At 60.3% G+C, this 452,287-nt stretch carries 434 protein-coding genes, 3 tRNA genes, 1 pseudogene and 1 riboswitch (2 of these 439 running past the window's edge); of the genes and pseudogenes, 161 read left to right on the top strand and 277 right to left on the bottom strand.

Translation table 11 applies throughout. The annotated features are described in order from the left end of the window. Both AC13RC_RS02480 and AC13RC_RS02475 read right to left on the bottom strand, forming a co-directional pair. On the bottom strand, positions 1-1,062 hold the 5' portion of the coding sequence (locus AC13RC_RS02480) for a metallophosphoesterase family protein (RefSeq protein ID WP_488556392.1). It extends 294 nt beyond the left edge of the window; only the first 1,062 of its 1,356 coding nucleotides appear in the window; the start codon lies at positions 1,060-1,062; its stop codon lies off the left edge, out of view. A 161-nt stretch (positions 1,063-1,223) separates the two neighbouring features. After that, positions 1,224-1,619, bottom strand: coding sequence for a hypothetical protein (locus tag AC13RC_RS02475; RefSeq protein ID WP_015339165.1), 396 nt, complete (start codon positions 1,617-1,619; stop codon positions 1,224-1,226). A 430-nt stretch (positions 1,620-2,049) separates the two neighbouring features. On the opposite strand from AC13RC_RS02475, the gene AC13RC_RS02470 reads away from it, so the two are divergent. After that, positions 2,050-3,564 (top strand): helicase HerA-like C-terminal domain-containing protein, encoded by a 1,515-nt coding sequence (locus tag AC13RC_RS02470; RefSeq protein ID WP_488556391.1) that lies wholly within the window; start codon positions 2,050-2,052, stop codon positions 3,562-3,564. Positions 3,565-3,947: 383 nt separating this feature from the next. Here AC13RC_RS02470 and AC13RC_RS02465 read toward each other — a convergent pair whose 3' ends face one another. Continuing rightward, a complete protein-coding gene (locus AC13RC_RS02465; protein ID WP_113331877.1) occupies positions 3,948-4,724 on the bottom strand; it encodes a VOC family protein in 777 nt (258 codons plus the stop codon). Positions 4,725-4,943: 219 nt separating this feature from the next. Then, positions 4,944-5,669, bottom strand: coding sequence for a DUF899 domain-containing protein (locus AC13RC_RS02460; protein ID WP_488556390.1), 726 nt, complete (start codon positions 5,667-5,669; stop codon positions 4,944-4,946). 71 nt (positions 5,670-5,740) lie between these two features. Here AC13RC_RS02460 and AC13RC_RS02455 point away from each other — a divergent pair, with 71 nt between their 5' ends. Next, positions 5,741-6,187 carry a MarR family winged helix-turn-helix transcriptional regulator gene (locus tag AC13RC_RS02455; protein WP_145320767.1) on the top strand — a complete coding sequence of 149 codons (447 nt, stop codon included), beginning with the start codon at positions 5,741-5,743 and terminating at the stop codon, positions 6,185-6,187. Here the strand turns inward: AC13RC_RS02455 and AC13RC_RS02450 are convergent. The 5 genes from AC13RC_RS02450 to AC13RC_RS02430 form a co-directional block, all read right to left on the bottom strand. Then, complete coding sequence (locus AC13RC_RS02450) at positions 6,174-6,944, bottom strand: RES family NAD+ phosphorylase (protein ID WP_488556389.1); 771 nt, start codon at positions 6,942-6,944, stop codon at positions 6,174-6,176. The genes AC13RC_RS02455 and AC13RC_RS02450 overlap by 14 nt on opposite strands. Then, positions 6,904-7,287: an antitoxin Xre-like helix-turn-helix domain-containing protein gene (locus AC13RC_RS02445; RefSeq protein ID WP_488556388.1), complete on the bottom strand. Its 384-nt coding sequence runs from the start codon at positions 7,285-7,287 to the stop codon at positions 6,904-6,906. Before AC13RC_RS02445 ends, AC13RC_RS02450 begins: the two co-directional genes overlap by 41 nt. Positions 7,288-7,419: 132 nt before the next feature. Further along, entirely contained in the window at positions 7,420-7,842 is a 423-nt protein-coding gene (locus AC13RC_RS02440) for an organic hydroperoxide resistance protein (RefSeq protein WP_069613858.1), read from the bottom strand. 273 nt (positions 7,843-8,115) lie between these two features. Continuing rightward, entirely contained in the window at positions 8,116-8,847 is a 732-nt protein-coding gene (locus tag AC13RC_RS02435) for a L,D-transpeptidase family protein (RefSeq protein WP_113331882.1), read from the bottom strand. A gap of 161 nt (positions 8,848-9,008) precedes the next feature. Beyond that, positions 9,009-9,812, bottom strand: a complete 804-nt coding sequence (locus AC13RC_RS02430) for a L,D-transpeptidase (RefSeq protein ID WP_152093556.1) — start codon at positions 9,810-9,812, stop codon at positions 9,009-9,011. Positions 9,813-9,983: 171 nt separating this feature from the next. On the opposite strand from AC13RC_RS02430, the gene AC13RC_RS02425 reads away from it, so the two are divergent. After that, positions 9,984-11,321, top strand: a complete 1,338-nt coding sequence (locus AC13RC_RS02425; RefSeq protein WP_488556387.1) for a methylmalonyl-CoA mutase family protein — start codon at positions 9,984-9,986, stop codon at positions 11,319-11,321. A 475-nt stretch (positions 11,322-11,796) separates the two neighbouring features. Continuing rightward, positions 11,797-13,929: a methylmalonyl-CoA mutase gene (scpA, locus tag AC13RC_RS02420; protein WP_488556386.1), complete on the top strand. Its 2,133-nt coding sequence runs from the start codon at positions 11,797-11,799 to the stop codon at positions 13,927-13,929. A 57-nt stretch (positions 13,930-13,986) separates the two neighbouring features. Here the strand turns inward: scpA and AC13RC_RS02415 are convergent, their stop codons facing one another. The 4 genes from AC13RC_RS02415 to AC13RC_RS02400 form a co-directional block, all read right to left on the bottom strand. Continuing rightward, positions 13,987-14,967, bottom strand: coding sequence for an alpha/beta hydrolase family protein (locus tag AC13RC_RS02415; protein ID WP_488556385.1), 981 nt, complete (start codon positions 14,965-14,967; stop codon positions 13,987-13,989). A 95-nt stretch (positions 14,968-15,062) separates the two neighbouring features. After that, a complete protein-coding gene (locus AC13RC_RS02410) occupies positions 15,063-16,700 on the bottom strand; it encodes a cisplatin damage response ATP-dependent DNA ligase (protein WP_488556384.1) in 1,638 nt (545 codons plus the stop codon). Continuing rightward, complete coding sequence (locus AC13RC_RS02405; protein ID WP_488556383.1) at positions 16,700-17,710, bottom strand: ligase-associated DNA damage response exonuclease; 1,011 nt, start codon at positions 17,708-17,710, stop codon at positions 16,700-16,702. The genes AC13RC_RS02410 and AC13RC_RS02405 overlap by 1 nt, the downstream gene beginning before the upstream one ends. A gap of 29 nt (positions 17,711-17,739) precedes the next feature. Beyond that, positions 17,740-18,510, bottom strand: a complete 771-nt coding sequence (locus tag AC13RC_RS02400; protein WP_488556382.1) for a carbon-nitrogen hydrolase family protein — start codon at positions 18,508-18,510, stop codon at positions 17,740-17,742. A gap of 207 nt (positions 18,511-18,717) precedes the next feature. Between AC13RC_RS02400 and AC13RC_RS02395 the strand changes: the two genes are divergently transcribed. Then, the gene (locus AC13RC_RS02395) at positions 18,718-20,088 is read left to right on the top strand and encodes a TIGR03808 family TAT-translocated repetitive protein (RefSeq protein ID WP_488556381.1); all 1,371 of its coding nucleotides are present in this window, start codon (positions 18,718-18,720) and stop codon (positions 20,086-20,088) included. On the opposite strand, the gene AC13RC_RS02390 is transcribed toward AC13RC_RS02395, so the two are convergent. The 7 genes from AC13RC_RS02390 to AC13RC_RS02360 all read right to left on the bottom strand — a co-directional run bounded on the left by AC13RC_RS02390 (position 20,085) and on the right by AC13RC_RS02360 (position 30,493). Then, positions 20,085-20,873, bottom strand: coding sequence for a crotonase/enoyl-CoA hydratase family protein (locus AC13RC_RS02390; RefSeq protein ID WP_488556380.1), 789 nt, complete (start codon positions 20,871-20,873; stop codon positions 20,085-20,087). The genes AC13RC_RS02395 and AC13RC_RS02390 overlap by 4 nt on opposite strands. After that, positions 20,870-21,739, bottom strand: coding sequence for a hydroxymethylglutaryl-CoA lyase (locus AC13RC_RS02385; RefSeq protein ID WP_488556379.1), 870 nt, complete (start codon positions 21,737-21,739; stop codon positions 20,870-20,872). The genes AC13RC_RS02390 and AC13RC_RS02385 overlap by 4 nt, the downstream gene beginning before the upstream one ends. Next, the gene (locus AC13RC_RS02380) at positions 21,736-23,724 is read right to left on the bottom strand and encodes an acetyl/propionyl/methylcrotonyl-CoA carboxylase subunit alpha (protein WP_488556378.1); all 1,989 of its coding nucleotides are present in this window, start codon (positions 23,722-23,724) and stop codon (positions 21,736-21,738) included. Before AC13RC_RS02380 ends, AC13RC_RS02385 begins: the two co-directional genes overlap by 4 nt. A 9-nt stretch (positions 23,725-23,733) precedes the next feature. Further along, positions 23,734-24,117: a RidA family protein gene (locus AC13RC_RS02375; RefSeq protein ID WP_113331893.1), complete on the bottom strand. Its 384-nt coding sequence runs from the start codon at positions 24,115-24,117 to the stop codon at positions 23,734-23,736. 10 nt (positions 24,118-24,127) lie between these two features. Continuing rightward, complete coding sequence (locus AC13RC_RS02370; protein ID WP_145320791.1) at positions 24,128-25,735, bottom strand: carboxyl transferase domain-containing protein; 1,608 nt, start codon at positions 25,733-25,735, stop codon at positions 24,128-24,130. Positions 25,736-25,770: 35 nt separating this feature from the next. Then, a complete protein-coding gene (locus tag AC13RC_RS02365) occupies positions 25,771-26,934 on the bottom strand; it encodes an isovaleryl-CoA dehydrogenase (RefSeq protein WP_488556377.1) in 1,164 nt (387 codons plus the stop codon). Positions 26,935-27,019: 85 nt separating this feature from the next. Next, a complete protein-coding gene (locus tag AC13RC_RS02360) occupies positions 27,020-30,493 on the bottom strand; it encodes an indolepyruvate ferredoxin oxidoreductase family protein (protein WP_488556376.1) in 3,474 nt (1,157 codons plus the stop codon). 304 nt (positions 30,494-30,797) lie between these two features. Between AC13RC_RS02360 and AC13RC_RS02355 the strand changes: the two genes are divergently transcribed. After that, positions 30,798-31,457, top strand: a complete 660-nt coding sequence (locus tag AC13RC_RS02355) for a glutathione S-transferase family protein (RefSeq protein ID WP_488556375.1) — start codon at positions 30,798-30,800, stop codon at positions 31,455-31,457. Between the two features lie 2 nt (positions 31,458-31,459). Here AC13RC_RS02355 and AC13RC_RS02350 read toward each other — a convergent pair whose 3' ends face one another. After that, positions 31,460-32,356, bottom strand: a complete 897-nt coding sequence (locus AC13RC_RS02350) for a LysR substrate-binding domain-containing protein (RefSeq protein WP_145320797.1) — start codon at positions 32,354-32,356, stop codon at positions 31,460-31,462. Between the two features lie 150 nt (positions 32,357-32,506). Between AC13RC_RS02350 and AC13RC_RS02345 the strand changes: the two genes are divergently transcribed. Together AC13RC_RS02345 and AC13RC_RS02340 are read left to right on the top strand one after the other, a co-directional pair. Continuing rightward, positions 32,507-32,692, top strand: a complete 186-nt coding sequence (locus AC13RC_RS02345) for a hypothetical protein (RefSeq protein ID WP_145320799.1) — start codon at positions 32,507-32,509, stop codon at positions 32,690-32,692. Between the two features lie 28 nt (positions 32,693-32,720). After that, entirely contained in the window at positions 32,721-33,077 is a 357-nt protein-coding gene (locus AC13RC_RS02340; RefSeq protein WP_488556374.1) for an MmcQ/YjbR family DNA-binding protein, read from the top strand. Positions 33,078-33,081: 4 nt separating this feature from the next. Here AC13RC_RS02340 and AC13RC_RS02335 read toward each other — a convergent pair whose 3' ends face one another. Together AC13RC_RS02335 and AC13RC_RS02330 are read right to left on the bottom strand one after the other, a co-directional pair. Next, a complete protein-coding gene (locus tag AC13RC_RS02335; protein ID WP_488556373.1) occupies positions 33,082-33,702 on the bottom strand; it encodes a glutathione S-transferase family protein in 621 nt (206 codons plus the stop codon). Positions 33,703-33,855: 153 nt separating this feature from the next. Continuing rightward, positions 33,856-34,212: an ADP-ribose pyrophosphatase gene (locus AC13RC_RS02330; RefSeq protein ID WP_015339137.1), complete on the bottom strand. Its 357-nt coding sequence runs from the start codon at positions 34,210-34,212 to the stop codon at positions 33,856-33,858. Positions 34,213-34,338: 126 nt separating this feature from the next. On the opposite strand from AC13RC_RS02330, the gene AC13RC_RS02325 reads away from it, so the two are divergent. Next, a complete protein-coding gene (locus AC13RC_RS02325; protein WP_488556372.1) occupies positions 34,339-35,094 on the top strand; it encodes a DeoR/GlpR family DNA-binding transcription regulator in 756 nt (251 codons plus the stop codon). Positions 35,095-35,174: 80 nt separating this feature from the next. Continuing rightward, complete coding sequence (locus AC13RC_RS02320) at positions 35,175-35,663, top strand: DUF2127 domain-containing protein (RefSeq protein ID WP_488556371.1); 489 nt, start codon at positions 35,175-35,177, stop codon at positions 35,661-35,663. Between the two features lie 14 nt (positions 35,664-35,677). Here the strand turns inward: AC13RC_RS02320 and AC13RC_RS02315 are convergent, their stop codons facing one another. Both AC13RC_RS02315 and AC13RC_RS02310 read right to left on the bottom strand, forming a co-directional pair. Further along, positions 35,678-36,685: an asparaginase gene (locus tag AC13RC_RS02315; protein ID WP_488556370.1), complete on the bottom strand. Its 1,008-nt coding sequence runs from the start codon at positions 36,683-36,685 to the stop codon at positions 35,678-35,680. Positions 36,686-36,784: 99 nt separating this feature from the next. Continuing rightward, positions 36,785-37,411 carry a helix-turn-helix transcriptional regulator gene (locus AC13RC_RS02310; protein WP_113353959.1) on the bottom strand — a complete coding sequence of 209 codons (627 nt, stop codon included), beginning with the start codon at positions 37,409-37,411 and terminating at the stop codon, positions 36,785-36,787. A gap of 101 nt (positions 37,412-37,512) precedes the next feature. On the opposite strand from AC13RC_RS02310, the gene AC13RC_RS02305 reads away from it, so the two are divergent. Continuing rightward, a complete protein-coding gene (locus AC13RC_RS02305; RefSeq protein ID WP_488556369.1) occupies positions 37,513-38,937 on the top strand; it encodes an MFS transporter in 1,425 nt (474 codons plus the stop codon). Here AC13RC_RS02305 and AC13RC_RS02300 read toward each other — a convergent pair. The 4 genes from AC13RC_RS02300 to AC13RC_RS02285 all read right to left on the bottom strand — a co-directional run bounded on the left by AC13RC_RS02300 (position 38,918) and on the right by AC13RC_RS02285 (position 43,038). Beyond that, a complete protein-coding gene (locus AC13RC_RS02300; RefSeq protein WP_145320816.1) occupies positions 38,918-39,916 on the bottom strand; it encodes an NAD(P)H-quinone oxidoreductase in 999 nt (332 codons plus the stop codon). The genes AC13RC_RS02305 and AC13RC_RS02300 overlap by 20 nt on opposite strands. Positions 39,917-39,995: 79 nt before the next feature. Then, complete coding sequence (locus tag AC13RC_RS02295) at positions 39,996-41,801, bottom strand: GGDEF domain-containing protein (protein ID WP_488556368.1); 1,806 nt, start codon at positions 41,799-41,801, stop codon at positions 39,996-39,998. 203 nt (positions 41,802-42,004) lie between these two features. Beyond that, positions 42,005-42,262 (bottom strand): ribbon-helix-helix domain-containing protein, encoded by a 258-nt coding sequence (locus AC13RC_RS02290; RefSeq protein WP_069613829.1) that lies wholly within the window; start codon positions 42,260-42,262, stop codon positions 42,005-42,007. A 227-nt stretch (positions 42,263-42,489) separates the two neighbouring features. Further along, the gene (locus AC13RC_RS02285) at positions 42,490-43,038 is read right to left on the bottom strand and encodes an HdeD family acid-resistance protein (RefSeq protein ID WP_488556367.1); all 549 of its coding nucleotides are present in this window, start codon (positions 43,036-43,038) and stop codon (positions 42,490-42,492) included. 154 nt (positions 43,039-43,192) lie between these two features. On the opposite strand from AC13RC_RS02285, the gene betI reads away from it, so the two are divergent. From betI to betA, 4 genes are all read left to right on the top strand, one after another. Continuing rightward, positions 43,193-43,780: a transcriptional regulator BetI gene (gene betI / locus AC13RC_RS02280; RefSeq protein WP_069613827.1), complete on the top strand. Its 588-nt coding sequence runs from the start codon at positions 43,193-43,195 to the stop codon at positions 43,778-43,780. Between the two features lie 5 nt (positions 43,781-43,785). Beyond that, positions 43,786-44,427, top strand: coding sequence for a glutathione S-transferase family protein (locus AC13RC_RS02275; RefSeq protein WP_488556366.1), 642 nt, complete (start codon positions 43,786-43,788; stop codon positions 44,425-44,427). Further along, positions 44,427-45,890, top strand: coding sequence for a betaine-aldehyde dehydrogenase (gene betB / locus AC13RC_RS02270; protein ID WP_488556365.1), 1,464 nt, complete (start codon positions 44,427-44,429; stop codon positions 45,888-45,890). The genes AC13RC_RS02275 and betB overlap by 1 nt, the downstream gene beginning before the upstream one ends. A gap of 219 nt (positions 45,891-46,109) precedes the next feature. Then, a complete protein-coding gene (betA, locus tag AC13RC_RS02265) occupies positions 46,110-47,759 on the top strand; it encodes a choline dehydrogenase (RefSeq protein ID WP_488556364.1) in 1,650 nt (549 codons plus the stop codon). Positions 47,760-47,771: 12 nt separating this feature from the next. Here betA and AC13RC_RS02260 read toward each other — a convergent pair whose 3' ends face one another. Together AC13RC_RS02260 and AC13RC_RS02255 are read right to left on the bottom strand one after the other, a co-directional pair. After that, positions 47,772-48,071: a type II toxin-antitoxin system RelE/ParE family toxin gene (locus AC13RC_RS02260; RefSeq protein WP_183813374.1), complete on the bottom strand. Its 300-nt coding sequence runs from the start codon at positions 48,069-48,071 to the stop codon at positions 47,772-47,774. Continuing rightward, positions 48,068-48,340 (bottom strand): YlcI/YnfO family protein, encoded by a 273-nt coding sequence (locus tag AC13RC_RS02255; protein WP_183813376.1) that lies wholly within the window; start codon positions 48,338-48,340, stop codon positions 48,068-48,070. Before AC13RC_RS02255 ends, AC13RC_RS02260 begins: the two co-directional genes overlap by 4 nt. A 192-nt stretch (positions 48,341-48,532) precedes the next feature. On the opposite strand from AC13RC_RS02255, the gene AC13RC_RS02250 reads away from it, so the two are divergent. Beyond that, positions 48,533-49,894: a chloride channel protein gene (locus AC13RC_RS02250; protein ID WP_488556363.1), complete on the top strand. Its 1,362-nt coding sequence runs from the start codon at positions 48,533-48,535 to the stop codon at positions 49,892-49,894. Between the two features lie 63 nt (positions 49,895-49,957). On the opposite strand, the gene AC13RC_RS02245 is transcribed toward AC13RC_RS02250, so the two are convergent. Further along, on the bottom strand, positions 49,958-50,404 hold the full coding sequence (locus AC13RC_RS02245; RefSeq protein ID WP_069613821.1) for an RrF2 family transcriptional regulator: 447 nt from the start codon (positions 50,402-50,404) through the stop codon (positions 49,958-49,960). 489 nt (positions 50,405-50,893) lie between these two features. Here AC13RC_RS02245 and AC13RC_RS02240 point away from each other — a divergent pair, with 489 nt between their 5' ends. The 4 genes from AC13RC_RS02240 (at position 50,894) to AC13RC_RS02225 (ending at position 55,157) form a co-directional block, all read left to right on the top strand. Next, entirely contained in the window at positions 50,894-51,634 is a 741-nt protein-coding gene (locus AC13RC_RS02240) for a phosphoadenylyl-sulfate reductase (RefSeq protein WP_488556362.1), read from the top strand. A 126-nt stretch (positions 51,635-51,760) separates the two neighbouring features. After that, the gene (cysD, locus tag AC13RC_RS02235; RefSeq protein WP_152093575.1) at positions 51,761-52,714 is read left to right on the top strand and encodes a sulfate adenylyltransferase subunit CysD; all 954 of its coding nucleotides are present in this window, start codon (positions 51,761-51,763) and stop codon (positions 52,712-52,714) included. Between the two features lies 1 nt (position 52,715). Next, on the top strand, positions 52,716-54,218 hold the full coding sequence (cysN, locus tag AC13RC_RS02230; RefSeq protein ID WP_152093576.1) for a sulfate adenylyltransferase subunit CysN: 1,503 nt from the start codon (positions 52,716-52,718) through the stop codon (positions 54,216-54,218). Positions 54,219-54,302: 84 nt separating this feature from the next. Then, the gene (locus AC13RC_RS02225; RefSeq protein ID WP_210386767.1) at positions 54,303-55,157 is read left to right on the top strand and encodes an alpha/beta fold hydrolase; all 855 of its coding nucleotides are present in this window, start codon (positions 54,303-54,305) and stop codon (positions 55,155-55,157) included. A 94-nt stretch (positions 55,158-55,251) separates the two neighbouring features. Here the strand turns inward: AC13RC_RS02225 and AC13RC_RS02220 are convergent, their stop codons facing one another. Then, a complete protein-coding gene (locus AC13RC_RS02220) occupies positions 55,252-55,551 on the bottom strand; it encodes an ArsR/SmtB family transcription factor (RefSeq protein WP_113331920.1) in 300 nt (99 codons plus the stop codon). A gap of 55 nt (positions 55,552-55,606) precedes the next feature. Here AC13RC_RS02220 and AC13RC_RS02215 point away from each other — a divergent pair, with 55 nt between their 5' ends. Further along, a complete protein-coding gene (locus AC13RC_RS02215) occupies positions 55,607-56,551 on the top strand; it encodes a threonine/serine dehydratase (RefSeq protein ID WP_152093577.1) in 945 nt (314 codons plus the stop codon). A gap of 54 nt (positions 56,552-56,605) precedes the next feature. Here AC13RC_RS02215 and hisC read toward each other — a convergent pair whose 3' ends face one another. Together hisC and AC13RC_RS02205 are read right to left on the bottom strand one after the other, a co-directional pair. Next, positions 56,606-57,664 carry a histidinol-phosphate transaminase gene (gene hisC / locus AC13RC_RS02210; protein ID WP_113331922.1) on the bottom strand — a complete coding sequence of 353 codons (1,059 nt, stop codon included), beginning with the start codon at positions 57,662-57,664 and terminating at the stop codon, positions 56,606-56,608. Between the two features lie 172 nt (positions 57,665-57,836). Beyond that, positions 57,837-58,760, bottom strand: a complete 924-nt coding sequence (locus tag AC13RC_RS02205) for a LysR family transcriptional regulator (RefSeq protein ID WP_113331923.1) — start codon at positions 58,758-58,760, stop codon at positions 57,837-57,839. A gap of 179 nt (positions 58,761-58,939) precedes the next feature. Here AC13RC_RS02205 and AC13RC_RS02200 point away from each other — a divergent pair, with 179 nt between their 5' ends. The 4 genes from AC13RC_RS02200 to AC13RC_RS02185 all read left to right on the top strand — a co-directional run bounded on the left by AC13RC_RS02200 (position 58,940) and on the right by AC13RC_RS02185 (position 64,004). Continuing rightward, a complete protein-coding gene (locus AC13RC_RS02200) occupies positions 58,940-60,502 on the top strand; it encodes an MFS transporter (RefSeq protein ID WP_145320834.1) in 1,563 nt (520 codons plus the stop codon). Positions 60,503-60,742: 240 nt separating this feature from the next. Next, complete coding sequence (locus tag AC13RC_RS02195) at positions 60,743-61,090, top strand: hypothetical protein (RefSeq protein WP_113353945.1); 348 nt, start codon at positions 60,743-60,745, stop codon at positions 61,088-61,090. A 431-nt stretch (positions 61,091-61,521) separates the two neighbouring features. Further along, positions 61,522-62,583 carry a porin gene (locus AC13RC_RS02190; RefSeq protein ID WP_113331924.1) on the top strand — a complete coding sequence of 354 codons (1,062 nt, stop codon included), beginning with the start codon at positions 61,522-61,524 and terminating at the stop codon, positions 62,581-62,583. Positions 62,584-62,921: 338 nt separating this feature from the next. Further along, complete coding sequence (locus AC13RC_RS02185) at positions 62,922-64,004, top strand: 3-deoxy-7-phosphoheptulonate synthase (protein ID WP_488556361.1); 1,083 nt, start codon at positions 62,922-62,924, stop codon at positions 64,002-64,004. Positions 64,005-64,035: 31 nt separating this feature from the next. Here the strand turns inward: AC13RC_RS02185 and AC13RC_RS02180 are convergent, their stop codons facing one another. The 6 genes from AC13RC_RS02180 to AC13RC_RS02155 all read right to left on the bottom strand — a co-directional run bounded on the left by AC13RC_RS02180 (position 64,036) and on the right by AC13RC_RS02155 (position 67,356). Further along, the gene (locus tag AC13RC_RS02180) at positions 64,036-64,449 is read right to left on the bottom strand and encodes a DUF6314 family protein (RefSeq protein WP_183813386.1); all 414 of its coding nucleotides are present in this window, start codon (positions 64,447-64,449) and stop codon (positions 64,036-64,038) included. Next, complete coding sequence (gene msrA / locus AC13RC_RS02175; RefSeq protein WP_488556360.1) at positions 64,449-64,976, bottom strand: peptide-methionine (S)-S-oxide reductase MsrA; 528 nt, start codon at positions 64,974-64,976, stop codon at positions 64,449-64,451. Before msrA ends, AC13RC_RS02180 begins: the two co-directional genes overlap by 1 nt. Then, positions 64,973-65,422, bottom strand: a complete 450-nt coding sequence (gene msrB / locus AC13RC_RS02170) for a peptide-methionine (R)-S-oxide reductase MsrB (RefSeq protein ID WP_069613810.1) — start codon at positions 65,420-65,422, stop codon at positions 64,973-64,975. The genes msrA and msrB overlap by 4 nt, the downstream gene beginning before the upstream one ends. Positions 65,423-65,599: 177 nt before the next feature. Continuing rightward, positions 65,600-66,097: a GAF domain-containing protein gene (locus AC13RC_RS02165; protein ID WP_488556359.1), complete on the bottom strand. Its 498-nt coding sequence runs from the start codon at positions 66,095-66,097 to the stop codon at positions 65,600-65,602. A 37-nt stretch (positions 66,098-66,134) separates the two neighbouring features. Beyond that, positions 66,135-66,839, bottom strand: a complete 705-nt coding sequence (locus tag AC13RC_RS02160) for a pentapeptide repeat-containing protein (protein ID WP_374430690.1) — start codon at positions 66,837-66,839, stop codon at positions 66,135-66,137. A gap of 440 nt (positions 66,840-67,279) precedes the next feature. After that, positions 67,280-67,356: transfer RNA gene (locus AC13RC_RS02155), tRNA-Pro, on the bottom strand. 303 nt (positions 67,357-67,659) lie between these two features. Between AC13RC_RS02155 and AC13RC_RS02150 the strand changes: the two genes are divergently transcribed. Together AC13RC_RS02150 and AC13RC_RS02145 are read left to right on the top strand one after the other, a co-directional pair. Continuing rightward, on the top strand, positions 67,660-68,085 hold the full coding sequence (locus AC13RC_RS02150; RefSeq protein WP_488556358.1) for a hypothetical protein: 426 nt from the start codon (positions 67,660-67,662) through the stop codon (positions 68,083-68,085). Between the two features lie 251 nt (positions 68,086-68,336). After that, positions 68,337-68,642 (top strand): hypothetical protein, encoded by a 306-nt coding sequence (locus AC13RC_RS02145; protein ID WP_488556357.1) that lies wholly within the window; start codon positions 68,337-68,339, stop codon positions 68,640-68,642. Positions 68,643-68,665: 23 nt separating this feature from the next. Here the strand turns inward: AC13RC_RS02145 and AC13RC_RS02140 are convergent. Next, positions 68,666-68,740 (bottom strand) — tRNA-Gln (locus AC13RC_RS02140). A 158-nt stretch (positions 68,741-68,898) separates the two neighbouring features. On the opposite strand from AC13RC_RS02140, the gene AC13RC_RS02135 reads away from it, so the two are divergent. Further along, positions 68,899-69,201: a cupin domain-containing protein gene (locus AC13RC_RS02135; RefSeq protein WP_488556356.1), complete on the top strand. Its 303-nt coding sequence runs from the start codon at positions 68,899-68,901 to the stop codon at positions 69,199-69,201. Then, a complete protein-coding gene (locus tag AC13RC_RS02130; RefSeq protein WP_488556355.1) occupies positions 69,198-70,106 on the top strand; it encodes an MBL fold metallo-hydrolase in 909 nt (302 codons plus the stop codon). The genes AC13RC_RS02135 and AC13RC_RS02130 overlap by 4 nt, the downstream gene beginning before the upstream one ends. A gap of 6 nt (positions 70,107-70,112) precedes the next feature. On the opposite strand, the gene AC13RC_RS02125 is transcribed toward AC13RC_RS02130, so the two are convergent. Then, positions 70,113-71,045, bottom strand: a complete 933-nt coding sequence (locus AC13RC_RS02125) for a DUF1499 domain-containing protein (RefSeq protein WP_488556354.1) — start codon at positions 71,043-71,045, stop codon at positions 70,113-70,115. A 241-nt stretch (positions 71,046-71,286) separates the two neighbouring features. Here AC13RC_RS02125 and AC13RC_RS02120 point away from each other — a divergent pair, with 241 nt between their 5' ends. Beyond that, on the top strand, positions 71,287-71,703 hold the full coding sequence (locus AC13RC_RS02120) for a hypothetical protein (RefSeq protein ID WP_113331985.1): 417 nt from the start codon (positions 71,287-71,289) through the stop codon (positions 71,701-71,703). Between the two features lie 91 nt (positions 71,704-71,794). Beyond that, the gene (locus AC13RC_RS02115; protein WP_113331937.1) at positions 71,795-72,076 is read left to right on the top strand and encodes a hypothetical protein; all 282 of its coding nucleotides are present in this window, start codon (positions 71,795-71,797) and stop codon (positions 72,074-72,076) included. A 24-nt stretch (positions 72,077-72,100) separates the two neighbouring features. On the opposite strand, the gene ppdK is transcribed toward AC13RC_RS02115, so the two are convergent. The 7 genes from ppdK to AC13RC_RS02080 all read right to left on the bottom strand — a co-directional run bounded on the left by ppdK (position 72,101) and on the right by AC13RC_RS02080 (position 82,189). Beyond that, positions 72,101-74,767, bottom strand: coding sequence for a pyruvate, phosphate dikinase (ppdK, locus tag AC13RC_RS02110; protein ID WP_488556353.1), 2,667 nt, complete (start codon positions 74,765-74,767; stop codon positions 72,101-72,103). A gap of 168 nt (positions 74,768-74,935) precedes the next feature. Beyond that, positions 74,936-76,261: a hemolysin family protein gene (locus tag AC13RC_RS02105; protein ID WP_488556352.1), complete on the bottom strand. Its 1,326-nt coding sequence runs from the start codon at positions 76,259-76,261 to the stop codon at positions 74,936-74,938. A gap of 125 nt (positions 76,262-76,386) precedes the next feature. Continuing rightward, positions 76,387-79,848 carry a chromosome segregation protein SMC gene (gene smc / locus AC13RC_RS02100; RefSeq protein WP_488556351.1) on the bottom strand — a complete coding sequence of 1,154 codons (3,462 nt, stop codon included), beginning with the start codon at positions 79,846-79,848 and terminating at the stop codon, positions 76,387-76,389. Between the two features lie 408 nt (positions 79,849-80,256). Beyond that, on the bottom strand, positions 80,257-80,946 hold the full coding sequence (locus AC13RC_RS02095) for a DsbA family protein (RefSeq protein ID WP_069613791.1): 690 nt from the start codon (positions 80,944-80,946) through the stop codon (positions 80,257-80,259). A 183-nt stretch (positions 80,947-81,129) separates the two neighbouring features. Next, the gene (locus AC13RC_RS02090) at positions 81,130-81,402 is read right to left on the bottom strand and encodes a type II toxin-antitoxin system RelE family toxin (RefSeq protein WP_113331941.1); all 273 of its coding nucleotides are present in this window, start codon (positions 81,400-81,402) and stop codon (positions 81,130-81,132) included. Next, complete coding sequence (gene relB / locus AC13RC_RS02085) at positions 81,386-81,610, bottom strand: type II toxin-antitoxin system RelB family antitoxin (protein WP_069613789.1); 225 nt, start codon at positions 81,608-81,610, stop codon at positions 81,386-81,388. Before relB ends, AC13RC_RS02090 begins: the two co-directional genes overlap by 17 nt. Before the next feature lie 84 nt (positions 81,611-81,694). Then, the gene (locus AC13RC_RS02080) at positions 81,695-82,189 is read right to left on the bottom strand and encodes a DUF721 domain-containing protein (RefSeq protein ID WP_488556350.1); all 495 of its coding nucleotides are present in this window, start codon (positions 82,187-82,189) and stop codon (positions 81,695-81,697) included. A gap of 95 nt (positions 82,190-82,284) precedes the next feature. Here AC13RC_RS02080 and mutY point away from each other — a divergent pair, with 95 nt between their 5' ends. Genes mutY through AC13RC_RS02065 form a run of 3 tightly spaced genes read left to right on the top strand, consistent with a single transcriptional unit; the run spans position 82,285 to position 84,381 of the window. Beyond that, complete coding sequence (gene mutY, locus AC13RC_RS02075; RefSeq protein ID WP_488556741.1) at positions 82,285-83,400, top strand: A/G-specific adenine glycosylase; 1,116 nt, start codon at positions 82,285-82,287, stop codon at positions 83,398-83,400. Further along, complete coding sequence (locus AC13RC_RS02070) at positions 83,397-84,011, top strand: HAD family hydrolase (RefSeq protein ID WP_488556349.1); 615 nt, start codon at positions 83,397-83,399, stop codon at positions 84,009-84,011. The genes mutY and AC13RC_RS02070 overlap by 4 nt, the downstream gene beginning before the upstream one ends. A 4-nt stretch (positions 84,012-84,015) precedes the next feature. Further along, on the top strand, positions 84,016-84,381 hold the full coding sequence (locus AC13RC_RS02065) for a nuclear transport factor 2 family protein (RefSeq protein ID WP_488556348.1): 366 nt from the start codon (positions 84,016-84,018) through the stop codon (positions 84,379-84,381). Positions 84,382-84,512: 131 nt separating this feature from the next. Here AC13RC_RS02065 and AC13RC_RS02060 read toward each other — a convergent pair whose 3' ends face one another. From AC13RC_RS02060 to AC13RC_RS02050, 3 genes are all read right to left on the bottom strand, one after another. Beyond that, complete coding sequence (locus AC13RC_RS02060; protein ID WP_095434181.1) at positions 84,513-85,643, bottom strand: site-specific DNA-methyltransferase; 1,131 nt, start codon at positions 85,641-85,643, stop codon at positions 84,513-84,515. A 157-nt stretch (positions 85,644-85,800) separates the two neighbouring features. Then, entirely contained in the window at positions 85,801-86,148 is a 348-nt protein-coding gene (locus AC13RC_RS02055; protein WP_488556347.1) for an antibiotic biosynthesis monooxygenase family protein, read from the bottom strand. After that, on the bottom strand, positions 86,145-86,474 hold the full coding sequence (locus tag AC13RC_RS02050) for an NIPSNAP family protein (RefSeq protein WP_113331947.1): 330 nt from the start codon (positions 86,472-86,474) through the stop codon (positions 86,145-86,147). Before AC13RC_RS02050 ends, AC13RC_RS02055 begins: the two co-directional genes overlap by 4 nt. A 72-nt stretch (positions 86,475-86,546) precedes the next feature. Here AC13RC_RS02050 and AC13RC_RS02045 point away from each other — a divergent pair, with 72 nt between their 5' ends. Continuing rightward, positions 86,547-87,287: an ArsR/SmtB family transcription factor gene (locus AC13RC_RS02045; protein WP_183813418.1), complete on the top strand. Its 741-nt coding sequence runs from the start codon at positions 86,547-86,549 to the stop codon at positions 87,285-87,287. Here AC13RC_RS02045 and AC13RC_RS02040 read toward each other — a convergent pair. The 3 genes from AC13RC_RS02040 to AC13RC_RS02030 form a co-directional block, all read right to left on the bottom strand. Next, complete coding sequence (locus AC13RC_RS02040) at positions 87,284-87,709, bottom strand: DUF1284 domain-containing protein (RefSeq protein WP_488556346.1); 426 nt, start codon at positions 87,707-87,709, stop codon at positions 87,284-87,286. The genes AC13RC_RS02045 and AC13RC_RS02040 overlap by 4 nt on opposite strands. Further along, entirely contained in the window at positions 87,706-88,296 is a 591-nt protein-coding gene (locus AC13RC_RS02035) for a biotin transporter BioY (RefSeq protein ID WP_488556345.1), read from the bottom strand. The genes AC13RC_RS02040 and AC13RC_RS02035 overlap by 4 nt, the downstream gene beginning before the upstream one ends. Before the next feature lie 263 nt (positions 88,297-88,559). Next, positions 88,560-89,228, bottom strand: a complete 669-nt coding sequence (locus AC13RC_RS02030; protein WP_113331951.1) for a GntR family transcriptional regulator — start codon at positions 89,226-89,228, stop codon at positions 88,560-88,562. A 243-nt stretch (positions 89,229-89,471) separates the two neighbouring features. On the opposite strand from AC13RC_RS02030, the gene AC13RC_RS02025 reads away from it, so the two are divergent. After that, on the top strand, positions 89,472-90,164 hold the full coding sequence (locus tag AC13RC_RS02025; RefSeq protein WP_113331986.1) for an HAD family hydrolase: 693 nt from the start codon (positions 89,472-89,474) through the stop codon (positions 90,162-90,164). 103 nt (positions 90,165-90,267) lie between these two features. Here the strand turns inward: AC13RC_RS02025 and AC13RC_RS02020 are convergent, their stop codons facing one another. Then, positions 90,268-90,888, bottom strand: coding sequence for a hypothetical protein (locus AC13RC_RS02020; protein ID WP_488556344.1), 621 nt, complete (start codon positions 90,886-90,888; stop codon positions 90,268-90,270). Positions 90,889-91,201: 313 nt separating this feature from the next. Here AC13RC_RS02020 and thrC point away from each other — a divergent pair, with 313 nt between their 5' ends. The 4 genes from thrC to AC13RC_RS02000 are packed head-to-tail and all read left to right on the top strand — an operon-like array spanning position 91,202 to position 97,492. Next, the gene (thrC, locus tag AC13RC_RS02015) at positions 91,202-92,599 is read left to right on the top strand and encodes a threonine synthase (protein WP_152093593.1); all 1,398 of its coding nucleotides are present in this window, start codon (positions 91,202-91,204) and stop codon (positions 92,597-92,599) included. A 20-nt stretch (positions 92,600-92,619) separates the two neighbouring features. After that, complete coding sequence (locus AC13RC_RS02010; RefSeq protein WP_113353923.1) at positions 92,620-93,918, top strand: M16 family metallopeptidase; 1,299 nt, start codon at positions 92,620-92,622, stop codon at positions 93,916-93,918. 50 nt (positions 93,919-93,968) lie between these two features. After that, positions 93,969-94,583, top strand: a complete 615-nt coding sequence (locus AC13RC_RS02005; protein ID WP_113331954.1) for a GNAT family N-acetyltransferase — start codon at positions 93,969-93,971, stop codon at positions 94,581-94,583. After that, entirely contained in the window at positions 94,580-97,492 is a 2,913-nt protein-coding gene (locus AC13RC_RS02000) for an EAL domain-containing protein (RefSeq protein ID WP_371865500.1), read from the top strand. The genes AC13RC_RS02005 and AC13RC_RS02000 overlap by 4 nt, the downstream gene beginning before the upstream one ends. Positions 97,493-97,516: 24 nt before the next feature. Here the strand turns inward: AC13RC_RS02000 and AC13RC_RS01995 are convergent, their stop codons facing one another. The 3 genes from AC13RC_RS01995 to AC13RC_RS01985 form a co-directional block, all read right to left on the bottom strand. Further along, complete coding sequence (locus AC13RC_RS01995) at positions 97,517-98,572, bottom strand: zinc-binding metallopeptidase family protein (protein ID WP_488556343.1); 1,056 nt, start codon at positions 98,570-98,572, stop codon at positions 97,517-97,519. A 138-nt stretch (positions 98,573-98,710) separates the two neighbouring features. Continuing rightward, on the bottom strand, positions 98,711-98,902 hold the full coding sequence (locus AC13RC_RS01990; protein WP_069613771.1) for a CsbD family protein: 192 nt from the start codon (positions 98,900-98,902) through the stop codon (positions 98,711-98,713). Between the two features lie 95 nt (positions 98,903-98,997). After that, on the bottom strand, positions 98,998-99,603 hold the full coding sequence (locus AC13RC_RS01985) for a YqgE/AlgH family protein (protein WP_069613770.1): 606 nt from the start codon (positions 99,601-99,603) through the stop codon (positions 98,998-99,000). 140 nt (positions 99,604-99,743) lie between these two features. Here AC13RC_RS01985 and AC13RC_RS01980 point away from each other — a divergent pair, with 140 nt between their 5' ends. Together AC13RC_RS01980 and AC13RC_RS01975 are read left to right on the top strand one after the other, a co-directional pair. Next, entirely contained in the window at positions 99,744-100,571 is an 828-nt protein-coding gene (locus tag AC13RC_RS01980) for a protein-disulfide reductase DsbD domain-containing protein (RefSeq protein WP_488556342.1), read from the top strand. A gap of 83 nt (positions 100,572-100,654) precedes the next feature. Continuing rightward, positions 100,655-101,140: a peroxiredoxin gene (locus AC13RC_RS01975; RefSeq protein ID WP_113390363.1), complete on the top strand. Its 486-nt coding sequence runs from the start codon at positions 100,655-100,657 to the stop codon at positions 101,138-101,140. A 46-nt stretch (positions 101,141-101,186) separates the two neighbouring features. On the opposite strand, the gene AC13RC_RS01970 is transcribed toward AC13RC_RS01975, so the two are convergent. Beyond that, positions 101,187-101,495, bottom strand: coding sequence for a type II toxin-antitoxin system RelE/ParE family toxin (locus AC13RC_RS01970; protein ID WP_488556341.1), 309 nt, complete (start codon positions 101,493-101,495; stop codon positions 101,187-101,189). Beyond that, positions 101,496-101,741, bottom strand: coding sequence for a type II toxin-antitoxin system ParD family antitoxin (locus AC13RC_RS01965; RefSeq protein WP_113331959.1), 246 nt, complete (start codon positions 101,739-101,741; stop codon positions 101,496-101,498). Positions 101,742-101,919: 178 nt separating this feature from the next. Between AC13RC_RS01965 and AC13RC_RS01960 the strand changes: the two genes are divergently transcribed. From AC13RC_RS01960 to AC13RC_RS01945, 4 genes are read left to right on the top strand one after another with little or no spacing between them, the layout of a single operon-like run. Then, positions 101,920-102,048, top strand: coding sequence for a hypothetical protein (locus AC13RC_RS01960; protein WP_280949796.1), 129 nt, complete (start codon positions 101,920-101,922; stop codon positions 102,046-102,048). Continuing rightward, positions 102,045-102,827 (top strand): metal ABC transporter ATP-binding protein, encoded by a 783-nt coding sequence (locus tag AC13RC_RS01955; RefSeq protein WP_488556340.1) that lies wholly within the window; start codon positions 102,045-102,047, stop codon positions 102,825-102,827. The genes AC13RC_RS01960 and AC13RC_RS01955 overlap by 4 nt, the downstream gene beginning before the upstream one ends. Further along, positions 102,824-103,696, top strand: a complete 873-nt coding sequence (locus AC13RC_RS01950; protein WP_145320893.1) for a metal ABC transporter permease — start codon at positions 102,824-102,826, stop codon at positions 103,694-103,696. The genes AC13RC_RS01955 and AC13RC_RS01950 overlap by 4 nt, the downstream gene beginning before the upstream one ends. A 19-nt stretch (positions 103,697-103,715) precedes the next feature. After that, on the top strand, positions 103,716-104,618 hold the full coding sequence (locus AC13RC_RS01945) for a metal ABC transporter solute-binding protein, Zn/Mn family (protein ID WP_488556339.1): 903 nt from the start codon (positions 103,716-103,718) through the stop codon (positions 104,616-104,618). A 56-nt stretch (positions 104,619-104,674) separates the two neighbouring features. On the opposite strand, the gene AC13RC_RS01940 is transcribed toward AC13RC_RS01945, so the two are convergent. After that, on the bottom strand, positions 104,675-104,983 hold the full coding sequence (locus tag AC13RC_RS01940; RefSeq protein ID WP_113331963.1) for a Dabb family protein: 309 nt from the start codon (positions 104,981-104,983) through the stop codon (positions 104,675-104,677). A gap of 120 nt (positions 104,984-105,103) precedes the next feature. After that, positions 105,104-106,003, bottom strand: coding sequence for a LysR family transcriptional regulator ArgP (locus AC13RC_RS01935; protein ID WP_488556338.1), 900 nt, complete (start codon positions 106,001-106,003; stop codon positions 105,104-105,106). 100 nt (positions 106,004-106,103) lie between these two features. Here AC13RC_RS01935 and AC13RC_RS01930 point away from each other — a divergent pair, with 100 nt between their 5' ends. Both AC13RC_RS01930 and AC13RC_RS01925 read left to right on the top strand, forming a co-directional pair. After that, positions 106,104-106,712, top strand: coding sequence for a LysE/ArgO family amino acid transporter (locus AC13RC_RS01930; protein ID WP_488556337.1), 609 nt, complete (start codon positions 106,104-106,106; stop codon positions 106,710-106,712). A gap of 111 nt (positions 106,713-106,823) precedes the next feature. Continuing rightward, positions 106,824-107,714: a dihydrodipicolinate synthase family protein gene (locus AC13RC_RS01925; protein WP_488556336.1), complete on the top strand. Its 891-nt coding sequence runs from the start codon at positions 106,824-106,826 to the stop codon at positions 107,712-107,714. A gap of 45 nt (positions 107,715-107,759) precedes the next feature. On the opposite strand, the gene rnhA is transcribed toward AC13RC_RS01925, so the two are convergent. The 5 genes from rnhA to AC13RC_RS01900 all read right to left on the bottom strand — a co-directional run bounded on the left by rnhA (position 107,760) and on the right by AC13RC_RS01900 (position 111,552). Beyond that, the gene (gene rnhA / locus AC13RC_RS01920; protein WP_113232053.1) at positions 107,760-108,200 is read right to left on the bottom strand and encodes a ribonuclease HI; all 441 of its coding nucleotides are present in this window, start codon (positions 108,198-108,200) and stop codon (positions 107,760-107,762) included. Beyond that, a complete protein-coding gene (locus AC13RC_RS01915; RefSeq protein WP_488556335.1) occupies positions 108,197-109,162 on the bottom strand; it encodes a homoserine kinase in 966 nt (321 codons plus the stop codon). Before AC13RC_RS01915 ends, rnhA begins: the two co-directional genes overlap by 4 nt. Before the next feature lie 33 nt (positions 109,163-109,195). Beyond that, entirely contained in the window at positions 109,196-110,203 is a 1,008-nt protein-coding gene (ispH, locus tag AC13RC_RS01910) for a 4-hydroxy-3-methylbut-2-enyl diphosphate reductase (RefSeq protein WP_112722479.1), read from the bottom strand. Between the two features lie 175 nt (positions 110,204-110,378). Further along, positions 110,379-111,140 (bottom strand): SURF1 family protein, encoded by a 762-nt coding sequence (locus AC13RC_RS01905; protein WP_488556334.1) that lies wholly within the window; start codon positions 111,138-111,140, stop codon positions 110,379-110,381. Further along, positions 111,133-111,552, bottom strand: a complete 420-nt coding sequence (locus AC13RC_RS01900; protein ID WP_069613871.1) for a DUF983 domain-containing protein — start codon at positions 111,550-111,552, stop codon at positions 111,133-111,135. The genes AC13RC_RS01905 and AC13RC_RS01900 overlap by 8 nt, the downstream gene beginning before the upstream one ends. A 148-nt stretch (positions 111,553-111,700) precedes the next feature. Between AC13RC_RS01900 and AC13RC_RS01895 the strand changes: the two genes are divergently transcribed. The 4 genes from AC13RC_RS01895 to AC13RC_RS01880 all read left to right on the top strand — a co-directional run bounded on the left by AC13RC_RS01895 (position 111,701) and on the right by AC13RC_RS01880 (position 114,644). Next, positions 111,701-112,351, top strand: a complete 651-nt coding sequence (locus AC13RC_RS01895) for a chloramphenicol phosphotransferase CPT family protein (protein ID WP_488556333.1) — start codon at positions 111,701-111,703, stop codon at positions 112,349-112,351. Positions 112,352-112,589: 238 nt separating this feature from the next. Further along, positions 112,590-113,432: a protein-L-isoaspartate O-methyltransferase family protein gene (locus AC13RC_RS01890; protein ID WP_488556740.1), complete on the top strand. Its 843-nt coding sequence runs from the start codon at positions 112,590-112,592 to the stop codon at positions 113,430-113,432. A 157-nt stretch (positions 113,433-113,589) separates the two neighbouring features. After that, the gene (locus AC13RC_RS01885; protein WP_488556332.1) at positions 113,590-113,949 is read left to right on the top strand and encodes a VOC family protein; all 360 of its coding nucleotides are present in this window, start codon (positions 113,590-113,592) and stop codon (positions 113,947-113,949) included. Between the two features lie 77 nt (positions 113,950-114,026). Continuing rightward, the gene (locus tag AC13RC_RS01880; protein WP_488556331.1) at positions 114,027-114,644 is read left to right on the top strand and encodes a LysE family translocator; all 618 of its coding nucleotides are present in this window, start codon (positions 114,027-114,029) and stop codon (positions 114,642-114,644) included. Between the two features lie 168 nt (positions 114,645-114,812). On the opposite strand, the gene AC13RC_RS01875 is transcribed toward AC13RC_RS01880, so the two are convergent. The 6 genes from AC13RC_RS01875 to coxB form a co-directional block, all read right to left on the bottom strand. Further along, positions 114,813-115,691 (bottom strand): cytochrome c oxidase subunit 3, encoded by an 879-nt coding sequence (locus AC13RC_RS01875; protein WP_488556330.1) that lies wholly within the window; start codon positions 115,689-115,691, stop codon positions 114,813-114,815. Between the two features lie 63 nt (positions 115,692-115,754). Further along, positions 115,755-116,366, bottom strand: a complete 612-nt coding sequence (locus AC13RC_RS01870; RefSeq protein ID WP_113331972.1) for a cytochrome c oxidase assembly protein — start codon at positions 116,364-116,366, stop codon at positions 115,755-115,757. A 9-nt stretch (positions 116,367-116,375) separates the two neighbouring features. Continuing rightward, positions 116,376-116,513, bottom strand: coding sequence for a hypothetical protein (locus tag AC13RC_RS01865; protein ID WP_085999192.1), 138 nt, complete (start codon positions 116,511-116,513; stop codon positions 116,376-116,378). Continuing rightward, positions 116,513-117,472, bottom strand: coding sequence for a heme o synthase (locus tag AC13RC_RS01860; protein WP_488556329.1), 960 nt, complete (start codon positions 117,470-117,472; stop codon positions 116,513-116,515). The genes AC13RC_RS01865 and AC13RC_RS01860 overlap by 1 nt, the downstream gene beginning before the upstream one ends. A 58-nt stretch (positions 117,473-117,530) precedes the next feature. Continuing rightward, positions 117,531-119,225 carry a cytochrome c oxidase subunit I gene (gene ctaD, locus AC13RC_RS01855; RefSeq protein ID WP_113353906.1) on the bottom strand — a complete coding sequence of 565 codons (1,695 nt, stop codon included), beginning with the start codon at positions 119,223-119,225 and terminating at the stop codon, positions 117,531-117,533. Positions 119,226-119,238: 13 nt separating this feature from the next. After that, positions 119,239-120,129, bottom strand: a complete 891-nt coding sequence (gene coxB / locus AC13RC_RS01850; RefSeq protein WP_113331975.1) for a cytochrome c oxidase subunit II — start codon at positions 120,127-120,129, stop codon at positions 119,239-119,241. A gap of 337 nt (positions 120,130-120,466) precedes the next feature. Here coxB and AC13RC_RS01845 point away from each other — a divergent pair, with 337 nt between their 5' ends. Together AC13RC_RS01845 and tldD are read left to right on the top strand one after the other, a co-directional pair. Beyond that, positions 120,467-121,090, top strand: coding sequence for an invasion associated locus B family protein (locus AC13RC_RS01845; RefSeq protein ID WP_069613870.1), 624 nt, complete (start codon positions 120,467-120,469; stop codon positions 121,088-121,090). A gap of 63 nt (positions 121,091-121,153) precedes the next feature. Continuing rightward, positions 121,154-122,569, top strand: coding sequence for a metalloprotease TldD (gene tldD, locus AC13RC_RS01840; protein ID WP_488556328.1), 1,416 nt, complete (start codon positions 121,154-121,156; stop codon positions 122,567-122,569). Between the two features lie 13 nt (positions 122,570-122,582). Here the strand turns inward: tldD and AC13RC_RS01835 are convergent, their stop codons facing one another. Together AC13RC_RS01835 and AC13RC_RS01830 are read right to left on the bottom strand one after the other, a co-directional pair. Continuing rightward, positions 122,583-122,888 (bottom strand): pyrophosphatase, encoded by a 306-nt coding sequence (locus AC13RC_RS01835; protein ID WP_488556327.1) that lies wholly within the window; start codon positions 122,886-122,888, stop codon positions 122,583-122,585. 108 nt (positions 122,889-122,996) lie between these two features. Next, entirely contained in the window at positions 122,997-124,316 is a 1,320-nt protein-coding gene (locus tag AC13RC_RS01830) for a D-alanyl-D-alanine carboxypeptidase family protein (RefSeq protein ID WP_183810750.1), read from the bottom strand. A gap of 227 nt (positions 124,317-124,543) precedes the next feature. Between AC13RC_RS01830 and AC13RC_RS01825 the strand changes: the two genes are divergently transcribed. Then, positions 124,544-125,599 carry a polysaccharide deacetylase family protein gene (locus tag AC13RC_RS01825; RefSeq protein ID WP_488556326.1) on the top strand — a complete coding sequence of 352 codons (1,056 nt, stop codon included), beginning with the start codon at positions 124,544-124,546 and terminating at the stop codon, positions 125,597-125,599. Positions 125,600-125,602: 3 nt separating this feature from the next. Here AC13RC_RS01825 and pdxH read toward each other — a convergent pair whose 3' ends face one another. Next, positions 125,603-126,223 (bottom strand): pyridoxamine 5'-phosphate oxidase, encoded by a 621-nt coding sequence (pdxH, locus tag AC13RC_RS01820; RefSeq protein WP_112605952.1) that lies wholly within the window; start codon positions 126,221-126,223, stop codon positions 125,603-125,605. A 64-nt stretch (positions 126,224-126,287) separates the two neighbouring features. Here pdxH and AC13RC_RS01815 point away from each other — a divergent pair, with 64 nt between their 5' ends. The 4 genes from AC13RC_RS01815 (at position 126,288) to AC13RC_RS01800 (ending at position 129,776) form a co-directional block, all read left to right on the top strand. After that, the gene (locus AC13RC_RS01815; protein WP_069613743.1) at positions 126,288-126,746 is read left to right on the top strand and encodes an RT0821/Lpp0805 family surface protein; all 459 of its coding nucleotides are present in this window, start codon (positions 126,288-126,290) and stop codon (positions 126,744-126,746) included. Between the two features lie 312 nt (positions 126,747-127,058). Then, entirely contained in the window at positions 127,059-128,222 is a 1,164-nt protein-coding gene (locus AC13RC_RS01810; protein WP_488556325.1) for a DnaJ domain-containing protein, read from the top strand. 121 nt (positions 128,223-128,343) lie between these two features. Continuing rightward, positions 128,344-129,162, top strand: a complete 819-nt coding sequence (fabI, locus tag AC13RC_RS01805; RefSeq protein WP_069613741.1) for an enoyl-ACP reductase FabI — start codon at positions 128,344-128,346, stop codon at positions 129,160-129,162. Positions 129,163-129,179: 17 nt separating this feature from the next. Then, positions 129,180-129,776 (top strand): histidine phosphatase family protein, encoded by a 597-nt coding sequence (locus tag AC13RC_RS01800; protein WP_069613740.1) that lies wholly within the window; start codon positions 129,180-129,182, stop codon positions 129,774-129,776. A 214-nt stretch (positions 129,777-129,990) separates the two neighbouring features. Here AC13RC_RS01800 and AC13RC_RS01795 read toward each other — a convergent pair whose 3' ends face one another. Further along, positions 129,991-130,251, bottom strand: a complete 261-nt coding sequence (locus AC13RC_RS01795) for a DUF1344 domain-containing protein (protein WP_015339036.1) — start codon at positions 130,249-130,251, stop codon at positions 129,991-129,993. Between the two features lie 388 nt (positions 130,252-130,639). Here AC13RC_RS01795 and aroC point away from each other — a divergent pair, with 388 nt between their 5' ends. Further along, a complete protein-coding gene (gene aroC / locus AC13RC_RS01790; RefSeq protein ID WP_488556324.1) occupies positions 130,640-131,737 on the top strand; it encodes a chorismate synthase in 1,098 nt (365 codons plus the stop codon). Positions 131,738-131,747: 10 nt separating this feature from the next. Beyond that, positions 131,748-132,851, top strand: a complete 1,104-nt coding sequence (gene ribB, locus AC13RC_RS01785; protein ID WP_145633113.1) for a 3,4-dihydroxy-2-butanone-4-phosphate synthase — start codon at positions 131,748-131,750, stop codon at positions 132,849-132,851. 340 nt (positions 132,852-133,191) lie between these two features. Here ribB and AC13RC_RS01780 read toward each other — a convergent pair whose 3' ends face one another. The 3 genes from AC13RC_RS01780 to AC13RC_RS01770 all read right to left on the bottom strand — a co-directional run bounded on the left by AC13RC_RS01780 (position 133,192) and on the right by AC13RC_RS01770 (position 136,138). Beyond that, on the bottom strand, positions 133,192-133,737 hold the full coding sequence (locus tag AC13RC_RS01780; protein WP_488556323.1) for a GNAT family N-acetyltransferase: 546 nt from the start codon (positions 133,735-133,737) through the stop codon (positions 133,192-133,194). A 75-nt stretch (positions 133,738-133,812) separates the two neighbouring features. Beyond that, entirely contained in the window at positions 133,813-134,871 is a 1,059-nt protein-coding gene (locus AC13RC_RS01775; protein ID WP_488556322.1) for a dipeptidase, read from the bottom strand. 43 nt (positions 134,872-134,914) lie between these two features. Further along, the gene (locus AC13RC_RS01770) at positions 134,915-136,138 is read right to left on the bottom strand and encodes a winged helix-turn-helix domain-containing protein (protein WP_488556321.1); all 1,224 of its coding nucleotides are present in this window, start codon (positions 136,136-136,138) and stop codon (positions 134,915-134,917) included. Positions 136,139-136,245: 107 nt separating this feature from the next. Between AC13RC_RS01770 and AC13RC_RS01765 the strand changes: the two genes are divergently transcribed. From AC13RC_RS01765 to AC13RC_RS01755, 3 genes are read left to right on the top strand one after another with little or no spacing between them, the layout of a single operon-like run. Further along, on the top strand, positions 136,246-136,923 hold the full coding sequence (locus AC13RC_RS01765) for an energy-coupling factor ABC transporter ATP-binding protein (RefSeq protein WP_069613867.1): 678 nt from the start codon (positions 136,246-136,248) through the stop codon (positions 136,921-136,923). Next, entirely contained in the window at positions 136,923-137,525 is a 603-nt protein-coding gene (locus AC13RC_RS01760; RefSeq protein ID WP_488556320.1) for an energy-coupling factor transporter transmembrane component T family protein, read from the top strand. Before AC13RC_RS01765 ends, AC13RC_RS01760 begins: the two co-directional genes overlap by 1 nt. A gap of 28 nt (positions 137,526-137,553) precedes the next feature. Further along, entirely contained in the window at positions 137,554-138,111 is a 558-nt protein-coding gene (locus AC13RC_RS01755) for a biotin transporter BioY (RefSeq protein WP_069613734.1), read from the top strand. A 7-nt stretch (positions 138,112-138,118) separates the two neighbouring features. Here AC13RC_RS01755 and AC13RC_RS01750 read toward each other — a convergent pair whose 3' ends face one another. Next, positions 138,119-138,520 (bottom strand): acyl-CoA thioesterase, encoded by a 402-nt coding sequence (locus AC13RC_RS01750; protein WP_113353896.1) that lies wholly within the window; start codon positions 138,518-138,520, stop codon positions 138,119-138,121. 167 nt (positions 138,521-138,687) lie between these two features. On the opposite strand from AC13RC_RS01750, the gene AC13RC_RS01745 reads away from it, so the two are divergent. Both AC13RC_RS01745 and AC13RC_RS01740 read left to right on the top strand, forming a co-directional pair. Then, a complete protein-coding gene (locus AC13RC_RS01745; RefSeq protein WP_488556319.1) occupies positions 138,688-139,629 on the top strand; it encodes a histone deacetylase family protein in 942 nt (313 codons plus the stop codon). Positions 139,630-139,631: 2 nt separating this feature from the next. After that, the gene (locus AC13RC_RS01740; RefSeq protein WP_069613731.1) at positions 139,632-139,883 is read left to right on the top strand and encodes an exodeoxyribonuclease VII small subunit; all 252 of its coding nucleotides are present in this window, start codon (positions 139,632-139,634) and stop codon (positions 139,881-139,883) included. A 30-nt stretch (positions 139,884-139,913) separates the two neighbouring features. Here AC13RC_RS01740 and AC13RC_RS01735 read toward each other — a convergent pair whose 3' ends face one another. Beyond that, positions 139,914-140,447 (bottom strand): hypothetical protein, encoded by a 534-nt coding sequence (locus tag AC13RC_RS01735; protein WP_488556318.1) that lies wholly within the window; start codon positions 140,445-140,447, stop codon positions 139,914-139,916. A gap of 140 nt (positions 140,448-140,587) precedes the next feature. On the opposite strand from AC13RC_RS01735, the gene AC13RC_RS01730 reads away from it, so the two are divergent. Together AC13RC_RS01730 and dxs are read left to right on the top strand one after the other, a co-directional pair. Continuing rightward, positions 140,588-141,511 (top strand): pirin family protein, encoded by a 924-nt coding sequence (locus tag AC13RC_RS01730; protein WP_488556317.1) that lies wholly within the window; start codon positions 140,588-140,590, stop codon positions 141,509-141,511. A 125-nt stretch (positions 141,512-141,636) separates the two neighbouring features. Beyond that, complete coding sequence (gene dxs / locus AC13RC_RS01725; protein ID WP_113333634.1) at positions 141,637-143,553, top strand: 1-deoxy-D-xylulose-5-phosphate synthase; 1,917 nt, start codon at positions 141,637-141,639, stop codon at positions 143,551-143,553. A 72-nt stretch (positions 143,554-143,625) separates the two neighbouring features. Here the strand turns inward: dxs and AC13RC_RS01720 are convergent. Both AC13RC_RS01720 and AC13RC_RS01715 read right to left on the bottom strand, forming a co-directional pair. Further along, positions 143,626-145,609 (bottom strand): annotated as a pseudogene (locus AC13RC_RS01720) (methyl-accepting chemotaxis protein). Positions 145,610-145,833: 224 nt separating this feature from the next. Then, positions 145,834-146,841, bottom strand: coding sequence for a DUF4424 domain-containing protein (locus tag AC13RC_RS01715; RefSeq protein ID WP_488556316.1), 1,008 nt, complete (start codon positions 146,839-146,841; stop codon positions 145,834-145,836). 112 nt (positions 146,842-146,953) lie between these two features. On the opposite strand from AC13RC_RS01715, the gene AC13RC_RS01710 reads away from it, so the two are divergent. Both AC13RC_RS01710 and AC13RC_RS01705 read left to right on the top strand, forming a co-directional pair. Beyond that, a complete protein-coding gene (locus AC13RC_RS01710) occupies positions 146,954-147,694 on the top strand; it encodes a TlyA family RNA methyltransferase (protein WP_069613724.1) in 741 nt (246 codons plus the stop codon). Then, entirely contained in the window at positions 147,691-148,941 is a 1,251-nt protein-coding gene (locus tag AC13RC_RS01705; RefSeq protein WP_488556315.1) for a class I SAM-dependent RNA methyltransferase, read from the top strand. Before AC13RC_RS01710 ends, AC13RC_RS01705 begins: the two co-directional genes overlap by 4 nt. Positions 148,942-149,111: 170 nt before the next feature. Here the strand turns inward: AC13RC_RS01705 and AC13RC_RS01700 are convergent, their stop codons facing one another. Further along, positions 149,112-149,864 carry a crotonase/enoyl-CoA hydratase family protein gene (locus tag AC13RC_RS01700; RefSeq protein WP_488556314.1) on the bottom strand — a complete coding sequence of 251 codons (753 nt, stop codon included), beginning with the start codon at positions 149,862-149,864 and terminating at the stop codon, positions 149,112-149,114. Between the two features lie 10 nt (positions 149,865-149,874). Further along, positions 149,875-151,653 carry an acyl-CoA dehydrogenase family protein gene (locus AC13RC_RS01695; protein ID WP_488556313.1) on the bottom strand — a complete coding sequence of 593 codons (1,779 nt, stop codon included), beginning with the start codon at positions 151,651-151,653 and terminating at the stop codon, positions 149,875-149,877. Between the two features lie 289 nt (positions 151,654-151,942). Between AC13RC_RS01695 and AC13RC_RS01690 the strand changes: the two genes are divergently transcribed. Then, positions 151,943-152,944, top strand: a complete 1,002-nt coding sequence (locus AC13RC_RS01690; protein WP_488556312.1) for a transporter — start codon at positions 151,943-151,945, stop codon at positions 152,942-152,944. Between the two features lie 70 nt (positions 152,945-153,014). On the opposite strand, the gene AC13RC_RS01685 is transcribed toward AC13RC_RS01690, so the two are convergent. Beyond that, positions 153,015-153,482, bottom strand: coding sequence for a BA14K family protein (locus AC13RC_RS01685; protein WP_488556311.1), 468 nt, complete (start codon positions 153,480-153,482; stop codon positions 153,015-153,017). A 306-nt stretch (positions 153,483-153,788) separates the two neighbouring features. Here AC13RC_RS01685 and AC13RC_RS01680 point away from each other — a divergent pair, with 306 nt between their 5' ends. After that, positions 153,789-154,739, top strand: a complete 951-nt coding sequence (locus AC13RC_RS01680; protein WP_488556310.1) for a glycoside hydrolase family 25 protein — start codon at positions 153,789-153,791, stop codon at positions 154,737-154,739. Between the two features lie 94 nt (positions 154,740-154,833). Here the strand turns inward: AC13RC_RS01680 and AC13RC_RS01675 are convergent, their stop codons facing one another. Both AC13RC_RS01675 and AC13RC_RS01670 read right to left on the bottom strand, forming a co-directional pair. Further along, complete coding sequence (locus AC13RC_RS01675; RefSeq protein WP_488556309.1) at positions 154,834-155,922, bottom strand: FAD-binding oxidoreductase; 1,089 nt, start codon at positions 155,920-155,922, stop codon at positions 154,834-154,836. 2 nt (positions 155,923-155,924) lie between these two features. Further along, a complete protein-coding gene (locus tag AC13RC_RS01670; protein WP_488556308.1) occupies positions 155,925-157,169 on the bottom strand; it encodes an aromatic ring-hydroxylating oxygenase subunit alpha in 1,245 nt (414 codons plus the stop codon). Positions 157,170-157,265: 96 nt separating this feature from the next. Continuing rightward, a riboswitch (cobalamin riboswitch) is annotated at positions 157,266-157,469 on the bottom strand. A 349-nt stretch (positions 157,470-157,818) separates the two neighbouring features. Here AC13RC_RS01670 and AC13RC_RS01665 point away from each other — a divergent pair. The 3 genes from AC13RC_RS01665 to AC13RC_RS01655 are packed head-to-tail and all read left to right on the top strand — an operon-like array spanning position 157,819 to position 160,926. Continuing rightward, a complete protein-coding gene (locus AC13RC_RS01665; protein ID WP_069613716.1) occupies positions 157,819-158,436 on the top strand; it encodes a DUF6656 family protein in 618 nt (205 codons plus the stop codon). A gap of 59 nt (positions 158,437-158,495) precedes the next feature. Next, positions 158,496-159,470, top strand: a complete 975-nt coding sequence (locus tag AC13RC_RS01660; protein WP_488556307.1) for an L-threonylcarbamoyladenylate synthase — start codon at positions 158,496-158,498, stop codon at positions 159,468-159,470. A 25-nt stretch (positions 159,471-159,495) separates the two neighbouring features. Continuing rightward, a complete protein-coding gene (locus AC13RC_RS01655) occupies positions 159,496-160,926 on the top strand; it encodes an FAD-binding oxidoreductase (RefSeq protein WP_488556306.1) in 1,431 nt (476 codons plus the stop codon). 3 nt (positions 160,927-160,929) lie between these two features. Here AC13RC_RS01655 and phnF read toward each other — a convergent pair whose 3' ends face one another. Continuing rightward, the gene (gene phnF / locus AC13RC_RS01650; protein WP_488556305.1) at positions 160,930-161,664 is read right to left on the bottom strand and encodes a phosphonate metabolism transcriptional regulator PhnF; all 735 of its coding nucleotides are present in this window, start codon (positions 161,662-161,664) and stop codon (positions 160,930-160,932) included. A 72-nt stretch (positions 161,665-161,736) separates the two neighbouring features. On the opposite strand from phnF, the gene AC13RC_RS01645 reads away from it, so the two are divergent. After that, positions 161,737-162,288 (top strand): MOSC domain-containing protein, encoded by a 552-nt coding sequence (locus AC13RC_RS01645; protein ID WP_488556304.1) that lies wholly within the window; start codon positions 161,737-161,739, stop codon positions 162,286-162,288. Positions 162,289-162,615: 327 nt separating this feature from the next. On the opposite strand, the gene AC13RC_RS01640 is transcribed toward AC13RC_RS01645, so the two are convergent. Both AC13RC_RS01640 and AC13RC_RS01635 read right to left on the bottom strand, forming a co-directional pair. Beyond that, the gene (locus AC13RC_RS01640) at positions 162,616-165,309 is read right to left on the bottom strand and encodes a DNA translocase FtsK (protein ID WP_488556739.1); all 2,694 of its coding nucleotides are present in this window, start codon (positions 165,307-165,309) and stop codon (positions 162,616-162,618) included. 510 nt (positions 165,310-165,819) lie between these two features. Then, positions 165,820-168,336, bottom strand: a complete 2,517-nt coding sequence (locus tag AC13RC_RS01635; RefSeq protein ID WP_488556303.1) for a DUF1217 domain-containing protein — start codon at positions 168,334-168,336, stop codon at positions 165,820-165,822. 318 nt (positions 168,337-168,654) lie between these two features. Here AC13RC_RS01635 and AC13RC_RS01630 point away from each other — a divergent pair, with 318 nt between their 5' ends. Further along, positions 168,655-169,221, top strand: coding sequence for a DUF6101 family protein (locus AC13RC_RS01630; protein ID WP_183810697.1), 567 nt, complete (start codon positions 168,655-168,657; stop codon positions 169,219-169,221). Between the two features lie 69 nt (positions 169,222-169,290). On the opposite strand, the gene AC13RC_RS01625 is transcribed toward AC13RC_RS01630, so the two are convergent. The 3 genes from AC13RC_RS01625 to AC13RC_RS01615 form a co-directional block, all read right to left on the bottom strand. Then, positions 169,291-169,746 (bottom strand): GNAT family N-acetyltransferase, encoded by a 456-nt coding sequence (locus AC13RC_RS01625; protein ID WP_488556302.1) that lies wholly within the window; start codon positions 169,744-169,746, stop codon positions 169,291-169,293. A 40-nt stretch (positions 169,747-169,786) separates the two neighbouring features. After that, the gene (gene ubiA / locus AC13RC_RS01620) at positions 169,787-170,749 is read right to left on the bottom strand and encodes a 4-hydroxybenzoate octaprenyltransferase (protein ID WP_488556738.1); all 963 of its coding nucleotides are present in this window, start codon (positions 170,747-170,749) and stop codon (positions 169,787-169,789) included. 74 nt (positions 170,750-170,823) lie between these two features. Beyond that, the gene (locus AC13RC_RS01615; RefSeq protein WP_488556301.1) at positions 170,824-171,636 is read right to left on the bottom strand and encodes a MipA/OmpV family protein; all 813 of its coding nucleotides are present in this window, start codon (positions 171,634-171,636) and stop codon (positions 170,824-170,826) included. Between the two features lie 266 nt (positions 171,637-171,902). Between AC13RC_RS01615 and AC13RC_RS01610 the strand changes: the two genes are divergently transcribed. Then, on the top strand, positions 171,903-172,337 hold the full coding sequence (locus AC13RC_RS01610; protein WP_488556300.1) for a hypothetical protein: 435 nt from the start codon (positions 171,903-171,905) through the stop codon (positions 172,335-172,337). A gap of 89 nt (positions 172,338-172,426) precedes the next feature. Here AC13RC_RS01610 and AC13RC_RS01605 read toward each other — a convergent pair whose 3' ends face one another. Both AC13RC_RS01605 and AC13RC_RS01600 read right to left on the bottom strand, forming a co-directional pair. After that, the gene (locus tag AC13RC_RS01605; RefSeq protein WP_488556299.1) at positions 172,427-173,686 is read right to left on the bottom strand and encodes a cyclopropane fatty acid synthase; all 1,260 of its coding nucleotides are present in this window, start codon (positions 173,684-173,686) and stop codon (positions 172,427-172,429) included. Between the two features lie 144 nt (positions 173,687-173,830). Beyond that, on the bottom strand, positions 173,831-176,140 hold the full coding sequence (locus tag AC13RC_RS01600) for a Tex family protein (protein WP_488556298.1): 2,310 nt from the start codon (positions 176,138-176,140) through the stop codon (positions 173,831-173,833). Positions 176,141-176,387: 247 nt separating this feature from the next. Here AC13RC_RS01600 and purD point away from each other — a divergent pair, with 247 nt between their 5' ends. The 3 genes from purD to AC13RC_RS01585 all read left to right on the top strand — a co-directional run bounded on the left by purD (position 176,388) and on the right by AC13RC_RS01585 (position 180,472). Continuing rightward, positions 176,388-177,656 (top strand): phosphoribosylamine--glycine ligase, encoded by a 1,269-nt coding sequence (gene purD / locus AC13RC_RS01595; protein ID WP_488556297.1) that lies wholly within the window; start codon positions 176,388-176,390, stop codon positions 177,654-177,656. Between the two features lie 214 nt (positions 177,657-177,870). Next, positions 177,871-178,299, top strand: a complete 429-nt coding sequence (locus AC13RC_RS01590) for a plant virulence effector HPE1-like domain-containing protein (RefSeq protein WP_488556296.1) — start codon at positions 177,871-177,873, stop codon at positions 178,297-178,299. Positions 178,300-178,657: 358 nt separating this feature from the next. Then, complete coding sequence (locus tag AC13RC_RS01585) at positions 178,658-180,472, top strand: methyl-accepting chemotaxis protein (protein ID WP_488556295.1); 1,815 nt, start codon at positions 178,658-178,660, stop codon at positions 180,470-180,472. Positions 180,473-180,547: 75 nt separating this feature from the next. Here AC13RC_RS01585 and AC13RC_RS01580 read toward each other — a convergent pair whose 3' ends face one another. From AC13RC_RS01580 to AC13RC_RS01550, 7 genes are all read right to left on the bottom strand, one after another. Beyond that, a complete protein-coding gene (locus AC13RC_RS01580; RefSeq protein WP_488556294.1) occupies positions 180,548-181,042 on the bottom strand; it encodes a 2-thiouracil desulfurase family protein in 495 nt (164 codons plus the stop codon). 14 nt (positions 181,043-181,056) lie between these two features. Continuing rightward, positions 181,057-183,171, bottom strand: coding sequence for a glycine--tRNA ligase subunit beta (gene glyS, locus AC13RC_RS01575; RefSeq protein ID WP_488556293.1), 2,115 nt, complete (start codon positions 183,169-183,171; stop codon positions 181,057-181,059). A gap of 85 nt (positions 183,172-183,256) precedes the next feature. Further along, a complete protein-coding gene (locus tag AC13RC_RS01570; RefSeq protein ID WP_488556292.1) occupies positions 183,257-185,173 on the bottom strand; it encodes a DUF2207 domain-containing protein in 1,917 nt (638 codons plus the stop codon). Positions 185,174-185,305: 132 nt separating this feature from the next. Then, positions 185,306-187,279, bottom strand: coding sequence for a DUF2207 domain-containing protein (locus AC13RC_RS01565; protein WP_488556291.1), 1,974 nt, complete (start codon positions 187,277-187,279; stop codon positions 185,306-185,308). An 86-nt stretch (positions 187,280-187,365) separates the two neighbouring features. After that, positions 187,366-188,622, bottom strand: coding sequence for a 3-phosphoshikimate 1-carboxyvinyltransferase (locus tag AC13RC_RS01560; RefSeq protein WP_488556737.1), 1,257 nt, complete (start codon positions 188,620-188,622; stop codon positions 187,366-187,368). A gap of 87 nt (positions 188,623-188,709) precedes the next feature. Further along, positions 188,710-189,261, bottom strand: a complete 552-nt coding sequence (locus AC13RC_RS01555; RefSeq protein ID WP_488556290.1) for a LemA family protein — start codon at positions 189,259-189,261, stop codon at positions 188,710-188,712. 126 nt (positions 189,262-189,387) lie between these two features. After that, complete coding sequence (locus AC13RC_RS01550) at positions 189,388-190,347, bottom strand: glycine--tRNA ligase subunit alpha (RefSeq protein ID WP_047627810.1); 960 nt, start codon at positions 190,345-190,347, stop codon at positions 189,388-189,390. A gap of 119 nt (positions 190,348-190,466) precedes the next feature. Here AC13RC_RS01550 and AC13RC_RS01545 point away from each other — a divergent pair, with 119 nt between their 5' ends. After that, positions 190,467-190,751: a hypothetical protein gene (locus AC13RC_RS01545; RefSeq protein ID WP_488556289.1), complete on the top strand. Its 285-nt coding sequence runs from the start codon at positions 190,467-190,469 to the stop codon at positions 190,749-190,751. Positions 190,752-190,759: 8 nt separating this feature from the next. Beyond that, positions 190,760-191,074, top strand: coding sequence for a type II toxin-antitoxin system RelE/ParE family toxin (locus tag AC13RC_RS01540; protein ID WP_488556288.1), 315 nt, complete (start codon positions 190,760-190,762; stop codon positions 191,072-191,074). A 122-nt stretch (positions 191,075-191,196) separates the two neighbouring features. Here the strand turns inward: AC13RC_RS01540 and AC13RC_RS01535 are convergent, their stop codons facing one another. The 4 genes from AC13RC_RS01535 to AC13RC_RS01520 all read right to left on the bottom strand — a co-directional run bounded on the left by AC13RC_RS01535 (position 191,197) and on the right by AC13RC_RS01520 (position 193,390). Then, positions 191,197-191,388 (bottom strand): hypothetical protein, encoded by a 192-nt coding sequence (locus AC13RC_RS01535; protein ID WP_069612441.1) that lies wholly within the window; start codon positions 191,386-191,388, stop codon positions 191,197-191,199. A 16-nt stretch (positions 191,389-191,404) separates the two neighbouring features. Then, positions 191,405-192,265, bottom strand: a complete 861-nt coding sequence (locus tag AC13RC_RS01530) for a S49 family peptidase (protein WP_488556287.1) — start codon at positions 192,263-192,265, stop codon at positions 191,405-191,407. A gap of 109 nt (positions 192,266-192,374) precedes the next feature. Next, on the bottom strand, positions 192,375-193,151 hold the full coding sequence (locus AC13RC_RS01525) for a tRNA1(Val) (adenine(37)-N6)-methyltransferase (RefSeq protein WP_488556286.1): 777 nt from the start codon (positions 193,149-193,151) through the stop codon (positions 192,375-192,377). 8 nt (positions 193,152-193,159) lie between these two features. Continuing rightward, a complete protein-coding gene (locus AC13RC_RS01520) occupies positions 193,160-193,390 on the bottom strand; it encodes a putative signal transducing protein (RefSeq protein WP_069612438.1) in 231 nt (76 codons plus the stop codon). 108 nt (positions 193,391-193,498) lie between these two features. Between AC13RC_RS01520 and AC13RC_RS01515 the strand changes: the two genes are divergently transcribed. From AC13RC_RS01515 to moaB, 4 genes are all read left to right on the top strand, one after another. Continuing rightward, positions 193,499-194,515, top strand: a complete 1,017-nt coding sequence (locus tag AC13RC_RS01515) for a polyprenyl synthetase family protein (RefSeq protein WP_488556285.1) — start codon at positions 193,499-193,501, stop codon at positions 194,513-194,515. Between the two features lie 124 nt (positions 194,516-194,639). Continuing rightward, entirely contained in the window at positions 194,640-196,496 is a 1,857-nt protein-coding gene (locus tag AC13RC_RS01510; protein WP_488556284.1) for a tetratricopeptide repeat protein, read from the top strand. A 7-nt stretch (positions 196,497-196,503) separates the two neighbouring features. Next, a complete protein-coding gene (locus tag AC13RC_RS01505) occupies positions 196,504-197,418 on the top strand; it encodes a 4-(cytidine 5'-diphospho)-2-C-methyl-D-erythritol kinase (protein WP_488556283.1) in 915 nt (304 codons plus the stop codon). Beyond that, entirely contained in the window at positions 197,418-197,972 is a 555-nt protein-coding gene (moaB, locus tag AC13RC_RS01500; protein ID WP_488556736.1) for a molybdenum cofactor biosynthesis protein B, read from the top strand. Before AC13RC_RS01505 ends, moaB begins: the two co-directional genes overlap by 1 nt. Before the next feature lie 31 nt (positions 197,973-198,003). Here the strand turns inward: moaB and AC13RC_RS01495 are convergent, their stop codons facing one another. Together AC13RC_RS01495 and AC13RC_RS01490 are read right to left on the bottom strand one after the other, a co-directional pair. Next, entirely contained in the window at positions 198,004-198,312 is a 309-nt protein-coding gene (locus tag AC13RC_RS01495; RefSeq protein ID WP_488556282.1) for a hypothetical protein, read from the bottom strand. Positions 198,313-198,590: 278 nt separating this feature from the next. After that, positions 198,591-199,109, bottom strand: a complete 519-nt coding sequence (locus AC13RC_RS01490) for a glycosyl transferase (protein ID WP_069612432.1) — start codon at positions 199,107-199,109, stop codon at positions 198,591-198,593. A gap of 241 nt (positions 199,110-199,350) precedes the next feature. Between AC13RC_RS01490 and AC13RC_RS01485 the strand changes: the two genes are divergently transcribed. Continuing rightward, a complete protein-coding gene (locus tag AC13RC_RS01485) occupies positions 199,351-200,508 on the top strand; it encodes a PA0069 family radical SAM protein (RefSeq protein ID WP_113330981.1) in 1,158 nt (385 codons plus the stop codon). Positions 200,509-200,613: 105 nt separating this feature from the next. Then, complete coding sequence (gene rnhB / locus AC13RC_RS01480) at positions 200,614-201,273, top strand: ribonuclease HII (protein ID WP_488556735.1); 660 nt, start codon at positions 200,614-200,616, stop codon at positions 201,271-201,273. A 4-nt stretch (positions 201,274-201,277) separates the two neighbouring features. On the opposite strand, the gene AC13RC_RS01475 is transcribed toward rnhB, so the two are convergent. From AC13RC_RS01475 to AC13RC_RS01415, 13 genes are all read right to left on the bottom strand, one after another. Further along, entirely contained in the window at positions 201,278-202,042 is a 765-nt protein-coding gene (locus tag AC13RC_RS01475; RefSeq protein WP_488556281.1) for a phosphotransferase, read from the bottom strand. A 116-nt stretch (positions 202,043-202,158) separates the two neighbouring features. Further along, positions 202,159-202,650 (bottom strand): F0F1 ATP synthase subunit B, encoded by a 492-nt coding sequence (locus AC13RC_RS01470; RefSeq protein WP_069612429.1) that lies wholly within the window; start codon positions 202,648-202,650, stop codon positions 202,159-202,161. A 3-nt stretch (positions 202,651-202,653) separates the two neighbouring features. Next, a complete protein-coding gene (locus AC13RC_RS01465) occupies positions 202,654-203,247 on the bottom strand; it encodes a F0F1 ATP synthase subunit B (protein ID WP_069612428.1) in 594 nt (197 codons plus the stop codon). 78 nt (positions 203,248-203,325) lie between these two features. Next, the gene (locus tag AC13RC_RS01460; RefSeq protein WP_015338972.1) at positions 203,326-203,553 is read right to left on the bottom strand and encodes a F0F1 ATP synthase subunit C; all 228 of its coding nucleotides are present in this window, start codon (positions 203,551-203,553) and stop codon (positions 203,326-203,328) included. Between the two features lie 66 nt (positions 203,554-203,619). After that, positions 203,620-204,372, bottom strand: a complete 753-nt coding sequence (locus AC13RC_RS01455) for a F0F1 ATP synthase subunit A (RefSeq protein WP_092709533.1) — start codon at positions 204,370-204,372, stop codon at positions 203,620-203,622. 78 nt (positions 204,373-204,450) lie between these two features. After that, positions 204,451-204,795 (bottom strand): AtpZ/AtpI family protein, encoded by a 345-nt coding sequence (locus AC13RC_RS01450; protein WP_488556280.1) that lies wholly within the window; start codon positions 204,793-204,795, stop codon positions 204,451-204,453. Positions 204,796-205,108: 313 nt separating this feature from the next. Continuing rightward, positions 205,109-206,287 (bottom strand): cell wall hydrolase, encoded by a 1,179-nt coding sequence (locus tag AC13RC_RS01445; protein WP_152095505.1) that lies wholly within the window; start codon positions 206,285-206,287, stop codon positions 205,109-205,111. 124 nt (positions 206,288-206,411) lie between these two features. Next, complete coding sequence (locus AC13RC_RS01440) at positions 206,412-207,143, bottom strand: hypothetical protein (protein ID WP_183810669.1); 732 nt, start codon at positions 207,141-207,143, stop codon at positions 206,412-206,414. 137 nt (positions 207,144-207,280) lie between these two features. Then, on the bottom strand, positions 207,281-209,146 hold the full coding sequence (locus tag AC13RC_RS01435; RefSeq protein WP_371864861.1) for a potassium transporter Kup: 1,866 nt from the start codon (positions 209,144-209,146) through the stop codon (positions 207,281-207,283). Between the two features lie 53 nt (positions 209,147-209,199). Next, positions 209,200-210,177 (bottom strand): magnesium transporter CorA family protein, encoded by a 978-nt coding sequence (locus AC13RC_RS01430; RefSeq protein WP_113330975.1) that lies wholly within the window; start codon positions 210,175-210,177, stop codon positions 209,200-209,202. Positions 210,178-210,590: 413 nt separating this feature from the next. Beyond that, entirely contained in the window at positions 210,591-211,751 is a 1,161-nt protein-coding gene (apbC, locus tag AC13RC_RS01425) for an iron-sulfur cluster carrier protein ApbC (RefSeq protein WP_113420897.1), read from the bottom strand. Between the two features lie 623 nt (positions 211,752-212,374). Continuing rightward, positions 212,375-213,115 (bottom strand): helix-turn-helix transcriptional regulator, encoded by a 741-nt coding sequence (locus tag AC13RC_RS01420; protein ID WP_442966469.1) that lies wholly within the window; start codon positions 213,113-213,115, stop codon positions 212,375-212,377. A gap of 321 nt (positions 213,116-213,436) precedes the next feature. Continuing rightward, the gene (locus tag AC13RC_RS01415) at positions 213,437-214,252 is read right to left on the bottom strand and encodes an IclR family transcriptional regulator (protein WP_488556279.1); all 816 of its coding nucleotides are present in this window, start codon (positions 214,250-214,252) and stop codon (positions 213,437-213,439) included. Between the two features lie 118 nt (positions 214,253-214,370). Here AC13RC_RS01415 and AC13RC_RS01410 point away from each other — a divergent pair, with 118 nt between their 5' ends. From AC13RC_RS01410 to AC13RC_RS01390, 5 genes are all read left to right on the top strand, one after another. After that, positions 214,371-215,141, top strand: a complete 771-nt coding sequence (locus AC13RC_RS01410) for an SDR family NAD(P)-dependent oxidoreductase (protein WP_488556278.1) — start codon at positions 214,371-214,373, stop codon at positions 215,139-215,141. A 37-nt stretch (positions 215,142-215,178) separates the two neighbouring features. Continuing rightward, positions 215,179-216,111: a 2-dehydro-3-deoxygalactonokinase gene (locus AC13RC_RS01405; RefSeq protein WP_488556277.1), complete on the top strand. Its 933-nt coding sequence runs from the start codon at positions 215,179-215,181 to the stop codon at positions 216,109-216,111. Further along, positions 216,111-216,746, top strand: a complete 636-nt coding sequence (locus AC13RC_RS01400; protein ID WP_113420900.1) for a 2-dehydro-3-deoxy-6-phosphogalactonate aldolase — start codon at positions 216,111-216,113, stop codon at positions 216,744-216,746. Before AC13RC_RS01405 ends, AC13RC_RS01400 begins: the two co-directional genes overlap by 1 nt. A 3-nt stretch (positions 216,747-216,749) precedes the next feature. After that, entirely contained in the window at positions 216,750-217,637 is an 888-nt protein-coding gene (locus tag AC13RC_RS01395; RefSeq protein ID WP_113353851.1) for an SMP-30/gluconolactonase/LRE family protein, read from the top strand. 355 nt (positions 217,638-217,992) lie between these two features. After that, positions 217,993-218,613: a PRC-barrel domain-containing protein gene (locus AC13RC_RS01390; RefSeq protein ID WP_113420901.1), complete on the top strand. Its 621-nt coding sequence runs from the start codon at positions 217,993-217,995 to the stop codon at positions 218,611-218,613. An 87-nt stretch (positions 218,614-218,700) separates the two neighbouring features. Here AC13RC_RS01390 and AC13RC_RS01385 read toward each other — a convergent pair whose 3' ends face one another. Together AC13RC_RS01385 and AC13RC_RS01380 are read right to left on the bottom strand one after the other, a co-directional pair. After that, a complete protein-coding gene (locus tag AC13RC_RS01385; RefSeq protein WP_113330967.1) occupies positions 218,701-220,056 on the bottom strand; it encodes a putative bifunctional diguanylate cyclase/phosphodiesterase in 1,356 nt (451 codons plus the stop codon). 127 nt (positions 220,057-220,183) lie between these two features. After that, positions 220,184-221,917, bottom strand: a complete 1,734-nt coding sequence (locus tag AC13RC_RS01380; protein ID WP_488556276.1) for a response regulator — start codon at positions 221,915-221,917, stop codon at positions 220,184-220,186. A gap of 344 nt (positions 221,918-222,261) precedes the next feature. On the opposite strand from AC13RC_RS01380, the gene mutL reads away from it, so the two are divergent. After that, positions 222,262-224,094: a DNA mismatch repair endonuclease MutL gene (gene mutL / locus AC13RC_RS01375; RefSeq protein ID WP_488556275.1), complete on the top strand. Its 1,833-nt coding sequence runs from the start codon at positions 222,262-222,264 to the stop codon at positions 224,092-224,094. Between the two features lie 162 nt (positions 224,095-224,256). Further along, on the top strand, positions 224,257-224,487 hold the full coding sequence (locus AC13RC_RS01370; protein WP_069612411.1) for a DUF2093 domain-containing protein: 231 nt from the start codon (positions 224,257-224,259) through the stop codon (positions 224,485-224,487). A gap of 30 nt (positions 224,488-224,517) precedes the next feature. On the opposite strand, the gene lpxK is transcribed toward AC13RC_RS01370, so the two are convergent. The 6 genes from lpxK to AC13RC_RS01340 form a co-directional block, all read right to left on the bottom strand. Beyond that, positions 224,518-225,564 carry a tetraacyldisaccharide 4'-kinase gene (lpxK, locus tag AC13RC_RS01365; protein ID WP_488556274.1) on the bottom strand — a complete coding sequence of 349 codons (1,047 nt, stop codon included), beginning with the start codon at positions 225,562-225,564 and terminating at the stop codon, positions 224,518-224,520. Between the two features lie 84 nt (positions 225,565-225,648). Then, a complete protein-coding gene (locus AC13RC_RS01360; RefSeq protein ID WP_488556273.1) occupies positions 225,649-226,380 on the bottom strand; it encodes an HAD family hydrolase in 732 nt (243 codons plus the stop codon). A gap of 12 nt (positions 226,381-226,392) precedes the next feature. Beyond that, complete coding sequence (waaA, locus tag AC13RC_RS01355) at positions 226,393-227,712, bottom strand: lipid IV(A) 3-deoxy-D-manno-octulosonic acid transferase (protein ID WP_152095511.1); 1,320 nt, start codon at positions 227,710-227,712, stop codon at positions 226,393-226,395. A gap of 178 nt (positions 227,713-227,890) precedes the next feature. Then, positions 227,891-228,136 carry a DUF4170 domain-containing protein gene (locus AC13RC_RS01350; protein WP_015338950.1) on the bottom strand — a complete coding sequence of 82 codons (246 nt, stop codon included), beginning with the start codon at positions 228,134-228,136 and terminating at the stop codon, positions 227,891-227,893. Positions 228,137-228,197: 61 nt separating this feature from the next. Next, positions 228,198-229,004: a 3'(2'),5'-bisphosphate nucleotidase CysQ gene (locus tag AC13RC_RS01345; protein WP_145322630.1), complete on the bottom strand. Its 807-nt coding sequence runs from the start codon at positions 229,002-229,004 to the stop codon at positions 228,198-228,200. A 27-nt stretch (positions 229,005-229,031) separates the two neighbouring features. Beyond that, positions 229,032-230,384 (bottom strand): TldD/PmbA family protein, encoded by a 1,353-nt coding sequence (locus tag AC13RC_RS01340; RefSeq protein ID WP_488556272.1) that lies wholly within the window; start codon positions 230,382-230,384, stop codon positions 229,032-229,034. Positions 230,385-230,534: 150 nt separating this feature from the next. Between AC13RC_RS01340 and AC13RC_RS01335 the strand changes: the two genes are divergently transcribed. Further along, positions 230,535-232,355, top strand: coding sequence for a monovalent cation:proton antiporter-2 (CPA2) family protein (locus AC13RC_RS01335; protein ID WP_488556271.1), 1,821 nt, complete (start codon positions 230,535-230,537; stop codon positions 232,353-232,355). Between the two features lie 54 nt (positions 232,356-232,409). Here AC13RC_RS01335 and AC13RC_RS01330 read toward each other — a convergent pair whose 3' ends face one another. Genes AC13RC_RS01330 through AC13RC_RS01320 form a run of 3 tightly spaced genes read right to left on the bottom strand, consistent with a single transcriptional unit; the run spans position 232,410 to position 235,820 of the window. Further along, positions 232,410-233,276 carry a patatin-like phospholipase family protein gene (locus tag AC13RC_RS01330; RefSeq protein ID WP_113330958.1) on the bottom strand — a complete coding sequence of 289 codons (867 nt, stop codon included), beginning with the start codon at positions 233,274-233,276 and terminating at the stop codon, positions 232,410-232,412. Between the two features lie 18 nt (positions 233,277-233,294). After that, positions 233,295-233,861: a 16S rRNA (guanine(966)-N(2))-methyltransferase RsmD gene (rsmD, locus tag AC13RC_RS01325; RefSeq protein ID WP_113353844.1), complete on the bottom strand. Its 567-nt coding sequence runs from the start codon at positions 233,859-233,861 to the stop codon at positions 233,295-233,297. 6 nt (positions 233,862-233,867) lie between these two features. Next, on the bottom strand, positions 233,868-235,820 hold the full coding sequence (locus AC13RC_RS01320) for a pseudouridine synthase (RefSeq protein ID WP_488556270.1): 1,953 nt from the start codon (positions 235,818-235,820) through the stop codon (positions 233,868-233,870). A gap of 72 nt (positions 235,821-235,892) precedes the next feature. Between AC13RC_RS01320 and AC13RC_RS01315 the strand changes: the two genes are divergently transcribed. Beyond that, positions 235,893-236,351 carry a nucleoside deaminase gene (locus AC13RC_RS01315; RefSeq protein ID WP_488556269.1) on the top strand — a complete coding sequence of 153 codons (459 nt, stop codon included), beginning with the start codon at positions 235,893-235,895 and terminating at the stop codon, positions 236,349-236,351. A gap of 96 nt (positions 236,352-236,447) precedes the next feature. Here AC13RC_RS01315 and AC13RC_RS01310 read toward each other — a convergent pair whose 3' ends face one another. From AC13RC_RS01310 to AC13RC_RS01275, 8 genes are all read right to left on the bottom strand, one after another. Further along, positions 236,448-237,077, bottom strand: a complete 630-nt coding sequence (locus AC13RC_RS01310) for a hypothetical protein (protein ID WP_488556268.1) — start codon at positions 237,075-237,077, stop codon at positions 236,448-236,450. A 134-nt stretch (positions 237,078-237,211) separates the two neighbouring features. Then, positions 237,212-240,094 carry an isoleucine--tRNA ligase gene (gene ileS / locus AC13RC_RS01305; RefSeq protein ID WP_488556734.1) on the bottom strand — a complete coding sequence of 961 codons (2,883 nt, stop codon included), beginning with the start codon at positions 240,092-240,094 and terminating at the stop codon, positions 237,212-237,214. Positions 240,095-240,393: 299 nt separating this feature from the next. Further along, positions 240,394-241,869: a monocarboxylate uptake permease MctP gene (gene mctP, locus AC13RC_RS01300; protein WP_113421450.1), complete on the bottom strand. Its 1,476-nt coding sequence runs from the start codon at positions 241,867-241,869 to the stop codon at positions 240,394-240,396. Continuing rightward, on the bottom strand, positions 241,859-242,056 hold the full coding sequence (locus AC13RC_RS01295; RefSeq protein ID WP_068391887.1) for a DUF3311 domain-containing protein: 198 nt from the start codon (positions 242,054-242,056) through the stop codon (positions 241,859-241,861). Before AC13RC_RS01295 ends, mctP begins: the two co-directional genes overlap by 11 nt. Positions 242,057-242,323: 267 nt before the next feature. Further along, a complete protein-coding gene (mctR, locus tag AC13RC_RS01290; protein ID WP_113330952.1) occupies positions 242,324-242,965 on the bottom strand; it encodes a two-component system response regulator MctR in 642 nt (213 codons plus the stop codon). Further along, positions 242,962-244,338 carry a two-component system sensor histidine kinase MctS gene (gene mctS / locus AC13RC_RS01285; RefSeq protein ID WP_488556267.1) on the bottom strand — a complete coding sequence of 459 codons (1,377 nt, stop codon included), beginning with the start codon at positions 244,336-244,338 and terminating at the stop codon, positions 242,962-242,964. The genes mctR and mctS overlap by 4 nt, the downstream gene beginning before the upstream one ends. A 145-nt stretch (positions 244,339-244,483) precedes the next feature. Next, complete coding sequence (locus AC13RC_RS01280; protein ID WP_488556266.1) at positions 244,484-245,467, bottom strand: bifunctional riboflavin kinase/FAD synthetase; 984 nt, start codon at positions 245,465-245,467, stop codon at positions 244,484-244,486. A gap of 15 nt (positions 245,468-245,482) precedes the next feature. Next, the gene (locus AC13RC_RS01275) at positions 245,483-246,331 is read right to left on the bottom strand and encodes a TIGR01459 family HAD-type hydrolase (protein WP_113330949.1); all 849 of its coding nucleotides are present in this window, start codon (positions 246,329-246,331) and stop codon (positions 245,483-245,485) included. A 424-nt stretch (positions 246,332-246,755) separates the two neighbouring features. Between AC13RC_RS01275 and groES the strand changes: the two genes are divergently transcribed. From groES to AC13RC_RS01260, 3 genes are all read left to right on the top strand, one after another. Beyond that, positions 246,756-247,052: a co-chaperone GroES gene (gene groES, locus AC13RC_RS01270; RefSeq protein WP_004109735.1), complete on the top strand. Its 297-nt coding sequence runs from the start codon at positions 246,756-246,758 to the stop codon at positions 247,050-247,052. A gap of 74 nt (positions 247,053-247,126) precedes the next feature. Further along, positions 247,127-248,767: a chaperonin GroEL gene (groL, locus tag AC13RC_RS01265; RefSeq protein ID WP_113330948.1), complete on the top strand. Its 1,641-nt coding sequence runs from the start codon at positions 247,127-247,129 to the stop codon at positions 248,765-248,767. Positions 248,768-249,344: 577 nt separating this feature from the next. Continuing rightward, complete coding sequence (locus AC13RC_RS01260; protein WP_210296346.1) at positions 249,345-249,791, top strand: hypothetical protein; 447 nt, start codon at positions 249,345-249,347, stop codon at positions 249,789-249,791. Positions 249,792-249,848: 57 nt separating this feature from the next. Here the strand turns inward: AC13RC_RS01260 and AC13RC_RS01255 are convergent, their stop codons facing one another. After that, a complete protein-coding gene (locus tag AC13RC_RS01255) occupies positions 249,849-250,556 on the bottom strand; it encodes a glutathione binding-like protein (protein ID WP_113353839.1) in 708 nt (235 codons plus the stop codon). A gap of 214 nt (positions 250,557-250,770) precedes the next feature. Between AC13RC_RS01255 and AC13RC_RS01250 the strand changes: the two genes are divergently transcribed. Beyond that, entirely contained in the window at positions 250,771-251,214 is a 444-nt protein-coding gene (locus AC13RC_RS01250) for a DoxX family protein (protein ID WP_488556265.1), read from the top strand. 76 nt (positions 251,215-251,290) lie between these two features. Here the strand turns inward: AC13RC_RS01250 and hisG are convergent, their stop codons facing one another. The 3 genes from hisG to hisS all read right to left on the bottom strand — a co-directional run bounded on the left by hisG (position 251,291) and on the right by hisS (position 254,823). After that, on the bottom strand, positions 251,291-251,986 hold the full coding sequence (hisG, locus tag AC13RC_RS01245; protein ID WP_113353837.1) for an ATP phosphoribosyltransferase: 696 nt from the start codon (positions 251,984-251,986) through the stop codon (positions 251,291-251,293). Beyond that, complete coding sequence (locus AC13RC_RS01240) at positions 251,986-253,104, bottom strand: ATP phosphoribosyltransferase regulatory subunit (protein WP_488556264.1); 1,119 nt, start codon at positions 253,102-253,104, stop codon at positions 251,986-251,988. Before AC13RC_RS01240 ends, hisG begins: the two co-directional genes overlap by 1 nt. A gap of 195 nt (positions 253,105-253,299) precedes the next feature. Then, a complete protein-coding gene (gene hisS / locus AC13RC_RS01235; protein WP_488556263.1) occupies positions 253,300-254,823 on the bottom strand; it encodes a histidine--tRNA ligase in 1,524 nt (507 codons plus the stop codon). A 126-nt stretch (positions 254,824-254,949) separates the two neighbouring features. Between hisS and AC13RC_RS01230 the strand changes: the two genes are divergently transcribed. From AC13RC_RS01230 to copM, 3 genes are all read left to right on the top strand, one after another. Continuing rightward, positions 254,950-255,477 carry a 2'-5' RNA ligase family protein gene (locus tag AC13RC_RS01230; RefSeq protein ID WP_488556262.1) on the top strand — a complete coding sequence of 176 codons (528 nt, stop codon included), beginning with the start codon at positions 254,950-254,952 and terminating at the stop codon, positions 255,475-255,477. Positions 255,478-255,498: 21 nt separating this feature from the next. Continuing rightward, positions 255,499-255,918: a hypothetical protein gene (locus AC13RC_RS01225; RefSeq protein ID WP_488556261.1), complete on the top strand. Its 420-nt coding sequence runs from the start codon at positions 255,499-255,501 to the stop codon at positions 255,916-255,918. A gap of 72 nt (positions 255,919-255,990) precedes the next feature. Then, on the top strand, positions 255,991-256,359 hold the full coding sequence (gene copM, locus AC13RC_RS01220) for a CopM family metallochaperone (protein ID WP_488556260.1): 369 nt from the start codon (positions 255,991-255,993) through the stop codon (positions 256,357-256,359). Between the two features lie 39 nt (positions 256,360-256,398). Here the strand turns inward: copM and AC13RC_RS01215 are convergent, their stop codons facing one another. Then, positions 256,399-257,283 carry a LysR family transcriptional regulator gene (locus AC13RC_RS01215; protein WP_488556259.1) on the bottom strand — a complete coding sequence of 295 codons (885 nt, stop codon included), beginning with the start codon at positions 257,281-257,283 and terminating at the stop codon, positions 256,399-256,401. 84 nt (positions 257,284-257,367) lie between these two features. On the opposite strand from AC13RC_RS01215, the gene AC13RC_RS01210 reads away from it, so the two are divergent. Continuing rightward, positions 257,368-257,664, top strand: a complete 297-nt coding sequence (locus AC13RC_RS01210) for a YciI family protein (RefSeq protein ID WP_488556258.1) — start codon at positions 257,368-257,370, stop codon at positions 257,662-257,664. A gap of 20 nt (positions 257,665-257,684) precedes the next feature. Here the strand turns inward: AC13RC_RS01210 and AC13RC_RS01205 are convergent, their stop codons facing one another. Beyond that, positions 257,685-258,584 carry a LysR family transcriptional regulator gene (locus AC13RC_RS01205; protein WP_488556257.1) on the bottom strand — a complete coding sequence of 300 codons (900 nt, stop codon included), beginning with the start codon at positions 258,582-258,584 and terminating at the stop codon, positions 257,685-257,687. Positions 258,585-258,694: 110 nt separating this feature from the next. Here AC13RC_RS01205 and AC13RC_RS01200 point away from each other — a divergent pair, with 110 nt between their 5' ends. After that, complete coding sequence (locus AC13RC_RS01200) at positions 258,695-259,720, top strand: zinc-dependent alcohol dehydrogenase family protein (protein ID WP_488556733.1); 1,026 nt, start codon at positions 258,695-258,697, stop codon at positions 259,718-259,720. A gap of 48 nt (positions 259,721-259,768) precedes the next feature. Here the strand turns inward: AC13RC_RS01200 and AC13RC_RS01195 are convergent, their stop codons facing one another. Further along, entirely contained in the window at positions 259,769-260,818 is a 1,050-nt protein-coding gene (locus tag AC13RC_RS01195) for an aldo/keto reductase (protein ID WP_488556256.1), read from the bottom strand. 303 nt (positions 260,819-261,121) lie between these two features. Here AC13RC_RS01195 and AC13RC_RS01190 point away from each other — a divergent pair, with 303 nt between their 5' ends. Then, a complete protein-coding gene (locus AC13RC_RS01190) occupies positions 261,122-261,826 on the top strand; it encodes an HAD family hydrolase (protein ID WP_488556255.1) in 705 nt (234 codons plus the stop codon). Positions 261,827-261,829: 3 nt separating this feature from the next. Here the strand turns inward: AC13RC_RS01190 and AC13RC_RS01185 are convergent, their stop codons facing one another. Next, on the bottom strand, positions 261,830-262,324 hold the full coding sequence (locus tag AC13RC_RS01185) for a hypothetical protein (RefSeq protein ID WP_173002507.1): 495 nt from the start codon (positions 262,322-262,324) through the stop codon (positions 261,830-261,832). Positions 262,325-262,353: 29 nt separating this feature from the next. Beyond that, positions 262,354-262,983 carry a DNA-3-methyladenine glycosylase I gene (locus AC13RC_RS01180; RefSeq protein WP_488556254.1) on the bottom strand — a complete coding sequence of 210 codons (630 nt, stop codon included), beginning with the start codon at positions 262,981-262,983 and terminating at the stop codon, positions 262,354-262,356. Between the two features lie 302 nt (positions 262,984-263,285). Here AC13RC_RS01180 and AC13RC_RS01175 point away from each other — a divergent pair, with 302 nt between their 5' ends. The 4 genes from AC13RC_RS01175 to AC13RC_RS01160 all read left to right on the top strand — a co-directional run bounded on the left by AC13RC_RS01175 (position 263,286) and on the right by AC13RC_RS01160 (position 266,380). After that, a complete protein-coding gene (locus AC13RC_RS01175) occupies positions 263,286-264,068 on the top strand; it encodes a L,D-transpeptidase (RefSeq protein WP_113330142.1) in 783 nt (260 codons plus the stop codon). Between the two features lie 216 nt (positions 264,069-264,284). After that, the gene (locus AC13RC_RS01170; protein ID WP_113353828.1) at positions 264,285-264,983 is read left to right on the top strand and encodes a L,D-transpeptidase; all 699 of its coding nucleotides are present in this window, start codon (positions 264,285-264,287) and stop codon (positions 264,981-264,983) included. 302 nt (positions 264,984-265,285) lie between these two features. Further along, a complete protein-coding gene (locus tag AC13RC_RS01165; protein ID WP_113232119.1) occupies positions 265,286-265,957 on the top strand; it encodes an outer membrane protein in 672 nt (223 codons plus the stop codon). Between the two features lie 75 nt (positions 265,958-266,032). Further along, entirely contained in the window at positions 266,033-266,380 is a 348-nt protein-coding gene (locus AC13RC_RS01160) for a DUF6881 domain-containing protein (RefSeq protein ID WP_488556253.1), read from the top strand. Positions 266,381-266,428: 48 nt separating this feature from the next. Here AC13RC_RS01160 and glcF read toward each other — a convergent pair whose 3' ends face one another. The 3 genes from glcF to AC13RC_RS01145 form a co-directional block, all read right to left on the bottom strand. Continuing rightward, positions 266,429-267,748: a glycolate oxidase subunit GlcF gene (gene glcF / locus AC13RC_RS01155; RefSeq protein WP_488556252.1), complete on the bottom strand. Its 1,320-nt coding sequence runs from the start codon at positions 267,746-267,748 to the stop codon at positions 266,429-266,431. Positions 267,749-267,979: 231 nt separating this feature from the next. Next, positions 267,980-269,179: an FAD-binding protein gene (locus AC13RC_RS01150; protein WP_488556251.1), complete on the bottom strand. Its 1,200-nt coding sequence runs from the start codon at positions 269,177-269,179 to the stop codon at positions 267,980-267,982. After that, entirely contained in the window at positions 269,176-270,615 is a 1,440-nt protein-coding gene (locus tag AC13RC_RS01145) for an FAD-linked oxidase C-terminal domain-containing protein (RefSeq protein ID WP_488556250.1), read from the bottom strand. The genes AC13RC_RS01150 and AC13RC_RS01145 overlap by 4 nt, the downstream gene beginning before the upstream one ends. 120 nt (positions 270,616-270,735) lie before the next feature. On the opposite strand from AC13RC_RS01145, the gene AC13RC_RS01140 reads away from it, so the two are divergent. Both AC13RC_RS01140 and AC13RC_RS01135 read left to right on the top strand, forming a co-directional pair. Continuing rightward, positions 270,736-271,632, top strand: coding sequence for a LysR family transcriptional regulator (locus AC13RC_RS01140; RefSeq protein ID WP_488556249.1), 897 nt, complete (start codon positions 270,736-270,738; stop codon positions 271,630-271,632). A 28-nt stretch (positions 271,633-271,660) separates the two neighbouring features. Continuing rightward, on the top strand, positions 271,661-272,224 hold the full coding sequence (locus AC13RC_RS01135) for an O-acetyl-ADP-ribose deacetylase (protein ID WP_488556248.1): 564 nt from the start codon (positions 271,661-271,663) through the stop codon (positions 272,222-272,224). Between the two features lie 3 nt (positions 272,225-272,227). Here the strand turns inward: AC13RC_RS01135 and AC13RC_RS01130 are convergent, their stop codons facing one another. After that, positions 272,228-273,391 (bottom strand): adenosylhomocysteinase, encoded by a 1,164-nt coding sequence (locus tag AC13RC_RS01130; protein WP_488556247.1) that lies wholly within the window; start codon positions 273,389-273,391, stop codon positions 272,228-272,230. Positions 273,392-273,518: 127 nt separating this feature from the next. Next, positions 273,519-274,427 (bottom strand): LysR substrate-binding domain-containing protein, encoded by a 909-nt coding sequence (locus tag AC13RC_RS01125; protein WP_488556246.1) that lies wholly within the window; start codon positions 274,425-274,427, stop codon positions 273,519-273,521. A gap of 302 nt (positions 274,428-274,729) precedes the next feature. On the opposite strand from AC13RC_RS01125, the gene AC13RC_RS01120 reads away from it, so the two are divergent. From AC13RC_RS01120 to AC13RC_RS01110, 3 genes are all read left to right on the top strand, one after another. Continuing rightward, positions 274,730-275,188, top strand: coding sequence for an NUDIX hydrolase (locus tag AC13RC_RS01120; RefSeq protein ID WP_113390236.1), 459 nt, complete (start codon positions 274,730-274,732; stop codon positions 275,186-275,188). Between the two features lie 96 nt (positions 275,189-275,284). Next, on the top strand, positions 275,285-276,820 hold the full coding sequence (locus AC13RC_RS01115) for an inorganic phosphate transporter (RefSeq protein WP_488556245.1): 1,536 nt from the start codon (positions 275,285-275,287) through the stop codon (positions 276,818-276,820). 71 nt (positions 276,821-276,891) lie between these two features. Continuing rightward, entirely contained in the window at positions 276,892-277,629 is a 738-nt protein-coding gene (locus AC13RC_RS01110) for a 16S rRNA (uracil(1498)-N(3))-methyltransferase (protein WP_488556244.1), read from the top strand. A 4-nt stretch (positions 277,630-277,633) separates the two neighbouring features. Here the strand turns inward: AC13RC_RS01110 and AC13RC_RS01105 are convergent, their stop codons facing one another. Continuing rightward, on the bottom strand, positions 277,634-278,248 hold the full coding sequence (locus AC13RC_RS01105; protein WP_488556243.1) for a LysE family translocator: 615 nt from the start codon (positions 278,246-278,248) through the stop codon (positions 277,634-277,636). A 243-nt stretch (positions 278,249-278,491) separates the two neighbouring features. Here AC13RC_RS01105 and AC13RC_RS01100 point away from each other — a divergent pair, with 243 nt between their 5' ends. The 3 genes from AC13RC_RS01100 to AC13RC_RS01090 all read left to right on the top strand — a co-directional run bounded on the left by AC13RC_RS01100 (position 278,492) and on the right by AC13RC_RS01090 (position 281,988). Then, on the top strand, positions 278,492-279,865 hold the full coding sequence (locus AC13RC_RS01100; protein ID WP_269244431.1) for a glutamate--cysteine ligase: 1,374 nt from the start codon (positions 278,492-278,494) through the stop codon (positions 279,863-279,865). A 247-nt stretch (positions 279,866-280,112) separates the two neighbouring features. Further along, positions 280,113-280,982 (top strand): DUF937 domain-containing protein, encoded by an 870-nt coding sequence (locus AC13RC_RS01095; RefSeq protein ID WP_488556242.1) that lies wholly within the window; start codon positions 280,113-280,115, stop codon positions 280,980-280,982. Positions 280,983-281,109: 127 nt separating this feature from the next. After that, entirely contained in the window at positions 281,110-281,988 is an 879-nt protein-coding gene (locus AC13RC_RS01090) for an aldo/keto reductase family oxidoreductase (protein WP_488556241.1), read from the top strand. A 9-nt stretch (positions 281,989-281,997) separates the two neighbouring features. On the opposite strand, the gene AC13RC_RS01085 is transcribed toward AC13RC_RS01090, so the two are convergent. From AC13RC_RS01085 to AC13RC_RS01075, 3 genes are all read right to left on the bottom strand, one after another. After that, on the bottom strand, positions 281,998-283,596 hold the full coding sequence (locus tag AC13RC_RS01085; protein ID WP_488556240.1) for an ABC-F family ATP-binding cassette domain-containing protein: 1,599 nt from the start codon (positions 283,594-283,596) through the stop codon (positions 281,998-282,000). Positions 283,597-283,745: 149 nt separating this feature from the next. Continuing rightward, entirely contained in the window at positions 283,746-284,324 is a 579-nt protein-coding gene (locus tag AC13RC_RS01080) for a dienelactone hydrolase family protein (protein ID WP_488556732.1), read from the bottom strand. 191 nt (positions 284,325-284,515) lie between these two features. Then, entirely contained in the window at positions 284,516-284,815 is a 300-nt protein-coding gene (locus AC13RC_RS01075) for a YjiS-like domain-containing protein (protein WP_488556239.1), read from the bottom strand. Positions 284,816-285,016: 201 nt separating this feature from the next. Here AC13RC_RS01075 and AC13RC_RS01070 point away from each other — a divergent pair, with 201 nt between their 5' ends. Further along, on the top strand, positions 285,017-285,970 hold the full coding sequence (locus AC13RC_RS01070) for a LysR substrate-binding domain-containing protein (protein WP_069612360.1): 954 nt from the start codon (positions 285,017-285,019) through the stop codon (positions 285,968-285,970). A 34-nt stretch (positions 285,971-286,004) separates the two neighbouring features. On the opposite strand, the gene AC13RC_RS01065 is transcribed toward AC13RC_RS01070, so the two are convergent. From AC13RC_RS01065 to guaB, 5 genes are all read right to left on the bottom strand, one after another. Beyond that, entirely contained in the window at positions 286,005-286,637 is a 633-nt protein-coding gene (locus AC13RC_RS01065) for a TetR/AcrR family transcriptional regulator (protein WP_145322569.1), read from the bottom strand. 209 nt (positions 286,638-286,846) lie between these two features. Beyond that, a complete protein-coding gene (locus AC13RC_RS01060; RefSeq protein ID WP_145322567.1) occupies positions 286,847-287,728 on the bottom strand; it encodes a dienelactone hydrolase family protein in 882 nt (293 codons plus the stop codon). A 144-nt stretch (positions 287,729-287,872) separates the two neighbouring features. Then, positions 287,873-288,295, bottom strand: a complete 423-nt coding sequence (locus AC13RC_RS01055) for an MAPEG family protein (protein WP_488556238.1) — start codon at positions 288,293-288,295, stop codon at positions 287,873-287,875. A 98-nt stretch (positions 288,296-288,393) separates the two neighbouring features. Beyond that, complete coding sequence (locus tag AC13RC_RS01050; protein ID WP_113330121.1) at positions 288,394-288,984, bottom strand: hypothetical protein; 591 nt, start codon at positions 288,982-288,984, stop codon at positions 288,394-288,396. Between the two features lie 3 nt (positions 288,985-288,987). After that, positions 288,988-290,472, bottom strand: coding sequence for an IMP dehydrogenase (gene guaB, locus AC13RC_RS01045; protein ID WP_113353808.1), 1,485 nt, complete (start codon positions 290,470-290,472; stop codon positions 288,988-288,990). Between the two features lie 407 nt (positions 290,473-290,879). On the opposite strand from guaB, the gene AC13RC_RS01040 reads away from it, so the two are divergent. The 3 genes from AC13RC_RS01040 (at position 290,880) to AC13RC_RS01030 (ending at position 292,955) form a co-directional block, all read left to right on the top strand. Beyond that, positions 290,880-291,251, top strand: coding sequence for an NIPSNAP family protein (locus tag AC13RC_RS01040; protein ID WP_488556237.1), 372 nt, complete (start codon positions 290,880-290,882; stop codon positions 291,249-291,251). 15 nt (positions 291,252-291,266) lie between these two features. Beyond that, positions 291,267-291,938: a glycerol-3-phosphate 1-O-acyltransferase PlsY gene (gene plsY, locus AC13RC_RS01035; RefSeq protein WP_488556236.1), complete on the top strand. Its 672-nt coding sequence runs from the start codon at positions 291,267-291,269 to the stop codon at positions 291,936-291,938. 99 nt (positions 291,939-292,037) lie between these two features. After that, entirely contained in the window at positions 292,038-292,955 is a 918-nt protein-coding gene (locus AC13RC_RS01030) for an alpha/beta fold hydrolase (protein WP_488556235.1), read from the top strand. A gap of 29 nt (positions 292,956-292,984) precedes the next feature. On the opposite strand, the gene AC13RC_RS01025 is transcribed toward AC13RC_RS01030, so the two are convergent. Next, positions 292,985-293,857 (bottom strand): MBL fold metallo-hydrolase, encoded by an 873-nt coding sequence (locus tag AC13RC_RS01025; RefSeq protein WP_488556234.1) that lies wholly within the window; start codon positions 293,855-293,857, stop codon positions 292,985-292,987. Between the two features lie 347 nt (positions 293,858-294,204). Between AC13RC_RS01025 and AC13RC_RS01020 the strand changes: the two genes are divergently transcribed. Then, positions 294,205-295,635 (top strand): MFS transporter, encoded by a 1,431-nt coding sequence (locus AC13RC_RS01020; RefSeq protein WP_113353804.1) that lies wholly within the window; start codon positions 294,205-294,207, stop codon positions 295,633-295,635. 77 nt (positions 295,636-295,712) lie between these two features. Here AC13RC_RS01020 and AC13RC_RS01015 read toward each other — a convergent pair whose 3' ends face one another. The 5 genes from AC13RC_RS01015 to AC13RC_RS00995 form a co-directional block, all read right to left on the bottom strand. Then, positions 295,713-296,450 carry an RlmE family RNA methyltransferase gene (locus AC13RC_RS01015; RefSeq protein ID WP_145322554.1) on the bottom strand — a complete coding sequence of 246 codons (738 nt, stop codon included), beginning with the start codon at positions 296,448-296,450 and terminating at the stop codon, positions 295,713-295,715. After that, the gene (locus AC13RC_RS01010; protein ID WP_488556233.1) at positions 296,447-298,024 is read right to left on the bottom strand and encodes a Ppx/GppA phosphatase family protein; all 1,578 of its coding nucleotides are present in this window, start codon (positions 298,022-298,024) and stop codon (positions 296,447-296,449) included. The genes AC13RC_RS01015 and AC13RC_RS01010 overlap by 4 nt, the downstream gene beginning before the upstream one ends. A 145-nt stretch (positions 298,025-298,169) precedes the next feature. Beyond that, on the bottom strand, positions 298,170-298,973 hold the full coding sequence (locus AC13RC_RS01005; protein ID WP_488556232.1) for an anti-sigma factor family protein: 804 nt from the start codon (positions 298,971-298,973) through the stop codon (positions 298,170-298,172). Further along, a complete protein-coding gene (locus AC13RC_RS01000; RefSeq protein WP_152093685.1) occupies positions 298,966-299,610 on the bottom strand; it encodes an RNA polymerase sigma factor in 645 nt (214 codons plus the stop codon). Before AC13RC_RS01000 ends, AC13RC_RS01005 begins: the two co-directional genes overlap by 8 nt. A 62-nt stretch (positions 299,611-299,672) precedes the next feature. Next, positions 299,673-300,215 (bottom strand): tetratricopeptide repeat protein, encoded by a 543-nt coding sequence (locus AC13RC_RS00995; protein WP_152093686.1) that lies wholly within the window; start codon positions 300,213-300,215, stop codon positions 299,673-299,675. A gap of 197 nt (positions 300,216-300,412) precedes the next feature. Here AC13RC_RS00995 and AC13RC_RS00990 point away from each other — a divergent pair, with 197 nt between their 5' ends. The 3 genes from AC13RC_RS00990 to AC13RC_RS00980 all read left to right on the top strand — a co-directional run bounded on the left by AC13RC_RS00990 (position 300,413) and on the right by AC13RC_RS00980 (position 303,328). Further along, positions 300,413-301,465 carry a type III polyketide synthase gene (locus tag AC13RC_RS00990; protein ID WP_488556231.1) on the top strand — a complete coding sequence of 351 codons (1,053 nt, stop codon included), beginning with the start codon at positions 300,413-300,415 and terminating at the stop codon, positions 301,463-301,465. Beyond that, entirely contained in the window at positions 301,465-301,962 is a 498-nt protein-coding gene (locus tag AC13RC_RS00985) for an isoprenylcysteine carboxyl methyltransferase family protein (RefSeq protein WP_488556230.1), read from the top strand. The genes AC13RC_RS00990 and AC13RC_RS00985 overlap by 1 nt, the downstream gene beginning before the upstream one ends. A 118-nt stretch (positions 301,963-302,080) precedes the next feature. Beyond that, on the top strand, positions 302,081-303,328 hold the full coding sequence (locus AC13RC_RS00980; RefSeq protein ID WP_488556229.1) for an NAD(P)/FAD-dependent oxidoreductase: 1,248 nt from the start codon (positions 302,081-302,083) through the stop codon (positions 303,326-303,328). 9 nt (positions 303,329-303,337) lie between these two features. Here the strand turns inward: AC13RC_RS00980 and AC13RC_RS00975 are convergent, their stop codons facing one another. The 9 genes from AC13RC_RS00975 to AC13RC_RS00935 all read right to left on the bottom strand — a co-directional run bounded on the left by AC13RC_RS00975 (position 303,338) and on the right by AC13RC_RS00935 (position 312,490). After that, positions 303,338-303,865 (bottom strand): gluconokinase, encoded by a 528-nt coding sequence (locus AC13RC_RS00975; RefSeq protein WP_488556228.1) that lies wholly within the window; start codon positions 303,863-303,865, stop codon positions 303,338-303,340. Between the two features lie 74 nt (positions 303,866-303,939). After that, complete coding sequence (locus AC13RC_RS00970; protein WP_145322539.1) at positions 303,940-304,893, bottom strand: peptide ABC transporter ATP-binding protein; 954 nt, start codon at positions 304,891-304,893, stop codon at positions 303,940-303,942. Further along, positions 304,890-305,906 (bottom strand): ABC transporter ATP-binding protein, encoded by a 1,017-nt coding sequence (locus tag AC13RC_RS00965; protein WP_488556227.1) that lies wholly within the window; start codon positions 305,904-305,906, stop codon positions 304,890-304,892. Before AC13RC_RS00965 ends, AC13RC_RS00970 begins: the two co-directional genes overlap by 4 nt. Continuing rightward, the gene (locus AC13RC_RS00960; RefSeq protein ID WP_145322537.1) at positions 305,906-306,814 is read right to left on the bottom strand and encodes an ABC transporter permease subunit; all 909 of its coding nucleotides are present in this window, start codon (positions 306,812-306,814) and stop codon (positions 305,906-305,908) included. The genes AC13RC_RS00965 and AC13RC_RS00960 overlap by 1 nt, the downstream gene beginning before the upstream one ends. Before the next feature lie 10 nt (positions 306,815-306,824). Then, positions 306,825-307,829 carry an ABC transporter permease subunit gene (locus AC13RC_RS00955; protein ID WP_113353798.1) on the bottom strand — a complete coding sequence of 335 codons (1,005 nt, stop codon included), beginning with the start codon at positions 307,827-307,829 and terminating at the stop codon, positions 306,825-306,827. A gap of 89 nt (positions 307,830-307,918) precedes the next feature. Beyond that, a complete protein-coding gene (locus AC13RC_RS00950) occupies positions 307,919-309,514 on the bottom strand; it encodes an ABC transporter substrate-binding protein (protein WP_113330106.1) in 1,596 nt (531 codons plus the stop codon). 342 nt (positions 309,515-309,856) lie between these two features. Beyond that, a complete protein-coding gene (rirA, locus tag AC13RC_RS00945; RefSeq protein WP_113330105.1) occupies positions 309,857-310,345 on the bottom strand; it encodes an iron-responsive transcriptional regulator RirA in 489 nt (162 codons plus the stop codon). Between the two features lie 156 nt (positions 310,346-310,501). Further along, positions 310,502-310,849, bottom strand: coding sequence for a VOC family protein (locus AC13RC_RS00940; protein ID WP_106996675.1), 348 nt, complete (start codon positions 310,847-310,849; stop codon positions 310,502-310,504). A gap of 144 nt (positions 310,850-310,993) precedes the next feature. Then, positions 310,994-312,490 carry a CoA-acylating methylmalonate-semialdehyde dehydrogenase gene (locus tag AC13RC_RS00935; protein ID WP_152093692.1) on the bottom strand — a complete coding sequence of 499 codons (1,497 nt, stop codon included), beginning with the start codon at positions 312,488-312,490 and terminating at the stop codon, positions 310,994-310,996. Positions 312,491-312,616: 126 nt separating this feature from the next. Here AC13RC_RS00935 and AC13RC_RS00930 point away from each other — a divergent pair, with 126 nt between their 5' ends. Beyond that, on the top strand, positions 312,617-313,498 hold the full coding sequence (locus AC13RC_RS00930) for a LysR family transcriptional regulator (protein WP_069612336.1): 882 nt from the start codon (positions 312,617-312,619) through the stop codon (positions 313,496-313,498). Between the two features lie 38 nt (positions 313,499-313,536). On the opposite strand, the gene AC13RC_RS00925 is transcribed toward AC13RC_RS00930, so the two are convergent. Next, positions 313,537-313,743 carry a hypothetical protein gene (locus AC13RC_RS00925; RefSeq protein WP_145322533.1) on the bottom strand — a complete coding sequence of 69 codons (207 nt, stop codon included), beginning with the start codon at positions 313,741-313,743 and terminating at the stop codon, positions 313,537-313,539. A 191-nt stretch (positions 313,744-313,934) separates the two neighbouring features. Here AC13RC_RS00925 and AC13RC_RS00920 point away from each other — a divergent pair, with 191 nt between their 5' ends. Next, positions 313,935-314,081, top strand: coding sequence for a hypothetical protein (locus AC13RC_RS00920; RefSeq protein ID WP_167078186.1), 147 nt, complete (start codon positions 313,935-313,937; stop codon positions 314,079-314,081). A 51-nt stretch (positions 314,082-314,132) separates the two neighbouring features. On the opposite strand, the gene AC13RC_RS00915 is transcribed toward AC13RC_RS00920, so the two are convergent. Further along, positions 314,133-314,209 (bottom strand) — tRNA-His (locus AC13RC_RS00915). A gap of 220 nt (positions 314,210-314,429) precedes the next feature. Then, positions 314,430-314,876, bottom strand: coding sequence for a phasin (locus AC13RC_RS00910; protein WP_113330101.1), 447 nt, complete (start codon positions 314,874-314,876; stop codon positions 314,430-314,432). A 222-nt stretch (positions 314,877-315,098) separates the two neighbouring features. On the opposite strand from AC13RC_RS00910, the gene AC13RC_RS00905 reads away from it, so the two are divergent. Next, positions 315,099-318,776, top strand: coding sequence for an ATP-binding protein (locus AC13RC_RS00905; RefSeq protein ID WP_488556226.1), 3,678 nt, complete (start codon positions 315,099-315,101; stop codon positions 318,774-318,776). An 18-nt stretch (positions 318,777-318,794) separates the two neighbouring features. Here the strand turns inward: AC13RC_RS00905 and AC13RC_RS00900 are convergent, their stop codons facing one another. From AC13RC_RS00900 to AC13RC_RS00890, 3 genes are all read right to left on the bottom strand, one after another. Then, positions 318,795-319,196, bottom strand: coding sequence for a GFA family protein (locus AC13RC_RS00900; protein ID WP_488556225.1), 402 nt, complete (start codon positions 319,194-319,196; stop codon positions 318,795-318,797). A 128-nt stretch (positions 319,197-319,324) separates the two neighbouring features. Beyond that, positions 319,325-320,728, bottom strand: a complete 1,404-nt coding sequence (gene chrA, locus AC13RC_RS00895) for a chromate efflux transporter (RefSeq protein ID WP_488556224.1) — start codon at positions 320,726-320,728, stop codon at positions 319,325-319,327. A gap of 6 nt (positions 320,729-320,734) precedes the next feature. After that, complete coding sequence (locus AC13RC_RS00890; protein ID WP_488556223.1) at positions 320,735-321,547, bottom strand: chromate resistance protein ChrB domain-containing protein; 813 nt, start codon at positions 321,545-321,547, stop codon at positions 320,735-320,737. Positions 321,548-321,853: 306 nt separating this feature from the next. Here AC13RC_RS00890 and AC13RC_RS00885 point away from each other — a divergent pair, with 306 nt between their 5' ends. Next, positions 321,854-322,876, top strand: a complete 1,023-nt coding sequence (locus AC13RC_RS00885) for a class I SAM-dependent methyltransferase (RefSeq protein WP_488556222.1) — start codon at positions 321,854-321,856, stop codon at positions 322,874-322,876. 88 nt (positions 322,877-322,964) lie between these two features. Here the strand turns inward: AC13RC_RS00885 and AC13RC_RS00880 are convergent, their stop codons facing one another. Both AC13RC_RS00880 and AC13RC_RS00875 read right to left on the bottom strand, forming a co-directional pair. Then, positions 322,965-324,881, bottom strand: coding sequence for a DEAD/DEAH box helicase (locus AC13RC_RS00880; RefSeq protein ID WP_113354067.1), 1,917 nt, complete (start codon positions 324,879-324,881; stop codon positions 322,965-322,967). A 354-nt stretch (positions 324,882-325,235) separates the two neighbouring features. Beyond that, the gene (locus AC13RC_RS00875; protein WP_488556221.1) at positions 325,236-327,188 is read right to left on the bottom strand and encodes an acetoacetate--CoA ligase; all 1,953 of its coding nucleotides are present in this window, start codon (positions 327,186-327,188) and stop codon (positions 325,236-325,238) included. A 165-nt stretch (positions 327,189-327,353) separates the two neighbouring features. Here AC13RC_RS00875 and AC13RC_RS00870 point away from each other — a divergent pair, with 165 nt between their 5' ends. Next, entirely contained in the window at positions 327,354-329,249 is a 1,896-nt protein-coding gene (locus tag AC13RC_RS00870; RefSeq protein WP_488556220.1) for an AsmA family protein, read from the top strand. Positions 329,250-329,277: 28 nt separating this feature from the next. Here AC13RC_RS00870 and AC13RC_RS00865 read toward each other — a convergent pair whose 3' ends face one another. The 4 genes from AC13RC_RS00865 to AC13RC_RS00850 form a co-directional block, all read right to left on the bottom strand. Next, complete coding sequence (locus AC13RC_RS00865) at positions 329,278-330,093, bottom strand: ABC transporter permease subunit (RefSeq protein WP_113330093.1); 816 nt, start codon at positions 330,091-330,093, stop codon at positions 329,278-329,280. A 3-nt stretch (positions 330,094-330,096) separates the two neighbouring features. Continuing rightward, a complete protein-coding gene (locus tag AC13RC_RS00860) occupies positions 330,097-331,008 on the bottom strand; it encodes an ABC transporter permease subunit (RefSeq protein WP_113390266.1) in 912 nt (303 codons plus the stop codon). A gap of 2 nt (positions 331,009-331,010) precedes the next feature. Next, positions 331,011-332,153, bottom strand: a complete 1,143-nt coding sequence (locus tag AC13RC_RS00855) for an ABC transporter ATP-binding protein (RefSeq protein ID WP_113353788.1) — start codon at positions 332,151-332,153, stop codon at positions 331,011-331,013. Between the two features lie 129 nt (positions 332,154-332,282). Beyond that, positions 332,283-333,371: a polyamine ABC transporter substrate-binding protein gene (locus tag AC13RC_RS00850; protein ID WP_233788612.1), complete on the bottom strand. Its 1,089-nt coding sequence runs from the start codon at positions 333,369-333,371 to the stop codon at positions 332,283-332,285. A 339-nt stretch (positions 333,372-333,710) separates the two neighbouring features. On the opposite strand from AC13RC_RS00850, the gene AC13RC_RS00845 reads away from it, so the two are divergent. Further along, the gene (locus tag AC13RC_RS00845) at positions 333,711-334,709 is read left to right on the top strand and encodes an aldo/keto reductase (RefSeq protein WP_488556219.1); all 999 of its coding nucleotides are present in this window, start codon (positions 333,711-333,713) and stop codon (positions 334,707-334,709) included. Positions 334,710-334,745: 36 nt separating this feature from the next. Here AC13RC_RS00845 and AC13RC_RS00840 read toward each other — a convergent pair whose 3' ends face one another. Further along, positions 334,746-335,618, bottom strand: coding sequence for a LysR family transcriptional regulator (locus tag AC13RC_RS00840; RefSeq protein ID WP_488556218.1), 873 nt, complete (start codon positions 335,616-335,618; stop codon positions 334,746-334,748). Between the two features lie 87 nt (positions 335,619-335,705). Between AC13RC_RS00840 and AC13RC_RS00835 the strand changes: the two genes are divergently transcribed. After that, positions 335,706-335,963, top strand: a complete 258-nt coding sequence (locus AC13RC_RS00835; protein ID WP_145322511.1) for a hypothetical protein — start codon at positions 335,706-335,708, stop codon at positions 335,961-335,963. Here the strand turns inward: AC13RC_RS00835 and AC13RC_RS00830 are convergent. From AC13RC_RS00830 to AC13RC_RS00820, 3 genes are all read right to left on the bottom strand, one after another. After that, the gene (locus AC13RC_RS00830) at positions 335,939-338,476 is read right to left on the bottom strand and encodes a methyl-accepting chemotaxis protein (RefSeq protein WP_488556217.1); all 2,538 of its coding nucleotides are present in this window, start codon (positions 338,474-338,476) and stop codon (positions 335,939-335,941) included. The genes AC13RC_RS00835 and AC13RC_RS00830 overlap by 25 nt on opposite strands. Before the next feature lie 323 nt (positions 338,477-338,799). Then, on the bottom strand, positions 338,800-338,943 hold the full coding sequence (locus tag AC13RC_RS00825; RefSeq protein ID WP_173002499.1) for a hypothetical protein: 144 nt from the start codon (positions 338,941-338,943) through the stop codon (positions 338,800-338,802). Positions 338,944-339,097: 154 nt separating this feature from the next. Further along, the gene (locus AC13RC_RS00820) at positions 339,098-340,279 is read right to left on the bottom strand and encodes a BaiN/RdsA family NAD(P)/FAD-dependent oxidoreductase (RefSeq protein WP_488556216.1); all 1,182 of its coding nucleotides are present in this window, start codon (positions 340,277-340,279) and stop codon (positions 339,098-339,100) included. 137 nt (positions 340,280-340,416) lie between these two features. On the opposite strand from AC13RC_RS00820, the gene AC13RC_RS00815 reads away from it, so the two are divergent. From AC13RC_RS00815 to edd, 5 genes are all read left to right on the top strand, one after another. Further along, positions 340,417-341,853 carry a glutamine synthetase family protein gene (locus AC13RC_RS00815; RefSeq protein ID WP_488556215.1) on the top strand — a complete coding sequence of 479 codons (1,437 nt, stop codon included), beginning with the start codon at positions 340,417-340,419 and terminating at the stop codon, positions 341,851-341,853. 12 nt (positions 341,854-341,865) lie between these two features. Next, the gene (locus AC13RC_RS00810; protein ID WP_488556214.1) at positions 341,866-343,164 is read left to right on the top strand and encodes an NAD(P)/FAD-dependent oxidoreductase; all 1,299 of its coding nucleotides are present in this window, start codon (positions 341,866-341,868) and stop codon (positions 343,162-343,164) included. Positions 343,165-343,295: 131 nt separating this feature from the next. Next, on the top strand, positions 343,296-344,771 hold the full coding sequence (zwf, locus tag AC13RC_RS00805; protein WP_095433980.1) for a glucose-6-phosphate dehydrogenase: 1,476 nt from the start codon (positions 343,296-343,298) through the stop codon (positions 344,769-344,771). Positions 344,772-344,786: 15 nt separating this feature from the next. After that, entirely contained in the window at positions 344,787-345,485 is a 699-nt protein-coding gene (pgl, locus tag AC13RC_RS00800; protein WP_488556213.1) for a 6-phosphogluconolactonase, read from the top strand. Between the two features lie 169 nt (positions 345,486-345,654). Continuing rightward, positions 345,655-347,478, top strand: coding sequence for a phosphogluconate dehydratase (gene edd, locus AC13RC_RS00795; RefSeq protein ID WP_152093700.1), 1,824 nt, complete (start codon positions 345,655-345,657; stop codon positions 347,476-347,478). A gap of 41 nt (positions 347,479-347,519) precedes the next feature. Here the strand turns inward: edd and AC13RC_RS00790 are convergent, their stop codons facing one another. Further along, a complete protein-coding gene (locus AC13RC_RS00790; RefSeq protein ID WP_233789936.1) occupies positions 347,520-348,350 on the bottom strand; it encodes a DUF3313 domain-containing protein in 831 nt (276 codons plus the stop codon). 294 nt (positions 348,351-348,644) lie between these two features. On the opposite strand from AC13RC_RS00790, the gene AC13RC_RS00785 reads away from it, so the two are divergent. Next, positions 348,645-349,241: a TetR/AcrR family transcriptional regulator gene (locus AC13RC_RS00785; RefSeq protein WP_145322779.1), complete on the top strand. Its 597-nt coding sequence runs from the start codon at positions 348,645-348,647 to the stop codon at positions 349,239-349,241. A gap of 46 nt (positions 349,242-349,287) precedes the next feature. Here AC13RC_RS00785 and AC13RC_RS00780 read toward each other — a convergent pair whose 3' ends face one another. The 6 genes from AC13RC_RS00780 to AC13RC_RS00755 all read right to left on the bottom strand — a co-directional run bounded on the left by AC13RC_RS00780 (position 349,288) and on the right by AC13RC_RS00755 (position 356,290). After that, complete coding sequence (locus AC13RC_RS00780) at positions 349,288-349,641, bottom strand: hypothetical protein (RefSeq protein WP_113330160.1); 354 nt, start codon at positions 349,639-349,641, stop codon at positions 349,288-349,290. A gap of 191 nt (positions 349,642-349,832) precedes the next feature. Next, entirely contained in the window at positions 349,833-350,921 is a 1,089-nt protein-coding gene (locus tag AC13RC_RS00775) for an ABC transporter ATP-binding protein (RefSeq protein ID WP_113330078.1), read from the bottom strand. 21 nt (positions 350,922-350,942) lie between these two features. Continuing rightward, positions 350,943-352,595, bottom strand: a complete 1,653-nt coding sequence (gene bglA, locus AC13RC_RS00770) for a beta-galactosidase BglA (RefSeq protein WP_113353777.1) — start codon at positions 352,593-352,595, stop codon at positions 350,943-350,945. Between the two features lie 36 nt (positions 352,596-352,631). After that, on the bottom strand, positions 352,632-353,786 hold the full coding sequence (locus AC13RC_RS00765) for a carbohydrate ABC transporter permease (RefSeq protein WP_488556212.1): 1,155 nt from the start codon (positions 353,784-353,786) through the stop codon (positions 352,632-352,634). A gap of 1 nt (position 353,787) precedes the next feature. Further along, positions 353,788-354,804, bottom strand: a complete 1,017-nt coding sequence (locus tag AC13RC_RS00760) for a carbohydrate ABC transporter permease (RefSeq protein WP_488556211.1) — start codon at positions 354,802-354,804, stop codon at positions 353,788-353,790. A 124-nt stretch (positions 354,805-354,928) separates the two neighbouring features. Further along, positions 354,929-356,290: an ABC transporter substrate-binding protein gene (locus AC13RC_RS00755; RefSeq protein WP_488556210.1), complete on the bottom strand. Its 1,362-nt coding sequence runs from the start codon at positions 356,288-356,290 to the stop codon at positions 354,929-354,931. A 310-nt stretch (positions 356,291-356,600) separates the two neighbouring features. Here AC13RC_RS00755 and AC13RC_RS00750 point away from each other — a divergent pair, with 310 nt between their 5' ends. Then, on the top strand, positions 356,601-357,632 hold the full coding sequence (locus AC13RC_RS00750; protein ID WP_183810550.1) for a substrate-binding domain-containing protein: 1,032 nt from the start codon (positions 356,601-356,603) through the stop codon (positions 357,630-357,632). A 7-nt stretch (positions 357,633-357,639) separates the two neighbouring features. Here the strand turns inward: AC13RC_RS00750 and folD are convergent, their stop codons facing one another. The 24 genes from folD to AC13RC_RS00630 all read right to left on the bottom strand — a co-directional run bounded on the left by folD (position 357,640) and on the right by AC13RC_RS00630 (position 380,492). Continuing rightward, a complete protein-coding gene (gene folD / locus AC13RC_RS00745) occupies positions 357,640-358,539 on the bottom strand; it encodes a bifunctional methylenetetrahydrofolate dehydrogenase/methenyltetrahydrofolate cyclohydrolase FolD (protein WP_488556209.1) in 900 nt (299 codons plus the stop codon). A gap of 117 nt (positions 358,540-358,656) precedes the next feature. Then, positions 358,657-360,456, bottom strand: coding sequence for a GumC family protein (locus tag AC13RC_RS00740; RefSeq protein ID WP_488556208.1), 1,800 nt, complete (start codon positions 360,454-360,456; stop codon positions 358,657-358,659). Positions 360,457-360,675: 219 nt separating this feature from the next. Beyond that, positions 360,676-361,515, bottom strand: a complete 840-nt coding sequence (locus AC13RC_RS00735) for a WecB/TagA/CpsF family glycosyltransferase (RefSeq protein ID WP_113355693.1) — start codon at positions 361,513-361,515, stop codon at positions 360,676-360,678. Positions 361,516-361,768: 253 nt separating this feature from the next. Continuing rightward, positions 361,769-362,296: a hypothetical protein gene (locus AC13RC_RS00730; RefSeq protein ID WP_488556207.1), complete on the bottom strand. Its 528-nt coding sequence runs from the start codon at positions 362,294-362,296 to the stop codon at positions 361,769-361,771. Further along, positions 362,293-362,661: a hypothetical protein gene (locus AC13RC_RS00725; protein WP_095433968.1), complete on the bottom strand. Its 369-nt coding sequence runs from the start codon at positions 362,659-362,661 to the stop codon at positions 362,293-362,295. Before AC13RC_RS00725 ends, AC13RC_RS00730 begins: the two co-directional genes overlap by 4 nt. Positions 362,662-362,675: 14 nt before the next feature. Then, positions 362,676-363,272: a rod-binding protein gene (locus tag AC13RC_RS00720; protein WP_145322483.1), complete on the bottom strand. Its 597-nt coding sequence runs from the start codon at positions 363,270-363,272 to the stop codon at positions 362,676-362,678. Between the two features lie 134 nt (positions 363,273-363,406). Continuing rightward, on the bottom strand, positions 363,407-363,823 hold the full coding sequence (locus AC13RC_RS00715) for a hypothetical protein (RefSeq protein ID WP_069611339.1): 417 nt from the start codon (positions 363,821-363,823) through the stop codon (positions 363,407-363,409). A gap of 71 nt (positions 363,824-363,894) precedes the next feature. After that, positions 363,895-364,647, bottom strand: coding sequence for a flagellar biosynthetic protein FliR (fliR, locus tag AC13RC_RS00710; RefSeq protein ID WP_069611338.1), 753 nt, complete (start codon positions 364,645-364,647; stop codon positions 363,895-363,897). Next, positions 364,644-366,731, bottom strand: coding sequence for a flagellar biosynthesis protein FlhA (gene flhA / locus AC13RC_RS00705; protein WP_069611337.1), 2,088 nt, complete (start codon positions 366,729-366,731; stop codon positions 364,644-364,646). The genes fliR and flhA overlap by 4 nt, the downstream gene beginning before the upstream one ends. A 148-nt stretch (positions 366,732-366,879) precedes the next feature. After that, on the bottom strand, positions 366,880-367,146 hold the full coding sequence (gene fliQ / locus AC13RC_RS00700) for a flagellar biosynthesis protein FliQ (protein WP_075855152.1): 267 nt from the start codon (positions 367,144-367,146) through the stop codon (positions 366,880-366,882). 29 nt (positions 367,147-367,175) lie between these two features. After that, positions 367,176-367,673, bottom strand: coding sequence for a flagellar hook assembly protein FlgD (gene flgD, locus AC13RC_RS00695; RefSeq protein ID WP_113355681.1), 498 nt, complete (start codon positions 367,671-367,673; stop codon positions 367,176-367,178). Continuing rightward, a complete protein-coding gene (flbT, locus tag AC13RC_RS00690) occupies positions 367,661-368,113 on the bottom strand; it encodes a flagellar biosynthesis repressor FlbT (protein ID WP_095433964.1) in 453 nt (150 codons plus the stop codon). Before flbT ends, flgD begins: the two co-directional genes overlap by 13 nt. Further along, complete coding sequence (gene flaF / locus AC13RC_RS00685) at positions 368,110-368,457, bottom strand: flagellar biosynthesis regulator FlaF (protein ID WP_113330066.1); 348 nt, start codon at positions 368,455-368,457, stop codon at positions 368,110-368,112. Before flaF ends, flbT begins: the two co-directional genes overlap by 4 nt. A gap of 37 nt (positions 368,458-368,494) precedes the next feature. Next, positions 368,495-369,544 carry a flagellar hook-associated family protein gene (locus tag AC13RC_RS00680; RefSeq protein ID WP_095433963.1) on the bottom strand — a complete coding sequence of 350 codons (1,050 nt, stop codon included), beginning with the start codon at positions 369,542-369,544 and terminating at the stop codon, positions 368,495-368,497. A 3-nt stretch (positions 369,545-369,547) separates the two neighbouring features. Next, positions 369,548-371,038 (bottom strand): flagellar hook-associated protein FlgK, encoded by a 1,491-nt coding sequence (gene flgK / locus AC13RC_RS00675; RefSeq protein WP_488556206.1) that lies wholly within the window; start codon positions 371,036-371,038, stop codon positions 369,548-369,550. A 24-nt stretch (positions 371,039-371,062) separates the two neighbouring features. Further along, entirely contained in the window at positions 371,063-371,326 is a 264-nt protein-coding gene (locus AC13RC_RS00670; protein ID WP_488556205.1) for a hypothetical protein, read from the bottom strand. 288 nt (positions 371,327-371,614) lie between these two features. Continuing rightward, entirely contained in the window at positions 371,615-372,286 is a 672-nt protein-coding gene (gene rem, locus AC13RC_RS00665; RefSeq protein ID WP_069611329.1) for a transcriptional activator Rem, read from the bottom strand. 279 nt (positions 372,287-372,565) lie between these two features. Beyond that, positions 372,566-373,189, bottom strand: a complete 624-nt coding sequence (locus tag AC13RC_RS00660; protein ID WP_488556204.1) for a lytic transglycosylase domain-containing protein — start codon at positions 373,187-373,189, stop codon at positions 372,566-372,568. Continuing rightward, on the bottom strand, positions 373,101-374,726 hold the full coding sequence (locus tag AC13RC_RS00655; RefSeq protein ID WP_488556203.1) for a flagellar hook-length control protein FliK: 1,626 nt from the start codon (positions 374,724-374,726) through the stop codon (positions 373,101-373,103). Before AC13RC_RS00655 ends, AC13RC_RS00660 begins: the two co-directional genes overlap by 89 nt. Before the next feature lies 1 nt (position 374,727). Further along, positions 374,728-376,032: a chemotaxis protein MotC gene (gene motC / locus AC13RC_RS00650; protein ID WP_152093708.1), complete on the bottom strand. Its 1,305-nt coding sequence runs from the start codon at positions 376,030-376,032 to the stop codon at positions 374,728-374,730. A 3-nt stretch (positions 376,033-376,035) separates the two neighbouring features. Then, complete coding sequence (locus tag AC13RC_RS00645; protein ID WP_488556202.1) at positions 376,036-377,463, bottom strand: MotB family protein; 1,428 nt, start codon at positions 377,461-377,463, stop codon at positions 376,036-376,038. Further along, positions 377,460-378,092, bottom strand: coding sequence for a hypothetical protein (locus AC13RC_RS00640; RefSeq protein WP_488556201.1), 633 nt, complete (start codon positions 378,090-378,092; stop codon positions 377,460-377,462). The genes AC13RC_RS00645 and AC13RC_RS00640 overlap by 4 nt, the downstream gene beginning before the upstream one ends. A 243-nt stretch (positions 378,093-378,335) precedes the next feature. After that, a complete protein-coding gene (locus AC13RC_RS00635) occupies positions 378,336-379,316 on the bottom strand; it encodes a flagellin N-terminal helical domain-containing protein (RefSeq protein WP_488556200.1) in 981 nt (326 codons plus the stop codon). A gap of 255 nt (positions 379,317-379,571) precedes the next feature. Next, the gene (locus AC13RC_RS00630; protein WP_113330056.1) at positions 379,572-380,492 is read right to left on the bottom strand and encodes a flagellin N-terminal helical domain-containing protein; all 921 of its coding nucleotides are present in this window, start codon (positions 380,490-380,492) and stop codon (positions 379,572-379,574) included. A gap of 450 nt (positions 380,493-380,942) precedes the next feature. Between AC13RC_RS00630 and AC13RC_RS00625 the strand changes: the two genes are divergently transcribed. Further along, positions 380,943-382,430 carry a pyridoxal phosphate-dependent decarboxylase family protein gene (locus tag AC13RC_RS00625; RefSeq protein WP_488556199.1) on the top strand — a complete coding sequence of 496 codons (1,488 nt, stop codon included), beginning with the start codon at positions 380,943-380,945 and terminating at the stop codon, positions 382,428-382,430. Further along, the gene (locus AC13RC_RS00620) at positions 382,424-383,674 is read left to right on the top strand and encodes a tetratricopeptide repeat-containing protein (RefSeq protein WP_488556198.1); all 1,251 of its coding nucleotides are present in this window, start codon (positions 382,424-382,426) and stop codon (positions 383,672-383,674) included. The genes AC13RC_RS00625 and AC13RC_RS00620 overlap by 7 nt, the downstream gene beginning before the upstream one ends. Positions 383,675-383,880: 206 nt before the next feature. On the opposite strand, the gene AC13RC_RS00615 is transcribed toward AC13RC_RS00620, so the two are convergent. Further along, positions 383,881-384,795: a flagellin N-terminal helical domain-containing protein gene (locus AC13RC_RS00615; protein WP_113406422.1), complete on the bottom strand. Its 915-nt coding sequence runs from the start codon at positions 384,793-384,795 to the stop codon at positions 383,881-383,883. 256 nt (positions 384,796-385,051) lie between these two features. Then, the gene (locus AC13RC_RS00610) at positions 385,052-385,963 is read right to left on the bottom strand and encodes a flagellin N-terminal helical domain-containing protein (RefSeq protein WP_488556197.1); all 912 of its coding nucleotides are present in this window, start codon (positions 385,961-385,963) and stop codon (positions 385,052-385,054) included. 332 nt (positions 385,964-386,295) lie between these two features. Between AC13RC_RS00610 and AC13RC_RS00605 the strand changes: the two genes are divergently transcribed. After that, positions 386,296-388,239 (top strand): O-linked N-acetylglucosamine transferase, SPINDLY family protein, encoded by a 1,944-nt coding sequence (locus AC13RC_RS00605; RefSeq protein WP_488556196.1) that lies wholly within the window; start codon positions 386,296-386,298, stop codon positions 388,237-388,239. A gap of 53 nt (positions 388,240-388,292) precedes the next feature. On the opposite strand, the gene fliP is transcribed toward AC13RC_RS00605, so the two are convergent. The 13 genes from fliP to flgF form a co-directional block, all read right to left on the bottom strand. Beyond that, a complete protein-coding gene (gene fliP / locus AC13RC_RS00600) occupies positions 388,293-389,051 on the bottom strand; it encodes a flagellar type III secretion system pore protein FliP (protein ID WP_162746368.1) in 759 nt (252 codons plus the stop codon). Then, positions 389,048-389,542 carry a flagellar basal body-associated FliL family protein gene (locus AC13RC_RS00595; protein ID WP_113351209.1) on the bottom strand — a complete coding sequence of 165 codons (495 nt, stop codon included), beginning with the start codon at positions 389,540-389,542 and terminating at the stop codon, positions 389,048-389,050. The genes fliP and AC13RC_RS00595 overlap by 4 nt, the downstream gene beginning before the upstream one ends. A 24-nt stretch (positions 389,543-389,566) precedes the next feature. After that, positions 389,567-390,280: a flagellar basal body L-ring protein FlgH gene (gene flgH, locus AC13RC_RS00590; protein WP_092709116.1), complete on the bottom strand. Its 714-nt coding sequence runs from the start codon at positions 390,278-390,280 to the stop codon at positions 389,567-389,569. Then, entirely contained in the window at positions 390,277-390,807 is a 531-nt protein-coding gene (locus tag AC13RC_RS00585) for a MotE family protein (RefSeq protein ID WP_488556195.1), read from the bottom strand. The genes flgH and AC13RC_RS00585 overlap by 4 nt, the downstream gene beginning before the upstream one ends. Continuing rightward, positions 390,804-391,922 (bottom strand): flagellar basal body P-ring protein FlgI, encoded by a 1,119-nt coding sequence (locus AC13RC_RS00580; protein ID WP_069611314.1) that lies wholly within the window; start codon positions 391,920-391,922, stop codon positions 390,804-390,806. The genes AC13RC_RS00585 and AC13RC_RS00580 overlap by 4 nt, the downstream gene beginning before the upstream one ends. Next, positions 391,919-392,404, bottom strand: a complete 486-nt coding sequence (gene flgA / locus AC13RC_RS00575) for a flagellar basal body P-ring formation chaperone FlgA (RefSeq protein ID WP_488556194.1) — start codon at positions 392,402-392,404, stop codon at positions 391,919-391,921. Before flgA ends, AC13RC_RS00580 begins: the two co-directional genes overlap by 4 nt. Before the next feature lie 34 nt (positions 392,405-392,438). Then, positions 392,439-393,227: a flagellar basal-body rod protein FlgG gene (gene flgG, locus AC13RC_RS00570; RefSeq protein WP_092709105.1), complete on the bottom strand. Its 789-nt coding sequence runs from the start codon at positions 393,225-393,227 to the stop codon at positions 392,439-392,441. Positions 393,228-393,324: 97 nt separating this feature from the next. Further along, entirely contained in the window at positions 393,325-393,675 is a 351-nt protein-coding gene (gene fliE / locus AC13RC_RS00565) for a flagellar hook-basal body complex protein FliE (protein ID WP_113332081.1), read from the bottom strand. Beyond that, on the bottom strand, positions 393,672-394,088 hold the full coding sequence (gene flgC / locus AC13RC_RS00560; protein WP_069611310.1) for a flagellar basal body rod protein FlgC: 417 nt from the start codon (positions 394,086-394,088) through the stop codon (positions 393,672-393,674). The genes fliE and flgC overlap by 4 nt, the downstream gene beginning before the upstream one ends. A 16-nt stretch (positions 394,089-394,104) precedes the next feature. Continuing rightward, positions 394,105-394,497 carry a flagellar basal body rod protein FlgB gene (flgB, locus tag AC13RC_RS00555; protein WP_069611309.1) on the bottom strand — a complete coding sequence of 131 codons (393 nt, stop codon included), beginning with the start codon at positions 394,495-394,497 and terminating at the stop codon, positions 394,105-394,107. 119 nt (positions 394,498-394,616) lie between these two features. Beyond that, entirely contained in the window at positions 394,617-395,162 is a 546-nt protein-coding gene (locus AC13RC_RS00550) for a flagellar protein (RefSeq protein WP_113351210.1), read from the bottom strand. A gap of 85 nt (positions 395,163-395,247) precedes the next feature. Next, on the bottom strand, positions 395,248-396,633 hold the full coding sequence (gene fliI / locus AC13RC_RS00545) for a flagellar protein export ATPase FliI (RefSeq protein WP_145633335.1): 1,386 nt from the start codon (positions 396,631-396,633) through the stop codon (positions 395,248-395,250). Between the two features lie 12 nt (positions 396,634-396,645). Continuing rightward, on the bottom strand, positions 396,646-397,380 hold the full coding sequence (flgF, locus tag AC13RC_RS00540) for a flagellar basal-body rod protein FlgF (protein ID WP_113332078.1): 735 nt from the start codon (positions 397,378-397,380) through the stop codon (positions 396,646-396,648). A 223-nt stretch (positions 397,381-397,603) separates the two neighbouring features. Here flgF and motA point away from each other — a divergent pair, with 223 nt between their 5' ends. From motA to AC13RC_RS00510, 6 genes are all read left to right on the top strand, one after another. Then, on the top strand, positions 397,604-398,476 hold the full coding sequence (gene motA / locus AC13RC_RS00535; protein ID WP_069611305.1) for a flagellar motor stator protein MotA: 873 nt from the start codon (positions 397,604-397,606) through the stop codon (positions 398,474-398,476). Positions 398,477-398,478: 2 nt separating this feature from the next. After that, positions 398,479-399,426: a FliM/FliN family flagellar motor switch protein gene (locus tag AC13RC_RS00530; RefSeq protein ID WP_488556731.1), complete on the top strand. Its 948-nt coding sequence runs from the start codon at positions 398,479-398,481 to the stop codon at positions 399,424-399,426. A 63-nt stretch (positions 399,427-399,489) separates the two neighbouring features. After that, on the top strand, positions 399,490-400,020 hold the full coding sequence (gene fliN, locus AC13RC_RS00525) for a flagellar motor switch protein FliN (RefSeq protein WP_113332076.1): 531 nt from the start codon (positions 399,490-399,492) through the stop codon (positions 400,018-400,020). Between the two features lie 50 nt (positions 400,021-400,070). Next, the gene (gene fliG / locus AC13RC_RS00520) at positions 400,071-401,114 is read left to right on the top strand and encodes a flagellar motor switch protein FliG (RefSeq protein WP_113332075.1); all 1,044 of its coding nucleotides are present in this window, start codon (positions 400,071-400,073) and stop codon (positions 401,112-401,114) included. A gap of 93 nt (positions 401,115-401,207) precedes the next feature. Next, positions 401,208-402,287: a flagellar biosynthesis protein FlhB gene (gene flhB, locus AC13RC_RS00515; protein ID WP_113332074.1), complete on the top strand. Its 1,080-nt coding sequence runs from the start codon at positions 401,208-401,210 to the stop codon at positions 402,285-402,287. 5 nt (positions 402,288-402,292) lie between these two features. Continuing rightward, on the top strand, positions 402,293-402,733 hold the full coding sequence (locus tag AC13RC_RS00510) for a hypothetical protein (RefSeq protein ID WP_488556193.1): 441 nt from the start codon (positions 402,293-402,295) through the stop codon (positions 402,731-402,733). A gap of 143 nt (positions 402,734-402,876) precedes the next feature. Here the strand turns inward: AC13RC_RS00510 and visR are convergent, their stop codons facing one another. From visR to AC13RC_RS00445, 13 genes are all read right to left on the bottom strand, one after another. After that, positions 402,877-403,623 carry a transcriptional regulator VisR gene (gene visR / locus AC13RC_RS00505; RefSeq protein WP_371864866.1) on the bottom strand — a complete coding sequence of 249 codons (747 nt, stop codon included), beginning with the start codon at positions 403,621-403,623 and terminating at the stop codon, positions 402,877-402,879. A gap of 11 nt (positions 403,624-403,634) precedes the next feature. After that, positions 403,635-404,372, bottom strand: coding sequence for a transcriptional regulator VisN (visN, locus tag AC13RC_RS00500; RefSeq protein WP_113332073.1), 738 nt, complete (start codon positions 404,370-404,372; stop codon positions 403,635-403,637). Positions 404,373-404,892: 520 nt separating this feature from the next. After that, positions 404,893-406,569 (bottom strand): flagellar basal-body MS-ring/collar protein FliF, encoded by a 1,677-nt coding sequence (fliF, locus tag AC13RC_RS00495; protein ID WP_113332072.1) that lies wholly within the window; start codon positions 406,567-406,569, stop codon positions 404,893-404,895. A gap of 168 nt (positions 406,570-406,737) precedes the next feature. After that, positions 406,738-407,139: a chemotaxis protein CheT gene (gene cheT / locus AC13RC_RS00490; protein ID WP_113332071.1), complete on the bottom strand. Its 402-nt coding sequence runs from the start codon at positions 407,137-407,139 to the stop codon at positions 406,738-406,740. A 16-nt stretch (positions 407,140-407,155) separates the two neighbouring features. Then, positions 407,156-407,710 (bottom strand): chemoreceptor glutamine deamidase CheD, encoded by a 555-nt coding sequence (gene cheD / locus AC13RC_RS00485; protein ID WP_095433934.1) that lies wholly within the window; start codon positions 407,708-407,710, stop codon positions 407,156-407,158. Further along, the gene (locus AC13RC_RS00480) at positions 407,707-408,096 is read right to left on the bottom strand and encodes a response regulator (protein ID WP_095433933.1); all 390 of its coding nucleotides are present in this window, start codon (positions 408,094-408,096) and stop codon (positions 407,707-407,709) included. Before AC13RC_RS00480 ends, cheD begins: the two co-directional genes overlap by 4 nt. Next, positions 408,096-409,139 carry a protein-glutamate O-methylesterase CheB gene (gene cheB, locus AC13RC_RS00475; protein ID WP_488556192.1) on the bottom strand — a complete coding sequence of 348 codons (1,044 nt, stop codon included), beginning with the start codon at positions 409,137-409,139 and terminating at the stop codon, positions 408,096-408,098. The genes AC13RC_RS00480 and cheB overlap by 1 nt, the downstream gene beginning before the upstream one ends. Further along, the gene (gene cheR, locus AC13RC_RS00470) at positions 409,136-410,044 is read right to left on the bottom strand and encodes a protein-glutamate O-methyltransferase CheR (protein ID WP_113332069.1); all 909 of its coding nucleotides are present in this window, start codon (positions 410,042-410,044) and stop codon (positions 409,136-409,138) included. Before cheR ends, cheB begins: the two co-directional genes overlap by 4 nt. Further along, positions 410,041-410,508, bottom strand: a complete 468-nt coding sequence (locus tag AC13RC_RS00465) for a chemotaxis protein CheW (protein WP_113332068.1) — start codon at positions 410,506-410,508, stop codon at positions 410,041-410,043. The genes cheR and AC13RC_RS00465 overlap by 4 nt, the downstream gene beginning before the upstream one ends. 4 nt (positions 410,509-410,512) lie before the next feature. Next, positions 410,513-412,798 carry a chemotaxis protein CheA gene (locus AC13RC_RS00460; RefSeq protein WP_183810523.1) on the bottom strand — a complete coding sequence of 762 codons (2,286 nt, stop codon included), beginning with the start codon at positions 412,796-412,798 and terminating at the stop codon, positions 410,513-410,515. A 16-nt stretch (positions 412,799-412,814) separates the two neighbouring features. Beyond that, positions 412,815-413,180, bottom strand: coding sequence for a chemotaxis response regulator CheY1 (cheY1, locus tag AC13RC_RS00455; RefSeq protein ID WP_004128526.1), 366 nt, complete (start codon positions 413,178-413,180; stop codon positions 412,815-412,817). Next, positions 413,177-413,473: an STAS domain-containing protein gene (locus tag AC13RC_RS00450; protein ID WP_069611290.1), complete on the bottom strand. Its 297-nt coding sequence runs from the start codon at positions 413,471-413,473 to the stop codon at positions 413,177-413,179. The genes cheY1 and AC13RC_RS00450 overlap by 4 nt, the downstream gene beginning before the upstream one ends. A gap of 62 nt (positions 413,474-413,535) precedes the next feature. Beyond that, positions 413,536-415,182, bottom strand: coding sequence for a methyl-accepting chemotaxis protein (locus AC13RC_RS00445; protein ID WP_488556730.1), 1,647 nt, complete (start codon positions 415,180-415,182; stop codon positions 413,536-413,538). 718 nt (positions 415,183-415,900) lie between these two features. On the opposite strand from AC13RC_RS00445, the gene AC13RC_RS00440 reads away from it, so the two are divergent. The 3 genes from AC13RC_RS00440 to secD all read left to right on the top strand — a co-directional run bounded on the left by AC13RC_RS00440 (position 415,901) and on the right by secD (position 420,627). Further along, entirely contained in the window at positions 415,901-417,421 is a 1,521-nt protein-coding gene (locus AC13RC_RS00440) for an ArnT family glycosyltransferase (RefSeq protein ID WP_488556191.1), read from the top strand. 137 nt (positions 417,422-417,558) lie between these two features. Further along, positions 417,559-417,978: a hypothetical protein gene (locus AC13RC_RS00435; RefSeq protein WP_113332065.1), complete on the top strand. Its 420-nt coding sequence runs from the start codon at positions 417,559-417,561 to the stop codon at positions 417,976-417,978. 93 nt (positions 417,979-418,071) lie between these two features. After that, entirely contained in the window at positions 418,072-420,627 is a 2,556-nt protein-coding gene (gene secD, locus AC13RC_RS00430) for a protein translocase subunit SecD (protein ID WP_113390055.1), read from the top strand. A 47-nt stretch (positions 420,628-420,674) separates the two neighbouring features. Here secD and AC13RC_RS00425 read toward each other — a convergent pair whose 3' ends face one another. Next, positions 420,675-421,550 (bottom strand): SMP-30/gluconolactonase/LRE family protein, encoded by an 876-nt coding sequence (locus AC13RC_RS00425; RefSeq protein ID WP_145322433.1) that lies wholly within the window; start codon positions 421,548-421,550, stop codon positions 420,675-420,677. Positions 421,551-421,823: 273 nt separating this feature from the next. On the opposite strand from AC13RC_RS00425, the gene AC13RC_RS00420 reads away from it, so the two are divergent. Further along, a complete protein-coding gene (locus AC13RC_RS00420; RefSeq protein WP_145322431.1) occupies positions 421,824-423,893 on the top strand; it encodes an ATP-dependent helicase in 2,070 nt (689 codons plus the stop codon). Between the two features lie 292 nt (positions 423,894-424,185). Here the strand turns inward: AC13RC_RS00420 and mmsB are convergent, their stop codons facing one another. From mmsB to AC13RC_RS00380, 8 genes are all read right to left on the bottom strand, one after another. Continuing rightward, the gene (mmsB, locus tag AC13RC_RS00415) at positions 424,186-425,067 is read right to left on the bottom strand and encodes a 3-hydroxyisobutyrate dehydrogenase (RefSeq protein WP_488556190.1); all 882 of its coding nucleotides are present in this window, start codon (positions 425,065-425,067) and stop codon (positions 424,186-424,188) included. A 22-nt stretch (positions 425,068-425,089) separates the two neighbouring features. Continuing rightward, a complete protein-coding gene (locus AC13RC_RS00410) occupies positions 425,090-426,148 on the bottom strand; it encodes an enoyl-CoA hydratase/isomerase family protein (protein WP_488556189.1) in 1,059 nt (352 codons plus the stop codon). A gap of 38 nt (positions 426,149-426,186) precedes the next feature. Next, entirely contained in the window at positions 426,187-427,782 is a 1,596-nt protein-coding gene (locus tag AC13RC_RS00405; protein WP_183810511.1) for a GMC family oxidoreductase, read from the bottom strand. A gap of 163 nt (positions 427,783-427,945) precedes the next feature. Continuing rightward, entirely contained in the window at positions 427,946-428,929 is a 984-nt protein-coding gene (locus tag AC13RC_RS00400) for a branched-chain amino acid ABC transporter permease (RefSeq protein WP_488556188.1), read from the bottom strand. Position 428,930: 1 nt separating this feature from the next. Continuing rightward, a complete protein-coding gene (locus AC13RC_RS00395) occupies positions 428,931-429,818 on the bottom strand; it encodes a branched-chain amino acid ABC transporter permease (RefSeq protein WP_488556187.1) in 888 nt (295 codons plus the stop codon). A 2-nt stretch (positions 429,819-429,820) separates the two neighbouring features. Then, positions 429,821-430,522, bottom strand: a complete 702-nt coding sequence (locus tag AC13RC_RS00390; RefSeq protein WP_488556186.1) for an ABC transporter ATP-binding protein — start codon at positions 430,520-430,522, stop codon at positions 429,821-429,823. Positions 430,523-430,524: 2 nt separating this feature from the next. After that, a complete protein-coding gene (locus AC13RC_RS00385) occupies positions 430,525-431,307 on the bottom strand; it encodes an ABC transporter ATP-binding protein (RefSeq protein ID WP_113351225.1) in 783 nt (260 codons plus the stop codon). Positions 431,308-431,322: 15 nt separating this feature from the next. Beyond that, positions 431,323-432,531: an ABC transporter substrate-binding protein gene (locus AC13RC_RS00380; protein WP_488556185.1), complete on the bottom strand. Its 1,209-nt coding sequence runs from the start codon at positions 432,529-432,531 to the stop codon at positions 431,323-431,325. A 172-nt stretch (positions 432,532-432,703) separates the two neighbouring features. Here AC13RC_RS00380 and AC13RC_RS00375 point away from each other — a divergent pair, with 172 nt between their 5' ends. Beyond that, positions 432,704-433,630 (top strand): LysR family transcriptional regulator, encoded by a 927-nt coding sequence (locus tag AC13RC_RS00375; RefSeq protein ID WP_488556184.1) that lies wholly within the window; start codon positions 432,704-432,706, stop codon positions 433,628-433,630. Positions 433,631-433,642: 12 nt separating this feature from the next. Here AC13RC_RS00375 and galE read toward each other — a convergent pair whose 3' ends face one another. The 5 genes from galE to AC13RC_RS00350 all read right to left on the bottom strand — a co-directional run bounded on the left by galE (position 433,643) and on the right by AC13RC_RS00350 (position 437,653). Continuing rightward, positions 433,643-434,680 (bottom strand): UDP-glucose 4-epimerase GalE, encoded by a 1,038-nt coding sequence (galE, locus tag AC13RC_RS00370; protein WP_488556183.1) that lies wholly within the window; start codon positions 434,678-434,680, stop codon positions 433,643-433,645. A 419-nt stretch (positions 434,681-435,099) separates the two neighbouring features. Then, on the bottom strand, positions 435,100-436,266 hold the full coding sequence (locus AC13RC_RS00365) for a pyridoxal phosphate-dependent aminotransferase (RefSeq protein ID WP_113351229.1): 1,167 nt from the start codon (positions 436,264-436,266) through the stop codon (positions 435,100-435,102). A gap of 144 nt (positions 436,267-436,410) precedes the next feature. Next, positions 436,411-436,836, bottom strand: coding sequence for a large conductance mechanosensitive channel protein MscL (mscL, locus tag AC13RC_RS00360; protein WP_069611273.1), 426 nt, complete (start codon positions 436,834-436,836; stop codon positions 436,411-436,413). A 30-nt stretch (positions 436,837-436,866) separates the two neighbouring features. Then, on the bottom strand, positions 436,867-437,073 hold the full coding sequence (locus AC13RC_RS00355) for a hypothetical protein (protein WP_488556182.1): 207 nt from the start codon (positions 437,071-437,073) through the stop codon (positions 436,867-436,869). Positions 437,074-437,086: 13 nt separating this feature from the next. After that, complete coding sequence (locus tag AC13RC_RS00350) at positions 437,087-437,653, bottom strand: TetR/AcrR family transcriptional regulator (protein WP_488556181.1); 567 nt, start codon at positions 437,651-437,653, stop codon at positions 437,087-437,089. Positions 437,654-437,791: 138 nt separating this feature from the next. On the opposite strand from AC13RC_RS00350, the gene AC13RC_RS00345 reads away from it, so the two are divergent. Further along, entirely contained in the window at positions 437,792-439,003 is a 1,212-nt protein-coding gene (locus tag AC13RC_RS00345) for an MFS transporter (protein ID WP_183810504.1), read from the top strand. 107 nt (positions 439,004-439,110) lie between these two features. Here AC13RC_RS00345 and AC13RC_RS00340 read toward each other — a convergent pair whose 3' ends face one another. The 4 genes from AC13RC_RS00340 to AC13RC_RS00325 form a co-directional block, all read right to left on the bottom strand. Further along, a complete protein-coding gene (locus AC13RC_RS00340; RefSeq protein WP_488556180.1) occupies positions 439,111-441,321 on the bottom strand; it encodes a 3-hydroxyacyl-CoA dehydrogenase NAD-binding domain-containing protein in 2,211 nt (736 codons plus the stop codon). A gap of 13 nt (positions 441,322-441,334) precedes the next feature. Next, positions 441,335-442,543 (bottom strand): acetyl-CoA C-acetyltransferase, encoded by a 1,209-nt coding sequence (locus AC13RC_RS00335; protein ID WP_488556179.1) that lies wholly within the window; start codon positions 442,541-442,543, stop codon positions 441,335-441,337. Between the two features lie 35 nt (positions 442,544-442,578). Next, positions 442,579-444,375 carry an acyl-CoA dehydrogenase C-terminal domain-containing protein gene (locus AC13RC_RS00330; protein ID WP_488556178.1) on the bottom strand — a complete coding sequence of 599 codons (1,797 nt, stop codon included), beginning with the start codon at positions 444,373-444,375 and terminating at the stop codon, positions 442,579-442,581. A gap of 85 nt (positions 444,376-444,460) precedes the next feature. Further along, the gene (locus tag AC13RC_RS00325) at positions 444,461-444,817 is read right to left on the bottom strand and encodes a hypothetical protein (RefSeq protein ID WP_145633389.1); all 357 of its coding nucleotides are present in this window, start codon (positions 444,815-444,817) and stop codon (positions 444,461-444,463) included. A gap of 39 nt (positions 444,818-444,856) precedes the next feature. Between AC13RC_RS00325 and AC13RC_RS00320 the strand changes: the two genes are divergently transcribed. The 3 genes from AC13RC_RS00320 (at position 444,857) to AC13RC_RS00310 (ending at position 450,554) form a co-directional block, all read left to right on the top strand. Further along, a complete protein-coding gene (locus AC13RC_RS00320; RefSeq protein WP_488556177.1) occupies positions 444,857-448,537 on the top strand; it encodes a peptidoglycan-binding protein in 3,681 nt (1,226 codons plus the stop codon). 287 nt (positions 448,538-448,824) lie between these two features. After that, positions 448,825-449,748, top strand: a complete 924-nt coding sequence (locus tag AC13RC_RS00315; protein ID WP_113332044.1) for a sulfite exporter TauE/SafE family protein — start codon at positions 448,825-448,827, stop codon at positions 449,746-449,748. Next, positions 449,745-450,554 carry a TIGR02186 family protein gene (locus tag AC13RC_RS00310; protein WP_488556176.1) on the top strand — a complete coding sequence of 270 codons (810 nt, stop codon included), beginning with the start codon at positions 449,745-449,747 and terminating at the stop codon, positions 450,552-450,554. Before AC13RC_RS00315 ends, AC13RC_RS00310 begins: the two co-directional genes overlap by 4 nt. Here AC13RC_RS00310 and AC13RC_RS00305 read toward each other — a convergent pair whose 3' ends face one another. Then, on the bottom strand, positions 450,555-451,058 hold the full coding sequence (locus AC13RC_RS00305) for a winged helix-turn-helix transcriptional regulator (RefSeq protein WP_488556175.1): 504 nt from the start codon (positions 451,056-451,058) through the stop codon (positions 450,555-450,557). 110 nt (positions 451,059-451,168) lie between these two features. On the opposite strand from AC13RC_RS00305, the gene AC13RC_RS00300 reads away from it, so the two are divergent. Then, complete coding sequence (locus AC13RC_RS00300) at positions 451,169-451,729, top strand: dihydrofolate reductase family protein (protein ID WP_488556174.1); 561 nt, start codon at positions 451,169-451,171, stop codon at positions 451,727-451,729. Here AC13RC_RS00300 and pdeM read toward each other — a convergent pair. Then, a protein-coding gene (pdeM, locus tag AC13RC_RS00295) for a ligase-associated DNA damage response endonuclease PdeM (protein WP_488556173.1) crosses the window boundary here: on the bottom strand, positions 451,726-452,287 show its 3' portion. It continues 173 nt past the right edge of the window; only the last 562 of its 735 coding nucleotides appear in the window; its start codon lies off the right edge, out of view — the gene reads right to left on this strand; it ends in the stop codon at positions 451,726-451,728. The two genes, AC13RC_RS00300 and pdeM, sit on opposite strands and share 4 nt — an antisense overlap.

Below are 452,287 nucleotides of genomic sequence, written 5' to 3'. Positions count from 1 at the left end.
AGTCAATGTCTGCCGGGAACCACGCAAGCCCAGCCACACGGGGGCGATCTCCTGGTTTTCGAAGGCGGAAAATAGCGTTTGTGCCGGTGCATGCATCTCGTCCGCCAAACGTCCGGAGATCCGGAGGTGAACGATATAATTGTCGCCCTGGAGACCGCCAAAGTCGGCTTCGTTCAATCCGAGCGATAGATGTCGCAACGTCTTGGCCGATTTAAAAGGCCACTGCAGCCGCTCGCGAACGATGCCGTCGGTGTCGAGCACCTGATAGCGGAATCCGTCCGCGTCCAATGCGGCCTGAACACAATGGAGATACTCCACGCCTTCCGGCATCCGGTGCGCCGTCCCTGCTCCCGCCGTGCAAAGCTGCAGGACGCCGCGATGAACTTGAACGTCGAAAACCAGCATATGGCTGCAGACATAAGCCAGGACATCGGCGTCCACGAGAATATCCCAGAACGGCTTCGCATATTCGTGACCGATCTCCCGCTGGTATGTACCGGAATAGCCGTTGACGGGGAAAACAGGGTGATGACCCAGCACGATCTTATGCCTGGCATCGGAATGCGCCTTCAGCGTCGCTTCCAGCCATTCCGTCTCGACGTGCCCTTCGCCGCCCAACCCCGTCCACAACGTATGTACGAACACCAGCAGCAGATCATCGCGACGAACCCAGTAAGATAATCCCTCCTGCCCCGCTGGCCCGTTTTCGGGCAGCTGAAGGACTTCGCGGAAAATCCGCTCGCTCATCTCGTCATAGGTCGTGTGGTTGCCTGTCGTATGCCAAAGCGGCGTTTTGCTGCGATCGAGCCATACCATCTCACGATCAAGCCAATGCCGCCATTGCGCCCGCAATGTATCCGGATCGGCGGTTAGCCCGATGATCTCGTCACCTGGAAACAGAATGAATTCCGGGGGCGGATCGAGCCTGCGCAGGATCTGATTGACGCTGGCGAAAGTGCTTTCATGAAGGGCGCCAGGGATACCAGAACAGGCATCACCATAGAGGACGAACTGGTGACCGGACCTGCTTGGCATAAGGGCCGGGATAGGGCTGTCTGGCACGAAGCTGCCTCCTCAAAAACGACGGCCCTCGCCCAAGGGCGAAGGCCGAGCTCGAAGTAATCAATGCTTAAACTGCGGAACGTACCCATGAAGTCAACGGATGAAACCGATGGCTATCGGCCAGTCGGCTCTCTCGTCACCAGGAGAACGCTTCTTCAGCCTCAAATGAACTGGTGCAGGCCCGGGACGGAATTGACGACCTGGTCGACCACCTCGTCGCCAGCATGCTGGCGAGCCGTTGCAATCGTTTCCTTGGCGAGCGAGCCGATTTCACCCATGCTAAGACCGCTGCTCATCAGCTGCTGGCCGAGCGCCATCAGGCCGCCGCCACCGCCGACTGCACTAAGCAAGCCGCCGAGCAGGCCGCCGCCACCCGTTTCCTCGCCGTTATATTGCGCAACGAGATCGGAGGCGCCGGGGATGGATTCGATCATCTTGGTGACGGGGCCATCCGGAGCTTCGCGCTGCAGGAAGCCGAGAATCATGCCGACGGCCTTTTCCGCGAGGTCGGGAGCGATGCCGGCTTTGGTCGCGATCTGATCAATAACTTCGTTCACTGTGGCCTCCTGCCTTTATAACGTTAACGTCAACGTAACTGAATGCGGCAACCGGCACAAGACGCCCCGGCGGCTATCATTCTACCAGAAGCGGAACCTCGACGCGAATGGTTGTCCCTCTTCACGCGAGTTCTTATAACAGTGTCAGGACAAATCGATGAATGGCCCTTGCAGCTTTCTCAAGCTGCTGTGCCGCCGCCCTAGAACCGGATGATTTCGGATCCAATCGATCCGAAATCATCCGGTTCTAGAATCATATAGGTAGAGCATGATGTCGTCTGAAAACCGGTGACATTTTTCGGCAGCATGCTCTGGAGCATTTCCGCTTTTCTTCGAATCGCGAAAACGCTCTATCTTTTTGTTTTTACGCAGTTCCGGACGCAAAACCGCTTCGCACTTTTGCTGGAAGTGCTTTAAGGGAGACGACACCATGCCGCAGCAGGATGGACAGATTTTCGTCGGCGCGAGCCGCAATCCGGATGACAGCATCAACAAGGACGAATTCCTGACGCTGAAATTCGGCAACCGTCATGGCCTCGTTACAGGTGCCACCGGCACCGGCAAGACCGTGACGCTGCAGGTTCTGGCGGAAGGATTTTCCAAGGCCGGCGTGCCCGTCTTCTGTGCCGACATCAAGGGCGATCTTTCAGGTATCGCCGTTAAGGGCGAGCCGAAGGACTTCCTGCTGAAGCGCGCCGAGGAAATCGGCCTGTCGCCCTATGAGTTCGACCAGTTTCCGGTCATCTTCTGGGACCTTTATGGCGAAAAGGGCCATCGGGTGCGCACCACCATCGCCGAGATGGGGCCGCTGCTGCTGGCACGCTTGATGGATGCGTCCGAGGCGCAGGAGGGCGTGCTCAACATTGCCTTCAAGATCGCCGATGAGAATGGCCTGGCGCTGCTCGATCTCAAGGATCTGCAGGCGCTGCTGAACTATATGGGCGACAATGCCAGCGAGCTTTCCAGCAAATACGGCCTGATCTCGAAATCCTCCGTCGGTTCGATCCAGCGCGCAATGCTCGTGCTGGAGCAGCAGGGCGCGGAAAACTTCTTCGGCGAGCCGGCGCTGAAAATCTCCGACATCATGCGGGTCAGCAATGACGGCTACGGGCAGGTCTCGGTGCTTGCGGCCGACAAGCTGATGATGAACCCGCGGCTCTATGCCACCTTCTTGCTGTGGCTGCTCTCCGAGCTATTCGAGGAACTGCCCGAAGTCGGCGATCCGGACAAGCCGAAGCTGGTCTTCTTTTTCGACGAGGCCCACCTGCTTTTCAACGACGCGCCGAAGGTGCTGATCGAACGCGTGGAGCAAGTGGTGCGACTGATCCGCTCAAAGGGCGTCGGCGTCTATTTCGTGACGCAGAATCCGCTCGACGTGCCGGAAACGGTGCTGGCACAGCTTGGCAATCGCGTGCAGCATGCGCTTCGCGCCTATACGCCACGCGAACAGAAGGCCGTGCAGACGGCGGCCTCGACATTCCGGCCCAATCCGGCCTTCGATTGCGCCACCGTCATCACGACTCTCGGTACCGGAGAGGCGCTCGTGTCGATGCTGGAGGGCAAGGGTGCGCCGTCCGTCGTCGAGCGCACGCTGATCCGCCCGCCGTCCGGCCGTATCGGCCCCGTCACGGATGGCGAGCGTCAAGCCATCATCAACGGCAGTCCGGTTGCAGGCGTCTATGACCAGACGATCGACCGCGAATCCGCTTACGAGATCCTGACGGAGCGTGCGCGCAAGGCGGCGGCGCCGCAGAACGACAGTGCCCGCGATGGCTGGACCTTGCCCGGCTTTGGCGGCGACAGCAGCAAGCCGGCAAGCCGCGGCCGTTCGGGCTATCAGCGCGAGACGATTCTGGAGGCGACGATGAAAAGCATGGCGCGCACGGTGGCAACGCAGGTCGGACGAGCGCTGGTGCGCGGCATTCTTGGCAGCCTGAAGCGATAGAAAATTAACCTCCCGTTGAGGGGAAGGGCTATCGCATATGGAGGCGGATGAGCACCATAAGCTCCTTCTCCCCTTGGGGAGAAGGTGGCCCGAAGGGTCGGATGAGGGGGTTATCGCTTTGAATTCATGGATTTTGGTGGTCTTGGCAGGCACCCCCCTCATCCGCCTGGCGGCACCTTCTCCCCGCTGGGGAGAAGGGGGACAGCGGCGATCTCCGCTCATATGCGATACCCCTGTCCACAAAGGGGGAGGGTCGGAGCGAAGCTCCAGGGTGGGGTGATCCGCGGAGACCTTTCCGGTTCCGAATATCAACCCCACCTGCCGCTTTGCGGCGACCTCCCCCATCAAGGGGGAGGTGCTACTTCCCTCAAGGGGGGTAAAGATCAGCGCACCGGCGCGACCAGCGAGAAGAACGCGCCTTGGGGATCGGTTGCCTGGACGATCCAGCTGCCGCCGGGCACTTCCATCGGGCCGTTGGCGATCCTGCCGCCGCCCTCCGTGATGCGAGCGATCGCGGCGTCGATCGCCGGAACGTTGATGTAGAAATTCCAGGCAGCCATCGGCATTTCCGCCGGCTTGGTCATGATGCCACCGAAGTCTCGGTCTCCGATCTTGAAGATCTTGTATTTGCCCATCGGCCCCATGTCGAAATCGGAGCTCAGTTCCCAGCCGAACATCTCGCTATAGAAATCGAAGGCCTTCGGGCCGTCGTTGGAATAGAGCTCGTGCCAGCCGAAATAGCCCGGTGTCGCAGGCGCAGGCGGCTCCCAATCCTGGCCCGGCAGCGGGGTGAACAGGCAGAAAGCAGCGCCATAGGGATCGGAGACGACGGAGAACCGACCGACGCCTGGAATATCCGTGGGCTCGCGATAGGTCTTGCCGCCCTTGGCGACAACGGTCTTGGTGGCTTCATCGACATTGGGAACGCCGATATAGCCGGTCCAGCAGGGCGGCGTGCCCATGGCCTTCGCCTCGTCAGGCAGGATCATCAAACCGGCGACAGGGCCTGCACCGGCGCTGAACAGCGTATAGTCCATGCCGACATCAGGCATGCCTGCATCCGCCGCATCCCAGCCGACGACCTTGGTATAGAAGGCTTCCGCCGCCTTCATGTCCGTCGTCATCAGCTCGTACCAGACAAAATATCCCTTCTCAGCCATAACATCGCTCCCTATTGTGATTGTTGCGGTCATCCGTCTCATCCTGAGCCTGATGTCGGCGCAAGCACATGATGGCCGATGAAAGTGACGGCCGAACGATGGTCAATCGGTCGATCCGTCGTTCCCCGGCGAGCAGGCTCCAGGTCTTAACTAGGCGCAAGGCGTAATAATTCGACCCCTTGTGCCGCATGGCATGAATTTGGCAGTCTCGTCATGCGCTCAATGGCAGCAGGAGCCCGCCTTCTCCGCCTCCTGATATTCGTCGTGGCGGCGCACAAAATCCATGGTCTGGCCTTCATTTCGGCCCTTCGGCGCATTGTCGAGGATCATCAGCGTGCCGATCATTTCCTCGCCGCCGCGGGCATAGCTGGAATAGGTGTGGAAGATATTGCCGGCTTCATCCTTGTAGAAGGCGCTGAGTCCAGGCAACTCGTCGTTGCCGTTGGCGGCGTCCATATCGTTGAAATTATAGAACACCTTTTCACCGGCGAGCTGCTCTTTGGTGAAAGAGACGTGATAGTCGAAATTGAAATCGTTGGAGAAGGACGACACCCAGGGGAATTTCCAGCCCATGCGCTTCTTATAGGCCTCTATCTTTTCGATCGGCGCGCGCGACACTGCGACCAGCGTGACATCGTGATGATTGAGATGCGGAAGCGTTCCATCGAAATGATCGGCGAGGAAGGAGCAACCGGTGCATCCGGCATCCCAATCCGGGCCGAGCATGAAATGATAGATGATCAGCTGGCTGCGGCCGTCGAAGAGATCGGCAAGCGTCCTCTTGCCGGCCGGCGTGTCGAAAACATAATCCTTATCGACCTTTACCCAGGGCAAGGCTAGGCGTTCCGCATTGACGCGATCGCGAAGATGCGTAGCTTCCTTTTCCTTGGCAAGCAGTTGACGGCGGGCCTCGAGCCACACTTCCCTGGAAACGACCTGGTTCATTGTCCGCGCCCTCCTCCGGCGTTTTCATTTCCAAATCTTGACAAATATATTGATATCAATATTAATGAATCATGTCAAACGCAGTCGAAATCCCCTTTGAAACCACGCTGTTAGTCCGCGACACGTGCCTGTGCCTGCATGTTCAGCGGGCGGCGCGCGCTCTTGCCCGTCGCTTTGATGAGGCGCTGCGGCCGTTCGGCCTTACCAACGGCCAGTTCTCCCTGATGATGTCTCTGAACAGGCCGGCGCCGGCATCCATGGGATCGGTCACGGCACTCCTGGCAATAGACCAAACGACGCTGACGGCGGCCCTAAAGCCACTGGAACGGCGGGGATGGGTGAGCATCGTGCCCAATCCAAAAGACCGCCGCGCCCGCCTGCTCAGCCTCACGCCATCGGGAAAGGCGGCGCTCGCCGCCGCCGTGCCGATCTGGAAGACGACACATGCCGCCCTCGAAGAGCGGCTGCCCGACGGCAATGGCGACCGCCTGCGTAGCGATCTCGCTATTCTGCTCTGAATTGCGGTTCAGACAATCGCGGATCGCCCTCGAAATCCTGCCTTTCGAAGCCGATGCGGCGCCGTGGGAATTCGCACAGCGCCTGCACGCCGACGCGAGACAGCCGGATGCGCCAGGTCTGGCGTTCGACGGGTTCGCGGGCGGAGAAGGCCCTGGCCGTGAGCAGCGCGATGTTCATGCCTCCGCGGGGATCCCGGACGGAACGATAGAGGATCGCCTCGATACCGCCGGCTCGCGCCGCCTCGGCAAGCGATTGGCAGGCTTCGTAGTTGACCGGATCTGTCCACAATTGCCGATCGCGATCCAAGGGAGGCACTGTCAGATCGATCCCAGCCTTCGTCGCAATTGCAGCAGAAAAGGCTGTATATTCTGCGGCATTGGCAGGCAACGGCGTGTCAGGGGAATCACGGAAGAAGAGCAGCCGATAGAAGCTCATTTCAGCCAGCGCCGTCTCCACCTGCTCCGAGGCGTAGAAAACGCCGAGCGTACGGCCGGCGCGCCGGAAACGAGAACCGTGGGGATAGATCGCCCCATAGCGGAAGGGTGTGGCAAGGAGATAGTCGAGTCCGGCGCATTCCGGCGGCAGCGCCGGCTTGGTTTCCTCGAGCACGCTTTCGAGAAGCGCTTGCTCCTCCAGCGTATCGACAAGCTTCAGCGTCGAGACCTGATGCTGCGATTCCACCAGCCGCCAATATTGGCCGGAGATGACCCTTGCCTCAGACGAGAGCGCGGCGGGCGTCCAGATAGGCAAGGACATCGGTCAAACCAGAAATCGAGATGATTTTGTCGATCGGCGCTGCGCCAAAGGCGATATTGCCGTTACGCAGCCATTGCCGCGCCACAGCCTCGTCGCCGCCGACGATGGCATCGAGCGAACGGAAGAGACGAACGAGAAGCACGGCAAGCTCAAAAGGCTTGCTATCGCGCTCCAGCAGATGATCCTGCCGCTTCATGCGCGATACCGTCGCCTCCGACACGCCGATGATGGCCGCAAGGATGCGGGCGTTCAATCCCAGCCTCTCGGCGGCATTGACGACGGCCTTGGTAATGACCAGTGCTTCGCCGGGCATCGGCTGGCCTATTGCCTGGGCTTTTATCATGACCACTTCCTTTCCTAAGAAAAGATATAGCATTTTTCTTGCAAAAGAAAAGGAGCGACAGATCAAACTGCCGCTCCTTTTCAATATATTCCCACATATCCGGTCCTCAATCGACCGGCGGCGCGTTTCCCGTCAGACAACAGCAACCGGCACTTCGGTCGAGGTGCGCATGGCATGGCTGTAGGGGCATACGATATGGGCGGCAGCGGCGAGCTTTTCAGCCTCGGCCTTGTCCATGCCGGGAATGTGGACAGCCAGCGAAACTTCGATGCCGAAACCGGTGCCATCCGCGCGAGGACCAATCCCGACAGTCGCCGTGACCTTGGCGTCTTCCGGAATCTTGACCTTCTGCTGGCCTGCGACAAATTTCAAAGCGCCCAGGAAGCAGGCGGAATAGCCGGCTGCAAAGAGCTGCTCCGGATTGGTGCCGGTAGCGCCATCGCCACCGAGCTCCTTCGGTACGGTCAGCGTGACGTCGAGGACGCCATTTTCGGAAACTGCATGGCCGGCGCGGCCACCGGTGGCGGAAGCTTTGGTCGTATAAAGAATAGGCATGTCATGTCTCCTTCGGTTGGATGAATTTTATATACATAACGATTTAATCGCGCGCAACATATATTTCGCAATGGTTTTGAGAAAGTGAATTGCGATAAGGCCGTCAATACGAGGATAGTGACGACTGCGATATGGCGGAGAGCCAATCAGCGCGACCAGCGCCGGCAGTCGAAAATCAATCTGACAATCGTTTGAGATCGGCTTCCGGGTACTTCCGGTCAGGACCGCAAACAAAAAGGGCGCCAGCGGCGCCCCTTTTTCAATGATGCGGTATCAGGCCGTGACCAGGATCGGCGCCCGCTCGGGAACGCGATCATAGAGATCGATGACATCCTGATTCAGCAGACGGACGCAGCCGGAGGAAACGGCCTTGCCGATGGAGCGCCAATCGGGATTACCGTGCAGGCGGTAAAGCGAATCCTGCTTGTCCTCGAAAATATAGAGAGCACGTGCCCCCAGCGGGTTCTTCAGGCCCGGATCCATGCCGCCATTGGCGATCGAATATTTCACGAGTTCCGGCTGGCGGGCGACCATTTCATCCGGCGGATTCCAGCGCGGCCATTTCTTGCGCCACTGGATGACGCCTCGGCCCTGCCAGGCAAATCCTTCGCGGCCGACGCCGATGCCATAGCGCATCGCCGTTCCACCCTGCTCGGTCACATAAAGCATGCGCTGGGTTGTATTGACGACCACGCTGCCGGGTGCCTCGCCTGTTGGGTCGATCACCCGTTGACGATAGAAGCGGGGATCGATCTGCTGGTAGGGAACCGCCGGAATGATGAAGCCGCCATCCTCGACGGAGGCATAGATTACGGCCGGATCAGGCTGCTCGCCATCATAGCTGGAGAACCAGGTTCGGAACGGCCGCGGGGAGCCGGTATATTGAACCGGGCTGACGACGGGGCCGTTATCGATGGTGGAGGCGCAGCTGGCAAGCGTCGAAACGGCGCCGAGACCCGCCAGAGCGAGGAAGTTACGTCGCGATAGGGATGAAGGAAGGCTCATGTCGACAGCATAGTTCCTTTTGTGGAGGAAGCGAAAACCCGTACCAACAGGCTGATTCGGCTCCCCGAGAGGTTCGCAGAGACAGACGCAAAACTAAAGAGCGCAAACCACCCCGACTATCGCACTTATGCAACATCACGAAAATTTGTGGTAAAATACCGCTACAGAACGACGATTTCCGCCTTATCGGGCACCCGGCTGTAAAGATCTATCACGTCCTGGTTGAGCATGCGAACACAGCCGGAAGATGCAGCCTTGCCGATCGACTGCCAATCCGGCGTGCCGTGAACTCGATAAAGCGTATCCCGGCCGTTCTGATAGATATAGAGCGCACGCGCGCCGAGCGGATTGGTCGGCCCCGGATTCATGCCGCCGCGCTCGGCCGATAGCGGCCTCATCTGCGGGTCGCGCGCGACCATTTCTGCGGGCGGGGTCCAGCGCGGCCATTTCTGCTTCCATTGGATCAGGCCCCTGCCGTGCCAGGCATATCCTGCCGCGCCGAGGCCGACGCCATAGCGCATCGCCTTGCCGCCCGGTTCGATGAAATAGAGGAAGTGGTCGCGCGTATCGACAACGATGGTGCCGGGGCGTTCCCTGGTCTGGTAATCCACCTCCTGGCGCAGGAAGCGCGGATCGATGCGCTTGTAGGGGATGGCCGGCAACGTGAAGTCGTCTTCACTGCGCTGCGCATACATGGCCTGGTGCACTGGATTGAAGGTCGGCAGGCCATAGGTCTGGTGGAATTGGGTGCGGAAGAGATCGCGCGATTGCGGCACGGGCTGCACCGGCAGGCGCCTTACCCTGTTCGGCTCGATCCCCTCCGGACGATAGAAGACGGGCGTCGTCTCCTGCACGAAGCGATCCGGATCGGTGGCGCCCGTATCGGGAATGATGCTGCAGGCGGACAATGTCGTCAGCGCGGCAGCGGCAAACAGGTGACGGGAAACGGGCAGCAGGTCGGCCATTATCGGAAACCAGTTGGGACACATCGGATCGGCCACATAATGACTGCCGCGGCTGGAGCGAGGCTGGCGTCGATCGCCAGACGGTTCCAACGAAGATATTGCACCGATCGGCCAAACTCCTGTTTTCCCTTGCGACATCATGGGCTAGACCAATGCAGTACGGAGGAGCGCATGAATATCGACAGTCTCGACCCGGGCATCTTCGGCCAGACCGACCAAAAGACTTGGCTGAAGCTGGTGGAACGGGCGCTGAAAGGCAAGAATTTCCAGGAAGCACTGGTCTCGCGAACCGATGACGGCATCGCGATAGAGCCGCTTTACCAGCGACGGCGCGACGGCAAGCCGCTATTTCGTCAGCGGGCCGAGTTGCCATGGACGGTGATGCAGCGCATGGACGATCCGGACACCGAGCGGGCAATGGTGCAGCTCGGCGACGATCTTGCCAATGGCGCAAGCGGTATCAGCCTCGTTTCCAGCAGTTCCGCTTCGGCCTTCGGCATCGGGATGGATGCTCAGTCGCCAATCTTTTCCGAAGGGCTGGCAGCAGCATCCGCCAAGACTACAACCCTGCGCCTCGATGGCTTTTCTTCCAGCGTCGCGAAAATGGTTGCGGACGGTGGTGCCCAGAGATTGCACCTTGGACTCGACGCTTTCCTGACAGCTGGGCATTTCGTCAATTTTACCAGCGACATCAAATACTTCAAAGAGTTGAAGTCGGTTGGTTCGATCGTCAATGCTGACGGCCGTGCCGTGCATAACGCCGGCGGGACCGAGGCGCAGGAACTGGCGGTGATGGCGGCAAGCCTCGTCGGCCATTTACGACTGCTTGAAGAGGCCGGACTGTCGCCGGAAGCAGCGCTTGCGGCAATCAGCCTCTGCCTTTCGGCCGATCAGAACCAGTTCGTCACAACCGCGAAGATGCGCGCCGCGCGACTGATCTTCACCCGGATCGCCGAGGCCTGCGGCATTACCGACCCACGACCGGCACATCTCTTTGCTGAGACCAGCTATCGCATGCTGACCCGCCTCGATCCGGAGACGAACATCCTGCGCAACACGATCGCGGTCTTTTCAGCCGGCGTTGGCGGCGCCGACGAGATCGGCGTTCTGCCGCACAGCCTGACGCACGGCATTCCTGATCCGCTGGCGCGGCGCCTAGCGCGCAACACGCAGACGATTCTGATCGCCGAAAGCCACCTCGATCATGTCGCCGATCCAGCTGCCGGGGCTGGCGGCATCGAGGCGCTGACCGACGCGCTTTGCGAACGGGCTTGGGAGATTTTCACCCGGATCGAAGGCAAGGGAGGATTGGCGAAGGTCATTTCCAGCGGCGAACTGGCGGCGATGATCGCAGAGGCTCGGGAGAGCCGTGCCGCAAGGCCGATCGTGGGGACGACGCTGTTTGCCATGAAGACCGAGCGGCCGGTGACGGTTTTGGGGCCTTTGGGCCCGGTTGTTGGCGGGATGGGGTTGGTGCCGATACGATTGGATGAGGGGGTGGAGGCATGAGAATGGACATCGCGTTCGAGACGAGTGCGATACCCCCCTCTGTCGCTTTCGCGACATCTCCCCCACTAGGAGGGCTATCGCATATGGAGGCGGACGAGCACCATAAGCTCCTTCTCCCCTTGGGGAGAAGGTGGCCCGAAGGGTCGGATGAGGGGGTTATCGATTTGAATTCATGGATTTTTGTGGTCTTGGCGGGCACCCCCTCATCCGCCTGGCGGCACCTTCTCCCCGCTGGGGAGAAGGGGGACGGCGGCGCTCTCCGCTCATATGCGATACCCCTGCCCCCACTAGGGGGGAGATTGGAAACTCGCGGAACCCTTCCACCTCGAACAAACCCCTCATCTGCGGCAGCGAAAGTTGTCACGACCGGCTGGGTTAAATTCTGGCTCGGGACGATCTTCCCCCTTGTGGGGGAGATGTCACGAAGTGACAGAGGGGGGTGTGCGCCCTCCCCATTCACGGAGGCATCGGCTCCATGACCAATATCCCCGACTTCGCCACCATCCCTTGGGCCAAGCCACAGGCAGCAGCGCCAACAATCGACGCCCCAGCCTGGGAAACTCCCGAAGGCATCAGCGTCAAGCGCGCCTATGGCGAAAGCGACCTCGCCCGCCTGAAGTTTTTGGATACCTATCCCGGTGCTGCGCCGTTCGTGCGTGGCCCCTACCCCACAATGTATGTCCAGCAGCCCTGGACCATTCGCCAATATGCCGGCTTCTCCACTGCCGAGGAGTCTAACGCCTTCTATCGCCGCAACCTTGCCGCCGGCCAGAAGGGCCTCTCCGTCGCCTTCGATCTTGCCACTCACCGCGGCTATGACAGCGATCATCCGCGAGTGGCCGGCGATGTCGGCATGGCGGGTGTGGCGATCGATTCCATCCTCGATATGCGCCAGCTCTTCGACGGCATTCCGCTTGACGAGATGAGCGTATCGATGACCATGAACGGCGCTGTGCTGCCGGTCATGGCGCTCTATATCGTCGCGGCGGAGGAACAGGGCGTTTCCGAGGATAAGCTGTCGGGCACGATCCAGAACGACATTCTCAAGGAGTTCATGGTTCGCAACACCTACATTTATCCGCCGCAGCCCTCGATGCGCATCGTCTCGGACATTTTCAGCTATACCAGCCAGCGGATGCCGAAGTTCAACTCCATCTCGATCTCCGGCTACCACATGCAGGAAGCCGGCGCGACGGCGGATCTGGAGCTCGCCTACACGATCGCCGACGGCATCGAATATGCACGGGCAGGCGTGGCAGCCGGGCTCGATATAGACAGCTTCGCCCCTCGCCTCTCCTTCTTCTGGGCCGTCGGCATGAACTTCTTCATGGAAGTCGCCAAGATGCGCGCGGGACGGCTGATCTGGGCCGCACTGATGCAGAAGAATTTCGCACCGAAAGACCAGAAATCCCTGGCACTCAGGACCCACAGCCAGACCTCCGGCTGGTCGCTGACGGCACAGGACCCCATGAACAACATCATCCGCACGATGGTCGAAGCCATGGCGGCAACGCAGGGACATACCCAGTCGCTGCACACCAATTCCTTCGACGAAGCGCTGGCGCTGCCAACGGATCACTCCGCCCGCATCGCGCGCAACACGCAGATCCTGCTGCAGAAGGAATCCGGCACGGCAGGGATCATCGATCCTTGGGGCGGCTCGGCCTATGTCGAGCGGCTGACCCACGATCTTGCGGCCCGCGCCCTTGCCCATATCGAGGAAGTCGAGGCGCTCGGCGGCATGGCGAAGGCGATCGAGAAAGGCATTCCGAAGCTTCGCATCGAGGAAGCCGCCGCACGCACGCAAGCGCGCATCGACAGCGGCCATCAGACACTCGTCGGCATCAACTTTTCCAGGCCGGAGAAGGATATCGAAGTCGACGTGTTGAAGGTGGACAATTCCGAAGTGCGGGCACGTCAGCTATCCAAGCTGCAGCAATTGAAGGGCACACGGGAGACGGCCGCCGTCGAGACTGCCCTCGACGCCCTGACGGATGCCGCACGCAACGGCACCGGCAACCTGCTCGATTTTGCCGTTAAGGCAGCAAGGGCAAGAGCGACCGTCGGCGAAATTTCGCTGGCGCTGGAAAAGGCATATGGCCGGCATGTGGCCGAGATCAGGACCATTTCCGGCGTCTATCGTCGGGAAGTCGGCGATGCCGATCCCGCTTTCAACAAGGCCGTCGCCAAGGTTGAAGCCTTCCGCAAGGCACGCGGCGAAAAACCCCGCATCCTCATCGCCAAGATGGGTCAGGACGGCCATGATCGCGGACAGAAGGTGATTGCGACGGCCTTTGCCGATCTCGGCTTCGATGTCGTCGTCGGCGCCATGTTCCAGACTCCGGAAGAAGTGGCCGATGTCGCCGTTCGCGAAGGCGTCGACATCCTCGGCGCATCATCGCTTGCCGCCGGCCATCTGACGCTGGTGCCGGAACTGAAGGAAGCGCTTGCGCGCCGTCATGCCGGCAATGTGCTGATCGCCGTCGGCGGCGTCATCCCGCCACAGGATTTCGCGGCGCTGGAAGCGGCCGGTGCGGACGCAATCTTCCCGCCCGGCACGGTGATTGCGGAAGCGGCAACGGCGCTGATCGAGAAACTGATGGCGTAAGCATCGACTCGCAGAGCGGTTCGGATTATCTCCCGCGCCGCTCTTGCGGGCGCTGGTTCAGACAGCCACGCTCTTGAAGAACTCGATACTTTGAGCGATTTCGCCCGGCAAAGCCGAATTGTGGCTGCCCGGCACCGTCGCCATTTCGATCTTCACGCCGGCGGCCGTTGCCCGTTTCGAAAGCAATGCCAGACGCGAGTCGAAATGCGCCTCTTCGGTTCCGTGAAACAGCTTTATCGGGCTTTTGAAGCTGTGCGCGTAGCAGAGCGGCGAGCGCATCTGGTATTCACGCGGGTTCCTGGTGTTGAAGCGGATGTCCTGCGGGTAACGGCTGAAGAAGGCGTAAGCGTCGGGGTTGCCGGATATCGGCGCGACCGCACGGAAGCGCTTCGTCGACATGGCGGCGAGCATGGCGAGCGTACCGCCGATGCTGTGGCCAGCCAGGAACATGCGATGCGGATCGACACCAGGCAGATGCCGCAGCCGGTTGGACGCGGCCAGCACATCGGCAACTTCGTCGTAAAAGCCGGAAAAATTGCCCTTCTGGCCGTTTTCGCCGCGCATGGAAGGAATCATGACGACGTAGCCCGCCTCGACATAGGGCTTCATCAGCTGCCAATGTCCCTGGCCGATGGCGTTGCCGCCATGCAGGAAAAGTACGGCCGGCTTCGGTTTCTCCGAACGCGTGTAGCGGGAAACCCAGGCGACGAGCTCCAGCTCCTCGCCGACACCGCTGCGATAGAAAAGCCGTTCGGCGGTCGATGGCGTCACCAGCGGTTCGTAGATATCGGGAGCAGGTCCCTTGCTCACGAGATCAGTGCGAAACAGATGGCGCTCCTTGGCATAGTCGCCCGAAAGCAGCGGCGGCGCATCCTCGGCCTTTTCGTCGCTCCGGGTGGCGACACTCTTGTTCTCAGCAGGCTTGCTTGCAGTCGTACTGTCATCGGCAGCTCTGACGATGTTGGGCGCAAAGAGCGTGAAGGCAATACCGGCTAGAAGGCTGCGGCGATTGGGACGAAATGCGTGGTCGTCGGACATGGTCGTGGGCTCTGTCGAAATATCCCGGCGCAGATCGAATCTGCACGGGTTGGAAGGCTAGGCCAACTCACTTTGTGGTGAGGAATCGCCCTCGCCTATTCATCGACAACCGGAGCCTTGGCGTCAATCATCGCGATCAAAGTTTCCAGCCTGTCCGCCTCGTAGGGCGGTTTGTCGGGCCGCAGTCGGGCAATGCGTGGAAAGCGCATGGCGACACCCGATTTATGGCGGGTCGAGCGGTTGATGCCCTCGAAAGCGACCTCGAGCACGAAGCCAAAATCGCGATCGGCGCGCACCGCCCGCACTGGGCCGAAACGGTCGACCGTATTGTTGCGCACGAACTTGTCGAGCACCTCAAGCTCCGCATCGGTAAAGCCGAAATAGGCCTTGCCGACAGGCATGAGCTGCTCACCCTCCGGCGTCGTCGCCCAGACGCCGAAGGTGAAATCGGAATAGTAGCTGGAGCGCTTGCCGTGGCCGCGCTGGGCATACATCAGCACGGCATCGACATTATAGGGATCGCGCTTCCACTTGAACCAGGGGCCTTTGGCGCGGCCTGCGAGATAGGCGCTGTCCCTGCGCTTGATCATCACGCCTTCGATCACCGGATCGGGCGGCGAGGAGCGCAGGCGGTCGAGCTCCTCCCAGGACGAGAAATCGACGAGCGGCGACAGATCAAAGCGGTCGTGGGGCGCGGCATCGATGATCTCCGTCAGCCGCTCCCGCCGATCGAGGAAACCGCGGGCGCGCACGTCCTCCGCGCCGTCAAAAAGAAGATCATAGGCGCGGATGAAGGCCGGAAACTCGTCCAGCATCTTTGCCGTCACGGTCTTGCGGTTGAGGCGCTGCTGCAGATCGGAAAAGCTGCGTGTCGGGCTGTTGGAGCGAACAGTGCCGCCAACCAGCAGCTCACCGTCCATGACGCCCTCGAAATTCATGGCGTCCACAACGTCGGGAAAGGCGCCGGATATGTCGTCGCCGGAGCGCGAATAGAGCTTGCTCGTTTGCCCGGAGCGCGAAAGCTGGACGCGGATGCCATCCCACTTCCATTCGGCGGCGAAATCGCGGGGGTCGAGGCCCTCAAGATCACCCGGCTCGACGGGATTGGCGAGCATGACGGAATGAAAGATCGCCGGTGTTGCCAATACCGGTTTCTCCGCCTTGCCTTCCAGCCAGCGGAAGAGGCTTTCATAGGGCGGCTGCAGACCATGCCAAAGCGTCTCGATTTCGGTCACATCCTTGCCGCTCAGCTCGGCCAGCGCTTGTTTGGCAAGCCGGGCCGAGACGCCGATGCGCATGGCGCCGGTCGCAAGCTTTAAGAAAGCGAAACGGCCCGACGTATCCAGCCGGTCCAGCAGGTCGCGGACGAAGCTGCGCACTTCGGTCCGCCCAAGCGCATTCATGCGGCGGACAACCTCGCCGAGCTTCGGCTGCTCGCCGGCGGGACGCTCGATATCGCTTTCCTTGTCCCATACCAGCGAGATCGTCTCGGCAAGATCGCCGACATAATCGTAGGAATAGCGAAACAGCACCTCGTCCATGCGCTCGAGAACGAGCTCGCGCAGCATGGCGGGCTTGACGTTGCGCACCTCGAGCGTGCCGGCAATGGCGGCCAGACCATAGCCGCGGTCCGGATCGGGCGTATCGCGGAAATAATCGGCCAGCAGCTTCAGCTTGCCGTTGCGGCTCGGCGTCAGCACCAGGCGGTCGAGGAGGTCGGCAAAGGCTTTCATCAATCGCCCTCGTCTTCATAGCCGATGAGATGCAGCGGCTTGGCGGCGATGCCCTGCAGCTCGCACCAGCGCACCAATGCCTCTTCGCGGCCGTGGGTGACCCAAACCTCGCTCGGCTTCAGATCGGAGATTGTCTCGGTCAGTTCGGGCCAGTCGCAATGATCCGATATGACCAGCGGCAACTCGACCCCGAGTTGCTTGGCACGCTGGCGCACCATCATCCAGCCGGAGGCGAAAGCCGGCAGAGGATCGTGAAAGCGCCGTGCCCAGCGATCCTGAAAAGCGGAGGGCGGGCCGACGACGACGGCGCCATGGAAGATCGACTGATCCCGGCTTTCGATGGTGGCCGGCCTAAGGTCGCCGAGCACGATGCCCTGGCCGACATAATAGTCGCAGAGCGTTTCCAGCGCACCGTGTATATAGATCGGCTTGTCATAGCCGGCATCGCGCAGGAGTCGGATGACGCGCTGCGCCTTGCCGAGCGCATAGGCGCCGATCAGATGCGTTCGTTCCGGAAACTGGCGAAGCGAAGCCAGGAGCTTGCGCGTCTCGGCCATCGGATCGGGATGATGGAACACCGGCAGGCCGAAGGTCGCCTCGGTGATGAAGACATCGCAGGGAACCGCCACATAGGCTTCGCAGGTCGGATCCGGCCGGCGTTTGTAATCCCCGGAAACGACGATCCGCAGCCCATCCTTCTCTACCGCGATCTGCGCCGAGCCGAGCACATGACCGGCAGGATGGAACTGCACCTTGACGCCATTGATCGTCACTTCCTCGCCGAAGGCAACCGCCTGCTCCGATCCGGCAAAGCCATCGCCGTAGCGGATGCGCATGATATCGAGGGTCTGGCGCGTAGCGAGCACATTGGCATGGCCGGAACGAGCGTGGTCCGAATGACCATGCGTGACGAGCGCTCGCTCGACCGGCTGCACGGGATCGATATAGAAGCCGCCGATCGGGCAGAACAAGCCCGCAGGCGCCGGATAAAGCAGTTGATCGGGTCTCATGACTTGTGAGGATAGCGCGATTTGCACAATTAGGTAGCGATATCAGCCGCTTTTCGCGCGAATCCGCGTTCGGGTTGCCGATCCGGCAGATCGAAGACGAGGACATCCTCGCTATGCGGCTTGGCCTTTGCCACGACGACGCCGTTCGGATCGACGATTGCGCTGGTGCCGTAGCTCACCCAGCCATCCTCGTTGCTGCCGACCACATCGGACGCCATGACCCAGCAGCCCGTATGCCTGGCGCATATCTGCAGGCTCGAAATGCCCGGCCTATGCCATTTCTCCGCCTTGTGGGGCCGAAGCATCAGGTTGACGGGATTGCAGATGAGGCCCGCTCCCTTTCGGGCCAAACGAGCTGCGGTATAGGGATATCGGAGATCGGCGCAGATATTGATACCAAAGCGCCAATGGCCCTCCTGCCAGATCGGAAAATCCTTTCCCGGCCTGCAGCCGCTTTCGAGCGGGTGAGCCTTGGCATAGACGCCGGCTATCCGGCCGGACTTGACGACCATAGCGCTGTTGTAGAGCGCATCGCCTCTCTTCTCGAAGAGGCCAATAATCGCTGTCGTCCTGCTCGAGGCGAAGCGAGCGACAAGCGCGTCCAAACCGGGATCGTCGAGGGAAAGCGCGCGGCGTCTGGCGATGGCTTCGTTGTAGCTGTGTCCCTGCAGATAGCATTCTGGAAAGAGGGCGAGATCGATGCCCTGCCTTTCCGCCCAGGCGAGATCGCGCGCCAAAACCTCGGCCGCCTGCTCAACGGCATCGAAAAGTGCCAGACGTTGAAAGGCCGCGATCCGCATGCGGCAGGGGTAACATGCGCGGCGAGTCGCCCCTAGCACAAATGGATCAGGTGCGGGTCATCGCCTCTACCGGACTGGTAAATGAAATAGAAAGAGGTCGAGGCTCTTGGCTGACCGAAAGCGTTTGAAGAATAGCTTCTGTATCAAAACGGCACAGATGGGCCTGGCACGATTTCTGCTTCGTAAGTGACGTTCCAGGAGTTCATAATGATCCAACGCCGCGCCCTTATCGCTTCCCTCGCCGCCTCGTCAGCGGCTGGCCTGCTTGTGCCGCGCGTTTTCGCGGCACCACTTGCCAAGATGGCAGGTGTCGAGCTGCGCGGTCCGATCGATGCCATTGCGCTGAAGACGACACGGGGCGCCAGCGATTTCAAGAGCGGCAAGCTGCAGGCGATGATCGACAATGCGGCGCGAAGCAACATGCCGCTTTTCCTACCACCGGGCACCTACAACATCTCAAACCTGACACTTCCCAATAACACGCGCATCACAGGCGTTCCCGGCGCCTCGCGGCTCATCTATAGCGGCGACGGCCATCTAATGAATGCGGATAAAGCCAGGCGTATCGAGCTTTCCGGCCTGGTTTTCGATGGCGGCAATCGCTGGCTTGCCGATTATGCGGGTGGCCTTCTGCAATTTACCGGCGTCGACGAAGTGCTGATCGACAATTGCGAAATAACCGGCAGCCGCAAGCACGGACTGCAGCTGGAGCGCTGTGGCGGTCGGATCGAGCGCAGCCGCATCTCCGGAGCGGCCGAGGCGGGCATCTATTCCGTGCAATCCACCGGCTTGGCGGTGACAGGCAATCGCGTCGAGGATTGCGGCAATGGCGGTATTCTGATTCATCGCTGGGACAAGGCCGAGGATGGCAGCAGCATCATCAACAACCGCATTGCCCGCATTCGCGCCAATGGCGGCGGCACCGGCCAGAACGGCAACGGCATCAATGTCTTCCGCGCGGATGGCGTCACGGTTTCCGGCAATCAGATCGCCGATTGTGCCTTTACGGCGATCCGCGCCAACTCGGCATCGAATGTGCAGATCTCGAACAATCAGTGCCTGCGCTCCGGCGAAACCGCCATCTACTGCGAATTCGATTTTGTCGGCGCCACGATCAGCAACAATCTGGTCGACGGTGCTGCCAACGGCATTTCAGTCACCAATTTCGACAGGGGCGGAAGGCTCGCTTCGGTTACGGGCAACGTCATCCGCAACCTGTCGCTGACAGCACCCTATGCGCAGGATGGCGGTTTCGGCATCGGCATCTTGGCAGAGGCAGATACGCTTGTTGCCGACAATGTTATCGAGAATGCGCCGCTCTGGGGCCTGCGGCTCGGCTGGGGGCAATATCTCCGTAATGTCGTTGCGACCGGCAATATCGTCAGACATGCCGGCATCGGCTGCGTCGTCTCCGTCGCCGATGGTGCCGGCTCGGCGGTGATATCAGGCAATCTCTTCCAGGAAATGCAGCAAGCCGCGATCATGGGCTTCCGCTGGGACAAGCCGGCATCGGGAGAGCTGGTCAGGGGAAGCATGCAGTTTCCGCAGCTGATCATCGAAAACAACAGACTCGTTTAGACCGATCGCCAGTTCGGCTGCCGCTTTTCGAAGAAGGCACTGATGCCTTCCTTCGCCTCGTCGGTCTCCCAGGCATCTGCCAATTGTTCGACGACGTGATCGATCATGCCATCGGTAATCGGCCTGCCGACGGAACGCGCCAGGGCCTTAGCGCGGGCCGCTGCCTGCGGTGACGCTCCCAGGAAATGGCGGACTTCGGCTTCTACGGCCTCATCCAGTGCCTCCTCCGCCACGACCCGTGACAGGAGCCCGAAGGCATGCGCCTGCCACGCATCGATGATTTTGCCGGAGAGAAACAACGGGCGCGCATTCGCTTCGCCGATGCGCGCGACGACATAGGGACTGATCGTGGCCGGAATGATGCCGAGGCGCACCTCCGTCAGGCCGAAACGGGCCGTCGATGCCGATATCACCATGTCGCAGACGCTGAGGATGCCGATACCGCCGCCGAAAGCATTGCCCTGGACGCGGGCGATCAGCGGCTTCGGCAATTCGTTCAGCGCCTTGAACAGCATGGCAAGTCGCCGCGCCTCAGCCATACGCCCATCCCGCGTAGCATCGAACTGGGCACGCATCCAACCGAGATCGCCGCCGGCACAGAAACTGGCGCCCTCGCCGGTCAGCACGACGACCCGGACTGCGCTGTCGTGAGCAAGGTCGTCCGTTGCCGCTGTCAAGTCATCGATCATCTCCGCCGAAAGGGCATTGTGCTTTTCCGGGCGCGCCAGCGTCACATGGGCAACACCGCGCTCGTCGGTGGCGATGCGGATCGTCTGCGATATCATGAGGCACTCCTGAGGCTGCGGGCAAAGGCGGCGGCACGGGCAAGCTTGTCCTCGTCGAGACCGGTCTCGAAGCCCCGCGCCGATAGATAATCTTGAACAGAAACGGTATCGACATTGCCCTTGGCGCCGGGAGCGAAGGGACAACCGCCAAGGCCGCCGGCTGACGCATCGAATACCCGCAGGCCGCGCTCCAACGCGACGCCGATATTGTCGAGCGCATGGCCGGACGTGTCATGAAAATGGCCGGCAAGGACTGCCGCGGGGAGTTCTCCGAGCACTGCGCCAAGCATCCGGTCGACGGCCTCGGGCGTGCCTTTGCCGATCGTGTCGCCAAGGCTGATCTCATAGCAACCAAGCGCACGCAACTGCCACGCGACGCTGACAACATTTTGCGGCGGCACCGCGCCCTCATAAGGGCACTCGACGACGCAGCTGACATAGCCGCGCAACGGAACGCCGCGATCCCGACTGGCGGCCGCCACCGGCCGAAAGCGCTCGATGCTCTCGGCGATCGAGCAGTTGATGTTGCGCATGGAGAAGGTTTCCGAGGCGGAAGCGAAGATCGCCACTTCATCGGTGCCAGCCGCAAGGGCGGCCTCGAAGCCCTGCATGTTGGGCGCCAGCGCTGCGTAACGAACGCCTGGACGCCGCTCTATGCCGGCCATGACCGAAGCGGCATCCCCAAGCTGCGGCACCCATTTCGGGCTGACGAAGCTGGTGACTTCAATTCGCTCGAAACCGCAATCCGAAAGCAGATTGACCAGCTCGATCTTGTGTTCGGTATCAACCTGCCGCTTCTCGTTCTGCAGCCCGTCACGCGGTGCCATCTCGACGATGGTGACGTGGTTGGAAGGCTTGTCGCTCATGCCGCATCCTCCGGACGGAGTGACAGAAGCACGGCGCTTTCGCTGGTCTGATCCCCCTCGCCGACATACAGACCTTCGACGATGCCGTCGCGTGCCGCCGTCAGCGTCAGCTCCATCTTCATGGCCTCCATGACGATCAGCGCCTGGCCCCTCGCCACCGCGTCACCCTCGCGCACACGTACGATCTTGACGAGGCCCGGCATCGGCGCGATGACGCGATCGCCACCGCCGGCCGCCTCTTCTCCACCGTCGAGCAGATCGAGTCGATGGAAATGATGCGTCTGTCCATCGAGGAATAAAGTCACGCCTGACGATATCTCGAAGATATCGACATGGGACTGCCGGCCGTCGATCTCGACGTGGTGGGAAAGGCCCTCGCCTGCGAGCAAGCGAACGAGAATGATGCGATCGTCAAAGGTGACGCTAAACAGCGACCGACTCTTTGCAGCCACGCGGCAATTCTGATAACCACCGGCAAAATGCAGCGTGAGGGGACGGCTTGCTTCACCCCAGAGCTGCCAAGGACCGAGCGACAGCCAAGGATCACTGCCAGTGGCTTCTGCGAACCCACCCGCCTCCACAATGGCAGCAATGGCGAGGGCAGCATCGTCTGGCGGTTGCGCCAAGGTCAGCGCCTCCAGGTCACGATCGATCAATCCCGTATCCGGATGGCCGGCGGCGAAATCCGGCTGGCGGCTCAACCGGATAAGGAAATCGAGGTTGGTGGTGGTTCCGGCAACCTGTGTCCGCTCGAGACCGTGCGTGAGCTTGGCAAGCGCCGCCGCCCGATCGGGCGCATGCACGGTCAGCTTGGCGATCAGCGGGTCGTAATGCGGGGTGATGCTGTCGCCCTCGCGCACGCCGGCATCGATGCGGACATCGCCTTCGGGAAAGCGCAGGTGGGAAAGCGTGCCGGTTGCCGGCAGGAAGCCGCGCGATGGGTCTTCGGCATAGATGCGGGCTTCGAAGGCCCAGCCGTTTATGGTGAGCTCAGCTTGCGTTTTCGGCAGCGGCTCGCCGCTCGCAACGCGCAATTGCCATTCGACAAGATCGACGCCGGCGATTGCCTCTGTGACGGGATGCTCGACCTGCAGGCGGGTGTTCATCTCCATGAAGAAGAAGCGATCCGGCGACAGGCCGTCGGAGACATCGGCGATGAACTCAACGGTGCCGGCGCCGCGATAATCGATGGCGCGGGCGGCGCGAACCGCCGCTTCGCCCATGGCGCTGCGCATCTCCTCCGTCATGCCGGGCGCCGGTGCCTCCTCGATCACCTTCTGGTGCCGGCGCTGCAGGGAGCAATCGCGCTCGAAGAGGTGCACGGCATTGCCCTGGCTGTCACCGAACACCTGAATCTCGATATGGCGCGGCTTGACGAGATATTTTTCGATGAGCACGGCATCGTCGCCGAAAGCGGATTTCGCCTCGCGCTTCGCCGCCTCCAGCGAAGCCTCGAAATCCTCCGGACGGTCGACGCGGCGCATGCCCTTGCCGCCGCCGCCGGCCCTCGCCTTGATAAGAACGGGAAAGCCGATGCCGTCGGCCTGCTCGGCAAGAAAGCCGGGCTCTTCCCTATCGCCATGATAGCCGGGAACAACGGGCACGCCGGCCCGCTCCATCAGCGCCTTGGCCGCATCCTTGAGCCCCATCGCTCGAATGGAGGCCGGCGACGGGCCGATGAAAATTAGGCCGGCAGCTTCGACAGCCTCGGCAAAAGCTGCATTTTCCGAGAGAAAGCCGTAGCCGGGATGGATGGCCTCCGCGCCGGTTCGCTTTGCGGCTGCGATGATCTTTTCCTTCGAAAGATAGCTTTCGCTCGCCGCCGCCGGGCCGATATGGACGGCTTCATCGGCCCGGGTCACATGCAGGGCATTCCGATCGGCGTCGGAATAGACGGCGACCGTGCGGATGCCGAGGCGCCTTGCGGTGTAGATGACCCGGCAGGCGATTTCGCCGCGATTGGCGATCAGTATCTTCGAAAACATCGGCAGACCCTATTGCGCGGCAATGACTTCGACTTCGAGCAGCCAGGCCGTATCGAAAATACCGGCGATCACGACAGTCATGGCCGGCGTAAGCGAGCCCAGATATTCGCTACGGATCTCGCGGTTCTCGATCGTATGATGTCGATCGGCGAGAAAGGTGGTGACCTTGACGATATCGTCCTTCGTCATGCCGGCCGCCTTCAGCTGCGCATCGATGTTGTGCCAGACCTGGCGAGCCTGCGCCTTAAAACCCTCCGGCAAGGCATCGTCGACGTCGGTCGGTATCTGTCCGCTGATAAAAAGCAATCGTTCGAAATTCTCGAGCTTTACGGCTTGAGCATAACCACCGCGGGGCTGCGGCGCATTCTTGGCATTGATGGCATCGCGTTTCATCTCCGTGTCCTCACATCCTGAACAGACCGAAGCGCGTGTCTTCGATCGGCGCGTTGAGTGCTGCTGAAAGCGACAGAGCCAGCACGTCGCGGCTCTTGCGCGGATCGATGATGCCATCGTCCCATAGGCGGGCCGAGGCGTAGAGCGGATGGCTCTGGGTTTCGAACATCTTGAGCGTCGGCGCCTTGAAGGCGGCCTCTTCTTCCGGCGTCCAAGGCTTGCCGGCACGCGCCAGCGCCTCGCCGCGTACGGTGGCGAGCACGCCTGCCGCCTGCTCTCCGCCCATGACGGATATGCGGCTGTTGGGCCAGGTCCAGAGAAAACGCGGCGAATAGGCCCGGCCGGCCATGCCATAATTGCCGGCGCCGAAGGAGCCGCCGATCAGCATGGTGATCTTCGGGACCTTGGTCGTCGCCACAGCCGTCACCAGCTTGGCGCCATTCTTCGCGATCCCTTCGGTCTCATATTTGCGGCCGACCATGAAGCCAGTGATGTTCTGCAGGAAAACGAGCGGAATCTTGCGCTGCGAGCAAAGCTCGACGAAATGCGCGCCCTTCAGCGCCGACTCCGAGAAGAGAACGCCGTTGTTGGCGATGATGCCGACTGGAATGCCATGGATATGGGCAAAGCCGCAGACAAGCGTCGTGCCGTAGCGCGCCTTGAACTCATCCAGCCGGGAGCCGTCTACCATGCGGGCGATGACCTCGCGCACGTCATAGGGCGTGCGCAGATCCGAGGGGACGATGCCGAGAATATCCTCGGGATCGTAGAGCGGCGCCTCGGGCGTGCGACGCTCGACACTCTCGGGCTTGCGGCGATTGAGATTGGCGACCGCTTGCCGGGCGAGTGCGAGCGCATGGGCATCGTCGCGCGCCAGATGATCGGCAACACCGGAAAGGCGCGTATGGACATCGCCGCCGCCTAGATCTTCGGCAGAGACAACCTCCCCCGTCGCCGCCTTGACGAGCGGCGGACCGGCGAGAAAGATCGTTCCCTGTTTCTCGACGATGATGGTTTCGTCCGACATGGCCGGCACATAGGCGCCACCCGCCGTGCAGGAACCCATGACGACGGCGATCTGCGGAATGCCGGCCGCCGACATATTGGCTTGATTGTAGAAGATGCGCCCGAAATGATCGCGGTCGGGAAATACCTCGTCCTGGTTCGGCAAGTTGGCACCACCGGAATCGACGAGATAGATGCAGGGGAGATTGTTTTCCGCCGCAATCTCCTGCGCGCGCAGATGCTTCTTCACCGTGATCGGATAATAAGTGCCACCTTTGACGGTGGCATCATTGCAGACGATCATGCAATCGCGGCCGGAAACGCGGCCGATGCCGGCGATCAACCCGGCGCCCGGTGCCTCGCCGCCATAGAGACCGTGGGCTGCCGTCGTCCCGATCTCCAGAAACGGCGTGGCGGGATCGATCAGCCCGGCGACACGATCGCGCGGCAGCATCTTGCCGCGGCCGACATGGCGCTCACGCGCCTGCGCGCCGCCGCCTTCCGCCGCCTGCGACGCTGCAGCCTCAGCGACGCCGATCGCCTCCAGCATGGCGGCGCGATTGTCGCGGAAGCGATCCGTATGCGTCGATATCTCTGATTTCAGGACGGTCATGCGCTTCACCGGTTGATGGGAATGGAATTTCGCAGTCAGGCCGTTTCGCCAAACAGCTCGCGGCCGATCAGCATGCGCCGGATTTCGGATGTGCCGGCACCGATCTCATAGAGCTTGGCGTCGCGCAGCAGCCGTCCAGCGGGATAATCATTGGTATAGCCGTTACCGCCGAGCGCCTGGATGCATTCGAGCGCCAGCGCCGTCGCCTTCTCGGCGGAATAGAGAATGCAGCCGGCCGCATCCTTGCGCGTCGTCTCGCCGCGATCGCAGGCGGCGGCCACGGCATAGACATAGGCGCGGCAGGCATTCATGGTGACATACATATCGGCCAGCTTGCCCTGCATCAGCTGGAACTCGCCGATCGACTGGCCGAACTGCTTGCGCTCATGCATGTAAGGCAGCACCACATCCATGCAGGCCGCCATGATGCCGACGGGGCCACCGGAAAGGACGACGCGCTCGTAATCGAGACCCGACATCAGCACGCGCACGCCGCCATCGATGTGACCGAGAACATTCTCCTCCGGAACCTCGCAATCGAGGAAGATCAGCTCCGAGGTGTTCGAGCCGCGCATACCGAGCTTGTCGAGCTTCTGGCCGACGGAGAAGCCGGGAAAGCCTTTTTCGACGAGAAACGCGGTAATCCCGCGCGGGCCGGCTTCCGGAGAGGTTTTGGCGTAGACGACGAGCACGTCGGCATCCGGGCCATTGGTGATCCACATCTTGCTGCCGTTCAGCACATAGCGATGGCCGCGCTTTTCGGCATGCAGCTTCATGGAGACGACATCGGAGCCTGCACTCGGCTCCGACATGGCGAGAGCCCCCACATGCTCGCCGGATATCAACTTCGGCAGGTAGCGCTCCTTCTGTGCCGCCGTGCCGTTGCGGTAGATCTGGTTGACGCAGAGGTTGGAATGAGCGCCGTAGCTCAGACCCACGGAAGCCGAAGCACGGCTGATCTCTTCCATGGCAACCGTGTGGGCGAGATAGCCGAGGCCGGCGCCGCCATAGGCTTCGTCAACCGTGATCCCGAGTACGCCGAGATCGCCCATCTCCCGCCACAGATGCATCGGGAAGCTGTTGTTGCGATCGATCTCGTCTGCAAAGGGTGCAATGCGATTGCTGGCAAAGCGGCGCACCTGCTCGCGCAGCGCATCGATGTCCTCGCCCAGCGCGAAGTTCAATCCCCCAGAAAACATCCGGCTTCTCCTCCCGACCTCCCGAACGTCCAATCTCTTTGAACGTATGTCTCGTTATGCCTGCTTCAAGTTTCCGCCGCCGGCGTCATGCCGCATCTGCGGGTACATGCTGCGCCTCCCGCGGCATCTCATAGGCTTTCAGTCTGTCCGCTATCCTCACCATGATCTTCCGGCGAGCCTCCTCCTTGACCGGGCCGAAGCCTCTTATCTCATCAAACAGCGAGAGAATGGCAAGGGCTTCTGCCTCGTTGTCGTGGCGCAGACTGGAAAGCACACGCCCGGCGATCTCTTCGTATTCGGCAATCAGGCGGCGTTCCATTTGCCGTTCCGCCATATAGCCGAAGGGATCGAAAGCGGTGCCTCGTAGCCGTTTCATTGGTGCAAGCATCCGCAGCAGCGGCAGGATCCAGGCGCCGAACTCGCGCTTCCTTGGTCGGCCGTTCGGATCCTTGCCGCCGAGGATGGGTGGAGCAAGATTGAGGGCCAGCTTGAAATCTCCCTCCATCTCCTCACGCAATTGCGCTTCGAAAGCAGGATCGGTGAGCAGCCGGGCAACCTCATATTCATCCTTGTAGGCCAGGACCCGCGCATAAGTGACGGCGACGGCAAAGGGCACCTTGTCCGAAAGCCGCTCTTTTGTCGCCAGAGCATTGGCGTGGGCGACGAAAGCACCATAGCGCTCGGCAAGGGCCACATCCTGATAGGCGGTCAGGTGCGCCTTGCGATGCCTGATGAGATCATCGAGACTCATGTCAGCCAGCGTCTTGCCGGCATCGGGTGCCGCCATTAGGGCATGCACGGCCTGCGGATCATGGGCGAGAAGTCGGCCCCAATGAAACGCGGAGAGGCTCGCCTTGACCGCGACGCCATTCAGCTCGATCGCCTTTTCGATCGCCTCCAGCGACAGCGGCAGCAGGCCGCGCTGCCAGGCAAAGCCGGTCAGCAGGATATTGGTCGAGATCGCATCGCCGGTGACCTCGGTCGCGACATGACCGAAATCGAGGAAGACGGACTTGTCGCTGACGGTCTTGGCGATCGCGTGCTGGATCGAGCCGGTCCTGAAGTCGAAATCACGGTTGCGGACGAAATCGGCGACCGGCATGAGCCCGGTGTTGACGATGGCGGTCGTACGCGTCGTTGAGCAGAGCGTGACCGCATCCTTGGAGGCCCCAACCACTTCGTCCGCCGACAACAGCAAGTCCGCGCCGCCATTGACTATGCGCGAGGAGGTGACGTCTGCCTGGTTGAGACCGATACGCAGATGGCTCATGACGGCGCCGCCCTTCTGGGCGAGGCCTGCCATGTCAAGGATCATCGGCACCTTGCCATCCAGATGCGCGGCCATGCCAAGGATGGCCCCGATGGTCAGGATGCCCGTGCCGCCGACGCCGGCAATCGCGATGTTCCAGGGACGATCGGCGATGGCAGGAATTTCCGGCATCGGCACGTCGATGTCGGCGTGGCCCAGTGCCTTCCGCTTGCGGCGCTTGCCGCCATGAACCGTGACGAAGGACGGACAAAAGCCTTTGACGCAGGAGAAATCCTTGTTGCAGCTCGATTGGTTGATCTGGCGCTTGCGGCCGAATTCCGTTTCCAGCGGCTCGACGGAGATGCAGTTCGACTGTACCGAGCAATCACCGCATCCCTCGCAGACAGCCTTGTTGATGAAGACGCGCTTGGCCGGATCTTCCATCAGGCCGCGGCTGCGGCGACGGCGCTTCTCGGCGGCGCAGGTCTGGACATAGACGATCGCCGAGCATCCTTCGGTCTCGCGCAGCGTCAGCATCACCTGATCGATATGGTCGCGATGCAGGACCTTGACGCCGGGCGCCAGCTCCGAAGCGCGATAGGCATCGGGATTGTCCGACAGCAGATAGATCGGCCGGACACCCTCGTCATGCAACTGCTTGGTCACCAGTTGCGGCGTCAGATGGCCGTCGATTTGCTGCCCGCCGGTCATCGCTACGGCATCGTTGTAGAGCAGCTTGTAGGTGACGTTGACCTTGGCGGCGACGGACTGGCGGATGGCGAGAATGCCGGAGTGGAAATAGGTGCCGTCACCGAGATTGACGAACATATGCTTTTCGTCGGTGTAACGCGCAATCGCCGTCCACGGCACGCCCTCGCCGCCCATCTGGGTGAAGGTCTCGGTGTTGCGGTCCATCCAGGTGGCCATGTAATGGCAGCCGATGCCGGCGATGGCGCGGCTGCCTTCGGGAACGCGGGTGGACGTATTGTGCGGACAGCCCGAGCAGAAGAACGGCGTACGGTTCAGTGGCGCCACATGGCTGCGGCTGATCTGGCCGCGCTCGGCAAGATAGGCAAGCTTGGCGGCAATGCGATCATGCAGGCCCTGATCGAGATCGAGCTTGACGATGCGCCCGGCGATGGCTCTCGCAACCGCGCCGACGGTCAGCGCCGAAGACAGGCTGAGATAGGGTTTGTCATGCTCGTCGAACTTGCCGACGATGCGCGGGCGCACATCGGCTCGCCAGTTGAAGAGCTGCTGCTTGATCTGGTTTTCGATGATTTCGCGACGCTCCTCGACGACAAGAACTTCGTCCAGCCCTTCCGAGAAATGGCGCACGGCCTCCGGCTCCAACGGCCAGGGCATGCGCACCTTCAAGATACGCAGGCCGATATCGGCCATTTCCCGCGGGCCGATCTCCAGCTCGCGCAGCGCCTGCAGCACATCCTCATAGGCCTTGCCGGAGGAGATGATGCCGAAGCGGGCATTGGGAACATCATGCGTGATTTCGTCGACGCGATTGGCGCGGGCGAAAGCGATGGCCGCATAGGCCTTGTAATTCTGCAGGCGATCGTCCTGCACCAGCGGCGGATCGGGCCAGCGCAAGTTGAGGCCGCCGGGAGGCAGCTCGAAATCCGTCGGCAAGACGAACTGCCGCTTTTCTCCTGATAGATCGACGGCCGCCGTCGTCTCGACGGTATCGGCAATGAATTTCATGCCGACCCAGCAGCCGGAATAACGCGACATGGCGATGCCGAGCAGGCCGTATTCGAGGAATTCGTGGATCGAAGAAGGATAGATGACCGGCATGACCGCCGACATGAATTCATGGTCGGTCTGGTGCGGAATGGTCGAGGATTTGGCGGAATGATCGTCGCCGGCAAAACAGAGGACCCCACCATGCCTGGAGGTACCGGCAGCATTGCCATGCTTCAGCACGTCACCGGAGCGGTCAACGCCGGGGCCTTTGCCGTACCAGATGCCGAGCACGCCGTCCTTGCGGGCGCCGGGAGAAAGGCCGACCTGCTGCGAGCCCCAGACCGCCGTGGCTGCAAGGTCTTCATTGATTCCGGGCTGGAAGGTGACGTCATGCGCGTCGAGGTAAGTCCGGGCCTTCAGAAGCTGCTGGTCGTAGCCGCCGAGGGGCGAGCCGCGATAGCCTGAAATGAACGTTGCCGTATTGAGTCCTGCGGCGCGATCACGCCGCATCTGCGTCATGGGCAGCCGCACCAGCGCCTGCAGGCCGGTCATGAAAACGCGGCCATCCTCAGCGGTATATTTGTCGTCTAGCGAAACGCCGGTCGCAAGCATCTGCTCTCCTCCCGAGATCGCAGTTACCGATTGCCCATGTACCTTTCACCGGATGCCTCCTACCGCATCCGACGAAAGCCATAACCGAACGGTAACATGCAGCGACGCTAATTTCTGAACGAAGGCTCGGCCTCGGCAGCATGATTTGCAAAGATTTAGACGGGCTGGCGGATATTTTCGTGCTTCCTCGGCGCGGGCCATCCGCCATCCATCACGAGCTTTCATCGCAGATATCAGCGGCAGGGTCTTTTACTCGCCCAAGCTGCCCAATAAGGTCGCGCCGACTCGAATCTGGGAGATCCATATGCTGACGATCTACGGTGTCTATCGCTCGCGCGCCTCGCGCAATTACTGGATGGCCGAGGAGCTCGGCATCGAGTTCAAATCCGTGCCTGTCATCCAGGCCAGCCGGCTTGCCAATCCGCTCGCTGCCGATGCGCCAATCAACACGATGTCGCCGGAGTTTCTGGCGGTCAATCCGATGGGCATGATCCCCTGCATCAAGGATGGCGATCTCGCGATGCATGAGTCGCTCGCCATCAACCTCTATCTCGCACGCAAATATGGCGGCCCGCTGGCTGGCAAGACGGTAGAGGAAGAAGGACTGATGTCTATGTGGACGATGTGGGCGGCGACGGAAGTCGAACCCTATAGCGTCGCGCTCGTGCGCATCTATGACAATGCGCAGGAAAATAGCGACGCAGGCAAGGCCGGGATCGCAGTCGCCTGCCGCTCGCTGAAGAAGCCGCTCGACGTGCTCGAAAAGCACCTGCAAAACCAGGACTATCTCGTCGGCAATTGCTTTACCGCCGCCGACCTCAACCTGGCCGAAGTGCTGCGCTACGCCCAGACGGAACAGGAATTGTTCGACGCTCGCCCGAAGATGAAGGCCTGGATCGAGCGCTGCCAGGCGCGCGATGCCTACAAAGCCATGCAGGCGACCCGCGGCAAGGAGCCGGTCTGACATTATTGGAAGAGACGCATGCTCTCTTCCATTTCCTCACGGATCCAGGCCTTGAAGGCGGTGACCTTCTTCGGCTCCCGCACGCCTTCGGCGGTGACGAAATAATGGCCGAAACCGGTTTTGGCGCGGATGCCGAAGGGATCGACGAGGCATTTCTGCTGGAGGGCATAAGCCGCCAGCGTCTGCCAGGCGAGCATCACCCCTTGCCCCGCTATGGCCGCATCCAGACAGAGCGATGCGTCGTTGAAGATGTGACGCTCTTCCATGCAATGGCCCGGGAGCCCGGCCTCGCGCAGCCACACCTCCCAGCCGAACATCGCATGTCCGTCGATGACGGCGGGGACTTTCAGTATATCGGCAGGCTCCCGAAGCGTTGCGGCAATCTGCGGCGTAACGACCGGGAACACCTCCTGGGCCAGCAGCAGCTCGGCCTTGACGCCGGGCCATTGCCCATTGCCGACCCGAATGCCGATATCGACATCAGACGTCGCCGGATTGATCAGCCGTGTCGTGGCATCGATGCGCAGGCGGATATCCGGATGGCGGCCGGCGAAGCGGTCCAGCCGATAGACTAGCCAGCGGGCCGCAAAAACCGGTGCCACCGAAATGGTGAGGATATTCTCATCCTTGTGCTGCGCAAGCGCAATTGCCGCCGAAAGCGCCTGAAATCCCTCGCCCAGCCTTGCCAGCACCGCCAGTCCCGATGCCGTCACCGTCATCCCCTTAGGCGTCCGCTCGAACAGCGGCCGACCGAGTTGCGCCTCGGCCTTGATGACCTGCTGGCTGACCGCACCGACCGTCACGCCGAGTTCATCGGCCGCTGCCTGCAGCGAACCGAGGCGCCCGACCGCCTCCAGCGCGCGCAAGCCATTCAAATGAACGTTGTTAAGGTTTCTCATTATAGAATATCTATATCAGCATCCCCGCATTCTCAATTGCATCGAGCGCATATTCGCGCGATTATTGCACCATGAAATTGAAGACCGTCGCCGCTCGCTCGGCTGATGCCCTCATGGTTGCATCGATGCGAGCATCCAAGGAGGCATGCCATGTCGATCTTGAAGCTTTTCTTCAGTCATCTTCTCGAAGAGGATCGCAAATCGGACAGCGATCCGTTGCAGCATCCCATGCTTGCGGCCATGTCGCTGGAAGAATTGGCCGATCTGCCGCTGATGCCGGAAAACCTGGGGCGGCCTATGGACAAGCGGACCATTCAGCCGGAAGAATGCGCATAAGAGAGTTAATCATGGCACTCAAACGCGCATGACATCGAACCTAGGCATGGACGCCATAGCAGAACGATTGCAGCGGCTGGTGGCGCAAGCCAGGCTGCTCGAGGTCGAGCCTGGCCTTCATTATGGACTGCCGGCCTTCAAAGTCGGCGGCAAGGCGTTCGCGACCGTCAAGAACAACGAGACCATCGTGCTGTCGCTGCCGGTCGATCGCAAGGAACAGCTGATGGAAATGGCGCCGGAGATCTATTTCCAGACGGATCACTATGTCGGCTGGCCATCACTACCGCTGCGCATCGCCGCGATCGGCGACGAGGAACTGGAGCTGCGCTTAGTCGAGGCGTGGCGATACCGCGCCCCGAAAAAACTTCTGGCAATGTTCGGCTGATCGATCAGCCCTGTTCGACGGCAAGCGCCTTCTGAACGGCCGGGCGCTCGAGCATACGCTGATAATGCGCGCTGACCTTGGGGAACTGCTTGATATCGACATTGTCTCCCGGCAGCCACTTCTCCATGGTGAAGAGATAGCCGTCTGCGACGGTATATTGCTCGCCCATCACCCAGGGACCCTTCAGCATCTTATCCTCGATCAAGGCGAAGCTTTCGGTCATGGTCTGCGGCACCTTGGCCTTCATCGTCTCGATGGCTGCCGCATCGTCGGTCCAGCGGTAGCCGCGTCCCTTGTGCGAATGGTTCACATGAACGGTGGAGACGATGTAACTGTTGAAGGACTGCATCTGCGCGAATTCGAAGGGGTCGTCGAGCGGTGCCAGCTTCGCGGCCGGTGCGATCTGGGCGAGATAGGCCATGATCGCGATATTCTCGGTGAGGACGCCACGCTCAGTCACCAGGGCCGGAACGCGACCTTTCGGATTGATGGCCAGATAATCCGGCTGGCGCTGATCGCCGTTGGCGAGGTTGAGGCGTCGGGGCTCGTAGGCAAGGCCGGATTCTTCCAGGGCGATGAGACTGGCGAGCGCGCAGCTTCGGGGCGCATAATAGAATGTCAGCATGTTCCGTTCCTCAATTGAATTCTGCAAGGAAGCTAAAACGAACCCGGCCGATACGGAAGTGGCTGATGCTGATGGGCGCCACAAAAGGTTTTGATCGATCGGGCCGGTATGCCCATCCCCATTGGCTGGCTCAATGGGGATGGGCGGTTGATCTCAGGCGCAGCCTGGCACGTCTTCCAGCCTGTACCAGACGGGAATGCCGCGCTCGCGGGCAATGCGGACATCATTATCGGCGCCCTTGGAATCACCCGGCAACCTGAGAACACCCTCGCAAAGCTGCAGCAGGCGGCCGGCTGTCGGGTGAAAGATCTCTTCATAGAGATCGTCGCCGATGCTCTTGCCGCCGGCGGCATGCCAGACCGGCAGGGCGACCCATTCGCCGATCATGGGGAGATGACCTGCCTTGAACAGGGCATAGGACGGCTCCTCAAGGCGCTTGAGGTTTTCGGCCATCTTCTTCGGATCATCGCCGGTGCCGGAGCGATAAGGCCCCGCAATCAGGATCAACATGTCATGCCTCCATTCTGAATACCTGCTTCCTGCAGGAATTTGCACGAATATGCGCATATTTTCTTGAATGTCGAATCGATTCTGATAAATTCATGACTATTCGTGATATATCGTGCAGAGATCAACATGCTGACCAGCCAGCGCAAAGCCCTCATCCTCGACAGATTGCGCCGGGACGGCCAAGTGATCGCCAAGGTTCTGGCCGACGAACTCGATCTGTCCGAAGACACGATCCGCCGGGATCTGCGGGAGATGGCAACGGAGAAGCTGCTGAAGCGCGTGCATGGCGGCGCATTGCCGCTGTCACCGGAGCTGCCCGATTTCACCGCGCGGCAGGCAGTCTCCTCCGACGAGAAACGCCGGCTTGGTGCCTATGCAGCCAAGATGATCCAACCGGGCCAGACCGTATTTCTGGACGGCGGCACGACCAATGCCGAGATCGCCCGGCAACTTCCGAAAGACCTTCCCGTCACCATCGTTACCCACAGCCCGACGATTGCTGGTGAGCTGGAGCATCATGCCCTGGTGGAGGTGATCCTGATCGGCGGCAAGCTCTACAAGCATTCGATGGTGGCGATGGGTGCTGCCGCCATGACGGCCATCGCATCGATAAGGGCCGACATCTTCTTTCTGGGCGTCACCGCCATTCATCCCGCCCGCGGCTTTTCGACCGGCGATTTCGAGGAAGCGGCCATCAAGCGGCATATCGCGCAGTGTTCGGCCGAAACCTATGTGCTGGCGACAGCCGAAAAGCTCGACGCCGCCTCTCCATACCAGATCCTTCCATTGACAGGCGTCTCCGGCGTGATCGTGTCCTCCGATCTTCCGGAGCAGAGCCTGACGCCCTATCGAGATATGGACGTGCCGATCTTCCTGGCCTGACCGACGGCCGGAGATCGGCATGCCTTGTCGCCGCCGCCGATCAAGCCTACCTGAATAAGCCCCAGAGGTTTTGATCTCCCATGAACGAACACCGCATTCATCAGCTCTTCGAAATCAGCGTCCTGTTGAAGGGCACGCATGCTCTGATCGAATGTCTTGGCGGCATTGTGCTGGCGCTCGTCAGCACCGAATCGATCCTTCGGCTGGCGAACCGGATCACGCAGCCTGAGCTGCTCAACGACCCGCATGATTTTATAGCGACGCATCTACTCGCCTGGGCTCGGGATTTTTCTGTGGGTACCAAGAACTTCTATGCCTATTACCTGCTGAGCCACGGGCTGGTGAAGGTGTTGCTGGTCATCGGCCTGCTTCGGGGCAAGATGTGGGCTTATCCGGCATCGCTTGTCGCCCTCGGGCTTTTCATCGCCTACCAGCTCTACCGCTTCACCGACACGCATGGCATCGGGCTCATCATCCTCACCATCTTCGATCTCGTCGTCATGCTGCTGATCTGGCAGGAATATAAGGTCGTCCGGCACCATGTGGCGGCCCGGCAACCGAGCAGCTGAAGGGAGCAGGTCCTTTAAGCCGTCAACGCCGCTGCCGGCCTGATATCGCCGACATGGATGCCGTTCCAGTTCTTGAAGGATCGGTCGGCCATCGCCATCAGGCCGGCGTGAATAGCGCCATCCTTCTCGAAGAAGCGGGCCAATGTTGCGGCCACCATGACCTCTGCCGCGCGAGTGGTGCCATCGTCGCATTTGAGCGCGATGGCAATACCCTGTTCGGGGATTGCAGCGCAGAACACGCCCTCAGCGCCGGTCTTGGCGAAGATACGGCCAGGAGCGATCTGCATCAGTTTGGTACAGGCACGGTCAGTGCCGGCGACGTAGAAAGGTTCGGCCATGCAGGCCTCGAACAGCCGGCGTGACGCCTTGGCGCGCACGAGCTCCAGTCCAACACCGGTCGCCATCTTGGCAAAGCCATGGGCCAGTCCCTTGAGCGGCACGGCATAGGTCGGGATTGAGCAGCCATCCGTGCCGCAATTGTCGTGCGCCAGAATAGCGCCGGTCAGGCTCTGCATCGTCTCGCGGATCTGCTGCTGCAGCGGATGGTCATAGCCGACATAGCCCTTGGGATCGATATCCTGATGGCAGCAGGCGCAAACGAAGCCGGCATGCTTACCGGAGCAATTGTTATGCAGCGCCGTCGGCTTGTCGATGGTGCGGACCTGATGGATAAGGGTCTTCTGGTCGAAGGACCAATGGGCGCCGCATTCGAGCGTGCCGACATCGCGACCGGCGCGCGCCAGCATCGAGGCGGCAAGTGCGACGTGTTCATCCTCGCCATTGTGGGAGGAGCAGGCGAGCGCCAATTCCTTGTCACCGAAGCCATAAGCGTCGGCAGCACCGCTTTCGACCAGCGGCAGGGCCTGCATCGCCTTGCAGGCAGAGCGCGGAAAGACGCGGCTTTCGATATCGCCGAGCGAGAAGACCAACTTGCCATCGCCATCGACCGCAACGATGGAACCGCGATGGCGGCTCTCAACCAGATTGCCACGGGTGACTTCGACGCAAACGGGATTGGACATGGGGGACGCAGCCTTTGATTTGCTTGACGGCCAGTGATAGCCGCTGCCCCCTGGATTGCCAATCGCCGATACCGGCGATCAGCATCAAAAAGCGATCTCTCAGGCTGCGTCACGGATCCTGTAGGCGCAACGCCGGGCGCCGAGCAGAATATGCTCCTCCCGTTCGACATCAGCGCCCAGCACCATACGGAAAGTCTCCAGCTCCGATCGACAGAAGCCGGCACAGGCAGATGCGGCGGCGCAGATGGGACAATGGTTCTCCACCAGCACCAGCGAACCATCATCGTCCTGCCAGTGATCGGCCATGTAACCTTCCTGCGTGCGGATGGCAGCAAGGCTCGCGACTCGTGAGGGCAGATCGGCCGTCAAATCGATTTCGCTGCGATAGCGCCGAAGCGTCTCCGTTTCGCGTGCCGAGATGACAGCATCGACGGCCCCCTGCCCCAGCTGGCTGGCCATGGTGGCAAGCAGGGTGGCGGTCAGATCTGCATGGCCATCGGGAAACTGCCGATTGCCGGCCGCCGTCAGATGCCAGAACTGGCGCGGTCTGCCTCTGCCGGCGGAAGCTTCCGCTACAGGCTCGACCAACCCTTCCTCCGCCATCTTCGTCAGCTGCTGACGGGCTGCTTCCGACGATATGCCGAGCGCATCGCCGACGGCCGCTGCCAGCTGCGGCCCGTCGGTTTTCAACAGGATCAGAATTCGATTGGCAGGTGATTGACGCATTTTTCCAAGTTTTCTCTTGTTTTAATCCAACAAGGATGTAATTTTCCAAATTATAACTTGGAAAATAATCAACCGCTAGGGAAAATACCGAGGATTGCCCGATGTCCAGCATCGAAACCACCGCCCCCCTCAAATCAGCCTCCATCTTCACGCTGTTCTCGCCAAGACTTCTGCCTGCGACACTGATGCTGGGCGGAGGCGTCACGCTTTATGCCGTCGAATCCTACATCACCGCCACGATTGCGCCCTCGATCGTCCGCGATATCGGCGGCCTCGAATTGTTCTCGTGGATGACGACGCTTTTCGTCGCCGCAGGCGTGCTCGGCTCGATCACGGTTGCGACCCGGCCGAAGGGAATAGGCTTGCGTGCCGTCTATGTTGCAGCGGCGCTCACCTTCGGCGTCGGCAGCCTCGCTTGCGCCATCGCGCCGACCATGCCGGTGCTGCTGATCGGTCGCGCCGTTCAGGGATACGGCTCCGGCATGCTGTCCGGCCTCGCCTATGCCTTCATTCGTTTCATCTATCCGGAACCCCTGTGGCGCAGGGCCTCTACGCTCTACGCTGCCATCTGGGGTGTAGCGACCGTACTCGGGCCGACGCTCGGCGGCCTCTTCGCCGCAGGGAGCGCCTGGCGGGAGGCCTTTCTCATCCTCGTCCCGGTGGCTGTCCTCATGGCGCTCTCGGGGCGCTGGCTGCTGCCCGATGTCGCGGACGATCGGATCGACACCAGAACGCCACTGATCCAGATCATACTTCTGCTTGCCGCAGTTCTGTTCGTCAGCATTGCCGGCACGATCGAACAGGGATCCTACAAGATGGTACTGATCGCAGCTTCGATCGTGCTTGTTGCAACGATGGTGCTGATCGAGCGCAAGAGCGAGGTGCGCCTCCTGCCCTATGGCGCCGTCATGCTCAGCAACCCCATCGCGCGGCTCTATTTGACGATATTCACGATGATGCTGGTGCTGACGAGCGACATCTATATCCCCTACTTCCTGCAGACGCTCCATGGCGTAACGCCACTGGTCTCAGGCTATCTCGTGGCGCTGGTAGCGCTCGGCTGGACCATCGCGGCCTTCTTCAGCGCCTCGCTTTCCGGCAAACAGGCCGTTGTGGTCATCATCAGCGGCTGCATTTTGGAGACCGCCGCGACCGCATCGCTAATCCCGTTCCTGGCAACGAATACACCCTTCGACACCATCGTCAGGTTCGCGCCGGCCGTGATCGCCATGTTTCTGATGGGATTCGGCGTCGGTCTCGGCTGGGCGCATCTTGTAACCAGGATCATTGGCATCGCCCGCAGGACCGAACAGGACAAGGCCTCGGCGGCGATCTCGATGACACAGTCGCTGGGCGGCGCATTCGGTGCCGCGCTCGCCGGCGTCATCGTCAATGGAGCGGGCCTGACCCATCCGGGTGGCATTGCCGGCGGCCTCTCTGCCGCAACATGGCTCTATGCGCTGATGGCCATACCCGGCCTTATCGCCGTCGTCCTGTCACTGACGATCAAGCCAGCTGCAGCATGATCTTACCGATGTGATCGCTGGTTTCCATCAATCGATGTGCCTCGACCACATCGTCGAAAGAGAAGGTCCGATAGATAACGGGGGCAACCGTGCCCTCGTCCAACAGCGGCCAGACTTGGGACAGCAGGTCGTCGCGGATGGCCCGCTTTTCCTCAGCCGTGCGCGGGCGCATGGTCGAACCGGTAACGGTCAGCCGCTTGACCATGATCGGCGCAAGGTTGGCCTTTTCCGCAACCGCGCCGCCAAGGAAAGCAATGATGGAAAGGCAGCCATCGCGGGCAAGCGAAGCGAGGTTCTTTTCCAGATAGGCGGCGCCGATCATGTCGAGGATGATATCGACGCCATGTTCCGTCTCGGCCTTGATGACCTCGGCGAAATCCTCTTCTTTATAATTGATCGCCCGCTTGGCGCCGAGCTTCTCGCAAGCCTCGCATTTTTCTTTCGATCCGGCGGTCGCATAAACGGTCGCGCCGAAAGCGCGGGCAAGCTGGATCGCCGTCGTGCCGATGCCGCTGGAGCCGCCGTGGATCAGCACGCTTTCGCCTTCGGTGAGGCCCGCCATCTGGAAGAGATTGGCCCAGACCGTGAAGAACGTCTCAGGCAATGCCGCTGCGCGCACCGCATCATAGCCGTTCGGAAATCGGAGCGCCTGGCCGGCGGGCAGGACGCAATATTCGGCATAGCCACCGCCATTGGCGAGGCCGCAAACCTTGTTGCCGATTGAAAACTCCGTCACGCCGGGCGCGACGTCGACCACTTCACCCGATATTTCGAGACCGAGGATTGGACTTGCCTCCTTCGGTGGGGGATAGGTGCCCTGCCGTTGCGCCACATCCGGCCGATTGACGCCGGCGGCCTCGACGCGGACCAGGATCTCGCCCGGCTTCAGGACCGGCAGAGGCTTTCGGGCGATGGTCATGACCTCTGGTCCGCCAAAGGACGGCAAATCCACGAAACGCATTTCAGACGGCAAGGGCATGGCGCTATCTCCTCTCCCAGCAAAGCAGTGGAGATAGTTTAGCGCAAAGCGCTTGAAAAGGACCGAGTGCCGGAGGGCGTCAATTCGTCTCGGCCAAGCCGAGGAATGCCACGCCCATGGCGCTTTCTTTTGCCTTCGCCTTGATACCCGCAATGGAGGTGCTGACCCGGCTGATATTGTCGATCACCAGCCCCTCCGGCAGTTGCAGGATGCCGATCGAGCAGCGCATCAGCGGGAACTCGGTCTCGGCACCACTGCGGTCGTGGCCGCGAATGCGGCCCGCGGTACGATCCTCCGCCGAATAGAGCTCGCGGACGTCGGCGTGGAAATCGGCAAGCAGCCGGTCCAGAACCTCGCGAAGCTCCTGCATATTCCAGCCGGTGACACCGATGAAGAAATCGTCGCCGCCGACATGACCGAGGAAATGGCGCTCCGCAAAGAAATAGCGGCGCATCAATGCAGCGAACAGCGAGATGGCATGGTCGCCGAGATGGAAGCCGTAGGCATCGTTGAACGGCTTGAAATTATCGAAGTCGCAATAGCAGAAATGCCTGATTTCATCGCCATCTCGGCCGGCGTTCTGCATGAAATCGTGGATCGCCCTGTTGCCGGGAAGGCCAGTCAGCGGGTTCTGGTCCTGGGCGATTTTCAGCTGCTTTTCGTTGATGACCTTGATGAGGGAGGCAGCGGAGACGATGCCGGCATAATGTGTGCCTTCGGTGACGATCAGGCAATCGCTGCTTTCCATGTTGGCGAAGATCGTCATCAGCGTGTCGGCATCGGAATCGAGCCCGACGATCGGCGCCATTTCGACGAAATGCGAGATCGACCGTTTATAGACCTTGTTCTTCAACAGGTCGCGGCCGAAAGGCTGATAGATATATTCCTTCAGCTGGTACTCGTGGATGATCCCGCGGGGCTCGTCATTGGCATTGACGACCGGGAAATAGGCCCGGCGCGGATTGCGGCGGAAGAGCTCGAAGACACTGTCGATGCTGTCGCTTTCGCGGATGGTCGGCAGCACTTCGATCTGCTTGCGGATGAGGATTTCATCAAGCGACTGGCTGTTGCGTGCCGTCTTGCCGAGATCCTGCAGATGCGGAAAGCTCTGCTTCAGCTCGTTGACCAGGACCGTCGGGCGGGCAATGAACCAGCCCTGGACGAGGTCGACGCCGAATTCGCGGCAGGTCACGAACTCCGCCTCAGTCTCGATGCCCTCGGCGATCACGCGTGTCCCGAGGACATGGGCGATATTGACGAGGTTCCTCAGGATATGGCGCTTGCGGGCGCTGCGGTCGATATCGACGATGAAATGCCGGTCGATCTTGAGATAGTCGACCGGATAATCGGACAGCAACTTCATCTCGCCACGGCCGACGCCGAAATCATCGATCGCGAGCTTGAAGCCGGCATTGCGCATCTTGGCAACCAGCGCCGAAAACTCCGGCACGATGGTATTGTCGAAACGTTCGGAGAATTCGAAGCAGACGGAGGACGGCGCGATGCCGGCCTTTCTCATGTGCTGCAGCAGGCTGTCGACCAAGGCCGTGCCCTGCGCAATCAGCCGGACATCCAGATTGAGGAAAAGTGTCGTGGTGGCGATATTGGGCAGGGTGGCAAACTTCGCCAGCGCGCGGCTCGTGACCATCTGCTCCAGCCCGAGAAGCTGACCGGTGCGCTCGGCCTCATCGAGAATGTCGACCGGGCTTTCAAAACCGATGCGTTCCTGGCCGCGCATCAGGGATTCATAGCCGAAAACGGCACCCGTACCGGCCTCCACGATCGGCTGGAATGCATTTTCGATGACGAGTTTGGCGAGAGTGACGATCTGGTCGCTGGCATATCGGCGCAATACGCCCGGTTCGACTGCGGCAGTCAGGGACATGCCCATCTCCACTTGCGGATTCTAATCTAATTTATTTAAGTAAAACTTTGGATTTACCGCGTTTTCGACCCAAGATTGCGCCATAAAGCGTCAACGAAACCTTTCCCCTATGTGAAAGTTTCATGAATGGTAAAGCAATATTAACCATTCGCCGGAGGCAGACCCGGCACACGGCAGCCGAGGGCTGCCGTGACGAGTGGGGTTCAGTGCTGATTGCTCGAGTGCCGCTCTGCCTCGTAATCGGCAAACATATCGGCGACGCAACGGCCGCTCTTTGCCGTCTCGCCGCCATCATTGGCGGCACGTGGCACCTCGCAAATGTCACCGCGCTTGCGCGCCGCATCCCACATGCGAAGAGCTTCCCGCACGACTTCGCTGCTCGAGGCATAGGTGCCGGTGTCGACCGCTGCCCGGATGCCGGCAGCCTGAAGCGGAGAGATGGAAACCGTTACCATCGGCATGATATTCCTCCCTTGACGTTATCTAGCGGAAATTTGTCTGGAACCATGTTCCGCGGCTTCGACCAGTTTCTTCGAGCATGTCCCTCGACATGCGGACTTCCAGATGAAGATACTGCCGTTACATCAACGCAACGCCGTTCTGCCTGATATGGCAGAGGCACGAAGAGTAACGCCGCTCACGCTTCTTGTCAAAAAGTAGCAGTGCGTTACCCCTTTTGGGAAATGCACTACCGCCTGAGCACGAGGCCGAAGACCACCAGCGTCCAGCCCTGGAAGATCAGATCGAAGGCCAGGAAAAGGCCGAGGATCCAAAGGCTGTTGACCGGCCAGCCGAGAGCGATGGCGATGCCTGCAACGGCAGTCGCAAGACCGCTGATGACGATCCAAACCCAGCCGCGCTCAGGTTTCAGCTTGCGGCCGACCCAGACGCGGAACGTGCCGGCGATGAGGAGCGCGATGGCAAGGAACAGCGTCAATGCCTCAGAAGCCAATAGCGGATTGGCGAAGGCAAGGATACCGGCAACCGTATAGAGCAGGCCGCTCAACACCCAGAACAGGATATGCTCCCAGCCCCTCACCTGAAAGGCATGGGCCAGATGCACGATGCCGCCGAACAACATCAGCATGCCGACATAATAGACCGAAGCCACCGTGGCGATGAACAGATTGCTTAGGGCGATGCCACCACAGATCAGCAGCAATATGCCAAGTCCGACAAACCAACCCCATTTGTCGCGCATCGCGGATGGGGGAACTTCATCAAGAATATCAACCATGACTGCACCTCCTCCTATGAGGAAGTATGGCACAGAAATGCTCTGCGGAAAAAGGTTGCGGATTTTTCGTCAGGGAATACCGGCCATCTGATTTTTTTATTGATTGATCAGTCAATCAAAAATACACTCATCTTCAATCTTGAGGATTGACGCAATGCCGAAAGTCGGAATGGAGCCGGTGCGCCGCAAGGCGCTGGTGGATGCTGCGATGCGCGTGATCGGCGATCACGGCTCGCTAACCGTCACCATGTCCGAAATCGCCAAGCAGGCGGGCGTTTCGCCTGCCCTTGCGCATCATTACTTCGGCAGCAAGGAACAGCTGCTGATCGAAACCGTCCGCGTGCATCTACAGCGGCTGCGCGACAGCGTCGTGACGGCGCTCCGCGAGGCGAAAACGCCGCGCGAAAAGCTCTCCGCCGTCATCCGCGTCAGCTTCCAGGCCGATCAGTTCGCACCGGAAACGATCGCCGCCTGGCTCGCCTTCTATGCCGAGGCGCAACGCTCGGAAGAGACGCGGCGCTTTCTCGTCATCTACGCACGCCGCCTGCACTCAAATCTCGTTGCCAATCTCAAGGCTCTGTGCCCGGCCGGCGATGCCGGGCGGATCGCCGAGGGTGCGGCTGCCATGATCGACGGGCTCTATATCCGCCAGGGCCTCAGATCCGCGCCGATCAGCACTGAGGCGTCGATCGCGCTGACGGAAGATTATCTGACGACCCACCTCAACGCCTTGAAAGGCTGAAGACCATGCTGACCGTCTGGGGCCGCAAATCGTCATCCAATGTGCAGGCGCTGATGTGGTGCATCGGCGAACTCGGCCTTGCCTATGAGCGCATCGACGCCGGCTTTACCTATGGCGTCAACGACACGCCCGAATTCCTGGCGATGAACCCGAACGGCACCGTTCCGGTGCTACGCGATGGTGATGACGAGCCGCTGTGGGAGACAGGCGCCATCCTGCGCTATCTCGCGGCGCAATATGGCGAGGATGCCTTCTGGCCGAAGAGTGCACGCCATCGCGCCCAGATCGATAAATGGGCCGAATGGGCGAAGATCAATATCGCCTTAAATTTCACCGGCCCGGTGTTCTGGCGCGCGGTGCGGACTGCCCCTGCCCTGCGTGATGAGAAGGCGATTGTTGCGGCTGTCGCAGCACTCGCTGCGAAGCTAGACATCGCCGAGTCGCAGTTCGGACGGCATCGCTTCCTTGCGGGCGATACTCTGACGCTGGCCGACATACAATTCGGGCATGTTCTCTATCGCTATTTCGACATCGACATCCAGCGCCCAGCCCATCCACGGCTGCAGCGCTACTATGAAAACCTCACCGAGCGACCTGCTTTCCAAGAGCATGTCATGGTGTCCTACGAAGAATTGAGGGTTCTATAATGCGCGCACAACCGAAAGCCTCGCATTTCATCGACGGGGAATATGTCGAGGACACCGACGGCACTCTTATCGAAAGCATCTATCCGGCGACCGGCGAAGTCATCGCTCGCCTGCACGCAGCGACGCCAACCATCGTCGAAAAGGCGATCGCTAGCGCCAAGCGTGCGCAGCCGGAATGGGCTGCTATGAGCCCGACAGCGCGCGGCCGCATCCTGAAGCGGGCAGCCGAGATCATGCGCGAACGTAACCGCGAGCTTTCCGAGCTGGAGACGCTGGATACGGGCAAGCCGATCCAGGAAACCATTGTCGCAGACCCAACATCAGGCGCCGACAGCTTCGAATTCTTCGGCGGCGTCGCGGCGGCCGGCCTCAATGGCTCCTATATCCCGCTCGGCGGTGACTTCGCCTATACCAAGCGCGTGCCGCTCGGCGTGTGCGTCGGCATCGGCGCGTGGAACTACCCGCAGCAGATCGCCTGCTGGAAGGGTGCGCCGGCGCTGGTCGCCGGCAACGCCATGGTGTTCAAGCCTTCGGAAAACACGCCGCTCGGCGCGCTGAAGATCGCCGAAATCCTTATTGAGGCAGGCCTGCCGAAGGGGCTCTATAACGTCATCCAGGGCGACCGCGACACCGGGCCGCTGCTCGTCAATCATCCGGATGTGGCGAAGGTTTCGCTGACCGGCTCGGTGCCGACGGGCCGCAAGGTGGCGGCTTCGGCGGCTGGCAACCTCAAGCACGTCACCATGGAACTCGGCGGCAAGTCGCCGCTGATCGTTTTCGACGATGCCGATATCGACAGCGCCATCGGCGGCGCGATGCTCGGCAATTTCTATTCGACGGGTCAGGTCTGCTCGAACGGCACGCGCGTCTTCGTCAACAGCAAGATCAAGTCCGAATTCCTGAAGCGCCTGAAGGCCCGCACCGAGGCCATGCTCATCGGCGACCCGATGGATGAGGCAACACAGATCGGCCCGATGGTCTCCTGGGCGCAGCGCGAAAAGGTGCTTGCCTATATCGAAAAGGGTAAGGCTGAAGGCGCGACGCTGCTGACCGGCGGCGGCATCCCGAACAATGTCTCCGGCGAAGGCTATTACATCCAGCCGACCGTGTTTGCCGACGTGACCGACGACATGACGATCGCGCGCGAGGAAATTTTCGGGCCGGTCATGTGCGTGCTCGATTTCGATGACGAGGCCGAGGTGATAGCCCGCGCCAATGCCACCGAATTCGGCCTTTCCGGCGGCGTCTTTACCGCCGACCTCACCCGCGCCCACCGCGTCGTCGATCAGCTCGAAGCCGGTACGCTCTGGATCAACACCTACAATCTCTGCCCGGTCGAAATTCCCTTCGGCGGCTCCAAGCAATCCGGCTTCGGCCGCGAGAATTCACTGGCGGCGCTGGAGCATTATTCGGAACTGAAGACCGTCTATGTCGGCATGGGGCCGGTACAGGCGCCTTATTGAACAAGCCCCTTCGCCCCGTGAAACGGGGAGAAGGTGGGTTGGCGGAATCGAACGGAGTGAGATTGCGACAAGCCGGATGAGGGGCCGGTTCAAGCATGCCGCATCTCATTGCCCCGCCCCTCACCCTAGCCCTCTCCCCGCTCATGCGGGGCGAGGGAACGACGAAGCCACCCATAGTCCCGCAGATCAAGAAGAACGTCCGCAAAGAGGGCAACAGTCATGCAAGCAGATTTCGTCATCGTTGGCTCGGGTTCGGCCGGCTCCGCCATGGCTTACCGCCTGTCGGAAGATGGCAAGCATTCGGTCATCGTTCTGGAATTCGGCGGCAGCGATTTCGGGCCTTTCATCCAGATGCCCGCAGCCCTTGCCTGGCCGATGAGCATGGACCGTTACAATTGGGGCTATCTTTCCGAGCCGGAACCGCAGCTCAACAACCGACGCATCACCGCACCGCGCGGCAAGGTGATCGGCGGGTCTTCCTCGATCAACGGCATGGTCTATGTGCGCGGTCATGCGGAAGACTTCAATCGCTGGGAGGAGCTCGGCGCTCAGGGCTGGGCCTATGCCGACGTGCTGCCCTACTTCAAGCGGATGGAGCATTCGCATGGCGGCGAGGAGGGATGGCGCGGCAAGGATGGCCCGTTGCATGTGCGCCGGGGCGATGCGCGCAACCCGCTGTTCCACGCCTTCATCGAGGCGGGCAAGCAGGCGGGCTTCGAGGCGACGGAGGATTATAACGGCAGCAAGCAGGAAGGCTTCGGCCTAATGGAGCAGACGACGTGGATGGGCCGGCGCTGGTCTGCGGCGACAGCCTATCTCAAGCCTGCGCTGAAGCGGCCGAACGTGACGCTCATCCGCTGCTTCGCCCGCAAGATCGTCATCGAAAATGGCCGTGCGACGGGTGTCGAAGTCGAGCGGGACGGCAAGATCGAGATCGTTAAGGCAAACCGCGAGGTGATCGTCTCCGCCTCCTCGTTCAATTCTCCGAAGCTGCTGATGCTATCCGGCATCGGGCCTGGGCAGCATCTGCGCGACATGGGCATCGAGGTGAAGGCCGACCGGCCGGGCGTCGGCGCCAACCTGCAGGACCATATGGAATTCTATTTCCAGCAGACCAGTCTGAAGCCGGTGTCGCTCTATTCCTGGCTGCCCTGGTACATGCAGGGGATTGCCGGCGCGCAATGGCTCTTCTTCAAGAAGGGCCTCGGCACCTCCAACCAGTTCGAGGCCTGCGCCTTCCTGCGCTCCGCGCCCGGCGTCAAACAGCCCGACATTCAGTACCACTTCCTTCCCGTCGCCATCAGCTATGACGGCAAGGCGGCCGCCAAGAGCCATGGCTTCCAGGTGCATGTCGGCTACAACCTCTCGAAATCGCGCGGCAACGTCACGCTGCGCTCTTCCGACCCGAAGGCGGATCCCGTTATCCGCTTCAACTATATGAGCCATCCGGAAGACTGGGAGAAGTTCCGCCACTGCGTGCGCCTTACCCGCGAGATCTTCGGGCAGAAGGCCTTCGACGAATATCGTGGACCGGAAATCCAGCCCGGACCGAACGTTCAGACCGACGACGAGATCGACGCCTTCCTGCGCGAACATCTGGAAAGCGCCTATCATCCCTGCGGCACCTGCAAAATGGGCTCAAAGGACGATCCCATGGCGGTGGTCGATCCCGACACCCGCGTCATCGGCGTCGACGGCCTGCGTGTCGCCGACAGCTCGATCTTCCCGCATGTGACCTATGGAAACCTGAACGGCCCTTCGATCATGACAGGCGAAAAGGCGGCCGACCACATCCTTGGCAAGCCGAGGCTGGCACGCTCGAACCAGGAGCCTTGGATCAATCCGCGGTGGGAGACCAGCGATCGATAGGATGGGCGGGCATCAGTGGTAATCCTCCTCTCGCTGATGCCTGATCGCCAGTATCGTCACCGTCTCGCTATCCTCGATTTCGAATAGAGCGACATAACCTGACGAGCCGAAAGGAATGACGAGTTCGCGGAGAAATGCGTCGTCCGCCGACGCTTTGCGGCAACTGAACGGAAAATTCTCCAGAAATTCCGTTGCCTTGGCGATCGCCTGATAGGCTTTTTCCGCAAGCTCGATGTCTCTTACCAAGAGATAGTCATAGAGTCGTTCGAGATCATCGAGCGCGCCTTGGGAGTAACGCACTGCAAAGGTCATTTTCGTCCGGACGCTTTTGCAGCTTCAAGTTTGCGCTTCAGCATTCCCAGCACGTCGTCAGCGCTATGATACACGCCTGTTTTCCTCGCATCCTCCCGCGCAGCAATGCCGCGAGCGATGAATTCGGCCCTCGTTCGGCGGTATTCAATCTGCGCACGCAGCGAACTTTCCACAAATGCTGACAATGACTCACCCTCTCGCAGCACGCTTTCAGCAGCGGCGCGCAAGGCGGGATCAACCCTCAAGGGGGGTATGGAAGCGGATTTCATTCATCGGCTCCTTTGCATTGCAATTGCGATACATTCTATTCGATGGCTCTAAACGGTCAACACGTGGATTAAGCCTTGGCCGCACACGGAAATTCTGCAAAAAAGATCGATATCGCAATCCGCCATTATGGTGAGCCGCCCGAGAAAATGTCCCCCAAAGGCATACGGGCCAAGCTATCGGTCAGACATCATATGCCCCCTATCTACCGCAAGTCCAAGCTGCTCCGCCGTTCCCGCGTCATCTGGGGCTCTTTCAATCTCTGGCGGCCGCGTTTGGTGTTCTGGACGGGTGCTCTGGCGATCGGTGTTATCAGTGTCGGCTTTGCCAAGCTCGCCGATGTGGCGCAGCGGGCTTTTACCGGTGTGACGCAATCGGGTGAGTGGATGTGGCTTCTGCCGCTCGCTCTGACGCCGCTCGGTTTCGTTTTATCGGCGTATCTGGCTGCGACGCTGTTTCCCAATTCGCAAGGGAGCGGCATTCCGCAGGCGATTGCCGCGCGGCACCTGCATCATGAAGAGGATCGAACAAAGCTGCTCTCCCTCAGGCTGGCTTTCGGCAAGATCGTGCTCACCATATTGGGGCTTCTAAGCGGAGCCTCGATCGGCCGCGAGGGGCCGACGGTGCAGGTTGGCGCGTCCTTCATGCTGGCCGTTGCCCGCTTCGGCGGCATGGCGCAGGCGAAAGGGCTGATTCTTGCCGGTTCCGCCGCCGGCATCGCCGCCGCCTTCAACACGCCGCTTGCCGGTATCGTCTTTGCCATCGAGGAGATGAGCCGTACCTATGAATCCCGAGCCAACGGTCTGGTTCTGACCGCCGTCATTCTTTCCGGCCTTGCCGCACTCGGCCTCTCCGGCAGCTACAATTATTTCGGCACGGCCGATGCGGCGCCGACGATGCTTCGGGACTGGATCGTCATGCTGATCTGCGGTGTCGGCGGCGGTGCACTCGGTGCCACCTTCAGCGGATTGGCGCTTTATGCCGGCATTCGCATCCGCCGCTGGGCACAACCGCGGCCGCTGAAACGCATGCTGATCCTTGCCGGCCTCTGTGGTTTTATCGTTGCCGCCGTTGGCGTGCTCTCCGGCGGCCAAACCTTCGGCACCGGTTACGAGCAAGCCCGCGGCGCGGTGGAAGGACATGCCCTGCCCCTGCTCTTCTTCGTCGAGAAGCTGCTGGCAAGTTTCCTGTCGATGATATCAGGCATTCCCGGCGGCATCTTCGCCCCCTCACTTGCCGTCGGTGCCGGTTTCGGCAGCACGGTCGGCACACTGGTCGGTGGCGGCGTGGCGCTTGCGGCAATCCTCGGCATGGCCGGCTATTTCGCCGGTGTGGTGCAGGCGCCGATGACCGCCTTCGTCATCATCCTGGAAATGACGGGCGATCATCAAGCCGTCATCCCGATCATGGCTGTATCGATGATCGGCTATGTAACTTCACGGCTATTGTCGCGCGAGCCCTTGTATCATGGGCTGTCCCGCGTCTTCATCGCTGCAGCGATCCGCGCCCGGCGTGCCATGGAAAAGGAAGGTGGCGAGGAACACGCCACCCACTGAATGCCGAAGCTCTGCCGATGCCGGAGAAAGGCACATGGTAGGCCTTCCCCGGCCTTGCCCTATCTAAGCCATCAGCCTGGCGACTTCCGCGCCATCAGGCTGAGCGATGGCATCGGCGATGGTCGTAGAGAAGAGAACCTTGCGGGTCGCATCCGCCACCCGGGCAAAGACGTGGCGGATCTCGCAGTTCTGCTCACCGTCGCAATCGTCGCAGCGACGATAGGCTGTCAGTGATAGACACGGCAGCGGCGCCAGCGGCCCGTCGATGACCCGCAGGATTTCGCCAAACGTGATCTCGTCCGCCGGCTTGCGCAGGAGATAACCGCCCTGCTTGCCGCGACGGCTGATGACAATGCCCTGATGCTTCAGGTCGAGAAGGATCTGTTCGAGGAATTTCTTCGGGATCTTTTGCTGGGCAGCGATGTCGGAAATCATCATCGGCTCACCCGCCTCGGATTGGGCCAAGGCAGACAGCGCCCGCAGCGCATATTTTGCTTTCTGAGTAATCATTTCGAACCGCTTCACACACACATGCGATACGTCCGGTCGAGCGATTCGGCCGGTCCGCTCCAGAACTCCTCAGCCCTCGTCCCCGGGGCAATTTCGAAGCACTCACACCCTTGGCGCACGGCCAGGAAACGTTAGCAACCCAGACTTGTTATCATTCTTCGTCGCTATGCCCATAGTTTAGCGCAAAATCCACCGCAGTGCATCATTTTGGGCATCACTTCCGATTTCCATTTGACAAGCTATGTGTAACTCTACTATTTCTATAGACATTAAAGCAAGCACTTAAACATGGTCAGCCATATCGAGTGCTTCCGAAGGGCCGCTTCCCGCGGCAAAACGCCTTGGTTAACAGCCGAGGCGGTCGCTTTTCCTTATCGGCGCTGCTTCATGGAGATATTTACTCTCCAGCCGCTCCCTTTCGAAATCTATTTTTCTGTCCGCTGCCGTTGCGAACTGCGATACTCCCGGCAACATCAGGACAGGATCCCCATGACTGCCATTACCCTTATTGAAGATGCCGCGACGCTCAACAGCCAGCTTGCATCGCTCGATCTTGCCGGCCGTCTGTCTCTCGTGGCCGGCCTCGGTGGCCGTGCCGTGTTTACGACGTCGCTCGGGATCGAAGATCAGGTGATCACAGCGGAGATCGGCAATCACCGCCTGCCGATCGAAGTGGCGACCCTGCAGACCGGCCGTCTCTTCCCGGAAACGCTCGCCCTGATCGACGAGACGGAAAGCCAATACGATATCAAGATCGTCCGCTACGAGCCGGAACAGGCCGATATCGACGCCTATGCGGAAAAATACGGTCTGAACGGTTTCTACGAGAGCGTCGAAGCCAGGCATGCCTGTTGCGGCGTGCGCAAGTTGAAGCCGCTTTCGCGAGCACTTTCGGGCGCCAACATCTGGATCACCGGCCTGCGCCGCGGCCAGTCCGCCAACCGCGCCGATACGGCCTTCGCCGAATTCGACCCCGAGCGCAACCTGGTCAAGATCAACCCACTCGCAGACTGGGATATCGACGCGATCCGCGCCTATGTCGCCGATAACAGCGTTCCGGTGAACCCGCTGCATGCACGCGGCTACCCCTCGATCGGCTGCGAGCCCTGCACCCGCGCCATCAAGCCGGGCGAGCCCGAGCGGGCCGGCCGCTGGTGGTGGGAAAACGATGAGAAGCGCGAATGCGGCCTGCATGTCCACGAAGAAGGCGCTGCCGCAACAGCACAATAAGACACCCGCCGGCTCCCGGCATCGATCCGAAGCGCGTTTCCTACGCCGCTGTTCAACCGGGAACCAACGCATCCATTCTTTCCGACCAAGTTTCGGTCGGGACATTTGAAAGTTCTGGAGTCATCAATGCCCGATAGCCGTCCGGATACGGAAATCTCCCATCCGCAAAGCGTCAAGCCGCCCCTCGATCCCCATCTGAAGGCGCTCGAAAACGAAGCGATTCATATCTTCCGTGAGGTTGCGGCCGAGTTCGAGCGTCCCGTCATGCTCTATTCGATCGGCAAGGATTCGTCGGTGCTGCTGCATCTGGCGCGCAAGGCCTTTTATCCCGGCCGCGTCCCCTTCCCGCTCCTGCATGTGAACACCGGCTGGAAATTCGCCGAGATGATCACCTTCCGCGACGAGATCGTGAAGAAGTATGATCTCGATCTCATCGAGCACATCAATCCGCGCGGCAAGGCTGAGAATATCACGCCCTTCACCTATGGCTCGGCCCGCTACACCGACATCATGAAAACGGAAGCGCTGCGCCACGCGCTCGATGCCGGCCAGTTCGACGCCGCTTTCGGCGGTGCTCGCCGCGACGAGGAAGCCTCGCGCGCCAAGGAGCGCATCTATTCCTTCCGCACGCCGGACCATCGCTGGGATCCGCGCAACCAGCGCCCGGAACTCTGGAACATCTATAACGGCCAGATCCGCAAGGGCGAAAGCGTTCGCGTCTTCCCGCTCTCCAACTGGACCGAAGTGGATATCTGGCGCTACATCCTGGCCGAGGAAATCCCGATCGTGCCGCTCTATTTCGCGGCCAAGCGCCCGATCGTCGAGCGCGACGGCATGATGATCATGGCAGCAGATCCAAGGCTCGAGCTGCTGCCGGGCGAAACCAAGCGCGAGGAAGTGATCCGCTTCCGCACCCTCGGCTGCTTCCCACTGACCGGGGCCATCCGTTCCACTGCGACGACACTGGAAGACATTATTGCAGAGCTGGAAATCGCCACGGTTTCCGAACGGCAGGGCCGCGCAATCGACCGCGACCAGTCCGGCTCCATGGAAAAGAAGAAGCGTGAAGGATATTTCTGAGATGACCGCAAACGCCAACGTCGTCACGATGCCCATTGTTGGGCCCGCTGTTGGGTCTGCCGCCGAACCGGCCAAGGCTCTCCGCGATTCGCGCCCGCTTCGCCTGATCACCTGCGGCAGCGTCGATGACGGTAAGTCCACGCTGATCGGCCGTCTTCTCTGGGATACCAAGGCGGTCAAGGAAGACCAGGCCGCCACGCTCCAGCGCGATTCCACCGGCAAGCAGAACGATCTCGGCCTGCCCGATTTCGCATTGCTGCTCGACGGTCTGCAGGCCGAGCGCGAACAGGGCATCACCATCGATGTCGCCTATCGCTATTTCTCGACTGACAAGCGCTCCTTCATCGTCGCCGACACGCCCGGCCATGAGCAATACACCCGCAACATGGCAACCGGTGCCTCCACCGCCGACCTCGCCGTCCTGCTGGTCGATGCGCGCATGGGCATCCTCGAACAGACCCGCCGCCACGCCACGATCGCCTCGCTGCTCGGCATCAAGCAGTTCGTGCTCGCCGTCAACAAGATCGACCTGACGAATTACGACCGCGCCGGTTTCGAGAAGATTTCCAACGACTTCCGCGAGTTTGCCTTGTCGCTCGGCGTCAAGCAGATCACCGCCATCCCGATGTCAGCGCTGAAGGGTGAAAACGTCGTCTATTCCGGCCAAGCCGCCATGCCGTGGTATACCGGCCCGACGCTGGTCGAAACGCTGGAACTGGCGACTGTTCGCTCGGCGCAGACGGTCGGCTTCCGCCTTTCGGTGCAGCGCGTCTCCCGCCCCGGCGAAAGCTTCCGCGGCTATCAGGGCACGGTCGCCGGCGGTTCGGTGAAGCCGGGTGACAGCGTCATGATCCTGCCCTCGGGCATGGTCGCCAATGTCTCGAAGATCGTCACCTTCGATCTCGTGCGCAATGCGGCGGTTGCGGGCGATGCCATCACCCTCGTTCTTGACCGCCAGGTGGACGTATCGCGCGGCGACATGATCGTCGCCATCGACAGCCAGCCGCAGACGGGCCTTTCCTTCGATGCCCAGATCGTAGCACTACAGCCGGAAGGCATCGAACCCGGCAAGCGCTATTGGCTGAAGAGCGGCAGCCGCCGTCAGCGTGTGCAAGTGCAGCCGATCGCCCAGCTCGAGCTGAAGACCGGCGCCTGGGCTCCGGCGCAGGCGCTGTGGATGAACGCCATCGGCAAGGTTCGCCTGACCTTCGACGAGAGCGCCATCTTCGACCCCTACGAGCAGAACCGTTCGACCGGCTCCTTCATCCTGATCGATCCCGAAAGCAACAACACGGTCGCCGGCGGCATGATCACCGGCAAGCGCTCGGACGTTGGTGGCATCCACAAGGAAGGACAGCGTGTTCTCCTGTCGCTGCCGGCCGACCTCGCCGAGCAGATCATGGCAAGCGAACTCTTCGCGAGCCGCCGCGATGAAACGGACGTGCGCCGCGTCACCGCCGCACAAGCCGCTGAAATCTGGGCGAACGCGGCAAGCGACATTTGATCGCTCAACCTCCGGCTCACTGATCGGCGGCTCTGTCAAAAGATTTGCCGCCAGTCAGAAGCTGACTGACCCCTACGGGCGCTCGTGCCGGCAGCAAGGTTGCGCCCATGTCTGGATGAGACGCAACTCGATTATGCGAAACAACAATTATCGGGTCGTAGCGTGAAAACTTTCCAATCAGGAACGGCACAAGGCGCCATAAGATTTCATGACATACCGGGACCAGAGGATGAGCCGCCGTTGCTCTTCATCCACGGTCTCGGATGCGCATCTTCGTGCGACTATCCCACGGTTGCGGCAAATCCGGCCCTGTCAGGACGGAGATTATTGCTGATCGATTTGCCGGGGTCAGGTTTCAGCGACCACCCTGCCGATTTCGGATACGGCATTACCGATCACGCTCAAACGATCGTCGAATTTATCCGCGGCTCGAAGCTAGAGTCCGCCGATCTTTTCGGCCACAGCATGGGCGGCGCCGTCGCCATCAAGGTCGCTCATCTTCTGCGTGAGTGCGTGCGGCATCTTGTGTTGAGCGAACCCAATCTCGATTCGGGAGGCGGCTTCTTTAGCCGCAAGATTGCCGAGATGAGCGAGGCCGACTATCTGGCACATGGCCATGCTGACCTCATTCGGACCTGCATGACGGACGGAAACGACATCTGGGGTGCATCTCTATCGATATCATCGCCCTACGCCGTTCATCGTTCCGCATCTTCCCTGGTCCTGGGCGATTCTCCGACCTGGCGCGAACAATTATATCAATTGCCCATGCCAAGGACGGTGATCTTCGGCGAAAACTCGCTGCCCGATCCGGATTGGGAAGCTCTGCCAAGACACGGAATCGGTGTGGAAATGGTCGATCGGGCGGGGCACTCGATGGCTTGGGAAAACCCTCAAGGCTTGGCGGCTGCCATAAAACGAGGTTTGATCCTGCAATAGGTCTTCCCCCGATTTCTTGTCCATGAGCCGGTTCCAGCTCACTACGCCATTTTCGCTTGGAGACGCCCGTTAGGCCAGCAGCGCAGTGATGCGCCTAAAGGTCCGCAACGAGCGCAGCCAGCAGTGCCATACGATCTTCATCGCGCTTGTAAAAAATCCACTGTTTGATTCGCTTAGGCCGAACGAGACCGGCTTGCACCAGAATGCGCATGTGCTCGCTCAACGTTGCCTGTGAGATCTCCAGTTTCTCGGCGATGAGAAGCGCGCAGACGCCATCCTCGACCAGATCACCATCGATCTGTGGTGGGAAATGAGCCCGGGGCTCCCTCAGCCACCTGAGAATCCTGATGCGGCGTTCGTTCGCCAAAGCCTTGATGAGATCAACCTCTTGCATTTCGTCAGTTTGCTAAGTAACAAAATACTTGTCAACCTCTGCCTACGAGATGCCTATGCTTGCCGACACAACGATCACCCCCGAGCGCATCGCACAAACCGAAAAGCGCATCCGCCCGCATATCCGCCACACGCCGGTTCTGCGGGCGGATTTGGCGGACTTCGGCCTTGCTTCCGGCTCCGTCGATTTCAAGCTCGAGTTTCTGCAGCATTCCGGCACGTTCAAAGCACGTGGCGCCTTTTCGAGCCTGCTCGGCAGAGAGGTGCCGAAAGCCGGCGTCGTTGCCGCCTCCGGTGGCAATCACGGCGCGGCAGTCGCCTACGCCGCCATGCGGCTGGGCATTCCGGCGACGATCTTCGTGCCGAGCGTGACGTCGCCAGCCAAGGCCGAGCGTATCCGCGGCTACGGAGCCAACCTCGTAATCGGCGGCGAGCGCTATGCCGATGCACTGGCGGCCAGCCAGCAATGGGTCGAGGAACGCGGTGCGATGGCGATCCATGCCTTTGACCAGCCGGAGACCTTGCTGGGACAAGGAACCACCGGGCTTGAGATCGAGGCTGACATTCCCGATATCGACACGCTGCTGATCGCTGTCGGCGGCGGTGGACTGATCGGCGGCATTGCCGCATGGTTCCGGGGTCGCGTCCGAGTCGTCGCTGTCGAACCAGATGGGGCGCCGACACTCTGGAAGGCCTTCGAGGCCGGTAAACCTGTCGATGCGCCGGCAGGCAGCATTGCCGCCGATTCACTTGCGCCGAAGCGTGTCGGAGACATCATGTTTCCGATTGCACAAGCCTATGTGCAGCGCCCCGTGCTCGTATCCGACGACGAAATCCGGCTGGGGCAACAGGTTTTGTGGGATCGGCTGCGGATTGTCGCCGAACCAGGCGGCGCGACGGCCTTTGCCGCACTACTTGCCGGCAAATATGTCCCCGTCCCGGACGAGCGGGTGGCTGTGCTGCTTTGTGGCGCCAACACCACCGCGGTTCGGTTTGACTGAGGTAATCGGCCCTTCTGGCATTCCGCCTCAAAGTGACCGTCCGGGGCCGTTAGCTCACTGCAAAATGTCGCCGAGCTCCGTCACCAGCCGGTCGCACTCCTCATCCGTACCGATGCTGATGCGCAGGAAGTCGCCGATACGCTCGCCGGAAAACCGTCTTACCAGAATGTTCCTGCTTCGCAGCTCTGCCGCCAGTTCCGCACCTGGCCGGCTCGGATGTCGCGCGAACAGAAAATTGGTGGATGACGGCAGGACGTGAAAGCCCAGCTCCCCGAGCTCAACGGCCAGCCGTTCCCGGCTGGCGATGATCATGGCGCGATGGCGTTCGAACCAGTCGCGATCTTTCCAGGCCGCTACCGCACCTGCCTGCGCGAGCCGGTCGAGAGGAAAGGAATTGAAGCTGTCTTTGACCCTTTCCAAAGCGTCGATTAGCGGCCGTTGTCCGACGGCGAAACCGACACGCAAGCCGGCAAGCCCGCGCGACTTCGAGAGGGTCTGGATTACCACGAGGTTTGGATATGTGCGGACGAGTGGAACCGCACTCTCGCCGCCGAAATCGACATAGGCTTCGTCGATAACAACGACCTGATCGGGATGATCCCGGAGAAGGGTTTCGATATCAGCCAGAGGCAGGCCGATCCCCGTGGGTGCATTGGGATTGGGCAGAATGATTGCGCCGCAGGGCTGGCGATAATCGTCAATGCGGACGCGCATTTCGGTATCGACCGGAATCTGCCGGAATTCGATCCCATAGAGGCGGCAATAGGTGGGGTAGAAGCTATAGGTAATATCGGGGAAAAGCAGCGGTTCCTCATGGTTCAGCAGCGCCTGGAACGTATGGGCCAAAACCTCGTCCGATCCATTGCCGACGAAGACCTCGTCCTTGTCGAGCCCGAAGCTTTCGGCAATTGCGATGCGCAGCTCCTGCGCCGTCGGATCCGGATAGAGCCGAAGCGTATCGGATGTAGCCTTAGAGATCGCCTCCAGGGCAAGCGGCGAAGGACCGTAAGGGCTCTCATTGGTATTGAGCTTGGTTATTCCGCCGGTCGTCGGCTGCTCGCCGGCGACATAGGGGGTCAAGGAATGAACAATCGGGCTCCAGAAGCGGCTCATTGGGGTTTCCAAATTTTGGCGGTTGGGAACTGCGGATTGCTGCGGCAGGTCTGCATATGAAGCCAACACCGTCGCAAAATCGAACTCCCGCGACAACTGTCTCTCAGACGATTCTAGAAATTATCATTATGACCAACAGGCGGTATTCGAGCCGGCCCCCAAAGCCTCTGTCCTAAGCAGCAGTCGTTGCCGGCAAGACATCGCAGCTTTTCGCGAACAGCCTCTCGCTCAGAAAATCGACGAAAACGCGGACCTTGGGCGACATATGGCGGTTGGATGGCCAGAGCAGATGGAAATGGCCGGGTTCATCGATGAAATCGTCGAGAACCGTTCTGAGCTTTCCTTCCGCAAGCGTGCTGCGCACGAGGAAATCCGGCATGCAGCCGATGCCAAGGCCGGCGACGGTCGCGCCGCGCACCGCTTCCATATTGTTGCAGGAGAAAGCCGTTCGCATTCGAAGATCCGCCTCGCTCTCGGGCATTTTCAATGGCCAATCCTGCAGCTTGCCGCTATTCGGGAAACGAAACCTGACGGCCAGATGCTCGTTGAGATCACGCGGGCAACCGGGAATGCCGAAGCGTTCGAGATAGCTGGGCGCGGCGCAGAGCAACATCTGAAACGGGCGCAAGGTGCGCGATATCAGCCGCGAATCCGGCAGATCGCCGCTGCGGATCGCGACATCGACCCCCTCCTCGATCATATCGACGATACGGTCGTTGAAATCGATGTCGAGCTCGACCTCGGGATATCGAGCAACGAATTCCGGCACGACGGGCAAGAGGAAGTGATAGCTGACGATGGGAACGCTGACGCGCAACCGCCCGCGCGGAACGGCGACCGCCTGCGCAAGCGAGGCTTGCGCATCGTCGAGATCGTCAAGCACGCGCCGGCAACGCTCGTGAAAGAGCCGCCCTTCCTCGGTCAATCGAATGCTGCGCGTGGAACGCTGCAGCAACCGGACGCCAAGCTGATGCTCCAGATTGCTGACCGCCTTGCCGACAGCGGAGGCCGAAAGGCCGAGCACGCGTCCGGCAGCGGCAAAGCTGCCGAGATCCGCGGTACGAACGAAGGCTGTCAATCCGCTTAAACGATCCATGGGCGCGCTCCATTCGAGAGTTTTATTCCGGTATATATGGAAAAATAGCGCAATTATCATGTGATTGCAGCGAATATATCTTGGTGCGGTCATTTGAAGCGCAGGCGCGGGCCTTTGGCCAACATCACTCCCAGGATTGCCTGCCGCTTCCTTCCTTGCTCAAACCCAACGGTAATCCGATGACCTCTCCCCAGACAAAGGTCGCAAGTCCGACCGAGAAATTCTTCGTCCTTGTCGCCGTCTGCTGCGCTGCAGCGGCGATGCCGCTAACATTCACCGGCCCAGCCGTCGCCCTACCGGCCATCAGCCGCATGCTCGGCGGCAGCCCGATCGCGCTCAACTGGGTCACCAACGCCTTCATGCTGACCTTCGGCAGTTGCCTGATGGCCTCGGGCGCGCTGGCTGACAGCTTTGGCCGCCGGCGCATCTTTCTGACCGGCGTCGGTTGCTTCGCGCTGTTCTCAGCCGGATTGGCGCTGGCCAACAACATCGTCTGGTTCGATATACTGAGGGCACTGCAGGGCCTCGGCGCTGCGGCCGCCTTTTCCGGTGGCATGGCCTCGCTGGCTCAGGAGTTCGACGGGGCGGCAAGGATGCGTGCCTTCAGCATCGTCGGCTCCAGCTTCGGCGTAGGTCTCGCCTTCGGGCCGATCGCCTCCGGTCTGATGATCGATGCCTTCGGCTGGCCCTCCATCTTCATCCTCGTGGTTGCGCTGGCATTGCTCGCACTTGGCCTCGGCGCCTGTTTCCTGCGCGAATCCAAAGATCCCGATGCGGCGGGGCTAGATTGGCCGGGCGCCCTGAGCTTTACACTTGCCTTGACGCTCTTCACCTATGGCGTTCTGCGCGCGCCGGAAACCGGCTGGAGTGATCCGCTCGTCATCGCCCTGCTGGCCGGCGCCGCAGTGCTCTTTCTTGCCTTCGCTATCATCGAGCGCGTCGTGAAGCGACCCATGCTGGATCTCAGCCTGTTTCGCTATCCGCGTTTCGTCGGCGTGCAGCTTCTGGCGGCGGCACCCGCCTATGCCTTTGTCGTTTTGCTGATCCTGCTGCCCGTGCGTTTCGTCGGCATCGAAGGCATGAGCGAGATCGCCGCCGGGCGGATGATGGTCGCGCTTTCGGCGCCGCTGCTCATCCTGCCGATCGTCGCCGGGCTCCTCACCCGCTGGTTCAGCCCCGCAACGATCTGCGGCGCCGGTCTCATCATCTCGGCGACGGGCCTTTTCTGGCTTAGCCATTTTGCCGCCGGCTCGGCCCCATCCGCTCTCATCGGCCCGCTGCTGACGATCGGGGTCGGCATCAGCTTGCCCTGGGGCCTAATGGACGGGCTTGCCGTCAGCGTCGTCCCCAAGGAGCGAGCCGGAATGGCGACCGGCATCTTCAGCACCACCCGCGTCGCCGGCGAAGGGGTGGCGCTTGCCGTCGTCAGCGCCATCCTCTCCGCCTTCATTCAATCGAATCTCGGCGTATCCGCTGGCGAGCACGCCGCTATGGCTGCCCAGCAGCTCGTAACAGGCAATCTGACCGCCGCGGCATCGACTGTGCCGGCAATCGGGCATGACACGCTTATTCTGGGTTATGGCAACGCCTTCGGCGCGCTCCTCTGGCTTCTGACTGCCATCACTGTCCTGACGGCGATCGTCGTCTTTTCCTTCCTCGGCCGTTCATCATCAACCGTTGCCGCAGACGATGAAGAGCAATTGGACGAGGATGAAGATGCGCTTCGCGTATCGAAAGCTTAAGCAGCATTGATGACTGGCCGGAAAGGTAACGCGGCCAGTCCACTCACTGACGGCGGCACAGCAAGAAGGCGAATCGAAGGCCAAACACGGCCGAAAACCTTACCGCGCCGCAACAGAATATTTCGAAACCACATAAAATGTGCGCGCTAGATTCGTGCGCCAACGATCTTCGCAGCGGCGTCAGGCTGGCGTTTATATTCGCCGCTGCTATATCATATCCCCATGATATCAGACCGGTTTTTGAAGATTATTGCCTGGACCTATATTGCGGCGCTTATCGGCGTAACGCTTGCTCATCTCAATTGGCAGGCCACATTCGGCAATCCGTTTGACATCTTTCGCGCCCTTGCGCTCTGCGTAGCAGGCATGCTTGCCCGCCTCGCCTACCCGCAGTCTCCCTCCTTCACTTGTCTCCTGATGATCGGCAGCGTGCTGGCGCTTTCCCTTTCGCATCTGTTGGCAAGCGGCAATTACGGTTCGCCGCTCGACATCATCGTCGGCATGACCAGCGGGCTCTGGGGCATCATGATCGGCTCTATATTAAGCAAACTCATCGTCTCAGCCTCGAAGCGACCAGCCTCATACTAACCGACCGGAAGAGCTGGCGATGGCCTGAATAGACCCTTCGGCTAACGCGAGAGGGCGAGGACGTGGTATAACCATCAAATGGACAACTGCATTTGGCCGAGCACGCCGCAATAAATATTATCAAATAATATTCGAATAAGATAGGGAACTAGATTCTATCTTAAAATGACTATTGCGCAGCCAATATTATGCAGAACTTAGCATTTTGTTTGTGCCTGTTGCTTTCTTGCAACTCGAACTTAAATTTCACGAAAAAGCCATCCCGAGAAAAATATATCATATAACTTTGCAGGAATTCGTCTTTAATAGCGACCAGAAGCGGGTGGGGCCCGTTTCTCCCGAGTCGGGGTTTTTAAACAGGGATAGGGTTAAGGCACGTCGATTTTTCGGCGCGATTGCCTATGCCCAATCTATATTGGATTGGAGTTTTTATGAACATCAAGAGCCTTCTTCTCGGCTCCGCTGCTGCCCTGGCAGTAGTTTCTGGCGCTCAGGCAGCCGACGCTATCGTTGCTGCCGAGCCGGAACCGCTGGAATACGTTCGCATCTGCGACGCATATGGCGCTGGCTACTTCTTCATCCCGGGTACGGAAACCTGCCTCAAGATCGGCGGTTATGTCCGTACCGAAGGCAAGTGGTACGACGCCTACAACCCGAACAGCCACAATGGCACGCTCTGGCACACGCGCGCTCATCTGAGCCTCGACACTGCGACCGACACCGAATATGGCCCGCTGAAGACCAACACGGTCATCCGTTGGGACTGGCAGGATGGCGGCTCGACCACCACGAAGCTGCTGTTCGCAAACATCAGCCTCGGGGGCTTTCTGGTCGGTAAGGCTGACTCCCAGTACAACTCGTACATCGGTTACGCTGGCAATGTCATCAACGACGACGTGGTCAATGACGGCCCGTACGAACTCAACCAGTTGACCTATAACTATGACGCCGGCAACGGCTTCACGGCTGTGATCTCGGTTGAAGACTCGAACTCCGGTTCGGGCGCTACGGGTGCAAACGGCGAAAACAGCACCAACCACTACGCTCCGGACGTTGTTGCCGGTGCTGGTTACAAGGCTGGTAACTTCGGCTTTAAGATCGTCGGCGGTTATGACTCCATCGTCGAAGAAGGCGCCATCAAGGCTCGCGTCGATGCCGACTTCGGCGTCTTCAAGGCCTTCTTGATGGGCGGCTGGAACACCGATGGCGACAAGCTGAACAAGTATGCAAACGCCAACGGCGCTGGCTCTGCCAAGGGCATCGGCTGGGGCGACTGGGCTGTCTGGGGCGGCTTCACCGTTCCGATCAACGAAAAGCTGCAGGCGAACGCTCAGGTTGCCTACACCGACTCGAAGATTTTCGCAGCCACCGCGAACGTCCGTTGGAACCCGGTCAAGAACCTGCAGATCACGCCGGAAGTATCCTACACCAACTGGGACTCCATCAATCAGGACCAGTGGGCTGGCGTTCTCCGCTTCCAGCGTAGCTTCTAAGACCACTTTACTGAGATCTGATCTGACTTGACCCCTGATCGGATGGGGATCGGCCTTACTTCCAGCGAAGTCGGGCCGATCCTTCCGAGACAGGGGTAAGTCATTTTTTCTGAAGGCTGGCTCTGCAGCATGCCGTCTGAAATCTCAATCTTCCTCATCGACATCAGACATTTTTTATCGTAGAGACAGCCCATGTCTTTCGCTCACGCATATTCCGCACGATTTTATTCGTACCGCTGCTCTCAGCGGAGACGGGCCTGTGCGTAGTTAGAAAAGACACGACAGCAAAGACCCGAACAGCCGCTAGTTCTACCTGGCGGCTTTTTTGTCGCCACGGTATGACCCCAAAAGGAACCGATACCGTGTTGAATTCCACTGACGACTTGCGCATTGTCGAGATCACGGCGCTGACGCCGCCCTCTCGAATTATCGATGAAATCCCCCGTGACGAGGCGGTGACAGCGACTGTCACCGGGGCGCGCAACGCCGTCCACAACATCCTGCGCGACGAAGACGACCGACTGATCGTTGTGATCGGCCCCTGCTCCATTCACGACCCGGTCGCAGCGCTTGATTACGCGGCACGGCTGAAGGAACAGCGCGACCGTTTCTCAGACGATCTCGAAATCATCATGCGCGTCTATTTCGAGAAGCCGCGCACGACGGTTGGCTGGAAGGGCCTAATCAACGACCCACATCTCGACGGCAGCTACCGCATCGAGGAAGGACTGCGCATCGCCCGCAAGCTGCTGTTCGACGTCAACGAGATCGGTCTGCCGGCAGGCTGCGAATATCTCGATACGATCACGCCGCAATATATTTCCGATCTGGTGAGCTGGGGCGCGATCGGCGCGAGGACGACCGAAAGCCAGGTGCATCGGCAGCTCGCATCTGGCCTCTCCTGCCCTGTCGGCTTCAAGAACGGCACGAATGGCGACGTGCGCATCGCGCTCGACGCGATCGTCGCGGCATCGCAGCCGCATCACTTCCCGGCCGTGACCAAGGAAGGTCTTGCCGCGATCGCCTCGACCCGCGGTAACGAGGATTGTCACATCATCCTGCGAGGCGGCAGAGAGCCCAATTATGACGCCGAAAGCGTGCAGGCGACGGCAGAACAGTCCCTTAAGGTCGGGCTCGAGCCGCGCATCATCATCGACGCCAGCCATGCCAACAGCAGCAAGAACCCGGAAAACCAACCGCTCGTCGTCACATCGGTCGCGGAGCAGGTCGCAGGCGGGGATCGGCGGATCAAAGGCATGATGATGGAGAGCAATCTCGTCGCCGGCCGCCAGGATCTCGTGCCGGGCAAGCCTTTGGTTTACGGCCAAAGCATCACGGATGGCTGCATCGACTGGCCGACCTCGGTGCGCACGCTGGAAGATTTGGCGAAGGCCGTCCGGGCACGGCGCCAGGCTCGCTAACGCGGCCTCCCATTCGGGAGACCGGTTCCGATCAAATGCGTCGGTAGTGTGCGAGGCTCAGATAGTTTTTTCTAGGCCCGCGCACATGCCACATCTCCGCCCAATCATCCGACGTGCGAAAGAACAGACGGCCTCGATAAAGATCGGGACCGCAGTGATGGGTGACGCGCTGCGAGGCGCCCTCACCGATGCGAATGAATTCCGAAAGATTGGGGAAACGCACGACGAGATCGTCGTCGGCATCGTCAAGCCGATAGGTGCGGCTGCTTCTCAGCATCGCGTGGTCGCTTCGCGTATCGCCATGTTCCTCGAACTGGACAGGCGTAACGAACGCCTGCCCTTCGAATGTGACCAGGGAGCGATTGAAGCGATCGATGATCCGCCGCTTCACCTCCCATGAGCCAAGGAAGGGATCCAGCCGGCCAGCGCCGGCCGATCCTTTCATCAGGACGCCGCGCGCTGCGCTGCGTCGGCCTGCCGGCGCGGCAGTTTCCAGCCCGGCCGGACGAAGTGGCAGGTATAGCCGTTCGGATAGCGCTCCAGATAATCCTGGTGCTCCGGCTCTGCCTGCCAGAAATCGCCGACGGGGGCGACCTCAGTGACGACCTTGCCGGGCCAAAGGCCGGAAGCGTCGACATCGGCGATCGTATCCAACGCGACCTGCTTCTGCTCTTCGCTGGTGTAGAAGATCGCCGAGCGGTAGCTCAAACCGACATCGTTGCCCTGCCGGTTGCGCGTGGTCGGATCATGGATCTGGAAGAAGAATTCCAGCAGATCGCGATAGCTGATCTTCTGCGGATCGAAAATGATTTCGATCGCCTCGGCATGAGTGCCGTGATTGCGGTAGGTGGCGTTGCGGACATCGCCGCCGCTATAGCCGACGCGCGTCGAGATGACGCCGTTGTAACGGCGGATGAGATCCTGCATGCCCCAGAAGCAACCGCCGGCGAGAACTGCACGTTCCGTTGTCATCTTACATCCTCCACTTGATCGATATAGGCACCATAGCCCTCTGCCTCCATGCGGTCACGCGGCACGAAGCGAAGCGAGGCGGAATTGATGCAATAGCGCAAGCCGCCGCGATCGATCGGACCATCCGGGAAAACATGGCCCAGATGGCTGTCGCCATTGGCCGAGCGCACTTCGACGCGCACCATGCCATGCGACATGTCGGTCAATTCGCTGACATTGGCGGGTTCGATCGGCTTGGTGAAGCTCGGCCAGCCGCAGCCGGAGTCGAATTTGTCGGCGGAAGCAAAAAGCGGCTCGCCCGAGACGATGTCGACATAGATGCCCGGCTGCTTGTTATAGAGATATTCACCGGAGCCGGGACGTTCCGTGCCGCTCTGCTGCGTCACGCGATACTGCTCAGGGGTAAGCTTGGCGATGGCCTCTGCCGTCTTGCTGTATTTGCCCATTGTTGTTCTCCTTGCCCCTCGGCACGCCCTCCGAGCTTGGCCTGGTCCTGGGGACACGGAGAGGGCCGGATGAAGCTCGAGCAGCGCTGAGGGAGTGTTTGCAGGGCCAATATAGGTATCACGCGATCGATTTGCCATATCGATCACGACTGCGTGACGCCCTGCACTTCCTGCAGCTTAGCCATTCGCCTCGCTTGAGGCCGCATAAATCGCGGCGAGCGCCTCGATACCGGCTTGATCGTTATCATCGAAGCGGCCGGGCAGCGGGCTGTCGAGATCGATGACGCCGAAGACCTTCCCATCGCGAAAGAGCGGCACGACCAGCTCCGACCGCGAGGCCGCATCGCAGGCGATATGCCCGGGAAAGGCATGCACATCCTCGACGAGGACCGACTGCGCCCTTTCGACCGCTGTTCCGCAGACGCCGCGACCGACGGCAATGCGGACACAAGCGGGCTTGCCTTGAAACGGCCCCAACACAAGCTCGTCTTCCCTGTGAAGGAAATAAAAGCCCGCCCAATTAAGCTCCGGCAGCATCTGGAAGATCAGCGCCGAGGTATTGGCCGCGTTAGCAATCCCATCGCGCTCACCATCAAGCAAGGCCTTCAGCTGATCCGCAAGCTCTCGATAGAATTCGGGCTTGCTGTCATGTTGGATCGATTTTTCTACGAACATGTGTCTGCTCTTTCGAAGTTCTGTCACGAAGAGACTGTCAGTCCTTCTCATCGGGCGGGCAAGGCCAGCTGGACGGCGCCTTCAGCCAGGACGGCAATATGGTCGTATTATCCCCACACGCTAGATTTATCTGCGCCTGCTGCAGACCGCTTGCCTTCGAAAGATCAAGACCCTCGATGCGCGTCAGATACATGAAGGCGCCGCTGAAGGAAGTCGACCCGTCCATCACCGCGCCATTCAACGTGGCGCGCGAGAGATTGGCGAAGGAGAAATTCGCGCCCGTCAGCACGGCCTTGTCGAAATCGGCACGGCCGAGCTCCGCCTTCTGAAAATCGGCGTTCTTCAGCTGCGCGCCGGCAAATTCGGCGCGCTGCAATTCGGCATTGGCAAAGGATGCGCCATTGGCGGAGGCATTGCTGAAGTCGGAGCGATATGCCTCAATCTTTGCGAAGTTGGCGCCATCGGCCTTGGCATTCTTCAGCCAGGCACGCACCAGAGTCGCTTTCTCGAGATTGGCCGAGGTCAGATTGGTGTCGCTGAGATCGGTGCTGTCGAAATGCGCGCCGGCCAGATTGGCACCGTGAAGGTCGCTGCTCTGCAGCATGATATTGGTCTTGCTGCAGCCGCTCCAGTCAAGCCCAGGTCCGGCGACATTGCCGCAATCGGCGGCACGCAGGGCATTGCTGCTGGAGCCCAGAAGAAATGCGGCGCTCAACGCCAGCACACTGAAGCCAGTAGCAATTCCCAATCTCTTCCCAACGGCCTTACTGCGCAAAGCGCTGTTAGTCTGCCGTCGCCCCATGATCGTCTCCCCAGCCAATCTGGTCACCCCGTCAACAAGACCCATTCCGTTACTCCGCTCCAGCACCTGCCAGCCGAACTCTTGCCTGAGTCGGATGCACGTCCCTCTTCCTTGTATATGGTGCTTCGGGCGACAAAAAGAGCCGGTTTTGTAAAAGCGTACCCGAGGCACGGTTTGGATGTGAGCTTATGAAAGGGGGAATAGGCGACAGGCACCAGAAGGATTGCGGCAAAGCCTCATACGCCCGTCCTCAAGGAGCGAGACGGCCTGATCGAAACGCCGCCATCAGGCATTGGCGAAACCCCGCCCGGCCTTGCAAGGCGAGCAGACAGCACTCTTAAATGGGAGATTTTTTCGGGAACAAGATCAGTGTCTTAAGCTGGTCGGAGTGGAGTGATTCGAACACTCGACCCCCACGTCCCGAACGTGGTGCGCTACCAGACTGCGCTACACTCCGTGACCAGCGGCGCTTCTATAGACCAGCCATTTTTGATGCACAAGCACCAAATTCAAAAAAAGCATCTGATTTTTGACGAAAAAATTACAACCGCATCTGCCTAGAAAACCGGCAGGAAACAGCGGCCGAAAATGCCGGCGTGCAAAAGACGCAACAGATCAAGTAAAATCCCGTTTGTACACGCTGATGGGAATTTTCTTTTGCCGGCTTTGGCGCTAAAGCCCTAAGCGGGACAGGTGGAAATGCCGTGGGACAGCGGCCTTTCCGCAACCTTATGCGTGACAGAAGCTCAAGGACGACACGATGAATATCCGCATGATGACCGCGGCTGGACTGTTGCTGGCGCTGGCCGGTTGCAGCACCACGACGACAACAACGACAGCAGCCCTGCCGCTGCTTGCGAAGAACCCCGTTCAGGATCGCTGGCAGGGCCAGTCTGCAGGCCGCTTCTTCGCGGCTTACGGCCCGCCGATCTCAGATCGCGATGAAGGCGGTAATCGCGTCTACACCTGGCGTGGCGGCTACAAGAACGTCACCATCGTCAACAAGGACGGCAAGAAAGCCGGCAAGCGCTCCCTCAGCTGCAAGGCCGACATCGTCACCAACCAGAGCTACGAAATCCGCTCGGTCAAAATCCTCGGCGACCAGCCCGGCGTCAGCGGACCATCCTATTGCGCCGAGCTTCTGGCTCCGCCGGAAAAGGCTGAAAAAGCTGAACAAGCGGACTGAGGCAAAACTTCCTCCCGAAACAATATCAGCGGGCGGCCTGCGAGGGCTGCCTGTTTTTGTGTGCAAGTCACCCACCTAGGGATTTCTCTTCACCCTTCGTTATTTCACTATAGACATCTTAAAAGTTATATCGTTGATTGCAACTTCAACGTTAATTTACTTTTATTGGTGCTAATATGAAGTTGAAATCTCTTGCGGCATTAGCCGCAATATCTGCAGTCGCAAGCTGTGCAACCACCCCCGGATCGCCGATGGAAACTTACCTAAACCGCTATGCGGGCGCGGAAACGATTGCCACGAACTGTCCTGCTTACGGTGGATACAGCTCGGTTGTACAAATGCGCGCCGATGCGGAAAAGAACCTTGCCCAGGCGAAAGCACTCGGCGCGACCGACGCGGACGTTAAGAAGGCTCGCGACCGGGTGAACGGAAACTTCGTAGGCGCATCGATCTTGGTTGGCGACATGCAGACTTGCAGCGCATTCATGAACAAGCTTGCATGGGCAGGATCAACACCTGTTGAGCCCACGGTCGTCAAGCCGAAGAAGGTCAACTAATCACTGCTTTGTCGGATGTCGTGTGGCTGGGGCGCCAGGATTCGAACCTGGGAATGCCGGTACCAAAAACCGGTGCCTTACCGCTTGGCGACGCCCCAACAGAGGAAATGGCTGTCATGCCAGCCAAACCGGCGTCTGATTAGCAAAGGTCGCATCCCGCTACAATGACTAAGTGATGTGCGGATGCATATTTCTGTGTGCTTTCCGCGCGGCTATGATAGGTCTTGCTGCACCGCATTTGAAGTGAAGAGGTCCGATGAGCCAGTTTCGCGCCCGCCTTCCGGCCATGCCCACCGTGCTTCTCGACGACGCTGTCTGCCGCATCACGCGCTGGGATTTCGAGCCTGGCGCCGATACCGGCCATCATGTGCATGGCCTTGGCTATGTCGTGGTGCCGATGACGGATTGCCAGTTTCTGCTGGAGGAGCCCGGCGGTATTAGGCGTGTCGATATCGCCAGAGGCGCTGCCTACCGGCGCGAGGCGGGCGTGGAGCATAATGTCGTCAATGCTGGCTCCGAGCCGATGTCATTCATCGAAATCGAATACAAGCAATCATGAGCACGCCTGACTTCGACCTCGCCTTCGAACCCGCCTATGGTCGCGCTGTCCCCGTTGCCCCGGGTATTGAACGCATGACGGTCAACAACCCAAGCGCCTTTACCTTTCATGGAACCAACAGCTACATCGTCGGCGGCTCTTCCGTGGCGGTCATCGATCCCGGCCCGGAGAATGACGCGCATTTCGCTGCGCTGATGGCGGCGCTGAAGGGGCGCGAGGTCACGCATATCTTTGTCAGCCATACTCATCGCGATCACTCTCCGCTGGCGAAGCGGCTGAAGGAGGCGACGGGGGCGCTGACTGTCGGCGAAGGGCCGCATCGGGCCGCACGCCCGCTGCATCAGGGCGAGGTCAATCCCTTTGCCGAAAGCTCCGACATGGAGTTTCAGCCCGATATCGTGCTCGCCGATGGTCAAAACGTCTCTGGAGACGGTTGGACGATGACGGCGCTGCTGACGCCTGGCCATACGGCCAACCACGCTTGCTTCGCGCTCGAGGGCACGGGCATCGTCTTTTCCGCCGATCATGTCATGGCCTGGGCGACCTCGATCGTCGCGCCTCCTGACGGATCGATGGCGGATCACATGGCCTCGCTGGAGCGGCTTCTCGCCCGCGACGACCGGCTGTTCCTGCCCGGACATGGCGGGCCGGTGAAGGAGCCGGCCTCCTTCATGCGCGGCCTCAGAACCCACCGGCGCATGCGCGAGCGCGCCGTATTGGAACGCATCAAGGCCGGCGACCGGCTGATCCCGGACATGGTGAAAGCCATCTATCGCGATACGGACCCGCGCCTGCATGGCGCAGCAGCACTTTCGGTGCTGGCGCATCTGGAAGACTTGGTGGAGAAGGGTCAGGTGGAAACCGATGGGCCGCCGGCGCTGTTGGGAACATATCGACCGGCTTGAGCCGTCTCAGCTTCCGGCGATGCCGAGCAGTTCGGCATCCAGCGCCTTCAGGTAGCCATCGGCCAGATCGGCGCTGACCCCGAGATCATCCTGGCCGTAGCGGGAGGCAACACGGATATCGACCAGGGTCGTTTCCGCCTCCTCGCGAATACGGATCAGTATGTCGCATGGCAGGCCAAAAATGCGGGTTCGCACCTCGCCCTGCAGAATGACGTCGGTATTCTGGCGGATGAGTTCCGCCACTCCGTCACGGAAGGGACGTGGCGTCGGCACAGGAACGATAGCGGGCACATCGCCGGCGGCGCTATCATCCTGGGCTGGATTGACGGTCTGCGGGCGTCCACGCCGCTTCGGCCTCACATTGCCATTCGGATCGGCCACATCGGCGCCTTCGGCCTTGACGATGGTGATGTGATAATCATGCGCAACCTTGCGCACCGCCTCCAACACACGGTCGGCGGCGCCCTCGTAGCGGCGGCTGATCAAAGCGGGATAGGCATCGAACTGCGCCTCGCGTTCCTGCTGCGTCACCAGATGGCGCGGCGGCAGCCATAGCTGCCGCGCATCCGGCGTCGCCAGCCATTCCGGCGGATCGTTGAGGTCGGTCGAAATCTCATAGATATGCGGGCGCGTCCAGTAGCGCTCGGCGCCTAGGCCGAGAATGGCGAGCGGCAGAGCGGCATAGACGAGCGCCTTGACGGCAGAGACGCCGCCGATGGCGGCACTCTGCCAGAGCTGCGCAAGGCCCACCACCGCGAGCAGCACCGCCAGGATGGCGCAGCCGGCAGAAATCAGGAGCAGCAGAACGAAGTAAGGCGTTTCCAGCGGGCCGAAACGGTGGCCGATCAGCGTCACTCCGCAGAGAACCAATGCAAATGAAGCGATCAAACGCGCGGCACGGGCGGCATGTGAAACAGGACGGTCGAAACGAATGGTCATCAAAGGCTCGTCGGCGCGTCGGATCGGAAGCCGGATGCACCGAATCCCGGAAAGCGACTTATGTTTAGATCAAGAAATGCCGAAAATAAATCGAATGTCACGGCGTCGGTGTCCAATGTTTTGTCCAAGCTCAAACCAGTAACGCCTAGACCAAAAACGTGAGCACTTGCTTAAATTCCTAAAAAAGGCCATTCTTTAGCGTTTTATCGAGGCTGTGAAAGGACTTGATGAGATGGAACCGATGCTTTCTCAAGACGTCACTGCCAAATCAGTGCCGGGAGCGGCGATTGCCGGAACCGATACGATCGACCCGTTCCTGCCGCTGGAGCTGCTTGAACTGGAGCTTTCGCTTGAGGGTTTTTCCGGCGGCGAACCTGGCTTCTGCGAAGCCGTGCGCAAGGCCGCTTCGGCAGTGCAGGGCGACTTTCTATTTGATCTGCCGGCTGAAGGGCTGATACCCGATTGCCGCAGATTGGCGGTGCTGCGAATTCCCGAAGGGAATGCAACGATGCGCACCCTCTTTGCCGCTCTGGACGAAGACGGTGCGGAAATCCGCCTGCTGCAGCCGGATGAAGACACCGCGCACCTGCTGCGCTTCGCCGATGCCTTTGTCGATCTCTTGCAGCGGATGCCGACAAAGCCAAAGGAAGCGGCTTAAGCAACCTGGCTGCGGCGGTAATACGCCTTTCGCGCCACCACGCGCGACGCTATAGTCTGTGCCTGTAAATCCGCATTCAGGATAACATGTCATGCGTATCGCAGCTTCCGCACTATCTCTTCTCGCCATTGTGCTTGCGCTCTCCTCCTGCCAGACGGCCGAAGAAATCCGGGCGGCCGATGCGTCAAGATGCAGCGGCTATGGCTTTAAGCCAGGCACCCAGAACTTTGCCAATTGCCTGATGAATCAGGATCTTAGCCGGCGCGCAGATCAGCGGGCTTTCATGGAAAGCAATGACGACTTCTTCTGGGGTCCGACCATCGTCGTCGGCGGTCCGGGATATTACTACCATCGCGGCTACTGGCGCCACTGACCTGCATATTTCAGAATTTGAGAATCAGGCTCGCCCCTTGATCGCGGCTTGCGCCGCCGCAAGCCGCGCGATCGGCACGCGGAACGGCGAACAGGATACGTAATCCAATCCGATATCCTCGCAGAAATGGATAGACGCGGGATCGCCGCCATGCTCGCCGCAGATGCCGAGCTTCATGTCGTTGCGCGTGCGGCGGCCGCGCTCCGATGCGATGCGGATGAGTTCGCCGACCCCGTCGAAATCGAGCGATATGAAGGGGTCATGCTCGATGATGCCCTTGCGCTGATAGGTCGGGATGAAGGCGGCAGCGTCATCGCGTGACATGCCGAATGTTGTCTGCGTCAGATCGTTCGTACCGAAGGAGAAAAATTCGGCAGCCTCCGCGATGATATGGGCACGCAAGGCCGCGCGCGGCAGCTCGATCATCGTGCCGACGAGATAGTCGATCTTCATTTTCGCTTCGGTCATCACGGCGCGCGCCACCTCATCGATGCGGGCCTTGACGTAATCGAGCTCCGAGCGCAGACCGACGAGCGGCACCATGATTTCGGGCACAACGGCAGCCCCCGTCTCGCGTGCAGCGAGGACCGCCGCCTCGAAGATGGCGCGGGCCTGCATTTCGACGATCTCCGGATAGGAAATCGCCAGGCGACAACCGCGATGGCCAAGCATGGGATTGAACTCGTGCAACGCATCCACCCGCTGGCGCAGCGCGGCTGGCTCCATGCTCATGATGCCGGCAACCTCGGCAATCTCCTCATCCGTTTTCGGCAGGAATTCGTGCAGTGGCGGATCAAGCAGGCGGATCGTCACCGGCAGGCCATGCATAATGGTGAAAAGGCCGGTGAAATCAAGCCGCTGCATGGGCATGAGCTTGGCGAGGGCGGCACGGCGCCCCGTTTCGTCCTCCGCAAGGATCATCTCGCGCATCACATGGATACGGTCGCCTTCGAAGAACATATGCTCTGTGCGGCAAAGGCCGATGCCTTCGGCGCCGAAGGAACGGGCCGCGCGCGCATCGGCAGGTGTGTCGGCGTTGGTGCGCACCGTCATGCGGCGCGAGCGGTCCGCCCAGGCCATGATGCGCCCGAAATCACCTGACAATTCCGGCTGTATCATCGGCACTTCGCCCTTCAGGACGTGGCCGGTAGAGCCGTCTATTGTGACGATATCGCCCCTCTTCAAGGTGACGCCAATGCCGATCAGCTTCTCATTACGCATGTCGATGCGCATGGTTCCGGCACCGACGACGCAAGGAATGCCCATGCCGCGGGCAACGACGGCCGCGTGACTGGTCATGCCGCCGCGCGTGGTCAGGATCGCCTCAGCGGCATGCATGCCGTGAATATCTTCGGGGCTCGTCTCGATCCGTACGAGAATGGCTTTGCGGCCTTCTTCCTCGGCAATGATCGCCTCTTCCGCGGTGAAGACGATTTCGCCCGTGGCAGCCCCTGGAGATGCGGGCAGGCCGGAGCCGATGACCTCGCGGTGGACGCGCGGGTCGATCGTCGGATGCAGAAGCTGATCCAGCGACGTCGGATCGATGCGGGAAACAGCTTCGTCTTCGGTGATCAGTCCCTCATCGACCATGTCGACGGCGATCTTCATCGCCGCCTTGGTGGTTCGCTTGGCATTCCGCGTCTGCAGCATCCAAAGCTTGCCGCGCTCGATGGTGAACTCCAGGTCCTGCACGTCGCGGTAATGCGCTTCCAGCTGTGCGCAAATGCTGCGGAACTCGGCAAAGGCTTCCGGCATCAGCTTTTCCATCGACGGCTTGTCATAGCCCGACGCGATCCGGGCGACTTCCGTGATGCTTTGCGGGGTGCGGATGCCGGCAACGACATCCTCACCCTGCGCATTGACAAGGAATTCGCCGTAAAGCTCCTTCTCGCCCGTCGACGGATTTCGCGTGAAGGCGACGCCTGTCGCGGACGAATTGCCGAGATTGCCGAACACCATCGCCTGGATATTGACGGCGGTGCCCCAGGCCTCTGGAATATTATGCAGATTGCGATAGGTGACGGCGCGCGCGTTCATCCAGCTGGCAAAAACGGCACCGACAGCGCCCCAGAGCTGAACTTCCGGCTCCTGTGGGAAGGCCTCGCCCAATTCTTCCTCGATGACTGCCTTGTAGATCGAGACGACATGCTGCCATTCGACGGCGGTCAGATCGGTATCGAACTCATGACCGAACCGGGCCTTCTCATCCTCCAGGATCTCTTCGAAGACCTCATTGTCGAGACCCATGACGACATCGGCATACATCTGGATGAACCGGCGATAGCTGTCCCACGCAAAACGGGCATCGCCGGCATCGTGGCCGAGCGCCTGCACTGTAGCGTCATTGAGCCCGAGATTGAGAACCGTATCCATCATGCCCGGCATAGAGGCGCGGCCGCCGGAGCGCACGGATACCAGCAGCGGCCGTTCCGTATCGCCGAACTTGCGCCCGGTGATGGCCTCCATTCGCTGCAGACCTCGCATGACCTGCGGCTTCAGCTCTTCAGGGATTTTACGGCCGTTCTTGTAATAGAAGCTGCAGACATCGCTGACGATCGTCAGTCCCGGTGGAACCGGCAGGCCGAGATTGCACATTTCAGCAAGATTTGCGCCCTTGCCGCCGAGCCGTTCAAAATCGCCGGCGCCCCCCTCGGCCTTACCGTCGCCGAATGTGTAGACCCAATTCGTCATCGTCTCCGTCCAACTCCTCCGGTTGAACTTAATTCACTGCAGCACAAATGAAAATCGACAAATATGGCAAAATGTTGCAGTGCACAATAAATATGGCCAGGAGGCTCCGGATTTCAATCGATAGATCGAAATCGGGAGCCTCCGGGTCCATCCAGAGCGACTTGACGGCTAGGGTTGCGGCTCGCGCTTGGCGAGAATCTTGTCGATGCGCATACCGTCGAGATCGACAATCTCGAAATGCCAGCCGCCGAAGGAGAAACTTTCGCCCACTTCGGGCAGATGGCCGAGTTGGTAGAGCGCAAAGCCCGCGAGAGTATGGAAATTGACCTCCTCCTCGCTGAAACGCAGTCCCAGCCGCGCGAAGGCATCATAGACAGGCATCATGCCCTCCATCAGCAAGGATCCGTCGGCCCGCTCGACGACATCGGGCGTGTCGTTTTCCAGATCGGGCAGATCGCCGGCAATCGCTTCCAGCAGGTCCGTCTGCGTGACGATTCCTTCCAGGCTGCCATATTCGTCGATAACCATGGCGAGGCGGACGGGCGCGCGCTTGAAGTTTTCAAGCACCTTGAAGACAGCCGTCGATTCATGAACGACCAGGGGCTGGCGGATGACGGCCATCGGGTTCAGCGGCTCGCCGTTCAGAAGCTGATCGAGCAGATCCTTCTTCAGGATCATGCCGATCGGCTCGTCGATCGATCCGCGACCCACAAGAAGCTGCTCGAAGCGGCTTTCACGAATGGTCTTCTGCATTTCCTCTGGCGGATCGTCGGCATCGATCCACTCGACCTCGAGCCGCGGCGTCATGATGTCGGAGACGTCGCGGTCGCCGATATTGAAGACGCGTTCGACCAGATCCTGCTGCGCCTGTTCCAACAGACCAGCCTCCTGGCTTTCAGCGATCAGGAGCTTGATCTCGGCCGGCGAATGCAGCGAGCCCTCGCCGGCACCGGGACGCAGGCCGAAAAGGCGGAGCACGAGATTGCCGAGGCCGTTCAGCACGGTAATGGCCGGACGCAGCAAGAAGAGGAACAGGCCGAGCGGACGCACGACACCAAGCGCAGTGCCTTCGCTGCGCTGCAACGCCAGGCTCTTCGGCGCAAGCTCGCCAAGCACGATATGAAGCGCCGTGATGATGATAAAGGAAATGGCGACGGCGATCGCATGCGACCCAGCCGCAGCCCATGTTCCGGGCAGAAAATCGAGCAGCGGCTCGAGCAGATGAGCAAGAGCGGGTTCGCCGACCCAACCGAGGGCAAGCGAGGAAATGGTGATGCCGAGCTGCGTGGCGGCGAGATTGGCATCGAGATTATCGACCGCCTTCTGCAGCGCCTTGGCGTTCATGCGCCCTTCGGCAACGAGCTCCGTCACGCGGCTGCGGCGGACGGACACCAGAGAAAACTCCGCCGCAACGAAAAAACCGTTGGCGGCGACGAGCAGCAATACGGCAAGTATTCCGAGGATATCGAAAATACCGCCAGTCGAGTCAGACATACTTCCCTTCCGGGCGGATCAGCGCCCATGTTGTTGATTTAAAGACGACGCTAGCACGCTTTAGGGCTGTGCGGCAGACGACGGAGCAATTTCTTGTCGAAACGGGAACAGTTTTATCATCGCTCTCAAGCGATTTCGCGCAGCCGTTCGGCGGTCTGCAGGTCGACGGAGACGAGCTGCGAGACGCCCTGCTCCGCCATGGTGACGCCGAAGAGACGATCCATGCGGGCCATGGTGATGGGATTGTGGGTGATGACCACGAAGCGAGTCTCAGTAGAGGCCGCCATCTCGTCCATAAGGTTGCAGTAGCGCTCGACATTGTGGTCATCGAGCGGCGCATCCACTTCGTCCAGAACGCAGATCGGCGCGGGATTGGTGAGGAACACCGCAAAGATCAGCGCCATGGCCGTCAGTGCCTGCTCGCCGCCGGAAAGCAGCGTCATGGTCTGCGGCTTCTTGCCGGGCGGCCGGGCGAGAATTTCGAGGCCTGCCTCCAGCGGATCGTCGGATTCGATCAGCTGCAGTTCGGCCGTGCCACCGCCGAAAAGATGGGTGAACAGCCGCTGGAACTGCGCATTGACGATGTCGAAGGCGACAATCAGGCGTTCGCGGCCCTCGCGGTTGAGGCTCTGGATCGCGCCGCGCAGCTTCCGGATGGCGTCGATGACGTCATCGCGTTCCTTGATCAGCGCCTGCAGCCGCTCCGTCAGCTCCTTGCTCTCCTCCTCGGCGCGCAGATTGACGGCACCGAGACGCTCGCGCTCGATCTTCAGCCGCTCCAGCTCGCGCTCGACTTCGCGGAGGTCAGGCACGTTTTGCGATACTGAAAGGCCGGTCAGGCGCATCGCCTCATGCGGCTCGACGTTCAGGGCTTGGCGGATGCGCAATTCGCTTTCCTGCCGACGCTCACGCGCCGACACCAGCCGCTCCTCGACGCGGCCGCGCTTTTCCCGGCTTTCGGCGAGCTCGGAGAGTGCCGTCGCCGCATGGCGATCGGCTTCGCGCTGGATGCCTTCAGCTTCGGCAAGACGGTCTGCGGCCTGCCGGCGGGCATCCTCAGCCTTCTGCAGCTCGTTCATCAAGGCGCGGCGCTTGTCATCGAACTCATCGGGTGCCAGATCGAGCTCAGCCGCCTCTTCGCGCGCTTCCTCTTCACGGTCGCGCAGCGTCTGAATGTGCTCCTCGGCGCTGGCGGCGCGCTGATGCCAGGTGTCGCGCTCCTGCTGGATCGCCAGGATACGACGTTGCCGCGCCTCGTTTTCGCGGTTCAAGCCCTCATGGCAGGCGCGTGCTTCGGCCAGCACGCCACGATCCGTTGCGACTTCGGCCTGCTGGTCGCGCAACTTCAGATCGATGGCGTCGAGATTCGGCGCGTCTTCCAGCTCGATGCGGGCATTCTCATCCTGCATGACAACGTCTTCCAGCTGCTCCTGCAGCCGGCTGACGGCCTCAATGATGACGTCACGGCGCCGGATAAGATCGCCGGAAGCCCGTTCCGCAGCAGCGAGCGCTTCGCGCGCCTCGGCCAGATGACGGGCTGCAAGACGGCTTGCGTCGCGGGTGGTGGCCAAACGGGCCTCTTCGCCCCTGATCGCATCGGCGGCCGCCGAAAGGCGCTCCTCGGCCTCGGCTAGCACATCGCGCGCAAGCTCCGCTTCGGCCTCCAGCTCGGCAAGCCGGTTCTTCTGGGCAAGCCGCAGGGCAGCCGCACTCGGCGCATCCGCTCCGGTCACGTGACCGTCCCAGCGAAACACGGCGCCATCCCTGGTCACCAGCCGCTGTCCCGGCTTCAGCTCGGGCATCAGCCGCAGCGCGTCTTCCACCGAGACAATGCCGATCTGGCGCAGACGCCGCGTCAATGCCGCCGGCGCGCCGACATGGGTAATCAACGGCGCGGCACCTTCCGGCAAGGCCGGGTCGTTTGCACCGCTGCCATTATCCGACCAATAGACGGGTGCCTCGGAGCTGAGCGAGGATTCCAGATCATCGCCAAGGGCTGCGCCAAGCGCCGTTTCGAAGCCACGGTCGACACGCAGCTCTTCGGCGACAGGGGAAAAGACACCGGACGTGTCGCCCGCCGCCAGCATCTTGGAAATGGTCCGCGCCTCGGTTTCCAGCGCATTCAGACGCGCCCGCGCCTGCTCAACGGGGCCACGCGACAGCGCCTCGGTTTCACGCGCCTTGGCAAGAACAGCTTCGACACGCTGGATCTCGCTTTCCGCATCCGCAACGACGCTTTCCGCCGCCTCGACCATGTCGCGCTTTTCACTCGGGTCGGGCAGATCGGCCATCTTTTCGTCGATGGCGGCAAGCTCGCGGTTCGCTTCATCGGCCTGTCGCTCGAGCCGCATCTTGCGATCGGCCAGATCGCGGATGGCGCGCTCCAGCTGATTGCGAGCGGCGGCAGCTTCAGCACGTTCTGCGGTCAGAACAGTAAATATCCGCTCGCTGTCGGCGAGCTTGGTGGCCGCTTCCTCGAAGGCTAAGCGCGTTTCTTCGGCAAGCCTGCCGGAATCGGCAAGAATATCGGCGAGATCGGCTTCCTCCGCGTCGAGTTTTGCCAAAATAGCAGCGTTGTCGGCGACAAGCCGCTGCTCGCGGCTGATGTCCTCCGCCAGCTGTGCCAGCCGACGAATCAATTCATCCCGCCGGCGGAGGATGCGGTTGACATCTTCCTCCAGCTGGGAGCGGGCGATCTGCAGACGCTGCAAAGCGGCGGCGGCTTTCGCCTCTTCGTCGCGCAGTTCCGGCAGCTTGAAGCTGGCAATGCCCTGTGCCTTTGCCGCTTCCATCTGGATTTGCGCCTTTTCGGCGACGAGCACTGTTGCCTGGTTGAGCGCGCTGTCGGCTTCGGCTTCGGCTTCCTTGGCCTGCACCCAGTGGATATGCAGCAGCATGGCCTCGCGGGCGCGGATATCGGCCGAGAGCATCTTGAAGCGATTGGCCTGCCGCGCCTGCCGCTTCAGGCTCTCGATCTGGCTTTCGAGCTGCGAGGTCACATCGTCAAGCCGCTCGAGATTGCCTTCGGCGGCGCGCAGACGCAGCTCAGCTTCATGGCGGCGCGAGTGCAGGCCGGAAATGCCGGCTGCTTCTTCCAGCAGCTGGCGCCTCGCCTGCGGCTTCGCCTGGATCAGCTCGCCAATACGCCCCTGCCCGACCATGGAAGGCGAACGGGCACCGGTGGAAGCATCGGCAAACAGCAGCTGTACATCCTTGGCGCGCGCTTCCTTGCCGTTGATGCGATAGACCGAGCCCTGCTCGCGCTCGATGCGGCGCGTGACCTGGATCTCGTCGCTGTCGTTGAAGGCGGCGGGCGCGGTGCGATCGCTATTGTCGAGGTAGAGGCCGACTTCGGCGGTGTTACGGGCCGGGCGATTGCCGGATCCGGAGAAGATCACGTCATCCATGCCGGACGCGCGCATGTTCTTGTAGGAATTCTCGCCCATGACCCAGCGCAGCGCTTCGACAAGATTGGACTTGCCGCAGCCATTCGGGCCGACGACACCGGTCAGGCCACGCTCAATGACGAATTCCGCCGGTTCGACGAAGGATTTGAAGCCGACAAGTCTCAGCCTGTTGAATTTCATCGGCTGATCTCCACCCCCCCCTTGAAGGCAGGGCTATCGCATATGGAGGCGGACGAGCACCATAAGCTCCTTCTCCCCTTGGGGAGAAGGTGGCCCGAAGGGTCGGATGAGGGGGTTATCGATTTGAATTCATGGATTTTGGTGGTCTTGGCAGGCACCCCCTCATCCGCCTGTCGGCACCTTCTCCCCGCTGGGGAGAAGGGGGACAGCGGCGATCTCCACTCATATGCGATAATCCTGCCCTTGAAGGAGAGGCTGGGACCCAAGGTCCGGGGCGGGGTAATCATGCGCTCACCCAGGAAATCACCCCCACCCGCGCGTTCCATGCGACCTCCCCCCTCGAGAAGGAGGTAATGGAAAACAGGCGTGCGATCTCGGCCGCCCGCCTGTGATGTAAAAAGGCGCGGATCAGAGCAGGCTGTCGATAAGCTTCGACATGGCAGCAACAGACATGTCCCCTGCATAGCGCTTGCCATTGATCAGGAAGGTCGGCGTCGCATTGACGCCGAAATCCTTGGCTGCGCGTTCCCGTACGGAATTGACATCATCCAGAAGCTTCTGGTTCGTCAAGCATTTCGTGAAGCTATCCTCAGTAAAACCAGCGAGTTTCGACATCTGGAGCAACGCGGCACGGCCGTCGACATCTGGAGAAGCCCAGGCGATCTGCTGCTTGAAGAGCATTTCGACCATCGGCATGTACTGTTCCTGCGGGGCGCAGCGGGCCAGCATGAAGGCTGCGGCAGCGCGCGGATCGAAGGGGAACTCGCGGATGATGAAGCGAACCTTGCCGGTATCGACATATTTCTGCTTGATGGTGTCGAAAGTCGTGACGGCAAAATGCGCGCAGTGCGGGCAGGTCAGCGACATGTATTCCACGATCTTGACCGGCGCATCTTCCTTGCCGAGTGCGATCTCCGGCAGCGGGCCGGGCTTAAGCACTTCATTCATGTCGACATTGCCGTCCGACGGCGGCACTTCGTCTTCTGCAGTTGCGGCGGATGCGGTGCCTGCAACGGCAGAGAACGCCACGGAAAGAGCTGCAACGGCAGAACCGCCCAGCAGGTGGCGTTTGGTCAAGAGCATGTCGGACATCGGCATAGAGTCACCTGTCGTTGAAAGAGGTCTTCGAATGTTTCATGCGATATAACGGCAGCTTGCCGCTAACAAGGCACGGTTGGCCAACTTTCTTCAAAGAATTGTGACCGGGGAAAGACAAAAAGCTAAAATTGCTGCCGGAATCGCAACCAGACAATTAGCTGTATCGAATACAGCATGGTCGGATTATTTTCGATAGACTTCACGTCTGTTGCCGATTCGAACGATCAGTATCCGCACGGCTCTATCTTCTATGTGCGCGATAATACGATAATCCCCTACTCTGTATTTCCAGAAATCGCCGAGTTCCGAGCCCTTCAGCGCCTCTCCGATGGCACGCGGATCATCCAGCTTGGCAACACGGTCGTAAAGAAACTTCAAGATTCGGCGGGAAACCTCATGTCCGAGTTTGTCTAGTTCGCGCTCGGCGGCTCGTTGAAATTCAATCTGCCACGCCATAACGCGCCATCAGTTCGGCCAGCGAAACGGTGTCACTCTCACCACGGCGAAGCTCTTCGAGACGCTTTTCCGCCAAATAGATATCCTCAAGATCATCAAGATGCTCGAGAATTGCTTCGCGCGCATAGAAACTCTTGCTGCGCCCCGTACGCTTGGCGAGCTCATCGAGCCTTGCTTCAATTTCCGGCGGAAGCCTCAGGGCCAGCATAACATTAAACTCCGTTTGCTATACAAATATAGCAACTCGGGAGCGGATATCCAACCGGATTTCGAAATTCAGCTCCGCTATCTTCTAGCGCCGTTTCCAAGCCATGGCCGTTCCTAAACGCTGAACGGCGGCCCTGATCTTCTCATCTTCAATGCCGTCCATCATGTCAGCCAGCTTGCGGGCCGCCTCGCCCTTCAGTGGCGGCGGCGTGCGCGAACGCTTGGACGCGACCGAAACCGGTTTCTGCACGATGCGGATCTGATTGACGGCGTAGAAGCCGAAGAAGCTGTTGATGCGCTGGATGAGTTCGCCCTGGGCATGGGTCAGGAAGAGCGCGCGGGCGCCCTCGCAGGCGATCGTCAAGACACCCGGCTGAAACCGCTCGTCCATGCCGGGGCCGCCTCGCTTCGCCCACGCGATCTTTTCCGGCCGCGTGCAATCGGCAAAATCCTCGCCGGCGATCTCGTCCCAGCAGCCGAGCAGCGTTGTATTGATACCTGCGCGTTTTGCCAGCACGGGATCGACGATGCCGTTGGTCAGCTCGGAAATCTGCTTTTCGCCTTTTCGGGGATAACTCATTTCAACTGGGTCTCTACACAGGCTTTATGCGTCCGGCACCTTGATCGCCCGACACAGCTTGGCCAAGTATAGAGCACTTCCCCTCGACGCGGCAAATCATGACGACGACTTTAGAATTCCCCACGGCCGCATCGCTGCTTGCCTGGTACGACCGCCATCACCGCGACCTGCCCTGGCGCGTCTCGCCGCCGATGGCAGCACGCGGCGTCAAGCCGGACCCCTATCGCGTCTGGCTGTCGGAAGTGATGCTGCAGCAGACGACCGTGCCGGCGGTCAAAGCCTATTTCGCGAAATTCCTGGAGCGCTGGCCGACTGTCAATGATCTTGCCGCCGCTGCGAATGAAGACGTCATGGCCGCCTGGGCGGGGCTCGGCTATTACGCGCGCGCCCGCAATCTGAAGAAATGCGCCGAAGCGGTTGCCGCAGACCATGCTGGCCGCTTTCCAGACACCGAGGAAGGGCTGCGAGCGCTTCCCGGCATCGGCGATTATACATCCGCCGCCGTCGCGGCCATCGCGTTCAATCGCCAGGCAGCCGTGATGGACGGTAATGTCGAGCGGGTCATTTCCCGCCTCTACGCGATTTCGGCGCCACTGCCCAGCGCCAAGCCGCTGATGAAGCAGAAGGTAGCCCTGCTGACACCCGCCGACCGGCCGGGCGATTTCGCCCAGGCGATGATGGATCTCGGCGCGACGATCTGCACGCCGAAGCGTCCGGCCTGTTCGCTCTGTCCCTTCAACGGCGCTTGTCAGGCGCTGGCCGCGCATGATCCCGAATGTTTCCCGGTCAAGGCAGCCAAGAAGGAAAAGCCGGTGCGCCAGGGCGCGGCCTTCGTCGCCGTCAATGACGAGGGGGAAATTTTCCTGCGGCGGCGTGTGGAAAGTGGGTTGCTCGGCGGCATGACCGAGGTTCCGACGACCGGCTGGACGGCGCGGATTGACGGCGAGACCGGCATCGAGGCCGCGCCCTTCCCTGCCGACTGGCAGCCGGCAGGCACGGTGACGCATGTCTTCACGCATTTCGAATTGAGATTGTCGATCTGGCGTGCCAAGTCGGTGACGCAGAATGACAACCATGACGGATGGTGGGCGCCGGTTACAAATCTTGAAGAGCAGGCACTCCCGACAGTCATGAAAAAAGCAATCGCTCAGGCTATTCCCAATGCGTTCGCAAAAATGCCTTTAGAGCAAAAATCAGGAATTCATTCATGACGACGGAAATACGGCACATCGTTTTCGATATTGGCAAGGTTCTCATCCACTATGATCCAAACCTTCCCTACAGCCGGATCATTCCGGACGATGCTGAGCGAGAATGGTTCTTCGCCAATGTCTGCACTCATGAATGGAACCTCGAGCAGGATCGCGGCCGCACCTGGAGCGATGCCGAGGCGCTGCTGATCGCCGATCATCCCGAACGGGAAGAGCAAATCCGCAGCTTTCGCAAATATTGGCACGAGATGGTTCCGCATGCCTATGAAGACAGCGTCGCTATTCTGGAACAGCTCATCGCGGAAGGCCGCGATGTCACCATGCTGACCAATTTCGCCTCTGACACGTTCCGCGAGGCACAGGAGCGCTATCCCTTCCTCAAGAAGCCGCGCGGCGTGACGGTTTCGGGCGATATCGGCCTGATCAAGCCGGATGTCGCGATTTATGATACCCACGCCAAGAGCTTCGGTCTCGACCCTGCCTCGACGATCTTTATCGATGATTCCCGGGCGAACGTCGAAGGCGCGCGCGCTGCCGGCTGGCATGCTGTTCACTTCACCGGCGCCGAGAAGCTGCGCAGCGATCTCGCCGCCCATGGCATAAAGGTTTAAGCCGATGACCTTCGATCCCGCAGAACGCATTGAGCTGTTCCATGACGCGATCAACCGCCTCGACTATGAGGCGATCGAAAATTTCTTCGCCGAGGATGCAACCTATGTCTCCAACGGCGTCGGCAGCCTTGCCGGCCGCGCGGCGATCATGGAAGCCTTCCGCGGCTATTTCGACACCTATCCGGATCAGACCGCATCCAACTCGCTGGTGGAGACGCTGACCCCACTGTCCGGCCGTGCCGTCTGGTCTGTCCGCGCAACCAACAGCAAGACGGGCAAGCCGCTGATCCGCGAAGGCGAGGAAACGATTACCTTTAACGAGGACGGCCGCGTCGTGCGCGTCGATGTCACGGATTATCAGGAATTCTAAAATCTGAGACTAAAGACGCGCAGGGCCTTGCCGGATAGATCGCCCGGCAAGGCCCTGCGCATTTCACCTTCTTCCCTGACTGGAGGTACGCGGCGGAAGAAGGCGGATTTGTTTGCCGGAAATGGCTGAGGCTACTCCACCTTGGCCAGATCGCTGCGGATGATGGCTCTGAGTTCGTCGATCGGACGCAGGGAACGGCCGTCGTCGAAATGCCAGAACATCCACCCATTGCATGCATCAAGGCCCTGAACTTTCGCGCCAAGGCGATGAATGGAACCGGCCTCGCCGCCGGAAGCAACCGTGCCATCAGCCCGCACGATGGCGCTATAGCGGCGCTTCGCATCGGTCAGCACCTGGCCGGGTTTGATGAGGCCGCTCTCGATCAGAACGTTGAACGCAACGCGCACTTCCGCCTTCTTGCCGGTCATGACGGTCAGTTCCGCCTTGCCGAGCGGCTCAACGGCGGCGATACGGGCGCTGGCCGCATCGATATAATCCTGCTCGCGCTCGATACCGACGAAGTGGCGGCCGAGACGCTTGGCAACCGCGCCCGTCGTGCCCGATCCAAAGAAGGGATCGAGAATGATGTCGCCAGGCTTCGACGAGGCCATAATGACACGGGCCAGCAGCGCTTCCGGCTTCTGCGTCGGATGCACCTTCTTGCCGTCGTCGCCCTTCAGCCGCTCATTGCCGCTGCAGATCGGAAACAGCCAATCGGAGCGCATCTGCACATCGTCGTTGGCGGCCTTCATCGCATCATAGTTGAAGGTATAGCCCTTCGCCTTGGCGTTCGGGCTCGCCCAGATCATCGTCTCATGCGCGTTCTGGAAGCGGCGGCCCTTGAAATTCGGCATCGGGTTGGTCTTGCGCCAGACGATGTCGTTGAGGATCCAGAAGTTCAGATCCTGCAGCGTCGCGCCGACGCGGAAGATGTTGTGATAGGAGCCGATGACCCAGATCGTGCCCGTTGGCTTCAGCACGCGGCGGCAGGCGAGCAGCCAGGCGCGGGTGAAGGCATCATAGGCTTCGAAAGAGGCGAACTGGTCCCATTCGTCATCGACTGCATCGACAAGCGACTGGTCCGGACGATGCAGCGTGCCGCCAAGCTGGAGGTTGTATGGTGGGTCGGCGAAGATGACGTCGACGGATTGATTGGGCAGTGCCTCAAGAGCGGCCACGCAATCGCCCTTGATGATCGTGTCGATCCAGGACCCCGGAACGGCTGAAGTCCTGAGGTCGGCAAGCGGGAAAACTGACGCCATGTGATACTCGCTGTTACACTTACTCGGTGCTCTTAACTGAGTGTTATGGTTACCTAACTTGGTTACCAAAGGCTAAAGCGGCGTCATATTTTCTGCATTCCCAACGAAACCGCCGGGAATGCAGGCCTCATCGAAAGGCGCTATCGCTTTGAAAGCCCTAGATGTCGTGTACTGCGTGGCTATCGTCGGGCGCTTCGGCCCGTTCCGTCATCCCGTAATCGCGAAGCACCTGCGCGACACGCAAACGATAGTCGGCAAAGACTGTCTTGCGCCCCGCTTTCTGGGCGGCGCGATGGGCCTCGCGGTTTCGCCATTGGCGAACGGCGGCCTCGTCGCGCCAGAAGGACAGCGACAGGATCTTGCCCGGCTGGGTCAGGCTTTCGAAGCGTTCGATGGAGACGAAACCGTCGATCGCTTCCAGTTCCGAACGCAGCCTTGCGGCAATATCGAGATAGTGCTGGCGTTCGTCGGGATGGGGAATAACTTCGAAAATGACTGCGATCACGGCGATATCCTCGGAGCATGCGGCAGCGAGACATTCTTCAGGAAAATGCGGTCTTCCTGCAAGATGAAGCGCTCGCGGCGGGCAAAATCGAGATTGGCCTGCGCTAGCGGATCGGCGGCGAGGCTCTTGCGATAAGCCTCGTAGGCGGCGAGATTTTCGATGTTGTAGATGCCATAGGCCGTCGTCAGCGAGCCTTCATGCGGAGCGAAATAGCCGATCAGGTCCGCGCCATTGCGTGGGATGACCTGGCCCCAGGCTTTGCCATACTCTGCGAAGGCGTCCTGCTTGAACGGGTCGATCTGATAGCGGATGAGACAGGTGATCATGGGTTTTCTCCTTTGCTGATGCCGCTGTTTTCGCACATTGCAGCACGGAGATGGTTCGGTTACGATCGAAGTATGAAAGAAGGTCCAGACATAGCACAGATCGGCTCGCTGATCGGCGATCCCGCGCGAGCGAACATTTTGACGGCGCTGATGGGCGGCCGGGCGTTGACGGCAACGGAACTGGCGGCGGCTGCCGGCGTGACGTTGCAGACCGCCAGCGCCCATCTTGCCAAACTTGAAGCGGGAGGCCTGCTGGCACAACGCAAGCAGGGCCGCCATCGCTATTTCACGCTGGCGGACGATCGAGTCGGCAAGCTGCTTGAGGGTATCATGGGTTTTGCAGCCAGCCGTGGCCATCTGCGCCATCGTCCCGGCCCGAAGGAGCCGGCCCTGCGCAAGGCGCGCATCTGCTACGACCACCTGGCCGGCGATTACGGCGTACGCATGCTCGACAGCCTGATCGAGGCCGGGTCGATCTCCACGGTGGGCGAAGGTCTGAGCCTGACGGCCGATGGCGAAAGGCATCTTGGAACGATCGGCATCGACGTCTCCGGATTGCGCTCGAGCCGCCGCCCGCTTTGCCGATCCTGCCTGGACTGGAGCGAGCGGCGCGCGCATCTCGCCGGCAGCCTCGGCAAGGCGCTGCTTTCGAACTTCCTCGACAAGGGATGGGCGCGGCGAACCGAAAACAGCCGCTCGATCTTCTTCACGCCCGAGGGCGAGCGCCGCTTTTTGGCGCTCTTTCCACTTGAGTTGAGCGATGGCGCCCGGCGACCAGAGGCCTCACAGCCAGAGCTGGATAACACGCCTTAGGCTGCCTTGATCAGGACACCGCTGAAATTGCTGGCAGCAATGCGGCTGCAGAGGTCGCCCCATTCGCAGCCGATGCAGGCATGACGGATTTCACCGCCGGCGAAATTGCGGCGAAGCTTTGCAAGCAGGATGACATCAGGCACCAGCACCGTGCCTATGCCGATCTCTTCGCCCAGCAAGGCCGCGACATCGGCAAGGGCAGTTACATCCCGCTCGATGACCGAAGCCTTGAAGCAGTGTGGCTCCTCCCCGTTCAGGAGCGGAGCGCAGATGTCATCGGGGCCGGAGACCAGTTTGATCTCCTCCCCTTCCGACAGCCGCTCGGCGATGCGGCGATAATTGTCGGTGAAGGCCGAGGTATAGCCTTCACCGACGAAGGTCAGCATGCAGAGCAGATGATGGGCGCGAAGCCTGACGGTCAATTCAGACGCGCCTTGCCGCTATAGACCTGAATGGTCTTCAGCACTGCGGCTGCAAGCGCGGACTTGAGGACGGCGCCGAGGATGAAGGGCGCCACGCCAAGCAGCCAGCCTTTTTCCGCACCGATCAGCGCTGCAAGCCATGCGCCGCCGATCGCAAGGCAGAGAATGTTAGCCGAGAGATGCGCCAGAAAGCTGCGCACGACGCGGTTGCCGCTCCAACCTCGCTCGGCAAGCCAGCCGACGAGGGCTGCGATGATCGGGAAGGATGCGAGATAACCCGCCGTCGGACCCATGAAGGGCGCAATGCCGCCTGCCCCGCCGGCGAGCACCGGAAAGCCGATGGCAGCTTCGCCCAGCCAGGCGAGAACCGTAACTGCGCCGAGACGCCAGCCATAAAGAGCACCGATCATGGTAATCGCGAATGTCTGCATGGTGATCGGCACCGGCACCATCGGCACCGAGATTTGCGATGCGAGCGCCAGGATCAGTGTTCCGGCGAGAACGAACACAGTCTTGGCAACAAGCGAACGCTGACCAAGGCGAAGCGGATCGAAAGCGACTTCATCGTTATGCTGCAACAGGGACATAGGCTCTCCTTTCAAAATTATAGATAATTTTTGAGTCTCATCTATTTTATGAGAGAGATTGCGAAATCAGGCAAGTGGCAAGCTCCGGATATTTTGAGTAAGCGCGAATCCCATTGAAAAATAAGAGTAATAAATCCGGAAAGCGCGGCGAACCGCAGCTGAAATGCTGATCGAGATGCAGCAGCGGCAAAACGAAGAAACTCCGCGCGGAGCACAGCTCGCGAGGCACGCCCTACAAGGCATCTCAAAATTATCTATAATTTTTAGCCGACGATTGCGAAGGCGTCGCGTGTCGATCCGGTAGGTGTGCGCACCGGCGCGCGGCCGATCCATTGCACATGTTTCTGCAGAATAGCAGCCGCCTCGTCGGCCCGCCCTTGGCGCAGCGCCGCCAGAATGGCGCGGTGGTCATGATCCGTGCGTTTTTCCCAGCCGGATTGCCAGGCGGAGAAGAGAAAGCGGGCGCTCGCCGCATGCAGATCGTCGATCGCCGCGAGCAGACGCGCCATACCGCAGGGCGCCAGAATCAGGCGATGGAAACGACGGTTTGCTTCCTCCCAGGCGTGGACGTCACCGGCGGCATCGCCGTCACGCGTCGCCTGCTCGGCCTCGTCCAGAATGGCTGACGTCAGATGCGGGGCCGCATGCTTGAGTGCAAGGCCTTCGAGGGCTGCGCGCATTTCCGCAACTTCGCGGACTTCCTTGAGATCGAAGGAGGCGACGCGCACGCCGCGACGCGGCAGGCTGATCGCCAGTCCCTGCGCCTCGAGCCGCCGGAACGCCTCGCGCACGGGCACATGGCTGGTGCCGAACTCCTCGGCGATGTGATCCTGCCGCAGGCGGGCATCGGGCGCGATCTCGCCGCGGATGATGCGGTCGGCAAGCACCCGGCTGATGCGGCTGGCAATGGTGTCGTCGCGCTCCTTGGCCATGGCCGATCCTTAAAGGCGGGTCAATCCGATGTCGAGGGCCGATATCGAGCGACAAGAAATCGTCATCACCTCTTTTGCGCATTTCGACCTTTTCGCTCACTGCAGCGCAGCCATGCCCGCCAATTGGTTGAGCTTTGCCGACATATCGTGTAAAGCCCGGCGGTCATTTTTCAGAGCATGCCCCGAAACATCAATGGTTTCCTGCAGCGTGCCGAACTCAGCCACATCAAAGGCAGCAATTTCATGAGCAATGGCTTCGACCTCATCATCTTCGACTGCGACGGCGTTCTGGTCGATTCGGAAATCATCGCGGCACAAGTCGAATCCAAACTGCTGACCGATGCGGGCTATCCGATCAGCACCGAGGAAATGGGTGAACGCTTCGCCGGCATGACCTGGCGCAACATCCTGTTCGAAGTCGAGCGCGAGGCCAGTATTCCCCTCTCCGCTTCGCTGCTCGACAAATCGGAAAAGCTGCTCGACCTGGCGCTTGCCAGCGACGTTCAGCCTATCCCTGGCGTTCCGCTGGCGCTGTCACGCCTGCCGATACCGCGCTGCATCTGCTCGAATTCCAGCTTCGCCCGCATCGAGATGATGCTGACGAAGGTCGGCTACCTCAAACTGTTTGCTCCGAATATCTTTTCCGCCAAGGATCTCGGCGCCGACCGCGTAAAGCCCAAGCCGGACATCTTCCTGCATGGCGCCAAGCAGATGAATGTCAGCCCGGCCAATACGATCGTCGTCGAAGATTCGGTCCACGGCGTTCAGGCGGCACGTGCCGCCGGCATGCGCGTCATCGGCTTCACCGGCGCATCGCACACCTATCCTTCGCATGCCGACCGTCTGACCGATGCCGGCGCCGAAACCGTCGTCAGCCGCATGGCCGACTTGCCGGGCGTGGTCATGGCGCTCGCCGAATGGGACGGCGTGCTCTGAGGCAATAGGCAATAGGCAATAGGCAATAGGCAAGATGTTGCGGCCATAGTGCCGGCGGCAGCAAGGACAAGGTGATCTTTTCCTACTGCCTACTGCTCCAACTTTAGTGACGCTTCTTGCGCGCTGGCTTCTCGCCCTTTGCCGGCTTCTGCGGGCCTTGATCGAAGCCGATCTGGACGATGGTGAAGCCGCCCGAGCCGCCGGCAACCTGGATGTCGTCATCCGTGAAGAGGAACTGCGCCGTGCTTTCGCCCGGCGGGATTTCCGCCGTATACATGATGGTCTTGCTATAGAGCGCGTTGTCATTGTCCATGACCGCAACATGGATCGGCAGGGTTACCTTGCCGGAGCTGCCCATGGGACCAGCAACCAGGCGCCCCTGCGCCACGACGTGAATGCCGAGGCTTGTTCCATCGGTGGTGCACTGGCGGGTCGCCTGCGCCAGCGAAGCCTGATAGACTAGCTGGTTCGGATCGTCCTTGGCGCCCTTGGCGTAGGTGCGATAGACCGAATCCTCGTCGCGGATGACCGCCTGCGGGCACTTGCCGGCGACATAGGTCTGGCCGCCCGTAGGTGCGGCAGTCGTGGGTCCGGTTTGCGGCGCTACCGTTACATCCGTTGCCGGCTGTTTTTCACTGTTGCCGCCGATGCCGAGAGTGCTGCAACCCGTCAGGAATGCCAGAAGCGAAGCGGAGAAAAGACGACGCGAAACCTTGCCAAACACTATAATTCCACCCTCTCCATATATTTCATATAATCGGCCTGCAGCCTGTCAAACGGGCCTTTTATGACACTTGGCGATGGTCTATACCAGCGACGCAGCGAAAAATCGATTGGGTAGACACCGTTTTGGCTCACTTTTCGAGATCGACACATTGCCACAAACAGACGCCACATGGCGCCGATCCCACGCGCCTTGCGCAAACGCGAAAATCACGCGGCTGATCCGACGCAAAAAGACCGGCCGTCGTCTCTTCGTTCCTCTACCCTCTCAATCGATCACTCAGGCAATTTTGCGACCAAAGGAATTCTAGACCGTGGACTATATTTCAACGCGGGGAGAAGCCCCTGCCCTTGGCTTCTGCGACGCCCTCCTGGCCGGCCTTGCTCGTGACGGCGGGCTCTATGTTCCCCGTGAATGGCCGGTCCTGACGAAGAAGGAAATCCGCGCCTTTCGCGGCAAGAGCTATCAGGATGTCGCCTTCGCGGTGCTTTCGCCCTTCACCAATGGCGAGATCCCGGCAGATGTCTTCCGCGGCATGATCGACGATGCCTACGCCACGTTCCGGCATCCGGCAGTGGCGCCACTCGTCCAGACCGGGCCGAACAGCTTCGTCATGGAGCTTTTTCACGGCACGACACTCGCCTTCAAGGATGTCGCCATGCAGCTGCTGGCGCGGCTGATGGACTATGCGCTGGAGAAGCGCGGCCAGCGGGCGACCATCGTCGGCGCGACCTCGGGCGATACCGGCGGCGCGGCAATCGACGCCTTTGCCGGACGCGAGCGCACCGATATCTTCATTCTCTTCCCGCATGGAAAAGTCTCGCCGGTACAGCAGCGGCAGATGACCACCTCGACGGCAGCAAATGTGCATGCGCTGGCCATCAAGGGCAATTTCGACGATTGCCAGAACCTCGTCAAAGCCATGTTCAACGATGCGCCCTTCCGCGACAAGGTGAGGCTCTCCGGCGTCAATTCCATCAACTGGGCGCGAATCATGGCGCAGGTGGTCTACTATTTCACCACCGCTGTTGCTCTCGGCGGCCCTGACCGAAAGATTTCCTTCACGGTGCCGACGGGCAATTTCGGCGATATTTTCGCCGGCTACGTCGCAAAGCGCATGGGCCTGCCGATCGAAAAACTGGTCATCGCCACCAACGAGAACGATATTCTGGCGCGCATGCTGAAGTCAGGCCGCTATGAGATGCGCTCGGTAAAAGCCACCACCTCGCCGTCGATGGATATCCAGATCTCCTCCAATTTCGAGCGCCTGCTGTTCGAGGCCAACGGCCGGGATGCCTCCAAGGTGCGCGCCGCCATGGAAAGCCTGAAGCAGTCGAACGGATTTTCAGTCAGCGAAGAAGCCCTGAAGCTTATCAAGAAGGACTTCCGAGCCGGCCGCGCCAGCGAGAAGCAGGTGGCCGAAACGATCCGCAAAACCCTTGCCGACACAGGCTATCTGCTCGATCCGCATACGGCGATCGGCGTCTTCATTGCGGGCAAGAACGAGCGTCCCAGCAGCCCGATGGTAACGCTTGCGACAGCACACCCGGCAAAATTCCCCGCCGCAGTAAAATCCGCATCCGGTATTGACCCGGCGCTTCCGACGTGGCTTGCTGGTCTGATGACCAGGGAGGAGCGTTTCGACATTCTCGATCCGGAACTTAAAGCCGTTGAAAGCTTTATCGGCAAGCATGCCCGGACCGGCGAATAACAGACGCGGAAAGACAGGCGATGACAGTGGAGTGCACCCGGCTAGCGTCCGGGCTGACAGTAGCGACCCAATCGATGCCACACCTCGAAAGCGTGGCACTCGGCGTTTGGATCAAGTCGGGTTCGCGTAACGAAACCGAGGCAGAACACGGTATCGCGCATCTGCTCGAACATATGGCGTTCAAGGGCACAGCGCGGCGCTCCGCCCGGCAGATCGCCGAGGAAATCGAGAATGTCGGCGGCGAAGTCAACGCCGCCACCTCGACGGAAACCACGTCTTATTATGCCCGCGTGCTGAAGGATCATGTGCCGCTCGCCGTCGATATCCTTGCCGATATCCTAACGGAATCCGCTTTCGACGAGGAAGAGCTGGCGCGCGAAAAACAGGTCATCCTGCAGGAAATCAATGCCGCGAACGACACGCCCGACGATGTCGTCTTCGACAAGTTTTCCGAGGTCGCCTATCGCGGCCAGACGCTTGGGCGCGCCATTCTCGGCACACCGGAGACTGTCGTCTCCTTCTCACCGGAACAGATCCGCCATTATCTCGGCCGCAACTACACGACCGACCGCATGTTCGTCGTGGCGGCCGGCGCAGTCGACCATGAAAGCTTCGTGCGGCAGGTCGAGGAGCGCTTCTCCAGTCTTCCGACGAAACCGTCCGCTCCGCCCGTTATCGAGCCGGCGCGCTATATCGGCGGCAACATTCGCGAAACCCGCGATCTGATGGATGCGCAGATCCTGCTCGGCTTCGAAGGCCGCGCCTATCATACCCGCGATTTCTACTGCTCGCAGATCCTCGCCAATATCCTCGGCGGCGGCATGTCCTCGCGCCTGTTCCAGGAAGTGCGCGAATTCCGCGGCCTCTGTTATTCGGTCTATGCCTTTCATTGGGGCTTCTCCGACACGGGCATCTTCGGCATCCATGCGGCGACCGGCGGCGAGAACCTGCCGGAACTGCTGCCCGTCATTGTCGACGAGCTGCATAAATCCTCGCATGACATTCAGCAGCAGGAAATCGAGCGCGCCCGCGCCCAGATCCGCGCGCAGCTGCTGATGGGCCAGGAAAGCCCGGCTGCCCGCGCCGGCCAGGTCGCACGACAGATGATGCTTTATGGCCGCCCCATCCCGAACCAGGAGATGCTGGAGCGCCTGGAAGGCATCACGATCGACCGCCTGACGGATCTTGCCGGTCGCTTGTTCTTCGATACAGTACCGACGCTTTCTGCGATCGGACCGCTGGAGCAGCTCGCCCCGATGGAGGACATCGTAACCTCGCTGTCGGCGCCGGTCCCTGCCTCCAGAAGCGCAAGCGGCTAAGGGCACGCCGCGGGCCTATGGGTGCAATTCTCGGGGGAGTGCTTGGCGGCATGCAAAAATCTGTCTTTCGGTTTCTCTCACGTCATACGGACGCGGTTGAACTCGAAAACGACAATTATTTGCTGCGTTTGCCGCGCTACTCCGATTTCAATCAATGGCATAAGCTTCGGGCGGAAAGCCGGCGCTTTCTCGAACCCTGGGAGCCTACCTGGCGACACGACGAGCTGACCGAGGGCGCCTATCGGGCACGCATCATCCGCGGAAAGCAGGAATACAGCTCCGGCCAGGCCATACCGCTCTTCATTTTTCTCAGGGAAAACATGACGCTGGTTGGCGGCATCACGATCGGCTATATTCGCCGAGGTGCCGCGCAGAGCTGCATGATCGGATATTGGATGGGCGAGCGCTACTCCGGTCAGGGCCATATGTTCGCCGCACTTCAGTTGGTTATACCCTATATCTTTTCCGGACTTGAGTTGCACCGAATTGAAGCAGCCTGTATTCCGGATAACGAGCGTAGCATGCGGCTTTTGGAAAAAGCCGGTTTCCAGCGGGAAGGTCATTTGCGCGGTTATCTTAAAATCAACGGTCAGTGGCGCGACCATGTGATGTTTTCAAGGTTGGCATCCGACACCAACCCGAACCGAAGCTTCGACCAGCGATGATCGCCGGAATGATGCAGACGTGGCCAACGGCCCGCCGGCTATGCGCCGTGATCGCAACGCTCGCGGCCGCCATGCTGCTGTTGATCGCCGGGATGGCTGATGCAGCCGAGCCCGTGAAGATCTCGCGCGACGATACTGCTCTCGATCTCACAGCGACGACCGAAATCTACACCAATCAGGGTGAAGCCTTCCAGGTTTCGACAGCGGCCGGCGCCGACGGCATCCGTCGCCGCATCGAGGTTCGCTCCTCTTCGCCCAATCATCAGGGCGACTGGGCGGTTTTCGCGCTCGCCAACGTTTCCGAAGAGCAGCTTGAGCGCGTCATCGTGGCGCCGCATTTCCGTCTCGTGAATTCAAAGGTCTTCTGGCCCGATCTCGGCTCGCAGCGCATCGTCGCGATCACGCCGAGCGAGGGTTTCGCGCTCGATCGTCAGCCGAGCGACGAGGCTGACGTCTTCCGTATCACGTTGAACCCCGGCGCCGTCGTCACCTTCGTTGCCGAACTTTCGTCACCGAACCTGCCGCAGCTCTATCTCTGGGAACCAAACGCCTACAAGGATACGGTCAACGCCTTCACGCTCTATCGCGGCATCGTGCTCGGGATTGCCGGCCTGCTAGCGGTGTTCCTGACCATTCTTTTCGTCGTCAAGGGCACGTCGATGCTGCCGGCCACGGCGGCGCTCGCCTGGGCAGTACTCGGCTACATCTGCGTCGATTTCGGCTTCCTCGGCAAGCTCATCAGCATCACGTCAAGCGACCAGCGAATATGGCGCGCCTGTGCGGAAGTGGCACTCGCGTCGAGCCTGGTGATCTTCCTCTTCACCTATCTCAATCTCAATCGCTGGCACGCCCATCTCGGCTATGTAACGCTTGCCTGGGTGCTTGGCCTTGCCCTCCTCTTCGGCGTGGCGATCTACGATCCGTCGATTGCCGCGGGCATTGCGCGGCTGTCGCTGGCGCTGACGGCAACAGCCGGCCTGCTGCTCATCATCTATCTCGGCTTCAGCCGTTATGACCGGGCCATCCTGCTCGTGCCGGCCTGGGCGCTGATCCTCGTCTGGCTGTTCGGCGCCTGGATGACGGTCATGGGCAAGCTCGACAATGACATCATCCAGCCGGCACTCGGCGGCGGCCTCGTTCTCATCGTCCTGCTGATCGGCTTCACTGTCATGCAGCACGCTTTTGCCGGCGGCGCCTTCCAGCAGGGCCTGTTCTCGGATCTGGAGCGGCAGTCCCTGGCGCTGACGGGCTCCGGCGATACCGTATGGGACTGGGACGTGGCGCGCGACCGCGTGGTGACGACGCCCGATATCTCGGTGAAGCTCGGCCTCTCGCCCGGAACCATGCATGGCGCGGCGCGCAACTGGCTGCCGCGGCTGCATCCCGACGACCGCGACCGCTTCCGAGCGACGCTCGACGTCCTTCTGGAGCATCGGCGCGGCCGATTGAACCATGAATTCCGGATCCGCGCGGAGGATGGACATTTCCACTGGCTGTCGATCCGCGCCCGGCCGGTGCTGGGGTCGAACGGCGAGATCATTCGCTGCGTCGGCACGATCGTCGACATTACCGAACAGAAGAATTCAGTCGAACGATTGCTGCACGACGCTGTGCACGACAATCTGACCGGGCTCCCGAACCGTCAGGTCTTCCTCGATCGCTTGCAAGCCGTTCTGACGCTGGCTTCCGATGGAAATCAATTGCGGCCGACGGTTATGGTCATCGACATCGATCGCTATAAACTCGTCAACGATACGCTTGGCTTTGCCGCAGGCGACAATATCCTAATCGCATTGACCCGTCGCCTTCGCCGCCTGATGAAGCCGCAGGATACGCTGGCGCGTCTTTCGGGCGACCAGTTCGGCCTCATCCTCGTTTCCGAACGCGATCCCGCCAAGGTCGCCGACTTCGCAGACGCGATCAGCAAGGCGATCATGGTGCCGATCAATTTCGCCAACCGCGAGATCATTTTGACGGCATCGGTCGGGTTGACCTCGTGGGTCGACCAGCAGGAAAATGCGGCCGGGATGCTGAGCGATGCGGAACTCGCCATGTATCGCGCCAAGCGCGCCGGCGGCAACCGCGTCGAACCTTTCCAACCCGCCTTCCGCAGCTTCGGCACCGACCGGTTGCAGCTCGAAACCGATCTGCGCCGCGCCGTCGAACGCAAGGAACTTTCGCTCGTCTATCAGCCGATCGTTCGGCTTGAGGATGCAGAAATCGCAGGCTTCGAGGCGCTGATGCGCTGGGAGCATCCGAAGCGCGGTAACATTCCGCCATCGGAATTCATCCCGATCGCGGAGGCGTCCGACATCATTGGTCCGCTCGGCATGTTCGCACTGGAGCAGGCAACGAACGACCTCAAGGCATGGCAGCGACAGACTGGCGACCTGCCGCTGTTCGTCTCCATCAACCTTTCCAGCGTACAGCTGCTCAATAACGAGCTTTACGACGATATCCGCGCCCTGCTCGCCAAGACCCATTGCGATCCAAGCCGCATCAAGCTGGAGCTGACGGAATCGCAGGTGATGGAGAATCCGGAACAGGCGCGGCTCGTGCTCGACAAGCTGCGCGAAGCCGGCATCGGTTTGGCGCTCGATGATTTCGGCACCGGCTATTCCTCGCTCGCCTATCTCACCCGCTTCCCCTTCGATACGATCAAGCTCGACAAGGCGATGGTCCGCGACGATAGCGACAAGAAGGCTGTCCTGTTGCGCTCGGTCATTTCCATGGCGCGCGAACTCAATATGCGCGTCGTCGCCGAGGGCATCGAATCGGAAGAGGATGCGCTGGAGCTCGCCAAGATCGGCTGCAGCTACGGCCAGAGTTTCATCTTTGGTCCGCCGATGGGCTCGGATTCGGTGATCCGTCTGCTCAAGGAACGCTTTCCGCTGACGAAGCGCGCTTAGCGTCATCAGTAACGGCAGCGCCGATCAGGCGTTGTCGATCAATTCCCTGATATAGTCGAGCTTCGCGACCACCGGCGGCGAAAGAATGAAGGGATAGGAATCCGGCTGCCCCATGCTGCGCTGGATGGAATTGATCGCTACGCTCAAAGGGATCCAGGCGCTGACGAGCTGCTCGGCGCTTTCTGCCTTGTAAGGATTGAAATCCACCTCGGCCGCCATGTCGTGATAGCGATGGGGATCAATCGCTAGGCCGAAGGAACGCGCCGTTTCCAGCGTATCGACGATGTGCAGATAATGCGCAAAGCATTCGGCGAAATCCTCCCAGGGATGGGAGCTGGCATAGGCGCTGATGAAACTTTCCTGCCAGCTTGCAGGCGGGCCATGGTCGTAATGGGCCTGGAGTGCGGCGCCATAATCGGCGCGCTCGTCGCCGAAGACGGCGCGAAAGGCATCGAATTGTCCACGATCGCGGACAAGCTTGTTCCAGATGAAATGGCCGGTCTCGTGGCGGAAGTGGCCAAGCAAGGTGCGATAGGGCTCATTCATGGAAGTACGCGCCTGTTCGCGCGTCACGTCATCGGCTTCAGCGGCCCGGATGGCGATCAGTCCCTCCTCGTGACCGGTCATCGCCGGGACCACGGTATTGCCCTGCACCTCATCCTCCAGGAAATCGAAGACGAGCCCACCTTCGGGGTCCTGCTGCCGATCGGGATGCGGCAGGTTCCACCGCAAGAGCGAATAAAACAAATGCCGCTGCGCCTGGCTGATGCGCCGCCAGCGATCTATACCCTGTTGCGTGCCGGTGTTCGGCACGAGACGATTGTGCCGACATGCAACGCAATAGGGCTGCGGATCGTCCGCATCAATGAGCCAATTGCAGATATCGAGTTCGGCATTCGCGCAGAAGCGAACATGCCGGGTCTGTTCGGAGACCGGGTGCCAGTTCGTCTCAGTTTCTGCTTCCAGGGCATATATCGCCAAGCGATCCGGGACGAAACCGAGCTGGTGACCACATCGAATGCATTGCCTGTTATCGAAATGAACAGGCTGTCCGCAATGATCGCACGTGAAAAGCCGCATGCTCCCCCTCGGAAAACTTATTGGCCGGCAATAAAGAGCCTGCCACGTTTCCGTAACAGGCTCTTCCTCCCAACATCGCCGCTTCGACGTCAATTCAGACGGAGCAGCGACCATGGATTGACAAAAACAAGCAGCCGGTCACATCCGGTCCACCGCTCCCTTGACCTTATCCTTGGCCTTGCCAACGGCGGTTTGCACCTTACCCTTGGCTTCCTGTGCAGCGCCCTTGGCGCGCATTTCCTTATCATTCGTCGCCTTGCCGGCCATCTGCTTGGCCTTGCCGGCAATTTCGTTCGCCTTACCGGACACCTTGTCGGTCGTGCTGCTCATGTCTGACGCCTCCTTGGCTGCGACAGCGGAATTGCCGTCGCTCTGTCGGGAAAACGTCACGCCCGCTATTTCGTTCCAAAACAACGCAAATCGGCTCAGCTATGGCCGGCATGCGGTGACAGCATGACCGGATTGATACCCATGAGAGCCAGCGCACGATCATACTTGTTCTCGAGGCTGCGATCGAAGATCAATTCTTCGTTTGCAGGGCAGTTCAGCCAGCCATTGTTGCCAATCTCCGCCTCGAGCTGACCAGCGCCCCAGCCGGCATAGCCGAGCAACATCGTCGCGCGCTTCGGGCCGCTTCCCTTGGAAATGGCCCTGACGATATCGAGCGTCGCCGTCAGGCTGATATCGTCACTGACCGGGATGCTGCTGTCGCTGATGTAATCATCGGAATGCAGGACGAAACCTCGGCCGCTTTCGACGGGACCGCCGGTCTGGATCGGGAAATCGCGCGCCATCTGCGGAAGCACGATAGCATCGTCGTCCTTGATCATTTCGAGATGCAAGAGGACGTCGGTGAATGTCAGCTTCTGAGCCCGGTTGATGACGAAGCCCATGGCACCGGCATCGGAATGGGCACAGATATAAACAACCGTACGATGAAAGTTCCGATCCTCCATGCCGGGCATGGCGATCAGGAACTGACCGTCGAGAAAACCTCTTTCGCGTCTATTCTTCAGCGTCGATAGGGACATCGTGCCTCCTGACCGCAGTTCGCAACTGCGCCGCCTCATACCAAGATGGGGCAATGTCATAAATCAATCAACTGAAAATGATCATTTACCTCTTCGGTCGTGCTGGCTCCCGGCGACCCAATCCGCTAAATCCTTGTTCCATGATCGAAATAAGTACCGTTGCCCGCCTGTCGGCGCTTCTCACCACTTTGTTTTTCAGCACCGCGGCGGCTCATGCCGCAACGAGTGAGTGGATAGACAATCAGGGCGGCAGAATGCGTCTGATCGCACTGGCACCGGACGCAGAAGGGCATATCCGCGCCGCCTTGCAGATCGAGCCGGAGCCGGGCTGGATCACCTATTGGCGCGAGCCGGGTCAGGGCGGAATTCCGCCGCAAATAACGCCCGCAGCTGGCAGCGGCGTAACACTGGAAAGGGCGGACTATCCCGCGCCGAAGCCGATCCGCGTCGGCCCCATCCAGGAAATCGGCTACGACGCACCGGTCACGTTTCCGCTCGATCTGCGCGTCACCGGCAAGGCGCCGGCAAAGCTTGAGCTGACGGCCTTCATCGGCCTCTGCAAGGATATCTGCATCCCCTTCCAGGCCGAATATTCCCTGCGGTTGCCAGCAGATGTGCAGCCAACCTCGCATGAACTGGCTTTGCTCGATGCGGCAAAGGCCGTGCTACCGCAGCCTCCCTCCCCGGATTTCGCCGTCCGGAGCCATAAGTTCTCCAACGACGGCAAGAGCCTTTCCCTGCATCTGACACTGCCGGAAGCGAGCGGAAATGCACCTGAGATCTATGTCACGGGGCCATCTGGCTATGTGTTCTTTCAGCAAGCGAATGCGAAGCGGGAGGGAATTTCCTTCTCGGCCGATATAGTAATCGGCAAACCACCGAAGGATTATGATCCGAAGGGCCAAAGCTGGGGTATTCTGGTCGTCGATGGCGATCGGGCGATGGAAACCACCCTTGCGCTCGAATAGGCCGGATCTATAGTTCTCTGAACCGTCTTCAAACCATCGGCGGCCGTTCGAGCGCCCCGAAACAACGACCCAAGGAGAGAGCCATGACTATCGCCATCGGCGACACGCTGCCTGCCGCCACCTTCAAGGAAAAGACCGCCGACGGCCCGGTCGAGATCAGCACCGAGCAGCTGTTTGCCGGCAAGCGCGTCGTCCTCTTCGCCGTTCCCGGCGCGTTTACGCCCACCTGCTCGCTCAATCACCTGCCGGGCTTCCTCGAAAACCGCGACGCCATTCTCGCCAAGGGCATCGATGACATCGCCGTCGTTTCCATCAACGACTGGCACGTCATGGGCGCCTGGGCGCAGTCGTCCGGTGGTCTCGGCAAGATCCACTTCCTCGCCGATTGGGACGGCGCCTTCACCAAGGCGCTCGGCCTAGACGTCGATCTCTCGGCCGGCGGCCTCGGCATTCGCTCCAAGCGCTATTCCATGCTGGTGGAAAACGGCGTGGTGAAGACGCTCAATATCGAGGAAAGCCCCGGTCAGGCCACGGTTTCGGGCGCCGCTGCCATGATGGAGCAGCTTTAGGATTTTGATGGAAGAAACAGGGCGCCTTGAAGAGGCGCCCTTTGTTTTACTCTTCCTCGTTGAAATGAGTATCGAAATCTCGATGTCCTTCGAATACATTCAAAACTTCGAAGGCATCGTCGACATAGCGGAAAAAGATCACGTACCGACGAAATGCGAAGCTACGCATGTCGTCCCTCAGTTCTGGCCGCAAACGGCCCATCTGACCGGGTAAGGCCGCAAGACTTGCGCATTTGCGGCGTAACTCCGCTGTGAAGTTCAAAGCGACCGTTGGGCTGCCGCTTTCACGGGTTATAAATGCAAGAATATCCAGGATGTTATCCTGGGCAGCGGCCGTATAACGAAGCCGCGGCACTCAAAGGCCTTCCTTCGCCAGCTCGGCAGCCTTGGCTTCCAAAGCGGCACCAAGCTCCTCGTCAGATATATCGCCCCCGCGATCGATCGATGCGTCCAGAGTACGCCGTAGCGCTGCGATTTTCGCCTCCCGCTCCTCTACGAGCCGGAGACCTTCGCGCACAACTTCGCTGGCGGAGCTGTAACGGCCCTCTTCAACGGTTTTCTCAACGAATTTTTCCCAGCGTTCACCGATAGAAACATTCATATGTCACCTCCCGAAGGCTCAATGAATCGTCGAATAACAGATAATGCGCTATATATAGCATCAACAGTGGTGAGCACCAATTGCCGGTAATCAAAACCCTCAATTCACTCTTTGCCTCTTTTTCGCCGCATTTCATCGGCTACAACACGTAATGTTATTACATAATGAAAGCCCTGAAATGCCTTTTGACCGTGATCCCTTCGCTTCGTCCCTCATGGGGCGCTCGGCTTTGATGCGCCTTGCCTATGTGGCGGTGGGCATTGCAGTGCTTTGGGCTGCTATCGGCTGGGCGGTGGCTTTGGCATGAATGATCTGATCCGCTTCAATAATCTCACCGTTACCTATGAACGTCACCCAGCCGTACACCATCTCTCTGGCGGCTTTGCTGCCGGCAGCCTGACGGCGATTGCCGGGCCGAACGGTGCCGGCAAGTCGACCTTGCTCAAGGCAATCGTCGGAGAGCTGCGGCCGGCGGAAGGGTCGATCGATCGTGGCAAGCTGACGCGCAACGATTTTGGCTATCTGCCCCAAGTAGCCGATATCGCCAGGCGCTTTCCGATTTCGGTTGCCGATACCGTCATGCTCGGTGCCTGGAAGAATGCCGGCGCCTTTGGGCGGTTCTCGCGGAAAGACGCCGAGCGGGCGCGCGAGGCGCTCGGCATCGTCGGGCTTTCGGGCTTCGAAAAAAGGCATATCGGCTCGCTTTCGGCCGGACAGTTCCAGCGCGTGCTGTTTGCGCGGCTGCTGCTGCAGGATGCTCGTGTCATCTTGCTGGACGAACCCTTCACGGCGATCGACCAGCGCACGACGCGCGATCTTCTCGACCTCGTGCTGCGATGGAACCGGGAGGGACGCACGGTCATCGCCGTACTGCACGATTTCGAGCAGGTGCGAAGCTATTTCCCCGAAACGCTGCTGATCGCCCGCAAACTCGTGGGATGGGGCAGGACGGAAGATGTCATGAGTCCAACGAACCTCATCAAAGCGCGCGCCATGGCCGAGCGCTGGGATGAGGAGGCCGCGACATGCCTCCCCGAAGAAGAGCACAACGAAGGCGGCCTCGTGAAGCGGGAGCCGGCCGAATGACCGTCTACGATATCTTCCTCGCACCCTTTGCGGACTATGGTTTCATGCGGCGCGCGCTGATTGCCTGCGTCTGCCTCGGCCTCGGCTCCGGCCCGATCGGCGTCTTCCTGATGCTCAGGCGCATGAGCCTGATGGGTGATGCCATGAGCCATGCCGTTCTGCCTGGCGCCGCTATCGGCTACCTCATTGCCGGCTCGCTGTCGCTGACCGCGATGGGGCTTGGCGGGCTGGTGGCCGGCCTTTCGGTGGCGCTGCTCTCCGGGCTCGTCAGCCGCGCAACCGTGCTGCAGGAGGATGCGAGCTTTGCCAGCTTCTATCTGACCTCGCTGGCGCTCGGCGTCCTCATCGTGTCACTACGCGGCTCCAACATCGATCTGCTGCATGTGCTCTTCGGCACCATTCTCGCAATCGATGCGCCGGCTCTCTACCAGATCGGTGCGATTACGACGGTGACGCTGCTGGCTCTCGCCGTCATCTACCGGCCGCTTGTCATGGAATGCTTCGATCCGGGCTTTCTGCGTGCTGTCGGCGGGCGCGGACCACTCTATCATTTCCTGTTTCTGCTGCTGGTCGTGCTCAATCTCGTCGCGAGCTTTCAGGCGCTCGGTACGCTGATGGCCGTCGGGCTGATGATGCTGCCGGCCGCCGTGGCTCAGCTCTGGTCGCGCAGCCTACCCGCCATGATGATGATTGCGACGGGAACGGCGATAGTGGCAGGCTATCTCGGCCTCATCGCATCATACCATCTCGAATTTGCATCAGGCCCGACCATCATCATCACCGCCAGCCTGATCTACGGCTTCTCCATTCTCTTCGCACCCTCGGGCCTTGCCCGGCGGCTCTTCCCCCGTCCCCATCTCCGGGGCTAATCTGAACAAGGAGACCCACATGAACAAACAGATACTGCTTCTCTCAGCCGCCGCGGCAGCCTTCGTCGCCTTCGGCATCGCTGCACCAGCCTCCGCCGAGACACTCAATGTCGTTGCGTCCTTCACCGTGCTTGCCGATGTCGTCAAGCAGGTCGGCGGCAATCATGTGAAGGTGTCGAGCCTCGTCGGCCCGAATGGCGACCCCCATGAATTCGAGCCCTCGCCAGCCGATGCCAAGACGTTGAATGCCGCCAAGGTCGTCTTCGTCAGCGGCGAAGGCCTGGAAGGCTGGATGGACCGGCTGATTACCGCGTCCGGCTACAAGGGAACGCCCGTTGTCACCTCCGAAGGCGTCAACACCCGCACCATGGTCGACGATGGCAAGACCGTCACCGATCCGCATGTCTGGAATAGCCCGGTCAATGTGAAGGTCTGGGTCACCAATATCGAAAAGGCTCTTTCCGCCGCCGATCCGGCTGACGCCGCCGACTTCAAGGCCAATGCCGAGCGTTATACGAAGGTGCTGACGGAGCTTGACGCCTATGCGCACGGCAAGTTCGACAAGATCCCGGACGATCGCCGCAAGGTGCTGACCAGCCACGACGCCTTTGGCTATTTCGGCCGCGAATACAAGGTCAACTTCCTCTCGCCGCTCGGCGTTTCGACGGAGACAGAAGCGTCGGCCGCCGACGTCGCCAAGCTGATCGAGCAGATCAAGACCGAGCATGTGAAGACCTATTTCTTCGAAAACTCGAACGATCCGCGCCTCGTCAAGCAGGTCGCCAAGGCAACCGGCGCCGAGCCGGGCGGCGAGCTCTATGTCGAATCGCTGTCAAAGGCCAACGGACCAGCTTCGACTTACGAAAAAATGTTCCGTTATAACGTTGATCAGCTCGCTGCTGCGATGGCGAAATCGAGCTGATCGACCGGATCCGGTCGCAGGCTTACCCCGTCTGCGGCCGGATCCTGGCGACTATTTCAAAGATTGAAATCAAAAACCATTAGGCCGGCCAGACCGCCGTCGGTGGAGGAAACGATGCGTTCGCCGACAGCCACGTGTTCGGGATGGATGAGATAGGCATCACGCGCCTCCACACTCTCGAAGGTGACGGCAAATCCATCCGCGAAGCCGCCATGCAAGCCTTCGGGCGATACGTTTGGCCCATATTTCACATCGACAATGCCCGGAATGACCTTCTGCAAGGCGACGACAGAGTCGAAGAGGGCGGTCTTCTCATCCTGTGTCAGGGCGGATTTGAGTCTAAGAAAAACGCAATGCAGGATCATAAAACAATCTCCCTGGAAGTCGGGGGCAGCATAGAGGGAAAGGACAGCCGGGCAAGGCACCAATTCGCGAACATTGCGTTCCGGCAGCGAGGCGAATGGCAAGGTGTTTAGAAGCATTGCTCATGCTGACAGATGAGCTTTGGCTGCCGCTGTGATCTCGCGCGTCAGCTCGGCAAGCCGGTCGGCTGCGAGACGATTCACCTGCCAATATAATGGAATGTCCAGCGGCGTGTCGGGGATCAGTTCCACCAAGCGCCCAGCCTCCAGATGCTCCCGCACAAGCTGAATGGGATTCATGCCCCATCCCATGCCTGCAAGGCTGGCATCGACGAAGCCCTGCGTCGACGGCAGCCAATGGCTCGGATAGGCAAAATCCTCTCCGAAAGTCTGGCGTAACCACCGGCTTTGAAGCCTGTCCTTCTGGTTGAAGGTCAGGGCCGGCGCATTCCGGATCGCTTGCGGGGTAACGCCCTGTGCAAAATGCCGGGCAACGAAATCCGGGCTTGCCGTCGCATGGTAGGGGAGGGCGCCGAGGGACATGCGCCGGCATCCCTGGATCGGCTTCTCCAGGCCGGTGACGGCGGCGATGACCCGGCCGCGCTGCAGCCATTCGGCGGTATGATCCTGATCGTCGATGGCGATATTCAGCAGATAGGGGGAGCGTCTGGCAAAACCCGATATGGCTTCCACGAACCACGTCCCGAGACTGTCGGCATTCGTGGCAATGTGAAGCGTCACCCTTTGCTTGGGCTCCTCGGGATCGATAAGTGCCGGCAAACGTCCGAAAAGCTCGTCTTCGAGCATGCCGACATTCTCCATATGGCGGCAGAGCCATTCGCCCTTCTCCGTTGCTGTGCAGGGATTGCCCCTGACGATCAGGACGATGCCCAGGCGTTCTTCCAGCTGCTTCACCCGCTGCGAGACGGCCGAAGGTGTGACATTGAGAAGGGCCGCCGCCTTTTCGAAGCTGCCTGTCTGGACGACCATAGAGACGGCACGGAGAGCAGAATAATCGAGCATTGATTAGTTTTTCTTAATCGGGGTTAGCAACATTAACTAGCCTAAATCTTCTTATGCCGATACCGGAAATGCTCATTGGTTTTGGAGCATTTCGGCTAGGATGAATTTTTCGATCTATATGACGGGCCTGATGATGGGGCTCAGCCTGATTGTCGCGATCGGCGCGCAAAATGCCTTCGTCCTGCGTCAGGGCCTCCGCAACGAGCATGTGTTAGCCGTATGCCTTGCATGCGCGCTCTCCGATGCAGCGCTCATCATCCTCGGGGTAACGAGCTTCCGCCAGATCTCGGCGCTGTTGCCCTGGCTCGATCCTGTGATGCGCTATGCCGGGGCAGCCTTTCTCATCTGGTACGGAGCCAGGAGCCTCTACTCCGCCTTTCGTTCGTCTGCGGTGCTGGCTACCGGAGAAGCGACATCATCGAGCTTCCGGCAGACGCTTGCCATGTGCCTGGCGCTCACCTGGCTCAACCCGCATGTCTATCTCGATACCGTCGCGCTGCTCGGCACGATCTCGACCCGATTTCCGGGAAACGAGGCTTCATTTGCGGCGGGGGCCATGACCGGCTCTTTCCTGTTCTTCTTTTCGCTTGGCTTTGGCGCGCGATGGCTAAGGCCGATCTTCGCGAAGCCCGCCTCCTGGCGCGTTCTGGAAACGCTCATCGCGCTTACCATGTGGATGATCGCCACAAAGTTGCTGAGCGGAGTATGATTTTACAACATATTCCATCGACAGCTACACGGTACTCAGCATAGGAGGATTCCAGGCTCTGCTTTTCGATCGCTACCGCTGCTCATGGCCTGACAGAGAAGGAAAACAATTGTGACGCTCTTTACCGGACTTTCGGCCTTTCCAATTACTCCGACCGACGCTTCCGGACGCGTGGATGTTGCAGCTCTCACCCACCTGCTTGAACGCATTCAACAGGCGGGCGCGGATTCCATCGGGTTGCTCGGCAGTACGGGCGGTTACGCCTTTCTGTCACGCGACGAGCGCCGGCGGGTAGTACAGGCGGCGATGACAAGTGTCGGCGGCAAGATCCCGGTCATCGTCGGTGTCGGAGCGCTACGGACCGACGAAGCGCAGGCATTGGCGCGTGATGCCAAGTCGGCCGGCGCGGATGGGCTACTGCTGGCGCCCGTATCCTATACTCCACTCATAGAGGAAGAGGTCTACCAGCACTTCGCAGCCGTCGCGGAGGCCGGCGAGCTGCCGCTCTGCATCTACAACAATCCCGGCACAACGAAATTCACATTCAGCGATGGACTGATTGCCCGCCTAGCAAAGGTGGCGAACATCGTGGCGGTGAAGATGCCTCTGCCGCAAGATGGCGATTTCAAGGGAGAGATAGGACGCCTGCGCCAGGAAACGTCAAAGGGTTTCGCCATCGGCTATAGCGGCGATTGGGGAGCAGCGGCCGCCCTACTGGCCGGCGGCGACGCCTGGTGCAGCGTCGTTGCCGGCCTTCTGCCCGTCCAAGCGCTGGCGCTCACACGGGCTGCTCAAGCCGGCGACATCGCCGAAACGGAGCGGCTTGATCAAAAGTTCCAGCCGCTATGGAGCCTGTTCAAGGAGTTCGGCAGCTTCCGCGTCATGTACGCGATTGCCGAAGCGCTCGATCTTTGCCGGATCGATCCGCCGCGCCCGATCCTGCCGCTCTCCGCAGCCGAAAAGCCAAGAGTGAGAAGCGCGCTCGATCACATCTTGGCGTGATCGAGCTCTATGTGACGCGGCTAGTCCGAGTTTATTGCCGACGAGCTACTTCCTCTTGAAAGGCTCCATGCCCTTGCGCGCCAGCTCGTCGGCGCGCTCATTCTCCGGGTGTCCCGCATGGCCCTTGACCCAGTGCAGCGTCACCTTGTGGCGGTTATAGGCCTCGTCCAGCGCCTGCCACAGCTCGGCATTCTTCACCGGCTTCTTGTCCGCCGTCTTCCAGCCGTTCTTCTTCCAGCCGAAGATCCACTTGGTGATGCCGTCCTTGACGTAGACGCTGTCGGTATAGAGATCGACCTCGCAGGGGCTTTTCAGGGCGCCGAGTGCCGAGATCGCGGCCATCAGCTCCATGCGGTTGTTGGTCGTGTCCGCCTCGCCGCCGGAGAGCTCCTTCTCCACCTCGCCGTAACGAAGCACCGCCCCCCAGCCGCCGGGGCCGGGATTGCCGGAGCAGGCGCCGTCGGTAAAAATGTCGACGTGCTTCATGCCTTCAGCCCATATTCGGCAGCCGAGGCAATCTGGCGGTGGAAGCGCAGCTTGCGCAGATATTCGATCGGATCTTTCTTGGTGACGAGAGCGCCGGCGGGGGTCGTCAGCCAGTCGTAGAGACGTGTCAGGAAGAAGCGCAACGCCGAACCGCGGGCCAGCGTCGGCAAGGCGGCAATTTCGGCAGCACTCAGCGGCCGCACACTCTGATAGCCCTCCAGCAGCGCCATGCCCTTGGTGATGTTGTAGGCGTGATCCTTCTCGAAGCACCAGGCATTGAGGCAAATCGAGACGTCATAGGCGAGCTGATCGTTGCAGGCGAAATAGAAATCGATCAAGCCGGACAGGGTGTCGCCGAGGAAGAAGACATTGTCCGGGAAAAGATCGGCATGGATGACGCCTTCGGGCAGACCCTTCGGCCAATGCTTTCCAAGGAAATCGAGTTCGCCGCGGATCTCACCCTGCAGGCCGGCCTCGACTTCGTCGGCGCGGGCCTCTGATTTTTCCCAGAGCGCTTGCCAGCCCTCAAGCGACAGCGCGTTCGGGCGGCGGATCTCGAAACCCTCACCGGCAATATGCATAGCGGCCAGCGCTTTGCCGACTTCGCGGCAGTGATGTGCCTCGGGCTTGCGCAGCCACATGCCTTCGAGGAAGGAGATCAGGGCGGCAGGACGCCCCGAGAGATGACCGAGCAAGGCACCGTCACGGCGCGGCAGGGGTAGCGGGCAGGACAGGCCGCGGCTCGCCAGATGCTGCATCAGCCCCAGGAAGAACGGCAGATCGCCCTTGTCGACGCGCTTCTCATAAAGCGTCAGGATCAGCGGATCGCGGCTCGTATGCAGCAGGAAGTTCGAATTCTCGACGCCTTCGGCAATGCCCTTGTAGGAGAGCAATTCACCGACATCATATTCGGTCAGGAACCACTTCAAATCGTCTTCGGTAATATCGGTATAAACGGCCACGAAACAGTCCCGAACTTGAGCGCCTTAGGTCGGCTATTCGCCGTTGACGAAAGCCATGTCTGCTGTCGTCAGCTCTATACTGCGAAGCTCGCGATTGACGAGGAAATTCTCGGTTTCCTTCACAGTTTCAGCGAGTTCCACCACAGCATTATAGCGGGCGCGGAACGCTTCGATGATCTCGTTGACGATGACTTCTGGCGCAGATGCACCAGCCGAGAGGCCAACGGTCTTGATATCGCCGATATCGTCCCAATCGATCTCGGCGGCGCGCTGCACGAGAACGGATTTCTTCGCCCCTGCCCTCAGCGCCACTTCGACGAGACGCTTGGAATTCGAGGAATTCGGCGCACCGACGACGATGAAGAGATCGCAGCCCGGCGCCGCCTCCTTTACCACTTCCTGGCGGTTGGTTGTGGCATAGCAGATCGAGTCGGCAGCCGGTGCGGTGAGATTGGGGAAGCGCTCCTGCAGCCGCGCGATGACGCCGGCGGTATCGTCAACAGAGAGCGTCGTCTGCGTGACGAAGCCGAGATTGTCGGGATCATCAGGCTGGTAGACGTCGGCATCCTCCACCGTCTCGATCAGCGACACGGCACCTTCCGGCAGCTGGCCCATCGTACCGATCACTTCCGGGTGGCCGGCATGGCCGATCAGGACGACGTGGCGGCCAAGGCGATTGTGGCGCATGGCCTGCTTGTGCACCTTGGAGACAAGCGGACAGGTGGCATCGAGATAGAAGAGATTGCGCGCATCGGCATCGGCCGGCACGGATTTCGGCACGCCATGCGCCGAGAAGACGACGGGCTGGGCGCGATGCTCGGCCGGGATTTCATCCAGCTCCTCAACGAAGATGGCGCCCTTGGCTTCCAGACCTTCAACGACATAGCGATTGTGCACGATCTCGTGGCGGACATAGACAGGCGCGCCATAGGCCTTCAGCGCCAGAACGACGATCTGGATGGCTCGGTCGACGCCGGCGCAGAAGCCGCGCGGCCCGCAAAGCCGGATGGTCAGGTCAGGTTTGGAAACGGCTATGTTCATATCTCTTCCGAAATGCGACAGAGGCTCGAGCCATAGATAGGGCTGCCCTGCCGCCTGCTCCATTCAGTCCGCATGATCTTATCCAAAAACCGCTACGCACTTTTTGGGATCATGCTCTAGCGGAATATTCCATCGAAATGAAGCTATTCTATTGCATGTCTCCATTGTGGGGCCTCTATTGTGAGGGCGCGTCCGGATGGCGTTTGCGCCACCAGGATATGGCGACGATCGCTGCCAGCGCCACCGCCAAGCCATACCAGGTCACCGCATATTGCAGGTGATTGTTCGGCAGATCGATGATGGTGACGCCGCCGATCGGCACCCCTCCTGGATTGGGTGTCTTGTCGGCGTCGATGAAGAAGGGCAGCACCTTGTCCTTCGGCAGGCCGACGCTGGCAGCCATGGCATCCAGATCCTTCCAGAAGAAGATGTTCTTGCCGAGATCATTGTCCGGCATGCCGTCTGGCCGCTCGGCAAGTTTGGCGCGGGCAAGACCGGTGACAGTCTGTTCGCCCGTCAGTTCGCCCTGCTTGCGCTTTTCGGGGTCCTTCGCCTCTGTAGGAACGAAGCCTCGATTGACGAAGATAAAGCGACCGTCGCCCAGCTGCAGCGGCGTATAGATGTGATAGCCGGGATCGCCATCGTAGGTGGCGAGGAAATGCCGCTCCTTGTCGTTGAGGTAATGGCCGGTGGCGGTTACGACGCGATATTCGATATCGCCGCCGGATGCCGCCATCGTCTCGATCGCCGACAAGGGCATAGCCGGTGCGTCCTTGCGGGCCGCGATGTCGGCCAGCAGTCCCTCTTTCCATTGCAGCCGCTCGACCTGCCATGTTCCAAGCCCGATGAGGATGACGAGCGCCGCGAGAAGAAGCAGTGCCTTGGCGATCTGCCACAAGGGATTGGCGCGACGCACAGGCACTGCGGACTCAGTCACGATGGACGCGCCCTTCGGCGGCGTTGTTGCGATATTGCAGGGCGATCAGGATGCCCTTGCACCAGCGTAAAGATAGAAGCGAAAGGATGATCGTCAGCGGCGCGAACAGCACGATATAGACCCAGATCGGCGGCGCATAGTTGATCTGCATCCACAGGACCGAGCCGATAATGATAAAGCCGACGATCAGGATGACGAAGACCGCCGGACCATCGCCTGCATCCGCGAAGGCGTAATCGAGATCGCAGGCGGCACAGCGCGGTTTCAGCGACAATAACCCATCGAAGAGCTTGCCTTGGCCGCAACGCGGGCAACATCCCTGTATGCCGACCTTAAAGGGATCGACGGGCGCAAAGAGAGCGCTGTCGCTGTGGGATGCCTCGTTTGGCGTCTTGTCTTGCTCTGAGCTCAAAGTTCTGTCTCGATCAGCCTAAAATAGCGGGCGATCACATGAACCTCGCCCCTATCATTATAACTAACTGCGAAGCATGCATCCGTCCAATCGAAAAGCTCTCAGCTCCTCCTCATCAGCCTCAAAACAAGCAAAGGGGATCGAATTCATGCCATTCAGCGAAAGCCGGCCGGCTGGCCAGATCATCATTCTCAACGGCGCGCCGCGATCTGGAAAGAGCAGCACCGTGGAGGCGATACAGGCTGATTTCGAGGGCGTGTGGGTCAATCTCGGCGTCGATGCCTATGTGCGGCATATCACGCCTCCACGCTATCGTCCGGGCATCGGCTTGCGTCCCGGCGGCGAGCGGCCTGATCTCGAGCCGCTGGTTGCGCGCCTTTATGCCGCACTCTATGCCTCGATCGCCGCACATAGCCGCATGGGATTGAATGTCGTCGCCGAATTCGGTCATCATGACAGCTATTCGCGACCGTTGGGCATTCTCGCTGATTGCGCCCGGCTGCTGACGGGGCTGCCCGTTCTGTTCGTCGGCGTGCGCTGCCCACTCGATGTCGTGATGCAGCGGCGGCTGGCGGAAGGGCCGGAAAGACGAGACACTTACGTCAAGGTCGAGGCTGGCATGCCTGTCCCTGCGCCGGTCATTGCCTGGCAGGAACAGGTACATCGGCCCGGAATCTATGATCTGGAGGTCGATACGTCGGTGAAAAGCCCCAAGGCATGCGCCGAGCAAATCCGGCAGTTGCTCACTGAAGGTCTGCCTCATCCGACGGCATTCGAGAGGATTGCCTCAAGGGATTGAGGGCAAAAAACAAAAGGCGGACGCCCAGCGCCGCCCCTGACTTAATGTGGAATCCAAGTAAATACTGCTGCTGAAACCCTGGTGGCATGGGCATTTCAGACGGTTTATCTTGTTGGAAGTATCTTCATGAGGCATTCTGCACACCGTCGCAGAACTGTAACTTTAATTGGAAATTTCGTGACGGGAAAACTATTCATTGGAGTTGTTTCCACCGATGACACCGGACGAATTGAAGATCGTGCGTCGAGCTTATGCGAAACAGATCACGGCCGCTGTTCGAATTGTCAATGAGCGTATCGAAACAGCTTTTGCCGAAGTACCGCGAGAAGATTTCCTTGGTCCCGGTCCCTGGCCGATCTTCCGAATGCGCAAAGCCTATGTTCCAACCCCGACCGCTGATCCGGTCTACCTTTATACGGATGAGATCGTTGGCATCGTCCCGGGGCGCCACATCAACAACGGGCAGCCATCACTTCATGCCTTCCTGCTTTCACAAGCTGCGCCGCAAGCAGGTGAGCATATCGTGCATATTGGAGCCGGTGCCGGCTATTATTCCGCGATCATGGCGAACCTCGTTGCCGCCTCTGGCAAGGTAACGGCGATCGAGTTCGAACCAGAGCTTGCAGCGCGGGCGAAAGCAAATCTTACTCCCTATCGGAGCGTTTCCGTGGTTCAGGGGGATGGAAGCTCCGTGGCTTTCGATGCAGCCGATGTGATCTATGTAAACGCGGGAGCAACTCGACCGGCAGATATCTGGCTGGACCGGCTCAATGATGGCGGAAGGCTTGTCCTCCCGCTGACAACCGATCTTGGATTCACCAGCAGCAATTGGAGCAACATGCACCTCCGAGGAGCGATGTTCCTCGTGACGCGAAAGGGTGTGGAATTTCACGCACGATGGATTTCGCCGGTGGCTATCTTCCCCTGTGAAGGAATGCGCGATACGGAATCGGAAAAAGCACTTGCGGCGGCATTCGAGAGTGGAGAGCACAGGAGGGTGACGCGGCTGTACCGTAATGATGAGCCGCCGACTGAGCAATGTTGGGTTCGAGGTCCCGGCTGGTGCCTAGCCTATGCTTAGGCTGCAATCTGGCAATCATCCCGTCACAGATTCCTGAGACTTGTCACGCCACTGATTTGGGTCGCAAAATGTCGCAGGCTTCAGGAATTTTAGCGACAACCCATGTCTCTTTATTCCATTCGAGAGCACGCCGTGCCGCGAAGAAGAAGGCAGCCCAATGATCAAAATTGGCTCGATCGTGATCCATTGCTGTGAATTTGAGCGCATGGTCGCGTTCTGGCAGGAGGCCTTGCATTACGTCCCGCGTGAGCCTGTGGGCGATGACTGGGCTGTGCTTCGTGATCCTGAAGGCCACGGCCCGAATGTTTCCTTTCAGGCTCGCGACCGAAGCGGCTGGCGGAGAAGCTGGCTGCACCTGGATCTTTATACCGATCGCCAGCAGGAGGAAGTCAATCGTTTGCTGACGATCGGAGCGAAACAATATCCATGGCGCTATCCGGAAAATGCCGACTATGTGGTTTTGCAAGACCCTGACGGCAATCTTTTCTGTGTCGTGCAAAAGCCGCAAATCTCCTAAGTTTCGAACGGCTTGAAAGTCCGGCTAAGGTATCGAGCAAAACTCGAGAATTTCGTGACAATCGGAGGGAAGAAAATATGTCATTTGAATCATATCTGGCATTTGTCGCTGCAACTGTCGCTCTGATTATACTGCCCGGACCGAATGTAGCGCTCATCACCGTAAACTCTATTGCCTATGGGCGAAAATTTGGCTTGATTACCGTCGCCGGTACAAGCACGGCCATGATTCCCCAGTTGGTGCTTACAATCCTTGGAATGACGGGCGTCTTGGCGTTGGCTGGAGAGCTTTTTGAATGGATTCGTTGGGCCGGCGTTGCCTATCTCGTATATCTAGGCGTTCAGGCATGGCGCGCGCCTGCTGTTGATCTCACAAAGATCAAGCCGGAGCCCCGATCAGCAAGGGCGATCTTTCTTCGCGGTTTCCTTGTGTCGTCATCGAATCCAAAGACCTTGCTGTTCTATGGTGCGTTTTTCCCGCAGTTCGTCTCTTCGTCCGCCGATGTTGGCCCGCAGCTCGTGGTGTTATCTCTTTCGTTTCTCATGATCGCATCCGCTCTGGATTGTTGCTGGGCGCTGCTTGCCGATCGTCTCCGGTGGCTTCTCGCAACACGCGGATCAATTCGGAATCGGTTCATCGGCTCGTTTTACCTTGCCGCTGCTGCTGGACTGGCGAGCGTGAAGCGGGCTGGATAGTGCCGCGAAAATCCTAAGTTTGCGGCAAAATCGGAACCGCTGAATATTCGGGGAAAATCTGTCGCGAAACCCGCTCGCAAAGTAAGAGTTTCGCGACAGAAAGCACCCCACATTTCATTTAGGGCGGGCGCTAAGCGCCCGCCTTTTGTTTTCAGGGATCGATACTGATCAGCCCGCCGCGACCGGCGCGCCCCAGCTGCCCCAAACATAAATGCAGAAGAACAGGAAGAGCCAGACGACGTCGACGAAGTGCCAGTACCAGGCGGCCGCTTCGAAGCCGAAATGCTGCTTGGGCGTGAAGTCACCCCTGATGGCGCGAACGAGGCAGACCAGCAGGAAGATCGTGCCGATCAGAACGTGGAAACCGTGGAAGCCAGTCGCCATGAAGAAGGTGGCGCCATAGATTGAGTTTCTGAACTCGAACGGCGCGTGGGCATATTCATAGGCCTGTACGCAGGAGAACAACGCGCCGAGCAGGACGGTGAGCGTCAGGCCCTGGATCAGGCCCTTGCGATCACCATGCAGCAACGCGTGGTGAGCCCAGGTGACGGTCGTGCCCGACAGCAGCAGGATGATGGTGTTGTAGATCGGCAGGTGCCAGGGGTCGAGAACCTCAACGCCTTTCGGCGGGAACTGGCCGCCAAGGAAGGCCGTGCGCGACGCCTGGATCGCCTCGTTCGGGAACAGGCTGACATCGAAATAGGCCCAGAACCAGGCGACGAAGAACATCACTTCGGAAGCGATGAACATGATCATGCCGTAGCGCAGATGCAGCGACACGACGCGGGTATGCGCGCCCTCATGCGCCTCCTTGATCGTGTCGGCCCACCAGCCGTACATGACGTAGAGGATCACGGCGAGGCCGATGAAGAACAGCCAGGGCTGCGCGAAATTGATCCCGAACAGATGCACCGCGCCGCCATTCAGGTAGCGCATGAAGCAGACGCCGCCGAAGGTGATCACGAAGGCCCCAAGGGCCGCAATGATCGGCCACGGGCTGGGATCGATAATGTGATAATCGTGTTTTCTCTGATGCGCCTCGGCCATATCAGCAATCCCCGAATAACTTTTTCCCATATTGCTTCCGGTCAAACCGAGAAGCACTCTCCATCAAAGTTTCTTTTCCACCGGCTTCGTACTGCCGTCATTGGAAGCCACGGGCTTTACGCCTTCCCGTGGGTAATAGGTATAGGACAGTGTCAGCGCATTGATCGTCTTGGTTTCCACAGCCTTGGTGATCTCAGGATCGACATAGAAAACCACCGACATCTCGCGCTTTTCGCCGGGCGCGAGATCCGTCTCGTTGAAGCAGAAACACTGGACCTTGTTGAAATAGACCCCGGCTTCCAGCGGCGTGACATTGAAGATCGCCTGGCCGCGCTCCATCTTGTCCGACTTGTTTTCGATCTGGAACTTGACCTCGACCGTCTCGCCGATCTTCGGGTTCACCGACTTCTGCAGCGGCTTGAAATCCCACGGCAGGCCCGGCGCGACATTGGCGTCGAAGGAAACCTGGATCTGCTTGTCGAGAATAACGTTCGAGACCTGCTCGACGCGCTGCGTCGTGCCGTTATAGCCCGTCACCTGGCAGAACATGCGATAGAGCGGCACGGCAGCAGCGCACATGGCGCTCATGCCGACGACGAAGCTCAGGCACATGGCAACGATCATGCCGTTGTTACGGCCGCCGCTTCTCGTGCTCTTTGTGACCTCCCCCTCCATGACGCCTCCTCAAACGTGTCCGGAACCGACCTTGATGATGGTGATTGCGTAAAACAGCACCACCAGACCGGCAAGCACCAGCCCGAGCGCGATATTGCGCCCTCGCCGCGATTTCTTCTGCGCCTCGGTCAGCTTGACGAGTTCGATCATAGCCAGCCTCCGGCACCGCCCGACATCAGCACAACAACGAGCCGGTCGATCAGCAGCGCGGAAAAGATCGCGAAAAGATAGAAAATGGAGAAGCCGAAGAGCTTCTTTGCCGGCACCATCTTCATGTCGCCATCGACCATGCGCCAGACGGCGATGGAACAGTGCACGAAGATCACGCCGAGGATCGCGGCAACAACGCCATAGCCAAGGCTCGCAAAGCCCATGAAGGCCGGCACGACGCCGACGATCGCGGTCAACACCGCATAGACGACGATCTGATTCTTGGTTGTCTGGATGCCTGAGACATTCGGCAGCATCGGCACGTCGACGGCCTCGTAATCACCCATCTTGAAGAGCGCCAACGCCCAGAAATGGGCCGGCGTCCAAAGGAAAATGATGAGGAAGAGCACGATGCTCTCGACCGGCACGCTGCCGGTGACGCAGGCCCAGCCGATCACGGGCGGGAAAGCGCCGGCTGCGCCGCCGATGACGATGTTTTGCGGCGTCGAGCGCTTCAGCCACATCGTGTAGACGACGGCATAGAAGAAAATGGTGAAGGCAAGAATGCCGGCGGAAAGCCAATTGATCGCAAGACCGAGGATCGTCACCGAGAAGCCTGACAGCACCAGGCCGAAGGCCAGGGCTTCCGACGGATTGATACGGCCTGAAGGTATCGGCCGGCTCTTGGTGCGGGTCATGACGGCATCGATATCGGCGTCGTACCACATGTTCAAAGCACCGGATGCACCGGCACCGACCGCAATGCAGAGGATAGCGATGAAGCCGAGAACGGGGTTGATATGACCGGGGGCCAGCACCAGGCCGGTGAAGGCAGTAAAGACGACCAGCGACATCACGCGCGGCTTCAGAAGCTCGAAATAATCGCGCGCACCCGCTTCCGACAGGCCGGTTTCGCCTTGCTTTGCGAGCGCTTCGTGATTGTCGATGACCGTCATTCTCTCTTCCAATTATCCGTTGAGCCGGACGCCGCTGATCACGGCGTCCGGAAATGAGCTACTTGATGCGCGGCAGCTCTTCCCACTGATGGTGCGGCGGCGGCGACGACAGCTGCCATTCCAGCGTGGTCGCACCATCGCCCCAGGGATTATCGCCTGCGACGCGCTTCTTTACGAAGGCATCTATAACGCCCCAGAAGAAGAAGCAAAGGCCTACGGCTGCGACATAGGAGCCGATGGAGGATACGAAGTTCCAGCCGGCATAGGCATCCGGATAGTCGATATAGCGGCGCGGCATGCCCGCACGGCCCAGGAAGTGCTGCGGGAAGAACACCATGTTGACACCGATGAAGGTGATCCAGAAGTGCCAGTTGCCGATCCGCTCATTGTACATGTAGCCGGTCATTTTCGGAAACCAGTAGTACCAGGCGGCGAAGATGGCAAAGACGGCGCCGAGCGACAGAACGTAGTGGAAGTGAGCCACCACGTAATAGGTCGCATGCAGTTCGCGGTCGAGGCCGGCATTGGCGAGCTGGACGCCGGTGACGCCGCCGAGCGTGAACAGGAAGATGAAGCCGAGCGCCCAGATCATCGGCGTGCGGAACTGGATCGAACCGCCCCACATCGTCGCGATCCACGAGAAGACCTTGACGCCTGTCGGAACCGCGATGACCATCGTCGCGAAGACGAAGTAGCGCTGGGTGTCGAGCGAGAGGCCGGTCACGTACATATGGTGGGCCCAGACGACGAAGCCGACGGCGCCGATCGCGACCATAGCGTAAGCCATGCCGAGATAGCCGAAGATCGGCTTGCGCGAGAAGGTCGAGATGATGTGGCTGATCATGCCGAAACCGGGCAGAATCAGGATGTAGACTTCCGGATGGCCGAAGAACCAGAAGAGGTGCTGATAGAGCAGCGGGTCACCGCCGCCTTCCGGCGCGAAGAAGGTCGTGCCGAAGTTGCGGTCCGTCAGAACCATGGTGATGGCACCAGCCAGAACGGGGAGCGACAGCAGCAGCAGGAAGGCGGTGATCAGAACCGACCAGGCAAACAGCGGCATCTTGTGCAGCGTCATGCCGGGAGCGCGCATGTTCAGGATCGTGGTGATGAAGTTGATCGCACCGAGGATCGATGAGGCACCGGCAATGTGCAGCGCGAAGATGACCAGATCGATCGCCGGGCCGGGATGGCCGACCGTGCCGGATAAGGGCACATACATCGTCCAGCCGCCGCCTGCGCCGTAGGCGCCTGCCGGGCCTTCGACGAACATCGAGAGGATGAGCAGCAGGAAGGCCGGAACGAGCAGCCAGAACGAAATGTTGTTCAGGCGCGGGAACGCCATATCGGGCGCGCCGATCATGATCGGCACCATCCAGTTGGCAAAGCCGCCGATCATCGCCGGCATGACCATGAAGAAGATCATGATCAGCGCGTGGGCGGTGACGAAGACGTTGTACATCTGCTTGCCGCCATCAATGGCAGCATCGCCCGAAAAGCCGTAGACCATCGACGCGAGACCGCTGAAGATCTGGATGCCGGGCTCCTGCAATTCCATGCGAATGGCAACGGAGAGGAGGAAGCCGATCACGCCCGCGAAGATCGCGAAGATCAGATAGAGCGTGCCGATGTCCTTGTGATTCGTCGAAAACAGCCAACGTTCGGCGAAGGTCTGCTTGTGTGCGTGATGATCGTCATGCGCGTGAGCGTCGTGAAGCTCATTCGAGTGATCGTCGTGTGCCTTGGATCCAGCCATTGTTCCTACCCTCTTACTTCGCCGTGTTTTCCGCGACCTTGACGGTCGTCGGTTGATCGACGGCGGCCATCAGAGCCTTGTTCGCCTTGCCGACGTCGGTTGCAGCAGCGGCCAGCCACTGCTTATACTGATCATCGGAGACGACGCGGATGGCGATCGGCATGAAAGAGTGATCCTTGCCGCAGAGCTCGGAACACTGTCCATAATACAGGCCTTCGCGGTCGGCATTGAACCAGGTTTCGTTCAGACGGCCCGGAATAGCATCGATCCTGATGCCGAAGGCGGGCATGGCGAAGGAATGGATGACGTCGGCCGGTGCGGCGGTGATAAGAAGGCGAACGTTCTTGCCGACAGGCACGACCATTTCATTGTCGACAGCAAGCAGCCGCGGATATTTCGACTTGTCGTCCTTGCCGGCGGCGGTGCGGTCCTGCTCCTTCAGCATGAAGGAATCGAAGGCAACCGGCGTCGCACCACTGCCTTCATATTCATAATTCCACTGCCATTGCGTCGCTGTCGCCTTGACGGTGACATCCGTCTTCTCCGGGAAGGTCAGCTGATCGGTCAGTAGATTGAAGGAGGGAATGGCCAGGAAGAGAAGAATAAGGACCGGTCCGATGGTCCAGATGACTTCGATCAGCGTGTTGTGACTCGTCTTGGACGGAACCGGGTTCTTGGAGGCCCGGAACTTGACCATGACCACCACCAGGAGGGCCAGAACAAGCAGCGTGATCGGAATGATAAACCAAAGCGTGTATGCCTCAAACCAGCGGATTTGATGCATGTTGCCGGTTGCCGCCTGCTGCATACCGGTTTCCCAAGGTCTCGGCTGATCGGCGTAGCTACCTGTCGCAAAAAGCAGACAGATCATAGCCGCCAGAGCCGCGTAAGCTCTCTTAATCACGATGTCTCTCCCTCCAGCGTTTGATCCCAGATCTTCCTCAAACGCAGTATCCCTACAATCCATTGCGCTTCAAACCACAGTTTGGGGTACTCCGCAACAACTCAAGACATTTGTTAGTGCGGCATTTTTGCGCGAATATCCCCCCATGCTTGTCCCGGACATGGCAAGCATTTCATCATCATACGAAAAATTGCATCGCGGTCCATGGCGCCGCCGGGACAAAATGGAGTAGACGTCGTATTTCCGCCGTAGTCGGTTGGAATCCAGCAGCCGGGGCTTTTCATTTGCCGGCCTGGGCTTCAACAATAGCGGCACTGATTCGAATCTAGAGGTTTCCATGGGTTTTCGTTCCCTCGCCCGGCTTTTGCTTGTTACCGGTAGCGTCGCTGCCGCAGTTGCCGCACCCGCATGGGCGCAACAGGCACAGCAGACTCAGCCGCCGGCGCAGCAGACCCAACAGTTGCAGCCGGACCAGCCGGGCCAACAGCAGCCGCATACGCAGCAGGTGCCAACGAGCCAGGTTCCGCAACCGCCGGGTACGGTTCGCTCCAGCCATGGCGCATGGTCCGTCGTCTGCGACAAGCCGGCAGGCGCTTCGACCGAGCAATGCGCGCTGATGCAGAACGTGATTGCGGAGGATCGTCCCGAAATCGGTTTGTCCGTCGTCGTGCTGAAGACGGCTGACCGCAAATCCAAGATCCTTCGCGTGCTGGCGCCGCTCGGCGTGCTGCTGCCCAACGGTCTCGGCCTCAATATCGATGGTAAAGATATCGGCCGCGCCTATTTCGTGCGCTGCTTCTCCGACGGCTGCTACGCCGAAGTCGTGCTGGAGGACCAGTTGCTGAAGACGCTGCGCAGCGGCGCTACGGCAACCTTCATCGTCTTCCAGTCGCCGGAAGAAGGGATCGGCATCCCTGTGGACTTGAAGGGCTTCGCGGACGGCTACGACGCCCTTCCCTGACCGGATGGGCTTGCTCTTGCGCGGTGCGAAGCCTACATCGGCTCTGAACGGAGCACCTGACCCATGAACACCGATCTCCTTACTCTTTTCGATGCCGATGAAACCAAGCTGCGCGGCATCGTGGCCGAGGCGCTGTCCGGCGCCGACGACGGCGAACTCTTCGTCGAGCATGTCCAGGCGGAATCGCTGACCTTCGACAATGGCCGTATGAAGGGCGGCAGCTTCAACACCGAGCAGGGCTTCGGCCTTCGCGCCGTTGCCGGCGAAGCGGTGGGCTATGCCCATGCGGGCGACCTGTCCGAAGCCGCCCTGAAGCGCGCCGCCGATGCGGTACGTGCGGTGACATCGGGCTATGCCGGCTCCTATGCAGCCGCGCCACAGCGTACCAACAAGGTGCTCTACGGCGACGAGAACCCGATCGGCACGCCGAGCTTCGAGGAAAAGGCAAAGCTCCTGCAGCGGATCGACAGCTATCTGCGCGACAAGAACGACAAGGTGCGCCAGGTGACGGCATCCATCGCCGCGAGCTGGCAGGTGGTCGACATTCTGCGCGCCGATGGTCATCGCGTCCGCGATGTCAGGCCGATGACGCGCGTCAATATCTCTGTCATCGTGGGTGACGGCGACCGGCAGGAATCCGGCTCCTTCGGCACGGGCGGCCGCATCGGCTTCGGCGATTTCGTCACAGAAGACAATTGGCATCACGGCGCCGACGAGGCGCTTCGCCAGGCGCTCGTCAATCTCGAGGCGATCGAAGCACCCGCCGGCACGATGGATGTCGTGCTCGGCTCCGGCTGGCCGGGCGTCATGCTGCACGAAGCCGTCGGCCACGGGCTGGAAGGCGATTTCAACCGCAAGAAGACATCGGCTTTCGCGGGGCTGCTCGGCCAGATGGTCGCCGCTCCCGGCGTTACCGTCGTCGATGACGGCACGATCGAGAACCGCCGTGGCTCAATCACCGTCGACGATGAAGGCACGCCTTCGGCCTACAACGTACTGATCGAGAACGGCAAGCTGGTCGGCTACATGCAGGACCGGCAGAATGCCCGGCTGATGGGCATGAAGGCGACCGGCAACGGCCGTCGCCAAGGCTATGCCCATACACCGATGCCGCGCATGACCAACACCTATATGCTTGGCGGCGACAAGACGCCGAACGAAATCATCGCTTCGGTGAAGAAGGGCATCTACGCCGTTTCCTTCGGCGGCGGTCAGGTGGATATCACCTCAGGCAAATTCGTCTTCGGCTGCACCGAAGCCTACCTCATCGAGGATGGCAAGGTCGGCGCTCCTATCAAGGGAGCCATGCTGATCGGCAACGGACCAGATGCGATGAAGCGCGTTTCGATGATCGGCAACGACATGAAGCTCGATACCGGCATCGGCAATTGCGGCAAAGCCGGCCAATGGGTTCCCGTCGGCGTCGGTCAGCCGCATCTGCGCATGGACCAGATCACGGTGGGCGGCACCAAGGCTTAACCGCCCCGGCCTGCTACGCCTGAGGGCGAAAGAGCCACTTGCGCTCGATGGCAGCCGGTAGATCGAGGCCATTGCGATGCGCGAATAGAAGAATATGGCCGAGCACATCGGCCGTTTCATCGGCAAGCGCCGTCGCGAGATCCGCGTCGCTCATGCCCTTGCGCCGCCCGCGGCCGGTGACCCTGTTCCAGATCTGGACCAACTCGCCCATTTCTTCCTGGAGCTTCAACACGAACCAGTCGTCGTCGCGCTCCATGCCGTTGTCGGCGGCGTAGCGTGCAGAAGCCGTTTCGAATTGCTCCATCAGATCTTTCAGCATTGAAATCGTTCCCTTTATGTTCCATTCATCAATGAACGATTCCCGCAAAAAAGTCGAGCCGGCGGAGATTTGCTCCGCCGGCTCGCTTCTATCCAATCAAGATTATGTTCAGCCCTTGCTCGGCAGGAGCATGCAATCGAAGTCCTTGCGCTTCAGAGCGGAGCAGGCCGAACTTGCATCGTCGCGGCTTGCAAAGCCGGTGAAGCGGGCGCGATAGACCGTGCTGGCGCCTTTGCCGACGGCTTCGGTATAGGGCGAGGCATTGGCGAGCGCATTGCCGGCCTTGGACTTCGCTTCCGAGAGCAAATCCTTGGCAGCCTGAGCGGTTGGCGTCGCCGCGATCTGTACCTGCCAGCTTCCGGATACCATCGGCTTGCTGGCGGCTGCTGCCTGCTTGTTGTCGACGAGGATCTCGTCCATCGCAGCCGGGCGATCCATCGGCACGGTGACGTTCGAGGCGGCGGCGAATGCCATTGGGACGACCTCGGTACGCTTGCGCGCCGGCGCAGGTGTCGTCGTGGCAGTGGTTTGGGCATCGACATCGACGGCAACATCGTCCGATGCAGACGCCACTTCAACCTGCTTGCCCATCTTGCCGCCGCCGACGCTCGCCATCAGGCGCGATGTCGCGACGGAGGCTGCCTTGGGCACATAGCGGTCCAGCAGCGACGCCATCATCGCGTCGCGACCGCGCGCCGTGGCGCCGCCCATGACGACGCCGATCACGCGGCGATTGCCCTGGCGCACGGCGCTGACGAGGTTGAAGCCAGAGGCATTCGTATAGCCGGTCTTGATACCGTCCATGCCCTCATAGCGATACATCAGGTTGTTATGGCCGCGCACGTAGTGGCCGCGGTAGTTGAAGCTCGTCTGCGAGAAGAGCCGGTACTCCTGGGGATAGTTGTTGATGAGCGCGACGGCGAGCGTCGACATATCTCGCGCCGTCGTCCACTGCTGCATGTTCGGAAGACCGGATGCATTCAGGAAGGTGGTGCGGCGCATGCCGAGTTCGCGTGCTTTCTGCGTCATCATCCGTGCAAAACCGCTCTCGCTGCCGCCGAGCGCTTCCGCCATGGCGGTTGCGGCATCGTTGGCGGACTTGATGATCATGCCATCGACGGCTTCGCGGACAGTCACCGTACCGCCGGGCTTGAGGCCCAGCTTGGTTGGCGGCTTAGCTGCAGCGAAGCGCGAAACCGGGATCCGGGTGTTCCAGCTCAGCTTGCCGCGATGGATCGCCTCGAAGGTCATGTATAGGGTCATCATCTTGGTCAGCGATGCCGGATGGTTGAGGTCATCCGCATTGCTCGATGCCAGCACTTTGCCGGTCTTTGCATCCATGATGAAATAGGCGCTGCCGGCGAAGCTCGCTACAGGAGCGCTCAACAGCAAGACGGCCACAGACAAAGCCATCAGAAGTCGTTTCATAATTGTCCCCAACCGAAAGAATGCCAACACACCGCATCAATCCCTGTATGATTTTGCGACAAAAAGCCTGATACCGGTGCGATATTGAGGCAACAGCCTCGATAGTTCTTCAATTTTGCCTTTCCTGGTAAAATAAGCATTAACGCATTGGAAATTATGACGAAGATTCAGTAAGGTTTAACGGGAATGCGCTACAGCGTTGACATTGGTCAACCGGGTCGAGCCGCATGGAACAGGGCATCAAGGTCCGCCTCAAGCGCACGATGATCTCAAGCGGGCTTGAGGCTGCCGCGCTTTTGAAGGGTGCGGGACTGATGCGCGATGTTGCCGGCCTCGGCACGATCTTCACCCTTCATCACGTCCGCCCTGCCCTCCCCTGCCGTTTTGCGCCCAATGCGCATCTGGAGGTCTCACCCGATTTTCTCGATCGCGCCATCGCTCGGCTCAAGCAAGACGGTTACGAGTTCATTGCACTCGACGCTCTTCCATCCCGGGCAAAAGAGGCCGGCAAGCCGCCCTTCGTCGCCGTGACGCTCGACGACGGCAATCGGGACAATCTTGAACACGCCCTGCCAATCTTCGCACGCCACGATGTGCCCTTCACCGTCTTCGTCGCCCAGGGGCTTTCGGAGCGGACGCATAGTTTATGGTGGGAGACGCTGGGCGAACTGCTTGGCCGGCTTGATCGGCTGACATTCGATTTCGGGTCGGGAGAAGAGTTTCTGCCACTCGGCAAGGATAGCCAGAAGCATGCGGCATTTGCCCGCTTCGCCGCCTTTGTCCACAGTCATGAGGAAAGTGAAGCTGTCGGCCGGATCGATGAGCTTGCCCGGCGTCACGGCCTGGAGCCGCTCGATATCGTCCGTGCATCGATCATGGATCGCAACGAATTGCGGCAGCTCGCGCGCCATCCCCTTGCCTCCCTCGGCGCCCATACGGTGAGCCATCGGGCCTTGGCAAGGCTCCCCGAAGCGGAGGCTGTCGCGGAGATGGCGCTTTCGGCCGATTATGTCGCCGACATCACCGGAAAGCGGCCAACCACGATCGCCTATCCCTATGGCACGAACGAGGCCGTCTCGCCGCGCGAGGGGCGGCTTGCGGCCGAACTCGGCTTTTCTGTCGGAGTCACCACCCGCCCCGGCACGATCACGACAGCAAACGGCAACTCCCTGCTATTGCTGCCGCGGCTATCGCTGAACGGCCATTACCAGAAGCCCCGCTATGCGTCGGCGCTTGCATCCGGCATCCCCATGCGGCTGATGGGACGCCGGGAAACGGCATAGGATTTACGGATACATCCGCACCTTTTGCCAGGCACCCTCCGGTACATCACGGCGAAATTCGATGCGATCGTGCAGGCGGAATTGGCGATCGTGCCAGAATTCAATCGACAGCGGCCGGATGCGGAAGCCGGACCAGTAAGGCGGGCGCGGAATATCGCCGATCGCGTAACGGGCGGTATATTCGGCAACGGCCTTTTCCAGCGCGAAGCGGCCTTCCAGTGGTCGCGACTGCTTTGAGGCCCAAGCACCGATGCGGCTGCCGCGAGGCCTTGTCTTATAATATTCGTCGGCTTCCTTATCGCTCACCACTTCAACCAGGCCACGCAGGCGCACCTGGCGACGCAACGACTTCCAGTGGAAGCACATGGCCGCTTTCTTCTGGGAAAGAATTTCTTGGCCTTTCTGGCTCTCGAAATTTGTATAGAATACGAATCCGTCGCTATCGAAACCTTTCAGAAGAACCATGCGGACATTTGGCAAACCATCCTTATCCACCGTTGCCAGCGCTACCGCATTCGGATCGTTCGGTTCGGTGGTCTCCGCCTCACGCAGCCAGGACGCAAAGAGACTGAAAGGTTCATTCTGCTCGGTGAAGTCACCGCTTGTTAACTCGTTTTCCGACATATTAATTCAAAAGCTCCGCAATTCCTAATAACCGCCGGCCCCTCTGGCTGGCCAAGAAGTTCGGGTGGAAGTCATAGCAAAGTCGATCGTTCATACAAAGCGCAAGCTTGCAAAAGGCGTGACGATGGCTGTCGCCCTAGTCTCCCTTTTCACCCTTGGCGGCTGCGTCGGCGGCGGCATGGACTATCTGAGCTCGGCCAAAGTGGATCGCAGCGTATCGACGGGCACCGTGCCGACGGCCCCCGTAACGACGGACAGCATCTCCGACGAGACCACGGTGCGCAATGCCGTTACCTCGGCGGATCTCCACAAACTCAACGGCCAGCCCATACCCTGGGCAAACACCTCGACCGGCAGTGCCGGTGTCATCGACACGATTGTCGAAAGCAATGCGTCTGGCGTGGTCTGCCGCCAATTCCGCACCAGCCGGCATTCCTATCAGGGCGTTGCCAATTTCTCGGGCAGGACTTGCCTTGTCGGCCTTGGCGAATGGCAGTTGCTCAGCTTCCAGCAGGCGGGCTGAGCGCCTTTCTCCCTTTTCGTCCCGCCCTCAAATCAGTTCACGCTGATAGGCATTCTATTATCATCGGCGATCCGGGTCCGACTGCAAATCCCAAGCATCGCCCGTTAGCGATCGGCTAACCATGCCTTGAAATGCAGGTCTTCAGGTTCCATCCGCCGTAACGCCTGATTAGCAACTTTTCCCGCAGGATCGGCTCATCGGCGCATCAGCCTTGCCTCCCATGACAGGAAGCAGGATGGCGAAGCGCTAACTGGTTCTTTGCTTGGGGTGCTGCGATGGGGCTCGGCACACCCATGAATGATGGCGGGAAAGATGCGCGATCCGTATAAGGTGCTGGGCGTTCGGAGAGATGCGGGGGCGGAGGAAATCAAATCCGCCTGGCGCAGTCTGGCGAAGACCGCCCATCCCGATCACAATCTGGGCGATCCGACCGCGTCGGAACGGTTTGCCGAAATCGGCCGGGCTTACGAGACGCTGAAGGATCCGCAAAAGCGTAGCCGCTACGACCAGATCGCACGTATGGCCGAGGCAAAGGGTCAGAGCCAGGAACAGACGATCATGCAGCAGCGGCAGGCGGCTCGCGAGGCTGCCGAGCGGGCCAAGGCCGCGCGCGCCAATGCCGACAAGATCATGGAAGAGCTCGCGCGGGCCAACGCCCGCAAAGCGGCAGCCTCCGCTGCATCCGGCCAACAGGGCAATGCCACCGAATCTCCGGAAGACATGGTCGAACGCATTTTCGGAGTGAAGACCGGCCAGGCGCAGCAGGCACCGGCCACGGCGGCAACAGGCGTAAGGCAGGCGGAAAAACCGCAGGAGCAACCCGATACCGCGGCACCGGAAGAGCCGCAGGTGGAAGAGGAGCAGCTTGCCACGGTTTCAGCAGCTGCCGGCTCGCGCTCCGCCTTCGGCATCCTCGGCTCTCTGGTACGACGCATCACGGGCGGCAGTGCGCCCGAAAAGCCGCCGGAGAAAACCCCGGAGGTCGCCGCCGAAGCCACGGTAACGCTCGACGACATGCTGAAGAGCCGCTGGATTGCCGTTCCGCTGCCCGACAACCGGGAGGCGCGCTTTCAGGCGACGACTGATATCTCCAATGGCCAGGTGCTTCACCTCAAGGGCCAGGGACTGAAACTGCAGGGCATGTTGCGCGGCGATGTCGCCGTCACCGTTCACCTGTCGACCGACGGACGCTTCACGCTCGACGGAAGCGATGTGCGTACAATATTACCCATTACGATAGAGAATGCCGTTCTAGGTTGCGAAACCACGGTCGAAGGATTGAACGGACCGGTCAGGATCACGGTGCCGGCTTGGTCCGGTTCGGATCAGGTCGTTCGCATTTCCGGCGAGGGATTGCCCGATGGCAATGGTGCAAAAGGCGATCTCATCGTCGAATTGCGGCTGATGCTGTGGGAAAAACCCGACGATAAGGTCACGGATCTCATGCGCAGTATGCGCGAGGGGCTTTTCCTGTGAAATTTTGGTGACAACAGCACCCTTTGTTACGATCCCTAACAGTTGATGATCTTTACGATGCTTGAACAGGGGAACGGCCTATGCCATAGGCAGGTTCATCTAAAGTTCAAGGGAGCAGAATATGGCTCAATCCACTGGCCTCATGGCAGGCAAGCGCGGCGTCATCCTCGGCGTAGCAAACAACCGTTCGATAGCGTGGGGTATTGCCAAGGCCTGTTCCGATGCCGGAGCCGAAATCGCATTGACGTGGCAGGGCGATGCCCTGAAGAAGCGCGTCGAGCCGCTCGCTCAGGAACTCGGCGCCTTCATGGCCGGCCATTGCGACGTAACCGAGCCGGCAACGATCGATGCCGTCATGGACACGCTTGAGGCGAAATGGGGCAAGATCGATTTTGTCGTGCATGCCATCGCGTTTTCCGACAAGGACGAGCTGACCGGCCGTTACCTCGATACCAGCCGCGACAACTTCACGAAGACGATGGACATCTCCGTCTATTCCTTCACGGCGGTTGCACAGCGCGCCGAGCGAATCATGAATGACGGCGGCTCGATGATCACCCTCACCTATTACGGTGCGGAAAAGGTCATGCCGCACTACAACGTCATGGGTGTCGCCAAGGCTGCTCTCGAAGCAAGCGTGCGTTACCTCGCAGTCGACCTCGGCAGCCGCGGCATCCGCGTCAACGCGATCTCGGCAGGCCCGATCAAGACGCTCGCCGCTTCGGGCATCGGCGACTTCCGCTACATCCTCAAGTGGAACGAGTACAACGCACCGCTGAAGCGGACCGTCACGATCGACGAAGTCGGCAATTCCGCCCTCTATCTGCTGTCCGATCTGTCGACGGCCGTGACCGGCGAAATCCATCACGTCGATTCGGGCTATCATACGGTCGGCATGAAGGCCGTGGACGCGCCCGACATTTCCGTCGCGAAGGACTGACCAACAGGAAGCTGACCGTGTCGCCCATCCTCTATGTGATACGTCACGGTCAGACCGACTGGAATGCCGAGCGTCGCCTGCAGGGGCAGAAAGACATCGATCTCAACGCCATCGGCCGCGAACAGGCGCGGCAGAACGGCATCGATCTCGCCGAAATCCTCGCATTCGAAAACCGGCCCTTCGATTTCGTCGCCAGCCCCTTGCGACGCACGCGCGAAACCATGGAAATCGCCAGAGATGCCATGGGCCTGCCGCCCAAGGACTATGCGACCGACGACAGGCTCGTCGAACTGTCCTTCGGAGCCTGGGAAGGCTTTACCCTCAAAGAATTGAAGGCAACAGCGCCCGACCGGCTTGCCGAGCGCAAGGCGAATAAATGGGACTTCATCCCGCCTGGCGAAGATGCCGAAAGCTATGAAATCCTCTCCTGGCGCGTCGGCTCATGGCTGGCATCCGTCGACCGCCCGACGGTCTGCGTCACGCATGGCGGCGTCATCCGTACGCTGTTCCGTCTGATCGGCGATGTCGAAAAGGAAGAGGCGGCGGAAATCCCGATCCATCAGGACCAGATCCTGAAGGTCGATCCGCAGATGAAGATCATCGGTTGGATGTAGACGGTTCCCGATTAAAGCATGTCGCGCAAAAGTGTGCAGCGGTTTGCGACAATGACATACCCAAATCAAAGATCTAAAGCGCAAGAAGCGAATCCGAAAGATCGCGATGCGCTTCAGGCGCGGATGACTGGGTGATTTGGGAGCGAGCGAAGAAGAATAATCACCTTGAAGGCGGGAAAACCGTCCGAGACCGCCGGCTGCCCGGCAGCGCTATTTACTGGACGATATCGAGATCGTTGACGACGCGCTTGCCGTCGACTTCCGTATAGAAGACCACCACCTTCACACCGGCCTGCAGGCCACTGAAATCGAAATCCTCCGGCACCTGATAGCTCTTTCCGTCATCCAGCGTGATGTTGAAGTTCTTCGCGTCGACCTTCTTGATGACGGCTTCGACATCGGCGCTTTCAGCAAAACCGGCGACAGGAGCAAGCAGGCTTGCCGTGGCCAAAAGCGTCGCTACAAAGAAGCGCATCGTCGTCACCCTTCAGGTAAATTGATTATGATTTCTTATGCGGCTTAGAAAACACGTCGAATATGGCGGAAGTTGCCCCCAATAATGACTTCGCCCGCCCAAATGGTGAATGCTTCGTCACAATCCACAGCCCAGGTTAATCTTTATTTACCACGCGGTATGCGCAAGAAAAGCGGAGGCGGCAGCAGTATCCGCGCGGCTGAAAGAAAGATCTTGCATTGTCGGCTTTTAGGCTCGCCGATATCGAGGCCGAACTGGTCTCGATCATGAGGATGATGTCGCCCGAAAACCGCTTACACTTTTTTGCATCATGCTCTATGAGTGGGCCGAAATTGCAAGAGACAAGACGCGGCCTGCCGGTCAGGCTGCGCTAATCCGGTCGTTTTACATGTCGCACAATACATTCGGTCACCTCTTCCGCGTCACCACCTGGGGCGAAAGCCACGGTCCAGCGCTCGGCTGCGTCGTCGACGGCTGTCCTCCAGGCCTCCGTTTCAAGCTGCAGGACATTCAAACCTGGCTCGACAAGCGCAAGCCGGGCCAGTCGCGCTTCGTGACGCAGCGGCGCGAGGACGATCTCGTCAAGGTTCTGTCGGGCGTCATGATGGACGAGGACGGCGAGACGATGATCTCGACCGGCACACCGATCTCGATGCTGATCGAGAATACCGATCAGCGCTCGAAGGATTACGGCGAGATCGCTAAGCGTTACCGCCCCGGCCATGCAGACTACACCTATGACGTCAAATACGGCATTCGCGACTACCGCGGCGGCGGCCGCTCATCAGCCCGCGAAACCGCGGCGCGCGTCGCTGCCGGCGGCATCGCCCGTCTCGTGGTGCCCGGCGTGACGATCCGTGGCGCGCTGGTGCAGATCGGCAAGCACAAGATCAACCGTGCCAACTGGGATTGGGCGCAGGTGGATCAGAACCCGTTCTTTGCGCCTGATCCCGAAATCGTGCCTATTTGGGAAGACTATCTCGACGGTATCCGCAAGGCCGGCTCCTCGATCGGTGCCGTGGTGGAAGTGGTGGCGGAAGGCGTGCCGGCCGGTCTCGGCGCTCCGATCTATGGCAAGCTCGACCAGGATATCGCCTCGCTGCTGATGTCGATCAATGCCGTCAAGGGCGTCGAAATCGGTGAAGGGTTCGCCTCCGCTGAACTCACAGGCGAGGAAAATGCCGATGCCATGCGCATGGGCAATGACGGCAAGCGCATCTTCCTGTCCAATCATGCCGGCGGCATCCTGGGCGGCATTTCCACAGGCGAGCCCGTCGTCGCGCGCTTTGCCATCAAGCCGACTTCGTCGATCCTGACGGAACGCCAGTCGATCGATGCCGATGGCAACAATGTCGATGTGCGCACCAAGGGCCGCCACGATCCTTGCGTCGGCATTCGCGCCGTGCCGATCGGCGAGGCGATGGTCGCCTGCGCCGTTGCCGATCATTATCTGAGGGATCGCGGCCAGACGGGCCAGCAGAGGTAGGAACTTCGAGATGTCTTACGACCAGAAGCGTGTTGTCGATGCCATAAGGGCTTTCGAAGCCGGCGAGATCGTCGTCGTCATGGACGACAATGACCGCGAGAACGAAGGCGATCTGATCGTTGCCGCCGTTCACTGCACGCCGGACAAGATGGCTTTCATCGTCCGGCACACGTCCGGCATCGTCTGCACGCCGATGCCGCGCGAGGAGGCCAAGCGACTCAACCTCAACGCCATGGTCGCGGAGAATGATTCCGCCCATACGACGGCCTTCACCGTTTCCGTCGATTTCAAGCATGGCACCACAACAGGCATTTCCGCCGACGACCGGACGCTGACGGTCCGAAACCTCGCCAATCCGAATGTCGGGCCGACGGATTTCGTTCGTCCGGGCCATATCTTCCCGCTGGTTGCGCGTGAAGGCGGCGTGCTCATGCGTTCGGGCCATACGGAAGCCGCCGTCGATCTCTGCAAGCTTGCCGGCCTGCCGCCGATCGGCGTCATCAGCGAGCTCGTCAATGATGACGGTACGGTGACGCGCGGCCAGCAAGTGGTGGAATTCGCCGAGCAGAACGGGCTGAAGCTCGTTTCCGTCGCCGACCTCATCGCCTATCGCCAGCGCAAGGAAACCCTCATCGAGCTCGGCACCAGCTTCGACATCGAAACATCGTTCGGCAAGGCGCGCGCCCATACCTATTCCCTGCCCTGGGACCCGATGCAGCATCTTGCCGTCGTTTTCGGCGATATTCGCGACGGCGTCGATATCCCAGTCCGGCTACATCCGGAAAATGTCGCCGAGGATCTGTTCGGCAAGCGCCGTCCGGTCGATTTCTACATGAAGAAGATCGCCGAGGAAGGCCGGGGTGTCATCGTCTATTTGCGCGAAGGTTCCGTCGGTGTCGGTCATTTCGACAATGGCCGCAAGGCGCGTCAGGCCGAGCGCGAGAGCCACGCCGAGGCACAGGCGCGAGACAGCGAATGGCTGGAAATCGGCCTCGGCGCGCAGATCCTGAAGGATCTCGGCGTCAGCTCGATCAAGCTGCTCACCAGCCGCGAGCGGCACTATGTCGGCTTGGAAGGATTCGGCATCAAGATTGCCAAGACGGAGATCTGCTGATTTTTACCCTCCCCTTGAAGGCAGGGCTATCGCATATGGAGGCGGACGAGCACCATAAGCTCCTTCTCCCCCTTGGGGAGAAGGTGGCCCGAAGGGTCGGATGAGGGGTTATCGATTTGAATTCATGGATTTTTGTGGTCTTGGCAGGCACCCCCTCATCCGCCTGGCGGCACCTTCTCCCCGCTGGGGAGAAGGTGGACAGCGGCGATCTCCGCTCATATGCGATACCCCTGCCCTTGAGGGGGAGGGTCGGAGCGAAGCTCCGGGGTGGGGTGATTGCGTCGATCTCCGTAGCCAACCAATTGTCACCCCACCCGCGCGCTCCGTGTGACCGCCCCCCTCAAAAGCGATGTGATGAAAACTCGCGATCCAACAGGCCCATCATGATGTCGTCGTGCCAGCGGCCATTGACGTAGGCGGTCTCCCGCTCCCTCCCTTCGACGATGAAGCCGCATTTTTCATAGGCGCGGATGGCGCGCTTGTTGTAGGCGAGCACGCGTATTCCGATGCGATGCAGTCTCATCTCGCCGAAGGCATGATCCAGCAGAAGCGTGATCGCTTCCGTGCCAAAGCCTTTACCAAGCAGCGCCGGATTATAGATCCCGATTGCCATCGTCGCGCGTCGGTCCTGGCGATTGACGTTGTCCAATCGGATTATGCCGGCAAAGACGCCGTCGATTTCGATAACCCAGGCATGAGGCTGATCGGCAAGGCCCTGAACCCATCGCGTTGCGCCCTCCCGGGTGATGGGCTCGATGTCCTCCTTGTTAACGCCATACATCTCCGCGATCTCGGCATTCGTACCTAAAGCGAAGCGCACATCGGCGTCCTCGGCACATGGCGGGCGGAGCCTAACATTGCGGCCTTTTAGAATCAGCGACGACAACGAACTCTCCTCTTCGGGTGTTCTTCTGCCTATTGGACTCTGTTAGTTATGTCCCTTCAAGGGGGGTGACAAAGCTTACGATCGATCCAGCCATGTGGCATCGAATAGGCGAAGCCAATTGTCATAGGCGAATTTTCGCAGGGTTAGTTCATCGAATCCGCTTTGGCGCATGGCCTCCACGAGCCGCGGCAAGCCGCTTGCGTCCCCGATCTCTCGCGGCACGACGGCGCCATCGAAGTCCGATCCAAGGGCGATCCCATCCGCGCCGATGCGGGCGCTGAGATAGTCGATCTGGCGAACGACCGCTTCGAGCGGGGTATCCTCGTCAAGATTGGCATCTGCGCGGATATCGTTGACGGCAAGATTCAACCCAACGACGCCACCCGTATCGCGGATCGCGTCCAATTGCCGATCGGTCAGGTTCCGGGTCGATGGACATATGGTATGGGCGCAGGTGTGCGTGGCCACAAGCGGAGCGGTGCTCAATGCGGCGACATCCCAAAATCCGCGCTCGTTCAGATGGGAAACATCGATCATGATCCCGAGTTCATTGCATCTTCGGACCAGATTCTTTCCCGAATCCGTCAGCCCAGGTCCCGTATCGGGCGATCTCGGATAGGCGAACGGAACGCCATAGCCGAAGATGTTCGGACGGCTCCACACGATGCCCAAGGATCGAAGGCCGGCATCGTAGAGGCTATCCAGATAGCCGAGATCGGGTCCGATGGCGTCGGCGCCTTCCATATGGAGCACGACGGCAAAGACACCGGCATGTCGTGCCGCCTCGAGCTGGCTGACGCTCGTTGCCAGACGGATTTTACAGCCCGAGCGTCCGATCAGCTTCTTTATGGCAGCAAGCTGCCCGTCGATTTGCCGGCGCGCATGATCCAGCTGCAGAGCCTCGGCATAACGAACTTCGTAACCATCATGCGTGATCGTCAGATCATCTACGGGCTCGTGCTCTGGCGCGGCGTACATAGCGAACAACCCGCCGACCAGGCCGCCTTCGCGTGCTCGCGGAAGATCGAGATGTCCGGCCTCAGACCGGGCCAAAAAATCGCGGCCGTCAGGCTTGTAATCCATCATGAACTGGACCGCATCATTATGCCCATCGAAAATCCGAACGGTGTTCATGCGATCTCGATCCCAAAATGAGCGGCAGTCTCCCTGATGCCACTCAGCGCCGATTTCCTGAAAAAGAACTGTCGGTCATCCCCCGCCAGCCGTCGAGAAACACGACCTTCTCGACGCCGGTGAAACGGGCAACACGTTCCAGCTCCGCTTCCAGCTTCTCCAGCCGGCCTGCCGATGCCTTGACGCCCGGTTCCAGCCACAGGCGTTTGACATCCAGTGTTCCCGCCTTGCGGTCGGCCTTCATGTCGATCCGTCCGATCAGCCGATCGCCCTCCAGCAATGGGAAGACGTAGTAGCCGTATTCGCGCTTCGGTTCGGGCACGAAAATCTCGATGCGGTAGAAGAAGCCGAAGAGACGTTCGGTCCGATTGCGATCGCGCAGAGTCGGATCGAAGGGGCTCAGCACACGGATGCGCGCCGGTGCCTCGGCATGACTGTCGAGCGTGTCATGGAAATCGAGGAAGGCGAAGGACAAGCGCGGCTTGCCGCCGGCGGCAGGCTCGACCAGTACTTCGGTCAATTCGTCTCGATGGGTCTCGACCCAGCTCTTGGCTTCCTGCGGCGTGACCAGATCCCAGAAGGCGGCGATTTCGCCCGAGGTGGCAAAGCCGAGGCGCTGCAGCGCGCTTCGGCAAGCCCAGTCGACAAATTCGTCATGCTCCACTTCGGGCTCATGGAAATGGGCCGGAAGGACACGTTCGACGAGGTCGTAGACCTTTTGAAAGTTAGTGCGGCCGGCAATGGCGAACTTGCCGGTGCGCCAGAAATATTCGAGCGCCGTCTTGTTTGGGTGCCAATTCCACCAGCCACCGGAGACATGATCCTCCGCCTTGACCTCGCGGGCGGTGATCGCGCCGTTCTTCAGCACGCGCTCGTAGGTTTCCTCGAAAGCCGCCTCGAAGCCCTCCCCGCGCCATTTGCGCCAGCGTGCGATGATTGCCTCGTCCTCGCGGCGGAAGCGGTGCTTCCAATAGACGAAGAAGGCGCTCGGCAAGATCGAAGCATCATGCGTCCAGTTTTCAAAGAGCGCGCCGTCCTTTTCCAGAAGTTCCGTCAGGTGCTCGCGCCGATAGGTCTGGTTGCGCGAAAACAGGATCTGGTGATGGGCGCGCTCGACGGTGGCGATACTGTCCACCTGCACGAAGCCGATATCGTGGATGAGCTGCAGCAGCCCCGCCTTGGTCAAGGCGCGGTTCGGCGGATTGGCAAGTCCCTGCTTGGCAAGGAACACGCGGCGGGCGTCACGATTCGAGAGCAGATTCGTCATTACGGGATCATAGGCATAAATTCCCATGCTTTCAAAGAGGCGTCGATTTGATAATTCGATGCAATGCGCTATAGCTCCGCGATCACACTACCGAACAGGAAAGCCGCTTGGACATCCGCTTCGAAACCGCTGGCGTCGATTATGGCAAGCGCACTGCGCTGTTTCCTCTGAATCTCACGCTTCAGGAGCGCCGCATCGGGGTGATCGGCCTCAACGGTTCCGGCAAGACGACCTTCGCGCGGCTGATCAACGGGCTCATCAAGCCAACAACGGGGCGCGTCGTGGTTGATGGGCTCGACACGGTCGGCGATGCCGCCAAGGTGCTCGGCAAGGTCGGCTATATCTTCCAGTCGCCGCAAAACCAGATCATCCTGCCCATTGTGCGCGACGACATCGCCTTCGGCCTCAAGGCGCGCGGATATGACAAGGCGCAGATCGATGCGGCGGTCGAGGGCATTCTTGGCCGTTTTGGCGTCGGCCATCTCGGCGCGCGGCGGGCACATGAGCTTTCCGGTGGTGAGTTACAGATGGCTGCCCTTTGCTCGGTGCTGGTGACTGGCCCGGATATCCTCATTCTGGACGAGCCGACGAATCAGCTCGACCTCAAGAACCGGGCGCTGGTGCAGAAGACCATGATGGGGCTGCCGGAAAGCGTCATCGTCATCAGCCACGATCTGCCACTGCTCGAGGGTTTCGAGCGGGTGCTGTTGTTCGATCAAGGCCGGCTCGTCGCCGACGCTCCGGCAGAGGAAGCGATCGCTCGCTACAGGGAGATGGCTGGCTGATGCAGACGCTGCATGTCGATGTCGATACCTGGCTGCACCGGTTTTCGCCGCGCGTGAAGCTGCTGGCTTTGACCGCATTCGGCATATTGCTTTTCCTGACGCAGTCCATCGCGGTGCTTGCCTGCGCAAGCCTTGTCGGCGCCGCCCTTTATCTTCGCAGCGGTCTGCCGGTCGGAGACGCATTGAAGCGGCTGCGGCCGATCCTGATCTCGATTGCCGTGCTCGCAATTTTCGCAGCGCTCGTCGGCCCGCTTCACGCCGCCATCGTCACGGCGCTCAGACTGACAGCGCTGGCAATGTTCGCCGCCACGGTGACGGCCACGACCTCGATGGCCGCCTTTATCGATGAAATCACCGCGCTTGCCATGCCGCTCGAAAAGATCGGCTTGCTCAAGGCCGCCGATATCGGACTTGCGATCGGCCTCGTTATTCGTTTCGTCCCCGAGATCCTCGATCGTTATCATGCGATCCGCGAAGCGCATCAGGCGCGCGGGATCAAGGTTCGCCTGGCAACCACGCTCGCGCCGCTGATCATCCTGACGCTGCGCGATGCGGACAATATCGCGGCGGCGATTGACGCGCGGGGCATTCGGCGTCAATGAACATAGGTCTTTTTCGGAAGGAGCCGCCATGAACACCCGCGATCTCGTCCTCTCGGCGCTGTTTGCCGCCATCATCGTGGCGCTCGGCCTGTTGCCGCCGATCCCCATCGGCATCATTCCGGTTCCGATCACCGCCCAGTCGCTCGGCGTCATGCTCGCCGGCGTCGTCCTCGGCGCCAAGCGCGGGACGATCGCGGTGCTGCTGGTAGTGGTGCTTGTTTCGATCGGCCTGCCGGTCCTTTCCGGCGGCCGCGGCGGCCTTGCCGTCTTTGCCGGCCCGACAGCCGGCTTCTTCGTCGGCTGGATCTTCGCTGCCTTCATCACCGGCTATCTCTCCGAACGACTGGTCAAGCCGGAACAGAGCGGCCTGGTTCAAGGTGTCGGCTTCTTCATCGCTGCTGTTATCGGTGGGGTGGTGGTGCTGTACGCGTTCGGCATTGCCTGGCTCGCCATCAATATCGGTTTCAGCAAGGCGTTTATCGGGTCCCTGGGCTTCGTGCCGGGCGATGTCATCAAGGCCGTCGTCGCAGCCCTGGTCGGCCGCGCTGTCATGGTCGGCTATCCGCTTCTGCCGCAGCGGAGCTAAATCGAGACTAAGCCAGATATTTGTAGAGCCAGTCGCGCGTGTCTTCCGGCAGTGGCACCGGGTCATGCTCATCGCCGCGCACCGCGAGCCAGAGGATTTCCACCTCCGCTGCCAATTCGTTGCCAGTTTCAACCGCGACAACGAAACCGATCGACTTGCCGCCAATCTTGTTGACGCTGATCGAGTAACGGGCAAGGTCGTCATAGTGCAGGGCGCGGTGCAGCGAGCACGATGCCTTCTTGGCGATATAGAGAGGCTCGTCGTCGACCAGCGGCCGCGTGCGCCAAAAGTTGGAGAGTGCGGTCTCGGCTTGCGAGATGTAGGAGGCGATAAACATCTGGCCGTGCCGGTCGACATCACGCGGCGGCACCCTTACCTCGATGACATCGGATCGTTCTACTCTCGCCATCACGCAACAACCCTGGCCGACGCCGTACTGACCTTAATGAAAGCTTAACACCGCGCCTCGATAAGTAAACGGCGCCACTTCAAAGTGGTTAAGATGGATTGTTGACATTGTAGTGACATTGTCCATGTCCTGTAATAGGCGTCACACCTCGTTTATAGATTGGCCCCATGAGCACACGTCTTTACGAACATCCGATCTTTCTTGAACACATCGTTCCTCCTGGCCATCCGGAGCGACCGGACCGGCTTCGCTCGCTGAATATTGCGCTGGAGCATCCGAATTTCGAGAGGCTGGAGCGGCGAAAGGCGCCGCCCGCGCATGAGGATGCGATCCTGCTTGCGCATCCCGAGGAGCATCTGGATTTCGTGCTGCGTTCGATGCCGGACAGAGGTGACGAGGGCGAGATCAACCAGATCGAGGCGGATACCTATGCCAGCCCGAAGACGCTGCAGGCGATCATGCATGGCGTCGGCGGCGCCATGGCGGCGGTCGACGACGTCTTCTCCGGTGCGGCCGACAATGTCTTCGTCGCGGCCCGGCCGCCCGGCCACCATGCCGAGAAGACCAAGGCCATGGGCTTCTGCTTCTTCAACAATGCCGCGATCGCTGCCCGCCATGCGCAAAAGGCCCATGGTGCCGAGCGCGTCGCCATCGTCGACTGGGACGTGCATCACGGCAATGGCACGCAGGACATTTTTTGGGACGATCCATCCGTGCTCTTCTGTTCCACCCACCAGATGCCGCTCTATCCCGGCACGGGCAAGAAGGACGAACGCGGCACGCACAACACCATCGTCAATGCGCCGCTGTCCCCCAATACCGGCGGCGATCATTTTCGCGAAGCCTTCAAGTCCCGCGTGCTGCCGGCGCTCACCGACTTCCGCCCCGACCTCATCATCATCTCGGCGGGCTTCGATGCCCATCACCGCGATCCCCTGGCGCAGTTGAACCTGACGGGCGAGGATTTCGACTGGGCGACCGGGCGGCTGCTCGAAGTTGCAGACCGCAGCGCCAAGAACCGGGTCGTCAGCCTGCTCGAAGGCGGCTATGATCTGGAAGGTCTCGCCGAGTCGGCGGGAATGCATATTCTACGCATGATGAAAGGTTGACGATGAGCGAGAACGCCAAGGCAGATGTATCAGGCTATTCCTTCGAGAAGGCCGTGGCGGAGCTGGAAAGCATCGTTGCCCGGCTCGAACGCGGCGATGTGGCGCTGGATGAATCTATCGCCATCTACGAGCGCGGCGAAGCACTGAAGAAGCATTGCGAGGCTCTGCTCTCGGCTGCGGAAAACCGCATCGAGAAGATCAGACTCGATCGCGCCGGCAAGCCGCAGGGCACGGAAGCGCTGGATGGCGCGTGAAGCGGGCGGCTGGCTAAAGAATAGACAATATCACAGCGGCGAACCGAACATATTGTAGCCCTTATAGTCGAGGGCGAATGCAAAATTGATGGTCTTCCAATTTTCAACTGTCGTGTAGGACACGCTGTTTTCCCGAAACCGGCTGGCGAGTGGGTATTTCGTGTGAATCACCGCTGCGAATTGATCCTCGATGGTCTTGTCGTCGGCCATACCGGGATGACGACGGTCCTGGACAGTGCACAATCCCTTTGGATTGATACCCACGATGAGCGACCCATCATCTGTAGAGCCTTCGGAATAGGTATATTTTCCAGACAACAAGCTCGACTTTTGCTTGGTTTCGAACTTCTTTATGCCGTATCGCGCCGCTGCGGCGTAGCTTTCGGCATAGGGTGCCTTGTAGGCGAAGCAGATATCGCGAAATGCGGCGACACCGCGATCCATTGCGACTGGACCTGCGGGCTTTGCGACGGTCGTAGCAGACTTATCGGTCGTCGTGCTGCATCCCATCAACGTCGTTCCCAACAGAACGGCGATCAACGCTTTATTTCTCGTGCTTTCCATGCGTATCGGCCCCCAACGAATTCCTCGAGCCAATCACACAAGTTGAACGGCGAGACAACCTACACGCACATCTCATACAGGAAATTTGAGTTTCCTAACCTTTCTCGCTAGGTTGAGCCCCGACCGAAAGGAGAGCCTTCATGTCCTTCTTCCCAGGAAACGATCCGCAGGCGGGTGACGCCTTCGCCTGCGATGCGATCGAGAATCTGATTATCCCGCGCACCAGCGACCTCGGCGGCTTCTCCGTGCGGCGCGCGCTTCCGAGCAGCCGGCGCCGGCTAGTGGGACCGTTCATCTTCTTCGACCGCATGGGGCCAGCCATTTTGCGGCCGGGCCAAGCGCTCGATGTGCGCCCACATCCGCATATTGGCCTTTCCACCGTCACCTACCTCTTCGACGGCGAGATCCGCCATATGGACAGCCTCGGCACGGCCAAGGTGATCCGTCCCGGCGACATCAACCTGATGACGGCCGGGCGCGGCATCGTGCATTCCGAGCGCACGCCGGAGAACCTGCGCGACCATCCATTTTCCATGTCCGGCCTGCAGACATGGCTGGCGCTGCCCGACGACAAGGAGGAGATCGATCCCTCCTTCACCCACACGGAAAAGGACGAGCTGCCTGTCATCGCCGATGGCGGCGTGAGTGGACGCGTGGTGATCGGTAATTTCGAGGGCCTGGAATCGCCGGTGAAATCCTTCTCGGACACTCTCTATGTCGATCTTCAGCTGCAGCCGAACACGACGTTTCCTTTTGGGGCAGCGCATGAGGAACGGGCAGTCTATATTCTCTCCGGTTCGCTCGTCGTCGCCGGCGACCGTTTCGAACAGGATCAGCTTCTGGTCTTCCGCCCGGGCGACGCGATAACGCTGGAGGCCGGCGAAAAAGGCTGTCATCTCATGCTTTTTGGCGGTGCAGCGCTCAATTCGAAGCGCTATATCTGGTGGAATTTCGTCTCGTCCTCGAAGGAGCGTATCGAAAAAGCCAAGGAAGAATGGCGCACGGGCCGCTTCGATATCGTGCCGGGCGACGAGGAAGAGTTCATTCCCCTGCCGGAGGGCTAACGGGTTCATAACACTCCCACATGTTTCTTGTTCGGGAGCACCTTGAATTCGGCGTCTTTTGTCGCAATCTGTTTTGACGTAAAGGCGGACAACCGCCCAAGAATAGCAAGAAAGAGGCATCAGCCTTGACACAAATGCCAGAGACGCCCCTGCTCGACCGGGTCCAATATCCCTCCGACCTGCGAAAGCTGGAGGACCGGGAACTGCCGCAGCTCGCCCGCGAAGTCCGCGACGAGATGATCGATGCGGTTTCGCGCACCGGCGGACATCTCGGCGCCGGCCTCGGCGTCGTTGAATTGACCATTGCCATCCACAGCGTCTTCGATACGCCGAACGATCGTTTGATCTTCGATGTTGGGCATCAGTGTTATCCGCACAAGATCCTGACCGGGCGTCGCGACCGCATTCGCACGCTGCGCCAGGAAAACGGTCTTTCCGGCTTCACGCGCCGGGCCGAAAGCGAGTACGATCCTTTCGGCGCAGCGCATTCCTCGACTTCAATTTCCGCCGGCCTCGGCATGGCTGTTGCCGCCGAGCTCGAAAACACCGACCGCCGTGTGATCGCCGTCATCGGCGACGGTGCCATGTCAGCCGGCATGGCTTATGAGGCGCTGAACAATGCCGGCGCGCTCGATGCGCGGCTGATCGTCATCCTCAACGACAACGACATGTCGATTGCCCCGCCGACAGGAGCGATGAGCGCCTATCTCGCCCGCCTCGCCTCCGGCCGCACCTATATGGGCTTCCGGGATTTTGGAAAGAAACTGACCGCTTATCTCGGCAAGAAGGTCGACCGCGCCATCACGCGGGCAGTCGAACACGCACGGGGCTATGTAACCGGCGGCACCATGTTCGAGGAGATGGGCTTCTACCATATCGGTCCGATCGACGGCCATTCCTTCGAACATCTGCTGCCCGTGCTGCGCAATGTGCGCGACAATGCACAGGGACCGGTGCTGATCCATGTCGTGACGCAGAAGGGCAAGGGCTATCCCCCAGCCGAAGCGGCTGCCGACAAATATCATGGCGTCAACAAGTTCGATGTCATCACCGGCGCTCAGACGAAAGTGAAGCCGAATGCGCCGAGCTACACAAGCGTCTTTGCGGACGCTTTGGTGCAGGAAGCGACGCTCGACGACAAAATCGTCGGTATCACCGCCGCCATGCCGAACGGCACCGGCCTCGACAAGCTGCAGGAGTTCTTCCCCAAGCGCTGTTTCGATGTCGGCATTGCCGAACAGCATGCGGTGACCTTCGCCGCCGGCCTTGCTGCGGAAGGTTATAAGCCCTTCGCCGCCCTTTATTCCACCTTCCTGCAGCGCGCCTATGACCAGGTGGTGCATGATGTGGCCATTCAAGGGCTGCCGGTCCGTTTCCCGATCGACCGCGCCGGCTTCGTCGGTGCCGATGGCCCGACGCATGCGGGCTCCTTCGACACCGCTTTCCTCGCGACTCTGCCGGGCTTCGTCGTCATGGCCGCGGCAGACGAGGCGGAGCTGAAGCACATGGTGCGCACCGCTGCCGCCTATGATCTGGGTCCGATCTCCTTCCGCTATCCGCGCGGTGAAGGCGTCGGCGTCGATCTGCCGGAACGCGGCCAGATCCTCGAAATCGGCAAGGGTCGCGTCATCAAGCAGGGCACGAAGGTCGCCCTACTCTCCTTCGGCACGCGTCTCGCCGATAGTCTTGCAGCCGCCGAGGATCTCGATGCCGCCGGTCTTTCGACGACGGTTGCGGACGCGCGCTTCGCCAAACCGCTCGATCACGACCTCATCCGCCAGCTTGCCGCCCATCACGAGATGCTGATCACCATCGAGGAAGGTTCGGTCGGCGGCTTCGGCAGCCAGGTCATGCAGTTCCTTGCCAATGAGGGCCTGCTGGACAACGGCTTGAAAATCCGTTCACTCGTCATGCCAGATATCTGGATGGAACAGGCAAAGCCCGAAGCCATGAATGCCCGGGCCGGTCTCGACCGTGCCGGCATCGTGCAGACGGTCTTCCGCACGCTCGGCCACGGCCGCATCGTCGAAGCTGCTGGATAGCTTTACCTCCCCTTGTGGGCTGGGCTATCGCATACGGGCGATAGCTCTGCCATCAAAGGGAGGGTTGCTTAATCAGAATTCTTCCCAATCGTCCTGGGGTGCGGCGGCGGAAGCCGTTGGCCTTACCGGCAAAGGCCTTGGCGACCGTACGCCCGAGAGCGCGGGCCGGAGACATGGCCGGCTTCGAATGCGCCGTTGCCGCGACTGGCCGTGCCGGCGTTGCCGATATGGGCCGGGCGGGCATTACCCGAGCAGGTGCAGCCTGCACGGAATTGCCGAGACGGAATTGCTGCAGCAGCTCGTTGAGTGCAGCTGCTTCGCGGGCGAGCGCGTGGCTTGCCGCCGTCTGCTCTTCGACCATCGCGGCATTCTTCTGGGTGCCCTGGTCCATATTGTTGACGGCCGTGTTGATCTCCTGCAAGCCGGTCGACTGCTCGCGGGTCGCCGTCACGATCGCGCCGACATGGCGGTTGATCTCTTGCACTTCGGATACGATCAATTCCAGCGCCTTGCCGGTCTCGCCGACTAGCGACACACCAGTGTTGACCTGATCGCTCGACGTCGTGATGAGGGACTTGATCTCCTTGGCGGCGTTGGCGGAGCGCTGGGCAAGCTCGCGCACTTCCTGGGCAACGACCGCAAAGCCCTTGCCGGCATCCCCCGCACGAGCTGCCTCGACGCCGGCGTTCAACGCCAGAAGATTGGTCTGGAACGCGATGTCGTCGATGACGCTGATGATGTTACTAATCTCGCCCGAGGACTTTTCGATCTGCTGCATGGCCGCGACGGCTTTGCGAACCACTTCGCCCGACCGTTCAGCACCCTGGCGGGCGCGCTCGACGAGATGGCCGACATCTTCCGCACGCTTGGCGGAATCGCGCACCGTGGTCGTGACCTGCTCCAGCGCTGCGGCCGTCTCTTCAACGGCGGCAGCCTGCTGCTCGGTGCGATGCGCCAGATCATCGGCGGCGGCACGAATTTCGTCAGCACCTGCATTGATGGCGCGGGCATTGGAGCCGACAGACTGCAGGGCGGCCTCCAGTTTCTCGACTGCATTGTTGAAATCAGCGCGAACGCTATCGAATTGCGGTGCAAAGCTGTTGTGAAGACGGGTTGCGACATTACCCGACGATAGAGCCGAGAGGCCGCCGGCGAGCGCTTCCATGGCGAAACGGATTTCGCCTTCTTCACGCGCCTTCTGCTCGTCATTCATCAGGCGCTGACGTTCGGCATCGTCACGCATGCGCTCGGTCTCGCCGGCAAGACGCAGCTTCTCGATGCCGGCCTCCTTGAAGACGAGGACGGCATCCGCCATACGGCCGATTTCGTCGCCGCGGCCGACAGCCGGGACTTCGATATCGTGCTCGCCGTTTGCCAGACGGCCCATGGCCGCCGTCATGCCGACGATCGGGCGCACGATAATGCGCGAGAGCAGCCAGGCAAGCACAGCGGCGGCTAGCGAGGCGAAGATACTGCCAAGAATGAGGGTCAGGCGAAGATCGCCATTGGCATCGTCCTGCATGGCTGCCAGGTCGCTCGCCCTGGCGCGTGCGGCCTTCTTGATCTTGGCGGCAGCTTCACGGAAGCCGTCAAGCTGACCCTTGGTTTCGTTCTGGCCGATCTTGACGATCTGATCGAGCGGCATCTCGGTTTCCTTGCGCGCCTTGGCCTGTGGCTCCGCGAGTTGATGGAAATAGAGATCGGCAGCTTTCTGCATGTTGTCGATCGCCTGCAGCAGATCCGGAGAATCGGCGGCCGCCTCCTTGGCGGCTGCGATGCTCTTCAGCATCCGCTCGCGATTGTTGAAGATATCGCCGTAGGTGCTTTCGCTGCGCAGAAGCAGAAAACCGCGCAGATTGACAGCCTGTTCCAGCATCGACTGCAGGGAGTCGTCGATCAGGCTGACGAGCTGCTGCGATTTTGCCTGCTCGTCGGCGGCTCCGGCCGAGACGTCCTGCTTTGCATAGACGAAAGCGGAAACACAGGCAAAAATGGCGATCAGGGCCGTAAATGTAATGGCAAGCTTGCCATTCAAAGAGAGTTTTTTCGCAAACATGAGCGAGCGCCTCCTGAGCGCCGGTCCTAGCGAGCATCGTCCGGCCGTCATTGGGAGGGAGTACGGCCAATGCTCGAAGAATTCAGGGAGGGCATGATTGGGACGCAGACGCGTGAAGCCTTCATGGCAGGCGGTGATCTGGAAGCGGATCACCGCAATCCTCGGCATGAGTAGAGGTTTCGGCTTTAAATTTATTTAATTTGCGCGGACTGCTCAGCTCAGCACTAGTTCACCGCTGCCGCAGCCAGGATCAGGATTTCCAGATCGTGCTCCGGGTAAAAATCCTGCGCTATCATCTGGAACGTCGTCGCGCCGATCTTCTTCACATTCGTACCGCAAAAGCTGATGTAGTTCTCGGGACTGCCCTTATCGACCGTCAGCTCGAAATGCTTGATCGGGCCGGACCAGTTGGCACCTGTCGTCAGCACATAGGAGATCCAGCTTTCGGTATAGCCGCGACCACCCTTATCGGCCGCTGTGGCAAGCTTGACGGCCGTCTTCAGAAAGGCCTCATCGAGGCAATATTTGGCGCGATAGTTCTGCAGCTGCTGCTTCTGGTAATCTTCGTCGCCGGCAAAGGTGATGGCGACGGTTCCGCCGACGCTCGGCTTGTAGCGATGCTCCACGGCGATCCTGGCCTTGGCCGGAAACTTGGTGCGCCACCAATAGGTCGTGTGCAGCGTCCACATCGGCGTCGGATGATGTTTCATGCCCTGGCCGTCGGCGTCGTATTCATCATCGGCGATCAGTCCGCGGGCTGTCCAATCCTCGAGCACATCGACGGGCAATTTAGCGACGGCATCCGTCGCCGCCTTGCTGAGCGGCAGCAGCGGCACGCCGTGAGCCCTCAGTTCGTCGGTCATGTCGACTCCGGCAACCGATACGCGCTGCTGCAGGATCGGCGTGATGGCCTTGCCGTCCTGTGTGACGGTGAAGCCGAGGAAATTGTCGGAATCGACATTTCCGGCATCAACCATGCTGTCGATGTCGCCCTTGATATCGGGCATCGGAAAGGCGACGACGCTTTCGACGTCCTTGTCGGACGTGTTTTCAAATACGTAATCGACACGGACCTGTTCTGGCGAAATGAACAGCTTTTCCTGATCCATGCTGATATCGCCGGTGCGGACATAGGCGAGACCGCCCGTCTTCAGCTCGGCCATCGTGTCGTTTGCCATAGCCGGAGCCGCTGACATCGCCATCAGCGCAGCATAGCCACCAATCTTCCACATGATGCCCCTCGCCCATTGATCGCGGCGATTATGGCTGGCCGCTATCCGACGTCAACGCCGATTACAGCATAAAAGGCTTGCAACATAATGCATTGCCCGGCATGGACAGCCCATGTCCGAACCGCAACGCCTCGATCAGCTTCTTGTCACCCTTTCGCTCTTCGCCAGCCGCTCGCGCGCTCGCGATGCGATCCAGCGCGGCACGGTCACCGTGAACGGCAAGATCGTGACGAAGCCGGGAGCACTTTTTTCCGAAAATGCCAAGATCAGTATCGACGATCCGGCGCAGGATTATGTTTCCCGCGCCGCGTTGAAGCTGGTGGCGGCGCTCGATCATTTCGGCCTCGATCCGAAGGGACAACATTGTCTCGATGTCGGCGCATCGACAGGCGGCTTTACCGAAGTGCTGCTTCAGCGCGGCGCTACCCATGTCACGGCAATCGATGTCGGCCACGACCAGATGCATCCGCGCATAGCGGACGATCCACGCGTGACCAATATCGAGGGCCTGAACGCGCGCAACCTGACGGCGGAAGATATCGGCGAACCTTTCACCTTCGTCGTTTCCGATGTCTCCTTCATTTCGCTGAAGCTGGCTCTCGCGCCGGCGCTCGCGCTCGCCGAACCCGGCGCGCGGGCGGCGCTGCTGGTCAAGCCGCAATTCGAGGCGGGCCGCGATGCGATCGGCAAGGCCGGCCTGTTGAAGGACCCCTCCTCCGCTCCGGCTGTGGCCGCCGAACTCGAGCGCTGGTTCACCGAAGACATGGGCTGGCAAAGCCTCGGCCTCATCGCCTCGCCGATCGCAGGCGGCGACGGCAATCAGGAATTTCTTCTCGCAGGGATCAAGCCATGAGCACCGAAACCGTTACCATTCAAAAGCTCGGCGCCCAGGGCGACGGCATCGCGCAGGGCACCGATGGCCCGATCTACGTGCCCTTCACCCTACCGGGCGAAAACGTCGCCATCGCGCGGGTGAAAAGCCAAGGCACGTTGATGTCGATTACGACGGCCTCACCGGATCGCCAGGAGCCGCACTGTCGGCATTTCGGCCCACATGGCGTCAACGGCGCCTGCGGCGGCTGCACCCTGCAACATTATGCCGATGCGCCCTATCGCGCCTTCAAGCGCCAACTGGTTGTCGACGCACTTCGCTCCAAAGGCCTGACGCCCGAAGTGGACGATATCGTCGCCGCGCATCCGGGCGAGCGCCGCAGGGTCGTCTTCGCCGCGCGCAAGACTGAAAAGGATATGCTGATCGGCTTCAATCAGGCCGAAAGCCACCACATCGTCGCCATCGAGGAATGTCCCATCGCCTCGGCCGGCATCATGGCCAGGCTGCCCGCCATCAAGACGATTGCAGCGGCAATCGCCATCAATGCCGAAGCCTTCCGCATCTCCGTATTGGAGACGCAGACGGGCCTCGACCTTGCCGTCGACGGCATCAAATCCCTTTCGGACAAGCAGCGCCGCAGCACGATCGAAACCGTGTTGTCGCTTCGAGGCATCGCTCGCGTCTCGCTAAACGGCGAAATCCTAGTGGAACCGGTAAAGCCGATCATCGATTTCGGCGGCGTACAGGTTGCGCCGCCGCCCGGTGCCTTCACACAGGCGACCAAGCAGGCCGAGGACGCCATGGCGGAGCTGGTTGCAATCCACGTCGGCAAGGCCAAGCGTATCGCCGATCTCTTCGCCGGCAGCGGCACATTCTCGCTTCGCCTGGCGCGGATCGGGCGGGTGCATGCGGTCGAAGGTGAGGCCAAGCCGCTTGCCGCTTTGGATCATGCTGCCCGCAACACGCAGGGACTGAAGCCAGTCACCGTGGAACGCCGCGATCTTTTCCGCCGGCCCTTGATGGCGCAGGAATTGAAGGTCTACGATGCCGTTGTCTTCGACCCGCCGCGCGCCGGCGCGGAATTCCAGAGCAAGGAACTGGCGCGCTCCCAGGTCAAGAAGATCGTTGCCGTCTCCTGCAATCCGCTGACCCTCGCCCGCGATCTCGCTATCCTGGTCGAGGGCGGCTACCGCATTACGCGGGTGACGCCGATCGACCAGTTCCTGTGGACCTCGCATGTCGAAGTCGTTGCGGCGCTGGAGAAGTAGCTCTCTTCGCCAGAAGTTTGGTGGTCGGCCCTCGTGGTTCGAGGCTACGCCCTCTGGGCTTCGCACCTCACCATGAGGGCGGAGTCGCTCACGATCGAGATGCGCCAGAGATTAGCCTTCATTCTGGGGAGGCCCGAAAGGCCGTCTCGAAGCACGAGGGCGGGTGAGCTTCACCGCTTCATGAAGGCTTCGAAAGCCGCGCGGGCCTCGGCGCTTTTCAGCTGGGCGGCAAAATGTTCGGCTTCCTCCTGGATGCGGTCGAGGACGGCATCGGTTGGGCCTCGCATCAAGTCACGCGCAATCCGCAGAGCCTCGGGCGGCTTGGCGGCGAGCTTTGCGGCCAGCGACAGCGTTTCGGTCTCCAGCGTTTCCGGTGACGCCACCTTCCAGATCAGGCCCGCCTCTTTCGCTTCGGCAGCGGAAAAGCCTTCGCCAAGCGCAAGCAGGGCGAAGGCGCGCTGGTGGCCCATGATACGCGGTGCGATCAGGCTCGACGCCGCCTCGGGAACGAGGGCGAGATCGACGAACGGCGTCTTGAACAGACTGCGATCGGAAGCAATCGTCAAGTCGCAATGAAGGTGGATCGTGGTGCCAATGCCGATCGCCAGACCATCGACACCAGAGACGACGGGCTTCTTTGTGCTCGCCAGTGCAACGAGAAAATCAATGACTTCGCGCCCCATATTGCCGCTCATGGCGAAGGCAAGGAAATCCGCCAGATCGTTGCCGGCGGAAAAGCAGCCTTCGGTGCCGAGAAAGACGTGGACGCGGATATCCGGCGCAGCTTCCGCTGCCTTGAGCGCATCGGTCACGGCCTGATACATGGCGCGCGTGATGGCATTCTTCTTTTCCGGCCGGTTGAAGCGGATGATCTGGACCTGTGGCGCAGTCTCGGCGCGTTCGATCAGGATGTGGTCGGTCATGGCTTTTCCCTTAGGCTAGTGCGACGCGGGCGGCTTCGAGGCTGGATGCGCCGGCGATAACCCGATCAGAGAGAGCGGCGGTTTCGGCCAGAAGATTTTCGGCAGCGAACCGGCAGAGTGTGATGCGCTTGGCGCCTTCGCCGTCGCCTGCATCGGCAAGGCCACCCTTGGCCAGATACGAGCCGGTCAGCACCAGGCCGAAAAGCCGCTGATAAGGCGTGGCGCCCGCCAGAGCTTCAGCAATGGCGCCTTCTGCCTGTTTCGACAGGAGCCATTCGCTCGTCTTTTCGAGATCGGCAATGGCTGCCTGCAGCCGCGGCGCCGTTTCACCGAAGCCTTCGAGATTGGATTTCGCGACACTATCGGCAATCTCACGCAGTTCAGCAATGATGCCGCGCACCTGATCGCCATTGCCGATTGTCAGCTTGCGCGTCACCAGATCGATCGCCTGGATGCCGTTGGTGCCCTCGTAGATCGGTGCGATGCGCACATCGCGCAGCAGGCGTGCTGCCCCCGTCTCCTCGATGAAGCCCATGCCGCCATGAACCTGTATGCCAAGCGATGCGGCATCGACGCCGGCATCGGTGGAAAAGGATTTGGCGATCGGCGTCAGCAATGCTGCACGCTCCTGCCAATATTTCGCCCTCTCGGGATCGCGATGCGACATGTCGATCGCCTGTGCACAGGCGTAGCAGATCGCGCGCGAGCCCTGCGTCAGGGCTTTCATCGTCAGCAGCATACGCGCGACATCGGGATGCTCGATGATGGGGCTCATGCCTGATACGGCCGTGCGCGGCGCGCGGCCCTGGGTGCGCTCCCGGCTATAGGCGATAGCCTTCTGGGTTGCCGCTTCGGCAATCGCCACGCCCTGAATGCCGACAGCCAATCTGGCATTGTTCATCATCGTGAACATGCAGGCGAGGCCCTTGTTCTCCTCGCCCACCAGCCAGCCGACGGCGCCCTTTTCCGCACCATATTTGCCATCGCCATAGATCATCGTGCAGGTCGGTGAACCATGGATGCCGAGCTTATGTTCTAGCGAATGCACGAAAAGATCGTTGCGGGCGCCGAGCGAACCATCCTCATTCACAAGGAATTTCGGCACGAGAAACAGCGAAATACCGCGCGTGCCGAGCGGCGCATCCGGAAGGCGGGCGAGAACGAGATGGATGATGTTCTCGGTCGCTTCGTGATCGCCCCAGGTGATGAAAATCTTCTGGCCGAAGATGCGATAGGTGCCGTCATCGCGGCGTTCGGCGCGGGAGCGCAGAGCACCGACATCGGAACCCGCGTGCGGCTCCGTCAGATTCATGGTCCCCGTCCACTCGCCCGAGACGAGCTTTGCCAGATATGTCTTCTTGAGGTCTTCGCTGCCGTGAGCCCGCAGCGCTTCGACCGCTCCCATGGTCAGCGTCGGCGCGAGGCCGAAGGCCATTGAGGCGGAATTCCACATTTCCAGCGTCGCGATGTTCAGCATGTGCGGCAGACCCTGCCCACCGAACTCCTCGGGCGCGGTCAGGCCATTCCAACCGCCAGCGATCCAGTCGCGGTAGAGCTTCTCCCAGCCATCGGGAAGAACCACCTTGCCATCCGCCAGCCTTGCGCCTTGCTTATCGCCATTCTCGGCAAGCGGCTCCACCTCTTCGCCGGCGAAACGCCCGGCTTCCGACAGGATGGCATCGACAAGATCGGTGCTGAGATCGCCGAGAACGCCCTCTTCCATGGCGCGCTCCATGCCAACGACATGTTTCAGGGTGAACGCGATTTCTTCGACAGGCGCCTTGTACATGATGATTTCCTCCGGATCGATACGAGCGATGGCCCGCCTCATCCGGACCATCGGCCATTTGTGGTTATAGCTAGTTTATTTTTACGTAAACGTCAATTTTCTCAAATTGCAGGAAGCATCGATTTCCATCATCTCGCGAACCCGAACGTGACATGTGTCTTACGCGTGCCGAGCGGCCGTGACATCGCCGCCTATATCCGCGATTATTCCGCCAAAGCAGCGACTTGCATAAACAATCGTCATGAACGAAGACTAAGGCAACTGTTCAGACAATGCGAATGATGCCCCCATGAACACGCTCACGTCAGCCAACACCATACCAGGCTTTATCTGGGCATACCGTCTCCGTCCCGGCGAAACCAAGCCGGAGCGCCTACCTGACGATACCGATCGTTCGAGGCTGTTCGGCGACGACGGCTTTCTCTGGCTGCATCTCAATCTCGTGGATGCCCGGGTGCCGGCCTTCCTCGAGGATGCGCCGGGGCTGAACGAAGCCGCCCGCATAGCGCTGACCACGCATGAGACACATGCAACGATTACGGTCGACGAGCAGATGCTTTTCGGCACATTGGTCGACTTCCAGCGCGACTTTGCCCACAACACCCACGACATCGGCTGGCTGCATTTCGCACTGACCGATCGCCAGCTGATAACAACCCGGCTGCAGCCGCTGCGCAGCCTGGACAGGACCCGGGTGCTGATCGAAAAAAACGCCGCACGATTTTCCAATCCCGTTGATATTTTCGAGCTGATCGTCGTCGAGTTCCAACGAACCCTGATCTCCGTCGTCATCGAAATCAGCGAAGAGCTGAATGGCATTGAGGATTTCGTCCACGGCAATACGTCGCGCGACGAGCGTGCCAAGCTGCCGCCCATCCGCAGGACGATCGTGCGCCTGCATCGCCATCTACGGACCGTTCTCTCGTTGATGCGCCACGCCGCTGCCTCCGACGACGAGGAAATGCCGCTCGGTTTCGAGGATGTCGCCGGCCGGCTGACGGGACGCCTCGAAGCGGTCGAGCACGACGTCTATGCACTGCAGGAACGGGCGAGGCTGCTGCACGAAGAGATCGATTCGAAGCTTGCCTCCGAGATCAATCGGCATCTCTACATCCTGTCGATCATGACCGCGTTTCTGCTGCCGCCGACGCTGGTGACCGGATTCTTCGGGATGAACACATCAGGGTTGCCGCTGGCGAGCGGTGCAAGTGGCACCGGATATGCGGTTGGCTTCATCATCGCCTCCATGCTGCTGGCATGGTGGCTACTCAAGCGGGTCAATATTCTCTGACGTCGAATCATGCAAAAAGCCGCCCGGCGAAAAACCGGACAGCTGGCATTGGTCGTTCTGGAAACGCTGCTTAGAAATATGGCGAATAGCACTGACGGCGCGGGCCGGAATTCGGCTGGAACGTATTGTCGTAGGCGCGATAGGAGCGATAGCGCGACTCGCACCAGGCGACATGGCGCGGGTTGATGCCCGCGGACGGAGCCGGAGCCGGCTCATAGTAACGCGGTTGGCTGGCGATCGCGCCGCCGATCAGCGCGCCTGCGCCGAAGGCAGCCAGCGGGAACCAATAGCCGTCATGATAGCGATAGCCATGACGATACCCTCGATAACCACGATAGCCGCCATACCAGCCGCGGCGGTAGTAACCGCCATGGCGCCACTGCACCTGTTCGACATTACCAGGCGCGGCCTGGGTGGGCGCGGCCTGTTTTACGATCGGTGCGGCCGGCATCTGCATGGCAAAAGACGGTGTGAAGCTCGTCATGGCGACGGCAGCCGTTAAGGCGACTGTCGCGATTTTTGCACGGAAACCAAGCATTTTCATCTCCATTCCCTGGTTCGACTTGATACTCAAGCCTGTAGCGTTTCATGTCGGGAATGCTTCCCGAGCAAGGTTTCGCCGCCTGCTTCGTCGCATATCCGAATAGACGGCAAGAAACGCGGCAGCGCGTTATTTAGTTCCTCAAATCCCTACCGATTTAAGGAGTTACGAGGGGCTCCACGATGAACTTATAGTGATTGCTTTCTTAACCCAAGATTAACCAGCAATCCTTACTATTATTTCATGAAAGGATACCGAAAGAGTAACCTCCTCATTTACAGCTTGCTGACGATCCTGGCCCTGATGGGGCCGGTCTCAAAGCCTTCGGCCGGCGAAAGCCAGCCCTGGGGCGATCCGAAAAACGCCCTGATTGTCGATGCTTACGAGCTGAACACCATCGACTGGACCGCGTTTCTGCAGGACAAACGGATAGCCGGCTTCATCTCCAAGGCGTCCGACGGACTTCCTGAAAGCTTCAGTTGCACAGGCGACCATGGCGGCGATACGGTGGCCCATTGCAGGACGATGTGGCGAAAATACGCAGTTAGCCGCGAACTGTTTCAAACCCGCCGCATGCTGGCAAAGACGAATGGCCTGTTATGGGGCGCCTATCATCTGGGGCGCCCGGGCAATCCGATCGATCAGGCCAATCATTTTCTCGACTACGCCAATCCTCAGCCGGATGAACTGATGGTGCTCGATATCGACGGCATGGACACGACGCAGTTCATGTCGCTGGATGACGCGCAGATCTATGTTGCCCACATCAAGGTCAGGACCGGGCGCTACCCCATTCTCTACGTCAATCACAACACGGCGCGATACATAGCCGACCATCGCGGCACCTATCCGCTGCTGTCGCGGCTGCCCTTGTGGTATGCGCGCTACAAGCCCGATGTCAAAGGCACTTTTCCACTCGGCAACTGGGACAATTATGCCATCTGGCAGTTCGCTTCTTCAGACAATTGCTCGGAGAAAAGCTGCCCCTATCGCGTGCCGGGCACGCTCACCGATATCGACGTCAATGTCGTGCCGATGACGAAGATTCAGCTTGCCAAGATCTGGCCGCAAGGTGATCTCCTGCCGGCCAAACCCCTGCCCGCACCGGACGTGACGATCGCGCTCGCACAGATGTGCAGCGGGCCGCGGCAGACGCTCGTTTCGCTCATAGCCGACGTCGACCCAGTCGTCACTGCCTCGACCCCGCAATCGAAGCCGGCCGAGATCAACGAGCTGAATTACCAGGATTTCTAGAGTATCTTCGCTTTTCCTCAAATCGCGAAAACGCTCTATCTTCTTGTTTGTTTACGCATTCCGGACGGAAAACCGCTGCGCACCTGGAAATGCTCTACGCCTCGATCTGCACATCCGTCTTCGGACGCGAACAGCAGGCGAGGATATAGCCCTCGTCGATCTCGTCATCGAGGATGCCGCCATTGTGGCTCATCTCGACTTCGCCGGAGAGCTTCATGACCCGGCATGTGCCGCAAAGACCGGATTCGCAGGCGGCACCGATGCGCACGCCGGCGCCACGGGCCGCCTGAAGCACGGTTTGTCCCGCTGCGCAGGCCACATCCTTGCCCGCCATCGTGAAACGGATCGTGGTCGCCGCCTCGCCCGATGCATCGTCGGAGACCTCTGCAAGCGGCGTTGCCGCATTGGCCGGCTGGAAGCTTTCCTGATGATAGCGCGACATGTCGAAACCATGGGCTTCGAGCATGGAGCGCACGGCGTCCATGAAGACTTCCGGGCCGCAGCAGAAGATCGTCCGGTCCATGAAATCCGGCGCCAGCAGACCGATCTTCGCCTTGTCGATGCGGCCCTTCAAACCCGACCAGAGATCGGTGCGGCCGCAACCCTCGACGATGAAGCCGAGGTTGAGGTTCGGCATGAAGCGGGCGAGATATTCGAGCTCGGAACGGAAGATGATATCCGTCGGGCTGCGCGAACAGTTGACAAAGGTAATATCAGACAATGGTGCGATATCGGACATATACCGCGTCATCGCCATCATCGGCGTGATCCCGGAGCCGGCCGAGACGAAGAGATATTTCTCGCCGGGATGGCGGATATGGCTGAAATCGCCGAGCGGGCCGAAAGCCTTGATGCGCATGCCGGGCTTCAGGTTCTCGAACATCCAGCGCGTGCCGATGCTATCCTTCTGCGCTTTCACTGTCACGGCGACCGAGAAGGGCCGCGACGGCGTCGACGACAGCGTATAGGTGCGCATGACCGGCTCCGGAGCCGTCGGCAGCTCCAGCGTCACGAACTGGCCCGGCAGATAGCGGAACCAGTTGTCCTTGTCGGAGCGGAACGTGAAGGTCATCACGTCGGGCGCTTCGGGCGTTGCCGAAAGGCATTCGAGCACATGCTGCCTGTCATTCCAGGGCTGCATCTGATCGAGGTGGCGATGCGGAAGGGAGACGGTCATGTTCATGCTCAGGCAACCGCCGACAGCTTAGCCTGGTCGCCCTGCAGCCGGTTGATCATGAAGGTCGTGTACCATTCGACGAACTGCATGACTCCCCCTTCATGGACCTCCGAATAGGGACCGGGCTCATAGGCCGGCGAGCGGATGCCGAAGGCGTTTTCCTCGACGATGCGGCGGTCCTGATCGTTGGTTTCGGTCCAGACGTGGGTCAGCTCTTCCAGATTGTAGTCGACACCTTCGACGGCATCCTTATGGACGAGCCACTTCGTGGTGACGGCCGTTTCCTCGGCGCTGATCGGCAGGACACGGAAGGAAATCGCGTGGTCGCCGAGCATGTGGTTCCACGTCGTCGGGTAGTGGAACAGCAGCATGGTGCCGATGCCGTTGATCGTCACGTCAGATGAGAGCGGCCGCCTGACGGCATTCTGACCGGACATGGTGTAGCTCTCGGCACCTTCGATCAGCGGCATGCGGGCGGTGCGGAACTGCCCGTCAGGAGAGATCTTGAATTCGCTCGGCAGGCCGGCGGCTTCGCAGCGTGCCCAGTGCTCGGTGATGACGGGGTCACTCATCGCGCCCTGCACGCCGGTGACGGTCGGAGCCTCCGGGAAGGTGCGGCAAAGTTCCGGGTGATTGGCCGCGCAATGATAGCATTCGCGGTTGTTTTCCCAGACGAGCTTCCAGTTGCCCTTTTCGATAATGGTGCTCTGGAAGGCGACCTTGGCTTCGCTGATGCGGTGCGGCGCCATGTAGGGCTCGATCGTCGCGCGAACCGGGGCGAAATCGGGAGCGTTCTGCGCGAGGCAGATGAAGATGTAGCCGCCGACGCTTTCGCAGTGAACCGGCTTCAGCGAATACTGGCTCTTGTCGAAATCCTCCGCCATCTGGCGGGCAAAGAGCAGCGAGCCGTCAAGTTCGTAGGTCCACTGGTGATAGGGGCAGACGAGCTTTGCCGAGGAGCCGCGCTCCGTCGTGCAGACGCGTGAGCCGCGATGGCGACAGCTATTGTGGAAAGCGCGGATGACCTGATCGCGGCCGCGGACGATGACGACGGGATAATCGCCGATCTGGACGGTGAAATAATTGCCCGCGCGCGGCACTTCGCAATCATGGCCGATAAACAGCCAGTCGCGATAGTAGATCGTCTCCATATCGAGCTTGAAGTAATCCGGATCGGTGTAGAAGGGTTGCTCAAGGCTGAAACCCGTCCGGTGGTTCTTCAGTTGCCGCAGAACTTTGCTGCCGATGTCCATTTGCCTATCCTTAGCAGTACTAGGAGGCGGGCAAAGGACATGCACGGACGATTGGGAGCGGCCAAAAGCAATGTCCCGACCACCCGCCGCGGTCAGTAAACCTATGTGCCCAAGGCTGGTTTCCGGGCTCTGGAGCGGCCCTGTTTCCAGAGCCCCATGGCACCTTCCCAGACCGATCGGTCCAGTGGCTTTATCCGCCATGCCTCACTCCACCACCGTTGCGGGGGCAGCGCCGGATTTTGACCGGCTTCCCAATTCTCCGTCTCCCTAGCAGACGGCACCTTGAGATTGATATCATCATAGCTCTGGGCCACGTAAGCCGCTGCGCTGCAATGCGACATCGGCTTCGAATTTGACGACAGGCGAAACGGGACGCCGGGACGGTTGCATGCCGTGAAAATATTGAGAGGTGATTCAATCATTTAGTCGCCCGCGCGAGAGGTGGCCCGAGCATCGCATTTGCATTCTGCCAATGACGCTTTATTCTGATTGCGACAAGCCCGCGAGCGGCCGCTAATCAGGAGAATAAGTGGGCGGCGGAGAGCGCCTGCAGAGTCGGTAGCGGTAGTCTTGGCTCAGGCGCGATCAAGCTCGGCTCAAGCTCCGTAATCCATCATGTTCTCCAAAGAGTTTTATAGCGAGATCCGGCATGGCCAAACTCAGATATTTCGACGCTGGGAAGCCCGCCGAGCCCGAACCGGCGCCACCGGTATCGACGACGGGCTACAGCGAATTCCTGCGCACCGGCCGCATCAACCGCAACAGGCCACATTGGCTGGCGGAAGAGCGGGAATATCTTACCCATGAGCAGGTGGCTGTGCGCACGGCACAGAAGCTCAGGGATGCCGGCGAAAAAACCCATGACCGGCTCAACAGCTTCCACAAGTCCATCCGCTTTCCGAAGCTCATCTTTCATCACACGCTGAAGGACACGCCGCATCTCGGCTATTGCCACGTCACCGCTGCGCGGACGCAATTCGCGCATTACGAGGACGTGAACTGGGCTTTCTATATCGCCAATTTCTTTGCCCGCATCGGCCAGGAAGAGAACTTCTTCGAAGACATCAGCCTCAAATATTCGCGGATGTATTTCGCCGTCGCCATCCACCCGGACAAGGACACGGAAGACAAGAAGCTGACGATCAACCGCGACGTCAGAGGCAATGGCGTCCTGTTCCACACTCACGATCCGCAGATCGCCATCCGCAATGTTCTCTTGCTCGGCGCCCGCAACGAGCAGCTTCGCGACATTATTCGCCAGCTTTGACGATTGATCCGAAAACTCGAAGAGCATAAGAAACGGCCTGAACTGCAAACAGGCAGGCCATGGCACGACACATAGACATTCTCGAACATCCGCAAACGGCGATCGAAGTCGCGACAGCGGCTCTCGCAGAGGGTCTGCCGATCGGGCTGCCGACGGAGACGGTCTATGGTCTTGCCGCCGATGCTACCAATCCAGCCGCCATTACCCGGATCTATGAGACGAAGGGCCGTCCGCGCTTCAATCCACTGATCTGCCATATGAGCGATCTCGCCATGGCCGAACGCTATGCGGTCTTCGATCCCACCTCCCGTAAATTGGCGGAAGCTTTCTGGCCCGGCCCGCTGACGCTGGTGCTACCGCTCAAACCCGACAGCGGCATCCATCCGCTGGCGACTGCCGGGCTCGACACGGTCGGCATCCGCGTGCCGCAAGGCTTTGCCGGCGATCTGATCCGCGCCTTCGGCCGTCCGCTTGCCGCGCCGAGCGCCAATACTTCGGGCAAGATCAGCGCCACAAGCGCCGATCATGTGAGTGAAGACCTCGGGGAGCGGATCACGCTCATCCTCGATGCCGGCGCCTCAGTCGTCGGCGTGGAATCGACCATCGTCAAGGTCGAGGATGGCGAGATGCGTCTGCTGCGGCCCGGCGGGCTGGCGGCAAGCGAGATCGAACGAGTGGCCGGCAAGGCGCTGAAGCGCAAGAAGAAAGCCTCGGCTGCCATCGAGGCTCCGGGGATGATGGCTTCGCATTATGCACCGGGCGCAGCCGTGCGCCTCGACGCGACTGAGGTTTCCGCGAACGAAGCGCTGATCCGCTTTGGAACACCAGATATTCCCGGCATCGAAAAGGCTATTGCCGTGCTGGATCTGAGCGCCAGCGGCGATCTTTCGGAAGCTGCCGCAAACCTTTTCGATTTCATGAAGCGCGCCGATGCCACCGGCGCGACAACGATTGCCTTCTCGCATATTCCCGACGAGGGCCTCGGCGAGGCCATCAACGACCGGCTGCGCCGCGCCGCCGCGCCCAGAGAATAAATCAGCCATCGGCAAAGGACACGCCATGAGCAGCTCCGTCCCCTCTTCCGACCTTCTCGATCGCTTCGCCGCCATCGTCGGCGAAAAGCACGCCGTGCGGGATCCGGCGGAAATTGCGCCGCATCTCGTGGAAAATCGCGGGCTCTATCACGGCGCCTCGCCCATGTTGCTGAAGCCCGGCTCGGTAGAAGAGGTTTCGGCCATCCTCAAGCTTGCCAGCGAGACCGGCGCGGCCATCGTTCCCCAGACCGGCAATACCGGCCTTGTCGGCGGGCAAACGCCGCGCGAGGGTGGTTCCGACATCATCCTTTCGCTGGAGCGCATGAACCGCATCCGCGATATCGATCCGGTCGGCAACACCATGATCGTCGACGGTGGCTGCATTCTCGCGGATGTCCATAAGGCTGCGGCCGAGCATGGCCGCATGTTTCCGCTTTCGCTTGGTTCCGAGGGCTCCTGCCGTGTCGCCGGCAATCTTTCCACCAACGCCGGGGGTACGGCCGTTCTCGCCTATGGCAACATGCGCCAGCTTTGCCTCGGCCTCGAAGTTGTGCTGCCCACGGGCGAGATCTGGAACGGACTGCGCCGTCTGAAGAAGGACAATACCGGCTACGATCTGCGCGATCTCTTCATCGGCGCGGAAGGCACGCTCGGCGTCATCACCGGCGCGGTGCTAAAACTCTTTCCGCAGCCGCTCGGCCATCAGGTGGCCTTTGCCGGCCTGCAGTCGGTCGATGACGCGCTGACTTTATTCAAGAATGCCTCCAGCCTCTGCGGCACGGCGCTGACCGGCTTCGAGCTGATGCCGCGCATCGGCGTCGAATTCACCACGCGGCATATTCCGGGCGTGCGCGACCCCCTCGACACGGCCCATCCCTGGTATGTCCTGATCGATATTTCCACCTCGGATTCGGCAGAGACCGCCGAGCGGATGATGACGGCGCTGCTCGAGCAAGGCTATGAGGCCGGGCTGATCCAGGATGCGACCATTGCCAGCTCGGAAGCGCAGCAGAAGGCCATCTGGCATATGCGCGAGAGCATGTCGGACGCACAAAAGCCTGAAGGCGGCTCGATCAAGCACGACGTTTCCGTGCCGGTGGCCCAGATCCCGCAATTCATGGCGGAAGCCGAAAAGGCCGTTGTCGGTGCCATGCCGGGCGCACGCGTCTGCGCCTTCGGCCATATGGGCGACGGCAATATTCACTACAACATCTCGCAGCCCGTCGGCGCCGACAAGGCGGAATTCATCGGCCGCTGGCGCGAGATGAACAAGATCGTGCATGGTCTGGTGCTGCAGCATGGCGGCTCGATCTCGGCCGAGCACGGCATCGGCCAGCTGAAGCGCGACGAGCTTGCTTCCATCCGCTCGGAGATCGAAATCGACCTGATGCGCCGGATCAAGACAGCCTTCGATCCGGCAGGCATCATGAATCCGGGCAAGGTCCTCAAGGTCTGAGGCTCAAACCGTCACGACGACCCGCTCCGAAGCAAAGCAACCAATCTGGCAGGAAATCACATTGCCATCGGCATCGATGTCTTCGCCGGCATAGGCAAGCACTGGCGCGAGGCGCGATTGCTGCAGCAGACGGGCTTCCGCTTCAGTCGGCATGCGCGCGGTGATGTCGGTGGAGCGTCGCCAATAGTCGGCCACGCCATAATCCTTCAGCGCCGCCGTGAATGAGCCCATTACGGTGAATTTCTCTGCCAAACCGGGGAAGCGCTTGGCCGAGCAGCTGCGCATCACGAACGAGACGGGAAGCGCATCGGCATAGGCTACCAGGCACATTTCCAGCACCGCCTCGCCCGGCTGAAGATTGAGCCGCGTGGCGATATCGGCAATTGCCGGAACTTCCCTGGCCGAGACAACCTTGCGCGTGAGGTTCGCATCCGTCGCGGTCAGATCCTTGGTGAACCGTACCTTGTCGCCCAACTGGAAACGAACGGGCATATCGGCACGGACATAGGCGCCGCTGCCGCGCGCCACGCGCAACAAGCCCTCCCCTTCCAGCTCTGCGATCGCGCGCCGCATCGTCACCCGGGAGACACCGAATTGTTCGGACAAAGCGCGCTCGCCCGGCAGCCGGCTGCCGGGCGCATGCGTGCCCGTATCGATGGCATTTCGCAGCTTCGCGGCAACGGCCGCCCAGCCTCCCGCAGCCCTTACGCCTTTGTCCTGTCGATTTTTCTCTTCCATCACCAATCTATTGCCTTGAAATTGGTATATACCAATTTATAAAGATCCAGCTCGTTTATGGAAGGGATCGGCATGGGCGACAAGCGGATATATGTCACGTCAGTCAGCAGCAGCGGCGTTCACGCGTTCAGCAAGCAGACCAAGGATCATATTCAATTGTTGGCCGGACTTGGCGTCGAAGGCGATGCACATATGGGGGTGACGGTGAAACACCGCTCTCGCGTCGCGGTCGATCCGACCCAGCCGAATCTGCGCCAGGTACACCTCATCCAGGAAGAGCTGTTCGACGAGCTTACTGGAAAGGGTTTCTCCGTTTCGCCGGGTGACATGGGCGAGAACATTGCGACCCGAGGGATCGATCTGCTTTCTCTGCCGCAAGGCACGCGCCTGCATATCGGTGCTGAAGCGATCGTCGAGGTGACCGGCTTGCGCAATCCCTGCAAGCAGATCGACAATTTTCAGAAAGGCCTGCTGCATGCGGTGCTCGACAAGGATGCCGATGGCGGGCTGATCCGCAAGGCGGGCATCATGGGCATTGTCTCGAGGGGCGGTCGTGTGCAGCGCGATGATGCAATCCGTATCGAGTTGCCGCCGCTGCCGCATGTGAAGCTTGAGCGGGTTTGATCAAAGATAACAGCGTCATGGTCAGGCAGGCATGCCTGCGGCGGGGACGACCTTATGGGAGAAGCCAGCTCTGAACATGCTGAGCCTCTGATACCCCCCTCTGTCACTTACGTGACATCTCCCCCACAAGGGGGGAGATCGTTAACCTGTGGCGCGTAGTTGCCCCAAGTAAGCATCGCATTTATTGAAATCGAAGTTTCTGTTTTAACTAAGGGCGGGCGTCAAACTCCCCACAATCTCCCCCCTTGTGGGGGAGATGTCACGAAGTGACAGAGGGGGGTGCGCACTCTCCGCAACAACCGCGGCAAGCGTCATCCCCCAACTATATCAATCGAAATCCTCATTGCCCGAATTGCCGCCGCCATTGCGGTTGCCGGAGATGATCTCGCGTTTGCCGACATGGTTGGCGGGGCCGACGAGACCGTCCTTTTCCATGCGCTCGACCAGCGATGCCGCACGGTTGTAGCCGATACCGAGGCGGCGCTGGATGTAAGAGGTCGAGCACTTCTTGTCGCGCATGACCACCTTGATCGCCTGCTCGTAGAGATCGTCGCCGTCTTCCGAGGCAATCGCGCCCTTGTCAAAGACGGCTGTGTCTTCTTCCTCGTCTTCTTCGTCTTCGTCGGCGGTGACCGTGTCGAGATATTCCGGACGGCCCTGCAGCTTCAGATGTGCCACGACCTTCTCGACTTCCTCGTCGGAGACGAAGGGGCCGTGGACGCGGGAGATGCGGCCGCCGCCTGCCATGTGCAGCATGTCGCCCTGGCCGAGGAGCTGTTCCGCCCCCTGCTCACCGAGAATGGTGCGGCTGTCGATTTTCGACGTCACCTGGAAGGAGATACGCGTCGGGAAGTTCGCCTTGATCGTGCCGGTGATGACGTCGACCGAGGGACGCTGCGTCGCCATGATCAGGTGGATGCCAGCGGCACGCGCCATCTGCGCCAGACGCTGGATCGCACCTTCGATCTCCTTGCCGGCGACCATCATCAGATCGGCCATTTCGTCAACGATGACCACGATATAGGGCATCGGCGTCAGGTCCATTTCCTGTTGCTCTTCGATCGGGGCACCAGTGCCCTTGTCGAAGCCGGTCTGGACCATGACGTGGATCGTCTCACCCTTTTCCTTGGCGGAGGCAACGCGGCTGTTGTAGCCGTCGATATTGCGCACGCCGAGGCGCGACATCTTCTTGTAGCGATCCTCCATTTCGCGCACGGCCCATTTCAGCGCCATGACGGCTTTCTTGGGATCGGTCACGACCGGGGTCAGCAGGTGCGGAATGCCGTCATAGACGGAGAGTTCCAGCATCTTCGGATCGACCATGATCAGGCGGCACTGTTCCGGGGTCATGCGATAAAGCAGCGACAGGATCATGGTGTTGATCGCAACGGACTTGCCCGAGCCGGTGGTGCCGGCCACGAGCAGATGCGGCATCTTCGCGAGTTCTGCGATGACAGGCTCGCCGCCGATCGTCTTGCCGAGGCCGAGCGCCAGCTTGTAGCCGCTCTTCTCGAAATCGGGCGAATCGATCATCTCGCGGAAATAAACCGTCTCGCGGTTGACGTTCGGCAGTTCGATGCCAATGACGTTGCGGCCCGGAACGACAGCAACGCGAGCCGAGAGGGCCGACATCGAACGGGCGATATCGTCCGCAAGGTTGATGACGCGCGAGGATTTGACGCCGGGCGCCGGCTCGAATTCATAAAGGGTGACGACCGGGCCTGGACGAACATGGATGATCTCGCCCTTGACGCCGAAATCCTCCAGCACGCTTTCCAACAGGCCAGCATTCTGCTCCAGCGTTTCCTGCGTCATGATTACGCCGGAACGGGCAACAGGCTCCTGCAGCAATTCACGCGGCGGCAGCTCATATTCGCCATCAGCGGTGCGGGCAATCGGGCGCCATTCGGGCGGCGTCAGGGAGACGGGCCGGCGCGGCGAGATCGGCAAAGGCGGCGCGTCGATCAGGCGCTGGGCAGCGGCCTCGACGGCGGGAATGGTGGATATAGCCTTGGCAACTGGTTCAGCAGCCGCCGGAGCGGCGACCTTCGCCGGCATCGGTGCCACGACCATGACCGGAGCAGGACGGGTTTCGACGGCCGGAGCAGCCTCGGTGCCATAAACGGCGGTGACGAAGGCAGGCGGCACGAATGTCTCGGCTGAGGCCTCAACGACAGGCTGCGGCTCCGGCTGCGGCGCTTCCTCAGAAGCCGCCACAACTTCGATGACCGGAGCCAAAATGGCAGCCTCCAGCGCTGCGAGCTCGTCCATGGCAGGGTTGCTCAGATCTGCCGTCGGCTGGCTGGAAATGGTTTCGACTGGTGCTGGGACCTCTACTGACGGAGGCTGCACGGCAACGGGCTGCGGCGCGATGGCCGCTGCCGGGCGGCGGCACTCGACGACGCGGAACTTTGCGATGATCGATTCGGCATCGACTTCCGGCCTGGACGACGCGGGCTGCTTCGGCTCACCCCTGAGGGCAGAAACGAACTCGCCGTCGAACGGCATCGCGTCCCAGAAAGCGAAATCGGAAAGATGGGCAAGACGCGACTCGACCACAGGCGCGGCTACGGACTCGGGAACACTTGACTGTACAGGGGAAGCATCCAGCGCGATCGCGGGAGCTTTCGAGAATGCGGTAGCGATAACGGTCATCTCCAATGCGTCCGGCTCGGTTGCCGGGGAATTCTGAATTACTGTCGGAATATAGCCTTCCACCGCCAGCGGCATGTCTTCGAGCGGTGGCAGATGGAACTCGTCCTGCCGCACGGGCGGGACGACAATGGCTGCAGCAGGTGCCGCAGGTGCTTCGGCCACAACAGGCGGCTCCATCACCCGCATAGCGGCATGCGCGGAAGCCTGCGGCCGGATCTCGGGCTTCGGCTCGGCAGGCGGACGGCGGCTGATGATTTCGTTTTCGCGCGTGCGGGTAAAGCGCACGTTCGGCCCCATCAGGAAGGCATTCTGCCAACCTGGAGACGCGAGATCTTCCGCAGAGATCCCCTGCGGCAGAACCGGCATTTCCTGTTCGCTCGTAACCGCAGCGGCCTGCAACGCCTCTACAACGGGCGGTGGCGCAGCTGCGGTGCGCTTCCTCACCTCGTCGGCAAGGCGCTTTTCCTCGGCTTGGCGCTGCTCTTCGGCCTTGCGCTTGGCTTCGCGGGCATTGCGAATCTTCTCTTCCAGAAACGCGCGGCGAGCAGCAATCTGCTCGGCCCGGCGGGCCTCTTCGGCCGCCTGCTCCGGGTCGAGATCCCCCTCCGGCTGGACGCCTTGCGAGGCATTGGAAAGTGTCGTTCGGGAAAGACGCATGAGACCTGCAACCCAGTCATTGATATTGCCGTTGGCTTCTCAAATCGAATAGGGCAAGGATGGTTAATAAGTTCCTTCCTGCCGTTGTGGAAAGCTGCCATTCCACACCCGAAAAACACGTCCGAATATGCTCAGAAACCCTGCGAAAACAAGGGCATGGTAAGCCCCTGCCGCGCGGAAGCGCAACAGGGAGACAGGTTAGATTTTTTGCTGGACCTGTTACCGCGACGAAGACAGCTGCGCGATGGAAAGCAGCGTATCGGCGCTGATGCCGGAGCTCGACGACGAGCCCGTGAGAATCGATAGCGCCGGCGATGTCGAGGAGGTCGTATTGTTCTCCATGTCATACATCGCGGAGAATCGCTGTAGCAGCTGATTGACCTTATCCGGGTCCTGCAGATCGCTCACATTGACGAACTTGCTCAGCATGCTGGCCTGGGTATCGACATCCATATTGGAGATCGAGCTTGGCAGGTTGTAGGTGGTGGTGATGACCTCATAAAGCGCCGAATCGCCCATGATGTCATAGATCGAGTTGATATCTGGCGCCTTGCGCTGGAAGTAGAGCGCCAGTCGCACGCCGGGATTGGTCTCGCCTTGCTGATCTTCCAGCGTTTGATGCAGAAAGAGATCATTGGTCGCCGCAAGGGCGCCCTGGTTTTGCGCGGTGCCGAGCTTGCTGTCGGTCAGGTTGCCGTCAGTGCCGAAATTGAACGCCTCGACGATGCTCTTGAACTTGGCGCCATCGGTCGTGTTGATGAAGCTCTTCGAATCGGACGGATCGGAGGCGAAAGCCTTCTTCAGCGTCGCCGTATCGACCGTCTTCGGATCGATGCCATTGGCCGTCAGGATGAAATTCGTAAGCTTGCTGTCGGCCAGGAGATCCGTGACGCTGGTCACCTTGACGATATTGGTGGCGAAATAGGTGCCTGCGGTCTTGGCATCGCTGGTGGCTTTGGTCAGTTCGGCGCCCGACAGCCCCGCCGTGGTGCGGCTGGAATATTCCGAGATATAGCTGTTGATTTGCGTTTGCGACAAAGACTGCACCGGAGGCTTCAGATTGCCTTTACTGTCGAAATTGAAGGCCTTGGCAAGCGCGGTAAAACGAGAGTCGTTGAGCGAGTTGACATAGCTCTTCGGATCGTAAGGATCGCTTTCGAGAATCTTCGTCAGCTGAGACTTCGTGACTTCGTTCTCGCCGATGCCATAGGCACGCAGCGCCATCTGATAGAGTTCCGGCGCACTGTCGTTGGAGGTATCACTGTCGGACGTATTGCTCGCAAAGAAATCCTTGATGGTCTTCACGCTGGCAATGCGGTTCTTGTAGTTGTTGACCGCATCCGTGGTCAGGGTCGATTGCGACGACTGGTAATTGCTCATATAGGCCTTTGAGGCCGCGTCGATCTCAGACTGGGACTGCGCGGTCTGACCGGAAGCAAGCGTCCCGTCCGACTGGAAATTGAATTGGGAGACGACGTCGGTCAGACCGAAGATGGCGGCGGTCGTCGAATCGCCGAAGGCGTTCTTGAAGACGACGGCTGGCGTCGTCGGATCGATGCCGTAAGCCGTCTTGATGTAATCGAAAAGGCGCGTGTCCGACGTCAACTGGTCGACCGACGTGATGGAGCCGATATGATTCTTGTAATAGAGATCGTTGTCGGTTGCGCCGACGCTCGTCGTGAACGAAGGCACGGTGGAATTGTAGGCGCTCATCACATCGGCCTGCTGACTGAGCGTCTGCGGCCCTCCGGGATAGTTCGCGGTATAGCCTCCCGTGGTGGCGCTTATCTGGTCAGATGTCTGTGCTTGTGAACCGGATGCGACGGTGCCGTCGCTCTGGAAGTTGAATTCCGCCATGACGGCGGTCAACCCGTTCGAACTTGCGGTGCTGGCATCCTTGGCCGAAGCATTGAACTGGTCTGCCGTAATGTAGGACGGAATATTGAATGCCGTCTTGACGTATTGGAACAGCTGCGGATTGGACGTCAGCTGATCGACCGAGGTGACGCTGCCGATATTGGCCTCGTAATAGGCCGTATCGCCGTCCGGCGTCGATGTCTTGACCGTGCCATCGGCATTGAAATTGAATTCCGCCACTAGGGCCTTGTCGGCAGTGCCGCCATTCTGATTGACGTAGCTGTTCGGATCGCTGAGATCGCTCGTCAGCATCTGCTTCAGAGCCGAATTCGACACATAGGTCGGGTCGATACCGTAGGCCTGCAGCACATAATTACGCAGGCGGGTATTGCCGAGCAGGTCATCGACCGTCTTAACCGAGCTGATATTCTGGCTGTAATAGGTCGTTTCGCTCGCCGCCGACGTCTCCTCATTCGTAAAGGATTGTTGGTAAAGCCCGATGAGGTCGTCTTCCTGCGTGCTGGTTTGTGCCGTATTCGTCGTACCCGTCGCGCTCGTGCCGAAATTGAACGCCGCAGCGAATTCTTTGTAGCGCGGATCGGTGAGCTTATTGGCGAAACTGCTGGAGTCGCTGAGGTCGCTGGTCAGGACCTGTTTCATAAAGGCCTTGGCATAAGTCATGTCCGAAAGCCCGTAGGCTTCCATTGCGTAACTGTATAATTGATAGTCATTCAGGAAGCTGTCGACGTCAGTTACTTTGCCGATATTGGCGTTGTAATAGTCGATCAAACGCTTGTTTTGCGACTGCTGCGCCACCTGGTTGAGTGAGGTCGCCATATCTCTGGTTGCGATCGTATAACCAAGATAAGTGGAAATCATCAGCAGAATCCCAATAGATCTCTAATAAAGGGGGCGAATCTGGCTGACATTATTTCATACAAACCTTACCTGAGACTTACACGCACTCACCTTATGCGTGCACTATACTGGCGCACCACCCTGCCCTGTGTTCACCTTATGGAAACCCTGATGCATTCGAGTTTGCTAACCATTTGAGGACGCAAAGTTTTCTTAACCTCGATTTTTAAGCTGTCTGGAAGGGACGGCGCCTAATCTGCCCAACAACGAGAGGACAAAAGTTCTCCGAGAGAAGACCGAAACAACCGGCTCTCAGGTAAAGCAAGGGTAGAAAAATCGATGACTAATACCGTCCTGAAGCCCGACTGGGCTGGAACCACACTGCGGCTTGATCCGGCGCGCTTCCCGCAACAGGTCAGCTACGCCATGCGAGGTGCCGAAGGTGATGTCACCATTACGATCGACGAGCGCGGCGCAGTGCTGCGCAAGATCCTGCCGTCCAGCGGCCTGCCGCTGTCCGTCGCCTTGCCCAAGCGTGCATTCCAGGGTGTAGCCGCCCGCGCCATAGATCACGGCGACGGCGAAGTCACCGTCACGCTGGAACTGCATCACTCCGATCCGGACCTCTGCATCCCCCTTCTCGTGGCCCACGATTTGAGCGACATCGCCGCCGACTGGCGCTCCTGGTCGGAAGCCTTCCGTATTCCGATGCTGATGATCGAAGCCGACGGCGTGGCCCGTCCGCTGGAAGAACATCTCGGCGGTGTCCGATCGCACGACAGCCAGCCGCGTCGCCGCCATTCCTATTTCGCAAATCGCCGCCCACGCTTCCTCGTGCGCCGCACGACCGGCAAGCTCGGCATCAAGATGAAAATTCAGGGTCGCGAGATCATCGCCAGACATTAAGCCGATAAGGCTTGAAATCGAATATCGCCAGAAACCGGCCGCGGGAAAACCGATTCCGCGGCCGAAATCTTATGGTATCAGCGAGCGCTCCATGATGATCGTTCGTTCATCGCCATGGAAACTCTCGCCGACAGCATGGAAGCCGAGCTTTTCGTAAAAGCCCTGCGCAGTGATCGACGAGGGGACGGACAGGGTGGTATTGCCACCTGCCCTCGCCGCCCGTTCGATTGCCGCCATCAGGTAGGCGCCAATGCCACGTCGCTGCGCGGAGGGAGAGACGAACACCGTGCGCACGACGGCGCGGTCAAGGCTCGCGGTGCCGACAATGCTTCCATCTTCGACCGCCACGAAGACCGTTCTGCTGCTCATGAGCCTGCGCAAGCCAGCGGGACTAAAGCTTTCGGCAACGCGCGCGATGATATCGGGAGAATAGTCCTGAGCGTTGCTCTCGTGAAGTGCAGTCAGGATTACGCCGCTGATCGCCTCGGTGTCCGCCTCTGAGGCCAGACGGATTTCGCATGCCATGACGCCCTCCTCTGGAACCTGATGCGGCGCATCCCTTCCTTCAGGGAGCAAGAAACAGGAACGACAGGAAAAGACCGGCGAAGATGATCAGCCCGACCCGATTGTTTGATTTGAAGAGGGCCAGGCATTGTGCGCCGTCGTTGATATCGAGCACGGCGATCTGATAGGCGAACATGCCGCCGGCGACGGCCAGGCCGAGATAGGCCAGCCAGCTTGTACCTGCGAGTGCAAAGGATAGCAGCATCAGAAGCAGCGTCGCCCCATAGAGCCCGACCAGCCAGAGGCGCGTCTGATCGCCGAAAAGCCGGGCGGTCGAGCGCACACCGATCAGCTCATCATCCTCCTTGTCCTGATGCGCATAGATCGTATCGTAACCGATGGTCCAGAGGATGGCGGCGAGATAGAGCACGATCGGGGCAAGCGACAGGCTGCCGAAGAGACCCGCCCAGCCCATCAGGGCGCCCCAGGAAAAGGCAAGGCCGAGGAAGAATTGCGGCCAGTCGGTAAAGCGCTTTGCAAAGGGATAGAGCGCAACGATGCCGAGCGACAGGACACCGAACACGACGGCAAACCAATTGAACTGCAGCAGCACCAGCAAGCCGACGAGAGCCTGCAATGCGATGAACACTTTGGCCTGAAGGCGCGTTACGCGGCCCGAGGGCAGCGGGCGCGAGCGGGTGCGCGCCACGGACATGTCGATCTCGTGGTCGACCAGATCGTTGTAGGTACAGCCGGCACCGCGCATCGCGACGGCGCCGATGAAATAGAGGGAGAGATGGTAGATCACCACGAAGCCGGGGGAGCCATGTCCCAGGGCGACGGAGGCATTGGCCGCAAGCGCGACGGACCAGAAGCATGGCCACATCAGGAGCTGCCAGCCGATCGGCCTGTCCCAGCGTGCAAGCTGGGCGTATGGCCAAAGCGTCGGGGGCAGAACGCGGTAGACCCAGTTGCCGGATGGCGCGTCAGCGACGCGCCCGTTGATGTCGCCTGTGTTTTGCATAGGCGAGTAGTAGTGATATCCGGCACCCGAGGTCAAGCGGCGAGGCCATAACGAGACATGACCTCGTCCGTTGCTCAGTTCATCGTGAAATCGAACTTGTAGCTGGCGGAAACCCCGATCAGCAGCTGGTTACGGTCGCCACGCTCGCGCACGAGGCTGCTGTCGGCAGCCGGGCCGGTGAGCCGGGTATATTCGAGGAAGGTGCTGGTGGTCCAGTTCTGCGAGGCCTTCCAGGTCAGTGCGCCGCCGAAACCGACGGATTTGACGCCGCCGCCGGGCTTGTAGCCGCTGAGGCCGGAGGCAGCCGATTCGCGCGCATTGACGCCATAATAGGTGTCGAAATAGTCGCTGCTGGCGAGCGTCATGCGTGGACCGGCCGAAGCGCGAAGCTCCGGTGTGATGTCGGTAAAGGCATCCACCGCGGCATCGGCGACGACGCCGCTATGGGCGCGAATGCCCTGGCGAACTTCGACGCGGGCGCGCAGCCAATCCGTGGGATAGGCCTCGGCAAAGCCGCCAGCTTCCACACCCCACTTGACCTTCTTCAATCCCCTCAGCTCGTGCCCATCGCTGCTGTCGCGGCTCGGTACGAACTTGCCGACGATGCCGACGCGGAATGCATCGCTTTCGATCAGGGCGAAGGAGGGATTGTCGTTGCGCGAGGAAAAGCGAGGGCCAGGCCCCTGCCGGCCGAGGGATACCAACGGCGACCATTGCAGCTTGTTGTGCTTGCCGCCTTCGAACTTCGGTGCAGAGAAACCGGCCGCACCGACGCTTAGGTACCAGTCACCCGACCACAAATGCTGGCTGTCGCCCGCCTCAGCAGCGCCGGCGTAGGCGATAGCGGAGAGGCCGCCAATGAAAAGGAACCTTAACTTTGCAAACACAACGAAACTCCATGATACGCAATACAAAGGGCCGGAGGACCCGAGAGTTGCCTCAAATTATGCGGATCGCGTTACCGCTCCCTTAACCACAAGACGCCGAATCCAGTCAGAACATCAAATTCAGGTTGCTCTAACCGGATGCCATTCGACATGCGCAGGCCTATCGTGCTGATTTAATTTCTGTATAGATACTCAATCGTGGGTAATGGTCGCAATTGCCAAGCGCCCGCCATCTCATAGCCCCAATTTCAATAGATGAGAAACGAATGAAGAACATATCCCTGATCTCCTTAGGTCTGATCCTGACTGCCGGCGTGGCGCTTTCCGGCTGCGTCGGCACTCCGATCGGCGGGGCGAAACAAAGTCATTTTTCGGGAAGCGTCGCCCCCGGCAAGAAGACGAAGATTACGAGCACTTCGCTCGTGAAACAGGACTGCACCTTTGCGGGATTTCCCTATACGGGCGTCATCAAGCAGCCTGCCCACGGCAAGGTTGACGTCGAGCACGGCCCGGTCGCGGCAAAGTTCCCGAAAGACAGCAATGCCTATCTGTGCTCGGGCAAGACGGTCCAGGGGAACATTGTCTACTACACGCCGAACCCTGGTTTCTCGGGTACCGACCAATTCACCCTGCGCCTTACGGGACTGAATACGGATGGTACGGTGCAAGACGGTACCTTCACCGTCCATGTCGGCAGGTAGCAACTTTGATGACGTGCAGGCATGATTAGAAAAGGCCGAACCGTGGCTTTCCGCGGTCCGGCCCCGTCAAACGGCGCGATGACGGAGGCTCAGAACGTCACCTTCTCCAAAGGTGCGCGCCCCGCCTCGAATTCCTTCAGCTTCGCCTCGCGTTCCGCAATGTAATTGCGGTTGTCGGGGACGGCGAACTGGTTCTTGGTGATCTGGAGCTGCATGATGAAGAGCTCATCCCAGCGGAAGCCCATTTCGGAGCCGGCCAGATAGAACTCCCACATGCGGAAGAACTTCTCGTCGTAGAGCGCGACGGCATCGGCTTTGCGCGCGACAAAGCGGTTGCGCCAGTGCCTCAGCGTATAGGCATAGTGCATCGGCAGGGTCTCGACGTCTCGCGTGAGCAAGCCAGCCTTTTCCAGCGGCGGCGTGGTCTCGCCGATCGACGGGATGTAACCGCCCGGGAAGATATACTTTTCGATGAAAGCGTTGGTGGCAAAGCTCGGCTTCGGGCGGGCAATGGAGTGCAGCAGCATGACGCCATTATCATCAAGCAGCTCCGAAACCTTGCGGAAGAACTTGCCGTAGTCGCCGATGCCGACATGCTCGAACATGCCGACCGAGACGATACGGTCGAATTTCTTGCCGGTCATGTAGCGATAGTCCTGCAGTTCGAAGCGGACGCGATCGGAGAGGCCACGCTTGGCCGCCCGCTCACGCGATACCTTGAGCTGCTCTTCGCTGAGCGTGATGCCGGTCACGTCGAGGCCGGGATAGGCCTCGGCGAGATACATGGCCATACCGCCCCAGCCGGAGCCGATCTCCAACACCTTCTGGCCAGGCTCGACCAGCAGTTTGGCAGCGATGTGCCGTTTCTTGGCGACCTGCGCTTCATCCAGGCTGATGCCAGGCGGATTGAAATAGGCGCAGGAATATTGCCAGTCCTCATCAAGGAAGAGGTCGAAGAGCTTCGCTGAGAGATCGTAGTGATGCGCGACATTGTATTTGTTGCGGTTGATCGGCGAGCGGCTCTTGATCTGCTGCCAGGCGATGCGACCGATCAGCAGCGCCGCCATGCGGAAGTCGAAGACCTCATTGGTGGTATTCTGCTTCACCAGCGACAGGAATTCGTAAATGTCGCCCTGCTCCAGGATGAAGCGGCCTTCCATATACATTTCGCCGAGCTTGAGCGTCGGATCGCGGGCAACCGCATCTTCTGCCTGCTGATCGGCAAAGCGGACGGCCACCGTCTCTCCGGTTCCGTCGCCGACCACATGGGTCTCGCCGGATGCGAGCGTAAGCCTGAGTGAACCTTTACGGATGATTTTCTGGACGAGAGGAAAAAGGGTCGACGCCATGGACGCCTCGAATGTTATGACATGACATTAAGGCAACTTTAACGCCTCACAGCGTTGTGGCAAGCGCACCTTTCCACAGTCATTGGCACTCTGGCAACAACGCTGCCAGAGTGTGACATTCTTGCACGAAGTTCCGCTAAGTCCTTATTTTCGTTTGAGTGCATCGGCCAAGGCGGCGCCAAAACTACCCTGCTGCTCGGCCTTGGGACGGGTATTTCCCTTAACGCCAGCGTTGCGCGCACCACCCTGTTCGCGTGTATCCCGCCCGGACGGCGCCGCCACAGTGCTGCCATCTTTGCGCATGGAGAGGCCGATTCGCTTGCGCTTCGCGTCGACTTCCACAACCCTGACCTTGACGACATCGCCGGCCTTCACGACCTCATGCGGGTCCTTGATGAAGCGATCCGCCAACTGCGAGACATGCACCAAACCGTCCTGATGGACGCCGATGTCGACGAAGGCGCCAAAGGCAGCGACATTGGTCACGGTTCCCTCCAGCAGCATTCCCGGCTTGATGTCGCTGATCTCGTTGACGCCCTCCGCAAAGGTTGCGGTCTTGAAGCTCGGACGCGGGTCTCGGCCCGGCTTTTCCAGCTCGGCGATGATGTCACGCACGGTCGGCAGGCCGAATTTGTCGTCGATGAATTGCCGGGGGTCGATAGCCTTCAACGTTGCCGTATCGCCCATCAGCGTGCGGAGATCACGGCCGCAGGCAGCGACGATCTTCTTGGCCACACCATAGGCCTCCGGGTGCACCGAGGAAGCGTCGAGCGGCTCCTTACCATTCGGGATGCGCAGGAAGCCGGCGCATTGCTCAAAGGTGCGCTGGCCGAGACGGGCGACCTTCAGGAGATCACGCCGTGTCTCGAATGCGCCTTCGACATCGCGATGTTTAACGATGGCGTCGGCGATCGACGGGCCGAGGCCGGAGACGCGGGCAAGCAGCGGCGCCGAGGCCGTGTTCAAGTCAACACCAACGGCATTCACCGCATCCTCGACCACGGCATCCAGCGAACGCGACAGCTTCTGCTGGTCGACATCGTGCTGGTACTGGCCGACGCCGATCGACTTCGGTTCGATCTTCACCAACTCGGCCAGCGGATCCTGCAGCCGGCGGGCGATGGAGACGGCGCCACGCAGCGAGACGTCAAGCCCGGGGAATTCAAGCGCAGCCGTTTCCGAGGCAGAGTAAACCGATGCGCCGGCTTCGGAGACGATGACCTTGGTCGGCTTCGGCGCCGGCAGTTCGGCCAGCATGTCGGCCACCAGCTTTTCGGTTTCGCGGCTGCCGGTGCCGTTGCCGATCGCGATCAGCTCGACCTTGTGCTTGCGGATGAGCGAGGCAAGTGCGGCCTGTGTGCCGCGCACGTCGTTCTTCGGCGGAAAGGGATAGACCGTCGTCGTCTCTAGCAGCTTGCCCGTACCGTCCACCACGGCGACCTTGACGCCGGTGCGGATGCCGGGATCGAGGCCCATGGTGGCGCGCGAGCCCGCCGGCGCTGCCAGCAGCAGATCCTTCAAATTGCGGGCGAAGACGTGGATCGCTTCTTCTTCGGCACGTTCGCGCAGCTCGCGCATCAGGTCGAGCGACAGCGACATCGAAAGTTTGACGCGCCAGGTCCAGCTTGCGACTTCCGTCAGCCAGCGGTCGCCGGGCCGGCTGGCGCCGATATCATAGGCCGCAGTGATCATGCGCTCGACGGGCTTGTTGGGCGAGACGGCATCCGTATCAACCTCAATGGTCAGCGTCAGCACCTCTTCGTTCCAGCCGCGTAGCATGGCGAGCGCGCGATGACCAGGAGCCGTCGCCCAGCGCTCCTGATGGGCGAAATAATCCGAGAATTTGGCGCCGGCTTCCTGCTTGCCGTCGACGACAGCGGCCTTCAGCGTTGCATTGGTCTTCATGTAGTTGCGCAGCTTACCGAGCAGATCGGCATTTTCAGCAATGCCTTCGGCGATGATATCGCGCACGCCTTCCAGCGCCGTCTTCACGTCAGGCACATCGGCCGTGATAAAGCCCTCGGCCAGCACCGTGGGATCCTTGGAGCGATCACCGAGGATCGTGTCGGCCAAGGGGCCGAGGCCGCGCTCCCTGGCAATCTCGGCGCGCGTGCGGCGCTTCGGCTTGTAGGGCAGATAGAGGTCTTCCAGCTCGGACTTGGTGGCGACGGTGCCGATCTTGCCCAACAACTCGTCGGTCATCTTGCCCTGGCTGGTGATGGATTCAATGATGGCCGCACGGCGGGCTTCAAGTTCACGCAGATAGACGAGACGTTCCGAGAGCGTGCGAAGCTGGGTATCGTCGAGGCCACCGGTTACTTCCTTGCGGTAGCGCGCGATGAAGGGCACGGTCGCGCCTTCATCCAGGAGTTCAATGGCGGCCTTGGCTTGATCCGGGCGGGCATTGATCTCGGCGGCAATGGTTGCGGCAAGGGAACGGATATCAGCGGCCATGTGTCTCTCTGAACTGAACGAGCGTGATGGGGACCATAAGCATGATCCCGCGGACATAAGAAGCGGTTTTCGCCACGCAACACGCTAATCCCGGCGCGGAGATGGCGTGGAGGGCGAAAGCCGTTTCCGCTTTAGCGGGATAAAAAGGCATGGCAATGTTGCCGGCCCTGCCTCCACAGGATTTGCCGCTTGACCTTTGGCTCAACCCCCCTTAACCGCGCAAAAGGACGCAACGAAAGGGCAAGCCATGAGAGTTCTGTTGATCGGATCGGGCGGACGCGAACACGCACTGGCCTGGAAACTGGCGCAATCGCCTCTCATGACGGAATTCTATGCCGCGCCCGGCAATCCCGGCATCGCCGAGCATGCGACGCTGGCAGCGCTCGATATCGACAATCACGATGCCGTCGTTACCTTCTGCAAGGAAAAGGCCATCGAGTTTGTCGTGGTCGGCCCGGAAGCGCCTCTGGTCGCCGGCATTGCCGATGCGCTACGCGCCGTCGGCATCGCCGTCTTCGGCCCTTCCGCAGCAGCAGCCCAGCTTGAAGGATCCAAGGGTTTCACGAAGGATATCTGCGCCCGCTACGATATTCCCACAGGGGCCTATCAGCGCTTCAACAATGCACCGAAGGCGAAAGCCTATGTCCGCGCGCAAGGGGCGCCGATCGTGGTGAAGGCGGACGGTCTTGCGGCGGGCAAGGGCGTCACTGTCGCCATGACCATGGACGAGGCGCTTGCTGCGATCGACGATTGCTTCGAGGGCGCTTTCGGCGAGGCCGGGGCGGAAGTGGTGATCGAGGCCTATCTCGACGGCGAGGAGGCAAGCTTCTTCTGCCTTTGCGACGGCAAGCATGCGCTGGCGCTTGCGACCGCCCAAGACCACAAGCGCGTCGGCGATGGCGATACCGGCCCGAACACTGGCGGCATGGGCGCGTACTCCCCTGCTCCCGTGATGACGCCAGACATGGTCGAGCGCACCATGAAGGAAATCATCGAGCCGACGATGCGCGGCATGGCGGAAAGCGGCCATCCCTTCAGCGGCGTCTTCTTCGCCGGGCTGATGATCACCTCCAAGGGGCCAGAACTGATCGAATACAATGTCCGCTTCGGCGATCCCGAATGCCAGGTGCTGATGATGCGGCTGAAGAGCGATCTGCTGCCGCTGCTTTATGCCTGCGCCAACGGCACCCTGGATCAGATGACGGCCGAATGGAGCGACGACCCGGCGCTGACCGTCGTCATGGCCTCGAAGGGCTATCCCGGTTCCTATGCCAAGAACACGCCGATCACAGCGCTGCCCGCGGGTGGTGAAAACGAGAAGGTGTTCCATGCCGGCACAGCCCTGAAGGACGGAGCGCTGGTTGCAACCGGTGGTCGGGTGCTGAATATTACGGCAACGGGCAAGACAGTGGGCGAAGCAAAGGAACGCGCCTATGCCCTGGCCACCAAGGTGAAATGGGATAACGGCTTCTATCGCAATGATATCGGCTGGCGTGCAGTGGAGCGCGAAAAGTAAACATCCCTGCGGCTCTGCAATTGCAAGTCCATTAAATTTTTACCTAATCTCCTGACGGGATGGAAATAAAGCGACACTAATGTCTTCGTCACTATAGAGCCATTTCGCTTTTCTTCGAAACGCGAAAATGCTCTATCCCTTTGTTTTTACGCAATTCCGGACGGAAAACCGCTGCGCACTTTTCCTGGAATTGCTCAAGGCGGAGTTCTTGGTTATGCGTTGCTTCTTTGTGACTTTGGCGTGCGTACTGGCCGGCGGCTCCGCCATGGCCTCGTCGATCCAGCCGATCGACGGCACGATGATCGGCGGGAGAGGCAGCATTATCGACAAGAGCTGTGCCGAATGCCCTCCGCTGAAGCCGCCGGTCACGGAAAAGGAATATACCGTGCCGGCGCTGGAGCCTGGCACCCAATCCGTGGTCGTGCGTGATATCGATGGTCAGAAAAGGGTCGTCCGCACCGAAGCGTGGATGGGCGGCTCGCCTGTTAACTTCGTCAGCAAACCGACGCCAGAAGCGCTTGCTGCGGCCGGTGAACCTGCCGATGGGATCGACATGACCGCTCAGACGGCGGCTTTGCCCAACTCCTCCGTAGCTCGCGAACCTGCGCCGCTCGATATCTCCGGCTTCCAGCTTCGCCAATAATCTTCACAAGGCGTTCCCGCGTTTGGGCGCTTGCGAAATGCCGACTATATTCATACTTCGAAATATATCCTCTTCGTATTCGGCAGAACTAAATAATCTCTCACAAAACCTAAGTTTCGCTGGTGTGATCTTCAAATATAATTACGTATTACTTGCAATGATTGCGCATATCTGCGGTTTAATTCGAAATTAAATACAACCGATCCAGCAATTAAAGCTTTTTTAGACATAAACAGCGATTTTACTGTCACCGGACAGCAGCATGTCATTTAAGCGGCGGCAAGCGTATTGGGATTCTCTCAGGCGATCGCACAGGCGGTAGGAAACCGCACCGGTATTCACCCCTGTGGGAGGCACCATGAAGAATCTCAAGATTTCGCATCAATTGTTTGCCCTGCTTGGCGTCCTGATGGCCGCCTTCGCGGTGGCGACTTATTTCCAGATCCGGTCGCAGGCCGATTCCATTTACGACGACCGTTTCGATATGCTGCGCACGCAGGTCGAATCCGGCATCTCGGTTTTGAACCAGTATTATCAGCGCGAAAAATCCGGCGAGATGACTCATGAGGCGGCTCAAGCCGAGGCCTTCAAGGTATTGTCGCATGTCAGCTTCGCGCCGGCGGGCTATTTCTTCGGCTTCGATTACAATGTGATCCAGCGCATTCATCCGAGCCCCGTCAATATCGGCAAGGACATGTCCGGCCAAGTCGACAAGAATGGCACCCATTTCAGCAAGGAAATGGTCGAGAAGGGCATCAAGGGCGGCGGCCGCACCATCTATTACTGGAACAAGCCGGGTCACTCCGACAGCGAGTTCTTCCTGAAGGGCAGCTATTCGGCAGCTTTCGCTCCCTGGCAGATAGTGCTCGGCTGCGGTGTCTACATGGATGACCTCGAGGCACAGATCAATGCCACGATGTGGCGTGCTCTCATGATCTGCGGCATCGTCTTCCTGATCGGTATCGGCGCCGCCTTCTACTTCATCCGCGGCATCACGAAGCCGCTGACCGACGTCCACGCAGCCCTGAAGGCCGTCGCGGACGAAGACGTGAAGACCGCCATCCCGCATACCGAGATGCGCAATGAAATCGGCCTGATGGCGAAGGCGACCCAGGCGCTGCAGGAAAAGGTTCGCGAACGTCATGCGCTTGCCGACCGTCAGGCGGCACAGGAGCTGGAAATCAGCAACGAACGCGAACAGAACCTGCGCCAGCAGCAGGACGAGGCCCACGAACAGGCCCGCGTCGTCTCCGTCATCGGCCGGGCGCTCGAGGATCTCGCCCGTGGCGACCTGACGGTGCGTTGCGGCGATCTCGGCAACAGCTATGCGGGCCTTCGCAACAACTTCAACGAGGCGCTGTCGCACCTCGAAGCCGCGATGGGACGCGTCAATGCCAAGGGCAACGACATCGGCCTCAGCAAGGAAGAAATCCGCCGCGCCTCCAACGAACTGTCGCAGCGCACCGAGCGACAGGCCGCCAGCCTGGAAGAGACTTCCGCCGCGCTCGACGAGCTCACCGTCGCCGTCCGCCAGACGGCGGAAGGCGCCGATGAGGCCAGCAAGCGCGTCCATGCCGTCAGCGCCGAAGCATCGCGCAGCGATGCCGTGGTTGCCCAGGCAATCGAAGCGATGAGCGGCATCGAGAAGTCTTCGGCCGAAATCGGCAAGATCATCGGCGTCATCGACGAAATCGCCTTCCAGACCAACCTGCTGGCGCTGAACGCCGGCGTGGAAGCGGCCCGCGCGGGTGAATCCGGCAAGGGTTTTGCCGTCGTCGCCCAGGAAGTGCGTGAACTCGCCCAGCGCTCCGCCGCAGCCGCCAAGGAGATCAAGGACCAGATCGCCCGCTCTTCCGGTCAGGTCGACCAGGGCGTTCGCCTCGTCGGTGAGGCAGGCGAAGCGCTGAAGCGCATCTCCGGTCAGATCAAGGCAGCCAACGAGATCGTCTCGAAGATCGCCCACAGCGCCTCCGAGCAGGATACGACGTTGCGCTCGATCTCGTCCTCGATGAACCAGCTCGATGCCGCCACGCAGCAGAACGCCGCCATGGCTGAGGAAACCACCGCATCGGCCGAGACGCTCGCCGCCGACACGGAAGATCTCCTCGCGCTCATCCGTGGCTTCCGCGTCAACGAAGGTCGCTCGGCCATGGATCACCGCCGCGCCGCCTGAGCGGGCCAAGTCAGAAAATGCGAAACCGCCGGACTTCATGTCCGGCGGTTTTCTTTTGAGCGGAGCTTTGCTGCGTTAGTCTGCGAGCTTCAGGCGCTCGACCAGCCTGTCGATCTCGCGATCGGAATAGATCTCGATACCGGCCTGCTGCAGCAGCGCCGCCGTGACGCCCCGGCCGCTCTGCCGGCCGCCGGAAAATGTGCCGTCATAGATGAAGCCCGAGCCGCAGGATGGGCTGCCGTCGATCAGGAGAGCGTAACGACAGCCGGTTTCCGTTGCGAGCGCCAGCGCATTTTCCGCCGCCTGGCGAAATTCCGCCGTGACATCGCCGCCGGTGATTTCCATTACCCGTGCGGTGCCGGCAAGCACATCCTCGCCGGTCGCGCCGCCTGCAATTTCGGCAGGCGGTCTTGGAACCGCCATGCCGGCGGACATTTCCGGGCAGATCGTCACCAACCGCCCCTCCTCCCGCCAGCGATCGATCGCCGGATGGACAAGAGGCTTGGAGCGGCCGTCATAGCGGACGGCATGGCCCATGAGGCAGGCGCTGACGAGGATCTTTCCGGTCATCGCGCCCCCATGTCTTATCCCGCGATCTTCGAGAAGTCAGCGACCGTGCCGGTTGCCTCACGGATCAGGCGCAGCAGTGCCAGGCGATTGGCGCGGATGGCGGCGTCTTCATCGTTCACGAGTACGTCCTCGAAGAAGCGGTCTACGGGCGCACGCAGCTTGGAAAGAGCTGCCATGGCCGAGCGGAAATCTTCCTTGGCGATCGCGTCAGAGGCCTCCGCAGAGGCGGCCTTCACGGCAGCAAAGAGATCCTTTTCGGCATCGAGCTTCAGCAAGGCTTCCGAAACGCCGTCGGCAACGACGGTGCCCTTCTTCTCTTCGGCGGCCAGAAGCTGCGTGGCGCGCTTGGTGCCGGCGAGCAGATTCTTGCCGTCTTCGGAGGTGATGAAGGCGGTCAGCGCCTCGACACGGCGGGCCACCATCAGCAGATCGTCGGCCTCCGGCGTCAGCACGGCGTCGATGAGATCATGGCGAGCACCGAGATCGCGCAGATAGACCTTCAGGCGGTCATGGAAGAAGGCGAGCAGATCGGCATCCCTGGTGGTCGCTAGCAGCGGCAGGCGCACGCCGCGCTCCAATAGGATACGGACGACACCGAGGGCTGCACGGCGCAGTGCATAAGGGTCCTTCGAGCCCGTGGGCTTTTCGTCAATCGCCCAGAAGCCGACGAGCGTATCCAGCTTGTCGGCAAGTGCGACAGTGATTGCAACCTTGTCCTCGGGGACGCGGTCGGACGGGCCTTGCGGCTTGTAGTGATCCTCGATGGCCGTTGCCACGGAAGCATTCTCGCCCTGCAGCGAGGCGTATTTGCGGCCCATCACGCCCTGCAGTTCGGGGAATTCGCCGACGGCTTCGGTGCGCAGATCGGCCTTGGCGAGCACGACGGCACGGTCGACCAGCGCGGCATCGGCGCCGGTGATCCTGGCGAGTTCAGCGGCCAGCGCCCGGATGCGGGCGACACGTTCGCCCTGGCTGCCGAGCTTGGCATGGAAGGTGACGTTCAGGGCATCGAGCTTGGCCATGCGCTGATCGAGCGGCTTCTTTAGATCGAGGCCGAACTTTTTGGCGGAGGCTTCCAGCGTCTCGAGATCGGGCAGATCGCCCTGGTCGCGCTTCCAGAAGTGCAGCGCGTCGGACAGACGAGCGCGCACGACCTTGCCGTTGCCGTGGACGATTTCCTTGCCGCCATCCATTGCCTGGATATTGGCGACGAGAATGAAGCGGTTGGACAGCGTCTCACCGGCCGGTGGCCGCGTGACGAAACACTTCTGATTGGTCTTGATGGTCAGGCGGATGATTTCCGACGGGATCGAGAGATAATCCTCCTCGAAGGAGCCCATCAGCACCTGCGGCCATTCGACGAGGCCGGAAACTTCCTCCAGCAGGCCTTCATCCTCAACCAGTTCGAGGCCATTGGCAAAGGCGACATCGCGGGCATCATGCAGGATAATGTCCTTGCGGCGCTCGGCATCGAGAACGACGTGGGCCTTTTCCAGGCTCGACGCATAATCCTCGAAACGCTTGACCGTGATCGGGCCTGGCGCATGGAAGCGATGGCCATAGGTCACATTCGAGGCGACGATGCCGTCGATCTCGAAGGGGATGACGACGGTTTCCTCATGCTCGGTGCCGTAGACGCAGACGATCGATTGCAGCGGGCGCACCCAGCGCAGCGAGCCGGGCTTTACTGATGCCTTACCCCAGCGCATCGATTTCGGCCAAGGGAAGTTGCGGATGATATCGGGCATCACGGAAGCGACAATCTCTTCCGCGGCGCGGCCGGGCTTGGAAATCACCGCAACGTAGAAATCGCCCTTCTTCGGGTCGCTTTGCACCTGTGCCTCGGCAATGGAGGACAGGCCGGCGCCGCGCAGGAAGCCTTCGATCGCCTTTTCATTGGCATCGGTGCGCGGACCCTTGCGCTCCTCGCGCACGTCGGCGGAGCGCGCCGTCAGCCCGCGAATGTCGAGCGTGAGGCGCCGCGGCGTCCAATATTCCCTGGCGCCCTCATAGGACAGACCAGCCTCGACCAGCGCATCGGTCACCAGCTTCTTCAGATCGCCGGCAGCCTTGCGCTGCATACGGGCGGGAATTTCCTCGGAGCGGAGTTCGAGAAGGAGATCGGGCATGGGAGCTGTCTTTACGTTGAGGCAGAAATGATCCGGGCGGACTTAGCAAGCCCGGCGGCAAAAGTCACCAAGGCAAACGGCGAATTTACCAACCTCCTCCGCCGCCACCTCCGCCACCGCCGCCGGAGGAGCGCTCGGGCGGTGGTGTAGACTCGAAGCGCTTTTCGTCATCGGGCGCATTCGTAGCTTTTGACCCAGAGATGCCGGCCATAATGGATGACGAGAGCGACGAGACAATCGAGGTCATGATCGAATCGACGATGCGACTTAAGCCCAGCACCAAGATCAAGCTGTCGAGCTGATCGCGGGGGTTATACGCCGGCCCCGAATACCAAAACGGCTGATAGGAAACGACAGGCTTGGTCCCCATTTCGCCGCCAGTCGTCGCCTTTATCCAACCCTCGAAGGCGGCGGACCACTTTTTTTCTTCTCCAAGAGCAACAGCATAAGGCAATAGCGTTTCGAAATGCTGCGGCGACATCCGGACGTCGTCCTGAATAACCATGCGTCCTTCATCCACCAGTGAAAGATATTGCCGCAGCCCCTCCAACCGGCCCATCACGGTGACGCCGAGCTTCGTCCATGTTTCCAGAATAGGCGCAAAAGCGCAATTGACGCCGACAATGGCCATAATCAAAGCAGCCAGAATAAGTCCCTCGGGGCGTACCGTAACACTCTGATCGGAGAGGTGAGCGCCGACAAATAACAACGCAACAAGACCGAGTACAACGACAAGACACCAGATCGCGGAGAAGCGCTCTGAACGACTGGCGCGACGTTGACGGATGACCATGATCGGCAATCCGATCATCAACGCCAACGGAACAAGCACCAGAACTGCCACCAAGCCGATATTGTCGTACCCCGTCATCGCGAGAGCGACGAGTGTCGCCAGAGTAACCAGCAGGCCTCCGCCCAGTTTCGCATTGGTGGTCTTGAAGTATCTGCTGGTGTGATCGCGTTCGATCAAAGCTCGGAACCGCGACGCGAGAGCGCTAATTGCCGTGCCGTTCTTCCGGTCAAATACCAAAGGCTCGTAGGGCGCGATCACACTTCTCAGAAGTAGCTCGGCGCTGTCAAGCTCCCGCGACAGCGGCTTGTCGGTGGCATGAACAAGAAGCCTGTCTTCGAGATCGTCCAGTGTCACATAACCTTTTACGGCAAGATTGAGGAGCGCCGCCGACATCGCCATACCTACTCCACGGGGAAAGCCCTTGTTGTCGATATAATTAACGACCGCTGGCGATACCCCTTCCGGCGGGTCCCAGCGCGGTACGACAACCTTCGGGACAAGCGAGACCTTGCTGCGCGCCCACAGATAGTAAACAAGCAGCAAAAACAATCCGATAGCTGCGATTTCGATAAGACGTGGCACGTCGTCGGGCACCACGACCGACCCCTTGGGCAACATGACGGAGATCGTCAACCCTTCGCCTGCTGCCAGAGGTCGCGTGGTTGCGAAAACTATCTTGTCGGGCTGTTGTTTTACCGTCGCGTTTTTTCCGGCAGCACCGATTGTGCCGGTGAAAAAAGCAAGCCTTTGCGGGCTTACACCATCCGGCAGCATAATCGTTGCCGATGCACGCTGGATCGGAAACTGCCAACCATTGCCGGTGACGTTCCAATAAAGTTCTTCATAGTCATCGAAGAAACGCAACTGACGATCCGTGCGATAGGTGATCCGGAATGTATGCGGGCCGCGACTGAGTAAAAATATCTTACCGTTTTCATCGGGACTGCCAATATAGATGCGAGTTCCGCCATCGATCGCTTCCTGCCGCCACTCCTCGGCTTGACCATCCCGTTCAACGGAAACCACACTGAAGTCGACCCGTCTCTTGCGCCCGACAGAATCAACAAACTCCAGCGGGAAATCCCGAAATATGCCACGCCGGATGGCCTTGCCTTCGGCATTGACGGCAATTGCCTCAACGACCTGCATCGAGCCATTGCGGTCCACCGTGATCGTCTGATCGAATCCGGTGATGATCTCAGCCGCCATCACGGGCCTTGCTGAAAGAATCGACGCCAGGATCAACAGGAGCCCGTAAACACGACGTCCGTTTGCATTCCACTTCCCCATACGTTGCCCCAACGATATTCGCTTGATGCCCCACTCACCATAATTCGCGGATTACCAGCCCCCTCCGCCTCCACCACCGCCACCACCGCCGGAGAATCCTCCTCCGCCCGAAAAGCCGCCGCCACTGCCGCTGCCGAAGCCGGAGGAGGAGCTGGAGGTCGGTGCGGGGATGGTGGAGGCGATGGTCGAGGCCATGGAGGAGGAAAAATCGCCGATCGTGCCGCCAAGATTGCCGCCGGAGAAACTGCCGTTGTACCAGCCGGGGGCGTAACTTGCGGCAACCGCTGCGCCGGCGGCCGTCGCCAGCCATGCCTCGAAGGCGTGCGACCAAGGCTTTTCGACGCCGAGCGCGACCGCATAGGGCAGCAGCGTCTCGAAATGCTGCGGCGACATTTGCGGCGCGCCCTGCATATTCATGCGGTCGCGTTCGGCGAGCGTCAGATATTGCCTGAGACCAGCGATGCCATCCATCATCTTGCGCCCGATCGGCGTCGGCGCGCCCATCAGGAAAAAGAAGAGGACGTTGAGCGCGAAGATGCCGACGACGCCGACCAGCAGCGGCAGCTCACCCGCCTGCAGCAGCGGCACCACGACGGCGGCGAAGGTGCCGGCGATGGCGGAAACCATGACGAAGCCGATGAAGGCAAAGACCAGCACGGAAAAAATCCGCCGCCCCAGACCAGCGTCCCGGCGCAGGAAGGTCCGACCTATGGCGCCGGCGAGGACGGTGACGACGATGGAGAGAAAACCGGGGAAGACGATCAACGGCAGCGCGTTTTCATGCAGGCGCCCGAAAATGACGATAGCCGCCAGGATGAGCAGCGACAATACGACGCCGATGACGACATAGAGCCGGTTGGCCCTATAATATTCGTCGCGATGGTCGCGCTCGATGGCGCTGCGGAACTGCTGGCCGATCCGCTGCACCGTCGCGCCATTCGCCGCGTCGATCACCAGCGGCGTGAACGGACCGAGCGCACCGAACAGCACCTTCTCGGCGCTGCCCAGATCGCGGCCGGCCGACTTGCCGGTCGCCTTGATGACGAGCTTGTCCTTCAGATCGTCGAGAATGACATAGCCGCGCACGGCAAGATCGATCGCCGTCGCCGACAGCGCCGTCCATCCGGCGCCGGAAAAGCCGCGATTGTCGATATAGTTGACCAGCGCCGGCGAGATGCCGTCCGGCAGGTCCCAGCGCGGGACCATGACGCCCGCCGGCGGATCGCGCCCGACGGCGATCCAGCTCTTGAGATAGTAGAAAAACAGCAGGATCAGGCCGCCGATGGCGATGATCGCGTCGAGATGATCGGCGAGGAACCAGCGCCATTGCTGGCCGCTGCTCGGCGGCAGGATCGCGCCCTTGGCGAGCTTGATGGCGATCGTCAGGCCTTCTGCCGGCGCCAGGGACCGCGTCGTGACGAAGCTGACCTTGCCGCCTTGTTCGCTGGCGCTTGCATTGCGGTCCGAGGCTCCGAGGGGGCCGGTGTAATAGGCAAGCTGCTGTGGCTTAACGCCATCCGGCAGCGTCACGGTTGCCGAAGCGCGCAGGATGGGGAATTGCCAGCCATTCCCCGTGACGTTCCAGTATAGTTCGTCATGATCGTCGAAATAGCGGATCTGCCGGTTGGTCGTGTAGGTGATTCGGAAAACATGCGGGCCGGGTGTCAGCAGGAATTGCCTGCCATCCTGATCGGCCCTGCCGATATAGATGCGCTCGCCGCCCTCGATCCGCTCAAGCCGCCATTCCTCCGGCTGCCCGTCGCGCTCGACGGAGACGACATCGAAATCCACCAGGGCACTGCGACCGGCGGCATCGAGGAAGGTCAGCGGAAAATCCCGGAAGATGCCGCGGCGGATGGCGCGGCCTTCGGCATTGACCGCGATCGTCTCGGTGACCCGCATCGAGCCGTCGCGGCTGAGGATAATCGCCTGATCGAAAGCCGTGATGAGTTCGGCCGCCGATGCCGCCATTGCCGAGAAAAGCAGAAGCAGGGCCGGCAAAAGCCCGGAAAGCCAGCGCGTCATCACACCCCCAAGCAACCCCACGGCGCCCTCAATGGAAGGCGCCGCATAGCGTGACTGTAAATCCACGCCCCTTGGGGAGCGTGGCACTATTCGTCGTAGGTGACTCCCAGCGACGCCAGCACGTTCCAATAGGATGGGAAGGTCTTGGCGACACAATCGGGGTCGAGAATGGTGATGCCGCCGATCTTCAGGCCGGCGAGCGCAAAGCTCATCGCGATGCGGTGATCGGCGAAACTGTCGATCTCCGCCGGCAGCACTTTGCCCGCCAGGCTCGGGTCGGATGCCACGATCAGATCGTCACCCTCTTCGGTGCCGAGGTTCGGAACGATGCGCGACAGGCCGCTCGACAATGCGCGGATGCGATCACATTCCTTGACGCGCAGGTTTTCAATGCCGACGAAGCGCACCGGCGTTTCGTTGAAGGCGGCGAGAACGGCAAGCGTCGGGATCGCATCCTGCATCTGCGAGCCATCGATGACGGGGGGAAGATGCGGGAATTTCGAGATCAGCTCATACGCCTTCGCATCCGGCTGCGAGAACTGCTCCGCCGGCGTGCCGAGATCGATCTTGCCGCCGCTGAGAACTTCCGCTGCCCAGAGATAGGTTGCGGCGGAGGCATCCGGCTCGATCAGGAAATCGGCCGCATGATAGCCGGTCGGCTCGACGCGCCAAGCGACCGGGCTCACCCGCTCGACCTTGGCGCCGAAAGCACGCATGGCCGCGACCGTGAGATCGATATAGCCGAGAGCGCCGATATGTTCGCCGAGCAGCTCGACATCGACGGCGCGGTCGCCGCCGGCGGCCATCATCAGAAGCGCAGAGACATATTGGCTGGACAGGCCGCCATCGATCTGCACGCGGCTTGCCTCGAAGCGGCCGGTGCCGTTGATGGTGACGGGCGGGCAGCCGATTTCCGTGGAGGCATCGATGCCGAGCGAGCGCAGCGCGTCGACGAGCGGGCCGATCGGCCGCTTGCGCATATGGGCGTCGCCATCGACAATGACCTTGCCTTCGACGAGTGCCGCAGCAGCTGTCAGGAAGCGCGTCGCGGTTCCGGCATTGCCGAGGAAAAGCGGTGCAGCCGGCGCCTGCAGCTTGCCGCTGCCGGTCACGATGAAGGTCGTGTCATCGGGCTCATCGATGACAACGCCCATTGCACGCAGCGCTTCGGCCATATAGCGGGTATCGTCGCTCTTCAGCGCACCGGTCAGCCTGCTCGTGCCCTTGGCAAGGCCGGCGAGCAGCAGCGCGCGGTTGGTGATCGACTTCGATCCCGGCGGCATGGCGCGTCCGGTCAAAGGCTTGCCCGGCGGGATAATCGTGAGTTTGGCTCTACCCATCATCATTCTCTTTGGTCAGTCAGGAAGCCAGCCGATGGCCGGCGGTCGGCATCCTTTACCGCCTCGCATGAAAAACCGATAGCGGGAATCTCAGAACTTTACCGTGGGAACGGCACGGTCGGCCTCGTTGGTGATCTCGAAATAGGCGCGCTTCGCAAAGCCGAAGGGGCCGGCGATGAGATTGGAGGGGAAGCTCTCGACCTTGACGTTCAGATCGCGCGCAGCGCCGTTGTAATAACGGCGGGACATCTGGATCTCGCCTTCCACGCCCTCGAGTGAGCGCTGCAGTTCCAGGAAGTTGGTATTGGCCTTGAGATCGGGATAGGCTTCGGCGAGCGCGATCACCCGGCCAAGCGCCTGCGACAACAAACCTTCCACTTGACCACGTGCCGCGACATCCCCTGCTGGCACCGCCTGCGCCTTGTTCCGCAGTTCAACAACCTCTTCCAAGGTTTGGCGCTCATGCCCGGCATAGCCTTTGACCGTCTCGACCAGATTGGGAATGAGGTCGGCGCGGCGCTTCAACTGCACGTCGATGCCTGACCAGGCCTCCTCAGCCACCTGACGTGCGCGGACGAGCCCGTTATAGGCGAACACGACATAGAGCGCGGCCAGCACTATGATCGCGAGAAGAATAAGCATCTGAAATCCCCCGTGGCGACTACAACCCAAGGGACACTAGGCAGATTTCACGCCAATGTCACCCGGCTTTAACGGTAGCGCAGAGCCAAGATAGGGCCGCAATGCCCAATCCTGGGGAAGCTTGCCTCAAGCGGCCTGCTGGTTCCAGTTGACGCCGCCGGCATCCGTCAGCAGGAAAGCTTCGCCGCAAGCCTTGGCGAGCGTGCGCACGCGCAGGATGTAGCTCTGGCGTTCCGTCACCGAGATGACGCCACGGGCGTCGAGCAGGTTGAAGACGTGGCTCGCCTTGATGCACTGGTCGTAAGCCGGGAAGACGCATTTGTGCAGGCGATGGTTTTCGCTGTCGCCGGGGGCGCCGGCAGCCAGCAATGCCTGGCATTCCTTTTCGGCATCGATGAAATGGCGATGCAGCATCTCGGTATTGGCATATTCGAAATTATGCCGGGAGTATTCCTGCTCGGCCTGGAGAAAGACATCGCCGTAGGTGATCTTGTCCTCGCCTTCGAGGCCGTTGAAGTTCAGGTCATAGACGCTGTCGACGCCCTGAACATAGGTCGCAAGACGCTCCAGGCCGTAGGTCAGCTCACCGGCGACGGGAGCGCATTCGATGCCGCAGACCTGCTGGAAATAGGTGAACTGCGAGACTTCCATGCCATCGCACCAGCATTCCCAGCCGAGGCCCCATGCGCCGAGCGTCGGGCTTTCCCAATCGTCCTCGACGAAGCGGATATCGTGCAGAAGCGGATCGAGGCCGATCGCCTTCAACGAGCCGAGATAGAGCTCCTGCAGATTAGGCGGATTAGGCTTCAGGATGACCTGATACTGATAATAGTGCTGCAGGCGGTTCGGATTCTCGCCATAGCGGCCATCGGACGGGCGGCGCGACGGCTGGACATAGGCAGCGCGCCACGGCTTGGGACCGAGCGAGCGCAGCGTGGTCGCCGGATGGAACGTGCCGGCGCCGACCTCCATGTCGTACGGCTGCAGAACCGCGCAACCCTTATCGGCCCAGTAATTGTGCAGCGTCAGGATCAGCGCCTGAAAGGAGCGCTTCGGGTTCATATGGTCGGGCACGTTGGCAGTCATGGGATCAGCTACTATCTGCTTGGTGTAGGGTGGCGCGACAGGTGCCACGATAGGAGACAAGGGTCAAGACATGACGTATAGATAGCGCTATGCGTCTCCGCGCTTTCCTGGAGAAGATAATGAACATCAAAACCGAAATCACACTATCCGAACACCATCTTCGCCTTGCTGAAAAGATGGTCGAGGAAGGTGCGTTTCCATCTATTTCCAGCCTCGTCGAAGCTGCGATCGAGCAGATCGACCAAATAACTCACCATGATGATGCACCCAATGATGCGGTATCCGGCATGGCGGATGAAATTCGCCGGCGCATGGAATTGCCCGAGGATCGGTGGCTCCCTTGGGACGGCAAGGTAATGGCCTCCAGAGTGAAGGATCGGCTGCGCCGGAAATACGCCAAGTAAGTCGGCCCATGCGTTATGCGATAACCAAACATCCGCTTGTCGAAGGTGATCTCTTCGACATCGTCGATTTCATTTCCAGCTATGCAGGTATCGAAGTCGGGCTAGCAAAAATCGATGAAATCACGGAATTCATCGATAAGCTCGCCGACTTTCCACATGTAGGCACAGTGCGCACCGATATCGGGCCAAAGCTGAGAGCAATTCCCGCTTCAGAAAAGGCGGTCGTATGCTTCACGGTAGATGATGCGACCCAGGTCGTTCACATTATCTGCATCAGCTACGCGGGAGCGGATTGGATGTCACGGGTGGAAAAACGACGCTGAGATCCGAATGATCGCTACGCATATTGGCTTCATCACGATCAAACTTCCAATCGGCGTGAAACTCCAACCTGAACGACTTGACTTTCTCCAAAGCCGACTTCCGCCGCTCTGCTTCGTCCATACTACTTATCCTCGCGCTTCACATGATACTCGCCGGTTTTCGGGTCCTTAACCAGCGTTCCCATCGCGCCGGTGCGGCGTTCCGTTTCGGCACGGCGGGATTTTTCGGCGAGCCGCTGGGCATCGCGGACGAAACGCCGATACAGGAACCAAATCCCGCCGACTGCGATGATGAAGAAGATGATCCGGGACATCAGCCAGCGCTCCCGCTTACAATCCGTACCGGCTCCACAATGCCCTTTCCTCTGCCGCTTCCGCAAGCCCGGATGCAAGCCCGGCGCCGAGGCCATCCATGCTCCCAAGCGAGATGCCCGGAGCCTTGCGGCCGAAAAGGCTGCGCGGCGTGGTGATCAACATAGGCTTGACCTTGTCGCCGAAGCGCTTCCTCAGCTCCTGGCGCATGTCGCCGAGGCTATCGATCAGGCCGAGCTCCAGCCCGCGGCTGCCGGTCCAGAACAGGCCGGAGAACACCGTTTCGTCAGCCGAGAGTTTTCCTGTACGACGCTCGAGCACCATTTCGATGAAGACCTTGTGGATCTCCAGCTGCAGGCTCTTCAGATATTCAATGTCCTTTTCCTTCTCCGGCTTGAAGGGATCGAGGATCACCTTGTTCTCGCCGGCGGTATAGACGCGGCGCTCGACGCCGATCTTCTTCAGGAGCTCTGGAAATCCGAACCCGCCGGAAACGACGCCGATCGAACCGACGATCGAGGTGGCATCGGCAATGATTTCATCGCCGGCCAGTGCAATCATGTAGCCACCGGAGGCCGCAACGTCCTCGACGAAGACCAGAACCTTCTTGTTTTTCTCGGCGGCCAGATCGCGGATACGATTGTAGATCATCCGCGACTGCACCGGAGAACCGCCCGGCGAATTGACGATAATGGCGACAGCCGGCGCCGGCTTCATACCGAAGGCTTTTTCAAGAGCCTGGGATGAGCCTGCCAGATTCAGCGATTGCCGCAGTGGCCCTCCACCGGAAGAGATAACGCCGCTCAGGCGGACGACGGGGACGATCACCTCCTCCTTGCGGAAGCGCTTCGGAAGCATGCGTCTCAAGAACCCAACCATTCGTCATCCCTGTTTCATGATGTTTGTTGCCCGTGATGTATGCATGGAAATGGCAAACGCAATATTGCGGATTGTATTTGATGCTCTGACGCTGAGGGCGGCCGAATGGCTATCGGCGCGGATATGAAGCGCGGCCGTTGTTCATATCATCGACGAAATCGGTGAATTTATGCGTCCCTTCGCCGTGCATGATCAGAGGTGCGCGCAGCGCCAGCCTCGCCCTCGAACCCTTGATCGCCGTCACCAGGATGCGCACCGCACTCTCGCCTTCGCGGGGATGGATCGGTGTGATTTCAATGCCGCCGAAGCGGCGGCCGCAGGCGGCGATGATCTCGCCGATCGACTCCGGCCGGGCGATCAGCGAGAGCTGGCCGCCAGGGATCATGATCGCACCTGCCGTGCGGATCCATTTCTCGAACAATCCGTCCGTCATGGCATGCGCCTCCGCCTTCAAGGCGTCGGGCGTCAGCCGGTCGCTTGCATCGTTGAAGGGCGGGTTCATGATGACATGGTGGAAGCTGTCGTCGACAAGCCCCCCCTCGTTGCGATCCTTGCCGGTCAGCGTCACGTCGGCCTCGATAACGGACACGCGGCCGGCAAAACGGGCATTTTCCGGCAACGAAAGGCTCTTGCGCGCGAACTCGGCCATGTCGGACGAGCGCTCGAACAGCACGACCTCCGCCCGGTCGAGTCTCGAGGCCACGGCCATTCCGGCTGCTCCAGCACCTGCGCCGAGATCCGCCACCCGGATCATTCGCTCATCTGCAACGAGCGCCGCTAGCAACATGGCATCCATGCCGGAGCGGTGCCCCCTGCCTTTCGGCTGCACGACATGGAAAGCGCCGCGGTGGAAGGCATCGATGGTTTCGGAGGGCTTGCCGGTCATGGCCGGCCTCAGGTCCGCACCGGCCGCAGTTCGTCACCGAGACCGGCATCAATGAGGATGCGGCGCGCCAGATCGGCACGCTCTTCCTCCACCAGAAAGCGGCGGGGCAGCATGCCGAGCGAACCCTCCAGAACGCTCATCGCCTGATCCGCCACCAGGCAATGGATTCCTGCATCCTTCATCAGACTCTCCGCAAATGAGAGAAGGACCGGGTCGTTGGTGCGGATCAGCTCGTGCATAAGCCTTAGAATTCCTGTCAAATTTACGCGACGAGACAATTCGCCTCTTGCCGCCTCTTTCGCCCCTTCTTATTGTGCTTTGCAGGAAATGAACAGGAGTCCGGATCGTTGGGCGTCGTGATACCGCTGGAAGAAAGCAAGAATAAACTGGCATCCATCAAGCCTTTGGTGGACCTGACCAAGGCGGACATGGAACGCGTCAATCAGCTCATCCTGTCCAAGGCCGGCTCCGATGTGCAGATGATCCCCGAGGTTGCGGAGCACCTCATCTCCTCCGGCGGCAAGCGTTTGCGGCCGATGCTGACGATCGCGTCCACCGCACTTTACGGTTATCAGGGCGACAATCACATCAAGCTCGCGACATCGGTCGAATTCCTGCATACGGCGACGCTGCTGCACGACGACGTCGTCGATGAAAGCGATCTGCGCCGCGGCAAATCCACGGCCCGGATGATCTGGGGCAACCAGGCGAGCGTTCTGGTCGGCGATTTCCTGCTCGGCCAGGCTTTCCGCATGATGGTGGAAGTCGGCTCGCTCGAAGCGCTCGACGTACTCTCCTCGGCAGCCTGTGTGATCGCAGAAGGCGAAGTGCTGCAGCTTTCCGTTTCCAAGAACATGGAGACGACGGAAGACGATTATCTCTCGGTCATCCGCGCCAAGACCGCGGCGCTCTTTGCCGCCGCGGCCGAAGTCGGCCCGATCGTCGCCAATGCCGGCAAGGCGGAGCGCAATGCACTGAAGTCCTACGGCACCAATCTCGGCCTAGCCTTCCAGCTCGTCGACGATGCGCTCGATTACGGCGGCAAGGCTGCCGACCTCGGCAAGAATGTCGGCGACGATTTCCGCGAGGGCAAGATCACGCTTCCGGTGATCCTCGCCTATCGGCGCGGCACCGAGAAGGAACGCGCCTTCTGGCGTGAGGCCATCGAAACCGGCGATAACAGCGACGAGAATCTCGAAAAGGCCCTCGGCCTGATCACGAAATACGGCGCGCTGGCCGACACAATTGCCCGCGCCGTACACTACGGCACGATTGCCCGCGACGCCTTGGCGCCATTGCCGGAAACGCCCTGGAAATCGGCACTTCTGGAAGTGATCGATTTCTGCATCGAACGCGTTAATTGATAGCGGCGGCCTGAATTTGTTGCAGGGCCGCTTCAAAAAAGCCATCCTGTTGTGAATCAGTTGACACGAATGCGTTGTGCCGCCGGCGAAGTCGCCGGCCATTCCCTTGATGAAAGGCTTTCTAATGCGGCAGAGACTTGCCATCCGTTTCCTTTCGGGCGTAGCCTTGGCGGCAATCCTTTCGGTGTCCGCCTTGACTGGCGCGCGCGCAGAGGATAAGCCGGCAGCGCCGGAGGCCAGTGCTCCGGTCACTTCTTTCGATCCGGATAGTGTTGATACGTTCGCAGGCGCGTTCCTGGCCGCCCGTACCGCAGATGTCGATCACGACTACGATACTGCCATCGCGCTCTACAAAAAGGCGCTGATGATCGATCCGAGCAATCCGGAAATTCGCCAGCGGCTGATGATCTCGCTGCTGCTGAATGGCAATCTGGAAGAAGGCGTCAAATACGCCAACGAATTGAAGAGCGATCCTTCGGTCGAGCGTGTCACGACGATCGTGCGCGGCATGGATGCCATCCGCCGCCATGAATACCGCACCGCGCAGGAAATCCTCAAATATAACGGTCCGAACGATCTCGACCGAATGATGACCAACCTGCTCGCCGCCTGGGCGCGTGCTGGATCCGGCCGCGGCAAGGAAGCAATCTCGATGATCGACAAGATGAAGGGCCCGGATTGGTTCAACATCTTCAAGAACTATCATGCCGGCGCCATTGCGCTGACGCTGGGCGACCTGAAGTCGGCACGCTCTCACCTTAACGATGCTATCCTCGACAAGACGGGCGGCGCGACCGCACCTGACACCTTCATGCGCGCCGTCATGGCGCTCGCACGCCTCGAAGCCAAGGCCGGAGACAAGCAGAAGGCCCTGGATGCGATTTCCGTCGGCGACAATCTCGTCAGCAATTATGCGCCGCTGAATGCACTGCGCGACAGCATCAGCAAGGGCGATACGCCGGATCAGCAGGTGACGAACGCCAGCGAGGGTGCAGCCGCCGTTCTCTTCACCATCGGTGCTGCGCTGAACCGCGATGGTGCCGAGGATGTCGTCTCGCTTTACCTGCAGATCGCCAACTCCCTCGACCCGAAGGCAGCCGATACGCTGGTGCTGCTCGGCGGGCTGGCCGAAAAACAGGAGCAGACCGATCGAGCGATCGCCTTCTACAAGAAGGTGCCTGATAATTCGCCGATGGCCCGCATCTCCGAGCTGCAGCTCGGCCTCGCACTCGCCCAGGCAGGTAAAATCGACGATGCACGCAAACATCTGAAGGCACTGATCGATTCCGATCCCAACGATGTCCGCAGCTATCTCGCCTATGGCAGCGTGCTTTCCGACGCCAAGGACTTCCAGTCCATGGCCGATAATTACGACAAGGCCGTGCAGATCATCGGCCCGGTGCCGAAGCGCAGCGACTGGGCGGTTTTCTTCCAGCGCGGCATTGCCTATGAGCGGCTGAAGAAATGGGCGGATGCAGAGCCGAACTTCAAGAAGGCTCTCGAACTCAATCCGGACCAGCCGCAGGTGCTGAATTATCTGGGCTATTCCTGGGTCGACATGAACATGAACCTCGACCAGGGTTTGGACATGATCAAGAAGGCCGTCGATCTGAGGCCGGATGACGGCTATATCGTCGATTCCCTTGGCTGGGCCTATTTCCGCCTCAACCGTTTCGATGATGCGGTGAGCGAATTGGAGCGGGCAGCGCAGCTCAAGGCCGGCGATCCGACGATCAACGACCATCTCGGCGACGCCTACTGGCGCGTCAATCGCAAGCTCGAAGCCGTCTATCAGTGGAACCGGGCGCTCGCCTCGAAGCCGGAAGAGGCCGATATTCTGAAGATCAAGGAGAAGGTCGAGAAGGGCTTGCCGCCGCTCGACAACGATCCGAAGACTGTTGACAAAAGCAAGCTGCCCGATCCAGCACCCGCGCCCTCGCCCGACACGAACGCTCCGGCGCCGGTCGACAAGAAGTCCTAAGATTTCCATGAGCACGATCTTGGCTGCGGGCGATTTCGACCTCACGGAAGAAGCGCCCGCAAAGATCAATCTTGCACTGCATGTCACGGGCCGCCGAGCCGATGGCTACCATTTGCTCGATATGCTCGTCAGCTTTGCCCGCCATGGCGACCGTCTTTTCTTTCGCGCAAGCGCGGATGACGATTTCAGTCTCTCTGGACGTTTTGGCCCGCTGCTTTCGGCCGATGCCGAGGCCGGCGACAATCTCGTTCTCAAGGCGCGCGATCTCTTGCGGCAGGCAGTCAACTCGGCCGGCTTCGATGCCCCCCCTGCCCATATTCATCTGGAAAAGAATCTACCGATCGCATCCGGCATCGGCGGCGGCTCGGCGGATGCGGCGGCGACCTTGCGCGGGCTGATGCGGCTATGGCGCGTTACCCTGCCGGAGGCGACGGTCAAAACCATCGCCTTGAAACTCGGCGCCGATGTGCCGATGTGCCTTGCCAGCCAACCGCTGGTCGCGCGCGGGATTGGCGAGGCGATAGACCTGCTGCCGGGATTTCCCGCCTTTGCCGTGGTTCTCGGCAATCCGCTTGTCGGCGTCTCGACATCAGATGTGTTTCGGCAGCTCACCCGCAAGGACAATCCGCCGCTCTTGTTTCCATCGCAGATGCCGCAGGGGCACGGCGAGTGGATCGACACGATCAAGACCCTGCGCAACGATCTCGAACCGCCGGCACGCTCAATCTGCGGTGAGATTTCAGCGCTCTCCGGCCTGATCGAAAGCCAGGGGCCGATCATGACGCGCATGTCCGGTTCCGGTGCGACGTGCTTCGGTATTTTCAACGATATCGAACAGGCGACGGCCGCCGCCGCTTCGCTTCAGAAGCAGCGGCCGGACTGGTATTTCCAGGTAACCGAAACGATCGCGGGAGAGGCATGATGGCAGCGTCAGGCAACGAAAGATCCTTCATTCCCGTCGGCATCGCCGTGCTGACCGTTTCCGATACACGCACGCTCGCTGACGATAAATCCGGCGATACGCTGGTTGCCCGCATTGCAGAGGCGGGTCACAGGCTTGCCGCCCGCGCCATCGTGCCAGACGACAAGGAGCGCATCCGCGCGCAGGTGGAAGCCTGGACGAAGAACGATGCGGTCGACGTCGTAATCACCACCGGCGGGACTGGCTTTACCGGCCGCGACGTCACACCGGAAGCGCTGGAGCCTTTGTTCGAGAAGCGGATGGATGGGTTTTCCGAGGTCTTTCATCGCATTTCCTACGACAAGATCGGCACGGCGACGATCCAGTCACGGGCGACCGGCGGTGTGGCCAATGCCACCTTCATTTTCGTACTGCCAGGTTCGCCTGGCGCCTGCAAAGATGCATGGGACGGCATCTTGAAGGCGCAACTCGACTATCGCCACATGCCCTGCAATTTCGTGGAGATCATGCCGCGCCTCGACGAGCATCTAAAGCGCGGCGCCGGCTCGAGATAGGTCTTCTGCTCAACGCGATATTGCGCGTCGATCATGCCTTCGGCAGAACAGGAATTGATTTCCAAGAATCGCCAGTGAGAATGATGCAGCTCCGGCCGGATACGTCGCTCATCAGCAGTGTCCAGTTGCCGCTCTCGGCGGCGTAGATCTCAACAATCGTGCTCTGATCGAGCTTGCCGACGGCCGAAAGCTTTTCCGAAAGATGGTCGCCAAGAAACGCGACGATATCGACGCGTTGAGCGCAGGCCAAGGTCACCTGAGCGGCGGCAATGCCGGGGAAAAGAGTTGCACTTACAATGAAGATCGTTGCCATGAGGCGGTAGAGCATCGTGCGTTTCATAACGCACCTCCTTTCGCCGAAATCCCGGCAGAAAAGGAGAGTTCCGCTGACCAGTTCCGCCTGATATCGGCATCTTCATGGTCGGCCGCCTGACGCGACACGCATAAGGTGCCGCCACATGCAAATTATCGCAGCTATTCGCGCGTTTACAAATGGAATCTGCGGAACGCTAGAGCAGTTCCAGCAAAAGTGCGAAGCGATTTTGCGTCCGGAGCTGCGTAAAAACAAGAAGATGGAGCGTTTTCGCGATTCGAAGAAAAGCGGAAATGCTCTAGGCCCTATCGCGCCGCGCGGGCGACCCAGGACGGAATGAGCTCGCTTGAAAGCCGTCGGCCCTTCTGTCCCTTGGCGAACTCCGCCAGCCCCATGCCCGACCTGGCGACGGCGATCGCCTGGTGCTTGGAAAGCAGCAACCCCAGTTCCAGCGGCGCCGTACGACGGCCGATTCGCTTCAGAAACGGGCGACGATAGCCGCGCGATGCTGTAAAGCGCGCCGGCACCTTGTTCAGCGAGACATATTCGGCGATCTCATCGATCCAGCCGGCTTGCGGCCGTGCGCCCGGCTCGACTAGCAGCAACCATTCGCCCCTCGCAGACCGCAATATATCCTTGATATCCCACTGCGAATAAAAGCGGCAGCCGGCGGCATCGGCCACCTTCGATGTGCCGTCCCTGGAACCGTGATCAAGCACGACCACGTCGCTGACCAGCCCTTCGACCGCTCCTGCCACCAATGCCGCCAATGTCTGCGCCAGCTCGGGTTCGTGATCCTGGCATTCGATGATGACCGTCAACATTGCCCATTTATAGAGCGGCGCATAATTTATTGCCAGCACCTAACCCTCAGGCTCGAGCGTTTAAGAAAAGCATCATAAGCGGCCGAAAATTCTCACGGCCGGCGCCGCCGAATACCTCCCGTGAATGAGATGGAAAATGACGGTCGCGGATTTTTGTTCTTGCAATGTTCTCATTTGTCGGATAGGAATTTAATCATCTTAGACGCGGCATGCGATGGCATGAGCCGCCCTGGAGCTACCGATGAACGAGCAGTCCCTTGCAGGGCAGGCCGCTTTCGCGCCTGCCAACACGGCAGATGTTGCCAATGCTTTGATCGCCGATGCCGGTCTCAGGGTCGACGTCGAGCGCCGGCGTGGGCGCGGCGCCGGATTGAACCCGAGCGGCCGGTTCGAGCCGCAGCAGCGCGAAGCCTTCGACGACGGCTGGCAAAGCTGGGAAGAGTTGCCGCCATTCAAAACCGAAGTGCAGGTGGAGAAGCCGCGCACGGCCATTACCCGCAACGAATCCCCCGATATTCCCTTCGACCGATCGATCAATCCTTATCGCGGCTGCGAGCACGGCTGCATCTATTGCTTCGCACGACCGACGCATGCCTATATGGGACTGTCGGCGGGGCTGGATTTCGAATCGAAGCTCTTTGCCAAGCCGGATGCCGCCAAACTTCTGGAGCGTGAGCTGGCAAAGCCCGGCTACAAGCCGCGGGTGATTGCCATCGGCACCAATACCGACCCCTATCAGCCGATCGAGAAGGAATGGCGGATCATGCGCCAGATTCTCGAAGTGCTGAACCGGGCGAACCATCCGGTTGCCATCGTCACCAAGTCGGCGCTGATCATGCGCGATATCGACATTCTGAAAGAGATGGCCGCCAAGAACCTGGTGCGCGTAGGCCTGTCGGTGACGACACTCGACCGCAAGCTCGCGCGCACCATGGAGCCGCGAGCCGCGACGCCGCCGCGGCGGCTGGAGGCGATCCAGGCTTTGAGCGAGGCGGGGATCCGCACCTCGATCATGGTGGCACCGATCATTCCAGCGCTCAACGACCATGAGATCGAGCGTATCCTCGACGCCGGCAAGGCGGCCGGTGCGCTGGAGGCAAGCTATGTCATCCTGCGGCTGCCGCTGGAAGTAAGCCCGCTCTTCCGCGACTGGCTGCTGCAGCATTATCCGGATCGCTACCGTCACGTCATGTCGCTGATCCGCTCGATGCGCGGTGGCAAGGATTACGATGCCGAATTCGGCAAGCGCATGAAGGGTGCCGGACCCTATGCCTGGCAGATCAGCCGCCGTTTCGAGATGGCGACCCGCCGGCTCGCGCTCACACGCCGCAATATTGCGCTACGCGACGACCTGTTCGTGCCGCCGGATGGCAGCGGCGTGCAGCTGTCGCTGCTCTGACGATCCCTGCGGGTTTTCCCTGTACCCGCTGGAAAAGCCCCTGGCTTCGCCGCCATGATCCACCGGGGGCTTGCAGGAGATCGGGTGGTGTGCGAGCTTCGCCGCATGTCACGCCGTGCACCACCCGATTCTCCAATGCTGTTCGAGGATGTTCCGCTCGTCCCCACTTTCGAGCTGGAGCTGATTGCGCGCCGTGCCGGCCATTGGCCGGTTGCCGGGGCCGATGAGGCGGGCCGAGGCCCGCTTGCCGGACCGGTCGTGGCGGCCGCCGTTATTCTCGATCCAGAGCGCATCCCGGCTGGGCTAAACGATTCCAAACAGTTGACAGCCGCCAGACGTGAGGAACTGTTCGTCGAAATTCTGGCGACGGCAACCGTGTCCATCGCCTCGTCGAGTGCCGGCCGTATCGACACGACCGATATACGCAAGGCCAGTCTGGATGCCATGCGGCGGGCCATTTGCGCGCTGGCCGTGCCAGCAAGCTATGTGCTGACCGACGGGCTCGACGTGCCTGTTGGGCTCGCCTGCCCAGGAAAAGCCGTGGTCAAAGGTGATGCGCGCTCCTTCTCCATTGCCGCCGCTTCGATCGTCGCCAAGGTGACACGCGACAGAATGATGGCGCGTGCTGGTGTCGTTTTTCCGGCCTATGGTTTCGCGGCCCATGCCGGCTATGGCACGGCGCAGCATCGTGCAGGTATCGAGGAGCATGGTCCCTGCCCGCTGCACCGCATGAGCTTTCGCCCCTTGCGCAAAGAGGTCATCTAAGCACTCAGCCCGTCAGCCCCGCGGCGATTTCAGCCGACCGCTTTCTGATATATGCAACATCTTCTCTGTAGATGCGGTCATGTCCCTCGTGGAGATTCCGACGATATCTCTCGATGCCGCGGGCAGCTTCCCGTTCCATGAAGGCCAAAAGAGCCTCGAGCCGCTCGACGATGACGTCAGGCAACGAGGCGCGCTCGCTAATGGACAGGCCATAGGCATCGACAAAGATGCGGGCGCGACCAACTTGGGCGGCAAGTGTGTCCATTCCGTCGACGGCGGCGCTGGAGGACAGCGGCGCCCAGCGATAGACGGCATAGGCCAGATCCCACATTCGCGAACCGGGATGCGCCGCCTCGAAATCGATGATACCGGTCACTTCGCCATCGTTCAGGACGACATTGTAGGGAGCAAAATCCCCATGGCAAATGACCTCGCAGGGCGAGCGGGCCGGCAGTTGCCAGGTGTGATCGGCCTCAAGGTCCTTTGCGAACAAGCGGGAACAATCGTGATAGCGACGCAGCAGCGATGCAGCCGACCGTAGCGCCATTTCGCCGCGCATATCAATGCAGTCATCGAGATCGCCAGTATCCCCGGGTAGATAGGTTACCCGCTCCCAGGCCTCGTCATATCCAGCCGAAATCGGAGCGGCATCGAAACCATGCCGATGTAGCGCAGCCAGCAAGGCGTGCACGCCCGGTGTCCATGCCGCAGCCGGTCTCACGATGAGATCGCCTTGACGAAACGGTTCATCGCCTGTCACCGCCTGCATCCGCCCTCCTCAATCTTGTGATTTTGCTGTTGGTTCCGGCAATGATCAACCCGGCAGTGCGGAAATAAAAAACCCCGCCGAAGCGGGGCTCTTTCGAATTTCGATATTCCCAGGGCTTAGTTCAGCCGCGTCTTCACTTCCTTGACGGCATCGCTGAAGAGACCGGACTGGACGTTCCCATCGGCCTTCTTGGCAAGCACCGATTCAGCAGCGGCGATCGCGAGGTCGACAGCAGCGGAGCGAACCGCCTTCATCGCATCGGCTTCAGCCTGCTTGATCTTCTGCTCGGACAAAGCCGTGCGGTTGGCAACGAACTCCTCGGTCTTCTTGCGAGCCTCGGTCGTCAGCATTTCCGCTTCGCGCTCAGCTGCGGCAACGATGTGTGCTGCCTCAGCCTCGGCTTCCTTGCGCTTGCGCTGATATTCGGCCAGCAGGTGCTGGGCCTCTTCGCGCAGGCGCTTGGCTTCCGCCAGCTCGTTGCGGATCTGATCGGCGCGGTCGTCCAGCGACTTTGCCATCATGCCCGGAACCTTCAGGTAAACGATTAGGCCGAGGAAGATGAGAAGGCTGACAAAGGCGAAGAAGGTGTTGTCTAAAGCGAACTCCATGGATCACCCCTCCTGCTTGGCGGCGGCGGCTGCAACCGCAGAGGCGACATCGGCCTTGCCGGCGACATTGCCGACCAGCTGCTCGACGACGGCGCTAGCCGTCTCCTCGGCAATCGCACCGACATCACCGAAGGCTTTCGCCTTGATTTCAGCAATGCGGCCTTCTGCGGCCTTGAGCTTCTCAGCCAGGCTTGCCTCGATCGCCTTGCGATCCTCTTCGGCCTTGGCCTTGGCGGCATCGCGGGCAGTGGCGCCGATGGAATTCGCCTTGGCGCGCGCAGCGGCCAATTCGCTTTCATAGGTCGCGACGGCGGCATCGGCTTCAGCCTTCAGACGCGAGGCTTCCTCGATATCCTGGGCGATCCGGTCGTGCCGGCTTTCCAGAATGCTGCCGACGCGCGGAATAACGATCTTCTGCATGGCCACGTAGAAGATGACGAAGGTGATCACCAGCCAAAACAGCTGTGACGGATACGTCGTATGGTCAAACGGCGGGAATACGCCGCCGTGATGGCCTTCATTCGGCGCACCCGTTTCCGTGTGCACCGCTCCGGCGGCCGGCGGTGCTTCTTCAGCATATGCCGGGGTCACAAACATGCTCACCTCCAGGTGGTCTGCAAATACAAAGAATCACGGCTCGCTGCCCGCGAACCGTGATCTATGACGCCGCTGATATCAGACGGCGAAGAGCAGGAGGAGAGCGACGAGCAGCGAGAAGATGCCCAGAGCTTCCGTAACGGCGAAGCCGAATACCAGACGGCCGAACTGGCTGTCAGCAGCCGACGGGTTGCGCAGTGCGCCGGACAGGTAGCTGCCGAAGATATTGCCGAGGCCGAGAGCCGTGCCGGCCATACCAAAGCAAGCCAAACCTGCGCCGATGAACTTTGCTGCTTCCGCGTCCATGTTGAACTCCTTTGAAATGGTTGTGCGGTGAATGACTGACGCCGTTAGACGCCAATGTCTTTATCCTTAGTGGCCGCCCGGATGGATTGCGTCGTTGAGGTACATGCAAGTCAGCACCGCAAAGACGTAAGCCTGAAGGAAGGCGACAAGGAACTCGAGACCGGTGAGGGCGACGGTCATGATAAGAGGGAGAACAGCCCCGCCGATACCGAGCGCGCCGAGTGCTCCGAGCGAGGCGACGAAGCCCGCGAACACCTTAAGCGTGATATGACCGGCCAGCATGTTGGCGAAAAGACGAACGGAGAGTGAAACCGGACGGGACAGGAAGGAGATGATCTCGATCGCCACCACCAGCGGCAGAAGAACACCCGGAACACCCTGCGGGACGAAGATCTTGAAGAAGCCGAAGCCGTGCTTGATCAAACCGTAGAAGATAACGGTGAAGATGACGAGCAACGCGAGCGCCAGCGTCACGATGATCTGGCTGGTGACGGTGTAGAAGTAAGGAACAAGGCCGAGCAGGTTTGCCGTCAGGACGAACATGAAGAGAGAGAAGACCAGCGGGAAGAACTTCATTCCCTTTGTCCCCGCCCCTTCTTTCAACATCGAGGCGATGAACTCATAGGCCATTTCCGCCACCGACTGCGAGCGCGTCGGGATGACGCCGCGCGGCGCACTGGCGAAATAAAGGAAGCCAGCGGAGAGAACTGCGGAGGCAACCATGAACAGCGAGGCGTTGGTGAACGAAAAATCAATTCCGCCGATATCGATCGGGATAATCTTGAAGATCAGGAACTGATGGGTAGGATCGTTTGCCACCGCTTGTTCTCTTTCATTTTTCCGCTCCACCGAGCGGATGCTTCTCATCTGGAAACAGCGCCGCAGCGTTGCTTCCGCTCATTTCTTACCAGGCCTACCCTCGCCCGGCACCGGTGTCGCCACCTTGCCCGCAGAGCGCAGCACATTCAAAACGCCGGCACAAAATCCGAGAAGCAGCAAGATAATCATGCCCCACGGCGTCGTACCGACAAAACGGTCGAAGACATAGCCCAGAACGGCGCCAACGATGATTGCGGCTATGAACTCGCTGGAAAGCTTCATCGCCTGAGCGTAGCCCTTACGGCTTTCCTCGGCGCGAACCTCCCCGCGTTCATCCTCTCTCACCGCAGCGCGCTTGGTCGCCAATTCGGCTTCCAGCTGCGCCCGCCGCTGTTCCAGACCTTCGTCGCGGTCATCCGTCATGGTGGCATCCTCCCCATTTTCGTTGCGCGTAATCCCTGTACCCCGGTCAACGCGTAAACGAACAGCAGGTTTCGCCACCTTTCGGCCCGTTTTGAAGTCGCGCGCAACATAGTTTTAGGAAAAAGCATAGTCAAGGCGTAGGCGTCATCTGTCCAGCCATAAATTAGCCCAATTAAATCATGATCTTAGAGCGAAAGAGCCATATTGACCGAAAACTGAGCCGAAGAATCCTCTTCAGCCCGCGCTTTCCTGTGGCTTTTTTGCCAGGAGAAGCGACCTCGCCCGCGGTGTCAATCTGCCGGAACCGGGCGCATCAGCTCCAGCCGCCGCCATAGGTCCTGTAAAAGATGTGCATGCCTATGCGGCCGACCTTCACCATTTCGGCAGCCCATTTCGGCCGGACATAGACAGCATGGTAATGAGTGGCGGAACCGACTTCCGGCAGCCAGATCTTGCCGGCGGTCACGGCCATGGCGACCTGACGGGCAATGCGCCAGTGTTCGGGAGAATTGACGCGCTCCTTGACGTTGTCGCAGGCGAAGGAAAACTGGCAAGCGTTGGTCCAATCCTCGTTCTGATAGACGACGCCGCAAATGGTCTTCGGGTAGGCCGGGTTGCGGACACGATTGAGGATGACCTGGGCAACGGCCGCCTGTCCTTTCACGGACTCGCCCCTCGCCTCGAAATAGATGCCAGTGGCAAGGCATTGCTGCTCGTCGGGCGAGAAAACCGATGGCGGCAGGACATTGGCGGCCCAGGCATGATCCTTCGGGCCGATCTGCGGCACGAAGCGGCCCTCGCCGTCCTGATCCTTGGCGAGAATGGAATCGAAGGGCGAGACACGGGCATAGTCCGGCGCCGGCGAGGCATAGGCCGCGGCGAGAACATCGGCATTCTGATTGGTGACCAGATTGGCGATATAGGCCGGCACGCTATCATCAGGCTTTGGCGGCTCTTTCTTATAGAAGGCGGTGGCAATCTGGATTTCCTTACCGCCGAGCTGCGGCTTCAGGAAGGCGGTGCGTTCGCCGGTCGCAGATTCCGGCCGAAGCAGCATGCTCTGGCGCTGCAGCACCGAGCCTGCGGAAAAATCCTTCGGCGGCTGCATCGGCGTGATGGCCACCACCCTGCCTTTCTTGTCCTGCCGGTTGATGCGGTCTTCATCGGGCCGTGGATCGCTGCCCTTGGCTTCGGATTGGAACGCGACGCGGCGCCCGTCCGGCAACACCAGACCGCCATCTCCAATGGCGGCAGAGGCCTTGACATCGCCGAAGGCCAGTTCCGCCTGATGGGTGGAGCCGGCGGGCGAGTCCGTCATCACCATGCGCCAATTGGCCCCTTCCCTGTCGATCCCGGCAAGCAGGCCGGCAAGGTCGCCATAGGCTGCCGTCGATGGAAAAATAAGCCAGGCGCAAAGCCCGAAGACGGCTGGAGAGGTCCAATTTTGTGGCAGGAACCGCGACTTGCGGCTGACGGAACGCGAGCGAGACAACACCGGACTCCAAACGGCACTCGAAACTAGGAGCCGGAATAATCTCCCATTAACCTTGATGGATGGTTAATTCGGGCGAATCTATGGTTAGGGATGAATGGGCCGGAGCCGATGCATCAAGAATTCACATAAGAGCCGTGACCAGCTCCGCCCCAGGCGGAGACTCGATATGCTCCGCCGCCATGTATCGCCGTACCAAGAGCACTGAGACATAAGTCCAGCCAATCATCTGCAACGCATTGGATACCAAAGACGCCGCAATGGTAGGGATATTCAACTGGCCATTCACGATCAGATCCGCACCCTGGAAAGAACTCGCAAAAACCCCGACTATCAAGCCGGCAACGAGTGGAACGGCTAGGCCCAGGAATACCAGAGATGCCGTCGATGGAAATCGCTTCAAACCTCTGCGCAATGCATCTCCCATACTTGCATTGGTGCCATGGAGGCGCGCCGGTAGCCATGTACCCAGCAGGGAAAAGACGATGGTAAGCGTTCCCAAGAATGCCAGCGTTGCCCAGAGCCCGGCGTAAGCTTTTCCCACGCCATTCGATTTCAAAAGAATAACAAGAATCGGCAGCATTATCAGGAACGCTGCCAGGGTCAGCGCCACGCTCCTGAACATATATCCAGCAAATGGAAGCTTTCTGCCCTTGGCCGCCGCGGTGAAATTCTGATCTCGTAGAACCGAGTTCTGAACATTCATCGACAATATGCTCATTAAGACAAAAGTGGCGCCTGCAGAAGCGGACTTCCCAGAATATTCATCGAAAATCGAAGCGCCAACCGAGCATAGGATAAACGTTGCGTAAAACGCCAGATTTTGACGCACGATGGACAAGGACTGTTTCAGCATCAGCGATTGCCTCCCCTGGGCATAGCATCACTTTCGCCTTTAAATTGAATAGATCAACGCCTTGCTTGCGCAATAGAAAAAACTAAGGCCCGGCAGATATCCACCGGGCCGTTGAATAATCACCGATAAAACCAGCCTCAGATGATGACGTGCGAGCCCAGTTCCACAACCCGGTTGGCAGGCAGGCGGAAGTAGTCGGAGGGGTCGGTCGCGGCGTTGGCGAGCGCGATATAGAGCCGGTCCTGCCAGTGCGGCATACCGGATTTCGCATCCGGCACCAGCTTGCGGCGGCCGAGATAGAAGGAGGTCGACATGATGTCGAACTTCAGGCCCGTCTTGCGCAGGGTTGCGAGCGCCTGCGAGACATTCTGCGATTCCATGAAGCCGAAGCGCAGCTCGACGCGCGAGAAGCGCTCCGAGACCTTCTCGACCGAATAGCGATCCTCCTGGGCGACGCGCGGCTTGTTGATGGTGCGGATCGTCAGGATGACGTTCTTGTCGTGCAGGACGTGATTGTGCTTCAGATTGTGCAGCAGCGCGGCGGGCGCAGATTCCGGATCGCTGGTCAGGAAGATTGCCGTACCGGGCACATGCGCGGGCGAATGATCGCTCTTGCGCTCGATGGAGCTGACGAAGGACGACAGCGGGATATCGGTGTGCCGCGTCTTTTCCATCAAGATCGAGGTGCCGCGGCGCCAGGTCCACATGATCACCGTGAAGGCCGTTGCGATCATGACGGGAACATAGCCGCCGTCGTGGATCTTCAGGAGGTTGGCGCCGAGGAAGACGAATTCCAGCAGCAAGAGCGGCGTGAGCACGGCAACCGCCATCGGCAGCGTCCAGTTCCAGCGGACCCGGACGAATTCAAATGCCATGATCGAGGTGACGACCATCGCGCCGGTCACTGAAATTCCATAGGCCGTTGCCAGCGCATCCGAGGTCTTGAAGGCCAATACGAGGAAGATGACGCCGAAGAACAGGACCGTATTGACCGACGGCAGGAAGATCTGCCCGGTATTGGTCTCGGAGGTAAAGAGGATTTCCATGCGCGGCAGGAAGCCGAGGTGAATCGCCTGACGCGTGAGCGAGAAAGCACCCGTGATGACGGCCTGGCTCGCAATGATCGTCGCCATCGTGGCGAGAATGACCACCGGCAGAATCGCCCAATGCGGATACATCAGGAAGAACGGGTCCGACATGGCCATGGGCTCGCGCAGCACCAGCGCGCCCTGACCGAAGTAGTTCAAGGTCAGCGACGGAAACACCAGTACGAACCAGGCCCACTGAATCGGGCGGCGGCCGAAATGGCCGAGGTCGGCATAGAGCGCTTCCGCGCCCGTCACCGTCAGGAACACAGCACCGAGAACGACGACGCCGAGGAAGCCCTCGCGCATCAGAAAGCTCACCGCATACCAGGGATTCAGCGCTGCCAGAATGCTGTAATCATCGGAAATATGCATGATGCCGGCAAGACCCATGACGATGAACCAAAGCGCCGTGATCGGACCGAAGAAACGGGCGACGGCACCGGTACCATGCGACTGGATCGCGAAAAGCAATGCCAGGATCGCCACCGATATCGGGACGATATAATCCGACAATTGCGGGGTCACCAGCTTCAGACCCTCGACAGCGGAAAGAACGGAAAGCGCCGGAGTGATCATCGCATCACCGAGGAAGAGCGCGGCACCCAAAAGGCCCAGCAGCATCAGGATGGCCGTGTGGCCATTCGCCGTCTTCATCAACAGCGCCAGCAGCGACAAGGTGCCGCCTTCGCCGTCGTTGTCCGCACGCAGCAGAAAAAGGACATATTTGATCGTGACGATGATGGTCAGCGTCCAGAACATCAGCGACACGACGCTGATGACTTCGCCGCGCGTCAGACCATCGGCGGCCACCGGCTTCAATGCTTCGCGAAAGGCATAAAGCGGGCTCGTACCAATGTCGCCATAAACAACGCCGATCGAGCCGAGGGCGAGGTATGCGAGCTTACGAGCGTTCATTTTCCCGTCGGGAGAATGATGGGTTTCGTTAGACATTCAGGATCACTAGACTCTCAGAGCCAGCCTTTCCAGCGAAAAAAGAAAAACGGAACGATGGCGGAAACCACCATCAGCAACAACGATGTCGGGTAACCGTAGGCAAAGTGCAGTTCGGGCATATGCTCGAAATTCATGCCGTAGACGGACGCCACGAGCGTCGGCGGCAGAAATACCACCGAAGCGATCGAAAAGATCTTGATGATGGCATTCTGCTCGATATTGATCAGCCCGAGCGATGCATCCAGCAGGAAGGTGATGTTTCCCGCGACGAAGGATGCATGCTCCGACAGTGACTGCACATCCCGCGACACGTTGCGACACAGTTCCCTGGCCTCGTGGTCCTGCTGCATGGCGGGGATGGTATGAAGAAAGGTCAGCAGCCGGGACAGCGAACTCAGACTGTCACGCACCTTGCTGAGCGTACGGTGATAGCCTGCGATGTCCTTGAGCTTTTCTTCCAGATAGTTCGCCGGGCGGCGGATCTTCTTTACGCGATCGCCGAACACGTGCACCGACAATATATCGATACCCGCCACGGTCTGTTCAAGGACCTCGGCGGTACGGTCGACGATGGTTTCGAGAAGCTTGGCGAGAAGCGCGACACCCGTGCGCCGCTCCTGCGGAATACGCTGCAGCGCTGCGATGAAGAGCGCGAAGGACTTCGGCTGCGCATAGCGGATGGTGACCAGCCGATGTCCCGTCAGGATGAAGGCGACATCGGTGAGCATCGGCAGATTGGTGTCGGCCTTCCACAGCAGCGAGGCCGTGAGAAAGACGGAGCCGTTTTCGACATAGAGGCGGCTCGACGGCTCGATGTCCTTCATGTCCTCGCGCGTGGGCACCTCGAGCCCAAGCAGGCGCTCTATATTGGCCTCTTCCTCACGCGTGGGATCGACCATATCGATCCAGACGGCATTGTCAGGCAAGCGGTCGGCCGCCGAAAGATCGGGCAGCTGAAGCGGCTTGGAATCTGAGCAATAGGCAGTTATCAACTGCTTGCTCCCACAGCAGTGGAGAGGAAGCCGCCATCAAGGCGCCTTGCGCGCTCTTGCCGCGATCCCACCAATGGCCAATGAAAAAAGCTCATAAAACCCCGGTCGTATCCCGCCGGTCCGGCCGGGAATCCGTGTCCATGTTCCATTGCGCTGCTGTACCAATCCTTCGCCCGTCCTGGCGAAGCCGCCTGCTCGGACGAAATAAAACCACCATGCGGCGGAGGGCGGTCATCGGAAATGCCCGACCAGTTCCACGCCGGCGGCGCATATGCAGCAAAGCTCGCAAAGAATCAAGTCACAACCTCTTCATTGCGCGATTTCACCGCAGTTTGGCTAAACTTGCGAAGTCATAGCACAGGACGCCGACAAGACAATCCGTCACTATACGGAAAGCAGGATGTCTTTGTGAATTATTCAAATACGATCGATGGCGCCGCGCGCTGCGGTGCGCCTGCCACTTGCTTCCAGACATTGGCTGCGATCTCGCGATAAATATTCGCAACCACCCCATTTGGCTCGGCAGCGACGAGCGGCGTGCCGGCATCCGAAGTTTCGCGGATGCCCATGGTCAGAGGCACCTCCCCCAGGAAAGGCACGCCGATGCGCTCGGCTTCCTTGCGCGCGCCACCATGGCCGAAAATATCGTAACGGGCGCCGGTGTCCGGCGCGATGAAATAGCTCATGTTTTCAACGATGCCGAGGACGGGAACCTCGACCTTGCGGAACATGTTCAGGCCCTTGCGCGCATCGATCAAGGCCAGATCCTGCGGCGTCGAGACGATGACGGCGCCGGTAAGCGGCACCTGCTGCGCCATGGTGAGCTGCACGTCCCCGGTACCGGGCGGCATGTCCACCACGAGCACGTCGAGCTCGCCCCAGGCGACCTCGCGCAGCATCTGCAGCAGAGCGGACTGCACCATCGGCCCGCGCCAGATCATTGCCGTTTCCTCTTCGACGAGGAAGCCCATCGACATGACCTTGAGGCCATAATTCTCCATGGGATTGATGATGCGCCCATCGATCTGGGTGGGCCGTCCGGAAATCTTCAGGAGGCGCGGCATCGAAGGACCGTAGATATCGGCATCCAGGATGCCGACCTTCAGGCCGTTGGCAAGCAGCCCCAGCGCCAGATTGACCGCCGTCGTCGATTTGCCGACACCGCCCTTGCCCGAGGCGACCGCGATGATGGCCTTGACGCCCGGAACACCGATCTTGGCGGCGCGGGGCGGCTGTTGCGGCGCGTGCTGATGAGGATGCGAATGGGAATGGCCTTGCGGGGCGGCTTGCGCAGGCGCGGCCCGAGGCGCCGGAGCGCCAGCCTTCTTGTCGGCCGTCAGCGCGACCAGGGCGCCCTTGACGCCGGGCATATCCTTGACGACACGCTCGGCGGCAAGACGCATCGGCTCCAGATCCTTGGCGCGCTCGGCGGGTACGGTGATGGAGAAATAGACCTTACCATCGGAGATGAAGACATCCGACACCATGCCGAGTTCGACGATGTTGTGCTCCAGGTCCGGGCCGCGAACCGTCTTCAACGTTTCCAGCACCTGTTCCTTGGTGATGTCTGCCATCTCATCCTCACTGCAGAATTCTTTTCGGCAGCGCCGCAGGGAGCGTACGCTTTCCGAAATCATTCTGGCTTAGATAGTAGAGAGGCGGGACTTCGCCAAACGAAATTCGGGACGCCGTCGATAAAATGCGTCTTCGTTGCGGCCGGCAGGTCCGCCGGGTCCATAAAGAACCCTTACCAGCCGCAACGCGCTCCCAATTCGGGAAGACATGATCGCGGGCCGAGATAGAACACTCGTCTGAAAGGAATAGGGCAAAGGCGCGAAAATCGTCCCACAAGCGCGCCCGAAATTGCTAAGCGTGTTAAATAAGCAACAACCGTCGCCGACCCCCTCGCCGGGAGAAGCTATGGCGACGGGGCATCGGCGACGGTCGTTTGATCCGCGCACGTTTCATCGGCGCTGTTATCAAAGTCCCCTCTGGACCTCTGTCTTTTTATAAGCAGGAAGCGTGCCAGTTTTCAGAAAACCAGGGAAATAACGGTATTTCAATTGGTTAGTCGCTGTCCGCCTGGATCGGCATGATCGATCATCGCCATAGGGTTCATCATATTTTATTCGCAGCGCACAAAATTCATTCACACGCTGCTCGAATCTCGATCATTGCGTCGAGAACGACAACGTCATTATTTGATCAATCCAACGCGCAAAGCCTTGGCGACGGCCTGAGTGCGGTTGACGGTGTCGAGCTTCTTGGTGGCGCGGTTGAGGTAGTGATTGACCGTATGTTCGGACAGAGACAGGATTTCGGCGATCTCGGCACTGGTCTTTCCGGCCGCTGTCCAGTTCAGGCAATCGATCTCCCGGTCGGTCAGGGCATCGACGACGCGAACATCGAGATTGCGGATTTCCGCAAGCCGGTCATAGACGTGAACTGCTATGTAGAAAAGGTCCTTGACCTCCTCCATCGAAAAGAGTTCGCGATCGCCAGCCAAACAAACCGCGCCGCGAAGACCGGAGGCATCGTGCGTCGGGAAATAGACGAAGCGCGTCATGCGGAAACGTTCGAACAGAGCCACCACGAGCTGCGACTTGCTCTCCTCGCGATTGGGGCTTGTTGTCACCTCATAAAGAAAGGGCAGCGTGGAGCCGCGCAGACGCTGCAGCGGGGGGCTGGTCGACAACAGGTTTTCCTGATCGTAGATCGACAGCAGCTCTGCCGGCCAATTGTTGATGACTGAATTGCTCTGCAGGTCCGAGGACGTAATAGGCGGCAGATTGAGCACCATGAAGGCCCGGCAACGATAGGCCTCCGTCAGGCCCTTCATGAAACGGAACACATCGAACTGCGTCTTAAGCCTGCTGATTTCCTCGATAAAGTCCTCGCCACGAGGGGACATGCCCGCCTGTATCAATGCCGCCATCATCAGTCTTCTTTATGTAAAAGAGGAAAAAAATACGAAACTTCCGTCTCTTGTCCCTCACGATTATCGTACGGCAGCCGGTCTCAGCCGCTCGGCAAAATATAAGTTTTCCAAAATCACGACTGCATCAACGCCCGTTACTATTATGTCCGCCCAACACCTCGCCAAATCCTGTATGGTTCCAATAATCACTTGCGGATAATGGCAGTTCTTCCGCATATCTCAACAGTAAAATTCAAGATAAACGAGCAATTTCGCTAAGATCAGGCACCGACAGCATTAAATCCGCGAGTTTCCGACAGCCGTTGCGCGAAATTTATGGAGTCAGCGCTTAGGCCCCATGCGGTTGCGCATGTCCGTCATGATCGAATCAGCAGCAGCAACCACCAAAGGCGCCCATGCCTTCAACTTTTCCAGTGTGACGCGATAGGCTGGGCCGGTCACCGAGACGCCGGCCAGCATATGCCCATCGTCGGAACGGATCGGGGCGGCAACGCAGCAAATGCCGCTTTCATGCTCCTCGAGATCGAAGGCATAGCCTCGCTTCCTGATTTCCGAAACATCGACAAGCAGCTCCGAGACATTGCGAAGCGTATGCTCGGTATAAGGGCGATATTCGAGGCATGAGATTCTCGCATCCAGCTCGGCATCGTCGAGCGCGGAAAGCGCCGCCTTGCCGACACCGGTACAATAGGCCGGAGATGCATTGCCGACCTGCGAATACATGCGTACGGATTGGCGACCCTCGACCTTGTCGAGATAGATGACCTCCGTGCCACGCAGGACGCCAAGATGGACGGTTTCACCGGTCACCTCCTGCAGGCGGTGCAGATGTGGCTCAGCAACCGCGCGAAACTCGTTGCGCGCCCAGCTGCGCGAGGCAAGCGTCAAGAGCCGCAATCCAATCAGATAACGACCATCGCGGTCGACCTCCAGAAGCCCTTCCTCGACAAGGTGCGACAATTGGCGATGCAATGTGCCGCGCGGCTGATCGGAGAGCGAAAGGATGTCGGTAAAGCGCATCGGGCCATCGGCGAGCGCGACGAGATCGAGCAAGGAGACGAGCTTTCCCAGCGTTCCGGTTTCCCGGTCGCGATGCCCTTTATTTTTTCCACCCTCTGAACCCAGATCCACGTTCATTCATTTATCTCTGGCAGAGCCGCACTATCCTTGACACCGCGCAAGGGTAGATCGATAATTCCATATAGTCAAATTATGTTCCGAATAATGGAACTTTCGATTGATCGGGAGGAAACATTTGGTGGATACTCAGGCGCAATTTCCCGATCTGAAAGATCGCACCGTCCTCATCACCGGCGGCGGCTCCGGCATCGGCGCAAGCCTTGTGGAGGCCTTTGCCAAACAGGGCGCAAAGGTTGCCTTCATCGATATCATCGAAGAAGCGAGCAAGGCACTGGCGGCCAAGCTTTCGACGCAATCCGCCCATCCTGTCTCCTTCTATCACGCCGACCTGCGTGATGTCAGCGCGATCAAAAGCGCGGTTGCTGCAGTTGAGTCCGATCTCGGGGCGGTCCGCGTCCTCGTCAACAATGCAGCCTGGGACGACCGGCACGATATCGACACCACGACCGAAGAATACTGGGACAGCAATCAGGCAATCAACCTGAAGCAGGTCTTCTTCGTCTCGCAGGCGGCGGCACCCGGCATGCGCGCCGCCGGCGGCGGGGCCATCATCAATTTCTCCTCGATCGTCTTCAAGATGAACCCGCCGCAGCTCGCCTCCTACGCGACCGCGAAGTCCGGCATCATCGGGTTGACCAAGAGCTTTGCCGGACGCTTCGGTCCCGAGAACATCCGCGTCAATGCCGTTCTGCCGGGAATGATCGTCACCAAGCGACAGCTCGACCTGTGGCTGACCGAAGAGGGCATGGCCAAGACGATAGACCGGCAATGCCTGAAGCGCGTGCTGAGCGCCGACGATCTGGTCGGGCCGGTGCTCTTCCTGGCTTCGGACTGCTCCGGCGCCATGACCGGACAAGCCATCACCGTCGACGGCGGTATTTTCTAATCTCAAGAGTTCTGACGTAAGACTTGGAGCATTTCTCATGACGAAACCCGCATATGTCGCGGTGGACTGGGGCACCAGCAGTTTCCGGCTGTGGCTGATCGGCGAAGACGGCAGCATACTGGCAGAGCGCCGCAGCGGCGAAGGCATGACCACGGCGGCCCAGACCGGCTTTGCCAAGGTCCTGCAATCGCATCTCGACACCATATCCGCACCGGACGTCCTTCCCGTCATCGTCTGCGGCATGGCCGGAGCGCGCCAGGGCTGGGTGGAAGCCGGATATATCGACACGCCGACCTCACTTGCCGCCATCCTGACAGGCGCCGTTTCCGTGCCCGGACAATCCCGCGACGTGCGCATCCTGCCGGGTCTCGCACAGCGAAGCCAGCAGGTGCCCGATGTCATGCGCGGCGAGGAAACGCAGCTGCTCGGCGCGATTGCCGCCGATGCGAAGGGCGAACAGCTCGTGTGCATGCCGGGAACGCATTCGAAATGGGTGCGCGTGCTGGATGGCCAGGTGACAGGTTTTTCCACCTTCATGACGGGCGAGCTTTTCGATGTCATTACCAAGCACAGCATCCTGTCGCATGCCGTTGCCGGCGCTGCGGACATGCCGCCCGACACGAAGGCGTTCGAGGCTGCCCTTAAGACGGCCCTCGACAAGCCGGCCCTCGTCACCAACCTGCTGTTCACGGCCCGCTCCGGCCAGCTCCTGAACGGGCTTACGGCCGCCGGCGCCCAGGCACTGATCTCGGGCACCCTGATCGGTGCGGAAATCGCCGGCGCGCTCGCTTCGGCGGGGCAGAATGCGGCTATCACGCTGGTCGCTTCCGGCCGCCTCCAGGCGCTCTATGAAGACGCCTTCCGCACCCTTTCCCTCAATTACAAGACCATCGATGCCGATGCCGCCGTCCGTCGCGGACTGTCCGCTGCGGCCGAAGCGATCTGGTTCAAGAAAGAAAGCAAAAGCTGATGACGACCCGCATTCCCTTCCCGCCCATGAAGCGCCCGCTCATTGCCATTCTTCGCGGCATCAAGCCGGAGGAGACGGCCGATATCGTCGGCACGCTGATCGAAACAGGTTTCACGGCAATCGAAATTCCGCTGAATTCGCCGGAGCCGTTCCGCTCTATCGAGACCGCCGCCAAGATGGCGCCTGCCGATTGCCTGATCGGCGCAGGCACGGTGCTGACGGTGGAAGACGTCGACAGGCTGGATGGCGCCGGCGGCAAGCTCTTGGTGACGCCGAATGTCGAGCCTGCGGTCATCAGCCGCGCCCGCGACAAAGGCATGGTGACGATGCCGGGCGTGTTCACCGCCACGGAAGCGCTTTCGGCCGCCCGCGCCGGTGCCACCGGGCTCAAATTCTTCCCCGCCGGCGTGCTCGGCGCCTCCGGCATCACGGCCATTCGCGCCGTCTTGCCGCCCGAGCTCATCATTGCCGCGGTCGGCGGCGTTTCGGACAAGAATTTCGCCGATTACACCAAGGCCGGCGTGCTCGCCTTCGGCCTCGGCACCAGTCTTTACAAGCCGGGAATGACGGCCGCAGAGGTTGCCGAACGCGCCAAGGTCACCATTTACGCCTATGATGCAGCTGTAGGAGCCTGATTTATGACCGATATTCATGATTTCCAGGGCAATATTCTCTGCAACACGTCCTCCGTCCTGGGAGAAGGCCCGACCTACGATCCCGATACAGACACCGTGTGGTGGTTCAACATCCTCGGCAAGGAACTGCACGAACTGCACCTGCCGACCGGAAAGAAACAGGTTCACGAGCTGCCGATGATGGCAAGCGTGCTGGCTCGCGTCGATGCGGAGCGGCAGATGATTGCCACCGAGCAGGGACTGTTCCTGCGCGATATCGCGACCGGCGAATTGAGCTTCTATACGGCCATCGAAGCAGACAAGCCTGAAAACCGTTCCAATGACGGGCGTACGCATGTTTCCGGATCGCTCTGGATCGGCACCATGGGCAAGCGCGCCGAGATGCAGGCAGGCGCGATCTATCATGTCGCCGGCGGCAAGGTTACGAAGATCTTCGACCAGATCAGCATTCCGAATTCCATCTGCTTCTCTCCCGATGGCACGATCGGCTATTTCACCGATACCCGCGTCAGCCAGTTGATGCGCGTGCTCGTCGACCCCGAGACGGGACTCCCGACCGGCGAGCCGATCGTCATGGTCGACAGCATGGAAGATCCTGGCGGCCTTGATGGTTCGGTCTGCGACGCGGACGGCTATATCTGGAATGCGCGCTGGGGTTCCGGCTTCGTCGACAAATACAGCCCGGACGGCCTGCGCATCGAGCGGTATCGCGTGCCCGCGATGCAGCCCTCCTGCCCCGCCTTCATCGGCAAGAATGCGGACCGGCTGGCCGTGACGACCGCCTGGGAAGGCTTGGATGAGGAAGCGCGCTCCATGCAGCCGCAGGCGGGTGCTCTTCTGGAACTCGGCCTGACGGTGAAGGGCGTTTTCGACCCTCCATACAAGCTTTGATTGAAGGCCGCCTTCAGCCAATCTCGCTAAGGGCGGTATTATTTCGACGAGTCATGTGAGGCGCAACACACGTTGGGCCTCGAAAAAATTGAAATTTGAGCTGGATCGTTTTTTTGCGATCCTAATAATCTTTCTGGTTGTTTTTTGAAGCTGTAACTATTGATTTCCCAGCATATTCCTTTTGCTTCCGAGCTGAGTGAAGCAATTTTCTGCAACTTTTGACGGAACCAAAACTTCCCTGAACCATTGCCTTTAAGACCGGTACGATAACGGTCGGCACAAACAAGGTTCCACTCGCGCTGGTAAGCATGCGCGTTAATTAAGCATGCCCATCAGAATGAAAGGTAGGTTCACGATGACTGGGAAACTCTTCACTTCCGTTGCCGCTGGCGCCATCTTTGCCACTGCGTCCGTGCTTTCACCCATGGCTTTTGCCCAAGCGCAACAGCCATCAAACGGCGGCGCGGGCAATAATGCGCCGGTGACGCAAAGCGCGCCGGCAACGCCGGATGCCACCAAACCTGATAGCTCGGCAGCACCGAAAAGCGCCCAGGCTCCTGCCCCCTCGACGGGTGGCCAGGCTGGCTATCTGACCGCGCAGTCCGCCGATCAGATCAGTGCCAAGACCTATATGGGCCAGTCGGTCTATAATGGTCAGAACGAAAGCATCGGCAGCATCAACGATCTGATCCTGCAGAAGCAGGGCGGAGTAGTTGCCGCGGTCGTCGGCGTCGGCGGTTTCCTTGGCATGGGCCAGAAAAACGTCGCCGTTCCTTTCGACAAGATCAGCGCCACCCAGAACCCGCAGGACGGAACGGTGAAGCTGACGACGACGGAAACGGCCGATGCGCTGAAGGCTGCCCCAGAATTCAAGACCCTGTCGATGCAGGCCTCCGAAAAGGCGGCTCAATCGTCCGGCACGTCGACAATGCCGGCCACCGACAACACCACGACTTCGTCGACCACCAACAAGTAACTATCGACAAAGGTTGGACGAAATACGGAAGCGGCGGCCTTATAGGCCGCCGCTTTCTTTGGCCATCTTTCACCCTACTTTTTAGGATTAGGCAATTTCGCGTTCGTGGCTGAGATCGAAATAATGGGTCTGCAGGTAGCGAAGCGTCGCAGCGCTATCGACCGGCTTTCCAAAATAGTAGCCCTGCCCCATGGCGCAGCCCAGTGCCTTCAGCTTCGCCGCTTCAGCATGGTCCTCGATACCTTCCGCGACCACACGCAGGTCAAGCCCTTCGCACATGGCAAGAACAGCCTTGATAATGTGCTCGGAGGCCCTGTCCGAATTCATGCGCGAGACGAAGGCCCGATCGATCTTGACCTTGTCGAAAATGAATTCGCGCAAGCGTCCAAGGCTGGACTGACCGGTGCCGAAATCATCGAGAGAGATGCGCACGCCAACCGCTCGAAGATCGGCGATGATGCGATGGGCGGTATCGGCCGAGCTCATGACCGCCGTTTCCGTGATTTCAAGTTCGAGGCGATGCGGGTCCAGACCGGCGCGTGTCAGGATGGCGAGAATGCTGCTGCTGGTGCCGGGATCCATCAGCTGCGCCGAGGAGAGATTGAAGGACAGAAACAGTTCGCGCGGCCACGAGAGCGCCGCCTCCGCCGCTTTTCGCAGCAGCGTTTCGGATAGCGCATCGATAAAGCCTCGTTCCTCGGCAAGCGGCACGAAGACAGCCGGTGAGACAAAGCCGAGATCCGGATCGTTCCAACGCGCCAGGGCCTCGAAACCGAGAACCATGTTGTTGGCAAGCGAGACGATCGGCTGGAAATGCACATCGATGGAGTCGGAAATGATGGCGTTGCGCAGCGCCTGCTCCAGCTGCGTCGCACGCTTCATCTCCTGCGCAATCTCTCTGGAATAGACGGTGATCTGGCCGCGGCCGCGACGCTTGGAGCGATAGAGCGCCGTATCCGCATTTTTCAGGAGATCGTCGAATTCTTCTCCGGCGAAAGGATGAATGGCAAAGCCGAAGGATGCGGAAAGGCGGACATTGCGATCGCCGAGATCATAGGGCGCCGACAGCACTTCGCGGATCATCTGCCCGAATTTCTCGGCGCCGACGCGTTCGAAGACAAGCGGCAGTACAAAGGCGAATTCATCGCCGTCGTGACGCGTCACCAGTGCGCCGTCGGGTATGCAGGCCTTCAGACGATGAGCAACCTGGCAGAGGATCTCATCGCCCGCGTCGACGCCGAACAGGTCATTGATCGGCTTGAAGGCATCGAGATTGACGATGCCGATCGTAAAGGGTGCGGGATCGCCGGCACGCTCAAGCGAAAGCGCGCGCGCACGCTCGCGCATGCGATGGCGATTGCCCAACCCGGTGAGCGGATCGGTATAAGCGATTGCCTGCGGCTGCTGATTGACTGGCCCCGGCAGCATCTCAGTCGATTTCATATTTGGTTCCGGCCTTTTCTCCACCCGGGGGAAGAGCATGCCGAGGAAGTCTTAACAAAGGATGCCAAGACGACAGTCATTCGGCGTCGGCGATAAGTTGCCGTCGGGGGTGATATCATTGTAACATTTATCTATTTTGCGCCTTCAGGGCACCGCGCATATGCTTCTGAAATACCGTTTCGATGATATCGGGACTAACCGGTTTCAGGATGACGTCGTCCATGCCGACATCGGCGCACTCCTTGCGGTCGCGCTCGAAAGCCTGCGTCAGAACACCGATGATCGGCGTATAGGAGCCGGTACCCTTTTCCGCGCCGCGGATCAGCCGGGTGGATTCAAAGCCATTCAGTCCCGGCAACGAAATGTCCATCAGGATCAGTTCCGGACGATGCTCCTGCCACAGGCGCACCGCCTCGTCACCACTTGCGGCGATCACATAGCTGTATCCCAAGCCCTCAAGGATCTGCGAGAAGACGATCTGGTTGATATCATTGTCTTCTGCAACCAGAATCTGCGCCCGGCGCTCCTCTCCGGTCGCACGCCGCCATTCGGGCGCGATCCCCGGCTCCATGCTCTCGCCAGGCTCGCCACGAATGTTGCGATTGAAATGGCGCGCGATCAGGAAGGCAAGCTCGGTTGCCAGCTGCGATCCGTTCAGCGACAACGCGGCTAGGTTCTGCCGCTCGGCCAGCTCAATTCCGCGCTTGCCGAGCTGGTTGTCGACGATGACCAGATCGATCTTGACGCCATGCGCGCTTGCCACGTCCAGAAATGCCGCCTCTTCGTTCTCGTTGTGTACGACGCAGGCTTCGAAGCCGTATTTCTCGAGCGTCTTCAGAGCCGCCGTTTCGGCAGCGAAATCCGGCGTGACGACGAGCACCTTGCGGCCGCTGAAATTCTCCGGAACGAAGGTCTCCATCGCCGCCGGACGGCGCGAAATGGTCTGCAGCGCGACCATCGGAACATAGGCGCGGCGATAGGAGCGATCGCCGTTTTCCCGAATGCTCGACGCGAGCGCGAACTCGTCGAAGTCGCCGCCATCCTTGGGCAGGTCCTGCATGGTGCAGACCAGGAAATAGCGGCCCGGCTTGCCGATGCGCTGCTTGCGGGTGACGATATCGCGCTCGACACCGTCGCGGGCGATCTGACGCTGCCGCGAGATCGACATTTCACCGGTCTCGATCACATGCCGATCGCTCTCATAGAAGCGATTGGCAAGGTCGGTGGAAAAGATATCGATGCTCTTGCGACCGCGCACTTCGTCAGCCGCCGTCTGGTACTTGTCGCAGAACGCCCGGTTGACTGCGACGTAGACGAGATTCTGGTCCTTGACGAAAACCGGAAAGGGCAAGTTGTCAAGAATATCCTCTGTCAGCTGCACGCGCTCCATGTCGACGCGCCATTGCTCTTCGCGTTTCCTGGCTTCGGAAACATCGGAAATAATGCAGAAACCGATACCCGAAGATAGCCGTCGGTTGAGGACGCGCACCCAGCGGTCGTCGGCAAAATGCTCGGTGGTCTCGAAGCGTTCGCGCCAATGGGTGGCTATGCGCTGCGATATCCAATCGTCGCGGCTCGCAGCTGTTTTGGTCTGATGCCGCTGATAGGCTACTCCAGTATCGAAGACGGCGCCTAGAAAATCGCGCAGCCGCGTGGAAGGTTGCAGGAAATCAGGCGTGATTGGGAAGAAGTTCAGAACCTGACGGCTGGCAAACAGCAAGAGGTCGTTCTTGTCGTAGGCGAAAAAGGCGCTGGAAAGACCATCGCAAAAGGCATCGAAGAACATCGTCTGCAGACTGCCGCCGAAAGGCGCATCAGCCGTCATCATTGCCAAAGCTGCCTTTTCAGTCTCGGCAGTCATTCGTCGGATTCCTACGCTCAACCAGTTTCACAACTCGGCAAATCGACAGGGCGGCATTCGCTCTGCAAGGTAAGTTCATGGGAGTTGCATGCTGGCCTTGGCACTTGAAGCAGATGGCACCTGGCTCCATTTTGACTGATGGCCACCAACCTGCCATCGAGAGCCCTCAGCATGCACGAAACGCGCCACCTGCGGTCATTTCAAGTTCTGTCTCCGCAACCTGTCATCATTCCCTTAAACATTGATTAAATTTCTTAACAAAGTCCCCATGTAAACGGGTGGATCAAGGCCGTAAAATCGCCTTTCCTCTTCCCTCGCCGCCGCGAATCCACGAGAATGCAGCCATGGCCATCAAGCAACTTTCCGAGACCCTGATCAATCAGATCGCCGCCGGCGAAGTCATCGAACGCCCGGCGAGCGCCGCCAAGGAACTGATCGAAAACGCGCTCGATGCCGGTGCAACCCGCATCGAGATCGCGACCGCTGGCGGCGGCAAGGCTCTGCTAAGGGTGACCGATAACGGCTCGGGCATGGAGGAAACCGACCTCGAACTCGCGGTACGGCGCCACTGCACCTCGAAGATTTCCGATACGCTGGAAGACATTCGCACCCTCGGTTTTCGCGGCGAGGCCTTGCCCTCCATCGGCTCGGTGGCGAAGCTTTCGATCGCAAGCCGCAGAGTGGGTGCGGCTGGCGGCGCCGAGATCGCGGTTGCAGGCGGCAAGGTTCTGCATCTGCGCCCGGTGGCCGCCAATCCGGGCACGATCGTCGAGGTACGCGACCTGTTTTTTGCGACGCCGGCGCGCCTGAAATTCCTGAAGACGGAAAAGGCGGAGGCAGCCGCGATCACCGAGGTCGTCAAGCGCATGGCGATTGCCTTTCCACGCGTGCGCTTTGTCCTGTCGGGTACCGACCGCTCGACGCTGGAATTTCCCGCGACCGGCGATGATCATCTCGCCCGCATGGCACAGATACTGGGTGCCGATTTCAAGGACAACGCCATCGCGCTCGATGCCGTGCGTGAGGATGTGAGCCTTACCGGTTTTGCCGGCGTGCCGACCTTCAACCGCGGCAACTCCGCGCATCAATATGCTTTCGTCAATGGCCGGCCGGTGCAGGACAAGCTGATCCTCTCGGCGATCCGCGGCGCCTATGCCGAAACCATCCCTGCCGGACGCTATCCCATCGCCGTCCTTTCCCTGAGGCTCGATCCGGCGCTTGTCGACGTCAATGTACATCCGGCGAAATCCGACGTGCGCTTCCGCGATCCAGGGCTGGTGCGCGGCCTGATCGTCGGTGCCGTGCGCGAAGCGCTGGCGCGCGAGGGCGACCGCGCGGCTACGACCGGCGCAGACGGCATGTTGCGCGCCTTCACCGCCGGACGATCCGCCTTTCAGCAGGGTGGGCGACCCTCGCCAGCGCCGACCCCTTGGACGGCCGAAACGTCGCCATCCCGTCCCTGCGAAAGAGCGGCGGCAGCGGCAGGCTACGGATTTGCCGAAAGACCGCAGGCTGCTTTCGACGGCCTTGCCACGCCGACTGCACGTGCCGAAGTCGCCCCGCCGCTGCAATCAGCACGTGCCGAGGAGCCCGCTCGCTTTCCGCTGGGCGCTGCCCGCGCCCAGCTGCATGAGAATTATATCGTCGCCCAGACGGAAAACGGCCTTGTCATAGTCGATCAGCATGCCGCGCATGAGCGGCTGGTGTTCGAGGCCATGCGTAAGGCGCTGCATTCGAAGCGGCTTTCCTCGCAGGTACTGCTGATTCCGGAAATCGTCGACCTGCCCGAAGAGGATTGCGACCGGTTGATGGTATTTGCTGAAGAACTCGGCGAACTCGGGCTCGCGATCGAACGCTTCGGCCCCGGCGCAGTCGCCGTACGGGAGACGCCGGCGATGCTCGGCGAAGTCGATGCGCAGGGCCTGATCCGACAGTTGGCCGACGAGATCGCCGAATGGGATACAGCCTCTGGCCTTGCCGCCAAGCTGGAATATGTGGCCGCGACCATGGCCTGCCACGGTTCGGTGCGATCCGGCCGGCGCCTGCGCCCGGAAGAGATGAATGCGCTTTTGCGCCAGATGGAAGCCACGCCCGGCTCCGGACAATGCAATCACGGCAGGCCGACCTATATAGAGTTGAAGCTTACGGACATCGAACGACTGTTCGGGCGCAGCTAACCTCAGCCATTTCCAAAAGGAACTTTTCCGGGGAATAGTCTGGAAAAGTCGCGTCTGCTGCGTAATTTTAAAGTGTCACAGCGACCTTTGCGCGTCATATTTGACGTGCGGCGCTGTAGTGCGGTATGGCAAATAGATGACAGAGATCAAGGACGGCATCAGATGAATCTTTTCGAAGGACATGGAAACCGCGAGGCGAAAGTTCGCTATCTCGACGGCGATTTCCAGATCCTGATGCCGGGCTCCTATGTCGTCTGCGCGATGACGGGTAAACACATCGCTCTCGATGAACTGCGCTACTGGAGCGTTGCCCGCCAAGAGCCCTATGCCGACGTCATCACCTCGCTCGAAGCCGAAAAACGCGCCGGCGCACTGCCCAATCAGAAGCGCTGATTTTTACATGCTGAATAGTCCGGCCTGGCTTTAGGTCGATTTGCTGCGCTTTTCCCGCAAGCGTCGTTCGCGCGCGGCTGCAATGGCCCGGTCGATGATCAGCGCCGGCGCTTGCGGATCGGCAAAGACCATGTCGATCTCGACCACCCTGCAGCGCTGCAGCAATTCCTCGGTGCGGCCATGATGGCCGATCAAGCGCACGTAGTCCTTCGAGGTGGTGACGATCTCGAGCCCTTCGCGCGAGGCGATGTCGAGCATGTCGGAGACGTCGTCTTCGCCAGGATGTTCGTGATCTCCGAAGCTGCGCCGGACGGCGATCTCAGCCCCTAGCGTCTCCACTGTGCGGAAGAACTTGGCGGGATCGGCGATGCCGGCGAAGGCAAGTACCTTGCGGCCGCGCAAATCCTCCTGCCCACGCACCCTGATGCTTGCGGAAAAGAAGGGCTTGCCCGCCCTTGCCGCAAGACGCACGACGCGATCGGCGGCAGTGCCCTCGCCGACTTTCAGCAGGCCGGATGCAAAGAGGAGCTGCGTGCGCAGCGGCGCGCGCACAGGACCGCCTGGAACGAGGTGCCCGTTGCCGATACCTCTGCCGGCATCGATCACCACAAGGGCATAGTCGATGGCGAGCTGCGCGCTCTGGAAACCGTCATCCATGATGATGATGTCGGCGCCCTCGCGCACCAGCCTTTCCGCGCCATCGGCCCGACGACGGGCAATGACCGTCAGCGCCTCGTGGGCAAGCAGCAGCGGCTCGTCACCAACAGCCGTGGCATGATGGTGCGAGGGATCAACGATCGTGGTGACATCGAGCGAGCCGCCATAACCGCGGCTCAGGAAACCAGGCTTCAGCCCCTTCGCCTTCACGGCCTGGGCAAGTGCAAGCGCCGTCGGCGTCTTGCCGGCGCCGCCGACCGTGAAATTACCGACGCAGATAACAGGCACCGGCACGGAAACCCGTTTGCCATTCACCATGCGACGCCCGGCGATACGGCCGTATAGGAACGAAAAGGGTGAGAGCCCCCAGGCACGCCAATCCGGCTTTCGCCACCAGAAAGGTGGGGCTTCCGATACCATGCGTCTAATCCAGCCCTATTCTTGTGCCCGCGACAAAGCGGCAAGAAAGGCCAGATTGCGTGAAAAAGCAAGCCATTGCCAGGATCAGGCCGATTGTGCCACAGGCAGGAGCAGGCTTTCCAGCTCGGTAATGTCGTTGAGGCAATAGTCCGATGCCGCCGTCAGCGTTTCGCGCGAGCCGGTGCCCGTCAACACGCCGACGGTCAGGCCCACACCGGCATTGCGGCCCATGTGGAGATCATGATTATTGTCGCCGACGACGGCGACCTGTGCCGGCGAAAGGCCGGTCGCGGCGTAAAAGCCGAGTACCATTCCAGGCTCCGGCTTGGTGCCGAAGCCACTGTCGTAGCCGGCGATGTAATCGACATAGTCGATGAAGCCGAAGCGGCGTGCTGTCTGGCGGATAGAGCGCTCATTATCGCTGGAGGCAACGCCGAGTTTGTAGCCGCGCTCGTGCAGGCGCCGGAAGAAGGCGGCGAGATCTGTCACCGGCGAGGAGAAATCGGCCGCATGCGCAAAAAGCGCATCGAGTTTTTTCACCAGTTCCGCGACATCCACTTTCGAGCCAGCAGCCACCAGCCCCTCGGAAATCTGCCTGGTATTGCCGGCGGCAAGCAGGCTGTCGGGCACAATATGGCCGGAAATCGGGTCCATGCCGCAGGCGGAGAGAAGGTGATCGGCGAGGATAGGATCGTCTTGAGCAGCGATGCGTGCGAGCTCGCGATTGACCGGCAGCCAGCTCTGGTCATAATCGAGCAACGTTCCGTCCTTATCGAAAAGAATGCCCGCAATCGCTCCCAGCTTGGCCGCTGTCATGCCCTTCCCTTCTTATCCGTTCGCCATCGTCTTCGGCATCAGCCGCGCCTTGACCGAAAGCGGATTGATATAGGGCTCCAGCCCCTTCACCGTTGCTGCCAGTGCACCACGCATTTCATGCACGGCTGCGAAGCCGGCATCGATCATGCTGCGCCGTGCCGTGTCGTTGGTGAGCAAATAATGCACGCCGCGCGCCAGCATCTCGGTATCGCGCACCATGCGGGCGCTGCCGCGGCGGGCGAGCAGCTGATAGGAATCGCGGAAATTCTGGACATGACCGCCGGTCAGGATCGCGCAACCGAGCATGGCCGGCTCAAGCGGATTCTGGCCTCCTTCATTGAACAGCGACTTGCCCATGAAGGCGACTTCGGTCATCCGCAGATAAAGCCCCATCTCGCCTATGGTATCGCCAAGGAAGACATCGACATCGGACGAAAGGATATCGTTGCGAGTGCGGCGCGCCACTTTGAGACCCTGTTCCGCGAGCATAGCCTCGATCGCGTCGCTGCGCTCGGGATGGCGCGGCACGATGATGGTAAGCTGGCCGTTATGCTCCTTCAGCATCGAATGGACGGAGGCTGCAGCACCCTCCTCGCCCTCGAAAGTGGAGACCGCGGCCCAGGTCTTGCGGTCGCCGATCTGCTTCATGTAGCCGGCGAGCGTCGGTGCATCATATGACGGTGCATCCGTATCCACTTTGAGATTGCCCGATTTCAGAACCTGCAAAGCGCCGAGATCGCGGAAGCGTTCGGCATCGAGGTCGGACTGGGCCACGACCAGGGCCAGATTTTCAAACAACGCCTCGGCAAGCGAGAGATGCCGGCTCCAGCGTTCAAAGGATCGATCCGACATGCGGGCGTTGACGAGGATCTGCGGAATGCGCTTGCGGCCAAGCTCCATGATCGTCGTCGGCCAGATCTCGGATTCGGCAAAAATGGCGCAATCGGGCTGCCAGTAGTCGAGGAAGCGCTTAATGGCGGGCTTGAGATCGAGCGGCACGTATTGATGGATGACCTCTTCGCCAAGACGTTGCTGCGCAACCTTGGCGGAGGTGATCGTGCCCGTCGTCAGGATGACATGGATATCGCGACGACGGATTTCTCGGATGAGCGGAATGACGGCCGAGGTTTCCCCCACGCTCGCGGCATGGAACCAGATCAACGGCCCCTGCGGGCGGTTGGCGCTCGCATAACCCGAGCGCTCCAGTTTGCGGGAACTATCTTCCTTGCCCTTGGCCGCGCGAACCGCGAGATAAGGCCCGATGAATGGATAGACTGCGATTCCGCCAAAGCGATAGGCGCTCAAGGCAAGACGCGCCCTGAGGCTACTCATTTCGTTCGCCTCCTATCCCAGCTGATCACCATCAATGCCAAATCCCGATTATCAACCGGCCGAATAAACAGCCGAATTTTCGTTCTTATTGTGTCAAAGATACTGCTTCATGACCGGATTTAAAGCGACGGGGCTGTACCGGATAGAGATATCAAATGCAAAATTCGGTGCGAGGCGCTCAGGATGCCGCTTTTTCCTGCGGATCGAGCAAGCGATGCAGGTGGACAATGAAATAACGCATATGGGCATTGTCAACGGTCTGCTGCGCCTTGGACTTCCATGCCACCAGCGCGCTTGCATAGTCGGGATACATGCCGACGATATCGAGCTCGTTGAGATTGCGGAACTGGACCTCTTCGAGGTTTTCCAATTCACCGCCGAAGACAAGGTGCAGGAGCTGCTTTTTGCCGCTGGTATCAGTCATTTTCGTCTCTTTCTACTGTCGTCCCCCTCCGTCCTTCATCTGCGGGATTTTGACGGAAAGGTCAACCGTCTCGTCGGTTCGATAGTTGACGGAGAAACTCCGGTAATTGCGATGCCGATGCGCCACAAAGCTCGTCATGCGATACTTCGGCGCGATTGTAGCTGAGGGTATTGCCCGAAAGGTCCACGAGCGCGCCGCCGGCCCGCTCCAGAATGAGATCGGCGGCGGCCAGATCCCAGTCATGCGAGTTGCGCTTGACGATCGTTCCTTCGAGGCGCCCGTCCGCCACCATGGCGAGGCGATAGGCAAGTGACGGCACGTGCTTCACCCGCTCGACCGTCTTGCGGAAATCCGGATCGACGCCCTTCAGCATATCCTCGCCGGTCGCCAGCCGATGGATGTCATCACCGACTCTCTGAGACACGCGGATCGGCTTGCCGTTCTTCAGGGCCTCCCCACCAGCCGTCGCCACGAAAAGCTCGTCAAGCGCCGGCGCGTAGAGCACGCCCGCCACAGGCCGCCCATCGGTGACGACGGCGACGCTGACGCACCAAAGATCCAGGCCCGCAAGAAATCCCCTGGTGCCGTCGATGGGATCGACGACGAAGACGGTCTCGTGCTTCAGACGCTCGGCATCGTCGTCGGTTTCCTCGGAAAGCCAGCCGTAGTCCGGGCGCGCCGAGCGCAATGTGACGGCAAGGCTTTCGTTCGCCGCAAAATCGGCAGCACTGACCGGGGACTGGCCGTTGTTCTTCCACCAGACCTCTGGCGATTGCCGGAAGAAACCGAGAGCGATCTTGCCCGCCTCGAGCGCGGCACCCACGATCAGGTCCACGTCGCTCAATTGGCCGGCCTTGCTATCGATCATTGATTAATTCCAATCTCCGCTCGTTTCTCAGCGGCCTGCCAGCGTCATGCCCTCAATGGCAAGCGTCGGAGCAGCGATGCCGAAATCGCGGTCGATGTCGTTTGCCGGCGTCACGCGCATGAACATGTCCTTCAGGTTGGAGGCGATCGTCACCTCCGAAACCGGGAAGGTCAATTCGCCGTTCTCGATCCAGAAACCGGTGGCGCCGCGGCTGTACTCGCCTGTTATCATGTTAACGCCCTGGCCGATCAACTCGGTAACATAGAAGCCGGTTCCGACGTTGCGGATCAGGTCCTCCGGCGAAATATCGCCCGGCTCCAGCGCCAGGTTGGTGGACGCGGGCGATACGGACGTACCGCCGCGTACGCCGCGGCCGTTGGTCTTCAGTCCGCCGCCGATTTCCCGCGCGGTTGCCGTGGACAGGAACCAGGACTGCAACACGCCGTCCTCGATCATGACGAGCCGCTTGCCCGATACGCCCTCGCCGTCGAAGGGGCGCGAGGATGGGCCACGCACGATCAGCGGATCGTCCGTGATCGAGAGGCCCGATTTCAGCACCTGCTGACCCATCTTGTCGCGCAGGAAGCTGGTCTTGCGGGCGACGGAAGCGCCATTGATCGCGCCGGCAATATGGCCGACGAAGCCGCGGGCGACGCGCGGGTCGAAAACGACGGTGATGTTCTTGCCCGTCGGAACCTGACGCGGATTGAGGCGCTTGACGACTCGTTCGCCAGCGCGGCGGCCGATCTCCTCGGCTGCATCAAGATCGGCGAAATAGAGGCGGCTGTCGAAATCATAGTCGCGCTCCATGCCGGTGCCTTCGCCAGCAATAACGCTGACGGAGCGCCCGAAGCGCGAGCCCATATAATAGCCGGCAAAACCATGTGAGGTGACGAGCACGAGGCCGCCCATGCCGGCCGAAGCGCCGGCACCGGAAGAATTGGTGACGCCAGGAACAGCGAGTGCCGCAGCTTCTGTCGCAAGGGCCGCTTCGCGCAGCTGCTCCGTGGAGACCTCGGTCGGATCGAACAGTTCGAGATCGGGATAGCTCTTGGCGAGATCCGCTTGGTCAGCGAGGCAGGCAAAGGGATCTTCCGGAGAAACCTTGGCCATGGCGACCGCGCGTTCGGCAAGAGCGTTGAGATCGAAGCCGGGATTGGCCGAAACACTCGCCACGCGATTGCCGACGAAGACCCTCAGCGAGAAGTCGTCGCTCTCGGAGGATTCCGTGCCTTCGACCTTGCCGAGACGGATGCTGACGGAATGGGCCCTCGACCGCACCACGACGGCATCGGCGGCATCCGCACCGGCTTTCCGGGCGAGGTCGATCAACTGGCTGGCACGGGAAAGCAGAGTGGCGGAATCGATTTCAGAGGTCATGACTTGGCCTTTCCTTCGCGTTCCATTTATTGTGCACTACATAAAGCATCAAGGGCGGCAAAGCCGATTCTTGTTCTAATCCCTTCACGCATGGTTGTTTATCATGACCAAGCGTCGCAACACCGCCTGCCCCACGGAAAGAAACAGACGATGTCCGCCCCCAATACGCTTTTCACTGAAACCCTGCTGCTGCTCGGCGGTGCCGTCGTCACGGCGCCTATCTTCAAGAAACTGGGGCTTGGCACGGTGCTCGGCTATCTCGCCGCCGGCGTTGTGATCGGGCCGATTCTCCACAGCATCAGCGACAGCGAGGCCGTGCTGGCCGTGGCCGAACTCGGCGTCGTCTTCCTGCTCTTCATCATCGGCCTGGAACTGAAGCCGTCACGCCTCTGGCAGATGCGGCGCGATATTTTCGGTCTCGGCACGGCACAGGTGGTTCTCAGCGGACTTGCACTGATGGTGGCCGCCTATTTCGGCGGCATTGCGGGCTGGAAGGGCAGCATCATCATCGGCTTCGGCCTGGCGCTTTCCTCGACGGCGTTCGCGATGCAGATCCTCGAACAGCAGGGCGACGTCAACACGAAATACGGCCAGCGCTCCTTCTCGATGCTGCTGCTGCAGGATCTTGCCATCGTGCCGCTGCTGGCGCTGATCACCGTGCTCGACGGCGCGCAGGAAACCGCCAATCCACTGCCAAGTCTCGCCATTGCCATCGGCGCAGTGGCAGCGATGATCATCGCGGGGCGCTATCTGCTGACGCCGCTGTTTCAGGTGATCGCACGCACCGGCGCACGGGAAGCGATGATTGCCGCAGCCCTGTTCGTCGTCATGGGATCGGCAACGCTGATGCAGCTCGCCGGCCTCTCCATGGCGATGGGGGCCTTTCTCTCCGGCGTGATGCTGGCGGAATCCTCCTATCGGCATGAGCTGGAAGCAGATATCGAGCCCTTCCGCGGCGTATTGCTCGCCATTTTCTTCATCGCAGTCGGCCTATCGCTGAAACTCGACGTCATCCTCGACAACTGGGTGATGATCGTGCTCGCCGTCCCGGTAATGATGGTCATCAAGGCGGTCGTGATCTATGCGCTCTGCCGGGTCGCAGGCTCGCCGCACAATGATGCCGTGCGTATCGCGGGGCTGCTGCCGCAAGGCGGCGAATTCGGTTTCGTGCTCTTCAGCGCGGCCAGCGCCAGCGGCAATCTTTTCTCGGCGAACGCGGCATCGATGCTGATCGCCATCGTGACGCTGTCGATGGCGCTGACACCGCTCAGTTCCGCGCTGGCGAAACGGCTGGTGAAGGGCGATACGCAGGAAGAACTGGACGAGGATTTCGAGGGCGCCGGTTCCGATGTGCTGATGATCGGCTTTTCGCGTTTCGGCCAGATTGCCGCACAGATCCTGCTTGCCAGCGGCCGCGACGTGACCGTGATCGATTTCTCCGCCGACCGCATCCGCCAGGCATCGAGCTTCGGCTTCCGGATCTATTTCGGCGACGGCACACGCAAGGACGTGCTGCGCTCTGCTGGTATCGATCGCGCCAAGATCGTCGTCGTCAGCACGCATCTGCGCGAGGTGACGGACAAGATCGTCGAACTTGTGCAGACGGATTATCCGCATGCGCGCCTTTTCGTCCGCTCTTATGACCGTATTCACTCGATCGAGCTGCGTCACAAGGGCGTGGATTATGAGCTGCGCGAGACGCTGGAATCCGGTCTGCTCTTCGGCCGCCGCACCCTGGAAGCACTTGGCGTCAGCGAAGCTGAGGCCTATGAAATCGGCGAGGACATCCGCAAGCGCGACGAGCAAAGGCTCGTACTACAGGTGAGCGAGGGCCTGCAGGCCGGGACAGACATGCTCTATTCGCGCCCGGTCAAGCCCGAACCGCTGGTCAAGCCGAAGCGTGCCGCCGACACTTACAGCGACGCCGACGATCTGGTGGCATTGCCGCAAGAAGAGCCGGAGCGGGTTTAGTCGCTTCGTTTGCATAATCCTGGCGAAACACAGCCAGCGGCTTACTGGCGGATACTAATTCTTCGCGGTCATCACCCGGTCGAGCGCGAATTTCAGCTCGTCCTTGATGCCGGCCGACATGGCGAGAATGTCGCGCGCCTTCAGGAAATCGAGGACGCCGGTGCGGCCGACGGCGGGGCGCAGGAAGATTTGCGGCGCCTGCAGGCGCAGCTTCAGAGCAATGTTGGACTGCATGGTCAGCTGGCCGGCGCCGAACAGGCTCTCGATACGGTTCGGAACCTGTCGGCCGCTGCCTTCCGGCCCGCCGACGACGTCGATGCCGATGATGATATCGGCAAGACCGGCCAGATGTTCATAGGGAACCGGATTCATGATACCGCCATCGATCATTACGCGGTCTCCGAGCTTGACGGGCATGAACACGGCGGGAATGGCCGCAGAAGCGGCGAGCACGGGGAAGAGTTCGCCCTTCTCGATGACGACCTCCGCCTGGTCGTAATAATCGGTCGTGACCACCTTCAGCGGGATATGCAGCTCGGAAAAGCTTTCCGGGATGGCCGGCGGCAGGAAGGTGCGCAGAATGCGTTCGAGATTGAACTGACCGAAGCGGATGCTGCGCATACTGACCGGCCGCAGGCTCCAGATCTTGTTGAGAACGGCCGGGCGATTACCGACGGTTGCCAGCGTGTAGTCGCGGATCTCAGCACCGCTCATGCCGACGGCCATGGCCGCGCCCATGATCGAGCCGATGGAGGAGCCTGCTATGGCGACGGGGCGAATGCCGAGCTCGTCCAGCGCCTCGATGATATGAATATGGGCGAGCCCGCGCGCGCCGCCGCAGCCAAAGGCGACTGCGACGCTCGGCGTGCCGGAGGCGGCGAGCGGATAGTCGCTGCCGACGAAATCAGCATAATCGCCCATAGTGTTCTCCTTCCTCCGTCAGGCCGCCAGCGGCTGGTAGCGGAAGAAATGCATCTTGCTGTCGCCGAAGGTTCGCTCCTCCAGAAACAGGAAATCCGATGGCGCGGCAATTGTGACATCGGCGCGCTCCTCGAGGATTGCCAGAGCACCCGGTACCAGCCAGCCACCGGCGGCAGCGGCCGCGAAAGCCTTCTCGCCCAGCCCCTTGCCGTATGGCGGGTCGGCGAAGAGAAAATCGAAGGGTTCGAGATTGCCGACGCTGCCGAGGTCCGTCGCATCACGACGCAGCATGCGCGTGCGGCCATGCAGGCCGAGCGCATCGATGTTCTCCCAGAGAAGGCCCCTGCCCTCGACGCTGCTTTCCACGAAGAGCACATGGCGGCAGCCGCGCGAGGCTGCCTCCAGCCCGACGGCGCCGGTGCCGGCAAATACATCCATCATCCGCGTGCCATCGATGGCCTCGGGATAGGCGTGGTTCAGAATGTTGAACAGGCTTTCGCGCGTGCGATCCGCCGTCGGACGAATATCGTTCGACTTCGGCGTTGCAAGCGAGCGACCGCGAAACTCACCGCCGACGATCCTCACCGCGCGTCAGCCCCTGCCGCCCTTGGGGCCGCCCCTGCCGGGGCCACCCCGACCGGAACCGCCGCGCGGACCGCCGGATGGGCGATCTGCGCCACTCGGCTTGCCGCCAAAGCCACGCGAACCACCGGGCTTTCCGCCCGGCTTGCCACCAAAGGATTTGCCGCCGGGCTTCTTGCCGAAGGGCTTGCCGGCCGGCCGATCGCCGAAGGAACGTTCGCCCTGAGGGCGATCACCGAAGGTTCGGTCACCACGGGGCGGACGATCACCAAACGGGCGATCGCCGCGGGGGCGTTCGGAGCGCTGTTCACCGCCGAAAGACTTGTTGCGCGGACGCTCGTCTCCCTCGGCACGCGGACGCCGGTCGCCACGAGGCTTGTCGCCGAAAGGCCGGTCGCCGCGCGCAGGTCGATCTCCGAAGGACCGTTCGGAGCGGGCTTCACCGTGGAAGGATTTCGCACGAGGATGGTCACCACTCTCCGACCGAGAACTGCGTTCGCCGCGCGGACGATCGCCAAACGCCCGATCGCCGCGGGGACGATCACCAAACGGTCGTTCCCCACGGGCGGGACGATCACCCTGGGGACGATCGCCGCGCGAGCGCTTGCGATCAAAGCCCTCGTCGTCGCCACGCGACCTGCGCGGCGCTTCCTCGCTCGAACGAATCCATTCGCCATCGCCTTCGTCGACGCGATTGATGCGGACGCGCGGGCCTTCATCCGCACGGTCGAAGCCGCTGCGCTGTGGGCGTTCAATCTCGCCACGGCGGAAGGCGGTCTTTGCATTCTTGGCGGCCTTCGCTGCCGCCTTTTCACCGAGCGGGCGGGCGCCTGGCGCCATCCAGACGTTGGCGCTGCGGCGCGGGCCGAGCGACTGGCGCTTCGCCCGGCCGTCGTCCTTGTGGCCGCCTTCGCGGCGATCATCACGCTTGGCATCGCGCTTGGTGTCCAGACGGCTCAAGGCGCGCTCGCGCTTATCCTCGGGACGCTCGCGACGCGGGCGCTCTTCCTTGGCCGTGCGAGCCGGCTTCCCAGCATCCGCCTCTTCCGGCTCGGCCACGGCCGGGGCGTTATAGAGCGGCGCATCGAAATTCGCCTTGGCATCTTCGACTAGGCGCGGACCGAGCTGATCGCGCAGCGTGCGGCCGCGCACCTCGAGCACATGGCCTTCCGGCAACTCGCCGAGCTGGAACGGGCCATAGGAGATGCGGATCAGGCGATTGACCTCAAGGCCGAGCGCGCCGAGCACGTTCTTGATTTCGCGGTTCTTGCCTTCGCGCAGGCCCATGGTGATCCAGACGTTGGACCCCTGCGTGCGGTCGAGCGTTGCGTCGATCGAGCCGTAAAGCACGCCATCGACGGCAATGCCCTCCTTCAGCTTGTCGAGCGCTTCCTGATCGATCTCGCCATGGGCGCGCACGCGATAGCGGCGCAGCCAGCCGGTGGTCGGCAATTCCAGAACACGGGCAAGGCCGCCGTCATTGGTCAGCAGCAGCAAACCTTCGGTGTTGATGTCGAGACGGCCGATCGACATGACGCGCGGCAGCTCGTCCGGCAGGTTGTCGAAAACGGTCGGACGCCCTTCCGGATCGGCATTGGTGGTCACGAGGCCTGCCGGCTTGTGATAGAGCCACAGACGCGTGCGTTCGATGCCGCGGATCGGCACGCCGTCGACCTCAATCTTGTCGGCGAGCGTCACATTGACCACGGGCGTATCGAGGAGGACGCCGTTGAGCTTAACGCGGCCATCCAGGATCATGCGCTCGATATCGCGGCGAGACGCCACGCCGGCGCGCGCCATCACCTTGGAAATGCGCTCGGCCTTTCCATCCTCAACCGCGCTCTCGTCCGCAGCTTTGACGGCTGCTACCTTCGCAGGCTTCGCGCCATCCCGTTTTACCGTCTTCCTGTCGCCAGCAAAGGGTTTAGACCCAGGCCGCTTGGGCTTGTCATTCATCGTCATTTGTTGTTTGCCTGAATTTTTAACGCGTGTTCCTATCAGGTCACGCCCTTGCGGTTAAGTGGAAAAACTTGAATGACGGCTACAAATCAATTCATGGAGCTTGCTTTGGTCGAAGCGCGCCGCGCTGGAGAACGTGGCGAAGTGCCGATCGGCGCCGTCGTCGTGCTCGACAACAAGGTCATCGCGGCGGCCGGCAACCGCACTCGCGAGTTCAATGACGTCACCGCGCATGCCGAAATCGTCGCCATCCGCCTGGCCTGCGAGGAACTGGGCCAGGAACGTCTTGCGGGCGCCGATCTCTATGTGACGCTGGAACCCTGCACCATGTGCGCCGCCGCCATTTCGTTCGCGCGCATCCGCCGTCTCTATTATGGTGCCGAAGATCCGAAGGGCGGCGGTGTCGACAATGGCGTCCGCTTCTATCGTCAACCAACCTGCCACCATGCGCCGGAGGTCTATTCCGGCCTCGGCGAAACCGCATCCGCCGACATCCTCCGAGCTTTCTTCCAAGCGAAACGCTCGGAAGACTGAAAAAGCGGCGCTGTAACACTTTAAAATTCTGCATAATTTTCCCTTAAATCGATTCCGATTCAAGGATTATGCAGCTGCCGCCGCCTTGAAATCTTTTTACTGGAAAGGCTTCCACCAGCTGCTGTTGTTGGTCTGCTGCGCAGCCTCGGCATCCTTCTTGCGCTTCTTTTCCTTCTTCGACTCGGGCGTGCCGAGATCGTTCAAAGCAGCCTGATCGGATACCTGGCGATATTGCTGCGGCGGGTCGATCAGATAGCGACGCTGATCGATATAGGTGCCGGCCTGGTCCTGACGGGCAGCGCGATAGGCAGCCGTCTGCTGCGCTTCGCTCAGATGGTTCTTGGCGCTGTCGGCCTGAGCCAGCGGCGAGCGATAGTTGACGTTGTTCTTCTTCTCGTCGGCTTCTGCGGCAAGGCGCTTGCGGGCATCTTCCGGCGATTCCAGCCAAGCCGGGTTGTCCTTGCTGGCCAGCGACTGCTGCGGCTGAGTCAGGGTGTTCTTGTCGCCACCAATAACCAGGCCTGGTCTGTTCGGGTATTTTACACCCTTGTCTTTCGGCGTTGCGGCAGAAACGGAGGCGATATCGCCGAGGTCATCGAGGAGCTGGACGCCGGCCGTCTTGTCGGTGCCGTAAGTCGGGCTGCTAAGGCAACCGGATATGGCGCCGCAGCCAACCACAAGTGCCGCCAAGCTGACGCCGACACGAACCTTATGCATCGCTCTCATGAAAACCCTTCCCAGCCATGCCGGAATAAACGCAATAGGACCCCATTCAACGGCAACTGCCGTAAAATTCAGGCCATTTTCAGGCAGCTTTTACCGGATGAACGCCGCAAAGGCAATTCATCCGGCAACTTTCTTCAGTTGACAGCCATCAGCTCGCGCAGTGCCGCCGCATCGCGAGCCGACACATCCGGGTATTCCGGATCCGAGCCGACATCCGTGGTGATGCGCCACGAACGGGCGCATTTGCGGCCTTCGGCAAGCTTGGGCACGACGCTGACCTTCGCGTCGTCGTCGAGACGGAAGGCATCCGCAGGCCCCTGTTCGCCAAGGATGGTGATACCGGAGGTGATGCAGATTTCGGAGAAGTCCTGCCCTTCGAGCACCTTCAACAGCTCGGGATCGGCGACGTAGACCACCGGGGCAGCCTCCAGCGAGGAGCCGATGCGCTTGTCCTTGCGCTCGATTTCCAGCGCGCCGGTGACGACGCTGCGCACAGCGCGGATCTTCTTCCACTTCTCGGCCAGCGCCTCGTTCTTCCATTCGGCCGGAACGGTGACGAACTGCTCGAGATGAACGGAAACCGCCGACGGATTGCGCGAGAGCCAAGCCTCTTCCGTGGTGAAGGGCAGCATCGGCGCCAGCCACGTCACCATGCAATCGAAGATCGTGCGGATAACGGCGAGAGCGGCACGGCGGCGCAGGCTCGACGGCGCATCACAGTAGAGCGCATCCTTGCGAACGTCGAAGTAGAAGGCCGACAGCTCGACATTGGCGAAATCGATCAAGGCGCGGGCGATGCGCTTGAAGTCGAAGGCGTCGTAGCTTTCGCGCACCAGCTCGTCGAGCTCGGCGAGACGGTGCAGCATCAGCTGCTCCAGCTCCGGCATGTCGGCATAGGCGATCACTTCGCCCTTATCGTGCGCCAGCGTGCCGAGCATCCAGCGGATGGTGTTGCGCAGCTTGCGATAGGCATCGACATTGGTCTGGATGATAGCCTTGCCAAGGCGCTGATCTTCCCAGTAGTCCGTGGTCATGACCCAGAGGCGCAGGATATCGGCGCCAGCGTCCTTCATCACGTCCTGCGGGGCAACGACGTTGCCGAGCGACTTCGACTGTTTGCGGCCCTGTTCGTCCATGGTGAAGCCATGCGTGACGACCGTATCGTAAGGCGCACGGCCGCGGGTCGCGGCACTTTCGAGCAGCGACGAGTGGAACCAGCCGCGATGCTGGTCGGAGCCTTCGAGATAGACATCCGCCGGCCACTTCAGGTCCGGGCGGTCTTCCAGCGTGAAGGTGTGGGTCGAACCGGAATCGAACCATACGTCGAGGATGTCCATGACCTGCGTCCAGGGCTCGTTGGCCTTCTCGCCAAGGAAGCGCTCGCGCGCGCCTTCCGCGAACCAGGCATCGGCGCCTTCCTGCTCGAAAGCCTCGAGGATACGGGCATTCACGCCGTCATCCTGCAGGATGTTGCCCTGCTCGTCGACGAAGATCGCGATCGGCACGCCCCAGGCGCGCTGGCGCGACAACACCCAATCCGGGCGCTGTTCGATCATGGCGCGCAGGCGGTTCTGGCCGGCAGCCGGCACGAAGCGGGTGTCGTCGATCGCCTTCAGGGCGCGCGAACGCAGCGTCGAACCGTCAGCGAAGTCCTTGTCCATATAGACGAACCACTGCGGCGTGTTGCGGAAAATGACCGGCTTTTTCGACCGCCAGGAATGCGGATAGGAATGCTTCAGTCTGCCGCGGGCGAAAAGCGTGTTTGTCTCGATCAGCGCCTTGATGACGAGATCGTTGGCATTGCCCTTCTTGCCGTTGTCGTCCATGACGCGGCCGCCTTCGAAGCCCGGGGCGTCGGCGGTGTAGAAGCCAGCATCATCGACCGGGAACGGGATGGCGGAGGAGATGCCACGCTTTTCGAGATCGCGTGCATGCAACATCCAGGCATCAAAGTCCTCGCGGCCGTGACTGGGTGCGGTGTGCACGAAGCCCGTACCGGCATCATCGGTGACGTGATCGCCATCGAGCAGCGGCACCTTGAAGTCGTAGCCGAGCGAGGCAAGCGGATGGGCACAGGTGACTGCGGCCAGATCGGCAGCACTCACATCGCTGAGGCGCTTGTATTGCAGCTTTGCCTTGGCGAAGGATTCCTCGGCGAGCTTGTCGGCGAAAACAAGCTTCTCGCCAGGACGCGGGCCGAAATCATTCGCTGCTTCCGTGACCTCATAGAGGCCGTAGGACACCCGCGACGAATAGGCGATCGCGCGGTTGCCCGGGATCGTCCATGGGGTGGTTGTCCAGATGACGACGAAGACGCCGGCGAGATGCGCCGGGCCTTCAGCCACCGGGAACTTCACCCAGATCGTGTCGCTCTCGACGTCGGCATATTCGACTTCGGCTTCGGCAAGCGCCGTCCGCTCGACCACCGACCACATGACCGGCTTGGAACCGCGATAGAGCTGACCCGTGCGGGCGATCTTCAAAAGCTCGCCAGCGATGCGGGATTCCGCATGGAAATTCATGGTCAGATAGGGATTGTCGAAATCGCCCGTGATGCCCAAGCGCTTGAACTCCTCGGACTGGATCTTGATCCAGCCGGCGGCAAAGTCGCGGCATTCCTGGCGAAACTCGTTCACCGGGACCTCATCCTTGTTCTTGCCCTTCTCGCGGTACTTTTCCTCGATCTTCCACTCGATCGGCAGGCCGTGGCAGTCCCAGCCCGGAACGTAGTTGCTGTCATAGCCGCGCATCTGGAACGAGCGGGTGATGACGTCCTTGAGGATCTTGTTGAGCGCATGGCCGATGTGGATATGGCCATTGGCGTAGGGCGGGCCGTCATGCAGCACGAACTTTTCGCGGCCGGCGGCGGAAGCGCGCAGCTTCTTATAAAGGTTCATCTCCTCCCAGCGCTTCACCAGTTCCGGCTCCTTCTGCGGCAGCCCGGCGCGCATCGGAAAATCGGTTTCCGGCAGGTAAAGAGTCTTGGAGTAATCCATCTTTTCAGCGGTATCGGTCATAGTCGTGACAATTGCCTCGGTGTCTCGGGCGTCTTGCGCCTGAACTGGCGCAGCCATATGGGGATTTTTCGGCGGCGGAAAGCGCCTCTTGAACGAGACGCCAAAAACCCGGACCTTCCGGCAGCTTAGAGCGCGCGGAAGGCCGGGCCAATAATTCGTATCGATAGGCTCAGCCGAAATTGGGTCATGGTCGCCGGTTCATAGGCGTTTTTTCCAAGGAAAGGAAGAGGAAACAACGCAGCCGGCATAGAGAATGGCCGCGAACGTTTCCATCCGCGGCCATAAGGGCATTGTTCGGATCAGGCCCGTGCTTCTGCCCGCGCCGGCATCACCGCGTTGACGATGATCGCCACGACGATATTGGCAAGAAGCGCCAGCAGCCCGGTATAGACAGTGAAACCCGCTTCGCCGAGGGGGACCATATGCAGCGGCTTCCAGCCGGCATCCCAGACCAGATAGGTGCCACCAAAGAAGCCGACGAACCAGCCGACAAGCAGAGCCGGCGCACGGAACCACTTGGTGTAGAGGCCGAAGACCAGGGCCGGCAGCGTCTGCAGGATCCAGATGCCGCCGAGCAGCTGGAGATCGAGCGCGAATTGCGTCGGCAGGAAAATGATGACCAGAAGTGCGCCGATCTTGACGACGAGCGAGGTCATCTTGGCAACCTTTGCCTCGCCGGCATCGGAAACCTGCGGATCGACATAGGCCTTCCAGAAGTTGCGGGTGAAGAGATTGGCAGCGCCAATGCTCATCACGGCCGCGGGAACGAGTGCGCCGATGGCGATGGCCGCGAAGGCGAAACCTGCAAACCAGCTCGAGAACAGCGTCTGGAATAGCGCCGGAACGACATCGTTCGGGCTATCCAGCTTCAGTTGCGCGGCATGGCCCATATAGCCGAGCAGTGCCAGGAGACCGAGCAGCAGCGTATAGGCCGGCAGCAGCACCGCATTCTTGCGGATGGTATTACCGCTGTTGGAGGCGAAGATGCCGGTCAGCGTATGCGGATACATGAAGGCCGCCAGCGCCGAGCCGAGCGCCAAAGTCGCGTAGGCGACGTACTGGTTGCCGCCGAGCAGCAGGCTGCCCGCTCCCTTGGCCTTGAAATCCGCATCGGCGGCCGCAAAGACATTGGCATAACCACCGAGCTTGGCCGGAATGAGCGCAATCGCCGCGATCACCACGATATAGATCATGATGTCCTTGACGAAGGCGATCAGCGCCGGAGCGCGAAGGCCGGCCGAATAGGTATAGAGCGCCAGGATGATGAAGGCGACGGCAAGTGGCAATTCGCCATGAAGTCCGAGCGCCTTGAACACCGCCGTCATGCCGACGAGCTGCAGGGCAATGTAGGGCATGGTGGCGATGACGCCCGTCAGAGCAACCGCCAGCTCCAGCGCCCGCGAGCCATATTGCCCATGGACGACATCGCCCGCCGTGACATAGCCGTGGTCCTTCGCACGCCTCCAGAGAAGCGGCATGACCATGAAGACGAACGGGTAGACGACGATCGTATAGGGCAACGCGAAGAAGCCATAGGCACCGACAGTGTAGACCAGGGCTGGAACTGCGATGACCGTATAGGCGGTGTAAAAGTCGCCGCCGACGAGGAACCAGGTGATCCAGGTGCCGAAGGTGCGGCCGCCAAGACCCCATTCATCAATATGGGCAAGAGTCTTCGGTCGGCGCCAGCGGGCAGCGACAAAGCCCATGACGGTCACGAGGGCCAGGAAGAAGATGAAGACGGCAAGAGCTGTCGGATCGATATCAGTCATCATGGCGCATGCTCCGATAGGCGATCCAGGTCAGGAAGGCGGTGATCGGCACCCAGGCCAGCTGATACCAGTAGAAGAAGGGGAAACCCAACAGCACCGGATCGTGGCTGTTGTAGAAGGGGACCCAAAGCAAGCCTATGTAGGGAATGACGAGCAGCCAGCAGGCCGCCGTCCCGAAACGTTTGTCCATGTCCGATACCTCTCACGCGGTGTCTGCGCGCCACCTTGTTGCAGTTGTCAGAGTGGAAGGGGTGCATCAGTCTGCGATTGCAATGTAGGCCCTAGGACCGGAGCCGAGGAGCTTTGGCTATGCAGAGCCAGACCAACGGATGTGAATTCCTCCCAACGGCCCGCCTGCGGGCAGCCGCTGATAAAGTCCTACGGCGAGTCTACCGTCCGAACAAGATATTAGCTGATACGAAATCGCCGAACCTACCCAGAAGTGGGTAGGCGGACGTCAGCCCGCCGCGGTTGCGATGCCGTGGTCAAGCGCGTAGCGGATCAGACCGGCGGTCGTTGCGATGCCAAGCTTCTTCTTCAAGTTCTTGCGATGCGTTTCCGCCGTCGCGGGCGTGATCTGAAGTTCTTCGGCAATCTCGCGATTACTCCTGCCTGTAACGATCAAGCCCAGAATGCGCCGCTCGCGCGGGGTCAGCGGATCAGCCTCATTTTGCGCCGTGTCTGCCACCAGTATGTCGCGAACGCCGGACGAGAAATAAGTCCCGCCGGCTGCTACCGTCTCGATGGCGCAGACGACTTCATCCGTCGAAACATCCTTGAGGATATATCCGACGGCACCGCGCATGATCGACGAGGAGATGTATTCTCGGCTGTCATGCATGGATAGCATCACGATCCGCGTCTCCGGAAGCTCCCGGCGAAAGAGCTCGATCGCCTCGATACCGCTCAGCTTCGGCATATTGATATCCATCAAGGTAACCTGCGGGAGCGTCCGTCGTCCGACCTCCAGGCCGATCTGCGCAAGGTTTGCCGTCCCGACCACCTCTATGTGGTCAAACGTCTCCAGCACGGCTTTCAATCCGTCCAACACCACGGGATGATTGTCGATCAACAGAACACTGATCCTGTCGCTTTTCATGCCGCATCCACCTTTGCTCTTGGCGAGGCATTGGCCGATTTCGGCAGCATCGCAATCAGTGTCGCACCATCGGCCTTGCTCTGGACGAGAAGCAGGCCGCGGAAATGTGCCATCCGCTCCTGCATGTTCCTCAGCCCAAGTCCGCCTTTGCCGTCGCCAGTGCCTTCAAAACCAATGCCGTTGTCCGAAATTCTCAAGCGTGCACGCCCGCGATCACTCCAAAGTTTGATCGCAAGAACCGTCGCCCCGGAATGGCGCTCCACGTTGTTCAAGGCCTCCTGCGCTACACGGTAGAGCGCGGTATTGGCTTCCGGCTTCAGCATGCTGGTGAAGCCGGAAGCCTCGATCTCGGTTGCGATCCCGGTCCGCTCGGCGAAATTGTTCGCGAGTGCGGTCAGCGCCGCCGTCAAGCCAAGATCATCGAGCACGCGGGGACGCAGATCATGCGAGAGCCGCCTGATGTCCTTGATTGCGCTGTTTAGGGTATCGATACCCTTCTCGATCGTCGTGGCGGCATCATCGACCTGGTTTCGTACCTTGCGGTTGGCAAGGTCCATGACATAGCGCACGCCGAGGAGATTCTGCGACACGCCATCGTGCAGTTCACGCGCAAGGCGGGCGCGTTCCTCCTCCTGCGTATCAATCACTCTTTGCGTCAGCTCCTTCAGCCGACCATCGGCCATGCGTCGCTCACGGAAGGTCAAGAGCATGCAGGTCGTGAAGACGACCAGAACAGCAGGGACGGCAATGAGTGTAACGACGACAAAGGTTCCTTTTATGTTTGCCCGCATGGCGGCATTGGCCGCAGCAGTCTGGGTAAAAATATCATCCAGATAGACGCCGGTTCCGACAACCCAGTGCCATTTATCAAGGCCGACAGCGAATGAGAGCTTATCGGCGACACGGCCGGTGGAAGGCTTCTCCCATTTGTACTGGTGCAGGCCCCCGCCAGCTTTTGCGGTCTTGATGAGCTCCGCGATGACCTTGTCGCCGTCCGGATCGGTCAAATCGATCCAATTGCGCCCGTTGCGAAATCTCTCGCGCGGATGAACGATGTTGTTGCCATCATAGTCGTAGACGAAGAAGTATCCGTCCGGTCCATAATCAAGCGACGTCAGGATCGCGGCTACCTTGTCCTTCGCGGCCTGATCGTCCGGGGCTGCGTCCCGATAGATCGCCTGAATGGCCGACACGGCAAGATTTGTAAGGTTGACGATCTCCGTTTCCTTCGCCCTCAGCATGTTCTGTTCGAAGGTTTCGATATTGCTCTTGGTAAGATTGGTCGACTGCCAAGTAATGAAGGCAGTGATTGCCAGGATCGAGATGACGAGAGGCGCGAGCGCGAGCGCAATAATCTGGTTGCGTAGTGTCAACGATTGCTCCTCCCAAGAACCGGCGCGGAACAATGACCCTTGTCGGGCATGAATTCAACAGTCTCTCGGCGGCGTTGATGTCAGCCCGAAATCGGAGCGATGATACAAGGCGGAAAACCTTTTCCACCCCATCACTTCGCGAATATCAGTCGAAGGCGATGACGCGATCAAGCTCGCCGAGCGGCTGGACGCCGGCAAGCAGCGCGCGCGCCTCATCCTCGTCCTTGCGGATCTGTGCGACCAGCGGATCGAGGCCGTCGAACTTCAGTTCGGGGCGGAGATAGCCGAAGAAGGAAACCGAACAGACCTGTCCGTAGAGATCGCCGCTGAAATCGAAGACAAAGGTCTCCAGCAGCGGCGCGCCGTTATCCGTCACCGTCGGACGCCGGCCGTAGCTGGCGACGCCATCGCGGACGACGCCATCGGCCGTTCGGAAGCGAACCGCATAGATGCCTGCCCTCAGCGATGACTCTGGCGGCAGCTGCATATTTGCCGTAGGGAAGCCGAGCGTGCGGCCAAGCTTCTCGCCGCCGATAACGGGCGCCTGAACGGTATAGCGATAGCCAAGCAGACCGGCGGCTTGGGCGACATCGCCTTCCGCGAGCAGCGCACGAATGCGGCTCGACGAGATGACCTCCGTGTTTTCGTCGCGGAAGGCATCGATCAGCGTCACGCCGAAACCATTGTGACTGCCGGCATTCATGAGGAAGGCGGGGCCTCCCTGGCGATCATGGCCGAAATGGAAATCGAAGCCAGTGACGACTTCCGACGCGTGCAGCCAGTCGATCAGGATCGAGTGGACGAACTCGTCCGCCGAACGCTGCGAGAAGGTGCGATCGAAGGGATATTCGATGACGGCGTTGAAGCCGAGCGCTTCGAGGAGACGTGCTCGGAGCGGCGCAGGCGTCAGACGGAAAACAGGCTGATCGGGCTTGAAGACGGTGCGCGGATGCGGCTCGAAGGTGAGCACCAGCGCCGGCACGCCGCGCTCCATGGCGATCTCCAGCGCACGTGTCAGCACAGACTGATGGCCGCGGTGCACACCGTCGAAATTGCCGATGGCGACCACCCCGCCCTTCAGGGCATCGGGAAGCGGCTCGCGGGTTTCGTTGCGATGGAAAACGGTCATCGACTGCCACTCTCCTCAGACAAGGCGCGGCATCCACCACTTCGGCGAGGCCTGCTCGCGCGCCAGGAAGGCGCCGAGCGCGGCCTCATCCGTATGCCCCTCGACGACATATTCGCGGGCGTGGATGCCATGGCTGATATAAAGAAGATCGAGGCCGTAATCGAGTGCGCCGCGCACGTCGGTCGGCATGCCGTCGCCGATCGCCACGACACGCGACAGCGGAAACTCGCTTTTCACCTCGCGGGCCGCCGCGATCGCGGCATCGTAGATCGGCTGGTGCGGCTTGCCGGCGATGCGCGTCTGGCCACCAAGCCGCTCATAATAGGCGGCCATAGCGCCGGCGCAGGGGATCATGCGGTGGCCGCGCTCGACCACAAGATCCGGATTGGCGCAGATCAGCGGCACCTTGCGAGCCGACCAGGCCGTCAGCATGTCGGTATAATCGTCAGGTGTTTCGGTCTCGTCGTCAAAGAAACCGGTGCAGACGATGCTTTCGGCCTCGCCAGCGTCGACGCGCTGAACGTCAAGGCCTTCCAGGATGCCGATGTCACGCTCGGGGCCGAGCAGAAACACCTTTTTCGGTCCCTCGGCAATCAGCCTGCGGGTGACATCGCCCGAGGTGATGATGCGATCGTAAACGCTGTCGGGAACCCCGATCGCACGCAGCTGCTCGACGACCTTCGGAGCGACGCGTGGAGAGTTGGTGATGAGGACGACAGCAAGGCCTTCGCCGCGGGCCGCTTCGAGCGCGATGGAGGCCTCCTTGTAGGCCGTGACGCCGTTATGGAGCACGCCCCAGACATCGCAGAGCGCAACATCATAAAGTCCGCCGATGTCGCGAAAGCTCTCGATCCGTTTGCCCATGCCATCCTCGCATCAAATAAATCACGGGCTGACATCGCAAACCGGCCGGCAAATTACAAGAGCGGCATGCAAGGTTTTTGCGTCGCACAAGGCCTGAGAAGCAGACATGTGCAAGCTCGGCGAGCGGCAAGATTGCGCAGCGGAAGCAACAGCATGACGCTCTCGAAAAGGTGCGACCTGACCCTTTCTGAAGAGGGGAAAATGAGAGGAACTTCGCAACGACGTGCTACACGCCACTGCCATGGGCGTTAATCATCCTCAAAACAAGCCGTTACGCGCCGCAAAAAATTCACAGTGCTGTCCTTGACTCGTCCGGAAGCCACCCCTAAATCACCGTCGCTAGCACTCTCCAAGGATGAGTGCTAACAAAATCCATACGGATCTCCGCTGATCCGTGAATGTCATTTGATCGAGGGATTAGACAATGGCAAGCACCAATTTCCGCCCCCTTCATGACCGCGTCGTCGTTCGCCGCGTCGAGTCGGAAGAAAAGACCAAGGGTGGCATCATCATTCCCGATACCGCCAAGGAAAAGCCGCAGGAAGGCGAAATCGTCGCCGTCGGCTCCGGCGCTCGCGATGAATCCGGCAAGGTCGTAGCACTCGACGTCAAGGTTGGCGATCGCGTTCTGTTCGGCAAGTGGTCCGGCACCGAAGTCAAGCTCAACGGCGAAGACCTTCTGATCATGAAGGAAGCCGACATCATGGGCATCATCGGCTAATCCGGCCGGTTCCCTTTTCCGATACAGCTGACGGGTCTTAAAGCCCGGAAAACGCGAATTCAGGAGTTTCAAACATGGCAGCTAAAGAAGTAAAATTCGGCCGCAGCGCCCGCGAAAAGATGCTTCGTGGCGTCGACATCCTCGCTGACGCAGTGAAGGTCACGCTCGGCCCGAAGGGTCGTAACGTCGTTATCGACAAGTCCTTCGGCGCTCCGCGCATCACCAAGGACGGCGTTTCCGTCGCCAAGGAAATCGAACTCGAAGACAAGTTCGAGAACATGGGCGCCCAGATGGTCCGCGAAGTCGCTTCGAAGACCAACGATGTTGCCGGTGACGGCACCACCACCGCAACCGTTCTTGCCCAGGCAATCGTACGCGAAGGCGCCAAGGCCGTTGCAGCCGGCATGAACCCGATGGACCTGAAGCGCGGCATCGACCTCGCTGTTGCAGAAGTCGTCAAGGACCTGCTCGCCAAGGCCAAGAAGATCAACACTTCGGAAGAAGTTGCCCAGGTCGGCACGATCTCCGCAAACGGCGAAAAGCAGATCGGTCTCGATATTGCCGAAGCCATGCAGAAGGTCGGCAACGAAGGCGTCATCACGGTTGAAGAAGCCAAGACCGCCGAAACCGAACTCGAAGTCGTTGAAGGCATGCAGTTCGACCGCGGCTACCTCAGCCCCTACTTCGTAACCAACCCGGAAAAGATGGTGGCCGACCTCGAAGACGCCTTCATCCTCCTGCACGAGAAGAAGCTCTCGAACCTGCAGGCCATGCTCCCGGTTCTCGAAGCCGTCGTTCAGACCGGCAAGCCGCTCCTCATCATCGCTGAGGACGTGGAAGGCGAAGCGCTTGCGACCCTCGTCGTCAACAAGCTGCGTGGCGGCCTGAAGATCGCTGCTGTCAAGGCTCCGGGCTTCGGCGATCGCCGCAAGGCCATGCTGGAAGACATCGCCATCCTGACGGGCGGCACTGTCATCTCCGAAGACCTCGGCATCAAGCTCGAGTCTGTCACCCTCGACATGCTCGGCCGCGCCAAGAAGGTTTCGATCTCCAAGGAAAACACCACGATCGTCGACGGCGCTGGCGCCAAGTCCGACATCGAAGGCCGTGTTGCCCAGATCAAGGCCCAGATCGAAGAAACCACCTCTGACTACGACCGCGAAAAGCTGCAGGAACGCCTTGCAAAGCTCGCTGGCGGCGTTGCCGTTATCCGCGTTGGCGGCTCGACGGAAATCGAAGTCAAGGAAAAGAAGGACCGCATCGACGACGCTCTGAACGCGACGCGCGCTGCCGTTCAGGAAGGCATCGTACCGGGCGGCGGTACCGCTCTGCTGCGTTCTTCCGTCAAGATCTCGGTCAAGGGCGAAAACGAAGACCAGGAAGCCGGCATCAACATCGTTCGCCGCGCTCTGCAGTCCCCGGCTCGCCAAATCGCTGAAAACGCTGGTGACGAAGCTTCGATCGTTGTCGGCAAGATCCTCGACAAGAACGAAGACAACTGGGGCTACAACGCTCAGACGGGCGTCTACGGCGATATGATCGCCATGGGCATCGTCGACCCGGTCAAGGTCGTTCGCACGGCTCTGCAGGATGCAGCTTCGGTTGCTTCGCTGCTGATCACCACCGAAGCCATGATCGCCGAACTGCCGAAGAAGGATGCCCCTGCTGGCATGCCGGGCGGCATGGGTGGCATGGGCGGCATGGACATGATGTGATAGGCCAACAGGCCTAATCGCAGGAATGTCCATAAAGCTTCGCCCATGCACTTTAGTGCTTCAGGCCGCCAAGCGGCCTGAAGTGGCGGCATGGACATGATGTGATAGGCCAACGGCCTGTTGCGATTGTTCAATCCGACATCCAGAATTAATGAAGGGCGGCCCTCGGGTCGCCTTTTTTAATTGTGCCGAAACTGTACAACTGCAATTCCTGCAAGATTCTATCATGTTGCAAATTTTGCAACTTGCCCATTGCTGTTTTCGAAAAAGCCCCTATAACTCGCAGCGCAGCGATTTTGGAGAGTTAGCTGCAATACACGTAATTTTTACTTCTTTTGGACAGGCTTAACCTGCGGCTTGGCATGATCATAACCTTGCGCACTGGCGCTGTCCTGATTTATTACTTGAAATGACTTCATAAACTGGAACGCCATCCCGAAAAGCATTGTCGACAGCGAACCAGCGGAGGCACGCCTCGGCCATAAGCTGCGGCGCAAAATGCAGGAAGACCTTCCATCCGGGGAAATACGGAATTGAAGTGAGGCGCGGGGAACCATGCGCTCTTGTGGGGATCATCTTGTTCAAGATTGCTAAAGCCAATTTTTCCGCACCATTTGCTCCCGGCTCGCTGGAGTTCGAAGGCCATGACCCCGATCTTCTGGCACAATTCTGTGTTTCCGAGGGATGGACGGGCGATCTTTCAAGCGGCATCATCAAACTTGGACAGTGGAGCACGATGCTGCACGGGCTGAGCTCCTCGGAATGTGGCTTGCTGAGCCTCATGCATTGCTATGATCCGCACGATCGAGCGCGTATCCTCGATCTCTTCGAGCAGGCGGCAACCGCAAACTCTTCTTTCTGTTATTCCACGACAACGCTCGGCACCGGCGGCCATCGCCAGCCGGTCTTTTGCGTTGGCGAATCCGTTGCTGCCGACAAGCAACGTGCCGGCAGCATGGTCGGCGTCTTCCTATTTCCACGCTTCAAGCTGGAACCGGGCAGCCAGCTCGCCACCCGGCAGTAAACGGCTGTCGATGATGGTCGGGTGAGTTCACCTGACCAATTACTTGGTTCAACCTGATCAATCCCGCTTGGGAATGCTGAGACCACGCTGGCTTGCCGGGCGCGCAAGGGCTCGCTCCAGCCAGGCCATGACCGAGGGGAAACTTTCGAACTCCAGAACCTCGCGGCCGCCATAGAAGACGTCGACGCCGCGAACCCAGGGGAACGTGGTGATGTCGGCGATGGTGTATTCATCACCCATGATCCACTCGCGCCCCTGCAGGCGGCTCTCCAGCACGCCGAGAAGGCGCTTGGCCTCGTCGCGATAACGCTCGACCGGATAGGGGTTATTGGCGACCTTTTCGGCGGCGAATTTGAAGAAATGGCCGAACTGCCCGAACATCGGACCGACGCCGGCCATCTGGAAGAAAACCCATTCCAGCGTTTCGTAACGCCTAGCTGCGTCGCTTGGCATGAGCTTGCCGGTCTTCTCCGCCAGATAGACCAGGATCGCGCCGGATTCGAACAGACCGATCGGCTTGCCGCCGGGACCATTGGGATCGATGATTGCCGGAATGCGGCCATTCGGATTCAGCGAAACGAATTCAGGAGACTTCTGGTCGTTGGTGCCGAAGGAGATCAGATGCGGCTCATAGGGCAGACCAAGCTCCTCAAGCGCGATCGACACCTTGACGCCGTTCGGCGTCGGCAGCGAGTAGAGCTGGATAATATCCGGATTGCTGGCAGGCCAGCGTTTCGTGATCGGAAAGGACGACAGATCGGCCATGGGCTTGCTCCTGAAGGCTATGATTTGACAACTGATTTGCCGCCACAATAGCCGATAGGGCTTGTATGGGAAGTGTTATCTCAGCGGCCCATTGTTCAATGATTGTGAACTAATTGTGCGCAGTTGTTTATCTTTCCAACCTCCCAAAAATTACGAATATCTGTCTCCAGAAATTGTCGCCACCCGATCCCGAGTGAATTTACTGGAGACTGTCATGTCCAACACCAACAACATCATCATTCTTGTGGCGCGCATCCTGCTCGCCTTCATGTTCATCTTTGCCGGCTTCGGCAAGCTGACCGATCCTGCAGGTACCGCCGGCATGATTGCCGGCGCCGGTATGCCTGCCGCAACGCTGCTTACCTATCTTGCCGGCGCGTTTGAATTCGTCACCGGCGTCTGCGTCCTCATCGGCTTCCAGGTCCGTATCGTCGGCTGGCTTCTTGCCCTCTTCTGTGTCTTCACCGGCGTCGTCTTCCACCTGCCGACCGTCAATGTTCCGGACTTCCCGGCTGCCGCCAACGGCTGGATCAACGGCCTGAACTTCGTGAACTTCCTGAAGAACATCACGCTCGCCGGCGCCTACATCATGCTCGCCACCAACGGCGCAGGCGTCTACTCGGTCGACGCACGCCGCGGTGCCTACGCAGCCGCCTGATTGCCGCATATTTCCCAAGACAAAAGGCCCGCCGGAATTCCGGCGGGCCTTTTCGCATGAATAGGAAATTGGAAAATCAGAGCGCGCTGCGCACGGCAGATATGATGCGCTCAACCATCGGATCGCCATTGTGGCTCTCCTTGCGGGCACGCACCAGACACGCCTCAGAGCGCAGGATGACGCCATCCGACAGGACCTTCAGATGGTTCGCCTTAAGCGTCGAGCCGGTGGAGGTGATGTCGACGATGATGTCGGCCGAGCCGGCAGCGGGTGCCCCTTCCGTCGCACCGAGACTTTCGACGATGCGATAGAGCTGAATGCCATGCTGGCTGGAGAAGAACTGCTGCGTCAGCCGCCAGTATTTGGTCGCGACCGTCAGCCTGCGGCCGTGACGAGCGCGGAAATCGGCGGCGACATCGCCGAGATCGGCCATCGTGTCGACATCGAGCCAGATATCCGGCACGGCGACGACGACATCGGCATGGCCGAAGCCGAGCCTGGCGCAGAATTCGACGCGGCGATCAGCCTCCGCCATGCCCTCGCGCACGAGGTCTTCGCCGGTGATGCCGAAATCGACGCTGCCATTGCCGATCTCTCGCGAGATTTCCGAGGCCGACAGGAAGGCGATCTCGACACCTTCAAAGCCTTCGACACGGCCGCGATAGGAGCGGTCATTGCCGACGGCGACGATCGGCATGCCGGCGCGCTCGAAGATCGCGGCGCAATCGTCCTTCATCCGGCCCTTTGAAGGAATCGCTATCGTAATGGTCATCAGGCTGCCCTCACGGTTTCGATACGGTCGAGCCAGAGCGCGAAGCCGACGGCAGGGATATGGTCCTTGGCGCCGAGCAGGGTCATCAGCCGATCGAAGCGGCCGCCGCCGGCCAGCACCGCGCTCGCCCCTTCCACCGTCACCTCGAAGACGAGACCGGTATAGTAGTCGAGCGGGCGACCGAAGGCGGCACGATAGTCGATCTTGGAAGCATCGACACCGGCGCGGGCCAATGCCGCGACGCGGGCGTTGAAGCTTTCCAGGGCCTTCCCCAGCTTCAGACCTGCCGCGTCGGCAAAACCCGCTAGTGCGGCGGAAGCATCCGAGAGCGGTACGCTCAGGGACAAGAACTCCTCCAGCACGCGGAAGGCCGCATCGTCGAGCCGCGTTTCCGATAGGACCAGCTTCTCACGAAGGCGGCGAGCGATCTCCTGCGGCGAGCGGCTGGCATTGGTGGAATAGCCGGTTGCGTGCATGGTGGCATCGATATGCCTGACCAGCCCCTGTTCGTCGCCACGGCTCAGGAAATCGAGTACATGGGCATCGAGCCCGGTGACCGGCTGCGGGCTTGCAAGATGCGCCAGCAAGGTTTCGAGCTGCATCATGTTGCCAAAAGCGTGGATCAGGCGCTTCTGCCAGCCGGATGGCAGGCCGAGCGCCTGCACAACGGCCTCGAACACGGCCTGATCGCCAAGCGTCACGGAGAGCGGTTTACCGGGCACCACGCGATCGAGGATACCGATGGCATCGCTGATGGCGCGAGCATCGGCGCTCGCCGTATTGCCATCACCCAAATCCTCTATGCCGGCCTGATAGAACTCATGGCCGCCTTCGCGGCGCTGGCGAAAGATCTCGCCGAGATAGGAGTAACGCTTCGGGGTGCCGGTGGCGGTCTCGATATGGCGCAGACAGACGGGAATGGTGAACTCCGGGCGCAGGCAAAGGCTGGCACCGGTTTCGCTTTCGGTCATGAAGATGCGCCGGCGGAGATCCTCGCCGGCCATATCGAGAAAGGGCTCGGCCGGCTGGATGATGGGCGTATCCACCCTCTCCGTCCCACGAACGGAAAATTCGTCCAGCAGGTCGCTGGCAAAATTCGGGAGGTTGATCAGAGGCATGGGGCTATTCTCCCCTTCTCCCCGGCGGGGAGAAGGTGCCCGACAGGGCGGATGAGGGGGCCGAGGAACGAAGTGACGAGGATTCTGAGCGCCAACGTACGAATAGCTCGCGTGAGCCCAGAGCCCCCCTCATCCGACCCTTCGGGCCACCTTCTCCCCGAGGGGAGAAGGGGAAGGCGAGACTGCTCGATCCACTCAGACATTGCCGAGCGCCCTCTTCCGGTCTTCCGCCTGTGCCGCCAAGATAGCTTTGACCTTCTCGATCAGCTCGGCTTCCGGCACGGTTTCCTGGGCCACGCGGGCTTCGCGCCAGCTGGCATTGTCCTCGATCTCACCGGACAGGCGCTTGCCTTCGATCAGATCCTTGATCTGGACGACGCCCTGGGCACGCTCGTCGCCGCCCTGGATGATGGCGATCGGGCAGCCGCGGCGATCGGCATATTTCAGCTGATTGCCGAACTTCTTCCAGTTGCCCTGGAACATCTCAGCGCGGATGCCGGCGGCGCGCAGCTGCTGCGTGAAGCGCTGGTAGCGTCCCATGGCATCGACATCGCCGTCCATGACGGTGACAAGCACGGGCTCGATCACCTCGTCCATGCCGAGCTTGCCGAGATTCTTCAGCGCCGTCATCAGGCGCGACACGCCGATGGAAAAGCCTGTGGCCGGCACCGGCTGGCCCATGAAGCGCGAGACGAGCCCATCATAACGGCCGCCGCCGCCCACCGAACCGAAGACGACCTTTTCACCCTTTTCGTTGGTGACGTCGAAGAGCAGCTCGGCCTCGTAGACCGGCCCAGTGTAATATTCGAGGCCGCGCACGACGGATGGATCGATCTTGATGCGATCTGCTCCGTAGCCGGCGCTTGTCACGAGGCTGCCGATGAAATTCAGCTCCTCGACGCCCTCGCCGCCTTTGGACGTGCCGGCGACAAGCGCGGCAAGCTGGGCGGCACTTTCGGCATAGTCCTTGATGCCAACAAAGAAGAGCACCTTCTCGATCTGGTCGCTGTTGAGGCCGGCACCCTTGGTGAAGTCGCCGGACTCATCCTTGCGGCCGGGGCCGAGCAGCAGCGCCACGCCTTCCGGACCGAACTTGTCAAGCTTGTCGATGGCGCGCAGTACGTTCAGCCGCTGGGCGGTCTTGTCATCGCCGCCGAGGCCGATGGCTTCCAGGACGCCATCGAGAACCTTGCGGTTGTTGACGCGAACCACATAGTCGCCCCGCTTGATGCCCAAGGCTTCCAGGGTGTCGGCCATCATCATGCACATTTCGGCATCGGCCTGTACGCCAGGCGCGCCGACGGTGTCGGCGTCGAACTGCATGAATTGGCGGAAGCGGCCGGGGCCTGGCTTCTCGTTGCGGAAGACGTAGCCGGCGCGATAGGTGCGATAGGGAAGCTGAATCTCGTTGAAATTCTCGGCGACATGACGGGCGAGCGGCGCCGTCAGATCATAGCGCAGCGACATCCACTGTTCGTCGTCATCCTGTAGCGAGAAAACGCCCTCGTTCGGCCGGTCGCTATCGGGCAAGAATTTGCCCAGCGCATCGGTATATTCGAACAGCGGCGTTTCGACGGGATCGAAGCCATAATGCTCGTAAACTGCCCGGATCTTGGAGGTCATCTCGTTGACGGCGCGAATGTCGCTGGCCGAACGATCGACAAAGCCGCGCGGCAGGCGGGCCTTGAGCTTCTGCAGTTTCTTTTGTTTGTCGCTCATCTCTAGGGTAATCCGGTATGGGAACAGTCGCGGTTAACTAGCGGATTGGGCTGAATGCGGCAAGGATTGTTATATGTTAGCGGCCGACAAAACCGAGAAAAGCCGGAGAAGGCAGCATAGGGAACCATGCCACACGCAATCGTTTTGAAATGCGCGGATAACAGTGCCGGTCCGGCTCTCGATCTCTGGCGGGAGGCGAGCCGGTTCGAAACCTCTCCATCGATGCTGGCACTCAACTATCCGCCGCATCTGACATTTGCAGTCTATGAAGACATTGCCGTTTCCTCCCTCGCCGCCGCCGCTCAAAAGGCCTTCGCGAACGTGCCGCCGCTATCGGTCGAGTTTTCGGGGATCGACCATTTTCCGAACGAGCTGTTGGTGCTCTGGGCGCGTCCAGCCGACGATCGCGTCCTGAGACGCATACACGGCGCCATTCACGACGAGATCGACCCTAGCCTTTGTCATGAGCATTCCCGCCCGGATCGCTGGCAGCCGCACTGCACCATTGCGATGAAGATCCCGGCGAACGCGGCGGAAGAGGCTCTGAGATGGTCGGCCGCAAGGCCAGCCCAGTTTACGCTCATTTTCGATGTGGTGGATTGCATCCGCTTTCCGCCGATCGAAATCATCAAGGAAGTCAAACTGCTGCCTTGATCGCCTTCCAGTGTCCGGGGAATGCAATTCGTGCTTGCTTTCACGGATTGCACGGTTAGGTTTCTGTTCATGCGCGTGCTTGCGATCCTGACAATGCTGATTGCCTGGTTGCTTTACGGTGCCATGCCGGCGCTGGCGAATTGCCCTGTCTGCGCTTCCGCCATGTCCTTGCCGGCGACCATGAGCATGCATGATGGCATGGCCGATATGCCTGGCATGGCCGGTCCCGCCAACATGGGCGAGCCCCAGCAAACGAAGCCGGAAAATCCTTGCGCCGGCGGCATGGCGCATGTGGCGTCTTGCGCTGCCTGCCTTGCCTTGATGCCGACCCTTGCAGTCGAAGACGGCAAACACGCCATCTCCTATCCAGTGCCGGCGCCCGGCCAGCGCCTTGCCGGTTCCCTGCCGCAGCCGACAGCGCCCCCTCCCCGTTTCACCTGACGATCTCCTGCATTCAATCGACGAGCGCTGCCGCTCAAATCCAGATACCGTTCAGAAACGGAGAGAATCCCTATGTCTACTTCAAAATCGCTGATGCTTGCCGGCGTATTCGCCTTTGCAATCGCCCTTCCTGCCCTTGCCGACGACATGAAGAGCATGAACATGAGCAAGCCGATGGGCGACCAGAGCGCTTCCAGCAAGGCGTTCAACGACGCCATGGGCAAGATGCATAAGGACATGATGATCCACTATAGCGGCGATGCCGATGCGGATTTCGTCCGCGGCATGATCCCGCACCATCAAGGCGCGATCGACATGGCAAAAATCGAGCTAAAATACGGCAAGGATCCCGAACTGCGCAAACTGGCGGAAGCCGTCATTACCGCGCAGGAAGCCGAGATCAAGGAAATGAAAGCCTGGCTACAGAAGCACGGCAAGTAATTCACCCGATCACGAGAGGCGGCATCCCTGCCGCCTCTCTCACCGCTCCGAATGCGGACGGCGGAATATCCCATCCAACCAACCGGAAACGGCGCGAATGCGCACGAGTGGACGAAGCTCGGCATGCATCAGCAGCCACATCTCTCGCACCGGCAGATTGCTGTCGCCGCTATCGACGCGGCAAAGACCTCCCACATTCCCGGCCAGGATTTTCGGCAGCAGTGCGCGCCCCAATCCTGAAGCTGCGGCCTGCAGCAGAGCCTCGGCATCGTTGACCGCAAGCTGGCTGGAACGACCTGACTTTTCTGCCTGTGCGGCAATCCAGCGGGCATGCGGCAGATGCGCCATCGCCTCTTCATAGATGATCCACGGCAAATCTTCTGCATGCCTCTCCTGCCCGGCAGCGACGTAGACGGCATAGTCAAGCGTCGCGATCCGCCTGGCGACGACTTTGCCGTTTGTCATGTCGGCAGGTCTTGCAAGGCGCAGCGCCATGTCTGCCTCGCGCCGCGTCAGGTTGAGATTTCTGGAATCGCCGATGAGTTCCAATTGCAGGCCGGAATGCTGCGCCAACAGGCTGGGTAGCGCGGGGATCAACAGCCGGCTGATGAAGGATGGCGCCGCCGTGAGGCGTACCTTGCCGAGTGCCATGGGATCGGCTGCATCCAACGCACCCGACAGCGCCATGACTTCGGCCTCGATCGTCTCGGCCTTCGCGACCGCGATCTCGCCCGCTGGCGTCGGCAATAAGGCGCCACCTCCATCGCGCGCAAACAGCGTCGTGCCGAGGCGTTTCTCCAGAATGCGCAGGCGGCGACCGACCGTCGTCGCATCAGTGCCAAGCACCCTGCCGGCAGCGGCAAGGGATCCACCCCGCGCGAGCGCCAGAACATGGCGCAGGTCATTCCAATCGACGTCGTGCAATTTTGCAGCTCCTAGCGGCAAACTTACCGCGTGTATCGGCATTATTGCAGTCATAGACTGGAAATATCCAGCAAGGAGATAACGATGACCCTGTTCGCTGTCCTGTTCGAGGACGATCAACAAAACGCCGCCGCGATCCGCAAGGAATATCTGCCTCGTCACTTCGCTTTCCTGGAGGCGAATGCCGCTTCCATCAGGACGGCGGGACCACTCAGCCGGGAGGGCGATGCTTTTGCCGGCGGCCTGTGGCTCGTCGAAGTGGAGACCGCCGATGCCGTCGATCGTCTGGTGAAGGAAGATCCATTCTGGGCGGCAGGCCTGCGCAAATCCGTCAAGGTCTTTCGTTGGAACCAGGTATTTGCGGAGGGCGCACTCCTTTAACCGGAGGCATCGTCACATGCTCAGTCCATGATTGCAGGCAGGCGCGCGGCGAGCAGGTCGATGACCACGCGCATCTTCAGCGAAAGCTGTGGCACCTGCGGCCAGACGGCATAGACGTTGACGGGCCGGCTGGAGACATTGAGCACCTGCATGAGCTTGCCGGCCCGCACATAGTCCCGCACCAGCCAGCAGGGCAGCCACGCAATGCCCATTCCCGCGGCGGCTGCATCGGCAATGACCTCCAGGTCATCAAGACGCAACCGCGTCTGCGGAAAATAGTCGACGGCCGCTCCATCGCCCTGCAGGAAGGTCCATCTCTTGGCTTCGCCCGATCTCGCATAGACGACGAGATCGTGGCTATCGAGATCGGCAATGGTCTGGGGCGTACCTCTGGCGGCTAGATAATCCGGCGAGGCGCATAGCGTCATGCGATGGAGGGCGATCTTGCGCGCGGCAAGGCCGGCTTCGTCCCGCAACACGCCGTTGCGAACGGCGAGATCAAAGCCCTCGTCGAAGAGATCGACCACGCGATCGCTGAAGGAAAGGTCGAGTTCAAGCTTGGGGTGGATACGCGCCAGTTCCAGCAGAAGTGGTGCAGCGCAGCGACGACCAAAAAGGACAGGCATGGAGATGCGCAGACGTCCGGTAACCTCACGCTTGCCCGATTCCAGCATGGCCTCGCCCGATTGTATCTCGTCCAGCGCCCGGCGGCAGCGCTCGTAAAAGGCTTGGCCTTCGTCCGTCAGGCTCTGCATGCGGGTGGTGCGGTGAAAGAGGCGCACATTCAGGCGCCGCTCCAATTTGGCGATGGTCTTGCCGATCGCCGAGCGGGAGAGATTCATGCGCGCCGCCGCTGCCGAAAAGCCCCCGGCTTCGACCGCTTCCACGAATTCCGGAATGCCGTTGAGCATCTCATTCATGATGATTGCTTCCCTTAAGGAACCAGTAAGCGGAAATAATATCGCCACTGGCGATCAGAAAGCAACGATATGCTGCTCCCATTACTTCCAATTTCTCTCAGGAGATCATGATGACGAAGACTATGAAGCGCTGGACTCTCGATACGATTGCCGTCGGTGCTCCCTTGAACCTCACGGAAACGGCGGTTCCCACGCCCGCGCGCGGCGAGGTGCTCGTGCGGGTCAAAGCCGTTTCATTGAACTATCGCGACAAGCTCGTGCGTGAGACCGGCATGGGCCTACCGATCCAATTTCCCTTCGTGCCGGCCTCCGATATGGCAGGTGTAATCGAAGCGGTGGGAGACGACGTAACCAGATTCTCCGTGGGCGATCGGGTCATTTCGACCTTCCATCCCGGCTGGATCGACGGCAAGCCGCTCGGCGATGCACGTACACCGCCCTACAAGACGCTTGGCGGCTTCTATCCCGGCGTGCTCTCCGAGTATATCTCCATGCCGGAAGGATGGTTCGTATCGGCACCCAAGAGCCTCGATTATGCCGAGGCAAGCACCCTGCCCTGCGCCGGTCTCACGGCCTGGTTCGCGCTGGTGGAACGCGGCAAGGTCAAGCCCGGTGACAGCGTATTGGTGCAGGGTACGGGCGGTGTGGCGCTGTTCGGCCTGCAGATCGCCGCGGCCCAGGGCGCCGAGGTCTTCGTAACCTCCTCTGGACCGGAAAAGCTCGAGCGGGCCAAGGCTTTGGGCGCTCATCACGGCATCGACCGCAACAAAAGCGATTGGGTGGAAGAGGTCTATCGCCTCACCAACGATCGTGGCATCGACCATATCATCGAAATTGCCGGTGGCCCGAATTTCGGCCAGTCCCTAAAGGCGGTGGCGCCTCATGGCCGGATCTCCGTTATCGGCGTCCTCGAAGGCTTCGACATCTCCGGTCCGGTGGCACCGCTGCTGCTAAAGTCCCCTACCGTGCAAGGCATCGGCGTCGGTCATCGCCGCTCGCTTGAAGACTTCGTGCTCGCGGTCGACAGCATCGGCCTGAAGCCGGTCATCGACCATCGTTATGGCCTCGGCGAGGTACCGGCGGCCTTCGATCATCTCGATCGCGGCCCCTTCGGCAAGATCGTCATCGAGCTTTGACGTGGAGCCGGGCCGCCGCGAGAAGCTGCGGCCCGGCTTTGAACGATATCAGGCCTTCGGTTCGAAGGGCTGCGGCACGCGCTGGGCACCCTGACGGGCCAGCATCCAGCCGGGATATTGGGGCGCAAGCGCGCTGACCTCATCGAGCTTGGCCATATCGTCGGCATCGAGCTTCAGCTTGACGGCCGCCAAATTCTGATCGAGCTGATCGAGGCGCTTGGCGCCGATGATGATGCTCGTGACGAAGGGTTTCGCCAGGATCCAGGCAAGTGCCACAGTGGCGACGCTTGCACCATGCTTCTCGGCGACTTCGCGCATGGCGGCGACGCAGGCCCAGGCTCGATCCTTGTCGACGGGCGGGAAATCGAAGCTCGCACGCCGGCCCTCGCCGTTGCCCGGGGCGCCCGGGCCATACTTGCCCGAGAGCAGACCACCGGCGAGCGGCGACCAGACCATGAGCCCGAGCTTTTCCTCAGCCATGACAGGCACGATTTCACGCTCCAGATCGCGGCCGGCGATCGAGTAATAGGCCTGCACCGTCTCGAAGCGGGCAAAGCCGCGGCGTTCGGAAATACCGAGCGCCTTGGCGATGCGCCAGGCCTGCCAGTTGGAGACGCCGATATAACGCACAAGACCGCGCGAAACGAGATCGTCCAGCGCCCGCAGCGTCTCGTCGATCGGTGTCACGATATCCGTGCCGTGGATCTGATAGAGATCGATATGATCGGTCTGCAGCCGGTCAAGGCTTGCTTGCACGGAGTCCATGATATGGCCGCGCGAGGCGCCGCGATCGTTCGGCTTGTCGCCCATGACGCCATAGACCTTGGTAGCGATGACGACATCCTTGCGGGGAACGCCGAGATTCTTGAGGGCCTGGCCGAGCAGCTTTTCGGAATTGCCGAAGGAGTAGACGTCGGCGGTGTCGATGAAGTTGACACCGGCGGCGAGCGAGCCTTCGACGATCTTGTCGGCCAGCGCCTGGTCCACATCTGCGATCGAGCCCCAGGGAGTGTTGGGATTGGCTTCACCGAAGGTCATCGTGCCCAGGCAGAGTTCGGAGACGAAAAGGCCGGTATTGCCGAGTTGGTTATAACGCATAGGAGAAATTCCCTTGTGGTCAGCCGGAAGACTCTTCCGGCCGGTGAACGCTTATCTTTTCGCTATAGATTGGCCTCGGCACGGCAGCCGCTGTCGGCGCTGCCCTGGGAGGTCATAAGACAGTCGTCGAGGCCGGGCTCTGGCTCCGCGGCGATCGAGACAACAAGGACATAATGCACCGGAAACCGATTTCAACGCGAGACCTCGGACCGATCACGATGCGGTGACCGACGCTTGCTCTTGCGTCCGTTCGGGCGCGGATTAGACTCCAGTCTTCATATCATGCGCAGAACGGATAGATCGATGACGCAACATCCCCTAACGACAATCGGCTTCGACGCCGATGACACGCTCTGGCAGAACGAACAATTCTATCGGCTGACGGAACTGCAGTTTACCGAGCTACTCGCCGATCACGCCGCAAGCGATGTCATTTCCGCGCGCCTGCTGGAGGCGGAAAAGCGCAATCTTCGTCACTACGGCTTCGGCATCAAAGGTTTCACCCTCTCGATGATCGAAACGGCCATCGAGATCACGGAAGGCGAAGTGCCATCGACCGTCATCGCCCAAATCCTCGATATCGGCCGCGATCTCCTCGCCCACCCCGTCGAGACATTGCCGCATGTGCGTCAAACGCTGGAGGCCCTCTCGGGAAAGTATCTGTTGGTGCTGATTACCAAAGGCGATCTTTTCGATCAGGAGCGCAAGCTTGCGCAATCCGGGCTCGGCGACCTCTTCGATGCGGTCGAGATCGTCTCGGACAAGAATGCGTCCACCTATCGCCGCATCTTTTCCAAGGTGGGCGACGGCCCGGAACGGGCTATGATGATCGGCAATTCGCTGAAATCGGACATCGTGCCGGCGCTTGCTGCCGGCAGCTACGGCGTCTTCGTGCCCCACGAACTTACATGGTCGTTCGAGCATGTCGAGGAACCGACCGACGCACCACGTTTCCGCAAGATCGGCCATCTCGGCGAATTGCATGCCGTGATCGAAGCGTTGCAATAACCCTTACTGTCCCTGCTTCGAACGCGGCGGAAACAGCATCGGTCCCTGATCCTTCTGCTGATCAGCCGGCGCCTGCTGCGCGGCCGGCGGATTGGGGTCGATGAGGATCTCGTATGGCGCACCGAGACCGCGCCGGCGCGTGACGCGCGAATAATAGGGCTTGATCAGCCAGGTCGTATCCTCATTGACGGTGACGTCGGCGGTGTTGCCGTCTTCATCCGTGCCGAAGAAGGATTCATCCTCGCTCGACGAGAGGTCGAAGATCGCCATATAGGCATATTTGCTCTTCGAGCTGAAGGTAATCCGCACATGCTGGCCCTTCTTCAGCGGCAGCATGTAGACCTTGCCTTTGCCGAATTTCGTCCAGCCCGTCAGCCGCTCGAGGACGGCCGGCAGGGCGATCTTTTCAAGCTTTTCGCCACGATCGAGCTGCGGCAGCTGCTGTTGCTGGGTATTGCTTTGCGCATGGGCCACTGCGGCGTTGAACAGCGCAACCATCGTCAGCGAAAGACAAAGAAGCACAGCTCTCACGGTCGCACCAATGCGCAACGCATCGCCTCCACCTCTTTCCGGCAATAGCAGCCCTCGATGTGGTCGTTGACCAGGCCCATGGCCTGCATGAAGGCATAAACTGTGGTCGGGCCGACAAAGGTCCAGCCGCGTTTCTTCAGATCCTTCGAAATCCGCACCGAAGCCGCTGTAGTCGGATTGGCGCGCAGATGGGCAAGGTCGAAGATCTCCGGTCGCTCGGCGGCGGTCGGCTCATGGCTCCAGAAATAGCGGGCGAGCGAACCGAATTCGTCGCGCATCTCAATGGCGCGGCGAGCATTGTTGATGGTGGAAACGATCTTGCCGCGATGACGGATGATGCCGGCATCGCCGAGGCAGCGCTCGATATCAGCCTCGCCAAACTTGGCGACTTTCCCGAAATCGAAGCCCGCAAAAGCGGCGCGAAAATTCTCGCGCTTGCGCAGTATCGTCAGCCAGGACAGGCCTGACTGGAAGCCTTCGAGGCAGATCTTCTCGAAGAGTCTGATGTCATTGACAACAGGCCGCCCCCATTCCTCGTCGTGATAGCGCTGATATTCCGGCAGATTGCCGTGCCAGAAGCAGCGGTCCTTGCCATCTTCGCCGGTGATAATGCCTGTTTCGGCCATTTTCGCGTTTCGTCCCCTATTTCAGCACGCGCTACCGGGAGCCGGTAAGCCACTATCGGATAAATTGAGATCAATCAAACGCTTAAATTCATAGACTGACTTCGACGACCGCGCATTCCGATTCATGATTTACCACTTGCAAACCATCTTTCCAAACCAAGCGGTAACCCTGACAAAGCTTTATCGGCTTCGCGGCATTTTGATGAATAGATGTTTACCATTCGCTCGCGTGCAAGTGGCACCATGGTTTCGACCGGGTGCTTTCGCGCCCATCTTCGGCCCATGTGTAGAGAGTTTGTCCGATGATGAAACATGCCGTCCTGTTTGCCGCGGGCGCTCTAAGCCTGCTTGCCTCCACCGCCTTTGCCGACGATCGCTATCAGTCGCGCCCGCCCGTCATCGTTAGTCCCGATCTGACCGCCCCCTGGGTGATGCAGCTTGGCGGCGGCAACGTGCAGCCGGTCGTCTATCCCCGCCCGATGGCGCGCCGCGCCGCCGATCCCAGAATGGAGCAGCAGGCCAATCCGCAGGTGCGCCAAGTCGTGCAGCCGCGCGGGCTGTTTGCACGTCCCGCCGTGCAGCAGGTCGCCATGGCCCGTCCGCAATATCCGGCAATCCGTGGCCAGATCGATCCGCAGTTCCTGCCGCAGATCGTCGACTATCAGACGAAGGAAAAGCCCGGCAGCATCGTCATCGATACCAACAACCGTTTCCTTTATCTGGTGATGGATGGCGGCAAGGCGCGGCGCTATGGCGTCGGCGTCGGCAAGCCGGGTTTCGAATGGGCCGGCGCTCACACCGTGACCCGCAAGCAGGAATGGCCGGACTGGACGCCGCCGGCCGAAATGATCTCCCGCGAAGCAGCCAAGGGCCATTATCTGCCGGCGCACATGGAAGGCGGTGAAGGCAATCCGCTCGGCGCCCGCGCCATGTATCTCGGCTCCACCCTCTATCGCATCCATGGCACCAACGCACCCTGGACGATCGGCAGTGCCGTCTCCTCCGGCTGCATCCGGCTTCGCAACGAGGATGTCATCGACCTCTACAACCGCGTCAAGGTCGGCACCCGCGTCACCGTCATGTAATCTTGAAGGACAGGGACCTATGCGGCGATACTATCCCATCGAAGGGGCAGTATTCGCCGCACCGGAAAGCCCTCCACTATAGTTCAGACTATAGTCTGATCCGCGATAGAAGAGAGGCCGGTTCTTCCAGGCCATTCTCCTTATCGGGCATTTTGATCTTGATCCCTTCGTCGGTTCCGGTAGTTTCCTAGCGAATTCAACGAGGGGAATGCCATTATGAAAGCAGCATTGTCGATCGTGACGACAGGTGTCGTTGCGGCGTGTCTTCTTGCAGCATCGAACGCAGCAGCCTTCACCGCTTCAGCACCCATTGCGACGTCGGCCACGCGCGCCGACGTAATCAAGGTGGCGATGGAACCGCAAGGCCAGGTAAAGCCGCAGTTTCAGCGGCGCATGGTGCGGCTGGCAACGAACGAGGAGCCGGGCACCGTCATCGTCGACACCAACAACAAGTATCTCTACCTCGTCGAAGGCAATAATCGCGCAAGACGCTACGGCATCGGCGTTGGCCGCGACGGCTTCGGCTGGTCGGGCGTGGTCAAGGTCGGCCGCAAGGCGGAATGGCCCGGCTGGACTCCGCCACCGGAAATGATCGTTCGCGAAGCCAAAAAGGGCCACAAGCTGCCGGCCTATCAGGAAGGCGGCGAAGATAACCCGCTCGGCGCGCGCGCCATGTACCTCTATCGCAACGGTAACGACACCGCCTTCCGCATCCATGGGACCAACCAGCCATGGAGCATCGGCCTCAACATGTCCTCCGGCTGCATCCGCATGATGAACAAGGATGTGATCGATCTCTATGACCGCGTTCCGGTCGGCACGAAGGTCATCGTCGTCGGTCCCGGCAACAAACAGGGCGAGGTCAGCTACCAGGATCGCGGCGTCGATGTGCTGAGAACCCTGTTCGGCGGCTGATAGCCTCCGCCCGAATCAGGCATCAAGATAACGGGCGTCCTTTCCTGGCATGGCATCATTCACGCCCCGGAAGGATGCCCGTATCACTTGCAATAGCTCATTGCGTGCAGGCGCGGATGGAGACACTGTTGCGCCGGTGTTACAGCCTGAAACTTATCACGCTGCACCGCTGAAAAACGGCGCGTCGCCTTCAGTTTGACGTCAGTTTTCCCGCCTAAGCCGTACTTGCCTACCCATGACTGCAATAGAAGTGTCATGGAAGCGCGTTTAGATGGCGGCACTTTGGCATTCGGGGATTTCATATGCATCGTGCATTTCGCATCAAGCAGCCGGCATTCGCCGCGCTTGCGACTTCCGCATTCATATTTGCCGCAAGCTCTGCCTCGGCAGAGATGCAATTTTCCGCTTACGGCGGCATACAGGGCGCGACGGGCAGCAATGTGACCACGTCGGACGGCGCCGATTTCGACCCGAACTGGTCGGGCAAATCCTTCAAGATGCCGCCCTATTTCGGCTTCCGCGGCATCTGGTGGCTCGATGAGTTCGACAAGCCGAACTGGGGCGTGTCGCTCGATTATACCCATGCGAAGGTCTATGGCGATCTCGGCAATACGCCCGGCTGGTCGCATTTCGAATTCACAGACGGCCTGAACATGCTGACGCTGAACGCGCTCTACCGCTTCCAGGATCCGAGCCGCAACTGGACGCCCTATGTCGGTCTCGGCGCCGGTATCAACGTGCCGCACGTCGAAGTCACCCGCGCATCGGGCACAACCTTCGACTACCAGTTCGGCGGTGCTTCGCTGCAGGCACAGGCGGGCGTCAGCTATCAGTTCGCCAAGCACTGGTCGACCTTCGTCGAATATAAGGGCAACTACAACTTCGTGAACAACGTCTCGATCGATAGCGGCGATACGCTGAAGACCAGGGTCTTTACGCACGCGCTCGACTTCGGCGTTTCGTTCAACTTCTGACGTTCCTCAGGCTGAAGTCGCAATCGATCCCTCAAACCGGTTCAGGCTTGGGGGATCCTGTGCTATGCTTCAGCCATGAGCTTTTTCTACTACCAATGTGACTGGATCCATCCGGAAAGCGAGGAGCCAGTCATCGTTTATTATGAAGTCGATGTCGCCGGCGATGTTCCGCGACTGATCGACGTGTTCGCGGACGGCCGCCGGCATTGTATGTCGGTTGCCGACTATGCTGCATTGGGCCGTGAGAGGCCGCGGGTCACCAGCCTTGTGGAAGGCTCGTTCTATGACGGCATCGCCGGCCTGGTGGATGGCCTCTTCTTCGAGGAAGGACAGGATCGCATCAGCATGACGCAGATTGCCGCCGACCGGTTCGAGGTCGAATGGCAGGCTCATCGCCTGCCCACGCCGGACAAGCTGCATTAGGACGCAATTCCAGACGAAAAACCGCTCTGCACTTTTCCTGGAATTGCTCTAAGCAGCAGCCGACTGCAGGCCCTTCAGTTTCGCCGGCATCTCGCCGCCATAGGCCCAGTCCAGCAGCTCCACCGTATGCAGGATGGGAATACCAGTCCCTGTCGCGATCTGGGTGATGCAGCCGATGTTGCCCGTTGCGATGATATCGGCTTTCGTCGCCTCGATGTTCCTGACCTTGCGCGCTTTCAGCTCGGCCGAAATTTCCGGCTGCATGATGTTGTAGGTGCCGGCCGAGCCGCAACAAAGATGTCCCTCCGCCGGGTCGCGCACCGTGAAGCCGGCCGCCTTCAAAAGCAGCTTCGGCGCCATAGTGATCTTCTGTCCATGCTGCATGGAGCAGGCGGAATGATAGGCGACCGCGATGCCGCGCGGCATATGTGACGGAAGGTCGAGACTTGCGAGATATTCCGTGACGTCCTTGGCAAGCGCCGAGACCCTTGCCGCCTTGTCTGCATAGGCCGGATCGAGGCGCAGCATATGACCATAATCCTTGATCGTCGTGCCGCAGCCTGAGGCGGTGACGATGATGGCATCAAGCCCTCCGGCCTCGATCTCGCGCAGCCACACATCGACATTGGCGCGGGCGGCGGCGAGCGCCTGTTCCTCGCGGCCCATGTGATGAACCAGCGAACCGCAGCACGCTTCCCCCTCCGGCACGACGACCTCGACACCGAGGCGCGTCAGCAGGCGGATGGTGGCCGCGTTGATTTCGGGATCGAGCACCGGCTGGGCGCAGCCCGTCAGGATCGCCACGCGACCGCGCCGCTCCGCTTGCGGCTCGTAGCGGGCGGGCTTGGCAAAGGCAGATGGCGCTGGGATGCTGCGCGGCGCAAGATCGAGCATGGCAGCGAAAGCCTTCAATGCTGGAACGCGCTTCAACAGCCCCTTGAACGGTCGGCCAAAGTTCGCAAGCTGCAGGGCCAGCCGGAACCGGCGGGGATAGGGCAAAACAGCGGCCAGCACATTGCGGGTCAGCCGGTCCATCAGCGGACGTTTGTAGGTATTCTCGACATGAACGCGCGCATGGTCGATCAGGTGCATGTAATCGACGCCTGAGGGACAGGTCGTGGTGCAGGCAAGGCAGGAAAGGCAGCGGTCGATATGTGTTACCACTTCGGCATCGGCTGGCCGGCCGTTTTCCAGCATATCCTTGATGAGATAGATGCGGCCGCGCGGGCTGTCGAGCTCATTGCCGAGCGTCACGTAGGTCGGACAGGTGGCGGTGCAGAAGCCGCAATGCACGCATTTGCGCAGGATCGCCTCGGATTCGGCCACATGCGGATCGGCAAGCTGTTCGGGCGTGAAATTGGTTTGCATCAGCCGAGCCCTCGATTCTTTCCTACCAGAACAAAGGCGCCCATCATATCCCGTCGAGCCCCCTCATCCGCGCTGTCGGGCACCTTCTCCCCAGGGGGAGAAGGAGGAATCCATCTTCCTCCTCCCCTGCCGGAAAGAAAATCGTGGAATCGCGGCAAACAAGGTCATTCCCTCTCCCCCGCGGGGAGAGGGTTAGGGTGAGGGGGTAACCAGCCAAAGACTCCATCCGCATCACCCCATCTTCCCCGGATTGAAAATCCCCACCGGATCGAACTTTTCCTTCACGCGCGCAGACAGCAGCGCCACCGCTTCGGGCTGCGGCTGGAATGCCGCTGTCGTCGCGCGGTGGGCGGGGGTGGCGCGCATCAAGGTGGCATGCCCACCGCCTAAAGCTTGAATGTAGCGCCTGAGCATATCGCCTTCGGGTTCTGCTTCCATGCGCATCCAGACAAGACCACCCTGCCAGTCATAATAGGCATCCACGCCTTCTTCCAAGCGAAGTGCCGCGACGAGCTGGTGGCCGATGCTGGGTGCCACGGACACACGCCAAACGGGGCGCGTCGTGCCATCCGCATAGGGCTTTACATCGCGGATCTCGCGCCAGAGCCTGCGGCTGTCGTCTTCTGCAAGGCGCTTCACCGACCCGAGCCGGGCCATCGCGGCGGTAAGCTTTTCGCCGCGGACCGAGACAGAGCCGGGGAGACCCTCAATGCGCAGCACAGTCGCTTCCCCTTGTGGCAGCTTGCCGTCGAGAAAGGACCAGGCGACGGTCAGCGGCAGATGGGCGGCGCCCGATACCTCGAGCGGCAGAGCCATGGCCGCAGCCATGGCATTGGCGGCTTCCGCATCGTTGAGGCCGGAGACGACGATCGTTTCCTCCGTCTTCGGCTTTGGCGGCACGCGGAACGTTACTTCGGTCAGAAGGCCGAGCGTACCGTGCGAGCCGGCCATCAGCTTGACCAGATCGAGGCCGGTGACATTCTTCATCACCCTCCCCCCGGCCTTGACGATTTCACCCCTGCCATTGACGAAGCGGACGCCGAGCAGGCTGTCGCGCGCGGCACCGCTGACGAAACGGCGCGGCCCGGAGACATTGGCCGCGAAGATGCCGCCGATCGTCGGCTCACCTTCAGTCGCCATCAGCGGCCTATGATCCATGGGCTCGAAGGCCATCATCTGGCCGGCCTCGGCAAGAGCGGCCTCGATCTCCGCGGCCGGGGTGCCGGCGTGAGCCGTCATCACCATCTCACCTGGATTGTATGCGACGATACCGGTCAAGCCACATGACGAGAGCACCGCTTCGGACGCAACCGCATTGCCGAAGCCGGATCGCGTATTGCCGCCGACGACTGCAAGAGCCGCAGCGCGCGCGGCATGATCACTGATGATGGAGGCCGCTTCCTCCTCAGTCCTGGGATGAAATTCCGTCATGCGGCGCTGCGTCCGTCGAGCGGGAAGACCTTGGAAGGATTGAGAATCCAGCCGGGATCGAAGGCCGCGCGGACCGACATCATCTGGGCAAGATCGACATCGGCATATTGATGACGCATCAGGTCGCGCTTCTCGATGCCCACACCATGCTCGCCGGTGAGGCAACCGCCGGCATCGACGCAGAGCCGCAGGATATCGTTGCCGGCCGCTTCCGCCCTGGCTGCCTCATCGGGGTCATTGGCATTGAAGAGGATTAGCGGATGCATATTGCCATCGCCTGCGTGGAAAACATTGGCGACGCGCAGGCCATAGCGATCAACGATCTCCGTCGTCTTCTGCAGGACATAGGGGAGCTGGCTGAGCGGCACGGTGCCGTCCATGCAGATATAGTCGGCAATGCGGCCAGTGGCACCGAAGGCGGATTTCCGGCCTTTCCAGATCAACGCCGCCTCGGTCGCCGACTGGCATTCGCGCACGGTCTTGACCTTGTGGGTGCGGGCAATGGCGATAATGCTAGCCAGCATATCGTCCATTTCGGCTTCCGAGCCTTCAACCTCGACGATCAGTAAGGCCCCTACATCGAGGGGATAGCCGGCTTTGGCAAAGGCTTCACAGATCTCGATCGCCGGCTTGTCCATGAATTCAATGGCAACAGGGATGATCCCGGCGGCGATGACATCGGCCACGCAGGCGCCGGCCTCCTCGGAACTGTCGAAGCCGAAGAGCACCGGCCGGGCGCCTTCCGGCTTGGCGATGAGCCGCACCGTCGCCTCGGTGACGATGCCGAGCTGGCCTTCGGAGCCACAGACAAGGCCGAGCAGATCGTAGCCCGACGCATCCAGCGCCTTGCCGCCGAGATCGATGACGGTGCCGTCGGTCAACACCAGCTTGACGCCGAGCAGATTGTTCGTCGTGACACCGTATTTCAGACAGTGGGCGCCGCCGGAATTCATGCCGATATTGCCGCCGATGGTGCAGGCAAGCTGCGAACTCGGGTCGGGCGCATAGAAGAAGCCGTCGGCCGAGACGCTTTCGGAAACGAGCAGGTTCGTCACCCCCGCCTGCACGGTCGCGGTGCGATTGGCATAATCGATATCGAGGATGCGGTTCATCTTGGAGAGGCCGAGAACGACGGCATCCTCCTGCGGGATGGCGCCGCCGGAGAGCGATGTGCCGGCACCGCGCGGCACGACGGGAATGCCGTAGCGGTGACAATATTTCATGACGGCCGCCACTTCCGCCGTCGAGCGTGGCAAGGCTACGGCGAGCGGCAGGCGGCGATAGGACACGAAGGCATCGGTTTCGAAGGGCACGAGTTCGCGCTGCTCGTGGATCAGGCATTCCGGCGCGAGAAGATCCGCGAGGTCGGCAACGATCGCGCTGCGCCGCGCCAGAACATCCGCACGCGGCTCCAGAAATGAAATGGCCTCGGCCATGCGGTCCTCCTTCTGCATCCCATTACGGACGCAGCCCCTTTTAGCGCATTACAGGCTTAGCGCTTTCCCAAGTTTGGAGCAAATGATAAGCACTTATTCCAAAACAGGAAATAATTCTGCATGACCAATTTAGGAGATCTCGAAATCTTCGCCAGCGTAGTTGCGACCGGCAGCATGTCCCTGACAGGCCGCGCACTCGGCTTTTCGCCGGCCGTCATTTCCAAGCGGATCAAGCGCCTTGAAGACAGGCTCGGCACGCGGCTTCTGCAGCGTACCACGCGGCAGATTTCGCTGACGGAAGCGGGTCAGGGTTTCTACGATCGGGTGCTTGCCATTCTTGCCGGATTGGAAGAAGCGGAAGCCTATATTGCCGGGCGCTCTTCGCAGATGCACGGCACCCTGAAAATCTCCGCTCCAACATCCTTCGGCCGGATGCACATCGCACCGCATCTGAAATCCTTCATGCAGGCGCATCCCGAACTGGCGCTCAATCTGGTGCTCAGCGACGAATTCGTCGATATCGTCGGCGGCGGCTTCGATCTTGCCATCCGCATTGCCGAGCTCACGGATTCCAGTCTCGTCGCGCGCAGGCTCGCGCCGGTGCGTCGTGTGCTCTGCGCCTCCCCTGCCTATATCGAGGCCCATGGCATGCCCGAGGATATCGACGATCTGCGCCGGCATATCTGCCTACCTGCGCACAATCTCGATCCATGGCGGCTGGAGGGGCCAAAAGGCAGCCTGATCTTCCGCCCCGAAGGCAGGCTCATCACCAATTCCAGCGAGGTCGTGCGCGAAGCCGTCATCGCCGGCCTCGGCATTGCGCTGCGTTCCACCTGGGATATCGGGCCGGAATTGCGGGACGGCCGCCTTGTTCAGGTGCTGCCGACCTATGAAGGCTCGCACAATGTGACGCTATCAGCCGTTTACCCCAGCAGGCAGTTCCTGCCGGCGAAAGTGCGCGTCTTCATCGACTTCCTGGCGGAACTTTACGGTCCTGTTCCCTATTGGGAGCGATGAGAACCCTTATAGGATCGAGGAGACCGTCATGTCCGCGCCCGAGACCATCCGTTCCGATCTTGATCTCAACTCGAAGACGCGCCTCACCGTGATGCTTGGCGATATCACCAAGCTTTCGGTCGATGCCATCGTCAATGCGGCCAATAGCAGCCTGCTCGGCGGCGGTGGCGTGGACGGGGCGATCCATCGCGCCGCCGGGCCGGATCTCCTGGCGGAATGCCGGACGCTGAATGGTTGCAAGACCGGCCAGGCAAAGATGACCGGCGGATATCGCCTGCCTGCAACGCATGTGATCCATACGGTCGGCCCCGTCTGGAATGGCGGAAACCATGGCGAAGAGGAGCTGCTTGCCGACTGCTATCGCAACAGTCTCAACCTTGCCCGGCAACACGATCTGAAGACCATCGCCTTTCCTGCCATTTCCACCGGCGTCTATCGCTTTCCCGCCGAGCCGGCAGCGGGAATCGCGATCCGCACTACCCTTGCCGAAAGCGAGGATGGCGCCTTCGATGAGATCATCTTCTGCTGCTTCGGCGGCGAAATGGCGGCACTTTACGACCGATTGCTGCCGCAGGCGCTGTCCGGAGCCTGATGCCTATCGCGCGAGGTTGAGATAGGCGGAGGCGACTAGGGCATCGATGTCAGTGGGAACGGGAATGACGCAGGCTTCCTTGCCAAGGCTGCCCTTGGCGACCCTCTCCAGGCATCGCGCCTGCAGGGCAAAGCCGAGATCCATGGATTCGACGGTATTCCCCAGCGGACGCGGGCCGGCCAGATTGGCCATGTGGCCGCCGCCGAGAATGTGGAAGGCACGGCCATCTCGCATGCGGACGGTCTCGATCTGCTCAGCTTCGTACTGATCGACGCCGGCGACATCGGGACTATCGCGGAAGCCTTCGACATCGATCTCATGCGGGAAGTGGCCGCCGTTCATCAGGATCGCGCCGTCCTTGATCAAGGGCAGATCGGCAACCGTGATAATGTCCGGATAGCCTGTCACAGTGATCAGGATATCGGCAGAGCGGATCGCCGATTCACGCAGCGGCGTCGTGAAGCCGTCGAGATGTGCTTCAAGCGTCGTGACCGGATCGATATCGACAACGCTGACGGTGGAGAATGCATTGCGGAAACATGTAGCGGTGCCCTTGCCACAGGCACCGTAACCGAAGACGGTCACATGTTTGCCATTGGTGGAGCGGTTGGTGAAGCGCAGATAGCTCTCGAATAGGCTTTGCCCGACAGCATGGCGGTTTTCGGCGAACTGCTTGATCGGGCTGTCGTTGATGACGAGGATCGGCATGTTGAGCTTGTCGCGCATCGGCATCAGCCGGGTGCGGCCGGATGTGGTTTCCTCGGTGCCGCCAAGCAGATTAGCATAGGGCCTACCGGCCGCGCGGGCGAAGAGATCGCCGCCATTGTCGAGCAGCAGGTCCGGCTTTTCCGCCAGGATCGCGTCGAGACTCGCACCATGCTCCTCAGCGTCGCGGGTCTGTGTCGCAAAGACCTTGATGCCCTGAGCGCGCAGATAGTCCACCGTTTCCGGCTGGGTGCTGTTGAGATTGCCAGTGCAGACGAGATCCGCGCCGCCGGCACGCAGCGTCATTAGCAGCGCAACGGTCTTCGGCTCGAGGTGAATGCCGGTGCCGATTGTGAGGCCGGCAAAGGGCTTTGTGTCACGAAATTCCGCTGCTGTGGTCGCCAGCAGACGGCAGCTGCGCGCCACCCAGTCGATACGCGAAAGAGAAGAAGACTGATCCATGATGCGCTCCTGCCGGTTGGTTCGATGCCGCGATCTGGCATGATCGCAAAGGAGGTGTCGATGGACATTGCGCTGCGTTGCATGGCAGAAAATCTGCCATATGAATGCGTCTCGCTTTGATGTTGTGCTAAGTCGGTTCGGCCCCTGCCTCGCTTAGCCAATCCGCCAATCGTACCAACGCCGGATCCTTCACATCGCTGCTGCGAATGCTGAGGCTATAGCCCGCCGGCCTACGGATGAAGCCGAAGGGCGCGACCAAAGTGCCGCGATCGAAATCCTCGCCAATGGCGGTGCGCGGGGCGATGGCGACCCCGAGGCCCGAGCGGGCGGCGCCGAGCGCAAGCAGCAGGTCTTCAAATTCGCGACTGCCGGCAAAGCGGATGGGGGCGTGACCGCTTTCGGCAAACCAATCCTCCCACAGGCTCGGGGCGGAACGGCTTGCAAGGGCAACAGCTCCGGCAAGTGCCGGAACACCGTTGGCAAGTCCGAGGCGATCGGCGACATCGGGCGTTGCGATGGGACCGAACTCATCCTCCATGAAGCGGATAGCGGTGATATCGCGCATCGGCCGGTATTCGCCGCCCATGATGACCGCTTCGAGGTCGGGGCGCTTGGCAAGCGGCTCGACTGTCGCCATCGGCACGATGTCGATATCGATATCCTGAAGTGCCGTCTGAAGCGCGGCGACGCGCGGCATCAGCCACCAGACGGCAAAAGCCGAGGGAACGCCGAGTCGAATCGACCGCGGTTCGCCAACGGAAAGTTCGGCGGAGGCCCGCGTGAGGATGCCAAAGGCGACACCAACGGAATCGGCGAATGCCCTGCCCTTCGCCGTCAACACCAGCCTGCCATTCTCCCGGTCGAACAGGGGTACGCCAAAATGTGCCTCCAGCAGGTTCAGCTGTTGCCTGATAGCCCCGCGCACGACGCCAAGCTCATCGGCCGCCTTCAGGATGCTGCCGCAGCGCGCAACCGCATCGAAGGCACGCAGCGCGTTCAAGGGCGGCAGGCGTCGAGGCGGGATGCGTTCGGACATAATAAGTTTTTTCTTTCTTTCCAAAACGATAGCAGCCACATCCATACGATTGCGCCATCTGCGGCACGAAAATGCTGTTGAATGTCGCTTTCAGCACAATCGCTGGCGAATATCAGAAGACAAATCTTTGCATTTTTCTCTACGCAACACTCAATAATTTTGTGGGGAAATACCATATAGCCTTATATGGAGCGCAAAATTTTTCCGCACCGTGATAATATAGATTCCAGCCTTCACTCCAACTCTCAAAGGTGAACCGACAATTGGCCTTTCTCAGCCGCATAGCAAATGATGTGCAACTCATGTTTCGGCGTCCGCCGCGACAGCAATATGCTGCGCTTTGTTATCGGGTGAAAAAGAAAACCGGTCATCTTGAGATTTTGTTGCTGACCAGCCGCGACACCGGTCGCTGGGTCATCCCCAAGGGATGGCCTATGCCCGGCAAGCTCTCCCATGAAGTTGCTGCTCGCGAAGCCTATGAAGAGGCAGGCGTGCGCGGCGTGGTGGAAACTGAGCCGCTCGGCTCGTTCGGCTACGACAAGGTGCTCAAGGACGGCATCCAGGTGCCATGCCGCGTGCAGGTCTACGCTCTCGAAGTCAACGAACTCGTCAAGAACTTCAAGGAAAAGGGCGAGCGCTCCATGGAGTGGGTCTCCTGCGAGGAAGCAGCCGAACGCGTTCGCGAACCGGAACTGCACGATCTCATTCTCGCCTTCGCCCGCCGGATGCCGGCCGCTCCGGTGGTTTCGCAGGCCGAGTAAGCCACATTACTCACAAAAAACTGTGCCAGTATGCTTGGTGGATATTGCGCGCCTTATCGGTCAGCGCAATACGAGAGTTTTGATTCAGAGAATCGCATGCCCGACCGACCGGCCACACCTGTAAAAAGGACGCTCGACAAGGACCTCGACAAATTCACCTATGTCGAGGACGCGACGCATCACGTCACGAGGCGTCTGGTGGCGCCGGGTATCGGCCTGATCTTCCTCGGTCTCGCCATGGTCTTCGCCGGCATCTACGTTTTCAACCAGCCGCGCGCGACGCTGATCTTTGCCGCCGTAGCCCTTGCCGGCTACATGGCCATGAACATCGGCGCGAAAGACGTCGCCAACAATGTCGGTGCGGCAGTCGGTGCGCGCGCGATCACCATGACGCAGGCCCTCGTCATGGCCGCCATCTTCGAGATCCTCGGCGCGACGATTGCCGGCGGCCCGGTCATCAATACGATCTCGACGCATATCGTCGATACCAATCGCATCGTCAGCATCGGCAAACTTGCCTGGCTGATGATGGCGGCCCTGCTTGCCGCAGCACTCTGGATCAATTTCGCCACCTGGCTGAAAGCCCCCGTCTCGACTACCCATACGATCGTCGGCGCCGTCGTGGGTGCAGGCTTTGCCGCTGTTGGCCCGGAACTCGTGAACTGGAACACGCTGGCGGCCATCTCGGCCGGCTGGGTGATAACACCCTTTCTCGGCGGCACCATCGCGGCCAGCATCCTCTACTTCATCGAGACCTTCATCATCTATCGCGACGACAAGATTGCCGCCGCCAGATATTGGATTCCGATCCTGATCGGACTGATGGCCGGCGCCTTCTCGGGCTATCTCGTGGTCCAGCTCGAACCCAAAGGTACGATACCCAATATCCTCAATCTTGCGATCGGCCTCAGTGTCGGCATCATCGCGTGGCTCGGCGCATGGCCGCTTGTGGCGGCGCAATCGGCGGGATTGGAAAACAAGAACAGCTCGTTGCGCAAGCTTTTCCGCCTGCCGCTGATCTGTTCGGCAGCCCTGATGTCCTTCGCGCATGGCGCCAACGACGTCGCCAACGCCATCGGCCCGCTCGCTGCGATCGTTCGCGATGTCGGGCTTGGCGGCTCGCTCACCGTGTTGGCCGAAACAACCACGCAGAAGGCGCCCTTCTGGGTCGTCATGATCGGCGGCTGCGGCATCTCCGTTGGCGTTCTGCTCTATGGGCCGCGGCTCATCCGTCTGCTTGGCGAACAGATCACCAAGCTCAATCCGATGCGTGCCTATTGCGTCGCCGTGTCTGCGGCCCTCACCGTCATCGTCGCCGCCTGGTTCGGTTTCCCCGTGAGCTCGACCCACATTACCGTTGGCGCGGTCTTCGGCGTTGGCTTCTTTCGCGAGTGGTCCACCGTCCGTTCCAAGCGGCGATTTGACTATATGCGTAAAAAGGCCGAGGCGGCGGGCATACCCTGGAGCGAGCCGGAAGCCACCGATGAGCGCAATCCCGATGAGGTTCATCGCCGCCGGCTCGTGCGCCGCTCGCATTTCATGACCATCATCGCCGCCTGGGCGATCACCGTGCCGGTCGCTGCCCTGCTTGCCGCCGCCGTATATTGGGTTATGGTCGCGCTCTTCATTTAGAGCGGTTCGGCTTCTCGCCGGATCTTCGAGCCGCTCCATCTCAGTGTTCCAGTTAATTCCGGGGGTAATCCATGCGCGCCAATTTCCGCATGCAGCGGCTGTACGTGACGGCAGACATCAAGGCTGGTACCGCCATCGAGGTTGACCAGGATCAGTTCAACTATCTCGCCAACGTGCTGCGCATGGAGGATGGTGCTGAACTTCTTGTCTTCAACGGCCGCGACGGAGAGTGGAAAGTCCGTGTCTCATTCCCCACCCGCAAGCGCATCCTGCTGACGCCGGTCGAGGAGACACGCCCGCAGCCGGCCCCCTCCGACCTGCACTACCTTTTCGCGCCGCTGAAAGTCGGGCGATTGGATTATCTCGTGCAGAAGGCGGTCGAAATGGGCGCGGGCCTCTTGCAGCCGGTGATGACACAGCATGTGCAAGGCAAGATCACCAACCTCGACAAGGTCAGGGCCAATGTCATCGAGGCGGCAGAGCAGTGCGGCATCCTCGGCATTCCCGACGTAGCCGAACCTGTGAAGCTTGCCGATCTGCTCGCCCGCTGGCCGCGCGAGCGCCGCATCATCTATTGCGACGAGGGCGATGCCGGCCAAAATCCGCTGCCGCTTTTGACGCGGGTAAAGGAGAAGCATCTGGCGCTGCTGGTCGGCCCCGAAGGCGGTTTTTCCGAAGAAGAGCGCTCCCTCTTGCGCAGCCTCGATTTCGTCACCGCCATTCCGCTTGGCCCGCGTATCCTGCGTGCCGATACGGCGGCTGTTGCGGCCATGGCGGTGATCCAGGCCACGATCGGCGACTGGAACTGAGGCTTCACTCAAGTATGGCAGCGACGGTCGCAACGATCAGCAGGATCGCCAGCGAGATGTTGACGATCCGCGAGATCTTCGGATCTTGAAGGAAACGGGATAGGGAAGCACCAACGAGAAGCCAGACCATATGGATGGCGACAATCATGGCCGTGAGCAGCGCGATCTTGGCGGCGGCGTCGAGCAGCCTCTGATCCTGAACCAGGCTGACACCGGCAAAGACGGCTGCGATCGCGAGATAGGCCTTGGGATTGGCGATGGCCAGCAGGAACCCACCGGAAAAGGCAGGCGCCGCGATCTGATCGTCGCGGCGAGACAGCGGCGGCGCGGTGGCGATCTTGAAGGCGAGATAAAGGATATAGAGCGCCGAGACCACAGTCAGCAGGAGGGCACCATGCGGCACCGACAGCAGGACGGCAACGACGCCAGCCGCTACCGCGAGCAGAACAGCCACGGTGCCCGCAATAAGGCCGGAGACGTAACCGAGCGACCGTCGGAAGCCGTAGGCCGCTCCCATCGCCGTCGCGCTGATGGTCGAGGGACCGGGACTTCCCATGATGACGAGCGAAGCCAGAAGCAGCGTCAGTATAGGATAGTAAAGGCCGTTCGGACCGTTCATCGATGTGCTCCGCCTGATGTCAGTGGAAGCAAAGCTATCGGCGTGACTAGCGGGATGTCTTGAACGCTTGTGCAAATGTGCCGGTGGCTGACACGGCTGTGATGCAGTTGCGAGACATAAAATCCTATTTTTTTGAACGACCCTTGAAAGAAATTCACTTGCACCGTACCTCAATCCGCGTCAATCACCCTCCTATTGACCTGCGGCTTGCGCGGGTTCTCCTCCGAGATCTAAGGTAATACCATGGCGCGCGATACTACCGACCAGACTCCGCTCTCCTCGGTCTCGGAAATGACGGCCTATCTGGCCGCAGGCTGCAAACCGCAGGAGAAATTTCGCATCGGCACCGAGCACGAGAAATTCGTGTTCTTCCGCGCCGACAACAGCCCTGTGCCCTATTTCGGCGAGGCCAGCATTTCCGCGCTCCTCACGGGGCTGCAGAAGAAGAGCGGCTGGGATCCCATCATGGACGGTGACAATATCATCGGGCTCGGTGAACCCTCGGGCATGGGCGCCATCTCGATCGAGCCGGGCGGGCAGTTCGAACTCTCCGGCGCGCCGCTCGAAACCATTCACCAGACCTGTAAAGAATCGAATGCCCATCTAGCGACGGTGCGCGAAATTGCCGAGCCGATGGGCATCCGCTTCCTCGGCATCGGCGGCAGCCCGAAATGGACGCTCGCCGAAACGCCGCGCATGCCGAAATCGCGCTATGAGATCATGACCCGCTACATGCCGAAGGTCGGCACCATGGGTCTCGACATGATGTACCGCACCTGCACCATCCAGGTGAACCTCGACTTTTCGTCGGAAGCCGACATGCGCCGCAAGATGCGCGTGTCGATGAAACTGCAGTCGCTGGCAACGGCGCTCTTCGCCTCCTCCCCTTTCACCGATGGCAAGCCAAACGGGCTTTCCTCCTGGCGCGGCGAAATATGGAAAGATACAGACAACCGCCGCGGCGGCCTGCTCGATTTCACCTTCAGGGATGATTTCGGCTTCGAAGACTATGTGAAGTGGGCGCTCGATGTGCCTATGTATTTCGTCGTTCGTGACGGCCGCTATCACGACTGTACGCACGTCACCTTCCGCCAGTTCATGGACGGTGCGCTGAAGGGTGAGATCGCCGATTGGGAGCCGACGATGGGCGACTGGACGAACCATCTCTCGACGCTGTTCCCCGATGTCCGCCTCAAGCGCTTCCTTGAGATGCGCGGCGCGGACGGCGGCCCCTGGCGCCGCATCTGTGCGCTGCCGGCCTTCTGGGTCGGCCTACTCTATGACGACGAGGCACTGACAGCCGCCGACGAGCTGACCAAGGACTGGAACTTCCAAGAGGTCAATGCGCTGCGGAACGTCGTACCGGCACAGGGCCTGAAGGCGGCGATCAAGGGCCATGGCCTCCTCGAAATCGCTCGCGAAGTGGTCGGCATTTCCCGTCTCGGGCTGAAGAACCGCAATCGCTTGAATGGCGACGGGCAGGATGAAACCGTCTTCCTCGCACCGCTCGACGAAGTGCTCGCCAAGAAGGGCACGCTCGCCGACGATCTCTTGATGCTCTACAACGGCCGCTGGAACCAGTCGGTCGAGCCGATCTTCGAGGAATATCAGTACTGATAGGCGCTTATCTGCCGTCGTTGCCCAGCGACTTCACGGCAGAAACCGGTATGCGCCCTCCCTTTTCCGCTATACTATCGGAATCAAGCGCCGCCTGATTCCGAAGCGGCCTCCTAGAGCCGGATGATTTTAGGTCTGTTCGACCTAAAATCTGAATCCGCTCTAGAATCAAAGAAATAGAGCGTGATGTCATCCGAAAACCGCCTACACTTTTCGGCATCACGCTCTAGCGGGGAAAGGGACTTCGATGCTGCCACTCTTCGACATGATGATGCAGGCACAGAATGGCGCCGCCACGGACGCCATGGCCAAGCAGTTCAATCTGGCGCAGGAGCAGGCGACGAAGGCCATGGCCGCTCTGATGCCGGCCTTTTCCTCCGGCTTCAAGCGCAGCGCCACCGATCCCTATAATTTCGTCGGCGTGATGCGGGATATCTCGTCCGGCAATTATGCCAAATATTTCGAGGACATGACCAAGGCCTTTACGCCCGAGGGCATTGCCGACGGCAATGCCGTGCTCGGACGACTGTTCGGCTCGAAGGACGTTTCTCGCGCGATCGCTGCTCAGGCCGCACAGATGACCGGCATCGGCCAGGAGATTTACAAGCGCATGCTGCCGGCCATGGCGGATACGCTGATGGGCGGTCTCTTCAAGGAAACCAGCGGCCAGATCCCGCAGATGGCCAATCCCTTCCTCAACACCGATATGGGCGAGATGATGCAGGGCTGGCTGCAGAGCATCGGCTTTGCGCCCAAGCAGCAGCCGACGCCGCAGGCGAGCATCTTCGACAATCCCTTCACCCAGGCAATGGAGCTGATGTTCGGCGCCGATTCGGTCAAGCGCGAGAAGCCGGCGCCGACCAATCCTTTCCTCGACAATCCCTTCGCCAAGGCGTTTCAGGACATGATGAAGAACTTCCCGATGCCATCAGAGCCGCCGAAGGAAGAACCGAAGGCCAAGCCCGCCGCCGGCGTCGACATGGCGGCCTATACCGAGATGTTCAACGCCATGTTCGACAGCGGCCTCGAAGTGCAGAAGACCTATCAGAAAAACATGGAAGCGATCTTCGACAGCTATTTGAAGAGCGAGGACAAGCCTGCTCAGAAACAGAAGTGATGCTTGGCTACTCGCTTTCGATTCCTGCTCACTGTTCGCAATTCCGCACAGCCCGTACACATTGCGCCCGGTTATCATACACTGCGACTGAGCCTATTTCTGCTTTCATCTTGAAAAGGAGATAGCCATGTCCAGCATCGATCAATCCGGAAGCTTCACCCTCGGCAACCTCAAGGTCAAACGGCTCGGCTACGGTGCCATGCAGCTTGCAGGCCCCGGCGTGTTCGGCCCGCCGAAGGACCACGAGACGGCACTCGCGGTTCTGCGCGAAGCCATCGCCTCCGGCATTGACCATATCGATACCAGCGATTTCTACGGTCCGCATGTAACCAACCAGCTGATCCGGGAAGCGCTCCATCCCTATCGCGACGATCTCGTCATCGTCACAAAAATCGGCGCACGGCGCGGTGCAGATGCCTCCTGGCTCCCGGCCTTCTCCGCCGATGAGCTGAAGCACGCGGTGCACGATAATCTAAGCAATCTGGGGCTGGATGTACTCGACGTCGTCAATCTCCGCGTCATGATCAACCCGCACCACCCGACCGAGGGTTCGATCGAGGCACCACTGACCGCCCTTGCGGAACTTAAGCAGCAGGGTCTGGTGCGCCATATCGGGCTGAGCAACGTCACACGCAGCCAGATTGCCGAGGGACGCAAGATCACCGAGATCGTCTGCGTCCAGAACCTCTACAATCTGGCGCAGCGTACGGATGACGCGCTGGTTGATGAGCTTGAGCGCGACGGGATCGCCTATGTGCCGTTCTTCCCGCTCGGCGGCTTCACGCCGCTGCAGTCCTCAGCGCTTTCCGATGTCGCTGCCCGGCTGAACGCAACGCCCATGCAGGTGGCTCTTGCCTGGCTGCTGCAGCGTGCCCCCAATATCCTGCTCATTCCAGGTACGTCGTCGCTTACGCATCTCAGGGAGAACATCGCGGCTGCGGAACTCAAGCTGCCGGAGGATGCGATCGCCGAACTCGATCGCATCGCCGGCGCCGGCCACGCCTGACGCACCTACCTACCGATCCGAAACGGCTCGAGTAGGCAGTTCGAGCCGTCTCTCTATGCGGATATTGTCGAGAAACACCTCGTCGTGGCTGACGACCAGAAGCGCGCCGTCATAGGCTCGCAGCCCGGCCTCGACCGCGGCGATTGAGTCGATATCGAGATGGTTGGTCGGTTCGTCGAGGATCAGCAGCAATGGCGGCACCGTGCCGCCGAGCACGCAGGCAAGCCCGGCGCGCAGAAGCTGGCCGCCGCTCAGACTGGAGACGGTCTGCAACGCGGCATCAGCCCGGAACATAAAGCGCGCCAGGGCAGCCCGGCAGGCATTTTCATCCGCATCCGGGTTGATCCTGCGGAAATTGTCGCGGATCGAAATCGATCGATCGAGAAGGCTGACCCTTTGGTCCAGCAAAGCGGAATGGACGACCCGCACCGTGCCGCTCCAGGGTTTTAGCGCGCCGGAGACCAGCGCCAGCAGTGTCGTCTTGCCCGAGCCGTTCGGCCCGGTGATGGCAACGCGCTCCGGCCCCGTCATGATGAAATTGAAGTCGCGCAGGATTGGCCGCTCTGGCTCGTAGCCAGCAGTGACGCCTTCCATCTTGAGGACGATCCTGTTTGCTGGCAATCCCGATGTCGGCAGCTTCACGGTCAGGGGCTGCAGTATCTCGATCTTCTCGCGGGCAGCAGCGGCGTCCTGCAGAGCCTGGGCGCGGCGACGTTCGGCGAGCCGCGTATTCTCCGCGCTTGTCATCTCGGCTCGCTCCTTCAAGCCACCGAGCATGATGCGCGGAATACCGCCCTTGGCCGCCATCTTCCGGCCCGCCTTGTCTCGCCGTGCCTGCCGTTCGATGGCCGCCTGGGCACTTCTTTCCACTTCGGCGACACGCTTCTCTGCCTCGGTAAAATCATGTTCGGCGGCGGAAAGCTCCAGCGCCTTGCGTTCACGATACTGCGTCCAGTTGCCGCCATAACGCGAGGCGCCGAGCGATGTCAGTTCGACAATCACATCCATGGTGTCGAGCAACTCGCGATCGTGGCTGATGACGATGGCACCTGCCCTCCAGCCCGCAAGCAGATCGATGACAGCTGCGCGGCCGTCGCGATCGAGATTGTTTGTGGGTTCGTCGAGGATCAGGAAATCAGGATCGTCGACGATAAGGGCAGCAAGTCCACAACGAGTGCGCTGTCCCCCCGACAGGGTCGCCAGAGGCGTTTCCGGGACGACGTCCAGCCCGACACGATCAAGAGCCGCGGCGATGCGTGACTCGAGCGTCCAGTCAGCCAATGCGAGTTCATCATTGGTCGCCTCGCCGGCTTCCGCCCGCTTCAGGACAGCAAGGGCTTCGCTTGCACCGAAGAGATCGGCGACAGTTTCGTCCGCCTCCACCTGCACGCTCTGGCGCAGGATTCCCAATCGGCCGTTGAACGAGATGCTGCCGGATTGCGGCTGCAGCTCGCCGGAGATCAGCTTGATCAGCGTCGTCTTGCCGACGCCGTTGCGTCCGACAAGGCCGGTGCGCTCGGCGCCGAAGCTGAGATCGAGATGGGAAAGAAGCGGCCGGCCGTCAGGCGTGGACCACGAAAGATTGGATAGAACGATGGATATGGGCATGAGCAAGGATGTCCTCGATGGCAAGGCTGAACGGCATTGCGGTCGAGATGGAATCCATTGCTGCACACATCCTGTTGGTATCAACGATGCTCATAAATTAGGCGAGCGGCATCATCAGTTCAAGTCCTGCGAGCGAAGATGCAGGCATTTCATGTATTGGCATCGATGGCGCCAAGGAAGTCGATGACACGCTTCCAGGTGAGATCGGCGGCCTGGGCGTTATAATCCGGCAGGCTGGCATCGGTGTATAGGTGGCCGCCGCCCGGATACCGAAAGATTTCTGCCGCGACGCCGGACTTGGTGACGCCTTGCCGCCAGGTGGCAACGTCTTCCTCCGGTTCGAACGGATCGGGATCTGCCAGATGAAGCTGCAGGGGCAGACCCTTGCGGGCATTTTCGGCGATGGAGGCAATGCCATGCAGGAACAGGATGCCGGCGGTCTTTTCCCGCTTCGGCCAGAGGCTGGCGGCGACGGCGGCGCCCATCGAAAAGCCCGCCAGCACGGTCGAGGCCGGCAGACCGGCCAACGCCCATTCGGCGCGCTCGCAGATCGTCGGCCAGCCGATCTCGTCCTTGAATTCGAACCCTTCTTCGATCGATCGGGCGATCAGCCCGTCATAGAGATCCGGCGCGAAAGCCTTGTGTCCGGCCGCCTGCACACGCTCGACCGCCTCATGCTCGAGCGAGCGCAGGCCATAGACGGAATGGAAGAAGATCACAGTTGCCATCATCGCTTCCCTATTATCGGATCAGGTCGTTAGATAAGACAGTTGCCGCCGGAAGCAACTTGCCCGCGCATGATCTATGGCGGAAACACGGTCTTCAGAAAGAAAAAACCCGGTGTTGGCCCTTGGGCCGAACACCGGGAAAGAGGCAGGGCTTATTGGCTATCACCCTGCGGGGAAACTATTGTCCGCCATCAGCCTCTTAAGCTGCTGGAGGCAGAGAGGCGCGTGCAGCGACGCGCGGAATTGGTGAGATGGCCGGACGGATCCCCGAAGAAGGTCGAGGTGGTCAGCGCAGCGTTCAGATCCTGCCTGGTGAGGCCGATATCGTGCAGCTGGCTGTCGTTCAGCTCATTCAGATATTCGATTTCCTTGCGATTTCGGATTGCGCGCCAGATCGATGCGACATTGCTCAAAGCAAGCATAACCCGTGCCGTCAGCGACAGCGATGGCGTTGCTAGGCCGAGGTCAAAGGCCCGATCTGTCGTGCGCATTTCCGTATTCCTTTTCTTTGGGCACACGCGAGCCCAGCCCCTTTTCGGCGATCCGGAAAAGGGGCGTAGGCCGGGAGGAGTTCGACAGGTGTTTCTGTTCGATTGGTATGCTGAATTACATTCAGAAGATGCCAAAGGCCTATTGATCAGTCCAACGAATGTTTCTAATGATAACTATCAAACTCCTTTATAGGTGAGCCCATGTCCGCGCCGCTTGATATCGATCAGTTGCAGACCTTCATCGCAATCGTGGATTCCGGAAGCTTCACCAAGGCGGCCGACCGGGTGTTCAAGACACAATCGGCCGTCTCCATGCAGATGCGCCGGCTGGAAGAGCGCGTCGGCAAGCAGCTTTTCATCAAGGATGGACGCGGCAACCGCCTGACGGCGGAAGGCGACAAGCTGCTGAACTATGCCCGCCGCATCATTCGCCTGAACAACGAGGCCATCGCCGCTTTCGATGACAACCGTCTCGAAGGCACGCTGCGCATCGGCACGCCAGACGATTATGCCGACCGCTATATGCCGGAAATCATCGGCCGCTTCGCCAAGACGCATCCGAATGTCGAGCTCTACATCGTCTGCGAGCCCTCGGTCGACCTTGCCGAGCGCATGCATCGCGGCGAGCTCGATATTGCGCTCGTCACCCACAATCCGCGCGAACGCATGTCGGACGTCGTTCGAACGGAGCCGCTCTGCTGGGTCGGCTCTGCCAACCATCCGCTTCGCGACGATGCGCCCATTCCGCTCGCCGTCGGCCGTCGTGATTGTCAGTGGCGCCAGCTCGCCTGCTCGGCGCTTGATGCCGGCGGCCGCGACTATCAGATCCTGTTCACCAGCTGGTCTTGCACTGTCGTTGCCGCAGCCGTACTTGCTGGCATGGCGGTATCGGTCATGCCGGAATCGGCGCTCAGGACCGGCATGAAGGTACTGACCCAAGCCGATGGCTTCCCACCGCTGCCGCCGGTGCAGATCGGCATCATGAAGCGGGCCGGCCTTTCCGTGTCGCTGATGAATGCCATCACCGCGCATATCTCGGCCTGCCTCGACAACATCACGCCGGCTGCTGTGGATGACGATCTTGATGGCGAGGTGAAAACCTACACGCGATTCTATCCGCGCCTGCGCGCTGGGCACATTCTACCGGGCTGGTGAGATCGAAGCGCACCAGCCTGTTACTTTCGAGTGGTTACTGCTCCGGCTCGGCCAGCAGGGTGGCGCGGATCACCTGCTTCCATTCGTGCAACATGCGCTTTGCCATCTCGTCGTCGCTCATGATGGCAAAGCGGACGGATGCGCCGATCAGATGGCTGAACAGCTGCGTGCGCGCCTCGAGGTCGATGCGGCTTCCAGCCGGCAGAAAAGGCCGAATGCTGTCCAGGAAAATTTCGGCGACACGATTGCTGTGTTGAATGTTGAGCTGAAGGATATCCCTGTCGATGTCCGTACCTAGCCAGACGCCGAGATAGGCGGGATCGCTGCGAAACTCGCGATAATACCAATCGATCATGGTGCAGACGAGCTCGATGGCGTGATCGAGCGATGTCACGAAGGCAAAAGCCTCTCCGACCTTTAGCCTGATGCGGCTGGAATGCCGTTCGAGCAAGGCACGGACGATCGCCGCCTTGTCCGGAAAATACTGATAGACGGAGCCGATCGGGATCGCGGCAACCGCAGCCAGCTCGGTCATCTTCATTGCGCTCACCCCCTTCTCGGCGATCAGCGCGGCCGCGACCGACAGAATGGCATCGACACGCTGGATGCTTCGCTCCTGCTGTGGCCTCTTTCGGAACGTAATGCGGTCGGGACTATCCGGATTCATGCTCTTCCCGTTTCATTCTCACACTGAACGGCGCTCAAGCGCGCAGACGCTATGACACCAGACGCGTTCAATGCGCGTAAACGGGAAAAGCTCAATTTTAATCATCACTTAGGAGCCGTAATCAGACTCCGGAAAACGAGGCCGAAACATGGTTTCGCCCTCGTAACCAACCGATCGCCGACACGTCAACGTCGGCGATTTGTGTCGTTCTAGGACACGTATTTCTTCAAGAATTCCACCGTCCTTCCCCAGGCGAGATCGGCTGCCTTCTTGTCGTAACGGGCGGCCGAGGTGTCATTGTTGAAAGCATGATTGACGCCTTCATAGACGAAGATTTCGAAGGTCTTACCGCCTGCCTGCAACTCCTTGCGATAGGCATCGATACCGGCGTTGATGCGATCGTCGAGGCCGGCATAGTGTAGCAATAGGGCCGCCTTGATTTTCGGAACCTCGCCCGCGGGCGGCTGCGCGCCGTAATAGGCAACGCCTGCCTTCAGCTCCGGCGAGATGGTCGCAAAACGGTTGACTAGGCCGCCACCCCAGCAGAAGCCGACGGCACCGACCTTGCCGTTGGCGCCATCCGTCTTTGCGAGGTAAGTCAGGCTCGCTTCGGCATTGGCGGCCGTCAATGCCGGATCGAGATTGGTGAACATGTCGCGCGCCTTGTCCTCATCCTCGGGCGTCCCGCCCAGCGGAGACAAGAAATCCGGCGCCAGCGCCACGAAACCTTCCAGCGCCACGCGGCGGGCGACATCGCGGATATGCGGGTTGAGGCCTCGGTTCTCGTGGATGACGATGACGCCACCGAGCTTGCCGGCCGCATCTTTCGGGCGGGCGAGATACCCCTTCATCTCACCCTTGCTGCCGGCAAAAGTCACATCCTTCGTTTCCAGCCTGCTGTCATCGGCGGCAATGATCTCGGCACTCGCCTTGTTGGCGGCAAGCAGCGGCGCGATGGCAGCGGCGGCCCCGGCCGAGCCTGCGAGCTTGGTCAACTTTTCCATGAAGCCCCGACGATCGAGCGTCAGATGCGTGTATTCGTCATAGGCGTTGATCATCGCCTGCGTCACAACGGGCTTTTCCGTGCTCATGATCCTGTTCTCCCTGTTTCCCCGGCAGCAGGCAACAAACGACCGGCCACCCGCTGACAAGATAGGTCAGCGGATCTCACCGCAATGGGAAAGGAAAAACACAAAAGCGTTACCGCAGGTTGCGGCTGCGGTCGTCATCCTGCATCAGGAGAAGGTGAGCCAGATGGCCAGCCAGGCCCACATAAAGACAAGCACCGCAAAGCCGAGAGCGAAAAGCGGGCTGCGATACCGCAGATCGTTGCTGGTCACATGCACGAAGGCATGAGCGTAGCGTGCCGCGACAAAAATCCAGGCGAGGATCACGGCCGCCAGATTATCGGCCTGTGTGGTGTAGAGTACGATGCAGCAGGCATGGAAGAGCAAGGGAAGTTCGAACTGATTGGCGAGGCTGTTTCGCACTACCAAGCTTTCCGCTGGCTCATCGGCTGCATGATTTTCGCGGAATTGCTCTGGCTGAATGCGGCCAGCCTTCACCAGCACACGGCGGCGCCATCCCAGGAGCGCATAGAGGATGAAAACCAGTACCGCATGCGCCACCATGGGCCAGAACATTTCATAGCCTGTCACGCGGCCAACTCCTTTGGAACTTCCGAAAGCCATACAGTAGATCTAAAATGCTACAGCGACCTTTGCGCGTCGCATATGACGCGCGGCACTGTAGTCGATCAGGACGGTTTGGAACTGTCGCGCGATAGGTAGCGAAAAATCGCAAAACGGGCCAGCAGAATCACTGTCACAACCAGCGTCAGAAATTTCAGCCTGATGATGATGGGCAGGAGGGTCGCAAGCAGCGATACCGTGGCATCGGAGGGCATTGCCGGCGGATAGAGCATCAGGCCGGCGATATTCTCGGCATAATCGACAAGCGTATAAAAGATCGGCAGGCAGAAAATGACCGTGGTCCCACCCGGTGGGATCGGCCGGCCGAAGAAAAAACCGCCGGGGCCGACCAGCCGCATCAGGCAAAACAGCAACCCGCCCAGCACCAGCGGGAAGATCAGCTCCGGCCCGAGATACATGGAATGCAGGATCGCGGCCGGATCGGGATGCTCCTTGAGATAGCGCAGCATGGCGATGACATCTTCGCTCTCATAGCCGCCGATGCGCACATCAAGCATCGACTGGCCGGCTGCGGCATCGCTGAAGGCTCGGGCGAAGCCGGCATAAATCCAGGCGAAGAGTGCCAGCGAAAGGGCCGCAAGGATCGCCGCCAGGCCCTGTAAGGACCTGGCGTTGCCCGAAGCGCGATCTGCCATCAATCAGCCGCCTGCGCCCGGATAGTTCGGGCTTTCGCGGGTGATCGTGACGTCATGGGCATGGCTTTCGCGCAGGCCCGCGCCGGAGATGCGCACGAAGGTCGCGCGCTCCTGGAAATCCTTGAGGTCGGCACCGCCGACATAGCCCATGGCCGCTTTGAGGCCGCCTGCGAGCTGATGCAGCACGCCGGAGACAGGCCCCTTATAGGGAACCTGGCCTTCGATGCCTTCCGGCACGAGCTTCAACGTGTCGCGGACCTCGGCCTGGAAGTAGCGGTCGGCCGAGCCGCGCGCCATGGCGCCGACGGAGCCCATGCCGCGATAGGCCTTGAAGGAGCGGCCCTGGTAGAGATAAACCTCGCCCGGGCTTTCATCCGTACCGGCAAGCAGCGAGCCGATCATCGCTGCGGAAGCGCCGGCGGCGATCGCCTTTGCCAGGTCGCCGGAGAACTTGATGCCGCCATCGGCGATGACGGGAATGTTCTGAGCCTGCGCAGCCTCGACCGCCGACATGATGGCTGCGAGCTGCGGCACACCAACACCAGCGACGATGCGGGTCGTGCAGATGGAGCCGGGGCCGATACCGACCTTGACGGCGTCAGCGCCGGCATCGATCAACGCCCGCGTGCCGTCATAGGTGGCGACATTGCCGGCCATGATGCGGACGGAGTTGGACAGCTTCTTGACGCGGGTGACGGCATCGAGAACGCGTTGCGAGTGACCATGGGCGGTATCGACGACCAGAAGGTCGACGCCAGCCTCAATCAGGCGTTCGGCACGTTCGAAACCGTCATCGCCGACGCTGATGGCGGCGGCAGCGCGCAGGCGGCCCTGAGCATCCTTCGAAGCGTTCGGGTTCAGCTGCGACTTCTCGATATCCTTGACGGTGATCAAACCGACCAGACGGCTGTCAGCGTCAACGACAAGCAGCTTTTCGATGCGGTGCTTGTGCAGCAGGCGCTTGGCTTCCTGTTGCTGGACGCTTTCTGCGACCGTGACCAGATTTTCGCGGGTCATCAGCTCGAAGATCTTCTGGGAGGGGTCGGAGGCGAAGCGGACGTCGCGATTGGTGAGGATGCCGACGAGGCGGTGCGACTTTTCGACGACCGGGATTCCGGAAATGCCGTGGGCCTTCATCAGAGCAAGCGCTTCGGCAAGCGTGGCGTCGGGGCCGATGGTGACCGGATTGACCACCATGCCGCTTTCGAACTTCTTGACCTGGCGGACCTCTTCGGCCTGCTGCACCGGTGTCAGATTGCGGTGGATAACACCCATGCCGCCGGCTTGGGCCATGGCGATCGCAAGACGGCTTTCCGTGACCGTATCCATGGCGGCGGAGAGGATCGGCAGGTTGAGCTCGATGTCCTGGGCGATGCGGGTGGCGATATTCGTCTGGCCCGGCATGACCTCCGAGTGTCCCGGCTGCAGGAGCACGTCGTCGAATGTGAGGGCATCCAACCCGGTTGACGTTTCAATAATGCGTGCCATGGCCAATTCCTTCGTCTGTGAAAAACAGGAAAGCCCGGAACGAATCGTCTACCGGGCGATCTTGCAAGTGTTGCTTGGAAGTTGGCGAGGGCTGGTAACACGTTCATGACAGGAAGGGAATAGCAAAAAGCGAGGGGCAGATATGCTAAGCCTTGGCTTCAGCGCGGGATTCGGCTGCAATGTTCAGAGATTTTTACGCTAGATGTTGGCGTGGCCATCGACAAAGGCCTCGATGAAGCGGACCCGGTTATTCGGCTCCACGTCATCGTCAGGCGCTTCCGACAGGGGCAACGGCGGCAGTCTATTCCGGAAAATTGTGCCATGACATACTGTGCCATGGCATAAGGTATCACGGTCGGCCGGACGCAGGAGCCCTTGGGCCTGCTTGTTGAAGAAATGGTCTTTCAATGCTCAAAAGCCCGGTTACGTGCGAAGTTCGCTACCGCATCGATCACCATAGAATTTCGGAATTCGAAGCTTACAGCCGGATTTGGATCGAGCTCATCGAACGCCATCGCGGAACGCATCACGGCTACTTCATACCCAGAGACAAGCCGGCGGAGGCGGGAGTGAGCTTTCCGGGCATAGGTGAAGAAGGCCCCGGCGACATAGCGGTCGCACTATTTACATTTCCAGATGAGACAACCTACCTGCAATACCGCGAGCGTGTTGCAGCCGATCCGGACGGAATTGCCGCAAACGAACGCTTCGGTAGGAGTCCGCCATTCATCAGCTACGAGCGAACTTTCTTGCGGCCGGTGCTAAGGGCAAAGTCTTAAACAGAGGTGACACTCATGGGTTTCTGGATAGCAAGCGTCGCTGGATTGGCAATCGCCTATCTCTTCGGCTCCATACCCACGGGCTATCTGGCGGGGAGACTGCTCATGGGCGTTGATATTCGGGAACTCGGTTCCAAATCGACGGGCGCAACGAACGTATTGCGGACACTCGGGAAATGGCCGGCATTGGCGGTGCTCCTGGTCGATGTACTGAAAGGGGCCGCGGCGATCGTCTTTGCCAGTTGGTTCTATCCTTGGCTCCAAACGTTGCCATCCATATCGCCGCCGATTGCGCTTGATCAGCAAAACTTCGTTTTGTGGGCGGTTTGCTTAGCGGGACTCGCAGTCTTGCTGGGGCATAGCCGCCCGATCTGGCTGAATTTTAAGGGCGGCAAATCCGTCGCAACGGGACTTGGCCTGTTGCTGGCGATAGCCTGGCCGGTGGGATTAGGTGCAGTGACCGTTTTTGGCATTGCGCTGGCTATTTTTCGGATTGTTTCTCTCGGCTCAATCCTGGCAGCTTTGACGGCGATTGCCCTTGTCTGCGGCTTGGAGCAGCCGTTGCCATATCGATTGCTGGTGATTGCCGGTAGCCTTTATGTGATCGTGCGCCATCGTATGAATATTCAGCGACTGCTGACAGGAACGGAACCTCGTCTCGGGCGAAGTGCCGTGATCCGGAATTGAATGCGCGGAGCTTTTGCGAATTTCGGTTGTGACCTGGAGCCGGTTTTGCCATGCTGAAATGCCTCTCGGATGCACCATTGATCGGTAGAGGAATGCCACATGAAGACAGTCACAGCCGGCGTTCTGGAAATCGCTTATCGGGAAAGCGGGCCGCCCGACGGCCAGCCGGTGATCCTTTTGCACGGCTTCCCGTATGACATTCATGCTTACGATCAGGTGGCCGAGCGACTCGCTGGAGATGGATGGCATTGCTTCGTGCCGTTCCTGCGTGGATTCGGCTCGACGCGATTCCTTTCCGACGAAACCTTCCGGTCAGGAGAGCAAGCCGCTCTCGGTTCGGACCTTCTGGCTTTCATGGACGCGCTTGGTATTTCTTCGGCGACGCTTGGCGGCTATGATTGGGGTGGCCGGGCAGCCTGTATTGTCGCTGCCCTTTGGCCCGAGCGTGTTCGCGGTTTGGTAAGCTGCGGGACGGGATACAACATCCAGAACATCACCGCCGCCGGCCAACCCGCGTCGCCCGAAGAGGAATATCGCTATTGGTATCAATATTACTTCCATTCGGAGCGTGGCCGAAGAGGACTGAGCGAGAAACGCTGCGAGCTTTGCCGTTTCATCTGGAAGCTATGGTCTCCCACATGGAGTTTTGTTGACGCAACTTACGAACAGAGCTTTGCGGCATTTGAAAATCCGGATTTTGTGGATGTCGTCATTCATTCCTATCGACATCGGTTCGGCGGTACTCCCGGAGATCCAGAGCTGCAGTCCATAGAGGCAGAACTAGCCAAGCAACCTGATATCGTCGTGCCAACCTTTGTTCTGCAAGGTGCCGACGACGGTGTCGATCCACCTGATGCAATCGACCATGCCGCGCCGCATTTCAAGGCCGCGTTTTACCAACGACGTATTATTGCAGGGGTTGGACACAATCTGCCGCAGGAGGCGCCTGCTGCTTTTGCAGGCGCCATCCGTGCCGTTATGCATCAAGATAATGGTCTCTTTCGCGACCGTTCTTGAGCTTACATCCCGCCATCAAGTCGCTGTCTTCAAACATCGAACTGGTAGCTTTTCGGAATGTAGCGAAAACCTTCCGACTGTTTTTCGACGAAGCCAACGGCGGGGAAAGGCATGTGGAAGCCGAGGAAGGGAATGCGGTCGGCGGCGATCATATCGAAGATGCGGCGGCGGGTTTTCGCGGCCTGCGCCTTGTCCGCATCGAAGCGGACTTCCCAATCCGGTCGGCCGAGCGATAGGACATAATGGTTGGCGGTATCGCCGGTCATGACGAGTTGGCTGCCGCCGGATTCCAGGTGGAAGACGAGATGGCCGGGCGTGTGGCCGGGCGCCAGCATGGCGGTCATGCCGCTGACGATCTGGTCGCCATCCCTAAGGAAGGTCATCTTTTCGGCGAAGGGCACGACATTGGCGAGGACGGCCTTATGGCCGCCTTCCGCCGGTGTTCCCTCACGCGCCGTATCGGTCCAGAACCCATATTCGATCTCGCCGGCAACGTAGCGAGCATTCGGAAAGGCCGGGCCATCCTCCTCCATCAATCCATTGATATGATCGCCGTGTAGATGCGTGAGAGCGACGACCGTGACCTGCTCAGGCGTGTAGCCGACCGCCTTCAGCCCTTCGCGAAAGCGGCCGAGGCCACGAGCGCGACCGGCGGCACCAAAGCCGGTATCGACGACGATCACGTCGGAGCCGGTGTCGATGATGGCGGGCGCGTAGCTGTTGACGAATTTTTCCGTCGGCAGGAAATTCTGCTCCAGCAGTTTGCGAACGGTGTCCGGCGTCTGGTTCGAGCCGAAAGTTTCCCAGGGGTTGTCCATGATGTTAGCGCCGTCCTTGACGACGGTGACGGTGCAGGATCCCAATTTGAACCGATGCGTATCCGGGGGCAGGACGGCAGTCATGAACTCACTCCTTATGTTGATGCGCAGCGTAAGCTGCGCCTATCGCAGCCTCCGGTGACGGCGGCCTGGAAGTTGCGCGTCTACGACCGAAAATTTGGTCATGACAACACAATCCAAATCCGCTAATAGACCGGACGACGTTTTATGCGTTTAGCATTTCCATGCTCTTAGCATATGTCAAATCCTGCGTCCCACCCGATGCGGCAGTGGATATCACGAAGACGTGATCCCCAGGCGCTGATGGAGCAAAATCCAGGATTGGCAGCAGCCTCGCATAGGACTACAGAGCGGCTGATCGCACCCTGAGCGGCGGCTTTCCGAAGACAGACCTATCAAGGCGGATGCCCATGAATCGCATCGTTCCATTGATCCTCGCCGTAGCCCTTTTCATGGAACAGATGGATTCCACCGTCATCGCGACAGCGCTGCCGGCCATCGCCAATGATCTGCATGTCGGCCCGATCACGCTAAAGCTGGCGCTGACCTCCTACATGGTATCGCTGGCCGTCTTCATCCCAATCAGCGGCTGGATGGCGGATCGCTTTGGCGCGAAGAACATTTTCCGCGTGGCCATCTGTGTCTTCGTTATCGGCTCCATCATGTGCGCCTTCTCGGGCGGCCTCGTGGAATTCGTCTTCGCCCGCTTCCTGCAGGGCGTCGGCGGCTCGATGATGACGCCGGTCGGGCGCCTTGTGCTGGTGCGCACCACGCAGAAGAGCGATCTCGTTTCGGCGATGGCGCTGCTCTCCATTCCCGCGCTCGTAGGCCCGCTTGCCGGTCCTCCGCTCGGCGGCTTCATCACCACCTACGCTTCCTGGCACTGGATCTTCCTGATCAACGTGCCCGTCGGCATCCTCGGCGTGATCTTGGCGTCAATCTTCCTGCCCGATGTGGAAGCGACAATGCCGCCGAAGCTCGATGTCATCGGTTTCCTGCTGACCTCTTTCGCCGCATCCGGCATAGTCTTCGGCATGTCCGTCATCAGCCTGCCGGCTCTACCGCCCTATATCGGCATCTCCGCCGTCGTCATCGGCTTCGTCTGCGGCTTTCTCTATATCGGCCATGCGCGCCGTCACCCGGCCCCGATCCTCGATCTCACGCTGCTGAAGAACGCCACCTTCCGCGCCTCGGTCACCGGCGGCACGCTGTTTCGCATCTGCATCGGCGCCATGCCCTTCCTGACACCCTTGATGCTGCAGCTCGGCTTCGGCCTCAATCCATTCCAGTCCGGCCTCATCACCTTTGCCGGTGCCATCGGCGCGATCTCGACGAAATTCATCGCCCGCCGGGTCTTTACCGCCGTCGGCTTCAAGACAGCGCTGCTTTCGGCCGCGGCCATCACCACCCTGACGACGATCTGCACCGGCTTCTTCCAGCCCTGGACGCCACACCTCATCATTGTCGGCATCCTGCTGATTGGCGGCTTCTCGCGCTCCTTCTTCTTCACCGGCATCAATGCGCTCGCCTTCGCCGATATCAACGACAAGCAGGCAAGCCAGGCGACATCGATGAGCTCCGTCATGCAGCAGATCAGCCTGGCGCTCGGTGTCGCCGTCGCCGCCATGATCCTGGAAACCTCGACCTTCTTCAGCGGAACGGAACTGCAGGTCCGCGATTTCCATATCGCCTTCTTCTGCATCTCGGTTCTGACCGTACTTGCGACCATCCCCTTCATCCGGATGGATCGCAGTGCCGGTGCCATGGTCTCCGGCCATAAGGCCGGTCTCAAGCGCGTCGCCGCCCTTCAGCCGCAGGTGCAGCAGCCGGCCGCAAAATGACAACACGATCCCTACGCTTGGGCAACGCCGTAGCGTAATCGAGATCTCGCCGATTCATGGATCGAGAGCCGCCGAACTTAACGCACGGCGGCGGCTTCCGCCTCTTCTGTCTCGCCTTCCGGCTTCCGGCCCTTGAAGCCCTTCGCCAGCAGGAACATTTCCACCGACTCGGCTCTGGATGCGCCGGGCTTCACATGGATGACCTGACGGAAATTCTGCTTCAGGAAGGTCAAGAGGTCACGCTCGGTACCCCCCTGGAAGGTCTTGGCAAGGAAATGGCCACCTTCGGCCAGCACCTCGACGGCGAAATGCGCAGCCACTTCGCAAAGATGCATCGTGCGCAGATGGTCGGTGCGGTGATGGCCCGTCGTCGGCGCCGCCATATCGGATATCACGAGATCCGGCGTGCCGCCGACGGCATCGATCAGCCGCTGCGGCGCTGTCGGATCGAGGAAATCGAGCTGCAGGATACTGACGCCGGGTATCGGCGCCATTTCGAGGAAATCGATGGCGGCGACGCGGATATCCTCCTCCGTCGAGTCGGTCACCTTGGCGGCGATCTGTGACCAGCTGCCCGGAGCGGCACCCAGATCGATGATGCGTCGCGCGCCCTTGAGGATCTGATGCTTCTCGTCGATCTCCAGGAGCTTGAAAGCGGCGCGGGCGCGATACCCTTCCAGCTGGGCGCGCTGCACATAGGGATCGTTGATATGGCGTTGCAGCCACTGCCGCGACGAGGCCTTCAGCTTCTTTTTCTTGACGCGCTGGCCGAGCTTGCGGCCCGTGCGGTTGCCGGCGATGGTTGGCTTGGTCACGTCTGCGGCCCCTTCATATCCCTCGGTCGATGACCCCGGCGCGAGCGGCCTCGCCGCCAAACGCCGTCGTCTGCCATCATGTCGGTCAGCAGTCCCTCGCGCAGGCCGCGATCAGCAACGCGCATGCGCGGGCTCGGCCAGCGGCGGCGGATCGCCTCTAGAATGGCGCAACCCGCCAGTACCAGATCGGCACGATCCGGCCCGATGCAGGGATTGGCGGCGCGGCCGGCAAAATCCCAGGACAGGAGCTTCGCCTGCATCGCACTCACTTCATCATCCGACAGCCAGACGCCATCGACCCGGCGCCGATCGTAGCGCGGCAGATCAAGATGGACGCCTGCAAGCGTTGTCACCGTGCCTGAAGTCCCGATCAAGTGGAAGTCGCCGCTGTCACGCGCGGCGCCATGAACCGGCGGGCAATCGAAACGCTCGAGCATGCGCTGAACCTCACATACCATCGTCTCGAACAGCTCCGGCGTTACATCGCGACCGCCATGCCGCTCGGAGAGCGTGACGACACCGACGGGCAGCGAGGTCCAATGGGTGATGTGATTGGCCAGGCGGCTGGAGCGATTCTCGCCGATGCGGATGACGGCAATTTCCGAAGAGCCGCCGCCAATATCGAACAGCACGACCGAGCGCGCTTCCGGCCCCACAAGAGACGAGCAACCGGAAACGGCAAGCCGTGCCTCGGTTTCGCGGTCGATGATTTCGAGCCGCAATCCCGTCTCTTCGGTCACCCTTGCTAGAAACGCTTCGCCGTTGTCAGCGGCGCGGCAGGCCTCGGTCGCGATCAGCCGCATGCGCCGGATCTCGCGGGTCTTCAGCTTGGCCGCGCAGATGCGCAGCGCTTCCACGGCGCGGTCCATGGCATCGCTGGAGAGGCGGCCACTGGCGCCGAGCCCTTCGCCAAGACGCACGATGCGGGAAAATGCATCAACCACTCGGAACTGACCCGGACGTGTCGGCTGCGCGATCAGCAGACGGCAATTGTTGGTGCCGAGATCGAGAGCGGCATAGAGATCGAGCGGACGGGAATCAGCCTCGGCATAATGGTGCTGCCCCTGGCCTTCACGTCGCGGCTGAGGCTGCCGGTTCTGACGGTGATCGTCGTGGGTCGGAGCGTGGACATTCGCCTGCGTATTCGCTGGAGCGACGATCTGCGCCGTCTTCTCATGCACGAGAGGCCGACCCTGCAGGCCGCGCTTGCTGCGATGCTTGCGCCGATTCTTGCCGCTCTTATGCGAGGAGGGATGGCCATGCTCAGGCGAAGCGCGATGCTCCGCCTGTGATGAAAACTGCTGTGTTGACGAAGAAGGCTGCGCGCCACCCTGGGCTGCGCCGCGTGCACGGCGGCGGCGCTTGCGCTTTCTAGCCGGCGAGCCGGCCTCATCCTCTGCTGGGCGCTGCGCCACCTGGCTGGACTTACCTGCCTGGCTAGCCTCCGCAGAATGAGCGTTCGGGCGGCCATGACCGCGCTTACGCTTCGCGCGCCGGGAGGATTTACCCTTCCTGCGCTCTGCTGCCGGCGCCCCGTCTGCCTGCGGCGCTGGGCCGCTTTCGGGGTCACTCACGTATCTTTTCCACCGCACCGCGCAAGGCCTTGAGGGCATGCTGCTGGCGCTCGTTCGATTTTCGTTGGGCAAAGAATACCAGCAGGATGGGTTTTCGCCAAATTCTTTTTGAATCACGCCATTTTAGTCGCGCCGGAAACAGCCCTCAGGCGATGAGGTGCGCCCTGACATCAGCCGCAAGTTGCTGCATCCGGTCGATCGGCGCGTGACCGATCAGCATGAAGGCGTGTGTGGCGCTCGACCAATAGACGACATTCATGCCGCGACGATTTTCCATATCCGGCGCGGCCATACCCCTGGTGGACCGAACGATGCACAGTGCCATCGGGCCGCTTTCCGGATCGAGATAGGCGATCTGGGCGAGTGGCTTGCTGTCATAATTCAGGATCTGAGCACGCTTGAACTCTATGCCCGGCATGGCAATCGCTTCGGGCGCCAGCGGCAGATCCAACTTGGCACTGACCTCATTCAACTGCGCGACCTGCTGCGCATGGTCTCCGGCCGGAGCACTCAGCGTATCCGCCGTATAGAGCGAAAGATATTCCGCCACGACGGCACGCCATTCGGCATCCTCGTCCGGCTTCGAAAGCTTACGGCCGACGCCGATCACCGCGCGGTCGATGGCGATGGCGGCTACGAAACTCGCGGCCATTGCGGCCAGGAAACCACGGCGGCCAATGCCAGCGGCGCGGACCTTGCTTTCCTTTGACGAGGGAATGGCGGCAAGCATGGCATCCAGCTTCGCAGCCGGCGCCTCGGCGAGCATCGGCTGAAACGCTTCAGAAAAGGGCAGCGTGCTGCGCGACAAAAAATCGAAACGCTCCGCCACGTGCTCGTCGCTGGCGATTAGCCCCTCGATCCTATCGCGGTCGGCAGCATCCAGCTCGCCATCGATGAAGGCGGTGAGCTGTTCGTCCGTAACCGTCTGTCCTTTGTTCAATTCACTCATTTCCATTCCCCAGTCGCCCACCTCCGGACGCTTTTCCGTCAGCCGCCACCCCCATGCCATCAGCGAGCTTCGCCCGCGCTGCCGCCAACCGGCTCATGACGGTTCCGATCGGCACATCGAGAATTTCGGCCACTTCGCGATAGGAAAGCCCCTCGACATAGGCCAGGAACACGGCAGTGCGCTGCGCTTCCGGCAATGCCTGCACGCGCTGCAAGACCTGCCCGGCGAGAACACGTGTTTCGGTTTCCTGTGCGCCGTCAAATACCAGCGTCTCATCGGCATCGACGAAGCCCTGCCCCATACGCACCCGGCGCGAACGGACCTCGTTCAGCCAGATCGAGTGGAGAATGGCAAACAGCCAGCGGTCGAGCCTCGTGCCGGCGGTGAACTGCGCCGCCCGCTCCAAAGCTCTGACGCAGGTCGCCTGCACAAGATCGTCGGCCACGTCGCGCTGGCGCGACAGCACCACGCCATAGCGCCACAGCCGCGTCAGGTGCTGGGACAGGCCTGCCCTGATATCCTCTTCGCTCGCTATGACATCCTCCGCGGCATTCGCAGGTCCGGAAACCGCCGACCTTTTCGGCGGCTCCGTTGCTGTCAGACTATAAGCAGAAATAGCACCACGAGCGACCGGCATCACTCCCATATCTCTCGCAAAGCTCCCTGCTTGCCGTCTTTATCACTGACCTGGACCTGCGATCACAGGCTGGACGGATTCATGATCGCGGCGTGGAGATCGCGATACTCCTCGCAGCTCGTATTGCCGCAGAGCGTCTTGATCGTGTTCAGCTGATCCTTGGCGAGGTCCATCTGACCCTTGATGACGTAGGCTTCGCCGAGATATTCACGAACCAGCGTGTACTTCGGATCCATGGCGACGGACTTCTGGTAATAGGAAATGCCTTCGTCCGTGCGGCCGAGCTTGCGGGTAACATAGCCGCGATAATTCAGCGCTTCCGCCGTATTGGGGTTCTTCATCGTGTCGAGAACCGCCAGGGCTTCCTCGTAGCGATGATCCTTCTTGGCGAGCGAATAGGCGTAGTCGGCGCGGTTTTCGTCGGTGACATTGGCGCTCTGCTGCTTGACGCACTTCTTCGCCTTCTGATCGTAGATCTCGCCCTTCTTGCAGGTCGGCGTCGTGCTGGAATCGTCGCCGGCGGCGAAGACGGGAACGGCGAAAGCGCCGACGGTCAGGCCTGCACCGAGGGCGATGGAAGCCAGGCGAAATGCTTTGGTCGTCATGGAATGTCTCCTTGGCAAAATGAACGTTGCGAGGGGAGAACACACCGTCTGCATATTTTATTCGAACGACTCGAGAATTTTTTCGACGCATCCTATGTCGAGACGCCGTCACTCTTTCGTGACTGCTCCGGCATCGAATAGACCACCTCTATCGCGTGTTTCAGCCGACATGCCCCTCAAGGGCACAGGAGACACTCGTGACCGATACCGTCAAACTTCTAGGCCTTGCCGTCGCAACGCCCGACAACATCATCCTCCAGACCGACGCTGCCGAGACGGCGGGCCGTCTGTTCTCGGACCGTTTTCAGGATTTCAAGTATCTCGCGCGCGTGTTCGAGAGCACCGGCATTCGCAAGCGCCATGTGGCGCGGCCCCTTTCCTGGTTCGAAGAGCCGCATGGCTGGCAGGATCGCATGGCTGCCTATACGGAGGTGGCCTCCGAGCTTTTCCGCCGCTCCGCAACAGCAGCGCTACAGCGGGCCGGTCTCGAGGCCAGAAAGGTCGACTGCATCGTCACGGCCTCGTCCACAGGGCTTGCGACGCCGAGCCTCGAGGCACGGCTTGCGAGCGAGATGGGCTTCCGCCTGGATATCGAGCGCGTGCCGATCTTCGGGCTCGGCTGTGCTGCCGGCGTATCGGGCCTTGCCGTTGCGACGAAGATGGCAAGAAGCCGGCCGGGCGCCGTCGTGCTCTTCGTCGCGATCGAGCTCTGCTCGCTCGCCTTCCGCCTAGACGAACTGACACGGCCCAACATTATAGCCACCGCGCTGTTCGGCGATGGAGCAGCAGCCTGTGTGCTGCGAGCCGGCGAAGGCGGCATTGCGGAAATCGAAGCGACAGGCGAACATCTTTTCCCCGACAGCCTCGGCATCATGGGCTGGAAGATCGACGATACCGGTTTTGGCATCATCCTCGAACAATCACTGCCGGTCTTCGCCGAAACGCATCTGAGGCGCGCGGTTGCCGGGATTCTGGAGCGATTCAGGCTTTTGATCTCCGATGTCGACCGCTTCATTTGCCATCCCGGCGGCGCCAAGGTGCTGTCGGCCCTTGAGAAGTCGCTCGGCCTTGAAGAAGGTTCGCTCGATATCGAGCGCGAGGTGATCGGCGACTATGGCAACATGTCCTCTCCCACCGTGCTGTTCGTGCTGGAGCGGGTGATTGCGGCCGGATTGCCGGAGCGTTCCGCCCTACTCGCCATGGGGCCGGGATTTTCGGCAAGCTGCATTACCCTGAGGAGGGTTGCGTGATGCTGTGGCCATCGATCGCGCTTCTGACCTTCGTGACGCTGCAGCGGCTGGCAGAGCTCGTCTATGCCAGGCACAATACCGCGGCGCTCCTTGCCCGCGGCGCTCGGGAACATGCGCCGGAGCATTATCCCTTCATGGTGGCGATGCATACGGCATGGCTGATAGGATTGTGGTTGCTCGCCATCGGCCGGTCGGTCGATCCCGCCTGGTTTGTGCTCTTCATGGTGCTGCAGGGACTGCGTCTCTGGGTGCTGGTGACACTCAAGGATCGTTGGACGACACGCATCATCATCCTGCCCCGCGCGGCGCTGGTGACCAAAGGACCCTATCGCTTCCTCAGCCATCCGAACTATGCCGTTGTCGTCGGCGAGATCGCCGTCTTGCCGCTCGCTTTCGGCATGCCGCTTTATGCCGCGATCTTTTCTCTGCTCAACGGCATCATTCTTGCGATCCGCATCCGCGCCGAAAACGCCTGCCTGCGACAGACTGCAAGCTGATCCGCATTTTTCAATTGCGCCACTGAAATTTGGCAGGCATTTTCGATGCTTAGAGCGCGGTCAGGCAATGCGGAGCGACCGGGCAGCAATGCAATGAGCATGCGGATAGCAGGGTGAGATGACAAAGGACGCAATCGTTCTCGGTGCTGGTATCGTCGGGGTTTCGACGGCAATCCATCTGCAGCGGCGGGGACGGCAAGTCGTCCTCGTCGATCGCCAGCCACCGGGTCAGGGAACGTCCTTCGGCAATGCCGGCCTCATCCAGCGCGAGGGCGTGGTGCCCTATGGCTTTCCGCAGCAATTCGGCCTGCTGCTGCGCTATGCCTTCAATAACCGCATCGACGCGCATTACCATCTGCGCGCGCTGCCGGCGCAGATCGCCTTTCTTGCCCGCTATTGGTGGAACTCCAATACCAAGCGTCACGAGATGATTTCACGCGCCTATGCGCCGCTCATCGAACATTCCGTCAGCGAACACAACGATCTCATCCAAGCCTCGCATGCCGAGGAGCTCATTCGCAAGAACGGCTGGGTGGAACTGTTCCGTTCGAACGAAAAGCGGGACGCGGAATTTGCCGAGGCGGAGCGCCTCAGCCGCGAATTCGGCATCGGCTATGACGCGCTGAACAGCGCAGAGATCGCAAGTGCCGAGCCGCATCTGAGAGGCAGCTTTGCCGGAGCACTTCGCTGGCGCGATCCCTGGTCGGTGCTGGACCCGCACGGTTTGACAGCCGCCTATCGGCGATATTTCGAAAGCATTGGCGGCCTTGTGACGACCGGGGATGCCGTCTCGCTCGGCATGGCAGGTTCGGCGTGGAGAATGGTGACGGCGGAGGGATCGATCGAGGCGGAGGATGTTGTCGTCGCACTCGGCCCCTGGGCCGATATCGTCACGAAACGCTTCGGCTATGCTTTCCCGCTCGGCGTCAAGCGCGGCTACCACATGCATTACGCCGCCGAGGGCAATGCCATTCTCAACAACTGGATGCTGGATGCCGAGCGTGGCTATCTGCTGGCGCCGATGAGCCGGGGCATCCGGCTGACGACCGGCGCCGAATTCGCCCTGCGCGATGCACCGAAGACCCCGGTGCAGCTCGATCGCGCGGAGGCCGTCGCGCGCACCACCTTTCCGCTCGGCGAACGGCTCGATCCGGAACCCTGGATGGGCGCGCGCCCCTGCACGCCCGACATGATGCCGATCATCGGCAAGGCCCCGCGCCATAACGGCCTTTGGTTCGCCTTCGGGCATGCCCATCACGGGCTGACGCTCGGGCCGGTGACAGGCCGCGTGCTCGCCGAACTTATCACCGGCGAGACGCCGTTCATCGATATTTCGGCTTATGCTCCTAGCCGGTTTGCGCCCTGAGCTTTTGATTTAGAGAATAGCCTTGAGACTTTTGACAGAGGCATCGACGATCTCCCGGATCGTGGCGTCGATGTCGACGGTGACGACGCCGGGCTCGCCGGTCGGCACTTCCAAAGTCTGCAGCTGGCTTTCGAGCAGTGACGCCGGCATGAAATGCCCCTTGCGCTCGCCCATGCGCTTCGTCAGCAGCTCCTTCGAGCCTTCGAGATAGATGAAATAGAGATGGCCGCCGGCAGACGCCCGCAGGCGTTCGCGATAGACACGCTTGAGCGCCGAGCAGGTAACGACAACTCCCTCGTTTTTCGCAATGCTTACCGATATTTCCTGACCGATCTTTTCGAGCCAGGGCCAACGATCCTCGTCCGTCAGGGGGATGCCCTTGCTCATCTTCTCGACATTGGCGGCCGGATGCAGAGCATCGCCTTCGATAAAATGGATGCCAAGCTTGGCCGCGACACCCTCACCGATTGAGGATTTGCCACTGCCGCTCACACCCATAACGATGATGGCAAGGGGAATGTCTTGATTATCGCGCATAAGGCCTGTCCGGAATGATTGACTTGAACGGGGCACGACCGGTCTCGCCAGCCGTGCCCGACTCACAACTTGGATCAATCCAGCGGAAAGAAACAGGAAAATTTATGCGTTCCCTCGCCCGCGAGTTCCGGTTCGACCTGCCGGCACTTGTCCTGGGCACGCCAGCAGCGCGGATTGAAGTGGCAGCCCTTCGGCGGATTGAGCGGCGACGGCAATTCGCCCTGAAGGCGGATGCGGTTCTTTTCGCGATCCGGATCGGCGATCGGCGTCGCCGACAGAAGGGCGGCCGTATAGGGATGGCGCGGCCGGGTGAAGACCTCTTCCGCCGTGCCGGTTTCCACCGGGCGTCCGAGATACATAACCATCACGTCGTCTGCGATGTGACGGACGACGGAAAGGCCATGCGAGATAAAGAGGTAGGCAAGGCCCATCTCTTTCTGCAGGTCCATCAGCAAGTTCAGCACCTGCGCCTGAATCGACAGATCGAGTGCGGACACCGGCTCATCGAGCACCAGCACCTTCGGCCGCAGCATCAGGGCGCGTGCGATGGCGATGCGCTGGCGCTGGCCGCCCGAGAACATATGCGGATAACGATCGTAGTGTTCCGGGCGCAGACCGACGCGCGCCATCATCTCCTCCACCTTGCGGCGGCGGGTCGCGGCATCATCATCCGTGTTGATCTTCAGTGGCTCTTCCAGGATGGAGCCGACCTTCTGACGCGGGTTCAGCGAGCCATAGGGGTTCTGGAACACGATCTGCACGGCGCTGCGCAGGCTGCGATCGCCGAGCCTGGCGGGCTTGCCGTCGATCAGCAATTCGCCGGCCGTCGGATTTTCGATCATCGTCACCAGACGGGCGAGCGTCGATTTACCGCAGCCGGATTCGCCGACGACAGCGAGCGTGCGGCCCGACTGCAGGCTGAAGCTGACGCCGTTCAGCGCCTTGACGGTTGCTTCCGGTTTGAAGGTGCCGCGCTTGACGGTGTAGAAACGGGCGAGATCGCGCCCTTCGAGAACAGCGCCGGTCATGCGGCACCTCCTGCTTTTTGCGTGGCGGCAATCCCGGGGTGGCCGAGCGGCTTGCCATGTTGCAGCGGATAATTGCATAGGGTTACGCCCAGTTCAGGCCCCTGACGCTTGACGCCCTTGTCGCATTCCGGCGTTGCAAAGGAGCAGCGCGGCGCAAAGAGACAGCCCCTGGGACGATCGTGCTGGCCGGGAACGACGCCGGCGATCGACGGCAGACGCTCGCCGACTTCGGCACGTTCCGGCAGAGCCGAAAGAAGGGCTGCCGTATAGGGATGATGCGGATCGCGGAACAGTTCCTTGACCGGCTGCTCCTCGACCTTCTGGCCGGCATATTGCACCTGGACGCGCTCCGCCGTTTCGGCGACGACGCCCATGTCATGGGTAATGAGCACGAGCGCCATGCCCTGCTCCCGCTGCAGGCGCACGAGCAGGTCGAGGATCTGCGCCTGGATCGTCACGTCGAGCGCGGTCGTGGGCTCATCGGCGATCAGAAGCTTCGGATTGCAGGCGAGTGCCATGGCGATCATGACGCGCTGGCTCATGCCACCAGACATCTGATGCGGAAAGTTCGACAGACGATCCTCGGGAGCTGGAATGCCGACGAGATTCAGCAGTTCGATCGAACGCTGGCGGCGCGCTTTACGGTCGAGGCCCATGTGGATGCGCAGTGTCTCGCCGAGCTGGAAGCCGACCGTGAAGCACGGATTGAGGCTCGACATGGGTTCCTGGAAGATCATTGCCATGTCCTTGCCGATGATCTTACGGCGCTGGCGCGAGGAAATGCCGCGCAGATCCTTGCCATCGAACATCATGCGGTCGGCGGTGATCTTCGCCGTCCAGGGCAGAAGGCCCATCATGGCAAGCATGGAGACGGATTTGCCGGAACCGGATTCGCCGACGATCGAGAGGATTTCTCCCTTGTCGCAGGTGAGCGAAACGCCATCGACCGCCCGGAACAGGCCGGACGAAGTCTGGAATTCAACGGATAGGTTTTCAATATCGAGGAGTGCCATTACGACCTCTTCAGCTTCGGGTCGAACGCATCGCGCAGGCCGTCGCCCATCAGGTTGATGGCGAGAACGGTAATCAGGATACAGAGACCGGGGAAAGTAACGAGCCAAGGGTTGCTCTGGAAGAATTCGCGCGAGTCGGCGAGCATCGTGCCCCATTCCGGCGTCGGCGGCTGGGCGCCTTGACCGAGAAAGCCGAGGGCTGCGGCATCGAGAATGGCGGCCGAAAAGGCAAGCGTCGCCTGCACGATCAGCGGACCGAGGCAATTCGGCAGGATCGTCTTGAACATCAGCCGCAGAGGACCGGCGCCGGCAACACGCGAGGCGATGACATATTCCTTGTCGCGCTCTGCCATGACGGAAGCGCGGGTCAGACGAACGAAATGCGGCTGGTTGACGATGGAGATCGCGATCATCGCATTGGTCAGGCCCGGTCCGAGGATTGCCACCAGCACCAGGGCAAGCAGCAATGACGGGATGGCAAGAATGATGTCCATGATGCGCATTATGATCGTATCGATGCGGCCACGGGCGTAGCCGGCGACAAGGCCGATCAAGATGCCGGCGATCGCCGAAAGCGAGGCAACGACGAGGCCGATAAACAGCGAGAAGCGCGTGCCGTAGATGAGGCGCGACAGGAGATCGCGACCATTGGCATCGGTGCCGAGCAGGAAACTGCTGTTGCTGCCCTCCGCCCAAGCTGGCGGCAGGCGCTGCATGTCGCTGCCGTAAGCGGCATCGGGATTGTGAGGCGCCACGACGCCGGCAAAGATTGCCAGACAAAGGACGAAGAGGAAGATCGCAAGGCCGATGACGGCGCCTTTGTTGCGAGAGAAATAATACCAGAACTCCGCAAGAGCGGAAGGACGGTCGGATTTGACACTAACCGTTTTGACGCTAACCGTGCTCATGGGGCCGCTCCTAGTGACGAATGCGTGGGTTGACGAAGCCGTAGAGCAGGTCGACAGCAAGATTGACGAGCATGACGATGCCAGCGATCAGCAACAGGCCACCCTGCACCACCGGATAGTCGCGCTTGAAGACGGCGTCGATCATCCATTTGCCGATACCGGGCCAGGAGAAGATGCTTTCCGTCAGGATGGCGCCGCCAAGCAGCACGCCGACCTGCAGGCCGATCGTAGTGACGACGGGGATCATCGCATTTCGCAACGCATGCACGGAAACGACGCGCAGTGGCGACAGGCCCTTGGAGCGCGCCGTGCGCACATAATCCTCGCCCAGCACTTCCAGCATGGCGGAGCGCGTCTGGCGCGCAATGACGGCGAGCGGAATGGTGCCGAGCACGATGGTCGGCAGGATCAGCGAATTCAAAGCGGACCAGAAGGCGCCCTTCTGACCGGACAGGAGGCTATCGATCAGCATGAAGCCGGTGATCGGCTTGAAGAAATAGATGAGGCCGATGCGGCCGGAAACCGGCGTCCAGTGCAGATAGCCGTTGAAGACGATGATCAGCAGCAGGCCCCACCAGAAGATCGGCATGGAATAGCCGACAAGAGCCACACCCATGACGCTTTGATCGAACCATGTGCCGCGCTTGACGGCGGCGAAAACGCCGGCCGGAATGCCAAGACAGATCGCAAGGATCATGGCGCAGATCGACAATTCGAGCGTTGCCGGGAAGAAAGTCAGGAAGTCGGTCAGCACATCGCGCTTGGTGGTGATCGAGGTACCGAGGTCGCCATGCAGGGCGTTCCAGATATATCGGCCGTACTGTACCACCATCGGCTGGTCGTAGCCGAGATCGTGGGAGATTTGCGCATGACGTTCCGGCGACATGACGCGTTCGCCCGACAGCAGCATGACGGGATCGCCGGGAAGCAGGCGGATGAAGGAGAAGGCGACGATCGATACGCCGAGAAATGTCGGGATCAGCACCGCTAGCCGGCTGAGAAGAAATCGCAACATGGCAGATGTCCAAATTTTTCCGGCGGTCAGACAGGGTGTCTGACCGCCGGGTCGCCCGGTCTTAGCCGGGCATTCTCACAGATTTTTCGTTATTCGGCGATATCGACGCCATCGAAGCGGTGAACGCCGACCGGATCCTGGAAGTAGCCGGAGACATTCTTCGTCATCGGGATGAACTCTTCCGAATGGTCGATGGTCATCCAGGGAGCTTCGCGCTTGAAGACGACCTGAGCCTGTTCGTAGAGCTTGGTGCGCTCCTTGACGTCGGCTGTCTGCTTGGCCTTCTTCACGAGATCGTCGAATTCCTTGTTGCACCACTGCGCGCGGTTGTTGCCGCCGACGGCATCGCAGCCGAGAAGCGTGTCAAGGAAGTTGTCCGGATCGCCGTTGTCACCCGTCCAACCGAGGATGGCCGCACCGTCGCGGTCCTTGGCGGAAGAGAGCTTCAGGTACTGAGCCCAGTCATAGGTGACGATCTCGACCTTGACGCCGATCTTGGCCAGGTCTGCCTGCATGAGTTCGGCAGCGCGGCGGGCGTTCAGCATGTACGGACGCGAAACCGGCATTGCCCAGATCTTCATGCTCAAATCCTTGACGCCAGCCTTTTCAAGCAGCTTCTTGGCTTCGTCCGGATTGTAGGCGTCGTCCTTCACGTCCTTGTTGTAGGACCACATGGTCGGCGGGATCGGGTTGGTCGCAACCTTGCCGGAACCCTGGAAGACGGCATCAACGATGGCCTGCTTGTTGACGGCCATGTTGATCGCCTTGCGAACTTCGACCTTGTCGAACGGCGCAACGAGCGTGTTGTAGGCGAGGTAGGAAACGTTCAGGCCGGCCTGTTCGAGAACCTTGAGGTTCTTGTCAGCCTTCAGATCCTTGATGTCGGCGGCGTTCGGGTAAGGCATGAGGTTGCATTCGCCGGACTTCAGCTTCTGCGCGCGGACGGATGCATCCGGCGTAATCGCGAAGACGAGATCGTCGATCTTCTCCTTGCCCTTGAAGTAGGTTTCGTTCGCCTTGTAGCGGATGACGGCATCCGGCTGGTAGGCGACGAAGGTGAACGCGCCGGTGCCGAGCGGCTGCTGGTTCATCTGCTCCATCTTCTTGTCGGCCTGCAGCTTGTCTGCATATTCCTTCGACAGGATCGAGGCGAAGTCCATGGCGAGGTCGGCGAGGAACGGAGCTTCCGGACGGTTCAGAACGAACTTGACGGTGAGGTCATCGACCTTGTCGATCGACTTGATGAGCTTGGGGAAGCCCATGCCGTCGGCATATTCATAGGAACCGCCGGCAACATACTTGGCCCACGGATTGTCCGTACCGAGCTGACGGCCGATCGAGAAGATGACGTCGTCGGCATTGAGGTCACGCGTCGGCGTGAAGAAATCGGTCGTCTGGAACTTCACGCCCTTGCGAAGCTTGAAGGTGTATTCCTTGCCGTCGGGGGAAACGGTCCAGCTTTCGGCGAGGCCGGGTTCGATCTCGGTGCTGCCGTGCTTGAATTCGACAAGACGGCTATAAACCGTGCGCGAGGAAGCATCAAATGTGGTGCCGGCGGTATAGATGCCGGGATCGAAACCTTCCGGCGAACCTTCCGAGCAATAGACAAGCGTTTTCGACCAGGCGGACGTCGCCATGACCGAAGCCAAGGCTGTCACTGCCAGCAGGACAGAAATCTTTTTCATGATATCGTTTCCCAGATTTGTTATTCTTTTGAAGCCGTGGACACCACCAGAGGTTCCCATCCGGATCGCGCCGATGGAACTTTATTTTAAGTTTGAAAGCAACAAGCGCCGCCTAAAATTTTTCCAATTTCTATAGTTTGGAAATTTTTGGGCGAAAAAACCTTTGAATTGGTAATTTTCTGGCAAAAAATTACGTGCTTTTGGTTGATTCAGAATGATTTGCCGTTTTCCTCTTTCCATCCGCCAACGGCCTATTGCCCGGATAGGAGGCAATACAAACGAAAATCCGCAGCTACCGGCGGTAACTGCGGACCAAAACATGACCGAACTTCGGATAACCGATTAGGCGGCCGGGGCCGCGACCACCGGCTTCTTCGCAATCGCCTTGTGATCTTTGTCGGTGAGGCCGAGCAGGAAGTTGATCTGCGGGCGGGCCTTGACGAGGTCGTCGATGGAATATTCGGTCAGAACGTCGAAGAAAGCATTGAGCGCCTTGCGCAACGCCGAGTTGAGGCCGCAGCTATCGACTAGCGGGCATTCCACCACCCCATCCTCGAAGCACTCCGCCATGGCGAAACTGTCCTCGGTGACGCGGACAACGTCGAACAGGCTGATATCGGTCGCCGGCTTCGCAAGCCGCACACCGCCATTGCGGCCACGCACAGTTTCAACGAGACCTGCCTTGGTCAGCGGCTGCAGGATCTTGAAGAGGAACAGCTCGGACACGCTGTATGCCTTGGCGATCTCCGGGATGCGGCTGAGATGGCCTTCATTGGCGGCGCAATACATCAGCATACGCACGGCGTAATTGGTCTGCTTGGTCAAGCGCATGCCGATCTCCTGGAATCAAGGCTGCTTAGGGGCTGACCCCGTATATAGTGGCTTTCTTAGTTTTGAACAATTCCAAAATATGAAATTCATATTCAGCTTATTTAGAAAGCCTGCCCTCCAGCCCCTGCCGACCTCCAATCGGCGATGCCCCGAAGCTCATGGCACGGAAATCCAGACCGCCATTTCGCAGCCGCCCGGCTCGCGGAAATGAAACCGACGGCCGCCCGGAAAATCGAAAGCCGGACGGGTGATGACGCCGCCGGCAAATTCGACGGCGCGCTGTGCGGCCTCCAGATCGGTGGTGCGCACGACGGGCAAAGGCGTGCCGGCCGCCTCCCCCGCATCTCCGTCAATGCCGGCATCTATTCCGGCCGCCTCGATGACATGGTAGGTCGGCCCATAGCTGACGAAGCTCCAGTCGAAGGCTTCCTCGAAGAAGCGGCGGGTCTTCAGGCCATCTTTCGACGGAAATTCGAGATAGTCGATCTGATAGGTCATGGCCATCGCTCAGCCCTCCCGTTGTTCTTGTTTTGTTCTAGATGAAAACAGCGGCCCTGACAAGATGACTCCATCGAAAACAAACGCAATAAAAAAGCCGCCGCCCGAAAATACCGGACGACGGCTGATACGAGCCGGTGATTGCGATGCTTACTTCATCGTCGGCATCACGAATTCCGCACCGTCCTTGATACCCGACGGCCAGCGGGCAGTGATCGTCTTGGTGCGCGTCCAGAACTTAATCGAATCCGTGCCGTGCTGGTTGAGATCGCCGAAGCTCGATGCCTTCCAGCCACCGAAGGAGTGGTAAGCGAGCGGAACCGGGATCGGAACGTTGACGCCGATCATGCCGATATTGATGCGCGAGGCGAAATCGCGGGCCGCATCGCCGTCGCGGGTATAGATCGCAACGCCGTTGCCGTATTCGTGCTTCATCGGCAGATCGAGCGCTTCTTCGTAGTTCTTGGCGCGAACGACCGAGAGAACCGGTCCGAAGATCTCGGTCTTGTAGATATCCATGTCCGGCTTGACGTGGTCGAACAGCGTGCCGCCGACAAAATAGCCGTCCTCATAGCCCTGCAGCTTGAAGCCGCGACCGTCGACGACCAGCTTGGCACCTTCCTCGACGCCGCGGTCAATCAGGCCATTGACGCGGTTATAGGCATCCTTGGTGACGAGCGGGCCCATGTCGGCCTTGTCATCGGTATAGGGGCCGATGCGCAGGGATTCAATCTTCGGCACCAGCTTCTCGACGAGACGGTTAGCGGTCTCTTCGCCGACCGGAACTGCGACAGAGACCGCCATGCAGCGTTCGCCGGCAGAGCCGTAGCCGGCGCCCATCAGGGCGTTGACGGCCTGGTCCATATCCGCGTCGGGCATGATGATCATGTGGTTCTTGGCGCCGCCGAAGCACTGGGCGCGCTTGCCGTTCATCGCGGCCGTGCCATAGACGTAGCGGGCGATCGGCGTGGAGCCGACGAAGGAAACGGCAGCGATATCCGGATCGGTCAGGATGGCGTCGACGGCGGCCTTGTCGCCATTGACGACGTTAAGGATGCCGGCAGGCAGGCCGGCTTCGATCATCAACTCGGCCAACCGAAGCGGCACGGAGGGATCGCGCTCGGACGGCTTCAGGATGAAGGCATTGCCGCAGGCGATTGCCGGGGCGAACATCCACATCGGGATCATGGCCGGGAAGTTGAACGGCGTGATGCCGGCGCCAACGCCGACAGGCTGGCGGATGGAATACATGTCGATCGCCGGGCCGGCGCCTTCGGTAAACTCACCCTTCTGCAGATGCGGAATGCCGCAGACGAATTCGCAGACTTCGAGGCCGCGGACGATATCGCCCTTGGAATCCTCGACCGTCTTGCCGTGCTCCTTGGAAAGAAGCGTCGCCAGCTCGTCCATGTTCTGGTTCAGAAGCTCGACGAATTTGAAGAAGACGCGGGCGCGACGCTGCGGGTTGGTGGCGGCCCATTTCGGCTGAGCGGCCTTGGCATTTTCGACGGCTGCGCGCAGTTCCTCGACGCTGGCGAGCGCGACGGTTGCCTGCACTTCGCCGGTTGCCGGATTGTAGACGTTGCTCGTACGTCCGCTCGTACCGGCGACGTGCTTGCCGCCGATGAAATGACCGATCTCACGCATGGATGTGCCTCCTCGTTTTCTTGGATGCTGACAGGATGGCACTTCAATTTGCACAAATCAATGAGCTGCTATAAGCAACCGTTGTGCAAAAATTGAAGTCCTTCTTGTGCAAGAGAGGGTATGTAAATGGATTGGGATGATGTCCGCATGTTTCTGGCCGTGGCACGCACGGGCCAGATCCTGGCCGCTTCGAAACGGCTGGGCGTCAACCACGCCACCCTCTCCCGTCGCGTGACGACGCTGGAAGAGCGCTTGAAGACACGGTTGCTCGTGCGCCGCACCAATGGCTGCGATCTGACCGCCGAAGGCGAGATCTTCCTGCATGCGGCGGAGCGCATGGAAACGGAGATGCTGCGCGCGCAGGCGAGCGTCGGCCACCTCGACAGCGCGATCACCGGGACGGTGCGCATCGGCGCGCCTGATGGCTTCGGCGTTTCCTTTCTCGCGCCGCGGCTCGGGCGGCTGATCGCCCGTTATCCGGAGCTGCGTATCCAGCTTGTGCCTGTTCCCCGCTCTTTCTCGCTGTCGCAGCGCGAGGCCGATATCGCCATCACGCTCGAACGTCCCGAGCAAGGTCGCCTGGTCTCATCGAAGCTGACGGATTACACGCTCGGGCTCTATGCCTCCAAAGCCTATCTGGAGCAGGCCGGATTGCCCGACAGCGTGGAAGCACTAAAGCTGCATCCGCGCGTGGGCTATGTCGAAGACCTGATCTTTACGGCTTCGCTCAATTTTTCCGGCGAGATCATGCGCAGTTGGGACGCCTCCTTCGAGATATCCACAGCGATTGGCCAAACGGAAGCGGTGCGCTCCGGCGCCGGCATCGGCATCCTGCATGATTACATCGCCAGGCAGTTTCCGGAGCTGACGCGCATCCTGCCCGATCTCTCCATTAAGCGTGCCTATTGGACGACCTATCATGAAAGTGCCCGCGACCTGGTGCGTGTGCGCACCGTCGCGGACTTCCTGCAGGAGCTTGTCAGCGAGGAGCGGCGGATCTTCCTGTAATGATGCCGATAGACGCGCTTCCTGCTCGCAGACAGAGGTCACGGCATCAAGCTACACCACCATGACGGCGCATGCGGCGGCTGAGTTTCCGCATGCTTCGGCGGCTCCTCATTCTCATCCGGATTGGGAACGGGAACTTCATCCGGCAGCCTGTCCGGATCCGGCTCCTCGACAGGCGGCTTCGGTGTCCAGCCGGGTTCGGGCATCGGAGGCGTCTCGGGGATCGGCTCGTTCGGTACAGACATGTCCGCTCCTTTCGTCTCGTTGCCGATATGGACACAACGACCAGCAATGCGGACGGTTCCAAGATATTTCGGCATGCGGCCCGCATTTGTGGCGTGGGCGCGGTCCGCCACTCCTCCCCGTTCGTCCCTCGCAGCTGGACAAAGGCCGGACGAAGCCTAGTATTTCAGACAGAGATCAGGGAGCCAGGACGATGAGCGACAAGAAGCAGCAGAAACTGGACGAGAAAAAGCACAAGGAACAGGACGATTATCTGGAGGAAGCGCTGGAAGAGACTTTTCCGGCAAGCGATCCGATATCGCCAGGTCACGTGTCCAAGAAGCCTGAAGACAAGAAATAATCCACGAGGCCAAAGGCGTCGGCATCTTGTAAAGGATGGATCGGGAGAGAATGGTACGGTTGAGTGGGGTCGAACCACTGACCTCAGGTGCCACAAACCTGCGCTCTAACCAACTGAGCTACAACCGCACATGATCGCGTTGCCGCGTCAACGGGGGTCACATACGAGGACTTTGAAATTATTTCAAGTCCTATCTCCCCGCAATATAAAAAAGCTTTGCAGATATCCAAATGATGATGCTGGGCCGGATATCGGTCAAGCCGGCTTGAGCTGCAAATGAAAAGTCCCGCCCCAGGGTTTTCACCTGCGAACGGGACATTCATGCCTTGGGAGGCTTATTGGAAATGATCAGGCCTTGAAGGAGGCCATTGCCTTTTCAGCGGCGTCCTTGGCGGGCTTTGCCAGCTTTTCGGCAACCTTCTTGGTGGTGTCCTGAATGGACTTGGCCTGCTCGACGGTGACTTCGGCCTGCTTGCGGATGAAGGCGGTCTGAAGTTCGAAGAGTTCTGCAACGGACTTGACGCGAAGCAGGGCTTCCATGTGAGCCAGCGAGCTTTCGGCATTGGTGCGCAGAACGTCGATGGCCTTGAGGCCGATTTCGACCGAGCCGGCCTGTGCGGTCTGCACGGTTGCCTCAACAGTCTTGCCGGCTTCCTCGGTGGCAACCTTCAGCTTGGCAAAGGCTTCCTTGGACTGGGCAGCACCCTTTTCCGCGAAGTCGCGGAAGGATTCGGAGAACTTGGACGGATCGAATGCAGCCGTTGAAAAAACGTCGTCTTTCTTTACAGTAGCCATGATTACGCTCCTAAAAGGGCCCTCCCTGAGGCGCCCGTCGTGAACTTGTGTGAGGGGTATATAATATAAAATATTGTGCACTGCAACATATTTGTGCGGCGCACAAGACGTTAACCTTTCCGGCCGAAAAATGGGCCGTTCGCTGGACCGGAAAGCGGGCCGCCGTTATTAATAAACCGTTAAATCACGAGAGGCGATCACGCCCGCAAAACAGGTTGGAAAATGCCCGCAATTCAATATCCGTTCATTGACATTGCCGTGCATCCGCGCGTTCGGGAACGGTTCGCGCGCGGTGAAGCCATGGTCATGTTCTCGACCGGCATGGATCGCGTGCTCTGGGCCAATGGCGCCGGCGCCAACCTCTTCGGCTATGATGTGATTTACGATTTCGTCGAACAGGGACCGAAGGCAGGCGACGTCTCGTTCCGCCAGATCGAGGCGACGGCGCGCGGCCTTGGCGCTATCGGCGATCAGCGCACATTCCTGATCCGCATGGCCTCCGGCTTCCAGCGGGCCGTCGTCAATGCCGCCGTCGAGCTGGTCCGCATTCAGGCCGGCGAAGAGGCTGTGCTGTTTTCCTCTCCGGTCTCTTCGAAGCCGCTTTCCTCGGCCGAATGCGCCAAGCGCATGATCGACGGGTTCGACGATCCTGATACCCATATGGCCGTCATCGGCCGCGACGGCGAAATCGTTACCGCCTCTGCCGGCTTCAGGACACTCGGCGTAACGCCGCAGACCGCACGGATGCTGACGACCATGGCCGGAGCCCAGCCGGACCGGCTGATCAAGCGACCGATCCCGACCGGACGTGGCTATCTGCCTGCGGCCATCGGCAAGCTCTCCGAAATTCCGGCCCTACACCTGCTCTTCGTTGTCGAAACAGTGCTTGGCCATCTCGACCCGACGGGAAGCCTTGCCGAGGAGACCAGCCTTCCCGCCATCGAGCCGCAGGCGGAGGAAGTCCGTAAGGAGCTGGAGGCAGCGGCGCCGGACGAGGAGCCGAAAGCTGCTCCGGCCGCACCTTTCGGCGATGTTATCGATGCGGTAGCCGGCATCGAAGAGCTGGACGAAACGCCGGAATATCGCGAGGACGAACAAGCGGAGGCGACCCCGGCCACCGGAAGCTCCGGTGAGACCGGAACGGACGCGACCGCCGATGCAGATGGCACGCCCGGCGCAGTTGCCGAGACCGAAGTTCACGCCAATGAGCATCAGCCGGAAACCGTGCCGGATAGCGAAGATAAGGCCGCCTCAGAGACAAAGACGGCAGCGGAACCGCCTCCGCCGGAAACTCACACCAATCCGGAAACCCGCACCGATATTGAAAACACCCCTGCGGAAGGTTTCAGCTTCAAGCACAACGGGCGCGCCACCCGTTTCGTCTGGAAGATCGATGCCGCCGGCCATTTCAGCGAGGTTTCCCGCGAATTTGCCGATGCCGTGGGACCGCATGCCGCCCAGATTGCCGGCTCGGCCTTTGCCGATGTCGCCCGCCGCTTCAATCTCGATCCGGACGGCAAGATCGCGGAACTATTGGCGCGGCGCGACACATGGTCCGGCCGCACGATCTACTGGCCGGTGGAGGGCACGAGCCTGACCGTGCCGGTCGATCTCGCCGCTTTGCCGACCTATACCCGCAGCCGCGAATTCGATGGCTTCCGGGGCTTCGGCGTCGTCCGCCTGGCGGATGCCATCGAAGATCCGATGAAGCGCGGCATGACCCTCGGCACCCATGCAGTTGGAGACGCCGCGCCCATCGCCGAATTGCCCCCCGAAGTGGAAACTGCATCCAACGAGCAATCACCCGCTACCGAAGCTGAACCATCCCCAGCGACGGAAGAGATTGAAAATCCGGCTCAGGATAGCGCAGAATCCGCCCCGATCTCGCATTACGAACCGCCGGCACTGCGGATTTCCGAGACGCCGAACCGTCGCGAGTCGGACAAGGTCGTTCGTCTGCACGAGCGTCGGACATTGACGCAGACTGCTCTTTCGCTGAGCGAACAGGCAGCCTTCCGCGAAATCGCACGACAGCTCGAACCTTTCGGCAAGCGCACAGAACCGCCGGCGGAGCAGCCTCACGACGGGCAGCATGAGCATGAGGAGGGTACAGACACTCCTCCACAACCGAATGCGGCCGACGAAATCCTCTCCGAGGCATCGGAAACCACGAACGGACACGGCCATGCCGATGACCAGCCGCCAGCAGCGGCAATTGCGGAAGAGAACGTCGCGACGCCAGTCGTGACATTCGTCGAGGCTGCGGATGATAAGAGCGCGAAAACGGCTGACGGAGCCGCAGCCGAGGCATCGCCGGCATCGGCCGAGCCGGAGGAGGATTTCGACCCGCTGGATGTTCTGAACAACGCGATTCCGCCGCGTGTGAAGATGCGCACCGGCCTGTCGCCGGACATCATCGACCAGCTGCCGCTCGCGATCCTCATCCACGCCGGGGATCGCCTGATCCACGGCAATCCGGAATTCCTGCGGCTGACCGGCTATGACAGCCTTGATGAGCTCGAGCAGGTCGGCGGACTTGATGCGCTGCTGCAACGCAACGATCTCGAAGGCAAGACCGAGCAGCCCGGCACGATGATGGTCGTGCGCGCCGACGATGCACTGGTGCCGGTGACGGCTCGGCTGCAGTCGATCCGTTGGGAAGACGGCACAGCCTTGATGCTGGCGTTGATGCCGGTGGAAAGAAGCGAGCCGCCAGCACCGGTGGCGCAGCCAATTCCTGAAGAGGCCCGCCCGGAGCGCATCCTCGAAAAGGTCGCGAAGCTGCAGGTCGAGATCGAGGAACTGCGCTCGACGCTGGAAACGGCGACGGATGGCGTGATCATCATAGGCCAGGACGGCGAGATCCGCTCGATGAACCGCTCGGCGAGCGCCCTCTTCAACTATGACGACCAGGAGACCCGCGGCAAACCCTTCGTCATGCTATTTGCGCATGAGAGCCAGAAGGCAGTGCTCGACTACCTTGGCGGCCTTTCGGGCCATGGTGTCGCCAGCGTGCTGAACGACGGCCGCGAAGTGATCGGTCGCGAGGCCTCAGGCGGCTTCGTGCCGCTGTTCATGACCATGGGTCGGCTGAATTCCTCGAACGGTTACTGCGCCGTCATCCGCGACATCACGCAATGGAAGCGCACCGAAGAAGAGCTGCGCAACGCCAAGCGTGCCGCCGAAACCGCCAACGCGCACAAGACAGACTTTCTGGCTCGCGTCAGCCATGAAATCCGCACGCCGCTCAATGCCATCATCGGCTTTTCCGACATGATGGCCGGCGAGCGCTTCGGGCCGATCGGCCATTCGCGCTATGTCGAATATGCCACCGATATCGGCCGCTCCGGCCGCCATGTGCTCGACATCGTCAACGACCTTCTCGACATCTCGAAGATTGAAGCCGGCGAGATGGACCTGGATTTCGCCTCGGTCGGCCTCAACGAGGCGATCACCGAAGCCGTGTCGCTGGTGCAGCCGCAGGCCAATAGCCAACGCGTCATCATCCGCACCGCTCTGTCGCAAGCCGTGCCGAATGTCGTCGCCGATCTTCGCTCGATCAAGCAGATCGCGCTCAACATCCTCTCCAATGCCATCCGCTTCACGCCATCGGGCGGGCAGATCGTCGTGTCGACGGCGTATGAGGGCAATGGCAGCGTCGTGATGCGCATCCGGGACACCGGCGTCGGCATGACGCGCTCGGAGCTGGAACAGGCGATGAAACCCTTCCGGCAGGTGTCTACCAACTCCCGCAAGCGCGGCGACGGCACCGGCCTCGGCCTGCCACTGACCAAGGCGATGGTCGATGCCAACCGTGCGACCTTCTCGATCAATTCCGCCCCGAACGAGGGCACGCTGGTCGAGATCACCTTCCCCTCGCCGCGGGTGCTGGCGAACTGAGATAATCTCGGCTCGCCGTCAAAACCAGAGATCGCGCACGCATCGCCCGTCGGAAGGCAAGTCTTCAAACGTTTCCAGTCCATCGAAATGATCGATCGGCAGGCCGGCAACGAGATCCGGCGGCGCCAGCCGAACATTGACCGCCATGCGTCGGCGACCATCCTTTTGCAGCCTTAAGCCCCGCCAGCTCACGACGCAGGCGCAGCACGGGCAGAACAGTATTTCGAGAGAAGGCTTGTTCTTGCCGACGCGGGTATAGGAGGCAGTCTGGCCCGTGACGGAGACCCGCTCCCCTTCGTAGTCATAGGCCCACAGCGTGCCGTAACGCCGGCAGAGCGTGCAGTTGCAGGCGGTGATCGAACCCGGATCGCCTTCAAGCGTCCAACCCGTCTTGCCGCAATGACAGGAGCCGATCAGCATGGGGGCACCACTCCATTCGCTGCCTGGTCGAAGGAGCGGCATTCTGCCTTAGTCATGAGATCCCTGCAAATGCGCGGGAGGACACGAATCTCCATTCCAGGCCACCGATGCGGCGAATGCCTCCGCCGTCAGGAAACGAAGACAGTCCAGCCAACGCCCAAAGCGGCAGATGCCAACAAGGTCGATATTACTGACATCTTCAGGCGAAAAATGGCCATCGCTGCCAACAGGGTCAGCACCAGTGAGGGTAATGAAAGCGACGTCAGGACGGGCACATCCATCGCCCAGGAGCCATAGGTGAAACTCGTGGTCTCACGAAACAGCACATGGAGCCCGAACCAAATAGCAAGGTTCAGGATGACGCCTACGACCGCTGCCGTTATTGCCGACATGGCGCCGGTCAGCGCGACATTCCCGCGCATCTTCTCGATGAATGGCGCGCCTGCGAAAATCCAAAGGAAGCTCGACAGGAAGGTGACCCATGTTGTCAGCACCGCGGCAAAGGTTGCTGCAGCAAGTGGGCTGAGGGTGCCGGGATTGCGATAGCCCGCCAGAAAACCAACGAACTGGGTGACCATGATCAGTGGTCCAGGCGTCGTTTCTGCCATCCCTAAACCATCCAGCATCTCACCCGGCCGCAGCCAGCCCAATTGCTGCACGGCCTCCTGCGCGACATAGGCCAGCACGGCATAGGCGCCGCCAAAGGTGACGACTGCCATCTCGCTGAAGAATATGCCGATTTTGGAAAAGACGTTATCGGGGCCGAGCGTAACCAGCAGGGCCGCGACTGGAATGAGCCACGCGGCCGCCAGCGCACCTGACGTCCTCAACGACCAGGCGAGGTTCGGTCGCGCGTGCAAAGGGATCTCCTCGCCAAGAACGGAGTCCTTGTCCTCCAGAATTGCCCCGGAGCCCGACTTGTGTCCGCCGCCCATCCTGAAGGCCGCAATCCCTGCCCGGGAGGCCAGATAGCCGATAAGTCCGGCTCCAACGATAATGATGGGAAACGGAACATGCAGGAAGAAGATCGCCACGAAGGCAGCGGCGGCTAAAGCGACCATAGCCCTGCTCTTGAGGGCTCGGCTCCCGATGCGAAAGACCGCCTGGAGGACCACCGCCAGCACGGCGCATTTGAGCCCGAAGAACATCCCTTCGATAAAGGTCAGGTTCCCGAAGAGGACGTAGACATAACTGAGCGCAAGGATTGCAATGAAGCCCGGCAGGACGAATAGAATGCCGGCGATCATGCCGCCCAGCGTCCTGTTCAGTAACCAGCCGATATAGATGGCAAGCTGATGCGCTTCGGGGCCTGGCAGCAACATGCAGTAGTTCAGGGCATGAAGGAACCTGTGCTCCCCCACCCATTTCTTCTCATCGACGACGATGCGGTGCATGACGGCGATCTGCCCCGCCGGCCCGCCGAAGCTCAAGGCGGCAACGCGGGTCCAGACCTTGACGGCCTCATGGAGAGGGACGATGTCCCGATCAGCCGCGCTTGATCGCTCGGCTACATTTTTTACGAGATCGGTCATAGTCGATTATATCTTCCTTGGATTTGGCCAGTTGTGCGTCTCTTCTGTCGCGTCACGGCACCAACGATAGAAGGCATCATAGAGCGTCATGCCGGCCTCCAGCTGCTGCAGGTCGTCGTTGAACATTCGCGAAAGCCCAAGCGAGGCCGCAAGCAACCCCGGCACTTCAGGCGCGAGCTCGGGCCGGGCGGTATCGGCTCCCCGAACGATGGTCGCAAGATGAAGGAGAGGTTCAGTGCCAAGACCGAATTCCTCGATCATGACATCGAAAGTGCATAACTCGCCACGATGGCTCCAGAAGACATCTTCGATATCGAATGGTGTTGCCTTGAAGCGATCGGCAACAGGCGCAACTTCGGTTGCCGGAACGAACAGGAAGATCGCTGACGGATCGATAAAGCGCCGGATCAGCCATGGGCAGGCGATGCGATCGATCTTCGGCCGTGCCCTCGTTACCCATACGGTTCGCCCCTTGGCATCGCGGGGAGGCAGCTTTTCCTCGGCGACCAACATGTACTTCGCGCTGCGCCACGCTTCGAACCCACCTTCAAGGACCTCCGCCTCCTTTCCGACGACACGCAGATGGGCAGCAACTCCGTGAGCGAGTTTCTGTCCTTTCTGGCAGAGTATGATGGCAGGTCCCGCCAGTTCGTTCGCCCAGTCCGCTACCCTTCGATAGTCGCGGCGGATGGAGCCGGGAACAAGACGGGGATCAGCAGCGAAATCCTCATCATTGCGGACATCGATAATCGTCGGCAAACCGGGCGTGCCGATAATACGATTGAGCTTGTCGGGTGTGATTTCCAGAAATGACGGCATCGCGCGTCCTCCGTTGGCTCGGTTTTAAGGACGCGATTCTTCAGCCGTAGCCTCGTGGGGTGATCGCAACCCCATAATTAATTTTCTGCCTGACGCGTTCCAAATGTCAAGCCGAATAACCGCGTGCCGCACCGGTGTCGCGAAATTCTGCGGCAACGATGAAAGACCGCACCGCCGATCAAGAATATCTGATGTACCTCTGAAGTATTATCGACGACAAACTTAAAGTCCGTCGCCTTTTGTGAGATAATTTGTCGTTGCGACCGACTATTCCGGTCGGTCATTGGGCACATAAGGGGGGATCCAATGTCAACGACGGCAGTAGAAGCAGACGTAGGCGAAGTTTCACCTAATCTAGTGGTCGATGCGATGTTTGCGTGCCGAAAGACGGCCGCCATCGTGGCCGCCATAGAACTCGATCTTTTTACTCTGATCGGTGACGGCAGCAATGCGGCGTCCTTGGCGGCCGCAGCAAATGCAGCCGAAAGAGGCGTGCGCATTCTGTGCGACTATCTTGTTGTGAACGGCTTTCTCACGAAAACAGGCAATCAATACGCTCTGACACCATCCAGCCGAGTCTTCCTCGACCGGCATTCGCCAGCCTATATGGGCGCGGCCATCGAATTCCTGGCCGCACCGGAAATCCTCAAGCAGATCCTAGACAATCCGGCTTCCTATGTCCGCAACGGCGGATCCATTGGATTGGCAAATATGTCTCCGGACAATCCGGTTTGGGTGAAATTTGCTCGCGGCATGGGCTCGTTCACAGGCGGCAGCGCTATCAGCCTCGCTGCCGAAATGTCCAATTTGCCCATGCAGCCAAGGAAAATACTTGATATTGCCGCAGGGCACGGACTTTTCGGGATCGAGATGGCGAAGGCTTTTCCTTCGGCCGAGATCGTTGCAGTCGATTGGGGCTCCGTTCTGGAATTGGCCAAGCATAATGCGCAGCAATTTGGCGTCGCCGAGCGCTACAAGGTCATTCCGGGCAGTGCATTCGAAGTCGACTGGGGCACGGATTATGATCTTATCCTGATGCCGAACTTCCTGCATCACTTCGACCTGGAAACCTGCGCAGGATTGCTGCGGAAGAGCCGAGGCAGCCTGAGCACCGAGGGTAAGGTGGTTGCGGTGGAATTCGTGCCGAACGACGATCTCGTATCCCCGCCCTTCCCCGCCGCTTTCTCATGGGAGATGCTGGCCAGTACGCCAAAAGGCGAGGCCTACCCGCAGAAGGACCTGGCTGAGATGGCTAGGCGTGCCGGTTTTCATAATGTGAGGATAAAGCCACTACCACCGTCGCCGGCAAGCTTGATCTTCTTCGAGTAGCGATGCCGGGAGTACCGGTCTCCTCTTGCCGGCAGATGCGGAGATAGCGCCGAGGGGGCCGCCGCCCCCTTGAACTCGCTGATAGAAGTTAATTCTCCTGCGCCCGCGCGGCCTTGCGCTTGGCCCTCGAATTCGGCTTGCCTGCTGGCGGGCCGTCGTTCTTGGCGAAGCCCGGTTTGCCGGGCTTTTTCGCCCAGGGCTTCTTGTCGGAACGCTCGGAAACGCCGCCCTCGCCTGCATGCGCCCGCTCCGGCTTGCGGTCGGACTTCCATTTCGGCTTCGGGCCGTCATTCGAACGCGGTCCCTTGTCAGCGAAGGGCTTCTTCTTTGCGAAGCCGCCTTCCCGCTTGGCCTGGAAATCCGGCGTGCCGGCAAGCGGCTTGACACGGATGCCGCGCTCGAGGGTCTTGTCGGGGCCGATGGCCGCGAGGAAGCGCTCGAAACTCTCCTGCGAGAGCTCGACGAAGGTCTCCTCGGGCTGCATCTTGATGGCGCCGATGTCGCGCTTGGTCAGATTGCCATTGCGGCAAAGCATGGGGATCAGCCAGCGCGGTTCGGCATTCTGCTTGCGTCCGACAGAGAGCGATACCCAGAGGCCATCGGTGAAGTCGTTGCGTCCCGCAGACGAGCCCTCATCGCGTGGCGTGACCGGAAAGTCATCCCGACGTGGCTTTCTGCGCTCGCCTTCGGCCGGCACGTCCTGCAGCTCCTCGGGCGCAGAATGGCCGGCGCGGTATTGCCGCAGGAATGCAGCTGCCACCTGCTCGGCGCCATGGCGCTCCAGCAGCTGTTGAACGATCGACTGCTCGTCTTCGGCAAGCGGCGCTGTAAAGACCGGATCGGCGAGAAGACGCTCATCATCCCGCTGGCTCACCTCGTCGGCTGACGGCGGCTTTGCCCAGGTGGCGCGGATACGGGCGGCTTCCAGCAGGCGCTCCGTGCGGCGACGGGCGCTCAGCGGCACGATCATGGCGCTGACGCCCTTGTTGCCGGCGCGGCCAGTGCGGCCGCTGCGATGCAGCAGCGTTTCCGGATTGGTCGGCAGATCGGCATGGATGACCAGTTCCAGGCCCGGCAGATCGATGCCGCGGGCCGCGACGTCGGTTGCGATACAGACGCGGGCGCGGCCGTCGCGCATGGCCTGGAGCGCGTGCGTGCGCTCGTTCTGGCTGAGCTCGCCCGAGAGAGCGACAACCGAAAAGCCGCGATTGTTGAAGCGGGCCGTCAGATGATTGACGGCGGCGCGCGTCGAGCAGAAGACGATGGCATTGCGCGCCTCATAGTAGCGCAGCACGTTGATGATGGCGTTTTCCCTGTCGCTCGGAACCACGGTCAGCGCGCGATAATCGATATCGACATGCTGCTTGGCTTCGGAAGCGGTGGCGATGCGGACAGCGTCGCGCTGGTAGTTTTCGGCAAGCTTGGCGATCGAGCGCGGCACCGTGGCGGAAAACATCAGGGTGCGGCGCTCGGAGGGTGCTGCTTCCAGGATAAATTCCAGATCCTCGCGGAAACCGAGATCAAGCATCTCGTCCGCCTCGTCGAGCACAACGGCCTTGAGTTCGGAGATATCGAGCGAGTTGCGGCGGATGTGATCGCAGAGACGGCCGGGTGTGCCGACGACGATATGAGCGCCGCGCTCGAGCGTGCGTCGCTCCGTGCGCATGTCCATGCCGCCGACGCAGGACGCAATGGTCGCACCCGTCAGCCCATAGAGCCATTCCAGCTCGCGCTGCACCTGCAGCGCCAGTTCGCGGGTCGGTGCAATCGCCAGCGCCAGCGGAGCACCTGCGCGGCCAAACCGTTCCGCGCCGTCAAGGAGGCCGGGCGCCAGCGCCAAGCCGAAGGCAACCGTCTTGCCCGAGCCGGTCTGGGCCGAGACAAGCGCATCCTTGCCGGCGAGGCCGGGATCGAGCATGGCCTTTTGCACCGGCGTCAGCGTTTCATACCCGCGCTTCGCCAAAGCCTGGGCAATCGCAGGAGCGATGCCTTCGAATTCAGTCATCATCTGTCTTTCGGAATTCTTCGCACACCATCAGGCGGCGATCATCGTGGTTCGCACGTCGCGAACCTCTTCTTCAGGCGTGCACATACTTGCTCAATGCGGCAATGTACAGAGCAGACACGGATTCGCGACGAGGAAACGAAAAAAAGGCAGCGAACCGCGCTGCCTTTGAAGTTTATGCTGTCGAAAGCAAGCTCGAGTCGGGGAACTTCATGTCTCGGGAGCCGAGAGTGGCTCCAATCCGCTCCAGCTCATGCGAACGGCCTCAAGTTAGCCTTTACTTTTGACCAAGCTTTCTTAACGCGAGGTTAGCAAACGATGGTCATCGTTTGCCCCTCAATTTTAAGGCTGACCTTAACTTTTGAGTTCTTCCAGCCCGGCAAAGAGATCCAGCGCTTCCGGATTGGCGAGCGCTTCCTTGTTCTTGACCGGACGGCCATGCACCACCTCGCGCACCGCAAGCTCGACGATCTTGCCGGATTTCGTGCGGGGGATATCGGCAACGGCGATGATCTTGGCCGGTACATGGCGCGGCGAGGCGCCGGTGCGGATGCGGGTCTTCATCGCCTTGACGAGATCTTCGGTCAGGGAGACGCCGGCGGCAAGGCGAACGAAGAGCACGACGCGGACATCATCGTCCCAATCCTGACCGATACAGAGCGCCTCCAGAACCTCGGGAATCTGCTCGACCTGGTTGTAGATCTCGGCCGTGCCGATGCGCACGCCGCCGGGATTGAGCGTGGCGTCGGAGCGGCCGTGAATGATGAGGCCGCCATGCTCTGTCCACTCTGCGAAATCCCCGTGGCACCAGATATTGTCGAAGCGCTCGAAATAGGCAGCCCGATATTTGGCGCGCTCCGGATCATTCCAGAACATGACCGGCATGGAGGGGAAGGCTTTGGTGCAGACAAGCTCGCCCTTCTCGCCGCGCACCGGCTTGCCTTCGTCGTTCCAGACATCGACGGCAAGTCCGAGGCCCGGCCCCTGGATCTCACCGCGCCAGACCGCTTGCAGCGGATTGCCGAGCACGAAACAGGAGACGATATCCGTGCCGCCGGAAATGGAGGCCAGCTGGATATCGTCCTTGATGCCCTCATAGACGAAGGTGAAGCCCTCGGGCGACAGCGGCGAGCCGGTGGAGGTCATCAGCCGCAGGCTCGAAAGATCATGCGAGGTCTTCGGCGTCAGGCCGCTCTTATGGACGGCGTCGATATATTTGGCCGAGGTGCCGAACAGCGCGAATTTCTCTTCTTGCGCATAGTCGAACAAAATGTTGCCATCGGGGGCGAAGGGCGAACCATCGTAAAGGCAAAGCGTCGCGCCGGCGGCAAGGCCCGTCACCAGCCAGTTCCACATCATCCAGCCGCAGGTGGTGAAATAGAAGACCTTCTCACCAGGCACGACGCCGCAATGGAGGCGATGCTCCTTGAGGAGCTGCAGCAGCGCGCCTCCGGTGGAGTGCACGATGCATTTCGGAACGCCTGTGGTGCCTGAAGAAAACAGGATGAACAGCGGGTGGGAGAAGGACACGGGCACAAACTCGACCGGCTTCGCCTCGAAGGGCGCGACCAGATCACCAAGGGTCCTCGCGCCCGGTGTCGCTGCCACGACGGCTTCGGCATTGCCGGCATAGGGCACGATGATGGTAGGCGCTTTCAGGCGCTGGGCGATGGCGCTGACCTTTGCTGTGACGTCCTGCAGCTTGCCGCTGTACCAATAGCCGCTACACGCGATGAAGAGCTTCGGCTCGATCTGGCCGAAACGATCCATGACGCCCTGCTCGCCGAAATCCGGCGAACAGGAGGACCAGATCGCACCGATCGACGCGGCCGCCAGCATGCAGGCGATGGTTTCAGGCATGTTCGGCATCATTGCAGCGATGCGGTCGCCCTTGCCGATACCCTCGGCGCGATAGGCCTGCTGCAGGCGGGAGACCATGGCGGCCAGCCGATCCCACGACCAGCGATCGCGCACCTTGTCCTCGCCCCAGAACACAAGCGCATCGCCCTCGCCGCTTCGCGAGAGCAGGTTTTCCGCGAAATTCAGCTCGGCATCGGGAAAGAAGCGGGCATCCAGCATGACATCGCCATGGATCAACGCCCGTTCACCGCGCTTGCCCTTCACACCGCAGAAATCCCAGACCGCCGACCAGAAGTTCTCACGGTCGGCGATGGACCAGGCGTGGAGGCTGGCAAAGTCGGACAGCGGGAGGTCGAAACGGCGGTTGCATTCCTGCATGAAAGCGAACATCGGACTCTGGCGGCGAAATGTTTCCGATGGTGTCCAGAGCGGCTGCTGATCCTGCATATTTCTCTCCCGCTTTTTGCACTATATAGCAATGCTGCAGCGCATTAATAAAATCACGGTGTTGTGGGTATTGCCAGTGCGTGACGTTTGCATCCGACAAACATTTCCTATATCCGGCAAACTCAGGCAGATTATCCCTATCAGTTCAAGAGTCTCCACGGGATCATGAGAGCTTCGAAAAACAACAAGTGGCGGTTGACGATGCGTTCGGCCTCGCGCTGGCTGCCTGCTGTTGCTCGCACGACCGGCATCATTCTTCTCACGATCCTCATCGTGTTCGCTGTCTTCAGAGCGACCGCGCCTTTCCTGATTTCAAGCGGTTTGGTGCGCTCCGGCATCGAGAAGGCATTATCGGACTGGACGGGATATCGAGCCCAGATCGAAGGCGACCCGACGCTCGAATTCTGGCCGACCCCGCGCGTGACGCTCAATCAGGTCACCATCCGCGAGCCGTCGCGAAACGGCAAGGTCCTCGGCCATGTCGACAGCCTCTCCGCGGATTTCTCGCTATGGTCGGCGATCCGCGGGCATGCGCATTTTCACGAATTCCATTTCCTGCGCCCGATCCTTTATATCCGCCGCGACGAGAACGGCCTGATCGACTGGACGAACGAAGGCCGCCTTTCCAAGGCGATCGAACAGGCCGAAACCTCCTCCGGCCAGGGCATGCGGATGAGCAAGGAACAGGATGCCGCCATCGGCATGCTGACCATTGAGGACGGAAGCGTCGAAATGACCGACGAGCGCAGCGGCAGCATCTACAAGCTGAACGCCGTCAATGCCGACATCGCCTGGCCGCGGCTTTCCCAGTCGCTGAGCGCTGTCATTCTTGCCCGCTTCAACGGTCAGGACATCAAGCTGAACTTCGACTCGACGCAGCCCCTGCTCTTCTTCGCCGGCAAGAATGTGAACACCACGACCAGCTTCGTTTCGCCGCTGATCAGCTGGACCTATACTGGCATTACCAGCATATCGGATTTTTCGGCACTTTCGGGCAATCTGGATTTGAGTGTGCCGAACGTGCCCTCCTTCATCGCCTGGAGCGGGCAGCGCCTGCCGGCAGCCGACACCCTCAAGAATATTTCGCTCAGCGCCAATATCGCAGCAATCGACAACGGCCTGCGCTTCAACAACCTCAGCTTCAAAGTCAACGATTCCGCCGCTTCCGGCATCATGGATCTGAACTATACGAAATCGGGCAAGCCGAAGATTTCCGGTACGCTTGCCTTCGACCAGATGAACCTCAATCCGTTCCTGGCCGCCTTCTCCATGCGTCTGGCCGCGGAAACCGCCATTGATGCGCTGTTGAACGGCAATCCGCTGCAGCGGCTCGATCTCGATATGCGGCTGTCGTCGAGCAAGGCGGCTCTCGGCCCCTTCCAGTTCGAGAATATCGGCGCCAGCCTGCTGGTGGCAGGCGGTAAGGCGAAATTCGACATAGGCGACAGCAGCTTCGAGAGCGGTTCGCTGACCGCGCATCTGGAGGTCGCACCAGGCGATTTCGATGGCGGCGGCAAATTGCAGATATCGATCCGCAACGCCGATTTTGGTGGCCTCTTCACGCGCCTGAAGCTGGTAGGCCCGTTGCCGATGCCCTCATCGGCTTCACTGGATCTTTCGCTCAGCACCTCGAAGCCGATCTGGGTTGCCACGCTCAGCGACGTCGCCGGCACGCTGCACTTCACCTCGTCGGCAGGATCGTTTCGCCAATTCGATATCTCGACCTTCCGGACGCTCGCCGCCGAGAAGGCTTTCTTCCGGATGAGCGATATCGCCGATTCTTCTTTCGACTTCGATAGCATCAGCGTGGATGCCAGTTTTGCGAAGGGTTCCGCCGAGGTGCAGAACGCGGCCATTGCGGGCCGCAACGAAACGATCAGCTTCAACGGCGTCGTTCCGTTCCGCACCAACGGGCTGGCACTCTCCGGCGCGCTCGAGGCGACCTCGCCCTCCGACGCGGACGAACTGCCGATGCTGCCCTTCTTCATTGGCGGCAGCTGGCCGAATCCGGTGATTTCGCCGGTCGCAACGCTTCTGCAGAAGCCCATGCAACAGCCGTAGTTCTTTCACGCCGTTCAGCCGCAGCACTTCAAGCTGCTGCAGCCGCCTGCTCGTCCCTCTGCCGTTGGACCTCCCGGCGCTTCGTCGCGATGGAGGCGCAGATAACGCCCACGGCGACCACGCCGATCAGGATGGTGCAGATGGCGTTGATTTCCGGCGTCACGCCAAGCTTCACCTGACTATAGATCAGCATCGGCAGGGTCTTGGCGCCGGCACCCGAAGCGAAAGTGGCAATGACCAGATCGTCGAGCGACAGGGTGAGTGCCAGCACCCAGCCGGAGAAGACCGCCGGTGCGATGATCGGCAGCGTCACCTCGAAGAAGGTGCGCACCGGCGGCGCACCGAGATCCATCGCCGCTTCCTCGATCGAGCGATCGAAGGTCAGCAGGCGCGACTGCACGACAACGGCGACGAAGCACATGGTGAGCGTCGTATGCGCCATGACGATCGTCCAGAAGCCGCGATCGACGCCTGACGTGACGAAGAGCAGCAACAGCGACAGGCCGGTGATGACATCTGGCATGACCAGTGGCGCATAGATCATGCCCGAAAACAGAATGCGGCCGCGGAAGCGGGTATAGCGCACAAGGGTGATGGCCGCGAGCGTACCGAGCACTGTTGCAATCGTCGCCGAGAGCAACGCGATGCGCACTGTAAGCCAGGCGGCGCTCAACATCGTGTCATTGCTGAAAAGATGCACGTACCATTGCGTCGAGAAGCCGCCCCAGACGGTGACGAGTCGCGAGCTGTTGAAGGAATAGATGACCAGCAGCAGGATCGGCAAGTAGAGGAAGGCCAGACCGAGCGTGACCGAGACGATGTTGAAGCGGGACCAGCGGATCATACGTTATCTCCCCTTCTCATCGGCTTTCGCCTGGAAATGCTGGAAGAAGACGATGGGCACCACCAGCACCAGAAGCAGGATGGTCGCCACCGCCGATGCCAGCGGCCAGTCGGTATTGCTATAGAATTCCGTCCAGAGCACCTTGCCGATCATCAGGGTTTGCGAACCGCCGAGCAGGTCGGGGATGACGAACTCACCGACCGCCGGGATGAAGACCAGCATGCAGCCGGCGACAACACCAGGAAGCGAGAGCGGAAAGGTGACGCGCCAGAACGCGCCGATCGGCGTGCAGCCGAGATCCTGCGCGGCCTCTATCAGCGTGCCGTCCATCTTTTCCAGCGCGGAATAGAGCGGCAGCACCATAAACGGCAGGTAGGAATAGACCATACCGATATAGACGGCGGTATTGGTGTTCAGGATGACGAGCGGCTCATGGATGATGCCGAGCGCCATCAGCAACTGGTTCAACAGGCCCGTCGTGCTCAGAATCGACATCCAGGAATAGACGCGGATCAGAAAGCTCGTCCAGAAGGGCAGGATGACCAGCATCAGCAAGGTCGGCCGGATCGTGCGCGGCGCCTGCGCCATGCCATAAGCGATCGGATAGGCGATGATCAGCGTCAATAGCGTCGAGATGCCGGCGATCTGCAGGCTCTCGATATAGGCGTTCATGTAGAGCGGGTCGCCGGCAAGCCATGTGTAATTGTCGAACGACATGGTCTGCAGCTTGTCCCACCAGTCGCTGAAACTGTCGCTCCAGGCGAAGGACGGGTCGTAGGGCGGCACCGACAAGGCCTTCGTCGACAGCGAGATGCGGAAGACGATGAGGAAGGGCGCGAGAAAGAAGATCAGCAACCAGGCATAGGGAACGATGATCACGAGGCGCTGATAGATTAGGGAACCGAGCGCTTTCATCATCAATCCTTCAGCAAGACGCCGGCATTTTCGTCGAAGGAGACCCAGACGTTCTGGTCGTAGGCGAATGGCTCTTCCACGGCGCGGACAGCGTTCAGCGACGAGGCCTTGACCACCTGCCCGCTCTTCAGCTTGACGTGGAAGACGGTCATGTCGCCGAGATAGGCGATATCCCATATCTCGCCTTCGGCCGCATTGACCGAGGCATTGGCCGGCGGGCGCGGTGTCACTCTGAGCTTCTCCGGACGGATGGCAAGGCTGGCTCGGCTTCCCGCCGAGGGCGTGTCTCCGGAAGCCGTGCGCACCGTGAAGCCCGATTCGACCGCTATCTCGACGATGCCGGATTGTGCCGAGGTGACGTTGCCGTCGAGGATGTTCACATCGCCGATGAAGTCTGCAACGAAGCGGCAATTGGGCGCCTCGTAGATCTCGGCCGGCGTTGCCACCTGCACCACCTTGCCGTGGCTCATGACCGCGATGCGGTCGGCCATGGTCATTGCTTCTTCCTGGTCGTGGGTGACGACGACGAAGGTCAGCCCCAGGCTCTGCTGCAGATCCATGAGTTCGAACTGCGTCTCTTCGCGAAGCTTCTTGTCGAGCGCGCCGAGCGGCTCGTCAAGCAGCAGCACCTTCGGGCGTTTCGCAAGCGAGCGTGCCAAGGCGACACGCTGGCGCTGGCCGCCGGACAACTGGTTGGGCTTGCGCTTGGCGAACTGTTCGAGCTTCACGAGCTTCAACATCTGCCCGACTCGATCGTCGATCTCGGCTTTCGGCATGCCATCCTGGCGCAAGCCAAAGGCTATGTTCTTTTCCACCGACATATGCGGAAACAGCGCGTAGGACTGGAACATCATGTTGACTGGGCGGCGATAGGGCGGCGTACCAGCAAGATCCTGACCATCGAGCACGATCTCCCCCGTCGTCGGCTGTTCGAAGCCCGCGAGCATGCGCAAAAGCGTAGATTTGCCGCAGCCGGATGCGCCGAGAAGGGCGAAGAATTCACGATTGTAGATATTCAGGGAGAGGTTATCGACGGCGGTGAAATCACCGAACTTCTTGGTCACGTTCTTGAAGGAAATGTAAGGCTTGGCCGAAGGATCGATCCAAGGAGCAAAGGAACGCCGGATATTACCGAGTGACTTCATTATCTATCCCCAATTGAACGCCATTGTGGCGCGCGTCGCGCCGGCTCTTCCCCATCCCGGCACGCTCGTGATTCCTGACTTTATCCTCATAAGGAAAGGCCCGGACGTTGCCGTCCGGGCCGCTTCGATTTATTGGCCTGTCGTGACCTTTGTCCACAAGCGCGTCGCCAAGCGCTGCGTTTTAGAGTCCCAAGGGGTCAGCGTGTACAGTTTCTCGCGAACCGCATCCGTGGGATAAACGGCCGGATCATCGAGTACATCCTTGCTCACGAACTGCTGCGACGCCTTGTTGCCGTTGGCATAGGCAGTGAAGTTGCTGGCCTTGGCGATGACCTCAGGCTTCATGATGTAGTTGAGGAAGATATGCGCCTCCTCGACATGCGGCGCATCGGCAGGGATCGCCATGACGTCGAACCACATCTGCGCTCCCTTAGTGGGAATCGAATAGGCGATGTTGACGCCGTTCTTCGCTTCGGCGGCGCGGTTGCGGGCCTGCAGCACGTCGCCGGAATAACCAAACGCCAGGCAGATATCGCCATTGGCAAGCGCGTTAATGTATTCGGAGGAGTGGAACTTGCGCACGAAGGGACGGATCGCGGTCAGGAGATCCTCGGCCTTCTTGAAGTCCTCCTGCTTTGTCGAATTCGGGTCGAGGCCCAGATAGCGCAGCGCGGCCGGGATGACGTCGGTCGGTGAATCCAGCACGTAAATGCCGCAATCCTTGAACTTTGCGGCGAGCTTCGGATCGAAGATCACGTTGATATCGGGAGCGTCGTCGGTGCCGAGGATCTGCTTCACCTTGTCGACGTTGTAGCCGACACCGCTCGTGCCCCACATATAGTCGATGGCGTATTGGTTACCAGGATCATAGGTGGCGATGCGCTGCTGCACCGTATCCCACATGTTGGAGATGTTTGGCAGCTTGGACTTGTCGAGCTTCTGGAAGACGCCGGCCTTGATCTGGCGCTGCAGGAAATAGGCGGTCGGGACGACGATGTCGTAGCCGGTCTTGCCGGCCAGCAGCTTGGTTTCCAGCGTCTCGTTCTGGTCGAAGGTATCGTAGACGACCTTGATGCCGGTTTCCTTGGTGAAATCCTCCAGGATCGAATTGTCGATATAATCCGACCAGTTGTAGATATTGACGACCTTGTCTTCTGCCTGAGCGACCGTTGCCAGCGAAACGACGGCAAACGCCGTTGCTGCAAGCCGTGCGAACATGGACTTCATAGTCTCTCCTGTTTTGTTCAAGGGCATCCAGGCGATACCCAACCCTCTGTTTTTCCCGCTAGACTAGAAAGGAAATCGGAAGGCGACAAGGGAAAAAGCAAGCCGGCATAAGCTTTAGCCGTTTTCCCCGAAAACGACCGATCTCCAAGCAAAATTGCCCGCCAAGAGACAATGCCGTTCGCACGCAATTGTGAATGCAGGGCTTGCTTCGCACGTGAATGCGGAAGCAGGCTTTGCTAACATCGAGACGTTCTCGTCCACAAACATTCTCACGCCTGTTTCGCCATCCTGCCCAGCGGGCAAACTCAAACCCATCAGCGGGGACCTATCATGCAGTATCAAAAATTCGGCAATACCGGTCTCAGCGTCTCGCGCCTGTGTCTCGGCACGATGACCTTCGGCCTGCAGATCGAGCAGGAAGAGATCGCCCATGCCATTCTCGACAAGGCGGCCGATGCCGGAGTCAATTTCATCGACACCGCCGATGTCTACCCGCTCGGCGGCGGCGAGCAGCTTGCCGGCCGCACCGAGGAGATTGTCGGCCGCTGGCTGAAGGGCAAGCGCGACCGCTTCATCGTCGCGACGAAGGCTGTCGGAAAGGTCGGCCCGTCTCCTTGGGATCAGGGCGCGTCGCGCAAGCATCTTCTCGACGCCATCGACGCTTCGCTGCGGCGCCTGGGCACCGATTATGTCGACCTTTACCAGCTGCATTCGGACGATCGCGAGACGCCGATCGACGAGACGCTGGAGGCGCTCGATACCATCGTGCGCTCCGGCAAGGCCCGCTATGTCGGCGTGTCGAACTTCCTCGCCTACCGGCTGGCACTTGCGCTCGGCCGCGCCGATTTCCTGCGCACCGCGCGCTTCGTTTCGGTGCAGCCGCGCTACAATCTCTTGTTCCGCCAGATCGAGCGCGAGCTGCTGCCGCTCGCCGAGGAACAGCGCCTCGCCGTCATTCCCTACAACCCGATCGCCGGCGGCCTCCTTACCGGCAAGCACAAGCACGATGTCGCACCGACAGAAGGGCGTTTCAGCGCACAGCTTCGCAGCGCCGGCAGCAATTATCTGCAGCGCTATTGGCATGAACGCGAATTTGCCACGATCGAGAAGTTGCGCGGCATAGCCGAAGAGGCCGGGCAATCGCTGACCAAGCTTGCCGTCGCCTGGGTGGCCGCCAATCCGGTCATCACCTCAGCCATTATCGGCGCCAGCCGCCCCGAACAGCTCACGGACACGCTGGCCGCCATCGACCTGAAGCTCGATCCGGAACTGAAGGCGAAGCTTGACGAGGCCACGGTCGAATATCGCTGGGGCGACGCAGCTCGGTGAAGAAGCACGAACGGCGGTCAATTGCCGCCGGTTTCTTTACAGATAGGTCGGACGCTTGCCGGCAAAGAGCTCGGCGTGGCTTTTCAGCAATTTGGTCATGCGGTCGACCACGGTGCGGATTTCCCGGCGATGACGGTCGGCATTGTTCATGACGATCCACTGCCGATGGCGCAGCTCCGGAATTTCCTCGCCGACCCGCGCCAGCCGCGGCTCCTGGTCGCCGACGAAGCAGGGCAGAACGGCAATGCCGGAGCCGGCAAGCACCAGATCACGCAGCGAACGCGGGCGACTAACCGTAAAAACGATTTCCTCGCGCTTATTCTGATGAGGCCAGCGCAGATAGGGTGAGATCGCCTCCTCCTCCGCTACCGCGATCCAGCGCTGTAGGCCGGAAAAGCGCATGTTGCGAGCCTGATAAGCGGCATAGGCGACATCGCCGGTCTTGATGGCGGCGAGATTGGTCTCCTCCGGCTCGAAGGCGCGGATGCCGATATCGCTTTCGCGATGGGCGAGGCTGGCGCGGCGTTCGCCGAGATGAAGGTCGATGCCGAACCCGTCACGCTCAGAGCAGATAGTCGGCATGTTCTGGCTGAGCAGCCAGCCGACCCAGGTGCCGGCAGCGATACGCACGATCGATGCACCCTGAGCATCGCGCTGCCAGCTATCGACCTTGCGGGCGGCGGCTTCCATCTCCAGCAGTTGGTCGAACAGCGCCTGGCCATTGCCGGTCAGCGTGTAGCCAGCCTGGCTACGCTCGAACAGCGGGCGTCCGATCTGTCCCTCCAGCTCCAGCATGCGCCGGCCGATCGTCGCCGGGCTCAAGCCGCTGGAAGCAACCGCGCCGGTCAGGCCGCCACCACGGGCGACATCCAGAAAAAGCTGATAGGAATCCCATGTCGTGTTTTTCATAATTGAAAAACATAAGATGATCATGGCTGTTTATAAAGCAAATTCGTATGTGTAGTTGAAGGGATGCCTCACGGAAGGAGACATCTCATGATGGATAGCATGGCCCTGGCGAAAGCCATAGAAATACAGAGCCTGGCGCGCGAAGAGCAATGGCGCTGCGACGAAGATTTATTCTACCTCGACTACGGGCTTGAGCCGCCGCGGCTCTTCATATGGATTGAGCGGATATTTGTCGCTTTGAGCACCCGACTCCAGGCAATGAAAAAGGCGGACCGGCCGGAAATGGGCCGATCCGCCTGCGATAGCAACACCCGCTGCGGTCAGGCCGCCTGCTCACGCATGTAGTTCGCGCTATAGCCGGTCTCGATCTTGAACTGCAGGATAAGGTGCAGCAGGGCATCGGCCTCGGTGGCGAGCTCGCGGCTCGCCGCCGTGGTTTCTTCTACCATGCCGGCATTCTGCTGGGTCATCTGATCCATGTGATTGACCGAGGAGTTGACCTCCTGCAGCGCGCTTGCCTGATCGTGGCTGGCGCGGGCGATCATCTCCACGTGGTGGCTGATCGTCACGATCTGGCTGCTGATCTGCGCGAGCACCGAGCCGGCCTCCTGCACGTACTGCGAACCGGAATTGACCTCCTCGGTCGACTTGTTGATGAGCCCCTTGATCTCCTTGGCGGCAGCAGCCGAGCGCTGTGCCAGCTCGCGCACCTCCATGGCGACGACCGCGAAGCCCTTGCCCGCATCGCCTGCGCGGGCGGCTTCGATACCGGCATTGAGCGCAAGAAGGTTGGTCTGGAAAGCGATCTCGTCGATGACGCCGATGATCTGCTCGATCCGGCGCGAGGCCTCCTCGATACGCGACATGGCATCGATGGCGTTGCCGACGACGACAGAGCTGTCATCGGCGCTGCGCTTGGCTTCGCGCACGATTGCATCAGCGTCCTTCGCGCGCTCGGCAGATGAACGGACAGTCGTCGTGATCTGGTCGACGGCAGCGGCGGTCTGCTCCAGCGATGAGGCCTGCTGCTCGGTGCGCTTGGAGAGATCCTCGGCGGAAGCCGCCATCTGAGCGCCGTTGCTCTGGATCATCTCGACATTGCTGCGGACCTGGCTCAGCGTCTGTTGCAGGCGGGACAGCGAACTGTTGAAGTCCTGGCGCAGCTGCTCGAGGCGGCCGATGAAAGGCGTGTCGATCGTCGCCGAGATATCGCCCTGAGCAAGGCGCTCGAGACCGGCGGCAAGCTCGCTGACGGCATAGTCGATCTGACGGTCGAGCTCGCGCTTTTCGGCATCGTTGCGCTGACGTTCGTGCTCTGCGGCAGCACGCTCCTCGTCGCTCTGCTCCTCGATGCGGATCTTCGAAATGGCGTTTTCCTTGAAGATGCCGAGGGCTCTGGCCATGTCGCCGATCTCGTCGCGACGCTGCTCGCCGGAGATCGAAGTCTCCAGCATGCCATCGGCGATGCGGCGCATGGCGGCGGTGATCTGCCCGATCGGACGCTGCAGGGTCAGGACGAGCGCGATGCCACCAGCAACCGAGAGGATGATGCCAAGTGCAGTTGCCAGGATGGATATGGAATTTGCCTGGTTGCGCTCGCTGCCGGCGCTCTGCTTCTGCGTCTCGGCGAAAGCTGTCAGCTGGCCCCAGACCTGATCGAGCTGCTGGCGGGCACTGGCATATTCGCCGATCCGCTGATTGATGGTATCGACCAGCTTGCCGCCGGCCTCATCCATGGACTTGATGGCCGGACGAATGGCCGAGTCGATGTCGCCGGCGAAATCCATGCTCTTCGCGCTCTGGTTCAGCGTATCGATATCGCCACCGAGCTTGGAGACTTCCTGGCGCAGGCGGACGAGATTGTCCTTGTTCGTATTGGCGTTGAAATCGGCCAGCACGAGCTGCAGCGAATAGATCGAATCTTCAAGGCGGCGCGTGTCCTGCAGGACCGAATTGGTCTGTGCGACTCGGGCATCGAGGGAAACGAAGGTCGTGGTAGCCTGGCGCATCATCTGCGTCGCCGTCAGCTGCGTATAGGTCGAGGTCTGGCGGAAGCGCGAAAGCAGCCGGCTGATATTGGTGATCGTATCGTCGGTCGGAACATCCGTGCTTTCGGTGAAGGCAGCAAGATCCTTGATGGTACCCACGAGCGACTGGACAACGCTCTTCTGGTTCTGCGGCAAGGCAAGGTCGATGGAGCGCTGTGCCTTGTTCAGATCCGGCAGCCGGTCCTTCAGTATCTTGACCTTGTCGGCCGGTGTCGCGGCCTTGTTGAAGTCTTCGGCAACAGAGGCCAGCATATCGCCGCCCTTCAGCAGGCGGTCGGCGGAGCGCAGCGTGGAGGTCGCGTCCGCCTGGTCCTGGCGCATCCGGTCTTCCAGCTGCTGGCTGTTGAAATTGACGTTGAAGCGGGCACTGATCAAGGCGCGCTGGGCGTCGTCGATCGTCTTGCGCAGCGATAGTTCCTGTTCGTGCAGAGACCACAGCCTGCCGACGAGGTTGGACATGTCGGCGGTCTTTGCCATCGCGTCGGTCAGATTGTCGCGACCATCCGCATCCGCACCGAGCTGGCCGAGAGTCGCATTCAGCACGCCCTGTTGCGACTTGATGTCCTCATAGAGCTTGTCGCGCTGCTGTGTGTTAGTGATGCGCAGGAAGTCATCCATGGAACCATAGAGGTTCTTGAACCCGGTCAGGGACTGCAGGACGCTGTTGGAGATCTCCATGCGGCCCTGAAGCAGGCCCGACGCATAAAGCCCGGTAAGGCCCACGGCGGAAATGCTGATGACGAACGGCAGGACGAATATCAGAACTTTCGTCTTGATGTTGAAACGCGACAATATCTTGTCAATGAACATTTTGGCCCAGACCTCTCACACACCGCTCCCCCGTCGACGCCGCCTCGGCGCTGACCGGATGTATAATCATCATTCTTGAAATATCAGCAGGCGGGGTTCCCGAGTATAAGTCGGGAAGCAATCATTGCTTCGGCTCCAGCTTGCAGTAGAGCGCCCCAAGAAATCGACAGGGATTGTCGGCGTGATTAATTAATTTTCAGATAAGGATGTAGTGTGACCCGCAGCATACAATCAAACGCTGAAAAGCGGAGGGAGAGATCTATCTCTGTGCGCGAGCCAAGGCTGCCGTTCAACGACGGCCAAGAGCAATGTGGCGGCTGAAATCAGAAGCCGCGTACGGTAAGATAGGCGATGCAAGCGGCGGTAACGCCGGTCGCCAACATCAACAGTCTTGCCGCCAAAAGCTTGGCATTGTCACGGGTCTGAGCGATTGCAATGGCGCGAGCGCGACGATGTGTTCTGTTCATGAGTATATTCCCATTTTCGCACTGACACGATAACCGGCAAATGGTGCTTTCGGCAACTGCCAATGTATTCAATAATAATGTAGGAAAGGAAAACGCGAGAAACAGAGGCCGGTTCCATTTTCTCAAGGCGCCGACAAGGCCTTGAAACGGCAGTTCAAGCCGCTTCGCCGGCTACATGCCCGGAGGCCCACGCCCATTGGAAATTATAGCCGCCGAGCCAGCCGGTCACGTCGACGCATTCGCCGATGAAGAACAGGCCGGGATTGGTTTTCGCCTGCATCGTCCGCGAATCGAGGCAAGCCGTATCGATGCCGCCGAGGGTCACTTCGGCGGTGCGATAGCCTTCCGATCCGGAAGGTTTGACCGGCCAGGACTGAATAGAAGCCGCGAGCTGCTGCAGGCGTTTGTCCGACAGATCGGCCATGTTGCCGGAAATGCCCTCGCTCTCGACAATGTGCTGAGCCAACCGTTTCGGCAGGATTTCCGCAAGCGCCGTCTGCGCAGATTGCCGGCCATTGACCTGCTTGGCCTTCTTCAGCAGTGCGAAAATGTCGATATCGGGCTCGATCGCGACGGTGATGTCCTCGCCTTCCCGCCAATAGGAGGAAATCTGCAGAATGGCGGGGCCGCTGAGGCCGCGATGGGTGAAGAGCAGGGCCTCGCGGAATGCCGTCTTGCCGTGGCGGATCTCGGCGGGGGCAGCAATGCCCGACAACGGAGCCAGACGCTGAAGCAATTGCGGATCGAGCGTCAGCGGCACAAGGCCCGGCCGCGTTTCGACGACAGGCACGCCGAATTGCTCGGCAATGCGATAGGCAAAACCTGTCGCGCCCATCTTCGGGATCGACTTGCCGCCCGTGGCGACGACCAGCGAGGATGCTTCGAAGGCGCCTTCGGATGTGCTGACACGATAGCCGTCCGCCTTCTGCTCGATGCCGCTGATCTCCGTTCGCAGTCGCAGTTGCGCACCGGCCGCACGCATCTCGTCGGTCAGCATGCGGATGATATCCTTGGCGCTATCATCGCAGAAGAGTTGGCCGAGCGTCTTTTCATGCCAGCCGATGCCATGGCGCTCGACCATGGCCAGAAAATCGGCAGGCGTGAAACGCGCCAGCGCCGATTTGGCGAAATGCGGATTGGCGGACAGGAAGTTCTTCGGACCGGCATGGATATTGGTGAAATTGCAGCGGCCGCCGCCGGAAATGCGGATCTTTTCGCCGGGTGCGGCGGCATGATCGAGCACGAGAACGGACCGACCGCGCTGGCCGGCGCGGATGGCGCACATCATGCCGGCAGCGCCTGCGCCAAGGACGATCACATCATATCTGCCGGTCACGCTTCAGCCCTTTATTCTTCGCCGCGCTCTCTCGTCATTTTTCCATCATACGGCGAAAGTCCGAGCGGTTTTCCCCCTCGCCAATTGGCAAACTGCAGTTATGATGCACTCACCGATCAACCCAAATACGGTGTTTTATGCCCGCGAGAAAGACCCCGCTGAAAGCTTCCATACCCGTCTCGAAAGCACCAATAGTACCCCCCAGTCTGAGATCGGCACGCGGCGTGGCAAACTGGAAGGAAGCGGCTCAATGGCTGCGGGCACGCGGGATCGAGGACATAGAATGCATCACGCCGGACCTTGCCGGCGTGCCGCGCGGCAAGATGATGCCGACATCGAAATTCACCTCCAACACATCGCTGGCACTGCCCTCGGCGATCTATCGACACACGATCTCCGGCGAATATCCGGAAGAGACCGAAAGCTTCCGCTACGAGCCGCGCGACAACGACCTGAAGCTGGTCCCCGACCTGTCGACGCTGTCGGTCGTGCCCTGGGAAACGGATCCGACCGCGCAGGTCATCTGCGATATCGTCAATTCCGAGGGACAGGAAGTCTCCTATACGCCGCGCAACGTGCTGAAGCGCATCATGGGGCTCTATCGTAATCGCGGCTGGAAGCCGGTGGTGGCGCCGGAAATCGAATTCTATCTCGTCGCCAAGAATGACGATCCGGATTATCCGCTGCACCCGCCGAAGGGTCGTTCCGGCCGCTCGATCCTCGGCGGCCAAGGCTATTCGATCGCCGGCATCAACGAGTTCGACGAGCTGATCGACGACATCTATCACTTCTCCGAGAAGCAGGGCCTTGAGATCGATACGCTGATCCATGAAGAAGGGCCGGCGCAGCTGGAAATCAACCTGCGCCATGGCGATCCGATCGAGCTTGCCGACCAGGTGTTCATGTTCAAGCGCACGATCCGCGAGGCGGCGCTGAAGCACGGCATCTACGCGACCTTCATGGCCAAACCGATGCAGAGCCAGCCGGGCTCGGCGATGCACATCCATCAGTCTGTCGTGAACATCGAGACGGGCAAGAACGTTTTCACCAATCCGGATGGCAGTCCCTCGCCCGAATTCTTCCATTTCATCGGCGGCATGCAGCGCTTCGTGCCGAATGCGCTCGCCATGCTGGCGCCCTATGTGAACTCCTATCGCCGGCTGGCGCCGAACATGTCCTGCCCTGTCAACAATGCCTGGGGCTACGACAACCGTACCACAGCTTTCCGCGTGCCAATCTCCGATCCGCAGGCGAGACGTGTGGAAAACCGGCTGCCGAGCTCGGATGCCAATCCCTATCTGGCGCTCGCAGCCTCGCTCGCCTCCGGCCTGCTCGGCATCATGAAAAAGGTGGAGCCGACGGCGCCAACCGAGGATTCTGCCAACGAAGGCTCCATCGACCTGCCGCGCGGTCTCCTCGAAGCCATCGCACTGATGGAAGACGAGCCGGCCTTCGAAGAGGTCTTCGGCCAGGATTTCATCGGTATCTATGCCGGCGTGAAACGCGGCGAGTTCGAGACCTTCATGCAGGTGATCAGCCCGTGGGAGCGGGAATTCCTTCTGCTCAACGTGTGAGGGAGATCGCCCATGACATTGCAGGAAACTTGGCAGAGCCCGATTGCTCCAGGCCTTTCCTTCTACCAGGCGACCGTCGGCCCGCGTCCGATCTATCCGAAGCTCGACGGCTCGCGCCGCGCAGATGTCGCGATCATCGGCGGTGGCTATACCGGCCTTCAGGCCGCCTACAACCTCGCCAAAGGCGGTGTCGACATCACTCTGATCGACGCCAACCGCTTCGGCGACGGTGCGTCCGGGCGTAACGGCGGACAGCTCGGCACCGGCCAGCGCTGGTGGCCGGAAGAGCTCGAAGAGAAGATCGGCTATGAGCGATCGAAGGCCCTCTTCGATCTGGCCGAAGATGCCAAGCGGCATCTTCTCGATTTCGCGTCCGAGCATGGCATCGACATCGATTTCCTGCCCGGCCAGATGAATGTCACGCATAAGCGCAGCTACAAGCGCGACTATATGGATAGTGCGGAGATCGCAGCGACCCGCTATGGCTATCCGCACATGACGTTCATGGATGAGGCCGAAACCCAGGAGCGGCTGGGGTCGAAGTTCTATCTCTATGGCGTCCGGGATACGGGCACGGGTCATATCCACCCGCTGAAGCTTCTCATAGGCCTTGCCCGCGTCGCGGCTGAGGCCGGCGCTTCTCTCTTCGAAATGACCAAGGCAAAGAGCTTTCGTCAAGCGGACGGTAAGACCATTATCGAGACGGATGGCGGCGAGATCACAGCTGACCGGGTGCTGATCGCCTGCAACGGCTATATCGGCAATCTGGAGCCGGTGACGGCAAGTCACGTCATGCCGATCCGCTCCTTCATCGGTGCGACCGAACCGCTCGACCGCTTTCCGGCCGTGCTGCCCGGTAATGAAGCCGTGGCCGATTCGCGATTCGTCGTGCGCTATTTCCGCAAATCGAGGGATGGACGCCTGCTGTTCGGCGGGCGCGAGGCTTATACATCAGACAATCCGCGCGACATAACGCAGCACATCCGCCGGCAAATCATCGAAATCTATCCAGCTCTCGGCGATATCAGGATCGACTATGCCTGGGGCGGTTCGGTCGGCATCACCATGCCGAGGCAGCCCTTCGTGCGTGAGGTCATGCCTGGTGTCACCTCGATCGGCGGCTATTCCGGCCATGGGGTGATGCTGTCAAATTATTGCGGTAAACTCTATGCGAAAACGGTTCTCGGGAATGCGGATGAACTTCGCCTCTTCAGGGAACTGAACATTCCGCCCTTCCCCGGCGGCGCGCGCATGCGGGCGCCTCTGCTGTTCCTGGCGCTCTCGTGGTTTGCGTTGCGCGACAGGTTTTGAAAACCGGAAGATGATTTCTTCCGCCGGTAATCCGCTCTAAAAACCGAGTCTGAATTTTGCGATGCACACTGGCCTTTTTAAATCGATTAGATTAAAAGGGGCCTCAACCAAGACCGATTGAGAGATAGCTCATGAGCAGCCAAATCATTCCCGTTGAACCATTTGATTATGTCGTTTTCGGCGGCAGCGGCGACCTTGCCGAACGCAAGCTCCTGCCCGCTCTTTACCATCGTCAGGTCGAAGGTCAGTTTTCCGAGCCAACCCGTATCATCGGCGCTTCACGCAGCGCGCTTTCCAATGAGGAATACCGCAAATTTGCCGACGCCGCCCTCAAGGAGCACCTGAAGAAGGGCGAATATGACGACGCCGAGGTCAAGAAGTTCCTCGCTCGTCTGTTCTACGTACCCGTTGACGCGCGCAGCGACGCCGGCTGGGATCAGCTCAAGAAGATACTGGACGAAGGCAAGGAGCGCGTGCGCGCCTTCTACCTCGCCGTCGCGCCTGGCATCTTCGGCGACATCTCGCAGAAGATCCACGATCACAAGCTGATCACCAAGCAGACCCGTATCGTCGTCGAAAAGCCGATCGGCCGCGACCTTGCATCCGCCCTGCAGCTGAACGACACGATCGGCAAGGTCTTCAAGGAAGAGCAGATCTTCCGCATCGACCACTATCTCGGCAAGGAAACCGTGCAGAACCTGATGGCGCTGCGCTTTGCCAACGCTCTCTACGAGCCGCTGTGGAACGCTAACCACATCGATCACGTGCAGATCACCGTCGCTGAATCGGTCGGTCTCGAAGGCCGCGCCGGCTACTACGACACGGCCGGCGCCCTGCGCGACATGGTGCAGAACCACATCCTGCAGCTGCTTTGCCTGACCGCGATGGAAATCCCCTCCTCAATGGATTCGGAAGCCGTTCGCGACGAGAAGCTGAAGGTGCTGCGCGCGCTGAAGCCGATCGACGCTTCCAACGTCGAGCAGGCAACGGTTCGCGGTCAGTACCGCGCCGGCGCTTCGGCAGGCGGCCCGGTCAAGGGCTACCTCGACGAGCTGGAAGGCGGCGTTTCCAACACCGAAACCTTCGTCGCCATCAAGGCCGAGATCGGCAACTGGCGCTGGGCTGGCGTTCCCTTCTACATCCGCACCGGCAAGCGTCTCGCCGGCCGTATGTCGGAGATCGTCATCACCTTCAAGCACATTCCCCACACCATCTTCGATCAGGCTGCCGGCCGCATAGTCGCCAACCAGCTCATCATCCGCCTGCAGCCGGATGAAGGCGTCAAGCAGTCGCTGATGATCAAGGACCCAGGCCCGGGCGGCATGCGCCTGCGCAACGTCTCGCTCGACATGAGCTTCGCGTCTGCCTTCAACGTCCGCAATCCGGATGCCTACGAGCGCCTGCTGATGGACGTCATCCGCTCCAACCAGACGCTGTTCATGCGCCGCGACGAAGTCGAAGCCGCATGGGAATGGGTCGACCCGATCCTCAAGGGTTGGGAAGAAGCCAGTCAGCAGGTGCAGGGCTACACGGCAGGCACCTGGGGTCCGAGCCAGGCTATTGCGCTTATCGAGCGTGACGGCCGCACCTGGCACGACGATATCTAATCTGGGACGATAACGATGACAGCGAATATGCATGCTTTTGCCAATGGTGCCGAACTCGCCGGCAAGCTCGCGGACAAGGTGGCCGAGACCCTCTCGGTCGCCGTCGCGACGCGCGGCTCCGCAAGCATCGCGGTCTCCGGCGGCTCGACGCCGAAGGCCTTCTTCCAGGCGCTGTCATCGCGCTCGATCGAATGGAGCAAGGTGACGATCACCCTCGTCGACGAACGCTTCGTGCCGGCGGACAATCCGCGTTCGAACCACCTGCTCGTTCAGGAAAACCTGCTGAAGGACAAGGCGGCAGCCGCCAAGTTCCTTCCGCTCTATCAGGCTGCGGCCTCTGTCGAAGAGGCTGCAGTTATCGCCACGGAAGAAACCAAGGCTATCGGCCATCCCTTCGATGTCGCCATTCTCGGCATGGGCAATGACGGCCACACCGCCTCCTTCTTTCCCGGCGGCAGCAATCTCAAGACCGCACTCGATCCGAACACCCCGCGCGGCATCATCACGATGGAAGCGGAAGGTGCCGGTGAGCCGCGGCTGACATTCACTTTCTCCAGCCTTCAGGATGCCCGATTGCTGGTGCTCCATATCGAGGGAGAAGGAAAGAAAGAGGTTCTCGCCAAAGCCGAAGCGGCGGGCGAGGAAACCGAGATGCCGATCCGCTCCATGCTGCGACGGGCGGCTTCCCCGGTCGAGATTTATTGGGCTCCCTGACACGGCCGACAGGCCTCGTCATCGAACCCTGAATGACACAGCAACCTATGCTGCGCCATGTGCCCTTGCGGGCGCAGCGACAAAGCATTGACTTTTGGACCCCCCGCGCCACGCCCCCACCGAGATAGATCTTCGGGCATTGCGCAGAACAGACGGAGGCAGATCGACCATGGCCGCTGACGCCCGCATTTCCAAGATCACCGCACGCATCGTCGAGCGCTCGAAGCCGACGCGCGAACGCTATCTGGACCGCCTGCGCAATGCCGCAACGAAGGGCGCGCAGCGCTCCGTGCTTGGCTGCGCCAATCTTGCGCATGGCTTCGCCATCTGTTCCCCCTCCGAGAAGGATGCGCTGGCCGGAGACCGCGTGCCCAATCTCGGGATCATCACCTCCTACAACGATATGCTCTCGGCACATCAGCCCTTTGAGACTTATCCTGCGATCATTCGCGAGGCGGCGGCGCAAGCGGGCGGTATCGCCCAGGTGGCTGGCGGCGTGCCGGCCATGTGCGACGGCGTCACGCAGGGCCAGCCCGGCATGGAGCTCTCGCTCTTCTCGCGTGACCTGATTGCCATGTCGGCTGCCGTCGGCCTGTCGCACAATATGTTCGATGCGGCCGTCTTCCTCGGTGTCTGCGACAAGATCGTCCCCGGCCTCGTCATCGCCGCCCTCTCCTTCGGCCATCTGCCTGCCGTCTTCATCCCGGCCGGCCCGATGACCTCGGGGTTGCCGAACGACGAGAAGTCGCGCGTGCGCCAGCTCTATGCCGAAGGCAAGGTCGGCCGCGCCGAACTCCTCGAAGCGGAATCGAAATCCTATCACGGCCCCGGCACCTGCACCTTCTACGGCACGGCCAATTCCAATCAGATGCTGATGGAGATCATGGGCTTCCACATGCCAGGCGCCTCCTTTATCAATCCCGGCACGCCGCTGCGCGAGGCTCTGACGCGCGAGGCGACCAAGCGCGCACTCGCCATCACCGCCATGGGCAATGAATTCACGCCGGCCGGCGAGATGATCGACGAGCGCTCGATCGTCAACGGCGTCGTCGGCCTGCATGCGACCGGCGGCTCGACGAACCACACAATGCACATCGTCGCCATGGCTCGCGCGGCCGGCATCGTGCTCACCTGGCAGGATATTTCCGAGCTTTCCGACATCATCCCGCTGCTTGCCCGCGTCTATCCGAACGGGCTTGCCGACGTGAACCATTTCCATGCTGCCGGCGGTATGGGCTTCCTCATCAAGGAACTTCTGAAGAAGGGGCTGCTGCACGACGACGTGCGCACCGTCTACGGCCACGGCCTCGAGAGCTACTCCATCGACGTCAAGCTCGGTGCTGACGGCAATGTGGTGCGCGAGCCAGCCCCGGACAAAAGCCACGACCCGAAAGTGCTGGCAAGCATCGACACGCCCTTCCAGAGCAATGGCGGCCTGAAGATGCTGCGCGGCAATATCGGCAAGGCGGTCATCAAGATTTCTGCCGTCAAGCCGGAGCGCCACATCATCGAAGCGCCGGCCGTGATCTTCCACGACCAGCTCGAGATGCAGCAGGCCTTCAAGGACGGCAAGCTGAACCGCGATTTCGTCGCCGTCGTCCGCTTCCAGGGACCGAAGGCCAATGGCATGCCCGAGCTGCACAAGCTGACGCCGGCACTCGGCGTGCTGCAGGATCGCGGTTTCCGCGTGGCTCTGTTGACCGACGGCCGCATGTCTGGCGCATCGGGCAAGGTCCCGGCCGCCATTCATGTGACGCCGGAGGCCGTCGACGGCGGCCCGATCGCCCGCATCCGGGAAGGCGACATCATCCGCATCGATGCGATCGCCGGCACGCTGGAAGTCCTCGTCGATGCCGCCGATATGGCGGAGCGGGAGCCCGTGGTCGCCGATCTCTCGGAGAATGAATTCGGCATGGGCCGCGAGCTCTTCGTACCGTTCCGCCACGCCGCGGGGCCGGCGGATCAGGGCGCAAGCGTCCTGTTCCGCCACTGAGATTATCCGCTGGATTTCGGCAGGGCGGCATTGAAGGCTGATCAAGGAGCTTTCGATGCCATATTTCCTGCTTCCGGCGGAGCCTTGTCCGTCCATGCCGGCGGAAGGCCGAGGCGTGCTCCCACAAAGCCCGTTACGCCCGGTGACTTCCCGAACGCCTTGCAGGCCTCATACTTGGGCGCGCGGCCGACGAGGGCCGCCAATTTCGCCTTGGAAGGGAACGAGGGCGCCGCGCCGAACGGCGTCTTGCCCTTGACCAGCATCTTGCTGAAATCGCCGCCGAATTTGGCGGCGAGGCTATAGGCATCCCCTTCCTTGGCGATGGTGCCCGAATCAAAGAATGCGTTCGCGCCACGTCCCCAGATCATGACAGCCTTCTGTACGCCTTGGGGATTGAAAGCCTCCGCCTCGAGCGAGAGGCTGCCCATGCCGATCGGAATACGCGGAACCGGAACCGGTACACCCGGCAGCAATACGCTCTTGCCCACAGACGCAACTTTCGAAACTCCGACGGCGGTGGCATTCGTTGCCCTGACCTGTGTCACGACGGCGCGGACGGTCAAATCCGCTGGCTCGGACAGACCGACGACGGCAAAGCGTTCGCTCAATCCGGAACAAAGCGCCCTGTCGACGGCATTGGTGACGAGATCGCGCTGTTTGGGTGTAAAGGCGGCGTTTTCGGCGCGCATGGAAAAAGCCGTGGGAATGATCTTCACGGTTTTGGCCGCAAAAACATCGTCCTTGCTCACCCTCAGAAGCGAGTGTGCGACCAACCCGTCCGATCGGGCCAGGCCATCATAAGATCGCAGGGATCCCGCCCGATCCAGCGGCGCGGCGGCACAGCCCCCTAGCACGCTCAACAGCAGAGCCATCGAGCAAATATCGCGCCTCCGACGGCTTTCGGCGGCATATGGACCACAGGTCTTACTTCCATCGTGATTTGAGATTGCATTGGCTGCCATGGATGTTTGTGCTCCTGCACCGGGTTATGAACATCAGCATCAACATTAAATATCGCACTTAGTGTAATATTAATATCGGCCGATTTGCGGCAATCGGGGAGCGAAGCGGAGAATTTATTTCACCAGAGATTGAGACCACAGAGAAGGAGCCACGGGGCATGCGCCAGATTTGAGCGGCGTTGCGACTCATGCCAAAATGATCCAATGCACGATGCACCATCCAAGCCGGAAGGCCTGCGCCAACAGAAGCGCCGCGTGACCTTTCAACGCATAGCGGACGTCGGAATGAAATCCTTTCTTGAGAAAGGTTATCAGGAAACGACAATCGAGGAGATTGCGGCAGCAGCCGGGATTTCCCGCCGGACTTTCTTTTATTACTTCAAGAGCAAGGACGATATTCTTCTGGCGCATCAACGCCGATATATGGATGCGCTGCGGACTGGCATCATGGAGAGTGCCTCAGCCGGGCGCCCCCTAGAGGTCGTCCATCAAGCCACCCTGGGACTTGTGGTCCGTATCGAGGCGGAAGCGCCTCGGCTTCTGGAGACTGCCAAGCTTTTACGTCAAAGCGAGATCTTGCGCGCCCGCGCACGAGGCAACTCTTTGGAGCTCGAGCAAATCGCCTACCAAGCCCTGTGCGAATTGTTTCCGACGAAGGACCCAGACGGTCTGCGGCTGGTTTCGATGATCGCAGTCAGTCCGCTGCGCCTGTCGGTCGACAAATGGTTGCGGGAAAATGGCAGACTGCCGCTGATCAAATATCTTGAGGATGCGCTCGAAAAATGGCGGACGGAAATCTGAACCGTCTGCCGTACGGATCGCTATGCCCGTTTCTTGTGGCCGTCGATCAGGCGCGGATATCGAGCACGCGGTTCTTATGGGCCGGATGCGTGCTGTAGACGAAGATCTTGTTCATTTCCTTCTCGGTGAGAAGACGCAGGAAACGAACTTCGACGGTGTTGTTGGAGAAGACCTTCATCAACACGCAGCCGATCTTGGTAATGCGCGCGTCGGGGATATCCAGATAGAATTGCTTCGGCAGATTATACTGGGTGAGGATCGCGAGAACCGCACTGCTCTGCGAGATACGAATAATATCGCAGCGGCGGGACGCAAGGTTCATCACACCCTTTTCGGTGTATTCGAGGCGCGCCGCATTCATCGTATCTTCCATGCGGAACCGCACCTCGCGGTCATACATGAAGGATTCTTCTTTGTTGAGGAAATGCTGACCCGAATTAGCTCTGCCGAACGCGGCCATCTTAGTAGACCCCTGAAGTATATTATGGAGGGAGACTATCAGCCGGTCTTTAACAGAAGGTTTGAACGCGCCGGCCCTAGATGAATTTTGTTATTCACCTTTGTTTGAGCCGGCGACGCTCCCGTAAGCCACTACTTGCGATAGGAATGGCCGCTGGCATCGAACAGATGCAGCTTCTGCCGGTCGGCCGTAAAGCGCATCTTCTGCCCGCGATGAATATCGGCAATGCCGGGAATCTTGACGATAATCGGCTCGCCATCGACCAGACCTTCGAGATAGAGCTGGGTCACTTCGCCAAGCGCCTCGACGATGGAAACCTCGCCTTCGAAGAGATAGTCGTCACCGGTTGCGACGCGCAGGTCTTCCGGACGCACACCGAAGCTCGCCGTCTTGCCCTTCTCGTCGGCCGTCGTCGGAACATCCAGCGTCACGGCCTTGCCGCCCGTCAGCGTCACGGTGGTCGTCGAGCCGGTTTCGGTTACCGTCGCCGGGATGATGTTCATGGCGGGCGAGCCGATGAACTTGGCGACGAACAGATTGGCCGGGCGCTCGTAAAGCTCGAGCGGTGCACCGACCTGTTCGACGCGGCCGGCTGACAGCACCACGATGCGATCGGCCAGCGTCATGGCCTCCACCTGGTCGTGGGTGACGTAAATCATCGTCGTCTCTGGCATCGACTGGCTGAGCTTGGCGATCTCGATGCGGGTCGCGACACGGAGCGCGGCGTCGAGGTTCGACAGCGGCTCGTCGAACAGGAAGACCTTCGGATTGCGGCAGATGGCGCGGCCGATGGCGACGCGCTGGCGCTGACCACCCGAAAGTGCCTTCGGCAGACGCTCCAGATATTGCGTGAGTTGCAGGCTCGCTGCCGCCGCCCTCACGCGACGGTCGATCTCCTGCTTGCTTTCGCCGGCGATGCGCATGCCGAAGGCCATGTTGTCGTAGACCGTCATATGCGGGTAGAGCGCGTAGGACTGGAAGACCATGGCAATGCCGCGCCGCGACGGCGGCACCTCATTCACCTTCTGCCCGGCGATCATCATATCCCCGGCCGTGATGCTCTCCAGGCCGGCGATCATCCTGAGCAAGGTGGACTTGCCGCAGCCGGAGGGGCCGACGAAGACGATGAATTCGCCTTCGTTGATCTCCAGATCGATGCCGTGCAGCACATGCACGCTGCCGTAGGATTTCTTGATATCCTTCAGAACAAGTCCCGTCATTATGCTTCCTCCTCCCAAAGGTCAGGCAAGACGCGCGAAGTAGGCGCCCCAGGCCGGAATATCGATCTTGTTGCCGTAGTTGTTGCTGGTAAATCCGTGTCCCGTCAACGCCTGCCAATTGCCATCAGGCAGGGCTGCCAGCGTTTCGACAGGGCTCATGTTGAAGACGCAGAGAATGGTCTCACCGGCATAAGTGCGGGTGTAGATCAGCACGTCGCCCTGCGGCTCCGAAAAGGCAATCTCGCCCTTGGCGAAGGCCGGATGCTGCTTCCGGAAGGCGAGGAAGCGACGGTACTGCTCCAGCACCGAATTTTCATCGCCCTGCTGGACGCTGACGGCGCGCAGAATATGCTCGACCGGCACCGGCAGCCAAGGTTTGACGGTGGAAAAGCCTCCCTGCGCCACCTGGCTGTCCCAGACCATCGGCGTGCGGCAACCATCTCGCCCCTTGAATTCCGGCCAGAACTGGATGCCATAGGGGTCCTGCAGGTCCTGATAGGCGAGATCGGCTTCCGTCAGTGCCAGTTCCTCACCCTGATAGAGGCAGACGGAGCCGCGCAGGGTCAGCAGCAGCGCCGCATAGAGCTTGGCGAAAGCATCGCGGTCCGCCACCAGATTGCCCCAGCGGCTGACATGGCGCACGACGTCGTGGTTGGAGAAGGCCCAGCACGCCCAGCCTTCTGGAGCAGCCGTGTCGAAGTCGTTCATCACCTCTTCGACGCGATCCGGCGACAGGGCATCCGGCGCCAGAAATTCGAAGGCGTAGCACATATGCATCTTGTCGCCGCCGGAGGTGTATTCGCCGACGATTTCGAGGCCACGCTGGCTGTCGCCCACTTCGCCGACGGCGGCAATCGCCGGATATTCGTCGAGGACGGCACGGAAGCGCTTCAGGAATTCCAGGTTCTCGGGGCGGTTCTTGTCGTAGAGATGCTCCTGGAAGTTATAGGGATTGACCGCCGGTGCAGTGGAGGCGTTGCGGCGCGAAGGCTCCAGCGCCGGGTTGTCGCGCAATTCCTTGTCGTGGAAGTAGAAATTGATGGTGTCGAGACGGAAGCCATCGACGCCACGGTCGAGCCAGAAACGTACGACATCAAGCAAGCGATCCTGCACCTCTGGATTATGCAGGTTCATATCCGGCTGCGAGGTCAGGAAGTTGTGCAGGTAATATTGCATGCGGGTCGGATCCCACGCCCAGGCCGAGCCGCCGAAGATCGACAGCCAGTTGTTGGGCGGCGTGCCGTCCGGCTTGGCATCGGCCCAGACGTACCAGTCGGCCTTGGGGTTATTCTTGCTCGAACGGCTCTCGACGAACCAGGGATGGCGATCCGAGCTGTGCGACAGCACCAGATCGATCATCACCTTGATGCCGAGACGATGAGCTTCCGTCACCATCGCATCGAAATCGGCGAGCGAACCGAAGATCGGATCGACGTCCTCGTAATTGGAGACGTCATAGCCGAAATCGCGCATCGGCGACGTGAAGAACGGCGAAATCCAGATCGCATCGACGCCAAGCGATGCGACATGCGGCAGGCGGACGGCGATGCCCTTGAGATCGCCGATGCCGTCGCCGTTGGAGTCCTGATAGGAACGCGGATAGATCTGATAGATCACGGCGCCGCGCCACCAGTCCTTGTCAACTTCCGAAGCCGATTGAAGAGCAATGCTCATGCTGAATGGGTCCTGTAGTAAGTACGTGTTTTTGAATCAGCCCCCCTTCACCGACCCGGCAAGCAGACCGCGCACGAGATAGCGCTGCAGACCGAAGAAGACGAGGAGTGGGATAAGGATAGTGACGAAGGCCGAGGCCGTCAGGATTTCCCAGTTGCCGCCGCGCGAGCCGAGCAGCGCGTTGAGGGCGGCCGTGAGCACGAGGTGATCCTTGTCGGTGCCGAGGAAGACCATCGCAATCAGAAGGTCGTTCCACACCCAGAGAAACTGGAAGATCGCGAAGGAGGCCAGTGCCGGGAATGACAGCGGCAAGATAATCTTGACAAAAATGTCGAAATCGCTGGCGCCATCGACGCGGGCGGATTCGATGATTTCCTTCGGCAGGCCGGCAATGTAATTGCGCAGGAGATAGATGGCGAGCGGCAGACCGAAGGCCGTGTGCGCCAGCCAGATGCCTGGATAGGTCTTCGACGGCACGCCGAACATCTGGCCGATCTCGTTATAGATGCGCAGGAGCGGAATCAGCGACATCTGCAGCGGCACGACGATCAGGCCGACGACGAGCGCAATCAGAATCGCGCGGCCTGGAAACTCCATCCAGGCAAGCGCATAGGCCGCAAAGGCAGCGATCAGGATCGGAATGACCGTCGCGGGAATCGTTACCGTCAGCGAGTTGATGAAGGACTGGCCGATACCCTCGCCGCCCAGCACGTTGCGATAGTTGTCGAGCGTGAATTGCGGCGGCGTGGCGACCGTCAAATAGACGCGCTTCGCCCGCGCATCAGCTTCGAACGGGCCATTCTTCTGATAGCGATAGCTTCCGTCAGAGTTGATCGTCAGCGTCTCACCATTTTCCAGTGTGGCGGGAGCGCCAGCCTTGTAGGCTGCCGGCTCCTGTACGCGCAGGCCGAAGGACTGGATCTTGCCGCCGCCTTCGACGGCGAGCGTGCCTGATATCACGAAATTTGCGCCGTCCGGCTTTGCCTTATCCGGACCGTCGAGGCGGGCTGCCGTGGTGCGCGACGAGCCGGCAAAGGCCGTCCACCAGCCGGAAGCGACGATCTGATCCTTGTCGCGCAGTGCCGTGACGAAGATGCCGAGCGTCGGCAACAGCCAGATAAGGACGATGAGCAATACCGCGGCGTGAACGAAGATGCGGGCGGGGCCGATGCGACCGAGATTTCCAATCATGTCAGCGCCCCTTCGTTTCTGCGTTTGCACGGCGGATGTTCCAGATCATGATCGGCGTGACCGCGATCATGATGACCAGTGCGATGACGGCACTTCGGCCGCTATCCCCGCCGCCGCGGAACATCCAGTTGAACATCAGGTTGGCGAGCACCATCGTGTTCCATTGACCGTTGGTCATGGTGAGCACGATGTCGAACACCTTGAGGACAAGGATGGTGATCGTGGTCCAAACCGTGGCAATCGTGCCCCAGACCTGTGGCACCATGATCTTCCAGAAGATCTGCCAGCCATTGGCGCCATCGATGACGGCCGCTTCGATCGTCTCCTCCGGAATGCCGCGCAGGGCCGCCGAAAGGATGACCATGGCAAAACCGGTCTGGATCCAGATCAGCATGACCATCAGGAAGAAGTTGTTCCAGAACGGAATGGTGATCCAGACCTCCGGCGTGCCGCCGAACAACTGGACGATGGCATTCAGTAGGCCGATCTGCGCGTCGGTGCCGCCACGATATTCATAGATGAATTTCCAGATGACCGAGGCGCCGACGAAGGAAATCGCCATCGGCATGAAGATGACGGCCTTCGCGATATTGCCCCACCAGATGCGGTCGGTCATGACAGCGATGACGAGACCGAAGAAGGTACAGGCAGCCGGCACGACGGCAAGCCAAAGAATGTTGTTGAAGATCGACTGGCGGAATTCGGTGTCGTTGAGCGCCCAGAGATAATTGGCGCCGCCGACGAATTTGCTGCCGTCCGGCCCGTAGAAGGACAGGATGAAGGTCGCGACGACGGGATAGACGAGATAGACGACGAGCAGGAGCAGTGCCGGCCCCAAAAACAGCCAGGGGCGGATGAGGCCACGGCGGCGAAGATTGACAGCCGCCTGATGGACGTCGTCACCCTCCCGCGCCGGGAAAATCACGTCCAGAAACTTGTTGGAGAACCAAAAATAAGCGGCGCAAATGGCAACGCCGAATATCATGGCGCCAATCGCCGATACGATCTGCGAAAACATCCCTTCCCTCCCCGAATTCTCTGCTTTTGTCCATCAGTCGGGCATCGGCCGCGCTGAAGGGCGCGTCGTTATATGCAGTATGGCGCCGCCGGCGAAATGCCGGCGACGGCAGGGCTATGATGTCTTACTTGATGGCGTCCCAGGACTTCTGGATACCGTCGGCTACATCCTGAGCGGACTTGCCGCCGACGAAATCCACCATGCCCGTCCAGAACGAGCCTGCGCCGATCTTACCCGGCATCAGGTCGGAACCGTCGAAGCGGAAGGTGGTCGCCGTGGTCAGAATTTCGCCTTCCTTACGCAGCGTGTCGTTGGCGTAGGCAGCCGTGTTGACGGACTTGTAGGGCGTCAGGAAGCCGGACTGGGCCATCCAGACTTCCTGGGCGATCGGCGTCTGCAGGAACTGGATAAAGGCGCGAGCGGCCTTCGAATCCTTGGTGATGGCTGCCAGCGTGCCGGCGCCGAGAACCGGCTTACCGAGTTCAGGATGCGCGGCGCTGGGCGGGAAGTAGAAGAAGTCCGCATCCTGGCCGAGCTTGGTGCCTTCCGGGAAGAAGGACGGGATGAAGGATGCCTGCTTGTGAAGGTAGCACTTCGGTGGGACCGTGAAGAGGCCCTTCGGGCTGTCACGGAAGTCGGTCGAGGCAACGGCCGCAACACCGCCGGCAACATATTTCGGATTCTTTGCAAACTTGCCGAATTCATCGATCGCCGCAACGACCTTCGGATCATTGAACTTCAGCGAGTTATCGACCCAGTGATCATAATCCTGCGGCGTGTTCAGACGCAGCATCAGATCTTCCACCCAGTCGGTTGCCGGCCAGCCGGTCGCACCGCCAGAACCGAGGCCGATACACCAGGGGGTACCGCCATCCTTGACGATCTGATCCGAAAGCTTGATCAGATCCTCCATGGTCGTCGGAACCTTATAGCCGGCTTCCTCGAAGTTTTCCGGAACGTACCAGACCAGCGATTTCAGGTCGGCCTTGTAGGGGAAGGCGTAGAAGGCGTCCTTGCCGTCCTTGCCCTTGTAGGTGCCGTAGCCGACCCAGCTGTCGCCGGCGCCGTAATTGGTCTTGACCCAGGAAGCGAGATCATCACCGAGTGGCGTTAGATAGCCCTTGCTGGCAAGGTTGGCGAGCAGGCCCGGCTGCGGAAGGATGGCGACGTTCGGCGGCGAACCGGCCTGCGTGTCGATGACGATCTGCTGCTCGTAGTTTTCCGAGGACGAATATTTGGCGTTTACGCCGGTCGCTTCGGTGAAGTAGTTCAGGACGCTGGTGAAGAGAGCCTCGTCCTCGCCGCGCCAGGGGCCGAAGATGGTCAGCGTCTCGCCCTTCAGGTCGGCATGCGCCGCCTTGAAGTCGTCATAGCTCTTCCAGTTGAACTTGGAGTCCTGGCCCGGCTGGAACTTCAGATCGGCAGCCATCGCCGTACCGGCCACCAGAGCGGCGGCAGCGACGGTCATCAGAAACATTTTCTTCATGCGGTTGTCCTCCCTAATAACGAAACCCATGAGCCCGGCACAGTTTTGTGCTGCGCGCCCCATTCCTCAAAGCGCTTTGGCTACTCCTGTCATCCATTGAGAGCGGGATAAAGTCAAGCGATTTTCAGATTTCAGTCAGTATACACAGCAATTCTCGCGTTGCAGCATAGAATGCATGTCGATTTTTCACTAATTATCTTGTCTCCCACGCTTCTGCTGCTACATAATTGAAAGCGCTTTGAAAGCCTGAGACTTTTCGGGAAGTTGTCTCGGCATCGTGGCGGCAGGCAGTTGGAGGAGCCGAAATACCGTGAATCTGAAACAGCTATCGCACATGCTCGGGCTGTCGCAGACGACAGTCAGCCGGGCATTGAACGGATATCCGGAGGTCAATCGCGAGACTCGCGAGCGCGTTCTCAAAGCGGTTCGAGAAACCGGCTACCGACCGAACAAGGCGGCCCAGAGACTAGCGACCGGCAAAGCCGGCTCAATCGGGCTCGTCATGCCGACCTCACCCGGAAATTCCTCGGATGTGCACTTCTCGGAGTTTCTGACCGGCCTTGGCGAAGAAGCCTTGCGGCACGACTTCCATTTCGTATTGACGCCGGCGGATCCGAATGATGAGGTCGGCGCCTTGCGACGACTGGCCGCCAGCGGCAATGTCGACGCGCTGTTCGTCAACTATATGCGCGGCCACGACCCTCGCCTGGAAATGCTGAAGTCGCTCTCCATGCCCTTCCTCGTGCATGGACGATCAATCGGCTCCGAGCCGGACTATCCCTTCCTGGATCTCGACAACGAAGCCGCTTTCTACGATGCCACGAAGCTGCTGCTGCAGCTCGGCCATCGGCGCTTTGCTCTTCTGAACGGCCCGATCTACCTCGATTTCGCCATTCGCCGGAAGAACGGCGTGGATGCGGCCCTCGCCGAACGTGGCCTGGCGCTTGAGGAGGCCTGCACCAGCCATACGCCGATGACGGACGAACAGGGCCTGCTCGTCATGGAACGCATTCTGCAGATGGAAAAAGACAAGCGCCCGACGGCCGTGCTTTGCTCGAGTACGGTGCTGGCGCTCGGCGCCGTTCGCGCCATTAATCAGGCAAAGCTCAGGCTTGGCGAGGACATCTCGATGATCGCCCACGACGACGTGCTGACCTTGCTCAAGCCGGAAAACTTCACCGTGCCGCTGACGACCACCCGCTCGTCCCTGCGAGCCGCCGGTGTGCGCATCGCCGAGCGGCTGATCGGGGAAATCAAGCATACGGATACGTTCCCGGCCCAAGAACTATGGAAGGCGGAATTGATCGTGCGCGCATCGACCGGCGTTGCGCCGGCCGACTGATATCTGTTTAGAATTTCGGCGGCTTCTGACCCGCGGCGCGATGGGCAGCGATGACGGTATTGGCCATCAGCATGGCGATCGTCATCGGTCCGACACCGCCTGGAACCGGCGTGATCGCTGCGGCGACTTCGGATGCTTCACTATAGGCGACATCGCCCACCAGCCGGCTCTTGCCTTCGCCGCGCTCGGGTGCATCGATCCGGTTGATGCCGACATCGATAACGGTGGCACCGGGCTTCACCCAATCGGCCTTGACCATCTCCGGACGTCCCACAGCCGCCACCAGAATATCGGCACCTCTGGCGACCGAAGCCAGATCCTTCGTGCGCGAATGCGCCGTGGTCACCGTCGCATTGGCGGACAGCAGCAATTGCGCCATCGGCTTGCCGAACAGGTTGGAGCGGCCGATGACAACGGCATTGAGACCCGACAGGTCCTCGCCATGCACCTGCCGTACCAGCAGCATGGCGCCGGCCGGCGTGCACGAGATCAGCCCGGTTTCGAGATCGCCGGTTGCAAGCTTGCCGGCATTGACAACATGTAGGCCATCGACATCCTTCTCAGGACGGATCGACTGAATGATCGCATCGGAATTCAGATGCTTCGGCAGCGGCAGCTGTACGAGAATGCCGTGGATGGCGGCATCGTCGTTCAGCGAGGCCACTAGCCTTGCCAGCTCACCTTGCGTCGTCTCCGCCGGCAGCGTGTGCTGGATGGACTTGAAGCCGCACTCCTTGGCCATCTTGCTCTTGGAGTTCACATAGGCGTGGCTGGCCGGATCGTCGCCGACGATGACGACCGCAAGCCCGGTCTTCACGTTCGCTTCCGCCTCAAGTCCCGCCGCCGCAGCCTTCACGGCCTCGATCACCGAAGCTGCTGCTTTCTTACCGTCGATCACTGTCGTCACGCTCGTCTCCCGATCATGAATTCGCTGGCAATCTACAGGCCATCCGCCCGAGGGAGTTGCCTGCCAACGCCCTATGGTGTCTGAAAGCGGTAATTGCAAGGTAAAACGATGGGGCGCTCAGCCGCGATCCTGATGCCGGCGCACCGCGTAGGTTTCGACTTTGGCACGGAGGGATGCAAGTTCCTGCTGGATGCGGACCCACTCGTCCGCCATATCGAGCCGATCTGCACCATCGGAAACAAGAGCAGCCGATGGTTCCGGCGCGATCGCCGGCAATGATCGGAGCTCCATATCATCGTCATGATGCAAAGCGTGAGCCATCGGCATGATGCTCTCCTCGTCCGCTTGGTCTTCTGCCAGTTCCGTGCCGGCCAGCCACTTGCGCAGGAATATGGCGCAAAGTGCCAGGCCAAGCCCCGCGAGGAAGCCGGCAGCCTGATTGCTCGCCAGATGATCATCCAGCGGCGCGGCGGAAGCGACCGCCTGGGACAATACCGTCAGCGGTGGCTTGGCTTCCGACACCGTCATGGCGGCATTCTGCTGGTCCGCCTCATAGTGGCTCTGCGCTGTCGCGACGGCATTCTGGAGCTGTGCGAGACGGCCGAGATCGACATCACTCCCCGCCTGGCTGGCGGCAGTCATTTGCGAAGAGAGAGAGGCCTGTTTCTCAAGGGCCGCTTTCATGTCCGCGTCACTGCTGACGGCCAGACGCTGCAGCTGGCTGCGCATATTGGCGGCAAGATCATCGACGGTGGCTTGCTGTGCAAGCAGGCGAGGATGGCGCGGGCCGAGCTGCATCGAGAGCTGGGTCAGCTGTGATTTGGCGGCGTTGTAGCGGCTGCGCAGATCATCAAGTACCGGCGACGAAAGATCGCCTGACAATGCACCGGTCAGCACCGATGCCAGCGTGGCCGATTTGGCGGCCGCGAGACGGGCCTTTGCGGTGCGTACCGCCAGATCGGCTGCCTTTATCTGCACATCCAGCTGCTGACGCTGCTGCCGGATCGCTTCCGCCGCAGCAATCCTGTCTTCGCCATAGCGCGCCTTGAATTCGGCAAGGGCGGCGGAGGCGCGATCGAGCTCCTTTCGGCTGCGATCAGCCGCCGTTTCGGCCCCAAGTGACGTACCGGCCGCCTTTGCAACGGCGGGATCATAAAGGGAAGCGATAACAAGCCGGTTGGCAATATCGGCCGATCTGGCGGGATCGCCCGACGTAACGCTCAGGCGCAGCAGACCCGTCTGATTATCGATATCGACGGCAATGTCTTTGCGCAGCATTGCCTGCGCGCGTGACGGCGCGTCGGATGCGTTGCCGCTGCCGGAAAGCAGCTCGACGGCAACCCCGAGAGCGCCTGCGCGACTGCCGGTAAATTCCGGATCGCGGTCAAGCTTCATCCTGGCGACAATGTCGGACAATACGGATGGAGCGACGAGACGCGTCGCCGCGACATCCAGCAGGGCCTGACGCCCGCGACCTTCGCCCTCCGCATGCAGAACAGCCTGCGACACATAGAGCGGCGGCGGGGCAAGCAGGGTGGGAATAGCCGCTCCCATCAGCGCGGCCGCGGCAATGAAACAGAGAGTGCCAAAGCTGAGGGACCAGCGTCCGACCCGAGATACTTGTTCAACGACAACCGGAGCGGGGGCGACCTGCCGCGGAAGCTCCCCTATGCCTTCAAGCAGATCGGGCACGAATTCCAGCAAATCGGGCGTAGGCTCCGATGCCTGCTCGGATATTTCGCGGCGTTCCGGGCGATAGGCGTGCGAGACATCTTCCGTCTGCTCAGCCGCCGTTCCGATCTCCGGCGATCTTCGTCGACCGGACACCGGATAGGGATCGCCATTCAACCGTCTGCGCAGGATGGCGCGCAGTTCCGCATCGCGCGGGTCGTCGGAGTTGGCAGCGCGTAAGTTCACCGCGCTACCCAAGCCATCATCTTCATCGTAAGGGGAGATATGGCGGACGGGTCGCCGCGAAACCTTTTGGGTTTCCGCATCGTCGGGGTGGAATCCGGTCCTGGCTTTGCTTTCAAACATGGCGGGTTATCTCGCGCACATGGTCCGAGACCAATGCAAATGGTTAACCCACTCTAAAATTTCATGCCAAAAAAAGAGTTAACGCCAAGCCCGCAAATACTAGCTTGCTAATTTATTCGGCGGGGCAATACGCCGCTGCGGCAAAGGATGCGGCTCTGCGCGAAGGACGCGCTCCTTGCGACCGAACTGATGCCTGACAACCTGATAGAAGAATAGCGGTATGCCCAGCATGTAACGCCGCCAGAGCCTATTCGGCTCCAACACCAGACGAAACAGCCACTCGCTGCGCATCGCACGCACGAGCCTTGGCGCCCGCGGCACCGTCTCGGAAATGAAATCGAACAAAGCGCCGACGGTCAGGACGAGGCGTGCATGCTGCGGCCCGACATGTTCGGCAACCCATTTTTCCTGCAGCGGCGTGCCCATTCCGACGATCAGCACGTCGATCTTCTGGCGGCTGATTTCCGCGGTCACTGCATTGCTCCGCGCCGGATCGAAGAAACCGTCCGATACGACGATGAACTGGTGCCACGGGGCGTGCTGGCGAAATTTCTCCGCTGCCTTCTCGACGACGGAGCGCTTGCCGCCCAAGAGACCGATCCGCCTCGGCCGCTCCATGAATGTCAGCAGCGCGGGCACGAAATCCGTGCCGTTCAGATTGGCCGGGAAAGGTTCGCCATGAGCGACGCGCGATGCGATGTCGAGGCCAACGCCATCGGGAAGAACCAGATTATGCTCAAGGACATTGCGGTAGCTGTCATCGCGCAGCATGACCAGCATGTTATGGGCATTGACGAAGGAGATCGAGGTCTGTCCGACCGGCAGGGACGCAAGCTCGTTGACAAACGTCAGCGCGTCATCCCAGCCCAGATCGCATACCGGCAGATCGAAGATCATGCGGCGCGACGCGACGACGGCAAAATCGGCTACCTGGTTCAATCCAACACCCTCCTGCCCGGCATCGCTAACGCGCATGATGCCGGTACGCATAAAGCCCATGCCCCTCACCGTTCATCGGTGCGGCGACTGGGAGACATGGCTTGGAGGAGTTTATAGCAAGACAAATCCAACTTTCCGTTAGGAAGGAAGGTTGGATTTGCCGGATGTCAGCAGGGATCTGTTAAGCATATCTGCAGAATGTAAGATATTGCTTACATTCTTGCGTGAATCGACATCTCGCGGCCGGGAAATATTACTCGACCGGCACCTTGTCCTTGGCCGCATCCTGCACGATCTTGACAGGCTTGACCGTTCTCTTGCCCACGCTTTCCCCACCATGGGTTTCTTCCTTGGAGAGATAGTCAAGCTGTTCGATCAGCACGTCGGCGACATAATCACCGCCGAGCCGCTCGTTCATCCGCTTCTTCAGATCGGTGCGGAAGGCGGCAACGTCGAAATTCTGTGCGTGCGAAATATCGATCGTCTTGTTGCCGATCAGCAGCGAAAAGAGCTCATCGGTCGTCAGCTCCGGTAGAGGTATCTGAAACGCATTCGCCTTGCCCTTCTCCATCATGAAGGAAATGCGCGTCAGGAAATAGCCGGTCACCTGGCCGTTGGCGATAACGGGGACGTTGATCGACTCGCCCTTGACGAGCTCCTGCTGCGCCTTCTTGGCGTCATCAGGACTGATCGCGGGCGCCGTCGCCACCTGCACCGAAAAATAGACCGAGGCCAATGTTACGGCGCAGACCCACAGGCCGGTGATAACGAGCTTGATCATCCGGCCTCACGGACGCGGAATTGCTCCTGCGAATAGGTGCCGTCCGCATCGGCATTCTGCACGGCATTCTTCAAAATCTCGGCGACGGCGCGCACGGCCTCGAGATGAGCCTCGACGCGGCGGGCGTTCAGAACCAGCTTCTTCTTCAGATCATGCAGCTGCTCGATATGGGCGGCGGCAAGATCGGCCGGATCGGTATCGCGAAACAGCATCGACAATTCGTAAAGGCAGCGGCTCTTGTGAGCGTTCGATACCTTGAGATCGAATTCCGGGTCGGTGCCGATCCGGTTGTTCTCATTGTCGATGATCATCTCCAGGCGGCCAAGGACAGACTTGATCCGATAGTCCTGCGACATCATTTCCATGTTTGTTTCCTCGCTCATGCTTTCTGGGACGTCAACGAATTCTGGTTGGTGATGCTGTTGTTGCCGTCGTTATCGGCATCGGCGGCGGCCAGCGTCTTGCGCTGAAAATCGGTAATCGCACTAAGCGCCATCTTCTTGTCATTCTCATCGGTCGCGGAGTGGATGGCGCCGGTATTGCGCATCTTGTCGACCTGCTCCTTGTACATCTTCTCGGCGATGCCCACGCCGCCGTTCTTGGAGATCGTGTCGCCCAACTGCTCGGCCATCATGCCCTTCCAGATTTCGCCGGCGGAACCCTTGCCGTAGAGCGTCTCGCTGCTCGGCAGCATGTTCTTCACGAAGTTCTGCAGCACCATGGACTCGAACTTGCGATAGGCCTGCGGGACCTTGGTCCCAGCCACATGCGTATTGGCGTTGGCGAGGCCCGCCTGGGTGGCGGCGCTGTTCATCGCATCCACCGTCGCGCCGAAACCATTGCCGTTTTCGGCCAGGCTGGTGGCGGCGAAAGCGGCCCGATTGGCAGCAAGCTTGGCCTGCGCGGCCTCGACATCGGCGGGATTTGCCGCCTTGACGACATCGAGGACCAAATCACTCGGAGGCGAAATAGCCACGTCACGTCTCCTTCTGCTCTCGCATATCCGGAAAATGCGCAGCTCAGCGCCTATCTCAGGACATGTCGAATCAAACTGTTAGAGCAGGTCGGCAACCCAACGCTGCGAATCCTGCTCCATGATCGCGATGATTATTATTTTTGAACCTTGCTGGAGGCTGGCGTTGCGCCGGCGAAACGCTGATCGATGATATCGTAGACGGCATTGTCGTCCGATTCTCGCAATTCGAGCTCGCGCGCATCCTTCATGTGCTCTTCCAGCCTGTCGGCCTTGGTGCGCTCCTGCTGGACCTTCATCTGAATGAGCGTCTGGATGCTTTCCAGCTGCTGATCTCGGATCATCAGGCGGCCGTAACGTTCGGCGTAATGGATCGAGAACGCCATGTGCACCGGATCGACCGAACCGATGGCAACCATGACCCGCTCCATCGCTTCCGTCACTTCGGCGCGCTGCCGGGTCGTATCGGCAAGCTCGTTTTCCGCCATCCGTTCCAGATGTCGCTGCACCGCGACCAGGCGCTTCAGTTTTTCGGAGCGGTTTTTCTCCGCCATCGTCTACCTACCCGCCGGCTGCTTTTGCCGGCCCTGCCCGAATCGGGCTTCTTCATCTGTCCGCCTACGGGCTAATGCCCGTTAAAGACGGTGAGGAACGCACTGGAAAACTGACTGACCAGGGCCGCGATGCTGAGATAGAGCATGAACAGCCCTCCCATCAGCAGATACGGCGTGGAAATGAAATAGATCGGAATCTGCGGTGCCAGCTTGTTGATGAAACCGATCGAAATCTGGAACATCAGGCCATAGAGCACGAAGGGGCTTGCCAGCCGCAGCATGATGAAGAAGGTCGTCTCCAGCGTATCCGTAATCGAGATCAGCGCGGCGCGCGGCTCAATGTGGCCACCGAAGGGGATGACCGAATAGGAATCGACCAGCGCCTGCAAAACATAATGGTGAAAATCCATAATGAAGAGAATCATCAGCCCGCAAAAGCTGACGAGGCTGGTGAGCGATGTTTCGTTCGATTCCTCGATGATGTCGGCGCCGCCGGGCGCGTTGAATCCGATCATCATCGATATGACCGTGCCGGTGAATTGCAGGCCCAGCGTATAGATCCTGGCCATCATCCCATACATCAATCCGATGACGGTTTCGGTAAAGATGAGGCCGATATAGTTCGCATCGCCCTTCGACACCTGCGGATAGATCGTGTTCCAGAGCAACGGCAGGATCGCCATCGTCAGTGCTGCGGAAAGAAGCAGCCTGATCTGCGGGGGAACGCGACCGGAGGAAAATCCCGGGAGGACCATCATGCAGCCGCCGATGCGGCAGAAGGCGACGAACAGCGCCAGAATGGTCCCCTGCGGGTCTGAAATCATGAAATTGAACCTAGAATCTTGATCTCGATCCCCTTGGCCAATTCCACATGCGACAGGACCGGAAGCGTCGCGAACAGGCGTTCGATGATCATGCGTACATAGGAGCGCGTTTCCGGCGACGTGACAAGAACGAAGGGCATGCCCCGGTCCATGTATTCACGGATAACTTTGCCGGCCTGCTCGCTGAACTCTTCCAGGCTGCGTGGGTCGATATCGAATTCGACGATTTCGCCCTTCTGGTCGCGCTTCAGCGCCTGGTGGAAAATCAAATCCCATTTGCTGCCGAGTCTGAGGACGCGCAGCACGCCGTTATCGGCCAGATCGCCGCAGAGTTGCTGCGCCATGCGTACGCGCACGTGCTCGACGATCTGCTCGGTCTTGCGCACATGCGGCGCGAGTTCAGCGACCGCTTCGAGAATGAGATGCAGGTTGCGGATCGAGACGCGTTCGGCAAGCAACAGCTTCAGCACGGCCTGCAGGCCGGAATAGGACATGTGCGACGAGCAGATTTCGTCGGCGAGCTTCTTGTATTCCGGATCGAGACGTTCGATCAGGATCTTGACGTCCTTGTAGGACAGCAATGCCGGCAGGTTGTTGCGGATGACTTCGCTCATATGGGTGAGCACGACGGAGACGTTATCGATCGGCTGGAAACCCTCGCGCTTCAGATCCTCGGTAAAGGCTTCGAGAACGGAGACGGCGGGCATGCCGAAAGCGGGTTCGCGAATCTCATCACCCGGAACGGTCGGCTTGCGGCCGGAACCTGTGACGACAAGCACTTCGCCGACGCGCAGCATGTTGGAGGCGATCGTCGTGCCGTGGATGCGAATCTGATACGACTTGTCGGCAATCGCCATGTCGTCGATCACTTTGATCTCCGGCACGACGAAGCCGTATTGCGTCGCGAACTTCTTACGCATCTTGCCGACGCGGAAGGCGAGCTCCTGGTGAGCGCCGAGCAGGCGGGTGGAGACGATCTTGCCGAGCGCCAGTTCGATTTCGGCAGTCTTCAGAACCGACTTGACCGAATCCTTTTCCATTTCCTTCGTCTGCATCACCTTCTGCTCTTCAGCATCGCGGCGAAGCTTGTTCTCGGCTTCGATCTGGCGCGGAATGAACCAGGCGCCGGCGGCCATCAGGCCGCCAAGGAAAACGAAGGGAAGGAAGGGCATGCCAGGCATGATGGCCAGGATGCCCATGAGAACCGCCGAGACGGCGAGCGCGCGCGGATAGCCGCTCAGCTGATTGACGACGGCCTGGTCGGTAGAGCCGGAGGTGCCGCCGCGCGAAACGAGAAGGCCGGCAGCCAGAGAGACGATGAGCGCCGGCATCTGCGAAACCAGACCGTCGCCGACGGAGAGCTTCACGAAAACGTCGGCAGCCTGGCCGATCGGCATGCCATGACGGAAATAGCCGATAATGATGCCGCCGAAGACGTTGATGCAGGTAATCAGAAGGCCGGCAACCGCGTCACCGCGTACGAATTTGGAGGCACCGTCCATCGCGCCGAAGAAGGAGCTTTCCTCTTCCAGTTCGCGGCGGCGGCGCTGCGCTTCCTTCTCGTCGATGAGGCCGGCGGAAAGATCGGCGTCGATCGCCATCTGCTTGCCGGGGATGGCATCGAGAGTGAAGCGGGCGCCCACTTCGGCGATACGCGTCGCACCCTTGGTGATAACGATGAAGTTGATGGTGATGAGGATCAGGAAGACGATCAGACCGATGACGAAATCGCCGGACATGACCAGGCTGGAAAAGCCGGCGATGACGCCGCCGGCGGCATCGTGCCCTTCATAGCCGTGCGAAAGGATGACGCGGGTCGTGGCGATGTTCAGCGCCAGACGCGTCATCGTCGCGATCAGCAGGATCGTCGGGAAAGACGAGAATTCCAGCGGCTTCTTGATCCAGAGCGCCACCATGAGGATCAGCACGGAGAACGCGATCGAGAAAGCCAGTCCAAGGTCGATCAGAAACGGCGGGATCGGCAGGAACAGCACGCACAGGATGACCATGATACCGAGGGCAAACCCGATATCGCGTATGCTGGGATTGGCTTTGGGAAGTGCTATTGCGGGTGGTTGTGCCATCGACCGGTTCCGTCTCTTCATGAGAGGTGGCAAACGGCTGAGCCGTCTGCCCTATGGGAACCGACCTCTAAAGGTCGAAGCTTGCGCGAGCATGGCCGTTGCCATCGATGCGCGCGATCCAGAGGCCGAAATGGCCTTCGGATTTGTCTTAGAAACCCGATTGGATGCGGGAGAAGACGAGATTGGTGAAGATCGAAATCTGCGCGCCGACGAACGGTGCCGAGATGCCGATCGTGACCATGACGGCGACGATCTTCGGCACGAAGGTCAAGGTCGCTTCCTGCACCTGGGTGAGCGCCTGGATCAGGGCGATCACCAGACCGACGACCATGGCGGCGACGACAGCCGGACCGGAAGCCACAAGTACCGTCCAGATCGCAGCCTGGAAAATATCTAAGGCATCGGCTTCATTCATGGCATGTCCACTCCCGGTTCAGCGGCTCCTCATGAGCTGCTGGTCGAATCCGTGCTCGACGAATCGCTGCTGGTGCTACTATCGCTCGACGTGGCCGGCGGATCAATGGTCGTGCCTGCCGGAGCGATCGTCACGCCGGCCTGGATCAGGATCTTGTCGCCGGCATCGGTCTGGGCGATGATGCCGTCCGTGTAGACAGTCACTTCCTTGATCGTGCCCGTCGTCTTACCATCGGCGCTCATGATCTGCTTGCCGATATAGTCCGACGCCTGCGAGATCCATTGGTTCTGCAACACCGTTTCCAGATGCGAGTTCGTTTGGATTTGTTGTTCGACCTGAGAGAAGCTCGCCAGCTGAGAAATCTGCTGGCTGGCGTCCATCGGGTCGGTCGGATCCTGGTTCTGCATCTGCGCGATGAGAAGCTGCAGGAAGTCGTTATAATTTAGGTTGGCGCTCGCCGATGCGGCAGCAGCAGTCTTCGAGGAGCTGCTGCTCGTGCTGCTGTTAACGGCGTCTACCGTTGCCATGGAGCAATCTCCCGACGGATGTGCTCGATCGTCGCCGCCGGCATTTCCTGATTGTTCAGAATATTGTCTTCGACCGGGTAGAGACCACGGATCGCCTTCAGCGCATCGAAGGCGCGGCCGGTGGCAACGAGGCCGTCGATGCGCTTCAGCTCGGCCAGCACTTCCTCATTGTGGAAGCACGACAGCAGCATGACGATCGACTTGCGGAACATCGCCGTCGACTGTTCCTTGCCTTCCGGATTGATGAGAATCATCTGCGCGATGAAATAGAGCTGACGCAACGGCGTCGTCGCGTCCTCCGGCTGGAGCACGTGGTTCTCGAGCAGGAATGTCACATCATTCAGGAATTCCAGAGCAACCTTGCGATCGACGCGCAGGACGGCCCCGTTGATAAAGATCTTTTCCCCGGCTTTAAGCGATATGCGAAGCGTACTTTTCATTTAAGTCCATCCCTGATGATGGTGGTGACATCAATGATGCCTTGATAGTTTTCCGACTGGCGCCGCCTGATCCGTTCGCATTCCTTCAATATCCAGATGGCGATCGAAATCAGATTGGCGCGCAGCTCGACGTTGAGCTGGTTCTCCGGGCTTTTGAGGTCCTCGACAAAGCTTACCCATAGGCGTCGCGTATAGAAGAGAGCCTCGATCGCTTCACGGCCGTATTTCCCCGCATCACGGGCCGCAGAGAGAAGAGCTATCGACCGGTCCAGAACTTGTCGTTCTCGTTCCTTGGCGTCGGCCACTGCATCCTGCATGACTTCCGCATATGAGAACTGATACATTCATGCATCCTTCCTGGTCATTACTTCCCTTTGATCATCAAAGGTAATTTACAAGGCTTAACTGCTGGATCTTTGAAACAATCGTGTAAGCCGTTTCGAGCTGGGTCTCGAGACTGTTGACCTTGGTCGATGCCTCATAAGGATCGACTCCGGTTAAGTCACCGATACTGGTGTTGAGAATAGTCTTCTGGGCATTCAGCGTCGTATTCGCGTCCGACAGTCGCGACTGCGAGAGACCGAGCTGACTTGCCTGGCTGTTCAACCCGTCGATCGACTGGCGCGTATAGCTGATGGCCTGCTGTGTGACGGCATTCACCGCACTCTGATTGAGGCCAGGCGGTGTACCCATCAGCGCATTGGTCACGCTGGTCGCCAGTGCCAGATACCGCATGCCGGACGAATTCGAGTTCGTCGAAGTTTCGATGACTTCCGAATTATTGATGCGGCTCGTCATATTCTGATCGGACGCACTCGACCAGCTCGACCAGCTGCTGTCTGATGTGAACATCGGCGCGACAGTATTGGTGATGAAATCCGTTATCTGGTCGGCTGATATGGTATCTGCAGTTACCGGTGGTGACTGATTTGCCATGTAAGTCGCAAGCTGCGCCTGAATATCCGCGTTCGTTGCCGAGGAATTATCCGTCATCGGCTGGACGTCGGTATTGGTTCCGGCAAAGAGATACTCGCCATTCACCATCGTATTGGCCGATGCAATGACGCTCGACAGGGTCGAGCTCGCCGTCTGCTGCGCCAGGGCGACGCTGCTGCCATCGGTGTTGCCGCTCAGCGCCACAAGCTGGTCCATCAGGTTCTGCGCCTGCGTACCCATGCCGGTCAAGGCGGTTTGCGACGTCGTCATACGCTGGTTCGCAATGGAATTGCTGCTGAGAATGGAATCGATGCGCGATACTTCCCGCGTCAGATTCACATTGAGCGACGTGCTGCTGCCAAGCGCCACGCCGATGTCGGCATAGACGCCCGTGGTCGCCTCCGTCGAAGCACTCGTCATCTCATTCTGCGCCTGACGAATCGTCTGACGCATGGCGTTCTGAATGGCCGTGCTCGAAATGAAAGAAAGTTTCATGGCTTAGCTCGCAATATCCAGTACAGATTGAAGCATTTCATTGACTGCGTTCAATATCTTCGTTCCAGCCTTGTAGGACTGTTCGATATCCATCATCAGCGTCAGTTCTTCATCGAGATTGACGCCCGTCGCATTCGAATAGGCGCTCGAGGAGCGCGAGAGAGCAGCAGAGGTATTTTCCCCCGCCGTCGTTGCCGTGCTGCGCTGGCCCTCGAGCCAACCGATGGAGCTCGCCGAATAATCCATGAGCGTGGCATTGGTGTCGGAGCCAGCGGCAGGATCGAACGCCATCTTCGTATTCATGGCAGTGATAAAGCCATCAAGCTGGGTGGAATATCCACTGTCGCCGCTGGTATTCTTGGTATAACCGGTTTCACCAGTAGTACTATCGTCATTAATACCACCATCACGTAGCAACGTCGGGTCACCACCTTGAGACGTGATTAATTTCGAATTAACGGTTATCGAGCCCGCCAAGCCCGTGACTGCCGTACCGCTGGCCGGAACGGTGCCACCGCTCCAGGTGAACAGGCCAGGCAGAGTCGGTTTTGAAGAATCGCTGTTCGTTTCCGCAAAGACCGTAACCAGCCCTCGAGCCATTTCATCAAGCTGCTTCTGATAGGTCGGCGCAACATCATCGCGAATCTGAAGTGCCGCCTGAAGCGTGCCTTGTGCCGTCGTATTCGCGCCCTGGCCTGGAGTCAGCGCAACGCCATCGATGTAAACGCTGTTACCTGTCGTGTCTGCCGTGTAGGTACTCGTCGGCTGGAACGTCACCGAGCGCGGAATGGTCTCGAACAGGGTCGTTCCGCTCGTGGTGTAAAGCGCCATGTCGTTGTTGCCGCGCGTCACGGTTGTCACGCCGACGATCTTCGAAATCTGGTTCAGGATCGAATCGCGCTGGTCCATCGCGTCGGCAAGGGCGCTCGATGTCGGGCCAGCCGTGGTCGTTGCCGATTTCACCGCGTCGTTGGCGGTCTGGAACTGCTTCAGCAGGCTGTTCAGCGTATCGACGTCGGAGCTGATCTGCTTGTCGGCGTCGGTACGGGCGCTCTGCACTGCCGCCGTGGCATTGTTGAGCGATGTCGCCAGGCTCTGGGCCGCATTGATCGCAGATTGCGCCGCCGTCGCGTTGGATGGCGATCCCGCATAGTTCTGCATCGCATCCTGAAATGCCGACAGATAAGTCGACGGCGCGATCTCGTTATCGTTGCCGCCAAGCGTGGCCGACTGAAGGTTGCTGTATGCATTCAGCAGCAGCTGCTGTGCCGAATCCGACGAGGCCGAGCTGAGATAGGCCTTCTGTAATGCCGGTTCGCTGCTGCGGGCAATCTGCACCACCTGAGCACCAGCCATATTGGTCGTCACCACCGCCTGACGACGCGAATAATTCGTGTTGTTGGCATTGGCGATATTGTTCGATACGACGCTGCTCTGCGTGCCGGTATTGTTGAATATTGCCTGCGCGTTATTGAGAGCTGTTGTGAGCGACATGACTGACTCGATACCCTATTCGTTTTAGCGCGGCAGATTGGCCGAAGGCGCGCAGGAAGTGTCGGAATAGCCTGTCGGAGCAAGGCCGGCGAAATAGACCAGATTTTCATTGGCAGATGGACGATCACCGGAACGAACCGGCGCCCCCCTCCCGCAAACATGGCGCAAGACGAGAGCACCGTCGCCTGCAGAGATAGCACGGCGAACCGGCGTCACATCGACACAGCCGCCAAAAGCGGCGCCGAGGCGAAGCGCCGGCGCATCCGCTTCCGCAAGTGCAGTCTTCATGCTGCCGAAATTCCTCATCTGGAATCCTCGTTATCCTTCATACGACTGAGAGTAGGTGGCGGGCCTTGCGTGAAGCTGTCTGAGAGGACGAAAAACCGATCATCGCGAAAAGCTTCGTCAAGAGCGCCATCGGGCGATCATGCTACGGACTGCTGTGCACCGAAATGGTAAGGAACAACGTACCTTCCGGCGCTATGCCGATCAGGCAACCGAAAAGGAACAGGCCCGAGAATCAGCTGATTCTCGGGCCTGTTAATGAGTTTAGTACCGGAATGTGCGACCCGAGCATCAGCTCCAGTCGATGCAGTAGCCGAGGAAGCGCTTCGAATCGACGGGGTCGAAGCCGAGCTTCTTGCGCAGCTTCTTGCGCAGCTTCGAAATATGGCTTTCGACGACGTTCTCTTCGACTTCCTCGTCGAAGATGCCGTAGATGGCGTTGAAGATCTGGGTCTTCGTCACACGGCGACCGCGGTTGGCGATCAAATATTCGAGGATGCGGCGCTCGCGGCGCGGCAAGGCGAATACGGAACCGTTGATTTCCGGATCGCGGCCATCTGCGAAGACGCGAATGGGGCCAATATCGGTATAGTTGCTGATCGCCTTCAAGCGGCGGCGGATCGCCGCGGCCCTGGCAAGAATTTCGCGAGGATGCACCGGCTTGCGCACGACATCGTCGACGCCACAATCGAAAAGTGCAAGCGTGGCTTCCAGCGAGGGCTGGTCGCTCACCGCGATAACAGGTGCTGCCGTCCGGTCGCGAATCGCCCTTGGAAGCTCATGCACCTGCTGACCCTGTCCGATCAGAAAGGCTTCCACCGCAGCAATATCGCCCTCTGCTGCCGTCGTCACCCATTCGCCGAATTCACGCGGATCAAATCCCGTCGAAGGGATGCCCTCGCGTCCAAACAGTGATGTATATCCGTCCTTAACGAGCTCTCGCTCATCAACCACTACGATCATTCGTCCGCCTCCGAATCAGTGTGGTGTTTCGATGATCTATGGGTACGAATCGGGCGAATCACGAACAACTGTCGGAAATGAGTGGCAGAAATTAATAATTGATTAACTTTGTAGGGGCGATTTGCACTAGATATAGTAGGTGGTCGGCGTTTTACACCGATAAAAAAGTTGTTAGTGGACGTATTATTAACACGCGCATTTTAGGTAAATCGACGGCAGTCAACCGCTTCGATTGGGTTAGCGCCGGCTAACCGGAGAGCATATGCAACCTGTAATTGCTTACTCCCGGCAGAACGTCGCCGCATTGGGCGTCCATTTTCCGTAGCCTGTGGCGACCAGATTGGCGATCACGCGGCAGACATAGACCTTCTGGGCGGGGTCATTGTTCGGGCCGGCATGGTATCTTGCTACCGCCATGGTCCAGGTCTCATGCCTGTCATGCAGATTGCGGAGAAACTTTGCGGCGTACTCGACATTGCTACGCGGGTCGAACATGGCGTTGACGGATGTGAAGTTTTCGCCATGGAAATACTGATTGATCTGCATGCAGCCGACATCGATAAGCTTTGCCCCGTTCTGCCGTGCTGCGGCGAATATCTGCAGGGCGGCGTCCTCCGATGGTGGAAAGATCGGCCGCCCCTCGACATTGAGAGCGTAGGGATAGAGCGATCCCTTGCGACCCGTTTCCGTCAGACCCACTGAATAAAGAATCCCTTCCGGTATTCCGTATTTCGCGGCGGCAGACTGGATTTCGCGTTCGCAAAGACCGGCTGCACCATTGTCAGGCGGCGCCGGATTGCCCGAGGCATGCGCCTCAGAGGTAAACCGCCCCAGAGCGAGAACGCTGCACGCCACCAGCAGCGCCGTCCTCAACACCGCGCTCACCCGAACTGCGATTGCCATCGTTTCCATTTGCCTGCTGCCCTGAATAGTTCTGGCCTCTGGGGCGTGCGTCGCCCCCCTGTCCCTGGTTCAAAAGGGACTGCTGCTGTGGCTGGTTCGATCCGGAATTGCGCCCGCTATCCGACTGCTGGTCGGCATTGGACGCCATGGAGACGGTGATATTGTCGACCTGATAGCCTTGTGCGCGCAATGCATCGACCATGCGGCTTTGATCGGCGTGAAGCTGCCTGTAGGCTTCGCTCGTCTGAACCTTCAAATCGACGCTCAGCTGGTCTCCGGAGAGCCGCATGGTTGCCGTTACGTCGCCGAGATTGTCGGGGCGCAGCTGGATCTTCAGCGTATTGACGACCTTGCCGGTGCTGGTCAGGTTCGCGGCGTTGGAGAGCGCCGAGCCTGGCTGCATCGCCGCCGACCATTCGTGGTCGCCCGCCAGGGCTCCAGCAACGAGTGCCGAGTTGGAATTGGCGGCAAGCCCGAGATAGCGGCGCGAATCCAGCACGGTGACCGCCATCGCATCGCCGCCTGTAGCAGCACCGACTTTGACATCGGCAACGTCATCGCCGCTCTTGCTGATCGACAGGTCGAGCGCGCTGCCACGGCCATCCACCCGCGTCAGGCGGAATGTTTGCGCAACATCCGCTCCCTTGCCGTCGTCTGGCAGCGTCAAGGCCGTGTCCGAGGCGTCCGCGAGGGCAGCTTTGCCTGATGGCAATGTCTGGACCTTGGCATCGTCTGTTGTCTTGCCCGCCAGCGTCGTGCTGGCCTGGGTCGTGCTGACCTGCGTCACCACGATGGGCTGCGCGACGTTCAGCAGCGACAATGCATCGGAAATCGTATTGGCCGGCTGGCTGCCTTGCGTCGATGCAGACTTACCGTCATCCGTGGGCTGGACATCCTTTCCATCCTTCACGGCGGGCATCTTACCGTCGCCCTTGACCGGCCCCGTCTGACCGTCAGTTGTCGCGACATCGGCCAGTTGCTGCGCGATCTCGGCCAGCTGATCGAGCGCAGTCGGGGGCACCTGCACCTTGCCGGTGTCAATCGTCGGCGTGGTGGGATCGGCGGCTGCGGCCGGCTGATCGCCATCGATAGGGGTAGCCTCGCCTTCGCCAGCCGCGGAGGCTGCCTTCTGCAACTCGATCAGCGATTTCGAGAGCGAGGCGACACCGGCGGGCTGCGAAGCTTTCGTGCCCTTGGCAAGGCCGGCGGGATTGGCGAGATTGGCTCCGGACGTATCGATCATTCCAACTCCGGCATTGGCGCTGTCATCGACGGTAAGGGTTATCGCGGCGAGATTGCTCGCTGCCGTCTTCACCGCGCCAGTGTCGTCATCCGCATTGTCACCGGTTGTCGTGTTCGCATCCGTCGCCACATCGGTTCCGGTATTCGAACCGGCAGATTTGCGTCCATTGCCGAGCGAACTGGTCAGAGCATCGATAAAACCCTTGCCGTCATCCTGCTTTGTTGAGCGAGTACCTTTGGCAACAGCAAGAATATCCGCCCCTGATGAGGCGCCAGACACACCGATGTCGTTCATATCAATGACTTTCCTGCTTCAACAGGCCGTCGATGGCATCCAGCTTCGAGCGGCTCGTCGTGACGAATGCGTTGAACGAAGAGTCGGCCTCCTGCCGCCCTCCTTTCGGGGCGGGAGCCGCGTTTGGCGGGGCTCCCTGCTCAACACCCGCCGTGCCGGGAGATTGGCCTCCCGATTGATTCGTCACAGCAGCATCGTGTTCAGTCTTCTGTTGGTTGGGCAGGTTAGGAACATTGCCTTGCCCGAGGCTTGCAGCGTCGGGCGTGCGCAGTATCTCTGCCGCCACAGCCTTTGCGGCGTCGCGCAGAGCCCGGTCGCGCGCATTCAGTTCGCCAGCCGGCATCTGGTTCACATCGTTGATCGCCGACTTCCATTCAGGCGTGGATATGCCCGCCACGCCGCCATAGAAGTTCGCCAGCGCGCCGAAGGCATCGCCGCCGTCATTGGAGATCGCCTGGGCGCGGTTGGCTGCGAGCGCGGCAAGATCGGCCTTGCCGGCGATCGCGGCACGGCGTGCCATGCGCAGATAGATCTCCCGCTGTCTCGGCGGATCCATGAAGGACAGGATGTCGATGATGTCCTGTTGCTTGACATCGGAATCGTGATCCACCACCAGCTGCACAAAAAGATCCGCAAACTGGCTGGCGTAGGGCGAATGCAGGAAGCGCCGCGTATAACGCTGCGCATAATCGAGCCCTTGCGGCACCATGCCCGCATCGGCGCAGAGAGCCAGCGAGCGGCGTAGCGCCGATTCCTCGACGATCGTGCCGGGCGCCATCAGCCGCGCCCAGTCGTAAAGCGGCAAGGCGGCCTTGGCGTTCTTGCCCGACATGACATTGCCGGCAACCAACGAGAGGTAGGGGCCGATCGGCTTGTCGCGATATTCCTTGGAGATATCGACAAGCGTGTTGACGACGAGCAGACCCTTGCCGTTCAGGTACTTCCTCAGAACATCCGCAACGCGATTGTCGAAATTGCCATTGACGTCACGCGACATCAGATATTCGAGCGTTTCGGGATTGCCCCCGCTCATGGCGTAGATTAGTGCCGCATCGACGTTACGGTTGTCCTCGAATACGGATTTGTCCGCATTGCGCAAGCGCTCGTCTATGGTGGCGAGCAGAAAGCGCTGCATCTCTCCGGCGGAACTATCGCCGGCAACAACGGAATCCTGGACGAATTCGAGCGAGCGCAGCATCTTGTAGAGCGGCAGGGTGTCCTGCCCCTCAGCGCTTGCGCCCCCCGGCATCAACATGCCGAGGGTAAGCGTGAGCGCAAGGTGATGACGATGCTGTTTGCGCGCCATGGACTATCCCTGCTTGCCTTGGCTCGACTTGCTCTTGCCCGAAGCGGGCTTCGCAGGAGCCTGCGTTCCCGAAGCCGCAGGATCCGTCGCTGCCTGGTTCGAGGGGTTGGCGATCAGGATCTCGATACGGCGGTTGGCATCGTTGAAGGGATCGTTGGGCAGTTTCAGACGCCTGTCCGCAAAACCGGACACTTGAACGATCCGCTTCTCGTCCAGCCCGCCGCTCGTCAGCATGTAATAGGCGCTCTGGGCACGATCGAGCGACAGGCGCCAGTTGTCATTGCGACCGCCGACCATATAAGGGCGTCCGTCGGTATGGCCGCGGATCAGGATCGATCCATTGCGTTCCGCCAGGATCTTTCCGATCTTTTCCATCGCCAGCACCATCTCGCGCCGGGGAACCGCCGAACCGATATTGAACATCGGATCGTTTGTCTGATCGGAGATCGTTACGAGCACGCCGCCTTCCGCGGCGCTGACCTGCAACCCTTCGGCCAGCTGACCGGCAACACCCTTGATCTCGGCCTGGATGGTCTGCTGCAGATCCTTGGCCTCCTGCTGCTGCACTTTTGTCGGCTGAACATCCTTGTTCTCCGCCAAAGCGGCATTGTCCTCGGGCGCGGATGCATCGCCCTGCATAGTGGCCTTGGCAACCTGCTGAGCCTGCGTCGGCTTTTCCGGCGCCTTGCCGGCCGCCTGCTGCTCGCTCACCGTCGGCTGTTGTTCAGGCGTTTGCGGCTGATCGGCCGGCTGACCCGTATCCGCAGCTGTCGCCTTCGACAGAGCGATGACCTCACCCTTGGGCGATTGATCCGACTTGGCGGACTGTTCCTCGTTCGCCTTCTTCGAAGCACTGGAAACCTGAACCTGCTTGGTCCAGAAATCCGGATCGAACGGATCGCGATAGGCCTGGCCGCCATCGGCACCGGTCGCTGGACCTGACTGAGCCGCCCCACCCTCGCCCTTGGCGCTGACATTGGCCTGCTGCCCGACTTCCTGTGCGATCTCGGCCAGGACCGAATAGGGATTCTCGAAGAAATCCGCTTCGGAATAGTTCGTCTGGTCGCCCGATGTCGAGGTCAGGTCTTCGCCGGTCTTGGCCGATTTTCCGTCATTCGGCTTTTCCTGCGGCTTGTCGGACTTCTGCTGATTCTTTTCACCCTGAGCCTGATCGACGGGTTTCTTGAGACCCTTTTCCGTCGGCTTCTCGTCGGCGAGCTTGATGGGATTGAAATAGGAGGCGACCGAGGCCTTCGTCTCTTCATTGGCAGCGTTCACCAGCCACATGACCAGGAAGAAGGCCATCATGGCCGTCATGAAGTCGGCATAGGCGATTTTCCACGCACCGCCATGGCCGCCTTCATGTTCGCCGCCGCGACGCTTGACGACGATGATCTCGTGCTTGCCGTGATTTTGATCGCCGTCGCTCATTTCAGGATCTCTTTCAGACTAGCGGCCCAGGCGGACATACGGGTCACGAGAACGCTCTCGCCGATCGCAACGGTGAGATCCACATCGTCGGCCTCGACATGGCGCAATAACGCTCCGTCATCGCCGAGATGATCGTGAAGGACCTCGAAAAGATGACGCGGACCGCTGACCGAGATCGGCCCGGCGCCGCCGTCGAGGATCGCGGCCCTGACCAGTTTGGCAAGATCGGCGATGGCCTTGGCAGTCAGCGTCTCGGTCATGATCGGCGCAAGAATGGCGGCGGCTTCGGTGCTGATCGCCTGCCCGAGCATCGTGGCGATGCGCGTCATATCCGCAGCGATCTTTTCCGCCGCCTGCTCTTCGTAGCGTATCCGCAGCGCATCCATTTCGGCGCGAAACGACTGGGCCATGGCATCGATCTCGGCCTGATGCCTTTGCGTCAGTTCCTGCGTCGCCGCCTCATGCCCTTCCGCATAGGCGACACGGCGCTCGGCCTCGACATCAACAGGCGGCTCGAGCGGGCTTTCGGCAAACTCGACCGGTTCCGCAAACGCCATATCCTCGACATGGGGCAGCGGGGCCTGTTCGGCGCTGAAATCCTTGAGATATCGGGACAGTGTCAAGCTCACGCGCGCATCTCCCCATTCGCGCCGCAGAGACGCTGCAAGTCGATGCCGACAGCCGGCCGATCCATTCCCATTCTCAAAACGTTGATCATCACGCTTCCGGTTTCCGTCCTCAGGCAGCACCTTCCGGGACCAATGTCACCGGCACATTGTGCAGCCAAGCCACTGCGAAGGACCGTAGGCAGCCAAACTTGTGCGAGGATGAATGCGATGCGGTATTGCCGATCGGACGGCGGCACCCGGCAATCATTTCGACTGGAGAATAATCAGCACCTTGCTCGCCATGCTATTGGCGATCGACAATGCCTGCACACCCATCTGCTGCGCCGTCTGCAGGGCGCTCTGCCGCGCAGAGGCCTCTTCCATATTCGTATCGACGAGATCGCCGACGCTGCTCTTGATGGCATCGCTGAGCTTGGAAATATAATCCGACTGATCGTCGATGTTCGACTTCATCAGGCCCAATGTCGAATCCGCCGATGTTGCCGACTTCAGGAGCGAGTTGGTAACATTGATCATATCGGTCAGTTCGTCATCGGTCGTGCTGCTCGATAGGGCGATCTCGGTTCCGCCCGTCGGCGTCGTGCCGCCGGTGGCGGAGAGGAGGTAATAATTGCGAGGCGTGCTGCTGCCGCTGCTCGAAGCATCGAAGGTGCTTGCATCAACATTCTTCGTCAACAAACCCCGCTCGGGTTTGACAGTATCGACCATCAAGGTCTGGGAACTGTCATAGCTGATCGTCGTGAAGCTGATCTGGCCGCCCGTTCCACGCGTGAAGTTGCTGATCACCGACTGCTGGGTGGAGGGTTGCTGCTCCGTATTATAGAGCCAGTTCTCGCCGGAAAAGGATGCCGACTGGGTGACGGATTGCAGCTGGTTCTTGAGCTGCTGGATGTCGGAGTTGATAGCGTTCTTATCGGTGCCTGGCTCCTTTGCCGAAACCAGCTTGGACTGAATCTGGGTCAGAAGGCTGACGACCGTATCCATGGCGGTGGATGCGGTATCGACCTTGGACGCACCGAGGCCCAGCGCGTCCGTAATCGTGGAAAGGCTGCTCTGGTCCGAGCGCATGGTGGTCGCCATAGACCAATAGGTGGGATCGTCGCTCGCCGTCTGGATGCGGTAACCGGACGAAACCTGCTGCTGCACGACATCGAGATCTTTGTTGATACCGCGCAACACGGTCAGCGCCGCCGACGTGGTGGGATTCGTCGTCACATTGCTCATCTGAAAATCCGTAGTTCCATTGGGACTGGCAAGCCGGACCGATCCGGCAGCAACGATTGGCCTCATGCCCACCAGCGGGAGATATCCCAGCGCGGCCCGTCGCTAAAGAGCGATCCGGCAATCGCTTGGAAGGAGAACGGAGCCGGATCTGCGCAGAGACTGCAAATCAATTAGCGGCAACGTTAACAAAAGCTTATACGCGGCGACAAGAGGGAAAAGCCGCCGCGCCATTTCAACGCAAGCTCCAGTCAAGGCTCACTTGAAGAGAGCAAGAACATTCTGCGCGCTCGTGTTGGCAATCTGCAGCGACTGAATGGCCAGCTGCTGCTGGGTCTGCAGCGCCGAGAGCCTGCTCGATTCTTCTTCCATATCCGCGTCGACGAGCTTGCCGACGCCGGAATCGATGGTATCGCGCAGGGTGGAGACGAAGCTCGTCTGCAGATCGATGCGGGTCGAGAGAGAGCCGAGCTGCGATGCCGTGCTGTTCATGGCGTTGAGCGCGCCCTGCACCAGGTTCATCGCCAAACCGATATCGCCGCTCGTCATGTTGGTGATATCGAGGCTGAAGACGGAATAGTCGTTGCCGTTGATGGTCTGCTTGCTGCCGAGGATGCCCGAGCTCGTATCGATCGTCCCGCTGCTGTTCGCGCCGAAGAGGACGTTGCCCTGCGAGCTGGTATCGAAGGCGTAGCTGGTGCTGTTGACGGAAACCGTACCGTCATTGTTGCGCACGAAGGAGGAGACGACGGAGGCCGAGGCGCCATTGACCGCATACATCCAGTTCTGCCCGGAGAAGGATGCGGATTGCGCAATGCTCTCCAGCTGCTGTTGCAGCTGCGTGACCTCTTCCTGGACGTCGGCCTTCGACACGCTGTTTTCCGTTGCCGCAACGAGCTTGTCCTTGATCTGCTGAACGACCGTGATGGCGTTGTCCATCGCCGTATAGGCGGTGTCGACCTTTGCCGCGCCCAGGCCCAATGCGTCCGAAACGGCTGAAAGCGCGCTATTGTCGGACCGCATGGTGGTTGCGATCGACCAATAGGCGGCATTGTCGGCTGCCTTGGCTACCTTGTAGCCCGAGGAAACGCGGCTCTGCGTATCCTGCAGGTTCGTGTTGATGGAGCGCAGGGTCTGGAGGGCGGACATCGCCGCGTCGTTGGTGAGAATGCTGGTCATCGAAAAGTGCCCCTTATGGCTGAATTTGGAAGGGACATTCCGGTCTGCGGCCGGGAACGGCAATCAGCCTCATGCTTGTTAACCGCCTCTTAGGGGAGGTTAACCAACCGTTGCGCTAGCTGCAACTGACAGGAATAGGGTTAATAAAAGATTAATGCCGACCATAAAAGTTAATGGAATCATCCTTTCCGTTAAATGGCCGTCAGGTGTCGTGGCATCGCCTGCGCTACCTTTCATTGAACCCGAGGGAGGCCTATCCGCGCAGCGCGTGTCGACATGCCGCTTTCCAGCCGGATATCATCGTTTGACGCGCAGCAAGTACCGCAAGTCAGCCTCGCGCCACCTTCGGCATCGTAGATAGCCGCTATCAGTCAATGTCGGACGAAGACGGCCGTCTTCTGCAGCGTCCCGGCGATGATGCCGGCACCAGCGGCCATATGTGAGGTTGAGATGTTCAGTTTGCAGGACGCCGGATGGGCGGCGGTTGATCGCCAAGAGCGAACAAGCCTCGACCCCGACGACTGGCAGGCTCTGCGCAGGCAGGGTCACCAGATGCTCGACGACATGTTCGATCATCTCCAGACGCTCGGAACAAAGCCGGTCTGGCAACACGCTCCCTCCTCCGCCCGTGCCCTGTTCGATGCGCCGCTGCCGGTCGAAGCCAGCGACCTGGCCGAAGTCCACGCCATTTTTCGGGAAAATATCCTCCCCTATGGCAGCGGTAATATTCACCCGGGTTTCATGGGCTGGGTCCAGGGCGGCGGCACGGTTACCGGCATGCTGGCCGAAATGCTCGCCGGCGGGTTGAATGCCAATCTCGGCGGACGCGACCATATGCCGATCGAAGTCGAGCGCCAGATCATCCGCTGGGCGCGCGAGATCTTCTCCTTTCCGGAGACGGCAGGCGGTATTTTCCTCACCGGCGCATCGCAGGCCAATTTCGTCGCGGTGCAGATCGCCAGATGCCGGAAGCTCGGCCGCGATGTGCGCGCAACCGGTCTGTCCGACGAATCCCGGCTCGTCGCCTATGCATCGAACGAGGTTCATGGCTGTGTTCCCCGCGCGTTCGAAATGTCCGGTATCGGCAGCGCTCAGCTCCGGCGCATTGCCGTCAATGACCTTGGCCAGATCGATATCGGCGCGCTGGAAGAGGCGATCCTTCGCGACAAAAGGGAAGGTCTTGTGCCGTTTCTTGTCATCGGCAGTGCGGGAACGGTCAATACCGGTGCCATCGATGACCTCGCCGGTTTGCGGCATATCGCCGACAGTTACGATCTTCATTTTCACGTCGACGGCGCGCTGGGCGCCCTCGGCGTGTTGAGCCCCGACCTTGTGCATCTGTTCGCAGGGATCGACAGTTGCGATTCGCTCGCTTTCGATTTCCACAAATGGGGCCAGGTGCCATACGATGCCGGCTTCCTGCTCGTGCGCGACAGTGAATGGCAGCGGCAGACCTTTGCCTCGGACGCCGCCTATCTCAGCCGCGCAGCCACCGGGCTTGCAGGCGGAGACTGGTGGCCCTGCGACTACGGTCCGGATCTGTCGCGCGGCTTCAAGGCGCTGAAGACCTGGTTCACGCTGAAAACCTACGGCGTCAAAGCTCTCGGAGACGCCATAAGCGCCAACTGCCGGCTGGCCCGCAGGTTGGCCGAGCGCATCGAACAGGAACCTCGGCTGACATTGCTCGCACCGGTCGCGCTTAATATCGTCTGCTTCGCCTATGTCGGCGAGGATGGAACTGTACCTGCATCAGTAAACTCCCAGATCGTCGAGCGGCTGCACGCCGAAGGCCGCGTCGCTCCATCCCTGACCCATCTGAACGGACAACCGGCAATCCGCGCCGCGATCGTGAACCATCGCACGCGACAGGCGGATATCGACGAGCTCGTTCATAGCGTTTTGACAATCGGCTCCCGACAGGATTTCCCCCAATGCTGATGACCAAAGCCCCAGGCATTGAACTGGCTTCCACCAATATGCCGGACGCCTCCCGAATTCTCGGCATGCAGAGAATCGTCTCGCTCGTCTATGCCGGCCGCGACGTGACGCCGCTATGGAACGAGCTCATGCAGCGCGTGACGGCTGATTCGACTGATGCGGCCGCACTCATGGACCTGGCGATCATCCTGCAAACGCTCGGCCGCACCGAAGAGGCACGCCAGATCCTGAAGAACGCCGTGCAGCTGCGGCGGGACTTCCGCGTCGTCCACGGCAACGGAACCGGACCGCGCCTCTTGGCCTTCGTCACCGAAGGCGATTTCATGGCCAACACGCCGCTGGATTTTCTGCTGGCGGGCAGCGATTGCGTGCTATGGCTGCGCTATGTCGACCTGCAAACCTCTGCACTCATCGGTCTGCCGGAGCATGACGTCGCCTTCATGGCAATCGGAGAGTCAACTGAAAACGCGCCCCTGCTCGCCCATATGCGGGGGCTCCTTGCGAAGTTCGACGGTCCGGTGATGAACCGCAATCCGGAACTGATCGCGAGGCTTACGCGCGACGGGGTAAGCGGAATGCTGGCAAACGAACCGTCGATCCTCTCCCCTCCCACCCATCGCGTATCGCGCGACGATCTCGCAGCCGTCGGCGCCGGCGCCAAGCAGCTGAAAGACTGCGCCCCAGGCCTGGCCTTCCCGCTGGTCGTGCGCCCACTCAGCACACATGCCGGCAATGGAATGGAGCGCGTCTCCGATCCGGCTGAACTGGCAGCCTTTCTCGCAGTACAGCCGGCATCCGAGCTTTACGTGGCACCCTTCATCGATTTCCGCGGGGCCGACGGCTATTACAACAAGCAGCGCGTCGTATTCATCGACGGCAAGGCCTTCGCCAGCCACATGGCGCTCTCGGACCACTGGATCGTGCACTATCTGAGTGCCGGGATGGGTCAGAGTGCCGCAAAACGAGCTGTCGAACAGGCATGGATGGAAGATTTCGACTGCGATTTCGCCGTCCGCCACGAAGAGAGTTTTGCAGCGCTCTGCCGTCATATCAAACTCGACTATTTCGGCATCGACTGCGCGGAGCTTCCTGACGGTCGTCTGTTGGTATTCGAGCTCGATGTGGCAATGGTGGTCCACAATATGGATGACCCTGTCGTCTATCCCTACAAGCAGGTTGCCATGCGCAAGCTGTTCGATGGCTTCGTCGATGCCATCAGGCGAAGGGCGAATAGCGCGCTTTAGAGCAATTCCAGGAAAAGTGCGCAGCGGTTTTCCGTCCGGAATTGCGAGACAACAAAGAGATAGAGCGGCTCAGAGATTCTGTGAAAAACTGAACCGCTCCAGGCTCGCAGCCGGATTGCGGCGTCGCGCAAAACGAAAACCGCGCCTTCCGGAGAAGGCGCGGCAAGGTCGTATCCTGTTTGGCCAACGTGTGCTGGCGCTTCCTATTAACGGAAGAGCGACAGGATCTGCTGGGTCGAGGAGTTGGCGATCGACAGGGACTGAACAGCCAGCTGCTGCTGCGTCTGCAGAGCGGACAGCTTGCTCGATTCTTCTTCCATGTCGGCGTCAACCAGCTTGCCAACGCCCGACTGGATCGAGTCGGAGAGCGAGGAAGCGAAGCTCGTCTGCAGGTCGATACGGCTGGAGATGGAGCCGAGCTTCGAACCCAGGCTGGTGAGCGAGTTCAGAGCGGTCTGAACCATGTTGAGCGCGCTGGAGATCTGGCCGCCCGTCATGTTGGTGATGTCGAGGCTGAAGACCGAAGCGCCGACGGTGCTGTCCTGCGTGCCGAGGATGCCCGAAGCCGTGTCGATCGTGCCGGCTGCATTGGCGCCGAACAGAACGTTGCCGGTTGCGCCGGTGTTGAAGGCATAGGAGGTCGAGCTGACCGAAACGGTGCCGTTGGTGCCGCGGATGAACGAGGAAACAACCGAAGCCGAGTCGTTGTTTGCGGCCATGACCCAGTTTTCGCCGTTGAACGAAGCCGACTGGGCAACGCTCTGAAGCTGCTGCTGCAGCTGCGTGATTTCTTCCTGAACAGACTTCTTGTCGACCGACGGTTCCATCGCGGTTGCAAGCTTGTCCTTGATCTGGCCGACGACGTCGATCGCGCTGGTGACGGCCGTCGATGCGGTGTCAACCTTGGCAGCGCCGAGGCCGAGAGCGTCGGAAACGGCGCCGATGGCGCTGTTGTCGGACTTCATGCTCGTGGCGATCGACCAGTAGGCAGCGTTGTCGGAAGCCTTGGAGATGCGCAGGCCAGAAGAAACGGCGTTCTGCGTGTCCTGCAGGTTCGAGCCGATGGTACGCAGCGTCTGGAGAGCAGCCATTGCGGCGTTGTTGGTAAGAATGCTCGTCATGATATTTGCCCCTTTGGCAGTGGTTGAATAAGGGACATTCCGGACCTAAAACCGGTAACGGCATTCAGCATCATGCCTATTAACCAAATTCGTTAAGGTTAACTCGCCGCTTCGATGGTCCTAAGAAACAGCAATATAGTTAAGAAAAGCTGAACCGCGTTTGGCCAAAAAATATAAAAAAAAACCGCGCCTTAGATAGGCGCGGTTAACTTGTTGTTTAGGATTTTCGACCAACGCGCAGCGTTGGCGCTTCCTATTAACGGAAGAGCGACAGGATCGACTGGGTCGAGGAGTTGGCGATCGACAGGGACTGGATGGCCAGCTGCTGCTGCGTCTGCAGAGCGGACAGCTTGCTCGATTCTTCTTCCATGTCGGCGTCAACCAGCTTGCCAACGCCCGACTGGATCGAGTCGGAGAGCGAGGAAGCGAAGCTCGTCTGCAGGTCGATACGGCTGGAGATGGAGCCAAGCTTCGAACCCAGGCTGGTCATGGAGTTCAGAGCGGTCTGAACCATGTTGAGCGCGCTGGAGATCTGGCCAGACGTCATCTTGCTGATGTCGAGGCTGAAGACCGAAGCGTTGACGGTGGTGTCCTTCGTGCCGAGGATGCCCGAAGTCGTGTCGATCGTACCGTTGTTCGCACCGAACAGAACGTTGCCGGTTGCGCCGGTGTTGAAGGCGTAAGAGGTCGTGCTGACCGAAACGGTGCCGTTGGTGCCGCGGATGAACGAGGAAACAACCGAAGCCGAGCCGTTGTTTGCGGCCATGACCCAGTTTTCGCCGTTGAACGAAGCCGACTGGGCAACGCTCTGAAGCTGCTGCTGCAGCTGGCCGATTTCTTCCTGAACGGACTTCTTGTCGACCGAGCCTTCCATGGCGGTTGCAAGCTTGTCCTTGATCTGGCCGACGATGTCGATCGCGCTGGTGACGGCCGTCGATGCGGTGTCAACCTTGGCGGCACCGAGGCCGAGAGCGTCGGAAACGGCGCCGATGGCGCTGTTATCGGACTTCATGCTCGTGGCGATCGACCAGTAGGCAGCGTTGTCGGAAGCCTTGGAGATGCGCAGGCCGGAAGAAACAGCCTGCTGCGTGTTCTGCAGGTTGCCGCTGATATTCTGCAGCGTCTGGAGGGCGGCCATTGCGGAATTGTTGGTGATAATGCTGGTCATAGGAGTGTCCCCTGGAAACTGGATACAAAAGGAGGACATACCGGACTGGAAATACCGGCGATGACGGAGCAGCTTCATGCCCCTCGATCCATTTTCCTAGAGGACCAAACCCGTCATGTCGCGAGAAAGTTCGCATCCATTGCTTGCCAATTTCTTAAATCCGGGACCAGTGGACACCGCCTCTCTGGAACGTGGCTAAGAATCCGTAAAGGCAATTTCGACCGGTGCTTCGGTTTCAGGCAAGCTCCGTGAGGGATCATGAAGCGAATCCATGATGCCGGCCCTCGCCCTTCGGCGGGAGCCAGTCAACATATCGCTCGGAGTTCTCGCTCGTGAATACGAAAAATGCCTTTGTGACAGCGTCCGGCTTCTACCAGAAGGGCCAATATACACGCGCACTCGAAACGCTGAACGAGCTGCTGAACATCGACAGATCGCCCAAGACCTATGCGCTGCTGGCAAAGACGCTGCTGAAACTCGGCTTCCGATCGGATGCGGCAAGCGCCTACGAGCTAGCCGGCCGGCAAAAGCCACAGCGCGACGACTATCTTCGGGAAGCTCTGCTGCTGCACGGCGACTGCGGCAACGACGATCAGGCTCTCGCGATCGGAAGCCTGATCCTGCCCCTGGCATTCAAGGATCCGGACCTTGCCTTCGTCCTCAGCCGCATCTTTCTCGCCCGTCAGCAAAAGGATTTGCTGGCGGGCTTCAAGACGGTGCTGGTTGAAGGACCGGAACTCAAACATCGCCAGATGGCCGCAAGGCTGCTGACCGACGATCTCTATGACGAAAGCAACCGGCACATCGTCACGACCCTGTTCAAGAAGCATCCCGACCATGTCATTTTCCGCGCGCTCTACCTGATCTTCGCGCGCGAGGTGTCCGATCTGGCCGCCGTCGAAAAACATATGGCCCCGGTCCTGGCATCGCTTGCACAGGGCAAGCTCGAGCATATCATTCCGGACAATCCCTTCTTCCATCTCCATTGGTGCGGCGACGAGGCGCTTAACAAGCTCGCGGTCCACGACACCGATCCATTGCCGGCGGGGCATGCGGAAGCCCGCCGCAAGCTGTCGCACACATGGAGCGGCAAGATCCGCATCGGCTATCTCTCCTCCGATTTCTGGCCGGGACACGCGACGATGAAGTTGATGCAGCGCGTCCTCGAGCTTCACGACAAGGATCGGTTCGAAATCACCCTTTTCGACCACTCGGAGACGGCTCACCAGAAAGAGGAGGCTTTCGACTATTCGGCACTGGGGACGACGGTCGACATTCGCGGCCTTTCCAACCAGGCTGCAGCAGAAGCGATCCGTGCCCGCGGAATCGACATTCTCGTCGATCTCAAGGGGCATACAAAGGGAAGTCGCGCTTTCATCCTCAACTACATGCCCGCTCCGATCCATGTCGCCTGGCTGGGCTTTCCCGGGACGACCGTCAACATCGACCTCGACTACATCATCGGCGACCATTACGTCCTGCCGGATCAGTCGAAGGCGCATTTCTACGAAAAATATTGTCGCCTGCCCGAATGCTATCAGCCGAACGATCCGCTCAACCGCCCGAAGCCGCGGCCGACAACGCGTGCGGAGCACGGGCTGCCCGAGGACGCTTTCGTTTACGCTTCCTTCAACGGCAACCGCAAGATCACGCCGCAGATGGTCGACGTATGGTGCAATATTCTCAAGCGCAGCAAGAACAGCGTGCTCTGGCTGCTGTGTAACGGCCCTCGCGCGGAGGCCAATATCTGGTCGCGCCTGGAAGCCCGCGGCGTCAACCGCAAGCGGGTCATCTTTACCAGCCGCATTCGCTACGAGGACCATATCGACCGCCAGCAGCTTGCCGATCTCGGCCTCGATACCTTCCCCGTCAACGGCCATACGACGACCTCGGAACAGCTCTGGGGCGGCCTGCCGGTTCTCACCATCAAGGGCACCAATTTCGCTTCGCGCGTCAGTGAAAGCCTGCTGAATGCCATCGGCCTGCCGGAGCTGGTGGCCGACGACGTCCAGGCCTATGAAGACATGGCGGTGCAGCTCGCCGGCCAGCCTGAGCGGATTGCCCAATTCAAGGAAACGCTGGCGGCCAATCGTTACATCAAGCCGCTCTTCGATGCCGAACGCTTCACGCATCATCTGGAAACGGCCTTTGAGATGATGGCAGCGCGGGCCAAGCAGGGGCTTGCACCCGATCACATGGACGTGCCGGCACTGCCGGCGCGCGCGGAACCCTTCATGGAAGACGACCGGAATTCGGCGGCAATCGCGGCCGAATAAGTTTCAGCGATCATCGCGGCAAAAGCTCCGGTGATCGCCTTCCGCTCATAACATCAGTGGAAAGAGCGGACCAGGCTGCCGACCAGAAGGTTCCAGCCGTCGATCAGCACGAAAAAGAGAATCTTGAACGGCAGAGAGATCGAGGTTGGCGGCAGCATCATCATGCCCATCGCCATGACGATGGTCGAAACGATCAGGTCGATGACCAGAAACGGCAGGACCACAAGGAAGCCGATTTCGAAGCCTCGGCGAATTTCCGAGATCATGAAGGCCGGGATCAGCACGCGATAATCGATCTTGTTGTCGACCACCGTCGTCTGACCGCGTTCCTGTGCGAGGTCGACGAAAAGCTTCAGGTCCTTGTCGCGCGTATTGTTGGACATGAAGGTGCGGAAGGGCTCGGCGATGCGCTGCACGGCATCTCCTTCCGAAATCTGATTGGCGAGCAGCGGCTGCACGCCGTCCTTCCAGGCCTGATCGAAGGTCGGCGACATGACGTAGAAGGTCATGAAAAGGGCGAGGCTCAGCAGGATCATGTTCGACGGCGTCGTCGCAAGGCCCATGCCGGTGCGCAGGATCGAAAAGGCGATGATGAAGCGCGGAAAGCTCGTCACCATGATCAGGATACCCGGCGCGATCGACAAGATCGTCAGAAGCCCGAAGGTACGGATGATCCAGGCGGCAACCGAGCCGTTGACCGGCGCGTTCAGAAGATCGGTCGGAAGCTGCTGCGACAATTGCTGCGCCGCCGCCAGCTCAGGCGACAAGACAGCAATCACGAATATAAATAGAGCAAGTGCTGGTCGACTCATTCGATCACGAAAGTTCTGAAGATAACTTTCGATACTCGTCCTTCCGAGCGCAGGTCAACACGCTCCTGAATGTCATCCCTAAGATATTGCAGGCCCCGTGCACCTTCGATCTGCTGCAAGGAAACCGTGCGAATATAAGCCAGGATATCCTGATGGATCGCCTGAGCGAGCTGTGCGTCCGATGGCCCCTTGAAAACCAGCGCAAGCTCCAGCCTGATCCAGCTCTGCGAGGGATAAGCCAGATTGGTGGTGATCGGATCGAGCGCAACGATTCCGTTTGCCTGGGCGGCTGCCGCAGCCTGCTTGCTGTCGCCGCCGGCCTTTGCAATCGCCTGCACGGCCGCAGTGGCTTCCTTGATCCGCGGCGCCACCATGGTTCCCAGGACCCAGCCGCCGCCGCCGCCGAGCACGGTCAGCACCAGTAGCCCGACGATCATCATGATCATCGGCGATCCCTTGCCCTTTGCCGGTTCGTCTGCGGCTGCTGCCATATTCCCTATCCGTCCACTGTCAAATCAGAGCGGCGAGAGCAGGTCGACGGCCTGCTGCCCCCTCGGCGGCTGCTGTATTTCCGTCAGGCGGCCACGGCCGCCGTAGGAGATGCGCGCCTCGGCGATCTTGTCGTAGGAAATGGTATTCTCGGAGGTGACGTCTTGCGGCCGGACGATGCCGGCGACGTTGAGAATGCGGATTTCCTGGTTCATGCGCACTTCCTGCGAACCGCTGATCATCAGGTTGCCGTTTTCGAGAATACCCGTCACGACAGCTGCGACCAGAAGGTTGATCTGCTCGGAACGCTGCATCTTGCCTTTGCTGTCGGTGCTGGTGTCAGAGCCCGAAGTCGCGTCAGCATTGGTGCTTGGCTGCCAGCCAAAGATCTTGGCGGTGATGTTCCAGTTCATATCGCTCTTGTTCGTGCGATTGCGATTGGTCTCGTTATCCCAATTCGCCTTGTCATTGATCTGGATCGTAACAGTCAGGATGTCGCCGACATTGAGTGCACGCGCATCCTTGAACAGGGCGGCCTGCGAATCATTCCAGAGCGAATAGCCCTGCGCGACTTGATGGGGCCGCTTCGGATACTGCGACATCTGCGGCGTCTGCGCATATTGCAGGCCGCTGCCGATCGGACTCATGGCAGGCGCCCTGCCGATTTCCTTGAGGGCCTGCGACTGGCAACCGGCGAGGAAGACGACGATTGCGCAGGCGGCCGTAAGACGCGTGTTCATGAGGGGTCCTTCGACTTCGATGTATTCGGGTCGGATGCGCTGGCGATGATATTGGTGATCATGGCCGCCTTCTTCGCATCCATTTCCGCCAGGATCAGGCTCGACTGGCGCGCGGAAAGCTTCATGATGATGGCTGCGGCAGTTACGGTCCTGACATCGTTGAGGCTTGCCGCTGCGGCATCCGGCTTCATGTTCTTGTAGATATCGACCAGGCCGAGATCGGCCGTCTTGAGGAAGTCGTCGCGCTTTTTCAGCCAATCCTCATATTCGGCCTTGCGCTTGTCCATGATGGCAATGCGCTGATCGACATCCGCCTGCAGCTTTTCCAATTCCTGCTTTTGCAGCAGATAGCGCTGGTCTCGGGCCGGATCGGCGATATTGGTGCAGAACTGGCGGATCTCGTCCTGGCTCGAAGCTGGATCGGCGACCGGCTTCGGCGCCTCTTGCGCCGCGGCCGTCGTCAGCGACAACAGCGCGGCGAGGCTGCCGGTGATCAGCATTTTTCTGGCAATCGAGGTCGAGATCATTGCAATACGAGCTCCGCTTGCAGGGCGCCGGCCGACTTGATGCCTTGCAGGATGGCGATGATGCCGTCCGGCTTGACGCCGATATTGTTGAGGCCGGAGACCAGCGTCTTCAGGTCAGGCCCTTCCAGCACGGCCACGCGGCCGCCGCTCTTGGTGGCAGTGATATCGGTCTGATCCTGGATCGCCGTCTGGCCGTCCGAGAAGGGTTCCGGCTGGATCACCTGCGGGTTCTCGCTCACCTGCACGGTCAGCGTTCCGTAGCTGACGGCGACCGGCGAGACGCGGACATCGGCACCGATGACGATCGTTCCGGTGCGCTCGTTGATGACGACCTTGGCCGGCGTATCGGTCTGAACGTTGAGATTTTCGATGTCGGCCATCAGCCGCGTCAGATCCGCCATCTTCGGCTTGGCGATCGTCACCTCCTGCGAATCCTTGGCTTCTGCGATCGGCGCACCGAAACGCGAGGTCGCCCAGGTATTGACCGTATCGGCGATGCGAATCGAGGTGGAGAAGTCCGGATTGCGCAGTTGCAGGACCAGGTTAACGGAATCCTTGAAGCGCGACGGCAGTTCGCGCTCGATGATGGCGCCGCCGGGCACGCGGCCAGCCGTCGTGACACCTTCGGTCACCGTGGCGGCGGCGCCCTGCGCCTGGAAACCGGATACGATGACCGAGCCCTGCGCCACGGCATAGATCTGCCCGTCGGCGCCGCTCAGAGAAGTCATGATCAGCGTGCCGCCGCGCAGCGACGTCGCATCGCCGAGCGAGCTGACCGTCACGTCGATGCGACTGCCCGGGCTTGCAAAGGGCGGCAGGTTCGCCGTCACCATGACGGCGGCGGTGTTCTTGGCGGCAGACTGGCCACCCTGCGTCGAGATGCCGAGGTTCTGCAGCATCGCGCGCATAGACTGTTCGGTGAATGGCGAGGACCGCAGACCGTCGCCGGTCCCCTGGAGACCGACGATCAGGCCGTAGCCGATCAGCTGATTGTCGCGGCCGGATTGCAGCGAGGCAATATCCTTGATGCGCGATTGCATCGCGAGAGCCGGATCGGCCGCGATCAGGCTCGGCAATGCGAACAGGATTGCGAGTAGTTGACGAAGCCGTTTCATTTCGCGACCACGCGGATCGTACCGTTTTGCAGGACCGTGCCGTTGACGATGATGCCGGAGTCCATGTTGCGGGCGCGGACGTTATCGCCGACGGCGCCATCATCCAGCGGCGTGCCGGCCGCCGTGATCGTCATGGTACCCATGCTCATCACCAGACGGACATTGGAGCCGCGCGTTACCGCATAGGGCTGGCGCAGCGCGGAGATGGAAATCGTGCGGCCGGGAAGAAGCGTGCGCTTCGACACCAGACCGATGACCTCGCGAAGCCGCTTGGCATAGTCGCCGCTCAGGTTTGGATTGGTGACCTCGACCTCTTCGAGCTGGCCGCTGCTGATGATATCGCCCGGATAGATCGTCTCGGTCGGCACCACGGCAGTTCCGAGGCTGGAGCCGTCGGCACTCATTGCGCCGGCCGGCGCAGCCGATGCGAATACGACGGAGAGGCTCGCTGCGGCGAACCATGCCATTGCCAAGCTTTTCATCCGGCGAAACCTCATGTTCGGCCCGTCCCTCTTGCTACTTCAGGTTCTTGCTGACGATCTGCGCCATTTCGTCGGCCGTCGTGATGACCTTCGAATTCATCTCGTAGGCGCGTTGCGCAGTGATCAGATCGGTGATTTCCTTGACGGGATCGACATTCGACGATTCCAGATAATTTTGCTTCAGATAGGCAAAGCCGTTCTGGTTCGGATCGGAGACGACGGGATCGCCGGAGGCAGGCGTCTGCGTAAAGAGGTTGCTGCCCATCGGCTGCAGGCCGGCTTCATTGACGAAATTGGCGATCTGCAGCTGGCCGAGTACAGTCGGCGTGGTCGCCGTGCCGATGATCGCCGACACCTGGCCGGATTGGCTGATGGTGAGGCTGCTGGCATTGTTCGGGATCGTGATGCCAGGCTCCAATACGTTGCCATCGGGAGTGACGATCTGGCCGGTGTCGCTCTTGTTGAAGGAGCCGGCGCGGGTATATGCGGTCGTGCCGTCGGGCATCTGGATCTGGAACCAGCCGCGACCGACGAGGGCTACGTCGAGCTCGTTCTGGGTCTGCGACAGCTCGCCCTGCACCTGGATGTTGCGCACGGCTACGGTCTGAACGCCGAGGCCGATGTTGGCGCCTTCCGGCACGACTGCCTGGTTCGGCCTGTTGGCGATGCCCTTGGCGCGCTCGGTCTGGTAGAGAAGGTCGGAAAACTCGGCGCGCGAGCGCTTGTAACCCGTCGTATTGATGTTCGCGATGTTGTTCGCGATCACTTCGAGATTGGTCTGCTGGGCGTCCATGCCCGTCGCGGCAATTGCGAGCGCTCTCATGCTTTCGTCCTTCGAGCCAGGGCGGAATCTTCGAAACCGCGAAGCGGCCTGCGAACAACTCACGCCAAATCAATTAATTAGAGCGGGAACCCCCGCGCTAGATCTGCATCTTCGTAATATCGAGGAACGCCGAGACCACCTTGTCGCGCAGTGCGATCGCGGTCTGCAGGGTCTGATCGGCCTGCATGACCTTGTCGACGACTTCGCGGGTACTCATCGTGCCCTTGATGCCGGCGAAGGAGGCGTTTTCGGCGTCCTTCAGCGAGTTGATGGAATCCTTCGCGACATTCGACATGACCGACGCGAAGCTCATTCCGGCATCCGCGCCCGCAGCGACGGCCGGCGAGGCATTCAGGGCGCTGGAAGCGGCGGAGGTCAGATCCGTGGCGATGCTGCCGAGGCCGCGGGTCGCCGAAAGAGAGGCTACATTCTTAACCGAGTCGATCATTGGTTCTTCAGCAAATCAATAGTGGAGGAAATGAGATCACGGGCCTGTCTGACCGTCTGCAGATTGGCCTCGTAGGAACGATTGGCCTCCCGCATATCGGCCATCTCGACGAGAATGTTGACGTTGGGCATCTTGACGTAGCCCTTTTGATCGGCGGCCGGATTACTGGGATCGTATTCTTCGACGAATTTGCCCGTGTCCTCGCCGAGCTTCTTGACGCCGACCGTGGTGACGCCGTTGGCGCGATCCATCTCGGCGCCGAAGGTCACGGTCTTGCGCCGATAGGGATCGGCACCCGGCGTATCGCCCGTCGAACGGGCGTTGGCGATATTTTCGGAGACAATACGCAGACGAGTCGATTGAGCCTCCAGGCCGGAGCCCGCAATCTTCAATGCGGCTGATAAAGGGTCCATGACATCTTCACTTCATCTATTGTTTTACGGTCATCAACATCATGCGATGAAAGGAGCCGACGAGAGCGGTGTTCAAGCTGTACTGGCGCTTGATTTCACCGGCCTTGGCGAGCTCGTCTTCCAGGCCGACGGTGTTACCCGACTCCTGGACACCAATTTCCTGATTGAGCGGCGCTTCCTCCACGTTGACGTTGCCGCTCGTGCTGAATTCGCTGCCCGAAAGATGCGCAGGATTGGTCCGGACCATGCCGACGTTCTGGTTGTCCAGAACGGCCTGGAACGGCGTGACATCCTTGGCGTGAAACTTCGGCGTATTGGCATTGGCGATATTGCCGGCAACAACCTGCTGACGTACCTGGAGCCACTCGGCTTGCCGCGAGGCCAGGTCAAAGAGCTGAATGGGTTGCATGGGCTTCTCTCCGTTCTTACACTGTGAATCTAGCGGGATAATCTTGCGTGGGACTTGCGAGAAATGCGTTCCTGTAAAGTCTTCGAAGTGCCTGAAATCCAGGCGATTCCGGCTTTTCCTCAATTGTTGCCGTAGACATCGCCCGTCGAGGTGACGATGACCCATTTTCCCTCTCGCTGTTCGATCGAGGCCAACCGGCTGTTGTCGGGCAAAAGCGATCCGACGCGCACGACATACATGCCGGTGTCGTCCTCGATCAGCGCGCGGCCATTGGCGACATGCAGCAGCTGGAAGGCGGACTTGCCAGGGAACGGCTGCTGATCGGCCGGCGGCCCCTTGTCGTCCTCACGGCCGGCATTGCTGACCGTCGCCGTCGTCAGCGGATCGGGAATCAAATCTTTCGGCTCGGAGGGATTCTTGTTCACCATGGCGAGCGGCGACACGCTGACGATGGTGCGGCCAGGCCAGTTCGGAAGATCGCGGGTGCGATCGCCTTCGGCCACCTGAATGCCGAATTTGTCCGGGTTCAGAAAGACGTACCAGGGGAAGAAGGCAGAGGCACCGGCAAGCGCCAGTCCAGTAAAGGCCAGAGCCTTGTCCGTAACGGTTCGCCTTCTCGCCGATTTCGGCGGGGCGACCGGTTCGTCAGCGTCGGATTCTTTCACTTCTGGTCCCTTTTTAGGCATGACATTCGGCGATATCCGGCAGATTGCGGACAAGGAAAAATCGAGGTAGTGCTGTGCCCAACCATCACTTGGCTCTGGCGGGGACACCGCTCGAAGCGTTTCTGAGAGCCGTCGCAAGATCGGTGAAGGCATCCACCGACGGCTCTTCACCCGGGGTCTGCTTCAGTATGTCGTAGATGATCGGTACCTGACGCACGGCGATGTCGAGATCGGCGTCGCTGCCCTGGCGATAGCCGCCGATCAGGCGCAGATCGCGCGTCTCCTCGTAGCGGTGCACCAGCGCCTTCAGGCGGGACACCAGTTTTTCCTGATCGGAAGTCCAGGCCTTGCGGGCAAGACGCGATACGGATGCCAATGGATCGATCGGCGGGTAACGCCCTTCTTCGGCAAGGCTGCGCTGCAGGACGATGTGACCGTCGAGAATGCCGCGGGTGGAATCGGCGATCGGATCGTTGTGGTTGTCGCCATCGACGAGGATGGAGATGATCGCGGTGATGGTGCCGGTGCCTTCCGGTCCGGGGCCTGCCCGCTCGAGAAGGCGCGGCAATTCGGTGAAGACGGACGCTGGATATCCGCGTGCGATCGGCGGCTCGCCGGAGGCAGTGGCCACTTCGCGGATGGCATGGGCGAAACGGGTGACGCTGTCGACGATCAGGAGAACGTTGTCGCCCTTGTCGCGGAAATGTTCGGCGATTGTGATGGCCGAAAGCGGCGCCATCTTGCGCAGCATCGGGCTCTCGTCGCTGGTCGCAACGACGGCGACCGACTTCTGCATGTGGGAACCGAGCGTATCCTCGATAAACTCACGCACTTCGCGGCCGCGTTCGCCGACGAGCGCAATCACCACCTTGTCGAAGGCTTCGGCCCTCGCCAGCATCGACAGCAGCGTCGACTTGCCGACGCCGGAGCCGGCAAAGATGCCGAGGCGTTGTCCCAGGCAGAGCGGCGAGAAGATATCGATGGCACGCACGCCGGTCTTGAAGCCGGTTTCGACGCGCTTTCGCGTCATCGAAGGCGGAGCCGTATTGGAGATTGGGCGTGCTTCCAGACCCGTTGTCAGCGGCCCCAACCCATCGATCGGCTCGCCGAGCGAGTTGATCGTGCGGCCGCACCAGCTGTCATCGGGTGCGATACGGAAGGCGCCCTTGCGGATGATGGTATCCTGGATGCCGATCGGCTCGCCGGGTTCGATCGGACAGACATAGGTGAGATCCGGTTCGACGCGGACGACCTCGCCGAGGTGGATGCCCGTCTGCGACCGATGCGCAACGAAATCGCCGAGACGCACCTGCCTGGAAAGGCCGGCAACCGTATAGTGTCCGGCAGCGATGGTGCGCACATGACCACCATGGGCCACGGCATTCTCCGCCATCGCATATTGGCCCGCCAGAAGGGCCATATGCGAAAGCTTCGGCGATATTGCGCCCTCCGGCAACCGATCCTCGACCATGACAAGCCCTCTTTACTGGCTGCCGCCGAGGGTCTTGATGGCATCGGTGAGCGTGCCTTCACTGCTGCTGGTGAGCGTGCTGATATTGTCGAAGGCGCGGCTGACCTCGATCAGATTGGTCATTTCCCGCATGCCGTTGACGTTGGAATTTTCGAGATAGCCCTGGGCGATGCCGATGTTCGAGCGGTCGATGACCGCCTGTGGCGCATCGGTCGGCAGGATGCCGCTGTTTTCATAGCGCAGGAAGCCCTTGCTGACATCGGCACTATAGAGACCGATCTGGCCCATGCTGCGGCCGTTCTGCATGATGGTCCCGTTCGACGCGACGCTCGGCGGACCGCCGGCGGGGTCGAGCTGGATCGGCGCACCGCCGGGATCGAGGACCGGGAAGCCGCGCGTCGAAACCAGCGCGCCGCTTTCAGTCATGGTGAAGCGGCCGTCGCGTGTCAGCACCAGGCCGGCCGGCGTGTTCATGCCGAAATAGGCATCGCCCTTGACAGCGAAATCAAAGAGATTGCCGGTGTTCTGAAGTTCGCCATTGTCAGTGGAGAGATAGTCGTTGCCTTGCGAGACGAAGGCGACCTTGGCGTTGAGCTTGTTTTGCGTGTTGCTGAGGACCTGATCGAACTTGACCTCGGTACCACGGAAGCCCGTCGTATTCACGTTGGCCAAATTGTCGGCGATCGTCGTCAGACGCCGCTCGAGCGCCATCTGGGACGACAGCGCGACATAAATACCAGACTGCATTTTCAACGCCCTCCGGACATTGGAGAATAACGGGAAAGGAAACGCCGCCGGCGCTCCTACATTTCGTTAGCGGGGCATGGATGCCCTTACCCGCCATCCTGCAGGGCTTGGCTTGTGCGAAGCTGACAAGGCAAAAAGGATGTTCGGAGACCCATCGAACAGCCTCACGCAAGGCAGGTCCCCTAGTTCATCGTATGAAGCAACGTTCAGGTGTGGACCGACGATGAATATTATTATCGGATTTGTAGTGACCTGCGGCTGCATCATAGGCAGCTTCATGGCTATGGGCGGAGACGTAGGCGCGCTGTTCCAGCCCTTCGAATTTGTCATTATCGCAGGCGCCGGTCTCGGCGGCTTCATCATGGCCAATCCGATGAAGGTAGTGAAGGATTCGGGCAAGGCGCTCGGAGAGGCCTTCCGCCATGCGGTTCCCAAGGAGCGCGACTACCTCGACACGCTCGGCGTGCTCTATGCCCTGATGCGCGATCTGCGCACCAAGTCGCGCAATGAGATCGAAGCCCATATCGACAATCCCGACGAATCGACGATCTTCAAGGCCGCTCCGACGGTTCTGAAGAACAAGGATCTGACCGCCTTCATCTGCGACTATGTCCGCCTCATCATCATCGGCAACGCCCGCTCGCACGAGATCGAGGCGCTGATGGACGAAGAGCTCGACACGATGCAGCACGACAAGATGAAGCCCTATCATTCGATCACGATCATGGGCGATTCCTTCCCGGCGATCGGTATCGTCGCCGCCGTTCTCGGCGTCATCAAGGCGATGAGCCACATCAACGAATCACCGGAAGTGCTCGGCCACCTCATCGGCTCGGCGCTGGTCGGCACCTTCCTCGGCATCATCCTGTCCTATTCCGTCTGCGCACCGCTGGTTTCCCAGATCAAAGTCGTGCGCAACAAGCAGCATCGCCTCTACGTCATCGTGAAGCAGACGCTGCTTGCCTACATGAACGGATCGGTGCCGCAGGTCGCACTCGAATACGGCCGCAAGACCATCTCTTCCTATGAGCGCCCCTCGATCGACGCCGTCGAGCAGGAAATGATGAACCCCGGCGGTGAAAGCAAGGCAGCCTGACGATCATGAGCCAGCAATCCGCGCATAGGGCACAGACGATGGACCGCACCCTTTTTGCCAAGCTCACCGGCAATCTCGGCGATCAGGCAACACTTGCGAAACTCGGCACCGCCTTCGCCCAGGTTTATGCCGAATTCCTGCCCGACATCATCAAGACCGAGACAGGCCTGGATATCAACGTCGCCTATGCCGGCTGCCAGTCTGGCTCGATGAACGAGCTGATCGCCAAGCTGGGCGGCAACCACGCACTGGTCAACGGTTCGCTGCGCAACTGGGCCCCGAACTTCATCCTCGGCTGCGGCGCCGGCTTCATCATGACGCTGATGGAGCATATGCTTGGCGCGCGCGCCGAAGATATGGAAGCGCCGGTCGCGCGCCCGCTTTCGGTGATCGAACTCGATCTTTCCGTCATGGTGTTCGAAAAGATCGCCAAAGTGCTTCGCTCGGCGGTGAATGCTGCCGGCGGTTTCGAGCCCTACCTCGATCCGCCCTACAATATCGAGGATCGCCCGGTTGCCATCGGTGACAACGGTAACGACTTTGCCGCTGCGATCACGATGACGATCTCGCTCGGCAAATCGATTTCCCATATCGTCATCATCGTACCGCAACGGGATCTGCTGCGCACCGTCGTCAGCACGCCTCGCGCCAAGAACCCGACCGCCGCTTCCCAGGCATGGTCGGAGCAGCTCAGCGAGCAGGTCCGCCGCTCGCAGGTGACGCTTGAGGCGCGAATTCGGCTCGAATCGCTGACGCTCGACACCATTTCCAAGCTTGCGGTTGGCGATATCATTCCTTTCATGGACACGGGCGATGTCCGCGTCGAAGTCAGCGCCAACAGCAAAGACCTTTACATCTGCGAATTCGGCCGCTCTGGCGAAAATTATACGGTGCGCGTCAAGGACAACGTCAATTCCGACGACGAGCTTCTCAGACACTTGATGAATTGATCGGCTGGCGCGTGGCCCCGCACACGGCAGCTTGAGGCAAGTTTCAACTGGAATAGTGATTTCATGGCTACGAAGACGACACAGCAAAGCAGCGAGGAATCGCTGGAGATTTCAAACAGCGACGCCGCCTTGGATGAGGCCATCGATGGTCTGCGCGGCGTCCTGAAGAAAGACAATGAAGGCGGTCTGCCCGATTTCGAGGCCGACGCATTCGGCGCGCAAACAGGCACGGATCTCTCCACCTTCGGCGATTTCGGGGACGACAACTCCGCTCCAGCCTTCGATGACGGCGAGTTCGGCGGCGTGTCTGCGGCACCGGCTGCCCCCGGCAGCGCGCTCACTGCGAATATGGACCTGATCATGGATATCCCGATCGACGTCCAGATCGTGCTCGGGAGCAGCCGCATGCCGGTGTCCGGCCTGATGAACCTGGCCGAGGGCGCAATCATCGCACTCGACAAGAAGATCGGCGAACCAGTCGAAATTACCGTGAACGGCCGCAAGATCGGCCGGGGCGAGATTACCGTTCTGGAACATGACGACACCAGATTCGGCATCAAGCTCACTGAAATTTATAACGCGAAGAAAAGCTGAACCCGGCTCATGATGAGCCCACTCCCCCTGGCGGGACGGAGACGAAGACCATGATGGACTTTGACGATTTCAGCGGCGCGATCGCCGAGAAACCGTTATCTCAGACTGAAAAAGCAGCCGCCGTCCTTCTCGCCATGGGCAAGCAAGTGGCAGGACGGCTGCTGAAATACTTCACGCAGGCCGAGCTGCAGATGATCATCGCTTCGGCGCAATCACTGCGGGTTATTCCACCGGACGAGCTGGCACAGCTTGTGGCTGAATTCGAAGACCTTTTCACCGAGGGCGCCGGCCTCATGGACAACGCCAAGGCCATCGAGAGCATTCTCGAAGAGGGCCTGACACCGGATGAGGTCGACAGCCTGCTTGGCCGCCGCACGGCGTTCCAGGCCTACGAGACATCCATCTGGGATCGCCTGGGCGAGGCCGATCCGGTCTTCGTCGCCAAGTTCTTCCTGCGCGAGCATCCTCAGACGATTGCCTATGTGCTTTCCATGATGCCTTCGGCCTTCGGCGCGAAGATCCTGCTGCAGCTCCCCGAAGCCCAGCGCGCCGACATCATGAATCGCACCGTCAATATCAAGGACGTCAGCCCCAAGGCTGCCCAGATCATCGAAAACCGCGTTCTCGGGCTGATGGCTGAGATCGACGCCGAACGCAACGCGTCCGGTTCCACGAAGGTTGCCGATCTGATGAACGAACTCGACAAGCCGGTAGTCGATACGCTGCTGAGTTCGCTGGAATCGATCAACAAGGAATCGGTCGAGAAGGTTCGCCCGAAGATCTTCCTCTTCGACGATCTCACCCGTATGCCGCAGCCGAGCCGCGTCCTGCTGCTCAACGACATCGCCGCCGACATCCTGACGATGGCGCTGCGGGGATCCAGCAACGAGATCCGCGAGATCGTGCTGTCCTCGATCAGCCCGCGTCAGCGCCGCATGATCGAATCCGACCTGCAGATGGGCAATGCCGGCATCAATCCGCGCGAAATCGCGATTGCCCGGCGTGCCATCGCCCAGGAAGCCATTCGTCTGGCCAATTCCGGCCAGATCGAGCTCAAGACCAAGGAAAATACGCCTGTGGAAGAAGCGGCGTAAACGCGGCGCGACTCAGCTAAAACATCATAGACTGACAAGCTATGGGCCGCGCATGATGCGCGGCCTCTTTCCGTTTCGCAGAGGGCGGCTGCTTTGGCTGACGAAGACAAGGACAGTAAAACAGAAAAACCGACGGAGAAAAAACTCCGCGATACGATCGAGAAGGGCAATGTCCCTCACTCCAGGGAAGCAACGCTCTTTGCTTCCATGCTCGCGACCGTCATCTACGTCACCTTCTTTCTCCCCGAACGCATGGGCCGCATGGGCGAGGTTCTGCGCGATCTCTTCGAAAAGCCGGATCAATGGCAGCTGGAGACGGGCCCAGACGCCATCTCGCTGTTTACGCGCATAGGCTGGGAAGTCGGCAACATGGTGCTGCCGGCGGTCGTGCTCTTCTTCGTCTTCGGGATCGGCGCCTCGATCTTCCAGAACCTGCCTACCCCCGTTCTCGAACGAATCAGGCCACAGTTTTCGCGCATATCGCCGGCGAAAGGCTTCACGCGCATCTTCAGCGCGACCGGCATGGTGGAATTCGGCAAATCCCTCGCAAAAATCGTGCTGGTCAGCATCGTCATGTTTTTCGTGCTGCGCAGCCAGTACTTCCATGCGATGGATTCGATGGTGTCCGACCCGCAGACCATCTTCGTGCGTCTGTCGACGATCGTTCAGCGCATCCTGATCATCGTGCTGATGGCGACCGTCGTCGTCGGTGTTGCCGACCTGTTGTGGAGCCGGCATCACTGGTTCGACCAATTGAAGATGACGAAGCAGGAGGTCAAGGACGAGCACAAGCAGTCGCAGGGTGACCCGATCGTCAAGTCTCGCCAGCGCTCGATCGCGCGCGACCGCGCCCGCCGCCGCATGATGAAGCAGGTGCCGCGCGCCACCCTCGTCATCGCCAACCCGACTCACTTCGCCGTCGCACTTCGCTATGTGCGCGAGGAAAACGACGCCCCTGTCGTCGTCGCCAAAGGCCAGGACCTGATTGCTCTGAAAATCAGGGAGATAGCCGAGGCCAACAATATTCCCGTTTTCGAAGACCCGCCGCTCGCGCGCTCCATGTTTGCGCAAGTCTCGGTTGATAGCGTCATACCGTCAGTATTTTACAAGGCTGTCGCAGAACTCATCCATCGGATCTATGCCGCGCAGTCGAATAGAAAACGGGTACGATAAACCAAATGAAAAAATGCCCCTACTCTGCCCAGCGTGAACAAATACTAGCCGAAGCCATCAGCCCGGTCGCAAGCGAGCTGCGCCTCCTCGATGCCGCCGATCTGATCTCGCTGCTGCGCTTCGAACGATATGGCAACCTCGCTGACCTCGTCGCCTCGGCCGCAGAGCTCTATTTTCTTCCCGGCACGGTCAATTTCGGGCTCGGCGGCGACTACAAGCTCGATTGGAGCGGGCCGGCGGAAGTGACGCTCGATCTGGAGATCAAGCCGCGGGGCGTTACCATCTATGCCAAGCTTTCGCTGGCGGAGCACCATGCGGGCATCGAGATCAACCACATTGCCTTCGACAAGGCCTCCGTCGATCCCGACGAGAACACGGCGCTGCTCGCCCGCAGCCTAAGGGACGCGCGTTACGTCGTCCGCGGCGAGGCTGCACACGCATTCTGAGGAATTCCTTTTTCAAAAATCGGCAAAGTGATTCGCGAGAGCGGCGTGCATCCGGCAGAAACCGGAACGCCGCTCAATTCATTTGTTCAGCAAGGTGTCGCAGGTGATTTCGTCTTGCGGCAGTGCCCCAAGGCGCCGCTATCTCAGCTTATGTAGCCGAAGCGGATCGCCTTCGCGATGGCCTGGATGCGGTTGACGCTGTCGAGCTTGATCGTCGCCGATCCGAGATAAGCGTTGACGGTATGCACCGACAATCCAAGCTTGTCGGCAATCTCTTCGCTGATGCGCCCGTCGCCGGCAAGTTGCAGGCAGGCGATTTCGCGCTCGCTCAGCGCTTCGGCCGCCTGTGAACGGCGCTCATCCAGCGACAGGAGCTGCATCATGATCTGGCAACTGCGGCCGTGCAGCTCGACGATCATATCGCTCGAGAGATCCATGAACTTGGCCGTAAAGACGGTGTAGCCGTTGCCGACGGCGCCGAGCCGCACGGGAAAGGCGGCGCCGGCAAAAGGCAGGAGATGCGGCTTCAGGCGCTGCGTGAAGACGGCAAAATCCGGCGTCTCTGCGGTGCTGTCGCTGTCGCGCCCGTTCCACATCAGCGGCAGCAGCGATTTGTCGATATGCTCGATCAGCGCTTCGCCATAGGCCTCCACAAAGGATTTGCCGACGACGGAGTTGGCCGAGCCCCAATTATCGAGTTCGCATACCAGGCGCTGCTTATGCGGCAGGCCGGAGCCGTGCAGGCGATAAACGGCAAAATGCTGCGCGTCGATCAACTTTTGCATCGACACCAGCTTCGGGAACAGATCGGAGCGGCCGGAGATCCGCCCGGAACGGGTAAGCCGTGATTCGCCCGGCATATCCGTCGTCCTGTCTGGCTGATAGCGCATCCGGTCGGCCCTTAAACGAGATTATTGCGCACTGCAAAGGCGATAGCCTCCGAGCGGGTCTTGGTGGCGGTCTTGCGCATGACGCTGGTAATATAGTTGTTAATGGTATTGCGCGAGATCCCGAGGATCATCGCGATCTCATCGCTCGTCTTGCCTTCGGCGATCCAGAACAGGCATTCCAGCTCGCGCTCGGTCAGATCGAAATCGCGCTCCAGCTTGCCCTCGAAGCAACGCGTGGAACTGGCGAGATAGCCGGCCAGGAGGCCGACATCCCTCAACCGCTCGGGCAGAAGCACCGCCGCTTCGCTCGCCAGCAGCAGCAGGGAGAAGCGGGTGCGACCGACATTGAACGTCAAGGCATGATATTGCCGGCCCACACCGTCAGGCAGCGAGACATCATCGGGAAGCAGCGCCAGGCTTGGCTGAAACAGCGCCATGCACTTTTCAAGCTCGCCGATGCGGCCATAACCGCTTGTCAGCTCCGTTGCCAGACGCCGGACGAGATCGAAGGGCCAATCGGAGGAAATCACGAAGTCGAGCCCGCTTTCCTGGATGAGATCGGACCTGACAAGAAGATAATGGGAGGCGCCGGCGTAGCTCGCCAAGGCGTGAAGGCCGGCTTGAAGATAGGCAGGGCCTGAAACGGCATTCAGCTGCAGAATGAGCTGCTCGCGCGACATAGCTCCGGCGGACGCGATCGATCGCGCATCCCTATCGCCTTTGCTCATCTGCGATATCTGCATGTCCATACTTGCATTTCCTGCCGCTGTTGGACGATCGGCCGTCAACGAGAGCATTGTTCCGTCAGAACCCAATCGCTTCACCTCAGAGAATCGGCAGCGAATCTCGACGAGGCATCGAAGCCGGACCTTTCTCTACCGCGACCCAACACTTCCGGCGGAGACGGATGGATGGGCGCATGTCTCATCCCTGAATTCGACACCCGCAATCGCACCGGCGCGCACTGCCGCAAGCACGATCTACGAATCATGAGCTAATTTCCCGCTCCGGAATCTACAAACTTAAAACATGCGAAACGCGGAAAACGATGGTCGATTCGCTCGGAATACACAGTTGTTACGCAATAGATACAGTATTTGTAAGTCGATTCTTTATACCCAGCAACCGTATATCCATTGAAATTCCATCTTACGAACACGTCAATTCGGCTAGCCGCGACTAATTGATCACAGGTGGCATCGACAATGATGCAAGTTCAAATGTCATCCCCTGGATAGAAAAAGGACCGGGAATTTCCCGGTCCTTTTGTCAGGCGGCCTGGTCGACGGCCCATTTCCTGAGGATCTTTGCAGCGCGTTCTTCGCTGATTTCCACCATACGGGACAGGCGGCGCTCCGGCCCTTCCTTGACGCGGCGGTTGAAGGTTCCGCCATCGTCGCCCATCGTCAGCAGGTCGTCGGTGCTGTCGAAGCCGAAGTCCGAGCCGAAGCCGTCCATCAGTGCCGCGCCGGGGCCGCCGACCGCCGGCGCGAAATCCGGCAATTCCAGGCCCGCTGCTTCCGGAAGCGCGGTGCTGCTGGACGAGCCGCCGAGCGAGCGGATCAGCGGACGGAAGCCCATCCAGACGATCAGGAAGGCGACCGCGACGAAGGCCAGCGAGTTGATGATGCCGGCCATGTTGCGGCTCAACATATCGGTAATGCTGAAGCTGGAGGATGTGTCTTCAAGCAGCTGGTTGTCGAGGAAGTCCATGGCATTGACGGTAACGATGTCGCCGCGGGCCGGATCAACGCCTGCAGCGGTGGCGACGATCTTCTGCATTTCCGCAATATAGGCGTCGATCTTGGCCTGATCAGCGCCCTGGCCGACCATTTGCGCGATGCGGCCCTTATTGACCACCACGGCGACGGACAGTTTTTCGATCTTGTAGCTGGTGCGGGTCGTGGCCGTCGTCTTGCTGTTGATTTCGTAGTTGGTCTGCTCCTCGCGCTTGTCGGACTGATCGTTCGACGTCGGCGTGTTGCCGCCGGATTGCGGGGCCGCCTGCGGAATATTCTGCTCCACGGTCGCGGCGCTGTCGGGCTGGCTCTGCTGCGACTTCTGCGCTTCCTTCACGGTGCGGACGGAGCGTTCGACCTTCGAGTCCGGATCGTATGTGGTTTCCTGCACCTGCTGGCTGTCGGTATTCAGCTGTGCCGTCACACTGGAGCGGAAATTATCCATGCCGAGGAAGGGCGCCAAGGCCTTATCGATGTTGGATTCGACTTCGCTCTGCACGTTCTGCACGATGCCGAGATTGCGGCTGAGAGCGCCGTTGCCGGGATCGTCGCCCGATGCGAGCAACTGGCCCGTGGAGTCGAGGATCGTTACATCATCGACCTCCAGGCCGGGAACGGCTGACGCGACGAGGTGGCGGATAGCCGAAGCCGATTTGCGGGCAGCTTCCGCACTCGCGCGGATCATGACGGATGCCGTCGGCTTCTGATCCGCCTTCCGGAAATTGCCGACATCCTGCATGACGATATGGACGCGGGCGGCGCTGATACCGGCGATCGAGGTGATGGTGCGGCTGATTTCGCCCTCGAGGGCACGGACGCGGGTGACTTCCTGCATGAAGGAGGTCAGACCGAGCGAACCGACATTGTCGAAGAGCTCATAGCCGGCCTTGCCGCTGGTGGGCAGGCCGCGTTCAGCAAGAAGCGCGCGGGCCTTGCCGGTCATGCCCGCCGGAACGGTCAGGCTGGAGCCATCCGTACCGACCTGGAAATTGATCTTGGCTTCCGCGAGCGCGATGCTGATCTGGTTGAGATCCGTCGCATCCAGGCCGACATACAATGTCTCCTGTGCGGGCTTATTGACATAGAGGGCTGCAAAAAGGATCAGCAGCATGGACACGGCGCCCACGCCCCCCAGGATCATCAGCCGCGTTCTCCCGAGATTCTGAAGATTCCGAAGCAGGGGAACTAATTGATTTAACAGATTCATTCTGTTCTCGCACGATTCGTCAAAGACCTGATGGCTTTGTGCTATGCGGCGAAAATAGAAATCGAAACTTGTGCGAACGTTTCGTCCGGCCAGAAGAGCCCAGGAAAAAGCCGGGAAGAAATGCAGGAGATTATATAAGAAAAACAGTATCTATTGCTGACGACGCAGTCAGAAGAAATCGAAATCGCCGGCAGCCTTCGCCATGGGTTGGGCCATGGTCTGCGAATGCGCGTGAAAACCGCCGCCGCCGAGCGCCTTTTGCATCTCCGTCAGCTTGACCAGGCTCAGCGCCGTCGCGAGATCCACCGTCCAGCCCTCGGGCATGGTGCCAGCAATGGTATCGATGAATTCGGCGATGCCGCGCGTCTTCTGCACGGCGAGATCAATACCCTGGACGACCTTCATGGCCTCCGGCGAGGCCAGTATATTGGCGTCGCTGATGTCAAGCAGCTGGGGCTCGATGCGTTCGATCAGATAGGCGATGTCATGCAATTCGGAAACGATGCGCAAGAGGATAGCTGGAAGCGTCTCCTCGATGGCGGCCGTCTCAACGCGCTGGAAGGGGGTCATGCGCTTGCCTCGTTGATCAGAAAAATTCGATCGTGTTGTCGACCGGCTTCGGAGCAATGACCGGACGCTGCTCCAGCGCCACGGTCTTCTGCGTCTCGGCGCCGGTCAGCGGATATTGCCTGGCCCTTCCGGAGATTGGCCAATATTCGATCTTGCGCCCGTGTTCGCCGCCCGTGCTGGAGCTGACGACCGGGATGCCTTCGTCTTTCAGAAATTGCATGGCAAAGACCGCGTTCTGCTCGCCGACATTGGAGAAGGTCGCGATCGTCTTGGCGCCACCGAAGACTTTCGCCTCGAGCCGGTCACGCCTTGCGCCCTTCTTCAGGAGGCCGTTGATCAGAAGTTCCATCAGGTGCACGCCGTAACGCGTCGCATCGCCGCCGCTCATCGGCGAGTTCGCCATTCCCGGAAGAAGGAAATGGTTCATCCCGCCAACGCCAGCGATGGGATCGCGCAGGCAAGCCGCCACGCAAGAGCCGAGAATGGTCGTCAGTACCACTTCGGGATCGCTGATGACCTTGTACTCGCCCTGAATAATATGCACGCGGCGGGCAGCACCTTCGACGATCATTTTAGAGCTCCGAAGACGGCCTCGATGGCAGCTTTCATCTTTTCGATGGTAAAGGGCTTGGCGAGCACGTTGTTGGCACCGAGCTGCGCCGCCTTCTGAACCAGCGCACGGTCGCCCTGCGCCGTCAGGATGATGAAGGCCGCCTTCTTGGTCGTCGGGTTGGTGCGCACCGCCTGCAGGAGGCCGAGCCCGTCCATCTTCGGCATGTTGAAATCGGAGATGACGAGATGATGCGGCTGCTGCTGCATGATCTTCATCCCCTGCTCACCGTCGCCGGCAGCCGTGATCTGCTTGAATCCGAGCTGCGTCAGCGCATCGCTCAGCAGCAGGCGGCTGGTGACCTGATCGTCAACGATCAGAACTTTGATTTTCTCCGCTAGAGACATTATTCGCTCCCTTCCTTTCGGGCGGCTGTGGCTTTCAAAATTTCCTCGCCAATGGCGTTCAGCGGAAACTGCTGTTCGACTGCACCAAGCTCGTGGGCGACCCTCGGCATACCGTAGACCACGCAGGTCTTCTCGTTCTGCCCGATGGTGCGCGCGCCGGCATGGCGCATCTTGAGGAGACCGGCGGCGCCGTCGCGCCCCATGCCGGTCAGGATCACGCCGACGGCATTGCGGCCTGCCAGTTCGGCAACCGAATCAAAAAGCACGTCGACGGAAGGGCGATGGCCGTTCACCGGCCCGCCGTCCACCAGACGGCAATGGGGTGCCGCGGAATTGGCGACCCTGAGGTGCCTTTCGCCGCCCGGCGCCAGATAGATCTTGCCGATTTCGAGCCGCGCACCATCGGTCGCCTCCTGGACGACCGGGGCGCAGAGGCGGTTCAGGCGCTCGGCGAAGCTGCGCGTAAAGGTCGGCGGCATATGCTGCGTGATGACCGTCGGCGGACAATTGGCCGGGAACTTCTGCAAGACGTTGATCAGCGCCTCGACGCCGCCGGTGGAGGAACCGATCGCGACGATCTTGCGGCCCACACGGAAATCCGCGACAGCCGGCGGCTGCGCGCGCTGGGCGGCGGGCTTCACATATTGACGTTGAGAGCGGGCAGCCGCCTTTACCTTCTCTGCCAAATCGCCGAAAGGATGCGGCTCGCCAGGCGAAGGCTTTCCGACGCAATCGAACGCACCGATTTCGAGAGCGGCAAGCGTCGCGTCAGCGCCGCGATGGGTCATCGTGGAAACCATGATGACGGGCATGGGCCTGAGCGTCATGATCTTTTCCAGGAATTCGAGGCCGTTCATGTTCGGCATCTCGATATCGAGCGTGACGACATCCGGATTGAGCGCCTTGATGGCGGCGCGCGCTTCCATCGCATCGCCGGCCTGGCCGATGACATCGACCTCTGGATCGGCACGCAGGACGGCGGTGATCAGGCCGCGCATCGTCGGGGAGTCATCGACCACGAGAACACGAGCAGGAGAATTCATGGTTTCCTCCCCGCGGTCTTACCGAGATAGCGATAGGTGGTGATGCCGATATTGTCGAAGACGTGCTTGGCCTCGCCGGCGACCCGCTCGGAGTGGCCGATATAGAGATGGCCGGCATCCTGCAGCTGGCCGGCAAAGCGCGTCCAGATCTTCGTCTGCGTCGGCTCGTCGAAGTAGATGACGACGTTGCGGCAGAAGATGACGTCGAACAGGCCCTTGAAGGGCCATTGCCCGAGCAGGTTCAGCTCGTTGAAGGTAATGAGCCGCTTGACGCGATCGTCGATCTGGAATTTGCGGCGGCCCTGGACATTGACTTCCTGGAACCACTGCTTGCGCATGGCCGGAGAAACCGTTTCGAGAGAAGACTCGTCATAGGCACCAGCGCGGGCAAGCCCGAGGATCTTGGGGTCGATATCCGTTGCCAGGATCTTGAAATCGAAATCGGCGACATTCGGCATCAAGGCAAGCACCGTCAGCGCGATCGAGTAAGGCTCCTGCCCGTCAGAACAGGCGGCCGACCAGATGCGCACCCGGCCGCCAGCCTTGGCGCGCGCCAGGAGACCCGGCAGAACCTCGTCGCGCAGATGATCGAAATGATGGTTTTCGCGGAAGAAGCGGGTGAAATTGGTCGTCAGATGCGACAGCATCTCGCGACGCGCCGCACTTCCCGCAGGCGAAGACACCAGCTGGCAGTAGTCGCGGAAGCCGGAGAGCCCCAGCGCGCGGATATGCTTCGACAGCCTGGAATAGACGAGCGATGCCTTGCTCTCATTGAGAGAAATGCCCGCATCCGAATAGATCATGGCGGCGATTTCCGAGAGGTCGCGGCGCGTCAGCGGATATTCGCCGCTCGCCAGCACCTCATCGGGAGACGCCTTGAAATCCATTGCTCCCATCACGCTCATGCAGCCTCGCTTTCGCTTTCAGGGAACAGGGCTTCCAGTTCGATCAGACAGATCATGCGGCGGTCGATCGCCACGATGCCGCGGGCAAACTGCCGCTCGTGATCGGAGGAGACTTCCGGCGTTGGCTGGATGCTGTCGTCGGTGATCGTCAGAATGTCCGATACGGCGTCAACAAGAAGACCGACCACCTTGCGCTTCACTTGCGCGACGATGATCACATGCCGAGCCGTCGGTTCCGCACGCTTCATGCCGAGCCGGGCGGAGAGATCGATGATTGGCAGCACGGCGCCGCGCAGGTTGATGACGCCGAGCATGTAACCGGGCGCATGCGGCATGGCCGTTGCCGGGGTCCAGCCGCGGATTTCACGAACCGACATGATGTCGACGCAGAATTCCTGGTCGCCGATGCGGAAGGCGATCAGCTCGCGATTGCCCTGGCTCAGGCTCTTGACGGCATAGGACATCAACTCACCCCACCGCCGCATAAGACATTTCAGGCTTCAGCGACTGGCCGCGCGAAGCGCCGACCACTGCATCGACGTCAAGGATCAGCGCCACGCGTCCATCGCCGAGGATGGTTGCCGCCGCAATGCCCGGGACATGCGTGTAGTTGGCCTCGAGGCTCTTGATGACGACTTGGCGCTGGCCCTGAATGGCATCGACCATGAGGGCGCGCTGACCGCCGCCTTCCGATTCCACCAGCAGCGCGACGCCTTCGACCGGATTGGCCTGCGTGGCACGGAAATTCAGGATACGGCCGACATCGACCAGCGGGCAGAAGCTGTTGCGGATCGAGATCAGGCGATGGTTCGCACCGAAGGAGTGGATAGCGGACGCTTCGGGCTGCAGCGTTTCGACGATCGCCGTCAGCGGCACGACGAGCGTCTGGCCGGCAACGGTGACCACCATGCCGTCGAGGACTGCGAGCGTCAGCGGCAGGCTCATCGTGAAGACAGAACCCTGCCCCGGCTTGGAGCTGATGTTGATGCGGCCGCCGAGCGCCTGGATCGAGCGCTTGACCACGTCCATGCCGACGCCGCGGCCTGAGATGTCGGAGATCTTGTCGGCGGTCGAGAAGCCCGGCAGGAAGATCAGGTTGTCGACTTCCTCATCCGAAAGATTGGCATCGGCCGCGATCAGGTCGTTATCGATCGCCTTCTGGCGGACTTTCTCCCGGTTGATGCCGGCGCCATCGTCGGCAAGCTCGATGAGGATGCGGCCGGAGCGATGCTTTGCCGTCAGGCGAACGGTGCCTTCCGGGTTCTTGCCGAGTGCCGCGCGTTTTTCCGGCGTTTCGACGCCATGGTCGACCGCATTGCGGATCATGTGGGTGAGCGGCTCGGCAAGCTTGTCGATGACGGTCTTGTCGACTTCGGTGTTCTCGCCCTCGGTGATCAGGCGGATCGACTTGCCGGTCATGTCGGCGATTTCGCGGACGATACGCGACATACGCTGGAAGACCGGCTTCACCGGCTGGGCGCGGATCGCCATGACGCTGTCCTGAATCTCGCGGGTGAGCTGCTGCAGCTCTTCGAGACCCATGTTGATGGAGGATGCGCCGTTGTTGTCGTTCTCGATGACGCTCTGGGAGAGCATCGCCTGATTGATAACAAGCTCGCCGACAAGGTTGATCAGGCGGTCGACACGATCGAGATCGACACGGATGGTCTGCCCGGCGGCGGCAGCGGCGGCATTGTTCTGCGCCGCGGCTGCGTTGGAAGCGGCAGCGGCGGCAAGGGCGGCTTCCTTCTTCTCGACGCGTGCGGCAGCGGAGGCGAGCTGCGTGACGTTGCTTGCGGTTTCCGCAGCAGCCACGGCGGCAGCGACGTCGTTTCTCGGCGCGGATGTCTCCTCTATGGTTTCGGCAGCCGGTGCGGCGCCGTCATCGAGGATCGAGAGATCGAAGGGCACCGGTATCATCGGCAATTCTTCGCCGCTCGAAGACCCGCCGCTTCCAGCCAGCTGGACATCGAGATCGCAGTCCCATTCAGCAAATTCGAAGACGGTGCGAATGGCGTCTTCGCCCTTGTCCGTCTTGATGGAGATCGCCCATTTGAAATAGGCGCCTTCGGGATCGAGGTCGATAAGACCCGGCAGCGCATCCATATCGCAGAAGATATTCATCTCGCCGAGCCGCGAGAGATCGCGCAGCAGCAGCGTCGCATCGTTGCCCTTGGCGTAGAGATCGGACCGCGGCTTGAAATTGACTTCATATTCCGGCCTGGCATCGACGGCCGGCTCATCGCTGCCGAAATCGTCGTCGAAGCTGAAGGGAATCGGCTGGAAACCGCTTTCGTCCGTGGGCGCAGGCGCGGCCACGACGGGCTTCGAAGCAACATCGGCAACCGCCGCTGCCGACGGCGCGGGAATATCGCCATTTGCCAGCGCTTCCAGTTCCTTGACGAGGCCGCGGCTGCGCGCCGGATCGACACTGCCGCCATCACGGGCGGCGTTGGTGAGATCCGCCAGCACGTCGGCCGCCTTGAGCATGACCTTCAGGACATCCTGGGTCGGCTCCAGCTTGTTGGATCGAACGCAATCGAGTGTGGTCTCGAAGACGTGGGCGAATGCGACCAGGTCGTCCAGACCGAAGGCCCCTGCCCCACCCTTGATGGAATGAACGGCGCGGAATACGGCATTGACGGTTTCCGGGTCACGGTCGCCATCATTCAATTTCAGGAGACCGGATTCCAGTTCAGCGAGCTGCTCTTCGCACTCCTGGAAGAAAATCTCTTTGATTTCGTTCATATCCATAAGGGGCGGATCCTGTTTAGGCGGTTACGCGCTCGATGGCATCGATCAGCTTGGCGGGATCGAACGGCTTGACGATCCAGCCGGTCGCGCCGGCCTGGCGGGCACGGTTCTTCTTTTCCGCATCACTTTCGGTCGTCAGAACGAGGATCGGAACGGCGCGGTATCTGTCGTTGCGGCGAACGCCCTCGATGAAGCCGAAGCCGTCGAGCCGCGGCATGTTGATATCCGTGACGATGACGTCGGGATTGGCTTCTTCCAGGATTTCCAGGCCCTCGACACCGTCTTCGGCCTGAATGGTCTCGAAACCCGCATTGTTGAGGGTGACGAGAAGCATGTTTCGAATGGTCCGTGAATCATCCACGGTCAGCACTTTTTTCTTCATTGCCGGATCTCCTTGGCAAGCAGATGGGAGATATCCACCCCGATCACCTGCATCGTTTTTTGAAATGCATCCGACACCTTGGAGAAGGTGAAGGAGAGCTTGTCCTCATCCCAGGTCTTGGCGGCGGCCATGATGACCTGCACGCACAAGGTCCCGATCCTTTCGACGCCGGACGCATCGATCGCGACATTGCTGCCGCGCAACCCCATCAACGTGCCGCGAAGGGCGGAGGCCTCGTTGAGGTCCAGCACCGCGGCCAGACTGATTGTCTTTTCGCCTTTCCTGCTCGGCATCGCGTCATTCCCCGTTGTCTGAAATCAGGCCCGTCAGCCCGCATATGCATGAAACTGAAAGATCAATAGGCATTGCGATCGCCTCCCGCTGCGGTCCTGCGAAGCGGGAAGCCGAAATCGGCCATCTCCTCGTCATTCTGCGCAGCGCCGAATTCCTCGCGGGCGGGGAGCTGTCGCTGCTGCGCGGCTCTGACCGGCACGCCAGCGACGGCATGCCGCCGCTCGCGCTCGATGCGGAACTCGCGGATGGTTCGGCCGAGCTCGACGACGACGGTATGCAGGTGATCGGCATCTTGCTCGGAGCGGCTGGCATTGCTGCCGGCGGCGGCCGCCCGCTCGCTGTGGCCGCCGATATCCGATGTCAGCGCCTGAAGGCCGGCGACCTGTTCGTCGCTCGCAGCCGCAATTCCGGAAATGGCTTCGTTGATATCCGTCACCTGGCGCACAATGCTGCCGATCGCGTCCTGGGTGCGGCCGACCATCTGGACGCCCGCATCTACCTGCGCCTTTGTTCCCGTCACCAGCACCTTGATCTCGCGGGCCGCATCGGCGGAACGCTGGGCAAGCGCGCGAACTTCCTGCGCGACGACGGCAAAGCCGCGGCCACTGTCGCCGGCGCGGGCTGCCTCGATGCCAGCATTGAGTGCGAGAAGATTGGTCTGGAAGGCAATCTCATCGATGACGCCGATGATCTGGCCGATCTTTTCGGCTGACGTTTCGATATCGGCCATAGCGGAGATCGCCTGCCCGACGATCCTTCCGCTGTCTTCCGCCGCGATGCGGGTCGATGCCGTCACGCGCTCGGCAGAACGGGTGTTGGCCGCATTGCCGCGCACCTGATCGGCTAGCTCTGCAAGCTGCTTTGCGGAGGCCGCAAGTCCTCGCGACTGTTCGGACGATTTTTCAGCCAAGGATTTCGCGGAGCGGGAAATGGCGCCGCTCGTCGCTTCAGCCGCCTCCACACCACCGGACAGGGCCGAAAACTGCTGCTGAATGTCCTCCAGCGCCGCATTCAAAGCTTCCGCGACCTCGGCATAGGCTTCAGGACAATCCATTGGCACCCGGGTCGTCAGATCGCGATCGGCAAGGCCATTGGCAAGCTCGGTAATAAAAGCCGCAGCCTCGGCGCGATCGGTAGCCCGCTGTTCGGCCAGTGCCCGCTGGTGACCGACCCGCAATTCGTTGAACCGCAACGAGACAGCAATTTCGACATCGACCATCACCAGGCGCACGACCGATGTCACGAGTTCGCCCAATTCACGGGCGCGACGCTTGGCTCCGGGCAGGATGGCTCGGCTGCCCATGTCTTCGAGCAGGCCGGCAAGAAGATGCTCCAGCATCACGCCATGGCCCGCAACGTGCCAGCGTGGATCGAGCCCCATCTTGCTTTCGCTGTCGGACAGAACCTTGACGCGCTCGGCATAAAGGCTGTCGAAGCGTGCATCCGTCAGCACATCCCAATGGGAGGATTGCAGATCTTGAAGGCGTTCGAGCTGGCTTTCACTGGTGAAATTGCGGGCGGCATCCGGAAACGTCTGGAAGCGGTGGAAAAGATCGCGCAGGCCGCCTTTGAGATGTGCCTCTAGCATCGGCCGATGACGGCGCAAGGTTTCGCATTGCCCGGCATCGAGACCAGCAAAACGCAAGCGGTCGCGAAGGCTGCCAGCCTGCGCCTTGCCTGCCTGATCTGACGGCGAATCCTGCGCCAAAGTCGTCCCTGCCGAACTGCCGCGCATTCAAGCGCCGGCGAAACCGCTGATGATCCGCGCCAGACGCAATGAGGAGGCGAGGAAAGGCAGCCGTAGCCGTCGATCATGTGATCGAGGCACCGAAGCTCGCTCGTTCATCAAAGTCTATTGCGGACCTGTTTGATGACATGGATACCGGATCGGACCCGGTACGACGGGGCGGCTTCATGCCTGCTGAGAACGAGTCACAATTTTCCCATTCCGACGTTCAGGCTCAATATTTATGGTTAATTCCTTGCCCGAAGGTTAATGACGGAAGAAGGCATGTCTCCTACTGATCTATACTAAATTAGCGATTACTTTCAGATATAGTTTGTCGCCGTGGAAGAACATCGATCGCAAGTCACGAGCAAGCTTCATCCCTTACTACCCAAGGGATAGACACTTCCGATGTCGCTACGGAGAGAGCAATGATTGTTCTTGGTTTGACCGCCTCGCTGATGGCCAGCTTGACGCTTGCGGCCTTCATGCTTCTGTCCCGCATCGAAGCGGCGCGCGGCAAAGCTACCCCTCGCATTCTCTAGGAGCTTTAACGGACATCTGATATCCGAAATCGGACATATGGCACTTCGCGGCCACACGATGCGAGCGCTGTAGTTCCCGCGGATGGCAGGAGCTAGCTTTGGCCTCAATAGTTCCGTATTAAGCCTCACGATCAGGCACCGAGACCCATCCTTTAATGCTCGACACGACCCATTCCCGAACAAATGCCCAGAAACTTTCGCTGGGCCTCGCCCTTGCGATCATCTTCGGAGTAACGCTCTGGCGCGTGCTCATGTTGCTCCTCAACAGGACGGACCTCTTCGTCGATGAGGCACAATATTGGTTCTGGGGCCAGAATCTGGATTTCGGCTATTATTCCAAGCCGCCGATGATTGCCTGGGTCATCCGCTTCTTCAATACGATCTCCGGCTCGGATTCGACCTTCTGGATCCGCATATCGGCGCCGCTCTTCCATCTTGCCACCGCCCTGATGCTGATGTGCACGACGCGGCGGCTGATCGACGACGAGACCGGACGCGAGATCGCGCCATGGGTCGGCGTCATCTTCATCACGCTGCCGGCTGCCTCGCTTTCCGCCGTGCTGGTATCGACGGACACGATCCAGATCCTGTTCGTAACCATCGCCATCTGGGCTTTTATCGGGCTGACCAGGCGTTCCTCGGTGCTGGAAGCTGTCATCCTCGGTGCCAGCCTCGGCATCGCCTTCCTGACGAAATATTCGGTGCTCTTCCTTCTGCCCGGTGTCGGCATTGCCATGCTGACGATGCGTTCGGCGCGTATCGCCTGGCGGGACGTTGCCATTGCCGCCATTATCGGGGCCATCGTCGTTTCCCCCAATCTCTGGTGGAATCTCACCCATGATGCGACGACCATAAAGCACACCGAAAACATCGCCCAATGGAGCAAGAGCGGCGGCGGCAACACCCTGCTGAAGCACATACTCAACGGGCTCAGCTTCTTCGGTGCCCAGTTCGGCGTCGTCGGCCCGGTCGTCTTCTACGCGCTTTTGTGGGCGACGTGGCGATTGATCCGCGGGCAGAGCGACGACCGGGAAAAGCTGCTTTTCTGGCTTTCGGTGCCTGTCGTGGCGCTGATCACGCTGCAGGCCCTACTCGCCAAGGCCTATGCCAACTGGGCCGTCTCGGCCTATGCCGCAGGCACCATTCTCGCCGTCTGGCTGCTCTATCGCCTGACAAAAAAGGGGCTGAGCACCTCGCTGATCATAGGCGCCGTTGTCGCCTTCGTGATCCCGATGCTGACGGTGTTTGCCTATGACATCAGGCTGCCGAACGGCGATCTCGTCATGAAGCGCTATGTCGGCCGCAGCGTCATCAGTGAAGAAATCGCCAATATCGCCACGGAGGCGAAACTGACTGAAATCGTTGCCCAGGACCGCGATATCCTCGCCGATCTCTACTACACGCTGAAAGGCAAGCCGTTCCACATCTATGCCCGCCACTTCGGCGGCTTCCCCGCGAATTATTATGAGCAGGATTTCTCCCTGCCGGTCAGCGTGACCGGTCCGGTCTTGTTCGTCGACAACGATCCGATCGATTGCCCGGAAGGCCAGGCCGAACTCATCAAGAGCTGGTCGCCACCCTATGGCGAGATGAAGGGCAAGACGCTTTATGCCTATCGCGTCCCGGCATCCTGCCTGGCGCCTAAATCGTCGGCAGCGGGTGCGACGGAAAATTAAGAAATCGAGCCGGGACTGTTGACCGGCTCGTGCAACTGCATCATGACAGGCCACACTAGGAAGACGCCAAGCGTCCTGTTATCATGACCGAACCGCTGGAGTTCGCTCCGGCAAAGGAATGAAGGCATTTTGGACCGTTGAGCCCGCTTGAATTCGGCGCCGCCGACAGCGAAGATAGAGACGACAGGACGCACCGCGCCGGAGCGCGCGTGATCGCCTCGCTGTTCGTCGCATTCTTCGCCTATATCGGATTGGCGCTTGGCGGTGGCATCAACCTTGCCGCGCGCGCCGATGCGGACGCGCTCTCCTCGGGCAAAGACACCCAGCCTCTCTATCTATCCCTGCGTGACCCCGTCCGCGGAATCGTCGTTGCCGATCGGCTGGTGACGCCGAAGGCTACATGGCACGATATAGGGCCTGCAACGCTTGCTGCCCTCCCTACCCTCGGATATCCGGCAACCTCGTGGCAATCGTACCGCCCGGATGATGCCACACGGTTCGAATCCCTGGCATTTCGCGCCTATCTCGCACGTGCGCCTCCAGGCGCGCTTGCCTAAGCGTTTGGCGCAGACGCGCTGCATTTCCGACACGACCTCAAGTCCGCCTGCGGCCAGACCGTCGGCATAAGCCTATTTTCAAGGATAATACCCATGCGTACCTCACCATGGCTCGTGGCACTCTATACGGTGATCATCGTCATTGGCTTTCTGATCGCACTGCCGAACGCGCTGCCGCCGTCGGTTCTCAGCAAGATCCCATCCTGGCTGCCTCATAGCCAGGTTTCGCTCGGCCTCGACCTTCGCGGCGGCTCCTATCTCGTTCTCGAAGTCGACGAGAAGGACCTGACGAACGGCCGGCTGCAATCGCTGCAGCAGGACGCGCGCCGCGTGCTGCGCGACAAGAACATCCAGACCCGCTCGATCGTCCGCAATGGCGACCAGATCGTCGTGACGCTCAGCGACGCCTCGCAGAGCGGCGATGCCGTGACGCAGCTGCAGACGCTGGCCAATACGATCACGTCGGGCCTCTCGGCCGGCCAGTCCGATCTCAACATCAAGCCGAATGGCGCGACGATCGCGATGTCCTTCTCGCCGGCCGGTATTTCGGCCAACGTCGATTCCGCCGTTCAGCAGAGCCTTGAAGTTATCCGTAAGCGCGTCGACCAGGTGGGCGTTGCCGAGCCAACCATTCAGCGCGTCGGTCCGAACCGCGTTCTCGTCCAGCTTCCCGGCGCACAGGATCCGTCGCACCTGCGCGAGCTTCTCGGCTCGACCGCGAAGATGTCCTTCCATCTGCTGGCCGATAACGTCGACCCGAACAATCCCGGCCCCGGCGTCACCATCATGAAGGACGAGCAGGGCAACAGCTATCCGGTTCTCGACCGCATCGAACTGTCCGGCGACCGCCTGACGGATGCCCGCGTCAGCTTCGATCCGAACACGCACGAGCCGCTCGTCACCTTCCGCTTCGACAGCGCCGGCGCCAACCGGTTTGCCGAAATCACCCGCGAAAATGTCGGCAAGCCCTTCGCCATCGTCCTCGACAACAAGGTTCTGAGTGCGCCTAATATCCGCGAGCCGATCACCGGCGGCTCGGGCCAGATCTCCGGCAACTTCACCGCAGACAGCGCCACCACGCTTGCAGCCTTGCTGCGCGCCGGTGCCCTGCCGGCCAAGCTCACCGTCATCGAGGAGCGCACCGTCGGCGCCGACCTTGGTAGCGACGCGATCCAGAAGGGCATCTATAGCGGCCTGGTCGGCTTCGTTCTGGTTGCCGCCTTCATCTTCGTGCTCTATGGCGCCTGGGGGATTCTGGCGAATGTTGCCCTGCTCATCCACACAGTCCTGACCTTCTCGGCCCTGACGCTTGTCGGCGCCACGCTGACGCTGCCCGGCATCGCCGGCGTCGTCCTTGGTATCGGCCTCGCGGTTGATGCCAACGTTCTTATCAACGAGCGCATCCGCGAAGAGACCCGCAAGGGCCGCGGCGCCTTCGCCGCCATCGATAACGGCTTCAAGAAGGCCTATTCGACGATCATCGACGGCAACATGACGGCGCTGATTGCCGCCGCCATCCTGTTCTACTTTGGCTCCGGCCCGGTTCGCGGCTTTGCCGTGACCATGGGTCTCGGCCTCATCATCTCGATGTTCACCTCCGTCGCCTTCGTGCGTGTCGTGATGATCGCCATCACCCGTCGCCGCAAGCTGAAGGTGATCAACATCAGGCCGCTGATCCCCTTCAGCCCCTATGACAAGCACATCCAGTTCATGAAGGCCCGCTTCTTCGGCGTCACCGTCTCGGCGATCCTGTCGCTTGCCTCGGTGGTCCTGTTCATCCATCCGGGCCTCAACTACGGCGTCGATTTCCGAGGCGGCATCCAGATGTCGGTCAAGACCAAGGACGCGGCCGATCTGGCGACGTTCCGCGAGGGCCTGAACACGCTTGGCCTCGGCGAAATCGCACTGCAGTCCTTCGGCGACAATAACAGCCTCCTTGTCCGCGCCCAGCGCCAGGACGGCGGCGAAGAGGCGCAGACGGCGGCAGTGACCAAGCTCAAAGCCGAAATCGTCAAGATCGACCCGAGCGCGACCATCGAAGGCACCGATGTCATCGGTCCGAAGGTTTCGGGCGAGCTTGCCTGGGCCGGCATCCTGTCGGTCGTGATCGCCAGCCTGGCGATGCTGTTCTACATCTGGTATCGCTTCGAATGGCCGTTCGCGGTCGGCGCCATCGTGACGCTGGTGCTCGACGTCACCAAGGCGATCGGCTTCTTCGCGATCACCGGCCTCGATTTCAACCTGACAGCCATCGCCGCGATCCTGACGCTTGTGGGATATTCGGTGAACGACAAGGTCGTGGTCTATGACCGCATGCGTGAAAACATGCGGCTTTACAAGTCGATGCCGCTGCGCGACATCATCGACAAATCGATCAACGAGACCCTGGCGCGAAGCCTCTATACCAACGCCACCGCCTTCCTGGCGCTGGTGCCGATGGCAATCTGGGGCGGCAGCGCCGTCTCCAGCTTCGCGATCCCGATGGTGTTCGGCATCCTCGTTGCCGGCGCCTCGTCGGTCTTCATCGCGGCACCGATCCTGCTGTTCCTCGGCGACTGGCGCCGCCGTCATGCCAAGCCGGTTGCCAATGATACGGCATCGACAGACGGCAAGTCCGGTAAGGACAACAAGCAGATTCCTGCCGCATAATAAATGAAAAGAGGACATGCCCGCCTTCCGGGCATGTCCTCCACCGCCTACGAAATCGGCGGCATATGCAAAGGCAAGCCCGGACGCGGCGCCGTAATCTTTTCCACGACACCGTTTTCCTGTTCGCTGACGAGCAGATGTTTGCCGTCCACGGTAAAAGCAATATTAGCTGGGCGCGCGCCGTCCGTGCGGATATGACCGGCCATTTTTCCCTCGGCGTCCACCATGGAAATTTCACCCAGGCCGTACATGGCGCAGTAAAGCATGCCACTGCGATCAAAGGCGAGGCCGGCCGGCCCGCGCAGCGCGTTCACGGCGGGCGATGTCATCGACTGGACAAACATTTCCTGCCTGCCGCCAACGACCTGCCGATAGATTTTTCCAGTCAGTGTTTCACTATAATAGAGCAATCCATCGGCATCGAAGGCAATACCGCTCGCAAAGAGCAGACCGGCTGCGAGGACACGGATGACCCGTCCCTCAGCCGGATCGATCTGATAGACGCAGCCATTATAAGCCGCCTTGAAGAAATCGGGATGGATGTGGCCGCCTTCGAGAAGATTGGCAAGACGGATGCCGGAATCAGTCATGTAAAGCAGGCCGTCGGGTCCGAAAGCGAGTGCATTCGGATGCAGAAAGGGACCATCCGCGCTACCCTCGATGACTTGCAGGACGCGGCCTTGCGCCGATAATCTGACAAGAGAATTCTCCGGGCCGTTGGCTACCCAGAAACATCCGTCGCCATCGACCGCAATCCCCATCGGCCGGCCGCCGACCCGGCAAAGTTCCTGCGGTACGCCGCTTGCGTCGAAAAGTTTCAGACAGCGGCGACTGGCATCCATTTCCACGACCGCCAGGCGGCCGTCCGGCAAAGCCACGAGGCCGCTAGGCAGACGCAGCCCGGTGGCAATCGTTTCGTTCATGTTTTGAAACCTTCATTCTACGCATTACGAAGCCCCAAAAACTCAAAATGCTGCGCCGGAATGATACATAAGCACGAAGAAGATCCTTTTCGAGCCGGACGAGTGCAAATCCGGATAAGATTCTTGCGCCGGAGGTCACATCCGCGTGCAGGCCCTGTTCATCTTGACAGGCTTTGGCGATTCGGAACATCCATAGAACGTCCCTATATTTTCGCGCTTGCGATTCGCCGCATGCCGCGCTCCGCCTGCTGCCGGAGGTACTCAGGAGAGTTGATGACCGCCGCCTATCTGGAAAAGCTGAACCCGGAGCAACGGCTGGCGGTGGAACATGGCACGACGGCAGGCGACGGTCATATTGCCGGGCCGCTGCTCGTCATCGCCGGGGCCGGCTCCGGCAAGACGAATACGCTTGCCCATCGCGTCGCGCATCTAATCGTTAGAGGTGCGGACCCGCGCCGCATCCTGCTGATGACCTTTTCGCGCCGCGCTGCCGCCGAGATGGGCCGTCGCGTCGAGCGGATCTGCCGCGAGGTGCTGGGCGCGAATGCCGGCATTAACGCCGACGCGCTGGCATGGAGCGGCACGTTCCACGGTATCGGCGCACGTCTGCTCAGGGACTATGCCGAGCAGATCGGCATCGATCCGGCCTTCACGATCCACGACCGGGAAGACAGCGCCGACCTGATGAATCTTGCACGCCATGATCTCGGCTTCTCGAAGACGGAGAACCGCTTCCCGACCAAGGCGACATGCCTTGCGATCTATTCGCGCTCCGTCAATGCGGAAGCGCCGCTCGACGGCGTGCTGCGGGATTACTTCCCGTGGTGCGCCATGTGGGAGCAGCAGCTGCGTGATCTCTTCGCCTCTTATGTCGAGGCGAAACAGGCGCAGAACGTGCTCGATTATGACGACTTGCTGCTCTATTGGGCGCATATGCTGCAAGAGCCGCTGATCGCCGAGGATATCGGCAGCCGCTTCGACCATGTGCTTGTCGACGAATATCAGGACACCAACCGGCTGCAGTCCTCCATTCTGCTGGCTCTCAAGCCCGATGGCCGCGGACTGACCGTCGTCGGTGACGATGCGCAGTCGATCTATTCCTTCCGCGCCGCGACCGTGCGCAACATTCTCGACTTCCCGAAAGCCTTCACGCCCTCGGCCGATATCGTGACGCTCGACCGCAACTACCGTTCGACGCAGCCGATCCTTGCTGCCGCCAATGCTGTAATCGATCTCGCCTCGGAGCGCTTCACCAAGAACCTGCGCACCGAACGGCAAAGCACGGAACGGCCGCGGCTGGTGACGGTGCGCGACGAGGCCGATCAGGCGCGCTACATCGCCGATCAGATACTGGAAAATCGTGAGGGCGGCGTAAGGCTGAAGCAACAGGCAGTGCTATTCCGTACCTCCAGCCATAGCGGCCCGCTGGAAGTGGAACTCACCCGGCGCAACATTCCCTTCGTCAAGTTCGGTGGGCTGAAGTTCCTCGATAGCGCTCATGTCAAGGATATGCTGGCGGCGCTTCGCTTCGCCCAGAACCCGCGCGATCGCGTCGCCGGCTTCCGCCTGATGCAGCTCTTGCCCGGCGTCGGCCCCTCCACGGCGCAGCGCGTGCTCGACCAGATCGGCGAAGAGGCAAGCCCGATTACCGCACTCACCGAACTGCCGCCACCGCCGCGCACGGGCGACGACTGGACCGCCTTTGTCGAGACGATGCGGGAGGTCAAAAGCGGCAAGGCCGGCTGGCCGGGGGAAATCGGCCTGGTTCGCCAATGGTACGAGCCGCATCTGGAACGCGCGCATGAGGATGCCGCGACCCGCCAGGCGGATCTCGTCCAGCTCGAACAGATCGCCGCGGGCTACGGCTCGCGCGAGCGCTTCCTCACGGAATTGACGCTTGATCCGCCTGACGCCACCAGCGATCAGGCCGGCGTGCCGCTGCTGGACGAGGACTACCTGATCCTGTCGACTATCCATTCCGCCAAGGGCCAGGAATGGACGAAGGTCTTCATCCTCAACGCCGTCGACGGCTGCATCCCCGCCGATCTCGCGGTCGGATCATCGGCCGAGATCGAGGAGGAACGGCGGCTGCTCTACGTCGCGATGACGCGGGCGAAGGACAATCTCGACCTCGTCATTCCGCAGCGCTTCTTCGTGCACGGCCAGCATGCGCAGGGCGACAAGCATGTCTTTGCCTCGCGCACCCGCTTCATTCCGGCAACCTTGCTACAGTTCTTCGAGGTTTGCGGCTGGCCGCAGGCGCGGGCTGAAAGTGCCGCCGCTATCCGAGCGCGAGAGGTGCGTGTCGATGTGGGGGCGCGGATGCGGGGCATGTGGCGGTGAATTGGGGTTATTGAGGCCGGGCGGGTCAGGCATGTTCTTCGATGCCGCCTCCGCAAGTTCCTTCTCCCCTCGGGGAGAAGGTGGCCCGAAGGGTCGGATGAGGGGGTGACGGATTTGAATACGCGGGCTTTCGTGCTCTTGGCGGCCCCCTCATCCGCCTGTCGGCACCTTCTCCCCGAGGGGAGAAGGGGTGCGTAGCAACGACCTCATTTCATATGCGATTCCCCTGCCGCGGGCGGGGGGAGGGTCGGGTGAGGGGCAGCCCTGCACCCGGCTAACTATCCAGCCATCCTCACTTGGCCTCGCGAAACATCTCGATGATTGCCGAAAAATCGCGGCCGCCATTGCCGAGCTTTTCGAAGAGCGCGTAGAGCTGCGCCGCCTCTGCGCCCAGCGGTGTTGACGCGCCGCTGGAGAGTGCCGCTTCCTGAGATAGCCGTAGATCCTTGAGCATCAACGCCGCCGCAAAGCCGGGCTTGTAATCATTGTTGGCCGGAGATGTCGGCACAGGACCGGGCACCGGGCAATAAGTATTGATCGACCAGCACTGACCAGAGGAAGTCGAGGCGACATCGAAGAGAGCCTGATGAGAGAGGCCGAGCTTTTCGCCAAGCACGAAGGCCTCGCAGACGCCGATCATCGAGATACCGAGGATCATGTTGTTGCAGATCTTCGCCGCCTGGCCGGCTCCGGCCTCGCCGCAATGAACGATCTTCTTGCCCATCACCTCGAGCAACGGCTTGGCGGCAGCAAAGCTCTCCGTCGAGCCGCCCGCCATGAAAGTCAGCGTTCCCGCTGCGGCGCCGCCTGTGCCGCCGGAAACGGGCGCATCGAGCGAGAGGCAACCAGCATCACCGGCCATCGCATGCGCCTTGCGGGCGCTATCGACATCGATGGTGGAGCTGTCGATCAACAGGGTCCCCCTGGGCACGGAGCGCAGCACGTCGGTCCAGACGGTGAGGACATGCTGGCCCTTCGGCAGCATGGTCACGACCACCTCTGCATCCGCCAGGGCTTCGGTGAGCACGCTGGCAGGCTTTACCCCCGATGCTTCGGCTGCCTTCAGCACATCATGCGAAAGATCGAATCCTGTGATGGCGTGGCCGGCCTTGACGAGATTGGCGGCCATCGGGCCTCCCATATTGCCGAGGCCGATGAAGGCGATCCGTGTCATGATGTTTTCCTCCCATGATCGGTTATCTGGTGAAAAGCGGTGGCTGCGCCGGTATGAAGAAGCGGTCGATGGCATCCGCCGTCACTTCGGAGAGGCTCGCCGGCAACCATTTCGGATTGCGGTCCTTGTCGATAACGGCGGCGCGCACGCCTTCGTAGAAATCGTGATTATATAATATGCCCTTGCAGGCGCCGAGTTCACGATTGAGGCATTCGGCAAGATCGGCGCTCGTTCGCCCTGCCCTGAGAAGCCGCAAGGTCAGCTTCAGGCTGGTCGGCGAGCGGCTGGCAATCACGCTTGCGGCTTCAGCGGCAAACTCTCCGGGCTCACCGGCCAAGGCCTTCAGAATCTCCTCCACCGTGTTTGCCGAAAACGCCCGGTCGATCACATCCCGATTTGCGGCAAGCCGGCTTTCGCCGGCGTCTACCGCCATCGTCCGGATCAGCGCATGCACGTCTGCTGCCGTGGCCGAGGTAGACAATGCCGCAATCGCATCGACCAGAGCGGGCAGTTGCGACGATACCACACAGTGATCGGCAAAGCCGGCATGGATGACATCGGCGGCGCCGATGGTCAGGCCTGTTAGGCCCATCCAGGTGCCGGCTTCCCCCGGTGCCTGCGGCAGCAGCCAGGTGGCGCCGACATCCGGGAAATAGCCGATGCCGGTTTCGGGCATGGCGAGGCGCGTACGCTCAGTGACGACCCGATGGCTGCCATGCGCCGAAAGTCCGACGCCGCCGCCCATGGTGATGCCATCCATCAGCACCACATAAGGTTTGGGATAGCGCGAGATGGCGTGGTTGAGCAGGAATTCCTCGCGCCAGAAGGTTTCCGCTTCATCGGAGCCGTCCTTGCCGCTCTGATGCAGCAGCCGGATATCGCCGCCGGCGCAGAAGCCGCGCTCCCCCTCGCCCAAAACGATGACGCTCGCAATCGCCGGATCGGCGGCGAAATCCGCCAGTGCCGGAGCGATGACCCGCACCATCGGCAATGTCAGGCTATTCAGCGCCTTCGGCCGGTTGAGCCTGATGATCCCGGCCGACCCGCGCCGTTCGATGATGACTTCGTCCGTGCTATCCATGCAAATCTCCTGTCCTGCTGCCATCGATCCTCAGGGATTCATCTATTGTCGGCAAGGATCATTTCGGCTGCCTTTTCGGCGATCATGATGGTTGGCGAATTGGTGTTACCAGACGTGATCGACGGCATGACAGACGCATCGGCGATGCGCAGCCTTGCCAATGCCCTGAGCCGCAGGCGCGGATCAACGACGCTTTGCGCGTCACCGCCCATGCGGCATGTACCGACCGGATGGAAAATCGTTGTGCCGATATCGCCGGCGGCGCTCTCTAGGTCCGCATCGGTCTCGTAGGTCGGCCCGGGTTTGAACTCCTCCGGTCTGAACCGGGCAAAGGAAGGCTGCGCCACAATCCGCCGCGTCAGGCGAATGGAGCGCACGGCGATCTCCCGGTCACGTGCCGCCGAAAGATAATTCGGGCTGATGGCCGGCTGCATGGCGAAATCGGGGCTGCGCACATGCACCGAGCCGCGGCTTTCGGGTCGCAGATTGCAGACGCTGGCGGTGATGGCAGGAAAGGGATGGACGGGATCGCCGAATTTGTCGAGCGAGACCGGCTGCACATGATATTGCAGATCCGGCGTTTCCTTGTCCGGCCCGGAGCGCGTAAAGATGCCGAGCTGGCTCGGCGCCATCGCCATAGGGCCTGAACGGCGCACCAGATATTCGAGGCCGATCGCAGCCTTGCCGATCAGCTTCGTCGCCTTCTCGTTCAACGTGGGCACGCCGGTCACCTTGTAGGCAAGGCGCAGCTGCAGATGATCCTGCAGGTTCTCGCCGACAGACCGGACTTCGCGGACGACGTCGATACCGGCTTTGCTCAGCACCTCGCCGTTGCCGATGCCTGACAGCTCAAGAATGTGCGGCGATCCGATGGAACCGGCCGATAGTACCGTCTCCTTGTTCGCATAGGCGCGCTTTGCCACGCCATCATGCTGGAACTCGACGCCGGTCACGGCATCGCCCTCGACGATCAGGCGGCGGACCTGCGCCTTGGTATAGACGGTGAGATTGCCGCGCTTCATGGCCGGCCGCAGGAAGGCTTTCGTCGTGTTCCAGCGGATGCCGGAGCGCTGGTTGACGTCGAAATAACCGGAGCCTTCGTTGTTGCCGCGATTGAAATCCGCCGTCTCGGGGATACCGGCCTCCTTGGCCGCGGCCTGGAAGGCGTCGAGCACGGCCCAGCGCACGCGGGCCTTCTCGACCCGCCATTCGCCGCCGGCGCCATGCATCTCATCCTTGCCGCGATAATGATCCTCGGACTTGATGAAATAGGGCAATACGTCGTCCCAACCCCAGCCGGCGCAGCCGAGTTGGCGCCAGAGATCGTAGTCGCGCGACTGGCCGCGCATGTAGATCATGCCGTTGATGGAGGAGCAGCCGCCGAGCACCTTGCCACGCGGATAGTTCAGCGATCGACCGTTGAGACCTGCTTCGGGTGACGTGGTGAAACACCAGTCGGTGCGGGGATTGTTGATGCAATAGAGATAGCCAACCGGGATATGGATCCAGTGGTAATTGTCATTGCCGCCGGCTTCCAGTAGCAGCACCCTGTTGTTGCGATCGGCCGAAAGCCGGTTGGCCAGCACGCATCCGGCACTGCCGGCGCCGATGATGATGTAGTCAAAGCTGTCCATTGGTATGCCCCCTCACCCTAACCCTCTCCCGGGGGGAGAGGGGACTATTTCGGCATTTGCCTCGGCCCCGTATCCGATCATCGTCAAAGACCGTTCCCCCCTCTCCCCTCGGGGAGAGGGCTGGGGTGAGGGGGTGCACAACAAGTACGCATAGGTTTGATCATTACCGCCGATACTCAAACCCCAGCTTCCGTCCCAGCCGTGAGGCATAGAATTCACCGACAACCCCGCGGCGAAAGAGCAAAACGCACACCATGAAAACGATGCCGGTGATGATGGTGACGGGGAATTCCGAAGTCGCGAGATAGTTTTCCAGCGTCGCCACGAACCCCGCGCCAAAAATCGGGCCGATCAACGTGCCGATGCCGCCAAGCAAGGTCATGAGAATGACTTCGCCGGACATCTGCCAGGCGACATCCGTCAGCGTCGCGAACTGGAAGACCAGCGCCTTGACCGCTCCGGCAAGCCCCGCAAGTGCCGCCGACATGACGAAGGCGCCGAGCTTATAATGCGCGACGGAATAACCAAGCGAAATCGCCCGCTGCTCGTTCTCGCGGATCGATTTCAGGATCATGCCGAAGGGCGAATTGATGAAACGCCAGATGATCAGCACCCCGATCAGGAAAACGGCAAGGACGAAATAATACATGTTGAAGGAGTTGCTGAGGTCGAGAACGCCGAAGAGATAGCCGCGCGGCACCGACTGAATGCCATCCTCGCCATGGGTGAACGCCGCCTGCAGGCAGAAGAAATAGAACATGTAGGAGAGCGCCAGCGTGATCATGGCGAAATAGATGCCCTGACGGCGGATGGCGACGAAGCCCATGACGAGGCCGAGCAGCGACGCGCCGGCGACGCCGATCAGGATGCCGAGTTCGGGCGGCAGGCCCCACTCCTTCACCGCATGGGCCGTGAAATAAGCGGCCCCGCCGAAGAAGGTGGCATGGCCGAAGGAGAGCAGGCCGGCATAGCCGAGCAGCAGATTGAAGGCGCAGGCAAACAGCGCGAAGCAGAGCACCTTCATGACGAAGATCGGGTAGATGAAGAACGGCGCCCAGATCAGGCCGACAAGGCCGAGGATCAGCAACAGCTTCTGCACGGAAAGCTTCGGACGCTCCTTGGAGCCAGAGCTGATCAATCCAGCCATATCACGCCTCCCGACCGAAGAGACCCGCAGGCCTCAGAAGCAGCACGATTGCCATGATGACAAAGATGACGATGTTGGAAGCTTCCGGATAGAAGACCTTGGTGAGGCCTTCGGCGATCCCGAGCATGTAACCTGTCACGATCGCGCCCATGATCGAGCCCATGCCGCCGACGACCACGACGGCGAAGACGATGATGATCATATTCGAGCCCATCAGCGGCGAGACCTGATAGATCGGTGCGGCCAGCACGCCGGCGAAGGCAGCAAGCGCCACCCCGAAGCCGTAGGTCAGCGTCAGAAGCACCGGCACGTTAACGCCGAAAACCTGAACGAGCGTGGAATTCTCGGTCGCGGCGCGCAGATAGGCGCCAAGCTTGGTCTTTTCGATCAGCAGCCAAGTGCCGATGCAGACGACCAGCGAGGCAATGACCACCCAGCCGCGATAGACGGGCAGGAACATGAAGCCGATATTTCTTGCGCCCGCCAGCTCCGTCGGTACGGCATAGGGTTGACCGGAGGAGCCGTAGAGATAGCGGAAGGTCCCTTCGATGGTCAGGGCCATGCCGAAGGTGAAGAGCAGGCCATAGAGCGGATCGATCCCGTAGAGCCGGCGCAGGCAGAGCCTTTCCACCAGCGCGCCGAACAGACCGACGATCAGCGGTGCCAAAACGAGGGCCGGCCAATAGCCGATGCCTGTATAGGCGAGCAGCAGATAGGCGGTGAAGGCACCGAGCATATAGAGCGCGCCGTGGGCGAAGTTGATCACCCTGAGCATGCCGAAGATGATCGCCAAGCCGAGGCTCAGCAACGCATAGAAGGAGCCATTGATCAGCCCGATCAGCAATTGACCGAGAAGCGCCTGGGCGTGGATGCCGAATATCGTCGTCATTCTCAGACTCCCAGAACCTTGTGGAGCATATCCATGCGCTCGGAGAGCTCGCCGACCGGGAATTCCGAGACCATCTGGCCGTGATCCATCACATAGAAGCGATCGGCGATGCGGCTGGCAAAGCGGAAATTCTGCTCGACGAGCAAGATGGTCATGCCACGGCCTTTCAGCTTCTGCAGGACTTCGCCGATGCGCTGGACGATGACGGGTGCAAGGCCCTCGGTCGGTTCGTCAAGCAGCAGCATACGGACGCCGGTGCGCAGGATGCGGGCCATGGCGAGCATCTGCTGCTCGCCGCCAGAAAGCCTTGTGCCGACGCTGTTGCGCCGCTCATGCAGATTTGGAAACAGCTCAAAGATCTCGTCGAGCGTCATGCCGCCTGCCGCCACGACCGGCGGCAGCATCAGGTTTTCATAGACGCTGAGCGTGGAAAATATGCCGCGCTCTTCTGGCACGAAGCCGATACCCTGATGTGCCGTCTTGTGCAGCGGCACCTGCATCATGTCCTTACCGGCAAAGGTGATCCTGCCCTTGCGAGCGCGGACGATGCCGACGATGGTGCGCAGGGTCGTCGTCTTGCCGACGCCGTTGCGGCCGAGGATGGTGATGGTTTCTCCCTCGCCCACATGCATATCGACGCCATGCAGGATGTGACTTTCACCATACCAGGCATTGAGGCCCTGAACGTCCAGAAGCGGCGCCATCGTCAAGCCTCCTCCGTGCCCATATAGGCTTCGCGCACACGCGGGTCTTTGCTGACCGTCGCATAATCGCCTTGGGCCAGGATCTCGCCGCGCTGCAGCACCGTGACATGATGGCAGATATCGGCAACGACCGAGAGATTGTGCTCGACCATAAGCACAGCCCTATCGCGCGCGACATCGCGGATGATAGCAGAGACGGTGTTTACGTCCTCCAGCCCCATGCCGGCCATCGGCTCGTCGAGCAGCAGCACCTTCGGATCGAGCGCGAGCGTCGTCGCGATCTCCAGTACGCGCTTGCGGCCATAGGAAAGATCGGCTGCTACAGCATCACGCTCCTTCGAGAGACCGACTGAGGCGATGAGCTGTTCGGCGCGGGCATTGAGGCTGTCGAGAGCGGATAGCGGCCGCCAGAACTGGTGGGCGAGATTGTTCGGCCGCTGCAAGGCGACACGGACGTTGTCCAGCACCGTCAGATGCGGGAAGACGGCGGAAATCTGGAAGGAGCGCACGAGACCCATGCGCGCGACCTTGTCAGGTCTTGTCTTGGTGATATCGGTGCCGAGCAGCGTGATCGTGCCATGCGTCGGCTGCAGGAATTTGGTCAGGAGATTAAAGACCGTCGTCTTGCCGGCGCCATTCGGGCCGATCAGCGCATGGACTTGGGCGTGATGTACGTCAAGATCGACATTCTTGACGGCGGTGAATCCGCCGAAATCGCGCCGCAGTCCCCGAGCGGACAAGACCACCCGGGGCTCTTCATGCGGATGTGTCGCGGACATCGCCATGAGCTGTTCCAAGCCCTATTGCTTGACGAGGTCGCAGCCGCTCTTGGCGGGATCGATATAGGCTTCCTTACCCGGGATCGTCGCCAGCACGTTGAAGTAATCCCACGGCTCCTTGCTCTCTTCGGGCTTCTTGACCTGCAGCAGATACATGTCGTGGATCATGCGGCCGTTGGCGCCGACCGAACCGCCGCGGCCGAAGAAATCATCAACCGGCATCTCATGCAGCTGCTTGGCAACGGCCTCGGTGTCATCCGTGCCGGCCTTCTGCACGGCCTTCAGATACTGCATCACGGCGGAATAGGTGCCGGCATGGATCATGTTCGGCATCTTGCCGGTGCGGGCAAAGAAGCGCTTGCCGAATTCGCGGCTCTTGTCGTCGAGGTTCCAGTAGTAGCCTTCGGTCAGCGTCAGGCCTTGCGCCGCCTGCAGCCCGAGGCCGTGCACTTCGGCGAGCGTGAAGAGCAGTGCCGCCAGATGCTGGCCGCCCTGGGTGATGCCGAATTCCGAGGCCTGCTTGATGGCATTCGAGGTGTCGAGGCCGGCATTGGCAAGGCCGATGACCTTGGCGCCAGAGGACTGCGCCTGCAGCAGGAAGGAAGAGAAATCATTGGTCGACAGCGGATGGCGGACGGAGCCGAGCACCTTACCACCGCTTGCCTTGACAAAATCGCTGGTCTGCTGCTCAAGCGAGTAGCCGAAAGCGTAGTCCGCGGTCAGGAAGAACCATGTGTCGCCGCCCTGCTTGACGAGCGCGCCGCCGGTACCGACGGCCAGGGCATGCGTGTCATAGGCCCAGTGGAAGCCATAGGGCGAGCATTGCTTGCCGGTGAGATCGGTGGTCGCGGCGCCGGTGACGATATCGATCTTCTTCTTTTCCTTGGCGACCGCCTGCACGGCGAGCGCGACCGACGAGGTCGTCAGCTCCATGATGGCGTCGACCTTGTCCTGGTCATACCATTGGCGGGCGATGTTGGAAGCGATATCGGGCTTGTTCTGGTGATCGGCATCGACGATCTCGATCGGCACGCCCAGCACTTTGCCGCCGAAATCCTCGGCGGCCATCTTGGCGGCCGCTACCGACGACTTGCCGCCGAAATCCGCATAGACTCCGGACTGATCGTTCAGAATGCCGATCTTGACGACACCATCGGACGGGCCGGCGGCGAAAGCCGCGGTGCCGGCTGCAAGCAGAAATGCAAGGGACGCAATAAGACTCTTTCGCATATCCTCTCCTCCCAGAGATTTGGCAAAAACGAATCTGTTCAAAATTGGCCAGCCGCTTTCCTCAAAGCGGCTTTTCCCGATAGGCAAGATCACGGAATTCGCGCGTTGACGCAAGTCGCGATTGCAACTAATTCCAAACAAGGTCTGTTCATTTTTGAACAGAGGGGGAGGCATGAAGCGCACGCCGCATTTTACCTGGGACGATCTGCAGTTCTTCCTCGCCGTTGCGCGAACGGGGCAACTTTCGACTGCGGCGCGACAGCTGCGTACCAGCCATGCCACGGTCTCGCGCCGTATCGACCGGCTGGAATTCGCCTTGAAGGTCAAGCTATTCGAGCGCAATCCGCGCGGCTACATGCTGACCGGAATGGGGCAGCGCTTCGTCGATACGGCCGAAAGAATGGAGCAGGAAACCGAGCGTCTGCGGACCGACCTTTCGACGGGATCGGCAGCCCAAGGCGGCGTGGTGCGCATCAGCGCGCCGGAGGGGTTTTCCAATTTCTTCTTCACCGGCGTTCTGCCGGAATTCACTGCGAAACATTCGAACATTTCGCTGGAGCTGATCACCATCCAGCAGATCATGTCGCTCTCGCGCAAGGAAGCCGACATCGTCGTGGTGCTCGACCCGCCGAAGGCGGGACCCTACTTCACCGAAAAACTGACAGACTATCATCTGCAGGTCTACGGATCGCGCGATTACCTTGCCCGCCATCCGCCAATCGAAAGCCGCGACGACCTGCCTGACTTCACCTTCATCGGCTATATCGAGGACATGATCTTCGCGCCGGGCCTGGACTATCTCGATGACGTCCATCCGCGCATCAGGCCGCAATTCCAGAGCTCGAGCATCTTTGCGCAGCTGACGGCAACAAAGAACGGCCAGGGGCTGTGCGTGCTGCCGTTCTTCATCGCCGGCAAACATCCGGATCTGCAGGTCGTGCTACCACATGAGGTGGATCTCAGGCGCCACTACTGGATCACCTGCCACCGCGATCTGCGCCAATCGCCACGCGTGCGCACCGTCATCGATTTTTTGGCGGAAGCCGTACGCAGGAACGCACCGGCGTTTCTAGGCCCCTGGAGAAAAACCGAGAACTGAGATCGCTTCAGGCTATAGCGTGCTCGGGGCAGCATAGATCTTGCCGAGCCCGGCGGCATCGAAGCTCGCCCGCTCGACGAGGCGAAGCTCCCAATCCAGCGACGAACGCACGATCGTTTCCAAGCTGTCGTGTTTTGGAACCCAGCCCAGCTCGCGACGAGCAAGCGTCGCGTCCGCGACAATGCTCGCCATATCGCCGGCCCGGCGCGGAGCGATATGGATGCGGAAGGAACGGCCATGGATGCGCATGACCATGTTGAGCACGTCAAGCACGGAGTAACCGTGGCCATAGCCACAATTGGCAACCAGCGAGCGGCCGCCATCGCGCAGATGGCGCAAGGCCATGAGATGCGCCTCAACAAGATCGCTCACGTGGATGTAGTCGCGCACGCCGGTGCCGTCATGTGTCGCGTAATCCGTGCCGTAGATATCCACCTGGCGGCGGCGGCCGAGGGCCGCTTCGCAGGCGACCTTGATGAGGTGGGTGGCGCCGTCGGTCGACTGACCCGCCCGCCCTTCGGGATCCGCGCCGGCGACATTGAAGTAACGCAGCGCCACATAGCGAAAATCATAGGCCGCGGCGGCATCGCGCAGCATCAGCTCGGACATCAGCTTGGATTGGCCATAGGGGGACTCAGGCCGCAACGGCACATTTTCGCTAACCGGTCGATCCGCGGGCTGCTGACCATAAACAGCAGCGGTGGACGAAAAGACGAAATGGCGGATGCCGGCCCTGACGGCGGCGCTCATCAGGGCGCGGGTCTTGCCGGTGTTGTTTTCGTAATAGGCAAGAGGATCCTCGATCGACATCGGCACGACGGCAGAGCCAGCGAAATGGATGATGGCTTCTATATCGTTCTCGGCGAAAATCGTTTTGAGCAGCGCCTCGTCAGCGACATCGTCGAGATAGAAGCGGGCCGCGGGGGGCACTGCCCAGCGAAAGCCTGTGGAAAGGCAATCGAGAACAACAACGTCCTCGCCCGCGTCAAGCAATCTCCAGACCATGTGGCTGCCGATATAGCCGGCTCCGCCCGTCACCAAGACAGTCATTCTTCTCGTCCCCGCCAAGTCTTATCGGCGATATATGAGGCCGCTTCCCCTGCGAAATTGATTAAAAGCCGGAGGTGGGGCGGGAAAGATTGCGGGAATGGTTAGAGGAGGCTTTCGTGGTTTGATTGGATTTTATGGATTGGGTGTGCGACGGCAGGCCTCGCATATATCGGAGAGTGCATACCCCCCTCTGTCACTTCGTGACATCTCCCCCACAAGGGGGGAGATCGTTGGGAGGTTGCTGCCCCTTCACCAAAACAATGAAGTTTCGGCTTCAGCAGATATGATGTTCTTGGGTGTGAGAAGCTGCCGCGAGTTTCCAATCTCCCCCCTTGTGGGGGAGATGTCGCGAAAGCGACAGAGGGGGGTATCGGGACCAGCCAAATTAAACGCTGTCAGCCGCAGCACACAGATCGTACCTACAAACTCAAAATATACCGGCTCAACCGTTCCGCGGCATCCGCCACCTGCACCGGATCGCGCAGGAAGCAGGCGCGCATGAACAGCTCTCCGCCCAAACCGAAGGCCGTTCCGGGTGCTAGGCCGACGCCGGTCTTATCGACGATGTCAATGGCGGCCTTGCGGCTGTCGGTGACGCCGTCGATCCTGAGGAAGGAATAGAGCGCGCCATCCGGCTTCAGCGTCTGCACGCGATTGGTGGCGATCAGCGCGTCGCAGAGGATGTCGCGCGAGCGAGTGGCCTTTTCGATATTGGAGCGAACGAAATCATCGCCCTCGTTCAGCGCTGCAACCGCGCCTCTCTGCATGAACTGCGCGACGCCCGAGGTCGAATATTGCACGAGGTTTTCGATCACCTGCCCGAGCTCGGCGGGTGCGACGATCCAGCCGACACGCCAGCCGGTCATTGACCAGTTCTTCGAGAAGGAATTGACGAAGAGGATCTTGTCGTCGGCTTCCTTGACATCCAGGAAGCTCGGCGCGCGTCCGCCGGCATAGTAATAGAGCGCATAGATTTCGTCGGCCATGATCCAGAGATCATGCTTGCGCGCCAAGGCGAGGATATCGCGAAGATCCTGATGGGTCGCCGTCCAGCCTGTGGGGTTGGATGGGGTATTGATGAAGAGGCCCTTGGTCTTCGGCGTAATCGCCCCTTCCAGCCGGTTGAGATCGAGCGACCATTTGCCGTGCTCAAACTGTAAGGGTACGGCGACGGAACGGGCGCCTGCGATCTCGAGCGCCGCAGCAATGTTCGGCCAGGCGGGCGACAGATAGACCATCTCGTCGCCGGGAGCGGTGATCGCCTGCACGGACAGCTGGATCGCCTGCATGCCGGAGCCGACGACATAGAAATTCTCCATCGGCAGCGAGGTGCCGAAATGCCGGCCATAATAATCGGCGAGCGCCTGACGCAGCTCGGGAATACCGCGCTGCCAGGTGTAAAAGGTTTCGCCGGCGTTGAGCGAGGCCATGGCGGCGCGGTTGATGAAATCCGGCGTCGGCAGATCGCCCTCACCGACCCAGAGTGGCAGCAGGCCCTCACGGCCGCGGGCATAGTTAACAACTTCCACGATCCCGCTTTCGGGTGCTGCGAGCGCGCGTGGGCTGAGGCTATCTAGTATCGACATGCAAAGTCTCCGGTTTCTGCCTTCATAAAGCAGAGCGGCGGACAAATCCCATGACTTTGCCTTAGTGACCGATCGATTTTGGTGATGAATAAAGCCCCGATCCTTCCGGAAACCGGGGCTTTGAAAGAGGTTGAAGCAAGCCCGTCAGCGCTTGGCGAGAAGATCGCGGATTTCGGTGAGCAACTGAACGTCGGCCGGCGGCGGAGCTGCCTCGGCAACCTTCTCTTCCTTGCGCTCGAGCTGGGCACGTAGCGTGTTCACGCCCTTGACCATCAGGAAGATGATCCAGGCGAGGATGAGGAAGTTGATGAGGACGGTGATGAAGTTGCCGTAAGCGAAGACCGCCCCCTGGGCACGGGCGGCTGCCAGCGTCGGCGCATTGACCGCCGAGGAAAGGCCGATGAAGTAGTTCGAAAAATCGAAGCCGCCGAAAATCGCGCCGACGATCGGCATGATGATATCGTCAACCAGCGATTTCACGATGCCGCCGAAAGCGCCGCCGATGATCACGCCGACTGCGAGATCCATGACATTGCCGCGGGCGATAAATGCCTTGAATTCATTTAGCATTGAGCAGTCCCCTTCGCGTTGCCGTTGAATTCACTGATGATAATTAGCACCATCTTTTTCCTTATTTTTCAACAGCAAATTGATCAGGAGCCATGTCCAGGCATGCATATCCCATGATAATTTCACCACATTAGCAACTTTAGGGCGCATATATTCGGCAGCTTGTTCGTCAGTTGCGAGCAACCAAGCCGAGGCCGCTGGCTGTACATCAGGGATCTCGGGTGAGTCGTTCGGCATAGTCGGCCGCGCTTCAAGCGCTGACCGCACTCTCCCGCATCACTTTCGCGACGAGCTTGCGAACGTAGTCAGGACCGGGCGCCTGATCGAAGAGAATGCGATAGATGATCGGCGAGATGACGTGATCCATCAGTTCCACCAAAGTCGGAAAGGGCTCGCCAGCCGCCTCCGCCCGCGCAATAAATACGCTTAGTTGGCAGCGTGTATAGGTGCAGCATTTTTCCGCATTTGCGCTATCGGGTACCGCGAGAACATCGCGCAGCAGTTGCCGTCCGACTCCCGAGGCCATTTCATCGGCATATTGCTCGACCCAGGCATCCAGGTCCTCCCGGGCGCTGCCAATCCTGGCGGGCTCGCCTTCAGGCTGCAGGCGTGAGGCGGCAACATCCGCCAGAAGCTTTTGAAGGTCGCCCCAGCGGCGGTAGATCGTCGACGGCGTGACATTGGCGCGCTGTGCGATCAGCGGGATCGTCACCTCGGCGCGATCCATCGTCGCCAGCATGTCGCGGACGGATTGATGCACGGCCGCTTGCACTCTGGCGCTGCGCCCGCCGGGGCGGGGATTTTCTCTGTAGCCCATAAGCCCTTGCCAATTTTTCCCGTTTTGCGGATCGTGAATGATCCGTGGACATTCACTAACGCAAATTATTTGTTTTTATACATCAGGCGCCCTATATGCGTCTAACGCAATCTTTTAGCTTTAGGTAGGATATAGTCGATGACCGAACTCGATTCCACCGGCAGCGCTCCGATTTCACCAGCCAGACGCCTGGCGCCTTTCTATTATGCAGCAACCAGCGCGCTGTTTTTGGCTGCCTCGTCCGTACCGACGCCTCTCTATCGCCTTTATCAGCAGGCCTTTGCCTTTTCGCCGGTGCTGCTTACGGTGATCTTCGCCGTCTATGCCTTCTCCCTTCTCGCCGCGCTCCTCATCGTCGGCTCGATCTCCGACCATCTCGGCCGTCGGCCCGTAATCTTCGCATCGATCCTGCTCAATATGGTGGCGATAGTATTGTTTTTAATGGCCAGGGGGTCGGATTGGCTAATTGCCGCCCGCATCGTGCAGGGCTTCGCGACGGGCACTGCCGTCAGTTCCGTCGGTGCCGCTCTCGTCGATCTCGATCCGATCAGAGGATCGATCACCAACAGCCTTGCCCCGCTTGTAGGCATGGCGATCGGCGCGATCGGTACGAGCCTGCTGATCCAATTCGCGCCGGCCCCGACCGTGCTTGTCTATATCGTCACGCTTGCCCTGCTGGCGCTGCAAGCCGCGCTGCTATGGCTGATGCCGGAGACTACGAGCCGAAGGACCGGCGTGCTCGCATCGCTGAAGCCGGAAGTCGCCGTTCCCCAGCAGGCCCGGCGGACGCTGCTAGCGCTGACGCCGATCAATATCGCCGTCTGGGCGCTCGCCGGCTTCTATCTGTCGCTGGTGCCCTCGCTGGTCAGCGCCACGACCGGCAGCACGGCGCCGCTGGTCGGCGGTTCTGTAGTCGGGGCATTGACGATCAGCGGTGCGGCCGCGGTGTTCCTGTTGCGTAAGCGATCCGCCGCCGCGATCATGAAGTTCGGCATACCAACCATGTGCCTCGGCATACTGACCATCATCGCCGGCATGCATGCGGCTGAAGTGTCGATCCTCGCCCTGGGAACTGTGATTGCCGGCTCGGGCTTCGGGGCGGTTTTCCTCGGCACGGTCAGAAGCATCATGCCACTGGCAAAGCCCGACGAACGCGCCGGGCTGCTCTCCGCCTTCTACATCCAGAGCTACCTCGCCTTCAGCCTGCCCGCCATCCTCGCAGGTTTCCTGTCGAAGGCGCTCGGATTTGCCGATGCCGCCGATATCTACGCGGCGGCGATCCTTCTGCTCGTGGGTTGGGGCGTGCTGGCGTTGAGGGCGGGGCAAGAGAAGCCATTGAGCAATGCGTAAGTAAAATCTTACGTATTCGCCATTGATCCAGGCTGAACCAATCAACAAAAAAGGGCCGCTCCTGACAGGGGCGGCCCATGATTTGTCGCGAGCAATAGCGCTCCGGTTCAGGCCGCCTTCTTGGCGCCATAGGGATCGAAGCGGCCGTAGAAGGTCTCGCCTTTTGCGGCCATGTCCTTGAGCAGCGCCGTCGGCTGGAAATGCGGGCCGTAGGGGGCCGCCAGCTTTTCGCAGAGCTCCACGAAAGCCTTCACACCCATGCCATCGATGTAGGACAGCGCACCGCCGGTATAGGGAGCGAAGCCGAAGCCGAGGATGGAGCCGACATCGGCTTCGCGCGGATCGGTGACGATGCCTTCCTCGATGGTGCGGGCAGCTTCCAGCGCGATCGTGACGAGGAAGCGCTGTTTCAGCACGTTGACATCGATCTCATCGGCCTTCTTCTGCGGATAGAGATCCTTGAGGCCTGGCCAGAGCGACTTCTTCGCCGGCTTCGGCGGGTAATCGTAGAAGCCCTTGGAGTTCTTCCGGCCTAAACGATCCTCGCCTTCGACGAGACCGCTGATCAGCTGCATATGACACGGGTCGACCGCCTTTTCGCCGAGATCGGCAACCGTCGCCTTCAGGATCTTGTAGGACAGATCGATAGCGACTTCATCGTTCAGCGCCAGAGGCCCGACAGGCATGCCAGCCATCTTGGCGGCATTCTCGATCATGGCTGCGGGCACGCCTTCGATCAGCATGTCATAGGCTTCGTGGATATAGCGGAAGACGCAGCGATTGACGAAGAAGCCACGGGTATCATTGACGACGATCGGCGTCTTCTTGATGGCGGCGACATAGTCGAGCGCAACCGCCAGCGCATGGTCGCCGGTTTCCTTGCCGAGGATGACTTCGGTCAGCATCATCTTCTCGACCGGCGAGAAGAAGTGGACGCCGATGAAATCGACCGGGCGCTTGGAATTCTTCGCAAGGCCCGTGATCGGCAGCGTCGAGGTGTTGGAGGCAAAGACGGCGCCGGCCGGCAGCACGGCTTCGACCGCCTCGATGACGGCCTTCTTGACGTCGCGATCCTCGAACACGGCTTCGATGACAAGATCCGCATCCTTGAGATCCGAATAATCGGCCGACGGCGTGATGCGCGAGAGCAGAGCTGCACCTTCGTCATGTGTAAGCCTTCCTTTACCGATCGAATCCTTGACCAGCCCCTCGCCGACGCCCTTGCCCTTGATTGCGGCTTCGATATCGCGGTCGATCAGCGTGACGGGAATGCCCGCTGCTGCGGTGACATAGGCGATAGATGCACCCATGAAGCCGGCACCGACGACGCCGACCTTCTTCAGCTCCGTCTTCGGCTGGTCGGCCGGGCGGCGGGCGCCCTTGCCGAGTTCCTGCATGGAGATGAACAGCGAGCGGATCATCGAATAGGCTTCGGTGGTCTGCAGCACATGCGTGAAATAGCGCTGCTCGATCTTCAGGCCGGTATCGAAAGGAACCTGCAGGCCTTCATAGACGCATTTGAGGATGGCGAGCGCTGCCGGATAATTGCCCGATGTCTCGCGACGCAGGATGGCCGGGGCTGCCGGCCAGAGCTGGGCCGCGGCCGGCGTCCAGATGCCGCCGCCCGGTGCCTTGAAGCCCTTTTCGTCCCAGGGGGCGATGGGCTTCAAGCCGTCCTTGATCATCTGCTTGGCGGCCGGGATCAGCTGATCCGGCTCGACCACCTGATGCACGAGGTTCATCGCCTTGGCGCGCGCCGCCGTCAGCGACTGGCCCGTCGTCATCATCTGCAGCGCGGATTGTGCATCCGTCAGGCGCGAGATGCGCTGCGTGCCGCCGGCGCCGGGGAAGATGCCGACCTTGACCTCGGGCAGCGCAATCTTGACGCTCTTGGCGCTCGACGCAACACGGCCGTGGCAGGCGAGCGACAGCTCGAAAGCGCCGCCCATGCAGGTGCCGTTGATGGCCGAAACCCAGGGCTTGCCGCAGGTTTCGAGCTTGCGGAACAGGCCCGTCATGCGCCCGACGAGATCGAAGAGCTTCTGTGTGGCAGCGGCCGGGTCCTTCGCCTTTTCCTCCTGATAGAAGGAAAACATCGACTTGATCATCGAGAGATCGGCGCCGCCGGAGAAGGAGGATTTGCCTGAGGTGAAGACCACGCCCTTGATGGCAGCATCGGCGACCGTGGCGTCGATGATGGCATTCAGTTCTTCGAGGATCTCGGCGGTGAAGACATTCATGGACTTGCCGGGCATGTCCCACGTAACGAGGGCTATGCCGTCTGCGTCGGTTTCGACGGTGAAATTCGTGTAAGCCATTGGTTTCCCCTCCTCAGACGCGTTCGATGATCGTGGCCGTGCCCATACCGGCTCCGATGCAGAGTGTCACGAGCGCCGTCTTGAGATCGCGACGTTCCAGCTCATCGAGCACGGTGCCGAGGATCATCGCGCCGGTGGCGCCGAGCGGATGGCCCATGGCGATGGCGCCGCCATTGACGTTGATCTTGTCATGCTCGATATCGAAGGCTTGCATGTAGCGCAGCACGACGGCGGCAAAGGCTTCATTCAGTTCGAAAAGATCGATGTCGGCAAGCGTCAAGCCGCTGCGCTTCAGGAGTTTTTCGGTGACGTCGACCGGGCCTGTCAGCATGAGCGCCGGGTCGGAGCCGATATTGGCGAAGGCCTTAATACGGCCACGCGGCTTCAGCCCCATGCTTTCACCGCCCGCCTTGGAGCCGAGCAGAACGGCGGCAGCACCATCGACGATCCCGGAGGAGTTGCCGGCGTGATGGACGTAGTTGATGCGCTCGACTTCCGGATGCGCCTGGATGCCGACGGCTTCGAAGCCTCCCATCTCGCCGGGCATCTGGAAGGACGGATTGAGCGAGGCGAGCGCCTGCATATCGGTGCCGGGACGCATGTGCTCATCGCGGTCGAGAATGGTCAGGCCGTTGATGTCCTTCACCGGGATGACGGAATTCTTGAAGTAGCCCTTCTCCCAGGCATTGGCGGCGCGCTTCTGACTTTCGACGGCATAGGCATCGACGTCATCGCGCGAGAAACCGTATTTGGTGGCGATGAGATCAGCCGAGACGCCCTGCGGCATGAAATAGGCCGGGAAGTTGACGGAGGGGTCCATGAACCAGGCACCACCCGACATGCCCAAGCCGACGCGCGACATGCTTTCGACGCCGCCGGCGATGACGATGTCATCAGCCCCTTGCGCGATCTTGGCCGCGCCGAAATTCACGGCATCAAGGCCGGAGGCGCAGAAGCGGGAAATCTGCATGCCGGGCGCCTTGGTGGAATAGCCGGCTTCGAAGGCAGCACCCCTCGGGATGACGGCGCCAGCTTCCATGACGGGATCGACGCAGCCCATAATGATGTCGTCAACCGTTTCGGTATCGAGGCCGTTGCGGTCGCGGATCGCCTCCAGCGTTTTGGCAGCGAGGCGAACGGAGGGCACTTCGTGCAGCGCCCCATCCTTCTTGCCCCGCCCGCGCGGCGTGCGCACGTGGTCGTAAATGAAAACCTCGGTCATGTCTCATCTCCCTGCAGCAGCTGACGCCGCCTTGCTCAAAAGGCTTCCGCCGCCAGTTCCATCATCGTGTCGGCGCCGGTTTCGATGCGGGCCTTGCGCAGCGCCGTTTCCGGCATGATGCGCTCCATATAGAACCGTGCCGTGACAAGCTTGTTTTTCAGATAATCCTCGCGCGCGCTGTCGCCAGCCGCAAGGCCTGCCTGCGCCGCCTTGGCCATCTTCGCCCACATATAGCCGAGAACGACGAGGCCGAAGAGGTGCATGTAATCGGTCGAGCCGGCACCGGCATTGTCGGGCTTGGCCATGGCATTCTGCATGAACCACATGGTCGCGGCCTGTACATCGTTCAAGCCCTTCTTCAGATGCTTGGTGAAGAAGGCCATCTGCTCGTCGCTGCGGTTTTCCTCGCAGAAATCGCCGATTTCCTTGAAGAGCGCCATGACGGCGCGGCCGCCGTTCAGCGCCAGCTTGCGGCCCACGAGATCGAGCGCCTGAATGCCGTTGGCACCCTCGTAAATCATGGTAATGCGGGCATCGCGGACATACTGGCTCATGCCATGCTCTTCGATGTAGCCATGACCGCCGAAGACCTGTTGCGCCATGACGGCATGCTCGAAGCCCTTGTCGGTCAGGACGCCCTTCAGGATCGGCGTCGCCAGACCCAGGATATCGTCGGCTGCCTGCCGTTCCTTCTCGTCCGGGGAGCGATGGGCGATATCGGATTTCAGCGCGGTCCAGAGCAGGAAGGCGCGGCCGGCCTCGTTGAAGGCGCGGATGGTCATCAGCGAGCGACGGATATCCGGATGCACGATGATGGGATCAGCCTTTTTGTCCGGCGCTTTCGGGCCAGAAAGCGAACGACCCTGGATGCGCTCACGGGCATAATTGGCAGCATTCTGATAGGCGATTTCGGCGATGGAGAGACCCTGCAGCCCGACACCGAGGCGAGCCTCGTTCATCATGACGAACATGGCGTTGAGGCCCTTGTTCTCCGCACCGATCAGGAAGCCCGTAGCCTCGTCGTAATTCATGACGCAAGTGGCGTTGCCGTGGATGCCCATCTTGTGTTCGATCGCACCGCAGGAGACAGGGTTGCGATCGCCGAGCAAACCATCATCCTTGACGAGGAACTTCGGTACGATGAACAGCGAGATGCCCTTGGTGCCCTCAGGCGCACCTTCGATGCGGGCAAGGACGAGATGGACGATATTATCCGTCATGTCGTGCTCACCGGCCGAAATGAAGATCTTCTGGCCTGATATCTTGTAGCTGCCGTCGGCTTGCGGAACCGCCTTGGTGCGCAGCAAGCCGAGATCGGTGCCGCAATGCGGCTCGGTGAGGTTCATGGTACCGGACCAGCTGCCCTCCACCATCTTCGGCAGATAAGTCTGCTTCTGTGCATCGGTGCCATGCACGAGGATGGCGGCAATCGCGCCCTGCGTCAGGCCCGGATACATCATCAGCGACATGTTGGCGGCGGAGGTATATTCGCCGACGGCGCAGTGCAGCACATAGGGAAGCCCCTGCCCGCCGAATTCTTCCGGCACGGCAAGACCCAGCCAGCCGCCTTCGCGATAGGCGCGATAGGCTTCCTTGAAGCCCTTCGGCGTGGAGACGGTGCCGTCGTCATGGCGCACGCAGCCTTCCTGATCGCCGGAATAATTGAGCGGGAAAAGCACCTCTTCCGACATCTTGGCCGCTTCGCCGACGATCGCTTCGATCATGTCAGGCGTGGCATCAGCATAACCCGGAAGATTGTTGTAGCGCTCCAGCCCAAGCACATCGTTCAGGACGAAGAGCGTATCGTTCACCGGGGCCTTGTAGACTGGCATTTCTCGAATTCCTCCAATTCGCCGCCGGACCTTGAGATTCCGGCCACTGTCATACTCTTACAAAATATTGACGTTTGCGTAAACGTCAAATTCGTGTCTCGCGGTGAAATTTTGGTGAAGCCGATGAGGGAGAGCATTCCGCATGTCGCCGATACCTCCCCTCTGCCCAAGCAAACTGGTGCTGCCTCAGCGCAAGAATATCAGGCGGCGGTACAGCAGAACCAAAATAAAAGGTTAAGACATCAGGCAAACTTAACGAGTTGTTTACCACGTTTCGTAAATTGTACGAGTTGAGCAGCAGTGCTTCGCGTTTCTTCAACTTATGCTTGGAAATCGCGCTGTCTTTGCCGCTCTGTTTGAGGAAAGCCAATAGATTTATCCCTTTCCGAACGGCGGGATGCAGACAGCAAGGCGATGCAGCAACGTCTTCTTTCGTCAGCATGACGGCCTGGTGGTCCACAGTTCGAGGCGAGCAAAAGATATGAGCGGATCGCGATCAAATCCTACCGGTACGGGCGACTGGACGTCGCTGGATGCTCTGAGCCGCACGATCGAGGGGCTGGAGGCACGCATCGAAGGGCTGATGGGAACCGCCGCCGCGCGCGATACGCGCCAGCGCGTCACCGCCGGCTATGCGCCTGCTCCCGAACGAGCCGCACCCGAGCGGATGCCGCCCCGCCCCGAACGCGAACAATATGTCAGCCGCGCTTACGAGCGCCCGCTGCGCAACGAACGCCATGAGAGCGACCTTCGCTCCGATCCGCTTGCCGAAATCCGTCAGCGTCAACGCACCCTGGAAGCAAACCGCGAACGTCTGCAGCCACGGCGTGAGGAAATCGCGCATGCAGAACTGCAGCCGGCACGACGTCCGATCGACAGCTATCCCCAGCGCCAGCCGATGCGGGCCGCTGCCGCCGACGCACCGGTCGATATCGCCCAGGCGCTCGTCAACCTTCGCCAGGATCTGAAGCGCGACATCGCCGATAGCGTGAGCCGCGAAGTCACCGCCTTGCGTGCCGAAATCCGCGATATCCGCGAAAAAGCCGAGGACAAGCATTTCGTCGCCGATGTCCGCCAGGACATGGCCAGGCTTGCCGACAGCATCAACCAGCTCGCCGGTCAGCCGGAGACTGCCGGACTGAAAGCGGAATTCGACGAGCTGCGTTCGCTGATGGACGGTCTCGCCCGCGAAGAGTCGCTTCACCATGTCGAGCGCCAGGTGAAGGCGATCGACACGTCGGGCCTGCAGGACGAGCTCGTCTCGCTGGCCTATCGCCTCGATGACATCAAGCAGCATCTCGGCGGCATGAATGACAGCCCGGCCGTGCATGCACTGGAAACCAAGCTGCTGACGATCGCGACCGCGATGGAAAGCCTCGGCTCGATGATGCAGCCGCAGGACCAGGCCATGCAGCGGCTGGAAGGCCGCCTCAGCGGCCTTGCCGACCAGATCGACATGATGAGCCGCGATGCGGGCCGGCGTCAGCCTGCCGACGACCTTTCCGGCCGCCTTGAAGCGCTTGCCATGCGCATCGACGAACTCGGCAGCGCCAAGGCCGTCGCCCGCCTCGAAGAGCGCCTGGACCAGCTTTCGCATCTGATGGAGCGTTCGCAGAAGGCCACGCCGCAGCCGGAGCTCGTCACCTATCTCGCCGACATCTCCCATAAGATCGATGCGCTGGAACATGGGTCTGTCGGCAACGCACTGGCCGATCGGCTGGATTATCTCGCTCGCCGCATCGACGAGATTGATTTCCATCCGTCCGCGCCGGCCGCAAGCCTCGACGACAGCATGGCACGCCGGCTCGAAGGCCGCCTCTCCGACATCGCAGCCCGGCTGGAAGCAAGCACTGCCGCTCCGCCGACGGATACGCAGGCGCTGCGCAGTCTCGAAGAGCAGATCGCCCATCTCTCGACATTGCTGACGGCCGAGCCTCGCGCCGGCGGCGATCATCTGCCTCCGGATTTCGATCGCCGCATGAGCGCGATCGAGGACTATATGGCGACCAACGACGAATATATCATCGAAGCGGCCCGCCATGCGGCGGAAACCGTCGTCGAAGCCTATTCGCGCGAAGGCGGAATGGGTCATGGTGCACAGGCGGCCGATATGGCGGCATTGACGGCACTTGCCGAAGACCTTCGTCATCTTGAGGACCTCAGCCGCGCCAGCGACGAGCGCACGCACCGCACCTTCGAGGCTCTGCACGATACGCTGCTGCAGATCGCCGACCGTCTCGATCATATGGAACAGCGCAAGCCGGCGCCTGCTATGCCGGCCGCGACATTCGAAAGCGACGTCTTTGCCGAAGAGGATGCTCCGGCGCTGAGGCCGCCAATGGCCGCGCAGCAGAAGGCGGGTCCGATCATCCGCACGATGGCGCCTGCCGAAGCCTCGGTTTCAGCCGAAGTCGCGGTCGCGCAGGCGATCGACGCCAACACAAAGGCTGAAATCAAGGCGGCAGCCAAGAAGAGCGGCAAGACCAGCCTGTTTGCCAGCCTCGGCAAGCGCTTCTTCATGCCGGAAAAGGCCGAACCGATCTTTCTGCCGGACCGCCCGGTCATCGAGCAGGCGCCGTCGATCGATCCCGCCGACGTGATGCCCGGCGAAGAGGCCAACGAACTGCTGGAGCCGGGCTCCGGCGCGCCTGACATCAAGAAGATCCTCGAGCGCGTGCGCGCCAGCCAGAACACGTCGCGCAGCGGAAACGCCCGCCAGCCGAGCGAGAACGAACGGGCCGATTATATCGCGGCCGCCCGCCGCGCCGCGCAGGCCGCGGCCATGGAAGTCGACCAGACGCAGCGCTCTGCTCCTGCTTCCAAGAAGGACGCCAAGAAGGGCAGTGCGTTCTCGCGCTTCCGCCGGCCTATCCTGCTTGCACTGGGCGCAGTCATGCTCGCCATCATGGCCTATCCGCTGGCGAACACACTGACACGCGGCCAGAAGGCGCCGGCACCGGCCCAGGTATCGACAATGGTCGTGCCTGCCGATAGTGCCGCGACCAATACCGTCGCTGCCAATGCGAACCCGGCCGCCAGCAATCAGCAGCCTGCTGCAAACCTGGCCGTCCCACCCTCGGCTTCCACGACGGAGACGGCGGAAGTCCAGCCTGCACCCACGGCCACCGATCCCGCCGCACCCGCGAATGACCACCTGACGGCAGCCACTCCGCTCGACGGCAACCAGACGGCAAGCGAAGAGTTGGCCCCTGCCGGCAGCGCACCCGCGCAGCAGGCCACCGCCTTCGTTCAGACTGAGAACACAGCCGCCGCAGCTCCCGCAGCTACGCCGGCAGCACCGGAAATCACGGTGCCCGACGGCATCCAGCCGCCATCGCTCGTCGCTGCCGCTAAATCGGCCGATCCGGTGGCGCTCTTCGAAATCGGTGCACGCTATACGGATGGCCGCGGCGTTGCTGCCGATATGAAGCAGGCTGCAACCTGGTATCAGCTTTCAGCCGACAAGGGTTATGCCCCGGCCCAATATCGCCTCGCCAGCATGTATGAGAAGGGCAACGGCGTCGATCGCGACCTCGTCAAAGCCAAGCAGTATTACGAACAGGCCGCCAATCAGGGCAATGCCAGCGCCATGCACAATCTCGCGGTTCTCTACGCCTCGGGCACAGTAGGACCGCAGGATTATGATAGCGCGGCGAACTGGTTCGTCCGCGCCGCCGATCTCGGCGTCTCCGACAGCCAGTTCAACCTCGCAATCCTCTATGCGCGCGGCAACGGCGTGAAACAGGACCTGCAGGAATCCTACAAATGGTTCGCGATCGCCGCAAAGAGCGGCGACAAGGACGCTGCCCAGAAGCGTGACGAAGTGGCCAACGCCATGAAACCGGCCGATCTCGAAAGTGCGCGTGCCAAGGTCGATCTCTGGAAAGTGCAGCCGGCCGATCCGAAGGCCAACGGCACCGACATCCCCGACGAATGGACCACCGGCAAGGGCGTGAACACGGCCTCGATCGACATGAAGAAGGCGATCCGCAACATTCAGGCCATCCTCAACAAGAATGGCTTCGACGCCGGTGCACCGGATGGCGCCATGGGGGACAAGACGGTAGCCGCCCTGAAGAGCTTCCAAAAGTCCGTCGGCCTGCCGGCGGATGGCCGGGTCACCGATCAAGTGGTCAAGGAGCTGCTCGCCCGCAACAAGTAGCTTCGGGCTTTCGTGCGAAAGCGATCAACCAAAATGCCGGCGTCAGCACGCCGGCATTTTGTTTAGGTAGCTCAAATCTGCCGCATCCCCTGCCAGCACCCACCATTCCGCTATACAGCGTCACAGAAAAGTGGAAAAAGCCGGGTTAGGGTGAATGCGGCAATTCGAAAACTGGGGCAGCTCGGCCTTTCCTAAGGCTCTGGCAATGATTTCAGATTAGAATCCGCCATTTAAGGGGAAATGGGCTTCGGTCACCGCGCCGAAAAGCCTGCAAATGGGAACAAGGCGTGACGATCTATCTGCCGATCGCAGAATTGTCGGTGAATATTTTGATTATTCTCGGCATGGGAGCAGCCGTAGGGTTTCTCTCCGGCATGTTTGGCGTCGGCGGCGGCTTCCTCATCACGCCTCTTCTGATTTTCTACAACATCCCGCCTGTTGTTGCCGTCGCCACCGGCTCCAATCAGGTCGTCGCCTCCTCGGTTTCGGGAGCGCTCAGCCATTTCCGCCGTGGCTCGCTCGACCTGAAACTGGGCTCGATCTTGCTGGCCGGCGGTCTCGCGGGGGCGACGTTCGGCCTCTGGCTATTCGTGCTCTTGCGAAGGCTCGGCCAGATCGACCTGATCATTTCCCTGATCTACGTGATTCTCCTCGGCACCGTAGGCTCGCTGATGCTATGGGAAAGCGTGCGAGCCATGCGCCGCGCAGCCGGCAAACTGCCCCCGGCAACCGGCAAGCCGCGCCATCACAACTGGGTACAGCGGCTGCCGTTGAAACTGCGGTTCAAGAAATCCAAGCTCTATCTCAGCGCCATTCCGGTCATCGGTCTTGGTTTCTTCGTCGGCATGCTGACGCCGATGGGTATCGGCGGTGGCTTCATCCTTGTGCCCGCCATGATCTATCTGCTGCGCGTGCCCACAAATGTCGTTGTCGGCACCTCGCTGTTCCAGGTCATTTTCGTGACGGCCTTCACGACCATCGTCCAGGCAGCCACCAACTATTCCGTCGATATCATCCTGGCCTTCCTCTTGATGGTGGCGGGCGTCGTCGGCGCGCAATACGGCGTGCGCGTCGGCCAGAAGCTGCGCGGCGAACAATTGCGCGCGCTCCTCGGCCTCCTCGTTCTGGCCGTCGGTCTTCGCCTCGTCATCACTCTCGTGGTGACGCCGGCGGACGTTTACTCCGTCGTCATGGAAGGGGTGAGCCGATGAGAGGATTCGGACTGCTCCTTGCCGCCTCATTGCTGCTCACTCCGTTCACCGCGCCGGCGCAAGTGCTGCTCGATCAGCCCACGACCTCGACCACGGCACGGGAGACGATGGAGATCGGCACATCGACGAGCGAGATCGCCATCACCTCGGACTTCACCGGCGCCGATCTGACGATCTTCGGCGCCCTTTCCAACACCGACCAGCTGCTTCTGGCCATCGGCCAATACGATATCGTCGTCGTGCTGGAGGGACCACGGGAGAATGCTACGGTACGCCGGAAAGAGCGCGTGTTTGGTATTTGGGTCAACACTCGCTCGATGACGTTCGAGCATGTGCCGGAAGCCTATTCGCTCTCGAGCACGCGTGCGGTCGACAATATCACCACGCCGCTCGAACTCAGCGACCGCGGCATTGGCGTCGACCATCTTCCGCTGACGCCGGTCGGCTTCGTCGGCAATGTCGGCGATGTCCCGGAATTCCGCAATGCCTTCCGGCGCCTGCAAAAAACAGGTGGGCTCTATGAAAGCGATCCCGCCGGCGTTCGCTTCGTCAGCTCCTCGCTCTTCAAGGCAACGCTCAGGGTTCCCGCCGACGTGCCGAATGGCGTGCATATGGTGCGCGCCTATCTCTTCAAGAGCGGCAAGTTTCTGAGCGAGAAAGCGCTGCCGTTGAGGGTCATCAAGACGGGTATAGAGCAGACGATCACGGATGCGGCGCATCAGCGGCCGATCACCTATGGCATTTTCTCGGTGCTGCTCGCCCTCGTCACCGGCTGGGGCGCAAGCTTCATCTTCCGGAAGAACTGATCAACCGCTTTTCCGGCGATTGGCGACCTCGATATACGCTTCGGTCAACCGGCCGAGCACCGAGGGCGTGCCCGGGAGCAGCACCTTGCCGAGATGCTTGGCACGCAACTCCTCCATGAAATCATCCCAGAGCTTTGGGCCGCCATCCTCCAGGAGTTCGGCCCGGATCGACAGCTCCTCGGAAACCGGCAGATGCTTGCGGCCCCAGGCACCCATATGGGCAAAAATGGGCACGAGGTCGATCGACATTTCCGTCAGGCTGTAGACGGCCTTCTGCTTGTGAGTGGGATCGCTTTCGCGGGTCAGCAGACCACGTTCCACCAGCCGCTTCAGCCGATCGGCGAGAATATTGGAAGCAATCCCCTCCTGCGAATTCTGCAGCAACTCGCGAAAATGCCGGCGATTGCCGAACATGATGTCCCTGATGACGATCAGGCTCCAGCGATCACCGAGGATTTCCAGGGTCAAATTGATCGGGCAGCCGGAACGATGCACTGCGTCCATAAGGGCCTCCAAAAACCGCTTGCATTTTGCTATCGGTATGATTATTTTGCAACCACTTTCTTTTAGCAACTAGTTTTGATTATGGTGCGGTTATCACAATGGAGGAAGTGATGAGGAAGCTCGTTATCTGGAATCTCATGACGCTCGACGGCTATTTCGAGGGAACCAAGCCGTGGGACCTTGATTTTCATATGCTCGCCTGGGACGATGAGCTGGAACATTATGCGACCGAGCTCGGCAAGGAAGGCGATCTGCTGATCTTCGGCCGCAAGACCTATGAAGGCATGGCCGCCTATTGGCCGACCGCGACGGAAGCGCCCGACATCGCCGCCTACATGAACGGTATCGCCAAGATTGCAGCCTCGCGGACGCTCGACAAGGCGGAGTGGAACAATACCCGCGTCGTTGGTGACATCGTCGCTGAGGTGAAAAAGCTGAAGCAAGAACCCGGCAAGACCATGTTCGTCTTCGGCAGCGCTGAAGTGACCGATACATTGCTCAAGGCGGGGCTGGTCGATGAGCTCAGGATCTGCCTCGTTCCTGTCGTCCTCGGTGCCGGCAATCCGCATTTTAAACCGGCGGCCGAGCAACGCCCGATGAAGCTTATCGACTCCACGCCTCTCAAGACCGGAGCTGTCATCCTGCGTTACGAACCGGCGAACGCGGCCTAGGCCGAGAGATTGCCGAACCGCACGGAGTAGATGCGGTCGCGGCCCAGCAGGTGCGCAATCAAGCTCTCGCGCTCGAAAAGGCCGGCCATGGCCTTGTGGCGAAGATCGAGGCCGCCGGTCATCACGCTGAAGGCGGGCATCAACAGGCGGGCGCCATCCGTAGCGAAACAAGGGCGGCGCACCGATTTCTCGCGACGCCGAACGGTGGCCGAGGGATGCAGGTGGCCGGCGATCTCGCCGGCCTGCAACCCGGCCCTTGGTTCATGGCGGAAGGTGAGCCCGCCATAATGCATCTCGTCGACCGAATGGCCAGGGAGATCGACGGTGCCATCCGGATCATGATTGCCGTTGATCCAAATCCATTCGCGGCCGCGGGCCATACTGATGATCAGGCTGCGAAACTCGTCCGGCAAGTGCTGCGAACCTACCCGATCGTGGAAATTGTCACCGAGCGACACCACGAGTTTCGGATCATAGCGGGAGATGACGGCGGAGAGGACTGTCAGAGTCGCCAGCGTATCATAGGGCGGCAGCATCATGCCGCGGCGGGCAAAGGCC

Source organism: Martinezella sp. CNPSo 3890, assembly GCF_057784455.1.
Note: the sequence above shows the minus strand (reverse complement) of the source record. Positions and strands in the feature narration are given on the sequence as shown.

Coding starts and splice junctions, on each gene's coding strand:
- AC13RC_RS02470 (WP_488556391.1), top strand. CDS start 2,050: ATGCCGCAGCAGGATGGACAGATTTTCGTCGGCGCGAGCCGCAATCCG.
- AC13RC_RS02465 (WP_113331877.1), bottom strand. CDS start 4,724: ATGGCTGAGAAGGGATATTTTGTCTGGTACGAGCTGATGACGACGGAC.
- AC13RC_RS02460 (WP_488556390.1), bottom strand. CDS start 5,669: ATGAACCAGGTCGTTTCCAGGGAAGTGTGGCTCGAGGCCCGCCGTCAA.
- AC13RC_RS02455 (WP_145320767.1), top strand. CDS start 5,741: ATGTCAAACGCAGTCGAAATCCCCTTTGAAACCACGCTGTTAGTCCGC.
- AC13RC_RS02450 (WP_488556389.1), bottom strand. CDS start 6,944: ATGTCCTTGCCTATCTGGACGCCCGCCGCGCTCTCGTCTGAGGCAAGG.
- AC13RC_RS02445 (WP_488556388.1), bottom strand. CDS start 7,287: ATGATAAAAGCCCAGGCAATAGGCCAGCCGATGCCCGGCGAAGCACTG.
- AC13RC_RS02440 (WP_069613858.1), bottom strand. CDS start 7,842: ATGCCTATTCTTTATACGACCAAAGCTTCCGCCACCGGTGGCCGCGCC.
- AC13RC_RS02435 (WP_113331882.1), bottom strand. CDS start 8,847: ATGAGCCTTCCTTCATCCCTATCGCGACGTAACTTCCTCGCTCTGGCG.
- AC13RC_RS02430 (WP_152093556.1), bottom strand. CDS start 9,812: ATGGCCGACCTGCTGCCCGTTTCCCGTCACCTGTTTGCCGCTGCCGCG.
- AC13RC_RS02425 (WP_488556387.1), top strand. CDS start 9,984: ATGAATATCGACAGTCTCGACCCGGGCATCTTCGGCCAGACCGACCAA.
- scpA (WP_488556386.1), top strand. CDS start 11,797: ATGACCAATATCCCCGACTTCGCCACCATCCCTTGGGCCAAGCCACAG.
- AC13RC_RS02415 (WP_488556385.1), bottom strand. CDS start 14,967: ATGTCCGACGACCACGCATTTCGTCCCAATCGCCGCAGCCTTCTAGCC.
- AC13RC_RS02410 (WP_488556384.1), bottom strand. CDS start 16,700: ATGAAAGCCTTTGCCGACCTCCTCGACCGCCTGGTGCTGACGCCGAGC.
- AC13RC_RS02405 (WP_488556383.1), bottom strand. CDS start 17,710: ATGAGACCCGATCAACTGCTTTATCCGGCGCCTGCGGGCTTGTTCTGC.
- AC13RC_RS02400 (WP_488556382.1), bottom strand. CDS start 18,510: ATGCGGATCGCGGCCTTTCAACGTCTGGCACTTTTCGATGCCGTTGAG.
- AC13RC_RS02395 (WP_488556381.1), top strand. CDS start 18,718: ATGATCCAACGCCGCGCCCTTATCGCTTCCCTCGCCGCCTCGTCAGCG.
- AC13RC_RS02390 (WP_488556380.1), bottom strand. CDS start 20,873: ATGATATCGCAGACGATCCGCATCGCCACCGACGAGCGCGGTGTTGCC.
- AC13RC_RS02385 (WP_488556379.1), bottom strand. CDS start 21,739: ATGAGCGACAAGCCTTCCAACCACGTCACCATCGTCGAGATGGCACCG.
- AC13RC_RS02380 (WP_488556378.1), bottom strand. CDS start 23,724: ATGTTTTCGAAGATACTGATCGCCAATCGCGGCGAAATCGCCTGCCGG.
- AC13RC_RS02375 (WP_113331893.1), bottom strand. CDS start 24,117: ATGAAACGCGATGCCATCAATGCCAAGAATGCGCCGCAGCCCCGCGGT.
- AC13RC_RS02370 (WP_145320791.1), bottom strand. CDS start 25,735: ATGACCGTCCTGAAATCAGAGATATCGACGCATACGGATCGCTTCCGC.
- AC13RC_RS02365 (WP_488556377.1), bottom strand. CDS start 26,934: ATGTTTTCTGGGGGATTGAACTTCGCGCTGGGCGAGGACATCGATGCG.
- AC13RC_RS02360 (WP_488556376.1), bottom strand. CDS start 30,493: ATGCTTGCGACCGGCGTTTCGCTAGACGACAAATATACCGCTGAGGAT.
- AC13RC_RS02355 (WP_488556375.1), top strand. CDS start 30,798: ATGCTGACGATCTACGGTGTCTATCGCTCGCGCGCCTCGCGCAATTAC.
- AC13RC_RS02350 (WP_145320797.1), bottom strand. CDS start 32,356: ATGAGAAACCTTAACAACGTTCATTTGAATGGCTTGCGCGCGCTGGAG.
- AC13RC_RS02345 (WP_145320799.1), top strand. CDS start 32,507: ATGTCGATCTTGAAGCTTTTCTTCAGTCATCTTCTCGAAGAGGATCGC.
- AC13RC_RS02340 (WP_488556374.1), top strand. CDS start 32,721: ATGACATCGAACCTAGGCATGGACGCCATAGCAGAACGATTGCAGCGG.
- AC13RC_RS02335 (WP_488556373.1), bottom strand. CDS start 33,702: ATGCTGACATTCTATTATGCGCCCCGAAGCTGCGCGCTCGCCAGTCTC.
- AC13RC_RS02330 (WP_015339137.1), bottom strand. CDS start 34,212: ATGTTGATCCTGATTGCGGGGCCTTATCGCTCCGGCACCGGCGATGAT.
- AC13RC_RS02325 (WP_488556372.1), top strand. CDS start 34,339: ATGCTGACCAGCCAGCGCAAAGCCCTCATCCTCGACAGATTGCGCCGG.
- AC13RC_RS02320 (WP_488556371.1), top strand. CDS start 35,175: ATGAACGAACACCGCATTCATCAGCTCTTCGAAATCAGCGTCCTGTTG.
- AC13RC_RS02315 (WP_488556370.1), bottom strand. CDS start 36,685: ATGTCCAATCCCGTTTGCGTCGAAGTCACCCGTGGCAATCTGGTTGAG.
- AC13RC_RS02310 (WP_113353959.1), bottom strand. CDS start 37,411: ATGCGTCAATCACCTGCCAATCGAATTCTGATCCTGTTGAAAACCGAC.
- AC13RC_RS02305 (WP_488556369.1), top strand. CDS start 37,513: ATGTCCAGCATCGAAACCACCGCCCCCCTCAAATCAGCCTCCATCTTC.
- AC13RC_RS02300 (WP_145320816.1), bottom strand. CDS start 39,916: ATGCCCTTGCCGTCTGAAATGCGTTTCGTGGATTTGCCGTCCTTTGGC.
- AC13RC_RS02295 (WP_488556368.1), bottom strand. CDS start 41,801: ATGTCCCTGACTGCCGCAGTCGAACCGGGCGTATTGCGCCGATATGCC.
- AC13RC_RS02290 (WP_069613829.1), bottom strand. CDS start 42,262: ATGCCGATGGTAACGGTTTCCATCTCTCCGCTTCAGGCTGCCGGCATC.
- AC13RC_RS02285 (WP_488556367.1), bottom strand. CDS start 43,038: ATGGTTGATATTCTTGATGAAGTTCCCCCATCCGCGATGCGCGACAAA.
- betI (WP_069613827.1), top strand. CDS start 43,193: ATGCCGAAAGTCGGAATGGAGCCGGTGCGCCGCAAGGCGCTGGTGGAT.
- AC13RC_RS02275 (WP_488556366.1), top strand. CDS start 43,786: ATGCTGACCGTCTGGGGCCGCAAATCGTCATCCAATGTGCAGGCGCTG.
- betB (WP_488556365.1), top strand. CDS start 44,427: ATGCGCGCACAACCGAAAGCCTCGCATTTCATCGACGGGGAATATGTC.
- betA (WP_488556364.1), top strand. CDS start 46,110: ATGCAAGCAGATTTCGTCATCGTTGGCTCGGGTTCGGCCGGCTCCGCC.
- AC13RC_RS02260 (WP_183813374.1), bottom strand. CDS start 48,071: ATGACCTTTGCAGTGCGTTACTCCCAAGGCGCGCTCGATGATCTCGAA.
- AC13RC_RS02255 (WP_183813376.1), bottom strand. CDS start 48,340: ATGAAATCCGCTTCCATACCCCCCTTGAGGGTTGATCCCGCCTTGCGC.
- AC13RC_RS02250 (WP_488556363.1), top strand. CDS start 48,533: ATGCCCCCTATCTACCGCAAGTCCAAGCTGCTCCGCCGTTCCCGCGTC.
- AC13RC_RS02245 (WP_069613821.1), bottom strand. CDS start 50,404: ATGATTACTCAGAAAGCAAAATATGCGCTGCGGGCGCTGTCTGCCTTG.
- AC13RC_RS02240 (WP_488556362.1), top strand. CDS start 50,894: ATGACTGCCATTACCCTTATTGAAGATGCCGCGACGCTCAACAGCCAG.
- cysD (WP_152093575.1), top strand. CDS start 51,761: ATGCCCGATAGCCGTCCGGATACGGAAATCTCCCATCCGCAAAGCGTC.
- cysN (WP_152093576.1), top strand. CDS start 52,716: ATGACCGCAAACGCCAACGTCGTCACGATGCCCATTGTTGGGCCCGCT.
- AC13RC_RS02220 (WP_113331920.1), bottom strand. CDS start 55,551: ATGCAAGAGGTTGATCTCATCAAGGCTTTGGCGAACGAACGCCGCATC.
- AC13RC_RS02215 (WP_152093577.1), top strand. CDS start 55,607: ATGCTTGCCGACACAACGATCACCCCCGAGCGCATCGCACAAACCGAA.
- hisC (WP_113331922.1), bottom strand. CDS start 57,664: ATGAGCCGCTTCTGGAGCCCGATTGTTCATTCCTTGACCCCCTATGTC.
- AC13RC_RS02205 (WP_113331923.1), bottom strand. CDS start 58,760: ATGGATCGTTTAAGCGGATTGACAGCCTTCGTTCGTACCGCGGATCTC.
- AC13RC_RS02200 (WP_145320834.1), top strand. CDS start 58,940: ATGACCTCTCCCCAGACAAAGGTCGCAAGTCCGACCGAGAAATTCTTC.
- AC13RC_RS02190 (WP_113331924.1), top strand. CDS start 61,522: ATGAACATCAAGAGCCTTCTTCTCGGCTCCGCTGCTGCCCTGGCAGTA.
- AC13RC_RS02185 (WP_488556361.1), top strand. CDS start 62,922: ATGACCCCAAAAGGAACCGATACCGTGTTGAATTCCACTGACGACTTG.
- AC13RC_RS02180 (WP_183813386.1), bottom strand. CDS start 64,449: ATGAAAGGATCGGCCGGCGCTGGCCGGCTGGATCCCTTCCTTGGCTCA.
- msrA (WP_488556360.1), bottom strand. CDS start 64,976: ATGACAACGGAACGTGCAGTTCTCGCCGGCGGTTGCTTCTGGGGCATG.
- msrB (WP_069613810.1), bottom strand. CDS start 65,422: ATGGGCAAATACAGCAAGACGGCAGAGGCCATCGCCAAGCTTACCCCT.
- AC13RC_RS02165 (WP_488556359.1), bottom strand. CDS start 66,097: ATGTTCGTAGAAAAATCGATCCAACATGACAGCAAGCCCGAATTCTAT.
- AC13RC_RS02150 (WP_488556358.1), top strand. CDS start 67,660: ATGAATATCCGCATGATGACCGCGGCTGGACTGTTGCTGGCGCTGGCC.
- AC13RC_RS02145 (WP_488556357.1), top strand. CDS start 68,337: ATGGAAACTTACCTAAACCGCTATGCGGGCGCGGAAACGATTGCCACG.
- AC13RC_RS02135 (WP_488556356.1), top strand. CDS start 68,899: ATGAGCCAGTTTCGCGCCCGCCTTCCGGCCATGCCCACCGTGCTTCTC.
- AC13RC_RS02130 (WP_488556355.1), top strand. CDS start 69,198: ATGAGCACGCCTGACTTCGACCTCGCCTTCGAACCCGCCTATGGTCGC.
- AC13RC_RS02125 (WP_488556354.1), bottom strand. CDS start 71,045: ATGACCATTCGTTTCGACCGTCCTGTTTCACATGCCGCCCGTGCCGCG.
- AC13RC_RS02120 (WP_113331985.1), top strand. CDS start 71,287: ATGCTTTCTCAAGACGTCACTGCCAAATCAGTGCCGGGAGCGGCGATT.
- AC13RC_RS02115 (WP_113331937.1), top strand. CDS start 71,795: ATGCGTATCGCAGCTTCCGCACTATCTCTTCTCGCCATTGTGCTTGCG.
- ppdK (WP_488556353.1), bottom strand. CDS start 74,767: ATGACGAATTGGGTCTACACATTCGGCGACGGTAAGGCCGAGGGGGGC.
- AC13RC_RS02105 (WP_488556352.1), bottom strand. CDS start 76,261: ATGTCTGACTCGACTGGCGGTATTTTCGATATCCTCGGAATACTTGCC.
- smc (WP_488556351.1), bottom strand. CDS start 79,848: ATGAAATTCAACAGGCTGAGACTTGTCGGCTTCAAATCCTTCGTCGAA.
- AC13RC_RS02095 (WP_069613791.1), bottom strand. CDS start 80,946: ATGCCGATGTCCGACATGCTCTTGACCAAACGCCACCTGCTGGGCGGT.
- AC13RC_RS02090 (WP_113331941.1), bottom strand. CDS start 81,402: ATGGCGTGGCAGATTGAATTTCAACGAGCCGCCGAGCGCGAACTAGAC.
- relB (WP_069613789.1), bottom strand. CDS start 81,610: ATGCTGGCCCTGAGGCTTCCGCCGGAAATTGAAGCAAGGCTCGATGAG.
- AC13RC_RS02080 (WP_488556350.1), bottom strand. CDS start 82,189: ATGAGTTATCCCCGAAAAGGCGAAAAGCAGATTTCCGAGCTGACCAAC.
- AC13RC_RS02070 (WP_488556349.1), top strand. CDS start 83,397: ATGACGACGGAAATACGGCACATCGTTTTCGATATTGGCAAGGTTCTC.
- AC13RC_RS02065 (WP_488556348.1), top strand. CDS start 84,016: ATGACCTTCGATCCCGCAGAACGCATTGAGCTGTTCCATGACGCGATC.
- AC13RC_RS02060 (WP_095434181.1), bottom strand. CDS start 85,643: ATGGCGTCAGTTTTCCCGCTTGCCGACCTCAGGACTTCAGCCGTTCCG.
- AC13RC_RS02050 (WP_113331947.1), bottom strand. CDS start 86,474: ATGATCACCTGTCTCATCCGCTATCAGATCGACCCGTTCAAGCAGGAC.
- AC13RC_RS02045 (WP_183813418.1), top strand. CDS start 86,547: ATGAAAGAAGGTCCAGACATAGCACAGATCGGCTCGCTGATCGGCGAT.
- AC13RC_RS02035 (WP_488556345.1), bottom strand. CDS start 88,296: ATGTCCCTGTTGCAGCATAACGATGAAGTCGCTTTCGATCCGCTTCGC.
- AC13RC_RS02030 (WP_113331951.1), bottom strand. CDS start 89,228: ATGGCCAAGGAGCGCGACGACACCATTGCCAGCCGCATCAGCCGGGTG.
- AC13RC_RS02025 (WP_113331986.1), top strand. CDS start 89,472: ATGAGCAATGGCTTCGACCTCATCATCTTCGACTGCGACGGCGTTCTG.
- AC13RC_RS02010 (WP_113353923.1), top strand. CDS start 92,620: ATGACAGTGGAGTGCACCCGGCTAGCGTCCGGGCTGACAGTAGCGACC.
- AC13RC_RS02005 (WP_113331954.1), top strand. CDS start 93,969: ATGCAAAAATCTGTCTTTCGGTTTCTCTCACGTCATACGGACGCGGTT.
- AC13RC_RS02000 (WP_371865500.1), top strand. CDS start 94,580: ATGATCGCCGGAATGATGCAGACGTGGCCAACGGCCCGCCGGCTATGC.
- AC13RC_RS01995 (WP_488556343.1), bottom strand. CDS start 98,572: ATGCGGCTTTTCACGTGCGATCATTGCGGACAGCCTGTTCATTTCGAT.
- AC13RC_RS01990 (WP_069613771.1), bottom strand. CDS start 98,902: ATGAGCAGCACGACCGACAAGGTGTCCGGTAAGGCGAACGAAATTGCC.
- AC13RC_RS01985 (WP_069613770.1), bottom strand. CDS start 99,603: ATGTCCCTATCGACGCTGAAGAATAGACGCGAAAGAGGTTTTCTCGAC.
- AC13RC_RS01980 (WP_488556342.1), top strand. CDS start 99,744: ATGATCGAAATAAGTACCGTTGCCCGCCTGTCGGCGCTTCTCACCACT.
- AC13RC_RS01975 (WP_113390363.1), top strand. CDS start 100,655: ATGACTATCGCCATCGGCGACACGCTGCCTGCCGCCACCTTCAAGGAA.
- AC13RC_RS01965 (WP_113331959.1), bottom strand. CDS start 101,741: ATGAATGTTTCTATCGGTGAACGCTGGGAAAAATTCGTTGAGAAAACC.
- AC13RC_RS01960 (WP_280949796.1), top strand. CDS start 101,920: ATGCCTTTTGACCGTGATCCCTTCGCTTCGTCCCTCATGGGGCGCTCG.
- AC13RC_RS01955 (WP_488556340.1), top strand. CDS start 102,045: ATGAATGATCTGATCCGCTTCAATAATCTCACCGTTACCTATGAACGT.
- AC13RC_RS01950 (WP_145320893.1), top strand. CDS start 102,824: ATGACCGTCTACGATATCTTCCTCGCACCCTTTGCGGACTATGGTTTC.
- AC13RC_RS01945 (WP_488556339.1), top strand. CDS start 103,716: ATGAACAAACAGATACTGCTTCTCTCAGCCGCCGCGGCAGCCTTCGTC.
- AC13RC_RS01940 (WP_113331963.1), bottom strand. CDS start 104,983: ATGATCCTGCATTGCGTTTTTCTTAGACTCAAATCCGCCCTGACACAG.
- AC13RC_RS01935 (WP_488556338.1), bottom strand. CDS start 106,003: ATGCTCGATTATTCTGCTCTCCGTGCCGTCTCTATGGTCGTCCAGACA.
- AC13RC_RS01930 (WP_488556337.1), top strand. CDS start 106,104: ATGAATTTTTCGATCTATATGACGGGCCTGATGATGGGGCTCAGCCTG.
- rnhA (WP_113232053.1), bottom strand. CDS start 108,200: ATGAAGCACGTCGACATTTTTACCGACGGCGCCTGCTCCGGCAATCCC.
- ispH (WP_112722479.1), bottom strand. CDS start 110,203: ATGAACATAGCCGTTTCCAAACCTGACCTGACCATCCGGCTTTGCGGG.
- AC13RC_RS01895 (WP_488556333.1), top strand. CDS start 111,701: ATGCCATTCAGCGAAAGCCGGCCGGCTGGCCAGATCATCATTCTCAAC.
- AC13RC_RS01885 (WP_488556332.1), top strand. CDS start 113,590: ATGATCAAAATTGGCTCGATCGTGATCCATTGCTGTGAATTTGAGCGC.
- AC13RC_RS01880 (WP_488556331.1), top strand. CDS start 114,027: ATGTCATTTGAATCATATCTGGCATTTGTCGCTGCAACTGTCGCTCTG.
- AC13RC_RS01875 (WP_488556330.1), bottom strand. CDS start 115,691: ATGGCCGAGGCGCATCAGAGAAAACACGATTATCACATTATCGATCCC.
- AC13RC_RS01870 (WP_113331972.1), bottom strand. CDS start 116,366: ATGGAGGGGGAGGTCACAAAGAGCACGAGAAGCGGCGGCCGTAACAAC.
- AC13RC_RS01860 (WP_488556329.1), bottom strand. CDS start 117,472: ATGACGGTCATCGACAATCACGAAGCGCTCGCAAAGCAAGGCGAAACC.
- ctaD (WP_113353906.1), bottom strand. CDS start 119,225: ATGGCTGGATCCAAGGCACACGACGATCACTCGAATGAGCTTCACGAC.
- AC13RC_RS01845 (WP_069613870.1), top strand. CDS start 120,467: ATGGGTTTTCGTTCCCTCGCCCGGCTTTTGCTTGTTACCGGTAGCGTC.
- tldD (WP_488556328.1), top strand. CDS start 121,154: ATGAACACCGATCTCCTTACTCTTTTCGATGCCGATGAAACCAAGCTG.
- AC13RC_RS01835 (WP_488556327.1), bottom strand. CDS start 122,888: ATGCTGAAAGATCTGATGGAGCAATTCGAAACGGCTTCTGCACGCTAC.
- AC13RC_RS01830 (WP_183810750.1), bottom strand. CDS start 124,316: ATGAAACGACTTCTGATGGCTTTGTCTGTGGCCGTCTTGCTGTTGAGC.
- AC13RC_RS01825 (WP_488556326.1), top strand. CDS start 124,544: ATGGAACAGGGCATCAAGGTCCGCCTCAAGCGCACGATGATCTCAAGC.
- pdxH (WP_112605952.1), bottom strand. CDS start 126,223: ATGTCGGAAAACGAGTTAACAAGCGGTGACTTCACCGAGCAGAATGAA.
- AC13RC_RS01810 (WP_488556325.1), top strand. CDS start 127,059: ATGCGCGATCCGTATAAGGTGCTGGGCGTTCGGAGAGATGCGGGGGCG.
- fabI (WP_069613741.1), top strand. CDS start 128,344: ATGGCTCAATCCACTGGCCTCATGGCAGGCAAGCGCGGCGTCATCCTC.
- AC13RC_RS01795 (WP_015339036.1), bottom strand. CDS start 130,251: ATGCGCTTCTTTGTAGCGACGCTTTTGGCCACGGCAAGCCTGCTTGCT.
- aroC (WP_488556324.1), top strand. CDS start 130,640: ATGTCGCACAATACATTCGGTCACCTCTTCCGCGTCACCACCTGGGGC.
- ribB (WP_145633113.1), top strand. CDS start 131,748: ATGTCTTACGACCAGAAGCGTGTTGTCGATGCCATAAGGGCTTTCGAA.
- AC13RC_RS01775 (WP_488556322.1), bottom strand. CDS start 134,871: ATGAACACCGTTCGGATTTTCGATGGGCATAATGATGCGGTCCAGTTC.
- AC13RC_RS01770 (WP_488556321.1), bottom strand. CDS start 136,138: ATGACGAATCTGCTCTCGAATCGTGACGCCCGCCGCGTGTTCCTTGCC.
- AC13RC_RS01760 (WP_488556320.1), top strand. CDS start 136,923: ATGCAGACGCTGCATGTCGATGTCGATACCTGGCTGCACCGGTTTTCG.
- AC13RC_RS01755 (WP_069613734.1), top strand. CDS start 137,554: ATGAACACCCGCGATCTCGTCCTCTCGGCGCTGTTTGCCGCCATCATC.
- AC13RC_RS01750 (WP_113353896.1), bottom strand. CDS start 138,520: ATGGCGAGAGTAGAACGATCCGATGTCATCGAGGTAAGGGTGCCGCCG.
- AC13RC_RS01745 (WP_488556319.1), top strand. CDS start 138,688: ATGAGCACACGTCTTTACGAACATCCGATCTTTCTTGAACACATCGTT.
- AC13RC_RS01740 (WP_069613731.1), top strand. CDS start 139,632: ATGAGCGAGAACGCCAAGGCAGATGTATCAGGCTATTCCTTCGAGAAG.
- AC13RC_RS01735 (WP_488556318.1), bottom strand. CDS start 140,447: ATGGAAAGCACGAGAAATAAAGCGTTGATCGCCGTTCTGTTGGGAACG.
- AC13RC_RS01730 (WP_488556317.1), top strand. CDS start 140,588: ATGTCCTTCTTCCCAGGAAACGATCCGCAGGCGGGTGACGCCTTCGCC.
- AC13RC_RS01715 (WP_488556316.1), bottom strand. CDS start 146,841: ATGTGGAAGATTGGTGGCTATGCTGCGCTGATGGCGATGTCAGCGGCT.
- AC13RC_RS01710 (WP_069613724.1), top strand. CDS start 146,954: ATGTCCGAACCGCAACGCCTCGATCAGCTTCTTGTCACCCTTTCGCTC.
- AC13RC_RS01705 (WP_488556315.1), top strand. CDS start 147,691: ATGAGCACCGAAACCGTTACCATTCAAAAGCTCGGCGCCCAGGGCGAC.
- AC13RC_RS01700 (WP_488556314.1), bottom strand. CDS start 149,864: ATGACCGACCACATCCTGATCGAACGCGCCGAGACTGCGCCACAGGTC.
- AC13RC_RS01695 (WP_488556313.1), bottom strand. CDS start 151,653: ATGTACAAGGCGCCTGTCGAAGAAATCGCGTTCACCCTGAAACATGTC.
- AC13RC_RS01690 (WP_488556312.1), top strand. CDS start 151,943: ATGAACACGCTCACGTCAGCCAACACCATACCAGGCTTTATCTGGGCA.
- AC13RC_RS01685 (WP_488556311.1), bottom strand. CDS start 153,482: ATGCTTGGTTTCCGTGCAAAAATCGCGACAGTCGCCTTAACGGCTGCC.
- AC13RC_RS01680 (WP_488556310.1), top strand. CDS start 153,789: ATGGGGCCGGTCTCAAAGCCTTCGGCCGGCGAAAGCCAGCCCTGGGGC.
- AC13RC_RS01675 (WP_488556309.1), bottom strand. CDS start 155,922: ATGAACATGACCGTCTCCCTTCCGCATCGCCACCTCGATCAGATGCAG.
- AC13RC_RS01670 (WP_488556308.1), bottom strand. CDS start 157,169: ATGGACATCGGCAGCAAAGTTCTGCGGCAACTGAAGAACCACCGGACG.
- AC13RC_RS01665 (WP_069613716.1), top strand. CDS start 157,819: ATGGCCAAACTCAGATATTTCGACGCTGGGAAGCCCGCCGAGCCCGAA.
- AC13RC_RS01660 (WP_488556307.1), top strand. CDS start 158,496: ATGGCACGACACATAGACATTCTCGAACATCCGCAAACGGCGATCGAA.
- AC13RC_RS01655 (WP_488556306.1), top strand. CDS start 159,496: ATGAGCAGCTCCGTCCCCTCTTCCGACCTTCTCGATCGCTTCGCCGCC.
- phnF (WP_488556305.1), bottom strand. CDS start 161,664: ATGGAAGAGAAAAATCGACAGGACAAAGGCGTAAGGGCTGCGGGAGGC.
- AC13RC_RS01645 (WP_488556304.1), top strand. CDS start 161,737: ATGGGCGACAAGCGGATATATGTCACGTCAGTCAGCAGCAGCGGCGTT.
- AC13RC_RS01640 (WP_488556739.1), bottom strand. CDS start 165,309: ATGCCGGTTCTGCCGCAGGGGATCTCTGCGGAAGATCTCGCGTCTCCA.
- AC13RC_RS01635 (WP_488556303.1), bottom strand. CDS start 168,336: ATGATTTCCACTTATCTTGGTTATACGATCGCAACCAGAGATATGGCG.
- AC13RC_RS01630 (WP_183810697.1), top strand. CDS start 168,655: ATGACTAATACCGTCCTGAAGCCCGACTGGGCTGGAACCACACTGCGG.
- AC13RC_RS01625 (WP_488556302.1), bottom strand. CDS start 169,746: ATGGCATGCGAAATCCGTCTGGCCTCAGAGGCGGACACCGAGGCGATC.
- ubiA (WP_488556738.1), bottom strand. CDS start 170,749: ATGCAAAACACAGGCGACATCAACGGGCGCGTCGCTGACGCGCCATCC.
- AC13RC_RS01610 (WP_488556300.1), top strand. CDS start 171,903: ATGAAGAACATATCCCTGATCTCCTTAGGTCTGATCCTGACTGCCGGC.
- AC13RC_RS01605 (WP_488556299.1), bottom strand. CDS start 173,686: ATGGCGTCGACCCTTTTTCCTCTCGTCCAGAAAATCATCCGTAAAGGT.
- AC13RC_RS01600 (WP_488556298.1), bottom strand. CDS start 176,140: ATGGCCGCTGATATCCGTTCCCTTGCCGCAACCATTGCCGCCGAGATC.
- purD (WP_488556297.1), top strand. CDS start 176,388: ATGAGAGTTCTGTTGATCGGATCGGGCGGACGCGAACACGCACTGGCC.
- AC13RC_RS01590 (WP_488556296.1), top strand. CDS start 177,871: ATGCGTTGCTTCTTTGTGACTTTGGCGTGCGTACTGGCCGGCGGCTCC.
- AC13RC_RS01585 (WP_488556295.1), top strand. CDS start 178,658: ATGAAGAATCTCAAGATTTCGCATCAATTGTTTGCCCTGCTTGGCGTC.
- AC13RC_RS01580 (WP_488556294.1), bottom strand. CDS start 181,042: ATGACCGGAAAGATCCTCGTCAGCGCCTGCCTCATGGGCCATGCCGTC.
- glyS (WP_488556293.1), bottom strand. CDS start 183,171: ATGCCCGATCTCCTTCTCGAACTCCGCTCCGAGGAAATTCCCGCCCGT.
- AC13RC_RS01570 (WP_488556292.1), bottom strand. CDS start 185,173: ATGGCGGCTGAGATCATCACCGGATTCGATCAGACGATCACGGTGGAC.
- AC13RC_RS01565 (WP_488556291.1), bottom strand. CDS start 187,279: ATGACGCGCTGGCTTTCCGGGCTTTTGCCGGCCCTGCTTCTGCTTTTC.
- AC13RC_RS01560 (WP_488556737.1), bottom strand. CDS start 188,622: ATGATGGGTAGAGCCAAACTCACGATTATCCCGCCGGGCAAGCCTTTG.
- AC13RC_RS01555 (WP_488556290.1), bottom strand. CDS start 189,261: ATGCTTATTCTTCTCGCGATCATAGTGCTGGCCGCGCTCTATGTCGTG.
- AC13RC_RS01550 (WP_047627810.1), bottom strand. CDS start 190,347: ATGACTGCCAACGTGCCCGACCATATGAACCCGAAGCGCTCCTTTCAG.
- AC13RC_RS01545 (WP_488556289.1), top strand. CDS start 190,467: ATGAACATCAAAACCGAAATCACACTATCCGAACACCATCTTCGCCTT.
- AC13RC_RS01540 (WP_488556288.1), top strand. CDS start 190,760: ATGCGTTATGCGATAACCAAACATCCGCTTGTCGAAGGTGATCTCTTC.
- AC13RC_RS01535 (WP_069612441.1), bottom strand. CDS start 191,388: ATGTCCCGGATCATCTTCTTCATCATCGCAGTCGGCGGGATTTGGTTC.
- AC13RC_RS01530 (WP_488556287.1), bottom strand. CDS start 192,265: ATGGTTGGGTTCTTGAGACGCATGCTTCCGAAGCGCTTCCGCAAGGAG.
- AC13RC_RS01525 (WP_488556286.1), bottom strand. CDS start 193,151: ATGACCGGCAAGCCCTCCGAAACCATCGATGCCTTCCACCGCGGCGCT.
- AC13RC_RS01520 (WP_069612438.1), bottom strand. CDS start 193,390: ATGCACGAGCTGATCCGCACCAACGACCCGGTCCTTCTCTCATTTGCG.
- AC13RC_RS01510 (WP_488556284.1), top strand. CDS start 194,640: ATGCGGCAGAGACTTGCCATCCGTTTCCTTTCGGGCGTAGCCTTGGCG.
- AC13RC_RS01505 (WP_488556283.1), top strand. CDS start 196,504: ATGAGCACGATCTTGGCTGCGGGCGATTTCGACCTCACGGAAGAAGCG.
- moaB (WP_488556736.1), top strand. CDS start 197,418: ATGGCAGCGTCAGGCAACGAAAGATCCTTCATTCCCGTCGGCATCGCC.
- AC13RC_RS01495 (WP_488556282.1), bottom strand. CDS start 198,312: ATGAAACGCACGATGCTCTACCGCCTCATGGCAACGATCTTCATTGTA.
- AC13RC_RS01490 (WP_069612432.1), bottom strand. CDS start 199,109: ATGTTGACGGTCATCATCGAATGCCAGGATCACGAACCCGAGCTGGCG.
- AC13RC_RS01485 (WP_113330981.1), top strand. CDS start 199,351: ATGAACGAGCAGTCCCTTGCAGGGCAGGCCGCTTTCGCGCCTGCCAAC.
- rnhB (WP_488556735.1), top strand. CDS start 200,614: ATGTCACGCCGTGCACCACCCGATTCTCCAATGCTGTTCGAGGATGTT.
- AC13RC_RS01475 (WP_488556281.1), bottom strand. CDS start 202,042: ATGCAGGCGGTGACAGGCGATGAACCGTTTCGTCAAGGCGATCTCATC.
- AC13RC_RS01470 (WP_069612429.1), bottom strand. CDS start 202,650: ATGGAGTTCGCTTTAGACAACACCTTCTTCGCCTTTGTCAGCCTTCTC.
- AC13RC_RS01465 (WP_069612428.1), bottom strand. CDS start 203,247: ATGTTTGTGACCCCGGCATATGCTGAAGAAGCACCGCCGGCCGCCGGA.
- AC13RC_RS01460 (WP_015338972.1), bottom strand. CDS start 203,553: ATGGACGCGGAAGCAGCAAAGTTCATCGGCGCAGGTTTGGCTTGCTTT.
- AC13RC_RS01450 (WP_488556280.1), bottom strand. CDS start 204,795: ATGACGGATGACCGCGACGAAGGTCTGGAACAGCGGCGGGCGCAGCTG.
- AC13RC_RS01440 (WP_183810669.1), bottom strand. CDS start 207,143: ATGCTGAAACAGTCCTTGTCCATCGTGCGTCAAAATCTGGCGTTTTAC.
- AC13RC_RS01435 (WP_371864861.1), bottom strand. CDS start 209,146: ATGAACGCTCGTAAGCTCGCATACCTCGCCCTCGGCTCGATCGGCGTT.
- apbC (WP_113420897.1), bottom strand. CDS start 211,751: ATGGCAGACATCACCAAGGAACAGGTGCTGGAAACGTTGAAGACGGTT.
- AC13RC_RS01420 (WP_442966469.1), bottom strand. CDS start 213,115: ATGATGGCGGCATTGATACAGGCGGGCATGTCCCCTCGTGGCGAGGAC.
- AC13RC_RS01415 (WP_488556279.1), bottom strand. CDS start 214,252: ATGAACGTGGATCTGGGTTCAGAGGGTGGAAAAAATAAAGGGCATCGC.
- AC13RC_RS01405 (WP_488556277.1), top strand. CDS start 215,179: ATGACGAAACCCGCATATGTCGCGGTGGACTGGGGCACCAGCAGTTTC.
- AC13RC_RS01400 (WP_113420900.1), top strand. CDS start 216,111: ATGACGACCCGCATTCCCTTCCCGCCCATGAAGCGCCCGCTCATTGCC.
- AC13RC_RS01395 (WP_113353851.1), top strand. CDS start 216,750: ATGACCGATATTCATGATTTCCAGGGCAATATTCTCTGCAACACGTCC.
- AC13RC_RS01390 (WP_113420901.1), top strand. CDS start 217,993: ATGACTGGGAAACTCTTCACTTCCGTTGCCGCTGGCGCCATCTTTGCC.
- AC13RC_RS01385 (WP_113330967.1), bottom strand. CDS start 220,056: ATGAAATCGACTGAGATGCTGCCGGGGCCAGTCAATCAGCAGCCGCAG.
- AC13RC_RS01380 (WP_488556276.1), bottom strand. CDS start 221,917: ATGACTGCCGAGACTGAAAAGGCAGCTTTGGCAATGATGACGGCTGAT.
- mutL (WP_488556275.1), top strand. CDS start 222,262: ATGGCCATCAAGCAACTTTCCGAGACCCTGATCAATCAGATCGCCGCC.
- AC13RC_RS01370 (WP_069612411.1), top strand. CDS start 224,257: ATGAATCTTTTCGAAGGACATGGAAACCGCGAGGCGAAAGTTCGCTAT.
- lpxK (WP_488556274.1), bottom strand. CDS start 225,564: ATGGTATCGGAAGCCCCACCTTTCTGGTGGCGAAAGCCGGATTGGCGT.
- AC13RC_RS01360 (WP_488556273.1), bottom strand. CDS start 226,380: ATGACAGCGGCCAAGCTGGGAGCGATTGCGGGCATTCTTTTCGATAAG.
- waaA (WP_152095511.1), bottom strand. CDS start 227,712: ATGAGTAGCCTCAGGGCGCGTCTTGCCTTGAGCGCCTATCGCTTTGGC.
- AC13RC_RS01350 (WP_015338950.1), bottom strand. CDS start 228,136: ATGACTGATACCAGCGGCAAAAAGCAGCTCCTGCACCTTGTCTTCGGC.
- AC13RC_RS01345 (WP_145322630.1), bottom strand. CDS start 229,004: ATGATCGATAGCAAGGCCGGCCAATTGAGCGACGTGGACCTGATCGTG.
- AC13RC_RS01340 (WP_488556272.1), bottom strand. CDS start 230,384: ATGACCTCTGAAATCGATTCCGCCACTCTGCTTTCCCGTGCCAGCCAG.
- AC13RC_RS01335 (WP_488556271.1), top strand. CDS start 230,535: ATGTCCGCCCCCAATACGCTTTTCACTGAAACCCTGCTGCTGCTCGGC.
- AC13RC_RS01330 (WP_113330958.1), bottom strand. CDS start 233,276: ATGGGCGATTATGCTGATTTCGTCGGCAGCGACTATCCGCTCGCCGCC.
- AC13RC_RS01320 (WP_488556270.1), bottom strand. CDS start 235,820: ATGACGATGAATGACAAGCCCAAGCGGCCTGGGTCTAAACCCTTTGCT.
- AC13RC_RS01315 (WP_488556269.1), top strand. CDS start 235,893: ATGACGGCTACAAATCAATTCATGGAGCTTGCTTTGGTCGAAGCGCGC.
- AC13RC_RS01310 (WP_488556268.1), bottom strand. CDS start 237,077: ATGAGAGCGATGCATAAGGTTCGTGTCGGCGTCAGCTTGGCGGCACTT.
- ileS (WP_488556734.1), bottom strand. CDS start 240,094: ATGACCGATACCGCTGAAAAGATGGATTACTCCAAGACTCTTTACCTG.
- mctP (WP_113421450.1), bottom strand. CDS start 241,869: ATGATGACTGATATCGATCCGACAGCTCTTGCCGTCTTCATCTTCTTC.
- AC13RC_RS01295 (WP_068391887.1), bottom strand. CDS start 242,056: ATGGACAAACGTTTCGGGACGGCGGCCTGCTGGCTGCTCGTCATTCCC.
- mctR (WP_113330952.1), bottom strand. CDS start 242,965: ATGAAAAGCGACAGGATCAGTGTTCTGTTGATCGACAATCATCCCGTG.
- AC13RC_RS01280 (WP_488556266.1), bottom strand. CDS start 245,467: ATGACCGTTTTCCATCGCAACGAAACCCGCGAGCCGCTTCCCGATGCC.
- AC13RC_RS01275 (WP_113330949.1), bottom strand. CDS start 246,331: ATGGGCAAACGGATCGAGAGCTTTCGCGACATCGGCGGACTTTATGAT.
- groES (WP_004109735.1), top strand. CDS start 246,756: ATGGCAAGCACCAATTTCCGCCCCCTTCATGACCGCGTCGTCGTTCGC.
- groL (WP_113330948.1), top strand. CDS start 247,127: ATGGCAGCTAAAGAAGTAAAATTCGGCCGCAGCGCCCGCGAAAAGATG.
- AC13RC_RS01255 (WP_113353839.1), bottom strand. CDS start 250,556: ATGGCCGATCTGTCGTCCTTTCCGATCACGAAACGCTGGCCTGCCAGC.
- AC13RC_RS01250 (WP_488556265.1), top strand. CDS start 250,771: ATGTCCAACACCAACAACATCATCATTCTTGTGGCGCGCATCCTGCTC.
- hisG (WP_113353837.1), bottom strand. CDS start 251,986: ATGACCATTACGATAGCGATTCCTTCAAAGGGCCGGATGAAGGACGAT.
- AC13RC_RS01240 (WP_488556264.1), bottom strand. CDS start 253,104: ATGCCTCTGATCAACCTCCCGAATTTTGCCAGCGACCTGCTGGACGAA.
- hisS (WP_488556263.1), bottom strand. CDS start 254,823: ATGAGCGACAAACAAAAGAAACTGCAGAAGCTCAAGGCCCGCCTGCCG.
- AC13RC_RS01230 (WP_488556262.1), top strand. CDS start 254,950: ATGCCACACGCAATCGTTTTGAAATGCGCGGATAACAGTGCCGGTCCG.
- AC13RC_RS01225 (WP_488556261.1), top strand. CDS start 255,499: ATGCAATTCGTGCTTGCTTTCACGGATTGCACGGTTAGGTTTCTGTTC.
- copM (WP_488556260.1), top strand. CDS start 255,991: ATGTCTACTTCAAAATCGCTGATGCTTGCCGGCGTATTCGCCTTTGCA.
- AC13RC_RS01210 (WP_488556258.1), top strand. CDS start 257,368: ATGACCCTGTTCGCTGTCCTGTTCGAGGACGATCAACAAAACGCCGCC.
- AC13RC_RS01205 (WP_488556257.1), bottom strand. CDS start 258,584: ATGAATGAGATGCTCAACGGCATTCCGGAATTCGTGGAAGCGGTCGAA.
- AC13RC_RS01200 (WP_488556733.1), top strand. CDS start 258,695: ATGACGAAGACTATGAAGCGCTGGACTCTCGATACGATTGCCGTCGGT.
- AC13RC_RS01195 (WP_488556256.1), bottom strand. CDS start 260,818: ATGCGTTATAACCAACTCGGCAATACCGGCCTTTTCGTCTCCGAACTC.
- AC13RC_RS01190 (WP_488556255.1), top strand. CDS start 261,122: ATGACGCAACATCCCCTAACGACAATCGGCTTCGACGCCGATGACACG.
- AC13RC_RS01185 (WP_173002507.1), bottom strand. CDS start 262,324: ATGGTTGCGCTGTTCAACGCCGCAGTGGCCCATGCGCAAAGCAATACC.
- AC13RC_RS01180 (WP_488556254.1), bottom strand. CDS start 262,983: ATGGCCGAAACAGGCATTATCACCGGCGAAGATGGCAAGGACCGCTGC.
- AC13RC_RS01175 (WP_113330142.1), top strand. CDS start 263,286: ATGATGAAACATGCCGTCCTGTTTGCCGCGGGCGCTCTAAGCCTGCTT.
- AC13RC_RS01170 (WP_113353828.1), top strand. CDS start 264,285: ATGAAAGCAGCATTGTCGATCGTGACGACAGGTGTCGTTGCGGCGTGT.
- AC13RC_RS01165 (WP_113232119.1), top strand. CDS start 265,286: ATGCATCGTGCATTTCGCATCAAGCAGCCGGCATTCGCCGCGCTTGCG.
- AC13RC_RS01160 (WP_488556253.1), top strand. CDS start 266,033: ATGAGCTTTTTCTACTACCAATGTGACTGGATCCATCCGGAAAGCGAG.
- glcF (WP_488556252.1), bottom strand. CDS start 267,748: ATGCAAACCAATTTCACGCCCGAACAGCTTGCCGATCCGCATGTGGCC.
- AC13RC_RS01150 (WP_488556251.1), bottom strand. CDS start 269,179: ATGACGGAATTTCATCCCAGGACTGAGGAGGAAGCGGCCTCCATCATC.
- AC13RC_RS01145 (WP_488556250.1), bottom strand. CDS start 270,615: ATGGCCGAGGCCATTTCATTTCTGGAGCCGCGTGCGGATGTTCTGGCG.
- AC13RC_RS01140 (WP_488556249.1), top strand. CDS start 270,736: ATGACCAATTTAGGAGATCTCGAAATCTTCGCCAGCGTAGTTGCGACC.
- AC13RC_RS01135 (WP_488556248.1), top strand. CDS start 271,661: ATGTCCGCGCCCGAGACCATCCGTTCCGATCTTGATCTCAACTCGAAG.
- AC13RC_RS01130 (WP_488556247.1), bottom strand. CDS start 273,391: ATGGATCAGTCTTCTTCTCTTTCGCGTATCGACTGGGTGGCGCGCAGC.
- AC13RC_RS01125 (WP_488556246.1), bottom strand. CDS start 274,427: ATGTCCGAACGCATCCCGCCTCGACGCCTGCCGCCCTTGAACGCGCTG.
- AC13RC_RS01120 (WP_113390236.1), top strand. CDS start 274,730: ATGTTTCGGCGTCCGCCGCGACAGCAATATGCTGCGCTTTGTTATCGG.
- AC13RC_RS01115 (WP_488556245.1), top strand. CDS start 275,285: ATGCCCGACCGACCGGCCACACCTGTAAAAAGGACGCTCGACAAGGAC.
- AC13RC_RS01110 (WP_488556244.1), top strand. CDS start 276,892: ATGCGCGCCAATTTCCGCATGCAGCGGCTGTACGTGACGGCAGACATC.
- AC13RC_RS01105 (WP_488556243.1), bottom strand. CDS start 278,248: ATGAACGGTCCGAACGGCCTTTACTATCCTATACTGACGCTGCTTCTG.
- AC13RC_RS01100 (WP_269244431.1), top strand. CDS start 278,492: ATGGCGCGCGATACTACCGACCAGACTCCGCTCTCCTCGGTCTCGGAA.
- AC13RC_RS01095 (WP_488556242.1), top strand. CDS start 280,113: ATGCTGCCACTCTTCGACATGATGATGCAGGCACAGAATGGCGCCGCC.
- AC13RC_RS01090 (WP_488556241.1), top strand. CDS start 281,110: ATGTCCAGCATCGATCAATCCGGAAGCTTCACCCTCGGCAACCTCAAG.
- AC13RC_RS01085 (WP_488556240.1), bottom strand. CDS start 283,596: ATGCCCATATCCATCGTTCTATCCAATCTTTCGTGGTCCACGCCTGAC.
- AC13RC_RS01080 (WP_488556732.1), bottom strand. CDS start 284,324: ATGGCAACTGTGATCTTCTTCCATTCCGTCTATGGCCTGCGCTCGCTC.
- AC13RC_RS01075 (WP_488556239.1), bottom strand. CDS start 284,815: ATGCGCACGACAGATCGGGCCTTTGACCTCGGCCTAGCAACGCCATCG.
- AC13RC_RS01070 (WP_069612360.1), top strand. CDS start 285,017: ATGTCCGCGCCGCTTGATATCGATCAGTTGCAGACCTTCATCGCAATC.
- AC13RC_RS01065 (WP_145322569.1), bottom strand. CDS start 286,637: ATGAATCCGGATAGTCCCGACCGCATTACGTTCCGAAAGAGGCCACAG.
- AC13RC_RS01060 (WP_145322567.1), bottom strand. CDS start 287,728: ATGAGCACGGAAAAGCCCGTTGTGACGCAGGCGATGATCAACGCCTAT.
- AC13RC_RS01050 (WP_113330121.1), bottom strand. CDS start 288,984: ATGGCAGATCGCGCTTCGGGCAACGCCAGGTCCTTACAGGGCCTGGCG.
- guaB (WP_113353808.1), bottom strand. CDS start 290,472: ATGGCACGCATTATTGAAACGTCAACCGGGTTGGATGCCCTCACATTC.
- AC13RC_RS01040 (WP_488556237.1), top strand. CDS start 290,880: ATGCTCAAAAGCCCGGTTACGTGCGAAGTTCGCTACCGCATCGATCAC.
- plsY (WP_488556236.1), top strand. CDS start 291,267: ATGGGTTTCTGGATAGCAAGCGTCGCTGGATTGGCAATCGCCTATCTC.
- AC13RC_RS01030 (WP_488556235.1), top strand. CDS start 292,038: ATGAAGACAGTCACAGCCGGCGTTCTGGAAATCGCTTATCGGGAAAGC.
- AC13RC_RS01025 (WP_488556234.1), bottom strand. CDS start 293,857: ATGACTGCCGTCCTGCCCCCGGATACGCATCGGTTCAAATTGGGATCC.
- AC13RC_RS01020 (WP_113353804.1), top strand. CDS start 294,205: ATGAATCGCATCGTTCCATTGATCCTCGCCGTAGCCCTTTTCATGGAA.
- AC13RC_RS01005 (WP_488556232.1), bottom strand. CDS start 298,973: ATGAGTGAATTGAACAAAGGACAGACGGTTACGGACGAACAGCTCACC.
- AC13RC_RS01000 (WP_152093685.1), bottom strand. CDS start 299,610: ATGCCGGTCGCTCGTGGTGCTATTTCTGCTTATAGTCTGACAGCAACG.
- AC13RC_RS00995 (WP_152093686.1), bottom strand. CDS start 300,215: ATGACGACCAAAGCATTTCGCCTGGCTTCCATCGCCCTCGGTGCAGGC.
- AC13RC_RS00985 (WP_488556230.1), top strand. CDS start 301,465: ATGCTGTGGCCATCGATCGCGCTTCTGACCTTCGTGACGCTGCAGCGG.
- AC13RC_RS00980 (WP_488556229.1), top strand. CDS start 302,081: ATGACAAAGGACGCAATCGTTCTCGGTGCTGGTATCGTCGGGGTTTCG.
- AC13RC_RS00975 (WP_488556228.1), bottom strand. CDS start 303,865: ATGCGCGATAATCAAGACATTCCCCTTGCCATCATCGTTATGGGTGTG.
- AC13RC_RS00970 (WP_145322539.1), bottom strand. CDS start 304,893: ATGACCGGCGCTGTTCTCGAAGGGCGCGATCTCGCCCGTTTCTACACC.
- AC13RC_RS00965 (WP_488556227.1), bottom strand. CDS start 305,906: ATGGCACTCCTCGATATTGAAAACCTATCCGTTGAATTCCAGACTTCG.
- AC13RC_RS00960 (WP_145322537.1), bottom strand. CDS start 306,814: ATGAGCACGGTTAGCGTCAAAACGGTTAGTGTCAAATCCGACCGTCCT.
- AC13RC_RS00955 (WP_113353798.1), bottom strand. CDS start 307,829: ATGTTGCGATTTCTTCTCAGCCGGCTAGCGGTGCTGATCCCGACATTT.
- AC13RC_RS00950 (WP_113330106.1), bottom strand. CDS start 309,514: ATGAAAAAGATTTCTGTCCTGCTGGCAGTGACAGCCTTGGCTTCGGTC.
- rirA (WP_113330105.1), bottom strand. CDS start 310,345: ATGCGCTTGACCAAGCAGACCAATTACGCCGTGCGTATGCTGATGTAT.
- AC13RC_RS00940 (WP_106996675.1), bottom strand. CDS start 310,849: ATGGCCATGACCTATCAGATCGACTATCTCGAATTTCCGTCGAAAGAT.
- AC13RC_RS00935 (WP_152093692.1), bottom strand. CDS start 312,490: ATGCGTGAGATCGGTCATTTCATCGGCGGCAAGCACGTCGCCGGTACG.
- AC13RC_RS00930 (WP_069612336.1), top strand. CDS start 312,617: ATGGATTGGGATGATGTCCGCATGTTTCTGGCCGTGGCACGCACGGGC.
- AC13RC_RS00925 (WP_145322533.1), bottom strand. CDS start 313,743: ATGTCTGTACCGAACGAGCCGATCCCCGAGACGCCTCCGATGCCCGAA.
- AC13RC_RS00920 (WP_167078186.1), top strand. CDS start 313,935: ATGAGCGACAAGAAGCAGCAGAAACTGGACGAGAAAAAGCACAAGGAA.
- AC13RC_RS00910 (WP_113330101.1), bottom strand. CDS start 314,876: ATGGCTACTGTAAAGAAAGACGACGTTTTTTCAACGGCTGCATTCGAT.
- AC13RC_RS00905 (WP_488556226.1), top strand. CDS start 315,099: ATGCCCGCAATTCAATATCCGTTCATTGACATTGCCGTGCATCCGCGC.
- AC13RC_RS00900 (WP_488556225.1), bottom strand. CDS start 319,196: ATGCTGATCGGCTCCTGTCATTGCGGCAAGACGGGTTGGACGCTTGAA.
- chrA (WP_488556224.1), bottom strand. CDS start 320,728: ATGACCGATCTCGTAAAAAATGTAGCCGAGCGATCAAGCGCGGCTGAT.
- AC13RC_RS00890 (WP_488556223.1), bottom strand. CDS start 321,547: ATGCCGTCATTTCTGGAAATCACACCCGACAAGCTCAATCGTATTATC.
- AC13RC_RS00885 (WP_488556222.1), top strand. CDS start 321,854: ATGTCAACGACGGCAGTAGAAGCAGACGTAGGCGAAGTTTCACCTAAT.
- AC13RC_RS00880 (WP_113354067.1), bottom strand. CDS start 324,881: ATGACTGAATTCGAAGGCATCGCTCCTGCGATTGCCCAGGCTTTGGCG.
- AC13RC_RS00875 (WP_488556221.1), bottom strand. CDS start 327,188: ATGCAGGATCAGCAGCCGCTCTGGACACCATCGGAAACATTTCGCCGC.
- AC13RC_RS00870 (WP_488556220.1), top strand. CDS start 327,354: ATGAGAGCTTCGAAAAACAACAAGTGGCGGTTGACGATGCGTTCGGCC.
- AC13RC_RS00865 (WP_113330093.1), bottom strand. CDS start 330,093: ATGATCCGCTGGTCCCGCTTCAACATCGTCTCGGTCACGCTCGGTCTG.
- AC13RC_RS00860 (WP_113390266.1), bottom strand. CDS start 331,008: ATGAAAGCGCTCGGTTCCCTAATCTATCAGCGCCTCGTGATCATCGTT.
- AC13RC_RS00855 (WP_113353788.1), bottom strand. CDS start 332,153: ATGAAGTCACTCGGTAATATCCGGCGTTCCTTTGCTCCTTGGATCGAT.
- AC13RC_RS00850 (WP_233788612.1), bottom strand. CDS start 333,371: ATGTTCGCACGGCTTGCAGCAACGGCGTTTGCCGTCGTTTCGCTGGCA.
- AC13RC_RS00845 (WP_488556219.1), top strand. CDS start 333,711: ATGCAGTATCAAAAATTCGGCAATACCGGTCTCAGCGTCTCGCGCCTG.
- AC13RC_RS00840 (WP_488556218.1), bottom strand. CDS start 335,618: ATGAAAAACACGACATGGGATTCCTATCAGCTTTTTCTGGATGTCGCC.
- AC13RC_RS00835 (WP_145322511.1), top strand. CDS start 335,706: ATGATGGATAGCATGGCCCTGGCGAAAGCCATAGAAATACAGAGCCTG.
- AC13RC_RS00830 (WP_488556217.1), bottom strand. CDS start 338,476: ATGTTCATTGACAAGATATTGTCGCGTTTCAACATCAAGACGAAAGTT.
- AC13RC_RS00825 (WP_173002499.1), bottom strand. CDS start 338,943: ATGAACAGAACACATCGTCGCGCTCGCGCCATTGCAATCGCTCAGACC.
- AC13RC_RS00815 (WP_488556215.1), top strand. CDS start 340,417: ATGCCCGCGAGAAAGACCCCGCTGAAAGCTTCCATACCCGTCTCGAAA.
- AC13RC_RS00810 (WP_488556214.1), top strand. CDS start 341,866: ATGACATTGCAGGAAACTTGGCAGAGCCCGATTGCTCCAGGCCTTTCC.
- zwf (WP_095433980.1), top strand. CDS start 343,296: ATGAGCAGCCAAATCATTCCCGTTGAACCATTTGATTATGTCGTTTTC.
- pgl (WP_488556213.1), top strand. CDS start 344,787: ATGACAGCGAATATGCATGCTTTTGCCAATGGTGCCGAACTCGCCGGC.
- edd (WP_152093700.1), top strand. CDS start 345,655: ATGGCCGCTGACGCCCGCATTTCCAAGATCACCGCACGCATCGTCGAG.
- AC13RC_RS00790 (WP_233789936.1), bottom strand. CDS start 348,350: ATGGCTCTGCTGTTGAGCGTGCTAGGGGGCTGTGCCGCCGCGCCGCTG.
- AC13RC_RS00785 (WP_145322779.1), top strand. CDS start 348,645: ATGCACGATGCACCATCCAAGCCGGAAGGCCTGCGCCAACAGAAGCGC.
- AC13RC_RS00780 (WP_113330160.1), bottom strand. CDS start 349,641: ATGTATGACCGCGAGGTGCGGTTCCGCATGGAAGATACGATGAATGCG.
- AC13RC_RS00775 (WP_113330078.1), bottom strand. CDS start 350,921: ATGACGGGACTTGTTCTGAAGGATATCAAGAAATCCTACGGCAGCGTG.
- bglA (WP_113353777.1), bottom strand. CDS start 352,595: ATGAGCATTGCTCTTCAATCGGCTTCGGAAGTTGACAAGGACTGGTGG.
- AC13RC_RS00765 (WP_488556212.1), bottom strand. CDS start 353,786: ATGATTGGAAATCTCGGTCGCATCGGCCCCGCCCGCATCTTCGTTCAC.
- AC13RC_RS00760 (WP_488556211.1), bottom strand. CDS start 354,804: ATGTTTTCGCAGATCGTATCGGCGATTGGCGCCATGATATTCGGCGTT.
- AC13RC_RS00755 (WP_488556210.1), bottom strand. CDS start 356,290: ATGAAGAAAATGTTTCTGATGACCGTCGCTGCCGCCGCTCTGGTGGCC.
- AC13RC_RS00730 (WP_488556207.1), bottom strand. CDS start 362,296: ATGATCAAGCTCGTTATCACCGGCCTGTGGGTCTGCGCCGTAACATTG.
- AC13RC_RS00725 (WP_095433968.1), bottom strand. CDS start 362,661: ATGGAAATGATGTCGCAGGACTATCGGATCAAGTCTGTCCTTGGCCGC.
- AC13RC_RS00715 (WP_069611339.1), bottom strand. CDS start 363,823: ATGGCGGAGAAAAACCGCTCCGAAAAACTGAAGCGCCTGGTCGCGGTG.
- fliR (WP_069611338.1), bottom strand. CDS start 364,647: ATGATTTCAGACCCGCAGGGGACCATTCTGGCGCTGTTCGTCGCCTTC.
- flhA (WP_069611337.1), bottom strand. CDS start 366,731: ATGGCACAACCACCCGCAATAGCACTTCCCAAAGCCAATCCCAGCATA.
- fliQ (WP_075855152.1), bottom strand. CDS start 367,146: ATGAATGAAGCCGATGCCTTAGATATTTTCCAGGCTGCGATCTGGACG.
- flgD (WP_113355681.1), bottom strand. CDS start 367,673: ATGGCAACGGTAGACGCCGTTAACAGCAGCACGAGCAGCAGCTCCTCG.
- flbT (WP_095433964.1), bottom strand. CDS start 368,113: ATGAAAAGTACGCTTCGCATATCGCTTAAAGCCGGGGAAAAGATCTTT.
- flaF (WP_113330066.1), bottom strand. CDS start 368,457: ATGTATCAGTTCTCATATGCGGAAGTCATGCAGGATGCAGTGGCCGAC.
- AC13RC_RS00680 (WP_095433963.1), bottom strand. CDS start 369,544: ATGAAACTTTCTTTCATTTCGAGCACGGCCATTCAGAACGCCATGCGT.
- flgK (WP_488556206.1), bottom strand. CDS start 371,038: ATGTCGCTCACAACAGCTCTCAATAACGCGCAGGCAATATTCAACAAT.
- AC13RC_RS00670 (WP_488556205.1), bottom strand. CDS start 371,326: ATGAAGACTGCACTTGCGGAAGCGGATGCGCCGGCGCTTCGCCTCGGC.
- rem (WP_069611329.1), bottom strand. CDS start 372,286: ATGATCGTAGTGGTTGATGAGCGAGAGCTCGTTAAGGACGGATATACA.
- AC13RC_RS00660 (WP_488556204.1), bottom strand. CDS start 373,189: ATGGCAATCGCAGTTCGGGTGAGCGCGGTGTTGAGGACGGCGCTGCTG.
- AC13RC_RS00655 (WP_488556203.1), bottom strand. CDS start 374,726: ATGAACGACATCGGTGTGTCTGGCGCCTCATCAGGGGCGGATATTCTT.
- motC (WP_152093708.1), bottom strand. CDS start 376,032: ATGGCGCGCAAACAGCATCGTCATCACCTTGCGCTCACGCTTACCCTC.
- AC13RC_RS00645 (WP_488556202.1), bottom strand. CDS start 377,463: ATGAGCGACGGCGATCAAAATCACGGCAAGCACGAGATCATCGTCGTC.
- AC13RC_RS00635 (WP_488556200.1), bottom strand. CDS start 379,316: ATGAGCAATGTGACGACGAATCCCACCACGTCGGCGGCGCTGACCGTG.
- AC13RC_RS00630 (WP_113330056.1), bottom strand. CDS start 380,492: ATGACCAGCATTCTCACCAACGACGCGGCGATGTCCGCCCTCCAGACC.
- AC13RC_RS00625 (WP_488556199.1), top strand. CDS start 380,943: ATGTTCAGTTTGCAGGACGCCGGATGGGCGGCGGTTGATCGCCAAGAG.
- AC13RC_RS00620 (WP_488556198.1), top strand. CDS start 382,424: ATGCTGATGACCAAAGCCCCAGGCATTGAACTGGCTTCCACCAATATG.
- AC13RC_RS00615 (WP_113406422.1), bottom strand. CDS start 384,795: ATGACGAGCATTCTTACCAACAACGCCGCAATGGCTGCTCTCCAGACG.
- AC13RC_RS00610 (WP_488556197.1), bottom strand. CDS start 385,963: ATGACCAGCATTATCACCAACAATTCCGCAATGGCCGCCCTCCAGACG.
- fliP (WP_162746368.1), bottom strand. CDS start 389,051: ATGAGTCGACCAGCACTTGCTCTATTTATATTCGTGATTGCTGTCTTG.
- AC13RC_RS00595 (WP_113351209.1), bottom strand. CDS start 389,542: ATGGCAGCAGCCGCAGACGAACCGGCAAAGGGCAAGGGATCGCCGATG.
- flgH (WP_092709116.1), bottom strand. CDS start 390,280: ATGAACACGCGTCTTACGGCCGCCTGCGCAATCGTCGTCTTCCTCGCC.
- AC13RC_RS00585 (WP_488556195.1), bottom strand. CDS start 390,807: ATGATCTCGACCTCGATTGCCAGAAAAATGCTGATCACCGGCAGCCTC.
- AC13RC_RS00580 (WP_069611314.1), bottom strand. CDS start 391,922: ATGAAACGGCTTCGTCAACTACTCGCAATCCTGTTCGCATTGCCGAGC.
- flgA (WP_488556194.1), bottom strand. CDS start 392,404: ATGAAAAGCTTGGCAATGGCATGGTTCGCCGCAGCGAGCCTCTCCGTC.
- flgG (WP_092709105.1), bottom strand. CDS start 393,227: ATGAGAGCGCTCGCAATTGCCGCGACGGGCATGGACGCCCAGCAGACC.
- fliE (WP_113332081.1), bottom strand. CDS start 393,675: ATGATCGACTCGGTTAAGAATGTAGCCTCTCTTTCGGCGACCCGCGGC.
- flgC (WP_069611310.1), bottom strand. CDS start 394,088: ATGGACCCTTTATCAGCCGCATTGAAGATTGCGGGCTCCGGCCTGGAG.
- flgB (WP_069611309.1), bottom strand. CDS start 394,497: ATGCAACCCATTCAGCTCTTTGACCTGGCCTCGCGGCAAGCCGAGTGG.
- fliI (WP_145633335.1), bottom strand. CDS start 396,633: ATGGTCGAGGATCGGTTGCCGGAGGGCGCAATATCGCCGAAGCTTTCG.
- flgF (WP_113332078.1), bottom strand. CDS start 397,380: ATGCAGTCTGGTATTTATGTCGCGCTGTCGTCCCAGATGGCGCTCGAG.
- motA (WP_069611305.1), top strand. CDS start 397,604: ATGAATATTATTATCGGATTTGTAGTGACCTGCGGCTGCATCATAGGC.
- fliN (WP_113332076.1), top strand. CDS start 399,490: ATGGCTACGAAGACGACACAGCAAAGCAGCGAGGAATCGCTGGAGATT.
- fliG (WP_113332075.1), top strand. CDS start 400,071: ATGATGGACTTTGACGATTTCAGCGGCGCGATCGCCGAGAAACCGTTA.
- AC13RC_RS00510 (WP_488556193.1), top strand. CDS start 402,293: ATGAAAAAATGCCCCTACTCTGCCCAGCGTGAACAAATACTAGCCGAA.
- visR (WP_371864866.1), bottom strand. CDS start 403,623: ATGCGCTATCAGCCAGACAGGACGACGGATATGCCGGGCGAATCACGG.
- visN (WP_113332073.1), bottom strand. CDS start 404,372: ATGGACATGCAGATATCGCAGATGAGCAAAGGCGATAGGGATGCGCGA.
- fliF (WP_113332072.1), bottom strand. CDS start 406,569: ATGAATCTGTTAAATCAATTAGTTCCCCTGCTTCGGAATCTTCAGAAT.
- cheT (WP_113332071.1), bottom strand. CDS start 407,139: ATGACCCCCTTCCAGCGCGTTGAGACGGCCGCCATCGAGGAGACGCTT.
- cheD (WP_095433934.1), bottom strand. CDS start 407,710: ATGATCGTCGAAGGTGCTGCCCGCCGCGTGCATATTATTCAGGGCGAG.
- AC13RC_RS00480 (WP_095433933.1), bottom strand. CDS start 408,096: ATGTCTCTAGCGGAGAAAATCAAAGTTCTGATCGTTGACGATCAGGTC.
- cheB (WP_488556192.1), bottom strand. CDS start 409,139: ATGAATTCTCCTGCTCGTGTTCTCGTGGTCGATGACTCCCCGACGATG.
- cheR (WP_113332069.1), bottom strand. CDS start 410,044: ATGAGCGTGATGGGAGCAATGGATTTCAAGGCGTCTCCCGATGAGGTG.
- AC13RC_RS00465 (WP_113332068.1), bottom strand. CDS start 410,508: ATGTCCTATGCCGTCAAGAGCCTGAGCCAGGGCAATCGCGAGCTGATC.
- AC13RC_RS00460 (WP_183810523.1), bottom strand. CDS start 412,798: ATGGATATGAACGAAATCAAAGAGATTTTCTTCCAGGAGTGCGAAGAG.
- cheY1 (WP_004128526.1), bottom strand. CDS start 413,180: ATGAAGAAAAAAGTGCTGACCGTGGATGATTCACGGACCATTCGAAAC.
- AC13RC_RS00450 (WP_069611290.1), bottom strand. CDS start 413,473: ATGCCGAGCAGGAAAGGCGAAAAGACAATCAGTCTGGCCGCGGTGCTG.
- AC13RC_RS00440 (WP_488556191.1), top strand. CDS start 415,901: ATGCTCGACACGACCCATTCCCGAACAAATGCCCAGAAACTTTCGCTG.
- secD (WP_113390055.1), top strand. CDS start 418,072: ATGCGTACCTCACCATGGCTCGTGGCACTCTATACGGTGATCATCGTC.
- AC13RC_RS00425 (WP_145322433.1), bottom strand. CDS start 421,550: ATGAACGAAACGATTGCCACCGGGCTGCGTCTGCCTAGCGGCCTCGTG.
- AC13RC_RS00420 (WP_145322431.1), top strand. CDS start 421,824: ATGACCGCCGCCTATCTGGAAAAGCTGAACCCGGAGCAACGGCTGGCG.
- mmsB (WP_488556190.1), bottom strand. CDS start 425,067: ATGACACGGATCGCCTTCATCGGCCTCGGCAATATGGGAGGCCCGATG.
- AC13RC_RS00410 (WP_488556189.1), bottom strand. CDS start 426,148: ATGGATAGCACGGACGAAGTCATCATCGAACGGCGCGGGTCGGCCGGG.
- AC13RC_RS00405 (WP_183810511.1), bottom strand. CDS start 427,782: ATGGACAGCTTTGACTACATCATCATCGGCGCCGGCAGTGCCGGATGC.
- AC13RC_RS00400 (WP_488556188.1), bottom strand. CDS start 428,929: ATGGCTGGATTGATCAGCTCTGGCTCCAAGGAGCGTCCGAAGCTTTCC.
- AC13RC_RS00395 (WP_488556187.1), bottom strand. CDS start 429,818: ATGACGACGATATTCGGCATCCACGCCCAGGCGCTTCTCGGTCAATTG.
- AC13RC_RS00390 (WP_488556186.1), bottom strand. CDS start 430,522: ATGGCGCCGCTTCTGGACGTTCAGGGCCTCAATGCCTGGTATGGTGAA.
- AC13RC_RS00385 (WP_113351225.1), bottom strand. CDS start 431,307: ATGGCGATGTCCGCGACACATCCGCATGAAGAGCCCCGGGTGGTCTTG.
- AC13RC_RS00380 (WP_488556185.1), bottom strand. CDS start 432,531: ATGCGAAAGAGTCTTATTGCGTCCCTTGCATTTCTGCTTGCAGCCGGC.
- AC13RC_RS00375 (WP_488556184.1), top strand. CDS start 432,704: ATGAAGCGCACGCCGCATTTTACCTGGGACGATCTGCAGTTCTTCCTC.
- galE (WP_488556183.1), bottom strand. CDS start 434,680: ATGACTGTCTTGGTGACGGGCGGAGCCGGCTATATCGGCAGCCACATG.
- AC13RC_RS00365 (WP_113351229.1), bottom strand. CDS start 436,266: ATGTCGATACTAGATAGCCTCAGCCCACGCGCGCTCGCAGCACCCGAA.
- mscL (WP_069611273.1), bottom strand. CDS start 436,836: ATGCTAAATGAATTCAAGGCATTTATCGCCCGCGGCAATGTCATGGAT.
- AC13RC_RS00355 (WP_488556182.1), bottom strand. CDS start 437,073: ATGCCGAACGACTCACCCGAGATCCCTGATGTACAGCCAGCGGCCTCG.
- AC13RC_RS00350 (WP_488556181.1), bottom strand. CDS start 437,653: ATGGGCTACAGAGAAAATCCCCGCCCCGGCGGGCGCAGCGCCAGAGTG.
- AC13RC_RS00345 (WP_183810504.1), top strand. CDS start 437,792: ATGACCGAACTCGATTCCACCGGCAGCGCTCCGATTTCACCAGCCAGA.
- AC13RC_RS00340 (WP_488556180.1), bottom strand. CDS start 441,321: ATGGCTTACACGAATTTCACCGTCGAAACCGACGCAGACGGCATAGCC.
- AC13RC_RS00335 (WP_488556179.1), bottom strand. CDS start 442,543: ATGACCGAGGTTTTCATTTACGACCACGTGCGCACGCCGCGCGGGCGG.
- AC13RC_RS00330 (WP_488556178.1), bottom strand. CDS start 444,375: ATGCCAGTCTACAAGGCCCCGGTGAACGATACGCTCTTCGTCCTGAAC.
- AC13RC_RS00325 (WP_145633389.1), bottom strand. CDS start 444,817: ATGCTGACGAAAGAAGACGTTGCTGCATCGCCTTGCTGTCTGCATCCC.
- AC13RC_RS00320 (WP_488556177.1), top strand. CDS start 444,857: ATGAGCGGATCGCGATCAAATCCTACCGGTACGGGCGACTGGACGTCG.
- AC13RC_RS00310 (WP_488556176.1), top strand. CDS start 449,745: ATGAGAGGATTCGGACTGCTCCTTGCCGCCTCATTGCTGCTCACTCCG.
- AC13RC_RS00305 (WP_488556175.1), bottom strand. CDS start 451,058: ATGGACGCAGTGCATCGTTCCGGCTGCCCGATCAATTTGACCCTGGAA.
- AC13RC_RS00300 (WP_488556174.1), top strand. CDS start 451,169: ATGAGGAAGCTCGTTATCTGGAATCTCATGACGCTCGACGGCTATTTC.